Origin of the sequence: Ruficoccus sp. ZRK36, from assembly GCF_019603315.1 — a bacterium.
Lineage (GTDB): Bacteria > Verrucomicrobiota > Verrucomicrobiia > Opitutales > Cerasicoccaceae > Ruficoccus.
The window spans coordinates 2,392,009-2,853,381 of record NZ_CP080649.1; the positions used below are offsets into that span (position 1 = coordinate 2,392,009).

Consider the following 461,373-nt stretch of genomic DNA (forward strand, 5'->3'; position numbering starts at 1 on the left):
ATTTCGCCCAGACTCTTGCCTAAACGGCCCCCTTGGCAAACATTTTGCTGCTTTGAGTGAAAAACCGCTTGAAAGGTGCGCCGCTTTGCGCAGACTAACCGGTTTTTCGCACGGGGTGCGGTAGCCAAGTGGTAAGGCCGGAGTCTGCAAAACTCCTATACGGCGGTTCGATTCCGCCCCGCACCTCCAATTTTTCCCCCCAGCCGGTTGTGAGGCTGGATGTCTGCGCGGAATCGCGCGCTACGCGGCAATATTGTACCGGAGCCGGGTACATCCGTTCGAACGGTGGGGCAGAATCGCCTTGCCTGTAGGCGCAGGCGTGCAAGCATGGGGCTATGTCTATTCGCCTAGTCCGCTTTCTTCTGTGTCGGATCTTACTGCTCACGCCCGTTTTCTTTTTGGGGGCCTGTGACGAGAACCTCACGGACCTCCCCAGCTTTTATCTGGAGATGGGCAACTCCTACAACACTCTCGACCATGGTCGGGAGCTTTCTCTGGACAAAAGCGGGCTGAACTACTTCGTCTTCTCCAAGCCGATCGTTCCCTCCTGGAGCGTGCTCAACGTCGAGCTGGTCCGGGTGCAAAACGGGAAGCTGGCCATGCGCTTTTACTTTGATGATGAAGGGCAGCGTGAGCTGTACCGTACCTCCGTCACGAACAAGGGACGCATGATTATCACGGTTGTGGACGGTAAGGCCATCGGTGCGCGCCAGATCGACGGCCCGATGGAGGGTGGAGTGTTCTATACCTTTACGGAATTGTCCGACGATGAGTTGATGAAGCTCGTCGCCAGCATGCAGGAAAGCCTGCTTGAAATGAACCGCCTGAAAAAGAGCAACGGTATATGATCCATCCCCTGCGGCTCATTGGCGCGCTTGTTGCCTGTGCATGCGCGCTCTCTGTCTCTTCCATCTGTGCGGCCCAGTCTCAGCCAGTCGCGCCGATCCCGGCATACTGGCCGACACCCGACGGCAGCTATTTTCAGACGGGGGATATCATGCCCCTGCTTCAGCCGACGGCCTCCGGGCGGCCTGAAAGCGGCCTCTATGGCTGCGTGCGCAACGGGGGCACCCGTTTCCACGAGGGCGTGGACCTGAAGCCCATCGGCAAGGACCGCAACGGCAATGCGACGGACCCGATCTACGCGGTGATGGCCGGACGCGTGGCGTATGTGAACCGTGTCGCGGGTAACAGCAGCTACGGGCGCTACGTGGTGATCGAGCATATGGACCTCGATGTGGCTGTCTACACCCTGTATGCCCACATGGCGGATGTAGACTCGGACATCCAGCCCGGTATCCGTGTCGAGGCTGGCCAACGGCTCGGCCGCATGGGGCACTCCGCAGGCGGTTACTCCATCCCTCGCAGCCGCTCGCACCTGCACTTCGAGATCGGGCTGCGCGACTCGAATCGCTTTCAGGACTTTTACAAGTACAAGCGCTATGGCGGTAAAAACCACCACGGCAACTACAACGGGATGAACCTGACCGGGATGAGCCCGCTGATCTTTTTTGAGCAGGCGCGGACCGGGCAGTTGAACAGTATGCAGGGGCTGGTGCAGGCGCAGCCTGTGGCCTTCACGCTGCAGATTTCCACCCGTGATGCCCCGGACTTTATCGCGCGCTATCCGGCGCTGCTGACCCGCCCGATCCCTGCGCAGGGACTGACGGGCTGGGAGGTGGACTTCACCGCCGAGGGCATGCCGATTCGCTGGACGCCCCTGACAGCAGAGGACATCGGGACGCGCCGCGATGGCGATATCTCGCTGGTCAACTACAACGAGGAGCTCTTAAAGGACAACTGCCGTAAGACGATCGTGATTAAAAACGGCCAGCCCACTCTCGGCTCCGGGCTCAAGGACAAGCTCCAGCTCATCTTTGGGTTCCGTTGATCGGTGGGATGCTTGTTCGATACGCGTCCGTGCTTTTCTGTTTTGCCACTTGCGGAGTGGAAGGGTAGAACCCGCTACAATCCCAACCATGGCGCGTAAATCCAGTCGTAACCTGTGGACGGCCAAGCTGTCCGGTAAACCCGTTCCGGGTGCCAAAGCTCTGGCGACGCCTGCATCTGGGGTACGTGTGGCCTTTGAGGGGCTGGTGTTGGGGATCGACCCGAGCCTGCGCGGTAGCGGGCTGGCGCTGGTGGAGTTCCGGCGGGGAAAGACGCCGCGCCTGCTGGCCAGCGAGACCGTCCGCAATCGCCCGAAGCTGACCTTTCCGGAGTGCTTGGGGAAAATCGCGGAGCGGGTCAGTGTGATGCTTCAGCGGGAGCCCGCCTGTGTGGCCCTGGAACAGACGATCTATGTGCAGAATTTTCAGACCGCGCAGATCCTCGGAGCTGCCCGTGGAGCGGCCATCGCTCAGGCGGCCATGCGGGGTGTACCGGTTTATGAATACGCGCCGCTACGGATCAAGCAGGCTGTGGTCGGCGCGGGGCGTGCCAGTAAGGAGCAGGTCGCCAGTATGATGAAGGCGCATCTTGGCCTCTTGACCGAGCTGCCCTTCGATGAGTCCGACGCTGCGGCTGCCGCCTGCTGCCACGCCTGGACCTGGCGGGGGTAGGGCACATGTCTCGTAGGTGGCCCCTTCTGAAGCACGAGCGATTAGCGTGCATTAGCGCAGTATTGCCGTGCGGATCTTTATATTAGAATGCTTAAATGTGTGCATTACGACTTCTAAGGGGTTGTCGTGGTAGCCATCGCAAATTATTTATACCTGCGTATGGGGTTAAACAATTAATAAAAAGGGTAATTATATGTCATTTCTATTGAGAAAACTATTCCTGGCCGCTGTTCTAAGTGTCGCTGCTACGGCACTTGCTCATGCGGAGCTCACCTACTCGGTGGATAGCGTGAACAAGCTTATCACCTTCACGGGGACAGCGACTGGCACTCCTGAGTTTGGTTTGATTTACGATGAAGTTTCATGGTCGATTGATACCATAGTTGGTGGCGAATCCACTGGTGGTCAGGCAAATCTGAGTTCACCTGCTATCAGTAGTTCAAATAGTTCAATCTCTGATGGACCTTATCTGGATTGCATCTCAGGTGTAGATTCGGGGGCTTACATATTGCTTACGCTGAGCCTTGATTCGGATACCGAAACTACGCTGACCGCTGGTGGCTTGAGCTTTTACTACGGTGGTACCGGCAGCTCGAGTGTCGCCTATATAGATTCGCTCACCACTTCCGAGATACCCTTCGAAATCGAAGTCGGCACTGGTTTTGGTAGCATTACATACGCGACTGTGCCGGAGCCAGTCCACTATAGTGCTGCGGTCATGGTTGGGATGCTCGCGTTTTGCCTGAGCCGCCGAGTGTATAAAAAACGCACGGCCCGCTGAGCTGACTCAGCCTGATTCTCTATTTACTTCAAACGTCGCTGGCATCACGTCAGCGGCGTTTTTTTATATGAGAAAGTGGGCATCGCTCCACGTGTGGAATGCGACGGGCGACTCCGTTTGTTTTGTGAAGGGCAGTGTCTGCAATCGCACTGAAATGGGATGCTATGCTCGCAAAAAAAGCCCGGGCGGATGGCCCGGGCTTGAGAAAGGGGAGCGGCGTGTGGGCCGCTTAAGATTTACTTGGTGGGGTTCGGTCCGGGGGTGTCCACGATCTTGTGGTGGCCCTGGATGCTCAGCTCGATGGAGACATCGTCACCGACGACAGGAGCGCCAGCGTCAAGGCCCCACTCGGAGCGCTTGATCTCGGTGGTGGCTTCCCAGCCGTTGATGAGCAGACCCTGGTAGGGGCCGACGCCTTCCTGCTGGCCGAGGTACTTGACCTTGAGAACGACAGGCTTAGTCACGCCGAGCATGGTGAGGTCGCCGGTGACATCATAGGTGTCAGCGCCGGTCTGCACCCACTTGGTGCTCTTAAAGGTGATGGTGCCGTATTTCGCTGTGTCGAAATACTCATCCTGCATCAGGTGGTTGTTGCGCTTGGCATTACCGGTATCGATGCTCTTGACCTCGATCGTGGCGTTGACCGTGCTCTTGGTCATGTCACTTTCATTGACGGTGATTTCACCGTTGAAGTCACCGAACTTGCCGGGCACCTGGTTAAGGAAGTGGCGGACCTTAAAGCCGACCTCGGAGTGAACCGGATCGATCGTGAAGATCGTTTGAGCGGCCTGAGCCGGCAGCCATGCCACCGCGCCAAGTGCCAATACAGTGAGGAGTTTGATATGTCTCATGCTGATAGGTTAGGGTTTGTAAGCCCTCATCCTATAGCAGGTCATCCATTTCTGCAACTGGTGCACGAACAATTAGCACGCAGAGATTTTCAGGCCCCTGCCAGGCCATAATGGAAAGATCCTTACGCTGGAAAACAACGGGAATGCCATTATCGGGAACACGGCCTTTGCCGAGCGACTTGTCCAAAAGGTAGAGGCAGAAGGTGTCGTCCCCCTTCATTTCGATAAAGCTGATGAGCTTACCGTTGATCTCGAAGGTTCCAAAACCGACCTCGGCCAGTGCGTCCACCTTGGGGGGGAGCATGCCGGGGGCACGCAGCCCGGAGGAGTTGAGCTGGTGGCGGATCTGGTCCAGGTCGGAAACGTTTGCGCTGAGTTTGGGGTCGCGGGCGAAATGCTCGCCGATGCGGTCGTAGTACTGGTCCAGATCGGGCTCGGCCTCGACCTGGCTCGGGTCGAGCAGGATGGCCCCGAAGCCGAAGAGGATGACCACAGTCGCGGCGATAGAGATGATGCTGGAGCGCTTCCACCAGGGGCGCTGGCCGGGGATGGGCGAAGAGGCAGCAGGCTCGGGAGCGGACTGCTCAGGGAAAGGTATGGTCTTACGGTCGGGGTCGAGCGCGAGGAGCTTGTCTTTGAGGTCGGCGGGGGGCTGAACGTCAGCGAGCTTACCAGCAAAGATTTCGTCAAAGTTCTGCTCATCCTCAAACCACTGGGCCAGCTCGGGGTCCTGCTCAGCCATCGCCAGGGCTTCGGCGAAGACTGCTTCGTCGATATCCGGCATATCCGCGCGGTAGGCGCTGAGAATGGCTTTGGCTTCAGTTCGGTCCATGGTTGGTTAGCGGCAGAAGGATCAGGAGGCGGTGCGGTTACTCAGGAGGATGGTTTTGAGTTGAGCCTTACCCCGTGAAAGCCTGGACATGACGGTCCCGATGGGGATATCCAGGACCGAGGCAATTTCTTTGTAGCTGAGCTCCTTAAGGTAAAAGAGGGTAAGCGGTGTGCGGTAGGCTTCGTCGACCTGGTCGAGTGCATCGACAGCGCTTTTGCCATCGAGAGTACGCGCGATGCCGGGCTCGACGGCCGGGGCTTCCACTTCAAGAATTTCGTTTTCCTGAGTAGTGACATTGGCCGATCGACGGCGCAGGCGCAGGAACTCACGGTAGAGGGTAGTGAAGAGCCACGACTTGACCTTGGCGGCATCCCGGAGGCTGTCGCCTTTTTCCGCGTAAATAACGAAAGTCTGCTGTGTGAGGTCGGAGGCTTCATGCTCGTTTTTCGCCAGTGAATACGCGAAGCGGTACAGAGGAGTATAGTACTCCTCCACCAGCTCGCTGAAATTCAGTTTGGCGTGATCAGACATGAGAGGCAAAACAGCTCAGGGATATTCCCGAGTTTGGCAAGAAATTAGCAGTATATGATAGTTTGTGAAAAGGGTGTAAAAGCCTGTGATTGGCGGCTTTATTGGCGTCAGCCGAGGATGAGCATGGCATCGCCGTAACTGTAGAATCTGTACTCCATGGCAATAGCCTCGGCGTATAGCTCTTTCAACCATTTAATCCCGTCGGTGCTGCCGGGAGTCAGGAAAGCCGAGACCAGACACAGCAGGGTGGAGCGGGGCAGGTGGAAATTTGTGATCAGCCCCTCAGCGCTGGAGCAGACAGCGGGCGGGTAGACGAAGAGGTCGGCCTCACCCACATAGGTCTCGCTCAGGTCGGCCCCGGCGGGAGCCTTGCGGGTGTAGTCCTCGCAGGCACGCAGGCTGGTCGTGCCGACAGCTATGCGGGGGCCATCCGCTTTGTTGGCGAGGGCCTGCCGGGCCTGAGGTGGGATCTCGTAAATCTCGCGGTGGATGAGGTGATCCTCGATGCGCTCGGCCTTGATGGGCTGAAAGGTGTCGAGCCCGACATGCAGGCGCACATCGTAGAAGCGTGCTCCGTCCCGCACCACAGTGGCCAGCAGCTCCGGGGTGAAATGCAGCCCGGCGGTGGGGGCGGCAGCTGCGACCTTGTGGGAGGGGTCGGCGTAAACGGTCTGGTAGCGTGTCTCGTCGAGCTGGCGCAGCGAGGGGTCGGCCTCGCGGCTGCGCTCAATGTACGGAGGCAGGGGGACCTCACCGATGCGGTCGGTCAGGGCGATGACGTTTTTATCCACCCCTTCCACGGAAAAGTGTACCAGTCGCTCGCCGGTAGGCTTCACGTCGAGGACTTCGGCCAGGTAGCCGGGGCCGGAAAAGGTGGAGCCGGGCTGGAGCTTTTTACCGGGCTTGAGCAGGCACCAGAAGCGGTCTTTATCGCGGTCGGGGTGCAGGAGCAGGCACTCGACAGCGCCACCGGTGACGCGCTGGCCACGCAGGCGGGCCTTGAAGACGGATGCGCTGTTGCGGAAGAAACGCGTGCCCGTCGGCAGGTGCTTGGGCAGCTCTCGGAAGACGGTGTGCGTGACTTCGCGGGTGGTGCGATTGACGACCATGAGCCGGGACTCGTCCCGCTGTTGAGCCGGGACCTGCGCGATCAGTTCCGGGGGCAGCGGATAGTCGAATACGTCGGTGTTCATCGGAAAGCGGACATTTGTCGGTGGTCTTTGGCACAGGGTCAATGGCCAACTGTGTAAAGAATGCCGGTGGCAAGCGGGGGCTGGCGCAAGTTTCGCGTGACAGGCCTTACTGGTTGGTGCGGGTGTTGTTATGGGCTTGTTACGAGCTGTCGTTGTGTCAGTATTTCTGACATGAAGAAGAAATCCCTTAAGCCTGATGCCTCTCTCACCATCAAGCTCGGCGAGAGCGATACTGTGAAACTCAAACTCGGGGATGTGATGGTCCCACCGGGGAAGCCGATCAGCCTGAAGAAGGACTTCGATCCGGCCTTTACCGCCGACTACAAAAACGAAAAGGCGGCCAAGGCCAAGGTGCGGGCGAACGTCAAACGCCTGAGCAAGCTGCAGGATATGCTCTACGCGCAGGACAAGTACAGCGTGCTGATCATCTTTCAGGCCATGGACGCGGCGGGTAAGGACGGGGTCATCAAGCATGTCATGTCCGGCGTCAATCCGCAGGGCTGCCAGGTGACGAGTTTTAAGACCCCTTCGTCCGAGGAACTCGACCACGACTACCTCTGGCGGTCGATAAAGGCGCTGCCTCGCCGGGGCGAAATCGGGATCTTTAACCGCTCACACTACGAGGAGGTGCTGATCACCAAGGTGCACCCGGAGATCCTTGAGCGGCAGAAGCTGCCTCCGTCTGCCCGCGGTGAAGACGTCTACGAGAAGCGCTACGAGCAGATTAACCACTTTGAGAACTATCTGGTCGAGAACGGGACCATCATCCTGAAATTTTTCCTCAACCTGTCGAAAAAGGAGCAGGCCCGTCGCTTTCTGGCGCGAGTGGAGAACCCGGACAAGAACTGGAAGTTCTCCGATGCCGACTATGCCGAGCGCCAGCACTGGGATGCCTATCAGGAGGCGTATGAGACCTGCATCAACAGGACCAGCACCTCGCATGCGCCGTGGTTTGTGATCCCGGCGGACCATAAGTGGTTCACGCGGCTGGCGGTGTCCGAGGCGATCGTACGCTCGCTCTCGCTGCTGCCGCTCGCATACCCGACGGTCAGCGCCGAGCATAAAAAAATGATCACCGCCATCGGCAAAAAACTGAAAAAAGAAGTTTAGGGCGGGGGAGCACGCGAGACTGCCGATTGGGGCGAGCGCGCATGGGGTTTATGCAGCGAATGCGGCTCCAGCCGGAGCTTGCTTTGGGGGAATTTTCTGCTAGGTTATTGGCGGATTATTATGTCCGAGAGTAATGCCATGACCGGAGCCCTGGCGTCCCCGGCTGCATCCCATGCGGCCGAGGCGGATACCGATATGTCTCTGGTCAAGCAGGTGCAGGCGGGCGAGGTCTCGGCCTACGACAAACTCGTCGTGAAGTACCGGGAGCGTTTATACGCAGTGGTTTACAATCTTACCGGTAATCGGGAAGACGCCAACGACCTGGCACAGGAAGCCTTTATTAAAGCCTTTCGCTCGATCCATCTTTTCCGCGGGAAGTCCTCGTTTTTCACCTGGCTGTACCGGATCGCGGTCAACAATACGCTGACCCACCTCAAGCGTAACCGCATGCGCCGCTTTCTGAGCCTGGAAAAAGTGGACGAAGAAGTTCACAGCTCGGACATCCTGGAGAAGCTGACGGCCCGTAATCGCTCGGATAAACCGGCGCTGATGCACGAGTTACAGGAAAAATTGAACGAAGCGCTCCAGAAATTGTCTCTTAAACATAGGACTGTTGTTGTGCTGTTCGAAATTGAGGGATTAAGCCATCAGGAAATCGCCGAGATCACCAAGACCTCGGAGGGTACTGTACGCTCACGCCTTCACTATGCGAAGCAGCAGCTTCAGGCCAGTTTGAAGGAATATCTGGAACAATAGCTGCTAAGTCCCGAATCTTTATTCTATGCAGGATCATCAAAAGCCTCAATCCTCTCACGTCTCGGTCGAAGATCTTCTGCGCCTCAAGCGCTATGAGAAACCCGACCAGGCCTATTGGGAACGCTTTGATCGTGAGCTCCACCAGAAATCCTGGCAGGCTCTCGCTAAACCTCAGCCCGCTCTGTGGCGTGGCTTGAAAGCCGTTGGCGGCAAGTTGTTTGTCCCTGCTCTGCCGTTGTCGGCAGCGGCAGCGTTTGTAGTGGCATTCAGCCTCAATCATTTTCCGGCCTACGTGGCGTCCGGCCCGTCTGAGCAGCCCGTGTACACGGCCTCGGCTCCGGTCAGCGTGGACCGTGCAGCCCCGGTGGCAGGCATGGCCAAGGACTTTTCCGATGGCAGCCATCAGGCGACCTTCGTGGTCGGCCAGTTTGACAGCCGCGACAGCACCTCTAATACCGGAAACGTAACCATGGTAGCGGCTTCCCGCCCCATGCCGGTGGAGTCGAACCACAATGTCCACTACGTCGGCGGCTCGTTCGACGGTGGCTTTGGGTCCGAAAGCCCCACTGCTCAAGCACGCGTCTACTAAGGTCTACGTCATGAATAAGACGGCATGGATGCGAGTTGGGCTCGCGTTGGTTTTTTTTTGAGCGGATGGGTCGCCCAGGCGGCTCCTGAGAGCACGAATAGTGGCGGGCCTCTGGCTCTGCAAAAGCGCGTCATCGATATTTACCGGGCCAACGAAAAGGCCGTGGTGAAGGTGTTTGCGGCCTTTGACGGGAAGCAGCCCGGCGGCAAGTCGGTGCTATTCATCGGGACGGGCTTCTACATCAGTAAGGAAGGCCACATCCTGACCAATACGAACGTGACCTACGGGGCGGATCGGATCTGGGTCGAGCGTAACGGTATCGCCTATGCCGCAGAGCTGATCGGCAGCGATCCGCTGACGAATGTCTCGATCATCAAAGTTTTTGCCCTGCCGGCGGATTTTCAGTTTCTGCGGCTGAGTGACTCGCCAGACGCGCCGCCGATCGGCTCGTTTCTGGTCGCCTTGACGTGTGAGCTGGGGCAGGACCCCGGCCCCTCGCTCGGGCTGGTCTCCGGCTGGAACACCAACTACGGCGAGCGCGTGCTGCCGACGATTTACCTGCGCTCGGACATCCCCTCCGACGGTGGCGAGGGCGGCTCCCCGGTGTTTGATGTAAACGGCTCGCTGGTCGGGATGCTCATCGTAGCTCTGCCTGAGATCCGCTCGTCCTTTATCCTGCCTGCGCGCGCCATCCAGCGTATCCGCGACGACATACTTTTCTCCGGTAAGGTCACCTATGCGTACTTCGGGCTGCAGACCCGGCAGAAGTCCAATCTCGACAGCGGCCCGTGGGTCGAAGTCGAAGGCCTGGTCGAAGCCGGCCCGGCCGCTCAGGCTGGCTTGAAAGTCGGCGACAAGGTCCTGGAGATGGGCGACTTTACGATTACAACGGATGCGGACCTGCGGATTGCGTCGTTTTACCAGCGTCCGGACGAGTTTGTGCCCTTGCTGATCGAGCGTGACGGTGAGCGCATGGAGCTGAGTGTGAAGCCCGGTGCGCGTGAGGCACCGCCCTCAGCGATGCCGCCGGTCGGCGCGAATACCCCGCAGGCGGAGGATGCCGCTGTTTCAGAAGGCGAGGCCAGCGCTCCTGTCGCACAGGAGACCGATGCCGATGTGGCTCAGCAGAGCACAGAGGCAGCAGAGGAACCCGCCTCAGCCCAGGAGCAACCGGCTACTGCGAAAAACAGCGCTGAGAATGGGGCGGGCGATTCCGAGAACAAGTCGGAGAAGGCTGAAGAATCCCCGGCCTCCTGATGAGGCAACGCGTATCCAATGTTTGGATACGGATTTAGCTAAGCTACCATCTCATCTGCCTACGAGCACGGATGTGTGCTCGGGGATGTGGTATTTAACTAGCCCAGGTAGAGCGCAGCAGGCGGGTGGCGATCGTCGTCGCGCGGCTCCGGACGCCAGCGCAGGCGCAGCTTTGAGCCCTGGTGCTCGGGGCGGGATTTGTGGCTGATGCCCTGCTGCATATCCACCCATATCTGGTGGCGCAGCTGCTCCCAGTACTGCTCGACGTAGCGGGTGGTGGTCTCGTCGTGCTCCGAGTCTGCCTGTTGGATACCGGTGGCGAGGGCGGGCATTTCGGTGGCGATAAATTTCTCCAGACGCTCGATGGCGTAGTCGATGTGCCGATGGGCGGAGGCGATGTCCTGCTCGCGCAGGTTCTGCACGCTCTGGCGTGCCTGGAGGATGGTCAGGCGGGGCAGGGTGATCCCGCTAAGGTAGGTCTGGCGAATTTCGTCCGTGTGGCCGTCTGCCAGTTGATTGAAATGGCGGATGGCGCGGTCCACGCGCAGGCCGCTGGCGGCCGCCTCTTCAAAGCGCTCATGGGCGTTGGCGTGAAAGGCGCGGTTCTGGGCGTCATACTGGGCGCACATCGCGGCGCGTGCCTGCCCGAGGTCCTTGATAAACTCGCGGATCGCGGTGTTGAACTCGTCGAGACTCCTGCGCAGATCGCGGTAAAAGACCTTGATGTGGGCGCCGGTCCGGTAGGGGACGTCGTGGTCACTGAGAAAGCGCTCAAGGAGGCGCTCGGTCTGCTGGCGCAGCTCCTTCCAACGCTTGGCGCGGTCCTTGATGATGTTGATCTGGCCGTTGATGGCGGTCACGATCATCTCGATTTCCCGGCGCTTGGGCTCGGATGTCTGGGAGGAGAAGCCGACCCGCTCGGTGAGGGTAAAGGACTCCTCAAGCTGCGACATGCGCTGCTTCATCTCCTGGACGGAGGACTTCATCTGGGAGACCTCCTGGTTCAGGCACAGTTCCTCCTCGATATTATCGATGATCTGAGGTGTGCTTGGCAGGAGAGAGTCGTCCATAACTTGACCCTTGACGCTACTTATACATCGGTGGGCTGGCAAGAATCTTTGTGGGGTAATCAGCCTATTTTTAATAGAAATACCTTGTAGCCGTTAGGCGCGGGTAGAGTTCGGTAAAAAGGCTGAGTTGTTTGCGGGGTGCAGGTGTGGATCAACTTTGAGTTGTCGCGAAAGAAACGATATGGTGTATACTTAGGGATTATGCGTATTGAGAAAGACTCTATGGGCGAGATGGAAGTGCCGGAGGAGGCACTCTATGGGGCGTCAACGCAGCGGGCCGTGCTGAACTTTCCGATCAGCGGCCACCGGATGCCGGAAGGGTTTATCCGTGGGCTGGGACTGGTCAAGTGGGCCTGTGCGGATGCCAACGAAAAGCTGGGCCGCCTCACACCGGAAAAGGCGGAGCTGATCAAGCGTGCCTGCCAGGAGGTGATCGAGGGTAAGCTCTCGGAGCATTTCCCGGTCGATGTTTTTCAGACGGGTAGTGGGACCTCTTCAAACATGAACCTGAACGAGGTCGTCTCGAATCGCGTCTGCCAATACGTGGACAAGCCGATCGGCTCGAAGCAGCCGATCCACCCGAACGACGACGTGAACCTCGGGCAGTCCTCCAACGACATCGTACCGACCGTGCTGCACGTCAGCCTGGCGGTGGCGATCAAGGAGACTCTTGTCCCCGCGCTGAAGCAGCTCTTCGAAGAGCTCGACGCCAAGGCGGAGGCTTTTGAACAGATCATCAAGATCGGGCGCACACACCTGATGGACGCGACCCCGCTGTCGCTGGGGCAGGAGTTCTCCGGCTATGCTGCGCAGGTGCGTAAGGCTGTCGTCCGGGCCGAGGACGCCATCGACCGGCTGGAGGAACTGGCTATCGGCGGGACCGCCGTCGGCACCGGGATCAATTGCCACCCGGACTTTCCGGGGCTGGTCTGCGAGGTCTTACGCGAAAAGACGGGGATCGGGTTCCGCGAGGCGGACAACCATTTCGAGGCGCAGGGCGGGCGCGACGACTGCGTAGAGGTCGCCGGGCTGCTGGCCACCATTGCCGCCAGCCTGACGAAGATCGCCAACGACATTCGTCTGCTCGGCTCGGGGCCGCGCTCAGGGCTGGGTGAGTTGAATCTGCCGCCGACGCAGCCGGGCTCCTCGATCATGCCGGGTAAGGTCAACCCCGTGATGAGCGAGATGATCGTGCAGGCCTCCAACTATGTCATCGCCATGAGCAATCTCGTGGCCATGTGCGGGCGGGATGGCCACTTTGAGCTAAACGTAACGATCCCGACCATCGCCTACGCGCTGCACGACAGCGTGCTTGTGCTGGCCAACGGGGCGACGACCTTTGCCGAGCGCTGCGTGAGCGGGATCGAGCCGAACGAGGTCCGCTGCAGCGAGCTGGTGGAGCGCTCGCTCATGCTGGTGACGGCTCTCAACCCGTACATCGGCTACGACAACGCCGCGCGAGTGGCCAAGAAGGCCCACAAGGAAAACAAGACCCTGAAGGAAGTTCTGCTCGAAGAAAAGCTGATGGACGAGGCCGAGATCGACAAGGCGCTCGATCCGAAGGCGATGATCCACCCGAAGGCGTAGCCAAGGACTTTGTCCCTGGCCCATGGCCATCGTCGGCTCAAGCGAACTTCTGTGCCGCCAGGGGCGCAGCTCGTCTGGCCGTGTCCCCGTGTGTCGTGCGGGGGTGGCGGATGCTGGAAGGTTTAACTGTAGTGGATAAGTACTACAGCAATCAGCCTCCGCAGATGCAGTCTGTGGGGGTGTCGAGTGCCTCGTCGGCGACCATGAACTCAAAGATGGTCTCGATGTCATCGCGGTCGGTGAGCCCGGAGGATTTTTTAAACTCCTCCAGACGGCCGGTGGCGAAGTCGCGCCAGCCGACTTTGGATAGGAAGCCGTTCCAGATCATCAGGTCTCCGGCATTCAGCTCGCGGCCATTTTGGAAGCACCAGCGGAGGATCTCCTCGTCTGAGCCGCCCTGAAGTGTGCGCTCACGAAGGTCGGAGTACTTGACGCGCAGGAAGTTACAGCAAAAGCCGTCGAAGCCTTCACCCAGTCGGTCGCAGAAGTCTTCACGGAGTTCATCAGCGGCGAACTTGCGGATCTTGTCCAGCATGCGTGGGAAGTAAACCATGCCGCTTGTTTGGAGAGAGGGAGCGATAGGGACAGATTTCATATGTTTATCAGCATACCTCTAACAGCGTTAGGCGCAACGTGTGAGCCTAGAAAAAAACTGATTGATTTTCTCTCTGGCAGAGGCGATCAACGGCGCTTGCGGGAAGGCTGGCTGAGCTTGGCGATAAAGGCGTCTGCGAGGCGCCGGTCTTTAATGAGTGTGGGGAGCGAGACCGTCTGGCCGTCGGTGGTGTAGATCTTGATATTGAAAAATGTAGTGTTCCCCGAGGACATGCTCTGGTGGGCCTCCATGCGCTCGATACGCTCGCGGGGGATGGTCTGCAGCTTACTCGGTACGAGGATGCCCCGGCGGATCTCCAGCCGGTCGTCAAAGAGGCTGATGCGCAGGGCGGCCAGGAGCGATGAGCCGATGCCATAGGCGATAAGCAGCCCGAACCCGAGGAAGACGAGCGGAAAGATTTTCGGCATGCTGCTGTTCCAGGCGAAGATCGCCCCGACGATCATCCCGACGCCGATGATGATGGGGATGAGCAGGAGCAGGAGATGGCGCATGGGGCGCAGCTCCAGGACCTCGGCGCCGGAAAAGTCCGGGCGGATCGTGAGGCCGGAAATCGTAGAAATATCTGCCAGCGGGGGAGGAGCGGCGTAATCATTCGTCTCCGGCGGGCGGGCGTCGGCGCTGCTCTCCGGGGTGATGAAAACCGGCACGCGAAAGGTGGACTTGTAGTCCACGCCGGGGGATTTTGCGCTGGCGGTCAGCTCCCAGTAGTTCTGTGTCCGGGCGTTAATGCGCTGGGTAGGCTTACAGGAGTAGGGGATGAAAAAGAGGACGGGCAGCGCGGTGCGCGTAGGGTCGTTAGCAAAGGCTTCCTGCTCGATGGTCTGCTCGTCCTCCCAGAGCGTTTCGCGGTGAGTGCTGCGGTTTTTACCGGTGCCGGAGGTCCACTCATGGACGCTGCGCAGCTTGAGCTTGAAACCCTCCTCGGGGTGGACCTTGGCCTTGGTGAGGATGACGCCCCCGAGATTACCGCCGATGACGCCGGGTATCTCCGCCAGCTCAAAGACTGAGGTGCCGTACTTACGCCAGCGCAGGAGCTGATAAACGGCGGCTCCGGCCAGCCCGATGCCGATGAGCGGAAACAGCAGCACGAAGTAGGTGGCCGGTTCGCGGCCCAAGTCGCCGGAGTTGATCATGGCGATCGTTGCGCCCCAGGCGATGACGTTCCAGAACGCAGCGAAAAAGCCCAGCATGACCACGCCGGAGAGCCCGCTGTCCTTGATCCGTCCGCTGGCCCACGTCTTGTTGTGGAGCCAGGGTTGGCCGGGGTACAGCTGAGCGAGCTTTTTGGATTCGTTACCCCTTACGAGGGTATAAAAAGCCAGCCCGATCACGCCCAAGCCGACCACGATAAACAGGCTGCACAGGGCATAGGCCATTATCGGCTGGTCGCCTTTCTCCAAGGCGGCATTGAAGGAGACAGCGCCAAGGCCTGCGAAAAAGGTACCAAAGAGAAAGAGAAAGATCGCTCCGGGCAGGGAACGGGTATTACCGGAAGTCGAGATCTGGAGTGACATGCCGGATGAAAAATACCGGACTCACCGGGCTGCTGGCAAGCCGCAGTACGCGAGGTATGGTGGCCGAGTGTGGGCATAAAATAACCGCGCGGCCAACAGGGGCGGCGCGGTTACGGGGAGAAAGTTGTTTGTCGGTTACTCCTTACCGGAGACGAACTCGAGGGTGCCGTCGGCCTTGAGGCGGCGGTAGTAGCACCCGCTGCGAGCGGTGCCGGAGCTGTCCTTGGTGTGGCAGGCGCCCTTGCCCTTGGGGCGGACGAGGTAGAGCAGGGAGTTCTGCTCGCAGTTGACGCGGATCTCGACGATTTCGAGGAAGTCGCCCGAGGTCTTGCCCTTGATCCAGAGCTCGTTACGGGAGGTGCTCCAGAAGGTGGCCATGCCCTCGGCAATGGCGGTCTTGAGGGCGAGCTCGTTTGCGTAGCCGAGGATGAGCACCTCGCCGGTGTCAGCGTCCTGGGCGACAGCGGGCAGCACGTCGGCCTCACAGTTGGCGACTTTTCTGAGTTTCGTAAAGTCCAGGTTCAGGGTGGAGCCTTCTTCGAGTTCCTTGCTCATGGGATCAATCGTGTCTAGATGTGTATGTCTGTGAAGGAAGGAGCGTTAAAACTGGCGGGGGCCATGTCGAGGCAAAAGACAGGCTACGCCTGCCAGCGTTATCGCTGAAACGGTAGGGTTGGCCGATACCAGCAGGCCAGCTCGGTAGTGCTGACTAGCGACCGAGGCGGAAGGAGTGGGCAGCGAAACCGGCACCAAAGCTGGTCAGCCACAGATCCTTGCCGTCGAGCTGGTCGATGGAGTCGGACTTCAGGTACTCGTCGAGCGCGAAGAGGACGGAGGGGCTGCTCATGTTGCCATAGTTGGCCAGAACGACCTCTGCCTCGTGCAGGTTCGGGTACTTGATCTTCTTACCGACGGCGATCAGCACGTCGCGGCCACCGGCATGGGAGAGGACATGGGAGATGGTGCTCTTGTCCTGCTTCGCGTAGAGGCTTTCGACGGCCTTGGCGGCCTTTTGCGGGACGGAGAGGTGCAGCTTGTTGCGGAGCTTGCCGTCCTTGTTCTCAAAGCGGAGCAGCTCGCGGTCCTCGGGGATGTGGACGGTGTCAAAGCCCTTGGTCTTCAGGCCGGTGGGGCCGGGCTTGTCGGACCAGATGCTGGCCGAGCAGCCGTCGCCGAAGAGGCAGAGGGAGACGAGGACGCCGGGGTCGTCGTCGATGTAAAAGGCGGAGGAGCAGATTTCCACGGCGATGACGCCGACCTTCATGCCGGGGTTGGCGGCGATCATACCCTCGGCGGCGCGAAGGGTGGGGACCGCGGCACCGCAGCCGAGGCCGACGATGTCCTGCAGGTAGGTGTCGCGGCGCATGTTGAGGCGCTCGGCCACGTAGCTGGTGATGCCGGGGCAGATGTAGCCGGTGCAAGTGCAGGCGATAATGGCGTCCAGCTCATTGGCCTTGAGGCCAGCCTGGTCGAGGGCATCTGTCAGGGCCTGAGCGGCCAGGAGGGGACCTTCACGCTCGAACTCGCGGTTGAGCTGACCCCCGTCCTTCTTGAAGACGTTCTGGATATCCGGCACGGCGAGGTGGCGCTTTTCGATGCCGCTGGCACCGCCGATAAGCACTTTCTCCAGGATGTACCTGGAACGGGGAAGCAGCTGCTTGAAAGGCTCGGTCGGCTGGAGCATTTCCCAGCAGTCTTTCTGAGTATAAGCGGTCGGGGGGACGCGGTTGGCGAGAGCTTGAAGATACATTAATGCGCGAAGTTGAACAGAAAATGGACCACCGGCAGGCCTCCGCAGAACGCGGTGGGTCGGCTGAAAAGATGAGGAAATCCCACGATACTTAAAAAGTCCAAGGTGTTTGATTTCACCTTGAAGGCCAGATTGTCAAGCCACGATGCGCTTTGGCAGCCGCAGTGCCGAGTGATAAAAGGAGCTTTTTTACCGGTCACGCGGGGGGATTAATGCCTGATTTTCCGGCTCAGAGCCCGTCATTGTGCGGATTCAGGAGGGATAGATGAGAAAAAATACGGAACTGTGGGCAGTTGAGACGGACCAAGGTAATTCGCCGTTGTCATCGACGGTCAACATCCCTATGTCATGCCCTTGAATAGGCTGCCACACCGCTTGCAGCGAGTGGGTAAGCTTATTCAAACCATGTTCTCTTTGTGGGGTTCATATCCCTGCGAGGGTGAACCGGCGCTTCAGCTCTCACTGGATATGTCGATTTACCCGCTGATTAACTACACTGCTCACACCCGATCCATGTTTTCCCTGAACCTCCTTTCCCGACCGGGAAAAGTGGCTGCGCTGCTCGTGATGAGCGCGCTGTGCCTGAACGCCCAATTCGCCCCGCAGCCGACCGCCGTCCTGCGTGGCCCGCCGCTGCCCTCGATCTCGCAGAAGGTGAACGCCTTTGGCTATGCCACGGATACGAACCAGATGATCCAGTTTCTGGCGCTGCTGACGCTCGGGCAGGTCGGGTACCCGATGTTTCCGGGGGCTTCGCAGACTGAAAACGCCGGGGTGGTGTGCTTCGAGTCCGGAGCTGGGCTGAGCGCGACGTCCATGAGATACGCGATGCTGGTCAAGTTTGACGCTAACAGCTCGATCCCCGGACGGATCAAGGCTGAGGGGATCGCGGTGAAGAATGTCGCGGGCTGGACCGTGATCGCGCCCGACCAGACCTCCCTGAGCTACGTCAGCGAGGGAAATATCGAGGAGATTCTGCGCCTGTTGCGCAAAGAGCGCAGCTTTGATTTCGAGTTCGAGATGGTACAGAGCCCGGCCAACCTGCTGAGCACCGGCGCAAAAGATCCGGGTGCCGCGTATTTGCGGAATATCGACACCGGACTGGTTGGGCTGAGCCTTGACCAGGAAAACTTCCAGCTCGGTATCCGCCAGGTGGCGCACGCGGGTACGCCGGAGGCCACTCTCTTTTCGGCCAAGGCCGGTGGAGATGTGCCGGTCGCCCGCTTTGTCCCGGCCACCGGTAATGCCGGTTTGATTTACCACGTCGATCCGGTCGCCGTCAGTGACTACCTCAAAGTCTTTTTCCAACGCATGGAGGTCGCCGGTGAGAGTGCTGAAAATGCGAAGGTTCACGATAAGCTGGAGGAAACGCTGAAGACCATCGCCCATGACTGGGATGGCACCGGGGCGTACCGCCTGGAGTTTGAGCCCGAGATGATGCACTACGCAGGGGTTATCGGCGGGGACTGGGAGCAGGAGCCCTTTAGCCAGCTGCTGGACGAGCTTTTCAATGAGATCGTGCCCGCCATGCTGACAGAGGTGCCGGTGCAGGAGTATGCCAGCGCTGTGCAGACGGCGGCGGGTGCTTCGCAGACCGGTCCGGTTTCGTCGGCTCTGCCCGGAGCCCTGGGTAATGTCGTGGCCGGGAGCAGCCTGAACACGCTCGACCAGTATGAACCGCCCAGCCACCAAATCGTGGACGGGATGATCGTAGTCTCTGACCAGCCAGCACAGCTGGAGGCGCTGGCCGCAGCCGTAGCCGCAGACGAGACGGCCGAGACCTCGCTGGCGGATAAACTTACCCTCAATAACGGTGAGGCGCTGAGCGGGTATATCGACCTCAAGCAGATATACCTGCAGAGCCTGCGTCAGATGCGGATACCCAATACGCCCTCGACCAGCCTCATGCTCCGTCAGCTTGGCGCGATGGACCTGCCGCCCATGCAACTGAATGTCCAGACCGGCTCAAACACCCTGACCGGCACCCTGACCATCCCGGTGGAGACGATTCGTACGCTCTCCGGCACGCTTCAGGGACTGCGCCAGAATGTATCCGAGCAGCGGATGCAGTAGGCGTCTGAGCGCGCCCCTGGCGGGCAGCTTATTCGTTTAGAATCCGGATGATGCTGCGGTGAGGCGGTAATCAGTTCCGCGTCGGATCGTCGGGTGCGTCGGCGAGAAAGATCAGCTCCGGTGAGGTGCTGGCCAGAATCTCGCGCCACATGGCCGGGCCATCAAGCCCTTCCATCAGGTGGCCGCTGATTGGGACGACGAGCCAGGCGTTCTGCTTGCGCTCGGTCTCGAGCTGACCCTCGGACCAGCCTGAGTAGCCCAGAAAGGCACGGACCTCGATCCCCGGCTGCTCGGCCATGAGGGACTGGACCTTGTCCTCGGAGACCCCGAAGTAAACACGGAAGGCGGCGCTCTCCGGTATCCAGTGCCAGGCGACCAGCAGGACCTGATCCTTTTGGACCGGGCCACCCTCGTAGACGGGGACGTGTGCCAGCGGCCCAAAGGTGTAGTCGTCGTTTAACTCGCCGAGCGTCTGGCCTGTGGGGCGGTTGATGATGACGCCGAGAGAGCCATCCTCCTCATCATGTGCGGAGATCAGGATGATCGTTTTGCGGAAGTTCGGGTCATGCAGGCCCGGATGGGCCACCAGAAGTGAGCCAGAGTAGGGCGGTGGGTCTTGGGGCTGCATGTCAGTCAAAAAAGGGGCGCGGGGTGGTCAGGGTCAAAGTTTAATCACCTCGACACCGGCCTCTTGCAGAAGTTCAAGCGCGATGGGATCGTTGCGGTAGTCGTCGAGGTATTTGACGACCTTGATCCCGGCGGCGCAGAGGATCTTGGCGCAGTTGATACAGGGGAAATGGGTGATGTAGGCGGTGGCTCCGTCCAGATTGACGCCGCGGCGCGCGGCATCGGCGATGGCATTCTGCTCAGCGTGGACGGTGCCCTGCTCGTGGCTGTCACGGATGCGGGACAGGTGCGGCGAGCCGGGGAGGAAGCCATTGTAACCGGCCGCGATCAGGCGGTTTTTATGCTCGTTATCCGAGACGATGACACAGCCCACATGGAGGCGCTCGCAGGGGGAGCGTGAGGCCATGAGGATGCTCATGGCGGCAAAGTATTCGTCCCAGGAGGGTCGTTTCGCCCAGCCGTTGACCAACTTCTTGAGCTCGTCGATCTGGCTGGAGAATTGCGCAGTTTCCATGGGGTATAAGCTTGAGCCTGCGCCCCGGTGCCGCAACCCTAAAGGCGTGCACGAATCCGTCCCCGAAGGGCTGGCCGTGGTCGGCGAGTATACGAGCTTTGGCGAGGCCAACGAGCGTGCTCTGGTCGTGCTCTCGATGGGGTTATCCTACCGCATGCTCCATCTGGGCGGGTACTACCTGCTGTGTGTGGACGACCCCCATGCGCCTGCCGTGGCCGAGCAGTTGGTGCGGTTTGAGAGGGACAATGCCAACTGGCCGCCCTCGCAGGGCGCAGAAAAAGCCCCGCCCGTGCGGCATGCGGCTGTGGGGCTGTGGATTTACGGTATCACCCTGAGCGTGTGCTTCGCAGCCGCGTGGCTATGGCCCATGCTGAAAGTCTGGGGCGCGAACAGCTCGCAGGCGGTAATGGGGCAGGGGGAGGTTTGGCGCTGCTTCACGGCGCTGCTGCTGCATGCCGATATCGCTCATCTGGCGGGCAATCTCGTCTCTGGCGTGTGCCTGATCTGGCTCGTCGTGCAGGTCTACGGTAACCGTGTGGGCTGGCTGCTGACGGTGCTCAGTGGCGTGCTGGGTAACGCCTTCTGCGCGTGGCTCTACCGGGCGGAGGCATATCGCTCGCTGGGGGCCTCGACGGCGATATTTGGAGCGCTGGGGCTGCTGGTGGGGCACGCGATGGCGGTGGGCTTCAGTCCCGCCGGGTGGAAGCGCCTGCGCTCGCGTCTGGTGCCGCTGGCGGCAGGGCTAACCGTGCTGGTGATGACCGGGACCACGGGTGAGAACACGGACATCCTCGCGCACGTGGCAGGGTTTGGCGCGGGGACGGTTCTGGGCCTGGCGGCCAGCCTGTGGAGCCGTTTGCGGGGTAAGAAAAGCACCTCATCCCCGGTATCCTAACGGCCTCGGGTCGATGCCTTAATTGGCTTTCCAGCCTTGCGTTGTGGGCGAGGGTACACATCCTTAAACCCATCTTAATCTAATCTGTTATGATCAAAAAAATTCTCCTGACTCTTCTCGCCCTTTTCATCATCGCCTGTGTGGTGCTTTACTTCTTCCTGGACAGCATCGTCAGCTCCTCCGTCAAGTCCGCCATTAACACCTACGGCCCGAAGGCCACGCAGACGGCCGTCAGCGTGGAAACGGTTGGCATCTCAGTGTTTTCCGGTAACGCCCTGATCGCTGACCTCAAGGTCGGCAACCCCGATAACTTCCAGCCCCCGGCCAACGCCTTTAGCCTCGGGGAAATCAGCGTGGACATCGAGCCCAGCTCCGTGATGAGCGATACGATCGTGATCAACGAAATCGTGATCAAGGAAGCGGAGTTTAACTACATCACGAAGACCTTTACCTCCAGCAACCTGCAGACGATTCTGGACAACGTAAAGGACTTCTCCGGTAAGGCTGATGACACCACTCAGGCACCTGCGCAGGCACCCGCCACCGAGCCCGACGCAGCTCCCAAGAGCAGCAAGAAGTTTGTCATCCACAAGGTGACTGTCGAGGGGGCCACCGCCAACGCCACCGTGCTGGGGCAGTCTGTGAAGGTTAAAATCCCGGACATCCACCTCAACAACGAGAGCGAGACGGGTATCACCCCGGCAGCCGTGGTGGACAAGGTGCTCTCCGACGTCCTCGTGGCCATCATCGATCAGGTATCCAAGCAGGTCGAAGAGATCGCCAAGGACCCGGCAGGGGCCGGGCTGAACATCATCAAGGGTGCGACCGATACCGGTGACGACGCGGTTGATGATGCCGTGAACGCGGTCAAGAACCTGTTCTAGTATTCAGCACACAGAACCTTTTAATACTGGCGGCCTCCACATCGGGGGCCGCTTTTTTATGGATAGGCATTGGGCGTTCGCAGGTCGCTAAAGCCCTACGGGTTCATTACTGATAAGCAATCAGACTGTGCGAGAGCAGGCAGGTCCCCTCTGGTCCCTCCGGTGTCGCATTACCAGAACACGCACGTGGGTGTTCTCTTCGAGAGCGGCTGAGTGCCTGGCCGCTTAAAGCTAGCGGCGGATACCGAGCGTGCGATCCACCTCGGTGACCGACTCGTCGCGGGGCATGGGCTTGGCGTCGATGATAGCCGTGATCTCAGTGGTGGACATGATGCGGCGCGGCGTGAAGGCGTCCTGCTCGGACGGGTCCGCGATGAAGACAATCTTCATCTCGGTTTTCTGGTGCAGCGGGTAGACGGGGCCCTCCTGCGGCAGCCAGTTCTCGGAGAGGAATAATACGTCACCCTTGATGAGGCGAAGATTTTTCTGCTCGGGCAGTTTAACCCGCGAGATGCTGATCTCGCTCAGTAAATGCAAACTGGGGGTGCCCTCGTAGTCGTCCGCGTCGATCAGGGTGACCGTGCCCTCCAGGTACTTGGGGTCGGTCTGCAGGGTCATGTCGAAGTTGAAGTCCTCGGAGGCGAGATCGGCGTTGATGGGCCAGCTTTCGCCGACGGAGACGGGAGCCTCGGGAGCAAAGATATCCTCGTCGGTGATGGAGTTATCGCGCAGGGCGATAATCTGGTTGAGGAAGCTGACTGCCTCGGGGGAGAGCTTCTCTCCATCGGCGGTGGTGTAAATCTTTTCGCGCAGCTTGAGCTTGGCGGAGAAAACCGTGCCGGGTGCGAGCAGTTGCTGCGCCTCACCACCGTTTTTACTGCCAGTAAACTCGATCACCGTGAAGCGCTCCTCGGTGGCCTTACCGGTGGCGTTGTTCTTGATGACCGATACATTTGCCTCAAAGACGGTATGAGAGCTGGTGCGGTCGGAGCCGACGATCGTCCCTTTCTGGGTGATGATCGTGCTGGATGAGGTGGTGCGATCATCTCTGAACCAATAGCTGTCACCGGTACGCTTGGGCGAGAACAGCCGAGGCGTGATGGTATCGGCAGCCTGGACGGCTGCAGCGATGGTCAGAGCGAAGATGGGCAGAGAGTGCCGGAGGATAGAAGAGAGGCGATGCATGGCGAAGTGTCCTACGATTCGGGAAAACCTTTAGGCACTTTATTCGCCGGGTCAAGGGCTGGGTTCCGGTCTTTATCCCCGCTGTTTAAGGGTCAAACCGTGCCTCAATCAGGTTTTTTAAAATAGTAATCAAAGACCCCGGTGTTGGGGGAGATCGTCTCCCACTGCAGGGTCTGAGAGTGTCCGCTGCTGAGCTGGGTCTCGACCAAATAGGGGAGGAGCACGCCGTTCACCGTCCGCCAGTCAGCGTAGGTGCTGCGCGAGTAGCGGGTCGTGCCCCCGTTTCCATCGGGCAGAAATACCTCTCGCTGGATCGGTAGCAAGCTCTCCTCAGATAGATAATAAAGTTCGAAGCCGGATGTGTCTGGGCGCGTGATCTTGATCACGTAGGTAGCACTGCCATCAACATCCTGGGCAGGAGCCAGGCGATAAGTGTAGGGGGTGTCACGATAGTGGACGAGTGGGTCAATGATATCGGATTCGCGCACGATGTCACTCTGCTCGTCCCCCTCCAGCTTTATACAGTCTCCCTTGTGGTTGTTGATGCTTTTGGAGAACCAGCAGGTTTTGCCGTCATAGCCGAGTGTGAGCTTGGTCACATCATGATCCATGACGATGCGGATCTTATCGGGATACTTTTGTACGATGATGACATCGGCGATATGTTCGCCGTCCTTGGTCAAATCTCCTTCGCTCCTCAGGCTTACCAAATCTTTGATCGCGTATAGGCCCCCGCGGGCCTCGATATGGCGATCAAGGATATCTTTCAGCTCGGGGTCGTTAATACCGGCACGAGCATGGCCCGAGACAAATAGCAAAACAGGCAAAACGAGTACAAGGAGGGCAGAACGCATCATTTCAATATCGGCGTGAAAGAAGTATTATTTAAGGGGAAATATGCTAATGTTTTCAGCGGTTATTAATGCGTTACTCTCGTTTATACAGATGCAGTAAATCTATCTGTACGCACTGATGCTGTACACGCCAAAGTCGGCAATTACCCTTCAGAGTCCGAGGTAGAGGCGGGCGGAGATACCGACGAGGTGCCAGCGTTTCCCAGGAGCCCCGCGCCGAGCTGAAGGCCCTGCATGAGGGTCTGCGATCCGGCGTCAAACCCGCTCTGCCACATCTGGTAGCGGGCAGCGTCGGACTCGGCAGTCTTGTTGACGACGGCTTCGTCGGGATTGGCGACGATCTTCAGGCCAGTAATCTCGACAGTGCCGTCCGGATTGACCCTGGCGGACTCGATGGTGATGTCAGTTGCCTTTGGGCTGCTGTATTCCACCCAGTCACCACCGGCCACGCTGGCCGTTGTGGTGGCGGAGGCGGGCACGTTGTTGCAGCCGGTGAGGAGGGCAGCAGCGCCCAGGGCGAGCGCGAGGAGGGTGTGGTAATAAATTTTCATGAGGTTGTGTTATTTGAGTTTTGTGGTGCGGGGGCCGGCGTCCTCGAAGGCATTACCGGCCCAGGCCCAACGGTAAAAGTGCTGAAACATGCGCAGACCGAAGCGGTGCAGATGAGCGCGCCAACGCGGAAAACCGCCCGCCCGCAGCATACGGTAGTAGATGCCCCCTGCGGCCCAGATGGAGAGGTCGCGGGTGGAGAGTTTCCAGCCCATATCAGTCAGCTCATCCAGCGTGAAGGGGTGAGCAGAGCAGTCCCGCGCCGCGGCAGCTTGACTGAGCTTGCGAATGGCTTCTTTCGTAGCCACGAGCGCATGCGTGCCCTTATCCATGAGGTCATGGAGTCGGCCAGCCCCACGCAGCACGCCCTTGAAGCCATCGCCTGCGGGAGTGCTGGCGAAGTCCGTCAACTCACCGGGGTGTGCGTAAAAGATGACGCCGAGTTTGCCGTCGTAGAACGCGGTGAACTCCTGCGGTCGCCAGATGGCGTAGCTGGTGGAGGACTTTCCGCGTCGCCGCAGGCGCCGCCCCCAGCGCGGTTCTGCGCTGGGGACGGCCGGATCGGTGAGCCAGGTACTATTCATGGCTGTATGGCTTTTATTACCAGCCTTCGGCGTCGTAGATGGCCTTGACGGCGGCGGCGATGGCGTCCTTGCCGTACTGATTGGGGTGGATGCTGTCCTGTGTGGTGGCGTAGAGCGTGCCGGTGCCATCGTCCCAGATGATGTCACCGACCTTGAGGGTGGCGCTGTTCGGGATGATGCTGGTCGAGGTGCTGAAGCTGCTCGACACGATCCAGTAGTCGTACTGCACACTGGTCGGCGTCGGCACGCTGCTGACGAAGCCCTGGAAGTGGTCGGGCGAGTAGTTGGCGGCATTGATGATCGGGTCGTCCTCGGTCGAGCCGCTGTAGCGCCACGGGGTCACACGGTACTGGAGCGCAACCTGAAGCTGTGTCTGTCCGGGGAAACGCGGGTCCCACGTGTCACCCTCAGCGGTCAGGTCGTCGATCATCGTCTGCCATGCATCCACCACGTAGGCAGTCCCGAAGATACGGCGGGCGCCAGCGAGCAGGTCAACGTAGTAGTCCCCGAAGTCTGTCTGCCGCGAACGTGAAATGAGCAGTGAGCCCTCAGCACCGCCCGCCCCGGACTCGAATGTCATGTACGAGGCCGCAGGAGCGCAGGCGATAAAGACGATGTGCTTATCTGCGGTGCGCTGCCATTCGCGAGTCTCGGCGATAGCACCGAGGACGGCACCGACACGGTTCGGGCCATCATTAGCACCGACCTCGAAAATCCACGGGAGCACGTCGTACCCCTCTCCGCCGCGCGCATCGGTAATGACCTGCCCGAGCGTCTCAAAGGATTTGCGGCCACCGGCCCCACGGTTGTAAACCGTCCGGCCAAACAGCGTGGACATGGTATTGCCGAGCTGATACGCCAGCGAGTCGCCGTAGAGGACGATCGCGCCGCCGGTGGTCGGGCTTGCTGTGACTTCTGTGCCGACCGTCGGGAACTGCGCAGTCTCGGCGATGCTGGCCGCTACGGGCGATCCGTCCGCCGTCCATGTCAGATAGCGCCCATCGGCAGTAAAGGCCGGGCTGGTGTTCGCGGTACCGGCGATAGCGGAAATGTCCACGCTTGCGCCGTCCTCGGTCAGGCCGATTGTGCCGCCGCTGAGCGCGACCTGATATACCTTATCCTTGGCCGCTTGCAGATCGAGGCGCACGATGGTGCCCGCCGTCTGGCCGTGGGAAAACTCCAGCTCGTCGAGCCGGTTGGAGACGCTGAGCTGCACGCTTGCGCCGTCCGCGATAGAGGCGAGCGGAGCCATGGCAATGCGCCGCCATGTGCCGTCACCGTTCGAGACCATCCAGTCGCCCACCTCCAGATCGAGGCCGTTGACCGTGCCCGCCGTGCCGACGATGACATACTGGTTTTCGGGGTAGTATTTATGCGCGCGGATGTCGCTCACGCGGATGGCGGTCGCATCGGCAAACTCGGTATTCTGGATTTTGACCCGGACGGCAGCGGCAGTGACCGCCGTAGCGAGCCGGTGGATACTGGAAAACTGCCCGTCGCTGATGGTGATGCTGCTGTCCACGATCCGCGTGCCGGAAGTGTTCTGGAGGTCGGTCGTCGTTGAGGAGCTTCCCTCCGTCGTCTCCATGACCCCGCTGATCACGATGCGCTCGCCAACGGCCAGCGTAACCGCATCTGTGTCTTGGGTCATCTGGCCCGTCGATGTGCTTACCTTGGTGTTTTTCGCCCAAAAGCTGTGCGGGGTGTTGACGTAAATCTCCTCCATATTGGAGCCCCCGGAGGTTGACCAGCCAGAGGCTGCGAGCACGAGCTCACCCGGCATTGTGCCGGCCGAGGCGTCAAAGTTCGAATCGCGGCAGATGTAGTCACCGGCATCACCGGGGATGATCACCCACGCGATGTCATCGTCGCTGTCGGTCGGGGTGTGGCTGCGGTCCTCGACGTACACGAGGGTATCACCTACCGCTACCGCCGTAGCCGAACCACCGGGAGGCGTGAACGTACCAGCCACGCCGCAAATCCAGTACGCGCCGGGATAGACGACACCGGAGATGCTGGCATACCCGGCAGGGGGATTACCGGCGGAGGCATCCCAGAAGCCCTGAAACTCAAGCGCCTGCGAGAATACGCCCGGCTTGGCCCGGCGAGCCGTGATGGCGTAGCCGCTCTGGTTCGTGACCACAGCCGTCCGTGCCGGTATACCCGGCCCCCGCAGGGCATGCACGGGGTACTCGTTCAGGTACAGCCCGATGTCCTCGATAGAGGTCTCAACGTGGCTGAGCGGTTTGAACGCATTTAAATAGCGCGCGTCAGCTGTTTGCAGGTTGAGGGCGTCTGTGTCTGCGATGGCATCACCCACACCGGTCAGGCGATTGCCGTTAAAATCAACGCTGCCGCCGCTGGCAACTTCCAGCCCTGCGAAGCTGGGGCTGTCGCTTTCACCGAGGCCGAGGTTCTCGCGGGCTGCTGCCGTGTCGGTCAGCCCAGCCAGGTTTGCGTTTTGCTTCAGGTAGCGCGCGTCGGATTCGTCGCTGTTATAAAAAGTTTCCGTTTCGTTGTCCACCGGGGTGGAAGACTGGCTGAGGCCACCGCCCAGCACGCGAATCGGTCCGGCGCATACCGTGCGGGTGATGCCCGGATCGTCGTTGGTGACGACGCCAATCGTCAGCCAGCGGTCACCGGCTGCGATATTGCTTTCGGCGGAGCTGATCGAGATGAGCGCGTGGCAGTCATCCTGTTCGCCGCCTTCCCAATCAGTTAGGGACAGAGTGGCGTTGAGGTCAGCGGCGGAGAGCGTTTTACTGCGGATGGGGGTCAGCGTGATGTCCGGGCCGCGCAGGTCGTAGTTATCCGCGTCGTCGTCCTCGTCAAAGCGCGCTGCGAGCTCGTCGTCGAGCGGCTTGATTTCCAGGGTGACGGCTGAGATGTCGGAGATGTCCTGGAGCTCGCCCTCGTTGAAGAACGCGATCTCGAACTGCACGTCGTCCCCGGCACGGAATTTGGGCCGGTATCCGTCGTCGTCACGCAGGATGTCGGTGAACGATGTGAAGGTGAACAGGTCCGCCTGGATGCGGATGCGAGTTTTGGATAAAGTACTCATGGTATTTTTTTGTTTGAAAAGTGGAGTGGGATTAGAGGCCGTTCAGCTGGTCGCCACTGATGCGGTTGATACGCTTGCGGGTGACTTCGAGGCCGAACTGTGTGCGCACCTCGGGAGAGGGCGTCGGGGCGGTGGGGACGCGCACGGGCAGATCGCCGTCGCGGATGCGGTCGAGGATGTCGAGGGCTTCGTCGACAGCCTCTTCCTGCGACTCTGTCAGGACAAAGCCACGGATGAGGCCGGGGATCTCTGCCAGCGCGAGCTGGCAGGCTGTGCGCTTGAGCTCCGGCGGGATCAGCGTCTCATCCTCGGAGAGGACATTGGTCTCACAGCTTCGGATCTCGGTGCGGATGCGTGCGACCGTCTGCTCCAGGATCGCAGCCAGTGGGTCGGCGCTGCCCCCGCGATGGGGGCGGGTGTGGAGAGTCTCGATCTGCGCAGCGTTGAGGATGGTGCGCAGGTCAGACTCGGTGAGTGGTATCCAGTTTGTCATGACAGAACAATAATGATTGTGGAAGGGCGGGGGAGTGGCCGCCCGCCCTCCCGGTTGGTGGTTAGGAGGCGCTGAGCGCGAGCTTGCGGATGCCCAGCTCACTGGTGGCCATGACCGTGCTGTAGTGCTCGACGGTCAGGTCCGTGTACTTGGCGGATTCTTCCACGTAGACGCGGAAGCTGCCGCCGCCGTCCACCGGCGTGACGAAGCGCTTCAGGTTCGAGGGCTCGTCCTTCGTCACGGCGTTCTGCTCGTAGAAGGCGTAGACGGCGTTACCGATCAGGCCGCTCTTGTCGCTGGCGCTGCTCTGGTAGCGGGCACCGGCGATGCGCACGCCGTCGACGAACAGCTTGCGGGCGAGGCTCTGAGGGTCCAGGGCCAGCGAGCGGAAGGCCCCTGCGTTCTCCTGGCTCTCGTAGGCGTTCGCGCGCAGATCCCAGGCCGACTCGCCGAAGAGCAGGCGGTTCGGGCGCACACCGCTCTCGTCGGTGGCGTCGATGAGGGCGGCGCGGATATCGGCATCGGGGGAGGAGTCGTCGTCCCAGACGTTGCTGGTGGCGGTGGCGGCACTGTCGAGCGCGTTGATGGCGCGGCGCAGTTCGTTGCGAAGCAGGCGCTGGAGCAGGATCTGCACATAGCGCTCCTGCCAGTCGTCGCCGTAGACCTCGTCGTGGTCGATGCGCATGGTCAGGCCCTTGTTGAGGGTCTTGGCGTTGACGGTGTCGCCGCTGTACTCGACGCGTTTGAAGGCGCTGCCGATGGCGCGGACGTCATCCGTCTCGGAGAAAAACGCCTCGGCGTTGGTCGCACGCTTGAACTCGAAGCGTCGGCCGACAGACACACGCGGGGCGACGAACTCGAGCAGCTCGTCCAGGTTCTCGGGGTCTTTCCAGCCGACGGTGAAGGCCGTCAGCGGTTCGGAAAAATGAGCGGCGTTGAAGCGGCTCTCATTGGCTGCTGCGATCTCACCGGGATGGGTGGTATCAAGATTTTCGGTATTCATAAATGGGAATGATAGAGGGTGAATGGATGGGACTCGTGCTACATGAGCGGGAGCATGACGACCTTGTCCGGGGCTTTGCGCAGGATCGTCGTCAGGGTGGCGATATCCACCTCGCTGTCGCCGGAGAAGGACTCGGAGACGACGACCTTACGCGGTGCGCAGGGCTCGACTTCGATCACGGCATTGTTGCCGGTGGATGTCGTCAGCGCGCGGCCCACCTGGTAGTAAGTGCCAGCCGTGGTGGGCTGATTCTGGATCTTGCCGGCGTTGGCGGTGTAAACGTCCTGCCCAGCGGTGATGGCCTCAGAGGCGATCATCAGCACGGTAGACGCGGCGGTGGACAGCAGGTTGACGCTGACGAGCTCGCCCGGTTCACCCGTGTCGCAGACGACGCCCAGCGGGCTTTCATCGGCGTCGCAGAGGGCGACCGTGCTCGCCGTCGAGCCGGTTTTACCGATCAGGTAACGGGCCTCGATGGTGCTCTCAAGAGTGCGGGTGATAACCCCGGTGTGGGTGCCCTCTGCGGTGTTCGAGAACACCGGACGGGCGCGGAACAGTTTCTTAATGAAGTTGATCATGATAATGATGATTGGTGTTGGATGGAGGATCTCTCGGGGTCGGAGCCAGATATAGGCAGAGTGTCGTTGAAAATGGATACGTGTGATCAGATAAAGTTGAGCTGGTCGTAGAGCTCGGGGCGGTCGCGCTTCATCGCGCTCCATGCGGTGGTGAAGTCCTCGCCTGTGCTGTCAACGCGCTCGTTGACCAGAGCGAGGAAGTCGCGACGCTTGCGAACTAGCGGTGCGCGGCTGCCGAGTGCGCCGGTGCGTGGCTGCGTATGCAGCGCGAAGCGGGTGTTGCAGAGTTCGCGCAGACCGCCCTCGAAGTCCGCCTCCAGCCCGCTCTCCCAGCTTTCGCGCTCATGCGGGAGGATGCGCCCCCGCAGTAGGGCATGGTCGATCAGGAGCGAGATGCGCGCACGGCGTTCATTGGCGAAGTTTTCTTCCGCCTGATCGCGTGCCTTTTCGTGTTCGTTGGCCAGGCGGTAAAAACGCTCATTTTCGTTGCTCAGCTCCTCGCGGCCGGAGGACAGGTTTTCGCCTTCCTGCTCCCAGCGCCGGGCATTGTCGGCCATTTCAAGACAGGCGCTGCGCCAGTCGCCCTCGGGGTTGACGCCGAGCAGGTCGAGGATGTCCAGGGCCTCGACAGGGCGGGTGTCCTGTTCATTGAGGTTTGCTGTGTGGTTGGAGCTTTCGTCGGTGAATGTATCCGATGTTGGATACGCTGAGGAATTGGCAATGGCCTCGCCAGGGATGTTGGGTTGGTTGGTCAGGCCGATGGAGATGAGGCGCACGGGCTCGTAGAGATTGCCTTCGAGGTGGCGCATGCCCCAGCGCGGGGAGAGGAACTTGTAGAAAGCGTTGCCCAGCAGCTCCCGGCCGGCCTGAGACCAGCGGGGCAGGACGTAGAGCCCGTCGTCGCGGTCCTGCATGTCGGATATCCAGGCGTAGGCCCGTGTGTCGTCGTGCCCGCTCTGGCCCGCGAAGCCCGGATCGTCCGGGTGGCCGATGTAGACGGGTAGCCCTCCGAAGCGCCTTGCGAGCCGACCGCGCAGGGACTTGAAATACTCGCACATGGTGGCGGCGGCCTGACGGCTCAGGCGCTGGATGCCCCGCGGGTGCGGCCAGTCCCCGTAGTCAGCGAGCTTGAGCCAGCCGGTGGTGGCGTTTGCCCATTCCTGGGTGACGAGGGTGCAGATAGTGTCTTCTTTCATGGATACAAAAATCAGTTTTGTTGATAAGGTTTAGCGAAAGGTGCGTACTTCACAGATGCTCGCTCATGCCGCACTGAGCGGCTTGTCGCTCTTTCCCAAGAGGCGCCGGACGAACTGGTTGATGACCTTCGGAATCGCGGTGCTCAAAAGGTCGCGCGCGGTATCGAGCTCCTCGGCGGAGAGACCGCTCTCCTTGTGGCGGATAACCAGCCGCGCACGCGGTTGATCCGTTTTAAAGAGATAGCGCAGGACGGGGCGGTCCACCTGCGTATGGAGTGTGCCAGCGATGTGCGCGGCGTCCTCGCGCTCGATGAGGGCGGTCTCCTTACCCTGCAGCGAGATGCCAGCCCCGGAGTCGGCGACCGTGCCCATGCTGCTGCCGCGCCAGAGGGTGGCGATGGCCTTGTCCATGCGGTCCACGAGCGCGGGGTAGGGTAGCTCGCCGGTCCCGCGCAGGTCGATGGCCTCGATCTCGGTGCCGCTCGACATGAGTGCGTGGAACTCCGCTCCAAAGTCGCGGACGGCGTCGCGGGCGGCCTCCCACTCGGGGGTGCCGGGGGCGGCATCGGTCACACCGCGCACGCCGGGCATGCCGTTGCGCTCGCAGTACACGAGCCAGTCACGCAGTGGCAGATGCTTAAACAGATAGGCGATCGCGGTGGCCTCCATGAGTCCGTCACCGGTGGTGACGAGCCAGCCGTCCTGCTCCAGTTCTCGGCCCTCGGATGCCGTGTCACTCTCCAGAAAACGCAGGCGTCCGGTGCGGTTTTCCATGAACCACAGGGGCACGAAGCGGAACTGCGCGGTCAGGAGTGTGCCGGGCATCTCGGGCTGTCCTTCTTCAGTACGCATAGTATTGCGAACCGGCTGCCAGACGATTTCGTGCACCGCGTAGTGCTTGCCGACGGCGTCCATCATTTGACGTACGAGCAGGGAAAAGCCGCCCGACTCGTTCAGGTCACAGGCGTGGGCAGCAGTGAGCTGACGATAGAAAAATTCCAGCGCGGCCTTGTGCCGGGCGGCTTCCTCGGATGCGTCAAAGGTCTCAATGTCCCACCCAAAGCGACCGATGGCTTTCTTGCGCTTGGTGGCGACCGCCTTGACCAGGTCGTCGCGCTGCTCGATCGCCTCCCAGGCCAGGCTGGCCTGGCGCAGCTCTCCGGCATGAAAGGCATCAAGCATGCGGGTGAGTGTGTCCGGGTTGAGGTGCCGGATCGGGTTAAATCTGGCCCGGCGTGAGCTGCGGGCGCGGTCAGTAGGGATGAGGGAGGCGGTTTTCATGGACGGTTTTTTTTGTGTATTTAAATTTGGATACGTAGGTAGCACTCAGCGTGTGCCGGAGCGGGCGGAGCCGAGGGATTCGTAGTGGGCGGCAGCGGCAGGCTTGCGCCCGGCGTAGAGGGCCAGGGCGAGCGCCCAGAAGCGGTCGGCATGGCCGTTGGCGCCCCGTTCGGCGCAGAAGCGGATGTTCCCCGAGGCGGTGGCTTCTTTTTTCACGGCGCGCAGGTCGGCGCGGATGCGTTTGTCCGCGGGGATGCGCAGGGTGCGCCCTTCGAAGGCGCTGCGCACCGGGTAGGCGAGGGCTTCCTTGAGACCGGCGGTAAAGGTCAGCCCCTCGATGCGGTAGGCCCCATAGCGAGCGGTGGCGCGCTCGGCGAACTGCCGCCCGAGGCCGCTCTGGTCGATACAGGCGCGGCGCAGGGTGGGCAGGGACAGGAAGGCGTCGAGGACTTCCTCCTGCTGCGCGAACGGCGTGCGCTCCAGCGTGGTGACGTTGCGGGTGAAAAACAGGTCGTTGATACGCTCGACCAGCCAGAAGACGGACAAGTCGTGCTCGCGGCCAATGTCCACGCCCAGGTAGAGGTCGTGGGCGAGGGCCAGGTCGCGGCCTTGCCGGGGGGCTTCAGGGGTGATCTCCCAGCTGTCGCCGGGCTCATACTCACATTCGCTGATCATCTCCCAGGACAGAAACGCGCTCGTGTCATCAGCCGGGCGGCAGAGATACTCCTGCATAAAGCTCTCCTCGTCGGCGCAGGAGTGGCGGATAAAGTCGTAGTATTCGCCCTCGTCCATCTGACTGCGTGGGTCCTCAGGCGGGAGCTTCTCCTTGAGCTTCTTTAAAAAGCCCTGATCGAGCGCGTCCTGCAGGGTGACGCGGTGGTGCGAGAAGCCCTTCGGGTTGCCCTGCTCGGTGATCTCGCGGATCAGGCGGTTAAAGAAGTTATCCGAGCCGCGGTGGGTGGAAACGATCTCCAGCTGACCGCCCCAGGTGATCCCGGGGTAGGCGATGGCGTAGAGCTGACGCGGGTCCGGGTGGAGGGCGAACTCGTCGAGCAGGCGTGTGCCGCGCTTACCGGCCTGTGCGTCGGCATTGCTGGAGAGGCAGTGCAGGCGCCGGCCGTTGGCAAACTCCAGCACAAAGGCCGAGGCTTGCCCGCCGCTAATGACCTTCAGGCCCAGCTCAGTGGCTGCACACTGCAGGATGGAGGCGAAAGACTTCGCATCCTCCAGAAAGAGGCGGGCCTGTGCCTCGTCGCGGGAGGACACCCAGGCGTCGAGTCGGGCGTCCGAGCGGGACTGCTCGCGGACAAGCCGGTAGGCGCTGGTCCAGGACAGGCCGATCTGGCGCGATTTTTCCATGATCTTCAGCCGGGAATCGTCCTCGATCCACTTGCGCTGATAGGGCAGGAAAAAGGGTTGTTCGTGGGCGGTCATAGGAGTTTGAGCATGCGCTCGATCTCGTGAAGGGTTTCGGGGGTGAGGCTCAGGGGGCCGCTTTTGCGCTGAAGCTGCTCCAGCATCTTGTGCTTCTTTTCCTCGCGTTCGGCGCGCTCCTGCTCGTAGTCGCTGAGCTTGAGCTCGAGCGTCATGAGCTGGGTGTTTGAGGAGCTGAGCCGGTGGATGATCATGGCCAGCGTGTTAAACTCGGAGAGCTCGCTGGGCTTGGCCGTTGAGATGTGGTCGAAGAGCAACTGCCAGATTTGGACGAGCGAACCGCGGGCATTGGCATGGCCGGGGTTATACTCCTTCATGAGGGTGTTGGTCTGATCGCGGACCTGGCGCAGGCTGGCCAGGTGCCCATCGAAGGCCGTGGGGAAGCCCGCCTGGGAGGGGGCGGAGCCAGTGGCTCCACCCGCCTCTTTTTCGGGTTGCCGGTTTTCCATCGTCTGCCCGGATGTGGGGGCCGACTCGATGGGGCCGACCGGCATCGGCTTCTCACGACTGCTCTGGCTAGGCTTATGGCTCTCTGACTCCGTTTGACCGGAGAAAGTCTGTTTGGGGGTGCTCATCTTCTGGCGCGTTGCTCAGGATTCGCTCAGGCCGTTGGCGTCGAGGAAGTCCTGCCCCCCGGCACCGAGGCGGTAGCGGCGGTCGGCCGGATCGAGATCGGGCAGGCTGCTGTCGATGAGCCGCTTGTCGTCGAGATAGGTGAGCTCGCGGCGCAGGAGGCGCTCGGTGATGTCGTAGCCGGCGGCACGGATGCCGGTCAGCAGGGTCTCGACCGGGAGAAAGGCGGGGGCGGCTGCCTCCAGTTGCAGGAGGATGGTTTGGCGGAGTATCTGGCGTTTGATCATGGATGGCGGAAAGTTGGCTGTCGGAAGCGGCTGGCCGGTAGCGGCGCCGCGTGATGAGTCAGATATTATCACGTATTTTAAATCACACAATCGTTCGGTTGGGTGGGTTAGATCGGTTGGGATATAGCGATGCGCGGGCTGATCGGGGGTGTTTGCGGAAGTGGATAATATCCACATGGTGAAAGGGTTGTGGAAATAGTCCGAAGGGTGTTTATATTTTGGGCTGTCAAAACCGGGTAAATCCCTCATGGTCGGTGCGTTTTTTCTACATGAGGCGCACACGCACAGTTCGGCTGACAGTGGCGGCCCTGCTGGGGGCTGCGTTCGTGGGCTTTTTGCTTTGGCCCGGAGGGCGCAGTGATTCTGAGCTGCGGCAGCGGATCTCTGCCCGAGCGCCTGCGCAGAACAAAGGTGTGCATGTCGCTGACTCTCCCGTACCAGCTATGCGAAAGTCGGACCCACAACCTGTGCGCGCCACGCAGCCAAGCCCTGCCCTGCGGGATCGACTCGCGGGCGAGCAGATGCTGGCAGAGCGCTGGGAGCGTTTACCCGATGGGCGTCGTCGCCACCTGCGTATCGTGCGAGACGCCGAACGGCAGCGCCCGGTGCGGGTGGTGGATATTTATGAGAAGAGGGACGGCGTGGAGACGCTGGTTTCGCAGACGGCTATGCTGGCTGATCGCTTGCTGCTTTCCCTGCAGACTCCGCAGCAGGCTGATGTGCTACAGGCACGCCTCGCGCAGGCCAGTTACAGGGCGGTGCCGAGCGGCTCTCCCTATCTGCTCTTGATCGAGCTGGATGCGGGCGGGATCGACGCCGTGCCGGCTGCCATGCGGGATCTGGCAGACATCGCTCCGGGTGGCGCTGCTCCCGGGCCGGACTACCTCCGCTTCCCGACGGCGACGCCGGACGATCCGCTTTTCCCCTACCAATACGCGCACGAGCTCATCGGCAGCGAGGAGGCCTGGGATGTCACGAGCGGCTCCTCATCCGTCGTGGTGGCAATCCTTGATACGGGGATGCAGCTCGATCATCCCGATCTGGCGGCGAACCTGTGGACGAACCCCGGCGAGATCCCCGGTAATGGAATCGACGACGACGGTAATGGGTTCGTGGACGATGTGCATGGTTGGGATGTGTTCGACGATGACAATGACCCGAGCGATGACCATGGGCACGGGACGCATGTTTCCGGTATCGTCGGCGCCGTCGGCGGAAATGGCACTGGCGTCACCGGTGTAAATGGAACCGTGTCGCTGCTGCCGATGCGGATAGGCAGCCAGAGCTTTTTATCTTCCGATGTAGTGGTGGCTCTGGATTACATCCGTGATCTTAAACTGAACCGCAACGTCAACGTCGTTGTATCCAATAACTCATACAGCGGTGAAGGCTACACGACAGCCGAGTATGACGCCATCGCCCGGCAGGGTGAGGCAGGTATCCTTTTCGTAGCGGCAGCTGGTAATGACGGGATCTACGTGGACGAGCAGCCGCGCTATCCCGGTGCGCTGGATATTGGCGCCATCATCAATGTGGCGAACTCGGACCAGGACGACAAGCTGGCCGATGACTCAAACTACGGGGCGGTCTCGGTGGATATTTGCGCGCCCGGTACCAGCATTTACTCAACGGCGATGGGCGGCGGCTACCAGTTGTGGAGCGGGACATCCATGGCAGCTCCGCATGTGGCTGGAGCAGTTGCGCTGGCATACGCGGCTGACCCGCAGGCAGAGTCTACGGCTGTGAGGACCCTGCTGCTGGAGCAGGCAGATCAAGTGGCCACGATGGATGGGAAGGTCGCAACAGGCTCACGGCTCAGCGTGTCCCGACTGGTCGATGCCGTGGCGGGGGTGAACCGAGTTGAAGTCGTTTCACCCGGTAAGGCTGTGTTGCTGGAGAGTCTGGAGACCACTCTTGTGCTGCGCGCTGAGGTAACGGTGGCAGGTGAAGCCGTGCAGCCTGAGTCAGCGGTTGAGTGGGTGGCTGATCCCTCCGAGGGAGTCACGGTCACAGCAGAGAGCTTGACGCAGGCCAGGGCAGTTTTTTCGCAGGAGGGTATCTATACCCTGACCGCTTCTGTCGAGACAGGCGGTGTGGTGCGTACGGATACCCGTCAGGTGGTGGCTGCCGGGAGACCCGTCAGTAGTGGCTTGGCGGCGGAGTGGCTGTTTGATGGCGAGGGGGCCGCTGCCGATAGTTCCGGGAATGGGCTGGATGCTGTTTTTGAAGGAGGGACTGGACGAGGAACTGGTGTCGCCGGGGGCGCGTACGCAGGCACCGGGACAGAGGGAGAGCATGCGCGCGTGGATCATCTGCCAAGCCTGCCCGAGGTCAGCGTGAGCGCCTGGGTCAAGGCCGACTCCGAGGCCGGGCTTTTCCCGCGCATTGTGGACGGACCGGAGTGGGCGTTCTTTCTGGGGCTGACCGGTGGCACAGATATCAAGTGCCTGAAGTTTGTACGCTACTACGAGGACGATGTTTACTCCTGGTACACCCCTGAGGGGACGATTGTGGCGGGACAGTGGTACCATGTTGCCGTGACTTGGAAAGACACCGATACCGCACCCAGCCTCTATATCAATGGTGTCGCTCAAGAGGTCGGCGGCAGAGGCTTCAAAATCGGTGGACTGCGAGTGGGCGGTGGGACGGCCTACCTCGGGAATGGCCCGGATGGTGACCGCAGCCTGGACGGACAGATCGACGAGCTCAGGATCTATAACCGCGAGCTGTCTCCCGAGGAGGTTGCTCTGCTGGCCGCTAATCACAGCCCTGTCCCTGAGGGATTATCCGCTGGGACGGTGACTGAGACGCAGGACTGGAGCCCGCATGCCAGCGTGACTGACGAGGATGGCCCGGTGGAGCCAGTTCTGTCGTGGTCAGTCGTCAGTGGACCAGGAGAGGTGAGCCTGTCCGGGGAGATGAGCGATAGCCCGACGTTCAATTTTGAAATGACCGGCGTCTACCGAATCCGCCTGGAGAGCTCGGATGGTTCCGCCGTTGTTCGCAAGGAGTGGGCCGTGGATGTCGGTGCCGTGTGTCAGGTTTCCATGACAGTCCAAGACGGCGAACTCCTTCTGATGTCCGGGCAGAGTTACCCGATTACACTGAGCGTTGTCCCGGCTTCGGGCACTGCGTTGTCAGTCGGCTATTCGGTGAGCGGAGACGCCGTCTCTGGGGAGGATTATCAAGCGCTTTCAGGCACCCTGACTGTACCTGCTGGTGCATCCGAGGCCAGCTTTCCCGTTGAGGCGCTGACCCGCACCTCCGGCAGTACGAGAACCCTGACGCTGACCCTTGTCGATGGCGATGGCTATGCTCTGGGGTCCGATGCGAGCGCTACGCTAACCCTCTTGCCGTACACCTACAGTAACTGGTCTGCCCACTATGCTGCGCAGGTTTCCGCCCCCTCTGGCGTATGGAGCCCGGCCATGGACGCTAACCAGGATGGCATTGGAAACCTGTTGGAGTTTGCCCTCGGTGTTGATCCTCTCGCTGACGCCGAGGATGTCGTGCGCGATCGTCTGCCGCGGATTGAGCGCGGTGAGGGTGGAGCCCTGAGCCTCCGCTATGTGCGCCCTGAGAATGCGGACGCCTCGCTGTATGTGGTTGGCTCGAGTGCGTCGCCTTCGGCCAGCCCGTTTCATGTAGTGGCGAGTGGGGAAGTCGTCCAGAGCAACGGTGACGGCACTGAGACGGTGACGGTCAGCGACCCGGATGCGCTCGCTGCCGGGGAGACGCGTTTCCTGTTTCTGCGGGTGAGTGAAGACGCGCAGTAGCTGCGCGGCAGCGGTGGCATCGTGGAGTGTCACCGAAATGAAACGTTTTTTCGTTTTGAAAGATGCGTGTAAATAGCTTTGCTGGAGGGCAGATGAAAGTCGTCTGGCGTAAGAAGGTTTTCGATCAGGGGCACGGATTGCCCCCCGGTCAGCTCGTGCGGGTCGCGGGTGATCTGGCGGCCACTAAGCCCAGCATTCACCTGCTCGCCTACAGCGAGGATGACTTCATGGAGCTGGAGAACGCGACACTGGATCAGGTGCGCGAGCAGATGGGGAAGTGGAAAGTGGTCTGGATACACGTTTGCGGTGTCAGTGATGAGGCCTTGATCCGCGGCCTGGGCGAGATGCTCAGCATCCATGCCCTTGCTCAGGAAGAGATTCTCAACACGAGCATGCGCCCGAAGTTTGAGGAGTACGGACGCGATTTGTTCGTACTGACCAAGACCGCTACCGTCAACCGCCAGGCGCGGGAGATCATGATCGAGCAGATGGCTTTCTATGCCACCGAGCATGCCTTGCTCAGTGTGCAGGAGAGCGAGACCTCGTTCTTCCAGCCGGTGATGGCGCGCGTCAGGGAGCCTTCGGCCCGGCTGCGGGTGCGGGGCTCAGGGTATCTGCTCTTTGCGCTGATGGATATGAAGGCCGACAACATCCTGAGCATCCTCGACATGATCGAGACGGATATCGTCGAGGTAGAGGAGGACCTGCTCAGCGAGGACGAAGACTTTACCATCGATACGATTTACCAGCATAAGCGCACCGTACTGGCCATCATGCGGTTCGTGATGCCTATGCGTGACAATGCGCACCGGCTGGAGATTATCGACCATCCCCTCGTCCATGATGAGGACCGCTACTTTTTCCGGGATCTGGCTGACAATGCCCGCAGGGCCGCTGACCGGCTGGAGCACGCCCGGCTCATCCTGCAGAACATGCAGGAGTACTACCACCTGATGGAGGAGCACCGGAACAACCACGTGATGAAGGTGCTCACGATTATTGCCACGCTATTCCTGCCGCTGACATTTATCGCCGGGGTGTACGGGATGAACTTCGACCACGAGATCAGCCCGTGGAATATGCCAGAGCTGTACTCGTACTACGGCTACCCGCTGTGCATGCTGTTTATGGCGGGGTTCTTCGTCGCCATGCTCTGGTGGTTCCGCCGGATGAAGTGGCTCTAGACTCGGGCTGACTTGCCGGGTATTCGCAGCACTTTTGGCCGACGGCGAAGCTACTCGCTCGTGAGCTCGGGGCCGAGGCAGAGCCGGAAGCCGATCGAGGACGAGCGTGTCGTATCGGCCATGCTGTCACGCGAAGCTAAACGCGCACGGATGGCGTAGGTCTCCCAGCCGCCGCCGCGAACGACGTGGCGGGTGTCTCCCTCGTTATTATACCAGTCGGTTTCTTTGCCACCGGGCAGGCGACCGTTAAACTTGTCCATGCACCATTCAGCGACGTTGCCATGGATGTCATAAAGCCCGAAAGCATTCGGGGTATACTCGCCGACGGGGCTTGTGCCGTAGAAGTCCGGGTCCTCCAGCTGCGACGAGGTAAAGTCGCGCGGATATTTGCCGCGGAAATTAGCGTGCGAGATGTCGGCAGTGTCGCCCCAGTGAAAGGGCTCCTCCGTGCCAGCGCGGGCAGCGTACTCCCACTCGGCCTCAGTCGGCAGGCGATAGGCGTAGCCCTCAGGGACACGCCCGGCAGTCTGCTCGCGGCGGTTGACCTCACGGCAGTAGGCGATGGCCTCCTGCCAGGTTACTTTCTCCACCGGATGTCGCGGGCCTTTGAACTTGGAGGGGTTCTCCTCCATGAGCTGCATGTACTCCTGCTGGGTGATTTCTTTCTCCGATAGCCAGAAGCCTTTGGAGAGGGTGACCTCTGTTTGCGGCCCTTCGACGGGCAGGCGGGCGTGCTCCTTGAGAGGGCTGCCCATGGTAAAGGTACCGGGGGGTATCCAGGCCAGCCGGATATCCAGATAGGGGATGTCGTAGGAAAGGCCGCTGGCAGGCCCTGGGATAAGGGTCAGGGAGGTTTCCCAGGTGTAGCTTTCGTTGGGCCTGAGCTTGATGGCCAGGCGCTGGGGAATGTAGTCGGGGGCTTCCAGGCTCAGCTCAAAATCTTTGTCGGGGGGCAGGTTAAACTGGTTGGCACCATCAAGGGGAAAGGCTTTGCCGTTGGCGGTAATGGATAGCGGGAGTCCGGCGGGGGTGACGTCGAGCTCGATGATGCCGGGCTTTGGCTTCAGGTCCAGGGGCACACGCAGCAGGGTGTTGTCCGGGAGCTGGAAGGTCTGCTCCACATCGATGTAGTCGGGGTGGCTGGCCACGAGCGTGACTTCACCTTCCGGGATGCCTGACAGGACGTTGGAGTTGCCGGGGTATGTCTTCGAGCCGATGCGGTAGCTCAGCCCTTCGAGGAGTGAAACGGAGGGTGGGGCACCGTCAAAGGTAACCTGCGGTAAAAGCTCGCCGGATCGGGGTGTGAGCTCTCCGAAGTCGAGCACCGTGCGGGTATTCGGCTCCAGTGTGACGGCGAGTTTCTCGGTCCGGTAGCCATCCATTTCCAGCGTGACGATAAACTGCTCACGCACAGGCAGGCCTTCGATCGTTGCGTTACTGGTGCCGATTTCCTTGCCCTCGATGTAGACGGTTGCCCCTTTGGGGGTGGAGCGTACGCGCAGTGTGCCCGGCATAGGGACGAGGGGGAAATCCAAACGACCGGCATCTTCGTCCAGCTGGAAGTCCTCTTTCTCCATCGTCATGTAGTCATCTTTTTCCAGACGAAGGGTGTAGTTACCGGCATGCAGCAGCTGTGCCACGCGGAGCAGCCCATCCTCGTCGGCAGTCCCCAGATCGTACATGCGTCGGGAGCTGTCGATCGCCGTCGCACGTGCTCCGGGGGTCGTATGGATCTCTACATCGGCCCAGGCAGGCTCGAGCTTGAGGTTGAGCTCCTGCTTGCCGCGCTCGATTTCGATGAGCTGGGTCAGGGGAGTGTAGTGGGGAGCGCTCAGCTTGATGTTGTAGATGCCTGAAGTGACGTTCAGGTCGAGCGTTCCATTGCGCACGATGAAGCTTATGTTCTCGCTGGGTATCTCAAAGAGCGCATCTGGAGGCTCGGTCCGTATTTTCAGGCGAGGCTCTTTACCCTCGGGTGTGCGTATGGCAACGGGCGCATCCGTAGGAGAGTCTTCGAGGAAGGCCAGCTCGTAAAAGAGTGATGTGAGGTAGACAGCGATGCAGGCGATGATACCGATGATCCCCAGACGAAAGGCCCGAGTCGTTTTTATCCCGCGACGTTTGATCTGACGTGGCACCGGGATGAAGTCCATGTGCCGAAAGACAGACTTCGTTTGCGCCGTTCCCGGCTCCAGGGGGGATGCGCGCTCCTGGATGTTATCAAGATCGTTCAGGTCGGCCAGGACGGCGGCGGCGGAGCTATAGCGTCTGTCTGGATTGCGTTCGAGACAGTTTGCCAGGAGGGTATCCCAGCTCTTGTCGAGGTCGGGGTTGACTTCACTGGGCGGGGCGTAGTTGTAGCCGGGCTTGTGCCCGGTGAGCAGCCAGTAGGCAGTGATGCCAAATGCGTAGATGTCCGAGCGCTCATCGCCGGGCTTACCCAGGCGTGTTTCAGGGGAGAGGATGTCAACCGTGTTGATGCGGATGCGGCGCGGCCCCAGTGAAATCGGAGGGATGCCTGCCGATACCAGTGTCTCAAAGAGCTCTTTACCCGCCATCGACATGATGCCCAGCTCGGTCAGCTTGATCCGCCCCTCGCTATCGCGCAGGATATTGGTCGGGTTAAGGTTCAGGTGCAGTACCTTATTGGCATGCGCATAGGCGAGCGCTTCGAGCACTTGCCTGAGAATCTTGCGCACCTCCTTCTCGGGGAGTCCGACCGGCATGTCTGCCAGCAGATTATCTTCAGAGTCCGAATGTGGAGCGCGGTGTTTCTCGATGGCGTACTGTTCGAGATAGTCGGCCAGATTCTGGCCATCAAAGGCCTCATGGTAGATGGTAAAACGGCCTTTTACCAGATCCGCGTCCTCGGCCTGGAGCAGATTCGGGTGCTGGAGCTGGAAGAGTCGTGAGCTATGCTGGAAAAAGCGCTCGCGGAAATTTTTGTCGTTTTTAACCAGCGGGGGGAGGACAAACAGGCATCGGCCCTCGCGTACGCGTGTCTTACGGACACGATACAGGCTACCCATCAAATCATAGGAGAGACAGCGTAGTACCTGGTAGTCGCCAAACTTCTCCCCCGGAGTGAGGACTTCATAAGCCCGGCCAGGTGGCGGTCTGTCATCAGGGATTGAGTCGGCGGAAAGGTCGGCCATGGAGAAGGTGATCGGACGCTGGAGATATAAAAAAAGTGCGCCAGAGCGTAGAAAAGGTCAAGGCTTGAGGGTGTCTGGAGCCTGGGCATTCTTCCCTGCTACCTTATGGTAGGTGCCAGTTAGCTTATCCCGCTCGTACTTGGTGAATCCGGCCTTTTCGACATTCTCATTGGCGAGTTTGTTCTTCGTGGAGCCGGGGGTGTACTTACTGGCCAGATTGGGGGGGAGATAGACTCGGCGTACGGGCTCACCACTCTGAGGGTGGTGCGTGAGGGCCGGGTCACTCATGGGTTGCTCAATTTCAAAGCGTTCTCCTCCCGAATTATCAGGCAGAACGATCTCATAAACATAAATAGGCATGCCGCAAAAGATACTTATTTAGAGGCGGTTGAAAACACTGCTTTTATAGATGGGTATATTACCTTATTGATATCGGTACAAGATAAGGGGTATTAATTCTAAAAAATAGCCCCATTTACGGCGTAGGGAGCCCTTGCTGTAAGTGTTACCTTGTCAGTTTCATTGGGTTACGCTTAATAGGCGGACAATGGGTCGTACGAATTACGCCGTGGCACAGTCTTCAGCCCCTAACTCGCTGCCATGGTCGACAACAGGGGGACCAGCACTAAATATAACGGTTCTCGTCTGGAAGCTACTGGCTGTTGCTGTTTTTTATCTGGTCCTTTCCGAGATCGGTAGCCTGATGGCCCTGCGTGCGCTGGAGGGGCATGTCTATCTGCTGTGGCCAGCCTCAGGCCTGGCCATAGCGACCCTGATACGCGGTGGCTATAAGTACTGCCTGAGCATCTTTGCCGGGTATCTGCTGTGGGGGCTGTGGATAAACGGGCAAAGTGTGGGCTATACACTGATGATCGGCTCTATCTACGTCCTGAGCACTGCGCTGGGGGCCAGTGTGCTGCGCTGGATGATGCGCTCTATATACTCGCTGGAAACCATCCGCGACGTAATGGTCTTTCTGCTGGCGGGTCCATTACTGGTAGGGGTGATCAATGCCAGCCTGTGCACCTGGGTTGTCTGCGCGCAGGTAGACCTGCTGACTTGGAATGATTACAGCCGCCTCTGGAAACCGTGGTTTCTCGGAGAAAGCCTCGGGGTGCTGGTGGTTGCTCCCTTTCTTTTAGTTTGGACTTCGCAGACCAAAGTGAACTGGAGTAACCGTCAGTTTGCTGAGGTCGGTGTCTGGATTATCGCCCTGGCGTTTTTCGGGATTGTGATTTTCGGTAATTGGGCACCGACGGATACCCTGCGTTATCCGCTGGAGTTGGCGCTCTTTCCTCTGATGGCCTGGGGGGCGGTTCGCTTCGGGCAGCGAGGCGCTACGACCGGTGTCGTACTGGTCTCGATTATGGCCATGTGGGAGCTCCTGCAGGTCTTTGGCCCCGAGCAGAAGTACATCAGCCAGAGCCCTGAATTCCTATGGGTGTTCGTGGGCGTGATTAGCACGACGAGTTATTTTCTGGCCGCGATCCTGACCGAGATGCGGCGTCGTGAAGAGCTGAGCCGGCATAATGAGGTGCAACTGCGCGGCTTTGTCGATGCGTTGCCTGACATCGCCTTCGTATTATCGGCTGAGGGGCGGTACCTGGAGGTCTTCTCCCACGAAAGCAGTCCGGTCGGCTATCTGGCCGAGGCCTTAAAGGACCGGACGCTGAAAGAGTCATGGTCGCCAGAGCAGGCTCGTAAGTTTCATCAAGCCCTGGAGAACTGCCTGGAGAGCCAGAAGCAGATTTCGCTGGAATACTCGTTTGAGCTGGACGGCAACACCCATTGGTTCGAGGGGCGATTGGCACCGATTTCCAGTGCGGATGATGCTGTGGATCAAGTTATCTGGGTGGCATACGACATCACCGAGCGCAAGCGCACCGAGGCAGCTCTTGAGCAGCAGGATGTGCTCCTGCAGGGGGTGTCGCAGGCGAGTTCGCTGCTGTTGGCCGTTCGCAATATGGAGGAGGCAGTGGAGCGCGCGCTTCAGGCCATCGGCGAGCATGCGCAGGTCGACCGCGTGAGTATTTTTGAGAATTGCTACGAGCCTGGGACGAACCAGCTGAAGCCCATTGTGCGCTACGGCTGGGCACGTCCCGGCTTTGAGCTGGACCCCGAAAATATGCCCGAGAATTGCTGGAAGGGCGAGATGCGCAAGTGGTACGATCAGATGTCCGGTCGCACCGCGATGCAGGGCCGCGTCCGCGAACTCGGCCCCGAGCTCAAGCACTGCCTGGAGGCGGTTGGTGTCAAGACCGTGTTGATGGCTCCCATCCATGTGGAGAGTTACTTCTGGGGCGTGCTCGTGCTCGCAGACTGTGGGCGTGAGCGACGCTGGGAAGAGGGTGAGGTGACATCTATCCAACTCGCCGCGAGCAGCATCGGCTCCTTCTTTATCAACCGTCAGGTCGAGGCCCAACTACGTCATGCCAAGGAGAATGCCGACCGGGCCAACATGGCCAAGGGCGAGTTTCTGGCCATGATGAGCCACGAAATCCGTACTCCGATGAACGCCATCCTGGGCTTCGCGGACCTGCTGGCGCAGACTTCGCTCGATCAGGCACAGCGTGACTCGCTGTCGGTCATCGACCGTAGCGGTAAGGCCCTGCTGGAGCTCATTAACAACATCCTCGATTACTCCAAGATCGAGTCCCGGGGCATCGAGCTGGAGTATGTACCTTTTAATCTGGAGACAACGATCGTCGAGTCGCTGGAGCTGGTCCTGATCAAAGCCCGCGAGAAGGGGATTGAACTGACCTACAACATCGAGGGCGCTGACTCCTACGACTATCTGGGCGACCCGCATCGACTGAAGCAAATCCTGCTCAACCTCGTCAACAATGCCGTCAAGTTTACCCACGACGGAAAAGTGGAGGTACGGGTGCGCGTGGAGTCGACGAAGGCCAGTGATCGCGAGCATGTTTTCTTTGAGGTTGTCGATACGGGGATCGGTATTGATCCGGCCAAGCTTGACCGCCTGTTTCAGCCGTTCTCTCAGGTGGATTCCTCCACGACTCGCAAGTACGGGGGCACCGGGCTGGGTCTCGTTATCTGCAAGCGCCTGATTGAAAAAATGGGTGGCGACATCCGTGTCACCAGTACAGAAGGCGAGGGCTCAGTTTTCTCTTTTGACTTTCCGCTCTCCAAGTCCGGAGACCCCGCACCTATCACTGCGCGCATGGGCTCCACGGTCCTGACTGAGCAGTTCGCTCTCCAGCATCCGCTCTCTATCCTCGTGGTCGAGGATGACGCGGTGAACAGGCAGCTCATTCAGGAGATTATGGGCAAGCTCGGCTATACCATAGAGATGGCCGAAGATGAACCGCAGGCCTCCAAGCTCCTGCGGAAAAAGGATTACGAGATTGTGCTCATGGATGTACAGCTCCCCGGTCGCAGCGGGCTGGAGATCACCCGACGTCTACGGGCGGGTGAGTATGGCGAGCACCATCGCGATACCTTTGTGGTCGCGGTTACGGCTTTCGCGCTGGCAGAGGATCGGCGCAAGTGTCTCGATGCTGGCTGTAACGACTATATGTCAAAGCCAATCTCGACCATGCAGCTCAAGGACATCCTGCGCCACGTCTATCAGCTCATCCACGGGACGCCGATTGATCCGAGCCTGTCATAAAAAACGGATACGCGTGTCTGCTGTGCACGCATCAATATATGACTGGCTTGGCGGATGAGCCAAATTCGACTCTGAGACGTTGCTCCGACTAGGCCTGGTCTTTGAGGAAATCGCGGGTGGAGCGGCGCAGGCGGCGGACCTTTGACTCGATTGTGCGCAGGACGCGGGGGTTCATGCGGTCGATAAAGAGCACGCCCTGCAAGTGGTCGTACTCATGCTGGATGACGCGCGCGAAGAGTCCGTCGCAGGAGATCTCGTGCGGCGCTCCCTCGATGTCCTGAAAACGCAGGCGTACGCGGGTAGGGCGGTCGACACGGCCCCGGATGCCGGGAAAGGACAGGCAGCCCTCTTCGTAGCCTGCCTCATCACCGAGCAGCTCCAGCTCCGGGTTGACGACGACCAGCGGCATGATCAGCTCCAGCGGGGGCTGCTTGCCGTCATAGAGATAGGTCGGTGACGGCTCATCCTCGTAGACAGGTAGCTCCATCACAAACATCTGGATCGCCTTACCGACCTGCTGGGCAGCCAGGCCAATGCCCTCGGCAGCGTGCATGGTCTCCACCATGTCATCGGCGAGCTGACGAAGCTCGGCATTGAATTCCGTGACCGGGGCCCCTTCTTCCTTCAGGACCGGTTCGCCGTACTGGGTGACGCGTAATACCATTGAAGCTTTAGTTAAACGCTCCTTTTCCCCAAAGGAAACCAGAAAATGTGCGGCGCTGCGTGACCGCACGGGACGCCACCTTTACACGACGGCCTGTTGCCGGGGTAGCGACTGAAAGGAGCGCTAGGGGTGCAGCCCCTCATTGTCCAGTGCGGTCCTGCCTAGGTTTTGAAGCGGGAGATTTCGCTCTGGAGGATGTCCGCGCTGCGGCGCAGGTTATCGAGCATACGGTGGCTCTCGCGCACGGAGGCGGCCGTCTGCTGGGCAGACTCGCTGAGGGCGGCCATGGCCTCGTTGATCTGGCTGGCTCCGGAAGACTGCGACTGCATGCCCTCCAGGATCTGGTCAAAGCGCGGGGGAAGCCCCTGGACTTTCTGGATCACCTCGGTCAGGCGCTGGCCGATGCCGGTGATTTCCTGCACGCTGGTTTCCACTTTACCGGAGAAGCTGTTCATGCTCTTCACCCCGGCACCGACGGCCTGGAGCATGTCCTTGACGCTGGATTCGATTTCCAGCGTGGAGACAGCAGCCTGGTCGGCGAGACGCCGGATCTCGGACGCCACCACGGAGAAGCCGCGCCCGGCCTCGCCCGCCTTGCGGGCCTCGATGGAGGCGTTGAGCGAGAGGAGGTTCGTCTGGTCGGCCACTTTCGTCATGGTCAGGATAATGCTGCTGATCGCGGTAGCCTTGGCCTGAATGAGGTTGAGCTGCGAGGAGACCTCGGAGTTGGAGCTGGCCAGCTCGTCCATGGAGTCATGCAGTTGCTGGAGCAGGTCCAGATCGGCCTCTGCATCCACGGCCACCTGCTGGGTGATCTGGTTGACCTTGCGCATGGTGTTGGTCAGCTCGTGCGCAGTAGTGGAAATCTGCTTGGCGGTGGCGTTGGTCTCGACAGAGGAGGCGCCGGTCTGCTCAGCAGTGGTGACCTGCTGGCGGGTGGTGCTGGAGATATGCTGGGCGGTCTTGGAGATTTCGCCGCCGGCGATTTTGACTTTCCCGATGAGGGACTTGAGGTTGGCGGCCATGTGCCGGGCCGAGCGGGCGAGCTGCCCGATCTCGTTGCGGGTGCGGCAGGAAATGTCTCCGGTTAAATCGCCCTCGGCCATGCGGGTGGCTGCCTGCGTGAGGTTAAGAATCGGCAGGGTGATGCTGCGAGAGAGGAGGATGGCCGCGGCCAGCACAATGATGGCGGTAGCCCCGGCGACCCAGAGCGAGACGCGGGCCAGTCGCATGACGGGGGCGAAGACCTCGTCCTTGTCGATCTTGATGACGAGGCCCATGCGCAGGTTGGGCAGGTACTTCCAGCCCGCGAGCACTTCCTTACCCCGGTAGTCCGTGGTGAGGGCGCCGCCGCTTTCTCCGCGCACGGCGCGCTGGACGGGCATGAGGTCGCGGCCCGGTTCGGGCGCGTAGGGGACGGTGAAGTTGAACGCAGCGTTACTGCTGTAGCGCGGATCGTTGAGGAAGAGAATCTTGTCGCCCTCACGCGAAGCCAGGATGATGTCGCCGCTTTTGCTGATGCCGCCGTAGTTGTTAACCGCGGTGTAGATGTCCGAGTTATTGGGGGCGAGGATGACGACGCCGAGGAATTCCCCTTCGTGCAGGACGGGGGCGCTCAGGTACAGGGCGGGCTCACCCGTCGTCGGATCGAGCCGGAAGTCCCCCGCCTGTGTGCTCATGAGCCGCTCGGTACGCAGGAACAGCTTGGTCAGGCTGCTGTTGATATTCTCCTCGCTGAGCAGGTCGCGGTTTTCTTCGCGTATATCGGCCAGCGAAAAGACGATCTTGCCCTCCGGGTTGACGAGATAGAGGCGGTTAAAGCCGAGCTGGCTGGCCAACCGTTTGAGTCCCGGTCCGTGTTCCTTGCGCAGCTCGTCCAGACTGGGGTACTCGCTGGGAGCACCGGGCGGTGGGGGAGGGCCGCTCCCGTCGGGCGGGTGCCGTAGCGTCATCCATACGCCTGGGCTCTGCGAGACCAGGGAGGTGATGTTCTGCATCTCGTAGAGATAGGTGCGGACCCGGTCGATCTGGCGGGCGGCAATCGCCTCCAGGTACTGGGTTTCCGTCTGGAGGAGCGACTTTTTGGCGAGGAGGAAATTAACCGTGGCGACGATGCCCAGCGGGAGCAGGGAAATGAGCAGGAAGTACGCGATCATCTGCCTGCCCAGTCGGCTGCGCTCGGGGCGGTCCGGGCCGGGGGAGGACGCGCCCGTGCTTCCCGTGCCGCGCTTCGGGATCGCTTGCGACGAACGGGAGCCGGAGGTGCCGAGGGGGAAGGGATTATCCGCTTGGGCCATGTGGTGGTCAGTCGTTGGTGAGAGTCGTTAAAAAATCAGGGAGCCGGGTAGAGCGCTTCTTTATCGCCTGAGCTAGTCGGTGCTGCCTCCGGAGAGTTCAGGAGGGGGCGCATGGTGGCGTCGAAATGACCGGCCTCGATCAGCTCGATGAGCTCGGGATAGCCCACGAAGCCCTGGAGGCCGTCGGCTTGGGCGAAAAACTTAATATCGGTGGCAAGCAGCGCCTCGCGGTAGGCCTGGTAGCGCTCCTGATCCAGATAATAGAGTCCGAGCTGGGCGTAGGCACGCTGGGCATAGGTGCCGTAGTTCGCCCACTCTTCGAGGCCCGCCACCGGATCAGGGGTGGTCAGTATCTGCCGGAAGGCGATCTCACCGGCCAAGGGGGCGCCACGCTCGTTGCTTCCCAGGGCGAATGTCGCCTCCGTCGAGGGAGTGGGGGCGTCCTTGGTCTGTTTGAGCAGCGGCTTGACCACTTCGTCGTAGCGGCCGTCCTCGATGCTTTCGGTCAATTGCTCGTAATTGATAGAACCTACGATACAGCCCGTCATGGTGGGCACCTGCAGGTGCAGCTCGCGAAAGCGTTCCTTCATCCCATCGTAGCGATCGTGGTCGAGATAGTAGCAGGCGACCATGGCGTAGGCCTTACCGACGCCTCCACCCTTGTCGAACCACTGCCGGAACCCCGCCTCGGGGTCATCGGAGAGGAATATCTGCCGGAACTTGATTTCACCCGGCGAGGTCGAGCCCGCAAAGCCGATCCCGCCAAAGGCGAAAAAGCCCGGCTGATCCGTGCCGGCGGCATGGACGAGAGCCGTGCCCGCAAGCAGCGCGGTGAGCAGGAGACGATGGATCAGGTGGCGCATGGTGAAAAGAGAGTGGCGTCGTTCGAGAAAGCGGACTTAGCGCGGGGCGGTCCAGGAGCCTCCCCACTGGCGGTTCAGGTTGTTGATGTAGGCCTCCCACTCCTCCTTACCGCGAAAGACCGGGTAGGGCTCGGGGCGCACGGGGACGTCGCTTTGCCAGACGATGCTGAAGTTACCGTCCGGCTCGACCTGGCCGATGCGCACGGTCTTGAAAAGGTGCTGATTCTGCGGGTGGACGAAGACCATCCCCTCCGGGCCCTGCAGGCTCTGTGCGCCCAGAAACTGGCGCACGGCGTCGGCATCGTAAAAGTGGTCGTAGTTCTGGATCTCGGCTTCACGGGCCTCGGCCAATGCCTTGGCCCACAGCATGACGCCGTCGTAGGCGGCCTCCATCGGGTCGGAGGCGATGGCGTCCTCACCGTAGTAGCGGCGGAGGTTTTCCAGAAAGGCGCGGTTCGCAGGGCTGTCGATGCTCTGGAAGTAGTTCCAGGCTGCGTAATCGCCGACCATGTCGCGCACACCGGCCTCGCGCAGCTCGTTCTCACCGATGCTAAAGGACAGGGTGGGGATGTCCTCGGCGGTGATGCCAGCCTCGCGCAGCTTTCGGAAAAACAGGGTGTTCAGGCTGCCGTTCAAGGTGTTGATAATCGCGTCGGGCTTGGTTTCCTTGATCTGCTCGATGACGGCGTCCAGCTCGCCCTCCTTCAGCTGCTGGCCGGAGAGGGGGAGGTAGGCCTCACCCGCGACCTCGGCGTCGAAGGCCTTGAGCTGGTCCTTGATGATGGCGTTGGCGGTGTGGGGGAAGATGTAGTCCGAGCCCACGAGGAAAAAGCGGTGCCCGAGGTTTTCCATCGCCCAGTGGACCGCGGGGATGATCTGCTGGTTGGGGGCGGCGCCGAGGTAAATGATATTGGGGGAGCTCTCGATACCCTCGTACTGCACCGGGTAGAAGAGCAGGCTGTCGTACTGCTCGACCACGGATTTAACGGCCTTGCGGCTGGCAGAGGTCCAGCAGCCGAAGACCGCCACCACGTCGTCCTCGGTGATGAGGCGCGCGGCCTCGCGGGCAAAGGTAGCCGGGTCGGAGCGCCCGTCGGCCACCACGTACTCGACCTTTACGCCGGGGATGAGGTGGCGCTGGTTGACCTCGTCGATGGCCATGATGGTGGCATTGATCACCGGGGTCTCGGAGGCAGCCAGCGGGCCGCTCTGCGAGTGGAGGATGCCCACCTTGATCACCTCGCGGTTACGCTCGGCCTGATCGCAGCCGCTCGCCAACACGATGAGCGTTACCGCCATGAATGCCGTCAGGACTTGTCGCCAGCCAATCATCTGGCCCCCGATCATTGGCAAAACCCGCTCTGTATCAACCTTTTTCGCGGGAGATGAGCGGGCTATACAGGAACTTCGTGTGCTTTTCTCTTTCTACAGAAACGGTCTTTGCTAATGTTACGGGCGTGTGCTAGACGGATGTCTTTACCGCAAGCCACGTACGTGTCCGCACGTTGACTGCATCTCACCGCCTCGATGAAAATCCTCGCCTTCGTCTCGCTCCTGCTCGCGCTGCTGTTTTCGCTGGCCGGGCTGGCCGTGCCGGCGCAGTTCGGGTCGGTCTCGGCGACGTGGCTGGAGGCGGCCGGGCGAGCACCGGATGCGGAGACGCTGGAGGGCGAAGCGCAGGCGTTGCTCGATCTGGGTAAGACCGGGCCTGCCGCCGTTCTGGTCGAGGCTGAGCGCATGGGGCGCTCTTTAAATGATCTGCCGGAGACGGAATCACCGCTGGCCGCAGAAATCTCCGCCTACCGCACCGAGCACCCGCAACTGGCCTACATCGGCGGGCCGGACCCGTTTTTCGAGCAGTTCCTCAAGCTGATCAAGGTGCCCGAGGACCAGACGGGCCCCGTCACGGTCAACGCCCTGCTCATCCCCGCCCGCAACCGGGCCGAGCTGCTGGCCTTTCTGCAAAACTCCAGTAACGCCACCGTCCTGAAGCTGCTCGAAACCCGTGAGCTGACCACGGTGACGCGATTCATGCCCGTCTCCGCCCCGGCCGGAGCCCCGCTGGAGAGCGCGATTTTAACCAGTGCGCTGCTCGTGCAGGGGGAGGACTTTTCCCCGCAGACCGTGCGGGCCATCCGCGCCCTCGCCACCGCCGCGCTGGAGGGTGACAACACCGCGGTGGACAAGCTGGAGGCCTTTTACCTCTCCGTCCTCGGCTCGGCCGGGCGCATGGACTGGGTGACGCTGGCCGAGTGGACCAGCCATGCCGAGAGTTGGACCGATTTGACTGCCTTGACCACGCTTTTACGGCAAAACAGCGACTACCAGCCGCTGCTGTACGGGGCCGTCCTGCTCTCGGACAACCCCCGCGCCGTGATCGACTATCTGGGCCGTGCGCCGGACGAAACCGTCTGGCGGGATCTCAGCCTGGCGCTCGTTAACGGCCAGGCTGCGCTCGGGGCCGTGTTGGAGTCCGGTCGCCCCGTGTACCACCCGCCCGTCTGGCTCGCGCCGCTGGTGGGCAGTGTGCCTGCGGGCTGGATCGATCTGGCCGTCGGCCATCCCGTCGCCGCCCTCGCGCTGAAGCTGGTGCTGTTTTTCCTCGCCGGGTTCTTCCTGGCCATGTGCCTGAAGCGGATTTTCGCCGGACAGGCCATGCGCGAGGCTCGCCGACGCGGCCTGCTCGCCGTGGTGGTGGATGCCGGGCTGGGGGGGGCACTGGTGCTCATCCTCGTGCTCGCCTCCGAGCCGAACCTGCTCGCCCAGCCCGTGTCCGAACCGGGCAAGAGCTTTTTGGAGTTTGAAATCGTCAACCCCGCTGACATCATAAAGGAACAAGGTATGGATATTCCTCAACTCGACCAGGTCACATTGGTGGTGCTGCTTATCTTCTTCGTCTTGCAGCTGCTCATCTACTCGATCTGCCTGATCAAGCTCGCTCAGGTGCGTAATGCACCGGTGCCCTCCGCCATGAAGATCAAACTGCTCGAAAACGAGGAGAACCTCTTCGACGCCGGGCTCTATGTGGGCCTGACCGGGACGATCATCTCCCTGCTCATGCTGGCCATGGGTATCGTACAGGCCAGCCTCGTGGCCGCCTACGCCTCCACGCTGTTCGGGATCATCTTCGTCGCCCTGCTAAAGATCCTCAACGTCCGCCCCCTGCGCCGCAAACTCATCCTCGAAGCCGGGGTACGGTAGCTTTTTTGTCCGATTATGAATCGTTCCCTTCTGCTGGTGATCTGTGACTTCCTGCTGCTGAGCATGCTCGCGCTGGCGAAGTTTGACGAGCCCGAGGAGGCGCAGCAGGAGGAGGTGACGCAGGCCGTTCAGCACGACACGCTGGCTGATCAGGACTTGATAGAGGTGCTGCGCATGTCGCTGGAGAGCGAGCGCGACGACCGGGTCGAGCTGGCCACGGACCTTGAGCAGACGAAAAAGGAACTCGATGAGCGTGAGCAGGCGCTGGCCCAGAAGGAAGCCAGCCTGAACAAGACGCAGGAGAGCCTGAGCGAGACTCAGAAGCGCGCCAAGGAGCTGGAGGCCCAGCGCAAGAAGCTCACCGATGATACCAAGCGGCTGGAGGAGGAGCGCAAGCTGTTCGCCCAGCAGTTTGACGAGGCGCAGGACCGGCTCAAGCAGGCCGAGGCCGACCGGGTCGAGCTGGCCAAGAATTTAGGCGCTCTCAAGGAGGACTCCGCCTCCTCGAAGGAAAAACTTCGCCACCTGCAGCAGCAGGTCAAGGAGCGGGAGGAGGCACTCGCCGCCGCGCAGGCTGAGAAGGACCGGCTCGCCGCGCAGGCCGCACAGGCCGAGGCCGCCAAGCAGCAGCTATCCACCCGGCTGGAGGTCGCCGAGGCTCAGACGCAGGTCCTGCAGGAGTCGCTGAATACCGCGCGCGCCGATGTGGCGGTGACCCGGCAGGAGAAAGAGGTTGTCATGCAGCATGCAGACAAGCTGGCCGAAGGGGTGGGCGTGCTCGCGCAGTCCACCGACCGCATCGCCGACGAGGTCAAGAAGAGCAACCCGCTCTCGCTCAACACGATTTACCAGAACTTCCTCAAGAACCGCGTACGCGTGCGCTTCGACACCGAGGAAAACGCCCTGATCGGAACGACCAAGGGCAACTACGAGGTCGAGACCAGCCTCATCGCCGAGGGGGACAAGGCCTACGCCGTCCTGCATCTGGCCGACACACCGTTTAACCTCAGCTCGGCGGGCCGGGGCCTGCTCAGTGCCGAGGGGCGGATCATGATCGGCGGAAAGGCTTTCCGCTTCAAGCGCCTGTACTTCCTCGCCGCAGACCCGCGTCTGGCCGCCGTGCCTCTGCCGCTCACCGTGGCACAGGACAACAGCGTGGAGACTTTCGCCCTGGCGGGTGAGCCCCTGCGCTTCCCCGAGGCTGTGCTGGTGGACAGCGGTAACGGCGGCTACGGTGAAGTGCCCTTCAAACTCGACCCGCGCGACACCCGCTACCTGGCCATGCAGACCGACCTCTTTAACCGAATCTTCGGAGACTTCTCGCCCGGCACCGGGGACGCGGTTTTTTCCAAGACCGGGGACTGGATCGGGCTGATGATCAACTCCGATGCCGCACCGGTGATCGAGAGCCTGGCGGTGAACGGCAGTGTCGGCCTGGGCGACCAGTTTAATGCCGATGATACCCGGCGCGCGCTCAGTGGTCGCGCCACGGTGCTGAAGAATCTCCCCTCAGGCCTGCGCTAGAGGCAGTGTACGTAGACCTCTCCACGAGGAAGCGCTGACACGAGGGCAACGCATCACACCGACTGGCCAATCCGCACCTGCGCTGGCTTCGTTTTTTTTAAAGCAAAGGGCTCCGCCCCTGTGTGGAGCGAAGCCCTGAAAGGGGCGTTTAGTTGACGCGCTTTTCCATCTCCCGGATGAGGGCGATGAGGAAGGCGTTGTTGCCACCGAGCTTTTCGCAGGCGCTGACAGCAGCCTCGGAGTGCTCGTGGGCCTTGGCGCGGGAGGCCTCCAGCCCGTAGAGGGCAGGGTAGGTGGACTTGTTGTTCTCGGCGTCGGCACCGACGGGCTTGCCGAGGGTCTCGGCGTCGGCGGTGGCGTCGAGGATGTCGTCGATGATCTGGAAGGCCAGGCCGACGTGATGACCGATCGTGCGCATGACCTCGACGGTCTCGGCGGGGGCATCCGTGAGGCGAATCCCCATGGTGAGGCTGGCCGTGATGAGGGCACCGGTCTTGTTGCGGTGGATGAAGTCGAGGCGCTCAGGGGTGGGCTCGTCGCGCTCACCGAGCAGGTCTTCCATCTGGCCACCGATGAGCTTTTCCGAGCCGGCGGCGTCACCGAGGTCACGGACGAGGCCGACGGCGGTGGCGGGGGCCTGCTGGTACTTTTCGGCCAGCAGCCAGAGGGACCAGGTCAGGAGGGCGTCCCCGGCGAGCAGCGCGGTTTCCTCGTCAAACTGCTTGTGACAGGTGGGGCGACCGCGGCGCAGGTCCGAGTCGTCCATGCAGGGCAAATCGTCGTGAATCAGGCTGTAGGTGTGCAGGCACTCAAGGGCCACGCAGGCGGGCATCGGGTCCAGCTGCGAGGGGAACATGGCGTGGGCAGCCTGGAGGAGGACGGGGCGGATGCGCTTGCCACCGGCCTGGAGGCTGTAGCGCATAGCCTCATGCAGCACGGCCGGGCGGGTGTCGGCGGCGGGCATGATCGCGTCGATGGCGTTTTCGACCTTCTGCTGGTATTGCTGATAGGTCGCCTTGAAATCCGTAATTTCGGTCGTGGACATAGATTCTGATCTTTCGCTTGCGCTGTCCGGGCTGTCGCCTAGGATGGGCGCTGAGATTATAACCATCTATTTTGGCCAATGGCAGAAACTCAACTACATCCGGAACTGGCAAGCGTGGAAACGATTTGCGGGAGGATTTTTGCGGATCAGAGTGCATGGCGTAAAGTCTTAATTGGCGGCTTGTTGTGCCTAAGTATTATCGGGCTGCCCTTTGCCTTTGGCTATTGCTGGCGCTATCTGGAGCAAATCCGTGCGCGGGGCGACTTTTCGCTGCCCTCCTGGAGCGAACCGGCGGAGCTGCTGCTGCCCGGCCTGAAGGCCCTGGCGGTCTTTATCGTCTGGTTCTGTCTGCCCTGGGGGATCGCCCTGGCGGTGCAGGCGTTTCTCGCATTTATTTTCGGCCCCCTGGGCTTTCTGGCCATGATCGCCTGCGCGGTGGTGCTGTGGGGCGTGTGCGGGCTGTTCGTATCGGCCTTGTGGGCCTTTCAGCGTAACGACAGCGACTGGCGCATCCTGATAGACCTTCCTCTGATCTGGAAGCCCTTCGCCCGCAACTGGCGGCGTCTGGTGGTCTCGGGGCTGGCCTTTCTCGGGCTGGTCGGGCTGTTTTTTCCGCTTCTACCCTTCGCGTTTTTTGGTGGATTTCTCCCGTTGCTTGGGTATACTTCACAGGTTTTTATCCTTACACAGGAAGCCAGTTAACCAAGCGAAACATGCCGACTTACGATTACCATTGCAGCGCCTGCAACAAGGACTTTGAGCACTTTCAGTCGATCACGGCCGAGCCGTTGACGGAGTGCCCGCTTTGCCAGAAAAAGGGCAAGGTTCAGCGCCTGATCAGCGGTGGCGCAGGCATCATCTTTAAAGGCAGCGGGTTTTACGAAACCGACTACAAAACCAAGAAGGGTGCCAAGCCCGCCGAAAGCAAGAGCGAGGGCGGCCACTGCTGTGGCTCCGGTTGCGGCTGCAAAAACTGATCCCCCTCCCTATGTCCAGAAAGAGCCAGCGCCAAAAAGACGTCGAAAACCGTTCAACCGGCGGCTTGCTCTTTTCGCTTTTTCTGGCGGCATGCTGCGCAGTGCTGGGCTTTATGCTGGGGGTGGCGCATCTGGCGCTGATACCGACACAGACGGTGCGTCGGCTTCCTGCGGCAGACGAGAGAAACCCGCGCATGGTCTACTATGTGCAGCCTCCCGGCGGCACCTCGGCGACCTACGGCGTCCGGGTAAACGAGTTGAGTTCCGGGCCTGCGGGTACGATCCGCGTGTCGCTCGCCGATATGAATTCCTGGTCGGCGGCGACCTTTAGCTTCGTCCCTCCCAAGGAAGACGAGAGCAACATCGCCATTATCCCGTCCGCTCCGCGCTTCAACATCGTAGACGGCATGCTAAACGTGTCGACACTGCTGGAGGTCAAGGCATACGGCAAAAGCTACAAGCTCCTGCTTCAGACTCAGGGGACATTTATCCAGACCGGCACGGGCGTAGAGTTTGTCCCCACCGAGACCTGTCTGGGCTCAGCGCGTCTGCCCAGTCATGTCGTCGCGCCGATGGTAAACGATTTTATCTTCCAGGTCTTCACTTCCTCGGAAGTCATGACCCCGCTGGTGCAAGGTTGGGAGCAACTCTCGGATGTGAGTATCGAGGGTGATACGCTTAAACTCGTTAAAAGCTGAGCCTCGGCGCTCGTGAGTTGCCGTGTCAGCGTTGAAAACAGTCGTTCGGGTCGGGCTTTTGCTGGCGTTCATGCCAGGGGCTGCACTTTGGGGTGCAGATGATGCCGGCGTTGAAGCGGCCCAAACACCCGCCGCTGCCCGTCCTGTGCGCAGTACACCGATGCAGGTGGGACCGGTGCTCGATGTTAGCAAGGCCCGGGAAAAGGCTTCGCCTGAGGGCGACTCCGCCGATGGGATGGTGATGCCGCAGGTGCAGGTGCGCTTGACGCAGAACAACTATTTCCAGGTCGCTGGAGAGGACTATGTCTCCGTGCAGTTTGTGACCCATATGGCCGAGCAGGCTGGAGAGCTGGGCTACTCGCTGGTGCCTTTATCTAATGCCTTGCCGCTTCCGATTCTGGTCGAGCTTGTTCCGCCGGACAAAGCTGGATTCGAGGCCGACTTTATGATTCGCCCGCAGCCCAACGGCGATGTGCATGTAAGCATCCGGTGGGACGAGGACACGCGTTTCTCGCAGGTTTGCCAGGCGCTGATGAGCGCTTATCTCGTGCGCTGCGCAGTCTGGCGCTTTGGTCTGGATGCTGCCGCTGAGGTGCCCGACTGGCTGGAGCTGGGAGCGGGCCTCTCGCTTGAGGTTCAACTGCGGCCGGCTCTGATCGACGACATTGTCCTGCTTTCACGCGAAGATGAGCCCTGGCCACTGGAGCAGATATTTGCTCTGCAAGGGATTGAGGCGATGAACTCTCCTGAGGCCCAGCGGCAGTGCCTGTGGCTGATTCGTTTCCTGCAAAATCAGTCGCCCGACAGTGAACACTTTAACCGCTTGATGGCGGGGTTCCTGAAAAACCTGCCTCCGTTCCATCTGCTCGTCTCGGCTTTTCCGGAGCAGTTAACGGATGAACAAAAGACGGCACTATGGTGGGCAGTCGGCTACGAGATGGCCGTACGCGCCCGGCAGACACCCTTTTATTCGCTGAACGATTCGCTGCGGCTCCTGCGTGAAAGCGCCTCGATCACCGCGGAAATCGACGGTGGTGATGTGCGTGTGCGGGCCGATAATCTCTACCCGTATCGCGGTAATACTCTGATGGCCAAAGCCGCTCTCCAGCGGGTGCGCGAGATCAAGCTCCAGCTCCAGAAGGTCAACCCCGTTTACTATAACTCGCTGCTGACGCTCGGGATGGTCTACAGCTCCTGGATTGAGCTACCCGCACCGGGTGACGGCGATCCGATCGGGATGCCTGAGGACCCGACGGAGAAAGAGCAGGCATTTTTCGATGCCCTCGATGCCTTCGTGGGCGATGTGCAGGCGGCTCAGGTTCTTGACGCGGACATCCAGCAACTGCTCAACTGGTAATCCCGTTAATTGAAACCGTCGCGAGCGGTCAGTTTTATCTTTTAGCCCAGTACGTCCCAGGGGCTCGGGTCGGGGGAGTTCGCCCGGTCTTTACGGCGCTGCTTGCGCAGGGTGTCCGCCTGCTGGCGTGCACAGCGGTCGACCCAGTCCATCAAATCCTGAGGAGTCAGCACGACCGCGCCAGAGGCCCGGATGGACTCAGCCACGAGGTTGTCCCGTGTAGCCACCGAGCAGCGGGTCGAGTCCTTGGCGTGGGCGACGAGCTGCTCGATCACGCCATCGGCGGAGAGGCCGGTGGGGGAGAAAACAACCGCGAAGGTCTTTTCCTCTGTGGGGTACTCGACCTGTGGCTTGGCCCCGCGCCCGTCAAAAACAACCGTGGTGCGCACGCCGCCCATGTCGTGGATGATGCGCACCATATTGAGAAAAATCTCCCGCGTGCCGTCGATGTCACTCTTGAGCAGGCGGCGCGTCTCCGGCCAGGCATGCATCAGATTATAACCGTCGATGAGCAGATGCTCCTGGCTGAATGGCTCGGGCATGGCGCAGGGGTCTCAGTCTTGGAGCCGGGCGGACTTCAGGCGAAGAGCGTTGGTGATGACGGAGACCGAGCTCAGGCTCATCGCCGCCGCAGCGATCATCGGGCTGAGCAGCACACCGATCAGAGGATAGAGAACGCCAGCGGCCACCGGTACGCCGATACCGTTGTAGATAAAGGCGAAAAAGAGATTCTGGCGGATGTTACGCATGACCGTATGGCTGAGCGCGATCGCGTGGTCAACGCCGCGCAGGTCGCCTTTGACCAGGGTGACGCCCGCGCTTTCAATCGCGACATCCGTCCCCGTGCCCATGGCGATTCCGACATCGGCCGCACTGAGGGCAGGGGCATCGTTCACGCCGTCTCCGGCCATGGCGACGCGGCGCCCCTCGGCCCGGAGCTTTTTGACGGCTTCGATTTTATCATCAGGCTTGATCCCGGCGCGGTACTCTTTGATCCCGAGTTTTTCGGCCACGGCCTTTGCTGTGCCCTCGTTATCACCGGTGAGCATGACCAGGCGCACGCCCCGTTTTTGCAGGGACTTAACGGCCTCCGGGGTGCTGGCTTTGATCGGGTCGGCCACGGCAATCAGCCCGGCGACTTTGTCCCCGCGGACGACGGCCATCACGGTTTTACCCTCGGCACTGAGGGCTTCGGCTTTGGCTTTTAACGTGTCCTCAAGAGCGGCCCCTGCGTCCTGCGCAAAAGCCATGTTACCGACGCGGATGCTATCCCCGTCAAGTTTACCCATGATGCCCCCGCCGGTTACGGACTCGAAGTCCTCCACCTTGTCAGGCTTGATGTCGCGCTCCTTGGCGGCCTGAGCAATGGCGGCGGCCAGGGGGTGCTCGCTGCCTTGCTCCAGAGCGGCAGCCATGCGCAGGACCTCGCGCTCGTCTTCACCTTCGGCAGCGACCAAATCCGTCAACGTGGGTTTTCCCTCGGTGAGGGTGCCGGTCTTATCAAGGCAAAGCGTGTCGATCTTTTCCAGTTTCTCCAGGCTCTCGGCGTTCTTGATCAAGATGCCTTCCTTGGCGCCACGACCGACGCCGACCATGATCGAGATCGGAGTGGCCAGCCCGAGCGCGCAGGGGCAGGCGATGATCAGCACCGAGACGGCGTTGACAAAGGCGAAGGCCAGGGCGGGGGAGGGCCCCCACAGCGCCCAGCAGATAAAGGCGACGACGGCGATGCCGACGACGACCGGGACGAAGACTCCCGCGACCTTGTCGGCTACGGCCTGCACAGGAGCGCGGCTGCGCTGGGCTTCGGCGACCTGAGCAACGATGTGGGCGAGTACGGTGTCGGCGCCGACCTGTTTAGCCTCCATGATAAATGAGCCTCGGCCGTTGATCGTGCCCCCGGTCACGGTGTCGTCCACCTGTTTCTCTACCGGCACGGATTCCCCGGTGAGCATCGACTCGTCCACCGAGCTGCTGCCCTCGACCAGCGCACCGTCCACAGGGATCTTTTCGCCGGGACGTACCCGCAGCCACATGCCCTCCTCGACGTCGGAGACGGGGATCTCCTCCTCACTGCCATCGTCGTGAACGACACGCGCGCTCTTGGCGGCCTGATCCATCAGCGCCCGCAGCGCCTCACCGGTACGCCCGCGTGCGCGAGCCTCCAGCATCTGGCCCAGCAGGACGAGCGAGAGAATGACCGCTGCTGACTCAAAGTAAACATGTACTCCGCCGCCTTCGCTCCGGAACGAGTCCGGGAAAATGCCCGGTGCGATCAGCGCCACCGTGGAGAATAAAAAGGCCGCGCCAGCCCCGCACATGATCAGCGTGAACATGTTCAGGTTGAGCCCTTTGAGGGAGTTAAACCCGCGGATAAAGACGAAGTTGCCCGCCCAGAAGACCACGGGCAGCGTCAGCACGAGCTGGACCCAGCGGTTAATGCCCTGCGGGAGCAGATCGTTCATGCCCGGCCAGAGCATCGGCAGCATAGCCAGTAAAAAGACCGGCACGCTGAAAAAGAGCGAGCCCCAGAAGCGCCGCGACATGGCCCGGTACTCCTCGCGGGCGGCCTCGTCGCCAGCGGTCGGGTCCTCGGGCTCCAGCGGCATGCCACAAATAGGGCAGGGGCCGGGCTTGGGCTCGCGGACACTGGGGCACATCGGGCAGATGTACATGGTCACACCGGGTACGACTGGCCCGGCCGGCTTGGCGCTGCTGTGGTGGTGCTCATGCCCGCCGTGTTCACCGCCGCCATGGCAGCAGCAGGCCTTCTTTTCCGGCTCCGGGCTGGGAGCGGGTTTTTCCTCTTTTTTGTGATGTGAGCAACAGTCGGACATGACGAATAAATCACTATAACCACAAGCCCACGGCGTGCAAATCCGAACTGACGGCGGACACCATGCTCATTTTCAGGATGTATCTGCTGCCGGTAAGATAAAAAGGGGTGAAAAAAGCCCTTTCCCTCTCCGGAAAAATCCGCTAACTTGCGCGCCTTTAACCGGGAGAGGTGGCAGAGTGGCCGATTGCGGCGGTCTTGAAAACCGCTGTCCCGCAAGGGACCGGGGGTTCGAATCCCTCCCTCTCCGCCACTTGTGTTCAAATACGAACTATTACCGGGTTTTTTGTAAACATCTCGGAACAAGGACTTTATGAAAAAGTCGATTTTGATTTGGTACCGGAAAGTTCGTAATTGCACGTCCAGGACGGCAGGATCTTTCGAAATTTCGTCATTTTCGGGGTCCACAGGTGTTACACAAATACGCTCGATGAGGAGGTCCAGAAGGCGTTTTTGGTCCTCGAAACAGAGGTGGTCAAAGAGCGCCCGAAAGTTCGATAAGGCCTCGGCCACCATGATTTCGTTCATGAGGTGCCCTTCACGGCTTTTTATCTGAACCTCGATCTGCGACTGCTCCTTTTTGAGTGCCTCCTGCTGCTCGGCCAGTATCTCGGCCTCGGCCAGCAGGACCTTGCTGATGGCGCTTCCACTTTTATGGATCAAGTCGGTGAAGGACTTTAGTTTGCCTGCGATTTCCTTTTGCTGCTTCCGAAGCTCTTTCAGGCGGATTTTTAGTGGTCGGACCGAACGTCTGGTTTCTTTTTCGCTTTTGGTCAGCGTTGCCTTGATGACCTTGGGGTGCTTGCTGAACTCCCCGATAATCTCGATTATGAACGCATCAATGTCTTTTCCGGGAAGGTTTCTGAGCTTACAATCAGAGTCCTTGCCGTAGTTGATCACGTTCTGGCAGGTATAATAATTGCGGGGATTGCCGTCTTTGTCGGGCTTTCCCCCGGCTTTGGGCGACATGGCCTGCCCACAGCACCCGCAGAAGAGTTTGCCCTTCAGGAGCATCTCATGCTTGTTGGAACGCGGGGCGTGCTGCACGGGCTGGCGCTTGTTTAAAACATCGTTCGCTTTTTTCCATAGCTGCTCGGTGACGATGGGCTCCCACAATGCCGGATATTCATGGTTGTCGGGTCCCAGGCGCACGGCTTTGTAAACCGGGTGCGTGACCATGCGCTTGATTTTGTCGGCGCTCCACTTGATTCCACCAACTTGGGAGCCATCCTTGCGTTGGCGTACTCGCGTCCGGTACCCCTTGGCATTCACCGCTTTAGCGACAGCTGCGGGGCTTTTCAGATCAACCATTGAGTTGAAAATTTCCCTGACTATAGCTGCCTCTTGTTTGTTGATGCTCAGTGAACGTTGGGGCGTGCTGTCGTAGCCATAGGAGGTCAAGCCCGGGTGCTTCATCCCCTGTCTGGCCTCACCGGCGAATTTTTCCCGCAGCCGCTCCGAGGTCATTTCGCGTTCGAACTGAGCGAAGGTCAGGATGATATTCAGGACCGCCTTGCCCAGTGGGTTGCTCGTGTCGATGCTCTCGGTGCATGAGCATAATTGGACCCGATGACGCTCCATGATGGCCCACAACTCGTAAAAATCCCGGATCGAGCGGGTCAGCCGGTCAATACGCAGAATCACCAGCACATCCACCTCTCCGGATTCGATCAGGCTGATCAGCCGTGAAATCCCCGGACGTTTCAGATTTGAGCCGCTGCGCCCGGGATCTGTAATTTCCTCCACCAGTTGCCAGTTCTCGTGGGCCTTGACCTGAATCTGGGAACGGTTGGTTTGCTGCTGGTTATCGATGCTGGTAAATTCACCACGGGTTTGCTCGTCCGTACTGACCCGGGAATAGGAAACGCAGCGGACGATGGCGGGGGGCTGAGTGGCGGACTTGGGTTGCTTGGGCATGGTTCGAGATTATTAAAGTGAAAAGGTGTTACAACTGCGAACTTTATGAAGGCCGGTGCGGCTGAGCTGCCCCCCATCCGCTTTCGCGGGGGGGGGGGGGGCAACGTCGCTTGGGGCTTATTCTAAAATGACCCCTTTGTTTTCATAGGGCCTCCACCACTGGTAGCTATTGCCCTGGCAGTGGTGAAGGAAGCGCAGCTTGTGGGGTGCGATCTTTTTTGCGAATGCCAGATAGGCTTGCCGGGCATGGCCTTCGCGGCGGTAGCCATCCATCGCGTCCGGGAGTTGATAGGCCAAGGTGGTGTAGCCTGCTTGCAGCAAGGCCTTGGCGGTCGTGCGGACGGAACTTTGGTGCCGGCTGATGAATTCGGTCCAGACGTGCTCACAACGCATGGGGCGGATGGCCTGGAAGATGTCGCGGGCAAATTTCCGATACTCCTTCTGTGGCAAGATCGGCCCGACCACGACGCAGGTGCGGTAGCCCTCGTTTTGGAGTTGATGAAGCGAGGCAATGCGTTGGGCGGGAGTCGGTGTGCCCGCTTCGAGCGCGGCAGCGAGCGACTCATCGAGCGTGCTCAGTGAGACGCCGTAGATCATCCGCTCTTTATGCTCTTTTAATGCCTCGGCGATCATGGGAAGCAGATTTCCCCGGCTGAGCAAACGGATCTGCCAGTGAGTGGCTTTTAGAATACTGCGGCAGATTTCAATGGTCTCATGGGAGAGTTCTTCGTTGGCGCCGACATCGACTTGGGGCGAGCCCAGCACGACCCGCCGATCGTTCGGGTCGCTGTACTTGGCGGCATAGGTGCGCCCGTCGTAAAGCTGTCGATGCAGGATGTCGGCCGCGTGTCTGCGGCGGATAACGGAACCGCCCAGTGTAAACGGGCTGAGAGGAGAAAGCGGCGAGCACTTTTTTAACAGTTCGGGCGTGAGGCAGTATGCGCAGGAAAAGGCGCAGGTGCTGCCCGCACTGAAGGAAAAACCGTCGCACAATTGCTTCGCCTGGTAGTGCGGGTTTTTGCGCAGTATCTTGGGGGAGGATGTGTAGAGAACTGGCTTTCCGTTCATGGTTTTGGGTGTGATTGACATCATTGAAGTGTGGGTTGGTGATTGATGGGTTGAGGTGAATAAAAAAGGCCGACCTGGCGGGTCGGCCCTTGCGGAGTTCAGTCATCGGAATCGGTCCGGCTGTTGAAGTAATGCATGGCTCGGTCTCGCCTGGCATGCATCCATGTATTGATCTCGTGGATACACATGTCGTTTGCCTCGAGGAGGACGCGCTCCATCTCGTAGAGTTGAAGCAGGCTAAGCATGTGCTGGGCTGGCAGGATGAACATAGGTTCGCAGCTCGGATGAATGCTGTGCTCAATCAGGATGGAAGTGGCCTCAATGGCCGAGACCGTGCCTTGGCGGTAGCAGTCCCGCAGGCAGTCCATTTCTGGCCGCTGGGATCCGGTAAACGGAGACGCCGATGGCAGCAGCCCGCCGGGGATGTCTCCAAGTCGGTAGTGCTGATCCGGGCTGGATGTGTAGAGCTGGATCGCTTCCAGAAGCGTGAATTCGGCGCCGATAAGGTTGTTTTCGGCGATCAGTTTAAAGGCGTCCCAGAAGGCTTTTTCGGCCTTGGGCGATACGTAGTTAGGTTTTGGGGATGATGGTGTCATGATGGTGCTTGAGTTGTGGGTTGAGGGCATAAAAAAGCGCAGGCAGCCGGAGCCACCTGCGCTGGTTTCGTTATAGGTTTAGTCTGTCGTCTGGTCGGTTTCTTCGGCTTCTTCGGCCTGATCTGTGGGCGTTGATTCTGATTCCAGCCCATCTGCATAGCTGTGACAGAAATCCAATACCTCATCATAGTACCGGGCGCGGGCGTTGCGGCGTGTGAGCCAGCGCATCAGGTTTTCGGTGTTGTGTATGGAGTATTCCAATACACCGGCTTCGATCTCGTATAACTCGATCAGGGCCTGCATGTCCTCTCGGCTTGCTTTTAGCAGCGGGTTGGGGACCAGCGGTGGTGACATTTCGATCTCAGCGTGGATTGCGTGAATCGCTGCGATGCGGCCCGCGTGAAAGAGGTCCTTCAAGGCGTCGGTCAGGCGTGCGGATGCCAGCATGTCAGCGAGGTCGAGTTCGTCAGCTCCGCAGTGGCGACCTTCGCTGTGAGCGCTGATGCGGCGGATGCGCGACGAGTCAATCGGGTAGCCCTCTTCGGTGATGTATAAGCCCGATAAAATGTCCTGGGCTTGGCGTACCTTGCCTTGCTGCACGCAGGCGTACGCGGCCCAGAACTCCTGGCTTACCGGCGTGAGGGCCGGACCTTTTTCCATGTGCGAAATCAGGTGGTAGGGTGTGGTTATGAGGTTGGTTTTTATCTTAGTCATTTGTTTGGGATTAGTTGTTGGGTTTGAGGTTGATGGCCTGGCCGTGGACAAGTCCTCGGCAAGCCTCGGCGGAGGCGTGGATGTCACCTTCTCTCGGTGTGCGCGGTGCGAAGGCGTACCCGTGTGAAGTGACGTAAAAGACGAGGCGGATGTCCGCTCGCTGGATGACGATGCAGGCCTCTCCCATCGTCGTGGTGTCGGCCTTGACTCGCGTGATCCCTTTTTCTGGGAGATGCTGGAAGGCCAATCGGAAAGGCACGGCGTCGAAGACCAGGATGTACCCTTCGTGCTGCACGTAAGGAATACCCTGATCGTTGAGGTGGAGCGTGGTCTTGGCGCTGGATGCCAGCTTGCGGTCCTGACCCGGGCACAGAATAAGAATGCCCGCGTCGATGTCGGGCGCGTCAGTGTCTGCGGTCTCCTCGGTGTTGCCTGTCTCGCCGAAAATTTCATCGAATGTATCGACGATGTTGGTGGTGTCGTTGGCCGACTGGGAGAGCGTCAGCAGTTGGCTCACGCGGTCGTCGTCGAGCGGAAGGATGTACTGCTCTTCGCCGGGGGTCGCGCAGCCGAAGTAATACCAGTCGCCGGGGCAACGGTAGAGGGCCCAGGCGCTTTCGGGGCTGCCGAAGCGCTTGTCTTTGCCGATGTTCAGAATCGGAATGGTGGTTGTATTGGGAGGTGATTGTTTCATGGTTTTATGGATGGTTGAGGGTTGGCTCTTGGGTGCAAAAAAGGAGCAACCGGTTGGGGTTGCTCCTTGCGAAAAGAATGGTTTCTTTCGTGATGGATCAGGCATTCGGGTCGCTCTCGATGATTCGCGATGGCGTGACATGAATCGCCTTGTCATGGGTTTTAACTACGGTCTCGTCGCAGTAATGAAAGACGATGGTCGTCTCTGCTTGCCGCAGGTTGAACGTGGGGTTGTTGTCAGTGTCAGCTAGGCTGCCTTCAATGCTTGTGCAGCTGTGTGGGCTGAGTTTTTTGATGGCCGAGCGGTAGCTCGGGGTGTCAAAGACCAGGCAAATATCGCCGAAGACGAGGTACGGGATTCCGGCATGGTTGCAGAGCCCGACGGCCTCCGGCCCGACTCCCCAGATGCGGTCACGGCTGGGAACCAGAGAGAGGATATCCTCTTCGAGTGGGGCGTCCTGCTCCGCGTTGGCGGATTCATCGGCGGACTCGCCAATGATGGCATTTTCGAGTTGGCGAAGGATGGACGTTGTCGCATTCGCCGTGTCAGCGACGGCTAAAAATGCCTCCTGCATGGACGTGCGGACCGGGATCAGGTAGCGCGGTCCTGTGGGCAGATCGCTGGCCATGTAGGGCAAACGATCCGGCGTAAGATACAGTCCCCATCCGCCTTCGGGGCGACCCACACGGGTGTCATGAGTCATGGATACGATGAGGGGTGAGTGGTTGTTGGCTGGTGTCATAATAGGTAATGAATGGGTTTGTGGTGAGTGCGTGTGAACTAGATGTACCAAATGATTCTTTTCCAGGGCGCGTGCTTGTGCTCGCGGGCATTGAGTGTCGAGGGGCGAGCCAGAATTACGGCCTTGTCCAGCCGTTGCGGATCGACGTCCGTCTCGTCGTCGAACATCGCGATCAGCATGAGGTCCTGGCCGAGCCAGAAGCCAAGCGACACCCCGTTCTCGCCTCGGATGATGCCGATGGGGGTGGCGGAAAGTTCGATCAGTTGCAGAGCGGTGATGAAGGTGGGCGGTGTCAGCTCGACGGTCTGTGAGTTGACCAGGTCAAGCAGGCGGTATTGGCCGAGCGCTTCCCGGATGAGCATGGCCTCTTCCGAGAGAGTGAGCATGGCGCAATCGGGAGGAAGCAGCACTGGAGCGTTCTTATCCGCGTTGCTGGATGCATTTGTATTGGCGTTTGGATACGTGTGTTTACGTTTCTTTGAGAATGGATTTTTCATAGTAATGGGGTTGAGGTTAGCATGTGAGGGTGGCGATTCGGCGTGCGGTTTGAATGGTCGAGAAGTAGTACTGGGCGCGGTCCTGTCGCTCGCTTAGCCAGGTGCCCAAATGGCAGCCGCCGATGTTGGCCGAGTTGAGGGTTTCGGCTTCCATTTCATAGAGGGCGGTCAGCGCTTGGGCCTGAATAATGCGCAGGTCCGTGTCGATCATGGGGAATATGCGTGGACTCAGCTCGATCTCCAGGTGTGCGGCGTGGATCGGGCGCAGGCGTCCCTGCATGACCAGGTCGTGGAGGACATCGCTGGTGCCGGATGCGGCCAGTAGTTCCTCCCACGTTAGCTCGGTCGCGTAAAGCGGCAGGCCGTGTGCGAGGGCATCCAGCATGGCGACTCGCCGGGGGCTTTCGTCCTGGTTTTTATCGGAGGTGTATGCGGCGTTGAGGGCTTGTTGGGCCGCTTCGTCATCGCCGTTCACGATCGCTTGGTACGCGTCCCAGAATGGGCCGCTGGCCTCGATTTGAGGCCCACGTGCCATGCGTCGAAACAGGGTTTTGGGTGTGATAATGTTTTTCATAGTTGGTTAATGTAGTTATGGGTGAATACGGAAAAGGCGGGGCCGTTCAGACCCCGCCTCGCTATGCGTGCTTGCCGCTTAGGCGACAAAGGCTGGTTGTAGTTGGGCTTGGGGAGTGACAGGTTTGTCCACCCAGGGCGTGTCCAGCGCAGAGAGCCGGGTAAGGAGCGCGTCGGCTCCGTCGATAGAAGACAACTGTCGTTGTAGGGTTAGTGCGGCGGACTTTGCGCCTTTGATCCGTGCGCCTTCGAGTACTCCGCCTAGCAGCGAATCGAGGGTGTCGAGCGCCGCTTCCAGTGCGCTGATTGCCTGCTCTGGTGAGGCTTCGGGCGGTACGACGATCAGAAATCGTCGCCAGGCTGCCGTGTGTTTGCGGCTGCCGGATTTGTCCAGCGGAGCGGCTGCTCCGAGGGCTTCAGAGCGGTCTTTGACGAACTGGAACTGCTCTGCTTTGAGCCTATCGCGGAAGGGGTAACCTCCGGTCACGTCGATGATAAGTTCGACTTTTTGGTCGGACTCTCGACGTGCGATCAGGTGCGCTGTGGCGGATGTTTTTGTGTTAGTGTTGGCTTGGTCTTGCATATGTTTTTACGTGTTGGTTGATGGTTGTATGAAAAGAGCGCGGCTTGTTTGACCGCGCTCTGAAAGGTTTTATGGATTTTATATCTGAGGTGGCTTATTGACTTTTAGTTTCTTCGATCGTAGCTCCACGGGTTGTGGTGCCGGTTTTTGCTTTCCCTAAAAATAGCTACTACAAGAAAAGAATTACTTCGGGCAGCAGTGCTCCCCGAAGGGGGGCGGGGATGCCCAGTGACATGAATACCTCCCTGAAGAAATAGCGAAGCGGTCTGCTTTTGTGGCCAATGAAACACGTGTTGTGTGAGGTGGATCGGTTTGGTTTTTGCCTATGAGCTTTTTGCCATGTCATGGGTTTATAAATACAAAAAAAGCGCACTGTGTTGGTGCGCTTGATTGGTGGGTTTGCCACTTTTGTCCTTGGTTGTTGCCACTCTTGAGTTTTTCCTTGGTTAGCATTTAAAAGAAGTACATTTTTTCAGTGACTCGGCCTGGGGCGACGCCCGTCAGGTTGACTCGCTATTGGTGTTACACCAGGGCCAAAGGCCCGTCCTACCATACGCTGCAACGCAGCATGCTCCCCTCCGAAGTTCCCTTTTATGCATTCGTGTCGGTTGGGAAGTTTTTAGTCAATACCGACAAAGAGCGGTTTTTGTTGACGCACCGACAATCGTCGGTATTTCTGGGTTGTATCATGAAAAGGTTGTTTCAGATTTTTGGGTGTTTGGTTGCAAGCCATGCCCTGCTTTTGCTCACTGGCTGTGGCCAAAGTGATAACGAACCCCCGTCGGAAGAAGTCCGTGCGGCTGTTGCCAAGGCGATTCCCGCCTCGCTCTCGGTTGTGTCCGTTGAGTACGAGGCGATTCATGTGTCCGAGGGTGCCAGTCTGCTGAAGTTGAAGGCGACGCTGAAGCCTCGGGAAGATTTATGCCGGTCGATCGGGAAAGTGCTGCGAGGGGCTTCGCTGTTGGAGGTTGTTTACCGCAAAGGAGAAAAGATCGTTGTTTACGGTGAGGTCGGGGCTCGTCGTCAGGTTGACCGTTGGACGTTGGGACGTGTTTCGATGGAGAAGGACTGGAGGAATTTTCCCCGACCTGTGTCCGGTTTTCCGGCCGGCAGTGTTATTGCCGGTACGGCCGAGGGTGATGAGGCCGTGAAAGCCTATGAGGCCTGGAAAGCAGAGCAGGAGCAGGCGCGAATCGAGGCTAAGCGTCAGCAGCAACTGCGTTTGCAGGAAGAGGCTGCGCGTCAGAAAGCTGCGCAGGAAGCCGAGTTGGCGCGTGCGGCTCAGGAAAGGCAAGCGCGGTTGGCACGCTTGCAGACAGCGTTGACGCCGGGCAGGCAATACCTCGGGGAGCTGCACTATCGTAAGGATATCCAGCCGGTTCGGTTAAAGATTATTTCGCGGGAAGGGATTGCCGTTGTGGCCGAGTTGAGTAACCCGGTCATGCCCAGTGCTCGCGGAAAGTTGACCGGGACGATAAATCCCGATGCACAGTCAGAGGAGTACGCCGTCGTGTTAGCGATGGTGCCTGATGACAGTGAAAACCCGCTTGGTTGGCACCTGTATGGTGATCACAAGGGGATCCTTTCTTTGAACCTGACCGATGCCGGTGGGTTTGAGGGCGAAGCGGTTTGTGAGTCAGCCGGGCGTGAGTACAGATACAAAATTCGTCTGCAAGCGCTTGGTAATTGAGGCCGTTGTCAGGTCGGTTTCGCTGGGGGATGAGTCGGCTACGCGGTTTAGCCTGCGGCCGACCACCCCGATCTTGTTATATGAAAAATCTCGATGTGAAGTTGCCCTGTCTCATTTTTTTAAAGCGCAAGCAGGCTTTTTACTACCCCTTGCCAGCCACCGCAGGTGGGTGGATTTTTTGACTGCGCTGGGCTTGTTCAGCGCCGGGGAATACCACGGTGCTTCATGAGCTTTATCACGCGTTTTTCGCAGGAGTTATTGAGCTTGGGTAGGTTGGGATGGAACAGCTGCCAGAGATCGATTTCGTACCCTTCGGCAATCTTTTCCAAGGTGTCCAGCCGGATGGCGGTTCGCCGTCCGCCCTCGATGGCCTGGTAGGTTTTGTATGGCAGGTCGAGTAACTCGGCGGTTTCTTCCTGATAGAGAGCGGTGGTTTGCCTCAGCTCTAAAAGGCGCTCGCGAATGGAAAATGGCTGCTTTTTCACGCCGACTATTTTGCCGACTTTTAGCGTTTTTATACACCGACATAGAGCGGTTTATGGTTGACCCCGACAACTGTCGGTACAGAGTTGCCCTGTCATGTCCTACGTATCATTTACTATTGCCCGTAAACTTGGAAATCTAGCTGCTGTGCTCGTCCTGCTGCTTTGTCTGCTGTCGACGAAAGCATCAGCGGAGATATCGCTTGTAGTAACAGGTCCCGACAGCATCGAAGCGGGCGACGATTTCACGATCTACTACACCATAACCTGGGACGAAGGAGATATTCTGCCCGAAAACCCGGCTATCGGTTTTTCCTCCAACCTGATGGCGTTTCCCGCGTACTTCGGGAGCAAAATGGAAATTGAGAGCAGCAACACGCTTCCCAACGATCTCGATCTGACAGTTGAATGGGATGAAACCGGATATCTCAGCAGCGGTGATCACCAATGGCAGGTCGTGAATTATGAAATCATCCAAATGGAGGACCATCGAGAATACATATACACCGAAATCGTAGACCCGATTACCCTGATCGTGGCCCAACACATCAGTACTGATGAAGACCTACCCGATGGGACCTACCGCTTCACCATCGATACGGATCCCAATGACACCTTCGTCTATCTTCTGGATGATACCAATATCTCCTACGACCATATTCAGGAATTTTACCTGAATGTCGGGCCTCAGGTGCCCGAACCCTCGACCTACGCGGCTGCGGTTGGACTGCTCACGCTTCTGGCCACTGTCCTCATCCGGCGTCGGTGCGTTACCCGGAAATTCTAAGCTCACGCTTTTCCCCAAATCCAAGAATTCTGAAACTCCCCTTTTATTGTTATGAATAGATTCGCTGCGCGGGTATGGATATTAATCGTGTGTGCCAGAGCAATGGCCTCTGCTGCCACTACGGACGGAGACATCACCAATGTAATGGATGCGGGTGGAACTGAAGCTTCCCCGGCCCAGTACATACTGGGCGCGTCAGGCCCCTACGATTTGAGTTTAGATGGGACGAGGGTTGGGGACTCCACAAGCTGGAACCAATTGACCATACAGCACGAATCGACTCTCACCATTAGTTCTGGGCGTGGATTGACTGTGGGTAGTCTGGAAGGAAGCCATAACAATCGTGTCGATCTCAACGCCTCCAGTTTGCGTGCAGACTGGGTTGATTTGGGATTTTCGGGGCATGAGAACCAAATGAACATCTACAACGGCAGCACGGTCAGTACGACTGAGGATTTTCGTATTGGCTACAACGCCTCTGCAACTGGTAATAGTGCCACTGTCAGCGGGACAGGATCAAGCCTGACGACAGGCACCTATCTGACGGTGGGTTTCTACTCGAGCGAGAATAAGCTGAGCATCACAAATGGAGGTCAGGTTACGACAGGAGGAGGTGTGACGATTGGCAATGGTGATTCTTGGTCCGGTTCTGGAAACAAAAATCAGGTGGTGGTTGCTGGCTCTCAATCCCGCTTGAGCGTAACCTCCGGGACGCTATGGGTGGGCCGTCTGGGAGATGAAAACACCGTCCTGGTCGAGGGTGGTGCATTTGTAAATGCGGCCGATGATGTGATTATTGGGGCTCAGGGTGGCAACAACAATGACATTACGCTCAGCGGATTTAACTCCATCTTATACGTTGAGAATTCGCTATCATTAGGAGGTGTTAATCCCATAACGAGTTCCTACTCTGGCGGAAATACTCTAACGGTCGAAGATGGCTCCCTGGTTAATGTCGGCTCTATCGTGATCAAAGAGGGAAATGAGGCTGCCGGGGATAATGTCATCCGCCTGAACGGAGGTTACATTGCCTTGTGGGGTGACGTGAGCCCAGAAGTCGATGGATGGCTGAACGATGGACTCATCCTGGTGTGGAACCCTGAAACCTTGTCCTGGGAAGATGCGCTCGGCAGCGAATACTTTGATGTGAGGTACCTTGAATCACCGGAGGATGCTCTCGCTTTTACCGGCTATGACGACCTTGGTGGATACACCATTTTGACATCCATGGTGCCCGAGCCCTCGACCTATGCGGCAGCTTTCGCGGTCCTGGCCCTTCTTGCTGTATGCATGATTCGGCGTCGTCGCCCCCGCATGGAATCGTTTGCGTGCGATAGCGTCAGGTGAATAGCCGCCTGTCGCCCGGCTCTCACGTCTTTCCCGCATGAGCGGCTGAAGTAGGCATTTCAATCAGGAAGCGGTGTCTTCCTAAAGCCCGCAGGTGGTGTCTGCGAGGTAGCTAAGTAAGGCCCGCATTGCCCGTCTCCCTGGGAGTGCGGGCCTGCGGCGTGGGTGGTGGATGGGGTGCGAGGATGGCCCCGAAAAAAGTCGTATCAAGGATGCGAGGATACTCTCAACGACGAGAGGCCTGCGGCGTTACAGCAGGTGAACCGAAAGCTCGGACTCGGGGGCGACCTCTTCCAAGTGCATTTGCAAGTAGCTGCATAAGATATCGCGGCGGTTTTGTTCCGATAGTCCCGGCAGCGAAAGCACGCGCCGGATAAAAAGGTGGCCAGGGAGTCGCCCTTTTAGAACGTCGTACATTCGGGCTCGGTCTGAGTCGAGTGCCCGGGCAAACTCGACACGATTAAGTCCTTTTTCTTCGCGGATGCTTTCCAGTACGTCAGAGAATTTTTTCGTTTTCATGGAGGATTCTTGTTGTCTTTTTTGTGTAGCCATATAAGCTACAGACACAAGCGTTGTTCGTTAATTAATCAACAGAAAAACCATGAGAGCAGCAAAGAAAATCGCTCAAAACTCAAATCTAACTATCAGCTACGTCGATTGGATTCGTCGGGATATTCACGTCCCTCGGGTCAAGATGGTCCGCCCTAGCCGTGGAAACTGGGCTGGGAATGCCCTCCATGAGGCGCTGCAATTTGACCGTGATGATCGAGGGTTATCACCGATGGTTAAGGCCTTTAAGAGCCACGTTGGTCGTATTGCGCATGAGCACCGATCTAACTGGGAAGTCTATGTGCCGGGAGTCTTCACCGGGCGCATGGACTGGGACCTTTTCACGCCTAAGGCAATACAGGTGATGGAATTTAAATGGATGACGGATTCCCTTCCGTCAAAGCCTCGAGATGTGGATGTTAGACAAGTCGCTATGTACGGGTATGCGCTTAGTCAGGCATTTCCCGAGCATAGTCTTTGGCTAAAAATCGTTTATTTTTTTGGTGGCAATAGAAGCTCACGCCCACGCATACGCATCTTCAATTTCAAGTATCAAAACCAACTCACTGGCATCGCTCGTCGCCTGCTGGAAAGAAACTAACATGGACGTGGGAAAAGTAGAAAACTGGAAGTTCGTTCGTGGTTTCGAAGCAGCTCGACAGGAGGGTTTCAATGATCATGAACTCCTGTTACTTAGGTTGCGCCTGGGACGAGAATGCGACAACGAGATTCGCCGTCGGGTTAGTTACGTCGAGCACGACATCCGCCAATACATACACTGGGAGGGATCGATCGAGTGTATGATCTGCCCCAAGCGCCCCGACATCCGGCCCTCGGAAGCCTATTTTGTTCTTCCGGTAAGAGATGGTGAAGGTGAAGCATATTCAGCCCTCATCCTTCCTCCTGCCCCTAAGCGCTGGGCACTGACCATGTGGTCATACGACAGTGAATTTGTCAGTAATCTTACACATCAGGACCACAGAATAAGCGCGGATTGGCTCGACATGATGGTTGAAGAGTTTGGCGTGCGCGATGAGCAAATTCCAGCTTGGGCAAGCCCTCATATTGGCGCGAGCGTGCTCGATATAAGGGCGCATGCGCGATTCCGCAGAGAGCTAGCGGTTGCTCGTGAACAAGAAGCACGTTTCCGTCTTCATAAGCATTTACCGTGGCTCCGGTCTCGTGGACTGGATGGAAACGTCTCAGCCCAGAGGCGTATTGTGATCCCAGCTTCTCAATTGGATTACGATCCCGACGAGTCTATCTACATTTTCGAGATTCGACTCCAGAGCATCAATACGAGCTATTGTCTGATTTCGTTTCCGAATAAAGATAAGCCAGTTTTCGTGATGGAACCCTATGCGGGTGCGAAGGAATGGCACCTCTCCGAACCACTCGAGAACCAGTTTTACGAGTTGGTCTCAATGATTCTGCTTCAGGTCGATTGAGCGCAGAGCATGAACCTAGAGCTGTTGCCTATGCCCGTTTGACTTAGCGAATGGTCGGGCAATATGAGCGTGGCGAAAATATATATTCTTCACGGTTTGTCTTGTTTCCACCCGTAGACTCTACATCAAACATGTCACGCTAGAGGCGTGGCAATTGGTCGATTCATGATGTTAACGAACTGTTAGTTGCGGTTCAAATTTTTATAGTGTGTAGGCGCAACCGTTTGGATCATCTCGATCAAATGTTGTGCATTATTTCTGGTTTCGTCCACCAGTGACGGGTCGAGGCCCTTTCCCGTGGGATGCGAGAAGTCGTTCGCATACTTGTTTAATGCAGTCTTTTTGATTGGGTCGAATTGTATACTCTGAAGTTTTTGATGATTTTTTTCTGCCGTTGGGCACATAAACTCAAGAAATTGCTCAAGCAGCTTTCGGATGATGTTTGGCATTGGGTAAGCATTTTCAATTGTTCCATCGCATGTATAGTCTCTAACCTGCTTAAAGAGAAATACATACTCACTGCCGTTCTCGGTTAGGGCTTTATCCATGGACTCTATCCAAGACTTCCTAGCATCTCCCGTCGTGGCTTTTGCTTTGAGCATGAAATATTCACGATTTTTCTTCGCGTACGGGTGATGTTTTATCCAGTTGAGCAATAGCTTCAAAAAATCAAAATTGTGGGTAAGCAAAAAAACCTGTTTTGAGTCTTTGACAGCTTCCTTCAGGAAGGCAAAAGCCTGATACGTCGAACTGGCATCCAGGCTTGAAATTGGATCATCGACAACAACGATGCCCGTAGTTTTATCGAAATCTTGGTCTTCGAGCTGGACGGAGAAATAGACAAATGCGATTGCAGTCTTTTCGCCTTCGCTCAATCCCTGTGCAGGGACAGACTTGCGATAAATCCGGTATCCATCTCCCTCGGGATCAAATCTCAATTCTTTACGCCCTAGGAAAATTTCCAGTTTCTTTGTCAAATCTTCCGCTGCTTGCTGAGTATTTGCGATTAGTCCACGTTTCCGTTTAATCTCGGCATCAAGCTCATCGAGAGAAAGTTGCTTAGTTTCTTCATTACCGTCTTGAATAGCCTTCACATCGGCCTTGAGCTGGTCTAGCTCATTATCGTACGCCTCCACATCGGACTGAATCGTGCTCAAATAGTGCTGTTCTATTTGGGAAGAAGCCAATGTCCTAGCCTCTTCAAAACTCTTTGATTTCGTATTATGCGCTCCGATCACTTCGTTTGTTTGGCGTAATGCCTCGGCAACCGGATATGAATCCAATATGATGTTAAATTCTATCACTTCTGTTCGGCTTACCAGCTTTCTCTCAACCAACTTCTTTGCTTTTACTACATATGTTCTTAACTTGGAGAGCTTCTCTTTCACCGCCGCGTAGTAAGTTGCATATTCAAGCTGAAATTCATCAAAAAATTCCAATTTCGATGGCATTGCGAAGCTTTGAAGCGATTGTAGAATTGCATCGTAATTTTCGATTAGTTTCTGAAGATCTTCTTTTAATGACTTGTCTGCATCATTGAAGTGAGCGGCTAGAGCTTTCAGGCGATCTTCTGTCACTACACTGCCGCAAAATTCGCATTGGCTGCCGGATTCATGTAGCTCGATACCGCTTTCAACCCATAGCGAAATTCTAGGGTTTTCTCTCAGCCTTGGGATGACAATGGCTTCCACTGTTTCAATTAATAGCTTGTTGGATGTCTCGGCTAGAGAACTTAAGTCGATCTCAAACGTTCCTAAGTCGAGCTTTGAAATACTATCAAGTTTTTTTTGCTCAGCAATAAGCTTCAAGGTTTCAAGCTCATCGTTGCTGAGCACCTTAAATTCTGTGAGGCTTTTATAAGCCAATTCCGCTTGCGGTTTTCTATATGTTCTTGATGTCAACCCTTGGGTTGCCACACCAATGACCTTGGCAATATCGGTAAACTCTTTGCCTCTAGCTTTTTCCTTAGAATCAATTTGTCCTGTAAGGTCGTTAAGCTTACTTTGGCGCTCCACGTACTCTTTTTCATTTTCTGCAAGTTCGGCCTGTAGGTCTTTTTGATCCTTTCCAATAATGAATATGGGATTTAGCTCACCTTCAATTTCACCAATGTTTGATCGCACATAATCGGCATTAAAAACTCTGATTGGAACTGTCTTAGCATCTGTTTCCTTAAGCGTGCCAGACTCAGCCTCCAGTGAGTATTTTAGGTCTGGAAATGGCTCACAATCTCCAGTCGCAAGATGTCGAAAAAGCCTCGATAGTGTGGTTTTTCCAGAGCCATTTGCGCCATAAAGGATGTTGAATCGCTTAAACTCATTAAGGCTGCTTCCAGACGGCCAACGGTAGCCGTCGAACACACCCATATTACTGACACTTTTAATTTTCTTAATCATTATTGGGGCAGTTAATTTTTAGGAATTCTACTCAGATTCACCAGATTGGCTCTGAGATCTAGCCTCCTCAAATTTATCTTTCATTGTCGGGTTATTCCGGGTCAGCTTTTTTACCGTTACATCTTGTGCTTTGTCGTTTGCAAGGCGTAGCTGGTTTTCTGACTTAACTAGGCTTTCTCGGGTCTTTTGCAGGTGTGAGATAGACTTGTCGATCTCCTCTACTGCCTTTTGGAAGTGAGAGGATGCAAGTTCAAAGTTTCTGCCGAATCTTGACTTAAAGTCTTCCAGGTCAGCCTCGAAGTTCGTTACGTCGATGTTCTGAGCCTTCACCAGCGCTAGTTCATTCTTGTAGCTCAGTGAATTTGTCGCTGCATTCCTAAGAAGTGTAATCATCGGGATGAAGAATTGCGGTCGAATGACATACATTTTTCCATAACGATGAGACACATCGACAATGCCTGTATTGTAGAGTTCACTTTCAGGCTCGAGGAGGGAGACCAGTATGGCGTATTCACAACCTTTTTCGCTCCGGTCTTTGTCCAGTTCCTTAAAAAAATCCTCATTCTTCTTCTTACTCGCCGTAGTGTCATTCTCGTTTTTCATCTCGAACATGATGGAAACGATTTCCGTTTCATTTTCATCCATGTCTTTGAAAACGAAGTCTCCCTTGCTACCGGAGCTGGCATCGTTGTCTTTCTCGAAATACGCCCGTGGAAAGGCTGTTGCACGTATGCGGTTAAACTCGGTCTCGCAATGCTGTTCAAGTGTCTCTCCCAGCATCTTGGTCGAAAGTTTTGCCTTCAAATCTTTGAGACGATCAATGGCTTCATCCCGATCTTTGAGCTGTGTTTCATACTTATCTCTCAGTGCCTTTTCTGCGACCTGTTTTTCGAGGGCTGCCTGATCTAGACTGTGCCTAAGAGTATCGCGTTCTTTTTCTACAACACTCACAGCTTCGGTTATGGCCAGTTTCTGGCTAAGCTCCTTGGCCTGTAACTGAGCCTTTAGCTCTTCGATGTCCTTTTGCTTCTCAATTTCCGCTAATTTCGTTGCGCTTTCTCCATCGATCTTCACTTGCTTAAGTTGATTCTCCAGATCGATTTTCTCTTTTTCTAAACGAGTGACAGCATCTTTTACGGCCAGCTCTTGTGCTGCCTTACCTGCCTCCAATTGTGATGTAAGACCTTGAATAATAGACATTTGCTCTTGTATCTCAGCACGCAGAGCGCTACTTACTTTTTGCTCGGTCAGCTCGACTGCACTAGCTTTGTCTTTCTCGGCTTGCTCCGTAGCCTTTTGAGTATCGAACTTGGCTTGTTTGAGTTGGCTTAGAAGGTCATCTCTCTCTTTTTCAACAGCAGAAACAGCACTACTGATCGCCAACTCTTTCTCCGTCTTTCCTGCATTCAACTGAGCCTTCAAATCGCTAATAGTCGCGTCTTTTTGTTGAGCTTCTGTTTGCAGTTCACGAGCGAGCTTCTCCTTGGCAAGCTCTACTGCACTGTGTTTATCCTTCTCGGCTAGTGCCAGCCTATCGTGTAGCTGTGCGTCGAACTCCTTATTTCTGACTTGTTTGAGAATATCGGCATAGCCAGCCTCGTCGACTTTAAATGCTTTACCGCAATGTGGGCATTTTATCTCGTTCATAAGCTATACATGATTGTATTTTAAGCTTACGATATGAGTCCACTCATTTGTGTCATATATTCATTATTTATATACATATCCTCCAGCTTGTTTATCGGGAGAAGATTGAGCCTAGTCAACATCGCCAGGCATACATCAATCATCGGGATATGTTATCGTGGGAAAAATATGCACCTCAGGCCCAAACTTACAGGGGAATTCCTGGAGTTTTCGGGTGCGAATCAGTTTTTGTATGTGCATCCAATTTTGTCGCTCGAGTTCCCGATACTTGATCCCATGTTTGCTTATTGAGTATGCCTTTAGCTTTACCACGATTTCTCCTCTTGTTGTGCCGAAGTAAATAACCAAACCATCTTCGCCAAGAGAGAAATGGCTGATGCTGTGGTACGGGAGTGTGACAGTTTTTAGTGATTTGTGGTCCTCGAATGCGATCCAACTGTCGTCGGATTCTTTTGAGGATAGATCGCATACCATCGAGGATATCTGCGATACTTGGCTGGTGAGGCTCTCGAGTTGGCTGCGGGTTTGCGCGTTCACAGTGGAGATTGCAGTCTGAATTAAGGTCACGATCTCTGGGTTCATTGATGATTGTTTGTCTTTCATGATCTATATTGTTTGATAGTAGAATTCCAGGAACTGGGGTGGAAATAGTCTCCCCGGCAAAGCGTGATTGTGCTCGTCTGATACGCTTTTGCAGCTGCTGCAAAAAAATAGTCTGATACTGCTCATAACTCTTACGTCGACCAGTATTGGGTGTTACCTGATTTTTCAGGTAGTACAAATCAGCTCCTTCACGATATTTTTCTCCCTTGAGGCGAAGGCGCTTTTCACCCGAGCCAGGCTCCCGTACACCGATGAAATTCCGGCTTGGGGAAACTTCATACCCCTGTTCCTTGAGATAAGAGATTATATCTTCGCGATGCCTTAGTTTCCCCAAATGAATCTGCTCAACGATTAAACGATCCAGCTTTGTGAACAGTTTTTTCTTTTCAGGTGGTAATTTACTAGATGGTACGCTTTCGAGTCGGGTTCGCTGTGGAGCGTGTGGTGAGCTGAATCCGAACTGATAATTGATTACTTCCTGCCAACTATCGAAAAGAATGCCGTCTGCGTAATGGTAATAATGTTGCCAACGTTTGCCACTTGAAAGGTGCGTATGGGCTATGATGCAGTGAAGTTCGGTGCGATCGTGCTCGGAATGTCTCACCCACAGGCGTTCGATGTCGGCAGGATCAGCACCTGCGTAAGCCACTGCTTCGTAGGAGTCGATGATGGCGATCTCCTGTTCCGACGTGATCTTTTCAGAAAACGATAATACAATAGAGGTGTATTTGTTTTTGAACGGACAAGTATGGTAGACTCGGTCCCATATTACCGGACTGCCCCGAAGAACCTTCGCCGCTATTTGTCGAGGCTTCAGTAGATAACCAACAGGATCTCCTGTTGCACCACGTGCAAACACCCGATGGATCATTTTTGCCCCCTATTTATCAAGGCATTTAGTTGTTGGCGAATTGCGTGTAAGTGATCTGCGACAACAATGATTTCAAACGGAGTTCCCACCGCATTGTGCGTATTTATCGCCTTGGCAATTTGGTTTAGATTATTGCCCGACCAGGCGATCTGCCTGATCAGTTCGGGGTCAGATTTTATCGTACCCTGACCTGAGGGGCAAAGAAGGGTTTCTCTGGCCCAGTTCGCCAACGACTGCCCATTGGGTTTGTTTTGGCGAATATGATAATCCTCGTCCTTTGTAACGCGGATTTTTAGCGTCTTCTCTCGCTTTGAGAGAGCTGTTTTTGCTTTCCTCTGGCTACTTGTTTTATTAGCAGCCTCAACAGGGGGAGGTGTCGGAGGAGGGGGCTGGCCCCCGGCCTCAGCCAGTTCGCGAGAGGGTCCGTGTGGCCCTCTCGCGTGTACTGGCTTATTAATTTTTTCGGACCCTAATTTTCCCTGGGGCCGGTTGCTATCTTCGTGGTTTCCTAAGCTGTTAGCAGCGGTGTTTTTTCCATATTCAGAGTTGCCCATAATAATCCTTATGGGGCGTACTTGCGAAATCACCAAAGTTTTTTTCAAAAAACTTTTCATTGTTTTCTCTTACGTTCGGCACATAGGGGGTATATCATGGACGTATATATAAACAAAACTACCAGTGAGTTTCAAAAGCATCCCGAACCCCAACAAAAGTGGACTCCCCCATCCGTAAGCAGTGCTTTTGATGATCTACTCAACGAGGCGAGTCAGATCCATAAATCGCTTCGAATGCTTGACGGGGAACAAGCTACGGAAGATTTGATTCGAGAATGTTCAAAAATTGGTGAACTGCTGGTGCGTTTCATAAATTATTTGGGCGCTCAGGCGTTTATCAGGCACCAGAAACGTTTCGGTTTTGGACTCTCCACTGCCTACAAATATATCCGAATCTACCTGAACCAGGATATCATTCGGCTAAGCGTTGGCTCGGGTACGATTAGCAGAAACCAGCTATATGCCCTCGCGAGTAAACTTTCTAAGGACACGAAAACGGGCGGTAAAACCCGCCTGAATAAAGCAATGTCACCCGAGTCAGTTGTACCTAGTGCAAAACGTGACCTTAATGGGCACAGCCCAGAAAAGGTAGGTGCTGATCGTTCTCAGGGACCCTTGCACCAGTTGCAAACGGAACTGGTGTCTCCAACGGAGGGAATTGTGCCTAGTGCAAAAGGAAAATCGTCTTCGGTGGGGGATGTGAATTCGTCGGCCCTAGTCCCAAATCAGGGCAACATGAGCGAAAAGGGTTCGTTGCAACCGACACAAACTCCACTTCCACCGCCCGCTGATACCGTTGCAACCCCTGCAAAACCAAACTCTACTTATACTAGGCATTATCATAATGGAAATTTTGGTGGGCATAATCTCGCTGACCGACTTCGCAACTTTGAGGTGTGGCTCGAACGGGGGGGAGAATTGCCCAACGGTGTAAAATCGATGCTCAAAAGGATGGAGGTATTAATGGGGCCAGATTTTTATAAATCGAGTCAGAAGCGAATGGCCAAGATCCGACGTCGGTAATCATTTGCCAATTTGCCTGCTCTGAGACCACTTTTTGGTGTTGAGTTTCAGCGTGAAACTCGTTTCCAAAAACGAACAACTCATATCATGACAAAATATAAAGAGTGCCTGAATCAAATCAAAGCATGGGTTAGCAGTGATAACCCATCAAATACTTCACAGTTTTCGAAGCAGATCGGCTACGTGGAGCTAAACAAATATGGCAGCCTGCTGCATGAACTGAAAGCTTTCGCTCCGGCTGACCGCCCTAAAGAAGTTATTCGCTTGTGCGAGAAAGCGGTGAAAAGAGGGGTATCTCGTAAATGCTTTTTAGCGGTGGCAGCACATGTTTTTGAACTCGATCCCCATATATGCCAGTCAATTGATGTTCAAATGCCTCAAGCCGTTTTTACAGAAGACAACATCTGGAGCGAACTTGGAACTTTGGCAAAGCTTGTTAAGGGCGAGGATATTCGTATTTCAGGCTTTGGGAACCTAAGTCAACGGATCGTAAACCTAGCTCGTGAGATTGACCGACGGCGTATGTCGAATGTATTCATGGCGGCGGCGTTAATCTACTACTGCCATCAATTCGATATCGAAAATGGGAATCCCGCCGAAGACCGTTCAGCTAAATTTAATATAGGTAAGCCTGTCTTGGAGGCGTTGCATCTCCCGACATCCAAATCTTCAATTTCAAGATTCTCTGATCGCTTTGAGACCATTGCACGCGCCTTGGTTGTTGAAGAGCCTGTCGGTATATATTCCTCTAATTTTTCTTTATGGTGGAGAAAATTACTTGGGGATATCCAGAGACGTTGCGCACATGGGGCAGATGGCTTCAGTGATGTTGCCGATAAGGTTCGTGGTTTGCCTGGGGGACAAGGACTGATTGAAGCCTCAAAACAAGAGGAGTTCTCGCCTTCAAATAATGACTCTGATTCAGTATTATCTCCAATAGAAGCGAAAGTAGACCAGGAACTTCAATTATATAGCCAGAAGGAAATACCGCAGCAAAAGCGAATGGTTCATCTAAGAATAAAGAAGGCTTATGAGAGCACGCTTTTCCTCAGCAAGATTGCCTCGAATAAAATGGTCAAAGGTATTTCATCCAAAGATGCCAGACAGATGAGCGCCTTGGCTGAAACGCTTAAACTATATATGGAGTCAGAGAACAAAACGCCGCCAAAGCAATAAATACAAGGAGTCAAACAACTCTCCTTCTCGTTGCTGTTTTCTCCGTCTCTATCTGAACAGAATATGACTTTTTTTGATTTTTTACCTTGTGTTCGACTTGGTTCGGCCCAGAAGCCCCTATATAATGGGAGCCCCCGACCAAGAACGAATAGATGAGATAGGCCAAATATTGGCCCGGGGCATCATGGCTATGCATCTGTACAAGAGGGGGGAGGATTCGAAAAGGATTGAAATTGCTAAATCTCACAGGAAAGGGGGAAGCTCTATTGAGCAATTTCTGGCCTCTCACGCTGGTCCGGTGACTTGCTCTGCTGTGGCCGACTATCTTGGTGTTTGTGTTTCGAGCACTCGAAATTTGCTAAATGTGCTGGTTCAGCAAGGGAAGGTTCGGCGGTTGGGTAAGGGGCCAGCGACAAGATATCAGTCCGTGAGGGATTGATGAGTTTGCTTAGGATTGATGCCCATCGACTTTTTCGATAATAGTTGAAATTGTGATGCGGTGCCTGATTCCAACCATTATGAATGGTGCTACGTAGCCATAAAGGCCTCGACCAGCTCAACTGGGCCCTCTACTCTATGTCAAAACGGAACATCATCATCATATTCAGGTCTAGCCGCAGGAAGGGACTTGTCTGGTAGCGGCAAACTATTTGCAATGTAGAGATTCAATATATCTTCACGATCCATAAAAAGTATTTGGCTGCGCTTAGAAGCATCTAATTTTCCTCCGAGCCAGTTTCGGGCCTGTTTGGTAATGTCCCCGCCAGCAACGATGAATGCATGATCAACGAGGACACGCCTACTAGTTTCTGGGTCGAATATCTCATGGCCAAGCATCATTAGCACCTGATTGTAGATCTCTGACACATTTGCATTGCCTGCTTTGCTTACCCCAGATGTATCCAATTTACCCTTTTTGACCTGTATTCCAAAATAAAGAATATGTTGTGTTGGAAGCACATATCGCATCCAGATATCTTTACCATATTCCAGGGCCTTATCCTTGTGCCCAGCTGCCGTTATCCGGTGGTAACCCAATTGCCGTAATAGCGGAAGTAGGACATCTTCAATCAGTTCGTCTTCAGAGCATTGGCTCAAGTAGGCAACTAGCTGATTGCGTTTTTCTATTTCTTTTGGGGTGAATGGACGATGGGGATTTGCTGCCAAGGAAATTGTCTTTGTCCCGATATGGCGGACATAAAGAAGCTCATCATCGCCATAGAATGCCTCATAACCCTCTCGTGAGAGAGGCTTGTTTAACTCCTCTAGCGCCTTCAAGCGATCAGGATCTTCTGGCACGGCATCAGGCTTGAGCATCAACACCCGAAGCACATGAACAAAACGTTCAGGAAGAGAATGAGCGACAGGTTGTGGTTCTTGCAGTAATTCCTCCAAACGCTCAGCTGTCCAATGCCAGCGTGTTGTGCCATCGTGGACAAAGTCCAAGTCACATTCCTCAAAAAACTGAGTGATGTAGCTGCTCGATCGATATGGGAAAAACTCTTGGTCCCCAATAATCAGTTCAGCAATTGCCCGCAGATTCCTACTTTTGAACTTCATTCTGTTCCTGCATGCTTAGCGACCTCATATCTTGCACTACAATAAATATCCGGCTATGGACATGACGTCAAGGTTAGGCAGTCTTGAACCGACTGGCTTAAATCAATCGTTTCATATCGATTCTCTATCTTGTGTCTGATAATCCTCTAGCTCGCAATAGACCAATTACGAAAGGCTCAGACAATGAGGTCCCTGAAATATGCGTAGGACTTTAATTCTGTCAGTCGGATAAACCATTTCGTATAATACCCATTCCCGTTAAGTAAGGACGTCTATTAAGCTTGATAATGTCACCAGGTTCGACGCGTTCACAGCGTTTAATTCCACCATTTGGGCCATTGATATTAATTTCTCCAGCTTTAGCCAAATCAACTAACGCATCCGAAAGAAGACTGGTGTTTGCAATTGTATCGCTAATCCGATCTAAGCAAAGCGTAGAGAATGTCGTCCCTTCTGAGTAGTTTGATACAAACTCCTGTATTAAATCTTTCCCAAGATGTAATCTTGCCTTCGTAATCGTATCGTCAGAAAAATCAAATCCATCAAGATAGCCAGACGGATCGCTATCAGGATTATAAGCAAGCATCCTCAACCCTGTATTACCAAATGCCCTTATATGCGTTTGTTTTCGATGGTACACATCGATCATAGCATTCCTTGCCCGAATATGGGGAGCCAAGTGAACTAACCAATATCCATGGTTACTACCTGTTGTCGGCTCGACATAGAAAGGGCTAAAAAAAGGAGATTTGGATGCTCTTTGGAGGGCAGGCCCAAGCTTTGCTGCAATTACGTAACGATAATCACTTTGGGTCTTTTCTTTCAATTCCAAGAGTTCGTCAATCGGTATTAAGTCACTTAACCCAAGACCATCATAACCTTTACGAAAGTCATCGCCACCATTAATATAGTGGGCTAACCAATCACATGCAAAGTTAAGTATAAACTCACATTTATAATTCAATGATTGAGATATTTGAGCAATCTGAGTGGCATTGACTTGGGCCCATCCACACTGATCTAAAAAGAAAATAACCCGAGAGCCTCCATTCGGATGGCGTGCTTTAGTTTTTTCAACAATATACGTCGATACATTCTCGAACGAATCATGGATCAGATATATCTTTTTTGATAATTCATCGCTCCACTCGGAAGCCTTGATTGTTTGCTTCAAACTATCAAACGCGTATTTGTTCTTTTCTACGAAATAATAATGCGCTTCAATTTTTAATGGCTTAGTTCTTTTTTGCTCTAAGTTAATGAGCGCTTCTGCTTCTTTTACCGCTTTTAATAGCGTAAGAGGAGAGCCATCCTCTCCCTTGCTGTAGCGTCCGCCTCCAGCAAACGCATCAACCAGCGTGATCTTAAAAATTTCTTGTCCCATTGAGCCACGAACAAGAATTTTGAGGTAATCCACTACATAGTCCCGGAGAACCTCTAGCTTCGTTTGACTATGTGGCTCTAAATCAGGGCAACTTCCATCTTTTTTCCATATAAATGCCTTTGTTGCCATGTATGTCTATTCGAGTGAATATCGTTTAAGCGATTTTGGGAAACTCATCCCACGTTCGCTCGTCTAGGTCTCTACCTGCAATTTTTTTGCCTGCGGCAGCCATTCTAAATCCATCGAACATAAGCGTTTCTTTCTGCTCAGATGTTAGCAGTTCAACTGGAGCCCAATGCCCCCACTGCTTAAAATGAAAGGCAACTTTGTATTCTTGGCATTGATCCCTGAGTGACCGGACCCACTGCGGACTCATTGGTCTAGACTTAGCGCCACTTTCACCGCCTGCAATGACCCAGTCTATCTGATTGTGTTTCATCCAATCACTTAAATCAATGTGACCAAGTAAGGGTTCGCAACTTAGAAATTTAATCCTTGCCCCCGATTGAGCGAGAAAAGGTACTCGCTTATCTACCCAATGCTGATTTTCTACAGTTGTTCCCATCCACACGTTGAGAGGCCATGAATTGTCATCCCAAGGGGCCATTGACTTTATATTCTGAGGGCGTTTCGTTAGCATCAGCCAATCTAATTGAGGCGTTTGGGCAATTATATCCCAGAGCCTCTCACGATCTGCTCTCAACTCCGCTTTTCGCTCAAAAACGTCAGCCATGGATGCACAAAAGACACGGTATCGCTTACCTGTTATTTCAGCCTCACGATTCCATTTTAAAGGCTCTTTCCAGTGAGCATCGCTAAAAAAACGTCGAGGAGCTTTAGGACCCCATACCTTACTTCCGACGCGTTTGGCCCAAGCCTCGGCGTAACAATTGTTGCATGCTGGAGACACTTTTATGCAACCCCACCAGGGATTGAAGGTGTGGTGTGTCCATTCGATTTTTGAATCTTTAGCCATGCCTACGCTAAGTGAACATAAGAGCACTCCATTTGCAAGCATACTTTCTATAAATCCACTACCGTGCTTTTTCTTGGTTAAAATGGGGCTCGAAAGCAATCTGGCGCACTAAGAAATACATGCATGAGAACCGAATTTATCCTTTTGGCTTATTGGTGCAGTCGAAAAGAAAACTAGACTCGGAATAGTGTGCGCTTATCTACCATGGCTAACACATCATTCTTGCTCTTGCGGACGGACAGCCTTCTTGGGATTCACCGTGCTACCATCAGCCAATATCAGGCGTATGAAAACAATTTTGGGAGTAAGGGTATCGCTGGCAGGGCTGGTTGCTGATCCTTGCCTTGAGGGGGTATGGTCAATCATGACTGTGAATTCCCGTTCTTCATCGGGTTGCAGAGGAGCGCGAGACTTTGGCAAATTCTCGTTGTCAGCAGTATGGTCATTGCCGCCGATGACCCAGGCCGCTTTATTTCCCACGACTTTGCCGTTGCCATCGACAAGAAATACCCAGACTCGTGCATCTCGTATCCCTTGATCGAAGGTATTCTTGGCCGTCAACTGCACTTGGGATTTATCGAATGTGGATTCGACAGTTCCCAGAGAGACCTCAACATCCGCATGGGCGAGAAAAGGCAGTAAGAGTAAAAAGATAATGAGAATAAATTTCATTTTTGAAACAGCATATGGGACCAGTATTACGTAAAGTCTTTAGGATTAATAAAGCCGATAATTGGTGTCGTCGTTAGCGTCCTCTTCTTCCTGACGTTTTCTCTCCTCCGACTGTGCCCTTTCAATGTCCTCCTTTCGCTTTTTGTCAGCAGCCATCTCGGATTTACTTTTTCCCGAGTAAGGATCAATGTCTGGATGTTTTTTATAGTACCACCATTCAAAAATGTATGCTAGTGGGAAGAAGGCTAGCCCAGTTTTAAACATTAGAGCTGTTACTTTCATGGCGTTGGCTGGGTCTTTCAACGCAGGTTGGGTTGGAAGTAAAACAAATCCTACATTCAAATATCTAGCACAAATATAGCATAAGCCGCTTAGCAATGCCATGCCTATGCATATAACGCCAAGCTGTTTAATACCCCATCTGTCCTTGAACAGTTTGATTGCAATAAAAATCCCACCAGCAAAGCATAATATATTTATTATAAGGTCCATCACTTATTGTATTTTCCGGTCGGATCACTAACAATACTTCCAGTTGACGTGGCATAGTTCCATGCCGAATTAATGCCAGACCCTAACTCTTCTCCCAGCATTGTGCCTACACTAGATGTTGCGCTCCCGAAATCTATCAGTCCTGTTGCGGTAGAAAACAATGGACCTCCATCTAGTCCAGTCAACGCATCGGTCCCCGTATCCATACCCGTTTGATCTGCATAGTATCCAGCACCGAAAAGGCCTGCTGCACTGATTGCAGTTGTCATCTTACCACTATTTGAGCCTGCAAACGTAAGCAATTGTGCGCTGAGATTAGTTGACTGTGAATTCAGGACGGCACCTGCCAATCCAGTGGTGTACTGAGCATCCAGAAGCGTTTGGGAACTGAGAATTGTCGAGCCCAACCGGGCTGGTGTTTTGACAGCAGGTGCGAAAGGCAAAAGATCTCCGGCCAATGCCAATCCCGATTCAACCCGCGATGCCTGTAATGAAAAACCACTGCTATCCGTAAGCACAGCTTGATTTCCACTGACAAATTCATAGCTATTCTTCAATGCAGATACAACGGGTATGGCCTCACCAAAGCCCTCTCCATACCCTTCGACGATAGCCCTAGTCACCCATGCATTCTGATTCTCCATGGACTTTGAGGCAAGATCGTTTGCATCTTGTATAGATTGTCCAGCCTGCACATACCCTTCAACGCGCTTGGCATAGGCTATAGCGTCAGGCGGAACCATTGAAGCCATATTCCTCCCCGTCGGGTCCATGAAGTTGATCGGATCGCCTCCGGCGTAGGAGTAGAGGTCGAGGGACGCTGAGTGGCCCAGCGGGTCGGCGGAGAGGAAGGAACCGGAGACGGGATCGTAGTAGCGTGCGCCCATCCAGAAATACCCTGTGGGGTCGAGGCGGCGGGAGTGCCAGGCGAGGCTGGCTAAGAGATCGCCGGACTGCTCAAGGGGCTGCATCTGGTAGTCAGGCAGCGGGCCGTAGCCGGAGGTCTGGACTTCGGTCCAAACGAGCTGGTCGTCGGAGGAGGTCTCCATATCCCCGAGGTCCACGGTGGCGACGGCGTTGCCGAACACATCGTCGATGACCGGGTAAAGCTGGCCGCTGGCCTCGTTCACGATGGCTTCGAGCCCGCCGATGCCTTGGAAGCTGCCGTAAGCGGCATCCCGGTCAGGCCCGTAGAACTTCCACCAGCGCTGTCCCTGGGTTTCGACGGCAATTTCGAGGAACTCGACCTGCGGGTCGAACCACGAGTAAATGCTGCGGGAGACTTCCGCGCCCGCCTGGGGGGAGTTATCCGGGACGTAAGCGGTCACGATCCGGCGTCCGAGCGGATCGTAGGCGGCGCTCCAGGTGAAGGCAGGCAAGAACGGCGTGGTCCGATTGTCAGCCTGCACGACCTTGACCAGCCGTCCGTTGGCATCCCAAGTAAAAGTCTGAGTCACGTCCCCGCTTGCCCATGAGCGGGAGAGGAGCCGCCCGGAGTGGTCGTATGTGTTGGTGACGGTGCGCTGTTCGCCGCCGAGGGCGACGGTGAAGGTGCTGGTGCTTTCCGGGGCAAAGGTGCTGCCGGGGTTCAGGTGCACGGCCTTGGCCTTGAGGGTGTACTGGCCGTCAGCCAGGGCGAGCGGCACCTGCCAATCCCCACTGCCGTAGTCGGGGTCCGGGTAAATGGTGTCGATGTACTGCCAGCTCGTGGGGCTGGCCCCTTCGCCCAGCCAGAGGCTGAACTTGCCCGGCCCGACCGCCGTCCCCTCTGCGAGGAAGGGAGCCAACTGCGAGGTGCGTTTCTCGGTTTCCAGACGCTTGAAGGCGTCCAGCCCGTAACTGGACGGATCGACCTCCCAGAGAGTCGCGGTGTCCGTCACGTTCTCGGCCTTGATGCGGACCCCAAGGTCATCGGCGTCAAAGGTGTACTGCAAGGTTTTCGTGGCCACGGGGCTGGCCGGATCGGGCTGGTAGGTTTCGGTGGCCAGACGGCGGTTCTCGGCATCGTAGGTGTAGTTGCGGGTCTCGGTGTATGCCGCCCATGATCCACCCGAGCCATCCGTGTGCTGAACGGCATAGGTGTCGATTCTGCCGTCATCGAAGCGCTCCATCGACTCATCGAGGGCGGTAGCGGTGGAAGCCCCCTGACGGCTTTGGACAAGCCGGTCCGTCAGCCGCCCACGGGCGTCCCGCATGGTGTTGGCGCTGCCGGTGGCCGTGGTGGTCTCCTGCTTGGCGTTGTAGGAGGAGGAACCGCCGTTAGTCCAAACTTTCAGGCTGCTTTGATTCAACTGCCCGTTGGTAGCGTAATCGTAGTCCAGCGTCCAGCTATCGGAGGCAGTCAGGGGGGAGAGGTGGCTCAACTGTCCGTTTGCCCGGTACTCGAAGTCCATGGCGGGCGTCCAGGTGCCCTTGGTCTCCACGTCGTCGCCTGCTTTCAAGAGGGTGCGACGGCCCGCGCCGTCCCAGCTTTGAATCAGGTGGCTGTGCGTGCGCAGGGCGGCAAAGCCCGTCCCGGTGCCGGAGCCAACCTCCAGCGTCTCATCGTACATCTGCCGGTAGCCGTCGTAGCGGCGGCTGAGGCGGACAGAGGGAAGCAGGTCCGGGTCCGAAGTCGAAGCCCGTGTGACCGCCGTAACCAACCCCCGCCAGTCATATTGGCGGTAAAGGCTGACGGAAGGATAATTGAAGCCCGCAGAAGTGGTCTCCTGAAGGCGCATGCCCTCGTCGTAAACAAAGAGGTGGGTAATCTCATCGGTCTGGCCGTTGTTTTCGGTCCGGCTCTGCAAGAGGCCGAGATTGGGGCCGCTCGTGTTGTAGGCGTAGTCCACGCGGCGGGACACGCTGGCCCCGGTGCCGGTCAGTTGTTCCCACTCAATGCGCGAGGCACCGTCATAGTGCGCCTGCCAGATGAGGTCGCCGGGCATTTCCCGGCTGATGATATTTCCGGCATCGTCATAGCCCAGAGTGACGGTGGAATCGTCGGGCCGGGTGGTCGTTCCAAGCCGGTTGCGGGCATCGTAGGCAAACTGTGTTTCGAGCCCCAATTCATCGTAGCTGGCAGTCAGGTTGCCCGCCTTGTCGTAAACCTGCCGGGTGTAAGTGTCGTCGGCAAAGCCGGTCAGGACGGTATGCCCGGCGATGTCGGTATAGGTGTCCACCTGAAGCGTGTTGGTCCCCTGCGAATCCGCATCGAGCACGCGGGTACGGGTGACGAGGTGGTGGGAAGCTCCGTAAGTATAGGCGGTTTGGTCTTCGACCGTGCCGGTTGCGGCATCGAGCAGGGAGACTTTGAGCGGACGGTTCAGGGCGTCGAACACTTCCACCTTCTTCACCGGCCCGGTCACGGTTTCCACCTGGTAGGGATAGCTCCCGCCGTAGATGTAGGAGATAGCCGTTTCCTGACGGACGGACACCGTTTCGGAGGTGTCGGGGTGGCTCATGTCGGCAGGCCCCTGGCGGTGAACCACGCGGTTGAGTCCGTCGTATTCAGTTTCAAATACATACACGTCCGAAGCCGAGGCGTACTCTTCGCGCCTGACAACATTGCCGCGTGTGTCGGTGTAGAGTTTCAGCTTTTGCAGCAGTGTCGCCCCGTTGGTGAGTTCGCGGGTCTCGGTCAGGGCGGTGTCGTCGTAAGTGTAGGTCCAGACCGCGCCGTTGGAGAGCGTCTGGGTCTTAACGCGGCCATCAAGGGTGTAGGTCCAGCTGGTTTCCCGGTCGTCGGGAGAGGTGCTGGTTTTGGGCTTGCCCGTATTCGTGTAGAGCGTCGTGGTCACACCTTCCAGCGCGTTGGTCTGGGTGGCCACCTGACCACCCGGCTCGTAGGTGAAGGCAACTTCGGCCTCGTCGTCGGTACCGACCGCGTAGGTGATGGTTTCTAGTTGCCCGAGCGAATCGTAGTCGCGGGTGGTCTCGTTGCCAAGGGGGTCGATGGTGGAGACAAGGTTGCCAAAGCCGTCATACTCGAAGTAGGTGATGCTCTGGCCGGAGAAAATATCCTGATCGGCCACTTCTTCCACCCCGCTGCCATCGGCCTTGGCCTGAGAGCGCCAGCGGACCTCTGCGATGACCCGACCGGCCCCGTCGTAGTCACGGAACACGTAGTCCTCGGGATTGTAGCGGGGGCCGTCCTCCCAATTCACTTCCCCGTTCTGGTTGTAGTAGCGGGCGTTCCATGAGAGCGCCTGATCCGAGGACGTGCTGGCGTAGCGGGTCGTCGTTTCGAGTCGGCCCATCATGTCGTAATCGTAGCGCACCGTCCGGCCTGCCGGATCGCTTTGGCGGATGAGTTCACCCTTGGGGCTGTAGTCGTAGGTGGTGACGACAGCCGGGGCGGTGGTAAAGGTTTTCTGGGTCCGGGTCGCAGGGAACCCTTTGGCGGTATAGGTCCAGGTGGTTTCGGATTTGTCGTCGGTATCGAGACTCGACTGCGACGCCTGTTTCAGGAGCAGGCCGTGGGCCTCGGCATCCGCTTCGACAACCTGTCCGTACTGGAAGCTCGTCTCGACAATCTTATTGGACAGCGAGGGCTCGCTGTCGTCCAGTGTCGGGCTGACAACCGCGTACTCGGCGGTTTTCTGGGGCAGATAGGCATAGAGGTAGGTGCCGGGATTTGAGGCGTCCTCCTCGTAGTCGGCCCCGCCGGTGATCGTCGGGTAGGTGCTATAGACAACCCGCTGGGCAAAGCCGGAAGCCTGGGCCGGATAGATAACCTTGCGCAGGGTGTGCTGCGCGGGGTCGAAGAAATAATACGTCGGGACGGACTCGGCCACCCCGTCCCCGGTCACGTCGCCTTCGACCGTGACCTTGCGGATCGAACCGCTCGTGTCGTACTCGTAATGGGTCTGTAAGCCCCGCTTGTCCGTCATGGTCTTGAGGCTGCGGGTAAAGCTGTTGGGTTCGCTTCCCTCGAACCACTCGTAGGCGACCACGTGGTCGATAGCCGTGTTGGTGGGGGAAAACCCGGAGGCCTGGCCATCGGCAATGAAGCAGTATAGGCCGTCCTTGTGCACGTAGGTCGTGGTGACACGCCCGAGCGAGGCGCGGACATCGCTGTGAACATAGGTCACATCGTAGCCCGCCGTTACCCACGGGTCGCCAGCGGGGTTGTACTCCATCTCGGCAATTTCCACCGGGGTCAGGTCAAGTCCCACGGTCGAGAATTGCTGAACCACACGGCGGTATTTCGAGGCCGAATAGGTTTCATCGTCGGGATCGTAAAGCGGGTCGTACACGTTCTTGAGCACACGCCCGTCCGGTTTTCTTACCACCGTGATCAGGTGCGTGGAGTACGGCTCGTTGTCGTTGTCCGCATCGAGGAGCGTCTGGTACTCGTATTCAATGGACGAGTTGTCCGGCAGGGTGACTTTCACCAAATCCCCGAAGCCGTCGTAAGCGTACTTTACCCGGCGTCCGTCATTGGTGTAGATTTCGGTCGCCTGTGCCCGGACATTGTAAGAAAAACCCAGAAAGTTTCCGTTGGTGCTCTCGATGCGTCGCAACTGGCCGTACTCCGGCTGGGTGGAGTCTTCATAGTAGCTGAAATTCAGGGCATTGCCGAAGCTGTCTTTCCATTGCTCCAGATAAGGACGCTCCCGGCTGATCGTATCGGCCCCGTCTGTGATCGGGAACGAACGCACCCGGTAAACGGCGACTTGGCCGTTGGGCCGGTGCAGCTGATAGAGCACATCGCTGCCTTCGGTTGTTTTCTCCAGATAGGCACTGAAGGGGTTGGTCTGCCCACCGATGTTGCCGCCGTTGAAGTTGTTAAGCTGCGGGTTGTCGGCTGCGTCGGGCTCCCAGCGTTCGGGCGAGGATGAGGGCACTTTGCGGTAGGCCACAACCGAACCGTCCGGCTCGGCAGCATAGATCAAATCTCCGCTCTGCGTGATGTTGATGTAGGGCATGAGGGCGAACTTCCAGCCGTAACCCAAGAGATTGTTCGCCTGATTTTGAGAGTTGTAATTGCGGCGGATTTGCAGCGAGAGCGGGCCGGGCAAGGTCAGGTCGGTCGTGTCCACATAAAACTCGCCACTGATGACGTTGACAGGGTCGGAAATAAAACTGCTACCCGTGCCGCCAAGGCTGTTCCAAGAGGGCTCTCCCAGCCAACCGGTCGAGTACATGTATTCACCAATCGTACCGACATTACTACTTGAGCTTCCCGAGGTTAGTTGCTCGTAGCCGGTGCTCCAAGAGCTTTCGGAGAACGAATCAACAGCAAACGACCCGGTATCAATCCCATCGAAGAAAGAAATCGCGTCGTTGCTGGTGGTCAGTCCCGAGGAGGAGAAATTCGTACTCGATGAGCCGTAATCGCTCAGGTAGTAGGAGCCCTCTGTATTCTGGCTCAGGGAGATGTTATTGAAATTCGTCGTTTGAAGTGTAGTCGATGGCAAGGATGCCCCCGCACCGCCGTTGATCTGTCCATCGATCAACGCACCAACATCTCCGACCGTAACCAACAGCAAGCCCATTCCATTATAGGCAGGGGTCTCTCCCGCCTCCGTGTCCATCACAATATCAAAGGGAGTCACATAGGCGCTCTCCCAATCCGAGGGTACGTAGCTCGGATTGTCGAGTTGGAAGGACTGGTAAGCCTGCGTCCACATGCTGCCCGCCTCGGCCCGCAAGGTGGCGTAGGCCGGGTCCGTATTCGCGCTGGCAAATTCAGCGCGGGTGAACGAAAAGAATCCTTGGCCGTTGTTGCCCTCAGTGGGAGCATACCTTTCATTGGCCAGGCGCAGAAGTTTGACGGTGGAAATAGCGTTGCTTTGACCAAAGAACGTGTTGAGCGCCTGGTGCTCGTGCGCCGACAACCCAAGGGCATCGAAGAACTGAATATTTTGCTCATATTCGGCCAGCCCAACAGAGGTGTCAGCGGGATGGTGGGAACGGTTCCTGTAAAAACTAACCTGAAAGGGAATGTCCACCCCTGGCGTCGTCCAGTCAGTTGTGCTACTGCCTTCAGCCGGAGCAATCTTGGCGATACAGACACCGTAGCGTTGATCGGTAAATGCCTTATGCAAACGAAGTAATTGTTCTTCTTCGGCTATCTCCTTATTCCAATAGGTCAGGCCCGTCATGTACATCATAACGCTGACATAATCCTGAATGGCCGGGGTTGTGCCAGAGGCTTCCATTTCCCAGAATTTACGGGCGTGAACATCCAGCATTTCCTGTGTGACATGCCCGGCGTTAAAGCAAATGGCCGACAGGGAGTTGGGCTCATAAGGGCGGGTAAATTCCACGTCGGAATAATCGTCGTAACGAGGATTGAGACCCTGCACATCCAAAACAATTTCCAGAGCCCCGCCGGGATTCGTCACCTCCTTATATTGGCGGGCGGCAACATCGGTACTGGAAAAAGTACCATCGCTGAGTCCTGCGTCTTCATTGAACGCGCTCATGTCTAGGGCGATCTTGTTTTCGCCCGGCTTGTAGTAGGTATAAAAAAGGCGATTATGCAGGTCGCATATTCTCATCCGTTGTGTCGCCATTAACGTGCTTCCACCGCCTTCGGTCTGAATCTTGACCTGAAGAGTGGCGAACTTGGATGCGTCCGAGGAGTTCTTGAGGTCGTTCGTCTTGACGGCAAGTGGCTCCGTCCATGTGCGTGAATTAAGCTGGCCAACAATGAACGGCTTGGGGAAATCGTCCCAAGTCCAATAGTGATTCCTGCGATTGTAAATTTTCAGGCCGAAGTCATCCACCGACAATCCGTCATCAGCCGCTTGCTCGCGCAGGTAGCGCTCGAACAGGAGTCCGGGCGTATCCCTGCCGTCATTGCCGATCAGGTCGTTGATCGCCGGATCGTTGGTCAGGTACTTTTCCGTCCACTTTTTCCCGCTATTGAAGCCCTCCGGGAAGTAGTCATAGGGATCAAGTCCTTCCTCAACGACCGTGTCTTTGATCCAGGGAAACAGTTGCTTCCATTCGCCCCCGGTGCCGGATTTGTTCGTGTAAACAATAACCCAGGGCATGTCAAAGCGCAGAATACTGCTTTCAGTGACTCCCTCTGCCAGAAAGAGGTTAAACATGTTATTGACCCGGCGCATCAGCATCCAGATTCCACGCCGGTTTCCATCCGAAGTGGTCTCCACATAGGCAGCCGGATACCCCGCCCGGCGAAGCAGGTAAACCAAAAGCGAGCACTGCTCCCACGGAGAGCCCTGCTTTTCCATATACGTTCCCATCGCCCCACGAATGATCTGGTTGGCCGTGAGCGCGATTGAGCCATCCGAGCGCGATTCAATTCCCTGAAAGACGTTGGTTAGTCCGATTTCATTCTGAACATAGGCGGCGAGCGCAAGCGGATCGCCTCCAAGATCCGTCACCAACTGGTCCAGCAAGGGATGGCCCCTTAACTCCGGACTGACATTGGCAGGGACATCGCCCAACCCATCCGAGTCCCCATCCGTCCACTGGTAGTTTGTCGGGTCAATGGAGGGAATGGACACATTCTGGAAGCCATTGCCGAGGATCTCGTTGTAGCTCAGGCCAAGATACTCGGGCGGTAACGGTTCCCCCTGAAAAGAGGGCTTGTCCATGAATTTCGTCTGCCAGTTGGCTTGAGAAAATGCGGTCAGCGCGGTGAATCCGAACAGGAGGGCGTACAGGTGCTTTTGCATTCGTCTTTAGTCTAAAGTAGCGTTGTTGGCCGGAGAGGTAATCGTGACGGAGAGTTGTCCGACGGCAGGGTCTCCGGGGGCGGCGTCTTCGCCGTTGATCACCCCGTCGCTGTCATCGTCCGCGTTGGGGTCGAAGCCTGTCTCGGCCACGAACGGATCGGTCCCCAAGAGCAGTTCCGCATAGTTGCTCACGCCGTCTAAGTCAAAATCGTCGGCCCACGCGTTGAGCGTAAAAATGTCCGAAACAACTAACCGTGCGAAAACCTGGTTCGCGTTCGAAGAGAAGCCCCATTCGGCGACCGTGTTCTGCCCTGGCTCAATGACCGGGATGTACTCCCATGAGCCCATGAGGTCATTTGTCATCTGGACAAAATACGTCTTTGCCGGATGCGAAAACCAGGCGAACGAGAATGTATCCGTCGAAGAGTCGTAGATAATTCTGGACCCTTCGTTGGGCTCGGTGGCGGTTTGGGCAAAGGCCGCACTGGATGCGGCCAGCGCAGCGAATGAAAAAGCAAGCGCTCGTAGCATTGGGCAAACAGGTAGAGGGTTACTGGCCGGAGTTTTTCAGGTAAACGCTTCCGCGTACGGGCCAGAAATTGATGACGGTATCCTTGGGCGTTTCCGGGTTGGCCGCTTCGTACCGCTCGCGGGCGGCGGTCAATGCCTCCCGGCGCTGGTATTCAACCTTCAAACGAGCCTCGTTTTGCTCGTAGTAGGCATGAAGGGCGTCGATAGGGCCAAAGATGTCGTCACGTTCGATGATCGCGGGGTCGTCGGTGAGGACGAAGTATTCGGCCCTATTGGGAGTGAAGGCCGGAAGCTGGGGAATGCTCTTATCCGTGTAATTTTTCAGACCTTTCTCGCGGGCCAGCTCATTGCGGGCTCGCACCGCTTCGGCGGTATCGTTGCCCACCCCGATAAAAAAGAGGTAATAGGCGGTGTCGGTCTCAACGTCGGTCAGGCATTGCAGGTAATTGAAATCCACATTGCTGTAGGCCACGAACTCCTGTCCCTGATCGCTCCAGCGCAGTTCGGTCAGGTTCCGGTCAAATACCGTGGCGTTGACCATGACCGTCCGGTGTTCCTTGGGCGCTTCCACTTCCGCGTTCAGCGCCTGAGTCTCGGCTTCGGAGTATTGCCGTTGCAGGCTTGCCGTTACCGGTTGTTTCGCCTGAACAGGCAGCACGGGGGGAGCGACCCGGTTCAATATAAGCGTCCGGTTTCCCATGCTCACCTCCTTACGCTCCTGCACGCTATAGGTGACGTGGTCGCTTAACCGCTCCAATGCCTCGTTTTCACGGGCCTTTTTCGCCTCTGCCTGCTCACGAACAATGGCATCTGCCTCGGCGGGACTCAGAGGATCGTGCTCCGCTTGAATTTGTCCGGAAGCGGAAAACGCGGCCAGCGAGAATAGTATCGTGAGTAGCAGTGGATGGCTGGGGAACATACGGAAAATGGTTAGCCCTTGATACGCACAGTTGATTGATTAGTCTAGAGAATTATTGGTAGATGGTTTGTCACGCCCGGCCTGTCCTGAAAGGCCTGCGTAATCTACACAGCTCAATAGGCTCTCAATGGCTTTATGAAATAGACATCTATTGCCATAGGCCGCTCTTTGTCGGTGTCAAGCGAAAGCTTTATGCTAAGGTATCGGCAGCGATTAAGTGATAAATTACGCGATTTACGCGATTTTTGCAGGGTTGAGACTACCAAATCTGCGGTGGTGCGGATCAATTGGTGCCCAATAATCGCGTAAATTCGTAGAATTGCGTAGCTAGCGGTAGCCTTTGGACATGGCGCAGTAGGCGTTCTGGAACGACTGATTTTCCGTGTTGAGCGATCAGATCCAAGGTTTGCGCTTGGACAGCTGGGTGGAGATTGGAAAGGCGTAGTATTTGTCGGACACGCCCTGGGCTGAGCCCCACTTGCTTTGCGATGTCAGAGCTACTAATTGTTTGATATTCAGCCTCTTGTTGCTTCCATTCCATGGAAATCTGGAGTATGTGTTTAGACGAATCAAAGCGAAATTTCGGCAGCCTCGAGGTCCGCTTTAATAGTGCCCGTCGGATGCTACCCGGAGAGAGCAGGACTGAGCCTTCTCCCCAGTCATCCATGATGACGGCAACATTGAAGAATTGCGTAAAATGAGTTCGTAATTGGCCATCATCCTCTCCGCCATTCGACGCGCTGCGCTTGCTCATGGCAGGCCCACAACGTGAAGTTTGCAACACTTGCATGGAACTGCCCGAAGGGATCAAACGCGTCGAATGCCCTGAGCCTGTCGAAGGGCTTTCTTGGATTTACATCCTGCTTATGCGAAACGGCATGTACTATGTCGGACAGACGCGTGATGTTTCCAGGCGTATACAACGTCATGCTGACGGGACTGGCTCGCGACAGGCGAAACAACTGAAAGAGTTCGCTTTAGTATACATCGAAGGCCCTGTGCCACACGATGCTGCTACTAAGCGGGAACGCCAACTCAAGAAGTGGTCGCATGCGAAAAAGGAAGCTCTTATCAAGGGAGACTTCGAAGCAGTAAAGCGTCTGAGTAAATCGCGAGAAAACTGAAGGAATAAATCGTTCCAAAGCTGTTCGCATTTCAGTCCCTCCCTCTCCGCCATTCGACGCTCGGCGTTTGATCCGATTGAGGGGCGCTGCCCCTACGGCACTGCGTGCCTACCCCTTATGGTTTCGGTTCCGTAACGAGAGTTCGCACTCACCTGGCTTTTCTTCCGCCCGCTATGTTTGCGGTGCTACGGGTCGTCTATCGCGTCTCTGATCTGGTGGTAGCGGGATTACAATGACCTATGAATGCAGTTGACAGTATATGCATGTAATGGAATGTTTTGGCCGTTGAAATTGGAGAGACCTTACGCCTCTACCGTTATCATTTTTAACCCTTTCCCTTGCCGCTATGAGTAAACCGAAAGTTCTGATCCTGTGTACGGGTAATTCCTGCCGCAGCCACATGGCGGAGGGCATCCTTCGGCACGCTGCCGGGGATTTGTTCGAGGTCTATAGTGCCGGATCGAAGCCCGCTGGCTATGTGCACCCGCTGGCTATCGAGGCCTTGAAGGAGATCGGCATCGATATCTCCGGTCATACCTCGAAGCACCTTGAACAGTTTATGGAGGCGGGTATCGAAACTGTCATTACGGTATGCGCGAACGCCGATCAGGACTGCCCGGTGTTTCCCGGTAAGGTCAGCCGCTACCACTGGGGCTTCGAAGATCCTCCCAAGGCGGTGCGCCCCGGTGAGACTGAGCTGGATGCCTTCCGGCGTATTCGCGACGAGATCCGAAAGGTCTTTGAAGCCTATGCCAGCGGCTACCGTCAGGCTCTGGAAAACACCGCCCACTAAACTGCACGCGCTGCCATGGACGACATACAATCCTTACCCGTCTGCCCGCCCTGTAAGAAGAAGCTGGGCTTCCTCGATCGTTTTCTGACCCTGTGGATATTTCTGGCCATGGGCGTCGGCGTGGCCATTGGTGCGCTCTGGAGTGGCGCGGACGATTTTCTGAACCGCTTTCAGGTCGGCACGACAAACATCCCCATCGCGGTGGGGCTGATCCTGATGATGTACCCGCCGCTGGCGAAGGTCCGCTACGAGGAGATGCCGCGTGTGTTCCGCAACGTCAAGGTGCTGGCCCTCTCGCTGGTGCAGAACTGGCTCATCGGCCCGGTGCTGATGTTTCTGTTGGCAATTCTGTTTTTGCCAAATCATCCCGAGTATATGACAGGGGTGATCCTGATCGGGCTGGCCCGCTGTATCGCGATGGTCATCGTGTGGAACGAACTGGCCGAGGGCGACAGCGAGTACGCGGCCGGACTGGTGGCCTTTAACAGCGTTTTCCAGATCGTCTTTTTCAGCGTCTATGCGTGGGTGTTCATCACCTGGCTGCCGGGTCTCTTCGGGCTGGAGGGCAGCGTAGTGGCGATCAGCATGGGCGAGGTCGCGCAGAGTGTGCTGATCTATCTGGGCATCCCGTTCTTCGGGGGCATGCTGACCCGCCTCATCGGCGTGAAGCTGAAGGGCCGCGAGTGGTATGAAAAAACCTTCATCCCGAAAATCAGCCCGATCACTTTGATCGCGCTGCTGTTCACCATCGTGCTGATGTTCAGCTTCAAGGGGGACAAGATTCTGGAGCTTCCCTTTGACGTGCTCCTCATCGCCGTGCCGCTGACGATTTATTTCGGCATTATGTTCGTGGTCAGCTTCCTGATGGGTAAGTGGGTCGGCGCGGACTACCGCCAGAGCGTCACGCTCAGCTTTACCGCCGCGAGTAACAACTTCGAGCTGGCCATCGCGGTGGCAGTGGCTGTCTTCGGAATCGGCTCCGGGGTAGCCTTCGCGGCGGTGATCGGCCCCTTGGTCGAGGTGCCGGTGATGATTGCTCTGGTCAACCTCGCATTCTGGTTCCGCAAGCGATTATTCGCGACCGGGCAGGTAGCTGGTTAAAACGTGCGCCGGGATCAGCCCGGCTGCACGGTATGAGCCGGGACTACTTTTCGAGGAGGGCGCTCTTGATCTCAAAGGGCTGTACGTCGGGCGTGAACGCGCCGAGGGGCTGCTCCAGTAGATCCGTCGCGCTGGCCTTGCGGGCATCGATCTGCGGCAGTGCCATCTGCGTGGGCAGGCCGGAGGCCTCAAAGCTGCGAACGACGAAGGCGTCGTTGTCTTCGGCTTTCTTGATCGCCGTAGTGACCAGTGAGGTGTCGCTGAAGTCGAACAGGCTTTCGCTGGCGGGCAGGGTCGGCTTGCCGTTGGTGCCGCCGACGGCGTTCACGCGCAGCGGGTGGTTCAGCTCCCAGCCGCAGCGGTACGAGCGGGCCTGCGCGAGCGAGGTCTGCCGAGGGCGGATGGTGTAGTGGAACTGGTACTTGCCGGGGCGCGGGCGCTCGAAGTTTTCCAGCTCGCCGTCGATGTCGCGCTTGACCCCGAAGCAGTAGCCGCATCCGCGCATCATGTAGGAGCGCAGGGTCTGCTGCTCAAACTCCCACATCCGGTGGTCGGCGGCAATGCTGGCCCCGGAGTTGTCATTACCGATATCGACCCAGTGGCGGCAGAGGCGGAGCTTGGACAGCTCCTCGTCGCTGATCTCGTCCCACTCCTGCGTGCCGATCCCGCTAAGCGTTTCCGGGTATTTGACCATGCCGTAGGGCACGCCGTAGGCGATCTCGGCACTCTTGTCAGCGTAGGTAAAGGTCTGCTCCAGGCGTACCCAGCGCGGCTTTAGCCAGTCGATTTCGTTCTCGATGGCGATCTCTGCCAGCTCGCGGTGGAGCGTGAGCGTCTGGGTAAAAGGCATGCCGTAGACCGAGCCGCTGATGCGGATGCGGCACCACAGGGCGTTGTTGTCCACGGTCTCGATCGCGTCGATAATGGCCGGGATGGTCCGGCCGGAGGCAGCCATGTCGGAGATGTAGTTCCCACGACGCTCCTCGACGCCGACGATGTCGAGGTTCTCGAACAGGACGCGGTCGTTCTGCTTATCGTGGACCTCGATGCTGCCGGTGATGGTGTCGATGCTGAGCCGGTAGAAGTCGTTCTCGTACGTATTGCACCCCTGGCTGCGGCGCGGGCCTTTCTGGACCTTGCGGTCGAGCGAGTAGGTTGAGAGTTGGGTCGAGTCGCGGTCGGCTTCACTGTCGAGCTGGATCTCGCAGGTCGTGGCTGCGTGGATCGGGTTCTCGCCCGGCACGATGTAAAAGCTCCGGTAACCGGCGGCGGGGACCTCCGCGTGAAAGGCGATATCCTGCGTGACGGACAGACCCTCCTGCCGCACGAGCGGTACGTAGGGGATGGTCTTACCGTTTTCGTCGATGAGTTTCATGCCCTGGTCAAACTCGCCGATGTCGCAGGAACGCACCGGTCCGTAGATGGCGGCGGGGCCTGAGACGATCCCGTCGCGGTTCCACGACATGGAGTTGAACGCCACCACCGGGAAGGCGTTGATAGCGGGCACGGGCACACGCGAAGCCAGGCGCCAGGACATCTTGTCGATGATGCGGTCGGCGGCGTAGCGGGCATACTTTTTGATCTGGAGCTTATCGCGATCGGCACGGTCGCCGCCCTGCGCGTTCTGGTTGTGGTCCATGCCGTCGAGCAGGGCTTTCCAGGCATCTTCAAGCTCCTGCTGCGGGTAGTCCGTCCAGCCCTTGGCCAGGCATGTGACGGAGAGAAACTCCGCCATGTGCAGGGCGGCCTCGCAGGGCATGTCCTCGGGCCACACGTCCGGCCATGAGCTTTCGACGTTGGGCCAGGCGGCAGGGATTTCGCCCTTGAGGACAGGTACGCCCTCGGCGTCGGCGACTTCCGTAAAGTATTCCTCAAAGGTGGAGAAGCGCAGCTTCAGGTCCTGCTTTTCATTCCACGTGCGTACATTGTGGACCATGTTCTCATGCGGGGCGTACAGGTCCGAGCCCCAGTGGATCAGGCTCGGGTGCGTGGTGTCCGCGAGCTTGAACTCCAGCATGTCGAAGATCTTCCCCCCGGCCATGTCTTCGTAGGTCTTGTGCCAGTGCGTGTGCATGGCATAGGCAGCGTAGCCCTGCTTGACGAAGTAGGAGAGCAGGCGGTCGCCGTTAAGCGCCTCCCAGTGAAAGAGCGGCATGCTGGCCGGGCCGCCGCGCGACATGAGCACGTTACGGATGCCGCCGAGCTTGGCGATCTGCGGGTACTGCGGGGTGTAGCCGGGCAGGTCGCCGAAGTGTGCGGTCTTCGGGTCGCAGCCCATTTTATCGCGCATGTAGCGCTTGGCGTAGAGGACGTTGCGGGCGAGCGTTTCGCCACCGGGCAGGTTCTGGTAGATGCCGGTCCAGATCGGTGAAAGCTCCAGCTGGCCGCCTTGGGCGAGCTTACGGATGCGGTCCAGCTCCTCGGGGTAGCAGTCGAGGTACTGGTCGAGGAAGTTGACCGTCTCGATCAGGTAGCGGAAGTCCGGGTGTTTCTCCAGAATCTCCAGTGCCTGCGAGATGATGAAGTTACCGCGCGAGAGGCACTGCTCACGGGTTCCGGTCCAGAAAAGGTCCAGGTGGGAAAAGGGGACGACGTGAACGGTTTGCTTGCCGGTGGGCTTGTTTGGGGTGCTCATGCTAAAAGTGTTTCAGGTTCGACCAGCGGCGGATGCGCGGTCTGGCGCTCGCCGGGTCACGGGTTGATGGCATGAACCTAAAATACACGCAGACCCAAACAAAGGATAATCCGTGCAACTCATTGCGCACCCCTGAGTTTATCAGGAGTGATAAAAAAGAGGCCTGCTCGGGCGGATGTGCCGTCCGTCCGGGGGGATGGCGGGAGGCTGCGAGTCTGCTAACTGGCTGGCGTGTCTGGATAGCGGCGGAAGACCTCGCGGACAGACCGGTACGCGGCCTTGGGGCGGCGGTATTCGTCGAGCGTACCCTTGTTGTTAAAGGTGCGAGGCCGCTTCATGGAGAGGCCACCGCCATAGGTGCGCGCATCGCTGAAATGCCAGAGCGCAATACCACTGCAACGCTCGTGCCCGAGGGCTTCCTCGCAGGCGGTCTTCAGGTACTGGGCCTGATACTCCTCGGTGTAAAAATCGTTGTGCGCCTCGCGCCAGCCATAGAGGGCCTCGGCCCCGATCTCTGAGACGATGATGGGCTTGTCCTTCAGCTTCGGGCTGCTCACGTGCGCGAAGCATTTCTCCATGTGGGGAGCGATCAGGCTGAGCGGCTCCTCGCAGTATTCACAGCCGTACCAGCCGGGGTAGATGTTGATGGCGATGAGGTCGACGAGGTCAAAGTTCAGGTCCTTCAGGGCGAACATGCTGGCGAAGGAAACCAGACGGCTGGAGTCAAACTGGCGGATCGTGGCAACCGTCTGCTCGAAGATCGGGCGCGAGTACGCCTCGTTGCTGCCTGCCTCATTCAGGAAACCCCAGATGATCACGCAGGGGTGATTGTGGCTGGCGTGCATCATGGCGCGCAGCGACTTGTCGTGCTGCTGGTGAAAGGTCGGGCTCGTCAGGGTGCGCTCACGCTGCCCCCAGCCGAGGTTTTCCTCCCAGACGAGGAAGCCCATCTCGTCGCACAGGTCGAGGAAGCGCTGGTCCTGCGGGTAGTGCGAGCCGCGTACGAAGTTGCAGCCCAGGTCACGCAGGTACTGGAGGTCAGCCACCATCTGGAGGGTGGGGGTGGTCGGGCCGGAGTTGGGGTGCCACTCGTGGCGGTTGTAGCCCTTGAGCGTGAGCTGTTGGCCGTTGAGCCAGAGCTTGCCGTCGCGGGCTTCGATCTTGCGCAGGCCGAAGCGGGCCTGACAACCGGCCGCTAGCTCGTGCCCGGCCAGGTCGATGCGCAGCGTGTGAAGCTCCGGACTCTGCGGAGACCACAGACGGGGCTGTGGCACGCGGGTGGTAAAGCTCGCCTCCTGCCCATCGATCTCGACCTGTACGGGGGTTGCCTCGGCACCATCGAAGCTCACGCTAAGCTCTGCCGGGCTCGGGATGTCTCCAACCAGTCCGACGCGGATATGCACCTCGCCCTGAGCGTAGTCGTCCAGCGGGGTGACGTGGATGAAATCAACCGCCTGCCCGTCTGCCGGATAGATGCGCACGCCGACATCGCGCAGGATGCCCCCGTACTGGTAGAAGTCGAAATACTCCTCGTGCATCGGCACGCGCTCAAAGTCGAAGCGGTTATCCACGAGTACGAGCAGCTCACGGCGGGATGAGTCCGCGGCCGGGATGTTGATTTCGATCGGGGCGTAGCCGCAGGCGTTCTCATGCATGAGGACGCCGTCGATATAAACCTGGCTCCAGATGGAGATCGCGCCAAAGCTCAGCTTGGCCGTGCGTCCGCTCGGGATGTCAACGGTGCGGCGGTAGCAGGCGAGGCCACGCTTACCGGCATGGTCGGGGAGGGCATCGAACGCAGCGGGGACGGGCTGCTTGCTCCAGTCCGTGATCGATGCGGCGTCGAAGTTATCGGGGGCGATAGCGCCGAGGAACGCGAAGTCCCAGAGCCCATTGAGGGAAGCGGTATTTGGGTCGGTCAAAGTCATGGTGTGAGGGGTTGTTTTTATTTTAAGCTAAGGTCTGTACGGGCTGCGTGACGGAGCTGACATCGAGCACGTACATCTGGCGGTAGCCTTCGTGGATCGAGTCGATGCAGACTTGCCGCCCATCGCGGCTCCAGCGCGGGTGCAGGTCGCAGCGGATCTGCCACTCCATCGGTGGAGCGTAAAAGCGCCCGATATTCACGCGCAGGTTGTTCTGCCAGTCATAGAGAATGAGGGTGCGCATGTCTTCCTTGTCCGGGTAGGTGTCGGTCAGGACCCAGCGCCCGTCCGGTGAAAAAGAGCAATGCCCGTCGGTGTTGAACAGATCCGTACCGATGGCCTCGGCCTGCCCACCACCATCGGAGTAAAGCACGTAGGCGGGCTTCTCGCCGGGCCTCCGGGTCCAGACGATGATGGTGTGCGGGTCGCGCCAGTCGTAGTGGGAGACGAGCTCGCTATGGGCCAGACAGCGCAGATCGGAGCCGTCGGGGTTGGCGGTCATCAGGCGGGTGTGGCCGACTTCCTCGTCCGGTGACTTGTAGCGGTGCAGGAAGGCAAAGCGGCTGCCGTCGGTGTTGAACTGCGCGTGGTTGAAGCGGTGCATCTTGCCGTCGAACTCCGGGCACCGCTCAAAGGCCGCCACCTCGGCGACACTGAGGATCAACCGCGATGCTCCGGTCTCCAGATCGAGGTGGTACAGCCCGTCGTCCGTCGGCTCTGGGACATCTTTATACGGGTCAGCCACACCGGGATAGCCATAGCCGGGGCGCTGGTGCTGAAGGCGGGAGAAACTGAGCGAAATCGCGTGCGTGCCCTGCGGGGCGACGGCGTAGACGGGACGCTCCAAGGTGCGCTCTCGGCCGGTCTCGACAGCCAGAATTCTTGAGACGAAGCGATCCCCCTCACGGTCGTTGAAGATGATCGACTCGCTGCTGCCGAGCCACTGGAGCATACAGCCCTGCTGCCAGTTCCAGGCCTTAGTCTGTGCCAGGGGCGTCCATTTGCCGGGGGCAGCCGTATCGATCAGGCCGATGGTCGCGCAGTCGTCCTCCGTCGGCGGGTGATCCATAAACGCCGTCTCCAGCCCCACGATTCGCCGTCCGGCAGCATTCCAGCAGCTTTTATCGTAGTAGCCGTAAAAGTGATGCTGCGGGCCCTGGGTGACCGAAACCGCATTCAGAAATTCATCGCGCGTGCTCATCTAACGGGTAAAGCAGATTGCTGGTGAGTTCTCGATAATGACGGAGTTTATACATATAAGCCAGGTGGGGATCAACTTCATCTCTGATCAGGGTTTGGGCTGCTGAACTGGTCCAATAACAAACACCGGACCTATTTTCGGTTTTGATTGCAACGATAAGGCGGAGTTAATGAAATTTCGGCTAGTCGCATGCATCGCCTGTGCAGCAACGCTCTGCGCAGAGTCACTGGTGTGGAGATACCCTTAACTTGTTACCCATGAAGCTGAAAACGATTACCCTTTTATTGTGTTTTTGCCTGACCGCTACGAGTGCGGTTTTTGCCCAGGAAGCGGCTCCGGCTCAGGAGACCCCAGCCGTCGATATGAGTGTGCTGGACCACCTGAAGGAGGGCCACCCGCGCCTCATGCTCACCGATGAGCGTCTGGCCGAGCTCAAGGAGTTGGCCAAAACGGATGAGGACTTGCAGCACTACGTCGAGGAGATGTTTAAAAAGGCGGACAAACTCCTCGAGAAGAAAGATCTCGAGTACGCGCCTAATGACCGCAACACCATCCTGTGGACGAGTCGGGACTGTATGGACCGTGCCTACACGCTCGGGCTGGCCTATCGCTGGAGCGGCGAGCAGAAGTACTATGACTCGCTGATCAAAAACCTGCGGCTGGTCTGCGCGTTCCCGGACTGGGGTAAGAAAGCATTTCTCGATACGGCGGAGATGACGCACGCTGTCTCCATCGGCTATGACTGGCTCTACAATGATCTGAGCGAGGAAGACCGTACGCTGCTCCGTGAGTCCATCATCTCGATGGGGCTCGATCAGGGGCTCATGTGCTATTCTGGTGAGGACAAGCGCAGCTGGTGGGTGACCTGCACGCACAACTGGAACATGGTCTGCAACAGCGGCATGGTTATCGGTGCGCTCGCCGTTGCCGATACCGACCCGAAGCTGGCGGCTACAATCATCAACAACGCACTGGAGTCCTACCCGCTGGGCCTGCGTGAGTACGGCCCCGACGGTGCCTGGCCGGAAGGCCCCGGGTACTGGGCTTACGCCACCGACTATGTCATGTACGGGCTTACTGCCATGGATACCGCGCTGGGCACGGACTTTGGCCTGCTCGACATTGAGGGGGTAGACCAGACGGCGTACTTCGCGATTTATAGTGTCGGTCCGATCGACTACCCGATGTTTTTTGCTGACTGCGGCTCCAAGGGCAGACGCAAGCCCACCTCGAATATGTTCTGGCTGGCAGGCGTCTACGCGGATGACTTCGTGGCCGATTATGAGCACAAGAAAATCGACCGGATGGATATGGTGACGACCCGGCACATCGTCTGGTATGAGCCCGCGCCGAGTGGCGATTTCCCGGAGCCCGCGCTGGACAAGATGTTCCGCGGGCTGGTGGATGTCGCCTTTATGCGCAGCGCCTGGAACGACCGCAACGCGCTCTTCATCGGTATCAAGGCGGGTAAGAACACCGTCAACCACGCGCACCTCGATCTGGGTAACTTCGAACTCGATGCGCTCGGTGAGCGCTGGTCCCGTGACCTGGGGACGGACAGCTACTCGCTGCCCGGCTACTGGAGCACGGGCGAGGGCGGCCAGCGCTGGACCTACTTCCGCCCCAGCTCTTTCAGCCACAGCATACCGACCTTTGACGGTAAGAACCAGATTCGCGCCGGTGTCTCGGAGATGGTGGAGTTTGTCGCGGGTGAGGACAACGAAAACGGCGAGGATATCCCCTTCGCAAAGGTGGACCTCTCCGAAGCTTACGGTGATCAGATCGACCAGTTTATCCGCGGTGCCGCGCTCGTCGCAGACCGGCGTGCAGCCCTCGTGCAGGATGAGATCGTGCTGAACCATCCGACCCAGATCGACTGGGGGATGACCACTGACGCGGTGATCGCCGTGGACGGAGCGACTGCCACGCTGACCCAGGACGGCAAGGTCCTGCACGCGCGCATCCTGGAGCCGGAGGGTGCGGTCTTCAGCGCCGAATCCGCCGAGCAGGAGAAGCCGCAGGCCACCAACGAGGGCGTCAGCCGCCTGATGATCCACCTCAAGGACCGCACCGGCACCGAGCGCATCGCTGTGCTCTTCAGCCCGGTCTGGCCCGACGGTGAAGTCGAGTCCTGGCCCGTCACGCCGCTGCAGGAGTGGTAAATTAGATTTTCGAGTATCGAGGCCGGAGAAGACATCTTCTCCGGCCTTTTCTTTGGACTGGTTTGAAAGGAGTTTCGGAAACAATGACCGCGCCATCGAAGTCTTGAGCACACAGCCATCGGCAAGTAACGTATGGAGCTACCACTTCCCTCATGAGCACTGGACAACTCCTTCTGGTTGGCATCCCCGGCCCCGAACTCGATGCGGAGACTGCCGCCCTGTACCGCAAGATCCAGCCCGGCGGCTTTGTCCTGTTCAACCGCAACATGCGCTCTGCCGCCCAACTGCGCAAACTGCTCGATGACCTGCGCGGGCTGTGCGAGGTCGAGCCGATCCTGACCGTCGATCAGGAGGGGGGGCGTGTCTCGCGGCTGAGCGTGTTTGGGAACGAACCGCCCAACCCGCAGCAGCTTCGCGAGAAGGGCGCCATGGACCTGATCCGGGAGCATGGGCGGCTGACCGGTCAGCTTATGCGCCTGTTCGGGTTTAACCTGAACCTGAGCCCGGTGCTGGATATTTCCTTTAGCGAGGAAGCCGACAACTCCCTGCGCGGGCGCTGCTTCGGACGCAGCCCCGAAGAGGTCGTTGAGAAGGCTCGGCTGTTTAATGCCGCTATGCGCGCGGAAGGGGTCGCTAGCTGTGCCAAGCACTTTCCCGGCTTTGCCGCAGCGGCGGTTGACCCGCATCATGAGCTGCCCGTGATCCGCCGTACCGCAGAGCAGATGGAGCAGTGCGAGCTGCGCCCGTTTCGCGAGATGGCAGGCGAGGTGGACGCTGTGATGACTGGCCACGCCTGGTATCCCTGCTACGACGAGCAGGAGCTGGCGGCCTCGCTGTCACCGCGTATCGTCACAGGGCTCCTGCGTGAGGAGCTGGCTTATCAGGGCCTCATCGTGACCGACGACCTCGATATGGGTGCTCTCCTGAAAAGCCATACCCTCAACGAAAGCCTGCTGGCCGCACTCGGCGCGGGGAACGATATGCTCATGGTTTGCCACCGTGTGGAAAGCCAGCTAGCGGGGGCACGCGCTCTCATGGATGCACCCCGCAAGCAGGTGGATCGGGCACTGGAGCGTATCGCCCGTTTCAAGCAAACGATGCAGCCGTCGCCAGCATTTTCCGAGCAGGCATATGCTGCGCTGGATCAGGAGGTCTGGGATCTGCGCGTGAAAACCCTCGGCCCCGAGCGGGCGAAAGAGCGCAGCGCCGATACCGGTAAACGCTCACCGGTCGAGGATTTCTAGCCGCTGCCTCGCGAGAGATTTACCTGGTGTCTGGAGGCTGGTCGCGTCCTGATGAGCTATCTCGATAGTTGCCCGGAGGCTGGCCGATGTGTTTGCGGAAGACATTTGAGAAGTAGTACTCGTCGCGGAAGCCACACAGGGAGGCGACTTCCTTTAACGTGAGTCGCGAGTGGGTGAGGAGGGACTTCGCGCGCTCTAGCCGTACGCGGGTGAGAAATGTGATCAGGCTCATCTCACGGTGCTCGCGAAAGAGGTGGCGCAGCCGGTCGTGGCTGAGCCCGGCGTGCTCGGCGACTTCCTGCATGTTGTCGATAGTGGCGAAGTTTTCGCGTATGTACTCGTCGGCCCGGTTTACAGCAGCCTCACCGGAGCGTTGCGTGTTTTTACTCGCTCGCATACTTGCGCGCAGCATGGCGAGGATTGCGGCTGTTCCCAGTAAGTTGAGGAGCGACTGCTCCATCTCGTCGGCAGGTTTCTTACCGGAGGTGAGCCTGTCCCAGTCGTCGGATATCCATCGTGTGGCATCTGGGATGACGAGGTGTCCTTGTAGTAGCTTTTGGATACGGTGGGGGACTTCCATGTTTACACATACGTCTTCGCCGGGGGTGTCCATCACCTGATCGTGGGGGAGGCCGGGCGCGTAGACCACACAGCAGCCCTCCGAAAATGGAATGGCCGTGAGCCCCTTATGGCCGATGTTGGTCACGCCACTGCCCGAGCGGTGGTAGACCATTTCCACCGTGGTGTGCGTATGCAGGCCTGCGATCGGTCCACGCTGCGGGATCTTTCTTCGCCAGCCTGTTATAAACTTAAACGGAGTCTCTGCGGCTGCTTGAGCGAGATCGAGCCAGGCTGATGTGGCCGTTTTGTTGGTCATCATTGTTTGTTTAAGGTGATTTTATTAATATAACAGCCATTTTTTATAAAACAAAGCCATTTGTTCCACTTGTAGCATGGGCTGCGCAGGGCAAGGGTGGCGTCATGAAATACAGCACTCCCCATCGCCTCGTCTTCACGGAGAAACAAAAGGTCGAACTGGAATCGTTCGAGCTTCCGGGCCTGGAATCCGATGAGGTTCTCGTGCGCACTGAGCGCTCGCTGATGAGCACTGGTACGGAGAATATCGTGTTTAACCGGCTCTTCGATCCGGGCACGCACTGGGACCGGTGGGTGAAGTATCCCTTCTATCCGGGCTACGCTTCCTCCGGCGTGGTGGAGGCGGTGGGAGAGGGTGTTGACACCCACAAGCCCGGCGACCGCGTCGCCTGGCGCGCCCGCCATCGTTCGCATATGGTGATGAAGGCGGACGAGGTTTACCCGATGCCGGACTCCGTGTCGTTCGAGGATGCGCCGTGGTTCGCGCTGGCCAAGATCGCCTTTAACGGAGCGTACATGGCGAACTACAAGCTGGGCGAAGACGTCGTCATCATCGGCGCAGGTCCGATTGGCCAGATGACTCTGCGCTGGGCCCGCGCAGCCGGGGCGCGCCGCCCGATCGTGATCGATCCGGTGCCGCAGCGCGAGAAGATGGCTATCAACGGCGGTGCCAGCGCCTACCTCACAATGCCTGCCGATCAGGCTCTTGAAAAAGTGAAGGAAATCCTCGGCGGTAAGCAGCCCGAGGTGGTGATTGACACGACTGGCCACGAGGCGGTCTTCCCGTCAGCTCTGGCTCTGGTCGCGGATATGGGCCGCGTCATCGTCCTCGGTGATACCGGTCGCCCGACCAAGCAGTGCCTGACCAGTGATGTTATCAAGCGCGGGGTTCACATCATCGGTGCACACGATTGCTTCCAGTTCCCCGAGTGGACGCAGGGCACGATTGCCGAGTTGTTCTTTGGGATGATCGTGGATGGGCGCATCAATCTGGAGGGGATCAACACCCACCTCTTTGAGCCGGAAAACTGCATGAGCGCCTACGGGATCGCGAACAGCGACCGCGCCAATACGATGGGCATCCAGTTTAACTGGGCCGACTAGCATGCTCTTTGCCGCAGGGCTTATTGATCAATAAAGCCCTTCTCTTTTCCCCGACTCTGGGGAGAGAGAAGGGCTCCTGCTGCGGTATTAAGCTTACCAGAAGATGATGTAGAGCGTAAGCGTGGCCACGCACACGACCGTACCCCAGATCTTGGCCGGGCGGGAGTGGACCAGCTCGATGTCCTTGTTCTCGGGCATCTCCACGGGGCGCTTGAGCGGGTTGACCAGCGTCAGGATCGCCAGCACCGCGAGCACGACTCCGAAGCAGACCGCCATGCGATTGAGGAAGGCCATCTCCGGGGCGATAAAGAACTTGAGCGAGCCGTAGAGCACGACGTTCAGGAGGATGCCGAGCCACCCGGCGTAGCGTGGGCAGCGGTGTACGAGGAATCCGAAGAGGAACACCGCGAGAATGCCGGGGCTGAGGAAGCCCTGAAACTCCTGAATAAAGGTGAAGATACCGCCAAACTCAGGGCGCCCGAGATTTGGGGCAATCACACAGGCGATAAGCACGAAAGCGACCACACAGACGCGGCCCACGGAGACGAGCTCCGTCTGCCCGGCGCCCTTACGCAGCTTGTGGTAGATGTCCATCGTGGCGATGGTCGAGGCCGAGTTAAGCATCGAGGCCAGCGAGGAAACGACCGCCCCGAAAATAGCCGCCAGCACAAACCACGTGTAGCCGGGTTTGAGCAGGTTTCGCAGCAGAGTGGGGAAGGCCGCATCGTAGTCAAAGCCGACCAGCTGTGCGCTGACTTTGATCTTTTTGGCCTGAGCCGCAGCGACGAGCTTGGCGTTGGCGTCAGCCATTTCGCCGGAGGCGTAGGGCGCATCCTGAGGGTCGGGCGCCGCCGCCTCGGTGCCGACGACATCGGCATTGTGCTGGATGATCGCTGCGGCCTTGTCCGGATAGAGCCGGGCAAAGTGCTCGGAGAAGGGCAGCACAACGGTTTCCCCGGCCTCCATTGCCGTGAGCGCAGCCTCGTTTTTGAGCTGGGCCTGCTCCTGCAGGTCCGAGCTGTACAAGTGGTAGGCCAGCAGGCCCGGGATGACTACGACGAAGGGCACGATCAGCTTCAGCCCTGCCGCGAAGATGATCCCCTTCTGGCCTTCGGCGAGCGACTTCGAGCCGAGGGTGCGCTGCATGATGTACTGGTTCAGGCCCCAGTAGAAAAAGTTCGGGATCCACAGACCAATGATGAGCGCGGTCCAGGGGATCGAGCTGTCCTTGGCCGGGCGGATCATGTGCAGCTTGCCGCCGCTGCCGTTCGGGCCGTCCACGGCGGGGCCTTCGGTCAGCATGTGCAGGCGCTCCAGCGCGTTGGCGTTGGCGAGATCATCCACGGTGGCCGATGAGGTGGCGACTTTGGTCTGGATCAGTTCCTCGGCGGGTTTGTCCTCCAGCGCCTGAAAGGCCAGAAACATGACGAGCGCGCCGCCCAGAATGAGAGATGAGCCCCAGATGAGGTCCGTCCAGGCGCAGGCTTTCAAACCACCGATAAAGACGTACCCCGCGGCGCACAGGCCGATGATCCAGCAGCCCAGCGAGAGGTTACCCATGTCCATGCCCATCAGCGTGACGCCGCTGAAAAACACGCTGATCACCTTTGCCCCCGAGTAGATGACCGAGGCGGTCGGTACACCCACGAGGATGACCATGGTGGCGATGGCCATGATCGTGCGTGAAAGCACGCCGTAGCGGTACTCCAGAAACTCCGGGATCGTGTAGATGCCGCAGCGCAGCAGGCGCGGAAGGAAAAGAAAGGCGATGACAACGAGCGTGATGGCGGCCATCCACTCATAGGAGGCGATGGCCATGCCCAGCCAGTCGGCGGCCTGCCCCGACATGCCGACAAACTGCTCGGTCGAGATATTTGCGGCGATGAGCGAGAAGCCGACCAGCCACCAAGTCAGCCCGCGTCCGGCCAGAAAGTAGTCGCTGGTATTCTTGGGGCCATCGGCTTCTTTCGCACGGCTCTTGAGCAGTCCGAAGGCGATGACGCCGATGACGGCGACGAAGAAAAGGGTAATATCAAGAGGAGACATGAGTTGGGATAGAGGGAGAGTGTGAGATGTCCTTGCGCAGGCGTATGCCCGTTAGCAGTAACGCAAGAGAGTTATGCGCCGAGTTTGGGCCGTACGCAGTCAGTAGTCAATGGCTCGCTCAGTGAAATCTAATGCGCCTCCGTAGCCGGATGTCGTGGCCCGGTGGATACGGCGATGGTCATAACTTTTCTGCGAGGAGGCGCTGCCGGGCCTCACCAGGCGTTTGCCCAAATGCCTTGCGAAAGCAACGGGAGAAGTAGTTGGCGTCGGGGAAGCCACTGGCCTGGGCAACCCCTGCGATGTTTAGGCCCGGATCGTGCAGCAGCTCGCGCGAGCGGCGCAGTCGGGCATCACGTACCGTCTGGTTGAAAGATGTGCTTCCGAAGCGCAGGAAGAGGCGGGAAAGGTGGTTGGGGTGGATCTGGAGGAAGTCTGCGACCTCGCGCCGGTCGAGCGGGCGGCTCAGGTGCTCCTCGATATACTGGCAGGCGGCCTGCCAGGTGAGCGCGGCCTTCCCCTGCGGGGTGACGGGGGCTTGCAGGGTTTTCGCCGCTGTGAGCAGCAGGGCCTCCGTGAGCTTGAGGCGCAGGGGGTACTCCACGGTGTGGCCGGTGGTGTGCTCAAGCGCATGGGTGAGATTCCACCCGTCAGCATCGAGCGGCTGCGGGGCGTGGTGGGCGAGGACGATTCGGTGGCCATGCTCGGAGTTACTGCGGGCGACCATGAACCGCGTCAGCTCGGGATTGAAAACCAACCCGAGGGAGCTGTACCCGGCACCATCGACCGTGCCCATCGAGCACCCCGAAAAGGTATAGACGGCATCGCCGCGCTCCAGCGCGAGCTCCACGGTGCGCGCTCCCCGGCGCACGAGATAGCGCGCGCGTCCCGCCAGGCAGATATTCAGGCGAGGGCAGTGCAGGATGGTAGAGCTGCCCGCCTGAGCGGCGAAACCCGGATCGGCGGAAAAGTACACACGCCGCGGCCATCCATAAGTGAGTAGCCTGTGCGTGAGCTGCTCAAATCGATCGGCAGGTGTGCATATCATTATGGTTACAAAAATGCTATTATTGTGCGATAAATGCACGATAAAAATGGTCAAGTGAGTGTAAAATAGACGCATTCGTCATTTTAACCCCAATCTGAATATCCATGAGTAAGAGCAGACTTGAGACACTCCCCACCATTCTCGAACCGGCACGCGAAGTGCCCGTAGCCCGCGAAGCAGACGTCCTTGTCTGTGGAGGAGGCCCTGCCGGGATCGCGGCGGCATTTACGGCTGCCCGGGCCGGTGCAAAGGTACTGCTGCTTGAGCGAAACGCCTTCCTGGGTGGCGTCTGGACGGCTGGGGCCCTCTCGATCATCATCGACGCGCAGGAGAAGACAGGGCTCATCCGGGAGCTGCTGCAGCGCCTGGAGAAGCGCGGTGCCACTGCCCCTGTGATGGGTAATATGCACATCTACACGATTGAGGCCATGAAGAGCCTGCTCGATGAGATGGTTGAGGAGACCGGTATCGATGTACAGCTTTACACGCAGGTCGTGGCTGTGGCCCGCGACGGCGACCGCATCACCGGTGTCTTCACCGAGAGTAAGTCCGGGCGCGAGTTTATCCGGGCAAAGGTCGTCATCGACACGACCGGGGATGGCGATGTCGGCGCGCAGGCGGGCTGCGGTTTCGAGTACGGGCGCGAGAGCGACGGCAAGGTCCAGCCCATGACCCTCTATGGCCGCATCGGTGGCTACCACGGCACGGAGATGCTCCATATCGAGCCGCTGTTGTCCATCGCCCGAAAGGCCGGGTACGAGCCCAGCTATGAGCGGGTCACGCTCATTCCGCAGCCGGGGCAGCCGGGCGTCTTTATGCTCATGGCCACGCATATGTACGGCAGTGGTCTGGATGTCCGTAATCTCACGCGGGCAGAGTTTCAGGCGCGCTCGGAGATCCGCCACCTCGTTGAGCTATATAAAAAGCATGCCGGACCGGACTGGAAGGACGTCTTTCTGATCGATACGGGGCCGTGCATCGGCATCCGCGAGGCCCGTCGTATCCGTGGTCGCCACTACCTGACGGTCGAAGAGCTTCAGTCCGGTGATTCGCTGCCCGACGGTATCTGCCATGTGCGCTTCCTGGCGGACATTCACCATCCCGACAAGAAGGAGGGCGGCGGCCTGACCCATGTTCACTTCCCGTCCTACGACATCCCCTACGGCTGCTTGGTCGCTCGTGATGCGGATAACCTGCTCATGGCCGGTCGCTGCATATCCGGGGACCATATCGCTCACGCCAGCTACCGGGTGACGGGTGATGCTGTGGCCACCGGTGAAGCTGCCGGTCTGGCTGCGACCCTGTGCGTAGAGCAGGACATCCTGCCCCCGCATGTAGACGTGCCTCAGCTACAGGCGAAGCTGCTTGAGATGCGAGAGGCGTGCAGGGGCTGAGGGCTTGGGCTTGATCAATTGTCCTGCGGCGCAACGCTTGCGATGAGCCAGTCGCCGTCCACTTTGACCCACTCCATGCGGTAGCGGTCCTTGTGGCGCTCTGACTGGCCGCCGACGACGATGCTGGCAGTGCCGGTGATGATGACCGTGGCGCGCTGGCCGTCCTCGGAGACTTTGATATTCCGGTTACCGAGGCTGACCTCCGAGCTGTCCACCTGAGAGCGGGCACCGACCATCATGCCGGTGAGCTCCTTGCGGTCGGAGCTGTAGGATAGTCGCGGCATGATGCGCACCTCCGCCTGCTCGGTGAAGCAATCGGCGATTTTCTTGGCTTGGGTAAGGCTCTGGATCTGGCTCTCGCCAGCGGGCTTCGAGCCGAGCTCTTCCAGCCGGTCCAGCTGGTCGTGGATCTGCTGCTCATCTCCACCCCGACCGAGGAAAATGAACGCCAGAACGATAGCCGCGATCGCAACGCTGACCCCGGCAATTTTCACGTATTGTGTCATAGAGATAAAATATCACCTTACGTTAGGATTGGCGCAAAATCCTGCCAAATACCGCACCAGCGATAGTCGTTTGCTTACGGCTTTTTCTTTCTCTCAACAGGGGCCGAAGGCGGTATCTGGGCCTGGGACTCGGTCTGCTCAAGCTGGGTCAGGGGCACGTCGGTTTTACGGACCTTCGGGAAGGTCTTGAGGGTGCCCAGGTGCTTGCGCTGGCGCTGGTAGATGAGGTTGGTCTGGCAGTAGTCGACGATGAGGCGCGTGACGGATGCGAGCGCATCCAGATGCGTGCGCTCGTAGCCGTGCGAGGCATCCACACCAAAGGTGATCAGCGCGGTGCGGATATCGTTACCGGCCTCAAGCGCCGAGGCGCTATCGCAGCGATAGTATTTAAAAATGTCCCGCTGGTGGGGGATGTCGTGCTTGGCGCAGAGGTTGAGCAGGTGGTGGGTGAGGTGGTAGTCGAAGGGACCACTTGAGTCGGCCATGGCGATCGTTACGCCGCGCTCGCTGGAGTTTTGGCCCGGAGCGACGGTGCCATTATCGATGGAGACCATCTCGGCGACATCCCCGTGCAGGACGGCCGAGGCACCGGAGCCGACCTCCTCGGATATGGTAAAGAGCAGGTGGCACTCCACGGGCAGCTCGATGCCGTGATCCTTGACGTACTTGGCGGCTGTGAGCATGGCGGCCACACCGGCCTTGTCGTCGAGATGGCGGGAGTTCAGGTAGCCGTTTTGCAACAGCTCTGCCTGCGAGTCGATGCCGACAAAGTCGCCAATCTGGACACCGCCTTTTTCGAGGTCTTCGCGGGAGCTGAAGTCCTCGTCGATGCGCAGTTCGAGGTTTTCCCACACGCCCGGCTGGGTGTCGATGGCGTCATTGTAGGTGTGGCCGGAGGCCTTGAGGGGAAGGATCGTGCCGCGGTGGATGCTGCTGTCCGTGTAGAGCGAGACGCGTGCGCCCTCGGCGAAGCGGGCCGACCAGGTGCCGACCGGCACGAGGCTGACGCGGCCGTTGTCCTTCAGGTCCTTGACCATGGCCCCGAGCGTATCCACGTGCCCGACGATGGCACGGTCCGGGCTGTAGGCGCGACCGGGCAGGGTGGTGCGCACGGCGCCCCGGCGGGTGATCTCGTACGGGAGCTCAAGCGCGTCGAGCTCGTTGCAAAGCTCACGCACGATCGGGTCTGTGTAGCCCGACGGGCTGTGAATGCTCAAGAGCTTGAGCAGAACCTGCTGCAGATAATCTGTGTCGGGACCGTCCGGTTTCTTTTTGGGCATACGTGTGTGTTAAGGAAAGAAGCGGGCCGTGAGGCTCAGGCGCTGGGCCCGGGAGGAGTAATAGTTTGGGGGAAGAGGAAGTCGATGAATTTCTCGGCGGTGGGCTGGGGCTCGTGGTTGGCCAGGCCGGGGCGCTCGTTGGCCTCGATGAAGACGTACTCGGGCTTGTCCGGAGAGGAGACCATCAGGTCCAGTCCGACCACAGGGATGTCCAGGGCACGAGCGGCGCGAACAGCCGCCTCGGCGAGGGTGGGGTGGAGCATCTCGGTGACGTCGTGGATCGTGCCTCCGGTATGGAGATTAGCGGTCTTGCGCACGGGGATGGAGAGATCCTTCTCAAGGGTGTCGTCCATGCCGTAGCCAGCCATGCGTACGCAGCGCTCGGTCTCCTCGTCCATCGGGATCGTACTCTCTCCACCGGTAGCACCGGCGCGGCGGCGGCTGAGCTTCTCGATCAGCTCGCGCACAGTGTGCTCACCGGTACCGATGACGCTCGGGGGGCGGCGTACAGCGGCGGCTACGACCTCCTGGTTGATGACAATAATGCGCAGGTCCTGCCCCTCCACGTATTGCTCGATCAATACAGAGTCATCGTGTACGCGGGCTTTTTCGAGGGCCTTTTTCAGAGACTCCTCCGAGCGCACGTCTACGGAGATGCCCTGGCCCTGCTCGCCGTGCAGCGGCTTGACCACGACGCTCTTGTGCTGGTTGAGGAAGCGCAGCTCCTTGCGCGGGTCCCCGGCCATCATTTGGTCGGGGGTGGAAAGGTTGTGCTCGACGAGGATCTCACGGGTGAACTGCTTGTCACCGGCGCGTATGAGCGCGATGGCGCTGGTCAGCTCGGAGAGCGACTCCCAGCAGGTGACAGAGCGTCCGCCCAGACTGAGGCGGAAGTACCCGCGGTCCGGCGAGATCGGGTCCACCGCGACCCCGCGGCGCAGGGCCTCGTTGATGATGATCGAGGCGTACGGGTTGTACCCCTCGGGCGCGGGGGAGCCGACGAAGAGCCGCTCGTTGATGCGGTTGCGGCGCTTGGCGGCAAAGATGTAGATGCGCTGGAAGCCGAGCTTCTCGTAGAGGCGCTGGGCCTTGGTGTTGTCATGGATGACGGATACATCCATCTCGTTGCGGCCACGTGCTCCGTAGTACTCGATGAGGTGGTTGACCAGAGCCAGCCCGACACCGGGAAGCTCTGCGCGCGGGTCCACCCCGAGCGCCCACAGGCTGCAGCGCTCCGGCATGTTTTCACCGCAGATCTTATGATCGACGCCCATGGTGGTGCCGATGATCTCCTGCGTGTCCTTCTGGACGGCGACGAAGTACGTGAAGGCCTTGTTGTCTCGCTCCTTCCAGACGTACTCCTTGTCGACGGGGACCATGTTTAGCGCACTGTAGATGCGGTTGACCTCGTCGAGGTCTTCCTTGTGTGCCACCTCCCGTATCTCGAAGCCGGCGGGCTCGCGAGTGGGCTTGTTGTACTGGTTGAAGTACAGCCGGTAGGTGTTGGACGGGTCGAGGAATATCTGCTGCGGAGCGCAGTTCAGGACGAGGTGCGGGTCGAGCAGATACAGCGCGATGTCGCGCTGATCGTCGCGCTCGGCCAGGATAGACTCGGCCAGAGACTCGGGCGTGGGAAAGGTGTCGGCAAACAGCAGGCGGCCCCAGCCGCATTGCAGGATTTTGCCGGGCTTGGTTTGGAGGACTTCCATAGGTGTAGTGGTTATGGACTACGTAGTAGAGAAATCTGGGTCTCTTCGTGCATCAACGGATGCCATGCGACTGCAGCCACAGCTCAAGGAGGGAGAGCTGCCAGAGCTTGGAGCCGCGCAGGGGAGTGATGTGCTCCTCGGGGGCGGCGAGCAGCTTCTCCACGTAGGCGGGCTGGTAGAGGCCGCGTGCGCGGGCGGTGTCGTTGAGCAGGGAGTCGCGGGCCATTTCGAGGAACTCGCCGCGCAGGTACTTGAGCGCGGGGACCGGGAAGTAGCCCTTCGGGCGGTCGATGACCTCGGAGGGGATGACGCGGCGTCCGGCTTCCTTGAGCACGTACTTGCCGCCATCCTTGATCTTGAGCTCCGGGGGGACGCGGGCGGCGAACTCCACCACCTCGTGGTCGAGGAAGGGCACGCGCGCCTCAAGGCTCGCGGCCATGGTGTTGTTATCCACGCGCTTGACCGGGTCGTCCACCAGCATGACCTGGGCGTCGAGACGCATGGCCTTGTCGATGGGAGCATCGGCACCGGGGAGGGCAAAGTGGGTTTTGACAAAGTCGCGGGCAAAGTCGCCCTGCTGCCACTTTTTCTCCACCACTTCGCAGTACTCGCTATAGTCGCGGTCAAAGAAGGCCTTGGCGTAGCTCTCCAGCGGATCGGTCGCCGTCATCATGGGCGGGTACCAGTGATAGCCGCCGAAAATCTCGTCTGCACCCTGGCCGCTTTGGACGACCTTGACGAACTTCGCGACCTCCTGCGAGAGCATGTAGAAGCCGACGTTGTCGTGGCTGACCATGGGCTCGGACATCTGCCCGATGCAGGCCTTGAGGGCCGGCAGGGCGCGGGTCGAGTCGATGGAGAGCTTGTGGTGCTTGGTCTGGAAACGCTCGACGATGACGTCCGAGTACTTGAACTCGTCTCCGGCCTCGTCGCCGACGGTTTCAAAGCCGATGGAAAAGGTTTCGATCTGCTGGTTGCTGTGCTCGGCGAGCAGGCCCACAATCAGGCTGGAGTCGAGTCCGCCGGACAGAAGTACGCCTACCGGCACGTCGGCTACGAGGCGGCGCTTCACGGCGTCTCGCATGACCTCGAGGGTGGCTTCCTCCCAGTCGGCCTGGGAGTAGTTCTTCTCGTCCTCGCGCATGCCGTATTGGAGATCCCAATACTTGTGCTGCGTCATCTTACCGTCTGGCTCGACGACAGCCACGGTGGCCGGGGGCAGCTTTTTCACCCCACTGAGGATCGTGCGCTCGGGCGGCACGACAGAGTGGAAGCTCATGTAGTAGTTGAGCGCGACGGGGTCGAGCGAGGTGTCCACGCCACCGGCAGCCAGCAGGGAGGGCAGGGTGGAGGAAAAGCGCAGGCGGGTGGCGTCCTTTGTGTAGTAAAGGGGTTTGATGCCCAGGCGGTCACGGGCGAGCGTGACCCGGCCACTGTCGCGCTCATAGATGGCAAACGCGAACATGCCGTTGAAGTGCTCTACACAGTCCGGCCCCCAAGCGTGGAACGCCTTCAGGATGACCTCGGTGTCGCCGTGGCTGAAGAAGTTGTAACCCTTGCCCTCAAGCTCGGCTCGCAACTCCGGGTAATTGTAGATGGCACCGTTATAGACGACTGTGAGGCCGAGCGCGGTATCCACCATCGGCTGCTGAGCAGCCTCGCTCAAGTCGATGATTTTGAGCCGCCGGTGCCCGAGCGCTACTGCGCCGCGTAGTACCAGGCCGTCGCCATCGGGTCCCCGGGGGACCATCGTGTCCATCATCCGTACGACCTGCGCCGCGTCAGGCGCACGTCCGTCAAACTGCATAATTCCGCTAATTCCACACATAACTGAGTGAGAGAGCCCATAAAAAGAGGGATTGGGCGTAGTCGTGTAAACAATCCCACATGGCTAAAGGTGTGTCAAAGGATAATGCCAGAAAACGCAGAATTGATGAGCCTTGCGGGTTAGGGTTGCCTTGCCGGTAGGGGCTGCGTTATCACCCCATCATGGCCCCGGCTCCGGAAAGACAACTGACCGTCCGTGCGATTATTACCGGCTTCGTATTGGGGGCGGTTCTGGCCCCGTGTAACATTTACACCGGTCTGAAAATCGGATTCTCCTTTAACATGTCCATCGCGGCGGCTCTGCTGAGCTATGCGTGGTGGAACAGTCTGCACCACTTCGGAGCGGCGAAACACTGGGGGCTGCTGGAGAACAACATCAACCAGACGGCGGCCTCCTCGGCGGCGTCGATCCTCTCGGCCGGGTTGGTTGCGCCCATTCCGGCGCTGGCCCTGCTGACGGACTACAAGTTTACCTATCCGGTGCTCACGCTGTGGGTCTTCACGGTGAGCTTTGTCGGGATCGCCTGTGCGCTGGCCGTGCGGCGACAGATGCTGGATCGCGAGGCGCTACCGTTCCCGAACGGCGTAGCGACAGCCGAGACGATCACCGAAATCTACTCCCACGGCAAGGAAGCCGCCGCACGCGTCAAAATGCTTCTCGGGGCGGGGCTGCTATCGGGCGGCATCTTTTTGTTTAACGCCTTCGTGTATAAAATTCCTTCGCTGGGGCTGCCTGCTTCGTGGGGGTTCAAGGCCCCGGCTAACGTCGCGGCCAAGGGCCTCGACCGAGTGAGCTGGCGGGCGCTCGGGATGGAGATCCAGCCCTCGCTACTGCTGCTGGGCTTTGGGGCGATCGTGGGGCCGCGCGTAGGCATCTCTCTGCTGCTGGGGACGATCATCGCGTGGATGCTGCTGCCGGGACCGCTGCTGGCGCATGGATGGGCACAACCTGCGCTGGACGGGGCGAGCTGGTACACGGTCATGCTGGAGTGGCTGCTGTGGCCGGGGGTCAGCCTGATGGTGGCCGGGGCGTTGACGTCGTTTGCCCTGTCAATGGTGAAGATTTTTAAGAGCAAGCTCTCGGGGAATAAGGGCGTGGGTAGCGACCCCGAAGCGAGCGAAGCCGACGAAATCGCCAATGCTCCCGGCGGGGTGCGCTACTTCCCGAAGAAGTGGTTCGTGCTCATGTTGGCAGTGGGCTTCGTGGGCTGCGTGATCGCGCAGCAGTGGATTTTCTCGATCCCGCTGTGGCTGGGCACGATTGCCTTCGGGCTGTCGTTCCTGCTCGCGGTGGTGGCGGCTCGCGTCTCCGGTGAGACGGGTATCCCGCCCATCGGCGCGCTGGGTAAGATCACGCAGGTGACCTTTGGCTTTCTGACGCCGACCACGAACCCCGCGAGCTTCATGACCGCTAACCTGATGGCGGCCAACGTCACCGGCGGGGCCGCCGGGCAGTGCTCGGACATGCTGCACGACCTCAAGACCGGTAAGCTCATCGGTGCGAGTCTGCGCGGTCAGGTCGTGGCGCAGATTTTCGGGATTTTGGCTGGTTCGCTGGCCGGCTGTGCGGCGTACATGATCCTGATCCCCAATCCGCAGGAAATGCTCCTGACGGAAAAATGGCCCGCTCCGGCGGTGGCCACCTGGAAGGCCGTAGCCGAGGTGCTGGCCGAGGGGCTGGACACGATCCCGCACGGCTGTGGCCCGGCGGTCGTCGTGGCTATCGTGATCGGGGTGGTGCTGGCCTGTCTGGAGGCCCTGCTGCCGCAGCAGCGTCGCCACTGGGTGCCGAGCGCGTCGAGCCTGGGCTTTGCGTTCATTATCCCGCCCTTCATCAGTCTGGGGATCTTTGTGGGTGCCATGCTGCGAGTGGTTGCCGAGCGCCTCTGGAAGCACTGGAGCGCCAAGTACCTGATCGTGCTGGCGGCCGGGCTGGTTGCCGGGGAGAGTCTCGCCGGAGTGGTGCAGGCCATTGTCAGCTTTTTCCAGCCCTGAGGCAGATGCATTGTCAGGGCCAGCGCCTTGGCGTGTCTTCTCGGCTATAAGCTGACGGGATGGCATTTATAAGCCACCTTCCTTCTTTGCTATTAGGGCTCTTTAAGGCTTGGGCAGTTTGCATTAATGGGTTTCTGTTGAAACCGAGACTCAATTACAGAAAAAGCCAAGAAGGGGGAGACGATGAAACCGGAAAACTGCTATGTGCCCGCTGGGGCCGATCCATTGACGGAGGCATTTGCCTTTGCAGAGTCCATGCCCAAGCATGGCCGCGCAGCCAGGGGGGCTCGCCCGCTGGATAAGCCTTTTGCCGAGTGGGGTCCACGGCTCTTTACACATCGCAGTTGTAAGCCGCTCGCTCTCTACGTGCATGTGCCGTTCTGCCGTCATCGCTGCCTGTTCTGCCCCTTTTACCAGAATCGCAGTTCGGAGGAGTTCAGCGAGTACTACGCGGACCTGCTCATGCGGCACCTGGATCTGGTGGAGCAGGCGCTGGGGCAGGGGGCTGGATGCCGCCCGGTCGATGCGGTCTACTTTGGCGGGGGGACGCCGAGCGACCTGGCCGCTCCGGACCTGGCCCGCGTGCTGCGACGGCTGAAAAGCCTGTTTGAGATCACCCCGGAGACGGAGATCACGATCGAGGGGCGCGTCCGGGACTTTACGGTGGAGAAGGCGCAAGCCTGGCGCGAGGCCGGTGCAAACCGCTTTTCACTCGGGCTGCAGAGTGCGGATGAGGAGCTGCGCCGCCGCCTGGGAAGGTTAGCCGGACGTGAAGAGATTTTAAAGGTCCTGAATGGCCTGGCGGACACCGACGCGGTGCTGATTGTGGACTTGATGTTTGGGCTGCCGGGGCAGGACAGAGACCTGCTGCTGGAGGACCTGCGATTTCTGGCGGAGGAGACGCGGATCGACGGTCTCGACCTCTACGAGCTGATCCAGTTCCCGAATAGCCCGCTGGCCAAGGCGGTCGAGGGCGGACGGCTGGGGGTGCCTGCGGACCGTGCCGGACGGGCTCAGCTTTTCGGGGCGGCAGCCGAGGCGCTGGCCGGGTACGGATTTGAACACTTTACGCCGCAGCACTGGCGCCGGGGCACGCGCGAACGCTCGGTCTACAATCGCCTGGCCAAGAGCAATGCCGACATCCTGCCCATCGGCTCATCGGCCGGGGGTAACCTGAGCCGCGTCTCCATTATGATGGAGCGCGACATCGACGCCTATGCCGCAGCAATCGAGGCTGGAAACATCCCGGCTCGCTGTCTGGCTCCGACAGGTCCGATGGGGAGCCAGGAACGCTTTAAGTCAAACCTGTCCGAGTTTGCCGAGTATCTTAAGCTGCCTCCGGTCGACCTGTGGCCGGAAGAGGCGCAGGCGTGGGCAAAGCCGCTACTGGATAACTGGTGCGAGGCGGGGCTGATCAAGCATGCTGCCTCCGGGCAGGAAGCGGCCCCGCTCACGATGGCAGGCTCTTACTGGATCAAAACGATGCACAGCCTGCTGCTCGGCTGTCTCGCCCCGGTGGAGACGGCTAGCCCGATGGCTGGCCATCCGCATGCGGGTGGGGGAGGTCACCCGGGAGGAATGCCTCCCGACGGTATGCGGCCTGCGATGCATGGAGCCTCCGGGCATCCTCCGGGGCATCACGGATAGAGCTTTGCAGGGGCGGTATCCCGCAGCGCTTTTCGGGAGGTTATATATAGGCGTAAGCGCAGAGAGTAGAGGTGCGGTTGGGGCCATCTGAAGGGATTCTCTTCTTTGCTGTGACTTATAGCACGGGTCCAATAGGCTTTATCGCTTATCCCGGTATGAGCTGAACGTGCCCTTGGAGTGTAATAAGTAACGCGTTTAAGACCAACGTGCTGGTTTAGGCATCCCTTGTCGTGGCCGGTGGAGAGCCGATATTGATGCCGCTGAGAAGTGCCCAGGAATAAATATGGGGACGTTGGACTCTTTACTCGTAGAAATAATGTTAATTACATATCCCGCATGGGCGCATATGTTTGACGGATGTGAATTTTGTGTCAATTTAGGTATTCGACCTTAGTCGTTAATATTTTATCCTCTCTCCCCGATTTCGAGTCCGGTCTCTCTCTCCACCGCGTCTCACCATGAATCGCTATACCCGGCAGTCTCTCTTGCTTGGCGCTTTTAGCGCGATTGTCAGCATCGTCGTTCTGATAGGCTGGATTGCTGATATTGCTGCGGTCAAGAGCGTGGTTCGCGGGCTGGCGACGATGAAGTTTAACACTGCGCTGTGCTTCCTGTTATCCGCGGTTTCGCTCATCAGTATTGCCGTTGGTTGGCCTCGCATCGTTGCGCATGGATTTGCGGTGGCCTCGCTGTTTATCGCAGTGGTGACGCTCGGGCAGACCTGGATCGGTTTTAATATAGGAATCGACCAGTGGGCGGTGCGTGACCTGGCAACGGCTGCCGAGGACTTCCCGGGGCGTATGTCTACGGCGACTGCGTTTTGCTTTTCCCTGCTGGGGATAGGACTGATCCTGCTCTCCAGTGAGAAAAAAGGGAGCGTGCAGCTAGGGCAGGTCTTTTGCCTCGGCGCTTTTTGGGGCGGGATGATCGGCGTCAACGGCTACCTGCTGGAGTTCTCCTCGCTGTACAAGTTTTTCTGGTTCTCCTCCATGGCCATGCACACTTCGCTGCTGTTCGTGGTCCTGGGGCTGGGCGGATTACTGGCGAGACCTGACGAGGGGCTGTCTTCTGTCATTACCAGTAAGCGCATGGGCGGGCGCTATGCCCGGCGGCAGTTGCCGGTTGCTCTGATATTTCCGTTGCTGCTGGGGTGGCTGCTGATCCGGGGCGAGCATGCCGGTTATTATGACGCGTCGATTACTGTGGATTTGTTTGTGGTGGTCACGATCCTGGCCTTTGCGGTGATTATCTGGATTCAGGCGGGGGCTCTGAACCGTGCGCACCAGGAGATGGTCGACCGCAACCAGCGTCTGAGTGATGCCCTCCGGGAGAACGCCCTCTACCGGGCCGTGGTTGAGTCAACGGATGCTGCCATCGTCAGTGAAAATCTCAGCGGCACGATTACGAGCTGGAACCCGTCGGCCGAGCGTATTTACGGCTACACGGCAGATGAGATGATCGGGCAAACGATGGCCCGCCTGATTCCGCATGATGAGTATTCGGATGAGGCCGATGTGCTGAAGAGTATTCGGCAGGGCGAGCAAATGGGGCACTTTATTGCCAAGCGTCTGTGTAAGGATGGAACGTTGCGGGAGGTTTCTGTGGTCGCCTCTGCGATCTCGGATGAGCACGGCAAACCGCTCGGCCTCTCAAGGATCGCCCGCGACATCACGGCCCAGCGCGAGACCGAATTTAACCTGCTGGCCAGCCAGCGTGAGATTCACGACCTCAAGACGGCTCTTGATGAGCATGCCATCGTGGCGATCACAGACCCGCGTGGACGCATCACCTACGTGAACGATAAGTTCTGCGCCATATCAAAGTATTCGCGTGACGAGCTGATCGGGCAGGATCACCGCATCCTCAACTCCGGCTACCATCCGAAAGAGTTTATGAGCGACCTCTGGGGCACGATCTCCAAGGGGGTTGTCTGGCATGGCAAGGTCCGCAACCGTGCCAAGGACGGGGCGATCTACTGGGTCGATACCACGATCGTGCCCTTTATGGGTGAGGACGGTAAGCCGCGTCAATATGTGGCGGTGCGCTCGGACATTACGGATAACATCAAGGCGGCCGAAGAACTGGCCCGACAGGCGACCAAGCTGAGCCGCTCAAACAAGGACCTGGAGCAGTTTGCCTACATCGCATCCCACGACCTGCAGGAGCCGCTGCGCGCAGTGGCCGGCTGTGCCCAGCTCTTGAAAAAACGCTACGAGGGTAAACTCGATGAGCGTGCCGATGAGTTTATCACGCACACGGTCGATGGTGCCGAGCGTATGCAGCGTTTGATCCGCGACCTGCTGTCTTTCTCACGGGTCAGTACGCGCGGTGAGGAGATGCAGCCGATTAATCTGCGGGTGCCGCTGAAGAACGCGTTGAAGAATCTTGAGGCGCTCTGTCAGGAGACTGAGGCGCAGATCACCCATGATCCCATGCCTGATGTGAAGGGGGATGCAGGTCAGCTCACCATGCTCTTTCAGAACCTGATCGGCAATGCGTTGAAGTTCAGTGGCGATCAACGACCGGAGATCCATATCTCTGCGACTGAAAAAGACGGCGTGTGGGAGCTGGGTGTGCGCGATAACGGTATCGGCATCGAGCAGGATTACTTTGACCGCATCTTTGTGATCTTCCAGCGCCTGCACACCCGCGATGAATACTCCGGTACGGGTATCGGGCTGGCGCTGTGCAAGCGCATCGTCGAGCGCCATGGGGGGCGCATCTGGGTGGAGTCGACGCCCGGCAAGGGCAGCACCTTTTCATTTACGCTTCAGGATGACTAGCAATCATGTAAATAAATAGTTTGGAATAAATAATAATTTTAATTATCCTATATTTAACACCATGAAAATGAGCACACGTCCCGTCGAAATCCTGCTGGTTGAAGATAGTCCGGCGGATGTTATGCTGACGCGCGAAGCCCTGGAGTACTCCAAGGTCTTAAATGTGCTCCATGTGGTGCAGGATGGTGTCGATGCCCTGGAATTTCTGCATCGGCGCGGTAAGTATAAAGATGCCTCTCGTCCGGGCTTAATCCTGCTCGACCTGAACCTGCCCCGTAAGAGCGGGCGTGAGGTGCTGGCCGAGATTAAAGGCGATCCCTCTCTGCAGCGCATTCCGGTCGTGGTGCTGAGCACATCGAGTAACGAAGATGACGTTGAAGCTGTCTATGGCCTCCACGCAAATTGCTACGTGGTGAAGCCGGTCAACTTCGACTCATTTTCACAAATAGTGAGGTCCATCCATGATTTCTGGTTCTGTGTCGTCGAACTCCCCCACGACGAAGATGCCTAAGCCGCACAGCTTCCGCATTCTTCTGATCGAGGACAACCCCGCCGATGTCCTCATTCTGGAGTCGTTGTTGGAAGAGGTGAATGATCTGACTTTCGACCTGTCGCATGCCTCCCGAATGGGTGACGGTCTGGATATGCTTTCCGGGGAGCGTTTTGATGCCGTGCTGCTCGATCTCGGCTTACCGGATTCACAGGGGGAGCAAAGCTGTTTACGCCTGAAACGCGAGCATCCCGATGTGCCTGTGCTCGTCCTCACGGGGCTGGAGGATGAAGACGCTGGCACGCGAGCCCTGCGGGTCGGGGCGCAGGACTTTTTACGGAAAAACTCTTTTGAGGGCGCTCTGCTGGGACGCTCCATCCGCTATGCGGTCGAGCGCCAGCGTATTGACAGCGAACTACGCAAAAAGACTCGTCAACTGGCGGCCAGCGAATCACGCATTCGCCAGATCATTGAGTCAAATGTGGACGCTATCCTCGTTGTCGATCGTGACAAGGTCGTGCAGTTCGCGAACCCCGCTGCCGAGGATATGCTGGGCGAGCGTTTGCTGGACTTGATCGGTCACCCCTTCAGCTATCCCGTTTCCGAGGATGAGCCCTGCGAGCTTAAAGTCCCCCACCGGGATGGCTCATGCCGCGTGGTCGAAATGCGGGTGAGCGAAACCGTCTGGAACGACGAGGCGGCTTTCCTCGTTACCATGCGCGACGTCACAGTGCGCAAGCGTAACGAAGAGCTCCTGAAACGCGATGCGGAGATCCTCTCACGCCTGCGCGATGCGATCATCTTTACCGACCTGGAGTCGAAAATCCTGTATTGGAATCAGGGGGCGACAAACCTGCTGGGCTGGACAGCGGAGGAGATGATCGGCAGGTCCTACCTCTCGCGCTACCCCAAGAGTGAGCGTACGGCCACGCTGGATCGCATGGAGATCCTGCGCACCGGTCACTCCATCCATCGTGAGCGTCAGGAGATCCGCAAGGACGGCTCAAAGGTCTGGGTCGAGACGCTGGCCTATGCGACACAGGATGTGGACGGCCACCCCAATGGCTTTCTGGCCATCCTGCGCGATGTTTCGGATAAACGTAAGCTGGAGGGCCAGCTCAGTCAGGCGCAGAAGATGGAGGCCATCGGCACACTGGCCGGAGGCATCGCCCACGACTTCAACAACATCATGATGGCCATCAACGGCTATACCCAGTTAGCCAGCATGGCATCGACGCAGCCCGAGGTGACAGAGAACCTCGCCACTGTGACTAAAGCCTGCTCGCGGGCGACTGCGTTGATCAAGCAGATACTGACCTTTAGCAGGCAGGAGCCGCTGGAGCGCAAGGTGACGAAGCTGCACGAGGTCGTCCAGGAATCAATCGGGCTGCTGCGTGCCTCTCTGCCGTCGTCGATCGAGATCAACAGCAAGATCGAGCCATCTACGCCCACGGTACTGGCCAACGGCGGGCAGATACAGCAGGTGCTGCTCAACCTCGGCACAAATGCCCTGCACGCGATGAAGGAGCGCTCCGGACATCTGGATGTTATCCTGGAACCTTTCGAGGTGGACGGCCATGTCGCTGAGCAGAACCCGAATCTGCAGCCGGGTAAGTACGCGCGCATATCGGTGTCGGATAGCGGACACGGGATGAGTAAGGAAACCCTGCGGCGCATCTATGACCCGTTTTATACCACTAAGCCGGCAGGCGAGGGGACCGGCCTCGGGCTGGCAGTGGTGCATGGGATCATGAAGTCCCACGATGGCGCCATTACCGTTTATAGTCAGCTTGATGTGGGCACGACATTTCGCCTTTATTTTCCTGTTCACTTAGATACGGTAGAAGACGTGGATGATGAAGCGGCACCCGTACCCCAGGGCCATGGCGAGAGAATCCTCATCGTAGATGACGAGGAATCCCTGCTTTTACTGGGGCAGAAAACACTCGAGATGATCGGATATGAGGCCGAAGGCTGCTCCGATCCTCAGAAAGCTCTCGAAAAGGTGCGACAGCAGCCGGATCGTTATAGCCTGATCATGACGGATGAGACGATGCCGCGCATGACGGGGATGGATTTTGCGAAAGAGCTCATCAAGCTGAACCCCGAGCAGCGCATCATTCTCACCACCGGCTACTCGGCCAAGCTGACCTCCGATGTGATCGCCTCGGCCGGGATACGCGCCCTCCTGCCCAAGCCGCACAGCATGCACGCACTGGGGACGCTCGTGCGAAAAGTTCTGGACGAGTCCTGATCTCCAGGGGCCGTCATCTTACGGCTAGAGCAGGGTGGTGTGGTTTTGGTAACGTGCCTCCGGTGACTTCCTGTCGGAGGGAGACCAGGGTCTCTCGCGCATGGCTGTCGTGTGTTTTCTCACGCAGGAGGGTAGCCTTTTTCGACTGCTTTGGGGACGCGCCTTTGGCTTATGCATAGCCGCACTAGTGCTAAGGTTGTATCGGCTTCGAAGAGGGTGATGCGGGATAGCGAGACTGCCGCTCCATCGCCGCTGAGCCTGCTTTGCAATTGAGATTCACGCTCAAATGGTGCGAGACCGCATCTCATTAGCAAATGCCTGTTGTTTGCATCATAGACTGGAACAAAGGGTAACCTTATGCTTAATTATTACCCATAACTTCAACCAAGGATTGATTTATGGAAAAGACAATGACCGCCACCGCCACATGCAGCAAATGCGCCTACTGGAAGAGTGTTTCCAGCGACAAGGGTGAATGCCGCCGTAATGCCCCCCAGTCCGTCGTCTTCGCCGTTGACGAAGATACGCGCTTCGAAACGCGTTTCCCGGAAACCGGCTCCGCTGACTGGTGTGGGGAATACTCCGCCAAGGCCTAACCGGGCAGGGTGATTTAGAAAAAATCACCTGACAGGCATTTTATTCTTGCGATTGGGTCTCATTGGCATCTAGATGGTGTCAATGAGCGCCCAATTTTTACATGAGGTCTTGGTACCGCTTAGCGACGCCTTCTACAAACAGGCAGATGCCATTTTGGATCTGCGTGAGCACGCGCTGAGCAAGCAAAACCCAGGGCGCTGTGTCTCCTGCTACTTCAAGCTGTTTAACGCAGCCCGGGGAGACAAGGTCCGCCGCCTGAACGCTCTGCGCAAGTGGCTGGAAACAAACCTCGTCGTCGTGGCCAAGGATGACCAGGACCAGCTCCTGGAGCACATCCCGCTCTTTCTGGACGACGCCGATCTGGAGTCATTCTGCCAGCGCATGCTGCAGGAGGTGATCCATAACCGGGTCTACAACAGCAAGCGCATCGAGCTGCAGTTCGCCTTCAAATCTGACGGTCTCGCTGCCTGAGCGTATGGCGGAAGCTGCTGAGAGCCCCTCGGATTACCTGATTGCCCAAGCCTACGCCTACTGGCGGACGAAGGGCAGCTCAGTGACCGTTGTCCGCAAGATCATCTGCGAGGTCGCCTTACGCGCAGCGGATGCCTTTGACGCGGAGACGCTGCTGGCCCGCTGCCGCCGGGAGGACAGCCAGATATCGCTTTCGACGGTCTACCGTACGCTGGGGCATCTCGTAGACGCCCATGTGCTGCACGAGGTGCAGGGGCCGGGCGAGAAAAAATGCTACGCTCCGGCCAATGCTGGCCAGCCGGGCCAGAGCCACGTCGTCTGTCAGGACTGTAAGCAGGTTTTCCCGCTGGAGGACCCTTGCCTCGTCCTGCGCGAGGGAGCGCTTGCCCGCAAGCAGGGCTTCAGTCCGAAAAATGTCAGCCTGCGCCTGGAGGCCAGCTGTGACCAGTTGACCGAGCTCGGGATCTGCGACCGTAAAAAGGACGAGGGCAACAAGGACAAGAAGCCGGCTAAATAGCCCGGTCTCGCTCTTTCTATATAGAGAGCGGTGTTTCTTTAAAAACCTGCTTTGAGCGAAACCCTGCCTCCGCGTGCAGCGGAAACTTTTCGTTAATATTTCTTCTTGCGCGCTTTGGGCATAACCGAAGCTTGCCAACAAATCCGCACGGCCTAATCTCAGTGCTTTATGATGAAATGTTTTCTGACGGGATGTCTCGTGTGGCTGGCCGCGATCCCCGCGGTGATGGGCCAGACCCGTATCACCCTGGCCGATGTCTATCAGCAGGTTGAGCAACTTCGGGCCCAGGTGGGGCGGCTCCAGCTAGATATGGAGGCGCTTCAGCGCGAGAACGATGCTCTGCGCAAGGCAGTCGAAGCACAGTCGCGCCAGCAGAACGCGCTCGTCAGCCAGTATAACCAGCTCACCGCGCAGGTGAATGCGCAGCTCGGCACCCTGCCTGACCGAGAGCAGGCCCTGAAAAAAGAAGTTTATGCCGAGATGACGCGGCAGATGAAAGATCTGGCCAGCCAGACGCAGCAGGGCTTTGAGCAGATCACAAAGGCCCGCGCCTACAGCCAGCAGAGCCAGACCACGACTTTTGACCAGGACTATCCGCAGACCGGCGTGCCCTACGTCGTGCAGTCCGGCGACAGCCTCTCCAGTATCGCCCGTAAACTCAACTCCACCGTCCGCGACATCCAGAACGCGAACAAAATCAGCGACCCCCGTAACCTGAAGGCGGGAGAAACCATTTTCGTGCCCCAGCGTAACTAATATGGCTCAAGCGAAGAAACGACTCGGCCGCGGCCTCGGCAACCTTATCGCCGGCGGCGTCGCCAAAAAAGAAGCTCCCGAGCCGACCCCGGCTCCTAAAAAGTCGAAGGGCAGCAAAAAGGAAAAGACCAGCGTAAAGCCGATCAAGCGCGCTGCACCCAAGCCTGCGCCCGCTCCCGAGAAGGTCGAGCCCGCGCCTGCACCGACCCCGGCCCCCGAGGGCCCGTACCGGGAGATCGATGTCTCCACCATCGAGCCCAGCCCCTACCAGCCCCGCCGCGCGATGAACGGCGAGCAGGTTAAGGAGCTGGCCGAGAGCATTCGCTCGGAGGGGCTGCTGCAGCCCATCGTCGTGCGCCAGCGCGGCAGTAAGTACGAGTTGATCGCCGGGGAGCGCCGTTGGCGCGCCCACCTGCACCTGGGGCTGAAGAAAATTGCCGCCCGCGTCATGGATGCCTCCGACAGCTCGTCGGCCGTGATTTCCTTGATCGAGAATGTCCAGCGCGAGGGCTTGAACGCGATTGAAGAGGCGCTCGCCTACGCCAGCCTGATGGGTGACTTTGACCTCACGCAGGAGGCGGTAGCCGAGCGCGTGGGTAAGGGCCGTGCCACCGTGGCTAATGCTCTGCGCCTGCTCCAGCTCGACCGGGAGATCCAGGGCTATGTTGCCAAAGGGATGCTCTCCGCCGGACACGCCAAGGTCCTGCTCGGGCTCGAAGACCCGGCCCAGCGCCTGCTGCTGGCTCGCCGCATCATCGAGACCGGTATGAGTGTGCGTGAGGCCGAGAAGCAGCTGCACCGCCTGAAAGGGGAGGGGAGCAGCCAGCACCATTTGCACCGGAGTCCTGCCGAGGCTGAGAATACCATCGTCCGCGACCTGGAGAAGCAGATTGCCACGCGGCTCAATACCAAGGTCCACCTCAAGCACACCGCTAAAAAGGGGCGCCTCATTATCGAGTACTACGGTAACGAAGACCTGCAGCGCATTCTGGAAAAAACCGGCCTGCAGTGATTTAGCTGTGACCCGTGGGGCAGGGCCCCATCATTTTGCCAGCGGGTGCAGCCTGTAGATTTCGGCTTGAACTGGGTGGAACTTTTCCCCATTTTCGGACTCTTTTTCAAGAAAGTCATTCCATGAGCGGTATTATCCTAGGTTTCTTTACGGTCGTCCTGATCCTTATCTGCGGCTTTATTACACTGATCGTCCTGATGCAGCGTGCCAGCACGAACGCTGGCATGGGCGCCTCCCTCGGTGGCGGCGCTGCTGAGTCCGCCCTCGGCGGTGGTGCCAGTAATGTTCTGGTGCGCGGCACGATTATCGGGGCTGCCCTGTTTTTCATCGTGGCATTCGGCCTTTATCTGGGCTTTATGGCCAACTACGACGAGCAGCAGGTTGCCAAGGGTGCCGCCCTGCCCGGTATGAGCGAGTTTGAGACAAAGGCTCCCCTGCCGGACCTGACCGATGTGCCCGCCTCGGAGGAGGCCGCCGCCTCGACCGCTGGCAGCGGTACCAGCACCGTGAATGTCGGCGAACCGACCGGTATCGAGGCCGCCCCGGCACCGGAATCCGCTCCGGCTTCCGACGCAGAAACCCCGGCTGCCCAGTAAGGGGCTATGGGCGTCTTTGCGAAAAAGCTTTTTCGGCGGTGCGCCTGCACCGCGTTTGCCTTGTGCTGTCTCGCGGGCGCCGCTCATGCCCAGGCTGCCAAGCCCGGGGAACGTGGTCGTGCCGCTCAGGAAGTCACCCCGCTCACGCTCGAAGAAGGGCGTGCGCAGTTGGAGGCCTTCCAGCGCCAGCGACTGAGTGGGGATTATGTTTTCCGGTTCGAGCTGGTGCACTATCCGCGCCGCGGCGATAAGGTCAGTTTCGAGGGTTACCTCTGGGGGACCTGGAACGCCGAGGGGCCGCGCAATCGTATCGTAATCTGGAATGACGATAACTCCACGGCTCCGGCGGTGGACATGATCGTGCAGAACGGCCTGAACCCAAAGGTGTGGGTCGCCGGTAAGGACGGCCGCGCGGTCGAGATGCCCAAGGGCCAGATGCGCGATCCTCTGCTCAAGGATATCGTCTACACGCCTTTCGACCTGTTGATGCCCTTCGTCTACTGGGAGAACTTCGACTATGCCGGTAGCGAGCGCCGCTCCGGCCGCCCGAGCGATACTTTTATCATGCTGCCGCCTCCGGGCTGGGAAAAGAATGCTCCCGAGCTGAAGGGCGTTGCGATCAGTCTCGACCGGAACTTTCGTGCGCTCAACAAAATCGAAGAGCTCGACAAGGACGGCCAGCCGATGCGCACATTCAAGGTCGTGAGCTACAAGGAAGTTGACGACCAGTACATCGTTAAGACGATCGACTTGGTGGACGAAAGAAGCCGCGACAAGACTCGCTTCGTCGTCCTGGCTGCCGCTGTTGGCGTAAACCTGCCCGCCTCGACGTTTGACCCCCGTGCGATTGGTCTGGGCTTGCCGCCCGTGCGCGGTCTTCCCTTTAAGGGGATCTGAGCGCAGCCTGGCGAGTACGCTATATTAGACTGAGACGCGGCACGCTGGTTCGCGTCTTTTTTTGTGCTCGCTGCTCGGGATGTGAGCGTTGGCCGTGTGAGTCCTTGGGGAAGGGGAGGGCTGTATCGAAATCTAATGACGTCACATGCGCTTTGGGCGATTCTTCGGAAGGAGGTCTTCGGGGGCTGTGGGGTTCGGCTGTGTAGTGAAAGCTCGGCACAGCGGCAGATGAGGCATTCGTCTGCATGGGTTAAGCTATGTTTTTATCTTTGGGACGGACGCATATTTTTGTTGCCTGTTATCGTTGTCCTGATTTAAAGATGACTTGTCGTCGTAAGGACATATCAACGACGGCTATAATTAATCCAAGATGGCAGCGCATATGCAAAAGACGTTCCCTATTACCTTCGACATCAGTCAGGAACAATACCGCCAACTGAAAAAGCTTCAGCGTCAGTTTGGTCTGGGTTCGATCAGTGAGCTCGTGCGTCTGGCTGTTTCGCGATTTAACTTTGCACAAGTCCCCCAAACGGCTCAAGAGCACCAGCAGATCTCGGTGCGCCTGGGGCAGGAGGACAAGGCTGTTTTAAGTAAGACTTCAAAGGCTAGAAAGATCAGTGTCGGGGAATTACTCCGCACTGCCTTGGACGAGCTTTTCGCAAACCTTCCCGACAGGGAAAGCGTCCAAACCCAAACTAGAACGAACATGCCTACAAAGAAAACAGCCAAGAAAAAAGCCGTCAAAAAAGCTCCGGCCAAAAAGGCCGTGAAGAAGGTGGCTAAGAAAACTGTGGTCAAAAAGGCTGCCAAGAAGGCCGTCAAAAAGGCCCCGGTGAAGAAGGTCGCCAAGAAAAAGGTGGTTAAGAAGGTTGCCAAGAAGGCAGTCAAAAAGGCTCCCGTAAAAAAGGTCGCCAAAAAGAAAGTCGCTAAGAAGGCCGTCAAGAAAGCCGTGAAGAAGGCTCCGGCCAAGAAGGCAGTTAAGAAAGCCGTCAAGAAGGCACCTGCCAAGAAAGTGGCTAAGAAGACCGCCAAGAAGAAGGTAGCCAAGAAAAAGAAATAACTTTGGACGGAAGCGTGACTTCAAGCCGGTTTTTATGACCGGTTTGGAGTGACAGTGCCAAAAAAGGGGTTGCTTTGCGCAAGCATTTGGCAACCATCGCTGGTTATCGCTATTAACCAGCGTTATTTTAAGGCAATGTCACAAGATCGTTTATCCGTTTGGGCCAAAGGCATATCCCCGTCTCCAACGCTTGCCGTCGATGCGAAGGCAAAAGCCCTCAAGGCTGAAGGCAAGGATGTATGCGGGTTTGGAGCCGGCGAGCCCGATTTTGATACGCCCGAATTTATCAAGGAGGCGTGCGTAGAAGCTTTGCGCGCGGGGCAAACCAAGTATTGCCCCGCCGCCGGCTTGCCGGCCCTGAAGAAGGCGCTGGCCGAGAAGTACCAGCTCGATAATAACCTGGAGGTCGATCCGGCCCAGGTTGTTGTCAGCCCCGGTGGTAAATACTCCTGCTATCTGGCCATCCTGGCCACCTGCGGGCCCGGTGACGAGGTCGTCATCCCGGCTCCGTACTGGGTGAGCTACCCGGAGATGGCTAAGCTGGCCGGTGCGACGCCGGTCATCGTCAGCGCTGGAGAAGAGGCGGACTTTAAGATCACCGCCGATCAGCTGCGCGAGGCCATCACGCCGAAGACCAAACTGGTCATCCTCAACAGCCCCTCGAACCCGACGGGCACGATCTACACGCCCAAGGAAATTGAGGCGTTGGTTGAGGTATGCCTGAGCGCCGGTGTGCTGATCATGTCGGACGAAATCTACGAGTACCTGCTCTATGATGACGTCAAGCACCTCAGCCCTGCCTCGCTGAGTAAGGAAGCCGCCGCAGCGACGATCACCGTCTCCGGCTTCTCGAAGACATTTTCCATGACCGGCTGGCGTCTGGGTACGCTGGTCGCAGACCCTGCCATCGCCAAGGCCGTGGGCAACCTGCAGAGCCAGACCTCCTCGAACGCCACCACCTTCGCACAGTTTGGTGCGCTGGCCGCGCTGCAGAAGCGCGACGAGGCGCAGGCCGCTATCGCACAGATGCTGGAGGTCTTCGACCGCCGCCGCCTGAAGCTCCTCAACGGCCTCAATGCGATCAAGGGCATCACCTGCCGCCGCGCGCAGGGTGCTTTCTATCTTTTCCCGTCAATGTCCAGCTTCGGGTTGAGTTCGACGGACTTTGCTGCCAAGCTGCTTGAGCAGGAGCTGGTCGCAGTCGTGCCGGGCGTTGCCTTTGGTGCGGATGCGTGTATGCGCCTGAGCTACGCGACCTCCGATGAGGTCATTGACAAAGGACTTGAACGGCTGGCGCGTTTCTGCCAGCAACTCTAATCTATCATGAGCGAAAAAATCACCATTGAGAACGGTACTCTCATCGTGCCGGACAAGCCCGTCCTTCCCTTTATCGAGGGTGACGGCACCGGCCCGGACATCTGGAACGCTTCGGTTCGCGTCTTTGACGCCGCTGTCGAAAAAGCCTACGGCGGCTCGCGTAAGATCGAGTGGCTGGAAGTGCTCGCTGGCGAAAAAGCCTTTAATCAAACCGGCGACTGGCTGCCGCAGGCCACGCTCGACGCCTTCAAGGAATACCTCGTCGGCATCAAGGGCCCGCTGACCACTCCGGTCGGTGGCGGTATCCGCTCGCTGAATGTCGCCCTGCGCCAGATCCTGGACCTGTACGTGTGTCTGCGTCCGGTGCGTTGGTTCGAGGGTGTGCCCAGCCCGGTCAAGCGCCCTGACCTGACCGACATGGTGATCTTCCGTGAAAACTCCGAGGACATCTACGCCGGTATCGAGTTCGAGAACGGCACCGAAGACTGCGAAAAGCTGAAGGCTCTGCTGAAGGAAAACTTCCCCGGCCCGTTTAGCAAGGTTCGCTTCCCGGACACCACCGGCCTCGGCATCAAGCCCGTCTCCAAGGAAGGTACCTTCCGCCTGGTCAAGGCCGCCATCCAGTACGCGATCGACAACGAACGCGACTCGGTGACCCTCGTCCACAAGGGCAACATCATGAAGTTCACCGAAGGCGCCTTCCGCGACTGGGGCTACCAGTGCGCGAAGGAAGAGTTCGGCGCGACTGAGCTCGACGGCGGCCCGTGGTGCTCCTTCAAGTCGCCCAAGACCGGTAAGGACATCATCATCAAGGACGTCATCGCCGACGCCATGCTGCAGCAGATCCTCACTCGCCCTGCCGAGTACGAGGTGCTGGCCACGCTGAACCTGAACGGTGACTACATCTCCGACGCGCTCGCAGCCTGTGTGGGTGGCATCGGTATCGCTCCCGGCGGTAACATCAACTACACCACCGGCCACGCCATCTTTGAGGCTACCCACGGTACCGCCCCGAAGTACGCCAACCAGGACAAGGTCAACCCCGGCTCGGTCATCCTCTCCGGCGAGATGATGTTCCGCTACATGGGCTGGACCGAAGCCGCTGACCTCATCATCAAGGGTGTGAACGGCGCTATCGGCAGCAAGACCGTGACCTACGACTTCGAGCGTCTGATGGACGGCGCGAAGCTGCTCAAGTGCTCCGAGTTCGGTGACGCTATCGTCGCCAACATGGACTAAGGCACACTGCCGCGTATCCACGATACCTTTACAAGCCAGCCGGTTCTCCGGCTGGCTTTTTTTTGTGCGCGGGTGGGGTGGCTACAAGGCCTTCGCCATCATCCACACGGCCATCGCGATCATCATCAGGTTTTCCGTCAGCGAGATGAAACCGAGTGGCACACTGCTGTCACCGCCTACGCAGGCACATTTCAGGTCGCGCTTTTCGACGTAAACGGCTTTGATAATCGATACAGCCCCAATCCCGCTTGCGATGAGCACCACAGGGGCGACGATCCACGTCAGCAGGCCTGCGATCATGAGTATGCCGCCTCCCGCCTCGATGAAGGCGTAGAGATACGCGTAGGGCACATAGCGTTGGGCTACGAGGTCGTACTGGACAAAGCCGGTGGCGTAGCCTTTTAAGTCCTGGAGTTTCTGAATGCCGAGTGCACACATACTGAAGGCGATAAACAGCTCAAGGATGCGTATGATATTCAGCGCCCCGAGCATGGCCCAGGTCGTGGTCAAAGCCATCAGCAGGGTGACTGCGAAGATGGCAATGACTGGCTGATAGGTTTCGCCTTCTTTCGGGTCTGGGCTTTTGCCAAGGTGTTCTCGCAGTTCGTCGTAGCCCCCGAGGTGCTTTCCTTCGATAAAGATTTGCGGAGTTTCATCGTACCCATGCTCCTTCTGGTAAGCCTTGTTGGCGTCCATTGATTCGAGGTGGTGGTCGTCTACCCGATAGCCGTTTCGCTTGAGTAGATCGAGTGCCTTGATGCCCCAGGGACACAGGTGGTCGGGCGTTACCATTCGGTAGATCGTGGCATTCTTTTTCATGGTAAATCCGTTGGTTTAATCGTTCGTTGGCCCGCCGAATCTCTCAGGGGCGGGCTGCTTTGTATGAACTACTATAACGCAGCCTGAGCGTTATTTCCAACGGATCACCGGATCGACCGCAGTCACGGACCCGGTTTTAAACAGCTTTACGCAAGCTGTGCCCGTCCAGTTTCCACCCCGTAAATGAGGCTCGTAAGACTACGCCTCAGCAGCTTTGTCGGGCGGCGTTTCGAGTGAGCTGTCACCGCCATTGGTGAGCATGGGCAGGTACTTGACCTTGGCCAGACGCCAGGCGACCACAAAGAACGCCGTCAACGGGATGGCGAGGATCATGCCGAGGATGCCGTTCAGGGCGGTGCCCCAGAAGAAGATCGCGATGATGATGACCATCGGGTGCAGTCCGGTGCGGTCGCCCATGATCTTCGGGGTCAGGAAGTAGCCCTCCAGCGCCTGCACGACGGCGAAGACGATCAGCACGTAGATGATGGTGTTCATCCCGCCGTCGGCCTGCAGATAGCCGATGGGCAGGGCCATCCCCAGCCCGAGGATGGTGCCGAGGTAGGGGATGATGTTGAGAAAGCCCATGGCCATCCCGATGAAGAACCCGAACTTTAGCCCGGCGATGGTGAAGCCGATGGCGTAGCAGAGGCCCATGATCAGCCCGATCACGATTTGCCCACGGAAGAACGAAACGATGATGCCGACAAACTCGCGTACGAGGAAGACCAGGTCGTCACGGACTTTTTCGTTGAGGAAGACCAGCTCGTGCTTGAGGTCCTGCGAGAAGTCGCGGTTGCTCAGCAGGAGAAAGAACAGATAAACCGGAATGATCGCCGTCTGGGCCGAGATGGAGAAAAAGGTGAGCAGGCCCTGTCCGGACTTTTCGATCAGCCCGACCATGCTCCCGGCACTGTTTTTGACCATCTCCAGGAGGCGGTTGGCCAGCTCGCCGCTCTGGTCCATCATCTGGTTCCATTTTTGCTCCCCGAAGATGTCCTTACCGATGGTCATCAAGTCGGGGAACTTACTGCGGATGCCCTCGACCAGCCCCGTGATCTGGTCGGGAAGTGTCTGGAAGAAATGGATGATCTGCTTGTCAAACAGCTCGACCACCGCATAGACGCCCGCTCCGAGGATGAGGATGGCCAGCGCATATAAAACAAGGATCGAGGGGATGAGCCCGATATGCAGCGTGCGGCTGATGAGGCCGACTACCGGGCGCAACAGCATGGCCAGAATGCCGGCTACGGCCAGGGGCCAGAGGACACCACTAAAGGTGCCGACAAAGAGCTTTAGCAGGTAGAAGCACAGCAGGACGACCGCGCATAGGAAAACAACACCCAGGGCGGTGAGGGCGGCGACGACGATGCGCTTTTGCAGATCACTGAAAACTCTTTCCGGCTGCTTCTCACCCATGGAGGAGAGGATGCCGAGGGTATCTGCCGTGTCGAGGTTTTATATCACACCCGAGCCCCTGCCGGGTTGCACCCGGGGGCTCTGAGGCCTCCGCTTGGAGCGTCGGCCTGGACAACGGCGACTGACGCCGGCTCAATCGAACTTCACACAGCCTGCGCAGGCAGGGTGCGAAACTTGTAGGCGAACTACTATTTACTGTGAGCGATGTGGCAGAGCCCCATCAAGATGTGCAGCATCTAAGGCGAAGGGCATTGCCCTTTAGTCGTCTTCGTAGTTATCGGCGAGGCCGAGGTCGCGGCGGACTTCGGGCTCTTCGGCCAGGGCGTCCTTAAGCTCTTCCACGCTGAAATCGGCCACCATGAAGTCGCCGTATTCGAGGGTAGGGGTCTTTGTCTGGCCGCTAACTTCGATCATGCGTTGCATGTTTTGCGCGCTCAGATTGACGTCGCGCAGGTCGACCTCGATCGCGTGTTTCTGGAAGAATGCCATGGCCTCGCGGCACCAGGGGCAGCCTCGCTTGATATAGAGTATGGGGTGTTTGGACATGACGTTCAGGCGTTGAGATTGAATGACTTAAACCAATCACGGCAAGTCATTCGCCGCAACTCTTTTCGGACGATTTACGGGTGCTAAACAAACGCTGCTTGGCCTTGCGGTGAGCGCGAAATGAGGGCAGGTTATTCCTTTTGTTTAGAGCCGAGGGGAAGCATATTTGCACGAGACGATGAGCCAGATAGAGAGTCAGCCCAACATCCATATCAAGGGGGCCCGCCAGCATAACCTGCGCGACCTCGAGCTGCACATCCCGCGCGGGCAGCTCGTGGTCATCACCGGTGTATCCGGCTCGGGTAAGTCCACGCTGGCCTTTGACACGCTCTATGCCGAGGGCTACCGCAAGTACATGGAGAGCCTCTCGGCGCGCGCCCGGCAGTACCTGGACCAGCTACCGCGCCCGGATGTGGACTTTATCCACGGGCTGCCGCCGGTCGTCGCCATCGAGCAGCGCACGATCACCGGCGCGAATCCGCGCAGCACGGTCGCCACGGTGACGGAGATCGCCGACTATGCCCGGCTGCTGTGGACTGTCTGCGGGGAGCAGTTTGATCCGGTGGACGGCGCGCCGATCGAGCGGCGTTCACTCGACGAGTGCATCGCCCGCATCTATGAGGAGCCGGAGGGGAGCCGCCTGATGCTGCTGGCCCCCGCGCTCACGGCGAAGCCCGCTGTCCTGCGCGAGGAGCTGCCCCGGCTGCGGCAGAAAGGCTTTCTGCGCGTGCGTATCGACGGGGAAATACGTGAGCTGGCCGACGACAAGATCATCCCCTCCGGCAGCCGTGAGATTCCGGTCGATGTCGTGGTGGACCGCATCGTCCTGGCCCCGGACCAGCGCGGGCGTATCGCCGACTCGCTGGAGCTGGCCTTCCGCGAGGGCGGGGACCGTGCGGTTGTCATGGTGCAGCATGACAGGGAAAGCCCGTGGCATGAGTTCAAGCTCAGCCAGGCGCTGGCAGGCACACGCTCAGGCATCGTGTACGAGCCGCTCTCGACGCGCTCCTTTTCGTGGAATAGCCCGGAGGGCGCCTGCCCGACCTGTGGCGGCCTGGGCCAGACGATGCAGTTTAGCGACGAGCTGGTCATCCCCGACCCGGAGAAGACCGTGCGGGGTGGGGCGGTCAAGCCCTGGCGCCTCGGCTCAAAGGCGATGATCATCAAGCGCAACGCCATCCTCAAACAACTGGCCGAGCAGCTACCCTTTGACCCGAAAGTACCCTGGAGCGAACTGCCGGAAGACGTCCGCCATACGATCCTGCACGGGGCCGGTGATCGACTCTTTTCCTTTAAGCTCAAACCCGGCAATACCAAGCCCGAGGCCCTGCCGTTTGCGGGGGTCATCGCGGACCTTGAGGAGTCGCGCCGCACGACCAGCAGCGATGGCTTTCGAGCGCGGCTCATGGCCTACCAGGTCACCTCGCTGTGTCCGGACTGCAAGGGGAGCCGCCTGAACGCCCGCGCGCGAAACGTCCGCGTCGAGGGGGTGTCTTTCACGGACTTTATCGGGCTGGGGATCGAGCGGGCACGCGAGTTTATCGAAACGCTCAGCCGTGGCGGAGACAGATACAAGTCGGCCGCCGACGCCGTGCGCGGTCTGCGTGAGCGGCTCGGGTTCTTGTCCGAGGTCGGGCTGGAGTACCTGACGCTCGACCGTGGCTATGCCACGCTCTCTGGCGGCGAGGCCCAGCGTGTGCGTCTGGCCACTCAGCTCGGGATGGGGCTCGTTGGCGTGGCCTACATCCTCGACGAGCCGAGCATCGGCCTGCACCCGGTGGACAATCAGCGCCTGATCGAGACGCTCACCGGCCTGCGAGACCGTGGGAACGCCGTGCTCGTGGTCGAGCATGACGCTGACACCATGCGTGTGGCCGACCAGTTAATCGAGCTGGGGCCCGGCGCGGGCGATACCGGTGGCGAGTTGATCTTTCAGGGGACGGTAGAGGAGTGCATCGCCTCCCCGCGTTCGCGCACCGGCCCGTACCTATCCGGTAAAAGCGAGATCATGCGCGATGCGCGTCCGCTCGATCCGCGCCACGGCCACCTCACGGTAATCGGTGCGCGCGAGAACAACCTGCGCGACCTCAATGTGGGCTTCCCGCTGGGGCTGCTGACGGTCGTGTGCGGCGTTTCCGGTTCGGGTAAGAGCACGCTCGTGAACGACATCCTGGCGCGCGCGGCGGCCTTTAAGCTCAATGGCGCAAAGGCCATCCCCGGCCTGCACAAGGAGATCGACGGGCTGAACAATTTCAAAACCGTGGTGCGCGTGGATCAGGAGCCGATCGGGCGCAGCCCGCGCTCGAACCCGGCTACGTACGTGAAGCTTTTCGATCAGTTGCGCGATCTCTTCTCGAAGTGCCCGCTGGCCAAGGTCCGTGGCTACAAGCCGAGTCGCTTCAGCTTTAACGTGCGCGGGGGGCGCTGCGAGAAGTGTCAGGGCGACGGCCAGATCAAGCTCGATATGCAGTTCCTCGGAGACGTGTTCGTGGAGTGCCCGAGCTGCCGTGGTCAGCGCTATAACCGCGAGACGCTGGAGATCCGCTTCAAGGGCTACAACATCGCCGAAGTCCTCGACATGACGGTTGAGGAGGCGATGCGGCACTTCCGCAACCAACCGAAGATTTTTGAAAAGCTCTCCACGCTGGCAGCGGTGGGCCTCGGCTACGTCAAGCTCGGCCAACCCGCCAACACGCTCTCCGGCGGGGAGGCCCAGCGCATCAAGCTCTCGCTCGAGCTTTCGCGCCGCCAGCAGGGGCAGACCCTGTACCTGCTCGACGAGCCCACGACCGGCCTGCACTGGGAAGACATCCAGAAGCTGATGGACCTGCTCTTCCAGCTCCGGGACGCCGGTAACACCGTGGTCATCATCGAGCACCAGCTCGATGTCATCGCGCTGGCTGACTGGCTGATCGAGCTCGGCCCCGGCGGCGGTAAAAACGGTGGCCATCTGGTCTTTGAAGGAACCCCCTGCGATATGGCGCACGCCGAAGGCTCGCCCACCGGTGCCGCTCTGCGTGCCGCCGGACGAGGGTAGGGGGTGGGAGCTTTTTTCCGGGGCTGCGCGCCCCACGCCCCGCTGTGCGTGACCACACTGGACATTGATGGGGCGACGCCCCATCGCTCACTGCGTTCGCTGCCCCAATAACAGGCATCTCCTATGGACTATGTCCTGAGGTGGCGACCCAGTTTTGATGCTCTGCTCAGCGATTACGTGAACCAGCAAAGCTGGTTCACGTAATCGCTGACACGATGCGTAGGATCGAAAGTGCAGCCCTCGGCTGCCGCGGGGCGTGGGGGCGCGGAGCCCCCAGAAAAAAAGAAGCTCGCTATCGGACGTTGCCAAGGGCGGGGTGAGGTGTCAGGGTGGCCGGTTCATGAAACCGCAGAAGAGAAAGCCGGGACGCAAGCCGGTGCCAAGTGAACTGCGCCACCGGATCAACGCCGGGCGGGTCGCGGTGAAGAACCAGATTGCATTTTTTGAAGGCCAGTTCGGGCAGGTCGAGAGCCAGTGGAAGGAAGACGATACCCGCGTGACCTTTGCCGACTTCGCGATTTCAGAGAAGGTATTTACCGAGCTGCGTCGCTCCTTCCCGCACGACGACTACTGCAGCGAGGAGTCCAACCCCGAGGACGAGGTGATGCAGCTTGAGGCCGAGTATGCCTGGATCATCGACCCCATCGACGGGACGAATAACTACGCTCTCGGCGTACCGATGTGCGGCATTTCTCTGGCGCTGCTGCGTAATGGCGAGCCGATCTACGGCTATATCTACGACTTTTCCCGCCGGGTACTCGTCCAGGGGGGCGAAGGCGAGGGCGTGCTCGATGGCACCCAAAGGGGGCGCGTGATCACGGATGAGCCGACCCCTCACAGCCACTTTGCGACGAACTTTCCCTACTCACCCGAGGACCTGACACGTATGCGCCCGCTGTTTGAAAAGTATCGGGTGCGCTGCTTCGGGAGTGCGGCGTTGAACCTCACCTACACCGCTATCGGTAAGCTGGCCGCGTGCGTGGACTTTCGGGTCAAGCTGTGGGATGTGGCTGCAGGGTTCGCGCTGATCAAGGCGGCGGGCGGGGAGATCGTCTATCTGGACGAGCCGCTGTTTCCCATCGACAGCTTTCACGTGCACATGCCACCCGTTCGCTACGTGGCGGGGAGCCCGGCCTTTTGCCGTGTCGTGAAAGAATGCTACGAAGCCTCTGCCAAGAGCGAGTAGCAGGTACAGGCCTGTACCGGTAACCAAAAAACGCGGCTTAATGGCGTGCCGCGTATAGGTCTTTAGTCTTTAAAGGCGAAACTCTTGCGGATCAGGTCGAAGCCCGGGAAGGCTGCGTCCAGGTCATCCGCATAGTACAGCTCTGTCACGAGAATGCCGCGCTGGCCCATGGTGGAGACAAAGATGCGTGCGCCACCGGGGAGGAACCCGGCGATCTTGCCCTTGAGGTGAACCCCCTGGCCCTCGAACTGGCCCCAGTTATTGAAGCTGTCACGGGAGTAGGTCTCGATCATCGGCCCGTCCAGCGTCGTGAGGATGCTGAACATGATGTCGTCGGCGTCCGTATTGGCGTCGGGAACAAAGAGCTTGATCGTGATGTAGGAATCCCCGTTGGCGACCTCGATCGTGAACAGGTGATCCGCATCGTAATCATCCTGACTGGTGGCGATGTGCCAGCCGGTGGGATAAGTCAGGGTAAAGGCAGGGCGGTCGATGGTCGAAATTTCATCTGCCGACCAATCCTCCTGGAGGATATTAAGTGCAAGGTGACTCGCAGATTCCAGTTGGAGCGAGGCGATGGAGCCGGCTTGAGCTGTGAGAGCAACGGCCAGCACTGACAGAGAAGATAATATTTTTCCTAACATCAAACCTAATGACTTGTTGTAGCCGACGTTATACGACGACCCTAGCGCATGTCACGCAATTTCCGTACCAGTATAGATAAAGGAGTGACCTCATTTAATGGATTTGTCAACCCGTCAAAAGAGGGATGCTCCTAAAATAAAATACAGTCTATACAACTATACTGTGTAGCAGGTGCCGGGGGCGGGATCTATGATCTGATAGGCGGCCTCATCCTGCTCCAGTTGCTCATGGAACCAGCTGCGTGCCTCGGGATCGCCATGAGTCAGGACAATGGCGCGCGGCTCGCACTTACGGGCAAAGCTGAGCAGCTCCTCGCGGTCGGCATGACCGCTCAGGTCGAAGCGCTCGATCGTAGCCCGTACGGGGGTGACATGGTCGAGGGTCTCGAAGACAAAGGACTCGTCCTGAGGGGTTTGCAGAAGCTTCCCGCCGGGGGTGTCCGGGTCGCAGTAGCCCACGAAGCACAGGGCGTTGTGGGGGCTGCCCAGCAGGGACGCAGCGATGGCATAGGAGGGCGTGTTCTCGACGAGCATGCCACTGCTAACCACAAAAAGCGTGGGCTTGGAGGGCGGCTTGCCGGGCGCAGGAGCGCGCTTGAGGGCCTGCACGCCGAGGCGTTTCAGGACATTGCGCCGGAACTTTACCGCCCCGATCTTGCGGGCGATAACATCAAAATAATCCACCAGATCGAGGCCGAGCCCGGAGCAGACGACGGGGACTTTGGGGATGTCGCCTTTTGTGCGGGCCTCGTCGAGGATGGCGAGGATCTCCTGCATGCGCCCGAGGGCAAAAGCCGGGATGAGCACGGAGCCGCCATTTTCCAGCGTGCGGCTGACGGTCTGGATGAGGCGGGCGACTTCCTCCTCGCGCCGGGTATCGTCGGTGCGACGGGTCAGGCCGCGGGTCGTTTCCATGACCAGAGTGTCAAAGGTCTCGTCCGGGAAGGCCGCACCGGGTAGGGTCTTTTGGTCCCCGAAGAGCACGTCCCCGGTGAAGAAAATCGAGCGGTGCTTGTAGGTGAGCTTGATCGCGGCAGCGCCGACGATATGCCCGGAGGGGTAGAGGGTGACCTGCACCTCTTCACCGCCCTTGGCAAAGGTGCGGGAGTGCCCGTAGGGCAGGGCAAACATGATGGGCTCCAGCCGGTCCAGCTCGGCAAAGGAATACAGCGGGTACTCGGGGATGCGCTGCTCATCACGCTGACGGCGCATGACGTTGCAGGAGTTGCGGAGCATGCGCACGGCCAGCTCCTGCGTGGGGCGGCTGAGAATGATCATCGCCTCGGGCTGGTGGCGCAGGGCCACGGGCACGGCCCCGAGGTGGTCCAGGTGGCAGTGCGTCAGGATGAGCGCGTCGATGCTGTTGGGGGCGAGCTTGTCAAAATCGGGCAGGGTCTCGCGTCCGACTTTTTTCGGGTGAATGCCCGCATCTATCAGAAAACGGAACGGTCCCAGTTCGACCAGAAGGCAATTTGCTCCGATGCCTCCGTGCGGGTTCAGGTCTGTCAACTTCATGAAAAGCGGGAAAACCTAACGGTTGCGACCCGGTAAGGCAATCCCCCTCTTCGCTGAAAATGAGAAAGCCTTCTCGCCCTAAGCCTAGAAGGCTGGCTCACCCGCCGGCGACGATGCGGACGATTTCGAGGTTGTCGCCGTCTGCGAGGGTGGCCTTGAGCGTTTCGGAGGGGGTGAGAGCCTCGCGGTTGCGCTCGACCACGACGCGCTCCGGGGCCAGCCCGAGCGAGTCGAGGAAGTCCGGCAGCGTGGTGGCCGTTTCCAGTACGTAGGGTTTACCGTTGGCGGTGATGTGGATTTTGTCGCTCATGATCAGGGGAAAGTTTTTCTGTGTTTCAGGTTGAGGTGTCCGTGGTGACGAGGGCGCGGTCGAAGTCCTTCCAGACGGCTTCGTAGCCCTGGCGGCGAATCATGGCCGCAATCTCAACCGGCGGGCGCTCATCGGCAATATGAAACTGCTCGCCGGGCTGGTCGCCTTCGGGGACCCAGGTGTCTTCGTTGAAGTTTTCGTAGCCGCCGGGCTCGGTGCTGGAGCCTGCGCTCATCAGCGTGACGCCGACCTTGACGAGGCCGTCGCGGAGCTTGGGAGACTCGCGAGTGGAGAGGGTGACGCCGACCTGCGGGAGGAACATCCGCAGCGCGCAGATGACCTGCACCATTTGCCGGTCGCTCATGCAGAACTCCGGGTTAGGCTCATAGCCGCCAGCGGCAGGCCGCATGCGCGGGAAGCTGACCGAGACCTGGGCTTTCCAGCACTTACGCAGCAGGTGGTGGGCATGGGCTGCGGCGGCCATCGTCTCGTGCCGCCAGTCGTAGAGCCCGTAGAGAGCACCGATACCCAGCCGCCGGAACCCGGCCTCGTAGCCGCGCTCGGCGGTATCGACGCGCCAGGCGAAGTACTTTTTCGGGCCTGCCTTGTGCATCACCTCGTAGGTGGGCTGGTGGTAGCTTTCCTGGTAAACGATGAGGCCTTCGGCTCCGGTCTGGACGAGCGGCGCGTAGTCGGCAGCGTCCATCGGCCCGAGCTCCAGGGCGACGGAGGGCATGTGCCGGAGCCCGGCCTTGATGCACTCGGCCACGTAGCCGTTGGAGACATACTTGGGGTGCTCCCCGGCCACCAGCAGCAGCGAGCGGAAGCCCTGACGGGCGATCTTGGCGATCTGCTCCTCGGCTACGTTGACCGGGATGGTCAGGCGCGGGATGTCATTGTGCCGCGAAAAGCCGCAGTACGTGCAGACGTTGACGCACTCATTGGAAAGGTAGAGCGGCGAAAAAAGCCGGATCGCCTTACCGAAGAAGCGCTGCGTCAGCCGCTGCGAAATCGCAGCCATGGTTTCGAGATACTCACCGGCTTCAGGGGAGGTGAGCAGGGCAAATTCTTCCAGCGTCTCGGCGCGTCCCTTGCGGATGATCTGCTCGATGCGGGCACGGTCACCGTGGCGCGAGCGGTAGGCGAGCTCGCTGATCGGCAGCCGCTGAAGGCTCTCGGAAAAGGTTCCAACCGGCGCTTCGGCCGGGGTGTGGTACTTGGCAGGTCTGGCCATGATCGATTAATTGTAAACGAGGCGCGGCGAAAGGCAACGCCTTTACAGAAAGGATTCTCAAAATTCTACGGTCTGGAATGGCGGGGGCTTACTTCGCCCACTGCTCATAGACGGCGCGGACATCTTCGTAGTCCTCCTCCAGGGAGAGGGCGTTTTGGGCGCGTTTGAGGGAGAGGCGGGCGTAGTGCTCAGCCATGTCCTTCATCTCCGGATCGATAGCGGCGAGGGCGCGGAATGCCTTTTGCAGGCGGATCATGACCTCCCGCATGGACGCGCCGTCCCGTGAGATACCGATAAAGGCGTCGTCAAAAAGGGACTCAAGCTGCACAGCTGGGGCCTCCAGCCGGTCGTAGCGTTTATCTGTCTCGGCATCAGCTTCCTCCTCGGGGTTTCTCCAGAGGTGAAGCAGGCGAACGAGCTGACCCACGACCTGGATGGCCGTGCCGGGGTCATTGACGGAAGGTGAAAGCGCGCGGCTGGCAATCTCCGAGAGCACCACGAATCCGAAGCGGGGGTCCTCGTCGAAGAGGCGCTGCTCGCCCAGGCGGAAAGCCTGCCCGAGCCGCTCCAGGTCTTCCTCGGCGATGGCTCGCTCGGGCTTGCCCATGATGCGGGCGACGACGCGGTCCGGCGTGATAAAGGCACCCGGCAGCACATTCAGGCGGATCTTCAGGTCAGCCTTGTCAGCCCAGCGTTGCAGCAGGCTGAAGTCGATCCACTGCAGGTAGCCGATGCGCGGTACGCGGACCTCGACGCCCTCGGCGGATTCCTCCTCAGAGGCACCATGCCAGAGCCACGAGCGCTGGTAGCGGGTGATGGCACGGGTGGTGGCGGCTTCGACTTTTTTCAATGTCATGGCGAGCCGCCCGAGCCGGGCAATGCGATCCACCCACCGGATGAAGGTGATGACCACGACCCAGAAAACCGCCAGCGTCAGGATCAGCAGAAAGAAGCGACCCGCGCCGCTGTAGAAGCCGTTCATCAGCGCCAGGACGGCGATGACCGAAAACAGAAACGCCCCGATGAAGGTGGAGAGCGCGTTCTGGGAAACGTCGTCGGCGATGATCAGCGAAAATGACCGCGGAGTCGCCGTCTGGCCTGCCGATGAGTAGGCGGAGACCATGGCCCCCACCGCGAAGACCGCGACAGCCAGCATCCCTGTGTTCAGGACGCCCAGCAGCACCTCCAGCGACTCGCGGCTGATGTCAGGCACGAGGCTCGCATCCACCCAGCGTCCGAGCAGGTAGGCGACAACGGTCCCCATAAAGGAGACGACGCACATCACCAACGGTCTGACCCAGAGGGCCTCGGACAGGCGGTTGCGGATAAACTGAAGGGTACTTAGCATGCGGTGGGGCGCACCCGCACAGGCGGGTGAAACACTCTTAATCCAGAAACGCGGTCAACGGGCTCGTGGCAACGGCCTGGCTGGACCGCGGGCCGAGACCCATCTCGTAGGCGGCTCGACCGGCCTCCACGGCGGTGGCAAAGGCCTTGCCCATGCGGCAGGGATCGGCGGCCACGGCGATAGCGGTATTAACCAGTACGGCGTCGGCACCCATTTCAAGTGCGGCAGCGGCATGTGAGGGCGTACCGAGCCCGGCGTCTACGACGACGGGGACGCGTGCCTGCTCGATAATGATCTCGATCTGCGCACGGGTTTCCAGCCCGCGGTTGGAGCCGATAGGAGCTCCCAGCGGCATGACCGCGGCGCAGCCGATGTCTTGCAGGCGGGCGGCCAGCACGGGGTCGGCGTTGATGTAGGGCAGCACGGTCCAGCCTTCTTCGACGAGGACTTTGGCGGCCTTGTAGGTCTCGATCGGGTCGGGGAGCAGGTAGTTGGGGTCCGGGTGGATCTCCAGCTTGATCCACTGGGGCAGCCCCGCAGCCAGCGAGAGGCGCGCCAGGCGGAGCGCCTCATCGGCGTCCATAGCTCCGGCGGTATTGGGCAGGAGCAGATAGCGGTCGGGCTCCAGAAAGTCCAGGATGTCGGCGAAGGGGTCGGCCTCGGACTCAAGGTTGGCACGCTTGAGGGCGACGGTGACCAACTCGGTACCGCAGGACCGCAGCGCATCGCGCATGGCGGTGTTGGAGGAAAACTTGCCGGTGCCGACCAGCAGGCGGGAGCCGAAGCTCCGGCCGGCGATCACGAGCGGCTCGCAGGATAAGGATTCTTGTGTCATTGCTAGGGCCATTACAGGTGGCAAAGTCCGCCCGGTGTAACGCCAGAGCTGCCTGTCGAGATGGCGAAACGCCATTTTTACCGTCAACGGGCAGCATACAGCCTTGTCTTGGGCGGGCTGATCCGTGAAAGAGTAGACGTTCATGGAGAAAAAGCAAGAGGGTCTGCGTGTAACGTGGCTAAGTGTCTGGATGAATATCCTGCTCGGTGCCCTCAAGTGCGTGATCGGCTTCTTCTCGCATTCGGCTGCGCTGATGGCCGACGGGCTTCACTCGCTGGTGGACCTCTCCACTGATGTGGTGGCGCTTTTTGGCCTGAAAATGGCCGCTAAGCCCTGGGACGATAACCACCCCTACGGGCATCACCGTTTTGCCAGCCTCAGCTCGCTGTTTATCGGCCTGGCGCTGCTCGGCTTTTGTATCGGCTTGATTATCAGCTCGGTGCATCAGCTGGTGGACGGTGACTCCGCCGACCCGACCTGGCCCGCGCTGGCTGCTGCGGTGCTCTCCCTGGCCGCTAAGGAATGGCTCTACTGGCGGACCCGCAGAATCGCCCGGCAGGAGAAGTCCAGGCTGTTGCTAGCCAACGCCTTACACCACCGGACGGACTCGCTTTCTTCGGCTCTGGTCCTTATCGCCTTGATCGCAATCATGATCGGTGGGCCGCAGCTGGCCTTTCTCGACAAGCTGGTCGGCCTGATCCTCGGCGGGTGGCTCGGTCTGGAGGCCGGGAAGATCATCTTAAACACCTGCAAGGACCTGCTCGATACGGCGCCGGACCAGGCCGTCATCAACGACATCCGTGAGCACATCCTGCCGGTGCCGGGGGCGGTGGCCTACCACTTGTTCCGCGTGCGACGGGTAGGGGACATGCTCGACGTGGATTTGCACCTGCAGGTGGACGGCTCGCTAACGGTTGAGGAGGGGCACGAGATCGCCCATCAGGTTCGCATGAACATCCTCAACCGCCACAAGGAAGTACTTGATGTCCTGATACATGTGGAGCCCGCCAGCCAGCACCACGTGCGCGAGCTGGGCGTCTCCAGTCTCGGTGGTGCGTGACCGCACGGGCACTCCGGCTGGAGCAGTGTTTATGGGGCATGTCCCCCACAGGTGCAGGGCTTTGTCCTGAGGAGGCACTCCGCGCTTGAAAAAAGGCTCGTTGGGTGCCATTATTGGGGAACATTTCCGCCCGTTAAGTTTCCTACTGTTAAACCGATTCTATTCTTATGGAGACCCCCCCAGCTGACCAAGTGTTAGTCGCCCGCGTGAAGGATGGCGACAACGGTGCGTTCGGAGAGATTGTAACCCTCTACTGGGACCGAATTTTTGCTCGCGCTTTCCAACTGCTCAAGAACCGCGAAGACGCCGAGGAGGTGACGCAGGATACCTTTATCCGTGCGCAAAAAGGCCTCGAAAACTTCCGCGGTGATTCCGCCTTTTCCACGTGGCTGTATCAGATCGCCACGAACCTCGCCCACAACCGCTACTGGTACTGGTGGCGGCGTAAGCGCAGCTCATCTTTCTCTCTCGATCAGAACCTGACTCAGGACAGTGATGCCACGCTGGCCGATGTCTTGCCCGCTGAGGGCGAGGATCCCGGTGAAGCCACCCTGACCCAGGAGTTCGTGGATCGCGTGTCATCCTGCATGCAGCAGCTCAATGACAAGCACCGGGAGATTCTCGTCCTGCGTAACGTTCACAACCTCTCCTACGAAGAAATCGCCGAAGAACTGCGCATCAGCGTAGGAACGGTAAAGAGTCGCATCGCCCGCGCCCGCGAAAGCCTCCGCGAGCAGATGGGGAGTGATTTTAAATGACCGACAGCCGCTTTGAGCAGCTGGTAAATCTCTACCTCGATAAGGAGATTACTCCCGAGGGGGTTGCCGACTTGAAGAAGGAGCTGGCTTCCAGTGCCGCGCGTCGTCGTGCCTTTAAGCAGTGCCGTAGCCTGCGTGCTGCCGAGAACCGGATCATCTGTGGTAGCTATGTGCGCGACCCGGATGATGATATCATGCCGGAGCCTTCGCGCCGTCAGAAGCTTTTCGCCTACGTCACCCAGATCGGGGGGATGGCTGCTGCCGTCGCCTTGTCAGTGGGAGCGTTTGTGTATGTGGCCCGTAGTGACTCCCGGGATCTGGACCCGATCACGGCTGATGCCTCGCAACTGCGGGGGCAGGTGGATACCCGCCAGGTTATCGTCCTCGTGGACGCCGTGCCCAGCCGCGAGCTGATGGCCCGTCTGGTAGATTTGAAAAACACACATGCGGTCGTGGCTACACGTATCGGCGACCGTATCCAGGGCTGGGTGGTGACACCGATCAACTACGCCCCGCCTAAGGACGATCCGCTCCGGCTGCTGACTCTGTCACAGCCCATGTCGATCGAAGATCTGGCCACACGCGTGCGCTGCCTGCGCGAGATGCGTGAGCTGCCCGGTACCACGGCCACGGTGTCGCTGCAGGATGACCGGCCTATGGTCGATTATCCTTTGATGGCCTCCAGTGAGGCCGGTTACTAACAGGGCTGCGCCCTGCGCGTCCGGGTAACCCTGCGATTACTCCGAGAGTAAGGTATGAGCGCGAGCCAGTGCGGCGTCGATGTCCGGGCAGATGTTTTCCGCGCCTATCCGCGCGAGTAGACCCGACTTTTTCAGGGCTTTGTGCGGCTGAGGCTGGAGGGCGCTGATCACGAGCTGGCGATTTTTCTTTCGCAGCTTTTCGTAAAGATTTTCCAGAGCGTTAAGACCGGTTGCGTCCATGGCCGTGACCTTGCGCATGCGCAGGATGACAACCTTTGGCTCGCGTTGTGCGCGCTTAAGTGCGGTCTCCAGCCGGTCGGCCACGCCGAAGAAGAACGGCCCGAGGATACGGAAGACCTGCACCTCGTCGGGGATGTCCTTACCCAGCAGGCTGTGTTGCGGCCCCTCGGTGTCGGTGGAGGCATCCACCGGCGTGATCTGGGAGGTGTCGGCCACGCGCTTGATAAAGAGGATCGCCGCGAGGATCATGCCAACCTCCACGGCCAGCGTGAGGTCAAAAAGCACCGTCAGCGCAAACGTGGTCAGAAACACTGCCGCATCGCTGCGCGGCCATTTGAACAGGCGCTTGAAGTGGTGCCATTCGCCCATGTTGTAGGCGACCTTGACCAACACGGCGGCCAGCACGGCCAGCGGGACGGATTTGGCCAGTGGCGCGGCGGCCAGCAGGATGACCAGCAGCGTCACGGCGTGGATCATCCCGGCGACCGGTGTGCGGCCCCCGCTTTTGACGTTCGTCGCTGTGCGCGCAATCGCGCCGGTGGCGGCGATCCCGCCAAAGAGCGGGCAGAAAATGTTGGCCAGACCCTGTGCCTTGAGCTCCTGATTGGAGTCGTGCCGGTCGTCGATCATCCCGTCGGCGACCACAGCAGACAGCAATGATTCAATGGCGGCGAGGAGGGCGATGGTGGTGGCAGGCTGGATCAGCCGCCCGAGCTCCGAGAAGGAAAACTCTGGCACGTGCAGAGGCGGCAATCCCTCCGGGATGCCCCCGAAGCGCGTCCCGATCGTTTCCACCGGGAGCTTGAAGACAGCCACGACGACTGTACCGAGCACGAGCGCCACCACGGAGCCGGGTACGACGCGCATCCACTTTTTCGGCCAGAAAATAATCAGCAGCAGCGCACTGATGGCGAGCAGGGCCGTTGGCAGGTGGGTGGTGCCGAGCGAACCGCCGAGAGCCGCGCACTTATCGAGGAAGGCCGAGGGGACCTTGTCCAGATCGAGCCCGAGGAAGTCCTTGATCTGCGTGCTGAGGATGAGCACGGCGATGCCCGAGGTGAAGCCCACCGTGACCGGGTAGGGGATGTACTTGATCGCCTGCCCCAGACCGGCGAACCCCATGATCAGCAGGATAAAGCCCGCCATGATCGTGCACACGGCGAGGTTTGAGGCACCGTACTCGGTCAGAATCCCGTAAACGATGACGATGAATGCGCCGGTCGGCCCGCCGATCTGCACACGCGAGCCCCCGAAGGCCGAGATGATGAAGCCCGCGATGACGGCGGTGATGATACCGGCCTCGGGTGCGACACCGGAGGCGATGGCAAAGGCCATGGCCAGCGGCAGGGCCACGATGCCCACAGTGATACCTGCGGTCAGGTCCGCTCCGAATTGTCCGCGGTTATAACCGCGCAGGCACTCGACCAACCGAGGCCTAAATGTCAAAAATCTCATGCTCTCTCCCCGTGAAAGCACTTGATGTTACGCCTGAATGAACTTGTCGGTCAAGCTGACGATTGTTGCGCGTGCAAAATATTAGCGGCTCTTGCGTGGGACAAGAGTCGCAGCGATACGCGCTTGAAAATGGGGCAGTCGTCCGGCGTTTGCCCCTACGCGGTCTGCGCTTCGCTGGCTTGGGTGACCGGCTCGGCTTGGGGCTGAGTGGTGGGCATACGGTAGTGCCAGATGAACCCGCTGACCAGCGCTGTAAAGGGGGCCACCGTAACCAGCCCGAAGCTGCCCACCATGATGTTGAGAAACTCGGCGGCCACGTAGTTGATATTCGCGATACGCGCCAGGGGCATACCCTGCGAGGTGAAGAGCATGAGCATGGTGATGTAGCTGCTGGAGTAGGCCAGCAGGAGCGTGGTCGTCATGGTGCCGGTCACGGCCCGGCCTACCGAGAGCCCGGAGCGGATGTGCTCCCAGCGGCCGATGCCGGGGCTCTTCTCCTTGATCTCGTGCATGGCACTGGCGATGTCCATCGACAGGTCCATCATCGCCCCGGAGCAGCCGATGACCACCGCTGCAATAAAGATAGGGGTTAGCTTCAGCTCGAAAAAGCCCGAGTACAGCAGCGTTTCGCTAAAGGGCCGCACCGCGCCATTGATGCGGAAGGCATCGGTAAAGACCAGCGCGAGTATGCAGGTGACGGCCAGCCCGAGCACCGAGCCCAGAAACGACGCCAGCCCGCGGCGGGTGAGCCCCCCGACAAGGAAGCAGATGCACGCCGTCAGCAGGAGCACCACACCCATGCCAATCATGATCGGGTTTTTGCCATCGAGAAAGAGCGGGATCATGATCTTCCAGATTAGCAGGGCCGAGAAGGCAAAGGACAGCAGTGCCTTGGCACCCGTCGAGCCTGCGACCAGCAGCAGCAGGACGACGAACAGCACACACATCAGCACCTCGCCCTGCACGCGGTAGTGGCCACGGGCTACCCCTGCGATGGGCTTGCCCTGGGGACCGGAGGAGTACTGGAGCAGCAGGTCGTCGCCGGGCTGGAAGTACTCGTCGAGTGCGAGCTGCCCGGTGAGGATGTTGTCGGCGGTGAGCTGTTTGCCTTTGTCAGGGCCGCTGAGCAGCTCGACCTCGAGCCGCTGCGCGCCGGAGCGCAGCATCAGGTTCTGGCGCACGGTGCTGTTGTCCACCGAGAGCACGCGGGCACGCTCGTGCAGGAGTCCACTCTGGGCCTCCGGCTCTTCAAAGCGGTTAATGTCTACGAAGCACAGGGCAACGCATAGTGTGGCGAAAAAGGCGCAAAACAGCGAGTCCCGGCTTAACAGTTTCTGGCGGAGAGATGAGCGCATGATTGGTGAGGTTTACGAAAAAAGGGCGGTCTGAAAATACCCCTTGGGTTACATCTTGGTGGAGAAAAAGAGGCGTGACCGGAAGAGCCGGCCACGCCTCAGAGTTTGGATTCAGTAGCAGGCGGGCAGATTACTCAGCGGAGGCCGGGAGGGTTTCGCTCACACGCATGGCGGCGGCGATGCTCTTGGCGATGTCCGTGTTGTCATAGAAGCCGTTGAAGCGGTACTCGTCGTAACCCATGGCCATGACCGGGATCGGCACAGCGGTGTGGGAGTACGTGGTCCAGCCCAGGCCGGTGTCCTGTCCGAACTGGTGGCAGACTTCCATCGTGAGGGCGTCGTAGCCGCCGTAGTACAGGTAGTCGACGCTGTTGGTGCCGCCAGTGTAGCCGGAGGGGGCGCTGGTTTCGTTCACCGGGGCGCCGCTCATGCTGCGGTCAAAGGCGTCTTCGAGGCGTTCCTTGCGGTAGTCGCTGAGGCTGTCATAGACGATGCCGAAGTTATCGGCGATCAGGGTCTTGATCGTGTCGTCCATGTTGGTGGATCCCGCGTCGTAGGTTTCACCGAAGTTCATGTTGGCTTTGTAGGCGTAGACGGCGCCGGTGAAGGCTTCGTACGACATCTGCTGGTTGAGCAGGTTCGCGAAGGTCGTTTCGTAGCCACGGCCGGAGAAGCCGATGGTCAGGCCGCCGGTTTCGTGGTCACCGGTGACGACGATGAGGGTTTCGTTCGGGTGCTCGTTGTAGAAGGCGATAGCCTTGCCCACGGCGTTGTCGAAGTCGATCGTGTCGCCGATCGTGCCCATGGCGTCATTGGCGTGACAGGCCCAGTCGATCTTGCCGCCTTCGACCATCAGGAAGAAGCCGCTATTGTTATTGTCATAGAGGCAGTCGATGGCGATTTCGGTCATCTCGGCGAGGGAGATGGCGTCCTCGGCGCGGTCGATTTCGTAGGGCATGGCGGAGCTGCTCTGGAGCACCGGCACCGTGCACACGACCATGTCCTGCGGAGTGGTCTTGAGGGCGCGGATGGAGGCGGTGTCGTTGAGCATGGAGTAGCCGGCGACTTCAAACATTTCGTTCAGCGTGTCACCTTCCATGGCCGGGAAGGCCGTGGGGTAGGCGTTGTTGGAAGCGCGCTTCCAGCCGCCACCGCCGAAGAAGTTGAAGCCGGACTGGGCAGCCTGCACAGCGACCAGTTCATACGAATTACGGGAGTCCACGTTGGCGTAGAAGGCGCCGGGAGTGGCGTGGTCGAGCGAGACGCTGGAGACGACACCGACCTTGTAGCCCTTTTCCTGGGCAAGCTCGGCGACACTCTTGAAGTTGGTGCTCAGGCTGGAGTCCTTACCGATGGTGCCGACGAGGGTCTTTGATCCGGTGGCCAGAGCGGTACCGGCAGCGGCGGAGTCCGTGATGAAGCGGTCCGTGGCGTAGGTGGTGTTGATCCCGGCGACGGGCAGCAGGTTCATGTTCAGGCGATTCTGCGGCTGGTCAACGTCGGTAGCGATGTTGGCATCACCGCCATTGAGGGCGACGAGGTAGGCCTCGGCAGCCTGGATCTGGACGGAGGCCATGCCGTCACCGATGAGGAAGATGACATACTTGGCGCCGACGGTCTCGCGGCTGGGGCGAGCCTGCAAGCTCGTAGCGGAAAACGCGAGGGCAGCGGTCAGGCCGGCAAACGCGCAGGATTGGAAGAATTTTTTCATGATATGACTAACAGTGTTGATGGTATTCGTATGGATATAGTTCTAACAGCGAACTAAAGATGATAGCTTAGCGGAGGGTGCGTCGGCGGCGATAGGCGACGAGGGCCAGCGCGGCGAGACCGGCGAGGATGCCGTAGGTCGAGGGCTCGGGGACGGCATCGTAGGAGGCGGAGTCCACCTCGATCCAGGAGATGTAGGAGGCGTTATTAACCGACAGCCCCGGATCAGCGCCGATGTCGATAAAGATACCGTCGGCAGAGTTTTCCACCGTGAAGGTGAAGGACTCGATGATCATGTCCGTCTCCACGTCGTAGAGGCTGCTTCTGCTGATCGCGCTGATGATGCTCGACTCGCTGCTGTCGCTGTAGTACAGCTCCAGACCTAGGTCGTAGTTCTGGCGCCACTCGGAGTCACCGAGGTCGGCGAAGTAGCAGATCTGCACGCTGAAGAGCTGGGTCTCGTAGCCGGAGATGGCCGGCATCCAGATGCTCAGGTCATAGTTGGAGGTGGTTTCGAGCCAGTTGCCGTCCGAGTCACTGTAGCGGGCGGTGTTGCCGTTGAGCGAGACGAGGTCGGGAGCGTCCATCCCGGCCACGCCCCCGTCGACGGTGTTGCCATTATAGTCTACAACTTCGTAGACGTCGGCCTGTGCCGAATCTGACGAGTTGAAGAGGCTGTAGTAGTTGTATTCGACGTGGACGGAGTTGTCTCCGCCGATCCAGTCGAGACCGACCTCTGCCTGCAGGGCGGAAGCAGACAGGAGGAGTCCGATGAGTAGCTGTTTAGTGTACATGATTCACCAATGTGGGTTGAAGGAATGATAGGTGTTTCCTGCCGTCGCAGCCTTGCGCCAGCATGGGTGAAGTATATCCGTAACATGCTACTAATGCATTCGCTTTGCGTTAATGTTGTATGCGTTTTGCGTTAAAATATCATGGCTAACGTGTCTGTGCTGGCACGAAATCCACCCGCCCGTCATCGTTGTGACAGGAAAAACACTCCGACGTGGGGGAAAGCTCCCAAACGCACGGAAGGTGAGCCCGTAGTCAGGGCCGGGGGACGATCATGGCGTTTGTGACGTTGATACGATCGTATCACCCGATGTATTCAATAATGGATACGGGCATGCATAGCCACTCCGCTCGCGAAAGCGCCAAGCTCAATGAGGCCTCTCAGCTATGGCCGAAGCCTCTCCAGGGGGGCAGCGACTCTTACTCCGTACGCTGATGGAAAAGCATGCGGTAGGTATAGCTGCGGCTGGCCTCTTGCCACCAGGGGCTCAGCTCGTGGTTGGGGCGCGACCAGACCAGCTTGTGGAGGCGGAGCGTGGACTCGTAGTCGAGCAGCAGCCGCATCTTTTCGTTATTCGTGAGGGCTTCCGCGCCCTCTTGAAGCAGCTTGTGCTCCAGCGCCTGTAGTGCCTTGCGGGCGCATGGGTCAGGCTGTGACTTCTCGCGCATGAGCAGGCCGTGCAGGGCGTTAATGTACGGGTCCAGTACGACACCGAGCAGCCCGATGTCCTCAAAGCGCTCCATCGAGGCGGGGAGGGGGGCGTCCTCCTCGCAGCGGGTGAGCAGGTCGCGGATCTCGTGCGGCGGGTCTGTCTCCTCGGGGCTGAGCAGCAGGCCGCGCTTGCGGAACCACCGTCCAGCGGTCTCCCGGCTGGTGTAGACCGATAAGGGCACGGCCAGTAGCCAACCCAGCAGGACCGGACTCATCCACCAGAAAAGAATCGGGCTGATGGTCCAGGTCAGGATGCCCCAGAGGATACCCACGACGACGTGGCCACCCTGAGCTGCGATGGCTTCGCGCCAGGGTGTGCCGTCTGCACTGTCCCGCACCTGCGTGGACCATTTTACCTTTTGCCCGAGCAGGATCGTGAGCACGAACCCACTGTGAAAGAGCATCATCGACGGAGCGATCAGCGTGAAGAAAAAGACCTCGATGGCAACGGAGCCCGCCGCCCTGAACCAGCCCCCGAAGCGTTTTGCCTGCCGAGGTTTTGCCGCCAGCCAGATCAGGGTCATGGCCTTGGGGCCAAAGATCATCAGCCCGGTCATGCCGAGCAGGATGAGGCCCTGGTCGGAGAGGGATTCCGGCATCCAGGAGAAGAGACTGGCGCGGGGGACGAGGGTGAGCTCGCTGCCGACCCAGCGGTAGGTGCCGAGCGTTGCGAGTCCGAGAAACAGCAGCCACAGCGGCGAGGCGATATAGCCGAGGATGCCGTTGATCATGTGAATGCGGCTGCGGTGGGGGATGCGCCCGAAGAGCACCAGCCAGGCATGCTGGAGATTTCCCTGACACCAGCGGCGGTCGCGCTTGGCCATGTCGATGAGGGTGGGGGGCATCTCCTCGTAGCTGCCCTCCATGTCGTAGCCGAGCCATACCTCAAACCCGGCCTTGTGCATGAGCACGGCCTCCACGAAGTCGTGGCTGAGGACGCGCCCTCCCAGCGGCTCGACGCCCGGCAGCTCCGGCAGCGTGCAGTACTTCAGAAAAGGTTTCAGGCGGATGATGGCGTTATGGCCCCAGTAGTTGCCGTAGTCCTGCTGCCAGGCATTGAGCCCGGCCCCGGAGAGCAGGCCGTGTACGCGGTTGGTGAACTGCTGGAGCCGCGCCAGGAGGGTCTTCCCGTTGAAGAGACCGGGCATGGTCTGGAGGATGCCGACCTGCTCGTTGCGCTCCATCATCTCGGTCATGCGGACAATGCAGGTGGCGCTCATCAGGCTGTCCGCATCGAAGCAGAGCATGTAGTCGTAGTTCCCGGCCCAGCGGCGGCAGAAGTCGGCCACGTTGCCGGACTTCTGGTTGATGTTGTTACGGCGGCGGCGGTAGAAAAGCTTGCCGTGGGCACCGAGGCGCAGGGCGGTTTCGTTCCAGGCGATTTCCTCGGCGATCCAGTTATCGGCGTCGGTCGAGTCGCTGAGCACAAACACGTCGTAGTGCTCGATCTGGCCAAGCTCTTTCAAGTGTTTGTAAACGGTCTCGACTCCCGCGAAGAAACGCTCCGGGTCCTCATTGTAGATGGGGAAGATCAACGCCGTGCGGCTGGTGAGCTTGATCGTCGCAGGGTCCCGGTCGAGGTCGATGGTACGGGTGATGCGGTGAGGGTCGTCCCGGCGCAGCACCATAAACAGCCCGACCAGTGGCTGCACAAACCCGAAGGCGACATGCGCGAACAATATGACAAACAGCACCAGCATGAGAAAGCTGGTGGCGGTGAAGCCGACCCGGTTGAGCAGATCCCAGTAAATCGTGCCAGCGATCAGGGTCAGCAGAATGTGCAGGCCAAAGAGCACCTGGCGGGCGAAACCCCCACTGGGCGTCGTCGAGACGGGTTGTGCTTCGTCGCTCATCGGGCCAGGTAAATGACGGTTACGATCCCTGCGGCCACGATGGCGGAAAAGGTAAACATGCGCAGGAGCGAGTTCTGGAACAGGCGGCGTGTGCCCTCGGCAACGTCGCTCACCGTATCAAACTGAATCTGGGGCACACCGACGCTGGTGCGGTGCAGGTTGGGGACGCCGATGATGCCTGCCTCGCGCACAGCCTGAAGCAGCTCGGGCGCAAAGTCATCATGACTCAGGAAAGCCTCGGGCCAGCGAGGAATGATCCGCGCGGCCTGTACGATGGTCAACATACGGGCGGTTGAGTAGCCGTTGCGGCTGCTTTCGTCGGTGGCGTCATTGAGTCGCTTCAGCCAGATGGTGACGCGTTCGCGCAGTTTTTCCACCGCCAGAGCCTCCGGCTCCTGAGCGTCGGGGGCACCTGCTAGGGCCTCGTGCACGATGTCTCGTGCCAGCTCGTGGCGTACGTAGGCGTTCTCTACCTGGTACGCACGCAGCAGCAGCGCGACTTTACGGTAGGCGCGGTCCCAGCGGGCTAAATCTGCGGACGGATGCTCTAGGGGCGCCATTGATAGATCCACATTTCACTCAGCGGCTGGTCGCCACGCCAGAGCTGGAGCTGCAGGTCGGCCAGCTCGGTTTGCGGGAGCGCGCGCAGGTCGAAGTGTACGCGCAGGCCGGTCGTCTCCGGGTTATACATGATGTGGGGCTGTTGCACGATCTCGGCCCCGTCAGCACTCAGGCGTGCGGTCAGGTCGCGGATCTCCACGGGCTTGAATTTATCCGGTGCGCTGATGTCGAGGATGAAGGTTTCGGCATCGGCGTGGTGCCAGGAGTCGCCGATCCGGGTGGCCTCGATTTTCTGGAGCTTGGTGTCCGGGTCGGCAAACTGGAAGTTCAGCCAGTAGTTGAGCTCGTAGGGGACGCCGGGCTTAGGCTCCTCCGTGGGACGGAAGAACGCCACCATGTTATCAACGGTCTCGGTATCCTGATGGAATTCGAAGAGCACGACATCGCCCTTGGGCCATGTGCCCTGGGTCTGGACCCAGGCCGAGGGACGCTCATGATAATGCTCGCTCAGATCCTGGTAATTAGCGAAGAGCCGGTCGCGCTGGAGCAGTCCGAAGCCGTGTAGCTTCTCTGTGGGAAAGACGGTCAGGTGGTTACCGGGGTAGTTTGTGAGGGGGCGCCAGATCCAGCTCGTCCCGTCGTTGATCAGGAGGCCGTCTGAGTCGTGGACCTCCGGCCGCCAGTCGCCGATGAGCTGGTCACGGGCTTCGCCGTACCAGAACATGCTCGTGAGCGGTGCGAAGTAAATATCTCCGCGGGCATCCTGACGGCGAAAAATACGGGCCGTGACCTCGATCTGGGTATTCTCGCCGGGCGTGAGGTAAAAGCGATAGGCACCGGTCACGCTAGGGCCCTCCAGCAGGGCAAGGATTTCCAGCGAACGGGCGTCGGGGGCGGGTTTTTTCAGCCAGAACCGGCTGAAGCGCGGGAATTCCTCGTTATCACCGCCCGTCCCGACGGCGATACCACGGGCTGAGATCCCATAGTACTGATCCCGGCCTAGGGCACGGAGGTAGGAGGCCCCCTGAAAGACAAGCACATCGTCGAAGACGTCCGGCTTGTTGAGCGGGGTGCGAATGCGCAGCCCGGCATAGCCCTGCAGGTCCCACTCGTCGGGGTTGACCCCGGTCAGCTCGAAATTAAAAAAATCCTTCACGTAGGGGATCTGCTGGGAGTGCGTATCGCTGTACTCATTGATCTGCACGGTCTCCGGGTAGATGTACCCGTTGTGAAAGAAATCGACCTGAAAGGGCAGCCCGGCGGTTTTCCAGAGCGCCTTATCCTTGTTGAAGCGGATTTTCCGGTACTCATCGAAGTCCAGAGCGACCAGCTCCTGCGGTAAAGCATCAGAAGGGCTGGTATAGGGCTTGGCAGCCAGGTCACGGGCAATTCCCGTGACATATTCCAGATTGATTTCGCGCCTTTCAAAGGCATGGACGCTGTGCAGGGCGCAAAGACCCAGCAGGATGCTCAAGCTTAACCTCATGAGGATATATAAACGCACCGGGTTGGGACCCGGTATGGCGGATTCATAAAAAAAGCCGTCCGCCTGAATGGCGAGCGGGGATTCTTATGCAGGAGTGATGCCAATCTTTAGGCGCTGTCAACTCCCGTATGCGTTATGACGATATCGCCAAGCCGCACTTTAGGGTGCCCATTTTCCACCAGAGCATGCGCGATCATCTCGCATTTGACCATAAAAAGGAGGAAGAAATCGGGCTCCTGGTCAAAGCATTCGGCGTTTGCCTGGCCCTTGGCCAGACGGATGTCGCACTGGTTGATCTGCTCCCAGACCGGGTAGCTGGCTGCGCTGGAGGGGGGCTTCCCCGGCCCCATTTGCAGGATTTCCACCCTGTCGAGCTCTTGGATGCCGACGATATCGGCGTCGGCGGCGAGCGCATCGTTCAGAAAGGCTTCCTCACGAACGACAAAGAGAATCTTCTCCAACCCGCTCTGATCGAGCAGCTGCGTCAGCAGCAGGCGGTCGAACACGATTTCCCCGGCGTTATCGGCCAGATAGGCGAGGGTGCACGCCGTGCCGAGACGCTCGCGTAAGAGGGGTAAGTCGTTGATGGCAAAGGGCTGCTTCAGGCAGCGCTCGAGCGTGGCGCCGAGGTCAAAGGGGGCCTGCGGGCCATAGTCGATGATGTTACCGGCCACGGCGAGCCGGACGGCGTGCTCCAGCGGGTCCATTGACCCCTTCTGCTTGTGCGCGTGGAGTTTCTCAACCCAGGCCGCAGCCTGGGCATTACTGTGCTGTTTGAGCGCCCCGTAGGGGTCCGGTTGGCCCGTGATCTCGTGCACGATGCGCTGCACAGCGCGCGCCAGTGCGATCGGGGAGTCATCCGGGTCCCCGGCCAGCAGGTGGCCCATCACTGCCCGCACGACCAGGTCCTGCTGCTTTTCGTCAGCGCCAGCCAGCCGGGAGGCATGCAGCCCCTGACGAATGAAACAGCTGAAGCAGTCGATGGTCGTTTTCATGCCAGTTCAAAGGTAACGCTGCGGCCCGCGTAGGCTTCGGCGCAGCGGGCTGGGAGGTTTATCCAAAACCCCATGATGGCGCGGATGTCGGGCATGGCAGAGAGCGAAGGGGAAACCGTGGGGAAGGGGATCAGTGGCAGTGGTCGCTGCCCTCGTCGTGGTGGCCATGGCACAGGCCATCCTCGCCCATATGGGCCAGCTCGCGGGCGTTGAAGGCGGCCAAGGCCTCATCAACGGTCTCGCACGCGGTCTGAAAGACCTCGACGCCCAGCTCGCGCAGGCGGAAGAACGCCCCGCGTCCGAGCCCCTGGCAGACGACCGCCTGGATATTGTGCTGGCTGATCACATCAACCGGCGTGCACTCGCCGTGCTCGCAGCTCGACTTTTCGCAGAATTGGATGATGTCACCGGCGTCGCTGACGACGAGGTGGGCGGGAGCCTGACCAAAGTGCGGCGAAACCGTGCTGAGCAGACCGTTGTTTTCGAGGACCGGCAAACAGATGTTCATGGCTTTAAACTTGCTAGTTGTGGGTATATGCTCATAACTGCGCCCCATGCTCCCGTCAAGCGATTAACTTATGCTTGCGGTGATTTTCATCAGTCGATCTTTTCCCAGCCATGCGCCCGAAGAAACAACGCTGCATCCGCTGCGAGCTCACGGCTACGGTCTTCAAGCCGCGCGGCGTGCCCACCTGCGAGCTGCAGATGGTCGTGCTGGAGCCGGATGAGCTGGAGGCGCTGCGGCTGGCAGATGTCGAGCGGCTCCACCACGAGGAGGCGGGTGCCCGCATGGGGATTTCGCGCGCGACGTTTGGCCGCATCCTTGAGCGCGCCCGTGGTAAGACCGCCCTTGCGCTGATCGAGGGGCACGCCATCCAGACCAGCGAAGCCCCGGCCGAGCACAGCTCTTAACCCTTGCCCGTCGCCCTGAACGCGGTGGCTTACTGACCCTTGGCAATGTCTTGCCCCAGCTTGAGGCCGTTGGCGAGGCATTGACCGACCGCGATGCCGCCCCGGTAGTTCCCGCACAGGTGCAGGCCAGGGTTTTCGGCTTCGGCCTTTTCGATCATGGCCAGAAAGTCTCCGTGCCCGACATTGTACTGCGGGATGGCCTTGCGCCAGAGGGTGCGCTGGACGAAGGCCGGATCCCCGCTGGCCCCGATCAGGGTCGCCAGGTCGGCCTTGGCGATCTCCAGGTGCTCCTCCTCGCTCAGCGTGGCCAGCGCAGGCTGGCGCATACCACCGATAAAGGCCGTCAGCAGCACATGCCCCTCGGGAGCGCGGTCGGCATACATGGACGAGGGGAAGAGCACGCCAAGCAGCTTGCGGCCCTCTACGCCGGGGACGAGCGCCCCGAAGCCGTCCAGCGGGTGCTGGACCTGCTCGCGGCGGTAGCCCAGCGAGAGCGAGGCCAGAGGCGGGTAGGGGATCTCGTGCAGGTCGTAAAGGGTCTCGCGCAAAGGCTCCGGCAGGGGCAGGTCGCGAACGGCGTAGGCGGGCACGGCGATGATGAGGGCATCCGCCCCCGTACTGTGTTGCTCGCCGTTGACCTCCCAGCTGACTTCCCAGCGGTCCTGCCGGGCGATCCCTGTCACCGTGGCATTGAGGGTGAGCCCCTCGCCGAGTTGGGCAGCCAGCTTGTCGGTCAGGCTCTGCATCCCGTTGCGAAAAGTGCCCATAATCGGACGAAAGCTTCCCGCGGGCTTGTTCTTCATGGCCTTAAAAGCTCCTTTGATCAGCGAGCCATACTGGTGCTCTATTTCGTGAATCTTCGGAAAGGCGTGCTTCGCGGAGAGGCGCTTTGGGTCGCCCGCGTAGATACCGGACACCATCGGCTCGGCCACAAAGTCCAGGACCTCCGGGCCAAGGCGACGCTGGACGAAGCTGGCCAGCGACTCCTCGGTCAGGTTGGCAGGCTTCTTCACAAAGGGTTCCTTCAGGACGCGGAGCTTGGCACCGGCCGAGAGCAGAGGGGTCTTGATGGCCTTCATGGGGCCGGCAGGGGCGGGGACCAGTTCGCCGTCTTTGCAGATGTAGCGGTTCTTCGCAGCGTTACCGGGCAGCATCAGCTCATCGGCCAGCCCGATCTCACCCATAAACATCGCGGTCTGGATATCCTTGACCATGATTGAGTTCGGGCCGGTCTCGACCAGGTAGCCGTCTTTGCGGACCGTGTGGACACATCCACCGGTATGGTCGTTTTTCTCCAGCACGCGCACGTCGTATCCGGCTTTCTTCAGACTGACGGCGGCGGAGAGGCCGGTGATCCCGGCTCCGATGACAACGGCTGACTTCATAGGCGCAGAACTTTAGTCAAAGTTCCGCCCGATGGGAAGCCTCGCCTTACGCCGATCAGCGGAAATGCTCTGCTAGACGGTTTTTGAGTAGCGGTTCTCGTTGCTCTGGATTGCCGGGTCAAAGCACATGGCGAGGTTACGGATAAAGAAGCGGCCTGTATCGGTCACGCGCAGGCCCGTGGGCTGAAGCTCCACGAGTCCGTCTGCAGCCATCGTGTCCAGCTCGCGCAGGGCGGGAGCAAACTTCTCCCGAAAGTCGATACCGTGGCGTTCACTGATGGCGGTGAAGTCCAGGGCCATGTCGCACATCAGGCGGGTGATGACCTCGCGGCGCAGTTTGTCCTCACCGGTCAGGATGTAGCCGCGCTCCAGCGGCAGTTTCCCCTCGGCCAGATGTGCCCGGTAGTCGTCGAGGGCTTTGACGTTCTGGCGGTAGCTGTCGGCGGTCTGCGAAATAGATGAGATGCCAAACCCGCAGATGTCCAGTCCGGCCCGTGTGCTGTAGCCCTGGAAGTTCCGCTGAAGTGTGCCCGCACGCTGGGCCACGGCCAGCTCGTCGTCAGCGCGGGCGAAGTGGTCCATGCCGATGTAAACGTAACCGGCCTCGGTCAGCGTCTCCACGATCAGGCGCAGCAGGGCGAGCTTGGTCTGCGGTGTGGGTAGCCCGGCCTTTTCGAGGATCTTCTGGGCGGGCTTGATCCAGGGCACGTGCGCGTAGTTAAAGATCGCGAAGCGCTCCGGCTCCAGTGCGAGCACCTCGTCGAGGGTCTTTTTAAAGGAATCGGGACTCTGGCGCGGCAGGCCATAGACGAGGTCGATGTTGAGCGAGGTAAACCCCGTCTCGCGCAGAAAGGCGACGCACTGGCGGTTCGTCTCCGGGGACTGGATGCGGTGGATCGCCTCCTGCACCTGCGGGTCGCAGTCCTGCACGCCAAAGGAGGCTCGACGCACGCCCATACGCGCGAATGCCTCGACGTGCTCGCGGGTGAGACGGCGCGGGTCCAGCTCTACGCTGCACTCGGCCTGCTCCTCAAAGGTGAAATGCTGCCTCAGCAGCGTGCCGAGCCGGTCAAGCTGCGCGGGGGTGAAAAAGTTTGGCGTGCCGCCGCCGAAGTGTAGCTGTGCGGCCCGGCGGCCGGGCTTGAGCAGGGGTGTGAAGAGCGCGATCTCCTTTTCCAGCTCGTCAATATAGGCGTCGGCGCGATCATGATTCGTCGTGGTGATCGTGTGGCAGCCACAGAACCAGCACAGGCTCTCGCAGAAAGGCAGATGCAGGTAGAGCGAGAGCGGGCCCTCCCCGGCGCGGACTTCCTCCAGCAGGCTCTCCTGTGGCACCTCCGCCGAGAAATGTGTGGCGGGCGGGTAGGAGGTATAGCGCGGGCCTGGCCGGTTGTATTTGGCGATCAGGTCGTCGGCGGGAAAAGCGGTTGGATTCATGAGAAGTTCTTAACAGTCTCGACCAGTGCGGCCACGTTTTCAACCTTTGCCTGCGGGTGGATGCCGTGTCCGAGATTAAATATGTAGCCACCCTGGTCGCGCATGGATGTAAGCAGCTCGGTGACGGCGTCCACGGTCGCCTCAGGTGTGGTGTCGAGGATGGCCGGATCGAGGTTGCCCTGGAGGGCGGGAGGACTCTGCAAGCCCTCGCGGTAGCGCGGCAGGTCCACGGTCCAGTCCAGACTCAGCACGCGTGCGCCGCTGGAGAGCAGCGCCTCGCGCTCGTGCGCGCGGCCCTTGGCGTAGAGGACGACGGGGAAGTCCTTAGGCAGGCTTTCGATCAGGCGTCGTATCCATTTTATCGATACGTCCTCGTAGCTGTCCTCGGGCGCGATGGCAGCCCAGCTGTCAAAGATCTGAATGGCGTCAACTCCTGCCTCGATCTGCATGCGGAAGTACTCACCGAGGGCGGCGCAGAGCTTTTTCATCAGCAGCGCGAACAGCGCAGGCTCTTCCTTTAAAAATGCCAGCAGGCGCGGGAAGCCCTCGGCAGAGCCGCCCTGAACCATGTACGCGGCGAGTGTCCACGGCGAGCCCCCGAAGCCCAGCAGCGCGTGCTGCTCGCCCAGCTCTCGCCGGGTGAGGCGAAGGGCCTGAGGGACGTAGTCCAGGTGCTCGCGCACGGCCTCGGGGGTGAGGGCCTCGATCTGCGCGGCGGTCTCCAGTGCGTAGTCCATGCCGATGCCGCCCTGATCACGAAAGTGGTAGGGCTGGCCCATGGCCTCGGGGATGACGAGGATGTCCGAGAAAATAATGGCCGCGTCAAAGCCGTAGCGCCGGATCGGCTGGAGCGTGACCTCCGTGGCCAGCTCGGGGGTCTTGGCCAGGGTGAGAAAGTCGTGCTTCTCCTTCAGGGCGCGGTACTCGGGCAGGTAGCGCCCGGCCTGGCGCATCAGCCACATCGGCGGGCGATCAAGGACATCACCACGCACGGCGGCTAGAAATCTTTCACGGGAAGTCATGTTTATCGGGGAAAAGAATACAATAGGGATATAAATATTTTAACCGCTAAGAGCGCTAAGAACGCAAAGAAAACTGTGTAGCTATTCGACTGCAGTAACCCTTTGCGCTCTTTGCGTCCTTTGTGGTTAAAAGCATAAAATCATGTGTGCTTTTGTTTGAGAAGACAGAGAGGTCTTTTAGACAGCCAGCCAGTCGCGGGGCTTGAGGAAGTTCTCCACCAGGTCGGCCTCGGGGGAGCCGGGCTCGGGGCGGTGGTCATACTCCCAGCGGACCTGCGGGGGCAGGGACATGAGGATCGACTCAGTGCGGCCGCCGGACTGGAGCCCGAAGTGTGTGCCGCGATCATAGACGAGGTTAAACTCCGCGTAGCGGCCCCGGCGGATGAGCTGCCAGGTGCGTTCGCGTGCGGTGTAGGGCGTCTCTTTGCGGCGGGCGAGGATCGGGATATAGGCGGTCAGGTAGCCTTCTCCGACAGCTTTGGCAAAGTCGAAGCTGCGCTCAAAGCCGGCCTCGTTATAGTCGTCAAAGAAGAGCCCTCCGATGCCGCGGGTCTCGCCCCGGTGCTTGATATAAAAGTAGCGGTCGCACCAGTCTTTGAAGGTCGTGTAGAGCCCCTGGCCGAAAGGCTCGCAGGCGTCACGGGCACACTGGTGCCAGTGCTGGGCATCCTCGGTAAACCCATAGTGAGGCGTCAGGTCAAAGCCCCCTCCGAACCACCACACGGGCTCCTCGTCGGGCTGACCGGCGCTGAGGAAGCGCACGTTCATGTGCGAGGTGGGGGCGTAGGGATTACGCGGGTGAACCACGAGCGAGATCCCCATGGCGCGAAAGGGCTTACCGGCCAGGGCAGGGCGGCGCTCGGTGGCTGATCCGGGGAGCGTCTTCCCGCGCACGTCGGAGAAGTTGACCCCGGCTTTTTCCAGCACCGGTCCCTCGGCCAGCACGCGGGACTGCCCGCCGCCGCCTTCCGGGCGCTCCCAGACATCTGTCTGAAAATGCGCGCTGCCGTCCTCGGCCTCAAGCGCGGTGCAGATACGCTCCTGCAGGTCGAGCAGCCAGCGGCGTACGGAGTCGGGATCGGGAGAGGGATTCACAGGCGCTAGGCAAACCGGCACATGCGACCGGGGCAAGCTTTCTCAGGTCTTTAAAGCGTAGCCGGTGCAATCACGGGTGGTGGTGCGGGACGCCCTGGTACTCCTCGATCTTCGTACGGATTTCGGCCCGGTCCAGACTCAGGTCGGCCTGGTAAAAGGCGGGCTCACGCGGCAGAATGACATCGAAGCCCATGAGCTCCATCACAGAGACGTTGATCGTGCCAATCTTAAAATCCAGCACGTGGCCACCGCGGGTTTTATCCTTGGACAGAAAATGCATATGCCAGCCACTGACGTTGATGCCCTCGATGTACTTGGGGCACCAGAAGCCGATCATCGTCCCCTCAACATTATCCCAGGTAAACATCGACTGAGTCTCAGTGATCTCACTGATCGAAGCGGAGGGATCGCTCAGCTTACGCGGGACACGGGCCTTGAGCTCGGCGAAGGTGCCCTCGATCTTGATCGCGTAGATGGTGTTCTTGATCTTAAACATCCGGTCCTCAATCATTTTGCGGACCGCCTCGCCCTCGGAGGGGCCTTCCAGCTTGGCAGACTTTCCAGAGTCGAAGTTACACACCGCGACAAAGGGAATCTTCATGTCGTCGGTTGCGGGCACGGGGTTACCGAGGGCGCGGATGTGCGTGACCTCCCCGTCGAGCATGAACAGCTCGCCATCGACCTGGTTAAATGTACCCAGCCCGAAGTCGCCCATCTTCTTCAGTTCGCCGACCGTCAGCTCGCCGTTGTAGGTGCCCGCGAGAAAGGCGTCGATGGTCGAGTACTGCGTCATCCGCGACTCATCGAGCGGAGAGAAGTTTACCAAGAGGGCCAGTGCGAGCAGAGCTTTCATAAGTTGCGACTAATAAGGTGTTTTCACTTATATGCAAGCACGGGCGACTGGTGCTGATGGGTGCTGCGCAGTTCCTGCCACCGCGCATCACTCCCGAAAAACCTAGAACAGGTCGAGCTGTCCGCCACCGGGTTCATCCGTTTCGGGTGGGGGAGACTTGCGGCGGGCTTTGGGGCTTTTGCTGGGCTTGGGCGGTGAGCTCGGCTCACGCAGGGACTGCTGGAGGGTGTTACCCTCGGCCTCCAGCTCGGAGAGGATGGTGCGGGCGCGTCCGATGACCTTGTCCGGCAGTCCGGCCAGCCGGGCGACCTGGATGCCGTAGCTGCGGTCGGCTGCGCCCTCGACCACGGTATGCAGGAAGCGGATCTCGTCGGCCCACTCCTTGACCGAGACCGAGTAGTTGCGCAGGCGGGGCAGGGTGCGCTCCAGCTGCGTGATCTCGTGGTAGTGCGTGGCAAAAAGCGTGCGCGGGCCTTCCTCGCCCTCGCCGTGGAGGAACTCGATCACGGCCCAGGCAATGCTGAGCCCGTCATAGGTGCTGGTGCCGCGGCCGATCTCGTCCAGGATGATCAGGCTGCGGGCGGTAGCGTTATTGAGGATGTTGGCCGTCTCGTTCATCTCGACCATGAAGGTCGAGTTGCCGCGGGCCAGCTCGTCACTGGCGCCGACGCGGGAAAACACGCGGTCCACCAGCCCCAGCTTGCAGGAGGCAGCGGGCACCCATGAGCCGACCTGCGCCATGAGTGCGATGAGCGAGACCTGGCGAATAAAGGTGGACTTACCGGCCATATTGGGGCCGGTGATGAGGCCGATCTGCTCCTCGGAGGCGGAGAGGCGGGTATCGTTGGGGACAAAGCTCTGGGTCGTGGCAAAGCCGCGCAGGTCGGCCTTGAGCATCTGCTCGACGACGGGGTGGCGTCCCTGCTTGATGTCCAGCAGGTCGCCCTCGTCCAGCTCGGGACGGCAGTAGTCCCACTCGCGCGCGAGCTGCGCCCAGCCGACGAACAGGTCGATCTCGGCCAGGGCGAGGCCGGTGGCGGCCAGCGCGTCGGACTCCTCCAGGATGCGCTCAACGACTTCCTTGAAAAGCTCCTCCTCGCGGGCGAGTGCCTTCTCCTCGGCGTGGACGATTTCTTTCTCCTTCTGGCGCAGCTCCTCGGTCACAAAGCGCTCGGCGTTGACCATCGTCTGCCGGCGGATATAGTGCTCGGGCACGTTGCCGAGGTTGGACTTGGTCACCTCGATGAAGTACCCGAAAGCGCCGTTGTACTTGACCTTGAGGTTCTTGATCCCGGTCTTTTCCTGCTCGCCGCGTTCGAGGTCGCTGATCCAGGTCTTGTTGTCGGTGGTCAGGCCGCGCAGGCGGTCCAGCTCGGCATCGAAGCCATTGCGGACAATGCCGCCGTCGGAGAGGTTACCGGGTAGCTCGTCGTTGAGGGAAACTGAAAGAAAGCTGCGCAGCTCGTCAAAGGAGCCGACGGCCTCACGCAGGGCGGCAGCGGGGGAGTCCGCGTCGAGCTTGGAAAGATACTCGCGGATGGAGGGGAGCTGATCCAGCGTATCGCGGACGCCACCCAGCTCGCGCGGGTTGCGGAGGCGGTTCTGGAGGCGGCCGAGGATGCGGGCAATGTCGCGCACCTGCTTGAGGCTTTCCTGGAGCTGGGCGGCTACGCCGGGGGCCTCCATAAAGGCCTGTACGCTTAACTGGCGGCGCGAAAGTTCCTCCAGATCAAGAATGGGGGCGGCCAGCCACTGCTCCAGCAGGCGGGCTCCAGCGGCGGTCACGGTGCGGTCCATCGCGCCCAGCAGCGAGCCCTTGCGGGTGCCCTGGGCGGATTTGAAGACCTCCAGATTGCGCATCGTAGCCGGGTCGAGCAGCAGCGTGCCACCGCTGCGGTACTCGCGGATGCGGCGCAGGTTCTGCGGCGTCGAGCAGAGATTGTCCGTAGCGTAGGTGACGAGTGCCCCTGCCGCGCCAAGCGCCGGGTGGCTCTTATCCAGCCCGAAGCCAGCGAGATTGTGCACGCCGAGAGTCTGGATGACGACGCGCGCGCCGTCTTCGCCCTCAAACTGGTAGTCGGGCACGTAGGTGACGGGGTGTTCCAGACAGAAACGGTCGAACTGCTCGTGCCAGTCCTGCAAGTCCTCGCGGTGCGCCCAGCCGGGTGAAATCGTTTCCGGCAGGACAATCTCGCGCGGGTCTATCGCGTTGAAAATCGGGAGCAGACGGCGCGGGTCCTCGTCACTGGCGAGCTGAAAGTCACCCGTCGAAAGGTCGAGCCATGCGGCGTGAAAGCCCTTCTTCGTCGAGGTGAGCGCGAGCAGGTAGTGGTTCTTGTGGGCGTCGAGCTGGTTTTCCTCCAGCAGCGTGCCGGGAGTGAGAATCTGCGTCAGGGCGCGCTTGACGAGCTTACCGGGCTGGGGCGTCTCGATCTGGTCGACGATGGCGACCTTCTTGCCCGCGGCCAGCAGCTTGGGCAGGTACGAGTCCTTGGCGTGGTAGGGGATGCCGGCCATCGGGTAGTTGCTGCGCTTGGTCAGGGTGATACCCAGCAGGCGTGCGCCCTCCTCGGCGTCGCCATGGAACATCTCATAAAAATCCCCCAGCCGAAACAGTAGCAGCGCATCCTCGGGAATCTCCTCCCGGTAGCGCCAGTACTGCTGCATCATCGGGGTCTCTTTCGCAGCTTTGGCCATAGTCGATTAAAAGCCCGCGAGTATCGGCCAGCCCCCGCACCCCTGCCAACAAAAAATTTGCCGCGCGTGCCGGGTTGCACTTTCGATGCTGCGCATCGTGTCAGCGATCACGTGTCCAAGGCCAATGCCCCGTCGGGGCAGCGAACGCAGTGAGCGATGGGGCAGGGCCCCATCATTGCCAGCGGGTGCAACCCGCCCGCCGTTACCAGCCGGTTTGCTGGCGGATGTGGTCGGTGAGGATCTCCGCGTTACGGTGGTGGTGCTTGACGCGCGGGTGCTTGCTGAAGCCATCGAAGGGGAAGAAGCAGACCGAGACGTTTTTATCCCCGGCGGCATTCATCTGGGCCACCGCCTCCTCGATGTAGCCGGGCCAGGGGCTACCCTCGCGGGTGGCATCCATCGAGCCCAGCGCGCAGACGATGTGGGCCTGCGGGTACTCCTTGCGAATGGAGCCGACGAAGTCCTTGTACGCCTGGACAATGGCCTCGGGGCCGGGGGCTGTGCCCGGCTCCATGCGGGCGAGCAGCCAGCTGTCGTTCTGGAAAAGGTTGATCACGACGACGTCGGGGGTCCACTGGGTGAAGTCCCAGCGGCTGGACGGGTCGTTCGGGTCGAGCCGGTTGTAGAGCTCGGGCATGACGAGCGGGTACCAGCTCTTGATGATGCCAATGCCGCTGCGGGAAATACAGCGGTAGTCGGCGTCAAGATTACGGGCTGTCATGGCCCCGTAGGCCAGGTAGTTGTCCTTCTCATCGATATTACCGTCCTTGGCATTATCGGGGGCGAGGTTACCCATGCCGCAGGTGATGGAGTCGCCAAAGAACTCGATGCGCCGGGAGGGGGCCGGGGCAGGGGGTAGCATCTTGGCGCCTTCGGGCAGGTCGATGCCCTCAAAGAGGGTCGTGCCCTGCGTGTACTCGGTGCGCTTAAAGACCGTGACGCGGCTGGTGGTAGTCGGGAGGTTGACCTCGTAGCTGTGCTTGCCTTTGACGCAGTCGATGACCTGCATGTTCGCTTCGTCGCCGTTGACGATGACGTCGAAGTAATTCTGCCCCTTGCTGTCGTCGAGGATCAGCCTCAGCGAGGAGGCGTCCTCTACGCCAAACTCCACATAGGTGCCCGACCACATGATGGCGGGGGCCTGCGGGTCACCGGCGTCCACGCGGCCATAGTAGGTGAAGCCCGGATCGTTGGCGGGGATGACCTCGGCGAAGAGTGCCGGAGAGGCCAGAGCGATAAAGAGGCCGACCAGGCAGGTTTTAAAGGCAGTGCGGGTGGTGGATGCGCGTGCGAACATAGCGTTAATTGGGTAAGTATCCATCCAGCCTGAGGGCCTGCGTCGAAGCAAGGTCAAAGGCCAAAAACTCGTTCAGTAGCGGCATTGAAAGACTGCTCTTCGGGGGTCGGGTGTGCTGCTGGGCAGCAGGCGGGCTGACAGCATGCCTTTTTGCTGGAAGTTTGCGCGGGGATGGGTGAGCATGCGCGTTTTTATCCCCTTGAAAAAGTTTATCCGCAAATTCGCCGACGAAGCCTTCCTGAAACGCTGGGCCTGGCTGCTGTTACTCGTCATCGCCGCACTGACCCTGACCGGGGGCACGGCCACCCTCCCGCTGATTGACCGCGACGAGCCACGCTTTGCCGAGGCTACGATCGAGATGATGCAGACCGACCAGTGGGTGATCCCGTATTTCAACGGCGAGTACCGCTTCGACAAGCCGCCGCTGACCTACTGGTGGATGCGCGTCAACTACTGGATCTTCGGGACGACCGAGTTTGCCGCCCGTCTGCACTCCATGCTCGCGGGCTACCTGTGCGCACTGGCGATCTTTGGCTTCGGGACGCGCCTCTATGATGCCCGCGCGGGGCTGCTGGCCGGGCTCGGCTGGCTGACCTGCTTGCAGGTCATGATCCACTCGCGCATGTCCGTCGCGGACATGCCCATGGTGCTCGCGGTTATCCTCGTCCAGTGGGCTGCCTGGGAACTTTTGATGAGGGGCTCCGCCCCTATGGAGCCAAAAGGCTCCTACCCCCGGAAGGTCACGGACATAGAGAAGAAAGAGGGGGCGACCCCGGATGCGAGCGAAAGCATCAAAGAGGGGGCAGCGAACGCAGTGAGCGATGGGGGAGCCGTCCCCCATCAATGCCAGCGAAGGCACTTCGCCGCCGGGTGGTTTTGGATGCTGTGGCTGGGGATGGCGATGGGCTTTCTAGCCAAGGGGCCGATCGTGTTCTTTGTGCCACTGCTGGCCTGGCTGCTGTGGCGCTGGGTGTTCTGGCGTGGCCACAAACAAAAGTGGGGGCGCCTGCACTACGTGACCGGATCGCTGATTTTTCTCGTCGTCATCGGCCTGTGGGGGATTCCCGCGCTGATGGAGACGCATGGCCTGTTTTGGGACAAGGGCATGGGCGAGCACGTCGTCGAGCGGGGCTTCAAATCCTTTAACGACCGCCTCACATTGCCTTTTTATTACCCGCTGACCGCCTTTATCAGCCTGATGCCGTGGGTGGCCTTTGCCTGGTGGGGCGTGGTCAAGGTCCGTCGTAACTGGGACGGACGGGCGGCCTACCTGCTGAGCTGGCTTGTCGCGCCCTTTATCATCTTCACTTTTTATGCCACGCAGTTGCCGCACTACACGATGCCGGGCTTCGCGGCGTTTTTCCTGCTGCTCTTCAGCCCGGCGCAAAATGCCTTCAAGACCGGCCGTGGGGAGAAAATCTTCTACTGGTGCGTAAACGGTATCTGGCTGATCGTACTGGCAGCCATCGCCTACGTGCTGTTTTCCCAGAAATTTTTCGGCCCCGCTGCTCCGCTGCGGCTGGTGCTGGCAGGGGCAGCCGTCGTCTGGCTGGGTCTGCTGGGGATCGGTTTCAGCTTCCGCAAGCCCAGTATCGGACAGATGGTCTTCGCGCTCTTCGCAATCTGGATTGGTACGCACGCCATGGCCATCGGGCTGCGGGCGGCGGCACCGGCACCGGGCTTGACTCAGGTCTTTGCCCAAGCCCCGGCGGACACCCAGTGGCGCGCCGTCATCTATCAGGAGCCGAGCCTCGTCTTTTATAGCGGGGAAAGTTATCTCAACGACAAGATCGTACCGGTAGATGACGATACGAAACCGCCTGCCGCCCTGAAACGCTGGAAAGAGTACGGCAGCGTTGACCAAATCCTGACCGAGGAGGCGTTCCGCGAAGAGGCCATGCAGCCCACCGGGACGATCGGACTTGTCCGCGAATGGCGTCTGGAGGACTTTGCCAAGACCCTGATCGGGCAGCCATTGGTCGCCGGTAAGGACTACGAAGCCGACTGGGACAAGCTTGGGTTCGCTCCCGAGGATGCCCTCTATATGCGCGGGATCAACTTCGCGCGCATGTCCTGGATCGAGCTGATCATCCTGCGTCCGGAGGCTAAGGCAAGCACCTCTTCGGAGACGGAGTAAACCGTTCGCTGCCGCGCAACGATTACCCACCGCTGCACGCAGTGTGTGTCGAGCGCTTCTGTGGCTGAGGGCTTACGACTTCGTCTTGCGTGTCTTGCGGTAGGCTGCCCCGAAGACCACTCCGAAGGCTACACCCAGGCCGATACCGCCTACGATGTCGGCGGGGTGGTGACGGTTGAGCTGCATGCGTGACCATGAGATGCCACCGGCTACCGGGTAGGCGATCAGCCCCGCCGGTGGGCAGACAAAGGTGACCGCGGTCGCACTGGCAAAGGCCGTTGTCGTGTGCCCGGAGGGGAAGCTGTGGTACCCGTGCTTGAACTCCAGCAGGTACATGCCGTCGGGCACGTTTTCACTCGGGCGGGGGCGTCCGAAGGCCGGACGCAGGACGTTGACGGCGATGCCGCCCCACAGGGCCGCGAAGAAGACAACGAGCATGATGCGTTGCCAGCGTTTGCTTTTAAAGATGATCGCCAGCGGCAGGCCGATCACGAAGACGATGACGTTGATCTTGAAAAAATCGCCCCAGTAGCTGAGCGCGCGTGCCACCTTCTGGATGGGGGTAAAGGTCCACGGATCGGTCGTGGTAATGTACTCGGGCTGGCGGATGTCGCTCAGCCAGGCTTTGTCGTGGGGCAGGATCAGCGCGACTGCGCCCAGGGTGACAACGAGCCCGACCAGAAACCACGGCCAGCGGCGCTTGAAGGTGCGCCAGGCTCCGGTGTGAAGTTCACGCGTGAGCACCCACAGCTGTTTGAAAATGGCTTTCATGATTCAGGGAGAGAGGATTTACGGGGGGCAAGTATCGCCCATGCACACAGCGCGGCCAGCGGCAGCAGGGGCAGCAGCCCGTCGAGCATGGTCTGTGAGCCCCACAGCCACTTGGCTTCCCCGACGGGAATCTCGATGAACTTCGTGTACACGGCCCGGAAGCAGACCCATCCCGCGTGGACGCCGACGCAGGGCCACAGCGTCCCGCTGCGCAGAAACAGCAGGTTCAGAAAGGCTCCGGCTGCGAAGAGGTTGGCGAACTTCCACCAGTCCGGCTCCAGAATAAACCCGACAGCGACCTGCCAGCAGACCTCGAAGCCGCTCCACCAGTGCACGCCCTGACCCTCCGGCCAGGAGACATGCTTGAAGTGGACGTAGGCGAAAAACAGCGCCGCCAGCGCAACGGCAGGGCCGGGCCGCAGGGCAGTATAAAAGAGCCGGAAAATCAACCCGCGAAAGAGCATCTCCTCCAGCAGGGCGACGACCAGTCCCGCCACCAGCCCGAGGGCGAGCTTCTCCAGCAGATAGCCGGTGCTAAACTGGTCGCTGACGCGAGCACCGACCACGGCCCACTGCACGAGGGCGACCGCACCGAGCATCAGCATGCCAGCCAGCCACCACGTGGCCAGCGGCAGCAGCCCCCGCTTTGGCTCGGTGTAGCCCAGCCGCCGAAAAGAAAACAGACCCGTCCACCGAAACAGCCACGGCAGCAGCAGCACGACGGGCAGCCAGCGTACGCGGTCAAAGTACCGCGGGAAATCCTCCGGAGCCATCCGGGAGGAGAGCCATCCGGGGATAGTGTCGGGAGAGGAGGTCGCCCAGGCCTTGACCGCAAAGTAGATCAGCGGGCTCACCACAGCGGCAAAGACCATCGCCCCGAAAAAGATCAGGGCCAGCGCCGCCACGCCTTTCCAACTGGTGCGGTCTTCGCTCAGGCCGAAGAGGATGAAGGGGCGTTCGCGTTGCATGTCGGTCGTTAGGGGGCGCTTACGGTGAAAGCGATCATGCTGCCGTTTCACCCGGCGAGTGCAAGGACTGAAAATATAAAGGGGCAGCGAACGCAGTGAGCGGCAGGACATGGTCCTGCGCCTGTGGTGCTCCGCACCACCGATGCCGCCGCCAACGCGGCGGCATGGGCAACGGCGTTTGACGCCAACTCAAACGAACTCTGTTCGCCGCACATAGGCTGACGGCGAACTCTGTAGGCAAATTGGAATTGACTGCGAGCGATGGGGCAGAGCCCCATCAATGCCAACGGGGCGCAACCCGTGGTCACGCACCTGATTGACATCCTGCGTTTGCACAACTATTGTCGGCTTTCCACACATGAAACTCGCATACCGTTACTTTGGGGGGGAGGGGAATGCGCCGCTTATTATACTGCACGGCTTGCTCGGTTCCTCCCGCAATTGGATCACCATCGGCAAGGCTCTGGCCTCCCAATACGAAGTCTTTGCGCTGGACCTGCGCAACCACGGGGACTCGCCGCACGACAGCCAGAGCGGCTTTGACGACATGGCGGCCGATGTGGAGGACTTTCTGGAGCAGCAAGGGCTGAAAAGCGCCCACATCCTCGGGCATAGCCTGGGTGGAAAGGTCGCCATGCACCTGGCTGTGGCTGACCCCGCCCGCGTTGATAGCCTGACGGTGGTAGACATCGCCCCGAAAAGCTATCCGCCGTACCATATCGATGACTTCGAGGGCATGCGCGCGCTCGATCTCGATGCGCTCACCACCCGCAAGGAGGCGGACACCTTTCTGAAAGGTCCGGTGCCGGACTTTGGCCAGCGGCAGTTTCTGCTGACTAATCTCAAGCGTGACGGGGACGGTAAGTTTAAATGGGGCGTCAATCTGGAGGTCCTGTATCAAAACCTCGATACACTTCGACAGAACTCCCTGCCCGACGGCGAGACCTACACGGGTCCGACGCTGTTTGTCCTCGGCGAGCATTCGAAGTTCGTGCGTACGACCGACCATGAAGCCATTCGCCGATTTTTTCCGAAGGCGCAGATACGGACGGTCGCTGACTCCGGGCACAACCCCCACACCGAGCAGCCCCAGGCCTTTCTCGCCATCATGGAGGATTTCTTCAGCAGCTTGGTCAAGGACAAGGTCCTGCCTTAGAGCACTTGGCCACGCCCTGTGACATCGCGGATCGTCTGTGCGATTCGGGGTCGCTTTTTCGCGTCGGAGGCTTTTGCATGGTCCTTTGCGTATGATGGAACTTTTACATCCCGCCGGTTGGCGCGATTATGAACTGCTCGACTCCGGAGCCGGCGAGAAGCTGGAGCGCTTCGGCCAGTACGTGCTGATCCGCCCCGAGCCGCAGGCGATCTGGCAGAAAACCCTCGACGAGCACGAGTGGCGTAAGCGCGCCGACAACCGCTTCTCGCGCGAGCAAAAGGACAAGTACCGCTTTCAGAGCGACGTGAACGGCGGCTGGGACAAAAACTCGACCATGCCCGAGAGCTGGCAGATCCGCTATGAGAACGCCGGGCTCTCTCTCAACCTGCGACTGGCGTTGACGAGCTTCGGCCACGTCGGGCTCTTCCCCGAGCAGGCCAGTAACTGGGACTTTATTTTCGAGACCGTCAGCGGTTGGAAAAAACAGCGCTCCGGCGAGGCGCCGCGCGTGCTTAATCTGTTCGCCTACACCGGGGCGGCCTCGGTCGTGGCGCGGGCGGCAGGGGCGGATGTCACGCACGTGGACGCCTCCCGGCCCGGCCTGAACTGGGCCAACCAGAACATGCAGCTCAACGGCCTGAGCGACATCCGCTGGGTCTATGAGGACGCGCTGAAATTCGTCAAACGCGAGGTCAAGCGCGGCAACCGCTACAACGGGATCATCATGGACCCGCCCCCCTACGGACGCGGTCCGAGCGGGGAGAAGTGGACCCTCCAGGAGAAGCTGGACGAGCTGGTCGGCCAGGCCGCACAGCTCCTGCACCCTCAGCCCGCATTTCTCGTCATGAGCACCTACGCCGCCGGTCTCTCCGCCATGGTCAGCGAAAACATCGCCCGCGCGCATTTCCCGAGCGCCGAGCTGCACTGCGGTGAGTTTTTCCTCAAGGGCCCCAACCACGCCCTGCCCATGGGTGCCTTTTTGCGCTTTAGAGCGTGAAAAAGTAGCGGCGCCCTGTGTCCTCCTTTGCGGGGCGCGCAGCCCCCATAATCCCCGTGCTGCGGCACTGAACCTCTCCGGGCGGTTGACTAAACGCAGGGGCGGCGTTAGCTGGCGTGCATATGGAACTGGATTTCGATTTGCCGGAGCTCGCGGGGCGGGCTTACCCGATTTTGGCCAGCCTGGTCACGCCGCGCCCGATCGCGCTGGTCACGACCATCGACGCCGAGGGCCGCGTCAACGCCGCTCCCTTCAGCTTTTTCAACCTGCTGGGCGCGCAGCCGCCGATCTGCGCCTTTGCCCCCGGTGACCGCCCCGAGGGCATCCCCAAGGACACCGCACTCAACATCCGCGCCACCGGGCAGTTTGTGGTCAATCTCGTGGACGAGCCGCTGGCCGAGGCGATGAACCTGACCGCTGCCGCGTTGCCCTTTGGGCAGAGTGAGCTGGAGCACGCCGGGCTGACTCCCGCAGCCTCCACGGCCATCCGTGCGCCCCGTATCGCAGAGGCCCCGGCAGCGCTGGAGTGCGAAGAGTGGGGGACGCTGCGTATCGGCAAAAACCGCGTCGTGGTCGGGCTGATCAAGCGCGTCCATGTGCGCGACGAAATTTACGACGCCGAGGCGAAACGCATCAACTCGGACAAGCTCTCCACTATCGGGCGAATGGCCTCGCCACACTGGTATTGCCGCACCGGCGACCGCTTCGAGATGATCCGCCCGTAGCTGCTACACGGGTCACGCACCCCTGGACCAGAGGCGCAGGGATTGCAGGAGAAAGGCTTCCATGGCGGCGGCCTCGTTGAAGTTCAGCTCCAGCAGCCCGGCGGATTTCTCCAGCGCGGCGACGGCTTGGGCGAGCTTGGTCGAGGGGATGTCGTCAGAGCGCTTGACCGCGTAGTGGCGGGTCTGGGTCTCGATTTCCGCCAGCAGGCGGGCGCGCAGGCCCTTGAAGTAGCCGCTTTCGAGCGCGGTGACCTGCTCGTCGGTCAGCCCCTCGGGCAGGCTGGTTTTGTATTCCTTCCAGGCCTCTGAGGACATGGTCTGTAGAATCCCGCTGAAGCGCGTGACCAGCCCGTAGGCGGCCATGACACACTCGGCGGCCCCGCCACGGGCGGCGTGCCCGGCGTGGAGCATTTCCAGCCACTCAGTGTAGTCGGAGAGCCACTGCTGCCAGTCCGGCTCGCTCACGCGGTCCAGCTCCAGCGGCAGGCGCAGGTTGACGCAGCGGCTGCGGATGGTCGGTAGCAGATCGTAGGGGCGGGTCGAGATGAGAAAGATCGTGGTGTCGGCAGGCGGCTCCTCCAGCGTCTTCAGAAAGGCGTTGGCAGCGGCGGTGTTCATCCGGTCGGCCTCGTAAATGGCGGCCACCTTGCGCCCCCCTTGATTCGAGGAGTGCTGGATGTCGCGGATCATCGCACGAGTACCCTCGGCGTTGATCTGGCGCATCTTGTTAGCCGGGCGGATGCTGAAAAAGTCCGGGTGTCGCTGCGGATTGTCGCTTTTTAAAAGCTCACCGGAAAAGGCCAGGCAGATCGCCTCCAGCCCCTCCAGCGAAGCCCCCTGCAGCAGAATGGCGTGGGGCAGGCGTCCCCGCTCCAGCGACTGTCGAAGAACCGTGGCCGGGCGGCTCCGGGCCAGTTCGGGCGGCAGTTCTGCGAGGGTGCTCATGTGGAGAATTTCTGACTGAGTGCGGTGTCGATAGCGGCGGAGACGGCGTCGATTTTCAGGGTGCCGTCGATGACGGCGAAGCGCTCAGGCTCGGCTGCCGCCAGATCGAGAAAACCCTGCCGGACGGCCTGGTAGAAGGCAAGCTCCTCCTGCTCCATGCGGTCGGGGGCCTCGCAGGTACGCTTCCAGGCGCGCTGCAGGCCGACCTCGGCGGGGATATCCAGGACAAAGGTCATATCTGGCAGGCAGCCCTCCACCGCAAAGGCGTTGAGCGCGGCCACCTGATCGGCGGGGAGCTTGCGAGCCGCCCCTTGATAGACCGTGGTCGAGTCCAGAAAACGGTCGCACAGCACGGTCTTGCCCGCCGCGAGGGCAGGGCGGATAACGGCGCGCACATGCTGGGCCCGGCTGGCGGCAAAGAGCAGGACCTCGGCCTCCGGGCACATGCCCTGGCCGGAGTCGGCATGCTTGAGCAGGTGCCGGATGTCCTCGCCCAGCGGAGTGCCGCCGGGCTCACGGGTCACCACCACCTCGGCACCGTCAGCGCGGAGGCGCTTGGCGAGGCGGGCGAGCTGGGTGGATTTACCGCAGCCCTCCGTGCCTTCGAAGGTGATGAATCGGCCTTTCACGCCTTATTCGTGACTGTCCCAGCCGTGGATGAAGGTGGAAATATCGCCGAGGCTCGGGCTCTTGGCGGTGCGGACGTAGGAGCCGGAGAAACTGACCGCGACGGTCAGGCAGGCTTCCGGCGAGAGGCCGAGCACCTGGCCGACGCTGAAGCCGGCGTTGAAGTGGTCGCCCGCGCCAGTCGTGATCTTCGGGTGCTCGCAGTACGGACCCTCGACGAAGAAGACCCCGTCCTTGGTCGCACAGGCGGCGCAGCGGGTGGGGTGGACGACGACGCAGGAAATCTCCAGGTCCTGGCGGATGGTGTTGGCCATCTGCTTGAGATCCTTTTCGTCGGTGCCGACCTTGGAGTGGCCGAGGACCTTAAATATCTGCTGGGCTTCGCTCAGGTTCAGGCCGAGGGTGACGGCCCCAAAGGCCTGATAGCGGCTGATGATCTTCAGCACGGTGCGGATGTCGCCCTCAGAGCGCTTGGCCGGGTCGGCCAGGTCAAAGAAGAAGCGGCGGTTCTCATGCGGCGGCAGGTTCGGGAAAACCTTGTCCAGCATGTCGTTAAAGGCCTGTGTCAGGTACGGCAGCATGGTCCAGTTGACCATGGCGATGAGGTCGGCACGGGCCAGCATGTCGAGCAGTTGGCCTTCGCCCATGGCCTCGACCATGGCCGGGTAGGTGACCTCTTCGAGGGCGGCCATGTTACCGAGCATGATCTTGCCGTCCTTGAACTCGGCAGCGGTGGTCACGCCGGGATCGGTGATGGAAATGGCGTTGGTCTTGTCCGCAAATTCCTGGAAGACCGGGTGGATGGCGAGCTTACCGAGGGCGCCGATGTAGCGGGTGTTAAACCCGGCGGAGAGAACAGCGTTGGCCATGATGGGGCCATTACCGCCGAGCTTTTCCATCTCCTGGTACATCTCGATATTGGCGCTCTTACCGGCAGCGGCAGAGATGCGGCTGCCAAACTCGGCAATGGTCTCGATCGCCTGATAGTCGTCGCCGGGGCCGAAGCGCTGATCGACCGGGTGAACAATCTTGTCCACGAAACCGTCGAAGCCGACGACGGCATTGCGTGAAGAAGCGGAAGCTGCCGTGTTGGCCAGCTCTTTCAGGGTCTTTTCGAGGTAATCCATAGTCGTATGCGCTGCGAAATTGGGACACACACCCGCCGATGGCAAGCTCTCAGCGCCCGCTGAGTAAAATCTTTAGCGCTTCTAACTGCCCCATGTCGGGTCGCTAAGGGCCCGATCAGAGATGGGGGACACTGAGCAGAGAAATGATCAATCGGAGTCCAGGTGGTCGCTTCCTTTTACCCGCCATACCTTCGTGCTCCCTGTGTACTTTGTGTCAGACCGGATTCGACGATTAACCACGGATTTCGCGGATGACACGGATACCGGGGTTTTCCATCAGTGCTATCCGTGTCATCCGTGGTTGCTTCTTGTTCTTCGTGTCTTCGTTGCCTGTTTGGCGGTCTTTGTGGCCCTATTTTTTGATAAATGATAGGTTTGCTTGAAACCGAAGCCGTTTTCGCTTTTTCCTAGAGACAGCGGAGGCGCGTGCGTCCGTTTTCTCTCAAAAACCATGAATTTACCCAGTACATGGCTCTTTTTGGCTCAGGCCGCCGAGGAGCCCAATATCTTTACCTATTTCGGCGAGTCCAATATCGCGGGCAAGGCCATCGTGGTGGCCCTGCTGGTGTTCAGCCTGTTGGCGTGGACGATCATGATCGGCAAGTATCTGGACCTCTCGCGCCTGCGCTCGCTCAACCTGAACTTCGAGTCGCGCCTGGCCCAGCAGCGCGGCCTGCTCAAGCTCAACCTCGGCCGCAAGGCTTCCTCCCTCGGCCCCTACGCGGCGCTGGTCGAGGAGGCAGTGGACGCCTTTCACCGCTACGAGGGTGCGGGCTCCGAGCGCAGCCTGCGGGTCCGTATGGGCCACGTCGAGAACGCCCTCCAGCGCGGCGTCGCCCAGCACTCCATCAAGTACGAGTCCAAGATGATCCTGCTCGGTTCGATCGTGACGGGGGCTCCCTTTCTCGGGCTGCTCGGTACGGTCTGGGGCGTGATGGACGCCTTTGGGTCGATGGCCCTGCAGGCCAGCGCCACTCTCCAGAATCTCGCTCCCGGTGTTTCCGGCGCGCTGCTCACCACTGTGGCCGGCCTGCTCGTGGCTATCCCCTCGGTCTTCGGGTACAACTTCCTGCTCAGCCAGTCGAAGCTCCTCGTCACCGAGCTGGAGAACTTTGCCAGCTCCCTGGCGGACCGCATTGAGCTTGAGGTCGAGATCGCGCTGGAGGAAGGCACCGGCGACGAGCAAGAGTAGGGCGCTATCAGCTCTTTAGACTTTTTTAAACGGGTACGGCAGACGCGCGAACGCTTCACAGAATAACATATGGCACGGACTTTCAGGCGTAAAAAGAGCATGACGGCGGTCTCGGAGATCAATGTGACTCCGCTGATCGACCTCGCCTTTTCGCTGCTGATCATCTTCATGATCACCACGCCGCTGCTGGAGCAGACCATCCCGCTGGAGCTGCCCGTCGAGTCGCAGCGCCCGCAGGTTTCCCGCGAGGAGGTGGAGTTTCAGGTCATCTCCATTGACCGCGCGGGGCAGGTGTTTTGGGGCAAGGACCCGGTCAGCCTCTCCAAGCTCGACGACTTGCTCGGTGGGCTGGAGGCCCAGTCTAACCCGCCCGTCATCAGCCTGCGTGCAGACCGCACCCTGCGCTACCAGAAGGTGATCGAGATCATTGATATGATCAAGGCACACAAACTCTCCCGGCTGAATCTCGATACGCAGGTACAATGAGCAAGCGGACGACCACACGTGGCTTTTGGGTCTCGATCACGGTCCACGTCCTGTTCTTCGGGGCGATCCTGCTCATGATTGCCTGGAAGCGTATGCACAAGCCCGAGGTGCCGGTGATCTTTGAGCTGGTCGAGCCGCCGAGCGAACAGCAGATGGAGACGCCTTCCGAGCCCGTTACCGAGCCGGAGCCACAGCCCGAGGAGCCCCTCATTGACGCCCCGAAGATCGCTCCCTCCGAGCCGGTCGATATCCCGGACCTTAACATCCCTGAGCCTGAGCCGGAACCTGAGCCAACCCCTCCGCCTCCCGAGCCCAAGCCGACTCCGACCCCCAAACCGAAGTCCGAGCCCAAGCCCACTCCCAAGCCGACAACGCCCACGATGACGGCGGCTGAGTTTAACAAAAAGTTTGGCAAGCCCTCACAGGCCAAACCGAAACCGGTGAAGCCAGCCGCGACGCCGACGCTCCGCGTCTCGCAGCCGGTGGTGCGCTCGAACACCAGCGCCGGGTCTTCCAATCCGGCGGACCAGCGCGCGCTTGAGTCCTTTATCGCACGGCTGCGCCGTCAGATCGAGCTGGCCTGGGACAAGCCCGAATCGCTCGAAGGTACCGAGGTCTACGCGGTGGTCAACGTCACCGTACAGCCTAACGGCTCGCTCAACCCGGTGGTGCTCATCACCCCCAGCGGGAGCCAGATTTTTGACCGCTCGATCCTGACCGCTGTGCGCCGCGCCCGTAATATCGGAGGTGCGCCCTCCGGCCAGGCCGTTACAGTGAGCTACACCTTCCGCATGATCGAGCGCTAGGCAGGGGTGGTGCGTGACCGCACGGGACACTGAGGGGCTCTGCCCCAATGCGACAAGAAAGGCCGCTACCATTTTCTTTTCACGCCTTTAAAAAAAAGACGAAGCCGCGCGGGGATCCGCGCGGCTTCGCTTAGGGTTGTGGCTTCCGGAGTTGTATCGGAGTGGGGTGGGTCCGGCTCCGGCTTGCCATTGGGCATGGAGTTCCTTGGGCCTGCTCGGGTGGAGCGCCTGTGGCGGGGAAGACCGAAGCCTCCCCCGCCCGTGGGCTTCTCACCTTCGCGTGTGTCCTTAGAAAATATAGCCTTCCGCCAGTTTCGTGTATTCTGCCACCTGGGCGCTTTTCCAGGCCTCGTCCTGCCCCAGCTCGGCGGCCAGCAGGTCGGCCACGACGGGCGCGGCCTCGATAGAGGCGCGGGCGTTGAGGAGCATGGCACGGGTGCGCCGGGCCAGTACGTCCTCGACGGTGCGGGCCATTTCCTCGCGTGCGTGCCAGACGGCTTCGGCCTTCTGATAGGGCAGGGCGGGGTGAATGGGCTCGCCGAGGGAGGCGTCCTGTTTGATCAAGGCGTCGATCTTGAGACCTTCGCAGCCGTAGGGGGCGAGGTTCTGGCGCGCAGGCTCGGCATGCGTCCAGCCGTGGATCTGCATCTCCTCGGTGCGGCAACGCCGCTCGGAGAGGCCGCCGAGTGTCTGGGCCTGGTCGATCACGTCCTCAGCCATCTTGCGGTAGGTCGTCCATTTACCACCCGTGAGGGTGATCAGGCCGCTGCCGCTGACGATGATGCTGTGGTCGCGTGAAAGCGCGGCTGTGTCGCTGCCATCGCCATGCTTCACCAGCGGGCGCAGCCCGGCGAAGATACTGAGCACGTCGTCGGCGCTCGGATCGTCCGTGAGGTACTTGCAGGCGTGGGTGAGCACAAACTCCCGCTCTTCGGGCAGGGCGCGCGGCTCAAGGCTGTGGGTGGGTAAAGGTGTGTCGGTGGTGCCGACCACGACATGGTCGTGCCACGGTACCGCGAAGAGCACGCGACCATCCGCCGTTTTCGGGATCATGATGGCGGAGGAGCCGGGCAGGAAGCGCTTCGGGAGCACGATGTGGATGCCCTGGCTGACCGCGATGATGTTCTTGGCTGCCGGCTCGTCCATGCGGCGCATGTCGTCGGCGAAGACCCCGGTCGCGTTGATGACCGTCTTGGCGCGCACGGTGAACTGGCCGCCGCCTTCGAGGTCTTCGATCTCGACCCCGGCGACCACGCCGTTTTCCTTGATCAGGCCGACGCAGCGGCAGTAGTTCAGCACGGCTGCACCGAGCTTCTCGGCGGTCTGGGCGAGGTTCACGGCCAGACGGGAGTCGTCAAACTGCCCGTCGTGGTAAATCACGCCGCCGACGAGGTTTTCGGTCTCGACGGTGGGGATTTCCTTAATGGTCTCCTCGCGACTAAGGTGGTGCGAGGGGGCGAGCCCGAGCTTACCGGCGAGCTGGTCGTAGACCTTCATGCCGATGCCGTAGAAGGGGCCTTCCCACCAGGAGTAGTTCGGGATGACAAAGGCCTGCGAATGCACCAGGTGCGGGGCGTTATGGGTCAGGCGACCGCGTTCGCGCAGAGCCTCCAGCACGAGCGAGACATTGCCCTGCTGCAGGTAGCGCACACCGCCGTGCACGAGCTTGGTCGAGCGGCTTGAGGTGCCCTTGGCGAAGTCGGCCTGCTCGAAGAGTGCGACGGAGTGCCCGCGGGAGGCCGCATCAACGGCAGCTCCCAGCCCGGATGCACCGCCGCCGACGATGACGACGTCAAAGGGCTTGTCGGCATTCTTGGCCCGGTCGAGTGAAGTTTCTCGTTTCATCGTGGAATATCCTTTCGGTTAAAAACGTTGGTTGATGGTGGCGGTTTTGTGAAATTACGATTCGGCCTCGTCGGAGGCTTCCTCCCAGTTCTTGGCGCGCTGGAGGGCCTTGTCCCAGCCCTTGCGCAGGGGTTCCATCGCCTCGGCGCCGCGCTTGGGCTCGTAGGTGCGGTCCTTCTCCCAGTACTTGCTGATGTCCTCACGGCTTTCCCAGAAGCCCACGGCGAGCCCGGCCAGATAAGCCGCGCCCAGAGCGGTGGTTTCGATGCACTTGGGCCGCAGGACGGAGCACTGGAGCAGGTCTGCCTGGAACTGTAGTAGCGGGTCACTACGGCTGGCGCCGCCATCCACGCGCAGTTCCTTGAGCTTCAGGCCGCTGTCTTTTTCCATGGCCGAGATCAGGTCTGCACTCTGGAAGGCGATGGACTCCAGCGCGGCGCGGCAGATGTGGGAGCGGTTCGTGCCACGGGTGATGCCGAGAGCGGCACCGCGTGCGTACGGGTCCCAGTGGGGGGCACCCAGCCCGGCAAAGGCCGGTACGAGGTACATGCCGCCGGCGTCATCGACGATGGAGGCGAGCCAGTCCAGCTCCTGCGCAGTACGTACGAGCTGAAGCTCGTCGCGAATCCACTGCACAACCGCCCCGCCGATGAAGACCGAGCCCTCCAGCGCGTACTCGGTCTTGTCGCCGATGCGCCAGGCCACCGTGGTGAGCAGGTTGTTCTTTGAGCGCACGGGCTTTTCGCCCATGTTCATGAGCAGGAAGCAGCCGGTGCCGTAAGTGTTCTTGGCCATGCCGGGGGAGAAGCAGGCCTGCCCGAAGAGCGCGGCGTGCTGGTCACCGGCAATACCCGCGATGGGAGCACCGCCGGGATAGAGGTTGCGCTCGACAGTACCATACACCTCGGAGCACGACTTGATCTCGGGCAGCATGCTGCGCGGGATGTTAAAGAGCTTGAGCATGTCGTCGTCCCAGTCGTCCTTCTCCAGGTTATAGAGCAGGGTACGGGAGGCGTTGGTCACGTCGGTGACGTGGACCTTGCGACCGGTGAACTGCCAGATCAGCCAGCTGTCAACGGTACCGAAGAGCAGCTTGCCGTCTTCGGCCTTTTGGCGGGCGCCATCAACGTTCTCAAGGATCCAGCGGATCTTCGTCCCGGAGAAGTACGGGTCGAGACGCAGGCCGGTTTTTTCGGTCACCATTTCCTCCAGGCCCTCCTCCTTGAGCTTGCGGCAATAGTCGGCGGTGCGGCGGTCTTGCCAGACGATGGCGTTGTAGACGGGCCGCCCGGAGTCCTTGTCCCAGACGATGGTGGTTTCGCGTTGGTTAGTCACGCCGACAGCGGCGATGACGTCCGTCGTCAGGTCGGCCCGTGAAATGGCTTCAGCTGCGGTCGAACTCTGACTGGACCAGATTTCCATCGGGTCGTGCTCGACCCAGCCGGGCTTGGGGTAAATCTGGCGAAACTCTTTCTGCGCCACAGCGGCGACGTGCCCGTCGTGGTCGAAGACGATGGTGCGGGAGCTGGTGGTTCCCTGGTCTAAGGCGAGGATATATTTTTTGGAGGACATGTTCTACGAAGGGTTGGAGTGAGGTTTGGGCGTTGGTGGTGAGATAGGTTTTTGAGAGTGCTAAAGATTGAGCAGGACAAAGAGCTGCGCGCCGGTTATTCCGCCCAGGATCGGGGCGACGATCGGCACCCAGGCGTAGGCCCAGTCAGAGGTGCCTTTACCAGGGATCGGTAGGAAGGCGTGTGCGATGCGCGGGCCCAGGTCACGGGCAGGGTTGATGGCGTAGCCGGTAGGACCACCCAGGGACATACCGATGGCGACGATCAACAGACCGACCAGCATCGGGCCGAACCATGTGCCGATGGCACTGCTCCAGGCTGCGGCGTCACTGTCGGCTCCGAGAGCGACTTTACCCAGCGCGAGGATGACAAAGAGCAGGATAGCCGTACCGATGAACTCAGTGATAAAGGCCGGGCCAAACTTACGGATGGCCGGGGCAGTGCAGTGGCAGGCGAGCTTGCCGGCGGGGTCGTCCGTCTGCCCCCAGTGGGCGTAGTAGGTGAGGAAGACCAGCGTCTGGCCAATGATCGCACCCACCATCTGTGAGCCGATGTAGCCGGGCACCTGCGCCCAGTCAAAAGCTCCGATCGAGGCGAGACCGAGCGTGACTGCCGGGTTGATGTGTGCGCCGGATATCCGCCCGACCGCATAGACGGCGAGCATGACAGCCAGGCCCCACGCGATGGTAATAACGACCCAGCCGCCGTCTTTACCTTTGGATTTGGCTAGAACTACGTTGGCGACGACTCCGTTGCCGAACAGAATAAGTAATGCAGTGCCTACGCACTCGGCTAGATATGGACTCATGGGGGGTATGGGGGTTGAGTTAAGAACGAGGGTGGGACACTGTCCCGCTGGGGATACCACTAATTAAAATCAGCTTCTACGTTTGTTCAAGTCATTAGTGCGTATTGACTTACGTATTGTTCCGTGCCTTGCGCTTCGCAAGGTTTTGCGTGATAAGCCTGCTGGACTTTTGATTCCTGTGGGGAACAAGGGTTGCAGACTTGCGTTCGCAAGAAATCGAAGGTCTTATCCTTGCGTTTTCCAAGTTGTGGGCTAGTGTAGCCCTGTCACTTTTTTTGAAAAAAATGCTCCCAGCCCAACGTCAGGAAGTCATTTTGCGTCGGATCGAGGCCGAAGGTTCGGTCAAGAGCGGGCAGCTTGCGCGTGATTTCGGAGTGACCAATGAGACGATCCGCAAGGATCTCGAAGCGCTCGAAGACGCACGCCGGGTGATTCGGATCCATGGTGGGGCTACGCGCCTGTCGGACTCCCGGCATGACCTGCCGCTGCCCGCGCGCCAGACCGTCAACCGCTTTGAGAAAACGGTGGTCGCAAAGGCCGCCGCATCGCTCGTGGGCGCGAGAGACACGCTCTTTCTGGATGCCAGCTCGACCGTGCTGGCGATGACGGACTACCTGCCGCAGGAGCCGCTCACCATCCTGACCAATGCGCACCATGTGATCGTCGCGCTTGGCGGACGGCCCGGTTACGATTTGATCTGTACGGGCGGCAGCTACGAGGAGCGTTCGCGCTCCTACGTGGGAGTGGTGGCAGAGGATTCCCTGCGGCGCTTTCTGATTAAATGGCTCTTTGTCGGCGTGGATGGCCTGCACCACGAGATCGGTGCCTCCGAGGTCAACCCCGGTCAGGCTGCCCTCAAGGAGCGGCTCATCCCTCGGGCCGAGCGCGTCTGTGTCGTCTGCGACTCAAGCAAGCTGGAGACGAAAAGCCCCTTCATCTTTGCCCAGCCCCAGCAGGTGAATGTATTGGTGACGGATGACGGCGCTGATCCCGCTATACTCGGGCTCTATGAGCGGCAGGGGATTCGTGTGATCGCCGCGCCGCTGGCCGGTGACGCCCGTTTCTGACCGAGGGCATTTTGCCTGTGTTTCGGATAAATCCATTCAATCAGCTACAGACTTGTCTTTTGTGATGAGTAAATTTACATTTGGCCCCGATGCGTACGATTGCCTTCTACGATGACAATCCCGATTTTGGCGGACATCAGATTATGGCAATGCGGGGGATTGCCGCCGTGGCAAAAAGCCCGGAGTGCCGGGTCATCTTTTATGTGAATCCTGCCAACGCGCGACTGCGGGAGCATGCGGCAATCTGTCAGGAGGAGGGGGGACAGCTGGAGCTGCGCGATGCCCCGACCTTGACCCGTAAGTTTCAGGCCCTGAGGAATCGCTTCGCCAGCGCCGAGATCAATGCACTCGCTCAGGAACTGGCCGGGCAGCAGCTGGACGGCTTCGTCGCCATCCAGGGGGAGATCGAGGATAGCTCGCTGGCGCTGCTGGCAGCGCGTCAGGCGGGCCTGCGCGTGATCAGCTACATCCCGCTGGCCCACACGCTTGCCCAGATGGGCGCCAAGCTCGGGCATGTGCGCGACCTTACGACGAAGTATTTGTTTACCGTGCCCGATGCCTGGCTGACCATCACGGAGAGTGTCGCCAAGCAGTTGCGCTCTCGCGGGGCACACGAGCCCATCTATATCGTAAACAACGGCATCGACACCGAGCGATTTCAGCCTGCGAGCAAGGCTCATGTCCGCGCTCATGAGGGCTTACCGGAGGGCACGCTTTTCGGCCTGTTCGGGCGGGTGGAGTTCAAGCAGAAGCAGCAGGACTTTCTCGTCCATGCGTTGGCTTCATTTAAGGGACAGCTTGAGCGTGCCCGTTTGCTGGTGGTCGGGGATGGGCCGGACCATGAGCGCCTGACGGAGTTGGTGATCGGTTCGGGGTTGTCCGACCGGGTGATTTTTCGCCGCTGGCATAAACACACCGAGCAGCTTTATCCGGCGCTCGATTGCTTGATCATCCCATCGCGCTTCGAGGGCTTTCCGCTGGTCATGCTGGAGGCTGCGGCCTGTCAGGTGCCGGTGGTCGGCAGTGACCGCGACGGCATGCACGACTTTCTGCCGCCGGGCTGCCGGTTCCACTTCGGTGATGTCGATGGCCTGGAGGGTGCCCTCATACATGCCCTCAAAAAAGATGAAGACGAGCTGACCGCCGTGCGCCAGCATGTGCTCGATGAATACAGCCTGAAGGCCTTTGAACACAATTTCACCGAAACCCTTAATCGAGCATTGAGTGACTGATTAGGTGGAATCTTCAGTCTCCAACTTTGGCCTATCTAGCCCGCGTAGTTCTTTGTAGTTTTGGTTCAATACAAGCCAGGCAAATCTGTGTGCTTACGCCGACTACGACATCGAGACGATTTCACGGCAGATCGAGGCGGCTTTGCAGCGGACTGTCCAAAAGGAGTCCGCCCCGGCGGGCTCATGACGATTTCTTCCGGCCACGGCAGATCCACAGCGCCGCCGCCAGAAAGACGCAGCCTGCGAGCAGACGCGGCCACTGCTCCACACGACCGCCCCAAAAGGCGACATTGACCAGGATACCTGCCGGGATGAGCATGTTATTCATGACGGCGAGCTGCTGAGCACTGACCTTGATCGAGCCATAGCTCCAGCCCAGGTACCCGAGCCCGGAGGTGACGATGCCCAGCCAGAGCAGCACGCCCTGCTGGGTGGGCGTATCCGGCGGCTTGCTCCAGTCCGCCAGAAAGGCCATCGCTGTGCCTGTAACCAAAAACGCCCCGAGGAAAAACCATGAGAATCGCCTGCGGTGGGGCAGGGGGTTCCCCGAGTCCTGGTGGCGATACCAGACTTGCCCGAAGGCGAAGCAGGCGTTGGCGGCCTGGATGTACGCGAAGCCTTTCCAGTAGTCGCCATCGAGATCCGTCCAGCGGATGACAGCCGCCCCGGCGACAGCCAGCAGTGCCGGTGCCCAGAACTGCCGCGGCCAGCGCCGTGCGAACAGATCCGAGAACAGGCTGACATACAGCGGTGTAAAAATGGTGAAGAGCAGCAGCTCGGGTACGCTCAGGTAGTGGTAGCTGTGGTATAGAAAGAGATAGGTGAGCCCGATCTCAATCGCACCCGTAGCCATCATGACCAGCGCGCGTCGCCACGGGACGGGCCTCCAGAACGGGAGAAAGACCAGCAGCGCCAGCAGCATGCGCGTGGTCACGGCTATATAATCGTCCACCTGCCCAGAGATATAGGCGCCGATCAGCGAAAACGAAAAAGCCCACAGGGCGGTGACTATCCACAGTAAGGTCATCGGTCAGATATTGCGATACCTTCAGCTCTCACGGCTCTTCGCCCAGGGCAAGGCTGGAATCTGAGAGGTTGTCACCTCTGGGATGAGGAGTATCACGCGATGGGGCGCGAGAAATAGATGCTCGATATCAGTTTTCCCCCCAGGGGAATGGGGTACCCTCATAGGCAGATATCTTACCATCCGCATGAATCATCCGCCCCGCGTACACAGGAGCATTCGCATCTCTTTCGACATCGAATTCGATTACTCTGACCTCGTTGTCAGGAGAAAAATACTCAAGGGAACGCAACGATCCCTCATCGGAGTAGGTGTATTCGATTCTGCTTTTCTGCCCGGTTGGCAGGTCGAGTTGGCGCCAGACAAGGAGTTGCTGAGAGCTGCCGTAAGTAAAATGCTCCTGGCGAATGCACTCCCCGTGCTCATCCAAGGTGATGCGCTCATAGGGATTTCCGCGGACATCATTGACGGTTTGCTGCGTAATTTTCGCTGCAGATACAGGCGAAGCTGTTGCGTTTGACTGGGTAGCGGCAGCCATCGATTGCGGTGATGTATCTGCTGGAGTCGGTTCGGCGGGCAGCTTTAGCACAGGAGCCACCTGTGCTTCCAATGTTTGCGGTGCCTCCTGGGCGTGTGCCGTCGGGGCATCCTCTTGGGGTGGGGCCTTGCTACAAGCTCCAAACATCAAGAGGCACCCTCCGCACAGATACGTAAGGGCGTGTTTGGCTCTGCGGTGTGCGGCCCGTGGTAACGACGGGCATTCACGCATGCATGAGTTTCGTTCGCTTTGCATGTCAGTGTAAATCACTGTTGACTGTCGTTGATCTCTACACGGGCAAAGCGATTTTGCCCGTTTGTGAGGGGGACGGTATCGCGAATGACAACGCGCTCCCAGTCCGCATCGATCGGTGTCGTGGATATGAGCACGCCCGTTTCGTCCCATTGCTGGAAATTGGATGAGAACTTGCATGCGTAAGTCACACCTAGGCCTGATTTATCAGTCCGGCGAATAAACTCCATATGAAGGTAGCCGTTTTCCTGGAAGGTGCGTGGCATGCCCTCAGTACCTTCATCAGGGACCGTCGAGGGTGCTCCTGTGGCTGCCAGGTTAAAGGCGTAGCGCAGCATGGGGTGGGCCTCCTCCGCATCTTTCGGATTGATCTGATCGATGTTCGTGGTGCCGTAATTGTCCAGCATCCACTGTACGTAGTACGAGCGGGTCTCTTCGACAACCGTGTAAGAAGGCTGCGAATCAAGGCCAGAGTAGCGGGCTATGATCTGATAGACGTAAATAGTCGACGGCGTAAGCCCGGTATCATTGTAAAAGGTCTGGGTAGCAGGTAAGACTGCGATTTCTTCCCAGTCAGTATCGTATGATCGCCGCTCAATCACGTACTGGGCTGGCTGATCTCCGGCAGAGGATGCGATCCAATAGATGCCGATATGTGTTGGGGAAATTCCACTGCTTATCACGAAATCGGGCGGTTGCAGGTTCGGCAGTGCCGTATCAATAAACAAGTCGTCGATCGCCCAATTATCGAAGTCGCTTCCACTGTTTATGGGTTGGGTCCAGCGCAGTTGGACATTTGTAGTCCTCGCCTCCTCAGGCACCGTGATCTTGATTTGTGTCCACCTGCTGAGCAGGGGATACTCAGTGTCGATAACCAGCATGTTACGCCAGATGCCATCGCCGGTGGTGTATTGAAGTTGTACGGACTCTCCAGACTCGGAGTTGTCCCAGTAAATGCTCCCATCATTCAGTTGATTACCAGCACGCATCATGAAATTGATGCTGTTGGCGTTTGTCAGGTCGAGTGGGACGGTTGTAGCGACACGCAGGGAGGATTGGCCAAACCAGAGGGCATTACCGCTGTTGAAACCTCTCCCATTTTGCACACTCGCTCCTACAAGAGATTCCCAGAGGACATCCTGCAAGATGGGGTCGAAGTCGTCCTCAAGCAGGACAACAATAGTGACCGGTGCTGCACTGACGGTGCCTGATGCCGCAGACTCGCCGACAGTGTTTGCTGCGATCACCCGGTATTCATACTGGGTGCCTTCTACCAAGCCTGAATCTGTATACGAGGTGATGCCGGACTCAAGCTCTGCCAGCACAACCCAATCTCCGGAGCCGGTACGGCGTTCGATTCGGTATCCATCTTCATCGGCCACATCCACCCACGTAATTTGCAGTTCGCTGTTGCTGATGACTTTGACGTTAACTTGTGCCGGAGTGGCGGGCTGCGTGCGGACCGGCACCGTTACGCTCCTTATGTTGGAATAGTTGGAGGCCACATTCTTATTAAGGGCCTTAACGCGATACTGGTAGCTCTCTCCCTGCACGACACTGGTGTCCGTATAGGTTGTGTCGTTCGCGGTAGGCGTTGCGATCTCAGTCCAGGCGTCAGAGCCGGAGAGGGCGCGCTCGAGGACGAAGCCGGTCTCGCCGTTGACGGATGACCAGATCAGGACGACTTCATTCCAGTGAGCAGTGGCGTTGAGTAGGCTGGGGGTGCCGGGGGGCGTGGCAGTGGTGGTGACTGGCTGTACATTACTCCAGTCCGAACTGCAAGACGGCGCACTTGCCCGGATGCGGAATTCATACTCCGTGGACTCGGTCAGACCGGTTACCTGATAGGTGGTTTGGTTGGCGGAAACGGTTGCCATGTCTGTCCAAGTATCCGCCCCGAGTTCCCGCTGTTGGATGTTGAATTGGGTTTCCAGTGACTTGTCGCTCCAAGTCAGTGTGACGGTGGTGTGCCCGGGAGCGTCAGCGCTAAGTTCCGGAGTTGGGAGGGAGAGGGGAGTCGTCAGCGGGTAGAACGCGATCTCATCGCCGACCTGGGTTATCAGCTTGCTCGTGGTCGTGTTAAATCCGCTGACCCGGGTATTTGTCGGCATGGCGAGTACCTGGCGGCGCAGGTTAATGTCATAGATTTCCGTATCGGCAAAGGCATAACGGCCATCACCAGTTGTGGAGTAGATGATGTCAGTCGTTTTCCATTCTGTGTTCAAATCGGAGTCCAGGGCAACCCCGGCCCAGAAGACTCGACTGCCGTCCTCTGAAACAACCACCGTACGGGAGCCATAGTAGGAGCTGATCTCCGCTGGACGTATCTCCCGGAGCAGGGTAAAGGCATCGCCGGTCATATCGTATTTGATGATGGCGGCGCCGGAAGAATTATTCTCCCCATGGTAATAGTAACGCCCGTCCGGGCCAAAAGCTCCACCGCCCTCGCGGACATGGTCACTGTCGAGGACGTGCTTGTTATTTGTATCATACAGGTTAATGTCGATCCACTGGTCCTCCTCTTCGACGACAATACGGCCGCTGACTCCCGCGGCGACCCGGTACACGTCTCCCTCGGAATAACCTGTGGCTCCCGCAGGCTTGAACGAGATGCTTTTTTCGATTTTGAACTCCGTCCGGTCAATGACCAGAAGCTGTCCGCTTTTCCAGTTGGCGACCAGCAGTTGCTGGTCCGGATAGCTGATGGTGAAATCGGTTACGGAGGAGCCCACTGGCAAGACACGCTCGATCTCTTCGGTGTCTGCGTTGATTTCCAGCAAATAGGCTTTGGAGATGGTGGCGGAGGTGTCCTCGCTGATAGCATATACGATCTCACTATTGCGGTCAGATCGGAAGTGCGTGAGTGCGAGTGGCTGGATCTTTAGCTTCAGGGGGATCGTCAGCTCGCCGGAGGGCAGTGTCAGCCGGATCGTTGACTCGTGAAAGCCAACATCCAAACCGGAGGCATCAATGTCAATGGATACGGAGTGAGGTGTTGTGCCGGAGGTTTCCGGGAAGCTTATCCATGCGTCGTCGGCGGCCACAGCCCAAGGCTTTGAGGTGTCGGAGCCCAACTCCAGAGACGTCTGGAAATGATCATAGCCCGCGACGACCTCGACCTCGATCTGCTGTGTGCTCAGGGCGACGTCCGTTACCGTGAAGGAATAGATCGGCCCCTCATAGGTGGCGTATGGGCTGACAGCGTCCACTCGCCAGTAGTAGGTCTTTCCCGCCGGCAGAGGACTCGTGAAGTCGTAGTCGGTACCGACTACCTGACCCAGGTACTGCGGCGAGGATGTGTCGGCATCACGAACTGCTTCCAGAGAGTCGCCCAGGTACACGTCGTACTGGTCCATGCCGGTGGTGCTGGTCCAGGTCAATTTCTCCGGAGGGATGACTGCGACCCCATTCGCCGGGGATATGTGACGGTTTACCTGACTGGCGCTGATGACGTCGGTCAGATTAATGCTGTTTAGCTGGCGTGTGGCCGGATTGAAATAGACGAAAAACTGGTAGTCAGAGGTGAATGCCTGGGCGAATCGGTAAGTATAGCCGCTTCCATTCCCGGTCATGCCGGGAATGGTATAGAGCTGCGTGCCCGACTCGTAGTCGTAGAGTTTCGTCGTGGTGGCTACGATGCTGCCATCCTGAGTCATGGACCAGATTGCCGTTGGAAATGACTGCTTCTGGATATCTGTGTCAGAGGGGTCGGCGGAGATGGTTTTCAGAATCGCGATCTTGTCGTCATCACGCATCAGTACCGGCGCTTCGAACGGTTCACGGTCGATGTCGCTTACTGCGGACTGCTTGACAAAAGTGACCTTGCCGTTGCTGGCGATGGTGTAGTGACCGATGATGCGCGAGTGCGCGCCTGCCGACCAGCCGTACTGGGGCATGGCAATCATCTCGGTCTTGTCGCTGGTCACCGCGAAGTCCATGAATCCCGTGCTATTGGAGGGCGCGGAGCCATTCCACTGCATGGACTGAATCACCGATCCTGTGGAACGGTCGAAGACGTGAAGCGTCGGCCCCCAGGAGCCATCCAGATAGTATATGATGTCACCAGGCCCCAAGTCTATATTTGCAGTAGTGTCATCAAGATCACCCCACGCACCGTACACGGGGAGGCTAATCTTTTCTTTTAACGTAAAGGTCGTCAGGTCGATGACGTCGATGGTTTTGGCAGCGCTGCATATGACGAGTAGCTCGGAGTAATCGTCACTAATGACGAAGTCGGTCGGGCGTTCATCGACAGTCACGCAGGCGAGGGGAGTCTGGGTAACGGGATCATAGGCCACAATGCAGCCTTTATTAATGCCATTGAGCTGGATGCCGTAGGTGATCGGGCGTAGTGGGTCGTCCTCCAGCCGGTAGATGTTCAGGGGCGATACGGTTGCAGTTAAGAATAGCTGCGTGTCATTGGTTCCATCGTTGACGGTGATCGTAGCTGTATATGTCGCCAGCAGGTCTCGCGTGGAGAAGGTAATGTCGATGGTATTGTCCGCTTTGTTGAGCTTGGGCGTGGCCCAGGAAACATCAGCTGTTACCGATAGCGTTGACTCATCAATGGTTCCCGAGGTGAGAGTATAGGGGATCGAGACTGGAACATGGTCATACCCTGGTGCGACGACTACCTCGAATTGGTTATTCGAAAATGACACACCTGCATGGAGGTAGCCGGTTAGCGTTGCTGATAGGAATGATAATACTAGGTATAAGCTTATGTTTTTCATTGCTACGTAGAGAGTGCGGGTAATTACGGCAATTTCATCTGTACTGATAATGTTTAGTTATATCAATACTATATCATGGTTAAATTGTCATCGGAATGAATAGGCGTATCTGGATGTTGTATTTGTGATCGGGTATCACGATTATGAACTGACTACGGCCGGGTATTTCCGAATCGAAGCGGTCAGTTCATGCGGCTATGGGGCTTTTTCCCTCGATTGCGTTGCGGTGTTTGAATGCCATTTGATGGACCGATAAGTCATGAATGTATCACGGTCGCTATAATCGAATGCAGCCCAACCGTACCTCGGCCACAAGACACGCGATATGGCCGAACGCTACACGATCAAGTCAGCCATCGATTTAAAAGAAGAGCTTGAGAAGCTGGAACCGGTTTTTCCCTCGGAAACGTGGACCGATATAGAGACCAGTTTTGCAGACCAAGGGGTCTTTTATGGTCGCAAACTACGACGAATAATCACGAAATTGAAAAATCTCAAGTCGTTGCTTCTGGCGCGGTTAGTCACAAAAAAGCCCCTTCTGACACGAAGAGGCGGAAAAGAAAAATGGTGGTGGGAACTGGATTCGAACCATGTCGCATAACTCCGCAACCCATTGCGGCGTAGATGGTAGCGAGTCCGAAGGGGACGAGGACACTCCCGTATGCACTCCCGAGGCTCTGGACGCGGGCGAATTCTTCGCTGAACTGGCAGAGGTTTTAGAGGCGTGGGGCGAGCTTCCCGCGCACATCCGGCAGTCAATACTGGCGTTGGTCAAGGTTGGCCGCTCCGAGGGCGAGCCGCCCCGCGCTGAGCAAGAAAGCGCGCCCAAAGGCTCGCTTGCGACTGCGCGGAAAGAGGCGGCGGGACTGGCTCTAGGCCCAGCCAAGAAGCGTAACCGGTCAACCGGAGAGGGCGCACGATGAGCGAGCTTGAAAACTTCTACGGGGTGCAGGTGCGCGGCTATCACGGTCCCAACTGGATCACGGAGCGCGGAGTTTACCTCAAGCGCAAGGAAATCGAGCGTAAGGGGCTTCCTGTGCTCAAGCGGTGCAAGTTCCTCACGCTGACCACGGACGGACACGGCCTTATGCCTCCGCAGGAGGTTTACGAGCTGGGGAGCGCACGCATGCGGCGTTTCTTGGCCAAGGTCCGCAAGGTGATTGGGAAATTTGGCTGGGCGTGGAAACTCGAGTTTCACGAAGACGGGTATCCGCATTGGCATCTCATAATCGATTACCGCAAGAAGATACCGCCCGACTTTCTGGACATGTTCACGAAGTGGTGGGGCCTCGGTCGGGTCAACGTCCAAGGTATCCGGGAAAAGCGTTTCCGCTATCTGTTTAAGTACGTCTCGAAGATGGCGAGCGGCGACTGTGACGAGGAAACCGGCCTCGATCTGCCGGGCTGGGTGCTTGACTACCGCAAGCGGCGCAAGGATGGGCGACTAACGGCGGGCATTCGTTTCTGGCAGACCGGCGGCGGCTTTTACACCAAGCCCGCTAAGGCCGACGACGAAGAGGGCGACGAGCCCAAAGGGAAGAAGCCGCAACAGACTTCCCGCGTGCCGTATACGCTGCGCCAACGCTGGGGCATGTGGATGCGCAAGGGCACGGTCTACGTCAAAGGGTGGGGCGGTAAGTACCTCCGTTCCCAACAGGTTTACTTTCAGCGGCCTTATCACGAGGTCGCGCAAACAGTCATCAACGCATTTGTGGGCGGCAAGGCTGCACCTGTCTCAAATGCTCTTGGATTCATGTGCGGCCTAGAACTCATCAATAAGGAAATACAACTATGGAAACGAAAACAAATCAACCGACTGGCAACCTACTATTCAAGGACGGGGACGGTCTTTTTCTCCGTGGATTAGTGGTTAGCGTCGATGTGGCGGAAAAGACCTGGGAGGGCCTGAGCTATAAGCAGGTCAAAGCGGCCATCAGCAGCGGGAAGCAGTCGTATTACTTCCTCGCCTCCGATAAAAAGGAGCCGCTACCGGAAGTGCAGATCGGGCGGCGTGCCTGTATCGAGGCCGAGCGTGTCCATCAGGAAAAGGGGATCACGACCGTTTACGGCAAGTTTGGGTATGAAAACTAGCCGCAGGGCCGGGGTAGTGCAGTGCTGCCCCGGCTTTTTGTCTATGTTTCACAGAAGAATATGTTCGCTTGACAAATATATCCAAAAAGCTAACCTAAAACCATCGAAACATGATAAAGTCATTCGCCTGTAAGCACACCGAAGCGCTCTTCGGCAACCAGCGCCATCGGAGGCTTCCCGCGAACTTGCAGGCATCCGCTCTGCGCAAGCTGCGCCTCATCGACGCGGCTGACTGCGTGGAAGACTTGCAACTGCCGCCCGGCAACCGCCTCGAAAAACTCAGCGGCGACCGCAGCGGGCAACATTCGATCCGTATCAACCAGCAATACCGCATCTGTTTCCGCTTCGAGGGCCAGCACGCCCACGCGGTCGAGATTGTGGACTACCATTGAGGAAACAACCATGAGCAAGCATCCGAAAATGATTCCCGAGCCACACCCCGGTGAAATCCTGCTGGAAGAGTTTATCAAGCCCGCAGGCATCACCCCGTACCGTGTCGCCAAGGACTCCGGTATCTCGCAGTCAACCATGACGCAGATCGTCAACGGCAAGCGCGGTATCTCCATCGAAACCGCCCTGCGCCTCGCGACGTACTTCAAGACCACCCCGGCCCTCTGGCTCAATCTGCAACGCAACTACGAACTCCGCATGGCCGAACAGGAAATCCTGCCCGCAATCCGTAAGCAGGTAAAGCCGCTGGAACTGGCCAGCGCATAAAAACCGCTCTCCTGTGAATTAACGATGCAGACTTCATGTCATACTGGTCGGCTTAAGTGATGTGTAAAATATAAATGATTGTACCATGGGATCTTATCATAACACCGCAATTGTACTGGGTAATCTCAAAGAGGCGTTACTATATTATGACTTCGTTATCCCAATGAATTTCGCAGGCCAGTTTATGGGCCTAAGGGCAAATAGTAGTAGTAATGGTGTGGAGATTGAGAAGTTTAAAGAAATAAGCGAGAATAGCATTCACGAATTAGATGAGGCTTTTGGAGGAGGAGATGGTGTCGTTGATTTGTATCCACCGCATCTGAGAACACGTCCTGGGTTTCGTCAGCTTATACAGTTTTTTGATAATCTCTTGTTTTTGTACATGGTGAAGCAGGGGCATGGTGACGAGATGTTTAAAGCGTTTATTGTAAAACTATCGGAAATGAAGGGGGGAGGAACAAATGAGGCTGGACGCTTCCCATGTCCATCTTTGCGTGACGTAACGGATCTTTTTGACATTATCGTCGAAGATTTTGAGTTGGCCGATATGGTTGTTGACTGCTCTGGATTTTCGCATGCCGCATTAAATGATGATGACGTCACAAACTGCATCTCAATCCCGGGTGTTGCTTTCATTGATACTGAAAAGCTTACAATACCTGAAATTATGGAATTTCGGAGGGATAAAGCTGTTATGGATAAAATGAGAAGTTTTCGACTTTTTGCCTATGAGCAGTACGGTGGAAAAGAAAGGGCATTTATTGAAGATGATATTCAGAGAAGATTAGATGAATATCGAGAATGCGTTAAGTCGCTTGGGTTTGAAACAACAATCAAAACTCTTACATTCCTTTGTGATTCAAAAATTTTGGCTGGGGCATTGGTTACGTCGGCTGTGTCCATGCTCATGGGGAATAGTCAGCTCGCGATCGAAGCATTTAGTGCAGGAGCTGTTTTAGAGTTGGGGAAACTTACTTTGGAGTACTCTAGACAAAAGAATTCGCTGGCTAGGCTCACTAGGCGAAATCCCATTTCATACATTGATGATGTATTTAATTTACATGAGAAGCCGTAAATGGGCTGGATGCAGCCGCTTTGCGGGTGCGCCAGCCCGTTTACGGCTCTTTCCTTGTCAAAGATCAGTATAAGTGACAGGGGAGGCTTTCTGGAATACACTGGCGGCCGGTTGAACTTATCTTCCTGAGGTATTTGCTCGCCATTATGTTTGTTTTGTCATTATTTATTACAATGAGACTGCGCTTAGCTTGAAGTGAGATTGTTATAGATCTATGCGACAGCGAACGTCTAACTCATGTGTTTCGAAAACTACTATCCAACCTTAAATTATTTAATAATGGGAAAAGCAAAACCAGTCGAACTGCCTAGCAAAACTTTTTCGACGACAGGCGAAGCTACTCAATTTTTCAAAGATATGCTTGGCCGGTATTCTAATAAACACAGAGACAGAATAAACGAAAAGGACAGTGTATTGCTTTATGAGCTTCTCCTTAGGCACCCAGAGCAGGAACAGAAGATTGGGGCCGGTGTGGACTATTTCTATAAGGATAAAAATGAAGATTATCCTACTCGTGGTTTTCATCTCCATCGAGTTGATGGTAGTTCGACTGATTTTTCATATCCTACGTGCATCAAGGGAGAGAAACCTTCTGTTGGGGAATATTTCTACCGTGCTTGTCGTGGTGCTGTTTCTGACTACCTGACGAGAGAGAAAAATGCACTGCTTGATGACGGAATGGGGATTTGCCCAGAGACTGGTGAGTTGCTTACTAAAGATAACTCTGAATATCGTCATACAAGCCCGACGTTTCACGAATTATTGGATTCATTCAAGAATAACGAAAATTTAGAACTGAGTTATGCGATGTTTGTGGATGATGCAGATATGCAGTACGGTGTTAAATTTTTGGATAGTAGTATTCGTGGTCGATTTATTAATTATCATAGGGAAAATGCAAATATGGAATTGTTCAAAAAATAGAAAATGAATCCATACGGCTCATATCGCGCACTCTTGGGGAACTCAGTGAGTGCTATGCTCGCGGCAATCGAGATTTACAATAAGCCTCAGTTTTCGTACCGATCTGAGTGCTTTGTAATATTATTGTTAAACTCATGGGAATTGGCCTTTAAGGCCATTCTTTCAAAAAATAAAATTCGTATATTTAAGCCCAAAGAAAGAGACCGGCCTTACATGACGCTAGGCTTATTGGAAAGCGTCGATGAGGCAAAGAGACATTTTCCTTCAGGAATTGAATTTAAACCAGTCTCTGAGAATATTGGCAGGTTGGTTGACTACAGGAATAACGCAGTTCACTTCTACAATGAAGCAGGGTTTGAGGCACTTATATACGGATTGGCTCAAACATCTATAGTTAATTATCGTGATGTCATTTCTGCTTGTTTTGGTCGGGATATTGCAAGTGAAGTAAACATCAGTCTTCTTCCATTAAGCTTTGGAGCAACACCGGACCCAATACAGTTTCTTGGTTCTACCGATAATAACAACCAAAAGCCAGCGGTATCAGAATTCTTGAAAATAATATCCGACACGACTGCTGAATTGGAAAAGGGTGGATTCGATACCGGTCGATTTCTTACAGTCTTCCAGGTTAATTTACAATCTACAAAAAAGGTTCAGTCGGCGGATATCGTTGCTGGCATTAAGGGGGATTCTTCGAATGGAGTCCTTTTGGTTTCGAAAAAAATCGACCCGAATAAAAGCCACCCACTCAATCGAAAAAAGGTATTGGATAAAATTGATAAGGATCACAGGGGGGCAATATTTAATGAGCGAACATTTGATGCGCTTGTTTGGAAGCACAAGCTGAAAGACAAAGGAAACCTCTGTTGGAAAAATGAGAGTATTGGAACATACCAATACTCGCCAGAAATAGTCTCCGTGCTTAAAGCGTATACGAAGGAGCAGATAAATAATGCGAGGTTAGAATACAGCGATCACCAACGGTTGAAGCGGTATGGCCCCGTTTAATCTCTCTGGATTACTTTTTGCTGATTATGTTTCATTGGGGGCCGGGCCACACCGCCTAAATGAAAATATTTTCAAAAATATGTTTACAAAAAACGCAAACAATGAGAGTATGCGTTTATGGATAACAAAAATAAGTCATCTCGAACTGCTGACATTTCCGAATTTACGGCAGACAACCTAGAAAAAGCGGGTGTGAAGCTTTCACGCGACAGACTCGAATCAATCGAAGCTAGTGTGAGGCGTGAGGCAGAAATTGAGGAGGCCGTGGGCTACGAGCGTAGGCTTTTGTCTACTTGCTACGATCAGGCGTACAGTGTTGGCGGCACGATTCGGTCGCTTTTGCGGGCACAGGAGGAAGAGGAGCAGCAAAAACAGGAAATGGAGCAGCAGACTGTTACGGTCAGCGTTCGCATCGATAAGGATATTGTTTTCCGCATCGAGGAATACGCAAAGCTGCTCAACGTCAGTAAGTCATTCCTTCTCCGCTCCTATATTGAGGCCGGCTCTTTTGAGACGTGCGTGCACCTGGCTAAAAAGGGGTATTTTGAGGAGGCAATTGGAAAACTGTTGGCTGCTGATCAAGCACATGGTCTGCGACCGCTTGCCGAGGCCCTTCGTGAGGATATGCAAGGCGATGAGTAGGAAAACCATAACGATGAAGGAGGCCGCTATGAGTGAAGACACGATCAGGATTCAAGAGGCGGCTAAGCGAATTGGGATGTCAAAGCGTAGTCTTTACCGTTTGATCGCTGACGGAAAGTTTCCGAGGCCCTTGAAGGAACATGGTCGGGCTCGTTACCTTGAAGCTGAAATCGAAGCTTATCTTGAGCGTACCAGAAAGGTGCGGGCATGAGGGTTTTTAGGCCGAAGCGTCGTAAGGGTGGGAAGGTTGTAGTCTCGAAGTACTACAGCGGTTCTTACCGTATGCCGTGGATGGCGACGAAAACCACCGTTGGCTTGCAGACGACGGACAAGGTCATAGCTGAGAAGCGCCTGAGAGAGTTCTGTCAGGTACAGGAGAAGCAGTACGAGGGCTTGCCGGTGCCGTCGTTTCTGTGGGGGGCGCCTTCGCGCAGTATCCGCGATATGCTGGCGCAGTATGAAGAGCACTTGTTGAGTCTGGAGCGTGCCCCGGTGCATGTACACGATACGGTGACGCGCATTGCCCGTTTGGCCGATGATATGGGCTGGGGCGACATTGAGCAGATCACGGCGGCGGGTTTCGTCAAGTGGCGTTCCTCCAAGCCGTGTAAGCAGGGTACGAAACGCGTGCTGTCAGTGAAGACCGTTAATGAGTACCTCGTAAGCGCAACGGCCTTCCTTAACTGGATGAAGCAACTAGGCTTCATCACGGAGAACGCGCTTGAGAATGTCCAGAAGGGCGAGACTCGCGGCCACGAGAAGAAAAAGCGGCGCTTCTGGACCGATGAAGAGTTTGAGCAGTTCATGCAGGCGGGGGCACCTCCTCAGCGTGTGGATTATCGGCCTGCGGTCTGGTTGCTGCGCTGGACAGGGTTACGCATAAACGAGCTGCAAACGCTGCGCTGGGGGGACGTCTTTCTGGACGCAGAGCAACCTTACCTGATTGTTCGGGCGGAGATTTCAAAGAATAAGCTCGAAGAGCAGGTACGCCTGATACGAAAAGCCGTCAATAGACTGCGGGAAATGCGTCCTAAGGGTGCTTTAGCGGAAGATCGGGTAATTCCCTATGCCTTGCCCAAGGCAACGCAGCTACAGCGTGATTTGAAGCGTGCCGGGATTGTGTATAGCAACGAGTTTGGTGACTTGGACTTCCATTCCCTGCGGCTCACCTTTGGCCAGTGGCTGGCAGAGCAGGGCGTGCCTATGGCAATCATTCAGCAGGTGCTCCGGCACCGTAGTTTGGCTACAACGCAACGCCATTACGTGAAGCCGCAGGCCATTAAGCACTCGAAGGGCGTAAACGAAATTTTCGAGGCAGATTCGGACACTCCCGTATGCACTCCCGAGCCTGACTTAGACGGGCAAAGCGAGTCACGGCCTGTCACAATTGGTCACGAAATTGGCCGTTTGGAAGCTATTGCTGCTAAACTAGATAAGTTCGCAAATGCCCTGTTTTCAGGGGGTTATGGTAAGGGTAAAAATGGTGGTGGGAACTGGATTCGAACCAGTGAACGGTTACCCGAACAGATTTACAGTCTGCGTGCTTTAGCCACTTGCATATCCCACCACTCGAAAGCGGCGATTTCCCGTACGGGAAAAACCGAAGACAGTACGGCTCAGACGTACTTTGCCAAGTTTTTTTTCTGAAAAAGTTGGTGGGCGGGCGCAAAGACGGGTGGAGGCCGCTGGGCGCTTGACGATGGCTGGTCAGCCCGTTAAAGCCAATGGGCATATGAGTGGGCCAGTTGAAAGCTTCCCTGAGGGGGAAATCCCGGCGAGATACAAGTTGCTGTCGGCACAGGCGTGGAAGTGCTACGGGCTGTTTATACTGGGAGCAGTCGGTATTGGCTTGGCAGCGACGGTGTTTACGCTGCTGGAGCGTTGGTCCGGGCAGTTTCTGGCCTGGTCACATGGGACATCCCGCTGGCTGACCTTTGCCACGGCTCCGCTCGGGCTGATGGCCATTATCTTTATCCGCAACCGCTTTTTCGACGGCACTCAGGGGACGGGGATCCCGCAGACCATCGCTGCGCTCAAGATGCCAGCCGGGCCAAACCGGCGCTATCTGCTCTCTCTGCGGATTGCGATTGGCAAGTTCTTCCTTACCGCAATGGGGCTGTTTTGCGGGGCATCCATCGGGCGCGAGGGGCCGACCGTCCAGATCGGGGCGAGTATTCTGGCAACGATCAGCCATGTGGCGCATTTCCCCCGGCAACTGGTAGAGCGCGGGCTGATCCTCGGCGGCGGCGCGGCCGGGATCGCTGCTTCCTTTAACGCGCCGGTGGCGGGGATCGTTTTTGCCTTTGAGGAGATCGGGAGATCTTTTGAAAAGCACAATGCCAGTACGATTGTGCTGACGGTGGCAATCGCCTGTCAGGTTGTGCTCTGGTGCCTGGGCGGGTTTTACCTGTTTTACGGGGATGTGGAGACCTCGCTGGTCACAGTGACCGGCTGGCTGGCTCTCGTGCTGATTGCCGTGGTGCTGGGGGCACTGGGCGGGGCCTTTGCGAAGTGCCTGCTGCTGCTCACGGACCGGCTCGTGCGCCTCTGGCAGACGCATCCGTACCGGATGGCCGGTGGGGTAGGGCTGGTGCTGGGCGTGATCGGGCTCCTCTCCAGCGGGCTCAGCTACGGCAGCGGTTTTGAGCATGCCAAGCAAATCCTCATTGACGGCGAGAAGCTACCTTGGTTTTATCCATTTACCCGTATGCTGGCGACTTTCGCCACGCTTCTGAGCGGGATACCGGGTGGGCTCTTTGACCCGACTCTTTCAGCCGGGGCCGGTTTCGGACAGCTCTTCAGTGAGCTTTTTCCGAGCGTGCCTGCGCAGGCTATCATTTTGCTGGCCATGGTGTCCTTTTTCTCGGGCGTGGTGCAGAGCCCGATCACATCGGCCGCGATCCTGGTGGAAATGACCAGTGCTTATGAAATGATTTTACCGCTCTTGATCGCTGCAATTATCGCTTACGAGTTTTCGCATATGATCTGCCGCAATTCGCTATATGAAGAGATTTCAGAGGCCTTTTTAAAGGTCTTCCGTGAACGCCACGGAAAGGAGATGGCGTCATAAAAACGTTCCTAGGGCTCCATGGTTTTCCTGACTGGTTACGGCGGCGATTCTCCGACAATCAGCGTTTTTTGATCCTCTGCACCGTGGCCGGTGTGCTTTGCGGGCTGGCTGCGGTCGGATTCCACCTGGCGATCCACCACACGTTTCATCTGGTCTGGCATCTCTCCGAGCTGACCGGGCCGGTGTGGTTCTGGATCGTGATGCCGCTGATGCCAGCGGTTGGCGGGCTCATCGTCGGGCTTTTCCTGTGGAAGATCGCACCGAGCGCCTCGGGCAGCGGTATCCCGCAGACCAAGGCCGCCTACTATAACGATTTCGGACGCGTCACGCTCAAGGACGGCTTCTTCCGCTTCCTGCTGGGGACGATCTTCATCGGGATGGGGAATGCGCTGGGTCGTGAAGGCCCCACGGTGCACATGTGCGCGGCGATCTCCTCGACGCTGGGGCGCTGGGCCGGACTGGCCAAGGCCCGGATCCAGGGCATGGTGCCCGTCGGGATGGGGGCGGGGATCTCTGCCGCCTTTAATGCGCCGCTGTCGGCCATCTTTTTTGTCTTTGAAGAGCTGCTGGCGGACTTCAGCACGAAGGCCCTCGGCGGGATCGTGATCGCCGTCGTAGTGGCTGCTGCGATCTCGCGCAGCATCCTCGGGGAGGACCCTGTCCTGCAGGTGAACCTGAACCAGGACAATGTGCGGACGGCCTGGTGGATGCTGATTTCGCTGCCCCTGGGGGTGGCATCGGGCTTCATCGGCTCGGGCTTTGTAACCACGCTGCTCAAGGCCCGCCAGATCAACTCGCAGTGGAAGGGCATCCCGATATGGTTCAAGCCTGCGCTGGGTGGCCTGACCGTGGGGATCGTCGGTATGATCGGCTTTGCCTACACCGGTCTTTTCGGGGAAGCACAGACGGGGGTGTTCAGCATCGGTTATAACAGCCTGGATGTGGCCTTTGAGGGGCGTCTGGTCCTGAGTGTGCTGATCGCGCTGTTTGTTCTGAAATTTATCGCTGTCATCATCAGCTATGCGACGGGGGGCAGCGGTGGTCTGTTCTCGCCGACGCTGTTCCTGGGCGGGATGCTCGGGGGGATTTTTGGTGTCGGCCTGCTCTCGCTGCATACGCACCTGGGCTGGTTTGGCGGACTGCCGGAGCACAAAGACGTGATCGGGGCCTGCGTGCTTCTGGGGATGGGAGCGATGTTCGCTTCGATCATCCGCTGCCCGATTACATCGCTCGTGATCATCTTTGAGATGACACGCAACTACTCGTTTATCCTGCCGCTGATTGCGGGGAACATGATCGCGTACTTCATCTCGGCCAAGCGCCGCTCTGTGCCGCTGTACGACGCCCTGCTGATCCAGGACGGAGTCACGCTGCGCAAGATGCCCAGCTATCAGGGCATGCGTGACTACCAGAACCTGCCGGTGAGCGCGATCATGACGCACGACATCGTCAGCGTGGACGGTACGCTCAACAGCGAGGAAAACCTCAAACTGCTGGAGGGGCGCAAGCACCACGGCTACCCGGTGATCAATGCCGAGGGGAGCCTGTGCGGGATGATCACGCACCACGAGATGCTAGAGCATGTCGAGCATGAGCTAACCGATCCGCTGGCCAAGCTCGTGCTGGAGCAGCGTCTGGTCACCGTCTCGCCGGACACATCGATTCGCGCTGTGGCCGCCCAGTTGATCAAGGAAGACGTGCTCCAAGTCCCAGTCGTAAGCCAGAAGGACAACACCAAGCTGCTCGGGATTGTGACCCTGCACGACATCGCCCGCCAGCAGAACGCGGTGACGGAGCAGTTCGGCCGCGAATAGGCGAGGGGATTGTTTTCAGAAATAGGCTTGCACGGACCCGCCCCGGCCGTTTGATTACCCGTTTTTCAGCGGGCCATCCTAGCTCAGTTGGTAGAGCAGCTCACTCGTAATGAGCAGGTCGTCGGTTCGAATCCGATGGATGGCTCCATTTTTATTTTCATCGCGCATCATCTACTAAAAATCCCGCCCGGTCCTATGCCTGGCGGGATTTTTTTGTGCGGATCAAAAGTCCCTAGTTCAGGTGGACGATGGACGCGTTCAGCACGGTGGCAAAGCCGTTCCAGAGGGCGTAGGGGACAAAGAGCCAGGCTGCTACGCGATCCCGGCGCCAGCACAGGGCGATAAAGAGGACAATACCAGCGGTCATCAGGCCTGCGATGACAAGGGCGGCTCCCATCCAGTGCAGGCCGAAAAAGACGGGCGTCCACAGGAAATTGAGCACAAGGAGGGCAGCCCAGAGCATGCGTACTCCTGGGTGGATAGCCTGCGTGAAGACTCGAGCTCCAGCGATGCCGATGCACACATAGAGCAGGGTCCAAACCGGGGCAAAGAGCCAGCCGGGCGGGGTGAATGAGGGTTTGTTAAGATAATTGTACCAGGTGGCCCCCTCGAAGGCAAAACCCACGATAAGTCCTCCGCCAAGAGTTAGCAGAATAAAGGCGAGTGTTGTGATCGGGTTCTTCATGAGTGCGTGGTTGTGGTGCTATCGGCGTAGCGTACCGAGCATAGGCGAGTTTTATTCAGTGCGTTCACACCGCCTCTAGTGTCTCAAGTGTATCTTTCCTTACACGCTTTTTACGGCGGAAATAAAGGATATCTGTGACCTCACTGGGCGGGTGTCGCAGCCAGCCATTCACTGAGCTGAGCGTCGCTGTTGATCGTCGCTTCGGGGATAAAGACCGGGTCGAGCAGGCGCTGGTACGAGGTGTCGGCAAAACGACGGCAGTGCAGCAGGACGCGTGCATGCTGGCCGGGGCCACGCACGAGCCGCCCGAGGGCCTGGTTGATCTTGCGCATGGCTGGGAGCTGGTAGACGCGCCGAAAGGCTTCTGGACGGCCCAGATGCTCCAGGCGCTCCAGACGGGCTTTTTGCTCGGCGTTGACCTCGGGCAGGGCGGGGCCGACCACCATGGCCTGCCCGATACGCCCGCCCAGCTCGTCAATGCCCTCACTAAACCCGCTCCCCAGGACGAAGAAGACAGCATGCGCGCACAGAAGGCTTTCCTCGATGAAGTGGAGCTGGCCGTTGAGGTCGATGCCGCGCGGCTGCATGGCCACTACGAGCTGAGGGCTCGTCTGGGCCAGATAGGTGCGAACGGTTTCGGCGTACTGGTAGCTGGGGAAAAAGACAGCGGTGGGGCGGTCGTCGGCGGCGCAGAGGGCCTCTACGGTGGCGGCCGTGGTGGTGTAGTACCGGGGGCGGGCGTTGAGGCGGGTGTCCACCCGGGCGTCCACGGCGACGGTGTAGGCTTGGTCTCGCCAAGGGGCTCCGGCCTGCACGGCGTTGACGGCGGCAGGCTCGAGGCCTGTCTCGGCGCAAAAGTCCTCCAGCGGGCTGAGCGTGGCAGACATCAGCAGACTCTGGCCAAAGCTCTCCAGTCGTGCGGCGATTTCACCCGCAGCATTGAGGCAGGAGACGCGCAGCTCACCCCGGTTCGGGCTCCAGCAGAGCCGGTCCAGCCCCTCGCTGGCCATGATCGCGTAGAGGCGCGGCAGGCGATGGAGGGCCTCGGTGGTGGCGGGGGCGAGATCGTCCCAGGGGAGGCGCTCGGCGTAAACACTCTTGGCCAGGCGCTCCAGCAGCTCGGTGATCTCATACTCGGCGCTCATGCTGAGGCTGTCTCGCGGGCGGAGGCTGTCGAGCAGGTCGGCCCACTCCTCCAGCAGTGCGATAAATTTCGCCGAGGCATCCTCAAAGCGCAGGCCCCCGAGCAGATAATGAGCCCCGGCAGCGGTTTCACCAAAAGAGTAGAGGGCGGCCACGCGGGAGGCGAGGTTGTGAGCCTCGTCCACGACGAGCAGCGTGCGTGTCGGGTCAAAGCCCGCGCTTTCCAGAAACACCTGCTGGTGCCAGGGGGAAAAGACGTAGTTGTAGTCGCCGACCCATACATCGGCGTGGGGGAGCAGGCTCTTGGAGATTTCGTAGGGGCATACGCCGGTGCGCGCGCCCAGCAGGCGGACGCGCTCCAGGTCGGGCTGGTCCTCCTGCCAGAGCTCCCAGGGGACGATGCCGCTCTTGGCCCAGGCCTCCTCGATGTTCTCAGTGCAGGAGCCACCTGTGGCGTCACAGGAATGCAGGGCGGTGGCGATGGCGTGCTCGGCCCGGTTACGGAAAACAAGCGTGCGCAGAGCCTCGGGGCTGTCACTCATGCGGCGTAGTTGCCGGTCCACCTGAATCTGGCCCGTGGACTTGCCAGTGCAGTAAATGAGCCGGTCGTACATCCCGTCGCGGAGCTGTCCGAGCGCGTATTGCAGGACGAGTCCGGTCTTACCGAAGCCGGTCGGTGCCTCCAGCAAGAGGGTGCGCGCGGAGGCCGCCCGCGCGGCGAGATCATCCAGGGCACGGGTTTGCTCGGGGCGAAAGGTTTCGAAAGCCGGCTTGAAGACAAGGCCTGAACGGCGAGTGGCGGCCTGACGACGCTCGTTGAGAAAGGCGCAGACCGTCTCCGCCTGTCGATCGAAGATCGCCTCATCGGCCTCGGTTAATGTCAAGGTCTGGCGGAGGCCTTCGCTGATCTCGACGAAGACCAGCTCACCGCTGACGGGCAGGCCCCGGAACTCCGGCAGCACGCGGGCGAGCTTTACGTAGGCGGCCAGCTGGCATAAATACGGGGGGTAGGCCGCGCGCAGGTCGGCCTCGGGGCGGGGGAGGCGCTGCTCCAGGGTTTTTATCTCGCGCAGGGTCCAGCCCTGGAGGGTCTCCTCGACCTGGTCAATGCGTCCGTGCAGGTGGAGGGTCCAGCCCTCGTGCTGCCAAAGTCCGGAGATGGCGACCTCGGAGCTGACGCCAGGCCGCGCGGCCTCGTCCTCCTGCTGGATCTGCTGGTGCCAGGCTACGCCGGTACGCATGCGCCAGAGGCCACCGGCCCCGGCACGCCCGCCACGCGGGCCAAGCTGGAACTGCGCGAACTCGGTGATCGAGAGGCTCGCGCGGCGTTCTTCCTCATGCACCATCATGAGCGGTGTACCCCCGGTGTATCTACGAGCACAGGCGTCATCGCTGGCGCAGCCAGATTTCCTGAACCTGCGGCATGCTGAACAAGCCGGGCTCCAGTTGGGGGTTAACCTCGATCAGCTTGACGGCACTGTGGCCGTAAACTTCGTCCTCCATGCGCTTCTCCACCGCAGTTGGGAACCACACGCCCTGGACCTTCTCGTAGCTGGTAAAGTAGTCGTCCATGTCGACGATGGTCCGTTTGATGAGGGTTTCGCGGCCGATGCGGGTGATGAGCAGGGTCTTGGCGTCAAAGTACAGGAAGCGCGTGTGGCCGGAGGGGAGGAAAAGCTTGAGCAGGTAGTGCTTGCGGCCGGTGGACTTGACCTCACCCATATAGGCGAAGGTGTAGCCATTGGCTTCCCAGTTCAGGCACGGGTCGAGGAAGTAGCCTTCCTGTGCCGCTGCGAGTTCCTTGCCGCTGATCGTTTGGGGCAGGGCGCGTTTATCGCTGGTTTCCTGAGTCCAGAGTGTCTCACCGTCAAAACCGGTGACCAGCACCTCGTCCGTGCCCAGGTGGGTCGTGGTTATCTGCTGGTAGAAACGCTTAGGGCGGGCTTGGATGAGGACCTCTTCAAACTCAGTCTTACCCTCGCGCTGCTGGCTCGTGACGCGTACCGCCTGGATACGGACCAGAGCCTCGGGGCCGCCCAGAGCTCGCAGGTGCGTTTCGATGATCTTCCGGGAGGCCGTATCGGTGCTTGCTGGGATGGACTCGACGAGGAGCAGCTCGGGCGAGTCTTCATCGTCGTCCTTGGCCAAAGTAGCGGGCGTCCCTGCCACCATCAGGCAGAGGACAGCCGCGATGAACGGCAGCCGTGACGGCGAAAGACGATGAAGCGTGGGCATCATGAGCTCACACTAGGGCCTGCCCGCGAAAAGACAATCCCCGGCGCAAAGAACTTGGCCGGCGGTACACGTTCTACAGCGTGACCTCGTCGTGGGTGGAGAGCCAGTGCTTGAGGGAGCGAGAGAGGAGGCGAGCGGTTTCAGGGGTGGTGGTCAGCTCGTCGAGCGGGGTATTCAGGATGTGGGCGGCCTCATCGGCCTGAGTCGCGGAGAGATTGCGCAGCCAGTGCTCCCGCACGGGCCAGCCCTCCTGCCGCGCGAACAGGAAGAAACCCTTGAGCAGGGCGGCCTCGGGCTGCTCGGCACTGGCCAGAGCGACGAAGGTTTTTTGGGCGATGCTGAAGACCGTTTCCGGTGCCTGGCAGTGGACGGCGTTGGCGCGCAGAAACAGGGCCCACTCGGCGGCGGCCTGAAAGGTGGCGTAGCGACGGCCAATATCGGTCAGCCGCTGCAGCAGGCGAAACTCCCGCACGAACCATGCGTTACCGTTTTTGGCGGCCTCAAGGCGAAAAGCTCCCCGGTCAAAGAGATCGGGTGGGGTGCCTTTGTCGGCCTTGGTCTGGCGGTAAAAGACCTCGCGGCGGCCTGCTTCTGGATCGAGCAGGGACAGGCGCAGGTGGCTCTCACCGGTTGTTTCACGGCTGAGCACAAGGGCTTCCAGCTCGACGGTCTCAGCCGGCATGGTTGGACGGACCGGGCAGATTGCGCGGGGCGCGGTGGCGGACCTTTGTCGGCCTGGGCTCAGGTGCGGGTGGTGGCGGATACGGGGGGCTGACCGCACCGCCCGAGACGATGAGCTTCATGCCATCGGCGATAGTCATGTCCATCTCGATGACCTCATCGACGGGCACCATGAGCAGAAAGCCGCTGGTGGGGTTCGGGGTGGTGGGGACGAAGACGTTGACGACCTCCGCGCCGGTCTTTTCCTGCACCTCGCCCTTGGCGGCGCTGGTGAGGAAGCCCAGCACGTACACGCCCTTGCGGGGGTACTCGGTGAGCACAACCTTTTGAAAGACCGCCTTCTGCTGCTTGCTGAAGGTCTCGACGATCTGCTTGACCGTGCGGTAAACGGTGTTGATGAACGGCACCCGGTCGATGACCCGCTCGGTGCCGATGATCATGACCTTGCCCAAAAAGTAATTGGAGAAGAAACCGAGCAGAGTGATGGCCAGCACGACAATGAGCACCGCGGCCATATCCAGCCCAAACTCTACGATGGGCAGCCGACGGATGTCCGGCGGGAGCACGTTCTGCGGGATCATCGCAGTCACGCGTGAGCCGATCTTCGTGCGCAGAAAATCAATGACGAAGTAGGTGACTCCGAGAGGTGCGAGCAGGACGAGCCCGGCTATAAAGGCGTTACGTAAGCGGCGATACATGGAATAAGATTGGTCAGCGGGCAGGCGTGAACTGTGGTAGCCCGCCGGAATCCTCCAAGTAAGCCAGTGCCTGCTTTTCTGCAAGCCGCATCTGCGCAATGTCTTCCTCGGCATGGTCATCCAGCCCGGCCAGGTGCAGCCAGCCGTGGACCAGATAAAGCGAAATCTCCTGCGAGAGGGTGTTGCCGTGCTCGGGGCCGGTCTCCATCGCCTGCTCGGCGCCGACGCAGATCTCACCCGCGAAGTCCATCTCCGGGTCGCCGTCAAAGGTGATCACGTCGGTCGGCGTATCATCCTCCAGAAACTGCCCGTGCACCTCCGCCATGGCGGCATGCTCCAGAAAGGCGACGGAAATCTCGCCGTCAGGGATCTGGTGGGTCGGCCACTGGTCCAGGCGGTGAAAGAGACCGGCAACGGCCTGCTCGTCATAGGTAAGCAGCTCAGACGAAGGCTGACTTAGCTGGATCACTCTTTGCATCGCTCTGTGGAATGGGAGAATTTGTCTGGGATGTCTCACGCCGCTGGCCGTCTTTGTCCTTTTTGGCCATTTTCGGGTACTCAACGCGGCTGTGGAGCATATTCAGAATGGTGAAGACAAAACTGTCCCGGATGAGTCGGATCTCCTGCATGGTCATGGGAGACTCGTCGAGCTGCCCGTCCTCGATGCGGTCGGAGATGATACCGTCCACGAGGTCCTCGACGTTTTGCGGGGTGACCTTTTTCAGGCTGCGTGAGGCGGCTTCGATCGAGTCGGCCAGAAAGATGATGGCGGCTTCCTTCGTGCGAGGGCGCGGGCCATCGTAGCGGAAGCTGCTCTCGTCGATCTCGCCGGGGGAGGGCGCGGGCTGGCTGGCGCTGCCACCCAGCGGCAGGCTCGGCTGCTGTTTCTGGTTGAGCGCCTTGTTATAGAAATACTTGATCAGCGTCGTGCCGTGGTGCTGACGGATGACATCCAGGAAGACCGTGGGCAGCTTCGCATCACGAGCCATGTCGGCGCCTTCTTTGACGTGGTTCTTGATGATGAGCGCGGACATGGTGGGGTTGCGCTCGTCGTGGGGGTTGTGGCCGTCGTGCTGGTTCTCCGTGAAATACTCGGGCTTGGTCATCTTGCCGATGTCATGGAACAGGCAAGTCGCGCGGCACAGGAGCGGGTTTGCACCGATCTCCAGCGCGGCGCGCTCGGAGAGATTGGCGACCATCAGGCTGTGGTGGTAGGTGCCGGGGGCCTCGATCTGGAGCTTGCGCAGAAGCGGGTGGTTGAAGTCTGTCAGCTCCAGCAGGGTAATGTCCGTGGTGAACTTAAAGATATGCTCCAAGAGCGGAAGGACACCGATGGCAAGCATGCCGGTGAGGACGCCGACCACGCAGGCCGTGACAAACTGCTGGATCATGGTGCGGGTGTCCATGTCGTCGAGCAGTCCGAAGAACAGCGCGCAGATGGCAACCGCGAGGCCAGCCATGGCCCCGGCCTTCACGACCTTGGCGCGCAGGCGGATATCCCGGCAGTAATGAATCCCGGTCAGTGAGGAGACGAGCGAGATCAGGAAGATCTCCATCGAGTTACCCTCCATCATCCCGAACAGGGTGGAGATGAGCAGCGAAATCATGACGGCCGCGCGCTCCCCGATAAGCATGGAGATGACAATCCCTCCAAACGCCACGGGAGCCAGGAAGGTCACGGTGGCCTGAAGGGTGGGGCTGCGGCTGAGAAAGTCCAGCGAGCCGATCTGGTCCACGACACGGATAAGGATCAGGTTGACCAGCAGGATCAGGGCGGCGAGCAGGATGCGCCGGTTGGAGCGGCGGAAGGTCGGCATGGCCACCTGGATGTAGATCATCGTGGCCAGAATCAGGATAAAGGTCAGCACGGTCTGCTGCGCCAGGGTGGCATTAAAGCCCCAGATCATGCGCTCGCTCTTGCTCAGGGCCTGCCGGTAGGCCGAGAGTGTCTCGACCTGGTCAGGGGTCAGGCGGGTGCCCGGCTCGGTCAGGACGTCTCCGGTTTCGATCGTTACCTGGACGGGTTTGACCTTGGCTACGGCAGTTTGGATGCGCTCCTCGGTACGCTTGGCGTCGTACTCGAGGTTGGGCTTGATGCCCTTACGGAAGATGCGGAAAAGCGCGCGGGAGAGGCCGGTGTCGGCATCGAGGCCGGCGAGGTTAATACGCAGCAGGCGGACGGCGTCCTCCTCGGATTGGAGGCGTGTGCCCTGTGCGCGCCCGAAGACCTCGTAGGAGGAGATTGTTTCCCCGTCGACGGCGGGCGGCTCAAGCTGGTTGGCCTGAAAGATGCCTTCGCGCAGGATGTCCTTGAGGATGAGGCGGCCCTCGTTGAGGTAGCGCGTGAGCTGCTCGGGAGTGCAACGCTCGACCAGCAGCGAGAGGTCTTCGCTGTTAATACCGGTGCCGGTGAGCTGGTTAAACTGCTGGGCAAAGGTGTCGATGGCGATCTTGCGGTCCTCGGCAGGCAGATCGGTCAACTCCGGGAGGAGGTCGTCATTGATCCCGGTTTCGAGCTGCTCGATTTTGTCGTTAAAGCCCTGGTAAACGCCTGGGTTGATCCGGTAGTAGGGGCCGATCTGGCGCTTGCGCTGCTCGATCAGGCGGTTGGTCTGCGTCTGGCTCTCGTAGGAGAAGGGTATCTCCGCGGTGACGCGGATGCGCGCGGTCTGCCCCGGCAGTACGCGCGGCCCCGCCGGAGAGCGACCCACAAAACAGATCAGCACGATGGCGAGCGTGAGCCCGAGCATAAGCCCGGTGGCAAGCCATTGGTTAGTGTCGATGGCTTCTCGTACGCTGGACGGGCGTCCCTCGTCCCGGCGTTTACGCCGAGCTTCGACAATCTGCTCCTTCTTACTCTTTTTCTTAAATACCATAATCAATCGAGCGATGCCGCCGTTGTAAGGCGGCGCAGTCACTTGGGGTCCTTATTTGGACTTCTTGGACCGGCTGTCGCTGAGGTGGTTTTCGTAGGCGTGGATGATACGGCTCACCAGCGGGTGGCGCACCACGTCGGCGTGGTCGAAGTAAAACAGCTTGATCCCCTCGATATGGGCGAGGATCTCGACGGCCTGCTTGAGGCCGGACTGCTGTGCTCGGGGCAGGTCCACCTGGGTGATGTCACCGGTGATGATCATCCGGCTGCTATCGCCCAGACGCGTGAGGAACATCATCATCTGCTCGGGAGAGGTATTCTGGGCCTCGTCGAGGATGACGTAAGCATTGGAAAGGGTACGGCCACGCATGTAGGCCAGTGGGGCGATCTCGATCAGCCCCTTTTCGGTCATGCGCTCGGTTTCCTCCGGGCCGACCATTTCATTGAGGGCATCGTAAATAGGGCGCAGGTAGGGCAGGAGCTTTTCCTTCAGGTCGCCGGGCAGGAAGCCCAGGGCCTCACCGGCCTCAACGGCGGGACGGGTGATGATGAGCTTCTGGACCTTTTTCTCCTGCAGGGCCTGAATGGCGGCAGCCATGGCCAGGTAGGTCTTACCGGTACCAGCCGGGCCGATCCCGAAGACGATGTCGTTCTTGCCGATGAACTGCAGGTAGCGCTTCTGGTTGATCGTTTTGGGGACGATGCTCTTTTTGCGCAGTTGGATGACGAGCGGGTTGTTAAAGACCTCGCGCATCTCGTCGGCCTCACCGCGGGCGATAGAGGCGAGCATGTTGTCAAAGTCGGAGCGGCCGATCTGGATACCCTGGCCGCGGAGCTTGTCCAGGAGCCCGAAAAGCTCGGTGGCGGCGGCTACAGCGTCCTCCTCACCGTCAATCTTGATCCAGTCGTCGCGTGAGACGAGGGTCACGTCCAGGGCTTGTTCAGCCTTGGCGAGGTTTTCGTCGTTGGAGCAGTAGAGCTGGGCCAGGTGGCGGGGGCTCGGGAAGGTGAGGGTCTCAGAGGCCATACAGTGAAATGCGGGCGCGCGTATCTCTCGGGTTAAGTAGCAGGGCGGATGCCGGGTTCATACACGCGGCTATTATTCCTCCACGAATTGCTTCAGTCGCTGCCACATGGCGTCGAGCGATTCCGGTAAAACCTTGGTTTCTCCCAGGACGGGCATGAAGTTGGTGTCGCCGTCCCAGCGGGGGACGATATGGCAGTGCAGATGCTTGGGGATGCCGGCGCCAGCGGCGCGGCCGAGGTTGAAGCCCACATTGAAACCATCGGGATGGATGGCGCGTTCGAGTATCTGCTGCCCCTTGATAATGGTGTCGAAGTAATCGGCTTTTTCCTCCGCTGTCAATGCATCCAGACGGCTGACTTCGCGGTACGGGATGACGAGCAGGTGCCCGGCATTGTACGGGAATTTATTCAGCACGAGGTAGCAGTGCTCGGAGCGGTGCACGATCAACACCTTGCGGTCGTCGCCCTCCAGAGGGAGCGCCACAAAGGGGTTGTGCTCCCCACTTTCAGGCTTGGGGACCTCGATGTAAGGCATGCGCCAGTATGAATGCAAAAAATTCATTCCCCCCCAGCGTGACGGTCCATGCCCTTGACGTCAACGCCGGGAAATGGCCCCGAACGCCTTCCCCGACACGCTTAATCTGGCATCGTTGCTGCCTCGGAGCGTTTGCGTAAAGTATTGATGATTAGCGCCGTTTCCGGTGGTTATCCGGTGTGAAGTGTCTGCTTTGGGGCTGTTCTTTAGAATGGTTCTAAAAAACTCCTGCGCGAGTTCAGGTTGTTTTGAGGGGCAGGATGACCTCATCGAAAGCCAGATGGTGGGTGATTTCGCGCAGGATGAGCAGGTAGGCGGCGAATTCCGTCTCTGTTGGTATCACGTCCTGGCTGGCAGGGAGCCCCTTGACGATGTCTGCCAGGCGGTTGAAGACGCTCTCCAGCTCCTCGCGGGGCAGGATCAGCTGACCGTCGCGCTCGACAGTGTCGAAAGCGAGGCGTGCGATCTGCCGGGCGCGTTCATCATCGGTGGTGAGGGACGATTCGCCGTCGAAGGCGTGTTCAATCGTGGCCAGCTCGTCCTCGGTGTACTGGATAGCGTGGTCGATCTGCGCATAGGTGGGTGGGAACTCGCCGAAAAACTGCCGTGCGAGTTGGCCGAAGCCCAGCGGGAGGCGGATTTCGCCGTTGGGGGCGGAGGGATGGTCAAAGCGCGTGCTGTTCTCGGAGATTTCTAACCGGATCATGTTTTGTAAATGTAGCCATTTTTCGGCGTTTCGCGCATTTTGGGCACAAAAAAGCCGGGCAAAATCGCCCGGCTGTGAAATTGTCAGTGAGGCATCTCAGGGATTCGACGTGTGCTTTTTGATCCCGCCGGAGACACGGAGCAGGAACAGCCCGGCCATCAGCAGGTTAATCCCGATCAGCATGCCGAGGAACCACTCAGCCGAGACCGGCCACTGGGCGTAGACGATCCAGGCGATGATGAGCCCGAAAATGCCGTTGATGATCGCCATGCCTGCGCCGGGCACGCCCATGGCGCGCAGCCCGTAGATGATCTTGAAAATCCCGTCGATGAGGAAGTACCCCGCCACAATCAGCGTGAGGATGGCCATCCACTCCAGCGGCTTGCTGATGACGAGCGCGCCGACCACAGCGGTCAGGATGCCCGAGGCCAGGCGCCAGATGAAGTTTTTCGCCTTCATGGCCTGCAGGGCGCCGATGACGCTGAAAATCCCGCCAATCAGAAACAGCCAGCCCAGAAACAGGCTCAGCCCGACCGAGAACAGCCCCGGCAGCATAATGGCGAGCACGCCCAGCACGATAAAGAGGATGGCCTCAAACTTGAGCCAGCCGGCGTACTTCTGAGACTTTTCCGGGTCCAGCCCGAGGAATTTAAAGAGAGGAGGTTGGGGGGATGGTGTGTCTGACATACTCACCAGCTATACCACTTTCCCTAACGCGGGGAAGCTTTATTCTAGGTAGGCAGGACAGAGTCCTGCACCTGTGGTTCTTATGTGATACGGTGGTAACCCAGTTTGATGCTGCGGATCGAAAGTGCAGGGTCCGACTGGACCAGCGTTCTTAAAGATAACATTTGGGCAGGCACGCAGTGCCGTAGGGGCGGAGCCCCTCACTGTCCGGTCCGGTCACGCACCGGCTTCAGCGGCGTGAAGGCGCAGGCGCTTGTCTACGAGGAAGGGCCCGAAAGGCACCAGCGCAGCGATAAAGAACAGCGCCCCTCGGCGCAGGCTCCAGTCCGCCAGGATGGTGGCGATCATCAGCAGCACGACGAACCCGATGAAGAGCACTCCGTGCGCCCAGCCCACGACTTTGACCGCCTCCGGCATGTCGCCGAAGTATTTTAAGGGCATGGCGACGCCGAGCAGCAGGAGAAAGGAAATACCCTCGATCAGACCAATGATTCGCAGGCGGTGAATGGCTTTAACGGGACACATGACCGTCAGGGAAGATCAAAGTGGGGCGTTGTCAAGCCGGTGGCGTAAGACTTGCTTTTGGACAGGCAAAGCGTTTCTAATTTACTAAGATATGCGCTACGCCATTGTCATTGTTTCCATGTCTCTCGCGATGGCCTCGGGCTCGGCTCTGGGCAGCGAGTATGACTCACCGTACGACATCACGCTCGACCCGGATATTGCCGCCTGGACGACGGACATCCCCGGCCGCATCGACACGGTAAACGCCCACTCCACGCCCGGCCCGGAGAACTGGTACAACTACTCCGACCCCGCGTGGAACGATGGCATCGGCCACGAATGGGGCGTGACGGTGCCCCAGCTCTACAGCACGGACAACCCGGCAAACACGCTCGCCAACGAGACTCGCCAAGTCGTGAACGGCGGGGCTATCCCCACCGCTCCCACAGGTGTCAACACCTACACCTACCAGCGGCAGCGCCTGCTGAGTGTAGCCAAAAGCCTCGTCGGCACACCCTATCAGCACCACCACAACCCCGACTGGAATCCCTACGACAACGGTTTCTCCTCAGACATCAACGCGCCCAACTACTGGAACTGGAACCAGGTGAGTAACCAGCCCCAGCTCAAGACGATTTCCAACCAGACCCTCGATAACCCATGGCAGGCCGAGTACGGGCAGGGGACGGCCGGGATCGATTGTAGTAACTTCGCCTCGTACATCTACAATGTCGCTCTCGGCATCCAGATGGATACCGCCATCGGCACACTGGGCGAGGAAGTCGTCGGCTCTCTCACGGCCAACCCCATCATCGCGCCCGACGGGCAGCTCATCACGCCGGGCTTTCTCAACGGCCCCAACTACAACAGCGGAGCCGCTAACGGCCCCAACTCACTGGCCACGCTCATCGAGCTCTTCCAGCCGGGTGACCTGCTCTTTATCACCGGTGAGCCCAACCAGCCCGACGACATCACACACGTCATCATCTGGCTCGGCAGCTATGGCACGCTTGAGGACGGCACCCCCTCGGATGTCCCCCTCGTGATCAGCAGCCACGACAACACGCCCGCGATCTTCGACGGTGACGGTAACCTGCCGCCTCCCGGCGTCGAGATCCTGCCCTTTACCTACGATGATAACTGGTTCTACCAGAACTTCAGCCACGCCATGCGTGTCATCGACCCCGCCTCCGTCCCCGAGCCCGGCGAACTCGCCCTGATCGGCGGCCTGCTCGCCCTGGGAGTAGGGCTGTGGCGAAAGCGATATACTGCGAAGTAAGTATTTTAATTGGTGACAGCAATCTTAAAGGAAAATATTACTCTATGATGTGCGGTTGGATTACCCGAATAACCTTACATGGGATTCTATTGTATCATCATGCCTTTCGGCATGCATCAGCAATAACTACAAAATTTTGCTGAAGAGAGCGAAAAGAAAAATAGTATACAGAGACTGTGATCTTGAGTCTCTTAAAGTATTGAAATGTTCAAATATCAGAGAGCTGATAATCGCAGAACTGGTCAACGATTTAGAAGATTGTTTCAATGAGGTAGTAGTGTACCACGCCTGCCGAACAGATGACGTAGATTCTTACTATAAAAAAGGAGTTGTCCCTCTTTCATTGGTACAGGCGCAGGACAAGTTGAGAGCTGTTTTTTCAGATGTAGCGTCGGAAAGTGACTTCATTAAAGCCATCGAAAAAATAAAAACAACATACCGGGAAGGGTATGTTTATGCATCACTAGATCCTCGTCACATTCAGGCTAATTGTGGCCACTATTTAATCTATGGAAGTGAATATCTAGGTTGTTTATCTACAAACCTACCAAGGAGTATACTTAAAGAGCCAAGAGATCGACTCAAGGAAACTGGGAAGGCTGCATTTATTAAATGTATTGTCTCAATTCATATATTGAGTGACCTTGAATGTCTGGCATCGGCAATGATTGCTGATCACTGCTACCGTATTGCACATGAAAGAGAAGATGTTCACCCAATTCGTTACTGTATAGCGACAAAATCATGTATACCTTCTGATTGCGTCATTGGTCATATCTTCCCAGCGAAAATATGGGATCCATATAAGCAGCGTTGTTGGGATGATGTTAATTTAAAATATGATTATACAATCAGCCGCTGGGATTTTAAACCAGAAATGGCATAAATGAATGTTTTCTATTCTACGCCTCCGGCAGTGCCTTGGCGTCGATGACGGCCTTGAGCTTGGCGACGGTGTCGGCGACGGAGGCGGTGCCTTCGAGGGACTTGCCCACGCGGGAGCGCAGGGAGACCTGCCCGGCTTCGGCTTCCTTTTCGCCGCAGATGAGCATGGTCGGGACCTTGTCGAGCTCGGCCCGGCGGATCTTGGCGCCCAGCTTCTCATCGTGCCGGTCGAGGCCGACGCGCATGCCTGCGGCCTTGAGCTGGTTGACGACCTCGGCGGCGTAGGCGTTGGTCTTCTCGGAGATCGGGAGCACGCGCACCTGCTCGGGGGCGAGCCAGAGCGGGAAGTTCCCGCCGAAGTGCTCGATCAGCACGCCGACGAAGCGCTCCATCGAGCCGAAGGGGGCACGGTGCAGCATGACGGGGCGGTGCGGCTGGTTGTCCGCGCCGATGTACTCGATCTTGAAGCGTTCGGGCAGGTTGTAGTCCACCTGGACGGTGCCCAGCTGCCACTCGCGGCCGATGACGTCCTTGACCACGAAGTCGATCTTCGGGCCGTAGAAGGCGGCCTCGCCGGACTCCTCGGTAAAGGGGACCTCCAGCGACTGTGCGACCTCGCGCAGGGCGTTCTCGGCCTTGTCCCACTTTTCGGCAGCGCCGACATACTTGCTGCTGTCGGGATCACGCAGACCGACGCGTACGCGGTAGTCCTTCATGCCGAGGGTGTTGAAAACGGTCTTCACGAGGTCGAGGCAGGCCAGGATCTCGTCGCGGACCTGATCCTCGGTGCAGAAGATGTGGGCGTCGTCCTGGGTGAAGCCGCGCACGCGGGTCATGCCGTTGAGCTCGCCGGACTTTTCCCAGCGGTAGACGGTGCCAAACTCGGCCAGGCGCACGGGCAGGTCGCGGTAGCTGTGGGGGCTGCTCTTGTAAATCTCGATGTGCATCGGGCAGTTCATCGGCTTGAGCAGGTAGCCGTCGGCTTCGCCCTCGTTGAGCTTGTTGGAGAGGTCGGCGCAGGAGCAGCCCTCGTGGCCGAGCTTTTCCATCTCCTCGCGGTCCACCAGCGGGGTGAACTGCGAGTCCTGGTAGTACGGGAAGTGTCCGCTGGTGCGGTAGAGGCCGAGGCGGCCGATGTGCGGCGTGAAGACCTGGCTGTAGCCGCCCTTGCGGAGCTCCTCGGAGATGAAGTCCTGCAACTCCTGGCGGATGACCGCGCCTGCGGGTTTCCACAGCACGAGGCCCTGGCCCACGGCTTCACTGATCTCAAACAAGCCCATGTCCTTACCGACCTTGCGGTGGTCGCGCTTGCGGGCTTCTTCGAGGTTCTGCAAGTACTCGGCCAGCTCGTCCTTGGTCGGGAAAGCCGTCCCGTAGATGCGCTGGAGCTGCTTGTTTTTCTCGTCGCCGCGGTGGTAGGCACCGGCCACGCTGAGCAGCTTAAAGGCCTTGATCTTCTTGGTGTAGTTGACGTGTGTGCCCGCGCACAGGTCGATAAAGTCGCCGTTGCGGTAGAAGGAGATCGGCTCGCCCTCGGGGATGTCGGCCAGACGCCCGAGCTTGTACTCGGCCTGCCCAAAGTCCTGGATGATCTTCGTGGCTTCCTCGCGGGAGCACTCCTGGCGCTCGAACTTCTGGTTCTCCTTGATGACCTTTTTCATCTCCGCTTCGAGGGCCTCAAGGTCCTCGGCGGTAAACTTGTGCTCCAGATCGAAGTCGTAGTAAAAGCCGGTGTCAGTCGGGGGGCCGATATCGAGCTTGGTCTCGGGGAAGAGACGCAGCACGGCCGTGGCCAGCACGTGCGAGGTGGAGTGGCGGAGTTCTTCGAGCGGAGTCATCGCTTTCATGGTAAAATCTGGGGTTCCGGGCGGCGAAAATGCCGACCCCGAAAAACCGTCCATCGTGCCGTTTTTAGACTCAGTGTCAAAAGGAAAGCGGGCAGGGGCTGTGCCAATCCTGAACCTTGAATCGGCCCTGTGCTGAGCCATGGTTGCAGATGGCCCTTCAGATTGCCATCAACCCGGTAATGGTAGCATCGGTAATGGGCTCGAGGACCTTTGCTCCGGTAATCTCGATAAAATCCTAAGACAGATGTCGGCGCTGGTGGCGCACACCAAGAATGCCGCACAGCGCGAATAAACCCGCGATCGTGGTATAATGCAATGGCTCTGGTACGACTGTCATTTGAACCGATGAATAAATGATTCCCTCATCGAGCGAGAGACTGAGACCATTTGAGCTCTCTAAAATACTCTGATAGGATGCATCCAGAGTCGCATAGCTAATTTCAGATGAATTTCCATTAATCTCTGCCAGCGAAGAGTCCTGCGAATATGCCAGAAGAGACAGACCACCATCTGAGTATATCCGAAATTCAGCTGAATTAACCGATTGTTCAATGCAACTCTGAACATCAAGGATCTGCAGAGAACCAGTAGTTCCAGAATATGCCCAAAACACCTGCTTAACCGCTCCAATTGGAGGATTTACATAATAGACATTCGCAGCGGTACCAGAATCCTCTCCCTCGATTTTAAGAGTCTTTGACTCAATGTTTATTACGATGGATAGAGCTGCATGGCTAACCGCGGATGAAAGAATAAATATCAGTAAAACGAGTAGACATCTCATGGCGTGATGAAAGCTATATCTTGCCTGGTTAGGATAACAAGAAAATAGCAGAGGAAAAGTTAGAGCGTAGTACGCCTACGCCTTTTCCAGGTCGTAGCCGTCCTTGCGGTCGAGGATCTTCCAGCCCTGCTGGAGGAGCTCGTCGCGGAGGCGGTCGGCGTTGGCCCAGTCACGGGCCTGCTTGGCGGCCCAGCGGGCTTCGGCCAGATCGGCGATCGGCTCGGGGATGTCCTCGGCGGCGGGCTCATCGGCAGCGGTGAAGAGGTCCAGCCCGAGCGCGTAGAGAATCGCCCCGAAGGCCTCCAGCTGTCCGGCTACGGCCGAGTCGTGCAGGGTAGGGTCGCTGAGGTCGCCCAGTACGGAGAAGATGACGCCGAGGGCGGCGGGCACGTTGAGGTCGTCCGAAAGCTTTTCCCAGGCCGGGGCAAACATGCCGGTGGTCACGAGGGGAGAGGGCTTGATCCAGGCGCGAAACTCCTCCTCGGTCAGCCCGAGGCGCACGAGGATCGGGCGGAGGGTTTTCTCCATCTTTTCCAGCGCGGAGCGGGCGGCCTTGAGGCCGTTGAGGGTAAAGTTGAGCTGCTGGCGGTAGTGGCCGGAGATGAGCGCGTAGCGGATGTCCATCGGGCGGTAGCCCTTGGCGAGGAGGTCCTCCAGCGTGTAGAGATTGCCGAGGCTCTTGGACATCTTGCTGCCCTCGACCATGAGGTGGGCGCTGTGGAACCACAGGCGGGCAAAGGGTCGGGAGCCTGTCGCGCACTCGCTCTGGGCGATCTCGTTCTCGTGGTGCGGGAAGCACAGGTCGATGCCCCCGCCGTGCAGGTCGAAGCCCTCGCCGAGGTACTTGACGCTCATGGCCGAGCACTCGATGTGCCAGCCGGGGCGGCCCTCGCCCCAGGGGCTGGACCAGAAGTTCTCACCGTCCTCGGGCTTGCGGGCCTTCCACAGGGCGAAGTCAGTCACGCTCTCGCGGTCGTACTCGTCGGCGTCGTTGGCGTCGCCAGCGCTGTTGACGTTCTGCGTACGCAAGTTAGAGCGGTCGAGCCCGGACAGCTCGCCGTAGTGGTCGCAGGTGCAGACCTTAAAGTACACGGAGCCATCGGCGGCGGCGTAGGCATGGCCACCTGCGACGAGCTTTTCGATCATCTCGACCTGTTCCTTGATGTGCGCGGTCGCGCGGGGCTCCTGGTGGGGAGAGAGCAGGTTCAGGGCGCCACAGTCGGCGTGAAATTTCTTTGTCCAGTGCTCGGTAAACTCGGCCAGCGTGCGGCTCTCCGCCTGGCTCTGGCGGATGGTCTTGTCGTCCACGTCAGTGATGTTACGAACGTGGCAGAGGGCCAGCCCGTCAACCTCCAGTGTGCGGCGCAGGACGTCCTGTACGAGGAAGGTGCGGAAGTTGCCGATATGAGCCGGGCCATAAACAGTCGGCCCGCAGCAGTAGAATCGGAACGTCTTGCCGTCGGCGGGAGCCAGCGGTTGCTTGGTCTTGCTGAGTGTGTCGTGGATTTTAACCGGCATGGATGCCGGATAAGGAACACTGAAGAGCCCCCCGGGCGCAATTTTATTTTGTGAGGTTAGTAGAAAGACTACCTTTGATTGATGTAAGGTTTATTGTGACGCAATGAGAGTATTATTGTCTTGAAGGTGGGGTGTTCGCTTGGTGTCATCCGGGGACCTTTAGGATTATGGGAGCCATCGAAATCATTCTAGGGGGCCTGATCGGTGCAGCCGTGTGTGCCCTGGTGTGTCTACTGACCGCGTTCTTTGCGCAGATTGCTATGCGCTTGGTGGTCAAGCGTATGCCATCTTACGGTAAAGCGTACGTCGTTGTCTTTAAGATCACGTTGATCAGCTTTTATCTGAATTTATTTCTGCAGCAGCTGTATGTGCTCAATGAGCAGTTGATCTACCTGAGCATGCCGTTGGCTTTTCTGTTGTGGATTGGTCTGAACTCGCTGCTCTACGGCAAGTGGTTCACCAGACGCCAGAAGCCGATTGGTTTTGTAAAAGGGCTCCTGGTTAACCTGGTGGTGAGCGGTTTCACCTTTATTCTGGGGCTGGTCGTGACCCTTCCGATCATCTTGATGACGCTCTCCAATGCCTCGGCTGAATAGCCCGCTGCGCATTGTTTAGACGAGCTGCGGACTCGACAGGCTCAGGAACGAGTCTAGCGCCAGGCTCAGCGTGTCGGGGGTGACAACGGGTATGCCCTGCTGGTCAAAGGTGTCGCGCAGATGCGTATCGAAGTGCTTCAGGTAGGGGACGCATAGCATGACGGCGTCAACGCCGGGCAGGCTTTTGAGAATAATGCACTGGCCGAGGGTGACGGTTGCGCGGTTGCGGACGTTGTATTTGCACTCCAGCGCGATGCGCAGGGTCTTACCGGTCGAGGGCTCCACATGCTGCAGCATGAAATCCGTACGCAGGTGGGCGACCTGTGCGAAGCGGCTGTAGCAGATGTCTTCCTGCTTGAGGATGTCCTCCACATCGTCCTCGAACCCGATTGAGGCGGCTTTCATCGCGCCATAGTCGGAGCCCTCCTCGACGGCGGCCTCCAGATTCAGGGGAGGAGCCCCGGCGGGCAGGAGATTCTCCATCACCAGCTGCGGCGGCTTGCCGCCGACCTCGGCCTCGACGCACAGCGTGACGTATTTGGAGAAGGAAAGGCCCAGGCCGCGGGCACGTTCGGAGGCACGCTGGCGCAGATCGGGAGGGAAACTGACGCCGACGGTTTTGTGTTTCTGGTCATTTGACATGAGTGGGGAGAGCTAAGTGACTGGTTGTTCGAGTGGGATAATAAATAATAGTAAAATAGACAGTGATTGAAAAATCGCTTGCGAAAATTATGTGAATAAGTGATCGTATGTTCACTATGAAAACCAAAAAAACGACTACTGTCAACCTGTCTGTTAGCTTGTCGCCCCAGCTGCGCGAAGTTGCCCGACAGGCCGCCTTTGATGATAACCGCTCGGTTTCGAGCCTGGTTGTGTGTGCGCTCCAGGATCACTTGCGCCGGGAGGGCTATCTGGAGTCCACCGCCAGTACTGGCCAGGCTCGCTGACCGATCTTTACCTTGCGTCACTCAACAATCAAACGCCATATCTCATGACAACTTTTACATCCTCTACTCCTGCGGCACGGGAGCCTTCGCCTGCCGCTGATTCTTCCTCTCTCTTACGGGTGCAGCCCGATGGGCGGGCTGCCGAAATCGTGATTGATACCGGCATGCCCCTGCGCAGTGGCAAGACCTGGCAGGCCTACGCCAAGGTCTACTGCAGCGATGTTTTTCACGCGCAGATGATGGCCGAGTGCCTGAGTGTGCGCATCGGTGATGCGGTCGAGTCTGCCCGCCGTGAGGCGTACCTCAGTGGCTACCGCGATGGCTCGCGCCGTCGCCGCGCATGCCGGACATTCTCCCGCGATCTCTAGCCATGTTGATTCGTCGAGATATGAACGCGCATTTCGAGAGGCTTCTGCCGAACGGGCAGGAGTGGTTCAGCCCGAAGGAGGTGGCCGCGCTGATTGGTAAGACCGACCAGTTCGTGCGCGATTGTTTTCAAAACCAAAAGATACTCGGGCACACCGCTAACGGGCGTATCGGTGCGCGCCATGAAAAGCGCCACCGCTACCAGATCCATCGCGACGGGGTGCTGCTGTACCTCCTGCGTACCGCCAACTACGAGCCCCAGGATTTTCTGAGTCAGATGGGGGAGCTGATTCGCCGCCGTAGCCCGGAGGAGAAACAGATGCTCCGCCGGCTGCTGGACTGACGAGGTCGCCCGATAAAATAGACCCGCAGGCATCGCGCTGCGGGTCTAAAAACATACGTCCGGCTGGGCGTTGGATGCTCAGTCGCTTGAACGGTCGGACTGTTCAGCCAATCCCGGACGGGTCCGGATAAAGAGTAAAGCGTAAGGGCAGGGGAGCCTGCCCGGTCTGGAAAACGTCGCGCTGACTAGTGGAGCCAGATGGCGCGGGAGCGGGGGTTACCCGAGGATTCGAAGTCGAGCTCCTCTTCCTTGAGGACCGCGTCGAGCTCCTCCATCGTGAACTCATAGCCGTCAGCATTGGCGGAGGAGACGAATTCATCCTTCGTCTCGATAACGTTGTACTTGGCGCGCAGCTTTTTGTCGGTCCAGCCGTCGGTAAGCAGTTTTTCTACGTTTTCTTTGGACATGGTTTGTAGCGTTATAAGTAACCCGGAGCCCTATCGTCCGGCCTACCGGCAATCAGCAGGAAAGGTGCCACGGGAGGGGGCTGGAAGTCTTTTGCCGCCTGCTATTAGAGGTTGTTTTGTGGTCCGAAAGGAGGGCTTTCGGGGGCGGGCCGAGGATTCGGGATTGCGCCATGCGCATCGATGCGTTGTGGATAGGCCGATGCAGGGATTGACCGGCAAGCCGCCGATACACGGGGAAACGCTTGAGACGCTCACCGCCGCTCTGAAGGAGCACGGAGAGAAGCCTTTTCGCGCCCGCCAGATTCTCGAATGGCTGTACAAGAAACGTGCGGCGACTGCCGACGAGATGACCAACCTCTCCAAGCCCTTGCGGGCCTGGCTGGCGGAGACCTATGAGTTTGCGCCGACTGCGCGCCTGGGCGCAAAGACCTCCTCGGACGTCACGGACAAGTTCCTGCTGCGCCTGCAGGACAAGTCACTCATCGAGACCGTCATCATCCGTGCCCCGCAGGAAGGGGTGGGGCAGGACCGCTCCCGCAAGACCGTCTGTATCTCGACGCAGGTGGGCTGCGCCTACGGGTGTAAGTTTTGCGCCTCCGGCCTGGCGGGCTGGAAGCGCGACCTCTCCGCCGGGGAGATCGTTCACCAGTTGATCCAGGTTTGCCGACAGGAGGACCCATTGACGCCCCGCGCCAGCGATGAGATTGCCTCCTTTGACAACATCGTGGTCATGGGCATGGGCGAGCCGCTGGCCAACTACGATAACCTCCTGCGTGCCCTCGGGATCGTTAACGCCGATTGGGGGCTCAACCTCGGTGCGCGCCGCATCACGGTCTCCACCAGTGGACTGGCTCCGCAGATCGAGCGCCTCTCGCAGGAGCCGCTGGGGCTGCGCCTGGCGATCAGCCTGCACGGGGCGACCGATGAGGTCCGCCAGCAGATCATGCCCGTCAACCGCAAGTACCCGCTGGAAAAACTTCTCCCGGCGGCCAAGACGTTTGCCGATCGTCACGGGCGTATGATCACGCTCGAGTTTATCCTCATCCGCGAGATCAACGACTCCATGGAGCAGGCTCGCGCTCTGACGAAAATCGCGCGCGACCTGCACGCCCACGTCAACCTGATCCCGTACAACAAGGTCGAGGGATTGCCCTGGGTGCGGCCGGAGATCCCGCGTCAGGATGCCTTTGCCAATGTGCTGCGAGAGGGGCGGGTCTCCGTCACCATCCGCCGCGAAAAGGGCCACGACATCAATGCCGCCTGTGGCCAGCTACGCCTGCAGACGGAAATGGCCGAGGGCACGATTGCTCCCGTCCCGGCCAAGGCCAGAGCATAGCCCTGGCACTTGCGATCTTACGGATCACCTCGGCATTTTCAGGAGAAAATGCCATAAACGTACACTGTCACCCGACGAAAAGATTACTTTTTCTCAATGGTGGAGATACCGTTTTGATGCTTTGCTCAGCGATTACCTTAGCCAGCCGACGCTGGCTAAGGTAATCGCTGACACGATGCGCAGCATCGAAAGTGCAGCCTGTGGCTGCTGCGGGGGCAGGGGGCGCATAGCCCCCAACTTTCCCCTGCCTAGAACCAGCCTTTTTTGCCGTTGATGTAGGTGTCGGCAAACTCGGCGTCACTGCGGGTCAGGTAGATGATGCCTTCGATCAGGCCGATGATCCCCATCACCCAGCCGAGCATGAACACGGAGATGACGCTGACCAGCAGCATGATGAGCCCTTCCTTGGTGTAGCCGAGGATAAACTTGTGGACGCCGAGGGCGCCCAGCAGGATGCCACAGATGCCGGCGGCGATCTTCTTACCGGATACATCAGGAGCGGGAGCGGAGGTGGTGACTTCTGTCATAAGAGAATAGAGTTTACAGTTTAGTTTGGTGAGAGAGAGGGAGGACAAAAGGGGCTACCTAGTAGCCGTGTTGCATCTGCTGGAGCTGATCCAGGAAGCCGGGAGCGGACGCGCCGGCAATGACTATCAGCACAGCGAAAACTGCTCCAAGGACGAGGCCGATCAGCGTCATGACCCCCATGATTACGATCAGGAGCTTGATCTTTTTCTGGGCACGCAGGGCGAGGGCTTCATCGCCCAGGGCTACGGCATCGCGGGCGCTGTTAGCCGCCTGCCACATGATCACGCCCATCCAGATCGGCAGCCAGGCAAAGAGCAGGCCGACAACGCTGATGGCGTAAACAATCCCGTAAATAAAGCTGAGCACCGCCATTAGCTTCAGCCAGAATCCCGCCTGGGCCAGAGGCTCGCTCAGGACGACGACGGCTGGCTCCTGCGGTCTGGACTCCCCCAGGAATCCTCCACTGGATTGAGCGGACGCGAGCATACCGCCTCCTGATGATGAACTGGACTTGGAGAGCTTTATGCCACTCGTAGGGCTGGCGCCGACGGTTCCGCCCAGCACATCGGCGAACTCGGGGAACTCGCTCAGCGGGTGGGGGGCTTCATCGCCCTTACTGGCTTTGGTGAGGGCGTTGGCCCGGCCTTGCCGGATCCAGTCGCGTATGGTGTCTTCGGAGACAGGGCCGTATTCGTTACCGTCTCCTCCAATGATCGTATAGTAATCCACAGCGATTAAAAAGTGAAGTAGGTTAGGGAGTGAACGCTCATAAGACTAGCGTTGCCAGCCCTTTACAGGCAAGACTCTTTCGCCCGGACGTCCGAAAGGCGATTTTTTGATTTTTCCTTAACATCCGTTTCACTAAGGTAGCATACCGATGAGCACTTTCAAGCCAGCGAGCCTCACTGACCAGATCTACCGGGAGCTACAGCGCCGTATCCTGCGCTGTGAGCTGGCCCCCGGCGAGCGGTTGGTGGAAAAAGCCCTGTGCGAGGAGCTCGCTGTCTCACGCGCCAGCCTGCGCGAGGTGCTAAACCGGCTGGCCCAGGACAAGCTCGTCACCCTCAAGCCGAACTGCGGCTTTAGCGTCACGCCGATCACGATCGAGAGCTTCCGCAATGTGTGCGAGCTGCGTCGGGTGGTCGAGTCTCAGGTGGCCGCGCTGGCCGCCGAGCGTGCCACTGCCGCCGACATCGCCCACATGCGCCGGGTGGCGGTCGTTGACTGCGCTTTTGACGACAAGGACGCCTTTGCCGTTTACTGCGAGAACAACCGCGCCTTTCACCAGAGCATCGCCGAGTGTATCGATAATCTGTTACTGGAGGACATTGTGCTGGCCGCCCTCGACAAGGATCAGCAGCCGATTTACTACGGGATAGATATCTCCGTGTGTACGAGCCCGCTCGACGTCACCGCCGAGCACCTGGCTGTCGTCGATGCTATTGAGGCCCGCGACCCTGCACGGGCGCGTGACCTCATGGCCCAGCACATCGGCAAGAAAGAGGACCGCATCCTCGAAGCCCTCAAGGACAAGGACATCCCGGCATGACGAAAACCGAACGCGCCGCCTGGATCGCCGAGGAGCTGGAGAAGCGCTTCCCGAATCCTCCCATCCCTCTCGATCATAAAGACGCCTATACGCTGCTGGTGGCTGTACTGCTCTCGGCCCAGTGTACGGATATCCGCGTGAACAAGGTCACGCCGCTGCTTTTCGCACGTGCGGATAATCCCGCCGACATGGCAAAGGTGCCGGTGGAGGAAATTCAGGCCATCATCCGCCCTTGCGGTCTGGCCCCTGCCAAGGCCAAGGGCATCAGCGGGCTTTCCAAAATCATCATGGAGAAGCACGGTGGAGAAGTCCCCCAGACTCTGGAGGAGCTGGAGGCGCTGCCGGGGGTAGGGCACAAGACGGCGTCCGTTGTCATGGTGCAGGCTTTCGGTGTGCCGGCCTTTCCCGTCGATACGCATATCCACCGCCTCGCCCAGCGCTGGAAGCTCTCCAGCGGTAAAAATGTGGTCCAGACCGAGCGCGACCTCAAGCGCCTTTTCCCCGCCTCGAAGTGGAACGACCTGCACCTGCAGATCATCTACTACGGACGCGAAGTCTGCCCCGCCCGCGGCTGCGACGGCAAGCGCTGCGAGTTCTGCCAGACCCTCTTCCCTCCGCGCAGGGCAAGCCCTGCACCCTAGATGCTTCGCATCTGGATGACTCCTCTAAGGCGGAGCCATGGGCAACGGCAGTTATCGCCAGCTAACACGAACACCGCTTGCATTCATGGAGCTGAGGCCTACCGCTCAGTGCGTTCGTTTTTCCGGTCACGAACTGCATGTAAAAAGGTGGCGACCCAGTTTTGATGCTTTGCTCAGCGATTACCTGAACCAGCGATGCTGGTTCAGGTAATCGCTGACACGATGCGCAGCATCGAAAGTGCAGGGTCCGGCTGGACCAGCAATCTGCCTGCTGAGGGTTCGGGCTGCATAAGCCCGAAAAAATCTTACTCCATGGCTGGCGCGTCCGGGCCGAGGCGGCGGGTGCGCTGGTCGATGAAGAGAGACTGGGGCTGGAGGGTTGCGCCCTGGCCGACACCCTCGACGCGGTCCACCGGCGCGGTGACTGGTGCACGCAGCTCCGTGTAGTTGCCGTCGGTGCGTACGCCGCTGACGGCGCCCTGAGTGCCGATCACGTAGCCCTGGTCTGCCTGTTCGCTCCAGACCACAAAGGGGTGGTAGGAGTTGGAGAGGCCGGTCATGTTCCAGAAGACCGTCTGCGAGGAGGTGCTGTTGTGCTTGGGCTTGGACATCTTGTCGAAGTACCGGTCCCGAGCTTCAAACCAGCTGTTGTCGGCCGTGCAGTTGTCGAAAAGGTTGGAGTGGCTGAACCACATGTGGTTATCGCTGCCGCGTCCGGTGGTGTAGTAGGGATCGGCGGCCTGGGTGGCGGTATCCTTGTCGAAACAGCGGTACAGGACGTTACCGGCAGTAGCCATGCCCGAGAAGGAGTAACCATGGCGTGCAGCCTCGGCGTGGCAGTTGATGAAGAGGCAGTCGTTACAGCTGTCCATGCGGAACATGTAGCCATTACCGCCGCCACCGCCGTAGAGGGTGTGGCTCATCTCGCAGTCGGCCACGGTCACGTTGAGGCACTCGCGCAGGCGGATGCCATTGGAGAGCATGTGCGAGCCACGGGTGTTACCCTCGGGCAGGTAGCTCTTCACGTTTACGATCCATCCGTCCACGACGTTGTGCATGGAAATGACATACGAGGCGTGCGCGTCGTAGGCGCTCTTGCGCTTCTTGGCGAAGTCCGGGTCGAGGTTGTAGCCTTCGACGAGGCGCTTGGTGTAGGCGCTGTCAGCGTCCGCGAAGTCGAGCACTTCCCAGCCGTCCTGGCCGGGGTGCTCGGCATTGGCGATGGAGAAGTCCTCCAGCCCGACGTTGTGGAGCTGATAGCCCTTGGCGAAGACCTTGACGTTGTCGCGTACCTTCAGCGCGTAGCGTGTGGGGATGTCGATGGTGATCTCACCGGCCTGTGTATCGACAGCCTGGATACGGCGCAGGTACATGATGCGCCCGAGCTTGTGCTCGAAGCCGCCCCAGCCGTCTTCCTCGCCGAGCTCTGCGATCCACTCGGGGGTTGGGGTCATGCTGATCATGATAGTGTCACCGACCTTAAAGCCGCTGGCGTCGTCCACGGGGATGACCTTGGTCGGGCCGAGCAGGTCCCAGCTCAGGGTGGTGGAGGGGGAGCCTTCTTCTTTCCAGCTTCCCTTGCTGTCACCCTGGACGCGGATGATCTGCTTGCCGCGCATTTCGTAGGAAGTATTGAGCAGGAATGTCTTATCGGTGCCTTCGCCGCGCAGGACGATGTTACTGCCAGCGATGCGCAGCGCGCACTTTTCATCGCCTTGGGGCTGGATGTGATAGGTCCCGGCAGGCAGGAGCACGACGGTGTCGTTTTTCAGCGATACGGCCGAGTCGATGGCTTTCTGGATCGCGGCGGTGCTGTCGGTCTTACCGGTCGGGTCTGCACCATAGTCGAGCACGTTGAAGACCTTGGCGTCGGCGAAGTCCGGGATCGGCTTTTCACCGCGCGCATAGCCAGCATAGGAAAAGTCCTGGATGAACTCGTCCTCCGAGTAAACGAAGTCCTCGGTCGGCGGCGTCCAGTCCTCTGGGTAAAGTTCAGTGCGCCAGGAGTCTGTGGAGGCGGCTGCCTCGGCGTCCTTGGCCGGTGCAGCAGCCGTTGCTTCGCTGGCCTGACAGCCGCTCGCCCCGAGGCCGAGCATGAAAACAAAAGCTCCTGTGCAAAGCTTGTTGGAAAACGTGTTAAACCCGGCGAGGCGGTGGTGGGGCAGTTTGATCATGGTTGGTAATGACAAAATAATTTACCCGGTCTCCAGTGTGCGTGCAAGACCTTCTATGAGGGTATGTGTAGGAAGCGCTGGGTAAACACTTACTTGCCGAGGCGACGGCGCAGCAGCATGCCCAGGATGCAGACGGCACCCAGCAGGATACCCATGTGCTCAGGCTCCGGAATCGTGGTTGAGCCAGTGGCTTCAAAGCTCTTGATGCCCAGGCCGAAGGACGTGCTTCCTCCGCCACTACCGGTCCAGCCGTCTTCTTCGAAGTACAGGCCTACGGCGGTGATGCTGTCCAGGCTCACATCATTGAAGCTGGCAGAACCAGCATCAAAGTTGAAGCTGCTGGTCGGATCATAAATCGCCCACTGGACACTATCCAGGGTCGAGCCGGAGATCGCAAAGCTGCCGCTGTTTTGAGCCAGGTCAATCACCGCATCGGAGACGTAGTAGTCACCGCCAGTTTGGATAACGATGCGGCCGTCGAAGCTAGAGGGTTCAGAGTCACCAGCCGTGATGTAGCCGGTCCAGCTCATGTTGATCCCGTCCAGCGTAATTGCGCCGGTTTCATAGCCGCTGTTGAAGTCCTGCTGCTTGAAAAGATAGATGCCGTGCAGGCTCAGCGTGGTGCCTGCCCAGCCTCCGCCCCTGTAGGCTTGCAGAAATATCTGATCGCCAGCTGCATTGGTGCGAACCTGCTGGCGGCTGAGATAGCCCTCCACATCCGAGCTGGTGTACTGGTAACCACCGTAAAAGGTCGGGCCAGAGTAGTCCGAGCTGGGGCTGAGTGCGGAGGAGTCGCTGAACGCGCTCGTGGAGACGTAGGGACCGCTACCGCTTTGCGTGGCCCGACGTGAAAAGTCTGAATCCTCGGCGGAGTAGTTATTGCCAGCATCGTAGCTGATCAGGGTTGCAGCCTGGGCCGAAAGCGCGAGTGCCGTAAAGGCGAAGGCAGAACTGGTAATGGACAATAGCTTATTCATCGGGAATGAGTGGGGTTAAAGTGTTCTCGGTGATAACGTGTACTTAATGCACGAAGTTACTTCTTTATTAGAGAGGGGACAAGAGGGGCCTTGTTCAAACATTTGAATAAAGCTCCGTACGCATTCACAGAACATAAACCAGAGGTGTTGCCCAATGCTGCTTAATGCGCGGGCCGGATGGTGTCGCCGTCGTGGAATTCGCCCGTGACCATGAGGGTTTTAGGCAGGGCAGAGAGCCCGTAGGCATTCTCGTGGATTTGGGAGACCAGAAATGAAATCGCGCTGGAGGCGAGCACCTCGGCTTTCATGTCGAAACCTGCGCAATGGCTGGGATTGTCTGGCTCATACTGCTTCCACGAGAGCAGGGAAAATCCGATGTCCTCGGGCATGCGCAGGCCGGTCTTTTCCATGAGGTAGTATTCGTCGGACCCGGCTATCACGAGGTCGAGCTTGTACCGGTTGATCCACTCGACGAGTTGACCGGGCTCAGTCACCTCGTCGCTGAGGAGGGGGATGCGCTCGCTCTGGGTCTGGGCCTGATCGAGCATATAGGCACCGTGCAGCAGACCGTGTGTGCGCCGGTTGGTGGTGTTGTCCAGATGCAGCCCGATCCGCTTGTAGCCCCGGCTGCGCAGGATGGCGAGATGCTCGGTCATGTTGGTAAAATGATCCTGCATCGTGCGGTTAAAATCGGGCTTCTCGACCGAGTAGCCAAAGGCCACGCAAATCCAGTCATCCCACTTGTCATCGAGGATGCTACCCGCCTGATCAAAGGGGCCGATCAGCACGCCCTTGAGGCCGCTGTTCCACCAGATCGAGCGCAGGCGGTCCAGATTGTACTTTGCCTCATCGGCGGTGTACAGGTGGAGGTTGTAGCCGAGGTTGGCGGCCTGCTTGCGAGCTTCGTTGTAGATGGTCTGACGAAACTCCGTCTTCTGCTCGGTATCCGTCAAAAACGCCAGTCCGCTGCGGATCGGGTGGGGGCGGTTTGACTCGCGATAGGCACACAGGGCCTTCATGGCGGCGTTGGGCACATAGCCCATCTCATCCGCCAGCTTCTGAATCCTGATCCGCGTACCATCGGAGAGACGCGGGTCGTTACGCAGCGCAAGTGAGACGGTCGAGAAATGAACCCCGGCTTCTTTCGCAATGTCCTTGATCGTGACGCTGGCGGGCATTTCTAACGTTTGAACTCGCTCCGCCCGGACGTCAAGGACGGATAGGTCCGCCGATCCGTTAGCCCGCGTGGCCCTATTGGGCTTTCTGCGGTGTGCCGAGGTACTGCTGCAGGAAGGACAGCACGGTCGGACGCAGGTCAAACTGCTCCGGCTGCAGGTCGAAACTGTGCGGTGCGCCTTCGATCTCGATGTAGACGTAGGGGGTGCCCAGCTTGGCAAGGGCCTGAGCCAGCTCGCGGGAGTACTTCACCGGGATGGTTTTATCGGCAGTGCCGTGGGCGATAAACATCGGGGGCAGGTCCTTGTCGAAGTACGTGTCCGGCGAGGCGGCGTCTGCATGGGCAGTGCGGACTTCGCGAGGGGCACCGCTGAACGGGTTTGTGTGGAACTTGCGGACGTCGTAGATGCCGTAAAAGTTCAGGATGCACGAGATGGCGTTGGACTGGTTGAGATAGAGGCCGTGCTGGTTGATCTCGTCGTCGTTGGCAGTCGCCCCGACCATCATGGAGAGGTGTCCACCGGCAGAGCCACCGGTCACAGCAATCTGTTCGGGGTTGATGCCGTATTCGTCCGCCTTCAGGCGCAGGAAGCGCACGGCGCTCTTGCAGTCATACAGATTCTGGGGCCAGGCCAGGTGCGAGAGCGTCAGCTTTTTTGTCTTGGGGTCGCGTTCGCCGACGTTGAGCTCGTAGTTGATGGAAAACACCGCGTAGCCGTGGGCTGTGAGGTCGTTGGCGATGCTGCGCTCGCGCTTGGCGGCTTTGTCGCCGACGCGCCAGCCACCCCCGTGGATGAGCAGCACGGCCGGGAGCGGGCGCTCGAAGCTCGCCGCCGGCAGGTAGGCGTCCATCTTCTCTTTGCGGTCTGCACCGAGGTAGTCGATGTCTTTGATGACGGTGACTTCATCAGAGCTCAGGGCGACAGTTGAGCTTTGCATAAATGCGTTCAGCGGTTGAACAAGGCTCAGGGCACAGAGGCCGAGCAGGAGGGGAGCGATACGGCTTTTCATGGAAAGGTATGACACTATTGGCCGGCAAGGGTTCTGCCAACACTTAAACCCGTCGCCGGTAGTGCCCGGCGACGGAAACAGGTTATGAGACAAGTGGGTGGGTTCGCGCGCTGGCCCCTAGGCCATGCGGACGATGTTCTGCGCAGTCACCGGCACGACGGGTTTTTCCCCGGCGATAAAGCGGCGGCATTCCTCCACGGCCATGTCGCCGAGGCGGTGGCATTCGCGGCCCATGGAGCCGGCGATGTGCGGAGTCAGGAAGACATTGGGCATCTTCAGCAAAGGCGTGGTGCAGTACTGGCTCTCGTCGGTGATGACGTCGATGACGGCGAACAGGTCGGGCCGCTTTTCCAGCACGCGGATCATGGCAGCCTCATCGACGATGGCCCCGCGTGAGGTGTTCACAAAGGTCGCGTTCTGCGGCATCATCTCAAGCAGTTCGCCCGTGATCATGTTCAGAGTCTCGGGGAGCTTGGGGGCATGCAGGGAAACCACGTCACACTCGGCAAAGATGGACTCCAGGCTCGGCGCCCGGCGCACGGAGAGCTCTTCAAAGACCGAGTCGCTGGCAAAGGGGTCGTAGGCGACGACGTCCAGCGAGAAGGCCGACAGCCGCTGGCACACGAGGCGGCCAATAGCCCCCAGCGAGATGATACCAACGCGTGAGCCGCTGTAGACACCGGGGGGCGACCACGGGCCGCGCTTGCCGCTGAGCAGTTCCTCGCGCGCGCTCCAGGCGCGCTTCAGAGAAAAGATGACACTGGCCACGGTGAACTCGGCCACCGGCACGGCATTACCCGTGTATGCGCTGGTCAGCAGGATGTCGCGCTCCCAGAAGGCATCCGTCACGAGGTAGCGGACGCTGCCGGCACCGTAGAAGAAGCCCTTAAGGGAGGGGAGTGCCTCCAGGATCTTCTCATCCATGACGGGGGAGCCCCAGCCAGAGAAAATGATCTCAACGTCCCGGAAGTCCTCGGGGTTGGCCAGAATGTCTTCACCCTCGTAGACTTTTCCGTCGTTTTCGGTCAGACGGGCGATCTCGGTCATGGCCGACTCGCTGTAAATAGTCCCGCAGAGGGGCTTCTTAAGAAGAAAAATGGATCTGGGCTTATTCATCAATGGTGCTTGGATTTATCAAGGGTACAGCCTGGTGTAAAGTCCGTTGATATTGAATAGTTCACTCGCGCAGGTGAATTACAGCACTTGCGGGGCCTAAATGCGTTTTAGCCAGGGCTTTTTACGTTTTCAAATGTATGAATCCACTTTAGTGTATACATATGAAAATTCCCGTTCTTCTCAGTCTCGTTTTTTTGACATCTCTCCCGCTTACCCTCTCCGCCCTGCCCGCCAGTAAAAGCCACTCCGGGCGCATCGTGGTAAAGGCCAGCCGTATCGAGGGGGACTGGGTCTCGACGAATCTCTCCGGTGACGCCATCTGGCTGGTGGTTAAAACCGTCGGTGTGACCTTTAAGAAGGACGGGACTTTCTCCGCGACGGCGCAGCTGCATGGCGGCGGGACGGACACCTTTAGTGGGCCTTATCATATGGATAGCGGTAAAATCCGGCTCGAGCCTGCGACTGAGGGGACGTTTATCTGCACCTATTCGATTAAGCAGGGCACACTCACGCTCTATAATGCTCAGCATGGCATCACCGGGACGTTCCAGCGCGGTCAGCTCTCCACGCAGTCCCAGCCCTCAGAGGGGAGTCGGGGTATGCCCGGGATGGGCTTTTAACGCCTAAGGGCTTTGATTCTTCGCTGCGCAGAGCCGGTCTGATTTCATCGTTTTTCGCCCGGTGAAAAGGGGCGGATTTTTTGCTTTCTCCCGCGCGCGAACTGTGCCAATGTCTTTAGTTTTTATGCGCCACACGATCTCAGCATTGGTTGAAAACAAGTTCGGCGTGCTCGCCCGAGTGGCGGGCATGTTCAGCGGACGTGGCTTCAACATCGACACGCTTAACGTCGGCCCGACCCATGATCCTCTTCTCTCTCGCATTACCATCACCGTAGTCGCCGAGGCAGAGGGGACGCTGGATCAGGCCATTAAGCAGCTGGATAAGCTGGTTAATGTCATCCAGGTCACGCACTTCAGCGAGCGCACCTCGTTTGTGGCGCGCGAGCTGGTCATGGTCAAGATCGAGGCCGACAGCAAGAAGCGCTCGGAAATCGTCGAAATCGTCGATATCTTCCGCGCCAAGATCGTAGACGTGTCCACGGATTCGATCATCATCGAGTGTACCGGCAACGAAAACAAGATCCGCGCCTTCCTCGAGCTGATCACACCCTTCGGTATTAGCGAAATGGCCCGCACCGGTAACGTCGCCCTTTCTCGCGGCTACCGCGCCGAGCGCTAATCCTTCCTTTTCCGGTTCGGCTGCTATGGCCGTGCCGATTCACCTGTTCATTCACCTTTTAACCCAACAAGAAACCCAATCAACACCATGCCCGCCAAGGTCTATACGGACAAAGACGCGGACCTGAAGGTCCTCAAAGGAAAAACGCTGGCCGTCATCGGATACGGCTCACAGGGGCACGCCCACGCCCTCAACCTGAAGGATAGTGGCTGCAAGGTCATTATCGGCCTGTATCCCAAGAGCAAATCTGTCGCAGTCGCCAAGAAGCAGGGCTTCGAAGTCTTCGACACCGCCGAAGCCGTCAAGCGCGCCGACGTTATCATGCTCTCCATCCCGGACATGGTGCAGCCCGAAGTCTACGAAAAGGACGTCCTGCCCAATCTCACGAAGGGCAAGACTCTCGTATTCTGTCACGGCCTGTGCGTCCACTTCGGCCTGATCGAGCCGCCCAAGGGCGTTGACACCATCATGGTGGCCCCGAAGGGCCCCGGCCACGTCGTGCGCTCGCAGTACGTCGAGGGTAAGGGCGTTCCCGCGCTGATCGCCGTCCTCAAGGGCTCCTCCAAGGGCGCCAAGGATGTTGCTCTGGCCTGGGCCAAGGGCGTTGGCGGTACCCGCGCCGGTGTCATCCAGACTACCTTTAAGGAAGAAACCGAGACCGACCTCTTCGGTGAGCAGGCCGTGCTTTGCGGCGGTTGCTCCGCCCTGATCCAGGCTGGTTTCGAAACCCTCGTCGAGGCTGGCTACCAGCCCGAGATGGCTTACTTCGAGTGCTTGCACGAAATGAAGCTGATCGTCGACCTCATGGTCGAGTCCGGCATCAGCGGCATGCGTTTCTCGATCTCCGAGACTGCCGAGTACGGCGACGTCACCCGCGGCCCGCGCGTGATCAACGACAAGTCCAAGAAGGCCATGCAGGCCATCCTCAAGGAGATCCAGGACGGCAAGTTCACCCGCCAGTGGGTCAAGGAGTACAAGGACGGCTATCCGAAGTTCAACGAACTGCGTAAGCAGGGCGCTGATCATCAGATCGAAAAGGTCGGCAAGCGCCTGCGCTCGCTGATGCCGTGGGTCCCGAAGAAAGACATCAAGGGCGCCCAGGCTTCTTATACTTCCAAGTAACACCCAAGGGTTTACACACTTGTGTTTGATGCGGGCAGGGTAATACCTGCCCGCTTGTGTTATGACATCGCAATCGCTCAGGCTTGCTACCCGTGGCAGCCCCTTGGCTATGCGCCAGACCGAGTTGACGCTGGAGTGGCTCCGCGAACATCTGCCGGAGACGGAGTTCTCCGTGCACGAGATGGTCACCACCGGCGACAAGCAGAAGCAGTGGTCGCTCGAACAGCGCGGCGGCGAAGGTCTCTTCGTCAAAGAGCTGGAGGAGGCCCTGCGCTCTGGTCAGGCCGATGTGGCCGTGCACAGCGCCAAGGATCTGCCCGCCGTCCAGCCGGATGATCTGGAGATCGCCGGTTATCTGCCGCGTGCGGAGGTCAACGACGTGCTCGTGGTCCGTGAGGACATCGCCACGCCGTGCTTTATCGCCACCAGCAGCCCGCGACGCCGGGCCCAGCTCAAGGCGCTGTACCCGTGCGCGGTCTGGTCCGAGATCCGCGGTAACGTCGAGACGCGCCTGAAGAAGGTCGCCAACGGCAAAGTGGATGCGACCATCCTGGCGGCTGCCGGGCTTCGCCGTCTGGGCCACTTCGAGTGGCCGGGGTTGGCCTTCCGGCCCTTCAGCCCCGCTCAGGTTATCCCTGCCGCCGGGCAGGGCGCTATCGCCCTGCAAGTCCGCAAGGGTGAGGGCGAGGCTCTCCGCGCCGTGCTCGACGAAGAGACGGGCTATGCGGTGGAAACCGAAAAGGCCGTGCTCGCGGGCATGGGAGGCGGTTGCCATACCTCGATCGGCGTGTATTGTTATAACCGCAATGTATCGGTTTACTATGAGCCGATCGGTACGCGCCACTACCAGATGCGTGGTAATGGCGACGCACGCGAACGCGTGGTGGCCGAGATCGTCAAGGATCTGGGCCTGAGTGAGGATTCCGAATGAGCGAAGGAAAAGTATTTCTGGTGGGAGCCGGTCCGGGCGATCCGGGCTTGGTCACCGTGCGTGCCCGCGAGTTGATCGAGACCTGCGACGTGCTCGTCTACGACTATCTGGCCAATGCCGAACTGCAGAGCTGGGTCAAAGCCGACTGCGAGCTCGTCTACGTGGGCAAGCGTCCTGGCCGTCATTCGATCCCGCAGGACAAGATCGAGGACATCCTCGTCAAGCACGCCAACGAAGGTAAGCAGGTCGTTCGCCTCAAAGGCGGCGATCCCTTTGTCTTCGGGCGCGGAGGCGAGGAAGCCTGCCGCCTGCACGCCGATGGAATCGAGTTCGAGATCGTGCCCGCCGTCACCGCTGCGCTTGGCGCGGCTGCCTGCGCAGGCATTCCGCTCACACACCGTGAGCACAGCTCATCCGTGTGTTTCCTCACCGGCCACGAGGACATGGAGCGTGGCAACATGCACGTGGACTTTGCCAAGGCTGCCCAGCTCGGCGGCACACTTTGCATTTATATGGGGATGGGCCACATCTCCGAAATCACCGACAAGCTGATCGCGGGCGGACTGCCGCCGGAGACGCCGGTTGCCGTGATCGAGTGGGCCACGCTACCGCGTCAGCGCAGCCTGTGCGCCACGCTCGCCACCGTGGCCGAGGCCAAGAAAAAAGCCGGGCTGAAGCCCCCCGCCATCGTCATCGTCGGCGAGGTCGCCCGCTACTATGGCGAGCTGAACTGGTTTGAACGTCGCCCGCTCTCCGGTAAGCGCATCGCCATCACCCGCTCGCGTGAGCAGGCCGGTGAACTGCGTGGCAAGCTCGAAGCCCTCGGGGCCGAGGTGCTTTCGCTGCCCTTGATCAAGATCACCGAGGCTGAGTCGCACGAGACCGTGGATGTCTTTGACGGCATGGCGCACTACGACTGGGTGGTCTTCACCAGCCCCAACGGCGCGCGCTTCTTCTTCAAAAAGTTTTTCGAAAAGTTCGCCGACCTGCGCAGCATCGGCGGTGTGCGTATCGCCTGTATCGGCGAGTCCACCGCCCGCGAGGTCAAGAGCCAGCACCTGGCCGTGGATGTCATCCCCGAGACCGCCGTGGCTGAGAGCCTGGCCGAGGCACTCCTGACCGAGCAGAGCCTCGACAGCGTGAACATGCTCGTGGTCACGGGTAACCGTAACCGCGATGTGCTCATCAAGCGTCTCGAAGAGGAGGGCCACGCCATCGTCGATGTGCTGCCCGTTTACACAAACGAGCCCAGCGACATGAGCGAGGAGCCCGATGCGGAGTCCTTCCGCCAGCGTGGAGCCGACGCCATCACCTTTACCAGCGCCAGCACGGTGGAGAACTTCGTGGCCCAGAGCGGCCAGCTCCAGCTCGCCAAGGGCGCAACCCGCCCCAAGGCCATCAGCATCGGCCCGATCACCAGCGCCGCCATGAAGGAAAAGGGCGTGCCCATCGACGCCGAGGCCAAAGAATCCTCCATCGACGCACTCGTCGCAGCTATCGTCAAGAAGCTGGTTTAGGGTGCGTGACCGCACAGGACATTGAGGGGCTCGGCCCCTACGGCACTGTGTGCCTACCCCCTATCATTGCTCACTTACCGTAATCGCTGAGCAAAGCATCCAAACGGAAGCACCACCCCGGTAAGCCTTCGCACCTCATTTAGCAGAAGCAATCGTCTCTGTTGCTGGGGCTCCACGTCAGGAGATACCTCAATAACGATTAAGGGCTTGTGCATCGCACAAGCCCTTAATCGAAAGTGCAGGCTCCGCCTGCTGCGGGTCTGGGCTGCATAAGCCCAGAAAGAAAAAACGCTCCGCTTAGCTGTCCTTGAACTGGGTGACCAGCTCGGTGATGGAGGCCTTGGCGTCGCCGTAGAGCATACGGGCGTTGGGGCGCAGGAAGAGGACGTTCTCGAGGCCGGAGAACCCGGCACCCTTGCCGCGTTTGAGACAGAAAACGGTCTGCGCCTCGTGGGCGTTGATGATCGGCATGCCGTAGATCGGGCTGCTCGGGTCTTCAGCGGCGGCGGGGTTAACGACGTCGTTGGCGCCGATGACGATGGCCACGTCCACGGTGCTCATGGTCGGGTTGACGTCGTCCATTTCGACGAGTTGCTCGTAGGGCACGTCGGCCTCGGCCAGGAGCACGTTCATGTGACCGGGCATACGACCGGCGACCGGGTGGATGGCGAAGCGGACTTCTGCGCCGTTGGCTTCGAGCAGCTCACCCAGCTCCTTGACGGCGTGCTGAGCCTGCGCGACGGCCATCCCGTAGCCGGGGATGAAGACCACGTTGCGGGCGGCTTCGAGGACGTAGTAGGCGTCGTCGGCACTGATCGGCTTGAGCTCGCCCTCGGCCTTGCCGGAGGCAGCCTGGACGGTCGCACCGAAGCCCGAGAAGAGCACGTTGCTCAGAGTGCGGTTCATGGCCTTACACATGATCACGGTCAGGATGAGGCCGGAGGCACCGACCAGACAGCCCGCCACGATGAGCACGTTGTTGACGATGACGAAACCAGCCGCACTGGCAGCGAGGCCGGAGCAGCTGTTCAGCAGTGAAATAACAACCGGCATGTCGCCGCCACCGATGGGCATGACAGCGAGGATACCCAGGGCCAGCGAAAGCACGATCAGCAGGATGACCATGGTCGTGGCCAGGCCACCGGAGGGATACATGGCAAAGATGATCGTGCAGAGAACGATCAGGCCGGCGATGACGGCGTTGACCGCCTTTTGCCCGTTAAAGAGGGTGGGGCGGCCGGAGAGCTTACCCGAGAGCTTGCCCCAGGCATAGACGCTACCGGTAAAGGTGATGCCACCGATGAGGATAGCCAGCGCGGTCACAGCGGCAGTGAAGCCGCTCATCCCGAGCGTGACTTCCACCCCGGCGCTTTCACCGACCTGCTCGACGAAGTCCGCGGCCTGCGTGCCGGCGGATACGCGGGCATACTCGGCCCAGCCGACGAGGAGACTAGCCAGACCGCCGAAGCCGTTGAACAGAGCGACCAGCTCCGGCATGGAGGTCATCTTGACGATCTTGGCCGCGATGACGCCGATCAGGGCGCCGATGATGAGGCCAGCGATGATGAGCTGGTAGCTGATGAGGTGGCGGTCAAAGAGAGTGACCACCACGGCGATGAGCATACCCAGAGCCGAGAGGCGGTTGCCCTTGCGGGCGGTCGTGGCCGACCCGAGCATTTTAATGCCGAAAATAAAGATAACCGACGCCGCAATGTAGGCGAGGTTGATGAGCATTTGAGTGTCCATGGTGCGCGTGCGCTAAAAAGTTGGTGCCGGTGGGTTAGTCTGCCTTGGGCTTGGAGGCGTCTTTCTTTTTGAACATGCCGAGCATGCGGTCGGTGACGAGATAGCCGCCCACTACGTTAACCGCGGCCAGGACCACGGCGGCAAAGCCGAGCCAGGCAGAGAGCGTGCCGGTCGTTTCGCCAGCGGCGATGAGCGCGCCGACGATCGTGATGCCGGAGATAGCGTTGGAGCCGGACATCAGCGGCGTGTGTAGCTGCGAGGGCACCTTGCTGATCAGCTCGAAGCCGAGGAAGGCCGCCAGCACGAAGATGAATACGAGAAGAACCAGTACCATGGTGACGATTTTTAAAAGTTGGTGATGTTGTAAGGAATGTTAGGCGTAGCCGTGTCTGTATCGGATAGTGGATACTGTAGGCTCAGGCCTTGAAGCGCTCGTGGATGATCTGCCCGTCGCGGGTGAGCAGGCAGCCCTTGAGGATTTCGTCATCGAGCTTGTACTGGAAGTCGCCGGCCTCGGTGTCCCAGAAGTGCTCGATGAAGTTGTAGAAATTAGAGGCGAGCATCTGGCTGGCCGGCTGTGCGAAGTAGCCCTCGATGTTCTCGTGGCCGATGATGCGCACACCGTTCTCGGTGATGACTTCCTCGCCCAGCTTGGAGCCGTCGACGTTACCGCCGGTCTCGACCGCGAGGTCCACCACGATGCTGCCGTGCTTCATCTGCGCGAGCATGTCGGCGGTGACGATCTTCGGGGCGGGGCGGCCAAAGAGCTTGGCAGTGGTGATGACGACGTCGGCCTGGGCGCAGGCCTTGGCCATGCCCTGGCGCTGCTTTTCGAGCTGCTCAGGGGTGAGTTCCTTGGCGTAGCCCTGATCGGTCTGACCGGTATCGCCGAGGTCCACTTTGACAAATTTGGCACCGAGGGATTTTACCTGCTCCTCGACCACCGGGCGTGTGTCAAAGGCTTCGACACGGGCACCGAGGCGCTTGGCGGTAGCGATGGCCTGAAGCCCGGCTACGCCGACACCGATGATAAAGAAGCGGGCGGGCGAGAGCGTGCCAGCCGGGGTCATCATCATGGGGAGGATCTTGCTCTGTCGGTCGGAGGCCATGATCACGGCGGCATAGCCGGCGAGGTTGGCCTGCGAGGAGAGGGCGTCCATCTTTTGCGCCAGGGTGGTGCGCGGGATCATTTCCAGGCTGACGGCACTGACCTTGGCCTCAGCGAGCTTGTTCAGCAGATCCTTTTCATTAAAGGGGTCCAGAAAGCTGATATGCAGCGCACCGGGCTTGAGCTTGGGCAGCTCGGCCGCATCGGGCTTGCGCACACGCAGGACGATGTCAGCGGCGCTCAGAGCGGCATCGCGGTCGGTCACGACCTCGGCACCGGCTTCGGTGTAGAGGGCGTCAGGCAGGTCGGCGCGGACGCCCAGCCCAGACTCGACCTGGACTTTCAGGCCCAGGGCGACCAGTTTCTTAACGAGGTCGGGAATGAGTGCAGCCCGGGTTTCCCGGGGGTCGGTTTCACGTACGGCGAAGACGGTCTTCATGATGCAAAGCTTATGACTTTTGTGTCTGGTAGAAGCATTGGCAATGTTAAATCCCCTGCAAATTCCCCGTCTCATTGATGAAAACTCTCCCTGTGCAGGCTTGCCAGCGGGTGGGGCATCTGAATTAGAGTATGGGCTGTGCTAGAGGCTTTTTACTGGAAATGGCGACAGGACTTTCGCCGGGGCTTGTGTTGGCTGGTGCTGCCGTTGGCGGCGGCCAGCCTGTGGGGGCAGACGGCGGTGACCGTCCCGCTGCTGACAGAGGAGACTCCGCAGGTCGTCAGCCCGGCCACTGCGCACCTCATCGCGACCGGTGATGACGCCCTGCGTGCGGGCCTACCGACGCTGGCCGAACGCTTCTACCTGCGCGCTCTTTCGGATAATTCCCTGCGCGAGGCCCTGCGCCTGGAGTTGAACTACAAGCTCGCGGTCGCCCTGATCAGCCAGCGTAAGCTGGTGGCGGCGCGGCGCCTGCTGGATGCCCTGCCGGATAGCGATGACCCCCGCGAAGACCTCAGCCGGGCCCTGCTGGCCTACTACGGGGGCGATCAGGCATCGGTTAAAGCCGATCTCGACAAGATCAACCCCAACGAGCTTCCCCCTGAGTTCGTGCCCTGGTACTACCTGCTGCAGGGCCTTTGGGAGCGCTCACAGGGCACACTGGTCGAGGCTGAGTCTTACTTTAAACAGGCCCTGGCCAAGGCCGTTACCGCCACTCAGCGGGCAGACTTTGAGGCGGAGATTTTCCGCAGCCAAATTATTGCTGGTGAGGCCGATGAGGAGACCGCCAAGCTGTTGCAGAAAAAGGTCGAGGAAAACCGCGGTGCGCGTGTGGGCTTCGGCTTTGCCCGGCAGTACGCCATCGTGCTCGACCTGCTTGGGCGTAAGACTCAGGCCATCGAGGTGCTTCAGGACCAGCTAAAGCTCCTGACCGAGCAGGAAAAGCCCGAGCAGACCGAAATCCTCCTGCTCATTGCCCTGATTTCCGGGGAAAACACCCAGCGCGGCCAGCTCGCTCTGGAGGAGATCCTGCGCACTGCCGCTGACAAGGAGGCCTCCGCCATCGCCCTGAGCCTGCTCAGTCGCTCCGATCTGGCCGAGACGAACCCGGCTGAGTTCAAACAGTTACTGGACGAACTGCTGACCCAGCCGAACCACCCGCTCAATGACGAGCTGCTGCTGCTACGCGCCCGTTTCATGCTTCGCAAGGCGAATCCGGACCCCGATCTGGCCGTGCGGGATGCCGAGGCGCTGATCGAGCGTTATCCCGGATCGCCTCTGCGCATCGATGCCACCCGCCTGCTCGCCTTTCAGGCCTGGAACGCAGAGCCCCCGCGCTATCGCATGGCGGCGGACTACCTGAACCAGATCCGCGAGGCCCTGCCGCCGGGGCGCGAGCACCGCTACTACGGGCGGCTCGTGGCGGACAGTTTCTTTCTCAATGGCGACTATCAGGCTGCGGCTGAAGTTTATGAGGCCGTCCTGAATGAAGAGCCGGACACCACCGAGCGCGGCGAGCTGCTCCTGCAACTGGTCGAGTCCCTCATCCGTGAGAAGCACTACGACGAGGCCGGTCAAGTGCTGGATCAGTCCTTTGCCGCTGCCAGTGCCAGCACGGAGCGCCGCTGGGAGGCGGAGTGGAGTCTTGCCTCCTCGATGACGCGGTCTGGTGAGGCCGAGGCGGCGCTGGACCGCCTGCGCCGCATCCTGAGCCTGCCCCAGAGTAGCACGATGCCCGCTGCTCTGCGCCTGCGTCTACTCTGGCTTGAGATCAAGCTCGCCAGTGACTTAAACCAGTACGAGTCGGTCCCGGCCATGACGGATACCCTGTTGGCTGATGTCGGCGCCACGCCGGACGATCAGGTGCCCATGGCCGACCGGGAGTTGATCGCCGCCAATGCGCTTTTCCTGCGGGGGAGGGCGCTGTTGCGCCTGGGCCGGAATGATCAGGCGTTCGCTACCTTTGCCAGCCTGCGTGAGAAATTCCCCACCAGCGATGCCGCTGTGCTCTCTTACCTGGAAGAAGCCCGCTATCTGGTCGCTCAGGGGATTTATAATGAAGCCCAGTTGAGCTATCGTAAAATCGCTGACGACTACCCGAGCTCGCCGCAGGCCGCTATCGCCCTGTACGAAGGCGCGATGGCCGCCGAAGCCCAGGGACAGCCCCGCAATCTGACCGAGGCGCTCAAGTACCTGGAGGAGCTGGCGGTGGAGTACCCGAATCACGATCTGGTCTTTTCCGCACGCATCCGCCAGGGGGATATCCTGCGCAAGCTCGACGAGTTCAGCCTCGCGCAGCAGACCTACGAAAACCTGATCCAGCAGTTCAGCGGCAGACGCTCGGATGTCTATCTGGCCGAGCTTTACCGTGCGAATACGCTCATGGCTCAGGCTGGCGGGGACCCGCAGCGCCTGATCGCCGTTGCCGCGGATCTGGAAAACCTTTTCGACCGGCCGGACGCGCCTCTGGACTTCCGCCTGGAGGCGGGCTTTGCCTGGGCACACTGCTTGCGACAGGCCGGAAACAATAATCTCGCGCAGGATGCCCTGTGGCAGGTCGTCACTCTGGCCGCGCCTGACGGTGAGGTGGACGAGAGCCTGACCCCGACCGGCCGCATCTGGCTGTCCAAGTCCCTCCTGCGACTGGCCGATATGCTCGCCGCCGAGGGTAAGCCCCGCGAATCCGCCCGCGTGCTGGAGATCATCGTCCGTAACCAGTTACCGGGCTGGCATCTGGCCCGCTCGCGACTGGGCCGGGAGGTATCCACGAACTGAACCGCCTGCGGTTGTGTTCTAGGCTTTACCGGACGGCAGCCACTCTTTTAACTGCTTTTTTCCACCCATGGGCATCTTTGACTTTTCCCTTATCGAGCGCGGCGGTCCCCTCATGTGGCCGCTGCTCGTGCTGAGCCTGATCGGGTTCATCTTTTTCGTCGAGCGCACTCTGTACCTGCACAAAGGGCAGATTCGCACCAACACCTTTGTCGACGGGATCAAGAACCTCGTACGCAAGCGCCGCCTGCTGGAGGCACTCACCGTGTGTGAGGAGACCCCCGGCCCCGTCGCCAGCGTGGTCAAGGCCGCGCTCCTCAATCACGACAAATCCGAGGAGAAAATGCGCGGGGCCATCCGTGATGCCGCCCTGGTCGAGATCCCCTCGCTGGAGCGCCGCGTCGGCACGATTGCCGCCATCGCCAAGGTCTCCCCGCTGCTGGGCCTGCTGGGCACAGTGGTCGCTCTGCTCAACGCCTTTGTCCAGATGCAGCTCAAGGGCCCTTACGCCAATGCCTCGACCTTTTCCGGGGATGTGGCTCAGGCCCTGATCACCACCGCCACCGGGCTGGCAATCGCCATCATGGCCTACCTCGCTCACCATTTCCTCCATGGCCGGGTGCGCGCGCTGGTTCATGACATGGAGTGGGTCGGTAACGATATTATCCAGTTTATGCACCGGGATGTCCCCGAGGACGACGAGGATGAGGACGATCAACCTGCCGCCGAAAAGACCGCATCCGCGGAGCAAACCGCTCCCGAGAAGAACGCCTGAGCTTTGTACCCATGTCGCTGACCCGTCCGCTCGAACTCGAACGCCACCTGTCCTCGCCCGGTAAACGCCTGGACGTGGCACCGCTGTTCGATGTGCTGCTGATTTGCCTCATGCTCATGCTGCTGGGCTCGCGCTTTGTGGCTGCTCCCGGCGAGACGATTGCGCTGCCCGTGGTTCAGAACTCGGCCCCGGCCGGAGTTGCGACCCTCGCAGTCCTGACCTACAAGAGCGACGAGATGATGATTCTCGATGGCCGCGTGGTCACCCTGGAGGGCTGGAAGCGCCTGATCGAGCGGGGTGAAAGCCCCGGTGAGGGCGTCCTGCTGGTAAAGGCCGACGCGGAGCTGCCCCTGCAAACCCTTTTGAGCCTGGCCGATCTGGCGCGTGAGGCTGGCTATACGGCCCTGCAGATTGCCGCTAACTCGGAGCAGCCGACAGCTAGAGCGCAGGGAGGAATCGAGGGACTCAGTCAGCCATGACGTCCCAGCGCAGCTACTTGTTTCGCCTTCAGCGCTGGTGGCATTCCCCGGTGGCGCGCCTGGCCTGTGTGCTGGGGGTAGGGGTGCACCTGGCGGGCTTTTTGCTCTTTCGGGTGACGGCCCGGCCCGTCAGCGCAGAGGAGATTCCGCAGCCGTTTATCGTTTGGAATGGTCCCGACCATGGCGTGCAGAGCGAGATCCGCCGTGAGCAGTCGCTGCTGCTCGACTCCGAGGCGCTCTTTTTGCCGACTACGCTTAACGCCCGTGGAGTTCAGGGAACACAGCGCGTGCTCTCTCCCGGCGCAGCCTTACTGGAGATGGATACGCCGCTGCCGCTGGTGATGAATCTATCCTGGGGAGGGCAGGGCGATGGCAGCCAGGGTCCGCTTAATTTTAACGACCTGCTGACGCGCTATGCGCGCGATTCCTTTACGACCTACGGGCAGACTGCTCCGCCCCCGCCGCCTCTGGTGACGAAGCCGGATGCTTATCTGGTCGAGGTGCGGGATGCCAGCACGGGTCGTCTGGTGGGGGAGTTTCCGCTTGATCCGGGTGAGGCCGTGCTGCCCAGCCCCGGCGAGCTCGAAGCCCTGGAGTTTATGCTCTACCGCTCGGCAGCGGGTAATGTCGGCTCACTCTTGCCCTTGAGCCAGGCCTCTGCCGGTGAGACGGGCCGCGCCTGGGCCCGCCTGATCGAAAGTGCAGGCTGGGAGCTGGAGCTGCCGCAGGGCTACTATCGCCTCGTCGTTAGCCCCTGAACGTCCCGTACCGTTGACAACCTTTGACCTAAACCTTTCCTGAATTCATGCCCTGGTACCTGTATCTCGCGCTCAAGCAGCTTTTCCCTTCGGGGCGGCTGGTGTCGCTTTTCTGCGTCGTCTCGGTGACGGGCGTCACCCTCGGGGTGATGGTGCTGCTCATCGTCCAGAGCGTGATGAACGGCTTTGGTAAGGAAATCCGCGACAAGCTGGCCGATACCGGCGGCCATGTGCGCGTGTACGGCGGCGGCATTATTTATCAGACCTGGCCGCTGGTCGAGATGGCCGAGCAGATTGACGGGGTCGAGGCTGTCTCGCCCTATGCCGAGGGCATGTGCATGATGATGTTTCGCAACCGCCCGGCCTTCCCCTACGTGATGGGGGTGGACGTGCTGGAGGACGAGCAGATCATCCCCTTTGATCGCTACCTGCGCAGTGGCTCGATTGACGACCTCGACGATGAGACGGTCTTCCTCGGCGCCGGGCTCGCGGCCTCCATTGGTGCCTATCCGGGCTCGACTGTGGAGCTGTATTCGCCGCTCATGCTCGACAAGCTCAAAAACGACGAGGTCCTGCTGCCCCGCGAGCTGACCGTGGCGGGTGTCTTCGAGACCGGCTACAACAAGATCGACGGCAACACCATGATCGTGACGCTGCGGCTGATGCAGGAGCTCTACGGTCTGGGTAACGGCGCGCACGGCGTCTCCCTGCGTCTGGCGGACCGCAATCAGGCTGCCGCGGTCGCCAAGCAGCTCAACGACCAGCTCGAACCTCCCTATCGGGCGGTGACGTGGCTGGAGCAGAATCAGGACATCCTCTTCGTCCTCAATCTGGAGAAGACGGTCATGTCGTTCATCATCCTTTTCATCATCCTCGTGGCGGCCTTTTCCATCGCCAGCTCGCTCTTTACTGCGGTGGTCCGCAAGACCCGCGAGATTGGCCTGATCGGTGCCATGGGGGGGCGCTCGCTGCAGATGGCCTTCGTCTTCTGCTTCCAGGGCTTTCTGGTCGGTGCCGTCGGCTCGGTGCTCGGGGTGGGGCTGGCACTGCTGATCCTCTACTACCGCGCGCAAATCGTCGATGCCCTGACCCGTGTGACCAACAGCTCCGACATGATGCTGAATTTTTACCAGTTCCGCGTGCTGCCCGTCCACTACGAGGCGAAAGACTTCATCCTGATCGTATCCTTTGCCATCGTCGTCTCTACACTGGCCGGGCTGCTGCCCGCCTGGCGAGCCGCCCGCCTCAAACCCGCTGATGCCCTCCGCAATGAGTAGCGAACCCGTTCTCCAGACCGTCGGATTAACCAAAGTTTTTACCGGCCCCGACAGCCGGATCGAAGTGCTCTCCGGGGTGGACCTGTCTGTGCATGCCGGGGAGAGCGTGAGCATCCGTGGTGAGTCCGGCGCGGGTAAGACCACGCTGCTCTACATCCTCTCTACACTGGAGCTGCCCGACGCGGGAGCTATTCACTGGAGCGGCGAAAACGTCCTGAAGAAGTCCGCCGACTGGCGGGCACTGCGCCGCACGACCTTTATGGGGCTGGTCTTCCAGTCCTACTATCTGATCCCGGAGATGAATGCTCTGGAAAACGTGCTCATGGCGGCCCGCCTTGCCGGTAAGCTCGACGCCGCCAAGCGCGAACGTGCCCGTGATCTGCTCGCGCAGGTGGGGCTCTCAGAGCGCCTACGCCACATGCCCGGCCAGCTCTCTGGAGGGGAACGCCAGCGCGTGGCCTTGGCCCGCGCCCTCCTGAACAAGCCCGCGCTCGTCCTCGCGGACGAACCCACCGGCAACCTCGACGAGCACACCGGCGCCGAGGTGATGGATATTTTTATGAAAATGTGCGCCGAGGAGCAGGTCGCGCTTTGCCTGGTCACCCACAATCCGGAGTTCGCCTCCCGCACCCAGCGCCGCCTCTTCATGCGCGGCGGTGTGCTGGAGGAGCTGTAGGCAGGTCCTTGTCCTGTACCGGTGGGAGAGCTTTCGCTTTTCTTCTTTGTGTCCTTTGCGCTCTTTGCGGTTAATCTCATTTTTCCGTTTCCCCGGCGCATTTTAGCCTCTAGTTTAGACGTTTATGGCAGATAAGACCCCTTTGCGTTGCGGGGTGGCCGGGGTCGGGTACCTCGGGCAGCACCACGCTCGGATCTACAACCAGCTCCCCGGCTGTGAACTGGCCGGTGTCTATGACGCCGACCCCAAACGCGCCCGCGAGATCGCCAAGCAGCACGGGAACGCCCATGTGTGCGAAACCCTCGACGAGCTCGGCGAGCGCTGCGAGGCCATCAGCGTCGCCGTCCCGACCGACCGCCACACCGAGGTCGCCCTGCCTCTGCTGGAGAAAAATTGCCACCTGCTGATCGAGAAGCCCATCTGCCCCACACTGGAAGAGGCTGAGCAGATCACCGAGGCCGCCGCCTCGCGCGGCCTGCTGGTGCAGGTTGGCCACATCGAGCACTACAACCCGGTCATGGGCTTTCTGGAAAAGCACGTCAAGGACCCGCGTTTCATCACCGCGGACCGCCTGGCGGAGTTCAAGATCCGAGGAGTCGAGGTCAGCGTCGTGCTCGACCTGATGATCCATGACATCGGCGTCATCCTGCAGCTCGTGAAGTCGCCGCTGGTGCGCGTGGACTCGGTCGGGGTCAACGTCCTGACCAAGAGTGAGGACATCGCCAACGCCCGCCTGACCTTTGAAAACGGCTGCGTGGCCAACATCAACACCAGCCGCGTCAGCCGCAAGCCGGTGCGCGAGATCCGCGTCTTCCAGCCCAACGCCTACCTCTCGCTCAACTTCGCCGAGCAAAAGGGCCACCTCATCCGCAAGGGTAAGCTCGGCCTGAGCAAGAAGAACATCCCGATCGAGAAGGGCGAGCCGCTCCTGCTGGAGCTGGATTCCTTTACCGACGCCGTGCGTAAGCACACCGCCCCCAAGGTGGACGCCGCCCTCGGCCGCAGCGCCCTGGAGGTCGCCCTCAAAATCACCCAGCAGATCCGCGACGCCAACGCTCTGCGCGGGTAGTGTTTTTAGCTAACCGCAAAGGACGCAAAGAGCGCGAAGAAGAAACACAAAACAACGCCGTGCCACTGTCTCTAGGGGACAGGTCTTTTACGGAATATCTTCGCGTCCTTCGTGCACTTTGCGGTTAAAAGTATTTATCCATGCCCCTACCAGCAGCCAACAGTCAGCCCGATCTGCTCATCCTGGCCGGTGAGCACTCCGGTGACCAGCACGCGGCCCGCCTTCTGCGCGAGCTGCGGGCGGAGCGTTCGGGCCTGACGGTGTGCGCCATCGGCGGCGAGGAGTTGGAAAAGGCCGGGGCGCAGTTGTTGTTCGATCTCACCCAGCACTCGGTGGTGGGCCTGTTCGAGGTTTTAAAGAACTACGGTTTTTTTAAAGACCTTTTCGAGCAGACCGTGGCGTGGATCAAGGAGCACAATCCGCGCGCGATCTGCTTTGTCGATTATCCGGGCTTTAACCTCCGGCTGGCCGAGCGCCTGCAAAAGGAGGGCATCAGCGTGAAGGGCGGGGGAGAGGTCCAACTGCTCTACTACATCAGCCCGCAGATCTGGGCCTGGAAGGGCCACCGGCGCTTCAAGATGGCCAAGCTGCTCGACTCGCTCGCGGTGATTTTTCCGTTCGAGGTCAAGTGCTACGACGACACCGAGCTGCCCGTGGCCTACGTGGGCCACCCCTTTACCGCAGATGACTACGAGCTCCCGCTGTGCTACGATGCAAAGGGACCGGTCCTGCTCCTGCCCGGCAGCCGCAAGACACCCGTACGGCGCATCTTCCCGCTCATGCTGCACGCGTTGGAGCGTTATTTTCAGCAAAACCCGGACAGCCCGCGCCGAGCGGTGGCCATCTATCCCGGCGAAGCCATTGCCGCCGTGCTGCGCGAGCAGCTCGCGCATTTTCCTTCCTTGAAGGATCGGCTCAGTTTGGAGCCGGGAGGCTCTGTCGCCTCGGCTTCCGCGGTGATGACCAGCTCGGGCACGATGTCTCTCAACTGCGCACTGGCAGCCATCCCCGGCGTGATCGTGTACCGCGCCAACCCGCTCACGTACTTCATCGGGCGGCGTCTGGTCAGCATCGACCGCCTCGGCATCGCCAACATCCTGCTCGGTCGCGATGTGTACCCCGAGTACCTGCAAGGCGCGGCCACGCCCACTGCTTTGTCTGCCGAGCTGGTGTCCTGCCTCGATGAGCCTTCCCGCCTCACGGCGATGCAAGAGGCCGCCGCCGAGCTGCTCCACCTCCTCGGCGAAGAGCGTGAAATCTCTCCCGCCCAGTGGCTGGGCGGATTTCTGGAGTAGGGGAGAAGTACGGCTTTTTGCGGGGCTACGCGCCCCGCACCCGCGACGGAGTGCCTCCGTTGGCATTGATGGGGCTATGCCCCATCGCTCCTTGCCGTCGCTGCCCCAATAGCGGATTGTTCGCATTCATTGGGACGATCAGTTTTTATGTTTGTCATCTCAGCGATTAGTGAAAGCAGCTTCGCTGCTTTCACTAATCGCTGACACGATGCGTAGCATCGAAAGTGCAGCCTTGGCTGCCGCGGGGTCTGGGGGTGCGTAGCCCCCAGAAGAAACCGAGCATTCATGAGCGCTTGCTAAAGGCGGGAAAATGCGTTCCCTGTGGGTGGTTTACTTGCGATGGGAAAACTTTTACCAAAACGTCTCGGTACGTCCGGGGCACAGGATGCGCCTCTGCTGCGCAAGCCCGAGCTGCTCGCGCCGGCGGGGGATTGGGAGTGCGCCCGTGCGGCGATCGAGAACGGCGCGGACGCGGTTTACTTCGGGCTGGAGCAGTTCAACGCCCGCATGCGCGCGCACAACTTTTCCACCGCTGAGCTGCCGGATATCATGGCCCGCCTGCACGAGCGCGGCGTGCGTGGCTATGTGACGTTTAACACGCTCATCTTCGCCAACGAAATGCCCGAGGCGGAGGAGTTTCTGCGTAAAATCATCGCTGCCGGCGTGGACGCAGCCATTGTGCAGGACGTTGGCGCTTGCCGCCTGATTCGGCAGCTTTCGCCGGATTTTCCCATCCATGCCTCTACGCAGATGAGCGTGACCAGCGAGGCCGGGGTACGCTTCGCCAATGAGCTGGGCTGCTCGCTCGTCGTGCTGGCCCGTGAGTGCTCGCTGGCCGAGATCAGCGCGATCCGTGAGAAGTGCGCGACCGACGGGCTGGAGCTGCCGCTGGAGATTTTTGTCCATGGCGCGCTGTGCGTTGCCTACTCGGGCCAATGTTTGACCAGCGAGGCTCTCGGTGGGCGCTCCGCCAACCGGGGCGAGTGTGCGCAGGCCTGCCGCTTGCCTTACGAGTTGATCAGCGACGGCGAGCTCGTCGAGCTGGGCGAGCGTCGCTACCTGCTCAGCCCGCAGGACCTGGCCGGGCTCAGTGCCCTGCCGCAGGTCGTGCGCGCAGGGGTGGCCTCTCTGAAGATCGAGGGCCGCCTGAAGACGCCCGAGTACGTCTCCGCCGTGACTGGGGTCTATCGCCGCGCGCTCGATAAGGCCTGGGAGGAGCTTGTCCCGGATGATGATGAAAACCCAATCGCCCCTGTATCCAAAAAGAATGACAGCGAGGATCTGTCGCCGGAGCAGCAGCGCTACCGGCTCGATATGACTTTTTCCCGTGGGTTCCATACGGGTTGGCTGGAGGGCATCGACAACCGTCAGCTCGTGCATGCGCGCTTCGGTAAAAAGCGCGGCGTGCGCGTGGGCTCGGTGATGGCCGCCAGCCCGCAGGGGCTGCTCGTAGATCTGGAGGGGCCGGTCAAGCCCGGTGACGGCGTAGTCGTGGACCAGGGCCGCCCGGATCTGCCGGAGGCTGGCGGGAACGTCAACGCCGTCGAGCCGCAGGGGAAACTTACCCTGCTGCGTCTGCACGGGGACGCCTTGCGCCGCGTGCGCGTGGAGGAGGGTGCTATTGTTTGGAAGACCGCCGACCCCGCGCTCGATCGCGAGCTGCGGCAGAGTTTTGAGGTTGAGCAACCGCGCTACAAGCGTCCGCTGACAGTGACGGTCGAGGGCGCAGCCGGTCAGCCGCTCCGCCTGACCTTGGCGGATGAGGAGGGCTTTGAAGCGGTTGCCGAGTCTGAGCAGGCGCTGGAGCCTGCGCAGAATAAACCCCTCGATGAGGCCGTACTTCGTAAGCAGCTCGGTCGCCTCGGGGATACGCCGTTCCGCCTCGCCCGGCTCGATAACCGCCTGCCCACCGGGCTCATGCTGCCCCTTTCCCTACTCAATGCCTGCCGCCGTCTCGCGGTCGAGCGCCTGCAGGAAAAACGGCGTACCGGTCGCCGGTGGACTTTGATCGAACCCGCGCCGGGGCAGAGCGCACTGTCCGCGGCTACTGCGGACATCAAGCCCCTGCCCGTGCAAGAGACTGCGGAGCTGATCCCGCTGGTGCGCTCGATGGAGCAGCTGGAGGCTGCTCTGGAGCATGCCGGTGGCGACATCTATGTCGAGCTGGAGGACCCGAAGCGCTACCCGCAGGCGGTCGAGCGTGTGCGTGCCGCCGGTGGCGAACATACGGTCTGGGTGGCTCCGCCGCGTATTTTCAAGAGCGGTGAGGACTGGATTATCAAGCAGCTCTTCAAGTGCGGTGCGGACGGGTTTCTGGCCCGCAACCATGAGCACCTGCGCGCCCTGCAGGGGCAGCGCCTGCGCGGGGATTTCTCGCTCAATGTCGCCAACGCCCTGAGCGCGCAGTGGTTCATCGAGCGTTGGGGGCTGGAGCGACTGACCTGCTCCTACGATCTCAATGCCTCGCAGCTTGCCTCTCTGCTGGAGTCGGCACCGCCCGCGTGGTTCGAGGTCACGCTGCATCAGCACATGCCCATGTTTCACATGGAGCACTGCGTTTTTTGCGCCTTTCTGTCGGAGGGTAAGGACTTCCGCGACTGCGGGAGACCCTGCGACAGCCACGCGGTCAGCCTGCGTGACCGCACCGGGGCCGAGCACCCGCTGAAGGCCGATGCCGGTTGCCGCAACACACTCTTTAATGCGCGGGCGCAGACGGGCGCGGAGTTCGCGCAGGACCTGCTCGGGCTCGGCGTGCGGCACTACCGGATCGAGTTTCTAAATGAAAGCCCGCAGGAGGTGCGCGATGCGCTCCGCCGCTACGCGGCGCTCCTGCGCGGTGAGATCAGCGGTACGCAGCTCTGGCACGAGCTGAAGCTCGTCAACCAGCTTGGCGTGACCCGCGGAACCCTCCGCGGTACGTGACCCGGTATGGTCACGCACCGAACGGATGAGGTTGCGCTGTCGTTAAAATCCACTACGCCGTGGCGAGGGCCGGGTAGTCAATGTAGCCACCGGGTCCGGATGCGTAGAAGGTGTCGGACTGCGGCTCATTGAGGGGAGCCCCGGAGGCCAGACGGGCGGGCAGGTCCGGGTTGGCGATGAAGAGCTTGCCCCAGGCGGCGGCATCGGCTTCGCCCTTGGAGATGAGGGCGTCAGCGGTAGCTGCGTCGAGCTCCTGGTTGGCGATAAGTACGCCCCCGAATATCTGCTTCATCAGCGGACTCAGGCGCGGTTCTTCCTGGGACTCGCGAGTGAAGATGAAGGCGAGGCCGCGCTTGCCGGCTTCACGGGCCACGTAGCTGAAGGTTTCCTCCAGGTTCGAGTCGCCCATGTCATGGCTGTCGGCACGCGGGGCCAGGTGAAGGCCGACGCGGTCCGCGCCCCAGACAGAGATAGCGGCATCGATGGCCTCAAACATAAAGCGTGCACGGTTCTCGATAGAGCCGCCGTATTCGTCGGTGCGCTTGTTCGTGCGGTCCTGCAGGAACTGGTCGGGCAGGTAGCCGTTAGCACCATGGAGTTCTACGCCGTCGAAGCCTGCGCGCTTGGCATTCTCGGCACCGCGACGGTAGGCCTCGATGATGCCGGGGATTTCGTCGGTTTCCAGGGCGCGCGGGGTTTCGTAGCCCTTCATCGGGCGAACGAGGCTGACGTGCCCGGCGGGCTTGATCGCGCTCGGGGCGACAGGCAGCTCGCCGTCGAGGTAGATCGGGTCGGAGATGCGCCCCACATGCCAGAGCTGGAGGACGATGCGTCCGCCTTCGGCGTGTACGGCCTCAGTGATCTTTTTCCAGCCCGCGACCTGCTCATCGTTCCAGATGCCGGGGGTGTTCGGATAGCCGACGCCCATCGGGGTGACAGAGGTCGCCTCGGTTATGATGAGGCCTGCTCCGGCGCGCTGCCGGTAGTACTCGATCATCATCTCATTAGGCACGCGATCACTGCCGGTGCGGCAGCGCGTCAGCGGCGCCATGATGACGCGGTTGGGGAGGTTCCAGGCGCCAACCTGGAGCGGTTCGAAAAGCGGTGATGTCGTTGTTGTTTTCATTGTTCGATTTAAACCGAACATACATGCCTTTTCACTTTCGTCAAATCTGATGTTTGATTTTTATCGAACTATGTGGTCCATTAGTCATGCGTTATGAAAACCTATAGCCATCCCGAGTTGAGTGAAGTACCCCTGAGCACTGCCATGCAGGCCCTGGCTGACCCGGCGCGGATGGCTATCCTGCGCGCAGCGATGGAGTCGGGAGAAATCGCCTGTAACGAAATCTCGCTGAAACTGAGCAAGGCAACGGTCTCGCACCACTTTGAGACGCTGCGTGAGGCCGGGCTGATCCGCACCCGCGTAGTCGGTACGAAGTGCCTGTCAGCGGTGCGGCGCGAAGAGTTCGACCAACGCTTTCCGGGGCTGCTGGAGCTGGTTTTCAAGGAGGCGCCGCAGGGCTAGGCTGCTCGTCAGTCCGGAGAAACTTCTGCCCGGCACGGGTTGAAAAGCCGAGAGGGGCGAGCATAGTAGGGCATGCGTTACCTACTGCTTGTCACCGTAGTGGCCCTGCTCGGGCATCTCCACGCCGCCGAGCCCGGCATTCGTCTGGAGGGCGTGCCATCGCCGTTCCCGACGCACACGTACAGCTTCACCAGTCAGGGACAGCAGCTGGAAATGGTTTATATGGACGTAAAGCCCCAGGGTGAGCCCAAGGGTGCCGTTCTCCTGCTGCACGGTAAAAACTTCTCCGGCACGTATTTTGGGGAAACGGCCCAGGCTCTCGTTGACGCTGGCTACCGGGTCATCATGCCGGATCAGATTGGCTTCGGTAAGTCAAGTAAGCCGGGCTATTACCAGTTCAGCTTTGCTCAGTTGGCGCAAAATACCTACGGGCTGCTCAAAGAGGTCGGGGTAGAGCGGGTCAATGTCCTCGGCCACTCCATGGGCGGGATGGTGGCCACGCGCTTCGCGCTCATGTACCCGCAGCTCACGCAGAGCCTCACGCTGCTCAACCCCATCGGTCTCGAAGACTGGAAGGCCAAGGGCGTGCCCTACCGCAGTGTCGATGAGTGGTATCAGGGCGAGCTGAAGAAGACCCCCGAAAAGATAAAAGCCTACCAGCTCGACTCCTACTACGACGGCCAGTGGAAGGATGCCTACCAGCCGTGGGTGGACGAGCTGTCGAGCTTCATCGAAAGCCCCGACTATCCCCGCATGGCCTGGGATCAGGCCCTGACCTACGACATGATCTTTACGCAGCCGGTGGTCTACGAGTTTCCCGACCTGCAGATGCCGGTGCTGCTGATCATCGGGCAGCGCGACACCACGGCACTGGGTAAGGACCGCGCTCCGCCGCAGATCCGGCGCACGCTGGGGAACTACCCGCAGCTCGGACGGGAAACCGCGCAGGCCATCCCGGAGTCCGTCCTCGTAGAGCTGGATGGCATCGGCCACCTGCCGCATATCGAGGCCTTTGAGCGTTTCATGCCGCCCTTGCTGGCTTTCCTTCAGGCTGCTGACGCGAGAACACCGGCGGAGCGCCGCGCGAACTATGCCGCCGCTTCGCAGGGGCTGCCCGATCCGTTTGTCCTCAAGCCAGCCTCGACCACCAAGCAGTAGGGAGCGCTTTACCCGAAAAGTTCCGGTCTATGGGCTTGCCTGTTACGGGGCGAGGGGTGCACGATGGAAGGATTCCGTGGCGCAGCCCGACTCATGTAGGGGAGAGCGTGTCATGGTTTTTAACGACACACGATTTCGCACCCCGATGATTTACGACCAACTGAACCAACAGGCCCTCTACCGCAACTGCCATCCCGGCCTCGATCTGGCTTTCGATTACCTGCTCAGCTTCGACCCGAAGACCCCCGACGGCCGTGTCGATCTGGACGGTGACAATGTCTTTGCCCTCGTGCAGACCTACACCACCGGACCGGCTCCGGAGCGTAAGTTTGAGGCGCACCACACCTATGTGGACCTGCAGTACACGATCAGCGGTGAGGAGATCATCTACCATGGCTCGTTGGGGACGCTGACCGAGACTGAGCCCTACGATGCCGAGCGCGACGTGGTGTTTTTCAAGGGTGCGGCCGATCAGGCGCTCCACATGACGCCGGGGATGTTCTGCGTACTCTTCCCGCAGGACGGCCATATGCCCGGCTGTTCCCTCAAGGCCGACAGCGAGATCCGCAAGATCGTGATCAAGCTGAAGTGGAGTGCCTCCACTGGCAAATGATGGGGCTCCGCCCCATCGCTCACTACAGTCGCTGCCCCAATCGCAGATCGTTCGCATTCATTGGGACGACCCAGTTTTTGATGCTTTGCTCAGCGATTACTTAAACCAGCAATGCTGGTTTAAGTAATCGCTGACACGATGCGCAGCATCGAAAGTGCAGCCTTCGGCTGCCGCGGGTGCGGGGTGCGCAGCCCCGCGAAAAAACCTATCCCCCCAGACGATCGCGGGCGCTTTCGAGCAGGCGGGTCAGCTGCTCTCGTTTGTGCTCGCAGGCCTCTTGTGTGAGGCAAAAGAATACGCTGCCGAGCTGCTCGCCGTGACGGTAAGCAATCGCCATGCGGCAGACGCCGGGGCGGCTGCGTGAGGTGTCGATGAGCACGTTTCCGGGGCCGCGGGCCGCGCTCAGGCTCGCCTCAAAATTATCCCCCTCGCCGAATGTGCAGTGCGGGCCGTCCAGATGACGCTGGCGCTCCGCCGACGGAAGTTGCTCCAGAATGGCGAGCGCACCGGCGTGGTCAGGCTCGAAGTGCAGGAGCTGTCCGGTGCCGAGGATGCGGATGCCCCCCTCGACCGAGCGCGAACAGAGCGCGTCGATCCGGTCTTCGCCCAGCAGGGTGATGCAGGCGGACTCGTGTGCCTCCTGGGTGAGTCGGTCCAGCACGCGCTGGGCTGTGTCTGCGAGGGTGGGGCGCGCGGCGCTCAGATACGGCCCCCAGGCCCGTACCTGCTGGGTGATCCGGTAGCCGGTGTCGGCATCGCGCTCCAGGTAGCCGTAGCCCTCCAATGCCTTCAGGATGCGCGTGAGGGTCGAGTCCTGCACGCCCGGCAGGGCATCCCGCAACTCGCCAAAGCGCAGGGGGCCGCCGCCCGAGCGTATCAGGTGGTCGAGGAGGGCCAGCCCGCGATCAAGCGCGGGGAGGCCCGGTTTAGAAGTCGATTTAAGCATCAGGCACCGTAGACCCGGGGCATGGGCAGCACTTCCTTGGCCATCTCGGCCTGGAGGAAACGCTGGAGCAGCCGCGTCTTCACGGCGGCATAGTCCGGATCATCGAAGCGATTTTCAAACTCGCCGGGATCTTTTTCAAGGTCGTAAAGCTCGCCCTCGTCGTAGGCGTGATAAACAGTCAGCTTGTAGCGGGCATCGACATAGGTCTTCAGTTCGGCGATGCCGGGCTCGTGGTTGTTCTCGACGATGCAGTGGTCGCGGGCGCTCTCGGCCTTACCCTCCCAGACGGCGAGCTGGTCGACGCCCGTCATCTTCTGCGGCTTCGGCATACCGGCGGCTGCGAGGAAGGTCACGGGCAGGTCGACGAGGCTCTGCAGGGCCTGCGTGCGGCCTCCGGCGGGGATGTGGTTCGGCCAGGCCGCGAGCATCGGGACCTTGACGCCGTCCTCGTAGTGGAAGGGGCCCTTGGCGATGAGCCCGTGGTGCCCGAGGTAGTGGCCGTGGTCCGTGGTAAAGACGATGAGCGTGTTATCGGTCAGTCCGAGCTCGTCGAGCTTGTCGAGTGTCTTACCGATGGCCTGATCCATAAAGGAGACCATGCCGTAGTAGATGGCCAGGTCGCGGCGGGTCTTGGCCTCGTCCTCGACATGGCTGTGTACGCCGTGCATGCACTCGGTGCCCTCCTCGATACCAAAGTCCGCCCGCGTGGCGTCGGTGGACATGGCATAGCGGTGGAAGCGCGGGTTGTGGTCGTGCTCACCGGGGCGGCCCTTGGGGAGCGTGAGTTTATCCGGGTCATACATCGTGTCCCACGGAGCAGGTACCACATAGGAGGGGTGCGGGTCGAAATAGCTGGACCAGAGGAAGAACGGTTCGTCCTGGGCTGCGAACTCATCGAGCAGGGCGTTGGTCCGCTCGGAGATCCAGGTGTTGTAGTGGTACTCCTCGGGGATGTTCCAGCGCCCGTACTGCGGGTCGCTGGTGCCGGTGGGCTTACTGAAGCACTCGCGCCAGTCCTTAAAGCCTTTTTCCTCCATCCACAGGGCGTAATGCTGGCCGACGTGGGCCTCGTCGGTGTGGTTACGGGCCAGCTCGAAGCGGTCGAAGCCGTAGAACGGGCCCTTAAACGTGCGCCAGAAGTCCAGGTCCTGCAGGGTCGGGTAGGCCTCCAGCGAAGGAAACTCGTCGGTGGACTTGAGCGGCTGGAAGTGGGCCTTACCCACGAGGCCGGTGGTGTAGCCCAGTTCGTGCCAGCTGTCGTTAACCGTCGGGATGCTCTCATCGAGCTTGGTGCCGAGGGTGTAGGCCCCGTGCTGGCTCGGATACATGCCGGTGAGCAGGCTGGAGCGAGTCGGCGTGCAGGTGGGGTTCGGGCAGTAGCTGCGGTCAAAGATCATGCCGCGGGCGGCCAGGCGGTCGAGGTTCGGCGTTTTGACCTCCGGGTTGTTATAGCCGATGGCCATCCAGTGCTGCTGGTCGCTTGTGATGAAAAGGATATTGGGGCGCGTGGGCTTACTCATGCTTTCGATTATGAAAGTATATATTAAAAATGAAAGTAAAAAGCGCACAAAATAAAGTGTATCGATTCTCCGAAGCCTCACCTGCCAGGGCCGAGTGAAAGCGGACGGTTACCGAAAACCCCCTATGCATTAGCCGTTCAAATTCACAGCGCGAGTTCGCCTTGTATGTGTCATTTCGATAAGGCTATGCCATTCAGTGTTTGCATAAAATTAGAATATGTAATGTAAATGAAGGCGGTATGGAACCGATAATCGTCGTATTATTCGTGCTGGGCTATCTGGCGATCACGCTGGAGCATCCGCTACGGCTCGACAAAACCGTCCCGGCGTTGCTGATGGCAGTGATCATGTGGACGGTGCTTTCACTTGGCTACCGTGAGGGCTGGTTCTCGGTCATCAACGCGCATGGCGAGGTGCTGCACTTTTCTCCCGATGCGGCTGAGGCCTCGATGGAGGGGCTGAGCGGGATCATCCTTCACCACCTCGGTAAAGCGGCGGAGATTCTGATCTTCCTGATCGGCGCAATGACGATTGTTGAGATCATCGACTTACACCAGGGCTTTGGCATCCTGAAGGGCGCGGTGCGCACGCAGAGCAAGCGCAAGCTCCTGTGGATCACGGGGGTCGGTTCGTTTATCCTGTCCTCGGCGATTGATAACCTCACGGCAACGATCATTCTCGTGACGCTGCTGCGCAAGCTCATCTCGAATCGCGAGGAGCGCATCTGGTATGTGAGTCTGGTCGTGATTGCCGCCAATGCCGGGGGTGCCTGGTCGCCTATCGGGGACGTGACGACCACGATGCTCTGGATCGCCAACAAGGTGACGGCCAGCCACCTGGTGCTGCACACGATCATCCCCTCGATTGTTTGCTTTGTCGTGCCGTACACGATTGCGTCTTTTCTGCCGATTTTCCGCGGAAACCTCTCGGTGGACAACGAGACGGATATGGAGGAAGAGCGTCTGCTCAGCAGCCGAACCATGCTTTGGCTCGGTCTGGGGGCGATTGTCTCGGTCCCGCTGTTCAAGACCTTGACCCACCTGCCGCCGTATATGGGTATCATGCTGGCGCTGGCCATTGTCTGGGCGGTCTCGGAAAGCATCCACCCGGAGAAGGACTTTAAGCAGGCCCGCCGCTACCTGTACTCCTCGAACCGCGCGCTCTCTAAGATCGAGATGTCCAGCATCCTGTTTTTCTGGGGGATTCTGATGGCGGTCGGCGTCCTCGAATCACTCGTCTACGGGACACTTAACGGTGAGCAGATGGGCTCGCTGCGCTACATGGCCGAGAGCCTGCAATCGGTTATCCCGAGTGAAAACGCCGTGGTGATGCTGCTGGGGATGCTCTCCTCGGTGGTGGACAATGTTCCGCTGGTCGCCGCTGCTATCGGGATGTACACCGATCCGCGTGATGCGGCGGTGTGGCAGTTTATCGCGCTCTCGGCGGGGACCGGGGGTAGTCTGCTGATCATCGGCTCGGCCGCCGGGGTGGCTGCCATGGGTATGGAGAAGATCGATTTCCTCTGGTACTTGAAGCGTATTTCGCTGCTCGCGCTGGCGGGATTTTTGTCAGGGGCGGCGGTCTTTCTGGTCCTGTGATAATAGGTCCATAAAGGTCCGCTGATACCTCGCCCCGGTTTTGGAATCCGCATGCTGCCGGTTGCAAGCGGAGTGGGTATGCCTATAGTGCCACCCATGAACCTTATCTCGCTTGGAAATTCGGACATGGAAATCACGCCCATCGGTTTTGGTGCCTGGGCGGTCGGTGGTGACTGGAAATTTGGCTGGGGCCAGCAGGATGACAGCGACTCGATTGGCGCGATCCATCAGGCACTGGAGCTGGGTGTCAACTGGATCGATACCGCTGCCGCATACGGACTGGGGCACTCCGAGGAGGTTGTGGCTCGTGCCCTGGAGGACTGGTCCGGTCCGCGTCCCTATGTTTTTACCAAGTGCGGGATCATCTGGGATGACGCCGGTAAGGTAGACTTTGTCGTCCGCGCCAAGTCCATCCGCCGCGAGATTGAGGCCAGCCTGAAGCGCCTCAAGGTGGACACCATCGACCTCTATCAGATGCACTGGCCCGCCGATGAGCTGGAGGAAACCCTGGAGGGATGGGCCGAAATGGCCAAGCTCAGGGAAGAGGGTAAGGTGCGCTGGATTGGCGTCTCGAACTTTAGCGCCGAGGAGCTGGAAAAAGCTTCGGAGATCGCCCCCATCACGTCTCTGCAGCCGCCGTATTCGCTACTCAAGCGCGAGATCGAAAAGGACGTGCTGCCGTACTGCGGCAAGCACGGGATCGGCGTCATCGTCTACTCGCCGATGGGCTCGGGGATGTTGACCGGAGCCATGACTCGCGAGCGTGCCGCCTCACTGCCCAAGGAGGACTGGCGGACGAACAGCCCCGAATTTCAGGAGCCGAAGCTTTCCGAAAACCTCGCACTCGTTGGCCGTCTGCGTGAAGTCGCTGCCGCCAGCGGTCGTACGCCCGGCGAGGCCGCTATCGCCTGGACCCTGCGCCGCCCGGAAGTGACGGCGGCCATCGTCGGTGGTCGTAACGCCAAGCAGGTAAAGGGCATCATCGGCGCCATGGACTACCGCCTCAGCGGCGTGGAGATCACCCACATCGAGGGCGTCTGAGTTTTTTGGGGCGCTCCCCCCACGCCCTTAGTTGTCGTCTTTGCTTTGGCGCTTGAGCGAGAAGTAGGCTTGGAGCAGGTCGCGGCACTCTTGCTCGAATACACCGCCGTGGACAGTTACCCGGTGGTTGAGCCCCGGCACTTCGTGCAGCGGGGTGGCACCGCCCATGCAGCCCATCTTGGGGTCGCCGACGGCGTAGACGACGTTTGAGAGGCGGGACATGATGCTGGCTCCTGAGCACATGGGGCAGGGCTCCTTGGTCACGTAGAGAGTCGCTCCGTTCAGCCGCCAGTCGCCGATTGCATTGGCAGCCTGCGTGATGGCAAGCATCTCGGCATGCGCGGTCGGGTCGAGCGTGCTCTGGGTGGCGTTGTGGGCGGCAGCGATGACGTCGCCGTTGAGCACGATGATGGCGCCGATGGGCACCTCGTCCTGCCGCCAGGCATCGATGGCGAGGTTGTAGGCCAGCTTCATGAAAAACGTCTCGTCGCGGTTAAGCTGGGACGGATAGACCTTTTCAAAAGGGCAGGGCAGAGGCGGACGTTCGCTTTGGTCGTGCATCGTGAGTCAGAAATGAAAATGGAAAGGTCACAAAGAACACGAAGGAGACACGAAGAAGACAAAGGAATTTTTACCGCAGAGACGGAAAAGCTCGGGGAGGGTACATGCGGTATCTGTAAACAAAGACGCTCTTTTCTTTAAAAGCCTTCGTGTCTTCTTTGTGTCCGTTCAATCCTCACCCGAGGAGCCGGTTCATCTCGCTGTCCTCCAGGATGCGGCAGAGGCGGTAACCCTTGCCGCTGGCGGGGAGGTTGGCTGCGAATGTTTCCCGCACCTCTGCCGACTCGAACTCGATGCCGATGAGGGCGCGGCCCACGCGCTCGCCGGAGTAGCGGTAGTTGAAGTAGCAGAAATTGCCGCGTCCGCGCACGGTGCCGTCCAGAAAGGCGTGCATCGCGCCGGGGCGCTCGTAGAACTCCAGCTCCAGCAGCAGCGGGTGCGTGAGCAGGCGGGCATCGCAGGCGATGGCGCGGTAGCGCACCTCCACGGAGCTGCCCACCTCGGTAAAGGCATACCCACCATCGCGCAGGCGCTCGGTGAGGGCGGCATACTCGGGGTCGGAGCAGGACAGCCCGAAGACCGGCCACGCCTGGTCGGAGTCGTTCTTGCCGTATTGGAAATCAATGATGTTGAGCGAGCCCAGACCGGTCTCCAGCAGGGCAAGCATGGAGCCTGGCCGCTCCGGGATCTCGATACGCAGATGTCTCCGGTGCCCGCCTCCGATACCGGCGGCATCAGAAATACGTGCCAGTTGCCCGAAGTCGAGGTTTGCGCCCGTGGCCACGACCAGCGCCCGCTCAAAGGGATGCTTTGCACGGTCCTTAAGCAGGCCTGCAAGCCCCATCGCGCCGGAGGGCTCCTGCAGGCAGCGCAGCCGCTCCCAGTAGACGCGGATCGCGTCGGAGACCTCGTCGTTGCTCACCGTGATGATGTCATCAAGCACCTCACGGCAGACCTCAAAGGTGGTGTTGCCTGCCTTGCGGACCGCTGTGCCGTCGCAGAAGATGTCCAGCTCGTCCAGACCGACGGGTTTGCCTTCGGTAAACGCGGCTTTCATCGAGGCCTGCCCAGCGCCTTCGACGCCGACGATGCGGATGTCCGGGTAAAAAGTTTTCAGCCAGTTGCCGACGGCCCCGGCCATCCCACCGCCGCCGATCTGCAGATAGGCGACATCAAAGGGGCCTTCGCCGGACATGACTGCCTCGTCGGCCAGGGTGGCCTGTCCGGCCATGACCTGCAGATCGTCATAGGCATGGATGTAGACGCCGCCGGTGGCCTCCGCTTTGGCGAGTGCCGCCGCGTAGGCATCGTCGTAGCCATCCCCGTGCAGGATGATCTCGACCGCGTCGCCCCCGTGCCGGAGGACGGCGCTGCGCTTCACGGCGGGCGTGGTGACGGGCATGTAGACCTGCGCCTTCAACCCCAGCAGCTGGGCCGCCAGGGCAACTCCCTGCGCGTGGTTACCAGCTGAGGCCGCCAGAACGGGCTTGGCGGCTTCCTCCGGCGTCAACTGCGCCATGCGGTTAAACGCGCCGCGCCATTTGTAGGCCTTGATCGCGCACAAATCCTCGCGCTTCACGAACACCTTACCCGGACCGTCGAGCTCGATCTCCTCCAGCGGCGTCGGTGCACCGGCGCGGTACACGCGCTGGCGGGCGAAGAGTGTTTCCTGTCGAAGTTGTCGCAGTATGTCCATGGTCGGTGAGAGTGTGGTCGTATCAAGGGCGAATTTGCGGGCTTACGCAGCCCGCACTCGCGGCAGGCAGATTGCTGGTCCAGCCGGACTCTGCACTTTCGATGCAATGCATCGTGTCAACGATTAGCGAAAACAGCAAAGCTGTTTTCGCTAATCGTTGAAGATGGGGACATTAAAACCGGACTGCCCGAGTTTACGCATGATCCCGTGTCTAACGAATAGCTTCATGGCATTTTCTCCTGAAAATGCCAAGGTGATCCAAAGGATCACAGGTGCAGGACTTCGTCCTGCCGGGGCGGAGCGCCATCAGTGCCAGCGGGGGCACCCCGCTAGGCGATGGTGACTTCGGGGCAGAGGTACACGTCCTGAATGGCGTTGAGGAGCTTGACCCCTTCGGCGAGCGGACGCTGGAAGGCCTTGCGACCGGAGATGAGGCCCATACCGCCGGCGCGCTTGTTGACCACGGCGGTTTTGACCGCGTCGCCAAAGTCGTTCGAGCCGGAAGCGCCACCGGAGTTGATCAAGCCCTGACGGCCCATGTAGCAGTTGGCCACCTGGTAGCGGGTCAGGTCGATCGGGTGGTCGGTGGTCAGCTCGGTGTAGACGCGCTCGTCGATCTTGCCGTAGGAGCTGTTGCCCATGTTGAGCGCCTTGTAGCCGCCGTTGTTCTCGGGAAGCTTCTGTTTAATAATGTCGGCCTGGATGGTGACGCCGAGGTGGTTGGCCTGGCCGGTGAGGTCGGCGGATACGTGGTAGTCGGTGCCGTCTTTCTTAAAGGCCGGGTTGCGCAGGTAGCACCACAGGATGGTGGCCATGCCCAGCTCGTGAGCGCGGGCGAAGGCTTCGGAGACCTCGATGATCTGGCGGTTCGACTCCTCGGAGCCGAAGTAGATGGTCGCGCCAACGGCAGCCGCACCCATGTCGTAGGCCTGCTCGACCGAGCCGAACATGATCTGGTCGGCCTGGTTCGGGTAGGAGAGGAGCTGGTTGTGGTTGATCTTTACGATAAAGGGGATCTTGTGGGCGTATTTGCGGGCGACGGAGCCGAGCACGCCAAAGGTCGAGGCCACGGCGTTGCAGCCGCCTTCGAGGGCGAGCTTGACGATGTTTTCGCTGTCGAAGTAGTCGGGGTTCTTCGCAAAGGACGCGCCACCGCTGTGCTCGATACCCTGGTCCACGGGCAGGATGCTGACATAGCCGGTGCCGGAGAGGCGGCCGGTGTGGAAGAGCCAGTTGAGGTTGTTGAGGACGCGCTGGTTGCGGTCGGTGGAAGCAAAGATACGGTCTACGAAGTCACCGCCGGGCAGGTGAAGACGATCCTTCGAGATGGTCTTGCATTCGTGGGAGAGGAGGTCCTTGGCGGAGTCGCCGAGGTATTCTTCGATCTTGTTGATCATGGGATTTATAGTTGGCGTTTCAGAGATACGGGTGAGTCCCTATGAGGAAATACGACACCTTGGACCCGCGCAACCCGGAAATGTGCCTTGGCTTATCGCTGGTGCGAAAACGGTTACGGTTCTGTTAACGCGTCCGTTTAACGCCGACAGGGCCCATTACCCGGCGGGAAAACGCCGTGAGGCTCACAATGATGTTGATTTTGAGCAAATGCAGTATAAGTTGCACTGCTTCACACAGCTCAATATCTATAACTAAAAGCAATATGCCAGTTGCAACACCGAAGCAGTACGAAGCGATGATCGACGCCGCCCAGAAGGGCAACTATGCCTACCCGGCCGTCAACGTCACTTCGATCACGACCATTAACGCCGCGCTCAAGGCTTTCGCCGACGCCAAGTCTGACGGTATCATCCAAGTCTCCACCGGTGGCGGCCAGTTCGCTTCCGGCCTCGGCGTCAACGACGCTGCTTTCGGCGCGATCGTCCTCGCCGAAGCCACTCACATCCTGGCCGAAAAGTACGACGTCCTCGTCGCCCTGCACACCGACCACTGCCACCCGGAGAAGGTTGACGGCTTCCTCAAGCCGCTGCTCGAAGCCTCCCGCAAGCGCAAGGCCGAAGGCAAGGGTCCGCTCTTCCAGTCCCACATGTTCGACGGCTCCGTCGTACCGCTCGACGAAAATCTGAAGATATCCAAGGAACTCCTCAAGGAGTGTGCCGAGCTGGACATCATCCTCGAAGTCGAAGCCGGCTGCGTTGGTGGTGAAGAAGACGGCCACGACACCTCGGGCCTGCCCGCTGAAAAGCTCTACACGACCCCCGAAGACATGGTCGAAGTTTACGAAGCCCTGAGCCCGATTGGCCGCTTCCTCTTCGCTGCCACCTTCGGTAACGTGCACGGTGCCTACAAGCCCGGTGCTGTGAAGCTCAAGCCGACCATCCTGCGCGACGGCCAGAAGGCTGTCATGGATAAGCACGGTGAAGCTTCCAAGATGGACCTCGTCTTCCACGGCGGTTCCGGCTCCGAGCTGAGCGACATCCGCGAAACCCTCGAATACGGCGTGGTCAAGATGAACATCGACACCGACACGCAGTATGCCTTCACCCGCCCGATCGTGAACCACATCTGCACCAACATCGAAGGTGTGCTCAAGATCGACGGCGAAGTCGGCAACAAGAAGACCTACGACCCGCGCAGCTACCTCAAGAAGGCTGAAAAGAGCATGTGCGAGCGTATGTCCCAGGCTTGCGAAGACCTCTGCTCGGTCGGCAAGACTATCTACGGCACTGTCTAATCACGGTTTCGATAAAAACCATTTCCTGGCCGGGTCCCGTTACGGGGCCCGGCTTTTTTTGTTTAACCATAGAGAGCTGGTGTACGCCATGGCCATTAGGACGTTTGTTTTTCTAACCACGGATTTCACCGATAACGCGGATATTTATCTTATCTCTATCATCCGTGGAATCCGTGGTTCAAATAATCCCTTTCTGAAGCTACCCGCTTTTGGATTGCGCTCTGTGCTCGCCTGGCGCTTAGCTAAGGCCATCCGATGTTTAAGTACGTTCACCCGACGCTTTTCTCTTTCGACGTAGAGTGGATCCCTGATCCCAAGGCCGCGCAGATGCTCTACGGGGTGGCCTACGATCCGCCTCACAACACGCACGACGCATTTAAAAAAATCTGGGCCGAGTCCGGGGCTACCCCCGAGCAGCCGCGCCCGTGGGTGAAGACCGCACTGTGCCGCATCGTCTCCATCTGCGGGATCTTCCGTGAGGCGGGGGCAGCGGGCGGAGTTTCCTTAAAGCTCGTGTCGATGCCGCCGGACGCTTCGGACCCGGAGAAGTGCGCCGAGCCGTACATTATCGAGATGTTTCTGCGGGCCGTGGGCGGCCGTAAACCGCAGCTGGTCGGCTTCAACTCCGTCAACGCTGATGTGCCGATCATCGTGCAGCGGGCGATCATTCACGGGCTGGATAGCCACGGCTTTGCCAAGCGCCCCGAAAAACCCTGGGAGGGGATCGATTATTTTTCCAATGCAGGGGACTTTCATGTGGACTTGGCACATGGGCTTGCGCGCGGTGTGAACACCCCGCGCCTGCACGAGATCGCGACCCTCAGCGGTATCCCCGGTAAGATCGACACGGCGGGTGACCAGGTCTGGGATCTGTACCTGCGCGGTCACACCGACCAGATCGTGAACTACAACGAGTGCGACGCCTTTACCACGCATCTGCTGTGGGCTCGCATGGCTCACTTTGCAGGGCTGCTGGACAAGAAAGCCTACGCGACCGAGCAGGAGGCCGTGCGCCAACTCCTCACCGAATGCGCTGCTCAGGGAAAGACCCACCTGCAAACCTACCTCGACAAGTGGTCCGAGCTGCAGGAAATGATGCAGGTGCGTGACCGCACAGGACATTAAGGGGGCTCCGCCCCTACGCTCCTTTCAGTCGCTACCCCTGAACACGCAGAAAGAATGCTGGTCCAGCCGGTCCTTTCGATACTGCGCATCGTGCCAGCGATTAGTCAAAACAGATGCTCTGCTTTCAACAATCGCTGAGATGGCAAACCTCAAAACTGGGTGCCACCTTTGGGAGAAGTATTTGGTGCTGAGAAAAGGATACGCTTTCTTGGCATTTCTCCATGAAATGCCAAGGCGATGCGGAGCATCACAGGTGCAGGACTATGTCCTGGCGGGGCAGCGAACGATGGGGCAGAGCCCCAAGGACAGAGTCCTTGACCTGTGATCCTTTGGATCACTGATGACTCTGCTAAGGCGGAGTCATGGGCAACAGTGATTGACGCCAACTCAAACGAACCTCGTATGGAATCACTTGCGCAAGGCGTAAAACTTGTCGGCAAATGACCATTGACTGCGAGCGATGGGGCGGAGCCCCATCAATGCTGCTCCAGCCGGAGTGTCCAGTGCGGTCACGCACTTTAGTTTTGACTGCCCGGCGAAAATGGATGGCCTATAAGCTTTCATTTAAAGAACACCTGCTATGTATAAGATCGTACTTCTGCGCCACGGCGAAAGCCAATGGAATCTGGAAAACCGCTTCACCGGCTGGACCGATGTGGACCTGACCGAGAAGGGCGAAGGACAGGCCCGCGAAGCTGGCCACGTGCTGGCCAAGGAAGGCTTCCGTTTCGACATCGCTTTCACCTCCATGCAAACCCGTGCCAACCGCACACTCAATCTCTGCCTGGAGTCCATGGGGCTGACCTTCATCCCCGTCCAGAAGAGCTGGCGCCTGAACGAACGCCACTACGGTGCCCTCCAGGGCCTCGACAAGAGCGAAACCGCCGCCAAGTACGGTGACGACCAGGTGCTCGTATGGCGCCGCAGCTACGACACGCCGCCGCCCGCCCTCGAGCTGAGCGACGAGCGCTTCCCCGGTAATGACCCGCGCTACGCCGACCTGCCCAAGGACGACCTGCCCGCGACCGAGTGTCTGAAGGACTGCGTCGCCCGCTTCCTCCCGTACTGGGACATGGAAATCAAGCCGCAGGTGGCCGCCGGTAAGTCCGTCATCATCGCCGCTCACGGTAACTCCCTGCGCTCCCTTTACAAGCACCTCGCCAAGATCTCCGACGAGGACATCATCGGCGTGAACATCCCGACCGGGATGCCGCTTGTCTTCGAACTCGACGAAAACTTCGAGACCAAGAAGTTCTACTACCTGGGCGACCCCGAGGCCGTAAAAAAGGCCATGGACGCTGTTGCCAATCAGGGCAAGGCCAAGTAGCGTTATTCCGTTATCCACGGAATGCCCGCGAACGACCCAAAACCCGAGTCGGAACTTTCCGCCCCGCAGAAGACACCAGAGGAGCACCTCCCCGAGGAGGCGTCCGATGAGCGTGTGTCAGACTTTGCGGAGGCGTTTGAAGAGATTTTCGCCCATGGCCGCCCCGATCCCTCCAGTTGGATCGGGGTTGGTCTGGACGGAACCCTCGCTTACCACGATGGCAGCGCCATCGACGCTACCAGGATTGGTGATCCCGTGCCCGATATGTTCGCACGGGTGATCGACTGGAGCGCCCGCGGCCACACGGTGAAGGTCTTCACGCCGCGCGCCGCCGACGAGACCGCCAAGGCGCTTGTCGAAAAGTGGCTGGCGGACCATGGCCTGCCCGATCTGGAGGTCACCTGTGAGAAGGACCTGTACATGGTCGAACTCTGGGACACACGCTCGGTTCAGGTCATTGCCAATACCGGACAACCGGTGGGGGAAAGCAGCATCGAGCAGATGCGGCAAGTGTCTGACAATGAGACCCTTTCGCAGGAAGAGGATAAAAGTGCTCCTAATTCAGACCCGGCTGCACAATAGGCTTTTCTCATGCCTCAAAGGCTGCCTAGTGTGGGCCTGTCATGTCCAATAAGGAAGACTGCCCATGTCCGGAATCCGGTGATGCATGCCCGGAGGGCCAGCAGCCGTGCCCGGATTCACGGGCTTCGTGCCCGGCCGGTGTCGGCAGGACTGCGCGTCAGTCGCCCGGTGTTGTCGGGGTAGACATCGACCACGAGTCGGGTAAGATTGACATCCTTTACGATCCCGCGCGCACCACAAACGCGGACATCGAGCGTACGGCCCGTAAGCTGGGGGAGCAGATGGCGGCAGTGCCCGGCAAATGCGTTTTTCGTCTCAACGGCCGCGGCTGTGAAGAGTGTGCCCGGCGTATCGGTATCGATCTGGAGCGTCGTCCCGGTATCCGGCGCGCGAGTGCGTCGTTTCTCGGGGGGGTGCTCAGCGTCAGTTTTGACCAGGGTGGTCACAGCGAAGCCTCGGTGCTGGAGACAGCCCGACAGGCCGGGGCCGAGGTTGAACCGCTGGAGGAGGCGCTTCACCGGGAGGAGACGGAAAAGGAGGACTCCCGCAAGTCGCTCGGGGCCTTCCTGCGCTACTGGCTGACCGGTAGTCGCCTGGAGATGATCTTTACCGCGCTGACCCTCGTATGCATGGTCGCCGGTCTGGTCACCGAGAAGCTCGGGGCCGTCTCGCTGGTTTATAATACGCTCTACGTGCTCGCTTATGCCTTTGGCGGGTACTTCGGCACGCTGGCGGGCTGGGAGTCTATCCGTAAGCGGGTGGTCGATGTGGACCTGCTGATGATTTTGGCCGCGCTCGGGGCGGCCTACGTAGGCGCACCCTTTGAGGGGGCGATGCTGCTGTTTCTGTTTTCCTTTTCCGAGGTCTTGCAGACCTTTGCCATCGGGCGCACCCGCAATGCCATCAAGGCACTGGCGCAGATGCGCCCGCAGTCGGCCCACGTCCTGCGCGGGGACCGCATCGTCGAGACGCCGATTGCCGAGATTGAGCTCAACGCCCGCCTGTTGATCCGCCCCGGAGACCGCATCCCGCTGGACGGCGTGGTGGTCTCCGGCGAAAGCACGCTCGACCAAAGCTCCGTTACGGGTGAGTCGATGCCCGTCAACAAAGCCGTGGGCGACCCGGTCTTTGCCGGGACCATGAACCAGAACGGCTCGCTCACGGTCAAGGTCACACGCCTGGCCAAGGACTCGACCATCTCCAAGCTCATCCGCATGGTCGAGGAGGCGCAGTCCGAAAAGGCCAAGACGCAGCGCTTTCTGGAAAGTGCCGAGCAGTACTACGCCCTCGGGGTGATCATCTTTACCGTGCTGCTGGGCATCCTCCTGCCCACCGTTTTCAAGGTCCCGCTCGACGAGGCTTTCTATCGGGCCATCACGGTCATGGTCGTGGCCTCTCCCTGCGCGCTGGTCATCAGCACGCCTGCCTCCATCCTCTCGGCCATCGGTAACGGCGCTCGCCGGGGTATCTTGTTCAAGGGTGGGGCACACCTGGAGCAGGCGGCCACGCTAAAGGTCATCACCTTTGACAAGACCGGCACCCTGACCGAGGGGCAGCCGCGTGTAAACGAGGTCATCCCGTTCGCGGATATGTCGCGCGCCGAGCTGCTGCGGATCGCCGGGGCCGTCGAGGCCAAGTCCGAGCATCCGCTGGCGCAGGCCATTGTCGAGCTGGCCCGTGAGGAGGGCGCGGTGTTCCCCGAGTGCGAGGGCTTCCGCGCCGTCACCGGTAAGGGCGCGCTGGCTCGCGTCGAGGGCCGGACCATCGTGGTGGGCAGCCCGAAGTGGATGCGGGAGTATCACTTTGAAAATGCCGATGCGATCGAGGAGCGCGTGGCAGAGATTCAGGACTCGGGCCGCACAAATGTGCTCGTGGGCGAGGTTCACGAGCAGAGCAATACGGTAAAAGTGCTCGGCTCCTTCGCGGTAGCCGATCACCTGCGCGAAGAGGTGCCGGGCGTGATCAAGCACCTGCGTGAGCAGGGCATCCGCCGGGTCGTTATGCTGACCGGAGATGCCAACCGCGTCGCCAAGGCCGTTTCTGCCGAGGCCGGGCTGGATGAATTTTATGCCGACCTCATGCCCGAGGATAAGGTGCGCCTGATGAAGGAGCTTTCGCGCGGTGACAGTGTCGGTATGGTCGGTGACGGCACCAATGACGCCCCCGCGCTGGCCTCGGCTACGGTCGGGATAGCTATGGGGGCGGCTGGCAGCGATGTCGCTCTGGAGAGCGCCGATGTCGTACTCATGGCGAACGACCTGAAGCGCATCCCGTACATGATCGCGCTCAGCCACGCCGCACGCCGGGTCATGCTCCAGAACCTGATCTTTGCCGCCGGTGTGATCGTCGTCATGGTGCTCGCGACGCTGCTCCTCCCACTCGTCGGGTTGGAAGTACCGCTGCCACTTGGCGTCTTTGCCCACGAGGGCGGCACCGTGCTGGTCTGCCTCAACGGTCTGCGCCTGCTCGCCTTTAACGATAAGAGCCTTAATTGCGGTAGCGGGACGTAGGCAGGACATGATCCTGCGCCTGTTGCTGCTTTTGGGGTAGCCATGGCCGGGGGCGGCTTATATAACCTCTGGCTTTCTTATGCCACTTCCCAATATTGCCACCCGCCGCGGTGACAGCGGTAAGACAGCCCTGTGGTCCGGCGAACGTGTCTCCAAGACCGACCCACGCATCCGCATGACCGGCGAGATCGATCTCGCACTGGCCGTGCTCGGCCTGGGGCACCGCTATCTGCGAGCCGGGGACGATTTCGCCCGGCAGCTGAGCACAGACTTTCTGCACCTGCAGCGACGCTTCACCTACCTGATGGGTGAGGTCTCCACCAGCGAGGAGGGTAAGGAGAAATTCATTGCGCAAAAGGAAGCTATCTCCGAGGCCGACGTCGAGTTTATCCAGGGCGTTTACGAGCGCCTGCGCAAGCACCTCGACGACATCGGCTACAAGTTCGATTTCAGCTCTTGGAAAGTCTCCGGGGAGACCGGCGAGGCCGCTGCACAGTTCCACGTCATCCGGGCCACCTTCCGCCGTGTAGAGCTGCAGCTCTGGGACCTGCATGAGCAGGGCTTCACCATCCGCGAGCCGCTCCTGAAGTGCCTCAACCGCTTCTCCGACGTGCTCTTCTACACCTCCGTCCTGCTCGAAGAGCCGGCTGGTGCGTGACCGCACAGGACACTCCGGCTGGAGCAGCATTGAAAGTGCAGGCTCTGCCTGCCGCGGGTGCGGGGCGCGGAGCCCCGCAAAAAAAACATCTCTCTCACACCACGAGCGTCGGCTCGTGTCCGCTGCCGATAAAATCCTGCACGGCGCGGGTGAAGGCCGCAGGCGCTTCCCACGGCACGCGATGGGCGGCGCCGGGGGCGGCCCGGAAGGTAAAGGTCGGGCAGGCTGCGGCGAGTTTTTCGCCGACTGCGCTGTAGGCTGGGTCGTCGGCCCCGGCCAGAAAGAGCACGGGCGGTTCCGGCAGGCGCGAAAGCTCCGGCAGCAGATCGTCCTGGCGGCCCTTGGAAAAGGCATCAAAGAGCCGGGCGATTTTTTCGCGATCGAAGTCCCCCTCACGTGGCGCACGGGCGTTCGCACGGCCCCCAAAGACTCCCTGCGCATCCCACTCGGCCAGGAGCTGTTCCCACGGCTCACTGAGAAAACGCTCTCCCCAGTGCTGGTCGTGGGCGAGCCGGGCGGCTTTGGCGTTCTCGTCGGCCAGGCCGGAGTCCGCACCGACGATGATAGCCCCTCTCCATAGCGTCGGCTGCTCCACCAGCGCGTGCAGCGCCAGCCGGCCTCCCAGCGAGTACCCCAGCAGCCACGGGCGGTTGTCGTCAGCAGCTCTTTCTTTCTGCTCAGCAGCCGTCGTCTCCCGCTCCACCCGTTGGCAAAAATCCGCCGCCCAAGTCCGAAAGGGGTTCTTATCCTGCGCGAGGGCGTCCGTGAGCAGGGCTTGCGTGGTGTCCGCCCAGAGGTCCTGCGTCCGCCACTCCAGCGGCTGTCCGTCCGGCCCATGCACCATGCCGTCAAACCGCTCCCAGACGGCGGGAGTCTGGAGATTTCCGTGCAGGGCGTACAGAGGGGAGGGCATGGTCAGTGGAGGATTCGGATCGCCATTGAGTGAACATCTCCCCGCGCCCACGGGCGAGCACAAAGCCCTGCGTGGGTACATCCTCATCAATGAAAACGTGAACAAATGTTTACTAAAACAACTTGCGCGGGGGGACAAGATCGGCGAGAGTGGGGAGGTCCGAGAGTCCGGTTTCGGTTCTCACTTTTTCCCGAAAAACCATGCCACTGCGCTACATCTTTGTCGATCTGGACAGCTACTTCGCCTCCTGCGAGCAGCACCTCCAGCCGCGCCTGCGCGGGAGACCGGTCGGTGTCGTGCCGGGTATGAACGAGGGGACCTGCTGCATCGCGGCCAGCTACGAGGCCAAGGCCTTTGGGGTGAAAACCGGCACCGGCGTGCGCGAAGCGCGTTTCCTGTGCCCGCAGATTACGCTGGTCGAGGCGCAGCCGCGCCGCTACGTGGAGCTGCACCACCAGATCAAGGACGCGGTCGAGCGTCACCTCCATGTGATCGAGGTGAAATCCATCGACGAGATGTACGGCGAGCTGCCGAGCCATCACCGTAACGAGGCTGATGCGCGGCGCATCGTGGAGGACATCCGTGCTGACATTGCAGCGGAGATCGGCCCCTCGCTGAGCTCCTCCTACGGGATCGGCCCAAACATCCTCCTGAGCAAAGTCGCCAGCGGGATGAACAAGCCCAGCGGCACGACCTTTATCCACGACCACAGCTGGCCGGGATGCTTTTCGGCGCTCAAGCTGCGCGACTGGTACGGGATCGGTAAGAATATGGAGCGTCGCCTGGCGGCCCACGGTATTCGCACGATCGAGCAGCTCTATGCGGCCTCCTGTCGGGAGCTGCGGCATATCTGGGGCGGGATTGATGGGGAGCGGCTCTTTGCCGAGCTGCGCGGAGCCGAGGTGGAGCGCCCGCCCACGCGCCGCCGCAACCTCAGCCACTCGCACGTGCTCCCGCCCCGCAAGCGCACCCGCTCGGGAGCCTTCGCGGTGCTCAACCGCCTTACGCAAAAGGCCGCCACCCGGCTGCGCCACGAGGCCTTTTTCGCCGCCTCAGTCGAGATTGGTGTGCGCTATGACTTTCAGTCGAAGTGGACTGCTGAGACGCACTTTTTCGAAACGCAGGAGACGGCGGTTTTTCTGAAAATGATCCGTAAGCTCTGGGAAACGATGCCGGAGGGCCTGGGCGATCCGACACAGGTCTGGGTCGTACTCGGCGGACTGCTCCCGGTCGAGCAGGATTGCCCACCGCTTTTTGACGAGTGGCGCGACGAGCGCCGCTTACGGCTCGATCGGGCCATGGACGCCTTGAACCGCCGCTACGGGACCCGCTGCCTGTACTACGCCGCTGCGCATGAGGGCCGTGACGAGGCCCCGATGCGCATCTCCTTTACCCATGTGCCCGACCTTGAGGTCGAGCGCGACTGATGTTCCGATTCGTGTATTATTTTTCCGATACAGGTGCTTGTTCGCTCTTCTCTGTCGGGTCGTCGCGGACGATGTGTAGCGTGCGCTGCGGGAAGGGGATCTCGATGCCCTCGGCAGCGAAGCGCTTGACGATGGCGTGATTGATCGCGCTCTGGGTATCGAGCCGGAAGTCCATGCTCTCCAGATACGCGAAGCAGATAAAGTTCAGCGAGGAGTCGGCCATCTCGGTGAAAAAGATGCGCGGGGCCGGGTCTTCGAGCACGTTTGGCGTCTGATCGAGGATTTCCTTCAGGATCTTTACGACCTTCTCGGTGTCCGTGCCATAGGCCACCCCGACGGGGATTTTCAGCCGCGTCATGGTATCGCTCAGCGTCCAGTTGATGAGCTTGCCGGTGATGATGGTCTTGTTCGGGACGATGACCTCCCGCCGGTCAAACTCACGGATCGTGGTGCCGCGGATACGGATGCGTGCAATGCTTCCCGTCGTGTCGTCGATGGTGACGATGTCCCCGACGCGGATCGGTCGCTCGAACAGCAGGATGATGCCCGCCACCAGATTACCAAAAATCTCCTGCAGCCCGAAGCCGAGCCCCACCGACATGGCGGCGATCAGCCACTGGACCTTGGCCCACTCGATCTGGGCGATGATGCTGGCCCAGATGACCCCGCATAGGACGATGCAGTACGCCACCAGCGTTGAGAACGCATGCCTGTTGCCGGGACTGATACTCTTTATCCTGCGGACGATAACGATCTCGATAATGCCCGGCAGATTGGTCGTCATCACGATGGTCGTGATGACGCAGATGATGAGCATCACGACCTGCCCCAGCGTCAAAATGGGGGAGTCGTTGCTGCCGATCAGCGGGTAGTCCGAGAGCGTGCGAAAGGCCGGTAACGCGCCGTGCCAGATCAGCGCCAGCCCGATGATGAAGAACACCACGCGCAGCAGGTTGAGAATCTGGCGAACCTGCGGGTCGATTTCGCGCCAGCTGGTGTTCTCGTTTTCCTCCTCAATCACCGGGGTGTCCCCAGCGGTATTCTCTTCGGTGGCTTTTTCCGCAGCCTGTGCACGCTCCAGCATGATGGCCTTGTAGCGGTGGATGCGCAGGTAGCGGGAGAGCAGGCCGTCGATGACCGCAATGCCTGCCAGCAGCCACAGCGTGTAGACTGTGGTGCGGACCATGGCCATCACCCCGGCCATGTAGCCCAGGCTGATCGTCACGGCGAGCATCGTTACCCAGCCCATCAGCAGCAGATATACGCCCCAGCGCAGTACCGCGTGGCGGAACAGCCCGAAGCGCATCCCGCTGTCGGCGAAGATACCGCGGTCCGGGTGGAAGACCCGCCGGAATGCAAAGATGAGCAGGATCAGCGCGATCAGGTACAGCACGCGTGAGCCTGAGTTCGTATCGAAGAGGACCCCGTAGTAGAGCAGAAAGCTCGCGGCAAAAGTCACGAAATACGCCGGCAGCATGAGCAGGCGGACCGTGCTGTTAATGGCCCGGCAGGACTGCTCGCTCCAGCGGAAGTGCTGGGCCCCGAGATTGTTCGGTAGCGAGAGGCGATAGAGCAGCATAAGCGAGATCGTGCCGGGTATGATGCGGAAGCAGGTGGACGAGATGGCGTTCGAGAAGGAGTCGTCGATACTCGGGATGTCCACCGTCCAGGCGATGCCCAGCAGCGTCAGCACGGGGATCAGCGATAGGCCAACCTCGAACAGCAGCAGCAGAAGCGTATCCGTGAACTCGGCGTCGCCCAGCGTTCGCTGTCGCAGAGGTGCCAGACGGCGGCCGACACGTCGGGCCACAAGGAGCAGCAGAATGGTACCCAGGAGGGTGAGGGCCAGACGCTGAAAACCATAGCTGAAAATATTGCTGATGGTACGCCCTGTGCGCTCGGTGATGTCCTTGGCGATACTGGGCAGCGCCATGAAGTCCTGCTCGGATAGACGGTCCCGGTCCGGGATCCACAGGAAGTTCTCGGCTGCAAATTCTTGAAAGGACTCGACCGCAGCCAGCGCACTGTCAACCGCGGTCGCCGTCGAGACGACAGCCTCGAAGTAGTTATCCGTATCGGTGACCAGCCCTTTGAGGATATCCGCCCGCTGGGTGAGGAGCTCGTGCAGCAGACGCTCGCGCACGGTCTTCTCGGCCTCGTTTGTGAGCTTCGGGAGCTGCTCGCGGTAGGTGGCCATGGCTTCGTCGATGTCGGCGGCCTTGTCCCTTTCCTGTTCGAGGTCGAAAAGGTTGAGCTGCACCTCGCGCACCCGGTCGTTTATATCCTCCTGCTCGCTTTCGAGCTTCTCGGCACTGGGCAGGGTGCGCCGCTCACGGTGCAGCATGGCCCCGACGGATAGGGAGTGCCCGGCGATCGCCAGGCGCTGCTCGACCTTGTTGAGCTGGGCCTGAGTCTGCTCGGTGAGTTCATTATAGTAGGCCAGTTGGTCGTTCTGCTTGCCGATTTGCTCGGTCAACTGCTTACGCGCGGTGATCCAGCTCTGGTTCTGCTGGGCAATCTGCCGCAGGACAGGGTCCTGCATGGCAGCCTGGCGCATGGCCTGCCGTGCCTCTTCCTCCTGCTTGTTGAGGGCAGCCTTGCGTAAGCTTTCGACCTGATCGTTGAGGGCGTCGATGCGGGCGGTCAGAGCGGCCTGCTGAGCCTCGGCGAGTTCGCGTTGCGCATTCCGGTAGGTGCGCCGCAGGTCTGAGGTGGCCGTCTGCCGCTCCAGTAGCGAGAGCTGTGCCTGAAGCTGCTGGATCCGGGCCTGCCGGGCGGCCTTCTCGGCAGGGCTGCCGCTCTGGTTTTTCTTTAACTCACTGAGGCGGGCCCGCAGCTCGTTGACCTGACCGGAGGCTGCGAGCTTTTCCTCCGGGAACTTGCTGATCCGCGCCCGAAGGTCCTGCAGTTGCGCATTGATGGCATCCTGCTGGTTCCTGAGCTGAGTGAGGAGGGTTTCGGCGTCGGAAAGCGCAGTCGGCGGTGGGCTGTCAGGCGTCTGTTTGACGAGGGTGGCTTGCTCCTTGAGCGTCTGCGTGTCGGCTTGCGCGGAGCTGACAACTTTCTCCAGGGCTGCCAGGTCGGACTTGTACTGCTGCGCCTCCTGGAGCGAGCTTTTGGCGTCCTGGATGGCCTTGTAGTCGCTGCTGGCGGGTTGATCCTCCTTCGGGGCGGGGTAGCGCTCCTCAAGCCCGCTCAGGATATCGACGGTGATCTCGCTGGTGATGGTCTGGCCGGACTGGGCCGGGGCATTGGGCTGCGCGGTGGCGTTGTCCTGGGCCAGCAATAAAACCGGCAGGAAAAACAACAAACTGAAAACCTCGAGCCGGGCGCGTCGGGAGAGGTAACCGAAAAGGGCCGCGCACCATGACAATGCGAAGTCCGGTGATGCGGATTTCATGCCCGCAGTCTCTGCCACAGGTGTCTTTGCGTCAAGCTCCGGCTCACACTGTGACCGGGCATTAGCCTTTGTCCGTCAAAGACATGCCGCTATTAAAAGTGGCAGGCCCGCAGGGATTCGAACCCCGACAAACAGAACCAGAATCTGTCGTGCTACCGTTACACCACGGGCCTAAGTCGAAGCAAAAGGAGAGCATGCTTACTCGTCAAGGCGTATAATTTCAAAAAGTTGAAAAGAATTCACACAGACGGCATTATTAGTCGGATTATTTAGCCCTAATCCCTGGTGTGATGCGGGATACCGGCCCTCAGGCGGTATTGGCGCGGTGTCGTGCCGTAAGTCTCGCGAAAGAGCTTATAGAAGTGCCCGAGGTTATCGAAACCGCACTCAGCGGCGATATCGACGATCTGCTGGGCCGTTGTTTCAAGCTGCATGGAGGCCCATTTGAGGCGGGCGCGGTTGACGAGTTGGCTCGGAGTCGTCCCCAGATAGCGCCGACAGTCCCGGCAGACATGCTCATGGCTGCGACCGGCCAGCCGCACAAGCTCGGGCACACCCCCGGCGAAGCGCGGCCAGGACTGGATGCCGCGCTCGGCCCGGATGAGCCACTCCGGGGCAGGGGAGCGTTGTTTCCGGTGGCTGAGTTGGTTGGCAAGCACGGCGAGCACCCCCATCAGGAACGCGGTTGCATTGGTCTCGCTCCAGCGCCCGGCCGCCAGATCGAGCCCCATCTGCCGGACGCGTTCCCGGTCCTCAGGGCCGATCTGGAATTCGCGGTCTTCGATTCTTTCGCGGTCAAAGAAACGTGGTTTCCCGGGCCAGAAGTTATCCCTGACCCGGTGCCAGATATCGGGCCGAAAGGCGAAGTTGATCAGGCTGAGTTTACCGTCCGCATCCGCCGCTGAGAAATCGTGCCAGTCATCGTCTCGGATCAAAGCAAAGTAGCCTGTTTCCATCCGTCTTTCATGCCCTTTGTATAAGTGTATGCCCTCGCCGCTTTCGATCCAGAAAAACTCAAAAAAGTCCTGTTTGTGGGGGTTGTTAAGGGGTCTTTGCGAGTAGGTCCATGCTTCGTATGTACAGGGATACCGTTTCGGCCAACTCTGGCATGATAAAAAACGCATCAAATAATCGTAATAAATAGTCAGGGCATCGCAAGATATTGATCGCTGAAAAATGGTAGAGTCAAAGCATTGTTATGTTCCCTAAAACCCAACTCCCCCAACTGATCCCCAATCGCCTCGGTAACTGCCTGGACCGGCTCAAAAGTGCCATCTGGCAAGACGAATGCCTCGTGTCTGTGGCAGCCTCCGAGCCATCCCCAACCCAGCTCCCGCTCGCCGAGGGAAAACAGCTCCAACTCACACCGGTCGAGCCCTGCTCATCCTGGGGGAAACTTTTTGACCAGCGTTGGTGCAGAGTCACGCTCAACAAGCCCGCTGATGCCAACACCTGGCTGCACTGGATCGATCAGGGTGAGGCCACTCTCTACGTCGATGACGAGCCGTACTATGGCTTCAATGTCGCGCACCGTTACTGCCGCCTGCCCGAGGGTGTAAAGGTGCTCTGGGTGCAGTCGAGCTGCATCCAGAGCGCGATCTGGCACCCGGAGGCCAAGCCCATGAAGGCGGGCAGTTTGTTTGAAAAGGCCTTTATCGCTCGCCGTGACGATGAGGCCTGGGGAGCCTACCATGATTTGAAGTGCCTCTTTGACCTGGCTCTCGACCAGCGCCGCCGGGAAAACCCGCAGGCACCCGAGGGGCTGGTTGGGATCGGCTTTCAGCCGCTGCTTGAGCGTCACACCCCGGTGCTGCGCCTGATGTTTCGGGGCATGGCAGAGGCTGTGGATGCGCACGACCGCGAGGGCCCCGCCGCGTTACGCTGTGTATTGGCCGGCCTCTACAAGCAACTGCGGGATGACAAGGTCTTCTCCCGCTGTGTCCTGACGGGCCACGCGCATATCGACCTGGTCTGGATCTGGCCCGAGCGCATGGGCGAGCTGAAAGCCGTCAACACCTTCGCCACCGCTAACCGGCTCATGCAGGAGTACCCCGAGTACAAATTTGCCTACAGCCAGCCCGCCAGCTATGAGGCTGTCGCCCGTCGCGAGCCGAGTCTCTACGCGCAGGTGCTGCAGCGTATCCGCGAGGGTCAGTGGCAGGCAACGGGCGCCATGTATGTGGAATCCGATACAAACCTCGCCTGTGGCGAGGCGCTCGCGCGCAGCTTCCTGCTCGGGCAGCAGGGCTTCTCGGCCATCAATGGAAATCGCTCTCGCCTGACCTGGCTGCCCGATGTCTTCGGCTACTCGGCCTGTCTGCCGCAGATCATGGCGCAAACTGGCGTGGACTACTTTTTCACCACCAAGCTGAAATGGAACGCCGTCAACCGCTTCCCCTACAGCAGTTTCGTCTGGCGCGGCAACGATGGCTCCGAAGTCCTAGCCCACGTCACGCCGGAGGCTGGCTATAACGGCGATGTCAGTGTCGGCGGTGTCGTCGGCCCCATGCTGACCCATCAGCAGGCGGATGTGCATCAGGAGTACCTCCTGCCCACCGGCTACGGTGACGGCGGTGGCGGCCCCACCGACGAGATGATGGAGCGTGCCCGCCGGTTGGGAAATCTTCCCGGCATGCCTGCTATGGAGTGGGACCATCCAGAGTCGTTTTTCGAGCGCATGGAGTCCGTCAAATCAGAGCTGCCCGTCCATCAGGGCGAGTGCTATCTGGAGTATCATCGCGGTACCTACACGACCCACGGAAACCTCAAGGCTGCCTTTCGCGGGCTCGAGCGTGCCCTCCAGCTGGCCGAGGCCGTGTCTGCCGCCACCGGCCAGCGCTGGGATCTGGAGCACGCCTGGAAGCGACTCGTCTTCGCGCAGTTCCACGACTACATCCCCGGCAGCTCTGTTTGGGACGTCTACCTGGAGGGGGTGCCCGAACTCGAAGCGCTCGCTGAGGATCAACGGGCCAAGGCGGCGGATGCGCTCAACGTTGAGGATGGCGAGCTCTGTGTGTTTAACCCGCACGCCATCACGGTTAAAAAGTGGATCAAACCGACCGCTAAAAAGAAGCCCGTCTATGTGACGCTACCTCCGCTCAGTGGATCGTGTATCGATAATGTCATGACAGCCGAGCCCGAGTCTGTACACGTTAAGGGAAAGACCGTCTCCAACGGACTGGCTTCATTTCGCGTCAACGCCTCCGGCTGGATTGACCGGCTGGAGTGGGAGGGTGTGGCCGTGCCCCTGAGCGGCCCGCTCGGGCAGCTCACGCTTCACCCAGACCGAGCCGCCCGTTATGATGCCTGGGACATCGACCGCCATGTCCTGGCTCTCGGTGAAGTCTGCAAGGCCAAGCCCACGCTCGAACCTTTCGCGGACGGTCCCCAGCGGGCCGGTGTACGTGTAAGCCGCCCCGTGGGTGATAAAAGCACCGCCACGGTGAGCTTCATCCTTGAGGCAGGAAGCCCGCTCCTCCACATCGAGGTCGAGCTCGACTGGCAGGAGCCGGAGCACTTGCTCAAGTTGCATTTCCCGACCGAGTATGCCGCCGCTCAGGCACGCTTTGGCATCCCCTACGGCAGTGTGTTGCGGGCCCAGCAGCCCGGCTCGATGGGCGCTGAGGCCATGTGGGAGGTTCCCTTTAGCCGGTATCTCGCGGTCTTCGACGAAGGCGAGCGCGAGGGGCTCTTTGTCGTCAGCGAGTCAACGTACGGGGTCAGCGTGCGCTCGGGTAGCGTCGGCGTCAGCCTGGTGCGTAGCCCCCGTGTCAACGGTTTTGACCCCGAGCATGCTTCCCCCTGGCCGCATCATCTGAGCCGGCTGGAGGTGCCTGGTCCATATAGCGATATCGGTCGCCATGCCATTCACTTGGCCATCGGTCGCTATGACAGCACGCTCCCACGCGAACGCCAGCCCGCCAGTCTGGCCGACACGCTTTACACGCCTCCGGTTGTGTACACGGGGAAGGAAATCTCCCCAGTGATCAAAGCGCTGGAGGGCGGAGACTCACTCGTGCCGTGTTGGGTGAAACCAGTGGAAAACAGTGGCTGGATACTGCGCCTGCATGAGGTCGGCGGACGCCGCGGCGAGTTAAACGTCCGCCTCGCCGACGGTTGGAAGCTCGAGCGCACAACGATCGAGGAGGGCGCCTTCAGCTCCTGCGGCGATACCCTACGCTTCAAGCCGTATGAGGTTGTTAGCCTCTGTGTGGTGCGCGAGTAGAGTTGCATTTCGCGCTTGAAAGTACGCCTCAGCGGGGCGATATTTATCCTCTTGTTCTTTGAGAAACGCCCACGGGTGCATGGCGAGCGAACCGCTCGGCCTTGTGTGTCCCGTCCCGCATTTCTCAATTTTCAGGCCCCTGTCACAGACACGCCTGAGACTCTGATTGTGGGGGTGTTCCGGATTCGACCCGGAGCCGTAGGGCCTGGCTGCATGCCGGAGATGATGGTTGGCTCCGTATCAAATCCATCAAAATCATATATGGCGAACATGAATACGCCATGGCTGCCTAATTAGCGCAGTCACGCAGAAGGGCTGATACCTGTTAAGCCTGGAAGCGATCATCTAGCAGGCATAGTCCGCTCCGGGCGTCCGGGAGAGGGCCGTACTCCAACAGGACTCTCGCCTCGTGAAAGCGCGCTTTATCGCGTTCTCGAGGTTAAACTAAACATAAAGCTAAGCATGTAGACGCCTTGTCTGAAACCTCCGGACACGCGGGTTCGACTCCCGCCACCTCCACCAATTTTTCCTATCTTGCTATGTATCAACGCATAGCCTTGTGATAGAGCGATTTATCCTCGATTTGATACAACAAGTTGATACAAATCGAAAGGATGGATCAAGTGCCTAGGAGACCCAATGGCCTCAGGAAACGAGGCAACACTTGGGAGTATCGAAGGGTTATTCCGAGTGACGTGCGTGATTCTATTGGCAAGAGCGAGATCATCCGTTCCCTAAAGACTTCAGACTATCAGAAAGCTTCGCGCAGGTACCAAGTCTACGAGATTGAAGCCAATAACCTGATTGATAGCGCACGGCGTAAGAAAAAGCAGCAAAGCCAGTCTGAACAAAGCCCTATTCCTTCGCTGTCGACTGAGGAAATCCAGTGTATGGTGCTGCAATGGTTCCACGAGCTAGAACGAGCATCCGAGAAAGAAAGAGATGAATACATAGACGAGGACTCTGAGATTCAGGGGAATATCATTGATGGCCTACAGGCAGACATCGCTGCACTGTCTGATGAAATAGGCCCAAGGAGTAGAGACAAGTACCACTCAGACATTGGGCAAGAGGAAACCGATAAGCTGCTTGAGCAAAATAATGTATTCCTCTCCCGAGACTCGGACACGTATATGCTTCTTAAAAAACAGGTTGTGCGTGGGTTGATTGAAAATTATGAACGTACGATACGGAGCCTTGGTCATCGAGGATTTCATCCTTTGTATGAGTATTTTCGAAATGTAGACGAAGTAACTCCTCCCCCGGAAAGTGTCAGAAATCATAAGCCCAAGAGTAAGGTGACGGTTCTGGCCCTTCTCGAACGCTATATGCAGGAAAAAGAAACCTCACCGCGAACTCGTTTGCAGTATGAGTCACATGCAGAACGATTTGCCGAATATATAGGACAAGACAAGTCCGTTGCTGAAATCACACGAGACGATTTCGTGAAGTACCGCGATCTACTGAAGCAGGTTCCCTCCAATGCCGCTAAGCATTTCCCCGGCTCGACCTATCAGCAGATCGTCCAAACAAAGAAAGCCAAGGAGCTGTCTAAGCTACATCCGCGTACAATCAACAAGAACTTTGAGACCCTTTCCATGCTTTTTAGACATGCCTGTGAATGGGGATGGGTAGTTCGGAACAACGCCCAGAAGTTACAGCTATCATTGGACTCTACTAAAATTACGCAGAATGGGAATTCATTTTCTACCGATCAGCTTACCACCATCTTTTCAGCGCCCCTCTATACTGGCTGCATAGATGATGAGAGGAATTATTCGAGGGTAGGCCCGAGAGTTGTCAAACGAGCCCGATATTGGATTCCCCTAATATCGCTTTATTCGGGGATGCGACTGAACGAGATATGCCAGCTCTACCTAGATGATTTAAAGGAATTGGATGGTATTCACTACATCATGATTCGAAAAACCAATGATGACGGATTGCCTCTTGCGGATAAACGATTGAAGAGTAAGGCAGCTATACGTGAGGTTCCCGTGCATCCCGAATTGCTGGAGCTTGGATTCATCGATTATGTGCAAGAACAGGCAAAGAAAAAGAGCACGCGCTTGTTTCCGGAACTAAGGTACAAGAATAACGGTTACTCCGATGATTTTCAGAAGTGGTTCAATCGCTTTTTGAGGTCAGTAGGGGTAAAGAAGAAAGCACGGGAGATCTGCTTTCATTCCTTCCGCCATACATTCAGGGATGCCTTGCGTGAGGCTGAAGTATTTTCCGAGCATTACAAAAGGATCTGTGGATGGACGGAATCTGACAGCACGGCCAGCGAATATGGTAGGGGTGTTGCTATTGCCACTCTTTACCGACAAATTTCAAAGGCGCAGTATCCGGCCCTCGACCTCAGCCACTTAAAACGGTGATGGTTATTGCAACCCGTTTCAAATTTTAGCTCTGGTACCCCTCTTTCAGGTCGGGGAGGGAGTCTTTAGTTTCCCCTAATGGCGGGAACAAGCTTTCGATGGGTACTTTCAGGATATGGGCGATGATGTGCAATTCGTAATCCTGCACAGACCTTACCTGATGCTCTATCTTGGATATGCCGGTTTTTTCCAGTCCGTCTAGACCAGCAATTTGCAGTTTGGCGGCAAAGGCTTCCTGAGTCAGTCCGCGAGCGGAACGAGCCGATGCTATCTGTTTGCCTACTACATTGCGAAAACGCCGACGTTTTGGTTGTTGCCCCACGGCGCAAAATAATAGCAGGTTTAATCACTCTGATGTTGCCCCGTGGATCAACTGTATGATAATGTTATTTTTTACCGAAAACTAACCATAACTAAACGCTTAGCCATCATGCACAGTTGTCCTGAATGCGGTCAAAACCTTCCGAATGTCGGTAAGAAATGCCCTCACTGCGATCATCGGTTCACGGATGAGGAGAAAGCAGCCTTCAAGGCCAAGCAAAAAGAATATGCTTTTGGCTGTCTGGGGCTTGTCATCCTCATGATTATCATCGGAGCAATCGCTAGCTGCATGGGAGATGATGACGGTAAAGACCTTTCTTTGGGGCATAAGCTTGCCATACTCAACTCCAATGAGCGGGTAAGTAAGGATGATGCGACGGTTAGGCGATTTGCCTATCTACTCGATGAAATTGCTGAAAAGACTGGGTACGATAAGCAGCGTATTGCCGATGTAACATATGGCGGCGTTGAGATGCTGAAAAAGAAATATGGGATAGAGGTTGGTTTGCTCAACTTCATGGAAGAAGCCAACACTGCCTTGGGCGAAGGCAATGAAATGAATATCCGATATGAAGATGTTGTTACCGGCATGATTATCACTATTTCGTCAGAGGCTGGACAATGACATATCCCGATTGGGAAGGTATGTGCCCAAACCGCTGAAACATGCCCTGTGTGAGCGAGTACTGGAGCTTTCTCAATTTCAACGAATCTGACAAAATCTTACAGTGCTGTGGTAAAAAAGGAAAAGCAGTCTGATCGTATTTTTCTCCTTAACGCACAAACCAACCTTTACCTGTTAAATGCGTTCTGAGTGTTCGTGTATGGAAAGCATTTTTTCGCCAATACGAGTTATTCAAGATAGACGTTGTTGTCCATTTTGCATAAGATGTTGCCGGTAGGCAGCACTGATGAGCGGCAAGTACATACCGATAACGAAAAAGGGCTACAGCCTCTTCGAGGTTTCGTCAGCTTTGCAAAAATCCATTCGGCGTGGGCTAGAGCGGGACGCCCTCTACTGGGGCTGGGAACTGGAGCTTTCCAACTACGGCAAATACTTCTGGAAGCGGATGGTGATCATCGCGGTCGAGGACATCGGGCCTGCTACGCAGGACGCGCACTTGCATGTGCTCAACTACCAGAAGGCTTACGAGGATTTGAAGAAACGAAAGGCCCACGAAACCTCGTTGATGATCGCCGCCGCTGTCGTCTACCTGTGCCGATGTCCGAAGAGCCGACTCTACGATTGGGTGAAGTGCTGGATGATCGACACGCACGATCACCGAAATCTCAAGGTGCCTGACTACGCCTTGGATGTGCACACACGGCGGGGGAAGCAAATGGGCCGGACGGTCGATGACTTTTTTGAAACGGGTTGCATCATCGAGCCGCACAAGGTCGCGCAGGGCGAGACGGAATACAGGGAGACCATGCGCGAGTTCTACTGCGAAACCTCACCCGGAGCGCGTGCGGCCAAGGAGTCTTGCAAGGTGCTGCCTGATGAGCACCCGGATCGACTGGGGAAATTCAAGAAGCCGCTTTCGGATAAGCAGCAGATCGAGTTGTTCGAAGATTTATGAACTACATCGCCTACTACAGAGTCTCGACGGCGCGGCAGGGAGTGAGCGGACTCGGACTTGAGGCACAGCAGGAGGCAGTAGCCCGCTACTTGAGCACAGCGGGCGGCGTTGCGCTTGATTCCTTCGTCGAGGTCGAATCCGGCAAGAAAAAGAACCGTGTTGAGTTGGGGCGAGCTATTGCCGCCTGCAAAAAGCACAAGGCGATCCTGATTATCGCCAAACTCGACCGCTTGGCCCGCAATGTTCACTTCATCTCCGGCCTGATGGAGGGCGGGGTGGAGTTTGTTGCAGTCGATAATCCGCACGCAAACCGCCTTATGCTGCACATGCTGGCTGCTTTTGCCGAGCATGAGCGGGAGCAGATCAGCAAACGCACCAAGGAAGCCCTCGCCGCCGCCAAGGCTCGGGGCGTTCGGCTTGGCAGGAACGGAACAAAGCTGGCTTCTGAGAATAGGCGTAGAGCAAGCGACTTCGCCAAGGCTATACTTCCATCCATTCAGGAAATAAAAGGCCGGGGAATTGATTCTCTAAGCTCTATCGCAAGGGAATTAAACGACATGGGCATCCATACCCGCGAGGGTGGGCAGTGGCACCCCATGAGCGTCTCCAGAGTCCTGCGTCACGCCTAGGCAAGCCTGTTTACCCTAGCGGGTGAGATTTGCAACCCGTTGCAATGAGCATGACAATGATACGCTAAGCATCCTACCATTTTGTAGCACTTTCGATTGCGTACTGCCTTGCTGCTTGTATAAACACTAGCTGTGCCTACTGATCATAAATTTCCATGGAAGCGATTTTGGGTCCGAGCTGGTGGAAAATTTTCACTCGAAACCCAATGGGGTGATAGCGACGGCTTACTGTACGATCCAGAGATGAGATACAGTCCCAATTCTCATTTGCTTGATACAAATTTACTTACCGCTCCCAAACCAGGATGCATCGTTTTGTGTGGCGAGCCGGGTATGGGTAAAACTATTGCCATAGATGATGCAATTGCATCAACGTTTACTGATACGAGCGCACTAATTTACCACAAGTTTAGGACTATACCAGATGCTGCTGTTTTTGAAAAACGAACAGTAGAGTCACGCAAATGGCTAGAATGGAATAGTGGCAGCCATCTTCTAACGATGGTTATTGATGGTGTCGATGAGGGTTTGATTAAGATTGCAAGCTTCGTCAGCTACCTCTCTGGGTTACTAACTGATTGCCCAGTAGAGCGATTACAGCTGATCCTTGCATGTCGATCTCTGGAGTGGCCTGAAAGCGAGGGCAATGAACTTTCTGCGAATTGGACGGGATCAGAAATAAACACTGAATTAGTCGGTAAATTTGAATTATGCCCTTTGCGCAGGAAGGATGTAGTGGTCGCTACGCAAGCAATTCTCTCTCAACGCGGAGAGGAATCCGAAACAGATACATTTTTTAGGTGGGCCATCGAAAACAGACACCATGGCCTTATTTCCCGCCCATTAACGCTTAAGATGGTACTGGATGCGTACCAAAGTGGTGTGGCAGGTAGTACCTCTCGTACTGAATTTTATCTCGGTTATGCAAAGAAGCTCTGTGCAGAGATCGACGAAAGTCGTGCTACAAGTTTACGCAATCTCCCAGTTGAGCGACTAGCTGTTTCAGCAAGTATACGCTTTAGGGTCGCATCGCGTATTGCTGCCCTGATGGCTCTATGCGGGAGATCCGCTATCGCCAAAGAGGCAGTTGATGAAGATAGCAATGACCTTTTGTACTCAGAAATTGAGCAAGGAGGCGAAGTTTGCGAGGGAACAAGGTTTCCTCTCTCACGTACTCAACTCGAATCAACACTCGAAACCCCTCTATTTTGGTTAGCCGATGACTTGAGAGCACACTTCTACCATATGTCGTTTCTAGAATGTTTGGCTTCAGATTACCTTAAAAAATTACCAGTAGCCCAACTAAAGACCCTACTCACTGATGGGGATGATTACGGGGCTTACGTCCATCCGCAACTTGCTGAAGTCACCGGGTGGCTTGCGCTACAGAATAAGGAATTCTTTGATTTTATTTTGGCGAATGACCCTGAAGCTCTATTGCGAGTGGACATGCAGCATACTGATGCCTCCTACAGGTCTGCTCTTGTCGATGCAGTTTTAGCTAAAGCAGGGAAGGAACGTTTGTTTGATCGTGCAGGTTATGGACGTTTCTTGCATACTTTGAATCATGAAGGCCTGTCCGAGCAATTGCGGCCATGGATAGTCGATAAAAGTCAAAACCTCATAGTGCGCCGCATTGCACTTGAAATTGCAGAGAAATGCCATCTCGCATCATTATTTGAGGTTGTATTCAAACAGCTCCAAGACACATCCGACCAATTAACCAATTTCCTAGATTCCTCAATAAGTTACCTAGCGACATCAGAGCATTCTGAGCAAATTGAGTGCTACGTTAGAGAAGAGTTCGAAAGCATGACTAGCCACACGCTTTTTTGTCTTATACGACAGCTTTTAAAGTCAGGTCATTGGCGAATAGCGGATAGTTTGCCTTATCTAGAGAAAGTATGCTCACAGTCATCTGCCGATTACATACTTAGTCAATACATTGAATCAAATGATGTATTACCTCTATTGCGTGAAGCTGTTTTATGGGGTAACTGCTTTGATTTTCAGAATGATATGGAATGCCTTGTTACGCATGCTGTATCCGTTGCCTTAGAGCAACGAAAAGATCCCGCTGTAATAGATGCTTTAGCAAAACTTTGGGTGCATGCGACACGATATCATGCCACTCTTCATTCGAGCCGTGACGAAGAAAATGGAGACGGTTTTAGCAAAATAATCAGTGCAGATTCTGTCTTCAGGAGAAGTATGGTTCACCAGTCAATACTCTACATGAAGGATCAGGATGATGAAGAAATGAGAGTATGGTACTTCTATGACATTTGTTTGTTAGAAGATTTCTCGTTCTTGTTGGATCAGATAGCTATTACGCGTGGTCGTACACAAAGCATTTACATTGAAATCGCTAATCGTACGTATCGCCCCGAGGTGCACCATGTAAGTATAGATAAGATGCTTGAACTGGCTAAAGTATATGTTGATTTTTCCAACGCTTTTAGATGGTATCTAAGACCAATCGAACTTGAATCAGAAGAAGCTGGTAAGCATCGCGATAGCTACTATGAGCGATTGAAACGAGATCGGGATATTGCTGAGAGAAGGCAGAAGCGCGATTTAAAACCAATAGAGGAAGTATGGGACGAAGCCATCAGCTTTTTAGATCGGGACGATCCTCGATGGTGGATTCGTTCCTGTGAAAGATTATTCTATAGGGAAACTGATAACTCTTTAAGAATAGCTGACAGAGGGCATGACTTTACCACGTCTAGCGGTTGGGCTTACCTTGATCCTACCAGTAGGCAAAGGTTTATTGCAGGTGCAAGAAGGCTTATACTTGAGGCCTCAGGGGTCGAGGAGCATAAATATGGGAGTCATTACGTCTACAATAGCTGGGCATATTCTGCGTTATACTATTTTCGCCATGAAATTCTGCGAGACTCTGATCTGGCAGATGCAGTAACGAAAAAATGGATACCTGCCATGCTAGACCACTTTAGTAATGGCGATGACCATCACCTTGAGATGGTTGCCCTTGCTTACAGCTTGGCACCCCATGTTGTGTGCGAGTGGCTAGATGCAGTACTAAGCACCTCGCTCGCTTCCGAGAATACGTATGTCTTGGAACTCCGAGAACTCAAATTGATCTGGAATGAGAGCATTTCAGAACGAATCTATAATATAGTCTGCAACTCAGATTTATCTGCTAACGCTGCCTATTCATTGATCGAAATGACCTACGACTATGACGAGAGTCTTGCATTGAGAATTTGGAAGCACTGCTCTACACTTACTGACACTTCCATTTGTAGTATGGCAAATGCAGCATTTTGTTCAAAAGGCCTATTCAAATACTGGGATGAGCTATGGCCTTTGCTAGAGAGTGATCATGCTCTTGCAGAAAGTTGTTTTTACAAATTTGAATATCATGAACGCAAATCGCTCTATCAAAACTGTGAGATTGATCGAGAACGCAAGATAGCTGATTTTTATCTGTTGTTTAGACAAGTATTCCCAAAGAGCGAAGATCCTGAATTTGAGTCTGGAACTGTCCCGCCCAGAGTTAGCGTGGCAAGACTCAGGGATGACATTCCTTCAATCCTGGTTAGTTTTTCAACCGTAGAAGCCATAAAAGAGCTGGAGAGATTGGCTAACTCTGTTCCTGAGGAAGAGCGTATTTGGATGCGTTGGAAATTACACGAGGCAATTGATGCCAATAGGCGAAAAGAATGGAAGCCACCGACTGCAGAGTTCGTCCTCGATTTAGTGTCTGACACACATAAGAGATGGTTGAGGAACGAGAGTGATCTTATGTCGCTGGCTATTGAGTCATTGGTACGTTTGGAGGACAACCTCCAGAGGAGTAGTAATTCACCAAAACATGATTACTGGCTGAAGCGTAAAGGCGATGACGGAGTGGATTATTGGAAACCTGACAGAGAGACTGCCCTTGCGAGGCGTATTGCTAACTGGCTGGAAATCGATTTGCCAAAGGCATTAGGGATAACAATACAGGTAGAAGTTCAATTGCAGATTGATGAGCGAACGGACATTGAAGTTAAGGCAGTCGGTATCGGAAATAATGAGATGCGCCCCCTAGAGCTTACTATCGAGGTAAAGGGGTGCTGGCACAGTGAGGTAACGATAGCTCATAAGACTCAATTAGTAGATCGATATCTAAAAAACTCTGGGCGTACTCACGGCATCTACCTTGTTGTCTGGACTCTGTGTGATAGATGGAATGATTCACGGGGATCGGACGCATGTCGAATGGCATCTAAAACTCTGGATGAAGCGAGAGCGGAATTAAAAAGGCAGACAAGCGAGATAACGATGCCTCATGTAATTGCGCCGTTTCTGCTTGATGCGACAATTTAATGTTCTCGGTGCAACCAGTTGCAAAATGTATACCACATAAATAGAGAGAGGGTAGGAACGGGAGGAAGAGATGGAAAGGAAAGTAGAAGATGCTGCTGCCTGATGAGTTTTTACTGCCTGAAAGACATAACCTTCTTTCCGTCTTAAGGCAGGCGGGAGTTGCGCATGGTCTTCGGCCTGAGCGTTACGATAAAGCAAAGCTTTTTATTACACTGATTAACTGGTTTGGGTTTTCACGGTTCTACTCAAATGAAGAGCACAACCCATGGATTCAGCTAAAGTCTACGTTTCTAAGAAGGCTTATGGGGGGCGCTTATCCCGTTTTGATCCGTGATATGTTGGAAAGTGCAGGGGTTATAGAGGTTGACCATTCTTATCAGCAGGGCAGAAGGTCGAAGAGCTATAGGCTCTCGGAGCGATTTGCAGGGCGCAGGCTGGTTATGCCCCCTATGCCGCATGGTATGCGGGAAAGAATTAGGCAGCTTAACGCAGAATTCGAGAGGTCGAATCCTCTAAACGAAATACAACAGGCGATCAGAGATAACATACAGCGATTTTCCTTAGATAATTCAGTCTCCCTCTACCTGATGGGCTTTGACGGACACCGGTTTTCGCATCGTGAAATATGCCGTTGCTTTATTGAAGAGCGGCCATCGTTTTTTAAGGTCAGCAATAGGAGTGGCCGTTGCTTCCACGTGCTTACGAGCATGCCCAAGCAAATGAAACGGTATTTACGTATTGATAATGAGTTGGCTGTAGAGATTGACATCCCATCGGCTCAGCCCTTATTGGCTGCAACATTGTACGATGTACGTGACGTTGAGCACGTTGTCGAAAGGCGACATTATCTGTCGTTCGTCGCCTCTGGATTCTATGAAAGCCTGAGGGATGCGGCTAGGGTTGACTGGCCTAGGGATGTAGTGAAAAGGCATTGCTATAGTACAATTTTCTTCGCATCGGATTGGCCTGTTGGCGACCTATGGAATGCTTTTAGGGCGCAATTTCCTATTTTAGCTCGATTGATTGCTACTCGAATTAGAAATCACACAGGTTCAGAGGGTGGGAATTCGGGATTAGCTATCTACTTGCAGAGCATGGAATCCAGAATCGTTGTCGATACGGTTGCTGCGCAACTATACCGGGATGGCATCGTTTTTGCAACAGTTCATGATTCCATTATTTGTAAAGCTTCTGATGGAGAATGGGTACTTGAATTGATGTCTAACTCAGTTAGGCAAGCTCTTGGTGAGTGCGTTGAGCTTCCTTGGCGAATCGAGGAATTGCATGTTTAACTTTGGGAATGGTATTGGACAGACAGCTAAGGCAGGGTCTACCATGAGCAATGTTTCTATTTAGTTTCCATGGCAAAGCGAGAGCAGTTCAAGTCCTTCAATGAAATTGACCAACCTGATGGCCGCTGGAGTATCTTCGTCATCTGCAACGAGCACACAGGAGAGGAACGCCGCTACTCCCATCGAGAGCACTACGACGCAATTCAGGAGATTGAGATTAAAGACTCAGTGCCAACGGCTGTGTATCATCATTTTCTGACAGCAAAACACCTCTTGCTGTATGCGTGGCAGTGCTATCGCTTTACACCTGTTGCAAGTATGCAGGCATATAGCGCGGTTGAAATGGCCCTCAGGAAGAAATGCGAGATTGAGAACATACCGATTCCCAAGTGGAGGGGATTAAAACAGCTACTGGAATTAGCAGAAGAGAAAGGCTGGATCAGTAACCATCGGTTCCATATCTACAATCGCCAAGTGACAGAGCATTTGCGCGCAAAGTCCCAAGGAATCCGAAGCAACAGGCCAAAAGATTACTTGGGAGTCATCAAGGGAGGTATTCCTCGCATGAGAAATGCATACGCCCATGGCTCAACTTCGCTAGATAACTCTATGATTGAAGTCATCACCTGCGGAGAGATCATCAATCAGCTTTTTTAGACTCAATTGATACAAAAAAACGCTACATTTAGATTGTATCATTCTTATCAATCATAGATAAACAAAGGGATGAGGGCATTTTGGTTACATTCCCGCCACCTCCACTTTGAGAGACACTCGGATTTTTTCATTTCCGACAAACCCATCTCCTTTCGTTTTGGGAAGCTTTGATGTCGAACCCATGCATTGTGGACTTTTGGCCGCATACAAGACGGTTTGAGTGGCGGCATTAAGGGGACTAATAATGGATGATTGGCTTTTGTATTTATTGTATTCACCTGCCTACGTGGTAATTAATTATATTTACCATTGTCATTTTTATGAGTTTTCTCCGCCCCGCCATGATCTCTAAGTTCTTATCATATGTAGCTGTTACTTGGTTCTTGAGCTGTTTGTCAGTTCATGCTGAATGGGCTCGGATAAACCAGTCTCAGTTTCTGAACTCTGATCTAAACGAAATTACCCATGGTGGAGAGCAGTGGGTTGGCGTTGGTGAGCGCGGAATGATCGCTTTGTACGACGGAATCGGTTGGAATGAATTGGATCCGGTGACAGATCACGACCTGAACGCGGTTGCATACAGCGACTCCCGCTTCATAGCGGTCGGCGACAACGGATTGATTCTCCACTCTCAAGATGGCTCGACTACCCAGTGGAGTGTGGCTTCATCCAACACGCTTGAAAATCTCGTAAGCGTTCAGTATCTGAATGGCCAGTGGGTTGTCTTGGGGGATCAGGGGCAGCTAGTCACCTCTCCTGATGGTGTATCCTGGGATGTTGCATACCCTGGATCGAGCTCTTCATCCGATCGGTTTAGATGTATTACTTACTTCGATGGTGAGTATATCGCACTGTCTTCACCTAGGCTCTGGAGGTCGTCTGACTTGGTCACATGGACAGAAGACTCGGTCGATACGCATGTAAGTTATCCAATCGGAATTGAGGTATTGAATGGAAGTCTTGTTGTTTGGGGAGCTTACATGATGATCGCGAGTTCTGCGGACAGCTACCTGTGGGTTCAGGAGGTGCGGCCAGAGCAGAGTGATCATTACATCACAGATATTATCTACACAAGCGGGATGTACTTTGCCACGACATCAGATCGTTTTCAAAAAGAAAACGGGACAATTTTCTACTCTAGCGATCTGACAAGTTGGGCTAGGGCGGACGGTTCCGGGCGTCACCATATCGCGATGGATGGCAGTGTATTCTTTGCCGACGCAGGAAAGTTAGCCGAGATGTCCACGGATGGTATTCACTGGAGTGAGGGAAAGTCTGTCTGGGAGAATCATGCCGTCTTCTCCAATGGACAGTTTTACACAGTTGACAGGAGCTTTCTGTATTCCTCTCAAGACGGCATCAACTGGGCGCGATCAAGTTTGCCCGATGGTGTAAGTGGAGAGGGACTTTTTGAAGCGAATGGGGTATTTATCACTGCTTCTGACGGAAAAGTATCCAAGTCAACTAACCTCCAAAACTGGCAAACAGTATCCACGACTTACTCTAAGATCGGGAAGGACTTTTTGTATGCCTTTGGCAAGTATTACGCCATTGGTAACGATTTATTCGGCGTAAGGGTTGTACTAAAATCCACCGACGCTCTCAGTTGGTCTACGATTGGTCCAGAGTATAATCTTTCGAGTGAGGGAGGCTCTATCGCATATGGTAATGGAAGACTGGTTATTCTGGAGGATGCGATGAATGCTATGTCTATTAAAATATCCACGAACGGCCAAACTCCAACCATGTATAATCTCTTTGATCAGCCAGGTGCTTCAGGAGTCGCATTTGGTAACGGGGTTTTTGTGGCTGTTTCTGACTATGCAGATTATGAAATCAGGACATCGACCGATGGGCTCAACTGGACTGTTCGGCAGGCACCTAGTAAGTTGTTGGGAGGATTGCATGAGATCTGTTACGTGGGGGGGCGATTCATAGCCCGAGGTGACTCACAAATGCTTAGCTCTACTGATGGTGTGCAGTGGAAGACGCTATCGGTTGAGATATGGGAAGCTGACTATCAATATAGGCTCGACACACGCCAAGCCGCATATGGCAATGGCGTCTGGTTCGCGCCGGGAGGCTACGCAGTCGTCACTTCCGATTTCAACGACTATCAGGTGGTGGGATCTGTGTCAGATCAAGAGTTCGTTGAGGTTCAGTACCTTCACGGTGCCTTCTGGGCATTGGCGCAGAGAGCAGGTAATATTAGCGGCGGTACCATATGGCGGTCTACAGATGGAGCGCACTGGACTGTTGTACAGCGTACTCTGTTCTACCCCAGCCAGCTTATTGGTTACGGAGAGGGGGTCTTTGTTATTGATGACACTTTTGGTAACGTGGCTTTCTCTGTGGATTCGCTTGATTGGGTGACATACGATTCTGAGCTGTCCCGAACTCGGACGCTCGCAGTAGTTGGAAATACTATGTACGCTGGCCAACAACGCGGCCTGTACAAATCTGTGGACGGCGTCTCTTGGAGCCGGATTGAGGCAATCCCAGACGATGATGTTCTGCTCATCGTGACTTCGCCCCTCGGCATCACTCTTGTTTTGGATGACGACTACAGAACAAGTATCTATCATTCCAATGATGGTACTGTCTGGACGCTAGCCTACTATTCGGGTCCAACAGGCGATCTCGATCTGGTCGATTTGCTATATGATGGATCCAAGCTGGTCGCATGCAATCGTTCAGGCTACATTTTGCAATCCAGCGACGGTGTTACGTGGGTTCAGCAAGCTACCCCATCGAATATCCCGATGGCCCGTTCCACCGTGACGGACAATCTGATTTATACGCTGCATGATAACGGTATTTACGTATCAACTAAGGATGTACCTTACCTGTTTGGATTAATGCCGACAGTGGGAAAAATCTCCTCTGTTGCACATGGCAATGGGGTGAGCGTAGCAGTTGGTGTCGATGGGGGCATATACAGGCAAGTGCGCGAGCCAGTCAGTAACGCACCCGCGAGTATCACCGTATCGAATGTTGGCGCCCGATATCTCGAGGTGTCATGGTCCGATCCTCAAGAGGCCCCAGCGGGCTATGTCCTTTTTTACAAAAAGAAAGATGCGGAGGAGTGGAAGCAGCATTCCTACCTTTCTGGGGACACCGATTCAGTGGTCATCGAAGGGCTTGAGCCAGCGGAAGAGTATCAGTTTCGCATGCGTAGAATTGCATATGATGCGACACTGTCCTTTGTAGACATGGTTGGCCCTTTTCCGCAGACGCTGACTTCTCGACAGGAATGGCGCCGGGGTTACTTCAATGGTATCGAAAATTCGGGCGATGGGGCTGATAACAATGATTTCGATAACGACGGACTGGAGAACATCGTTGAGTATGCTTTCGGAACCAATCCATGCATGGCGAATGTACTTCCAATTGAGTATGGGGTCGGTCCTAGTACCTCGATGTCGAACTACAACCGAATCACAGTTAAGTATCCGACAGATTCTCTACGCACGGACATTAAACGATCCCTGCAGTACTCCAAGGACCTAATCAATTGGTCTAGCTCAGGCTTCAGCTGGGTGGGTACAGAGCCGCTCGACGACACTACGAGTTTAGTCACGTCTTCGTTAACCACTAACAGTGAATGTGTATACATTCGATTTTCAGTAACCGATAATTGATAGTGTTTGAGCTGAAGGTGTCGACCGCATCGTTAAATACCCAAAAAAACGTCGGTTTGGCAGGTGCATCAGCCTGTGTCAGGGGTGAGGACTGGGGCAGTGCCCGAGCAGTATGTCCACAGTACGAAACTACGTGTGCGATTCAATGACCTTAACTGAGTCTTGGTCCGAAAAAATAGATTCGCGGGGTGCTGTTAATGAATGAGTTAAGCAGGCGGAGTGAAATCCCGCCTCCTTCACTTTTTATTTGTCCTAAATGGCTAATATTACGCAATTTGCGTAAACGGCTGGTGTCCGTGTGGATGGATATGCCTTTCACGGGTTTCAAGTCGCTAAGCATTGGTAGCCTATCCAGAAAGGATATTGTTAACATCCCCGCCGCTTTATCCAGAGTAGGTGCCGAGCCCTTTGCAGTCACCGCTTTTAATCGGCCAGGCGGATAAGTTCATCTCGGTCGAGAATACTGATGTCTTTGCCGTTCATCTGGATGATACCGGCCTCAGTGAGGCGGGCGAAGACGCGCGAAAGCGTTTCCGGGGAGGTGCCGAGGAGGTTGGCCAACTGTCCTTTGGGCAGGCGCAGCGTCACCCGCTCGGGATGCTTCTGGTTTTCCGTCAGATAGATCAGATGGGAGGCCAGGCGGGCAGGAACCTCCTTTAGCGCGAGGCTTTCGATCTGCTTGGTGAAGCGGCGCAGCTTCTGCGCGAGATTTGCCAGCATATTCAGAGAGAGAGTGGGGTGGCGGGAAATCGTCTCTGCCAGCTCCGCCCGTGGGAAATAGAGCAAACGCGAAGTCTGGGTCGCGCTGGCCGAGGCCGGGTACGGAGCTCCATGAAAGACCGGAACCTCCGCGAAGGACTCCACCGGTCCGCACACATGCAGGATGATTTCTTTTCCCTCGGCGTTGCTTTTGAAGATTTTCACCTGACCCTGCGCCACGAGGTAAAAACCCTGCGCGGGTGTTCCCTCGACGAAGATCAATTCACCGCGGGCCACCTTCTTCTCCGAGCAGATTCCGGCCAACGAGGAGATATCCTGCTCGCCCAGCCCTTGGAACAAGCTGCACTGGGAAATAATGGCTTCGTATTCACTCATGATCGTTCGGGAAAAGCTGTGGGGACAGTAGAGGGGGTACTTGGGGCGAGACGATGGAATTTTTCTGAAAAAAGGATCGGTTTTTGACCTGCGTCAAGGAACTCCAAGGCGGGTTTTGCTAAAATCGTGGAAAATCGACCACGCGAACTCGGGAAATAGTATGTTTTGTAATCAGTGTGAACAGACCGCCCACGGCATTGCCTGCGACATCGCCGGTGTATGCGGGAAGAACGAAGACGTCGCAGCCCTACAGGACGCGCTCATCCACGCGCTGCAGGGGCTGTCCTACTGGGCACGGGAAGCGCATCGTCTCGACCTGCGCGACGAGCAGATAGATATTCTCGTCCTGAAGGGCGTTTTCACGACCCTGACCAATGTTGACTTCGATCCGGCGCGGCTTTCGGAGCTGATTCGCGAGGTGGTCGCCCGTCGTGAGGCACTGGCCGCACGCGTGGCGGCACACGGCGGAGGCGTCCCGGTCGGTAGCGATTGCCTGGCCTTTGCCCCGGCGGTGGACGACGACGCACTGGTCGATCAGGGAAAAGCGCTCAACCTGATCGAGAGCCTCGACGTTGACCCCGACATCCGCTCGCTCAAACAAATCCTGCTCTACGGGATCAAGGGCATCTGCGCTTACGCCGAGCACGCCAGCAAGTTTGGCCAGTCTGATCCCGTCGTGATCGACTTCATCCACGAGGCCCTGATCGCGCTGGATACAGATGGCGTCTCTCTGGAGGATGGCGTGGCGCTCGCGCTCAAATGTGGTGAGGTCAACCTGCGGGCGATGGAGCTGCTCGACGCGGGTAATACCGGTCACTACGGGCACCCGGTCCCGACACAGGTGCCGCTGGGCCACCGCAAAAACAAGTGCATTCTCATCAGTGGCCACGACCTGAAGAATCTCGAAACGCTCCTGCAGCAGACCGAGGGCAAGGGGATCGACGTGTACACCCACGGCGAGATGCTTCCCTGCCACGGCTACCCGGAACTGAGGAAGTACCCGCACTTTTACGGCCACTACGGGACTGCCTGGCAGAACCAGCGGCTGGAGCTTCCGGCCTTTCCGGGGCCGGTGCTTTTCACGACGAACTGCATCCAGCGCCCCGCCAGCACCTACGCCCAGCGCGTCTTCACCACCGGGCTAGTTGGCTGGCCCGGTGCTCAGCACGTGCCCGAGGACGACTTCTCCGTAGTCGTAGAGATGGCTCTGGAGATGGACGGTTTTACCGACTACTGCGACAAGGGAAGCGTCACCACAGGCTTTGCCCGTAACGCCGTGCTCGGCGTCGCCGATCAGGTCATTGACGCGGTCAAGGCCGGGGCGATCAAGCACTTCTTCCTCGTCGGCGGCTGCGATGGTTCCCGCCCGGGGCGCAACTATTACACCGAGTTCGTCAAGCAGACCCCGAAGGACTCGGTCGTGCTGACCCTGGCCTGCGGTAAATTCCGCTTCTTTAATCAGGACCTGGGCACCATAGGCGGCATTCCGCGCCTGTTGGACATCGGCCAGTGCAACGACGCTTACTCGGCCATCCAGATCGCCGTTGCGCTGAGCGAGGCCTTTGACTGTGGCGTGAACGAGCTGCCGCTGTCGATGATCCTGTCCTGGTACGAGCAGAAGGCCGTTTCTATCCTGCTGACGCTGCTTTATCTGGGGATCAAAAACATTCGCCTGGGGCCGACGCTGCCCGCCTTTATCACGCCCAATGTCCTGAACTATCTGGTCGATGCCTATCAGATCCAGCCAATTACGACACCGGAAGCGGATCTTCAGGCGATCCTCGCCTTGTAAATGTTAGTATCCATAAATAACGACAGTAACCCTTATTCATAACTAATCATGTCCGATCCTATTCAAGAAGAAATCCACGGCCACGCCGTGCTGCAAATGATGAGCGAATCCGAGCGCACCTTCTCCAGGGAGAGCTTGATCGAAACGATTCTAAACACCTTTGGCGAGCAGGCCCGCTTCTACATCTGCTCAGGTGGGGGGATGGACGCCGAGGAACTGGTCGATGCGCTGATCGCCAAGCGGAAGTTCCAGGGGCCGGCGGACGCCTTCCAGTTCAATCCACAGGCGATGTGCGATCACTAGCCCACCTGTTACGGATATGAAATCGCTTCCCATAGCTACCGCTGCCGAGCCTGCACGCCTCGGTTTCTGGCAGCTCGTCGCCGAAGGCGAGCCCTACCGCCTGCTTTTTGCCGTAGGGACGCTACTGGGGGTGTTTGGCGTGTTCACGCTGCTCGCGGCATTGCGCTGCCTTTGCGAAGCGCACGGCATTCAGTGGATCTACTAGTACCCCTGAAAGTCCGACTTGTGCTATAAGCTCCTGAGTGCGCGCAGCGGGCCGCCACGATCGCTGTACAGAAACTGCCGCTGTGTTTCGCTCGGTCCCGACTTTGTCATGGATAATACAAGGCGGCACCAGCTTCTGGGATAGCGTTTTCACAAGTATGGATATACCCAGTGGTGGCTCATGGGCATGCGTATGCCTTGGGCGTCGGACAGATGCCCCGGGTGTTATATCGGCTTACGCGACATTACCGAGCCGGGAGGAAATCTCCGTTTTGAAGCGCGTTGGTATGTGAACGGAGATCTGCCATGCATGTTCTTCGGGATCGGGGAGGGGAGGGATCGTTTTATCACTGATCTGCTGCCAGCTCTGTGAGTCTTATCCGGAAACAACTTGACAGGTGCGAGCAGTTACTTCCCATTACGCACCGTTGAGCCGATGTCGCTAAGGAATATCATCAGTACAGGACTTGTTTGCCTCATCGCCATAAACGGTATGGCCGATGCGATGGGCACGTTACTGATGTGTCTGCATACGCAGGACACTGCAGCCGCACCGGTCGTTAGTTACGACGGAAACTGCTGCCATGAGGTGAGCAATTCCCGGTCGCCCGAGTGCGGCGACTGTACGGATGTACGGCTACAGAGTATCGATGCTCAGGTGATCCGGATGAGTGATCCCGTGATGCCTCATCTGGCTGCCACCTGTGCTGATACTCTCCCCGTCGCCCCCCCGGAGCTGAAGGGGGTGGAGTCTCGCGGTCCGAATCCCGCCCGAGCTCCTCCAGCGATGCATACGTGCCGGATGGTCGCACAGACCGTCGTGCTGCGCATTTGATCCTGATCCCTGTTGTTGGGCGCTTTCCACGGTGGAGAGCGCATCGATGCATGCCTTATCGCAAGGCTGTGCATGCCCTCAACTGGCATCAGGATTTTTCATGCACTTATATTCCTATCTTTCAACGTACACACTCATATTGGGCGTCTCAGCTGGGACGCTACCCGCCGAGCCCACCTCGGCGGTGGAGACAATAACTCTTCAAACCGCGCTTCACCGCGCTATCCCGAATGACCCACGCCTCGGGCTGAACTCGGCTTTGGCGGATGCGGCCGACGGGCAAATCGAACAGGCGGACCTGCCTCCAAACCCGGTTGTTGGTGCGGAGGTGGAGAACTTTCTCGGCACCGGCCCCATTACGGGTGTTCAGGGCCTGGAGGTTACGCTCGGGTTCAGTCAGGTTATCGAGACTGCCGACAAGCAAGCCCGTCGCACCGCATTGGCGCGGCGCGAGAGGGATATCGTCGATTGGCAGCGCGAGGTGGCACTCTCGGAGCTTGAGGCTGAGGTCCGAGCAAGTTTCACCGAAATATTGCTCGCTCAGGAATCCGTCGAACTTCGTCAGGAGCAGCTTGAACTGGCTGAGCAGAGCGAGCGTGAGACGGCACGATTAGTGGAGGCCGCTCGGTCTTCGCAGGTAGAGCTCTCACGGGCAGTCCTCGCTGTGCGCCAGCAGCGCTATGCCCTGGAGCAGGCCCTGAGGTATCTGAGCGTGGCCAAGGCAAACCTGGTCATGTTATGGGGACCGCAGGCAGAAGCCGACTTCGATGTCGAGGGGACGATCCGCCTGGAGCCAGATGTTCCTGCTTTTTCCGACTTGGTGGCCAGCCTGACCAACACCGTCCATCTGGGGCAGTATGAGGCGCTCCGCAGTAGCCGCGAAGCCGCTCTGGAATTGGAGAAGGCGCAAGCAGTTCCCGACTTCGAAGTCTTTGCAGGCGGTCGCTACTTCAACGAGGATAACGGTAATTTCGGCTTTGTTGCCGGGATTGAAGTCCCTTGGCCGCTCTTCGACAGGAACCAGGGGAACATCCGTACGGCGCGGGCACAAGTGCGTGCCGTCGAATACGAGCGCGAGGCGCTGCGTCGCGAGCTGCTCATCCGGCTCAACCGTGCCTACCAGGCGCTGACGAGTGCGCACGCCGAGGCGATGTCCGTCCAAGAGCAGTTGATGCCGGGAGCCGAGCAGGCTCTGGCGGATATATCCGCAGGCTACGAGCGTGGCCAGTACACGCAGCTGGATGTGCTCAGTAGCCGCGAAACGCTCTTCGAAGTCCGTGAAGCCTATCTGGGTGCGCTTCAGCGCTACACCGCTGCCCAGATTGAGATCCAGACGCTCACGCGCCCTGTCAACGGCCGGCCATAAAATACACCGTTTATAAACACATTCAAAACACTTACCATTATGTATATATTTAAAATCAAATCAGTCTCTGAAAACTCAGCACGCGCCTTGACCTATGCTGTCGTCCTGGCAGCAGCGTCGCCACTGGTAAACGCGAACACAGAACCCACCAGCGACGGGAAATGCCCCGATCAACCGGTCATCACCCAGACACATGGCAAGCACTACTCCCATGCCAGAAATGGCCGCCGTCATGGGGTGGGATTTTTGGGGACTACGCAATCTGAGGTTAAGGCCGAATCAAGCCCCTCACAAGCGTCTCCAGCGTCGCCGAAAAGCACAGAAGGCTGCGTTTCTAGCGCGGATAAGGAGCTCACGAAGGCGGCGAATGAGACTGACGAAAAACGCTGTGAGGTAAAAACGCAGGGGCATGGCCGCCACTACTCCGGAGGTAAGAAGGGACGTCGCCATGGCACACCGGCCTTTGGGGCGAAAGTCAGCCATGATAAATGCGGAGACAACACGTCTGCCGACGGCTCCCCGGCTCCTACTGCCCCTGTGTCAGACAGCGAAACAACCTCCAACCAGTAGCTTAAAATGAACGTTGTAAATAAAATGCGACCCACACTATTTCTCGCTACGCTGTTGGGGCTGTCCCAGGCGACGCTCGCGTATTCAGATACGGATACGCATGACCACGGTGATCACTCCGGACATAGCCATGCCGATGAAGGCTCCCCCGCCGACGGGCATGGCGACGAGGACGAGCATCACGACCACGAGGAGGGCGTCGTGGTGCTCTCGCCGGAGGTGCTGGAGGAGTTCGGCATCGAGCTGGCGCAGGCCGGGCCGGGCACCTTGCACGAGGAAGTGATTCTCCCCGGCGAGATTCAGTTCAATCGTGAACATGTCGCCTACGTGACGCCCCGCTATGCCAGCACCGTACTGGAGATCAAGGCACGGCTTGCGGACCCGGTTAAGCAGGGGCAGGTCCTGGCCATGCTGGAAAGCACGGACACGCTTCGACCCTTTGAGATCACGGCACCCTTTGACGGTGTCATTACGGCCTATGAGATTACGCAGGGTGAAACGGTGGAGGCGGGCGCCCCTCTGTTTACCGTGGCTGATCTGTCCACACTCTGGGCGGACCTGCGTATTTACCAGCGCGATCTCGGTAAGGTCACCCGAGGGCAGCCGGTACTCATAACCGGCGGGCATGAGGGCGGTGAGTTTCGCGGCACGGTTGGGTACATCGCTCCGGTTATCGACGAGCACACCCGTACCGGGCTGGTCCGGGTCGTGGTAGAAAATGCGGAGGGACTCTGGAAGCCCGGTCAGTTCATCAAGGGAAGCGTCACGGTTGGTAATCACCATGCGGACATCGTGATCCCGCGCACAGCGGTCCTCGACTACGAGGGCCAGACGGTCGTGTTTGTGCAGACGGACGATGGCTTCGAGCCGCGTCCGATTGTACTCGGACACGGTGATGCCGATTCGCTGGCCGTCGAAAGCGGCCTGGAGCCGGGAGAGACTTACGTCGCACAAAACCCGATTTCGCTGAAGGCGGAACTGGGCAAAGGCTCATTCGGCGGACACCAGCACTAACCCCCAGCGCAGCAAATACCATGTTACAGAAACTCATTGATTGCGCCCTGCGCAACAAGCTCGTGGTGGTGCTCCTGACGCTCGCCGTGATGGCGAGCGGCTACTGGAGCTACAAGCAGTTGCCCGTGGACGCATTTCCGGATGTCTCTCCGGCGCTCGTACAGGTCTTTACGGTGACATCCGGGCTCGGCCCTGAAGAGGTTGAGAAGTTCGTCACTTTTCCCGTGGAGGCCTCGATGAGCGGCCTGCCCGACGTGGAGGAAATTCGCTCGGTCTCGAACTTCGGACTGTCCGTGGTGAGTGTCTACTTTAAGGACGGCACGGACATCTACCACGCCCGCCAACTGGTGGGTGAGCGTTTGTCTGAGGCACGCGAGGCGATCCACGATGGCTTTGGAGAGCCACAGATGGGGCCTATCTCAACCGGGCAGGGGCTGGTGCTCTATTACAACCTCATCGATACCACTGGGCAGTACAGTCTGGAGGAACTACGCAGCATTCAGGACTGGGTGGTGAAGTACAACCTCCAGACTGTTCCTGGTGTGACTGAGGTGCTCGGCATTGGCGGGCAGGTCAAGCAGTTCCAGGTCAATGTCGACCCTGACGCTCTGCTGCGCTACAATCTGAGCCTGGGCGAGGTCATCGAGCGCATCAAGGCGAACAACCAGAACGTCGGCGGGCAGTTCATCGAGCACAACGGCGAGATGTTTATCGTCCGCTCGGAGGGGCTGGTCGGAGACCAGAGAGATCTGGAGCGCATCGTGATCACGCACGAGGACGGCACTCCGGTATACCTGGAAGATGTCGCCACGGTAGACATCGGCGGCGAGATCCGGCAGGGCATGCAGACCCGCAACGGGGAGGGCGAGGTGGTCTCCGGCATGGTGATCAAGCTCTACGGCTCAAATTCTTCCACGGTGATCGAAGCGGTGGAAAAGAAACTGGCGGAGATTGAGAAGGCTTTACCCGAGGGCGTGATCATCGACGCGTACTATCAGCAGAAAACGCTCGTGCAGGCCGCTGTCGGCACTGTCACCCGTGCGCTGCTTCAGGGGATCGGGCTGGTGGTGCTGGTCCTGCTGGTCTTCATCGGTGGCTTCAGGCCCAGTCTGGTGGTGGCGATTTCGATCCCGTTCTCGGTTTTGTTCGCGGCCATCGCGATGTACTACTTTGGCATCTCCGCCAACCTCATGTCGCTGGGCGGGCTCGCAATCGCTATCGGCATGATGGTGGACGGGACCATCGTCATGGTCGAGAATTCCGACCGTCTCCTGCGGCAGGCGGATGCGCGCGAATCCAAGTTTCGCGTGATCGCGCGCGCCTGCCGGGAGGTGGCGCAGCCGATCACCTTTGCGATCCTGATTGTCGTGCTGGTCTTTATCCCGCTGTTCACGCTTCAGGGGGTGGAGGGCAAGATGTTTCGCCCGCTGGCTTATACCGTGGCGCTGGCCATGTTTGGGTCGCTCATCTACGCGCTGATCGGGGCACCGGTTTACTCCGCTCTGCTGATGCGTAAGCCCCGCCGGAAAAAGGATGCTGCCCACGGGGAGAGCAGGGATATCTGGATCGTCCGCGCATTAGTATCCGTTTATCGCCCGATCGTGGGACTGTTCGTGCGTGTGCGCGTCTTGGCGGTTATGCTTTCGGTGCTGCTGCTCGCGCTGGGTGCGTGGATATTCCCCAGGCTGGGGTCGGAGTTCACGCCGCGTCTGATGGAGGGCGACATCATTGCCAATCTCACGATGGCGCCCTCGGTCTCGCTGGGGGAGACCATGCGCAACAGCCTGATTGCGGAGAAGCGTCTGCTGACGGTTCCCGAGATCGAGCAAGCCGTCTCGCGCATCGGTCGAGGTGAGGTCGGCGCCCATGCCGACCCGATCAACACCGTGCACATGATGGTCGTACTCAAACCCAAGGATCAATGGCGGGCGGGCTTTACCCAAATCGACGTAGAAAACGCCATGCGCGAAGCGCTGGAGGGCATGCCGGGCGTGCAGGTCAATATCACCCAGCCCATCCAGCTCTCCGTGGACGAGCTCATCGGTGGCTCAAAAGCCCAGCTCGCGATCAAGCTTTTCGGGGCGGACCTGGATGTGCTCAAGGTCAAGGGCGAGGAAATCGCCGACGTGGTCAACGGCATTGAAGGCGCCGCCGACGTGCAGACCGGCCAGGTTATTGGCTCCCCACAGATCGTTATCCGGCCCGACCGCGAGGCCATCGCCCGGCATGGACTCAATCTCTCTGAAGTGCAGGAGCTGATCGAGGCCGCCGTCGGTGGCGTCGAGGCTGGGCAGATCTACGAGGGCGTCCAGCGCTACGATATCTACGTGCGCTATCAGGAGCAGGCACGTGATTCGCTGGAAGATTTGAGCCATCTGATCGTGCGAACCTCAGAGGGTACACTGATCCCACTGGACGAAGTAGCCACGATCGATGAAATCGTAGGGCCTCGACAGATCGTCCGCGAGAACAACCAGCGTTATCTGGAAATCCAGGCCAATGTCGTGGGCCGCGACATCGGAGGTTTCGTGGCCGAGGCACAGACCGCCATCGAGGCGCAGGTCGAGCTCCCCTCGGGATACCTGGTGTCGTGGGGCGGCCAATACGAGCTCCAGCAGGAGGCGAACAAGCGCCTGGCAGTCGTCGTGCCGGTCACGCTCGCCCTCATCATGTTGTTGATCTACATGTCATTCGGGTCGGTAAAGAACACAGCGCTTATCCTGCTAAATATCCCGCTGGCTCTGGTCGGCGGCGTGGCCGGACTCTGGCTGGCGGGGGAGAATCTCTCTGTGCCGTCCAGTATCGGTTTCATCGCGCTGTTTGGCATCGCCCTGGGTAACGGGATGGTGCTAATGACTTACCTGAACCAGCTTGTCCGTGAAGGCAAAAACGTGGACGACGCCAGTATCGAAGGAGCCTGCCTGCGCGTGCGCCCGGTGCTGATGACCGCAGGGACGACGCTGCTGGGGCTGCTGCCGCTGCTACTGGCTACCGGAACGGGAAGCGAGGTGCAGCGGCCGCTGGCGCTGGTCGTCATTGGCGGCTTGCTATCCTCCACTGTGCTGACGCTGCTGGTCATTCCAGCACTGTATAAGTGGTTTGCCATTAACCCGAGGCTGGAGGCCTGAGCCATGTAGTACAATCAAAGCCTACATAGAGCCTAGCTGCCGGGATGAGGTGGCGCTCGCCCTGCACCGTATCGAGGGACTGACCGGGACGAGCTTCTCCGAAGTACTCGGTTTTTGGCGCGGCAAGGTGGAGGACCGTCATTCTAAACCGAGGCTCCGCAAAATGGAGTGGGGGAAGGTGTCCCTCGAACTCCCTTCATGGTGTGCTGCCACAACTTGGAAAAGTCGTTTTCACCTGCCTCGACCGATGCGCCGTTCACGCGAATTTCATCAAAGGCACCCACGAAGGAGAATGCCGGAACAATTTTCCCGTATCTGTCGATTGGCTGTGCCCACTCGACCTCTATGCGCTTTTCACTTATCCGCACGTGGATGTCCATGGTCGAAATGACTCCGTCCTGGTACGACAGGCTGTCTCCGTCGTCAGCGGTGTAATGGTAAGAAAATTCTCGCTCAGTGCCGGGGCGCCCGACGATGAGGAAATTAACATGGAGCAGGTCTGTGGCATTCGCGGAGGGCTCATCCTGCCGCAGCGGGATTATTGATCCTTCTCTGAAAAACACCCCGCTTGTTTCGGCATTTTCAGTATACTGCAGCGGGCTTCCTCCCGTCGTCCACTCGTCCTCGAAGGGCTGATACCAATCCTGCCCAGCGGGTAGGGGGATGCGGCGTTTGGTTTCGTCTTCGGACAGGCAGGGGGCGTGCAGAATGGAAGGCCCGACCATGAAGGCGTCGTCAACATAGCTCAGGTCAAGCTCATCGCTGCTGTTAAAATCATAGAACAAGGGGCGCATGATGGCGTCACCCCATTCCTGTTGAGCGATGAACTGCTGATAGAGATAGGGCATCAGCAGGTAGCGCAGGCGAATAAAGGCACGGCAAATCTCCAGCGTCTTCTGGTCAAAGGCCCAGGGCTCTTGTTTTATGCTGTTGAGGACAGAGTGGTTCCTGAAGAATGGAGTGAGAAAGGCGGCCTTGAACCACGCCCGAAGCAGTTCCGGGCATGTGTCTCCATCGAAGCCTCCGACATCAGCTCCGTTGAAAGGAATGCCGCTCAGGCTGAGGTTGAGGCAGGTGGGGATCATCATCCGAAGGTAGTGGAAGTTCGCTACATTATCGCCTGTCCACACCGCCGCGTATTTGCCCCCAGAGAGAAAGTTGGACCGGGTGAGCAGGAATATTCTCTTCTCGGGGTGCGCGCGCTCAAATCCCTCCCGCGTTGCGCGGGCCATGCCGAGGGCGTACTGGTTGTGGTACGTTTCGTGCGGGTGCTCACCATCCGCACCAAAGCGCATATCGTAGGGATTACTTTTCCCCGCCGCCGGGTCGTTCATGTCCAGCCAGGCGCCGACGAATCCCTGTCGTGCGAATGTCTCGGCCTGGTCGGCCCACCACTGGCGGACTTCCTCGCGGGAAAAATCCGGAAACACGGTCAGCCCCGGCCAGACCAACCCGACGAACTCTGTCCCCTCCGGGTTCTTGCAAAAGGCATTCTGAGCATGCCCAGTCTGATAGACATCGTAGTCAGGGTCCATCTTCACGCCGGGGTCAATGATGGGGACGACAGGGTGCCCAGCCTTACTCAGTGCCATGACCTCCTCTGCGAAGTCCGGGTTCTCTGCGGGGTCGGCGGTGAAGACGCGGAAACCGTCCATGTAGTCAATGTCCAGCCATAGCCCGTCAACCGGGATGTCATGCTGCTCAAAGTCCTCTCTGAGCGCCTGAAGCTGGCTCACCGAGCGGTAACCCCACCGCGACTGTTGGTAGCCCAGAGCCCACAGGGGCGGCCGCGGAGTCGTGCCCACCATTTGCTGGAACTGTCTTGTCAGTGCCGCCAGGGTAGGAGCCGCCAGGATGAACAAATCAGGCTGGCCGCTCTCGGCTCCGATCAGGATGGCATCTTCATCTCCCGTGCATACTTGGGTGAAGCTTTCGATCTTCAGCCGGGCAGCAATGGATAGAAAGGTGGCCTGCGGGTTATTATAAAGCAGGCCGACCCAGCCAGCTGGCGTCTGGATGATCAGGTAGGGTACCGAAACGTAGTACGGGTCGGGCCGACCTGCCACGATCTGCTCAAGCGGGAAATCGGCGAATACATCGGTGTTCCAGAATTTCGTGCGAAGGCCTGTGTGCTCGAATCCCGTGACTTTTGACCCCGCCCCGTAGTAGCGGTACTCCTGCTGATGGCAGAAGCGGAACATCGATGCGGTGCCACATTTACCAAACGTACGCTGAGGCAAAGACTGGAGCAGTGTCTGCCCATCGGTGTTGCTCAGGTGTATCGCGCCCTCAGGGGTGATTTCAAGTTGGTAAGGTTGACCGTCCTCGACGGCTTCCGGATTCAGCTCTGCCTGAGAGTAGTTTTCATCCCAGGACGCACCGCGAACGGTCAGCCGGAATATGCCCGGACGGCAGGTGTTCACCTCCACCGGTCGTGTCTCACCTGCGAATTGGAAATGCGCCTTAGGCTCGTAGCCGCTGGCGAACTGGAAGTTTTGGCTGAATGGGTATTTGTTAAAGTACATAGTATACTAGTGAAGGTCGAAGGTGATGGATCCGCCTGGAGTGATGGGTTGACGGCTGTTGTCCTCGGAGATCAGGACAATATCCTGCGCTCCCTTGGCGTTTTGGAGCTCATAGCTGACTCCGTCTGCTGACTTTGTCCGGACGAAGTAAACAGTGCTGGTGCTCGATAGCGTGTAAGTCGTCTCGCCGAGGCTAAAGCTCACCGCGCCGTCCGCTCCGGCCCACTCGGAGCCGTCGTCAGCACGGCCTTGTATCCCCAGCAGAGTGTTTATCTGGAGTTCCGGAAGGGCCTCGGGCGACCACTTCTGCGGAGTTTGCCCATCAGGTGAGAGCATGAGCTGCCAGGACTTTTCTCCTGCCTCCAGGTTCCACTTGCCGGGAGCCTTTGCGCTAGCGTTGAGAGTCGGGTGGCCCTGCATGACGGGCATGAGGATGTTGACAAAGCTGGCGGGAGCTTCGGCCTCTTTTGCATAGATGATGGTATGCAGCGGGTGCCGCTTGAACGTCCGCCATCCGAGCACGGGGTCCGTTTGACCGGACACGCTGGAAACCTCTAGTGCGCTGCTCTCAAGCGGGTACAACTCGATGCCTCGCCCCTCGCTGTCATGGGCCGAGACGGCCAGCGTTTCGGCATCGATCTCCGTCGGTGCGTCGAAGTGGAAGAGAGCTTCGTAGCGGTGATGGCCACTCCCTAGTAGACGGTCCCAGACCACAAACAGAGCCGGCTCCAGGTACAGTACGCTGCGGACATGGCGAATGCTCTTGTCCAGCTCGCCCTCGTACCCGATCGGCCAATAGTTGCGCCGCTCATAAACGGCCTGCTGATAGCCGGCGTCATAGACACCCTCGGCCAGCACAAACCCAGGGGTGGCACACCATCGGTTTTCGACTTTGGTCTGCGATCCGCTCGCATGCTGTTGCTTGCCATCGACGAGTAGGGTGTTGTGGGCTGCAGTGCCGAGCGCGTAGCTGCGCCACTCGGAGCTGTCGTAGATACAGTGGCCCGCCTCCGTGAGCAGCTCCCGCCCGCCTACTGACAGTATCAAGCCGAGACGGTCCTGGTGGAAGTGCTCGATGCCGGGAGGGCCAGCATCGAACCACAGCGTAAAGTCATCGGGGCTCCATCCACTGCGAAAGATCGCGTAGCCGGCATCCGGGAGCCAATCGCAAAGGGCGGGAGCTTGCCCTTGATCTCCTCCCGACACCACATAGGAAATTTCCGGGTCGTCCCACAGATCGAGGGATGAGCGCAGCGTGCTTTTTGTATTGAGCGGCAGACCGTCGTTAAACATCGGGACATTACCGGCCTGGTCCATCATGGCCCGCTCATAGGCGTACATGCTCCGCAGACCCTGCTCAAAGTACGCGCTGGGGCTTGTCCCGGCCGTTTTCAGTAGGTCCAGCGCCCGACGGAAGCGGGAGATCGTCACGTCGTGGTACCAGGGGCTCAGCTCTTTCTGCGAGCCATCAGCGTTGACCTGACGGCTCATCTCTTTCTCCAGTCTAGCCAGAGCCTGCTCCCGGTATGCCGGAGAGGCCTTCCACTCCGGGAACAGCATGGCAAGCGTCAGCAGGCCGAGCGCTTCATTCGCGACCCAGTTCCCCGTCCTGCGGGGGCCGGCCTTGAGCACGCCTGCCAGGTACTCGGCATGCTCCATCGCGGACTTGACGAAAGTATAGTTTGTGTCCGGCGTGAACGCTTCCGCATCTATGAAGCTGACGTAGGCGTAGGGCCACGTGTCGTCCATGCGTATGGCGGCTTCGAGTGAGCGCCATATCAGGGCAGCCTGTTCGGGGGAGTCCTTGGTGGCATCTTGTGCCATCCAGCTTTGCATCTGCTCGACCCAGGCCTGCGTGTAGCGCTCATCTCCCGTGAGCAGGTAGGCATCGGCCAGCGGGCGCCAGAAGGGCATGCGGTTGATGTAGTATTCGAACTCGCGGGTGTATACAGGTGACTCGGTCGGGACGGGATTCGCAGTCCAGTTGATAGTCTCTCCGAAGTCGATATAGAGCGGGTCTTCGCGGTACTCTGGTGGGATAATCCCCTGCACCGGAATACGCCCCTCGACGATGGCGTCAGCGATAGCGACCGGATTTTGCTCAATCCTGGTCTCGTGGAAATGGTTTCTGAAGAGTTCCTGCCACTGCGAGTCTGTGAAGTCCCGGCGATAATCCAGGTAGAGCGCCTTGGCAGTCTCTGTGTCGTCCGCAGCAAGCGCCTCCTGCACAGGCTCGAGCATGGGCGAGGCATCCCATCTGATCCTGGCCCAGAAATCCTCCTCAGAGATCAGCGCTCTTTTTTTTTTCCGAGTACTGGAGTGAGCGGTGTCTGAGGGGCAGCCTCTTCAAACGTTACATGGCTCCAGCAGACGGTGCCCTGAGTCTGGGCACTGGTTAGCTGTATGTTGACCAGACGTGTCTGTGGCGGAAACTCAACCACTGCGTCGATCTGTGTCCATTCTTCGGGCAGCTGGGTGGTTTCGATTTGAGCCGGTGGGCCGACGCTCAGCTCCACTTTGTTTCCCAGGCCGATATACAGGTGTTGCCCGAGTTTGGCATCCTGCCCATCAGCGTTTTTGCACAAAACACGTATGACCAGGCCGGGGGTGTCCGGCTTTACGGCCATACCGGGTTCGGTCTTGATCCAGGCGCTTATCCGGTAGCGTTTGCCTTCTTGTACGGCTATGGCCTCTGTCGATGAGAATGCATAGCGCGCAAAAGACGCCGAACTCATCGCGACACTGGGCCGATTTTCCGGCCCGTCATGGCTGATCGAGTACTCGCACTTGCTCTGCGCAGAGCTGGATGGGACGAATAGGTACCAGCCATCCCGGCCCTTCTCGAAAGAGCCATTGTGGAGGAGTTGCTCGCTGCCATAGCCAGCGCTGCATGTGAAGGTTGCTGCTGCCAGCAGCAAACTCGTCCACGTGCGTTTGCATAAAACCTGAATCGAAAACGAAGCCATAGAAAACCGGGTGTGCGTGAATACCGTGGGTGCGATGACGACTAGCGACGTGCCTTCCTGAGGCGTACGAGCAGTCCTACGCAAAGGATGCCGCCCCACAGCGCGAAGTCTGAAGCTTCGGGGATCGCATTGATACTCACATTGCTGAATGTGATGCTCTTGGCGGCGGTTCCGCTGCTGTCGTTGACGAACGCGATCGTATCAAACGTCATGCCGCCGGTGGTGGTAAATCCGGTCGTGTATAAATCTGAGCCGTTGAGGGCGACGGTTACATTCACATTGCTGCTCTCGTCGAGAAAGTAGGTGATGGAGAGGGCGCCGTTGAGCGTGTTGGAATAGCTGCCGGTGTTCGTGGTGTCGGTAGTCCGGTCACTCCCGAAAAACATATCCCCGTCTGTCCCCGTCTCGTAGGTCGTGTCGGACGAGGTCTGCCTGACGATGACAAAGATACCGGCATCGTTGGATGCTGAGGCATTGAACGCCGAACCATCCTCCAGCGGTGTGCCTCCGCTATTGAAAAGCCCAACGCGAAACAGCCCGAACCCCTCGGTCTGGTTGAAATTCATGCTCAGGGTCACGCTCTCGCCAGCGCTCATGACGCTCAGCGTGTCCGACAGGTTTGCTCCAAAGGTGTAGTAGCTGCTGCCGTTGGCGTCCATGGTAACGGCGTCGTTACCGGCATCGACGTCGAGCGTCCCATTGGTGTTACTGACGTAGGTCAGGTCGCCTCCGTCTATGATGACAGCATGGGTGGAGGTGACGGTCAGGAGTGAAGCGATTCCGGCAAGGATAAGTTTGGAGCTCAGGTATGGTTTCATGGGATAGACGTTTGGGGTTAGTGACTCAGGAGCGTTTTTATCGACGCGTGCATGATTAGTTCATCATAAGTCGCTTCAGATCTGCGACTGGAGAACTGATGTACTGCATGGGGTTCAGATTTATCTTTGCGTTGACATTATTCAAAACATTGTTGATGCACATTGGTGCGTGAGCAACCGAGTAACTATCCGTGAAATTGCCCAAAAGGCTGGTGTCCACCATGCCACTGTGTCGCGTGCCCTGCGTAATGACCCGCAGATTGCGACGGAGACGCGCGAGCACATTTTGAAGCTTGCTCGACGGATGGGGTACCGCCCGGACCCGGCGCTGTCCTCGCTCATGCGTTACCGTAGCGCCAAGGCCGCGCATCACTACCAGGCGGCCTTGGCATGGGCCACAAACTATCCCACGCGTGACGGCTGGCTGACCCATGAGAAAGTCGGGTACTATAGCGGAGCACTGCAACGGGCCGAGGAGCTTGGCTACTCGTTGGATCCCTTCTGGCTCGGGGAGGCGGGCATGAGCGGTGCACGAGCCTCTGCCATCCTCAAGGCCCGCAACATTCAGGGGGTCATTCTGCTACCCATGCCGAAGGCGAATGTCAGTATCGACCTGGATTGGGACCAGTTTTCGGCCGTCTCGATCAGCCATACGGTGACATCTCCGCACCTCAATGTCGTGACCAATCACCATTTCCGGTCAATGGCGCTGCTCATGAAGCAACTGGATGCGCTCGGCTATAAACGGCCGGGTTTTGCCTGCTTGCGGCGCATTCATGAGTCTGTCGATCGAGCATGGGCTGCCGCCTTTGAAATGTATCGGCCAGGCGCCGGCAGCCGCGCGGACATCCCCTTGTATATTTACGAAGAAGAGTCACTGCCTGCCTTTGAACATTGGGTCAGGACCTATAAGCCAGACGTTATCGTCGCCCACAGTGATAATATCATGCACTACCTCAAGGAGATGCAGCTTCGCGTGCCCGAGGATATCGGTGTCGCCATGGCTGCGCGCCACGGTGTGAGTAGTGATTGCTCAGGGATCGACGAAAACAATAACACGGTGGGAAGAGTCGTCGTGAATGTGGTCGTCGAAATGATTCACAACAATGAGCGTGGCATCCCCCAAGTGCCCATCACCACGCTGGTCGAAGGATTCTGGGTGAATGGCAGCACGCTGCGGACGAGTCTTTAGCAGCGATTATATTCGAAAGTGGTGGCGCACCAATGTGCATAATGTAAGCGTCGTGAACTTTACACATATCGCTATATTCCGGTCTTATGCCCCAGACCGTGAAGATAATGTTAAAGCGTATGCGAATTGTCTATCGGGGTGGTTTTACGCTTGTTGAATGCTTGGCCGTTATTGCGGTGATTGGGCTGCTTGCCTTGCTCATCATACCCCTTACTCAGCGCGTCAGGCTTTCCGCCCAAAAGACCGAGGGGACCTCGAACCTGCGTCAGGTGGGGCTCGCCATCGGTCTCTACGCGAATGCTAACGGAGGATATCTACCCGGACCCTTACGCTCTGGGCAGAAGCCCTGGTATTACCGTAATGCAGATGAGCCGCAGCTGGCCTACCTTACGGCTTCCTATCTGGGGCTGCCCGATCCGATCTCATACCCCGCGAAGAATCCGTACTTTCTGACTGATCGCTGGGAAAGTGTACAGGGGAACATGGCCCGCCAGGCTCCCTCGTACCTGATTAATGACCTGGGAGGGCCTGCTCAATCGCCATGGGGTTACCCGACGTATATATACCGGCAATCCAAGCCGGTTCATGTCATCGAGGATCCTTCTAGTACCTGGGCGATAAAAGACCTGGACAAGGAGAATGCCAATGATGCCGCTGGCTGGTACTCAACTCTGCCGGATGGTCCGATCTACGGAGATGGGCGTAACGTACTTTATTTTGACTGGCATGTCGAATTCGTGCCGGTTGAGTAGCATCGATGGGGCCTGACCGGTCATAAGTCCGACCAGATCCTGCACCGAATGATTTTTACTTTTGGCTCAGTGTCTCTAGTGTGCGGCGATGTTACGACTGGGAGAATTCCATAAGTTAATCATTGATAGGGATGTTGAGCCAGGGCTGTACCTGCGCAATGACGACGGCGACGAGGTCCTGCTGCCGGGTAAAGACATGCCCAAGAGCTTCCAGTTGGGAGAGGTGATTGAGGTCTTTGTGTATCTGGACCATAAGGAACGCCCGATCGCGACCACGCGGCAGCCCCTGATCCAGACAGGCCGCTTCGCGTATCTGCAGTGCACCTCGACGACCGGGATCGGGGCCTTTGTCGATTGGGGGATGGATAAGGAGCTGCTGGTTCCCTTTGCCAATCAGGAGGAGTCCATGCGCAAGGGCAACTCGTACATTGTGTATATGGGGGTGGACGAGGTAACGGGCCGCCTCGTCGGCTACACGAAGTTGAACAAGTTCCTGCGCTGCGAGAAGTCCAACCTCAAGCGCTACGAGCAGGTGGATCTGCTCGTGTCCCACTTTACCGACTTAGGGGCCAATGTGATTGTGAACGACCGGCACCGGGGGATGATTTTCAACAACTCGATCTTCGAGGAAATCCATGTCGGCGACCGCATGAAAGGCTACGTGAAAAACGTGCGTGCGGACGGTAAGCTGGACATCGTCCTGCAGCCGGAGGGGGAGCGGGGCGTGGCCGACTCGACCGCGCTGGTTTACGCGGCGATCGAGAAAAACGGCGGCGTCCTCCCGCTCCATGATAAAAGCTCGGCCGAAGACATCTATGATGCGCTTGGGATCAGCAAAAAAGTCTTCAAGCGTGCCGTGAGCGCTCTCTACAAGGAGCGCCGTATCGAGCTGAACAAGGACAGCATATCGATCACCGGTGGTACGGCGTAGGTACCGAGACACGACCGAGCACGGATGGGTCGCGCTGCATTCCAGGCAGGGTGAAGCATGCCGGTGTCTCTGGCGATCGAGCAGTGCTTAGGCGGCATCGGAAGGAGTATTCATTTGCGACCGCCGATCCAGCCCTTGCGCCAGAAGTAAAACGCCAGTGCGCCCGTCATCGAGAGGCACAGTCCCCAAAATACGTAGTAGGAATACTGCCAATCCAACTCGGGGATGTGCTCGAAGTTCATCCCGTAAACACCGGCCACAAACGTCACCGGGATGAAGAACGACGCCATGATGGTCAGCACCTTCATGATCTCGTTCATCTTGTTGCCTACGGAGCTCTGGTAGAGATCGTTCAGGCCCGAAGCGGTTTCCCGGTAGGTCTCCACGATGTCGATGGCCTGCATCGCGTGATCATACACGTCGCGGATAAACGCCTTTACCGGCTCGCAGATCGCACCCGACTCGTCGCGGTAGACCAGATCGATCACCTCGCGCATGGGCCAGATCGTGCGGCGCAGTTGCGAGAGGTCGCGCTTGATCGCAAACAGCCGGTGCTGGGAGGCGGGCTTGGGGTCATAGGCGATGTCTTCCTCCATGTCCTCCAGTGCCGTGCCGTAGCCCTCGATCAGGGGAAAGAGGTGGTCGATGACGGAGTCCAGTAAGGTGTAGAGCAGGTAGTCTGTGCCGTGCTGCATGAAGCGGGCGCCCTTGGCTTCGATCCGCTTGCGCACCGGGTCAAAGACGTCGCCCCTCATTTCCTGAATCGTGAGCAGTGTATCCTTGAATTTGAAAATGCTGACCTGCTCATTGCGCAGCTTGCCCTCTGCGATTTGGATCATGCGGATCACGAGAAACAAGTGGTCGTCGTGCGCTTCGAGCTTGGGGCGCTGCAGGGGCTGGATGACGTCCTCCGCCGACAAGGTGTGGAAACCAAAATGCTGGCGCAGGCGGTCAACTGTCACCGGGTTCAAGCCATCAACATTCAGCCAGCGAACCGTAGCGCCCTCGGGGCGTGGCTTCGCCAGGAAGGCTTCGAGGTCATCCACGTCGGTCACCTCGTACACCTCGGGGCCATAGTCCAGACAGGAAATCGTAACCGGGATATCGTTGGCGTTCTCACGGTTGAGGTAGTGCTCGATACCCGGCGCCGAGCCCGGTGCCGAGCCTTTCATCGCCACCGTGTCATGCGTTTCCAGGCCCAGCACAGATGCTCCGATATGTTTGACGCCGCGTCCGATAGCAGTCGCCGTGCCGGTCACGACATTGGTCACGGCCCCGGTGGATGTCGTGATGACGTTTGTCACACCCTTACCGACTCCCGAAACTCCTTTGCCAACTTCTTTTACCGCATTGCGCACCTGCTCTTTCATGATGCCAGCTTATGCTCATCGGGCAGAATCTCAAGCATCCGGCAAAGCTTGTGCGCGTGAGATTATGACACTGACCATAGGGAAGGGAGGCCGATCAGCAAGTTTGAGTGACACGGGGATTTTTCATTTTGCTCAAGTTCGGGGGCCGGAGACGTGTTGAAAATATTCTGAAAACAAAGGTAATTTACATCTATTTATACATGATATTTTCAAAACTAAACTTGCTGAAATCGAATCCGCTTTGGCAATATGATCGGACACAACGAAACGCTCAATCATACCCCCAACCCAGGTGAGAGAGAATCCCCCAGCTCAGGATTTGCCACGAAAAATCAAGATCGGGCAGATCGGTATCGGCCATAATCATGCCTCTGAAGAGATGGCAACCGTCCGCCGTCTGTCGGATGATTTCGAAGTCGTCGGTGTCGTCGAGGCGGACCCACAGTGGCGTGAGAAGCGCGGCGAACTAGAGGCGTACGAGGGGCTGCCCTGGCTAAGAGAGGAGGAGCTTTTCAATACGCCCGGACTGGAGGCTGTCATGGTGGAGACGGATGTCCCCATGCTGGTGCCGACGGCCATGCGCTGCCTGGAGGCGGGATTTCATGTGCATATGGATAAGCCCGCGGGTTATTCGCTGGAAGAATACCGGACGATGCTCGACCTTGCGGCTCGTAAGAACCTGACGGTGCAGCTCGGCTACATGTACCGAAACAATCCGGCGGTGCAGCTCTGCCAGCGGGCGGTGCGAGAGGGGTGGCTGGGTCAGGTGTTCGAACTGTCCACCGTCATGAGCCGCACCATGGACGACGATTATCGTCAGTGGATGTCGCAGTTCCACGGCGGCAGTATGTACATCTTTGGTAGCCATCTGATCGACCTCGTTATCTCGATCTTGGGGAAGCCACAGCGGGTGACGCCGTTCCTCCGCCAAACCTTTCCTGACAAGGATACCCTGGTGGACAATGCCTTTGCGGTTCTTGAATACCCGAAAACGGTGGCCTCGGTGCGCACGTCGATCCTGGAGGTCGATGGCTTCCGACGTCGCCAGCTCGTCGTCTGTGGCGACAAGGGGACCTTTGAGGTCAAACCCATCGAGGGGTGCGATGTGCAGCGGCAAGACCCCCCGTTGCCCGCGTTGACGCCGCGCCTGATCCTGGAGGCCGCCTGTGGCGAGTTTCCTGCGGGCATCAACGACATCGTGATGCCGCCGATGAGCGGACGCTACGACGGCCAGCTAAGTGAGTTTGCGAAGATCGTACGTGGAGAGATTGAGAACCCGTATCCGCTCGAGCACGAGTACACCGTGCAGGAGGTCCTGCTCGCGGCCTGCGGGGACGAACCCGTTTCATTCTAGTCACGTATTTTTAGCCAATAATTACCCTATGAAATATCAAAACAAAGTCGCAGTGATCACCGGTGGAGGTGGTATGCTTGGGAGCGCGATTGCGCGTCAACTCGCCGCGCAGGGCGCGTCTGTCGCCCTGGCCGATATGAATCTGGATGAGGCCCGGAAACGGGCCGATGAAATCGTATCGGCGGGCGGGCGTGCCCTGCCGTTATCGGTTAATGTCTGCGACCGTGAATCCATCAACACGATGGTGGGCACCGTCCGCGAGCAGCTCGGCGAAATCGACATCCTCGTCAACAACGCTGGCGGAAGTGCCCGCAGCCAATGCTCGCTGTTTCACGAGGCGAAAGACGAGGTCATAGACCGCATCATTGATGTGAATCTGAAGGGACCGATCTACTGTATCCGTGCGGTGGTGGAGCAAATGGTGGCTCGCCGCTCCGGGAAAATTATTAACATCGGGTCCATCGTCGGCGTGCAGGGGCTGGCCTACTGCGCAGATTATTCGGCTGCCAAGGGGGGCATCATCGCGATTACGAAGACGCTGGCCATGGAGCTGGGCGAGTTTGGGATCAACGTGAACTGCGTCTCGCCGGGGCTGGTGCCGCGTCCCGACCAGGACGCTGAGTCTATGCGCAAAACGAACTACCTGCGGCGCATCTGCTCGGCTGACGATGTCGCAAATGTCGTTGTTTTCCTGCTTTCGAGCGAGGCGGACTTTATCACGGGACAGAACTACGTCGTCGATGGTGGGCGCAGCCTTGGGCTGATGAAACGCGTCGATTAGCTCTACTCTTTTGGGCTACGACATGAAGCAAAAGACCATTACATTTACATCCGTCGGTAAAGCCGAGCTCATTGAGTCCGATCTTAAGCCCCTGTCCACTGATCAGGTGCTGGTGGAGAATGAAGTCTCCGGTATCAGTGCCGGGACTGAGCGTGCTTGTTTAATGGATATGCCCAATCTGGGGGATGAGCCTGCCGGTAGCTTCCCCAAAAAGCTTGGCTACAGCGGTGTGGGGCGTGTCGTGGAGGTCGGCGCTAGTGTGTATCAGGTCAAAGTCGGGGATCGTGTGCTGAGCTACAAGGGCAGCACTCACTCGAACTACAACATCCTCAAGGGGGATGAAGTGCTGAAGCTCGAAGACGATTCATTGCCTTCTGAGCATGCGGTCTTTGCTGTTATTGGAAGTTTTTCGCTTAACGGCCTGCGCAAGGCGCGGCTGGAAATCGGCGAAAGCGCGGTCGTCGTCGGCCTAGGCATTCTCGGTCTGTTGGCTGTGTCGCTTAGCCGCATTGCGGGTGCTTCTCCTGTCATTGCGACAGACTTGAGCGCGGCGCGGCGTAAAACGGCGCTCGAGATGGGGGCGCATCAGGCCTTCGATCCGTCCGCCGGTGACTATATCGAGCAGGTCAAGGCTGCCTCCGGCGGCGGTGCTCAGGTTGTGGTCGAGGTCACTGGTCAGTCGATTGCCCTGAAGCAGGCATTCTCATTCGTCAAACCGTTTGGTCGCATCTCGCTGTTGGGCTGCACGCGAGTCTCGGATGCGGCGATAGATTTTTACCAGCAAGTACACCGACCGGGGGTCGAGATCGTCGGGGCGCATGGTAGAGCACGTCCCCAGATGGAGTCGCGTCCGCATGCCTGGACCTGGCAGGACGATATTCTTGCGCTATGGCGTTTCATGGCTGACGGACGCCTGGACATGGGCCAGATTTTGACGGAGGTATACTCACCTGAGGAGGCTCCTGTCGTGTATAAAAACCTGGCTGAGGCGCCGCAGGATTTTCCGGTCGGCGCGGTCTTTGATTGGAGACGCTTGAAGTGAGCTCATATAAGAAGGTCTGGCGTGTAGGGATTTTACATGACACGAGTAAGCCCGGTCTTGGAGGCCACCTGACGCATCTGGCTTTCACGGGCCTTCCGCAGGTCGAGATTGTCGGGCTGGTAGACTCCAATTATGATGGCATTGAAGCACGTATGCTGGAGATCGGAGCGGTACGCCACTATGGCAGTCTGGATGCGCTTCTGGATGATGGCCCGATCGATATCCTTGTTATCTGCTCGCGTTTACCTGGTGAGCACTCAGAGCCGCTTAGGGTGGCGGTTGAACGCGGTATTCATGTCTATTGCGAGAAGCCTCTATGCGCAGGTTTAGACGAAGTAGACCACATTGTTGAGCAAGCCGAAGAACGGGGTGTATGTATCGCGGTGGCACACCTTGGGCGCTATGCGAATGTCTTTCAGACCGCCAGGGGTATGATCGGGAACGGCGATATCGGACGGGTGGTATCTTTTTATGGCCGTGGTAAAGAAGACCACCGTGGGGGCGGGGAAGATATGCTTGTTTTGGGTACCCACATCCTGGATCTGGGATGTTACTTATTAGGAGCGCCAAGGTCTGTTTTTGCCGACATCACCTTTGAGGGGAAACCGATCAAAGCCGGGCAATGTCTTGAAACCGCCGAGCCCATTGGGCCGGTAGCCGGTGACGAAGTCCTGGCCATGTACCAATTCTCCAACAGCGTGCGAGGCTGGTTCGAAAGCCGCCGGGGTATGACCGAGCGTGGCGTACGTATGGGAATAACAATTGTCGGTACGACCGGTACACTGGCCGTGCGCTTTGACGAGGAGCGTAAACTGCGCCTGAGTCGTTCCGCCTTCCCTCCGGAGGATGAAGCCTGCTTCGAGGACGTACCCTTGCTGGATGAGACAGTGATTCCGGGGGCTTCGCCGCTTGAGTTTGGGAGCTACAAGGGGCACCAGCACTACTTTATCCGTAATAACCGCCGGGCTGCTTGGGATCTGATTTGCGCCCTGAAGGAGGGACGGGAGCCACTGGCCAGCGTGCGGGATGCACAGGTGGTGCTAGAAATGATTTACGGCGCATACGCGTCACAACTGACCGGCTCACGGGTGAGCTTCCCGCTGTGTGAACGCCGGCATCCATTGGAGATCGTAGCATGAAGGTAATCAAGGTAAACGAAGACGAATCGCTGGCGTGGGTCGAGGTCGAGGACCCGGTTTGTGAACCCGGCGGAGTCATTATTGGCATTCACGCTTCCGCGGTAAATCGTGCGGACCTGCTGCAACGCGCGGGCAAGTACCCGCATCCCCCTGGCTGGCCGGAGTGGCCGGGGCTGGAGGTCGCGGGGGTGATTCTGGAGGTGGGGCAGGATGTCGATGGCTCCCGCTGGAAAGTCGGGGATAGGGTCTGCGCACTGCTTGGCGGTGGCGGCTATGCTGAAAAGGTTGCCGTGCCTGCGGAGTTGTTGATGCCGGTGCCGGAGGGCTTGTCGATGGCTGAGGCGGCATCGCTGCCGGAGGTTTTTGCCACGGCCTGGTTGAACCTTGTGAACGAAGCGCACTTGCAGTCTGGCGAGACGATGTTCGTCCATGCCGGGGCCAGCGGGGTAGGGATTGCAGCCTTGCAGATTGCCAAGCATCTGGGCGCGCGCACCGTGACCTCGGTAGGGGGGCAGGCCAAGGCCGAGCTGATGCGGGAGCTCGGGGTGGACCGCATCGTGAACCACCACGAGGAGTCGGTGGAGTCGGTCTTTGATGAGTGCCTGGCCAGTGGTCACCCTATCGATGTCGTGCTGGATTGTGTGGGAGGTAAAACCCTCGGCGAAAACCTCTCCAAGCTCGCGCTGGAGGGGCGCTGGGTGCTGATCGCCACCCTGGGCGGTGTGACGACTGAGCTGGCCCTGCGGGCTGTGCTCACGCGGCGTCTTCGGCTCATCGGCAGCACGCTGCGTTCGCGTTCGCTAGAGCAGAAAGAGCGTATCCTGGGCGAACTGGTCGAGCAGCTGTGGCCGCAGTTTGAAAGCGGACAGATCAAGCCGGTGGTCCACACCGTCCTGCCGATTGAGCAGACTGATGCCGCTCACCAGATACTTAAGAACCGCGAAAACCGGGGTAAGGTTGTATTGACGATTCGTGACGGCGCGGCCTGAGCCGCCTGCTTTCGCGCTCCCGAAAAGGGAAATTATTTGCTATGTCCAGTTACCATATAACGGGCATTATCAGTGCGCTTTTGTCCATTTTGGCCTCGGCCGGGCTGGCGACACAGGTGCGCCTGCTGTGGAAACGCCACCGCGAGCGCCAGGAGGGGCAGTCCATCTCCGAGGGGCTATCACTGAACCGATTCGTGACGAGCTTCATTGTTTTTCTGGCATTGTTCACATACGGAGGGCTGCTCAATCCGTTTAACCACTACCTCGCCTGGCCCCGTGTACTTGGCATTTTTCTGGTGTTGTTAATCCTGTGGATTATTTTTCGTGACCGACAGTGCCGCGGATCGGGCTGGGCTTTCATCGGCTGTTTATGCGCCTTTTTGGTCTCGGTACTGGTGATCGCCTTTGGGCGCCCCATTGAGAACCCAAACCCGGTCGTGCTGCCGAGTCTGGTGGTGGTGGTGAGCCTGCTGTATCTGCAGGGAGGGATCATCCAGATGCAGATGATTCGTCGGCTCCGCAAGACCGGCAGCCTCTCTCAGGGGATGCACCTGCTCTTTGTGCTCAAGGATGTCTCTCTGGTCACCTTTGCGATCGCGATGGGGGCGCGGGACGGCTGGCCCATCCTGTTTACCTGTGCGATCGGGCTGACGGTTAATGTCGGGACGCTGTGGTGCTTCCGGTGGGTGCGGCGGCAGGACTTCGACGACTCTGTCGCGAAGGATGCGGCTGCGAGCTGACATTCAGACGAGATCGGGCTTTGGATTGTTTTTAAGGTTTTGCATATAAACTATTTACATCTCTTTTCTCAACTGTGTGAATGAGGGTGGGGTTGCATCACTGGCAGGCTCTCACTACGCCATTAGATGTTTCCTGTGTCGAAAGATTGCTTAAAACTACCTGCAAGGGGGAGTAGGATGCATTAGCATACTCCTTTGCTTTATCTCCATCCCGTCACAGGGAGTCACTCTACCATCATTGCTTTCAGCTGTTTATTTTCTGGCCCGATGCTATCTATGGGTATCGGTGCCAGGTGAAATGTGCCTTTGAGATCCCCAACGAAAGAAGAGAAAATCTACCATGCGTATGTTTAATAAAACCCTTTGTCTGATGCTTGCCCTGTTCACCACGATTGGAGTGGTTACCAATGCCGATGCTGTGGGGGCGAGCGACGTCACCCTGGTCGGCCAAAAGTACGGATCGATGGAAATGGTCCGGGTCGATGACTGTGAGGGTCTGACAGAGGCTTGGGAGCTCGATTGTACGGCCTCGGCAAAGCCCGGAGACTTTGGCCTAAGCTTTCCGGCTGCACCGTTTGATCTGCAAAAAGGAAAAGTCTATACGCTCAGCTTTTATGCAAAGCTGTCTGACGTATTCGATACGATTACGGTGTCGATCGACAGTGATTCCGGTAAAAAAACGGCAGGCTTTACGTATCAGCTTTCCGGGCAATGGACGCAGATTTTTGTGCCCTTTAAAGCCACAGGTCAGGAAGCACGCATCACCATGACCCTTGGCGGTGAACCCCAGAAGGTCTATGTCGGCGGCCTCCGTGTCGAGGCCAGCGGTGTGCCGTTCGAGGAGACTAAGAGCGGCTACTACATGGTCGAGTCTGATGGCTGGGAAACGGTCGTCATTGACTGGGATCAGGGCATGGGAATCGGTGAGTGCACGGACGTGATTGCAAATGGCGAGTATATCTATGCCATTACGAAGCGTGCTCTCCACGTCTTTAAGACCAATGGCAGGGGAGAGGACCCGACGCTGGTTAAAAGCACCGAGCCGTACGGCGATTTACGGCAGATGAGCATGACGGATGACAAGAAGGCGATCGTCGCGACCGCCAGGGCGAATGAAGTCTATGTCTTCGACATCTCGGACCCTGAGAACCCGGTTGTCGCCTCACGGATTGACTCGATCGAGGCCGCCACGGGCATCGATGTACAGGGCAAGTACTGCTATATCGCGGACAGATCCTACGGCGTTGATATCTTTGACATTTCAGACATCTATAACCCCGTCATGGTCTCGAATATCCCGGCCGGAGAGAGCCAGGACTGCAAGGTGTATGATGGCTATCTATACATCGGCATATGGGGCGCCCGCAAGGTCCGCATCTGCGATGTGCGCGATGTCGACAACCCGAAGATCATTGGTGATATCCAGCTGAGAGGTCGCGGCGATGGCGTGAATATCAAGGACGGGATTCTCTATGCTGCCACCGGCCACATGGAGGACTGGGAGCCGCAGTCCACAAGCCAGGGCTACGGCAACGGCAACGGTATGGAAATCTACGATGTGCGGGACCCGAGAAAGCCTGTCCTGCTTTCAAGAGTCCGGACGGATGGGCAGATGTACTGCTCGTACCCCGACATCTGGCGGGTGAGCGTCGCCGGTGACTATGCGTACCTGTCGAGCACCTATAACGGTATCTACGTGTACGACACGACCGACAAGCGCCTGCCGCGGCGCGTTGCGCACATCGATGTCGTCACTGAAAAGGGTGAGCCCGGGTATGCGGACCTGAAGCGGAAGTCCACCTGGGTCTATCCTTTTGATACGGAGAAGGTCCGAAACGGTGCCCTCATCGATTGCGACGTGCAGGATGGAACCATGTACATCGCCAACACTTCTAATGACCTGTACGTGCTTCACGGTAAGGACTACCTGGCTGAGGCTACAGACGAGAACGACTCCACGGTCTTCCCCGGTCAGGATTACAGCGGCACCTATTACACAAATGACCTCGCCGCAATGGGCTTTAAGAACCCCAAGCTCTTTAAGCCCGGCAGCCAGGTGTGGAGCAGTGCCAGGTATGGTGACTATACCTACGTGGCTTCAGGCTCAGATGGTATTTACGTGATCGACGATGACATGAACGTCATCAGCCAGTATCCGTCGAACGACATTACAAATGACATCCAGATCGTTGGGAACCGGATCTATGCGGCGGAAAATACGGCTGGACTGTGCATTTACGAGATCGACGAGGCCAGTCCCGAGAAGATTACCCTCAAAGGGACCTATAAACAGGGAGTCATGCCGATCGTCGAGGTAGCACCTTCGCCGGATGCCAGATATGCTCTGGTCCAGACGGGTAATGTCTCTGCACTGCTCGATGTCTCGGATATCGAGCACCCGACGCTGTACAAGCGATTCCCCTACACCATGGTTTACCAGAACCAGATGACACGCGAGTGCGCTCAAGACCGCTATCTGATGATCTACACCCCCTACTCAAAGACGGTGGTCTGCGACTTTGGTGAGGACGGTAGCTATGAGAAGCCGGAGATCCACACCTCCTGGAAGATCAATTCCTCTAAGCATCGAGTCGGTGGGCTGGCGGCTGACGGTGACTTCGTCCTGGCGATGGTGGGCGATAGCGTCTGCCGCTTTGATCCCTCAAATGAAGAAGTCTACAAGATGCCCCTCGGGAGTAATCCCGACCTGCAGTTGTTTCAGGTAAAAGGTGTTCACGGAAAACCGTCCGTGATTGGTGATTACGTATTCGTTGCGGATCGCATGAGCGGAGACCTTTCTATCCTGAAGCTGTCTGAAGACCGCAGCGAGCCACCCGTCCTGGTGAAGGAAGCCACCTTTAAAGGCAACCCTGCGCGTGCGACAGCAGTGGGAGAGCGTGTCTACCTTCCCCTTGGCTACGGTGGTCTTGCCAGCTTCGATATGGCAGGTCTTTCCAGTGAGGACTAGCACACCCGCCGATGGCGTCCACAGGGCGCGTCGGCAGCCATTCTTTCGAAAAGCTCAGAGCATGATGCGTGCTCTGAGCTTTTTTGTGTAGTTGCGGGGAGGCGTCAGCCTTCAGTTAGCCGTATGCCAGGATGACGGTTGTGTAGAGTTGGTCGGCCGTTGTGGCGGAGACAGGAGCGCCCCTCTCGCCATCTCGGGGATGTCTACTCAGAGGAGCGATGGGGGATCAATGCCGACTGGCTCGCTGGAGGGCGGCTATTTGGCAGGGCTAGGCAGCAAATAACGATGCACATTTCTTTCTGCGCACGTACTGCGTACGAGATTCTTAGCCGTATCCGTCAGGGGTAGACTAAAGCCCGCCCCGTGATAGATCCTGTAAAAGAAAAAGCCCTGCGGATAGACACGGCCTGGATATGCGCCATCCGAAGCTCCGAACGCAGCATCTGCGTGTCGGAGCCTTGGACGACTATCCAACTTACAACCCGTTTTGGGATGTTAAAAGAGAGAGGACGGGAGTGCCACGCGGTGAGAGTCCACGCGCGGATACCGTGTGTACGCCTTAGGAGCGCTGCTTGAGCAGTCGCTTGCGCAGCGCGATCAGCATGCCTGCCAGACCGGCGATGAGCATATAGGAGGAGGACGGCTCAGGGATGCTGATGTCGGAGCTGACCTTGAGGTTGTCCAGATAGAGTGTCCCTGCGAAGTCGGACTCGCTGTTGGCGCTTCTTTTGGCGTTAAAGTTGACCATTTGGATAAGTGATCCGGCGGGATCTTCGCCAGCCGTTCCCCAGTCATGTGCAATCTGGACGCCATTGAGATAGACATCCATGCTGTAGGCGGCGATAGAGCCACCTGCGTAAATCATGGACTCGTCTGTATTGTTAAATACGATCGAGAGCGTATTGGCCGTATCCATATCGTAGGTGACGGCCGTTGCTGGATCTCTGGTCACATATTGGCCGTACGCTTTCATGATCTCTCCGTTTTGGATGTAGATACCGAAGCTGGTCTTTGTGTTGCCGTCACCAGTGCCGAAGCGAAGGATGAAGCCCGCTCCGTTAAAGAGGTCGTCTGAGGCATCGTAGAAGTCGAGATCGATCTGGCCGGTATAGGTACCGGTAAAAGAAGACGTGGCGTCCGACATGTTCTGGTTATTTGTGACGCTGGTGTCAGCGATATAGCCGTACTGGTTGTCGGCGCCGAAGTAGTCGCCGCTGTCGTGGGCCTCGAAGTACACGTCATTGGTATTCGTCGTGCTCGACCAGTATGGACTGGCGCTGGTGATAGCACTGCCGGGGGTGTAGCTTTCGAAGTTCTCGAAGTACAGGACCTCGGCGGAGGAGGTTAACGGGAGCGCACCCGCGAGGATCGATGCGGAGAACAGGATGGGAGTGAGCTTTGAGTTGGATGTTTTCATGTGATTCTTGTTTTTATGGGGTTGTCGTTGGATTTTTGCAGGAAAGCTGGGGGGCATAGGGGATGCCCTGATCGGTCTGTCTTCGTGTGTAGATCCGGACACATGAACCCCAGGCGGTCAGGGACCCCAAGTGCACGACACAGAAATGACTTACCCATGCCCAGTATCCTGACGCAGATACCGATCCGTGGAAATACTGCTCCTATTCACGCGCGCTAGTAAAACGCGGGGCCATGGGCCGGCGAGACAGTCCTTTCTAGCGCTGGGAGTTCTTGCGACGAGAGCGGGGAGCTTTCTTGGCCTTTTTACGCTTGAGGGCAGGCAGAGTGGGGCTGTCATGCCAGATGCCCTCTACGTGGATGCGCAGGACCTTTTCGGGTACACCCGTTTCCCCGCGCTGGAGCATACGCGTGAGGTGATCCACCGCGACTTCACCCACGTGATAGCCGTCCTCGGTGACGCCGGCGATGCCGACGTCTGTCTGCTCGCAGGAGAGCATCGGACAGACCACCGCCAGATCCTCAGGGATGCGAAGTCCGCTCCGCTTCATCAGGTTAACCATGTAGTAGCTGTCAACGATGACGGCCTCAGGCTTTTCCTCACGAAGGCGATTGATGAAGGCGTCCAGGTCCCATCCCCATGTCCTTTGGTGCACCAGCGGTGGCTCACCGATGCGGTATTGTGCGGCCAGGTACCCGGCCAGAAAGTTGTTATCGGTCCTGTCATTAATCCCAAATCCAATAGCCAGTGAGATGCGCCGGTAGCCCTTTTCGTGCAGCTTGTGCATGGTCTGTAGCATGGCCCGGTACTGGGTGGAGCAGACGGTGTGCAGCTCGGGCTTGAGCAGGGAGTACCCGAAGGTGACCATCGAGAAGTCGTCCCAGGGGAAGCCCTCTACCACACGGGGTAGGGGCTGAGGAAAGAGCAGGATGCCGCGGATGTTGCGGGCCTTGAGGATCGAGGCCTGGCGGTCGTAGGGGATTTCGTTGGGGTTAAACTCGAAGGTCTCCAGCGTGAAACCGTTTTCCTTCGCGCGGGCAAGGGCCCCCTGATGGTACTGCCTGAATACGCCAACATCCCGCCAATCAAAGTCGCGCTGGTCTGTGAAAACGAGCCAGGCAAGGGTGCCGTGAAAGGCGTGGCTCCGGGTCGTGTTGCGGTACATGGCCAGCGCCGAGAGCATCGGGTCCGGCGCGTAGCCGAGCTTCCGGGCAGCCTCTATGACGCGCTCGCGGGTCTTCTCCGGGATGCTGGGGTGGCTGCGCAAGGAGAGCGAAACCGTGGCGCGGTGTACACCGGCCTCTTTGGCAACGTCTTCCTGGGTAACACGCTTTTTATCCATGGCAAGTGACCCGGATAAGGTGATGTCGCAACAAAACTTACGTCAAGCGTATACTCATTGTGCAATGGCCTGCCTGCCGTTTGTTTTCGCAGTGACTCAAGCCTGAAAAAGGCGCGGGGAGGGCGACGCTACAGAGAGCGGCGGTGCTCCAACTCCTCGCGAATCTCATGCATTCGGCCCTTGGTCAGCGGATAGATGATGACCAGTAAGATACCGATAACGATCGAGGTCGTCGGCACAAAGGAATACAGGAAGCGCATCATGAAGATGGTGTGCTCGCCCTGCGCACCGCCGTGTGCCTGATTGAAGCCCACCCATACCAGAATAAAGCCCGACATACTGTACACGATGGAGAAGGAAAACTTCATGACCCAGGAGTGGACGCTGCCAAACATACCCTCGCTGCGGGTGCCGGTCTTCAGCTCATCGTAGTCGCACACGTCGGCACGCAGGGAGGCGATGAGCATCCAGAAGCAGGCGTTACCGGGGGTCATGATCATGGGCGGGATGATTTGCCAGTAGGGGTGCTCTGGTGTGATCAGGAACCACTTGGAGACGGTGCCGACGAGGGCCAGACTCATGCCGCACAGCAGGATGAGCTTCTTCTCCACGTTAGCAAAGTAGTGCCCCACGACGGCCACCACGAGCATGCTCAGCGGTACATTGCACGCAGCCAGGATGAAGCCGATCTTTGCCCCGGCCTTGAGGTCGCCGTCGTTGACGTAGTAAACATTCAGGTAGGTGCCCAGCGTGTTCACCATCTGGTTACCGATCTGCATGAAAATACACAGTCCGATCAACAGCAGAAACGGCCGGTTGGTCATCGTGCTGCGGATGGCCTTGAGGATCGGGACTTTTTTCTGCTTCGCCGCTACGCTCATGTAGCGTTCCTTGGAGCGGACCGCACAGATGACCCCCATGACGAGAATGAAGCCGCCCACGATCGTGGTGAGGGTGCGCACACCGGTCAGCGTGTCCCCAAAGAAGTCAAACTGCGACAGCCAGAAGATGGAGGGCAGGATCAGCCAGCCAAGGCTCTGGATAAAATACACGAACGAGGTCACGCGCGTGCGCTCCTCGTAGTCAGGTGTCATCTCAGTGAGCAGCGCCTGAAAGCTGACCCCGTACACCGTGGCGCAGGTGTAGAAAAGGATGGTGGCGGTGGCGAAGTAGATCGCCATGGCCGTGCCTCCCCAGCCCTCAGGGACGCACCACACCAGCGGGTACAGCAGCCCGCACAGGATGGCCCCGACAAAGAGATAGGGACGCCGCCGGCCAAAACGCGTGCGGGTATTGTCCGAGACCGCCCCCATGACGGGGTCGGTGACGGCGTCCCAAATACGGACGATCCCAAATACCGTGCTGATCACGGCGGGATTAAGCCCGAGCACCATGTTATACACCGAGTTGGCCAACGACATGATACCGTTATCGGTCATCATCTGAGCCAGGCCCCCTCCGCCCATGGTCAGTTTCTCCATGAAGGGAATCTTGTCAGGAGCTTTGGTCTCGCTGTGTGTGTGATGCTCTTTTTTCACCGTGATTTCTAAAATGTATTGAAGGTCGTGCCGACCAAACTCCCAGACGAGGTCGTTGGTGTCTCTGTGGGAACTGCGTGCTGCGTGAGCGACGAAGTTACCTGCATAGCTGTCGCATAGGCTCGGGGATACGGCGTGATGCCATACCCGTGCTTACGAGGGCTCTTATATATTCTCGCCCAGGTGGATGAGAATCGGGTGGGGCGGGACGCCAAGGTCCGGCAGAAGAAGTTTTCCGTCGTCGGTCTTAGACATCAGGACCGGATAGGTATCGCCGGTTATGAGGTCCTCGACAACGAGGTCGTCCGCATCGTCAAAGGGGATGTCGATCGTGACGTCGGCCGGGCGTGGAGCCAGATCGTTGACACGCTCCATGGACCACAGCGCGATGACGACATTGCCGTTTTTGTCCAAAAACTGGTAATTCGCGATCCTGTCCGGCACACTCAGTGTAGTGCCATCCCACCAGGAGACGGGGTTCCCGTCTGGGCGTGAGGAGCGGGGCTCGACAGTGACCTTGACCACATCGGTGGGCGTAAAGCCATCCGTGGCGATAGCGACTTTTCGCACCGCGTCATAGACGGGCTTTTTCCGCCCGCTGCTGGTGATGAGCCCGAAATTATTCTCCGAATTCAAAGAGGTCTCCAGCGGCTTGCTCTTCATGTTGTAGCGATCGTCGAGGAGCGAGTAGATGGCAGACATTTCCACATCCAGGGCAAAGCCCTCGATGAAGCGTCGCTGGGCGTAGGCGGCAGCGGCCTGCTCCGTGAAGCCCCAGTAGTTGCCGCGGTGGTTGCCGCGCAGGCGGAAGTTGCTGAAGCCCCATTCGGTCAGCCAGATTTCCTGGGGGCCGTCGTACTCAGCGGAAAAGGCGCGCATCATCTTGATGAACGAGGCAAAGGTGCCCTCGGCGTCGGCGACGTCGCGATTGCCGTTGCGGGTAAAGTTCTTCTCACCGGCTGCGTAGGGGACCAGTTCCGGGACGGTGCGGTAGCTGTAGGGGTGGGCGGTGATGCCGTCCACGGTGCCAGCCAGGCCGCCCTCGATCTGGCGGTAGTTGATGGCCGGGAAGGAGCCCAGGCCGATGACCTTCATGTCCGGATTGGCTTCCTTGACGGCGTCAGCAGCAGCGTTGAGCATCACGCGGTAGTGATCCAGCCAGCTCTGCACCTCGCCGGTCTTGACGTCGAGGCCGTACCAGTCGCCACCGCTCGTCGTGCCCTCGCCATAGTAACCGGCGTACCAGTTAAAAGGCTCGTTCTGGACCTCAATAGCCTGCACCTTGCCGTCCAGTTCCTTGGCGACAAAGGCGGCGAAGCGCGCATAGGCCTCGGGGTCGAAGTTATTCTCGTAGAGTCCGTTACCCCCGGCCAGCGTGAGGCAGACTTTCAGGTTGTACTTGTGAGCGAGATTAATCCACGCCAGGTCATGCTCCCGAAGCTTGTAGACGCCTTTTTCGCGCTCGACCTGTCCCCACAGGATTTCATCCCGTATCCAGCCCACACCGAGGTCTGCAACCATCGGCATGTACGTTTCAGGATCCCAGTGCTCCATCCCTTTTTTCTGGATGAAGTGTGTGCAGACTCCCATCAGGGGATTTCGCACGTCTGTTGTCTGGGCAGGGGCGCCCTGAGCGTGACTCAGGGTCGCTCCTGCCAGAGCAAACAGAGCTGATAGACCTATTCTCTTAACCGTCCCTGTGGGGATTGATAACATGCTCGTTTTCTCGGTGGGTATTTCTTGTGTCGATGCGAGTGAGTGTCTGGGGCCTTATTTTCTGCGCTTGAAAACAAGGACAGAAAGGGCGCCGATACCGATGATCAGGCCCAGGGAAGACACTTCCGGAATGTTTGTCGTGACATCCATCATGACGTTGTGGCTGTTCTCGGAGAGATACAGGGTCACCGACCAGTCACCGTAGGTGCCAGTGGTGTTGCTGCCCAGAGTGCCGACGATATTTTCCGTGGAGGAAATGAGCGTGTAGGTACCCTCCTGAGTGCCGCTGAGGAAGTCGAAGTCGAAGCTGTCGAGGTCGAGTGCGCCCTCGCCAATATTGACCGTGCCGGTTACATCAATGCGGTCGCTGGCATCGACGGCTGCGATCTGGTAGACCAGAGCAGCCGGAGCAGCGGCTGCGGCCGAGATGTCGAGCGTACCGGTGCCCAGATCCATGGTGAGTGTACCCACGCCATTGTCACCCGGGGTGAGGCCACCGCCATTGGCGACGACGATATCGGCATCGGCGGTCGTGATCGAGCCGCTACCACCGAGCAGGCCACCATTGATCTGGTAGGCTCCGGCGTTGGCATGAGTGCCATTCACGAGCAGGGAACCACTGTTGATCGTGGTGGTGCCTTTGTAGGAGTTGGTACCGGCGAGGCGCTGGGTGCCCGTGCCGTTCTTGATAAGGTTCAGGGTGACCGTGCCAGCCTTCGTGCTGTCATTAGTGCGGTCAAGGATCGTGCCGGAGTAGGTGTAGTCCGTGTCGTTATCGATCGTCAGCGTCGTGGTCAGGGTTGCGTTCGTGGCCTGGAGACCAGCGCCAGTCACGTAGAGCGTACCGACATCACCCGTCAGACCTGTGCTGCTGACCTCACGTGCCGCATCACCGCCCGTGCGCAGGGAGGAGATGGCGAGCGCGCCTTGCGCATCCATAAAGCTGATCAAGCCCAGAGCGGCGCTGTCGGCGTTGATGTTGAGATTCTCGTAGACCAGGGTCGACCCGGTTACATTCAGGCTGCCCAGGGCGTTTGCCTGCCAGGAGTTGACGCCACCCAAGTTCAACGTGCCGTCACGGGCATTCAGGGTCTCAAGGTTCAATGAGAGTTTCTCGTCAGCGGAGTTGGAGGTGATCGACAGCGTCAGGCCACCATACTTGATCAGCTGATCCATCGTCATGGTGTGGTCGCTGCCGTAGCCCACCAATGACCAGCTGTTCGCACCTGTCTCATATTTGAGCTCGTCGATCGTGACGTCTGTGTCGACGTAAGCTTGGCCGAATGCGGTCGGGGCACCAACGATGTCGCCGCTGCCGGGCTGGCCAACCGGGCTCCAGTTATTGGTATCGCTCCACAGGCCACCCGCATTCGAGTTGGTCCACGAATAATTAGCGGCCGTCAGGGGGAGGGCAGCAAAAAGAGCTGCCGTGAGTATTGGATAGGTCTTGTTCATTGCGCTCGGGATAGTTGGTTTTTATCGTTCAAGTTTTGCTGTTCGGGAGGTCATGTTCCCGTATGAAATTTTGATTTTGCCTTCGTCGAATCGCTGCTGGATCTCATCAACGGACAAGGCATCGACATGGCCATCGACGAACACCATGTTGACCTTGTCGCCGTGTACGGGCTTGATGTCGGTGATGTACTTCGGCCAGTTGTAGTACCAGTTTTTCGCCAGCTGACGGCCACTGCGCGGGGCATCCAGGATCATGACGCACTGGCTCGGGTTGATGAACATGCCCAGGTTTTTGTCCATCACGCCTTGCTTGGCGTAGGGGTCGTCGTTACCCATCGCCCCATAGGAGAGTTTTCCGTTGTTTTCCAGTGCGGCGTTGGCTTCGTTAATCCAGCCCGTTTCATCCAGTGGGCATTCGAAGACGCCCGCGTCGGCGATCAGGCTCGGGTAGACGTGCTGCCACCAGGCGCCGGAGTTGCTGTTCGTGTTGTTGGGCGGGAGCCAGCCCTCGTGGCCGGCCGCGTACATGAGGACCCCGGCGTGAATATGGTGCAGGTTTGACAGGCACTGCGTGCTCTGTGCGCGGGCCCTGACCGTTGTTACCGCGGGGATCAGAAATAGTGTCAAAACAGCAATGACCGCTAGCACCACCAGTAGCTCTACCAGCGAAAAGGCGGCGGCGCGCCGATGCTTCAACAACGCTGGCCTAATCATAGGTGGGGTGTCGTTGTTGTTAAAAGAACTATGGGGGGTATCCATAACCATAATCATGTCCATTTTACTGCTTTCATCAAACGCCAAGGCCCACACAAATAAATATCTCCATTGTCTTATTTGGTACGGGCGTGGGGCAGCAAAACACGGCATACCCCTCCTGGTTTAAATCGGAATTTAAAGTACGTACTTAAGTAGCAGCTAACAGCTGGGGGAAAGCTCCGGCCTGCGGTATCTGGTATCGCAATGGGGCCTTTGCCGCCGGGGTGGATTCAGGTCCGTATGTAACGCAACTATTTTGCGAAATGAGTGTACTTATTTATAGCCTAATGCGTTTCTGGAAATCGGGCTATAACAGCTATAAATGCACATGCTATGCATTTACCCTATTCCTATATTCACCTGGTGTCATGCCCGTTAGTTGTTTGAAACGCCGGGAAAAGTAATAGTAGCTGCCAAAGCCGAGATCGTAGCCGATCTCCTTGATGGGCTTATCTGAAATCAGCTCGTGGCAGGCCGCCTCGATCTGGAGGCGGGAGCGGTACTCCACGGGGGTCAGTCCGCCGAGGCGTTTAAACTTTTTACGGTAGGCCTGCTCACCGATGCTGTACGAGCGGGCGAGCTCATCGTAGTCCGGCTTTTGGTCGAACGGGAGCTCGCGCAGTTGTCTCTTGGCATCGCTGATCCATTTGACGTCGGCATCGCAGTTCCCCGACTGCCAGCTGTCGCACATCTCGGCGATCAGGGCGAGCATCCGGCCGGTATCGCTCAGGCTCGGCTCAAAGGTGTTGGACTTGAGCAGGGGCAGGACGACGTCGTAGAAGCGCCGCAGCCAGTAGTCGATTTTATCCGGTGCATCGAAGGGGGCAAGATGGCGAATGGGCTGGTGTGGGTCGAGCAGACCGATACCCATCCAGCTATCAAACACCGGGCCGACAAACTCGATGTTGATCTCGTCCCAGGATTCGCCCGGATCGGGGGCGTAGGCATGGGCCTGGCCGGGAAACAGGCAGATCAAATCCCCGGCCTGGAACTCGATGTCTGCCTTGGTGAACTCGTCTCGGTACCATCCGTGCCCGCGTGTGATGAGCACCAGCGAGTAGCACTCCAGCGTGCGCATTTGATTATTCTCAATATGCCAGCGCATGCCCCAGCTTTTATGGATCTGGGCACTGCGGCTGAGATAGCCGGCGGCGATGGGATGTAGCGCCTCAAAGATCAGCCAGTAATCGCGAATCGCGCGGGGCCAAGCTCCGCGCTGGCGGGTGAATTTCCCCCCGTATTGGCTGCACAGTGATTCCAGCGATTCCATACACAAGTAGGATGACGATCCGTCATTTTTCGTGTAAGCTAAGTTCTTGGAATCTAGGTTCTTCCAACTGCTGGAGCAAGCCTCCATTTGGCGGCTGATTTCTGCCACCGATGGCGATTCGCAGATATCGCTCATCCTTCGGTCCCCTCAGGCGCGGAGAGCGCCTTTTCAAGGTAGGGGTTCAGGGCATCTGCCCAGATGACATAGCCGGGAGCGAGCGGATGCAGGTAGTCCGGGAAAAGTTCACGGTCCATGTTGCCGTTTTCATCGACGAGGCTGTCGCGGATATCGAGGAACTCCACCTGCGGGTCAGCGGCCAGCTCCGAGATGATAGCATTCACCTCAATGATCTTGGGACGCTCGGGGGCGCGCGGGTTGGGGCCGCGCGGGAAAATACCCATCAGCACGATCTGGCTGTCCGGGCAGCGTGCGAGCACCTCATTGACAATAGCCTCTATCCCTTCGGCAATCTGCTCGGCGGTGTCGCGGTGAATGTTGTTCGTACCTGCCATGATGACGATCAGCGCCGGGTCGAGCCCGTCGAGCTCGCCATGCTGGAGGCGCCACAGGATGTTCTCCGTTTTGTCGCCACTGACGCCGAGGCTGATCGCGGGCAGACCGCTATAGCGCTCTTTCCAGACATCCTTGCCGCGGCTGTTCCAGTTCTGCGTGATCGAGTCGCCAATAAAGACAAGCTTGGCGTCCGGGTGTGCTTTGACGTTTCTCAGCGTCCGCTCATGCTGGTCCAGCCAAGGGTTGCGAGTGGCCGGGGTCGTCGCCGGGTTCTCGGCTGTGGAGGGCGTTTCGGCGGAGGCCGTCGTTAAAAATGAATTCGAGAAAACCATCAGCACGCATGCGGCGCTGAGGGGAACCAGTGTCTTGATCTTTTTCATGGGTTGGGATTGCGTCGAGATGATCTTGGCTGGTGCTGCGGGGCTTTATAGTTGGGAGCCGCCAGTGGGCGAGAGGGCCGCCATCTGTTGCTCCAGGTCGAGGCCCGCGCCAGCGGTGCGGAAGTCCGGGATACGGTGAAAAGTCAGGAAGTTGGCGTCATGCTGGTTGGGGGCGCCACCGGTCGGGTCGTCCCAGGATGTGCGGCTGGCCACAATCAAGTCGTCGCCGTCGAAAAGCCAGTCCACGTACTGGAAGCCGTGGCGCTTGGAGTCCGGGTGATAGAGTACGATGGCGCGGGTCTCCCAGTGGCGGGCATCTGCGGAGTAGAGGAGGGCGAGGGTGTTGCGGATAAAGGTATGGCGAGGCAGGTCCTTGGCGTGCCGCTCGGGGACGGCGTTAGCGAGTGACCAGTAGCCGCCCTCCAGCGGGTCCTGGCGTATCGAGAACTTCGTAGCGCCGCCGGGGAGCTCGACAAAGTCCTTTTCGGGGTCGAACGTCAGGCTGTGGCCGTCGGTATCGAGTGTGACCATCGCAGCTACGCCACCGGCGTCTACGTCCACACGCAGGAGATTCGCGACACTGCCGTCGGGCAGGGCGAGGACGTTACCTTCCAGCCAGCCGCCGAAGCCGTTGTCGAGCCAGGCTGCGTTCTGCCGGTAGATGGAGCTGAAACTCCAGCTGTCCTGACGCAGTAAGTCTGCCCCAAGAGGTGCGGACATGATCAGGGGATTATAGCGCACTCCCCAGCGGGTGCTGGCCGTTGCATCCTCAATGGATCGCCAGATGCGGCCGCGGTGCACGAGCATCGGCATCGGCGCGGTGTGGTACTGCCCGTACGGAGTGATGATCCCAGTCTGGGTATCCTCGGGCAGGGTCCAGGTGTGGCCGCCGTCGTCACTGCGGCGCACGACGATGAGCCCGTGGTGGTGGGTGGTGCCCATCAGGTACAGGGCACCGTTATGCACAAAAAGGTTCGACCAGAAGGCCGGCTTGATCGTGGCAATCTGCTCCCAACTTTCGCCCCGGTCATCGCTGCGGTAGATGAACGTGTGGCCTTCCTCCATCTCGGTAGTGGATGGGCCGAAGACATCGTGCGAGGCGACATAGCTGCCGTCGGGGAGGACGGCCAGGCTAGGAGAGCCAATGTATTGCTTGCCCTCCGAAGGCAGATGGTTGATGACCGTTCCGGGTAAAGTCGTGACCGAGCCAGGCTGTGTTTTTTGCTCAGTTTCCATGCTCATGCGCTTTGGGGAAGATTCGTGTTACCGTGGGCAGTGTGAAAACTGCCGGGCCATAAGCGGCCTCCTTGATGGTAATAGAATCCCACATTTACACCGAATCCGAAAGGGTGAACCCGAGGACTCGGTGGTAAATGAACAGCACAATCTGGTATGCATTTTTGGCCCTGTTTTAGCGCAAATACGGGGCGAGCAGTGGCCGTGATTCCAGCTCCTTGAGGACGGTTTTTACGCGCTCCAGATCTGCGTCATTGAAGCCGCTGAAGGGCGAAGCAAGGTGCCGCTGGCACAGGCCACGCAGCTCCAGAGCGCCCTTGAGGCCTTTGATGATGCTGGATCCGTGCTTGCCGATGGTGAAAAGGCGGCTCGATACCTCCATCACTTCGCGCTGCAGCGCAGAGGCTTCCTGCTCCTGCCCGCTTTGCATCAGATCGTAGATTTTTACGTAGAGGCGCGGGAAGACATTAGCCCCGCCGTTGATGCCGCCGTTACCGCCAGCGAGCATGGACTCGGCCAGCAGCTCCTCGGGGCCGATCAGCAGGGTGAGGTCCCGCTCGCCCATCAGGCGCTTGATCTTTTTGAAGTAAAACAGATCGCCGGAGCTGTCCTTGAGGCCGAGGCAGTTGGGCATGGTGAAGCCCAGCTCGACCACATCCAGCGGGAGCGACACCTTCGTCAGGGCCGGCATATTATAGAGGAAAAACGGCAGGCTCACGTGCTCGGCCATGCGCCGCACGAAGTCGCCCAGCTCGGGCGCGCCGGGGATGAAATAATAAGGGGGCGTAAAGGCCACGGCGTCGGCACCGGCTTTCTTTGCGTGGTCCGCCAGAGAGAGGGACTCGGCATAGGCGGTATCGCTGATGCTGACGATGACCGGGATGCGGCCGTTTACCTTTTCGGTGACAGCATCGATGAACTGCCGGCGCAGGTCGTAGCTCAGGTTCGGGCCTTCGCCCGTCGTTCCGAGGATAAACAGCCCGTGAACGCCACCGGCGATGACGTGCTCAAGCAGACGCTCAGTCGCGTCGAGGTCGAGTGTTTCGTCGGCCTTAAGCGGAGTTACGAGGGGAGGGATGATGCCTTGGATTTTCATGCGCGGTAAGCTGTAAATGTATTGGGTGAAGACGGCCTGCAGGAACCTTATTCCGCGGCGGCGTCCATGACTTTTTGGTACGCGAGCTGGTCGGTATAGAGTTGGTGGAAAACGGTGTATTTGGCCTGATGGTAGGGCAAGGCTTGCGTCGAGGGTTCGATGACCTGACCGGGGCGCGACATGGCAGCCATGGCAGCCTGTACGCTCTCGTAGGTGCCTGCGGCCACCGCGCCGAGCATAGCCGAGCCAAGGATGACGGCCTCGGGCTCCTCCGGGAGGATCAGGCGGCACTGGGTGATGTCTGCATGCTGCTGGAGGAAAACCGGGTTCTTGATCCCGCCCCCGCAGCACACGAGCGTGTCGATCGCATAGCCGCTGGCGTTCATCGCCTCGATGATGTGGCGTGTGCCGTAGGCGATGGCTTGAACCGTGGCCAGATAGAGCCGGGCCAGATCGTCGAGAGTGGCGCTCAGTTGCAGCCCCGAGATCATCCCGAGCAGGTGCGGGTTGGCGCGGGGGGAGCGGTTACCGTGGAAATACGGGCACACGTGCAGGTCCTTCGTCAGCGCATGGACCGGGCCGTCTTGCGCCAGCTCAGTCAGGCGTTGGTTAAGGATCTCGTAGGGTGTGAGGCCTGCCTCGCGGGAAGCCTGCATCATCGTCTCCGTGGCTCCGTGGTTAAAAATGACGTGATCGATCAGCGCGCCGACGGCGGACTGGCCGCCTTCGTTTAGCCAGAGCCCCGGCACCATGGCCGAGTAGTACGGGCCCCAGACGCCGGGGATGGGGCGCTTCTCAGCGGAGACGACCATGTGGCACGAGGAGGTGCCGCCGATCAGGGCGAGACGGTTGTCGAGGCGGGACGGGGTCTCGCCGCCTGCTTTCTCCGGCATGCCGATCATGCCGATACCGCCGGCGTGCGCATCAATGATCGAGACGCCCACGGCTGTCCCCGGAGCCAGTCCCAGCTCTGCTGCGGCTGTTTCGGTCAGCCCCTGCGCCACGGGTGCCCCCATGGGCTTAACGTCGGTGCCGATGCGGGCATAGCCTTCCTCGACTAGGTCTTCCAGCCCGGCGGCGCGGAAAAAGTCGTCCTGCCAGCCGCTGCGGCCCTCGGCGGCCTCATGGGCCAGATAGGTCCACTTGCAGGTCGTGGAGCACAGGGAGCGCCCGGTAGAGCCGGTGGCCCGGTAGGTGAGATAGTCGGGCAGGTCAAAGAAGTAGGCCGCGCGCTTCCAGCTCTCGGGCAGGTGCTTTTTGAGCCAAAGCAGCTTGGGGACCTCCATCTCGGGTGAAATCTTGCCGCCCACAAATTCGTACACGGAGAAATCACCGGCCTGGTTGACCTGATCTGTCTCGGCGAGGGCGCGGTGGTCCATCCAGACAATGATGTTGTGGGCATCGTCGCCATCGGGGCTGACGGTCACGGGCTGGCCGTCCGCAGCCACGGCTACCAGCGAGCAGGTGGCGTCAAATCCAATGCCCTTGACCGATTCGGGAGGGACGCCAGCGTCCTTCATCACGGCTCGGGTGCAGGCCGTGATCGCGCTCCAGATGTCGTCAGAGGATTGCTCCGCATAGTGAGGGCGTGGCCGCCAGGTCTGGATGCTCTGGCTGTGCTTGGACAGGAGCTTTCCCTCGCCATCAAACAACCCGGCACGGGCACTGCCTGTGCCCACGTCGATTCCGATAAAGGTGTCCATGGTTGCATTTTACGCCAAGAGCTGTCTTAAAGATATACTAGAATACGACATTAATGAGACAAATTAAGCCAAACCGCATCGCGTTGCTGCTCGGGCAGGACCTCGGGTACACCCGTCGGGTGCTCTCCGGTGTGCTCAGTCAAACCGAGGCGAGCGGGCATCATTGGGTCTTTCACAATGCGCCGCCGGATGTGCGCATCCTGCCTGCTCTGGAGCGTTGGCGGCCGGACGGGATCATCGCGCATCTCTCCGACCGCGCCCTGACGGACCGGCTTGTCGAGGGAGGCATCCCCCTGGTCTCCGTGACTGACACCATCCCCGGCCTCGCCGCCTCCTGTATCGACGTGGATAGCGAGGCTGTGGGGCGGATGGCTGCCGACTATTTTATGGGGCTCGGGTATCGCTCCTTTGCCTACTACGGCAGCCGCAAGGCTGCGTTCAGCCGCCACCGTGAGCAGGGCTTCCGGCAGCGGCTGAAAGAAGCCGGCTACGAGGCGGCTAACCTGCATGCGAACTTCCTGCCGCACTCCCCGTATACGCAGGACTGGAGCAGGGTGGACCTGCAGACGCAGCGCTGGCTCAAGCAGCTCCCCAAGCCGGTCGCCATCCTCGCCTCAAACGACATCCCGGCCCGTGTCCTGTGTGAGGTCAGCCGAAGCGCGGGCATCCGGGTGCCCGATGACGTCGCTGTGCTGGGTGTGGACAACGACGTCTCCGAATGCCGCATGAGCAGCCCCGCACTCTCCAGTGTCGAGCTACCTGCCGAGCAGATAGGACGCGGGGCGACCGCTATCCTGGAGCGCCTGATGGCTGGCGAGCTTCCCCCCACGGCCCATCAGCTGCTGGCTCCGCTCGGCATTATCGCCCGCAGCTCGACGGATGTCCGCGCGACGCTTGAGCCTCGCCTGCATCAGGCGATCGAGTTCATCGACAAATATGCCGAGCGTAAGCTCTCGGTGGACGAGGTGGCCCGGCACTGCGGCCTGTCAAGAAGGTCGCTGGAGCGTCGTTTCCAGGACGAGTGCAAGGTGACCGTCTACGAGCAAATCCAGAAAGCCCGTGTCGCCCGTGCCAAGCGCCTGTTGCTGGAAACCGAGTTTAATATCTCTGAAGTCGCCGAGCGCTCCGGCCTGAGCAACCTGCGCCAGTTGGACCGGGTTTTTCGTCAGTATGAGAAGGTCAGCCCGTCGGAGTTTCGCCGTCGTCGCTAGCTGCGGTCGGGCGCTTCACCGTCGCCTGCACATAAAACGCCTCCGCTCGTGGACGAGGGGGCGCCGAGCCATCACTTTCCCAGCTGTTCGCGGGCGAGCTTGCGCAGGTCTTCGACTTTATCGATCTCATCCATGATCTCGTGACCGATCATGGTCTCGATCACGTCTTCGAGTGTGACGACTCCGGCAAAGCCGCCGAACTCATCGACCACGATCGCCATGTGCTCACGTTTACGCAGGAACTGCAGAAACAGCTGCTTGAGCGGGCTGCTCTCCGGGACGACCGGGGCCTTGTAAACCATCTCCGACAGACGCTTCTCAAACTGGTCCTTGGCGGCGGCCGCCAGAATGTCGTTTTTCATGACATACCCCAGGATGTGGTCCACGTTATCACCGCGCACAGGGATGCGCGAGTAGGGGATGATCTTGTGAGCTTCCATCACCTGGCGCACTGTCCACTCTGCGGGCCACACGAGGGTGACGACGCGGGGTGTGAGCACCTCTTGGACTTTGACCGAGCGAAAACCAATCACGCTCCGCATCGCTTCGGACTCGTTGGAGTCGAGGATGCCCTCGGACTGGCCGAGCTGGGTCATGGCGAGGATCTCATCGCGGTTGATCGAGCTGGTGTGCTCTTTAGGTGAGAGGGTACGGGTGATCCCCATGGCTAGCCATACCAGTGGCCACAGAGCGATAGTCAGCGCCTGGGTGGTGTAGGCGGTGGGGATAGATAGCTGCCGCCAGAACGTCGCGCCCAGCGTCTTGGGGATGATCTCCGAGAGGACGAGGATGAGCAGCGTCAGGATGGCTGAGACGATCGTGAGCGAAGCCTCACCCCACACCTTCTGAGCCTGTGCGCCGACGCCTGCCGCTCCTGCCGTGTGGGCAATGGTGTTGAGGCTGAGGATCGCCGCCAGAGGCCGGTCGACATTGCGCTTGAGCGAGTCGAGCAAGTGTGCCGAGCGGTGCCCGCTCTCTTTCATGCTGGTCACATAGGAGGGGGTCATGGACAGCAGCACGGCCTCCAGGATAGAACAGAGAAAAGAGCAGACGATGGCGAGTAGGAGGTAAAAGACCAATAAGCCCATATGCCGCCAAGCTACTTATGTTGGCGACACTCTCAAGTGCTTTCGACCATTGAGGCCGGATCGGCCCCCTGTTCGCTCGCTGCTGGGGGAGCTGTTGTCCCACTCTCTGCCCGGGTAGTGGGCAGAGAGCGACAAATCTGCCTATTCCGAGTATTTCCGGATCGCGATGACGGCTCGTGTGCCCCCAAAGCCCATGGCGGTCTTCAGGTGAACCTGGCTGGATAGGGTCTGAGTCTGCTTTTCGAGCGAGATTCCGGTCTCCGGGTCGAGATCCTCCAGTTGGGGATTACCGGGGAGATAGTCCCCCTGCATACTGAGAATGCTGCCGATCAACTCCAGCACAGAGCTGGCGCCGCCTGCGTGCCCCATGAAGCCCTTCAGGGCCATGACGGAGGGCAGTTTGTCGCCAAAGACGCGCTTCAGGGCGCGGGCCTCGGTCAGGTCATTAAACTTCGTCCCGGTGCCGTGTGAGTTGTAGACATCGATGGCGTCCGGGCTGCATTGGGCCTGCTGGAGGGTCGTGCTGATCGACTCCGCCAACTGCTCTCCGCTGGTGTCGGGGGAGGTGAAGTTCACGCCCGGTGCGCTCTCGGCGTCGAAGTGGTCGTGCTGTTCATCGAACCCGATAATCTCTGCCAGCGGGCGGGCACCACGCTTGAGCGCATCGCTCTTGCGCTCGAGGACGAGGACGCCTGCGCCTTCGGCCGGGCCGAAGCCGTTACGGTTCTTGTCAAAGGGGCGCGAAATGCCATCGGGGCTCATGGCCTTGGCGGCGAGGAAGCTGGCTCCGACAAAGTCCGTGAGCGAGGCCTCTGCACCACCGGCCAGGATCATGCTGGGGCCGCCGGGGCGGTTGAGCTGGAGGATGTCGCAGGCGCGGATGATGGCCGTGAGCGAGGATGCGCACGCGGTATTGACCGTAAAGGGCGTGCCCTTGAAGTTGAAGTAAGTGCTGATGACGGAGGCGGATGCGCTCGTCATGTACATGGGGACGGCAAAGGGAGAGACTTTCTTCCCCTCGGAGAAGTCGCTATGCAGGCGGTCGTAGCTTTCGACGCCCATCAGCGCGATACCCATAATCACGGCGCTCTTCTCGGCATTCAAATCGCTGAGGCGGTCTTCCTCGCCCAGCAGCCCGGCTTGCTCAGCGGCCAGCTTGGCGGCGACCAGCGCATACTGTGAGGCGCTGTCCAGGCGCTTGGGGCGTACCGATCCGCGGTACTTGGCGTCTGCCGGAAAGCTCAGATAATCATCGGCGGGGAAGTCTCCGATCGAGGCGCCCGACATTAGCGGGTATTTCTCGCTGCTCGTGAATGTTGAGATATCTTTATATCCATGTTTGCATTGCCGAAGACTTTCGTCCATAGCTGCGTTTCCAATTCCAATAGGGGAGACACCACCCATTCCTGTAATAACAATCGATTCCATGATGAATTTCTTTAATAAGCCAAGCTCCTCGAAGTATGTCAGCGAAAAAGAGGAGACTCTGCATGAGCCGCAGATTCGCCATTGTGAGACGGGTAGTCTCTTCGGCGCAGAGTATGGCAAGCTCCCTAATGGACGTTTCTTGCTGATCAATCGAGCGCATTTTTGTAAATACGAGAAAAACGAGGATGGCGTGTACGGTTACGCCAAGGCCGAATTCGACTTAACGCCGGATACCTGGTTCTTCGCCAACCACTTCCACGAAGACCCCGTCATGCCCGGTACGCTCCAGATCGAGGCTGTGCTGCAACTCGCCGGTCTGTATCTGGCGTGGGCGGGCATCCCCGGTGTGGGCCGGGCCAGAGAGGTCGGCCGTACCGTCTTTTTTGACGAAGTTCGCCCGGACAACGGCTCAAAGTTCTGCTTTGAGCTCTTCGTGACCAAGGTTCAGGGCAAGGGGAAACTCTCGTTCCTGGCCGGAAACGCCCTCGGATTCCTCGAAGACGGGGTCCGCGTGATGGCGATGGAAGGCATCAAGCTGATCAAGTCCATTCGCAGCTAACGCATGGTTTTTGCCACGACGCGTCGGTTTGTGTGATCCCGTATCCGAAAACGGATACAGAAAAAGATTTTTGCCCGGTCGTGTTGAGCTCCTTTCGCTCAGGAAGCGGCTAGCTGCCGTAGCGTGCTGATATCCCGCAGGGGAGGTGCTCCGAACTGGCGGCTGTACTCACGGCTGAACTGGGAGGGGCTCTCGTAGCCGACCTCAAAGGCGGCACTGGCGGCGTCTTTATGCTCCATCAGCATCAGGCGACGGGCCTCTTGCAGCCGCAACTGCTTCTGGTACTGCAGGGGGCTGTAGTTCGTCATGGCCCGGAAGTGCTGGTGGAAAGTGGACTTACTCATGCCCACGACCCGCGCCAGCTCATCGACATTGATCGGGTGGGCGAAATGGTCTTTGAGCCAGATGATCGCCTTTGACACCTGGTTACTCTGGCTGCCCGAGCTGGCGATCTGCCGCAGCTTCATGCCCTGGTCGCTACTGAGCAGGCGGTAGATGATCTCTTTTTGAATAATGGGAGCCATGATGGGGATATCGGCCTCATGCTGCAGGAGCTGGACCAGACGGCGCACGGCGTTGATGATGGGAACGGTCGTCTCGCCGACGGACATCCCCAGGTGAGACTGCTGCTCACGGGGTGGGGGAAGATCGCTGCCAGCCATCATCTGGGCGACTTCTTTCAGGTCGAGCAGCAGCCGCAGGCCGAGGTAGGGCTTTTCCTTACTGGCCCGGTACACCTGAAACGTTGTGGGTAAGTGCAGCGAGGTCAGCAGATAGTTACTTTCGTCGTAGATGATCTTCTCCTCACCCAGAAAGACTTGCTTGGCGCCTTGGACAACCATGCAGATGCTCGGCTCGTACATGCCGGTGGACGGCTCAGTCGGCTGCTCCATGCTGTAGAGTGAGAGTCCGGGGATGCTGGTGTCTGGCGATTCCCTGTGTTCAGTCAATTGTGCAATTGTCTGCCTGAGCTCTTTTACCTCATCGGCAATCGGCGAGGGGGCTGTCTGCGTGTTCATGGCTTTAAATATAGGGCGTACAGGGGGGTTGATCAAGTTGGCGTGCATTAATTTCAGATGCTAAAAATGCCCGTCTTTCGAGGTTTTTTTGGGTGTGTGCACTTTTAGGCAAGAATGCTGGAGGATCAATCTACCCGCTTCGGTCGGACATGATGTATAGTTGTCCCATCATGCAAAAACGCACATTGGGCAGTCCGCGGTGATCGTGTCCATAGCTGAACATTAATGATCCTCCCCCGAATAGCTTAACCGAGAAACCGAAAACACAGATGAAACCTATAATCACACTCCTGTCTATCGCGCTGGGACTCCTCTCAGGCCATATCGCTCAGGCCGAGGGGCAACCCGTCCCCGCCAAAGGCTATGCGCTTTTTTCTGAAGACGGCCACTTCAAGCCCTACGAGTTTGAGCGCCATGCCGTTGGCGAAAATGACGTGCTCATCGAGATCATGTACGCGGGCATCTGCCACAGCGACATTCACACCGTCCGCTCCGAGTGGGGACCGTCCCACTATCCGATCGTCCCCGGGCACGAGATTGTCGGTCGGGTCACGCAGGTCGGCGATAATGTGACGAAGTTCAAGCCCGGTGATTACGCCGGGGTGGGCTGCATGGTCAACGCCTGCGGAGAATGCGATAACTGCAAGGCCGGGCTGGAGCAGTTCTGCGAAAAGGGAGCGGTTTTCACCTATGGCTCCAAGGACAAGTACCATGGCAACGCCATCACTCAGGGCGGCTACTCCAACAATATCGTCGTCTCGGAAGACTTCGCGATCAAGGTCCCGGAGGATGCGGAGATCGAGAAGGTTGCCCCGCTTTTCTGCGCGGGCATCACGACCTACTCGCCGCTTGAGTACGCGCATATCGGTGAAGGTGACAAGGTCGGCGTCGCCGGTTTTGGCGGGCTGGGCCATATGGCTGTCAAATATGCAGTCTCCAAGGGCGCAGATGTGACGGTTTTCGACATCACCGAGGAGAAGCGCCAGGACGCACTGGATATGGGTGCCGTCAAGTACGTCAATGTCCGCAATCCCGAAGAGCTGAAAGGCCTGCAAAACAATTTTAAACTCATCCTCAGCACGATCCCGGCCCATTACGACCCCACGATGTACGTGCGGATGCTGGAAATGGGGGGCGAGCTCGTCATTGTCGGCCTGCCTGCCAATGACCAGCGCCCGAGCATTGATATCGGTTCGCTCGTGTTTATGTCCCGCCGGAAGGTTTCCGGTTCACTCATCGGTGGTATCCCTGAGACGCAGGAGATGCTCGATTACTCCGTCGCCCATGGCATCTACCCGGAGGTGGAGGTGATCCCCGTCGGTCAGATCGATGAGGCCTACCGAAACGTGGTGGACGGTGAGGTGAAATTCCGGTATGTTATCGACATGAGCACCATGCAGTAGTGATCGAAAAACGAACTTAATCTTAACCCTAATTATTTATCATTATGGACACAATCGGATACGCAGCACAAAGCGCAGCAACACCCCTGGCACCTTTTCACTTCGAACGCCGGGACCTTCGCCCCAACGATGTGGCGATCGAGATCCTGTACTGTGGAGTCTGCCACTCGGACCTGCACACCGTCCGCGGTGACTGGGGCCCCCAGGCATACCCGCTGATCCCCGGACACGAGATCGTCGGTCGCGTGATCGAGGTGGGCCCTGAGGTCAAAAAATACAAGGCAGGCGACAACGTGGCCGTGGGCTGCATGGTCGATAGCTGCCAGAAGTGCGACCAGTGCGAGCACGGCGAGGAGCAATACTGCCGCGAGGGCATGACCCCGACCTACGGCTCCCCCGACCGTGTCTCTGGTGAGATCACACAGGGCGGCTACTCGAAGCACATTATCGTGCGTGAGGAGTTCGTGCTGAGCGTCCCCGACGGTCTGGATCTCAGCCGTGCCGCTCCCATCCTCTGCGCGGGCATCACGACCTACTCGCCGCTGCGCACATGGAATATCAGTAAGGGCAGCCGCGTCGGTGTGATCGGTCTCGGTGGCTTGGGCCATATGGCTGTCAAGCTGGCCGCCGCTATGGGCGCTCATGTGACGGTTCTGAGCCGTACGGCCGACAAGAAGAAGGATGCAGAGTCCCTCGGTGCCCATGAGCTTCTGATTTCTACTGATGAGGAGGCTATGGAAAAGGCCGCCAACTCTTTTGAACTGATCATCGACACCGTCCCGGTTGAGCATGATGTGAACCCGTACACGCCGCTGCTCGACATCGACGGCACACTCGTCATGGTCGGCCAGGTCGGGCCTATCATGGGGCCGACGACAGTTCCCATGATTATGGGCCGTCGCCGGATCGCAGGTTCACTCATCGGCGGCATTCGGGAGACGCAGGAGCTTCTGGATTTCTGCGCCGAGAAGAATGTGCACCCGGACTGCGAAATGATTCGTATGGACGAGATCAACGAAGCCTTTGTGCGGATGGAGAAATCCGATGTGCGCTACCGCTTCGTGATCGATATGGCCAGCCTGGAGGCCTGATCCGGGCGGCCCGAAATCGGTAAGGCCGGAGCCCGTGCTGGATGCGTAACGCATAGAGAATAACACGCTTATGTGGAAACTCTGTCTGCTATTCATAGCCGGGCTGCTGCCTCTCCAGCAGGGCCTCTGTGCTCAAACTGAGAAGAACGCAAAAGTCATGAACATCGAAATCATGGTCGGAGATCAGGTGGTGAATGCCCACTTGGCAGACAACCCCTCCGCACAGGATTTTGCGGCGATGCTTCCGCTTGAGTTGAGTCTGGAGGACTATGGGAAGATCGAGAAAGTCGCCGACCTTCCGAAAAAACTGACCAAAGACGGCGCTCCTGCTGGCTATAAGCCCGCTCCAGGAGACATCACCTATTATGCCCCCTGGGGGAATCTCGCGATCTTCCTGCGCGGGTTCAGCTACTCAGCCGGTTTGATCTACCTTGGTAAGATTGATTCCGGTCTCGAGAAGCTGGTCCGCGAGGGGGCGCTTAAGGTGGTGATCCGGATGAAAGCCGAAGACTCGGATAAAGACGGACAAGACTAGCCGCATGCGGCCATCCCAAACGAACATACAAAAGCAAATAAACATGACCAAGAGCATATTAGACTACAGCGGAAAGGTCGCCCTGGTCACGGGCGCGGCCTCCGGGATGGGATTGGCCACCGCCAGGGCGTTTGCGGAGGCGGGAGCATCGGTTGTCATGGCTGACTATAAACAGGATGCCGTCAAAGCCGCCGCCGATGAGCTAGCCGCTGCCGGGTATAAAACCTTGGCGCTGGCCTGTGACGTCAGCGACGAAAAGCAGGTCGCCGCGCTCGTCGAGAGCACGGTCTCGGCATTTGGGCGGCTCGATGCGGCCTTTAACAATGCCGGTGTCATGGCGCACATCGCTCCTACCGCCGAGAGCACATTAGAAGAGTGGGAGCGTGTGATCGGCATCAACCTGCGCGGCGTCTGGGCCTGCTTGAAGTATGAGCTGAAGCAGATGCAAAAGCAGGGCAGTGGAGCGATCGTCAATAATGCCTCAGTCGGGGCGTTGACCGGAAATCCCGGCATCCCCTCGTATATCGCCTCGAAGCATGGCGTGGTGGGGCTCACGCGCACCGCTGCGCTGGAAGCCATCCCGCACGGGGTCCGCGTAAACGCGATCAACCCTGGCGTGATCGACACACAGGTCGCCCGCGATGTCGTCGATGGTGATGACGAAGCCTACGCTCAAATGGAGCAGGCCATTCCCATCAAACGCGCTGGCCAGCCCGAGGAAATCGCCTCGGTGGTGCTTTGGCTGTGCAGTCCGGGGGCGAGCTACGTCGTCGGTCATGCGCTCACCGTCGATGGCGGACTTACGGTGCCGTGATCTGACGATAAACATTCAGCTACACTATTTTTATGATCATCCATCGTAGAGCATTTCTCAAAACAACCGCTGCCGTGATCGCTGCGACTTCGCCTATGGCATTACTTGCACGCGCGGCACCCACCCAAAATTCTAACAAGGATAAAGTTATGAAAACAAAAGTCACACGCGTTGGAACCCAATCTTCGATCGCAGGCCCGGCTGACTGGTTCACCGGCGAAGTCCGCATCGACCCGCTTTTCAAGACCGATAAACCGGCCCGTGGCCAGGGGGCGAGTGTCACATTCGAGCCCGGTGCACGCACAGCCTGGCACACGCATCCGCTGGGGCAGACCCTGATCATCACGTCTGGCTCCGGCTGGGTACAGGAAGAGGGCGGCCCCATCGAGGAGGTCCATCCTGGCGATGTCATCTGGTTTCCCCCCGAGGTGAAGCACTGGCACGGCGCCGCCCCCACCACTGGCATGTCGCACATTGCGATCCAGGAAGAGCTCAACGGCGAAGTCGTCGAGTGGATGGAGCACGTCAGCGATGAGCAATACCAGAAGCGTTAAAATGGCAGCGTGGGCAAGCGAGGATCTGGAGAAGATTCGCCTCTCCGACGATCTGCACATCGCGCCGTTTCGCGCGGACGGGAAGACCTACGGCACCCCGACCTGGATATGGTCCGTGGTGGTGGACGGCAGGCTCTACGTCCGCGCTTACAACGGCCGCGCCTCGCGCTGGTATCGGTCGGCCATGGCCCAGAAAACCGGGTGCATTCACGCGGTCGGTCAGCAGTGGGATGTCACGTTTCATCCCGTTGATGACTCCGCGCTGAATGACCAGATCGATGCCGCCTATGTCGACAAATATGAAGGCAGCCCCTACCTGCTGCCGATGGTTGGTGAGCGCACACGCGCTGCCACTGTCCTGATTCTGCCCAAAGATGAGTGAAGCAACGCATAACTCCTGAATCGATATGCCACACATAGTCATCAAAGCCGTAACCGGCAAAACCGAAGAACAAAAGCAGCAGCTGGCTGACGCCATTACTCGCGATGTGATGGAGATCTTTCACTATGGCGAGGAGTCGGTATCTGTGGCCATCGAGGAGTTTCCCGCCGAGCGGTGGAAAGAGGATGTCTATCAGGCCGATATTCAGGCTTATGCCGAGAGGCTCTACAAGAAGCCCGGCTACGAGCTGTAGCGGCGGCTCTGCCCTCAGAGACAAGCCTGTGGCCGGCGTCCCGCACCCATGACAAGCAACGGACATTCCTCTGCGCCCGTGCGGCCCGGCCTTACCCTGGCAGCGGCATTGCTGGGCTTTTTCATGATCACGCTCGATGCGGTGGTGGTAAATGTTGCCCTGCCGACGATGGGCGAGGATCTGAGCGCGGACATGTCGGGACTGCAGTGGGTGGTGGACAGCTATACCATGGTGTTCGCCGCTTTACTGCTCTCTGCGGGCGTGATCTCTGACCGCATCGGCGCGCGCGGTGCCTTCGGCATGGGGGTCGTCCTCTTTATGCTGTCCTCACTGGTATGCGGACTGGCACCTGACATCCACACTCTGGTGGCGGCGCGGTTTGTGCAGGGAGCTGGGGCGGCTGTCATGATGCCCTCCTCGATGTCTTTGATCCGCCATGCCTATCATGACCCTGTCGCTCGTGGCCGGGCTGTCGCCTACTGGGCACTGGGAGGCTCGGTGGCGGCGACCTCCGGACCTGTTGTCGGTGGCCTGTTGACGCTGCTCAACTGGCGGTGGATTTTCTTTATAAACCTGCCGGTATGCCTCGTGACGTTCCTGTTTCTGGCCCGCGCCGCGCACTCTCCGCAGCGCACGGCTCCGTTTGACCTGTGGGGGCAGCTCACTGCCGTTCTGACCATGGGTGCTCTGACCTTTGGAGCGATCGAGGCGGGTGAAGCCGGACTGGCCGATCCGCGAGTGTGGGGCGCATTTATCGTCGCTGCTTGTTCACTCGGGGGATTCGTGTGGGGGCAGAGGCGAGCCCGGCATCCTATGATGCCGCCTGAGCTGTTCCGGGTCCGTAATGTCGTCATCTCAGTCGTGGTCGGCTTTACGTTTATGTTCGGATACTTCGGGCTGCCCTTTGTGATGAGCCTTTATCTGCAGCAGTTGCGTGGCTTGAGCGCCCTGCAGACGGGGCTGTCCTTCCTGCCGATGATGTTGATCGGACTGGTGCTAACCCCCTTCAGTGCGCGCATCGTGGAGCGATTCAACCCTAAGAACGTTATCTTCTGGGGCCTGGTCTCGATGGCTCTCGGCCTTCTCTCGCTGGTCATTTTCACGGACGAGGTACCCGTTTGGGGGATCGCGGCGCTGATGGGGCTGGTCGGCCTGGGCGGGCCGCTGATTGCTCCCCCGATCGCTGCGGTACTACTTGGCAGTGTGCCGGTGACGCTCGTTGGCACGGCCAGTGGCGTCTTCAATACCAGTCGTCAGGTCGGTGGTGCCTTGGCGGTGGCTATCTTCGGGGCGTTACTGACTCAGCCCTTTGGCTTTGTCAATGGTATGCGGGCCAGTCTGGTGCTGGCGACCATCGTCGCGGTAGCAACAGCCTGCCTCAGCCTGAGACTGGAACACGGAAAACGGGACGCGTAAGCTTCCAGGCGGGTGGGGCATCTGAGCCCAACCCTCATTAGTATAATGAATGCTCCCGACGAGCTGCGGTGTTTCGTATTTAAATTCTGAAATTTGACTTGTCCTCAAGTTAACTTGAGGAGGTATCCTGTCTCTAATGAGTTTTGATCCAGTAGCAGGCCGCCGTGAAAACGGCCCTCGTCTAGACACCGGTGGTCCACAGTGGCGCTGCTACAGCATGGCGGGGCCGGGCCCCTTGCGGGCCAGTTCGTCGTCGGGGTTGCGGAGGGGGCAGTCCTTCATGGAGAGGCAGCCGCAGCCGATGCAGAGCGTTAGCTGGCTGCGCAGCTTGGTCGCGAGCTCGATCTTATCTTTCAGGGCCTGGTCCCAGGCGCGGGTGACTTTATGCCAGTCGGCCTTTGTCGGCACGCGGTTGGGCGGGATGTTTCGAAAGACGTGTTTGATCTCCTCCAGCGAAAAGCCCAGTCGCTGGGCAACCTTAATAAACGAAAGGATACGCAGCTCGCGCCGCTCGAAGCGCCGCTGGTTGCGGCCGTCCCTTGTGCTGCGGACAAGTCCCTTGGTCTCGTAAAAGTGGATGGCGGAGACAGCGATTCCGCTTCTGAGCGAGACTTCGCCGACCGTCAGCAGTTCTTTTTTCTTCGAACCCATAACAGCTTTATTTTTACCTCAACCATACTTTAGGTCAAGTCCTGCGGGCTTAACCGTAACCCACAACCGAAAACAAAAAGATGACAGACAAAAGCAAAACCATCGCCCTTGTCACCGGAGCTTCCGATGGCATCGGTAAGGAGGTCGCCCGGCAGTTGGCAACCAAAGGCATTCACGTTCTTCTCGGTTCGAGAAGCCTGGAAAAAGGCCAGGGTGTGGTCGACGAGTTCAAGCAGAAAGGCCTCGAAGTCGAGCTGCTCCAGCTCGATATCTCCGATGATTCCAGCGTGGAGAATGCCGTCGCACAGGTCAACCACCGTCACGGACGCCTGGACATCCTCGTGAATAACGCGGGCATCTTTTTCGACAAGTGCCCCCTGACGGAGCTCCCGGTCGAGGACTTGGCGGCTACCTTTAACACAAACGTCGTCGGCACCTTTCGGGTGACGCGTAGCTTCCTGCCGCTGCTTCGCAAGTCCGAACACGCGCGCATCGTCAACGTCTCCAGTGGCCTGGGATCTCTCCAGCACATGACGGATGAAAACAGCCCCTACTATCAGGTGGTCATGCCCTCGTACGCATCGTCCAAGGCCGCGCTTAACGTGCTCACGGTGTATCTGGCCCGCGAACTCAAGGACTCCGGGATCAAGGTCAACTCCGTGTGCCCCGGTATGACCGCGACCCGCTACGTCGATTCACCCTTTGCCCATCCGGTGGAGGTCGGCGCAGAAATCCCGGTGCGCTACGCGCTGATCGATGACGACGGCCCGACGGGAGGCTTTTTCGACCGTAACGGTCCGCACAAGTGGTAGACGGGATTTCTTCCCGCCTGTTGAGTAAGAGCAGGCACGGCCCTGAGTTTCTTTGCCGTGCTTGCTCTCTACTGCGGCTATGGATCAGCGGCTGAGTCCAGCGATAGCCACGACCTTGTCCATGTCCAGATGCTGCTCGATATGCCGTCCGAGGAGGTCGTATTGACGCTGCTTGAAGGCGTCGAAATCCTCATCAAGGGCGACTCTGCTGTCACGGGTCGGGCGGTTTAAACCTGCGAGCTGGGGAGCAAGATCGCTCAAAAAGGCACGGCGAAATGCGCCCGAGTCAAAGAGCCCGTGCAGATAGGTGCCCCAGAGTCGTCCATCGTCAGAGCAAAGCCCATCGGTGGTGGATGATCCCTGCTGCTTGATCCGGGTAATCGCGGGGTGGTAGCCATCGCCGTTGCCGACGGGACGCGTTTCCCCCATGTGGATCTCGTAACCGTACACAGGCTGTTGATTCGCTTCCCAGATGCCCTCTACGCGCGTGAGCCTTTTATTGGGGGTCAGTTCTGTTTCGATGGGCAGCTGGCCGAGGCCGGTGCTCTGGCCGGGAGTGCCCTCCACGCCATCAGGGTCGCGGATCGTGCGCCCCATCATCTGATAGCCACCGCAGAGGCCACCGAGCCTCCCGCCGACGTCCAAGTAGGTCTTCAACTTGGCGGTCCAGCCGCTGGCATGGAGCCAGTCGAGGTCCGCGCGCACGTTTTTAGAGCCCGGCAGGATAACCTGGTCGTAGAGGCCAAGGTCGCGGGGGCGGGAGAGGAAATGCACGCGTACGCCCTCCGTGCACTGGAGCGCGGCGAGGTCGGTGTGGTTGGAGATACGGGGGAGCAGCAGGCAGGCGATATGCACATGGCCCGGCTCTTTCACGGCGGGGGGATCGACAACCGTTTCAGCGGCCATGCCGTCTTCCGAGTCGATGGCGATACTGCGGTCAAAGGGCAGCACGCCAAGCACGGGCAGACCGCTCTGCTCCTCGATCCAGCGGACGCCGTCCTCGAAAAGCCCGATGTCGCCCCGGAAGCGGTTGATGATGATGCCCTGCACGCGTGCCCGGTCGGCGGGGCTGATGATCGCGAGGGTGCCCATCACCTGGGCGAAAACACCGCCGCGGTCGATGTCGGCGATCAGGATGACTGGAGCGTCTACCGCATGGGCGGGGCGAAAGTTTACGATGTCCCGGTCTGAAAGGTTTACCTCGGCGCAGGAGCCGGCCCCCTCCATCACGACGACCTCATGGGCCTGCCGAAGGACCTCCAGAGACTCCATGGCTTTGGCAAAAAGCTGGTCTGTCTGCCGGTAGTAGTCGCGCGCTTCCTGTGTCGCAAGCACCTGCCCGTGGAGCACGACCTGCGAGCGGGCATCGCCCGAAGGTTTCAGCAGGACCGGGTTCATGTGTACGCTGGGCTCGACTCCGCAAGCCTCAGCCTGCACGACCTGGGCGCGCCCCATCTCCAGCCCGTCCAGCGTGACATAGGAGTTGTTGGACATGTTCTGGGCCTTGTAGGGGGCCACGTCGTATCCCCGGCACTTCAGTGCGCGGCCAATCCCCGCGACGATGAAGCTCTTGCCGACGTCTGAGCCGGTGCCTAGCAGCGAAATGCACTTACCGATAGCCATTGTACGTCTCCTTCTCAAAAAGAATGCCGGTACCGGGGCGAGGAAAATCGCCCCGAACGATTCACACGGATGAGCAGGGTTGACGTGACGGGGGTGAGGTTTTCAGATAACTATTCTTTATGAGTACCTCCGTGCCGCCTTTTCTCCAGATCCTCACTAATCGGGTCCGCCGTAACTATACGGGCGGAGCTCTGCTCGAACAGTGGACGGGTGAGGGGAATGGCGGCGACGACGAGCGGCCCGAAGACTGGATCGCCTCGACCGTGCGTGCAGTCAACCCAGGGCTCGGTGAGATCAAGGATGAGGGCCTCACGCGCGTGCGCCTACCCGATGGGGGAGAGCGCATACTGGCCGACTTACTGGCGGAGCAGCCGGATGATTTTCTCGGGGAACGCCATGTGGAGAACACCGGGCATGAGCTGGGGTTTCTCGCCAAGCTCCTGGACTCCGCCATCCGCCTGCATGTGCAGGCGCACCCGACGGCCAAGTTTTCCCAGGAACATCTCGCGTCGCGCTACGGTAAGCTCGAAACCTACGTAGTGCTGGCCGTACGCGAGGGTGCGGACCCGTACCTGCGGCTGGGCTTCCAACATGCGCCCACCAGGGACGAGTGGAAACGCATCATCGAGGAGCAGGACATCCCGGCGATGGACGCCTGCTTTGAGCGTATCCCGCTACAGGTCGGTGATGTCTGGCGCGTGCCCGGCGGCCTGCCCCATGCGATCGGGGAGGGGGCGCTCGTCCTGGAGGTCATGGAGCCCTCCGACTGGGTGGTGCGCTGTGAGTTTGAGCGCGAGGGCATCGTCGTGCCGCCGGAGGGGCGCTTCATGCGCCGCGGGCTGGACTTCTGCCTGAACATTTTTGACTACACGGAGCGCTCGGTCAGCGATATCCGCGAGCTGTGCCAGATCCAGCCCAAGGTCCTGGCAGAGACAGACACCTGCCGGGAGGAGGAGCTCGTGGGCAGAGCGCATACGGATTGCTTCGGGGTGAACCGCCTGACCATCAGCGGAGAGACCCAACTGCCTGCCTCTGAGCGCATCGGGCTCTACCTGGTCAGTGAGGGCGAAGGGCAGCTGGCAAGCGGAGATCACAGCCTGAGCCTGCGCAAGGGGAGCCGGTTTATCCGCCCTGCAAAGGGTGGCGAAGTCTCCGTGACTCCGACAGGGGAAGGCCCGCTGGAGCTGTGCCACTGCTACCCGGGGCTTGCCTGACACTAAACATGTGCAGTGGATGGTTTGTGCTTTTGGGTTGAGAATTTCACTTAGGTCTCAATAAAGCGAAAAACCCTTTCATGCCCATGCCTTCCCCACTCGATACCCTTTCTCTGAAGCGCCTGCCCTTCGGCGTTGTCTTTCTGGCCGAGCCCGGCGTGCCGCTGTCGGAGATGCAGCGCGACCTCGGTAATATCGCCCAGCTCGGTTTCAATACCGTGGTGCTGTACCCGAGCGTAAGCCGCTGGGATGCGCCTCTGCCCGGCGAGACGGCCTTTGCTACGATTGATGCGCTGATGGATACCTGCGCAGAGCTGGGGCTCGGCGTCGTCCTGGAGCTACAGGGGCAGGTTATGCAGGATGCCGACGCTCCCGAGTGCTCGGGCTATGCTCAGGCACCCGACTACCGCGAGAACGGTTTTCACCAGCCTCAGAAGGAAGCACTGCTGGCTAAGTATCTGCGCGAGGTCGTCACGCACTTTAAAGGCCATCCGGCACTCATCGCCTACGATCTGTTTAACGAGATCGGTAATAATTCGCGCTCGCCGGAGACGATTGGGGCTTTTGTCGCGTATTTGAGAAACCAATACGCCGGTGACATTCAGAACCTGAATCGCGCCTGGGTGACGTATTTTAACGACTTCGAGGACATTACACGCATCCCGCCTAATTTCCGCGTCTGGAGCTGGTCGTCCGTGGTGGCTGAGCGGGATTGGCAGCGGTTCCGGTCTGCTGACTTCGTGGCTCAGGTGGAGTCATGGCGGGCCATCGTGCGCGAGATCGATGCGGATACGCCGCTCTTTATCGATGTGCTCGGCAGCGATGCCCTGCATAACCGCACCGGCGATTACTATGGGGTGAGCGACTGGGATGCGGTCGAGGCCAGCGACGTGCTCGGGCTTTCCTGCTACGCCAACATGCTCGGCCCTCGCTGGTGGGAGACCGATGCCTGGCAGTGGCCGCAGTTTTGGCGGCACGCGCGGTCTGTTGCTGGCGATAAGCAGACCATGGTCTCTGAGCTGATGACGGCAAACCGCTGCATCTTCCCGACGGAGGGCTCGTCCATGACGGACGAACTGGGCCTGTGGAGCTATCAGGCCGTTTTCCATGGCATACAGGGGGTCATTTACTGGAAGTACCGCCCCTTCCGCCGGGGGCGTCAGGTCGCCGGTCGGGGGTTGACGGATTTTGACGGGACGCCCAATGCGTTCGCGGATCAGGCCTCTGAGGTCGCGCATTTTGTCCAGGAAAATGCCGAGAGTCTCGCCGAGTCGCAGCCTGATACCGCTGGCTGCCTGATCGTGTTCGATCCTGAGATGGAACGCCTCTACAGCGCGATCGGCGAGGGTGAGGCGACGACGCCGCCGAAGCCGTTTTACACAGACGCGCACCGTGGCTGGTTCCAGGCTTTTTGGCAGAACGGCTACGCTCCGGGGTACACGACCCCCGCGCGCATGCTTGAGGACGGTATTCCCGAGGGGACGCAGTTAATCGTCATTCCGTGTCTGCCGGGGATCACAGAGGCATTCGCCCAGACGTTGAAAACTTTTGTCGAGGATGGGGGCACTGTCGTGAGTGAAAGTCGCTTCGGGCTGCTCGATATCGACGGTAATCTCCAGCCGCAGGCGCCGGGATTTGGGCTGCGCGATGTCGCAGGGGTCCAGGAGGTGTCATTCAGCTGTCGGGGTGCGCGGGAAATTTTCCTGCCAGAGGATTCGCTCACTCTGATGGATGATTACTGGCAAAGCCTGAAGCTGGCAGAGGGCACCGAGGTATTGATCAAGGCCACCGATGGTGAGCCCGCCCTGACGCGAAATCAGTTTGGTCGCGGTCAATGGCTCCACCTGCCGTTCCTGCTCGGACATAAAATAGAGAAGAGTGAGTCGCCCTCTGGGGCCATGGCCTACATGTCTGCTCTGCTTAAGCATGTTGGCCCGTCGTTGCAGCCTGCCGTCAAGGTCGTGAGCAAAGGGCCGCTGGCCGATGTTTCCGTATTGCTGCGTAAAGACGGGCAGCCGTGGCTGGTCGGGATTTCCAACTTTGCGCATGAGCGCACCGAGGTGGTTCTGGCGTTGCCGGAAAACATTACGCTTAGCGACGCTGGTGACATTGCCTGTGAGCAAGAGGGGCAGAGTGTTCGCGTGATGCTGAAGCCCAGGAGCTGCCAGGCGCTTCACCTGTGCTAGCGATTCACAATAAAAGAAGGCCCAGGGGCTCCGCACATCCCGTGCAAAGCCGCCTGAGCCCGTTGTGAAAAAGAATCCTTTGGATCCTTATTCAGTCGCGACGAAATCCGTCTGCAGGTCGATGGATGTCACGGCGTTCAGCGAGCGAATGACCAGGCAGTAGTGCTCGCTGTCGTTGCCGAGTGTTTTGTCGGGGAGCGTTTCGATGCTGGCCACGATGGGTTGGTCAGCCTGTACCGTGACCTGGAAGTTGTCGGCCGTGAGCAGCGTGTTTCCGTTTCCGTCTACACCGAGTGTGACCGTGCCGGCAGGGGTGATTCCGCGTGCCCAGACAACTTCCTTTGAGGTGACACCCAGGTGCCAGCGGAAGATTACCGTGTCCGCCGTGTCGAGCTCGACCACATCGTACACGGACAGGCTGGAATCATCCCAGACGGCATCGCGCACCCAAGTCTTGGCTGCCGGGTAGCTGTTACTCATGTCGGCGTAGATCTCACCGCCGTCGTCGTCCATGCTGTAGATGGTCAGCGGGGCGTTACGGTGGGCAGCATCCATCTGTTGCCCGACGACCTGGAAGTCGTCCCAGGTGGCCGTATCCACATTGATGTCACCGACCTGCAGGACGTTGTGCCCGACGGGGGACTTGAAGTGCGTCAGGTACTGCGGGTGGCTGTAGCTGTCGACCCCGGCCTCGATCAGGATCGGCTCGCCGTCGACGATGAAGCTGATGTGGCCCCGGTCCATGTGGTCATGGTTATCGTCTTCATGGCCACCCCGGAACCAGAGGCCCGAGGAAACCTTTTCCCAACTGCTGCGCCATGTCGCCATCCGTGCGTACTCGTAGCTGGTGTAGCGGGTCGGCTTCTCGGCCTTGTAGGAGGGGATGGCTCTGGCGATCATCCCATTGATGCTTGAGGAGATTTCCCCGTAGTTATGGACCACCCAGAGGGATTCGGGATCATTAAACATGACGGCCATATCCGCGAACTCCGAGATGAAGTAGCGCGCCCCATCGCGTGACCCGTAGAAGTTGTCGAAGGTATTGACAATGTAGCCACCGGCCTGCAGGTGATGGACGACCCACGAGGGATAGGACACCATAAACGGGTGGTCAATCAGGCGTCGCTCACCGTCTAGTGTCGAGTGGTAGACCGCCGAGAAGATGCACCGCATGGTGGCGTGCGCATAGGAGAGCCCTTCGACAAAGGCACCGTCCGGGCCCTGCGAGTCAAGCGTCTCCAGCATGGCCTGGATGCCGTACTCGTACTCGTCCGGGTATTGATCGGGGCCGAGGTAGACCGTGGCGTTGATCAGGCCAGTGATGGGGAAGGCCCACTGGTTGGAGTACACGGCTTGCGACTTTACGAACCAGGGGATCTCGTTTTCCCAGTCGTAGATGATGTAGCCGATCTCGCGCTGCATGAGCGCATCGATTTTCTGAAGCAGGGTGGAGTCAAGCGACCCGGCAGGGAGGATGTCGATCGCGTCGACAAAGGCCTGAATGCCGTATCCGGTGGCCTGCCAGACGCCGTCGCCCTCAGGCGGGGCCGGAGCTCCCCGGGAGTTGTCCGACCAGCCGGGGCGCTGGAGGGGATTCCAGTCTGCCAGCTCATCGAGCTGGGCGACTAACCAGTCGAGGTAGTCCGTGTCTCCGGTCATGGCATAGGCCGTCGCCATGAGCATGGTCTCTGTGCGCACCTGCGCTGAGGCCATAGCGTCGGAGCGAGACAGCGCAAACTCAACGCGGTAGGACTCGTCTGCGGTCAGATAGCGCTCATCCCAGGCGATACGAGAGTTGGCAATGTCGTCCACGCTCCATGGGCGGGTTATGATGCTCTTTGTCAACAGGTTGTCCGCCTGGGCAAGCAGTGAAGCGCGCTCGTCCGCGAGGTCCGGATCGTTAACGGCCTGATTCAGCAGGACGGAGCGGGATACGATCTGAGCGGGTGCCCGGATCGCGGAGGAGAGTGCCAAATCATCAAAGCCCAGAATGGGCGAGACATCTTCACTGGAAGGACCAATGACCAGAGTGATTTGAACCGTTGCGATCGAAGCACCTTCACCAGCGTCGTAACCGAAGTAGACGTGATTCGTTGCGGTGGGGTAGTCGCCGGTGCCGACGGACTGGGTGGAGAGGACGAGCCCGTCCGCGTCGATGAACTGCACCGTGATGGAGGAGAAGAGATTCATGCGGGCTGACGGAGCCGAGAGGGTAAACCCGACAGCCTGAGAGGTGTAGACACCCGTCTCGAAGAGCGCCGGCTCCTCGTACCAGCGGCCCAGATTAATCGTCATCGTGTAGGTGGTGCTTTCCGTCGGGGACGGATTGGGGTACTGCATGCGCATGGAGCTCGGGAAGGAGCTGGAGAAGGCCGTGTTCGAGATCGGTCCTCCCGAGTTACCGGCTGTATTGGCGCTAAAGGTAAACTGCGCATCCGGGCAGGGGCGACCGGCGTGGTCGAAGGAGATGGCGTTCGAGCCCGAGGTGAAGCTGGAGTAGTCCTGCAGCACGACGACATCCGACCGGCCATAGAGTGCGCTGGCTGTTGTGGCGCCCGAGCCTGATAGATTGATATCAGAATCGGGATCGATCTGCGTATCCGGGCCGGCTGCGAGGGACGGGTTCGTGGGGACAGAGGAGATAGCCTCCGATACCGCGAAGTCGTCGAATCCGAGGATGGGCGATAGCGTGTCGCTGGAGGGGCCAACAATCAGGGTGATTAAGACTTTGGCGATTGAGGAGCCTTCGCCTGCATCATGCCCAAAGTAAAAACGGCTGGGGGTGGTGGGGTAGTCATAGGCGTGGACGGTCTGTGTGGAAATGACCGTGCCGTGCGCATCGATGAACTCGGCCGTAATGGACGAGAAATAAATGGATCGGCTGCTGGGCGCTGCCAGGACAAAGCCGACTGCCTGCGCCGTGTAGTCGCCTGATTCAAATGTATCCAGATCCTCATACCAGCGTCCGAGATCAATCGTCATCGTGTAGGTCGAGCTGGATGTAGGCGAAGGGTTGGGGTACTGCAGGCGCATGGAGCTCGGGTACGAGCGCGAGAAGGAGTTATTGGTGATCGGTCCGCCTGAGTTGGATGAGGTATTGCTGCTGTAGGAGAACTGTACGTCCGGGCAGCGGCGGGTGGCGTAGTTGAAAGCGAGTGTGTTCGAGCCTGAGGTAAACCATGAGTAGTCCTCCAGAACGACGACGTCATCCCGGGCATAGAGCGTGGTGGCTGGCGTGCTGTTCGAGGCGGAGAGGTTGATGTTAGAATCCGGGCTATCCAGCGTATCCGCACCCTCGACGAGCGTCGGGTACATGACCACGGCCAGGTCGTCGAAGCCAAGGATAGGCGAAGTGGTATCGGTTGTGGGCCCAACAACCAGCGTAAGCTGGACGGCAGCGATGGAAAAGCCCTCCCCGGCATCGTAGCCGAAGTAAATATGGTTGGTGGACGCGGGGTAGTCGCCGGTGCCTACGGACTGCGTGGAGAGGACGGTGCCGCTGCCGTCGATAAACTCCGCAGTGATGGACGAGAACAAAGCGGCTCGCTCCGGCGTAGCCGAGAGCGTGAAGCCGACCGCCTGTGAGGTGGCTGCACCGGCAGTATAGGCTTCCGAGGTGTCGTCCCAGCGCCCGAGATCAATCGTCATTGTGTAGGTCAGGCTTTCAGTCGGGGACGCCGACGGGTACTGCATGCGCATCGAGCTCGGGTATGAGCTGGCAAATGCGCTGTTCGTTAACCCTTGGCCAGAGTTGCTGGCTGTATTCGCGCTAAAGGTTAGCTGGACGTCGGGGCCGACACGCGTAGCGTAGTCGTGGATCACCGTATTCGGGCCAGTGCTGAAGCTGGAGTAGTCCCGGAGGACGGCTACATCCATACGGCCGTAGAGGTCCGTAGCCGGGGTGGCATTCGATGCCGTGAGGTTTATGTCTGAGTCAGGGTAAGCCAGGGATGCGAGCGCCGGGTTTTCGATGACCGCAGACGTGCAGGTACTGGCGGCAAGTACAGTCGCAGCCAGAATTTTTAAACAACGAGTAATCAGCATATGGGGTGGGTGTGATGGGGTTGTGCGTGCAGATCCGGTGCTGGCCATCGCTGTGGACAGACACAGAAAACCGCGCGCGTCTGAGATAGTAGCAGACGGCAAAAAGGATAAACATAGCGCCGCGATGCGGCCTGGTGGGGTGTGGGTAGTCGGGTAGCAGGAAGGGCATCAGTACGCTTTGGGCAGGGGGTAGCGTGCGCAATATGCTTGGGATGCCTTTAGTTTGAGGTCATGGCTGTTCTCTGGCAAAAAATAATCTACTGAAGCCGTTGAAATGTCTCCAAATTAAGGGCTTATGCTTATTGATAAGGCTGTCTCGTGAGGAGGAGTCCCCCCAAGGTTGCATCGGTAAATATACCAATACAAAAGCCCGGAGCCTTGTCGGATCCGGGCTTTTGTATATTGGCTAAATCTGCTTCCTCTTCAGGGCAGTCGCGAGAAGGCCTTACGGACGATTGCGCGCGAGTCCTCCAGATGAGGGCTGATGTCGAGTGGACTTGGCAGTCCCCAGGCCTGATAAGCCTGCTGCTGGGTGAGGACCACCTGCCAGGTATGATCCTCACGCGTGTCGACGCCGGGCGGCTCGTTCCCGAGAATGGGTTGCGGCTCGCCTTTTAACCCCAGCGAGATGGCGTGTGAGGGACGTGTGTAAGCGTCGGGAATGTCGTCGGTGCTCAGTGCGCGAAGAATCGCGGCGGCTTGTCTTTTCGCGCCGCTGGAAGCGTCGGGACGGGCCAGCCGGGTCAGGGTGATGGCAAGCGCGGTGCGCAGGTTCAGGCAATTGGCGGGTTGTTCGGCGACGGCCTGGAGTGCGTCCAGGCACTGTTCGCTGCCGCAACGGCGCAGCAGGTTGATGGCGAGATACCAGTTGGGGACGCCGATGTTCTGGTTAAAGGCCCCGCTGACGAAGCCGCTGTTGCCCTCCTCGCGACTCTCGATCGCCTGGATGAGCCGGGGCTCGGCGCGCGGGTCCTGCCACATGGCGAGGATGGTTGCGGCCAACCAGGAAACATGCGAGTTACTGTGGTCGAGGCGTTCGAGGATGGCGGCCTCATAGCGCTCACGGTTCTGATAAATGCGCCAGAGGTGCCTGTCTGCTTCACCGCTGTCGAGGATGGCCAACGGGTCCATCGCAGTGTCTGATTCCTTGGCGGCTTCGGGCACGGGCTGGCGGGCGCCGGTTGCATCGAGCTTACGCTGACACTCTTTAATGATTTCTTCGGGGGTATGTCCGGATAGCCATGCGTCGGCGGAGTAGGCGGCTGCCTCTCCCATGCGGTGGATGTCGCGCTGCATGCGCACGGCATAGGCCGCGTTTGTGGTGACACCGGCCGCACGACAGGCCAGCCAGAGATTGTCGATGCCATCGGGCGTCATGACCCCATGTGGCATGTCGCAGTAGGTCATCGGTCGAAAGCTCTTGCAGCTCCACAGCCAGAAGAACGTCTCGTCATCCTCGAACTCAAAGTCTACGCTGTGCGTGTCCAGGGGGGATCGTGCTGCGCCGATAGAGTCCTCACGCTGGGTGTTATTGAGGAGGTCCTGTAGCGTGAGGCGGCTGCGCGTATGAATCTGCCGGGACTGGCGAAGGCCGAGAAGGGGGGCCAGTTGGATGAGGGTCATCTCAGGCCATGGCGTGACATTGCGGTACATGGATATCGCCGTAATGCGCGCGCGGCTGAGGTCCTCGGGGTCCGTGGGGTCCACCCAGCCTGCATCAAAGTTAAATGTTTTAACCTTTTGCTTCTCGGTGTTCAGAGCCATGGACGGCTGAGAGTAGGACAGGGGCAGTCCGTCGACCGGGCGGCCGAAGTCATAGGCTGCCCCAGCCAGGACGGCAAGGTCACCGTCTCCGGTGCCGTCGATAACGGCCTCCGTACGCACGCACAGGATACCCTCCGGCGTTGCAATGCTGGCCTGTGTGATGCGTCCGTTTTCTGTTTTCACCGCGTAGACGATGGACTCGCGAAGCAGCTCAGGGGAATTTGTGGCGTACTCGTTTTCCAGAGCCAGGGCTTTACTATCAGAGAGCCAACCCAGCCCCATCAGAATCTTGGGGCCGAGCTTATGCTGGACGGTCTCACTGGCTTGGTCGAGAGACTCGAAGCCGCCTCCTTTCTGACCGTGGAAATAAACACATATCTGGCCCGCCGTACCAATGCCCCCGAGCACGTTACCACTATCGGCCAGCAGGACTTTGCGGCCCAGCTTGCAGGCTTCGAGTGCGGCCATCGAGCCCCCTGTGCCCAGACCGGCCACAAGGATTTCACAATCCGCCTCACGCACTGGCAGGCTGATCTTTCGTTCGCTTCCGACTGTGTCGGTGGAGGGTATTTCAACCCTGTTGGCGAGATCCAAGCCGAGTGCATAGCGTTCGGACAGAGTACGGACAGGGACACCGGTGAGGGCCGGACTTGCGGCATAAAGGTTCCCCAGGGGTGCCACTCCAGAGGCGGCTGGCGTATCCGTTTGTCCATACACGGGGTAGGGCCGTGAGGCGAAACACAGGACACTGCTTTTACCAAAGGCATCGCTGTTTGCCTCACGCAGGGCGGTGTACTTTTCCAGCAAATCGCGTGGCGACAAAGGCGTGCTGCTGCTGATGCAAAGGCTCAGCGTGAGCCCATGGGGAACTCGCTCAATGTGGATCGCTTCACCGCTGTGCTCGAACGCTTGAGTGGGGAAGGCGTCTTCGCCGTTCAGGGCCAACAGCACGCGGTGTTCGTAGGCCGACGCTGAGCGTCTACGTTCGTAGGCGGTGGGCTGTGCGAGCTGGTGGAGCGTGGCGGTATCCGACGCATCGATCCACACGCGTGCCCGGAGGGTGCGTTCACCGGATTTCGTGGCCACGGAGATCTCGGTCAAATCATCACCGCGCATCATGCCAGAGATCGGAGCAGCCCCCAGCAGTGTTTCCAGGCTTCCGCGCTCGGCTCTCAGTTCGCAGCAGGCCATGACCTCGGCACTGACCGGATCGAGGTCCGAGCCCTCGTATCCGCTATGAGCAATCGTGGCCTCGCAGAATGTTCTCCAAGATGCGTTCTGGCATTCTCCTGCCGTGCGCACAAATGAACGGCCAGACTCCCATGCCACGTCAAAGTGGCGATCGAAAAGCAGCACATGCTTTCCGGCATCTCGTAGTTTCCAGGCGGCGGCGAGACCACTGTAGCCGCATCCATAGATGGCGATATCGAAGGTTTGGGTAAAAACGGACTGATAGGGCATGATGCAAAAATACACAAAATGCTCTTAAACGTCTATGGACAGACTCGCTGAATATATGTATAAATCTGCTATATATGACAGGTATTTATAGGTCATGGCCGCGTATGACGCTACCAGTGATGATTGATGAGGTGGAGCGCATGAGCGGACTCAGGCTTTGTCTGAAGCCCCTGGACCCCGATGTTCGCTCGCAGACACTGCTGGGGGAGGTGCCACCGCCAAACCGGCTACACTTTAGCCCGTTCTGTCAGCAGGTGAAGGTAAACTTCAATCATCGTTGTACGCAGTGCGATATGGGCGATGTCACCCGAAAGGCACTGGAGCATACGGACCCCTTTGTGCATGAGTGCCATGCAGGCGCACTCGAGTTGATCATCCCGCTGGTGCGCCAGAAACAGCTGATCGGCATTGGCTTTCTGGGGCAGTTTCGCCATCGGGAGCGGGGGGTGAAAGAACTGCCGGAGCTGACGGATACGCTCTTTGAGCAGTTAGGTGCGGTGGCATCCTGGGTGCAGAGCTACCTACTGCGTGAGATCGAGCTTACCCTCAGACCCAACCGCGTACAGCGCACCCGCCGCGAGCGCATTCTGTTCTTTATCCGTAGCCGACTCCAGCGACAGCTGACGCTTGAAGATCTGGCTCGCGAGCTGCATGTGTCTGTCTCGCGGGCTGGCCACTTGGTGAAGGAGCTGACGGGGAGCGGCTTTGCCGAGACGAAGCAGCGGATGCGACTGGAAGCCGCCCGCGAGATGCTGGCTCAGACCATGCTGCCCGTGGAGAGTATCGCGGGCCACGTCGGCTATGAGGATGTACGCTACTTCTATCGGGTGTTCACTGAGGACACCGGGCTGCCTCCGGGAAAGTGGCGGCAAAAGCACACCCGGATCGGTGAAAGTGAAGCGTAGATCGCCGCGCAATCGACAGGCGGAGCCTGAAAGTGGTCAGCACTTTTATCGATCGCGGGGAAGTAGAGTAGGGCCGTTATGCCAGATGCCAGGAATAAGCGTTTTATAGGCGAGGTCAGGAAGCCCCGTTCTTCCCGCATGAATCAATGAAACGACCTGCGCGACGGCTTGCTCGCCGATGCTGCATTTGTGCTGCCAGATGCCGGCCCAGTCCTCGCAGTCACCGTCTAGGGAAAGGTGGGCTACTCCAACCTGACTCGGTATCTCGCATCCGGCTTCCGTTAGCCAAGTAATCAGTTTTGCGTGGTGCCCGATAACGGCATCAGGCCGGGCTTTCGCGAGCCATTTTTTCAGAGCCTGCGGTGTGAACTCAGCAAAGATAAAGGGCTCGATACGCTCGGCTCGCGGGATTTGAGAATGAAAATAGCGCAGCGCAGACAAGTAGGCGTGGTGGGAACTCTGGTCAATGATGTGGTGAAGACTCAGGCCGATGCGGCGATAGCCCATCGAGCGGACCTGTTCGAGCGCCTGCATGAGATTGTGCTGGTAGTCAGGCATGACTTGGTGAAGTCGTGGTGTGACGATGGCTCCCTCGAATGAGACGCCCGCGAACTGTCGCCAGTCAAAGTCCAGGCTCGGAATGCTGGGGCGGGCGTGTCCGATGATGACCCCGCGGATACCCCTGCTCGCAATAATCGAAGACATCCGGCGTTCAGTCATATTCGGTTCGCATAGCCAAAATTCCTCCAGTCGGTAGCCGAGTTCACGTGCCTGTTTCGTGGCCCCCTCATAAAACGGTGCCAGCCAGGAGTATTCCTGATAGGCGCGGCGGTTTGCCATTCCGTTGATCCACGCCAGCGGCAGGAGCTCTCTGCTGCGTGAGCCGCGAACTTTTGTCATGACCTCAGATAGCCGGGCATCTGGGCTGTAACCCATCTTGGCGGCTATTCTTTTTATGCGAGCGGTTGTCTTGGGGCTGATCCTACCGGTGCCGCGAAGGGCGCATGAGACTGTCATACGGGAGACGCCAGCTTTCTCGGCTATTGTTTTCAGAGTGGGGTGGGTAGAGGGGTTCTCCTTCATCGCTGGGAATGGGGTGTGTGTTTCTTACGTATAGCTCTCCGGAGCCCCACGAGAATACCAGATCAGGTTTACGTAATGCAAAACTTGTCTGTGAATTGCAGCATGGTTGTGCGAGAAATAAACCTGTCAAAGCCGTGGCTTAATCAGCGGCATCTCACTCGTTTCACCCACCCAGTAACTCCCATTCTTCACCCCCTCATGAAAATAAAGACTCTTATCCTATTGGCGATGGCAGCTCCGCTTGCCTCCATTTTAGCACACGCTCAAACTGTTGTTTCGACCTGGACCTATGACTTTAGCGGTTCCGCTTCCACGGGGCTTGATGGCCAAAGCACGACCAGCGGGTCGCCCGAGTTAACCTGGAACTCGTCCTCCAATATCCGGGCAGACGGCTCTACCAATGGCGGTGGGGCGGCCTGGCTCCCGACTGAAGTCGTTGATGGTTACATTTACACCATAAAGGTGGATGTGGATACCTCCGGGATGTCCACCAATAGCACATCCGGCTATTATGCCGGTCTATCCTTCACCACGGACAATGAAGTCATTACGCAGTTCAGTGTAGATTCGCCGAACTACACGGTCCTTGCGTTCCGCCAGTACAATACCTCCGATGTATTGAAGCCCTCCACCTTTTACAACTGCTCGGACGGCGACGGTAATAACTTCAACAACACTACGAATATCCCACAGACTGTGACGGCGGGAACTCTGACTCTCACCATCGACACGACTGGCGATGTTTGGACTTATACGGCTTCGGTTGGGGACACGACTATTTCCGGTAGCCTGGCCTCGGGAAGCGTGAATGGCGTCGGCTTGGCGACAAACAGCGCTGGGGCCGTGTTTGATAATCTGGAGTACACGATAAGTACGCCCATCCCCGAGCCGGCCTCAGTCACATGGTTGTCCTTGGCCGGTCTATTTATTCTGATCGGCCTGTTGAAGAATAAGGCTCGTAACTAGCGTGGGCTTCATCGGCTGAGAATGGCCGTAGCTATACAACTCCAATCACATCAAAGATATAATAACCTTGTTGCTCGTATCCCATGAAACGACTCCTCCCGTATTTTAAGACATCCCTATGCGCTCTGTTTTTCACGCCTATGCTAACCTGCCTGGCTGCCTCACCAGCTGCGCACACGGAAGAACCCAGCCTGCCAGATCTTAAAATTAGCAGTGACGGTACCTTCGCCATTGATGGGGTAACGTTTGGACTGCGCTATTACGCGCCGAGCTGGAAAAGTGTCGCACAGTCAGCTCTGACTGTGGAGGGCGAGGCCCTCGCGCCGGAGATACCACTCACGCAGCCCTTCGAGGTGAGGGGGGCCTTGGACGTGGGCGAAGGTTTACCACCGGTGCAGGTACTGGAGCAGATCGTACCCGGAGCGAGTCCGGATTCTATACATGTCCGCCTAAAGGCGATACCTGGTGGCGAAACGCCCGCCAACCAGTTTTCCTTTGAGGTTGCATTACCGGTCAAAGCCTTTGCCGGGCGCAGTATTTCCGTGGACGGTCAGGGGTACGCCATGCCTATCGATCAACCCTCCACGCCCAGTCTTTTTTCTGTGCCGGAGGGAGAGCACACCGTGGTGCTGCCGCTGTCCGACGGATTGTTGAGCTTGAAGGGTAACTTCGCTCTGAGCGCGCAGGATAACCGTAAGTGGAAGTTGAGTGAGTACGTCCTCCGCCTTCGTATCCCTGGCGCAGTCAAAGACAACCTTCTACGTGAAACTGAGTTAGAACTGGACGTTAGCTACAGGCCCTATCAGCAGCAAACCGTTGATATATCCGAGGCTGCGAACCGAAGCTTTTCAGACGAAACTCCGGGCGATGGTGAAGGCGGCTGGACCGACCAGGGGAAGCAGAATGACCTTTCTGTGCTCCCGTCGGGGCCACTGAATGTCGGGGCACTGGAGTTCGATATCCTCGACCCATCCTCCAACGATGGTCTAGGCGCTATCGTAGTAGGCGGTCCAGATCGGGAAGGTTTTTCACGTGAGGCTGAGTTGACACTTCCTTCCTCCGACGAGACCGAGGGCTGGCAATCATTGTACCTGCTGCATGCTGCTGCCTGGTTGCCGCGCACGGGTACCGTTGCTGTAGGTACCATGACTGTACACTATGAAGATGGTACAGAGGCTAGCCTAGATGTGAGAAGTGGTCGCGATGTGGGTGACTGGTGGATGACGATGCCTCTGCCTAACGGGTCTGTTGCCTGGGATAGTGAGAATCCATCCTCGACGGTATCTCTGTATGCCTCGGTTTTTCCCATCGATCCCACTCGTAAGCCGGTCTCTATTACCTTTGAGGGGCAGGGGAGCACAGCTTGGATGATTGCTGCTGTGTCGGCCTCTCATGACAGGATTCCGTTTGAGTATGCTTCCCGTCCATTGACGATTGCAGTCGGTCATCACTGGGCTCGCTATGAACACCAGGTCGAGGTGAAGTCGGGTGGTGTGTTCGATTTTTCAGCTTCCGTGCCAGCTCCGGCCGGTCAATTTGGAGAGCTGATTGAAACTCCTGAGGGGCATTTTGCCTTTGAAAAGCGCCCGGATGTACCCGTGCGCTTCTGGGGCGTGAACTTCTGTTTTACTGCCAACTATCTGAACAAAAGCGAAGCCGACGCCGTCGCACAGCGGCTCGCCCGGTCCGGGTACAATGCCGTGCGGTTCCACCACTTCGAGCAAGCGCTCACCAGCAAGGGGGCAAACTCCTGGGAGCTCGATCCCGAGCTGATGGATAAGCTCGACTATCTCGTGGCCGCGATGAAAAAGGCAGGCCTGTACATCAGCTACGATCTGTTCGACGGGCGTAGCTTCAGTGACGAGGAGCTGGTGGCCTTCGGCCTGGAGCCAGGACTCACGGGCAGCCAGACGCGCAGCATGTTTAAGGGGCTGGTTCCGATCGACGAGGCGGCGTTTGCCTCCTGGGAGAAATTCGCCCGCGCCTTGATGCTGCACAAGAATCCCTACACAGGGCTGACGTGGGCAGAGGACCCGGTATTTGTTGGCGTTTGCGTCGTCAATGAGGACACCCTTTATGCTAAGATTCGGAACCCGAAAATACACGCCCGCTACGAGGCTATTTTCGAGGCGGAGTATCCAGGTATAACGGACGCTTCCGAGGACGAGCGCCTGATGGCCTGGACGGAGTTTTTGACCGAAACGCAAATCAACGCCAGCGCTCGTATGTTCAAGGCCCTGCGTGAGATGGGAGTGCGTGCACCTTTGACCGACACGAACTACATTCGGCAGAAGTTCATGACCTATCTGCGTGTGCACTACGACTACGTGGACGACCATAATTACTGGGATCACCCGGGCTTCCCGGGTAAAGCCTGGAAAGCGCCCTTTGCATTTAACCAGCGCAGTGCCATTCAAGCTGCGGCGCAGTTACCGCGCCTGATGATGGCCTCCCGTATCCCTGGTAAGCCCTTTACGGTGACGGAGTTTAACTACTGCCGACCCAACCAGTATCGGGCCGAGGGTGGGGTCCTTATGTCCGCATATGCCTCGCTGCAGGACTGGGACGGGCTCTACAACTTCCAGTACGCGATGAGTCGCGAGATGTCCGTCAACGGTAGCCACGAGAACTATTTCGCCCTGGCGTCGGATCCCATTAGTATGCTCGGCGACCGAGTTGCGGCCCTCCTGTTTCGCCGTGGTGACATTAGCCCGGCTGCGACCAGCATTACCTATGCAGTTCGGCCGGAAGAGGGCTTTATCTCCTACAACGACGGCTTCCCTCATGTTTTCACCGAGCTCGGCCTGGTCGCGCGTCTTGGCTCCTTGCCGGGCAGCCCTGAAGCTGTGTTGCAGGGTGCTGATGGTCGTCCCGTGCCCGATGCTGCCGTGGTCGGAGAGATCCCACCGCTGAAAGACCCCTCGCTCGTTGACACATTTGTCGCCGATACGGAGCTGCCACAGCAGTTGATTGCCGATGGCATCCTGCCGGAGGGCTCCATCAACGCTGAGCGCACACGCTTTGCCAGTGAGACTGACCAGATCGTGCTGGATACCGAGGCCAGTTCGATCAAGGTCGTTACTCCGCGTAGCGAGCAGTTTGTCGTGCCCCCCGAGTCCACGCTGAAGGGGGAATGTGTCAGCGTTACCAATACATCCGAGACGCAGTGCGCTGTGCAGGTAGTCGCTGTTGATGATCAACCGCTGGCCCAAAGCCGCCGTATCCTTATCACACATTTGACGGACGCTCTTCCCGAGGGCATGCGCTTCGCCGATCAGGACCGACGTCTGCTAGAAGACTGGGGGACGCCGCAGCATCTGGTTCGTAGCGGTACGGCACAGATCACTCTGAAGCTGCCCGAACCGGCCTCCTGGAAAGCCTGGGCTGTCGATGCCAGCGGTAGCCGCAAGTACCTCGTAAGCTTAGAGACCTCGGCTGACGGAAGCCTGGTGATAGATGCGAGTACTGTGACAAAAAAAGGAACACAACTCGCTTATGAACTCGTCCGATAGTGCCGCTGTGTCAGCGTCAGACACCATTCCTAAGCGGGCCCATGCAGATTTTCTACAGTCCGAGCTGCTCGCACCTTGTCGTGATCCCGAAAGCGGCATTGTCAGCTATGTGCTGACCCCAGTCGGGACAAGTGCCGGGGAGGCTCGTCTGGCCACGCTCCAGCAAAGCTTTTACTATGTGAACCCGAGCCTCTGGTTGGGGACCGAGTCTAAGCCTGCGGCTAAGTATTGGTTTATGTGTGCATGGCCGCCAAGCGATATGCGCCTGATCGCTCTGGCGGATTTTACCACAGGAAGGGTCAAGGTCTTTTCGGATGCCTCTAACTGCAGCCCTGCCAGTAACGTGCCCATGCTTCACCCGGAGACCGGTGAGGTTTATTGGGCCAACACGAACGGCATCTGGAAACTGGCCGCTGATTTTTCCTCCAGCCCGGAGTACGTGAATGCGTTTACCCAGGACGTGTTGAATAATCGGCGGCTGCAATACTATGCCTCGCACCTGACACTGGACGCGGATGGCGCATCGCTGGGGATAGATGCTCGCATCGGCTCGCAAATCTACATGGGGCATGCACCGCTCGATGGAAGCCCGGTCGAGATCTGGAACACAAGCCGTCGGCTCTATAACCATGGCCAGTGCAACCCCCGCCGCCCTGGCATTATGCTCCAGGCTCAGGAGAACCAGATCGATCAGGATACGGGACAGGTCACCTATAAAGATAATCGGATGTGGATTTCACGCCGCTCGAGCTCTGATGCTCGTGAGGCGACGTTCTTTCCGGTTTATCCACGCTCACTCAGATTTTTGGTGGATGACAGTTATCGGCCCGTGGCCACCAACCCCCACTTGGCCACGGCCCACCGTGTCGTTCGTGATGAGCCTCGTCAAATGCATGGACACGAGTGGTGGTCTGGGGACGGTGAGTACATCTACTACATCCATTACCAGACCGGGATCGAGCGTACGCCGCTAGCTACTGCGGGCACTGAGGACGCTCTGCCCGAGCTTGTCTGGCCTCACAAGACCGTCTCTCATGCGCACACTTCACCGTGTGGGAACTATCTGGTGCTCGATTCGCTACCGCCGGATGACCCTGACGCACAGCACGTGCGCTTCGTTAATTTGGTTACCCGCCGAGAGGTGGATATTGTTTCGCATATGGCCATGCCAGCGGCCAGATTCCGGGCGTACCACCCGCACTCGCATCCGCAGTTCTGCGGACCCCATGGTGAATACATCTGCTACAGCCGCATTCAGCCAAATGAAACAATCGACGTGGCCTTTGTGCGTGTCGATGACCTGATTGAAGCGACCTCCTAGAGGACGTTTCAGAAACTTATCAGGCTGCGCTACCAGCTTTAAGAATACCCCGTATGAGATTTTCCCTGAAAAAGAAATCCGGTCATGGCATGCACCACGTCAGACCGGAGGATCGCGTTCCCATTGGTCAGAAAATAGCCTATGGCTTAGGAGGCCCTCTGGAGATACTATCGGTAACGATTCCCAAGAGTGTGATTACCCCGGTATTTAATATCGGGATGGGCCTAAACCCCGTGCTGATCAGTCTGGTGGCTATGCTGTGGAGAGCATGGGATGCCTTCAGTGACCCGGTGATGGGCAATATCTCTGATAATGCGCGTACGCGCTGGGGCAGGAGGCGTCCGTTTATCGTACTGGGCGCTATTCTGACGGGGCTGACCATGCCCATCATGTGGTGGGCACCGGAGAGCTTGAGCCAGTGGCAGCTTTTCACCTGGCTGCTTGTGACGGGGATACTTTTCTACACCTGCTTTACGATTTGGTCGATGCCCTACTACAGCCTGAACATGGAGATGAGCCCGAGCTATGATGAGCGAACGATCATCACTGCGTACCGGGCGGTCCCTCAGAAGCTGGCCTATCTGCTGGCAGGCTGGATTATCGCGCTGGCCTCGATGTCGATCTTTGGCGTAAACGCAGATGGCACCCCAAATCTAATCAATGGGATGCGTTGGATCAGTCTTTGCCTGGCAGGGGCAACGATTGTACTGGGGGTGCTGCCGGGCATCTTTGTCAAGGAGCGCTACTATGCCAAAACCAAGGGCCAGAAGAAACGGCGCTTGATGGATGATGTGAAGCAAACCTTCCGCACCAAACCCTTTCTCATTTTGCTCACTATCGTATTTACCAAGCTGCTGGGCTTTGGCTTTATCGGTACGCTGGGTTTTTATCTGAACGCCTATTATGTTTGTGGTGGGGATATTAAACAAGCGGCGGTCATTAATGGAGTCAAAGCCTCCATGCTTATCCTGCCCAATCTATTTGCAGTACCGTTTTGCACCTGGCTTTCGAGTTGTTTCGGTAAGCGTGTCGTTCTCTATGTCATTAGTGCCTCGACCATTCTCGGCTTTTTGTCGGTATATATCTTTTATGATCCTGCGCACCCGTGGCTGCAGTTGATACCGGCGCTCTTGGTTTCTCCACTGAGTGCAGGTATCTGGTTGATTGCCCCATCGATGCAGGCCGATGTCGCAGATTTTGACGAGCTGGAGACTGGTAATCGCCGAGAGGGGAGCTTTTCCGCGGTCTTCTCCTGGACGACCAAGATGACCTCGACGATCACGACCGGACTAGGGGGCTTTGTGCTGGTATGGACCGGCTTCGATGTCGCCCATGGCGCAGAACAGCCGCCCCATGTGCTGGACAACATCATGCACTGCTATGTCTTGATCCCGGTCGCATTCAGTGCCGTCAACATCGTCTGTGTGTACTTCTACAGTCTGACAAGAGAGCGTATGGAGGATATTCGCGCCCAGCTCGAAGAGCGGCGAGGGGCGCTATGAGCCCTTTGGCATGGTTGCTACAGGGTTAAGTCCTTCATCTTTATCGGGCGAGAATGCTCTGGCCCGGGTGACAATAGTCACCATCCGGTGAATTCTCATTTTTCGCCTATTCGTGACGACAAGCGGGTTGAAATCTGGCGATGAATCATTCATCACAGAGAAATGGCTGCTTTTGCGCGCTATCGTTTAGTCTGGATTGTTTGTTTACTGCTGCTGGCGGGTTTTTTGACCAATAGCATCAGCAGCTACTATGTTTCCCGCGACAGTGTCCGTGAGACCATCACCGAGAGCTCGCTGCCCCTGACGGCGGACAATATCTACTCTGTGATTCAGCGGGACCTGCTCCGGCCGATCTTCATCTCGTCGATGATGGCCAATGACGCGTTTCTGCGTGACTGGACGATCAACGGGGAGGTGGATGTAAAACAGATGCAGCGCTATCTGGAGGAGATTCGGCGCGAGTACGGAACAGTGACCAGTTTCTTCATCTCTGAGAAAAGCCGTAACTACTACTACTGGGGAGGCGTGCTCAAGCAGGTCGATGAGAATGAGCCCCGCGATGTCTGGTACTTCAGAGTGCGTGAGATGGAGAAGCCCTTCGAGATCAACGTCGATATCGACATGGCAAACAACGACGCGCTCACGGTATTCGTGAATTACCGGGTCTATGACTATGAGGGCAACTATATCGGTGCGGCAGGAACGGGGCTCACCGTTAACCGCGTTAACGCCCTGATCGAGGAATATGAAGGGCGATTCAACCGGGAGATATTTTTCGTCGATCGCGAAGGAAACATTATCCTGGGGCCTTCGAAGGGGAGGCTGACGACGTACGGGAATCTGGACGCCGTCCCCGGCCTGAAGAAGGACGCGCAGAGTCTGACGAGCGGCACGGAGGAGCAAAAGATCCGCTACGAACGCGACGGCAAAACCTATTTCCTGAACAGCCGCTGGATCCCCGAGTTGAACTGGTACCTGATGGTGGAGCAGTCGGAGGACGAATTACTCTCGCCTCTGCGGCATACGCTCCTGGTCAACATTCTGCTTTCCTTGGCGATCACGGCGATCGTCTCGTGGATGTGCGTATCGATCATTAGCCTCTACCATAAGCGCCTGCGGGCTCGGAATGAGGAGCTATCAGCCAAAAACGCCGAGATCGAAAAGCAGAAGCATGAGCTGCAAGAGGCAGCCACTGATCTGGAAGAGGCCAATGATGCGCTCTCGGCCATGAACCGCGAGAAGGACGAGTTCCTCGGGATAGTAGCGCACGATCTGCGTAGCCCGCTGAGCACGATCCTTGGCCTCTGCTATATTCTGGAGGACGAGGTCGGCGAGGGGAACTCACGGGCATTGGAGTTTATCAAGGATATTGAAAACAGCAGCCTGCACATGCAGGAGCTGATCGGAGACATCCTCGACATCACCTCGATTGAGAGCTTCCACGGCCCCGTCGACTTGGAGCCCTGCGTCTGGAATAGCCTGGCAACAGACGCCGCCGAGCGGTTCAAGTCTCAGGCTGCGACCAAGCAGATAAACCTTACGACAAACCTGGACCCGGCAGGCGAGCAGGAGATCCTCACGCGGGGGAAGTGGCTGGCGATCTGCCTGAACAATCTCGTCAACAACGCCATCAAATACTCTCCGCTGGGGAGCCGGGTATGGATCGAGACGGCCCTGTGCGAAGACAATGTTTTTGAGCTGCGGGTGTGTGATGAGGGGCCGGGCATCCCTGAGCCTGAGCACGAAAAGCTCTTTCAGAAGTTCAGCCCGCTCTCGTCACAGCCGACCGGGGGCGAGTCCTCCAGTGGTCTGGGGCTGTATATCGTTCGCAAGATGTGCCAGCGCCTGGGGGCAAACATCGAACTGCGTCCGGGATCTGGAAATGGGTGCTGCTTTGTCATTCGCCACCCCCGCCACACCGACAAGCGCATATAGACGTTTCAATAGTGAGAATCGCGACTGATTCGGGATTCTGGCATTGATTCAGAGTGATGCTGTCCATTGGCTATTCGGTGCTGTTACAGGCCAATCTTCGGCTGTTTCTTACCTATCGACTCACATGTATACGACCGTCAAAACCGCTTGCTGGGAAGCTACATTTACGCCTGAACACGGAGGCCAGCTCGTCCGGCTGAAATACCTGCCGCGCGACCGGGACATCCTTCACTACCCGGAGAGTAGCGAAGCATTCTTTGCGCAGCCGGAGCGATTTGGCGTGCCCGTTCTTTTTCCTCCGAACCGCATCAGCGGCGGGAGTTTTGAGTTCGAGGGGCGTAGCTACTCGTTCCCGATTAATGATGTCGCACGCGGGAATCACATCCACGGCGTCGTCCTGCATGAGCCGTGGGAGATGGTGGTCGACGAGCCGAGTGCCGACACTGACGACCTGCGTGTCCGCCTGAGCTTTACGCATGACGATAAGCGTGAAACCTTTGGTGGGTATCCGCATCGTTTTCGCCTGAGCCAGCACTATCTCTTTCGCGAGGATTGCGTCGAGCACGAGGTGGTCTTGGAAAATCTGGATGAACCGGACAGCCCGGCGCTGCCTTTCGGGTTGGGCTATCACACCGCGTTTCGCGTACCGAACCCAGATGGCGCACAGCCCCGGCTCTTCGTGACGGCTGCCGATTACCGTCACGAAATGGTCGAGACCCTGCCGAGTCTGCGGCATCTGCCCTGGCCGGAGGCCTCCGAGTATTGGCGCGAGGGCGGGCTGCCCTACGTGATCGAGCCGTCGGTAAGTGTGCACACGCCCGCACTTACCGGTCAGCGCGACGGGCAGCCTTTTCGGGGGGCTTTGCTGGACTTCGAGCAGGAAAACCTGCGCGTGGTCTACGCCGTGGACGAAGCCTTCGGCCAGTGGTTTCTCTGGGCTCCTCCGGACGACCTGCGTGCGCTCTGCATCGAGCCGATGACCTGTATGGCCAACGCCGCCAATCTCCCGCTCCCGGCGGAAGAGTCGGGCTGGCTCTCTCTGGCGGCGGGGCAATCCTGGCGGACGCATACGCAGATCAGCGTCGAGTCGCTCTAAGAGCACCCGCGCTGCTGCCACTGCCTTGAGGCATGCTCAGGGGACCATCTCGCCGACGATGAAGATCGCGCCGGGGTACCAGAAGCTATCCGCATAGAGCGCGGGATTCGCGTCGTACTTGTCGCGGTTACGCTCGAAGAGGATGTTTCGCTTGTCCAGCGGTTCGTCCAGGACACGGATGGAGACCTCGTGGACCTCGTTCTTGAGGTTGTCGCCGATGCTTAGGATGGATAGGCGGTCGTAGGTGCAGTAGCCGTCCATGCGGACCTTTTTACGGGACTTGCCATCTAGGGTGATCTCAAGCGTCGCGCCACGCGGCCCGATGACATCGTAGATCATGACTTTGGTGCCCTTAAATTTGAAGTGCAGCTCAGAGCCAGGTGCGAGCTGGTAGAGGGGGGAGAGGCGCTCGGCGAAGCGCTTGGCCATGGCGTCACCCGGTGCGGTGAGGTCAACATAGGGGCCGCTCAACTCGTTATCCGTGATCGAGAGCCGCTGAGCCTGTTCCCAGTTTTGTGGGTCGAGGGGCTTGTCCTGCAGGCTGTGCTTGAGCACACCGGCATCGCCACTCATATCCTCCAGGCAGCGGGTGAGCACCTGGGTGTAGAGGACATGGCCCGTCTCGGGGTAGGGGTGGACGCCATCCTTGGAGAAAATGATGCGCCCCTGCTCGTCGGTGGCCAGCTCGGCTGCTTCGTTTAGCTCGTCGCCGGAGACTTGAGTCATCGGGGCCTTGGTCTCCATGACCAGTTTGCCTTCCTTCTCAAGCTTGGCCACATTCATGCCGAAGTGGATGCTGGGGATGCCGTAGTAGTCAGCGACTTCCTCCATGGCGGCAGTCGAGGTCTTCACTTTGCCCTCGGCCAGCACTTTGCTGTCGTATTTGGTCACGGTATAGACAAAGCAGATGTCGGTTTCGGGGTTGGCTTCCCAGGTCTTGCGGACGATGCCTTCCATGGCCTTGATCACACTATCGCGGCGCTTGCTGGCGTCGTTGACCGCGAACTCCACGAAGAGCAGGTCCGGGTGGTGGCTGAGGGCATCGTTCTCTGCGCGGAAGACGCCGACATCGGAGCCGGTCCCTCCGATCGCGGCGGAGACGGGCACGATTTTGGCGTCCGGGTACTCCTTTTGAAGCCACTCTGCGCTCTGTACGCGCCAGCCGTTCTGAGCGGTGATGCTGCCTCCAAAGTAGACGACGGTGACTTCTTCACCCTTGTCGAGCTTGTTGAAAAAGTTAGGCAATCCCTCCCGAGGCGTGAACTCCACTGCATCGCGGTCGGAGAATCGGTCAGCGGCGGAGCAGGGGCTGATGAAGGCCATCAGCGGAAGCGTGAAAAGAGAGGCGGTGGCGAGGCCGCGCATGAAGGGCAGTTTGTTGAGCATGGGTTGGCGTTAACTAACGATTATGAAAAGTGGTCCGGCTGAGCGAATACCTTTCCCTGCTCTTTATCTATGACAAGCAGAGGGTGACTCGTGCCCGGATTATCGTGTTGTATCGCGGCGGGGAAGGCGAGTCAAGCGGGGTGACGATCCAGATTATGTGAATCGTTCAATAGCTGTGCTTCAGCGAAAGTGGGATCGGTTATAAAAGGAGGGCGGACACCTAGATGTCCGCCCTCTGCACTGGCTGAGGAATACCCCTATTCCTCGATACTAACCAAAACTCACAGCATCGACTTGAGCTTGGGGCTCAGGTGGTAGCTGTGATGAAAAAGATTTCTTGTTGGGGTACCTTGAAGAAATGAAACTAGCGGCGGCTGCCCTTGAAGCGGCGCCACAGGAAGCTGAGCATCAGGATACCGATGCCGGCGAGCACAGAGCTGGAGGCCGGCTCAGGGATCGAGATGTCCGAGCTGACTTTCATGTCGTCGATATAGAGCGCGTCCTGGAAGGAGCTGTATGACTTAGCCGCGAAGTTTACATTTGCGATATTTGAGTAGGTAACGGGGTCTTCTGAAACCCCATCGCCACCACTACCGGGTACGTCATCACCGATGAGGACTCCGTCGAGATAGACGTCCATGGTTTTAGATGCGACGCTCCCGCCGGCATAGCTCATGCTGTCTGCAGAGTTGTTGAAGACAATCGTCACGGCATAGGCTGTATCCATCGAGTAGGTGGAGAGTACATCGCCGTTACCGATGCTAGCTCCAACGCCTGCGTGCAGATTTCCTTCATTCAATACTAGCGAAAAGGAGGTCTTGGTATTTCCAAGACCGTAGCCGATACGTAGTGCCCAACCGTAGCCGACACTTGCGGCATCCGTCGGGTCCACAAAGCGGAAATCTATCTGGCCGGTGAGTGTGCTCTCGGTAAAACTATTACTGGATACGGAAATATTGTATCGCTCCACGGTCTGGGTCACCGCCATATCCATGAATTTATTGGACGTGCCGGAGCCGAAGAGATTTCCCGTATCTTCTACGACAGTGAAAGTATCAGGCAGGGAACCTGTGCCGAAAGTTGGGTTTTCGCTGGCTTGTGCGTTCCATTCGGTGTCGGTGGCACCGATCAGCTCCAAGCCGTTTGCGTATTCGTTGAAGTTGTCCTCAAACAGGACAGCAGCGCTGCCCAGAATCGGAGTCAGGAGACCGGCGCTGAGCGCCAGTGTGGTGATTACGTGATTCATAATGTATGTCTTGGGGTCGTGAGGTATTAGGGGTGGCTATTTTATGAAGTTACGCGGAGTGTCCTAGCTGCGCGCGCCTTTGAGGCGGCGGCGCAGGAAGGTGACCAAAAGGACGGAGATGCCGATGAGGAAGGCGCTGGTGGAGGGCTCGGGGATCGAGATGTCCGAGTTGACTTCCACATCGTCGATATAGAGCGTATCCTGGAAGGGGCTGTAGGCCTTAGCAGTGAAGTTGATATTAGCGATGTTCGTGTAGGTAACAGGGTCATCGATCGGATCGCTTGAAAATCCCTCGCCACCACTGCCGGGCACATCATTACCAATGAGGACCCCGTCAAGATAGACGTCCATGGTTTTAGATGCGACGCTTCCGCCAGCATAGATCATGCTGTCCGCAGAGTTGTTGAAGACAATCGTCACGGCATAGGCTGTGTCCATCGAGTAGGTGGAGAGCACATCGCCGTTACCGATACTAGCTCCAACGCCTGTATGCAGCTTCCCTTCATCTAAAATAATGGCAAATGAGGTTTTGTCGTTCCCATTGCCATATCCGATTCGCACAGCCCAGCCATAGCCAGTGCTTGCTGCATCCGTCGGGTCCACAAAGCGGAAATCAACCTGGCCGGTGAGTGTGCTACTTGTAAAAGCGTTTGCGGAGGAGTTAATATTGTATTTCTCTACGGTTTGGGTCACTGCCATCTTCATGAATTTATTGGACGTGCCGGAGCCGAAGAGATTCCCCGAATCTTCTATGACAGAGAATGCGTCAGGCAGCGTTCCTGTGCCGTAATTTGGGTTTTCAGAGGCGTATGCGTTCCATTCGGTGTCGGGGGCAGTGATGAGGTCCAAGCCATTCGCGTATTCGTTGAAGTTGTCCTCAAACAAGACAGCAGCGCTGCCCAGAATCGGAGTCAGGAGACCGGCGCTGAGCGCCAGTGTGGTGATTACGTGATTCATAATGTATGTCTTGGGGTCGTGAGGTATTAGGGTTGGCTATTTTATGAAGTTACGCGGAGTGTCCTAGCTGCGCGCGCCTTTGAGGCGGCGGCGCAGGAACGTGATCAGGAGAACCGACATGCCGATTAGGAAGGCGCTGGTGGAGGGCTCGGGGATCGAGATGTCCGTACTAACCTCCACATCGTCGATGTAGAGCGTGTCTGCGAAGGCGTTCCAGGATTTGGAGGTGAAGTTCACGCTGGCGATGTTTTCGTGGGAGGTGGAGGTTGTGCCTTCTGTCCCAGAGCCAGCGAGATTCGTCCCGACACGCACGCCGTCGACGTAAACATCCATCGTCTTGGAGGCTATACTACCTCCGGCATAGCTGATCGTGTCGGCTGAGTTGTTGAAGACGATCGTGACGGTGTAGGCCGTATCCATGTCATAGCTGAGCAAGACGTCTCCTTTACCAACGCTAGTACCTGTCCCAGCGTATAATGAGCCCTCGTCCATGATCAGTGAAAAGGAGGTAACGCCATTACCTGAGCCGGGACCGATACGAATGGCCCAGCCGTCACCGGTGCTGGAGGCATCCGTCGGATCGTAGAAGCGATAGGATACCTGACCGGTTAACGTATTCTCCGTGAAGGACTTGGAGGAGACGGCAGTAGACTTTTGCACAATCTCGTTCGTAATCGCCATGCGCATGTAGTTACTGGATGTACCCTGGCCAAAGTAGTTCGCCGTGTCTTGCTGGACGGTGAAGACGTCTGTTTCGGTTTCCGTGTTGTTATAGACGTTCCATTCGGAGCCCGAAAGCCCGTCCAGGTCCGAGCCAGCAGCGTACTCATTGAAGTTGTCTTCGAATACGACCGCGGCTGAGCCGATGAGGGGGGCAAACAGGCTGGTCGACAGGATAAGTGCGGTAAGTTTATGATTCATGGGTATTTGGGGGTGTTTTGGTTAGCTTTATTATCTAGGTGCGTGGGTGCGCATCTTAGCGGCGCGCGCCTTTGAGGCGGCGGCGCAGAAAGGTGACCAGGAGGACGGAGATGCCGATGAGGAAGGCGCTGGTGGAGGGCTCGGGGATCGAGATATCCGTGCTGACTATCACATCGTCGATGTTCAGCGTATCTTGAAAGTCGCTGTAGGATTTGGACGTAAAGTTGATGTTGGAGATATTATCGTAGGTCAGTGGGTCTTCGATCGGATCGGTTGAAACCCCGTGCCCACCGCTGCCTGCGACGTCATCACCGATCAGGATACCGTCGAGGTAGACGTCCATGGTTTTGCTGGCGACGGATTTGCTTGAGTAGTCGAAGCTGCTTGCAGAGTTGTTGTACACGATGGTAACCGTATGGGCCGTATCCATAGAGTAGTTCGTGAGCGTAACACCTTTATTGACGCCGGTACCGGAGCCTGCGGAAAGCACACCTTCGTTCAGGATAATTCCAAAGCAAGTGTTGCCGTTCCCGGCGTAGCCGTCACCGATACGCAGAGCCCAGCCAGAGCCAATACTGGAGGCATCCGTCGGGTCATAAAATTTAAAGGATACTTGTCCAGTCACACTGGTTTCCGAGAAATCATGCGCACTCATCACGATGCTATATTGGCTGATCGTCGAGGTGACGGCCATTTCCACATACTTGTTCGATGTGCCAGCGCCGAAGTAGTCATTGCTGTCTTCAAGTACGGTAAAGACATCCAGGAGTGGGGATTCAGTTTGGCTGTTGGCACTTGCGCCCCACTGGGTGCCCGAGGCTCCAATCATTTCCAGGCCGTTCGCATATTCGTTGAAATCATCTTCGAACATGACGGCGGCGGAGCCGGCTAAGGGGGGGAGGAAACTGGCAACAAGCGCCAGGGTTTTCAGGGTATTGTTCATGGGGTGTTTTGGTTGGGGTTATTCAGTCAGTGAAAAGACCTGAAAGTGTGAGGGGATCGTAGGGGATATATTTCTGAAGGGGGTGGATAAAGCGAAAGCAGGGGGGTCAGGTAGATCGAAGGTAGGTTGTCATGTCGATGCGTGCCTCGACGGGCTGCCCTGCCAGGTAGCGCTCGATGTTCTCCAAGGCAAGCTGGCCACAGGCGATGTAGCAGTCGCGTGTAGGCCCGGCGATATGGGGGGAGATAATAAGGTCGTCGCACCGGAGTAGCTCGGAATCTGTGCCGGGAGGCTCGGCGTCGAGCACGTCAAGGGCGATGCGCAGGCGACCGTTTTTACTTTCATTAATCAATGCCTGCTCGTCCACAACTGGGCCACGGCCAACATTGACGAAGACGGCGTTATCGGGCAGCAGGCTGAGGTGGTGCGCCGTGACGGAGCCGCGGCTGCTTTCCGTCAGTGCCTCGCATTCGATGATAATATCTTTACCGCTGAAAAGCTCTTCCAGGCTCTCGCAAGGCTCGACGCCATGCTCCTCCATGAGCGCATGCGGTACACCAGATGAATAGCAGCTGATGGAGAGATTGTAGCTCTGCAGCAGCCGAACGATCTCGCGGGCGACCTTGCCAAATCCGTGCAAGCCGAGGCTTCGGCCGCTCAGACTCATGGTGTTCAGGCTGCGCTTGGCGGTATGGAATTCCTCGCAAGACTTGCTGGCTACATCCTTCCAGCGCGTGATCTGACGCAGGCTGGCAAGGGTTAACAAAATTGCGTGTTCTGCGACCGGTGTGCTGGCCAAGGTGCCCCAGTTGCTGACGAGAATGCCTTTTTCAAGGGCCAGTTGGGGGACGACTCGGCGCACTGATCCGGTGAGGTTACAGATGTATTTCACCTGGAACCAGGGGCTCTCGATGATCTCGTCCGTCAGCGCAGGAGTCGACCAGCCTGTCATCAAGATCGTCGGTGCAAAATCCTTCAGGATTTCTGCCCATTCAGACCTGTCAATCTCGTTGGAGAAGAGGACCTTCCAGCATACGTTCGCAGAGTCCTTTGGCAGGCCATCAGGCAGGAAACTCAGGAATTCCTGCTCGTTGATAACCAGCAAAATCCGTTGCTCAGTCGTGGAAACCGATGTCGGCTGCAGCCCTGCGGGCCCGGCCATAACAGCGTTTTCATGGGAAGATGGATTCTGCATACACCTAATATATAGGCGACTCTCGCTTTAGTGTGAAGATCGCCCCTACTCGCACATGCTAGTCAGGAGGCTTTTGTGCGTTTTTTCTTTGCCTTCTTTTTGGGGGTACGAAGGTCAGGGAGGGTTCTGCCCTCGGCCCATATCCCCTCGGCATGGATGCGCAGGGCACGCTCGGGGATGCCGCGCTCGCCGCGCAGCATCATATTCGTCAGGTGATCGACGGCGACCCGTCCGATATTGATCCCGTCCTCGCAAACGCCTGACATGGACGAGTTCGTTGTTACCATGAGCGGGCAGGCTATTGCGACGTCTTGTGGGACGCGTACACCGACTTGCTCCAGCATATGGGCCGTATTATGTGAGCCGCTGACGATGGCCTCGACCTTGTTCCCGTTTTCAGCCAGCTCCTCAAGCTGCCTTTTGAGCCGGGGGCCGTTGTTGGTTTGAAAATCGATGATGATCGGTTTTTCGCCGATTTTCTGCTGCCACACGAGATAGGCGGCCAGGAAATTGTGGTCGGTGCGCTCGTCGTGGATCGGGCTAAAGGCAAAGGCGATCTTTCGGTACCCGCGTTGGTGCATCTTTTCCATGACCATGCAGGTCGAGCGGTACTGGGTGGAGGTCACGGTGTGGAGCTTGGGCTCCATCAGTGTGTAGCCGAACGTAATGAATGAAAAGTCGTCCCACTTGAAGTCGAGCACCATGTGGGCATGGGGCTGCGGACAGAGCAGAATGCCATTAACGTTGCGGGCCTTGAGGATCGACGCCATCCGCTGGAAGCTCATCTCGTCGGGCGTCATTTCAAAGACTTCCAATTGGTAGCCGTATTTGTCGGCCCGCTCCTTGGCACCCTCGTAGTACTGCGTGAAGATTCGGAGATTTCGCCAGTTGTACTTGATGTTGTCGTCGTTAATGGCGAGCCACGCAATGACACCGTGGAAGCTGCGGATCTGGAGGCTGCTGCGGTAGGCAGACAGTGCAGAGAGCACGGGATCGGGGCGGTACCCCATCTCCTCCGCGATCTTCTGGATGCGGTCCCGGGTAGCCTGGGGGAGGCTGGGGTGGTTCTTAAATGCGAGCGAAACCGTCGCCCTGTGGACGCCGGCGGCCTTGGCCACATCTTGTTGCGTTACGCGTTTGCCCTGCATACTAGCATGAGTAAGTAACTGGCTCGTGGCATCACCTGTCAAGGGGGAAGATTTCGATGGCCCTGTTTTCGGGATGAGTCCAGAGAGGTGAGGAAGGGGCTTTTTATCGCCGCCTCAGAAGCTTCGCATGTGCATTCCGGCATTGTGCAGTTTGGGTTATCTTGGTTGAGTATTCTCTCATGGATGAAGAAACCCCGAGTGTCGGAGTGACGATGGCTGATGTGGCACGCCTGGCAGGCGTGCATCCCTCCACCGTGTCTCGGGCGCTCAGGGGCGACACTCGCATCAGCGCGGAGGTACGTGAGCAAGTCAGGGAGGTGGCGGACCGACTCGGCTATCGCCCGAATCCGCTTCTCACGGCGCTTTCGTCACTGCGACACCAGCACTCGCAGCACAAGACGCCGACGACGCTGGCCTACGTCCTGCGTGAAGAGACTCACGTCACCGACCATTTCAAAGGTGTGAAAAAGGCGGCCACGGCCAGCGGCTTCAAGGTCGAGGTCTTCACCATCGGCTCCTCGCTTTCACCCAAGCGGCTCAACCAGATACTGACCTATCGCAATATCCTCGGGGTCATTCTCGCGCCCCTGCCCGAGGCCCACGGTTCGTTTGAGCTGGATTGGGATAAGTACGCTACGGTCGCGCTGGAGTATACCTTTTTGCATCCTCGCTTCGACCGTATCGTGCCCGATAGCTTCCAGTCCGTCGTGCAGGTGCTCAAGCAGTGCGCGAACTACGGCCACCGCCGTGTCGGCATCGTGCTCAGCCACGCTGTCCATGAGCGAAACGAGGGCCTGCTCGTGGCGGCGTACGAGTACCATGTGCGCCGGGACAATCGTCTGGTATTGATTGAGCCCCTGATCGTCGGCCCCGAGGGGGAGGAGGCTGCTATCCATGACTGGCTACTGCGGGCACAGCCCGAGGTCGTCATCACCTCTAACCGCATTATGTCGGAGGTGCGAAAGTGTATGGATACATTGGGCCTGGATGTGCCGCGCCAGATCGGGCTCGTCAATCTGAACGCAGACCCGGTCTCACCGGAGCATGCCGGTATCGTCCTGAATGCCCAGATGATGGGCGAGCAGGCTGCCTACCACCTGGTCCATAAGCTCCACCATAACCAGTTCGGGGTGCCAGCCTCACCCGTCTCGATCCAGACTTACTTCAGGTGGGTCGATGGGCCGACGTTGATTCCGGCAAAAGAGATGGAGCGGCCGGCCGTTTACGATGCGCAGCAGTCCGCACCGGCGAGCGCAGAGTAAGCCTGCGTTCACGTAAAGCCACGATTGTGGCGGCCTTTTCCGTGGTCGATGTGCTTAGCTTTCCAGTTTAAACAGTGCCGTGTCGGGTTTTTTAAACGTGTACTCGAAGCTGTCGCCGCCGATCTCGATCGTTTGTCCGGTGAACAGCTCCGTCGCCCGGTTGCAGGGGGAGGGGAGAGCGATGCGCTGACGTCCGCCCTCGGCGGTATGCACCGCGACGAATCGGCTGTTGGCGTAGACGGGCTGCTCCTGCTCGCAATATAAGTGCACACCGCTGGCGGCGGCAGCCTGCTTGAGGACGGCGGAGGTCAGTTCCTCGCCCTGGTGGACGTAGGTCAGGCGGTGTCCGTCACGCTCGACGGTTGTCGCGCCGGGGGTGCCCCATGGGGTGCCGCATATCTGCGCCACGCGTTCAGGGTCGAGGCTTTCGCCATCGCTGATTCCGGGGGCGTACAGATACAGAGAGCCGGTGCCGGATGTCTGCACATATTGGCGCAGGATTTCCAGTTTATCCTCCGTCATCTCGAAGATGGCGGGCAGTATCCAGAACTTGATACGCTCGCGGTTCGGGATCGCGGGGATGTCGTCAAAGTGATAGCACTCCCAGGGTGCTCCGATACAGTCAAGGGCCCGCTTTGTTTCATTATAGAACCACTTTACCCGCGAGTCGTGCTGGTTGAGGTAGTAGATGCTCTCGGGGTCGATGATGAGGGCGATCTCGGCGGTATCGACGACGGGGTCCGAAATATGCGTGGCGTAGATTTCCCGGGATTTGGCGAGTGTGCCGAGGATGTCAGGCGTTTCGTAGTAGCCTCCCCACATGTCGAACCACCAGAGAGAGGTGCGCTTAAGCAGGGAGTTTGCCAACTCACGCTTGAGCCCGGCCACGGCCTTTTCCTCCGTGTCCCAGGTGCGTTTGTCAAAGACCGCGTACTCCGACATGGCGAGGTTACTGGTGTGGGTCTGCTGGTCGCACTCGCGCAGATAGCCCTTGCCGTGCAGGCGGATGCTCTCTGTCGGCCCGAGGTCGCCGCTGCCCATGCCGATAAAGGCGAAGCCCCCCTGCGGGGAGATGAGGAAGTCCAGCTCCTCGCAGGCGAGCAGGCGGCGGCAGTCGTTGTTACCGACGATCACGCGCCAGTCCTGCAGTACGAGCGGGTAGCCGAAGAAGACGCCCAGCTCGGTCTTGTCGCTGACGCAGGCGCGGGCTTTTTTCAAAAAATACTCAATCGCGTCGGAGATCTCGTCCGCGCACCAGCCGATGTATTCGAGCGTGGTGCCGTCGGTCTGCGGGTCGCGCAGGAGCCCGTCAAAGGAGACATGCGTGCGCGCATTGAGGCCAGGGATGTCCTCGGCAGGCTTGCCCTGTTGGGTCTGGTATTCGTTCCAGGCCTTGGTGCGTGAGCGGCTTTCGGAGAGGTTGGAGTTGTCGTACCACTCGCAGGTGCCGCCACAGGCGAGCACATAGGCGGTGACGCGGCCGGGGTGGTTGGTCTCGATATGGCGAATGAGCGCCTCCATGTAGGCGGCGGTTGTTTCGCGCCAGGCAGGGTCTGAGGTGAGGCGACCGAGTTGATTAAAGCTGTCGCACTTGAGCTTGTGACGGGAGAGCCACTCCGGAGTATTCAGGTCCACCATGCAGATCAGGCGGCTGCCGGGGCAGTTGGCGGTGAGGTCGGCAATCTGCTGATCGACCGGCGAGAACTCGTACTGGCCCTGTATGCCCGACATGGTGAAGTGCCAGGACGGGGCATATTTGCAGTACGGTTCAGCAAGGGAGTTGGTGGTGTTTCCGGCGAAGAAACAGACCGTATCGCCTCCGGTATCTGCGAAGCGGCGGTGGCCCTCTGGCTCCGGCCAAAAAGAACGGTAAGCAAAGTACTGGTTTTTATCCATGGAGATTAAAGTGATTGGGGCGGCGGTATTTATCCGGGATCAGGTTCAGGATGCAACGGGTTTGGATATGCCTCGTATGGGGCACAGGAAAAGTCAGGTTTCTAAGCATGGTGCGTCGGACGCCGTGAACAACATCTTAGTCGTGCGCACTGTCGCATAGCGTGATTTGTAGCGTAATGCGCAATGAATTGCACAGCTTTTCCGTTGTTTGCCAGGGGGCTGATGACAGGTTACGCGGGATGAACTCCAGCCCCCGGTCTGATGAACTGACATTCTACAAGCGGCTCCAGCCCGTGCCCGTGGAGGGCGGCTTTCGGATGCCCGGTTACTGGGTCTGGTGCGGCTCGGCCATTCAGGGTGAGGACGGGCGCTATCACCTGTTCGCGTCCCGCTGGTCGCAGGAGTTTCCGATGTTCTCCGGCTATATCCTGCACTCGGAGATCGTCCACGCGGTCGCGGATACGCCGAGCGGCCCCTATACCTTTGTGGAAAAGATTCTCCCCTGCACGGCAGCGGATGCCTGGGATGGCCGGATGGCCCACAACCCGACCATTCGCAAGCAGGGCGACACCTATCTGCTGTACTACATCGCCTCGACCTATTCACGTCCGGACGGCGCAGCGGATACGGAGGAGATGTGCGAGGAAAGCTATGCCAATATCCGTATCGGGCTGGCGACTGCCCGCTCTGTCAATGGTCCGTGGGAGGTCCGCTCTGAACCTGTCCTGGATGTGCGGCCCGGTAAATGGGACCACGCCATCGTGACAAACCCCGCTCCGGTCATTCGCCCGGACGGTGGGGTGCTGCTGTACTACCGTGCCAATACACCCGAGGGACTCGCAATCGGTGTGGCCGGAGCTGACAGCTATAAGGGTCCCTATCGTCGTCTGTCAGATGAGCCGGTGTTGCACTTCGAGAACGGAGACTTTGTCGAGGACCCCTTTGTGTGGTGGTCGGGGGATCGCTACGAGATGCTCGCCAAGGACATGCTCGGTGGCTTGACCGGTGAGCTGCATGCCGGGGTACATATGATCTCCCCCGATGGGCTGGAGTGGCAGCTCGCGGATTCCCCCAAGGCTTACTCCCGCGATATCGCCTACGCCGACGGGAGCCGGATGCGACTGGGCAGCCTGGAGCGCCCGCAGCTCCTGTTCGATGAGAACAACCAGCCCGTTTGTCTCTTTGCGGCGGCGGCAGACGGCCCCGGTGGCTTCTATGAGGCGAAGCACACCTGGAACATCGCGATTCCGATTTCGGATTAAGCGCCTCCGACCAGGTGAGGAGAGGCGCCGCGATCAAAGGCTGGTTGTCGTCAGGGGCGGGGATTGATCCCGTGCATGATAAAGGTAAAGACGCGCTCGGCCATGGCCTCGATCTCGGCAGGCTTCTCGGGGATTTTGCCGGGGAAGCGCTCCAGGAGCGGACGGCAGAGGGCGAACTGGATGACCAGCAGTACGATGCGGTTAGCGGTTTCCTCGATCTGCGCAGTGGGGGCTTTTTTTTCGAGCAGACGACCTACGATGCCGGAGAGTTTTAGGCGGATAGGCAGAAAGACCTCCCGCACGAGTTCGTCAAAAACATTGGTGGGCAGGGCGAGCTCGCGCATCATCATGGCGGGCAGATAGGGGTAGTCCCGGCGGCGCTGCATCAGCGAAACGATGAAGCTGCGGGTGAACAATCGCAGGGCTTCGTCGGGTGGGCCGGATACGTCCATGTCGGCGATTGAGCCGCGCTCCGTCAGGTCACGGTAGGTGCTGAAAAGGGTCTCACGGTAGAGGGCCTCCTTACCGCCGAAGTAGTAGCGTACCGCCCCAAGGTTGGCGTTCGCGCTCTGGCAGATCGCGCGCAGGCTCGCTGCCTGATAGCCCTCCTGGGCGAAAATCATCCCTGCGGCGCGCATCAGGCGGGCCCGCGTTTCCATCCCGTCCTCACGCCGGGGAAGCGTGCGGGGAGTGGGGGATTTTCGTGGACTTTTTTTCATACGATTGTTTGACTTATGCCTTTGCCGCCTTCTTATATAATACGAACGTTTAACTTAATCGCGTGATATTTCCAATGCAAAAAACACGCTTTCTGCTCCCGCTCGCCAGTGCCTTTTCGGCTCTGCTGATTGGCGGCTGCATGGTCGGCCCCGACTATGATGGGGTCGAGCCAGCGCCCGGCACGTCGATGGACTGGCGCGGACAGACTCAGGAGGAGTATCTTTCCACGGAGGCGGTGAGGCCGGAGACGCGCTGGTGGGAGCGCTTCGAGGACCCGGAGCTGGACCGCCTTGTGCAGGTCGCGATGGCGGGAAACTTCGAGCTGGCGCAGGCGGCGGCGAATGTGCAGGCCGCTTATGCGCGGCGAGGCGTCGTCAATGCCGAGCGACTGCCCAGCCTCGATGCCGAGGCATCCTATACGGCCGCCGGTGCCGGGAAGAAGTCCGCGACTTTTAACGGCCCGCCCCCCGGCATGCATGGCGAGCTTTTCGGGGCCGGTGCTATCGCCGCCTGGGAGGTGGACCTGTGGGGGCGCGTCGCCCGCTTGGTTGAATCGGCCGATGCCGACATCGAGGCGGCCCGCAATGCTTACCATGCGGCGGCTGTTGCGCTGGCCGCCGAGACGGCGCTGGCCTACATCGATGTGCGGACACTGGATGAGCGACTGGCCGCACTGGAGCAAAATATCGAGCTGCAGCTGAAAACTCTGGAGCTGACCGAGGAGCGCTATGACAGCGGAGAGGGGCGGCTGCTTGATGTATCTCAGGCGCGACGGCTCCTGGAGCGCACCCGTGCTGAGCGGCCCCGCCTGGAGCAGGCTCGCTCGCAGGCGGAAAACCGCCTTGCCGCGCTTTTGGGAGAACTCCCGCAGGACGGCCTGATCGGGACCGGTGCGGACGAACTGACACTGCCGGAAATCAACGGCCTGGGCCTGCCCGCACAACTTCTGGTGAGGCGCCCCGACGTGCTCGAAGCCGAGCAGGGCTATGCGGCCGCTATCGCGCGTATCGGCTCAGCCGAGGCGGAGCGTTTCCCCCGCCTGACGATCGCCGGTTCCTTTACCCTGCAGGCGGATGATGCTGCTAACTATTTCAGTCCCGAGTCGTTTATCTACTCGATTGGGCCGACCCTGCAGCTCCCGATCTTTGAGGGGGGGCGCATCACCAGTAATATCGCGGTGCGCAAATCCGAGGCTGATGCCGCCCGCTGGAAGCTCGAGCAGACGCTCGTCACGGCGGTGCGGGAGGTCGAGGATGCTGCCACCGGCGTGGTCAAGGCCGAGGCCCGCTATGGACATATGCGCGACGCCTACGATGCCGCAGCGCTGACTGTCGAGCAGACGCAGGAGCGTTACGATGCCGGGATGACAGATCTATTCGAGCTGACGGATTCGCAGCGGCAGCTGGTTGAGATCGAGGACTCCGTGCTCGTCGCCCGGCAGCAGACCTTTGTGCAGACCGTTTACCTCTACCGCGCGCTCGGCGGGGGCTGGGCCGCGCTCGATCAGATGCGCCCGCTGGAGACCGTACCCGCCAACGCCCACCTGAGCCTTACCGAAAAAACTTCTGACGACACCGACCATGAAGATTAAACCCATTCTCGCCGTTCTCGTGCTCGCCGGTATTGGTGTGGGGCTCTGGATCTGGAAGCCCTTTGCCACGAGCGACGCTGAAAACGAGCACCGGATATACGGTAACGTGGACATCCGCATCTCGCGTCTGGCCTTTAACGAGTCCGAGCTCATCACCGAAATGCTGGTCGATGAGGGTGACCCGGTACAGGCCGGTCAACCCCTGGCCAAGCTGCGGGCCGAGCGGCTGGAAGCCCAGCTCTCCGAGGCCCGTGCGCAGGTGGCCACTCAACAGGCTGTGGTTAATCGTCTTGAGAATGGCTCCCGTCCGCAGGAGATAGAACGTGCTCGCGCAGACATGGCAGCGGCACAGGTACGACTGGATAAGGCCAAAAACGACTTTAGCCGGGTCGAGAAAACCGCGAAGACCGGGGCCAGCAGCCAGCGGGAGTTTGACCGCATTAAGGCGCTGCTCGATGAAGCGGAGGCGGACCTGATTGCTCGTGAGCAGACGCTCGACCTCGCGGTGGAGGGGCCGCGACAGGAGGTGATCGATGAAGCCCGCGCCCGTCTGGGTGCGCTGGAGGATGCGGTCGCGCTTTTGGAGATTCGCGTGCGCGACACAGTTCTGTATGCGCCGGAGGACGGTGTCATTGAAACTCGATACGGCGAGCCCGGCCAGATGGCCACGCCTGCCACGCCGGTACTTTCGCTCGCTCTGAATGCCCGCAAGTGGGTCCGTGCCTACCTGCCGGAGCCCTTGTTGGGACAAGTGCAGCCGGGCCAGAAGGTGAAGGTTTTTTCCGATTCCTGGCCGAGGCAGTCTTTCGCCGGCACGGTCGGCTTTATCTCGCCGGTGGCGGAGTTTACGCCGAAGACGGTAGAGACCGAGGAGCTGCGGACAAAGCTCGTCTATGAGGTACGCGTCTGGGTCGAGGATGACGAAAACCGCCTGCGGCTTGGCATGCCGGTGACGGTTGATCTCGCCTCGGCGGGGGAGGGCACCCGTCGCTAAGCGCCGGGAATGGCTTTTGTTTTATTATGAGTGAACCGGGCAAAGCCGTCCTGGAGTACCGGGGGGTGACGAAGCGCTTCGCCAAGGACGGGCCGCCTGCGGTTGACGCGATCTCCCTGGACGTGCTGGCCGGGCGGGTGACGGGACTGGCCGGTCCCGACGGCGCGGGTAAGACCACGCTTATCCGGCTGGCGGCGGGGCTGTTGGTGCCCGAGAGTGGCACCGTGTCGGTGCTGGGGCTGGATGCCGAGCGTGATCCGCTGGAGATACGCGGGAAGATCGGCTACATGCCGCAGCAGTTCGGGCTTTATCAGGACCTCACCGTGCGCGAAAATCTGGAGCTGTACGCAGACCTGCAGGGGGTAGACGGCGGGCTGCGGGAGGAACGCTTTGAGAAGCTGCTCGCGATGAGCGGACTGCGCCCCTATACCGGACGGCTGGCGGGCAAACTCTCCGGCGGCATGAAGCAAAAACTCGGGCTGTCCTGCTCGCTGATCAAAAGCCCCGGCCTGCTCCTGCTCGATGAGCCGACGGTGGGCGTCGATCCGGTATCCCGGCGCGAGCTGTGGGACATCGTTTACCAACTGGTTAACGAGGACGGAATCGGTGTGCTGCTGGCCACCGCTTATCTGGATGAGGTGGACCGCTGCCAGCAGGTTTTTATGCTGGAGCGTGGGCAGGTGGTCGATGTCGGGCCGCCGGAGCATTTCCATCGGCAGGTAGCCGGGCGCGTCTTTGTTTTGAATCCCGCTGCGGAGATCAACCCGCGGACGCTTCAGTCTGCCGCCATGCGCGCGGAGGGCGTCATCGATGCCACGATCCGCTCCGGCCGCGTGAGGTGTGTGCTGAAGGCTGAAGCAGGCCGGGAATGCCTTGAAACGGGCCAGACTGGGCCGCTTACCTCGGAGATGGAGGAGGGCGTGCCGAACTTTGAGGATGCCTTTATGGCGTTGGCGCGGCACCACGAGATTCATATCCCCGAGGCCGATCCAGAGACGCAGAGTGCTGCCAATGCCGAGCGTAAACCAGCCATCGTAGTAAAGGACCTGGTCAAGCGTTTCGGGGACTTCGCAGCGGTGCAGGGGATCAACTTCAGTGTGGCGCCGGGGGAGGTCTTCGGCTTGCTCGGCCCCAATGGCGCGGGCAAGACCACGACCTTTCGCATGCTCTGCGGGCTTATGCGTGTGAGTGAGGGAGAGGTGCTCATCGCGGGGCGAGACCTGCGGCACTCACCCAGTGAGGCGCGCTCCCGTCTAGGCTACATGGCGCAGCAGTTTTCGCTCTATCGACAGCTCTCGGTGCTCACGAACCTGAAGTTTTACGGTCAGGCCTATGGGCTGCACGGGCGGCGGCTGCGTGAGCGTATCGACTGGGCACTGGAGGAGTTTGACCTCAAAGACCGGCGACGCGACGACGCAGAAGACCTGCCCGGTGGCTACCGGCAGCGTCTGGCGATGGCTACGGCCATGCTGCATGACCCGGACATCCTTTTTCTCGACGAGCCGACCTCGGGTGCAGACCCGTTGGCGCGGCGGGAGTTCTGGCTGCGTATCAACGGCTTTGCCCAGCAGGGGGTGACCGTCCTCGTGACCACGCACTTCATGGAAGAGGCCGAGTACTGCGACCGGATGATTATCATGTCCCGTGGGACTGAGCTGGCACACGGGCGTCCCGCCGAAATCCGTGAGCTGGTCCGCTCAGATGAGCACACCGATCCCACGATCGAGGACGCCTTTGTGGTGCTGGCCCGCCGGGCTCAGGAGGAGGCCGGCGAATGAACAAGGGCTTTAACAAAGCACACCTCCTGCGCTTACGTGGTTTCCTGCGTAAGGAGGCGCTGCAGATCCGTCGTGACCCGAGCAGCATCCTGCTGGCGCTGGTGCTGCCGATCTTGCTGCTCGTCCTGCTCGGCTACGGCGTATCGCTCAACCCGGTCAATGTCCCGCTGGCCTGGGTGGATGACAGTCCCTCGGAAGCCTCGCGGGATCTGCGGGGTTCCTTTGAGGGTAACTCTTACTATGTGCTGACGACGTGTGCCTCGCTGCATGAGGCGCAGCAACTGGTCGAGACCGGGCGGGTGGACGGCATCATCCATCTGCAAAGTGATTTTGACCGCCGGGTCGCCCGTGGCGAGACCGCTCCGGTGCAGCTCCTGCTCAACGGCGTGGACGCCAACCGTGCCAATATCGTGCGCGGCTATGTCGGGGCGACACTGGGCGTATGGACGCAGAAGCGAGCCTCCTGGGGTACGCCGGTGGCGCAGAGCGGGGCCGTGGTCAACGCGCGCCTGTGGTTTAATGCCGCCAGCGAGAGCCGCAACTTTCTCGTGCCGGGCCTGATCGTGATTATCATGACCGTGACGGGGACGCTGCTCACGGCGCTCATTATCGCCCGTGAAAGCGAACGCGGCACACTGGAGGCCATTCTGGCCACACCGCTGCGGGTCTATGAATTTCTGATCGGGAAGACGCTGCCGTACTTCGTGCTCGGCATGCTCGGTTTCTTTCTATCGGTGGCCGGAGGCATCTTTGTATTCGGAGTGCCGCTGCGCGGCTCGTTCTGGCTGCTGACACTTTGCAGCAGCGTCTTCCTGCTCGCAGCGCTTGGTCTGGGGCTGGCGTTGTCGGCGCGGGTGCGGGTACAGTTTGTGGCGGCACAGCTTTCGATGATTATCGGCTTCCTCCCGGCCTTCTTCCTGTCGGGACTGATCTTCGACCTGCATAGCACGCCGGATTTTGTCCAGGCGCTCAGCTATCTGGTGCCCGCGCGTTATTTCGTGTCGATCTGCCAGACGCTTTTCCTGGCCGGAGACGTCTGGTCCGTGGTCGGCCCGGCCTTGCTCGCGCTGTCATTCTTTGGCGTGCTCTTTTTTGTCCTGGCCCGCAAGAACCTCAGCCTGAGGATTAAGCGATGAAGACCGCCCTGCGACGTCTGTGGACCCTGATCCTGAAGGAGTTTATGCTCATCCTGCGCGACCCGAAAAGCCGCATGGTGGTGATCAGCCCGCCGATTCTGCAGTTTTTTCTTTTCGGCTATGCGGCGACCTTTGACGTGTCGCATGTGCGCTATGCCTACCTCGACGAATCCCGCTCAGCGGCTTCGCGGACGCTGCTGGCCGCCTTTGACGGGAGCGATGCCTTTGAGCTGACCGATGTGCTGCAATCCCCGCAGCAGTTCGATGCGATGATCGATGCGAGGAAGGTCGCTCTGATCATTCATATCGGGCAGAGCTTTGAAAGGGATTTGGCGGCGGGGCGTCCGGCGCAGGTGCAGATCATTGGGGATGGGCGCAACTCGAACGTCGCTACCGTCGCTATCGGCTATGCGGGGGAGATCGTGGAGGCGTTTAACCGGGACCCGTGGGGTGCCTCGGCCATGCCGGAAACGGTACGGCTGGTGGACCGCGCCTGGTACAACTCGAACCTGTTGAGCCGCTGGTTTATCGTATCGGCGCTGGCGGCCACGATTGGGATGGTTATCGTGCTGCTGCTGGCCAGTCTCTCCGTGGCACGCGAACGCGAGTTTGGCACCTTTGACCAACTCATGGTGGCGCCGTTTCGACCGTGGGAAATCCTCGTCGGTAAGTCCGTACCGGGGATAGCCTTTGGGCTGCTGGATGGGTTGCTGCTATCGCTGGGGGCGATCTATTGGTTTGATGTGCCCTTCCGGGGGACGTTTATGGCCCTGGTGCCAGCGCTACTGGTTTTCTTTGTCTCCATCGTAGGAGTGGGGCTGTTGATCTCCTCCCTCTCGCTGACGATGCAGCAGGGGCTGCTCGGGGCTTTTACGTTTATCATGCCGTCGGTGATTCTGTCGGGCTTCGCCACGCCGGTCTCGAACATGCCCGAGTGGCTGCAGACGGTGACGCTCGTCAATCCGTTACGCTACGCGGTGCATGCGCTCAGGGACATATTCCTGCAAGGGGCAGACCTGCCTCAGGTGTGGCCGCAAATCTGGCCCATGATCCTGATCGCGTGTGTGACCTTGCCGCTGGCGGCATGGATGTTCCGCAATCGAACCGAGTAGCGTCTAGGAGACCGCTTGTGGCTTTTTGCGGGCAGGGCGCTTACGAGCCGGTTCCTGCGGGCGGAGGTTGAGGGGACGGTTTTCCAGCCATTTGCCTTCCACCAACGTGATGCGGGGAGAGGTTGGGATACCACGCTCGCCCTGATGAATCATCGAGACGAGATTGTCTGCGGCAACGCGGCCGATCTGCTCGGCATCTTCATAAATACCGGATAGATCCCACTGCCGGTGTGGCAGAAAGGCGCAGGCGAGGGTTAGCTCATCGACAGGCAAGCCAGCTTCGCGGGCACGCTCTTCGATGTCGGGTGGCCCCAGGATTGCGGTAGGGCGGTAGCGTTCGTACCACTGAGCGATCTTTTTCGGATGGCAGTCGGTGGGGTGCAGCGGGGGCAGGGGGATCGCTTTGTTGACGATGAAACTCTCGGAGAGATACCCGGCGAGCATGTTGTTGTTCATGCGGTCATCGTGGATGGCCAGATAGCCGATGCGTTCATGCCCGGCGGCGTGGAGCTTGCGAATCACCGTGACGGCGCCATTATACTGAGAAGCGGCAACGGTGTGCAGCTGCGGTTTTTTCAGGGAAAAACCGAAGGTGATTGCGGCGAAATGCTCCCACGGAAAATCGATCTCCATGTGCGGGTTGGGCTGAGGGCACACCAGAATACCCTGAATGTTTCGCGAACGCAGGATCTGCCCGAGCCGGCTCGCGGTGAGGCCCTTTTCGCCTAGGTCAAAGATTTCGATTCCATAGCCGTGGGTCCGAGCCTGGTCTCTGGCCGCTTCGTAGAAGCGTTTATAGATGAAGTTCTTCCACTGAAACTGCGGGGTTGTGGTGGCCAGCCAGGCGAGCGTCCCCTGAAAGGCGGCATCCTGCTTCTTGTAGCGGTAAACAGAGAGCGCAGTCAGCATCGGATCGGGAAGGTAGCCGATGTCCTCGGCGATTTTCTTGATCCGGTCACAGGTCTCCGGCGCTATGTTCGGGTGCCGCTTGAGTGCGAGTGAGACCGTCGAGCGATGCACCTTGGCGATGCGTGCTACATCCATCTGCGTGGGGCGACGGTTGCTGTCGGGGTTCACGTGCTCAATTACAGGGAGCCCGGCGGGGAGCGTCAAGTAAGGAGCGTGCAAGCAGCTCTCCTCTGAGATAGGCTTCTGACCGTTGGATTTCTGCTCGCTTGCGCTCATTACTCGCTCCCTTGAGATGTCTCCAGGCTGACTAATCCGTGTACGATTCCCAGTCTTCGAGCGGGAGAATCTCCGGCTCCTCACCATCGCCACCACCGGGGACCAGCAGCACGGCCAGGGTCATGTCACGGGTCGAGGCCGGGACGGTAGCCGTCAGCACGCGGTAGCCTGAGTTCTGGTGCTCCTGCTTGGTGGGTGGGGTCGCCGACAGAATGTCAAAGGTGGCATTGGCCGGCTCGACAATGCGTGCGGTCAACTGCTTGCCGTCGTAAATCAGCTGGGCGCTACGCTTATCATTAGAGAGCATGACGGTGGCACTGGTCATCATGCGCCAGACCAGCGGATCTTTACCGGAAGGCTGGACCCACTCGTCCTGCACGAGGACTTGCTGGTCATCGATGAGGGCGATGCCGCGCAGGATTTTCTCGGCGGTACCGGGAAAGACTTCACTCATGTCCACGACCGCAGCGGCGAAGCCGGGCTCGTCGAAAAAGCCGATTACCGGTGCGGTGGCGTCTTCTTTCTGGATCTGGTCACCGGGTCCGGCTGTGTTATGGCTGAGGTTGGTCATGCGGAAGTAGCTCCAACGCTTGCCGCCGGGGACGCGATCCCAGTAGCCGGGCAGGGAATACTTACCCGAGCCCAGATCCACGCCCCAGCGCACGCCCTCGGCCTCCATCACAAATGAACCCAGGTCAAGGTGCGCATGGGCAAAACCGTTGAGCCCGGCCTTCATGGCGACCCAGACGGCATCCGGGTCATCCCAGGAACTGCGAAGGAAGACCAGGTCGGCGACACCACGCTTGTGGACATTGAGGGGAAGTTCTTCGAGAAGGCCGGCCTCTTCCTGTCCATCTCCTTCAGGCATCCAGAGGGGCAGCAAGGCAGCGAAACGGTTAGCAGCACCGACCGGCAGGCTGGCGGAATAACGCCCGAGCGGCTTGGACTGTGCGTCCGCGAGGCGCTCGCGGTAAAGCGAGATGTACTCATCGTAGCCAAAGTGCTTGATCAACCATGCGGCCATGACGCCGCCGCCTGTCTCGGCGTCCTTGGTCGGGCCGCCGTCACCATAGGTATAGGCGACACCGGTGGGGCCGAAGATGTAGCGCAGGTATTCGTTGTTTTTGTCGAAGCCCTCCATCTCGGAGAGGCCAAAGTCGGTGCCGAGCTGATCCTCCATCAGTGCAATGCACAGGGCATTATACATTACGCCATAGCTCATGTAGGTCGGGCTCTCCGGCCAGATGCCGTCGGGACCATAATATTCCATGGCGCGCGGCAGGCTTTTCCTCGCCCCTTCAACGACGAGTTCGAGCATATCGGGCTCCTCATCCTGGAGGGCAAAGGCCGCAGTGAGCAGTCCGCCGTTGCAGACTTGGTTCCAGTTGTTGTGGGCAATGTCGGTGTTACCGACTGCGGACCAGTTCGGGCGCTTTTCCTGACCGGGCATGCCGTAGGCGGCAGGGGCATAGTCGAGGCACTTTTCCATCAGCGCCTGGTGGATGGTTTCACGATCCTCCGGCGAGAGTTCGTTATAAAACCAGTCGTAGCCAAAGCCGACGGCGGTCCCCATCTCAGCTGTGACCAGGAACTGGTAGGGGGCCCAGTCGGTGAATGCGCAGGCGTTCAAGAGCTCTTCACGGGCACGCTCGGCATAGCGTTCGTCGCCGTCGATATGGTAGATCATGCCCCAGGTGAGGATGCGACCAAGCACCGCGCGCGCAATGTTCAGGCGCTGTGCGCGGCTCTCTGCGTCCGAGAGGGGCGGCTCTTTAAGATACTTCTCGGCATTCTCGCGCAGCTTTTCGATCTGTCGGGCGACCAGCGGGTCCGTCTTGGCGAGCTGGCGAATCTCCTCCACGCGCTGGTCAGTCAGCAGCAGGCGAGGGTGCTCACGGTTTTCGACTGGCTGGGCGACTGCAGCGTCCGTGGTGGTGGCAGTCGGAGTTGCCACAGGCGCTGGAGTCGTTTTCGGTGCAGAAGTCGTTTTGGTTTGTGCGGGCTCAGCCTTTACTGAAGCTGAAGCATCATCCTGCGCGTCCTGCGCGGGTTTTGTCTGCTGGGTGCAGGCGCCAAAAGCGAAACTGGCCAGTGCGAGCAGTCCTACTGAAAATACGTGGCGGGTAGAGGTCGGGATGGGCATTTTGATCATGTATCGTTAACGATGAGAAAAGTTATGTTTATGGAGTGGGTGTTGAAATTCGTTAAAAACCCCAGGCGGGGTCGCTAGCGTCTTGGGGTGTGTCTTCTTCGGTCCACTGGGCCATGTGGCCGTCGTGAAACATGACATTGGCGACGCCGCCGTGGTTGTAGCCAAGGTAAGACCATGGGCCGTTTGTATAGCGCAGGCAGCGTGCGGATGGGTTGTCATTTTCAACAAGCATGATGACCTTGCTGGTATCAACGTCGGTCAGCGTACGTCGCGCCCCGTCCAGCCCGAAAGCGATGCCGACGGCGTAGTTGGTTTCCCACCAGCGGTCGGGGTGTAAGGTGTCTTCCAGACTGGGGCAGGAGAGTGTCTTGCACATTTCGTCGGTACCGATGCCATAGGGCCGTTGATCCATAATGCCCATGTAGGGCCGCACGACAACAGTCCAGATATTCGATGCGCTACCGCCTGAGGACGACCAGTTGGGGGGGAGGTAGCCGCCGTTATCTGCCTGGTAGAGCATGATGCCCTGGCCGAGTTGGCGCATATTACTAGCGCATTTTCCGAGACTGGCGCGCTCGCGGATCGTACTGGTAAGAGGAATAATAATGGCCACCAAGGTGGCGATGACAGCTAGTACGGCCAGCAACTCGATAAGGGAAAATCCTGAAATTTGTTTACGCCGGTACAATGTGTGGGGAGTGGGGTATCGTTTTAACATGAGGGGTATGGGGGGACGTGCGAGTGACGTTGTAGGCAGCCTAAGCACCTATACCGCATTTTCAAAACTGATTTATATAACACGGGTTATATAGGGGCGGTGAAATCCACTGAATTCCTGTATCTATCGTATTCACAGGTCTATAACCTGTGTTACGGATGCGCGGGGTTGCCTTTGGGCAAGATTAGAGGGAATATGGAGCTGTCGACGATGTTCATGCTCGCTCCGAAAGGCCTTTATTACGATGCCCCCCATACCCCGATACAGTCGTAGAGAGTTTTTACGTAACAGTGCGCTGATGGCGATGGTTCCCGCCTTTGGTGTCCGTGCCAGCGAAGCCCCCAAGCCACCGGCCCGTCCGCCGAACATTGTGTATGTTTTTGCCGACCAGATGCGTGCCTGTGCGCGGGGCGGAGCAGACGGGGCTGACCCGGTTTTGACGCCGCGGCTGGATCAGTTCGCACGGGAAGGGCTAGAGCTGACGCAGGCGGCCTCGACCTACCCGCTGTGTAGCCCGCACCGGGCGATGTTACTCTCCGGCTGCTATCCGCACATCAACACAGTCACCGGTAATATCAACTCGGCGCCGAACCGAAAGTTTGAGCTGCCGGATACGATGACTTGCGTGACGGATGTGCTGGCGGGCTCCGGCTACTCGGTCGGCTACATCGGTAAATGGCACCTGACCCGCCCGTACGAGCCTTACCTGGAAGCTTTTCGCAAGAAGGATGGGGTGGTCTGGAACGAGTTTACACCGCCATCCGGACGGCACGGGATCAGTGAATGGTACGCCTATAATACCTACGACAAGCATCTGCGCCCGATGTACTGGAGTAATGACGCCAGCCGGGATGACTACCACTTCGTCGACCAATGGGGGCCCGACCACGAAACGGACAAAGCCGTCGAGTACCTGCGCACGCATCAGGCTTCGGATCAACCGTTCGCGCTTTTTGTCTCTTATAATCCTCCCCATCCACCCTTCGGACAGGTTCCGGAGAACTGGGTGGACCTTTACCGTGATGCAAGCGCAACAGAGCTGCTCAGGCGCGGTAATGTGCCTGAGGGTGGGCGGCTTCCTCTGCGGCAGGCCCAGGGGTATTTTGGCATGGTCAGCGGTGTCGATGCGGCCTTTGGGCGACTGCTTGACGAGATCGATGCGCTTGGCTTGCGTGAGGACACGCTGGTGGTCTTTACCTCTGACCACGGCGAGATGATGGGCAGCCATGATTTGATGAGTAAACTCGTCTGGTACGATGAGTCCTACCGGGTTCCTTTTATCGCCCGCTGGCCGGGTCGCCTGAAAGCCGGAGCCCAGGATAGCCTGCTCATTGATACGCCGGACATCCCCGCAACACTGGTCGGGATGGCTGGGCTGGAGGGCCGCATCCCGGCGCACTGGCAGGGCCGCAACCACGCTCCGGTGCTGCTCGGGCAGTCAGATGCACCGCGTCCGGAAGCGCAGCTCTATTGCCTGAACAGCCACGGCCTTCGAGGGGTACGCACCGATCGCTATACCTATGTCGCACCGGGGCGTGCGCGGACCAAGATCGGGGGGCAGGTGATGGATGCGCCCCTGCTTTTCGATAACCAGGAAGACCCCTGGCAGCTTCACAATGTGGCCGCTGACCAGCCCGCTGTCGTCGATGAGCTGACGGGTGTAACCCTCGATGCGTGCCGTAGGATTCGCGACCCGTGGACGCCGTTCGTTCGAGGCTGATTTGATACCTTATTTGACGTTAAAGTGTATCTATAACCTGTGTTATATAGCAACCTCTTGAGAAAACACAGATATATCCTAGTTTGGGGCTATCGATTTAAGGAATTCTACCCAAACAGAGACTTACCCCCCGTTGAGTTACCCTTTTCATGACGCCCCCCTTGCTCGTCTCGGATATCCAGCCGCGATTTGGCATGCATCGCCGGATGCGTGGAGGGGTAACGCCTGAAAACATGCCGCTACTCATTGTTTTAAATTCTAGCGTCCTTTCATCCCAAACCAACCAACCACAGAACGAATACTGATTATGAAAAATCTGCCCCGATTCACCTCATTCTCGACCTCCGCGTTTCAAGCGCCACGCAGAGGGCTTGCCTGCCTGGCAACAGCTGCACTGGGACTCATTGGGCTCAGTGCCTCAGCCAATGCTCAGACTCTTTACTGGAACGGCGGATTTGCCGGTGACCAGGCCTGGTCCACTTCCACCGATGTGACCGCCTGGTCCACGACACCCACAGGCTCGCCGGAGACCTACTGGGTGAACGGCAGCGACGCTGTGTTTACGACCACTGAGCCGGAGATCATTATCTGGACGGCTACCGCGAATAACGTGACGGTCCAGGATGGTGCCATCTTTACGGTAGTGGGAACCGGCGGCCGCTCGCTGACCATCACGGGGGGTGGCAGTGGTGACTTTACCATCCAGGATAACGATAATAGCGATGGTGTGCTGCGCTTGACGCTAAATGGCAGCTCGGCCTGGGATGGCACGATCACGGCTAAAGAATTTGGTGTTAGTACTGACAGTGGTCTTATTGTCGATTCGGCTGGGGCCACGGGTATCGAGACTAAAATCGCACTGGATGGCGGCGCGTTTATGCTTGGTACGGGTGTTCGCAACAGTACGGTTACTATCGGTGAGCTGTCCGGTACAGGATCGGTGAAGATGCGTGGCACCTATAGCAGCACCGGTGGGGTTCGTATGCTTAAGGTTGATCAGAGTACAAACACCACTTTTAGCGGCACCATTGGAGCGAGTAAAACACAGGTGAGCAATGTTCTCGCCTTTACCAAGGCCGGAACAGGTACGCTGACCGTTTCCAGTGCCAGCGGCTTATCCACGGACTCCTGGGGCGCTTATACGGGCGTCACCAACATCGAGGGCGGCGCGCTTTACTACGTTGGATCCTCAGACACCACGTACTCGCTGATTAGCGGACAGGGTGCCTACACGCTCTACAGTGGGGCAACTCTCGGACTGGATGGCACGATTAACTTCGGGTCCAGTGTTAGCGGGGTTGTGACGGTGCAGGATGGCGGCATTCTGGATCCGGGCCGGCAGAATGGCTCCGGTACCATGACACTGGCCGGTGGTGACGGGACGAGCCTCGGGCTGGTCTTTGAAGGCACGGCTAATGTGCTGTTCAACCTCGGCACCGAGCAGGATCAGATCGTCCTTGAGAACGACGCGATGGTGGGCTCGGCCAGTGGCGGGAATGGCAGCGTGACCTTCACCTTCTACAACACCGGCGATGTGCAGGTCGGGCAGACCTACAATATCATCAGCTTTGGCGGTACGACTCAGGGGATCGACCTGAGTGTCTTCGCTCTGTCCGAGGATAGCATCCTGGCCGGATGGGCTGGTACGTTTGGCTATGGTGGCGACGGCAACCTGCTGCAGTTCACCGTTACGTCCGTCGTTCCTGAGCCCGCTACGACGGCATTGATCGCTGGTCTGATGGTCCTCGGAGTGGTCGTTATCCGCCGCCGCCGCCGCTCGTAATGCGGTTTGCAAATCGATCCGGAATATCATCCGATTATAAGCTTATGAAAAAAATCACACTTCTTAGTCTCTGCGGCGTGTTGGCCGCGACTTCATCCCTGTTCGCCGGGCAACCGCTGAACACTGACCCGAGCTTTGAAGGCGGCGAAGCCGTCTGGGGCAAGCCCTTCATCCCTGCCGACAGCAAAGACCGCGGCAGCAAGCTGAGCTTCACCACCGAAGACCCGCACTCCGGGAACATGTGCGCGGTGATGTCAGCGGACTCGAACAGCCGCTTTGCCTTCGCTCCCAAGGGCGGTGCGATGAATGTCATGCCCGGCCAGACCTTTGATATCTCGATCTGGATCAAGGCTGCAGCGGATTTTAAGATCCACCCGAAGACACCGGGCTTCATCATCCGTGTTGATATGCTCAAGGGCAAGGCGTCCGTCGGTACTGTCTACATCAATGCCAGCGGCGAAGCCAGCGAACGTCTCGGCACGACCGGTCCGGTCATCCCGACTACTTGGACTGAGGTCAAGGGACAGGCGACGGTGCCCGAAGGTGCTGACCGTATGCGCGTGAACGTGTTCTTCTGGCGCGCCTCCGGTACGCTGTATCTGGACGACTTCGAGGTCTCACTGGCCGACAGCTGATCCCGGCGAGCGTTTGCCTTATGCTTCGACTGATTTCACCGGGGCCACTCTTACTGCTAGTGGTTGGTTCACTGTTCTCTTCTCCGATGTGGGCAGACTCATCTGTGCGAACGACGGATGACGCCTACACCGTGGATGGGAGGACGTATGCAGTGGAGTGGCTCCTGGATGAAACCTTTGAGGGCTCTGGCTGGAAAGACCGCTGGACGGTCGAGAGCCAGGGACCCTCAGTCAAGGCAGAGGAGGGGTGGCTGCGTATCCGTAAAGGCGACATGGATAAGGCGCAGGCAGGTGTCACCGTCTGGTATGACAAAGACCTTCCCGCTGACATCATCGTCGTCGTCGATGCGGCGGCAGCTCCCGGCGACCATGCCTGCAACCTGAACTTCTTTTTGCACGCCACGGAAGCTGACGGCGCTCCGCTGAACTATACCCGGTCCGGTGCCTACACGGAGTATCACCAGATCCCGAACTACCTGTTTACCTACACGGGCGGCTTTATGAAGGGCTGGTCGCGCGCCCGGCGCAACCCTGGCTTTACACTGGTTAATGCCGATGAGGAGATTCGCGTCGAGCCCGGCACGCAGTACGAGATCGTCATCGTCTGCCAGCAGGGAGAGATCAGCTTCTACATCGACGGGGAGCTTATTCACCACTACACCGATGCCGATCCGCTGCCCGGAGGTCGCTTCGGGCTGCGCACATGGTTCTCCGATGTAGACTATGATAGAATCCGCCTCGGACGTATTGATGCCTCACACACGCAGGCGACCGATTGAGGTGCTATCTTTTTTCCATGAACGCCATCAATAGCTCCGCAGGAGTAAATCCAGAGAACAAGCCCATCCAGATCGGTATCATCGGATGTGGTTGGATTTTACGCGGCATCTACCATCAGATTCTTGAGCAGCTAAGCGAGCTAGTCGAAGTGGTAGCGCTGTGTGACCTTTCCGAAGACGCCGTCACCGAGGCCGGTCGACTTTTCCCGCAGGCACGGTGTTATACCTCGATGGAGCAGATGCTCGACACTGAGACACTTGGCGCAGCCATGGTGCTGACCTCGGAATGTGCAAATACGAAGGTCGCCAGTGCTGTGCTCGCGGCCCATGTGCCCGTCTTTCTTGAAAAGCCGCCCGCGCGAAATCTCGAAGAGCTGGAGCAGTTGATTGAGGCGGCCGAGCGCTCACAAGCTCCGCTCTATGCCGCGTACAATCGGCATCATTGCCCGCTAATGCGAGGTGTGAAGCTTCCGAAGAATCTTCGCCGCGTGCAGGGGCGCATGGAGCGTCAAGGGCGTGAGTTTTCGGGCTTCCCGTTCACCGCTCTACATTTGCTGGACTCTCTGCATTACTATACCCGCAGTGAAGCGAGTGAGGTGCATGCGGCAGTCGTAGAGAAACCCTCTCTGGGCTGGCGTCTCGACTACCAGCTGGACAATGGCTGCCCGGTCGAAATGACATTGCTGCCCGCCAGTGGGAATCACTGTGAAACCCTTCTGCTGGAAGGCGAGTCCGAGAGCCTGGAAATTCATTTCCCAAATCCCGAGAGCGGCGACGCCGAAGGAAAGCTCATCGTACGCGACTCCACGGGTGGGGTGCAAACGCTGTCCGGGCCTGTCGCTGAGCCCGTGGTACAGATGGGCTATGAGCCCGCTTTACGCGGCTTCGTCGAGCATCTGGCCAGTGGCGAGGGCGACGTGCCTGAGGCCTACCGCATCGAAAAAGTGGTCCCGGGCATTCGCCTGATGCAGGCGATGATGAATGCTGGCAAAGCCTTCGAGCAGACACGAGCCAGCGTGACCGTCTGAATGCCTTGAGCGCCTATTTCGCCTTGGCTCTGGGGTGTGCCTTGAGCAGGTCAGGGTGGATCAGTGCGCCATCGTTGCGAAGCCTTTGCTGGAGCTTGTCGACAGGGAGTTCGTGCGCGTCGGTCAGGCGATCTTTGACCATCATCGCGGCCGCTGTACCGCTGGCCTGACCGGACACCGCACAGGTGCCGATGGCGCGTGTGACATCGACCACGCTCTGGTCTGAGGATATGCAGCGGCCCGCGACGAAAAGGTTTGTACAGCTATCGGCCAGTAGGGCTCGCAGCGGGATCGGGTAGATCGGCCCACGCTTGCGCCAGTCACCGGTGATGCCCACACAGTCCTCCAGCCATTGGTGGCGGTGGCTCTCGCGGATCGTAAACGCATTGCGCAGGCAGCGGGTGACGCGAAAGTCCGGGATAGAGGGCAGGGCAAAGGGATAGATCGTGCTCTCGGGGGCTTTCTCCTGTTTCTGACGCAGACGCTCAAGCAGTAGTCGGTGGGAGGCGAGCACTTGCTCGGTGACGTCCCGGTGGTCCGTACCCGAGAAAAACGGCCCCGTGGCTTTACCGCCGTCGCGGTGCTCGGGGTCGTAGGGGTTACTAAACATAGCCAGGCAGAGCTTGCCGTTTTTGATTTCATAGTGCCAGCATGCCAGCACGTTGTGGGTGAAGCGCTCGACCGCGCAATCCGCTAGCCATGCGAGGTCGGCATCCCCGCTGGCATCGACAAAGGCGTCCGCTTTCAGAGCCAGTCGCCCGCTCTTGTTCTCGACGATGAGATGCGTCAGGGCCTTGCCCGATTTGAGGACCTGGCATACGCGCGTGTCGTACATCAGGGTGACGCCTGCCTCGCCCAGCACCTGCTCCATCTGCATCTGGAAGGCGTACGGATTGAAGCTCGTCATCAGCCGCTTGCGCAGGCGTTTCGGCAGGTTGTCCTCGTTTTTCCAGCAGTCATCCAGTGGGACGAATGCGGCGGAGGGCATCGGCTTGGTTAGCTCGGCCACGGAGTGATGGAGAAGCTCTTCGGCGATTCCGCCCATGACCTGCTTACCATAGCCATCACACAGGGGAAGGTATTTGATGACGTGGCCCAGCGTGGCAAGGCCGCCGAGACCGAACTGCTTCTCGATCAGGACAACGCTCAAGCCCTGGCGTACTGCGGCCAGGGCGGCGGCAACACCGGCTATGCCAGCGCCCGCGACGGCCACGTCATAGGTGGCATCGACGGGGAGCTTTCGTGTGGGCTCAGAGACAAAGGTGTCGGGGGGCGTTGGAGTGGGGCGGTTGTCCATTTTCATTGAGATAAATTGTCGGTGATCATCCGGCCCATGCGGAGGGCTTCATCTTTTAGCGTTTGCTGGAGGTGGGCACAGGCTTGCGTGTCAGAGGCCTTCGCATGGAGGGTTAGTGCAGCGGCGATACCACCTCCGGGGCGAAAGACGGGGAGGGCGAGCTTGAGCTGTCCGTCGGGGATGTTGGGCATGAAGTAAACGCCCTCGTCTCTGAGCGACTGAATGGCTGAGGCGTAGGCATCATAGCTACCCCAGAAATTCAGGCCATAGACCTCGAACTGGTAGCGGCTCTGGTAGGTCGAGCGAATCTCCTCCGGCCAAAACGCGAGGTGCGCAAAAGACCCCGCCGATGCATAGGGCGGGAGGATGTGGTTCAAGCCTTCTCTGACGAGCCCCGGCGCATCCTCGGGTGCGTCGGCACGGACGATGACGGAGTCGCCGATGTATTCGGAGAAGTGTACCGATGTGTGGGGTAATGCCTTGGAGAGCTCCCTCATCGCCTCGTAGACGACTTGGTAGAAGTGGTCTTGCTGCTTCGACTCGGTGAGCTGCCGCCATTTGGAGCCCACGATGTAGCGGGCAGGGCTATCGAGGCGCTGGACATACCCGGCTTCGACCAGTGTGCCAACGAGGTGAAACGTCGCCGGTGCCGAACAGCCGATGACAGCCGCAAGCTCCTTGAGCGTCATGCCCTCGCGTCGTTTTGCGATGGCTTCAAACAGGGCTAACCCACGTTGTAGAGATTGCACGGGCTTACATTTCATTTTAGGCTATAGTTAATTTATATTATTTAATAAATAAATAGGCCAAAAATGGCTTAGGTGTCAACGCTTGAGGCTCGCTGCCTTTGAGTCGTGAGCGATTGGGGCACGCCACCCAACTATGTGAGAAACGATGCCCGGGCCTAGGCAGGCAAGCGGCACTTTGTCTAAAAGAAACGGCCAACAAATACGGGAAGCCCGTATTTTTCCTTCCCATGGCAGATACAACTCTATTTAACCTGACTTAAATGACGCTACGACGTAGCTGGAAAGACGCTTGCCAGGCGCATGAGCATGCCCGAAACCAAGTGAAGCTCAATCCAAGTCCTGGCAGACTCTACCATCGGTAGGTCCGTACACATTAACACACCGAATAACGTCTGATTGCATGAGTCGATTAACCGAAAGTAAATTTCGCAACAAGATCCGTGAAAATGTTGCACGGCAGGTGTGGAAAATCCTCATGTATCTGGAGCATGGGCAGGAGGCAGTCATTGCGCGTAACGGTGAATCCATCTTTCTGCGCGCCTGGATGGAGCGGCAGCACGAGCAGGGTAATACGCCCATAACGGTGCTCGATTGCGGGGCCAACCGCGGCGACTACACAAAGGCCTTACTAAAGCTCGCCGATGAGTTCCAGGGCCTCGACCTGAACTTATACTTATTTGAACCTCAGCAGGACCTGCGTGAGACCATTCGCTCGAATATCCCGAGCCTGGCGGAGGATCATATTGTCGGTGCCGGGGTTTCTTCCAGTAAAGGTACTGCCACACTGAATCGCCCTGCCACTGGCAGCACGCACGCCTCGCTTTATCAGCGTAGCGACAACTTTACCGATCACGTCGAGGTTCCGCTTGTGCGTCTGGATGACTTTCTGTCCGAACGAAGCATCCCCCACGTTGACCTGCTAAAGCTCGATGTGGAAGGCCATGAGATGGAGGCCTTAAAAGGGCTTGGCGAGTACTGCCATCCTGACAAGACGAGCGTGATTCAGTTTGAGTATGGAGCTACCACACTGGATGCGAACTCCAACCTGAAATCCCTCTTCGACTATCTTAATGGTCGCGGCTACGAGATCGCCAAAATCGTCAAGCGCGGCCTCTCTCCACGTCGCTACAGACCGTGGCTGGAGACGTTTCAGTTCTGTAATTTTGTTGCCTGCCATCCCGACTTACTGAAATAAGCGGGCCAGTGCTCCGGCGGCCGTGTCAGCGGTGGCCTGTTGCCGGAGTTTTCGATACGGCCACCGTGTCAGCTATTTAAAAAGAAGACGCCTGCTTCTCTCACTGAAGCAGGCGTCTCTGTTATACCCGTAGTCGTACTCTCTCTATACGCTCGGTTTTCTTGGTTGCTGCTGATCTAAGGCAGATGACTCTTCTGGTCTCCTGATCAGGGTCTACGTCAACTGCCTCCCAAGAGTGTTCAGGAAATATGGTGTGCAGGTGCTACCCCTGGTCCCGGCGTTGATCCAAGCCCCGTCATAAGTTTCATGTCTGAGAGGACGCACTCTAGGTCTGCGTCCTGCCGACAATCGGCCGATGACCGCCGCAGAAGACATCCTGCGTGCCGTACTGGCTTCTGCGGCATAAGGGCTTGAATCAACATCCGGGTTAACCCTGTTTTGAGGTTAATTGGGTAGGGGGCTGATAGGGATCAGCCTCTGAAGTACAGGTAGGCTGCGAGGATACCGACCAGGACAAAGCCGGACCAGAAGACGTCGGCAAATGTCCAGCTCTTGCGGGTCTCCGCGCGCTGCTCATCCGTTACCGTTCCAAAGGTCAGTCCGCTGAGTCGCTCGTAGTCCGGGGCACGGGTCAGGTAGCTGACAGCGTAGAACACCGCGATACAGACGATCAGGATGATGATGGAGTAGTACTGGAAGAAGATATTGTTCACGATCCAGAGGAAAGTTCCCTCGGTGTAGGTGTGGCCCATCAGGGCGACGGGTGTGTCTACAGCTAGGCGGAAGAGGCCGAGTGAAAAGCCCACGATGAGCGAGGCCAGACAGCCGGGGCCGTTGAGGCGCTTGACGAAGATGCCGAAGAAGAACACCACGAAGATCGGAGGAGCCAGGTAAGACTGGATGCCCTGCAGGTAATCGTAGAGTCCCTTGGCGCCCTGGATCACAGGGATCCATGCCAGACCGATGACGACCAGCACGCCCGTGGCGACACGACCGATCCAGACCAGCCGCTTCTGGCTGACGCCCTTGAAGATACGGGAGTAGAAGTCCATCGTGAACAGCGTGGCGGTGGCATTAAGCACACCGGCCAGCGAGCTCATGAGCGCGGCCAGCAGCCCGGCCACCACGATCCCGCGGAAGCCGGTCGGCAGCACGTGCTGCACCATGAGCGGGAAGGACGCCTGCGCGTTCTCGCGAACGATTTCGCCCGTGTCGGGGTCGATCAGTGCGGAGGTCAGCTCGCCGACGTAGCCGCCCTTGGCGAGGGCAAAACAGATGATGCCGGGGATGATGAACAGGAACACGGGAAGCAGCTTCAGGGCAGAGGCAAAGATCGTGCCGCGGCGCGCTTCGGTTTCGTTCGGGGCACCGAGCATGCGCTGGACGATGTACTGGTCCGTACACCAGTACCACAGACCGATGATCGGGGCGCAGAAGAGCATGGAGAGCCACGGGTAGTTCGTATTGAAGTACCAGGCCTCCTTGACGACATCACCCTGTGCGTTGAGCTCGCGGATCGGGGCCCAGGTCCCGGCCACGCCATCGCTCACGATCGGTTTCCAGAGGTTGAGCATGTCTGAGCCGACGATTTCGCGCAGCTGGGTCCAGCCAGCGAGGATGCTGCCATCGCCGAGCGCTCTGAGGCCGAAGAAGGTGACCAGAAATGAGCCGAAGACCAGAATGAAGGTCTGCAGGGCCTCCGTGTAGGCGACTGCTCGCAAACCGCCAAGGATGGTATACACCCCGGTGAGGAGCAGTACGAGGATGGAGCCGATCCAGAAGCTGTTCAGCGGTCCGACGCTTAGCTCTGGCAGCAGGGTCCCGAAGACGACACCACCCGCAAAAATGCCGACCGCAATCTTGGTCAGCACATAGGCAAAAAGGGAGATCAGGGACAGGATGGTGCGGGCGTGCGGGCTGAAGCGGCGCTCCAGAAACTCCGGCATGGTAAACACCCGCGAGCGCATGTAGAAGGGCGCCAGCACCCAGCCGAGAATGAGCAAGCACCACGCGTGCAGCTCATAGTGGGCCATGGCAACACCGTCCGTGGCACCTGAGCCGGCAAGACCGACGATGTGCTCTGATCCGATATTTGAGGCGAAGATGGAGGCTCCAATAATGAACCATCCGAGGTTACGGCCGGCGAGGAAGTAGTCGTCCGGCGTTTCGTTACCTTTGCGAATCACCCACCAGGCGACTCCAAAGAGCAACAAAAAGTAGAGGGCAATCATTACCCAATCCAAGGTTTGCATACGACGATCAATTTGGGGTTAGTTGTGAGGGTATCCAACGCAAGCAAGCGAGCTTTGGAAATATGAACGAAGATAGATTTAGTATATCTAAATCATTTCGTATTTAAAGTAGCGCGTATCTATTTTGATGAGGTTCGCCCATGAGGGAGCCCAATCCCCCGCGGGGATCGGTCCAGACCAGGGGGACAAACGCGCACTCATCATGACGGCACCGTCTCGCAGGCGCACCGTCATGGACTCCGAGCCCGCGATGCCATGGGGGACGGCGACACGGGCGTTATGAAGGTTCAGGTCGAGAGTTTCTTGGGTATTACGGGGTAGGAGGGGCATGGTGTAAGATTGCCATAAACGGGCCGTGATGGGAACTGAGAGGATGCTTTACAGTCAAGTTGCCAGCGAGGGCAGGCGGTGACAGGGGTTTTTGTTTTCAAAAACGTAACAATGGTGAGGGTTCGTGGCGTTTTTGTGGGCCGGTTATCACTAAAAATGAGGATAACTGCAGGCGATGGGCGCAAAAAACGGGACACCGTCTCTGGTGTCCCGCTGGAGTTACGAAAAGGATGTAAGTCTGGTTGACCTAGCTGTAGCTGACGGTCTTGTTGGCTGCTTCGTAAAGCCCCTGCAGGTAGGCAGCGCCAAGTGCGCGGTCAAAGAGACCGTAGCCGGGGCGGCCGATTTCGCCCCAGATCATGCGCCCGTGGTCGGGGCGGATCGGGCCGGAGTAGCCACACTTCACGAGGCTGCGCATCACGGCAAACATGTCCACGCTGCCCATCGAGGAGAGGTGCGGGGCCTCGTGGAAGCTCTTGGGGCCGACCACAGCGACGTTGCGCATGTGCACGAAGTGGATGCGGCGGTGAAGCTTGCGGACCATCTGCGGCAGGTCGTTACTGAGCGAGGCACCGAGGGAGCCCGTGCACAGCGTGACGCCGTTCGAGGGGCTGTCGATGATGTTGACCAGGCGCAGGAGGGCGTCTTCGTCCACGATGATGCGCGGGAGGCCGAGGATGGACCACGGCGGATCGTCCGGGTGGATACACATCTTGACGCCGGCGGCTTCTGCGACGGGGATGACCTTCTTGAGGAAGTACTCCAGGTTGTCCCACATGGCGTCCTGACCGATGCCCTGAAAGGCCTCCATCAGGTAGCGGAAACGATCCGGTGTGTACACTTCGGCCCAGCCGGGGAGGGCGTCCACCAGGTCATTGCCGCTGGATATCTTTTGCAGCTCCTCGTAGTTAAAGCTGAGGGCGTGTGAGCCGTCCGCGTAGGGGTGGCTGAGGTTGGTGCGCGTCCAGTCAAAGACGGGCATGAAGTTATAGCAGAGGGTGCGGATACCGGCGCGACCGAGGTTCTCGATGCTGGCGCAGTAGTTCGCGATGTACTTGTCGCGTGTGTCGAGCCCGAGCTTGATGTCCTCGTGGACCGGGATGCTCTCGACGACCTCGAACTGCAAGCCCTCGGCGTTAATCTGCTCCTTGAGCTCCATCAGGTCCTCGTAGGGCCACACTTCGCCTACCGGCGTGTCGTGCAGCGCGCTTACGATGCCGCTGACACCGAATACCTGCCGGATGCGCTCCAGCTTCACCGGGTCGTCCCCCCCGAACCAACGCATGGTCATTTTCATAGCCTTATACCCCTCTTTGCTTATTAGTGTATTAGCGCGAAAGCGCGCGAAAGGTTAAGCGTCCTAATGAACGGCACGCGTTCGGCAACCCTGAATTTAAAATACGGGGCGATATACCAAAAAAACCGCTCAGAATACCAAAAAAGCCTCTCCGAAAGGGAAAGGCTTCTGTCGTAAGGGAAAATGGTGGAGCCGATCGGGATCGAACCGACGACCTCTTGCATGCCATGCAAGCGCTCTTCCAACTGAGCTACGGCCCCATAAGTGAAAGCGGATAAGCAAACCATCTGCGCAGGGCTAGTCAACCCTTTTGCAGGCGTTTTTATAAAAAAGTTTTGAGTCGTTTGGGGGCGGAGGCCGTACCACGTGGTGAGCTCCGTATATTCAGGTGCTAGCGGGAGAAATCCTTACTTCAGCGCCGTGCGGATCAGGGCTTCGGTCGGGGCGTCGGCTCCGAGCTTGTCCTGGGCCTTGCGCAGGGCCTTATCGGCCTCCGGCGGCTTATAGCCGAGCGTGATGAGCGCAGCCAGCGCATCCTGGAAGGCAGAGCCACCAACGGTTGCGGCCTCCGTGGAGGCCCCGTCAGCAGAGCCTGCCGCCGGTGTCGGAATGCCGCCGGGGAAGACTTTGTCGCGCAGCTCGATGACGAGGCGCTCAGCGGTTTTTTTACCGATGCCCTGACACTTCGAGAGCAGAGCAACATCCGACTGGGCGATTGCGGTGCGGAGGCTCTCGACAGACATGCGGCTCATGATATTGAGCGCGATCTTTGGGCCGATGCCAGAGACCTTCTCCACCAGCAAGCGGAAGAAATCCCGGTCCTCGCGCGTGGCAAAGCCGTAGAGCGTCTGCGAGTCCTCGCGGTAGACTGCCAGCGTATGCAGGCGCGCCGTCTGGCCGGGCTCGGGGAGCTTCTCGGCGGTGGTGACGGGGACATGGACCTCGTAGCCGATGCCGTTGGCCTCGATCACGGCAGAGAGCGGGGCGGCTTCGATGAGTTTGCCTTCCAAAGAGACGATCATGGGAAGTTGTTTAGCCGAAAACCCCTGAAACGCAAAGGCCCAATACAGAAAGCTACCGTTTTGTTTTTATCTGGGCTTATGCAGCAGGACAAAGTCCTGCACCTGTGATCCTTCGGATCACTGATGCCTCTACTAACGTGGAGCCATGGGCAACAGGGACTAGCGCCGATTCGAACGAACTCAGCTTAAGCACTAGAAATAGAAGGAGTAGGGGCAGCGCCCCCTCATTGCCAGCGGGTGCAACCCGTTAGTCACGCAAGCCGAGGACGTCCTGGATGCGATAGAGGCCGGGAGGCTTGCCGTAGACCCAGTTAGCGGCGCGCAGGGCACCCTGGGCGAAAATGCGGCGGTCGGAGGCCTTGTGGGTCAGCTCGACGCGTTCACCGGGCCCGGCAAAGATCACCGTGTGGTCGCCGACGACGTCACCACCACGCAGGGCGTGGACACCGATCTCGTCCTCGGGGCGCTCACCGACCAGACCGTGGCGGCCATGGGCCTCCTGCTCCTGAGTCAGGCCGCGGGCCTCACGCAGGATTTCGAGCAGGTGCTCGGCGGTGCCGCTGGGGGCGTCCTTCTTGTGGCAGTGGTGCATCTCGATCAGCTCAGGGTGGTACTCACGCCCGAGTGTCTGAGCGGCCTTGCCGACGAGATAGAAAAGCAGGTTGACCCCGGTGGAGAAGTTCCCGGCCCAGACCATGGGGACCTGGGACGAGCATGCGCTGATGGCTTCCTTTTCCTCGGGCGTGTGGCCGGTGGTACCGATCACGAGGGGCTTGCCAGCCTCGGCTGCGAGCTTGGCCAGCGGAGCGGTGGCTTCGTGGAAGCTGAAGTCGATGACGACTTCGCAGGCTTCGAGGCCGGGAGTGGGATCGTCGCCCATGTCGATGGCGGCGACGATTTCAACGTCTTCATTTGCGGCGATGGCCTGGATGGCCTGGCCCATGCGCCCGCGGGCACCATTGAGGAGAACTTTTACCATGGTCAGTCGGGAAGTTTTATTCGGGGAAGTAATCGGGGTTGCTTAGAGGCCGCGCACATCGAGGGCCTCGTCGAGGAGAGCCTTGTTGGCTTCGCTCATCTCGCACAGCGGCAGGCGCACCTCGGGCGAGGATATCTGGCGGGCGCGGTGCATGGCGTACTTGATCGGCACGGGATTGGGCTCGATGAAGAGCAGCTTGAAAAGATTGAAGAACATGCGTGAGAAACGCTCGGCGCGGACGAACTCGCCGTCGAGGACGAGCTTCACCATGTGGACCATCTCGGACGGGATGAGGTTCGAGGCGACGCTGATCACGCCCTTCGCACCAAAGCTCATGAAGGGCAGGGTGAGCGAGTCGTCGCCGCTCAGGATGAGGTAGTCGGAGCCGAGCTTCTGGACCAGCTCAGCGACACGCTCGCTGGAGCCCCCAGCTTCCTTGATCCCGCACACATGCGGGTACTTCTCGTAAAGGCGGGCGCAGGTGTCCACCCCGATGGAGATGCCGCAGCGGCCGGGGATGGAGTACAGGATGATGGGCTTGTCGGTGGCCTCGGCCACGGCGCTGAAGTGACGGAAGAGCCCTTCCTGACTGGGCTTGTTATAGTAGGGGGCAACCTGGAGCATGCCCGTCACACCCTCGACAGCATCGGCACCACGCGTCAGCTCGACCGCTTCAGTGGTGGAGTTAGAGCCGGTACCCGCGAGTACGGGGACCTTGCTACCAGCCTGCGAGGCGATGCGGCGGATGACCTCGGCATGCTCCTCATGGCTGAGGGTGGGGGATTCGCCCGTCGTGCCGACGGCTACGATGCCATTAATGCCAGCTTCGAGCTGCATCGACACGATTCGCTCGAGGTCGTCGTAAGCGACTTCTCCATCGCGCATGGGGGTGACCAGTGCGGTATGGACGCCGTAAAATTGAGTTGTGTTCATCTTCGTTGGAAATAGGATCGTCGGGTAAGAAAGCTGCCCCGACCTTTTGGCTCAACAACTTGCGTCAAAGGCAGGTGCATGACAATGGGAAAATTGAGTCCCCAGGCCGATGTCCAACATTATTGATACTTTTAACAGTCTGCTGCAGCTGGCGGTTGAAAATTCGGCCAGCGATATCCACGTCAAGTCGAACAAGCCCGCGCACCTGCGCCTGAACGGTAAGCTGGAGGTCGTTGATATGGACCCGTTTACGCCCGAGCAGGTTCAGGAGTTTCTGGAGACGGCTATGCCCGCTCCCTTCTATGATGAATGGAAGCAAAACGGGCAGATCGACTTTTCCTATGCCCTGCATGAGCTGGGGCTGGGCCGATTCCGCGTGAACGGTTTTTACCAGCGCGGCACGCCGAGTATCGTCTTCCGGCACGTGAAAGATACGCCGCCGAGCTTCGAGGATCTCAACCACGAGCCCGACGTCTTCAAGAAGCTCGTATCCGCCAAGGACGGCATCGTCCTCGTGTGTGGTCCGACCGGCTCCGGTAAAAGCTCCACGCTGGCTGCGATGCTCGAGTATGTGAACGAGAATTTCGACCGGCATGTCGTCACGCTGGAGGACCCGATCGAGTTTACCTACACCGACAAGCGTTCGATCTTTAACCAGCGTGAGATCGGGCTGGATGCACCGGACTTTGAGCATGGGCTCAAGGCCGTACTGCGGCAGGACCCGGACATTATCCTGATTGGCGAAATGCGCGACCGGGATACCTTTGAGACGGCTCTGCATGCCTCGGAGACCGGCCACCTGGTCTTTGCGTCGATCCACGCTTCCAGTGCGCAGCAGGCCGTGCAGCGTCTGTTTGAATTTTTCCCTGCGGACATGCAGGAGAGCATGCGCCGCCAGATCTCTGTTGGGCTGCGTGCCACTATCACACAGCGGCTGCTGCCCCGTCTGGAGGGTGAGGGGCGCGTCCCGGCGGTGGAGATATTCGTGGTCGATGCCCTTGGCCGTAAGGTGATCGAAGATGGGGAGTTTCACAAAATCCCTTCGGTGATCGAAGCCAGTAAGGAAGAAGGCTCCAAGTCCTTTAATCAGGACCTCTACCGGCTGGTCAAAGCCGGAACGGTCGGCCATCAGGACGCCCTCGCATACTCGCCCAATCCCAAGGCTCTCGAAATGAACCTCAAGGGCATCTTCCTCAGCTCCGGCGGTATCGTCGGCTAGCGGGTTCACCCGCTGGCATGTTTTTCGGGGCTACGCGCCCCGCACCCGCGGCAGCCGAGGGCTGCACTTTCGATGCTGCGCATTGTGGCAGCTACTACCTCAATAACGATTAAAGGCTTGTGCGTAACACAAGCCTTTAATCGAAAGTGCGGGTCCGGTTGAACCAGCGATGTTAAGGGGGAAGCGAACGCAGTGAGCGATGGGGCAAAGCCCCATCATTGTCCTGTGCGGCCACGCACCCTCAGAGATTAGCTACAGCCCAGTGAGGTGCCGCAGTTCAGGCAGCAGGCGCAGGTGCCAGTAACCTTGACCTTACTGGAGCCGCACTCGGGGCAGGTGAGGTTACCCTCGGACTGCGTGAGGAACTCCAACTGCTCGGTGTCGACGGCCTGCTCCGACTCCGTGTCCTCCTCCTGCTTGGGGATGGAGGCGCTGCCGGGGTGCTGATCCTCGAAGCCACCCTCGGCCTGGAGTGCGGGCGACATGCGCTCCTTGTAGCCGGGGATGAACTCCATCCCGAGCAGGCGTGCGACGTAGTCGACCACGCTCTTGGCAAAGGGGATGTGCGGGTTGCGGGTCATGCCCTCCGGCTCGAAGCGAACGTGGCTGAACTTCTTGACCAGCGTTTCAAGCGGAACGCCGTACTGCAGACAGAGCGAGACGAGCGTGCCGACGGAGTCCATCAGGCCGTTAATCGTAGAGCCAGCCTTGGCCATCTGGATAAAGACTTCGCCCGGCTTGCCGTCGTCGAACTTGCCGATGGTGAGATAACCCTCGGTGCCCGCGATGGAGAACTTATGGGTGATGGACTGGCGGGTGTCCGGAAGCTTGCGGCGGTAGGGTTCGGTCACGACTTGGATGACCGGCTTTTCCTCCTCCTTAGGGTCGTCCTTGCGGGTCTTGATCGGGGCGGAGCGCTTGGAGCCGTCGCGGTAAATAGCGATGCCCTTGATACCCTTTTTCCAGGCGTGGATGTAGGTCTCGCGGATGTCCTTGACTGTACACTCCTCGGGCATGTTAACCGTCTTGGAGATGGCGCCCGAGAGGAAAGGCTGAACGGCGCTCATCATGTCGATGTGAGCGGTGTATGGCAGGTAACGCTTACCCATGCCGGAGCGGAAGGCCGAGTCGAAGATCGCCACGTGCTCTTCCTTCAGGCCGGAGGCGATAGCCTTGCCGCCGGTCTTGATGTCCTCGACCGTGCCGTATTCCTTCACGTGCGCGCAGATCTTTTCGACCTCAGCCTTATTGTAGCCGAGGTTTTCCAGCGCGAGCGGGATGGACTTGATCGGCAGGGTCATGAGACCGCCGCCTGCGAGGGTCTTGTAGGCGACCAGGCCGATCGCGGGCTCGACGCCTGTGGTGTCGCAGTCCATGAGGAAGCCGATGGTGCCGGTCGGTGCGAGCACGGTGACCTGCGCATTGCGGTAGCCGTAGCGCTTGCCCAGATCGGAAGCTTCCTTCCAGACCTTGGAGGAGAACTCAACCAGCGGGGCAGGGGAGTTACGGTCGAGAGACTCGACGTGGCTTTTGTGCAGGTCGATGACGGCCTGCATGGAGGCGACGTTGTCGGACTCGGGCGGGTTGTCCACGCCGTAGTGGGCGGCGGTATGGTAGCCGGGGAAGGGCCCCTTCAGGGCGGCCAGCTCGGCAGAAGTCTTGTAGGCGACGCCGGTCATGGCAGCGGTAATGGCCTTGGCGAGGCCGAGCCCCTCGGGAGAGGCGTAGGCATGCCCATAGGACATGAGCAGTGCGCCGAGATTGGCGTAGCCGAGGCCCAGCGTACGGAACCAGTGGCTGTTGTAGGTGATGCCCTCGGTCGGGTAGGAAGAGCGATCGACGATGATCTCCTGCGCGATGATAAAGATGCGGGCAGCAGCGGCGAAGCGCTCCATGTCAAAGCCCTCCGCGGTGCGGAACTTCATCAGGTTCAGAGAGGCCAGGTTACAGGCCGAATTGTCGAGGAAGAGGTACTCACTGCACGGGTTGGTGCAGTTCTGGCGGCCGGAGCCCTTGCAGGTATGCCACTTGTGGATCGTGTCGTCAAACTGCATGCCGGGGTCACCGCAGATGTGGGTGCCCTCGGCGATCTTGTCCAGCAGGTAGGAGGCGTCCTTTTCTTCGCAGGGCTCGCCATCGATAACGCGGCGGGTGAAGAACTTCTTACCGTCAACAGCGGCCTGCATGAACTCGTCGGTGGCGCGCACGGAAAGGTTTTCGTTCTGGTACTTGATGGAGCCGTAGGCGTCGCCGTTAAAGGAAGCGTCGTAGCCCTCTTCGATCAGGGCCCATGCCTTGCGCTCTTCGATCTGTTTGGCGTGGATGAACTCCTCGATATCCGGGTGCCAGGTCTTGAGGGTGTTCATCTTGGCGGCGCGGCGGGTCTTGCCACCGCTCTTGACCACACCGGCCACGGCGTCATACACAGCCAGGAAGCTGAGGGGGCCGCTGGGCTTACCGCCGCCGGAGAGCTTCTCACGGGTGGAGCGGATGCTGGTCAGGTCAGTGCCGGAGCCGGAGCCAAACTTGAACAGCATCGCCTCGGCGCGGGCGAGGTCCATGATCGACTCCATATTGTCCTCGACGTGCTGGATAAAGCAGGCCGAGCACTGCGGGTACTCGTACTGGCTGTTGGCGCGCATGACAACGTCGTGCTCCTGATTCCAGTAGAAGTTGCCCTTGCAGGAGTCCTTGCCGACGCCATAGGCGTGGTAGAGGCCGAGGTTGAACCAGACCGGGGAGTTGAAGGCGCCATACTGGTTAGCAAGCAGCCAGGTCAGCTCGTCGGAGAAAATCTTGGCCTGTTCGTCGTCCTTGAAGTAGCCGTCCTCGATGCCCCAGGAGGTGAGGGTGCTGACGACGCGGTCGATGACCTGCTTGAAGGAGCTCTCGCGGCCACCATTGACAGGATCGGTGCCCTGATCGATGTCACCGTAGAAATACTTCGAGGCGAGAATCTTGGTGGCCAGGTCGGAGAAGGCCGCGGGGACTTCGATATTGTCCTGTTTAAAGATCGCCTTGCCCTTGTCGTCGGTGATTTCGGCGGTGCGGTATTCCCAGGTTAGCTGACCATAGGGATGGATGTCGGAGGAGGAAAAGCAGCGGCTGAGGTTGAGAGCGTGCTTGGGTGTTTGGCTGGAAGTCGAGGATTGGTCTTTCATGCGAATAAAATGTGAATTGATGTGAGCAACTTACTACATATGGGGAATGTCTCGCGGGGTTGCGCTAAATATAGTGTCTGAGTAAAGTCATTCAAGCAGCTAACGCACGCGGAAATCTTCGTTTTCCGGCACTTTTGAACGCTGGTTTAGGTGGGCATTAATCGCGCTAATGGACGATTTGAGGAGCGATCGTCCGCTATCCTTTTAGCGATGCCGCTTTAGGGATAGCGGCATCCGCGAGGGAGTAATCCGAGCAGGTCGGGGTAGATGCAAAAACACGGATGAACTCCTCTGCGGATCGCCTAAACTGTCATCGTTGAATAGCTGTCGCTGGTGTTTGAGTGTTGGAAAAGGGTTACCTTCCGGCCCTTGAATCGCGAGTGGATCGAGAAAAAATAAAAACCGCCTCCGAAAGGATTGACAAGGGGGCTCCAGAACCATTTTCTTTCACGTTTCCAGCAATGGTGGTAGTAGCTCAGTTGGTTAGAGCATCGGTTTGTGGTACCGAGGGTCGCCGGTTCAAATCCGGTCTACCACCCCATTTTTCCGACGCGCATACTCTGGTATAAATGGCCCAAGGCCATCGAGAGTTTCAGGAGCAGGTAAGCGATTGAATGAAGCGTCATGGATTACCGGTAACTGCGGTTGCCTGTCGGCTCAGACCGTATCCCGTCCAGAGCCTACATCTACGAGACGTGCGATCTGGCAAAGGTAGCCAATCCAAACACTAGCTCTGTAGCCAGCAGTATGCCTGATCCCATAGCTAGTGCCCGTTTGTTTTTGGGGATTGTGGTCAAGCGGTGAGCGTTGAGCCTCTGTACGCATTTCACCATTTTTATTCCTTAGATGTTGATATCCTCTGATAATTCACTTGCGGAGGTGATAATTAAGTGATGTCAATTTTTTACGATCCGCCTCGGTTATATCATTCTAGCCTGTGGCTGAGATTCGACATCCGTTAACCCCTGCTACGCGTACTCTATATGGATTGGTATTACCTTGAGGATAACGAAGAGGTTGGTCCTTTTTCGTCACCCGACTTTCAAGAGCTTTTTAACAGCGGCCGCATCAATGGAGCGACGGCTGTACGTAACAGCGAAATGCAAATGGCCATGCCGCTGGATCAGGCTGCCAGGAACGGACTCACCGACGATTTAACGCTCGAAGGAAGCGTCAACTGCCCGACCTGCAACGCAAGCGTCCGCTCTCAGGACCTGATCCCCATGGATGATATCGTGCTGTGCCCCAACTGTCGGGACCAGTACCTGCAGACTATGCGTGAGGGCATTGAACTCAGTGAAACCGGCTTTGAGTACGCTTCATTCCTGATCCGTGCCGGAGCATATATCATCGACCTTTTCGCCGTATGGATCGTCCAGGCGGTCGTCGGCTTTGTTCTTGGCTTTGCTATCGGAATCGCTGGCGAAAGTGAAGCTCTCGCGAACGCACTCTCCATCGTCCTGATTGTGCTTTCGTACGCCATCCCCCTTGTCTACGCCACGCTATTGCTTGGTAATCGGAAGACCCAGGCCACACTTGGCATGATGGCCTTAAGAATCCGTATCGTAGATAAGCGCGGCGGCGACTGTAGCTACCTGATGGCCTTTGGACGCTATTTTGCAGCCATCATATCGAGCATTATCCTCGGTATTGGCTATTTTATGTGCTTGTGGGACTCGGAGCGCCAGACTCTCCACGACAAGATGGTGGGTACGTACGTAATCAAGAAATAGACTCACGCCATGTCTATCGAATGCCCAGTGTGCCGCAGCCGACAGCTCGATCTGCCGGAGCGAGAGGGGACCGTCGGATGCGATTGTGGTCGCCTAAATGGTGTTGTCACGTTCGAGTACCATCGGTTTCCCGCTTATTTCAAGAAACATAAGCCCCTCACTGCGCAACAGGTCCTCAATGATGGCGAAGCAACCTGCTACAACCATCCCCACAAGGTAGCCGAGGCGGCTTGTGCCAGCTGCGGGATGTTCGCCTGTACTCTCTGTCTGGTTGATAGCCCCGAAGGGCGGATTTGCCTAAGCTGCTATAGCCGCAAACAGAAATCCGCCGGCCAGACCAGTAACAAGCGCACAGTCTACGATAGCTTCGCACTCGGGCTGGCATTGTTGCCGATGCTGTTTGTTTACATAACGATCATTACGGCTCCCATCGTCATTTTTATGGTCATCCGGTACTGGAACAAGCACCCGTGTAGTGAAGTTCCCCGGACACGCATCCGCTACATTCTCGCCCTGTTTTTTGCACTGCTGCAGATTGCCGCATGGGTGTTCTTTTTCATCAGTCAGAGCGCTGGCATGTACACGTAACCATGGCTAAAAAGAAAAAGTACAAGCGACTGGGCCGCGGCTCCACCCTGATTCAGGCGTTTTATCTGTACGACGCCGAGGATCACCTGCTGATGGTGAACGGCTCTTTCACCGAGGAGTACCGCCGCTTTTACTATCAGGATATCCAGGCTGCCCTGATCAAAAACCAGGTCGGCAAGATGGTATTCTTAATCCTCTTGCTGCTGGCGCTCCTGGGCGGCACCGCAATCAGTCTCTCAGCCGGTGGTGATTTTGTCCCGTTCGCGCTTGTCCTGGGCCTTCCGGCTCTAATCATTCTGGCATGGGGGCTGCCCATTATGCTGACTGGCGGCTTCTGTAAGTTCTACCTCCAGTCCGAAGTGCAGAACATGGAAATCCCACCGGTAAAAAGCGTCAAGAAGGCCCGCAAGATCATTAGTCTCATCCGGGAAAGGACTGCAGAACAGGAGCGGCAGATGCCGCCACCTTCCCCCGCAGCGGGCAGAGTCTTACCGCCTGTTCTGCCCAGAGGCTAAGCCATGGGCAGTCTAGCGACACAGCGCTGTAAGAACCATGTAGACCGGGAAGCTGTCGCCCGCTGCATGAGCTGCATGGATTATTTCTGCCGCGAGTGCACCACTGAGCACGACGGGCGGATGATCTGTAAGCACTGCCTGGAAGAGGAATTAACCCAGCAGCAACAGCGCCCCAAGCGCCACCTCGTCCGCGGCTTCATCGGCGGTATTGCTGCGTTGGGCTCGTTTACGGTCTGTTTTTTTATTTTCTATAAGATGGGCAGCATGCTCATCTCCATCGCTGAGAGCTATTACGAAAGGCTATGGTGAAACAGCGCAGGCTCAGAGGGAAGCGCTCCGACCGCGAGCAGGATGTCATAGAGATGTTGGAAAGCGCACTGCATCTGCTTAAAATGCTGCCTGCGCATGCCTGGTTACTCTATGCACTTGGCACACTCCCTTTTGTTTCACTGTTTCTGGTTTACTGGACGGAGATGTCCAGCAGTGCTCTGGCCTACCGCTACCTCTCGCCTGGCGCTCTGGCCCTCGCGGTAGCCTACATCTGGATGAAGTACTGGCAGGCGCGTTGGGCGATCGTAATGCGCAACGTACTCGTCATGCAGTCGTATCGACCGAGTCGGTCGACCCGCTTTCGGATACTTCTGCGTCAGGCGATCTTCCAGCCGTGGGGACTGATCATTGTTCCTCTGTGCGGGGTTCTGGTCATTCCGTTTCCCTGGGCCTTGGCCTTCTTCCAAAACCTGACCGTATGCGAATCCTTTGACGAAGAGGGTAAGCACACAACCGACAAGGCCCTGAAATACGCCTCGGTGGGAAAACTACAGCTCGGACTGTTTTCCCTGCTGTGGATCCAGATACTGACCGGTTTTATTTTCCTCAGCTGGCTGACGATATTGGGCTACCTGCCTTATCTCGTGTACATGCTGACCGGGATCGAGACGGTTTTCGTACGTAGTCCACACGCGATACTGAACAATTCGAGCTTTTACGTGGCCGGTGCCACCTTCACGTATCTGACACTCGACCCGGTGGTAAAGGCATACTTTTTCCTGCGCTGCTACTATGCCGACACACGCGAAACCGGTCTCGACATCCTTGTTACACTGCGCCGCCTGGGCGGGCCAATGGCCCGCATGCTGATATTCGCTGCAGGTCTTGCCCTGTTGAGCGGATCGTGTCTGCTTGCTAATGAGCCTGTCGACCCGATCCCGTCTGAGCAGCTCGAGCAGACGATCGACGATGTCGGCTCACAGCGAAAATACATCTGGGACCAACCCCCAGAGCAGCTGGACAATCGGGGAGAGGCACCTGCCTGGGTTAACTCCTTTAACCAGTTCAAACAGGATATAAAAGAGTTCTGGCACACCAGCTGGAGGGAGTTTTCCGACTGGTTCGAAAGTCTCTTTGAAAAGGAAGAGAAAAAAGAGAAAGAGGATAAAGAGGATCGCAAGAAAGTTTCGCATTCGGGTAATGGCATTGCCGATGTCGCCAATGTTATCGCGATAGGCCTGATCATCATATTGGCAGCTATTATCTGCGTCATGATATTCCGGGGGATTCGGCAAAGGCCACTTCTGGCGTCGACAGCCCCCATGGGCGCGGCAGACAGCCCCGATCTCACTCAGGAAGAAGTCAGTGCTGACAGTCTGAGCATTGACCGCTGGCTGGAATATGCCCGCGAGCTTGCGGCCCGACAAGAATACCGGCTGGCCATGCGTGCGGTATTCCTTGCCCAGCTGGCCTACCTCGCCGAGCAGCGCCTGATCGTGTTGGCCAAGTTCAAGTCCAACCTCGAGTACGCCCACGAGTTGACCCGTCGTGCACATTCCTGCCCACACGCCATTGAGGCTTTCTCTAGCTCTACGCACCTCTTCGAGTCTATCTGGTACGGCGACTATCCCGCAGAACCCAGCAAACTCGACCAGATGGAAGATCTCTTTCGAACCCTGGCCACGGACTCATGAAACGTAAAAGACTCATGACCGGACTTGGCCTGATGCTGGCCGCGCTACTGGTGACAGCAGCGCTTTACTACGCCTTTGCGAGTAAGTTTACCACTGGTAAAATGTTCCCGGAGCACTCCAGCCTGCGGGCAGATCCGCGTGGCACCATGCTGCTGTATGAGAGCCTTGAGACATTGCCGACGGTCACGGCTGCCCGCTGGTTTGAGCCATTCAGCAAGTGGATGCGTGACAGCGAAGTCAGGCCGCAGGATACGACGGTACTCTTTCTCGATGCAAATGGCATGAGCCTAATGGACGAGGACTTGGAAGCATTTCTCCTTCAGGGCGGTCGTGTTATCGTGTCCTTGCCATCTCCAAACCCCGGGAACTCCTACGACGATATGGATGAAGACTTTCATGCTTCCGATCATACGCCTGTCGGTGACGACGAGGTATTGGAAGAGGTCGAGTATAAAACAGGCTTCGACGGTTGGGAGCTATTTGCACTTAAAGCCTACCACGATTACTCCGTTGTCAATTCCGACATGAGACTCAACAAAGAGAGTCCTATGGCCGCCGGTGCTCCAACAGAGACGGCATGGCTCAGCTCCGAGGCGATCTTGATCAATGAAACGAAAAGCGTCTCCAATGAGCTGGATACCCAAGCCACGGAAGACATTGAGGACGAGGATTTCACCGAGCCCGAGGGCAGGGGAGAGTCGGCCGCTACCAGTTCGGAGGAAGATACGGATCGAGAAAAGCTTCCTCCTGCACGCCCGTGGGACGTTATTTATAGCTCGCATACCGCACCTGTCATTGTCGGTAAACAGGTCGGGCGTGGGGAAATCATCGTCTTGGCCAATGGTCTGCCACTGACCAACGAATCACTGCGCCTGCACAAGGATCTACCCTTACTGAAGTGGCTGCTCGGCAATGACCGCAATGTCGTCTTCGAGGAATACCATTTCGGTATCGTGCAGCCTCACGGGATCGCTTCTCTCATACGCGAATACGGCCTGAGCGGTGCCCTTGTCGCACTGATGATTTCATTTCTGCTTTTCATCTGGCACGGGGCATTTCCGCTACTACCCAGTGTCGCTGAGGCGCCCCGGCCGCGCACCCTTGGGCACACCGCTGTCAGTGGCTACCGTGATCTGCTCCGGCGGCACATACGCCCCCGGCAGTTGCTCGGGCTCTGTCTGGAGCAGTGGAAGTTGGCCTTTATGGGCAAGCACCAAGACGGCAAACGCTACGAGAAGCAATTCCGGGAAGCAGAGCACGTTGTCGAAACCGAGGCAGCCAAGCCCCCTCGTGAGCGTAACCCCGGCCGCGCCTACCAAACTATTTCGCAAATACTTAATCAAAGGAGAACCCGCCCATGAGCTCAGAGTTCAACGACCTGCAAAGCAAGATCGCCAGTGCCCGTGAAGAGATCGCGAAGGTCATCATCGGCCAGGAAGACGTCATCAATCAGTGCCTGATCGTTATCTTCGCACGGCAACATGCGTTACTGGAGGGCGTCCCCGGCGTCGCCAAGACCCTGTTGGTGAACACCCTTGCCCGCGTCCTCGGGTGCGAGTTCAACCGCATCCAGTCCACGCCCGACCTCATGCCGACCGACATCATCGGCACCAGTATTTATAATATGCGCGATCAGGTCTTTGAAGTCGTTAAGGGACCGATCTTCACCTCCTTTTTACTGGCGGACGAGATCAACCGCGCTCCGGCCAAGACGCAGTCGGCCCTGCTTCAGGCCATGCAGGAGCGTGAGGTTGTTATCGACCGCAATACCTACGCGCTTGATCCGGCCTTTACGCTTTTTGCCACGCAGAACCCGGTCGAATACGAGGGCACCTATCCACTCCCCGAAGCGCAGAAGGACCGCTTTATGCTCAAAATCAATGTGGACTACCCGCAAGAAGCGCAGGAGCTGATGCTCGCTCGACGCGTGCTTGAGGGGAACCCACCCGAGCACTCGCTGGATGAGGGCCAGCTCAAGCCAGTGCTCGAAACGGGGGAGCTAGCCCGTGCACGCGAAGCCTTCCAATCCGTTACAATCAAAGAGGAGCTTATCAACTACTGCGTACAGATCATTCGCCAGACCCGTGCGAGTGACAGTATCCTGGTCGGGGCAAGTCCACGCGCGACAATCGCGCTCATCCTGGCTGTACGGATATACGCCGCCATCCAGGGGCGCGACTATGTCGTGCCCGATGACATTAAGCAGCTTGCCGGGCCGGTCCTGAACCACCGTCTGATTCTGCGCCCAGAGTTCGAGATCGAGGGGCTGACGATCGACGAGGTCATTGTCGAGCTGGTAAACACCGTAAGCGTTCCGCGCTAAGCCATCACCCGCACCGGATAATATCATAACCATGCCCAAACCGAGTACCAGGCTAGTCCTGCTTTCGTTACTGCCGCTTCCTGCCGCATTACTGGCCGGGACCGGGGAGGTAGCGCTGACGCTATGCCTGGTGCTTTACCTTCTGTTTGTGGTCATGGCTCTCGTCGATATTTTGCTCAGCGGTCAGAAGCCCCATCCGAGCTTCCAGTGTGACCGCCAAATCCGTCAGGCCAAGAACTCGACCGGGAGTTTTAACCTGGTCATGGCATTCGCGGATGGAGACCGTCTGCCGCCCTGGATCGAGGTTGGTATTCCCTTTCCACTCCCCGTCACCTCAACCGAGGAGCAGCAGCGGTTGATGCTAAAGGCCGATACCCCACGCTTTAGCAGTAAGTGGGAGTTCAGCTCGCCCGATCGTGGCTACTTTAAGATCGATCGCATCTACTGGCAGATTCCGAGCCTCCTGGGCCTGTGGTTGCGGCGTGGCTCTTCTGAGGCAGATTTACCGATCCGCATCTATCCCAACCTCCATCGGGACAAAAAAACGCTGGCAAATCTCTTTCTGAATCGAGGACTGGCCGGGATGAACATCCAGCGCATGAGTGGCCAGGGCCGCGACTATGACCAGATCCGTGATTACGAGCCTGGCGACCCCTTTGTGAACATCCACTGGAAGGCCAGTGCCAAGCGCAACAACCTGATGACAAAAACCTATCAGGTCGAGCGCACGCAGGAAATCTACGTCCTGATCGACCATTCGAGGCTTTCGGCCCGTAAGATCCGCACTGACTACGACGAACACGATGAAAACGTCCTGGAGCGTTTCGTGGCTGCCGCTAGTGTGCTCAGCCTCGCCGCCGTAAGGCAGGGAGACCTGTTTGGCCTGATGACTTTCAGCCGCGATACAACGGGATTCCTGCGGGCCTCCTCTGGCCCCGCCCACTTGCGATGTGTTCAAGATCATCTTTTTACTATCAAACCGAACAAGGTTTTCCCCGATTTTGAGGAAATGTTTCGCTTCGTGCGGACGAACCTGCGCCGCCGCAGCCTGATCATTCTCCTCACGGATCTCTCCGATCCGGCTGCGTTCGAGAGCTTCCGCCAGCACGTTGGGTTGATCAGCCGTCGCCATATCCTACTGGTCAACATGCTGACGATGGCTGGGGTCGGCCCACTGTTTCAGAGGGGCGACGACCGTAAAGACGATATCTACACCCGACTGGCCGGGCACCTGATCTGGAAAGACCTCCACGACTACACCCGTCTGCTGGCTGCTCAACGCGTGGACCTGCGCCTGCTCAAAAGCGAGAACCTGGCACTGGAGGTCGTGAATCAGTACCTCACCGTGAAAAAACGTCAGCTCATATGATCATCGACACGGACAAGTACATCTCCCAACAGCGACCGATCTGGGACGAGTTCGAGCGGATGTTAAGACTGATCGAGGACAACGCACGCACGAACTTTGACCTGAGACAGATCCAGCGACTGCGTTATCTGCAGGACGTAGTGTCAGCCGACCTGACGCGCCTGCGCACATTTTCCGCCGAGCCGGCAACGACCAACTATCTGGAGTCTCTGGTCGCACGCGGTTTTTCCTCCATTCATGAAAACCGCTCCCTCAGTCGCCTGAAGTTCAACCCGTTTAAGGTACTGGTCGAGTTCGCCATCACGGTACGGCGCCATTCCCGGTTATTCTACTTCGTCACTGCGACGATGTTCGTGGGCTGCATTCTCGGAGGGGGGATCGTCGCGTTTTTCCCTGAGCACAAAGAGATTATCATGCCATTCAGCCATCTGCTCGGCGACCCATCCGAACGAGTCGAAATGGAGGAAGACGCTGAAAATAGCACGCATGTAAGCGGCCATCAGTCATCATTCTCGGCCACGCTGATGGCTAATAATATCCGGGTGGCTATTTTTGCGCTAACCGTCGGCATTCTTTACGGCGTCTTCACCGTCGTACTGGTATTTTATAACGGGCTCATCCTTGGTGCGGTGGCGGTGGACTACATCCTGGCGGGGGAGACAACCTTTCTGCTGGGCTGGCTACTGCCACATGGCAGCGTAGAGATCCCGGCCATCCTTTTTGCGGCACAGGGTGGGCTGCTTATTGCACGTACGTTGATCGTGAAGGATGGGCGACTCAATCTGACCGCCCGCCTGAAAAAGAACAGCCGCGATATTGTTATGTTGATCGGCGGGGTCGTGCTGCTTCTGGTCTGGGCTGGCATCATTGAGGCCTTTTTATCTCAGTATCATGAACCCGTGATCCCGTACTCCGCCAAGATCGCATTCGGACTTTTGCAGTTAGCCGCGCTGGCAGGATTTATCGTGATGGCTGGGCGCACAAAGAAAGGGGCCAGACAATGATCACACCAGACGCCAACCGTCTCGTCATTGAGACCGACGACGCCGTTTCGTTCTCTCTGCTGCTCGCCACCCCCTTAGTGCGGGCGCTGGCACTGATCATCGACCTTGGGGTGATTTACGTTTGTCAGAGCATCCTCGCGGTCAGCATGATGCTCCTCACGCCGTTCTTTGCAGATATTTCGACGGCACTGTTAATCCTGGGGTACTTTGTGACGAGTATCGGCTACTTCATTCTGCTGGAGATCGCCTGGGATGGTCGCACGATCGGCAAGCGTCTGATGAAGCTGCGTGTCATCGATGCAAACATCCAGCGCCTGAGCGCAGCCCAGATCATCCTGCGCAACTTGTTTCGTGTGGTAGATATGCTTCCGGCCTTTTACTCGCTGGGCGGACTCATTGCGATGAGCAGCCGTAAGTTCCAGCGCCTAGGCGATCTGGCGGCCTCGACACTCGTCATCCGCCATCAATCCCAGGAACTCCCAAATATCCCCTCGGCCGCGTACAACAAGTTTAACTCGTTCCGGCGCTACCCACACCTGGAGGCACAGTTAAAAAAGAACACCGTGCCGGCCGAGCATTCTCTGGCCCTTCAGGCTATCCTGCGACGGGACAAGCTGGAGACTCTGGCACGGCTGGAGTTGTTCCGACAGCTGGCACAACACTTCCGGCAAAAGGTCCGCTTCCCGGCGGAAGCCTGTCAGGACCTGACTGACGAGCAATATGTGCGAAACTGCGTTGACTCTATCCTGCGCAATCGCATTTCAGCCAACACGCCAACGGATGGCAACGCGGGGCCTGTTCGGCAGTCAGGCGTGGCATAAGCGAGTCATCGTTTTTCACAACGCCATCGTGTCTTATCTATTGACGGCGCTCTATTGATGTTTACGTTAGACATCACCCTAAGGACGACGCGTCCGTCGATCCCAGGGGAACAGAAACTCAATCAGTTATATGAAACTCAAGACACCAATGGATATTGTTACCGTTGGTCGTTCGCTTTGAGCTGCTAACTGAGTCCTGTTACAGCATCGATCTGATAAACCGCGAACGACCTGATCTTCGCGGCTTTTTTGTGTCCGCATTTCCGCAGTCCCCGAGCCTTCGTGGCGATTGCGTCAGCCTGTCTTCCGGAAACCGCTACGCGTTTCCAACTGTGCCACCGCGTTGGCCTTCACGTCCGGCCTCCGCACAAAACAACTATCGATGCATTCAGATTTACTCAAACTGGGTTGGAGCGAACACCTCCACCAACACCTTCACATAAACGAACATGCCGAGCGTATCCCGGCCCGAATCACACGGGAGGATCGCGACCGCTACAGCCTCCACACCGGGGCGCGACAATGCAGCGCACAGCTGTCCGGCTCGTACCGGCATTCTGCGCAGTCCACCCTGGACCTGCCCACCGTTGGCGACTGGGTCCTCTTCGAGCCGGGGCAGACCGCAGGCGAGGGGATCATCCATGGCCTGTTGCCGCGGAAGTCGCTCTTCACGAGACAAGTCTCGGGCGACCGCTCGGACCTTCAACTGCTGGCCGCCAACATCGACTACCTGTTTATCGTCGCCGGGCTCGATCAGGAGTTTAACCCCAAGCGTATTGAGCGCTACCTGACACAGGCCTGGAACAGTGGTGCCGAGCCGGTCGTGATTCTGAATAAATCAGATCTGGTCGAGGACGCCAGTGAGCGGGTCAGGGATTTGTGCGCGCGCCTGCCCGAAGTCTCCGTTCACGCGATAAGTGCGCTTAGCCCGGCGTCAACCGAGTGCCTGAGCAGCTATCTGGCTTCCGGTAATACGGTCGCGCTGTCCGGGTCGTCGGGTGTGGGAAAAAGCTCACTCATCAATGCGCTTCTCGGTGAGGAGCTGCTCAAGACGCAGGCGAATCGTGCCGACGATAACCGCGGCAGACACACCACGACCTGGCGGGCGCTGTTCCAGCTCGAAAGCGGCGCCTGTCTGATCGACCTGCCGGGGATGCGTGAGCTTCAACTGACCGGTGAATCCGCAGGTATGGAGAAGGCATTCTCGGACATCTACCGCCTGGCCGGGCAGTGCAAGTTTCGGAACTGCCACCACGAGGGCGAGCCCGGCTGCGCGATAGAGGCGGCACTGGATAGCGGGCAGCTCACGGAGGAACGCTTTCAGCAATACCTGAAGCTACGCAACGAAAGCCACAGTACCCGTCGGCCAAAGCCCAAGCCGACCTATCGAAAACCCGCTGCACCCGGAAAGTGGGAGGAAAAGGAAACGTTTTTCAAACAGGTAAAAATCCAGCACCGCAAAAACAACAAAGCGAAACGCAAATACCATCAGGAGGATGGTTTCTGACGACGCTTCTATCAAGGGGCTGACGGTGAGCCGATCCCGCGCAGGGTGAAGGCGTCCAGCGTCAGACTGGGCACTGGGTTGGCCAGCTCAATCCAGTGCCTTCCCTTGGTCAGGGGGATGGCGAGCGTCTCGCCATTCTTGTCCGTGAGCACGACCTCTTTCCAGTCATCATTCTTGCCAGACCAGCCACCTGTTGACTGGAGCGGGATGCCCAGTGCCTGAGACGTAGGAGCAACTCCATCGACGAGCAGGTCGAGGGTGGGGTTGTCAGTCGTGCAATAGCGGACCTCAAGCTCATAGAGACCCGTCTCGGGGACATCTATCTCCCAGCAGACGCTCTCAGCCGGACCGCCATAGCCGAAGGATCTGAGGGCGTTATCGGCGCTGGCTGCGACCTTTGGGACGACGCGGGAAGCGCTGTTCATCTGCACGATGTTATCCTCGGCTTCCCATGAGATCGAGACGTCGGCCGGTGCCGGTGTCATATCGACCGGAGCGGCGACGAGCACCGGGGGCATGGGCCTGATCGCCGTGGCCAGCTCGTGCTGTTTCGTCAGCTTGAGGGCTGCTGCCTTGTTCTTGGCGATGGTGTAATAGCCAGCCGGGAGGGTAAGCGGCTTATCCGCGGCCTGGGCGGTCGCGGTTTTATCGAAGAGCGTGAGTCCTTCCGCGAGACTCAGTTCACCCGCAAATGGTGTAGCGAGCTCAAGCATCCATCCGCCGTCGCCCCGGCTTAGCTCGAAGCTGACGGGCTTTTCCGACTCGGCGCTGATGAGGTCGCTTTGAAGGGATGTGACATCCGTCGCGAACAGGCGGGTGATCTTGCCGTCAACCATGCGGGAGGCTACGAGCGATGCGTAGAGCTCGATCTCAGGCAGCGTGCTGCCGCCATCGACCACGATCTCGGTCGGAGCTGTGTACACGTAGAGATCGTCGATCCAGTCTCCGCTGTTAATCGTCGCTTCCCAGCCGTTGTCATCGACCTGGTCGAGCCAGCAGGAGAGGAAGGTCGACGCCTGGCCGCTGAACGTCGGCTGCATCAGGACAACGCTCTGCACGTGGTCGCCCTGCTGGACGACGGTGTAGGTGCGCTGTGTCGGGTCTGGGTTGTCAACCTTCGGGCTGGAGGGCTTGCGGGGGGCAAATGTGCCGTCAGCAGGGTAGAGGACGCTCAGGTTTAAATCGCCGCTGTGGCTGTGCAGCTTCATGAGCGGTCCGTCGACCTTGGCGGCAGCAGGCACCTGGGCCAGCCAGTCCACCTGCACGGATTCGTCGGCCTTCACCTCATCCATCACGAGGATGTAGTCGCCGCGGACATGGAGGATGCGGCGGTCCACCCCACGGACTTCCGGAAAGACACCGGACAGGTCAACGGTGGTCCAGAGGTAGTTCTCGGTGGGGGTGAAGTTGTCGATCGTGCCGCGGGCCTTGCTGTCAAAGCTCTGGTTCTTCCCGTTGATGATAAGCGTGCTGTGGGATTCGCTGGCGTTGGAGAAAAAGTCCCAGCGCGGTCCGCCGCGGTGCCAGAACTTTTGATCGCCCGCGCCCTTGCCGTAGCCGGGGGTCATCATCAGCCATTGGTCTCCGAAGATAAAGGCCAGCGAACCGGCATCGAGGTGGCTGTGGTTGCGGTTGTTAAAGCCTGACTTAAGCGTGAGCAGGTAGTCGCCATCGCCCCAGCCGCTGCGGGAGGAGACGACATCCCACGTCGTCACATGGTAATCCAGCGAGGCGGGCGGCACCGGCTTGATGGCCGGATCGTACCACATCAGCAGCAGCGCATGGGCGTCGTTACCGCCGCGCGGCTCAAAGGGCAGGTGCTCCATCACGTACTGCGGCTCGCCATCGTGGTACTCGGCTGCGAGCTTGGCCAGCAGGTGGTGCGGCCCGTAGAAGTCGACCTTCGGTGCGTCACCCCAGGGGAGGATGCCCTGAAAGCCCGGTGTCGCGCAGGCAATCCGGAAAGCGGCTGCCTGCTGCATAAAGGGATCATCGTAGCACTCGGCACTGTTGGTGACGGTTTTTGTGGCCTCGATGTACTGGAGAATGAAGTCCAGCGAGTACGTCCAGTAGGGGACGCCCTCGGCCGAGCTGCCGTCATCGGCGCTGTACTCCATGACATAGCCAAAGGCGACGCCGGCCGCCGCAAGCCATTGGCGGGCCTCCGGAATGTCCCCATAAAAAGCCAGCCCGGCAAACCCAAGAGCGGCTGCCGCGATGTGGTTATGGTTCTCGGCATAGCTGCGTGCCCAGTAGACCTCACCCAGGAGTCCGCGGTAAAGGGCGTCCACGCGCTCGCGCATGACCTCCCGGATCATGGCCTGCTCCTCTTCGGTGAAAATGTCTCGGTGCCAGTCCCAGGCCAGAGCGATGCCCCGAGCCATGTGTCCGCTGGCCAGGTCCATGTTTGGCGGCTTCAGGCCCCACTGCGGGTATTCGCAGCCGGTGATGACGCGGTCGTGGAGCGACTTTTTATAAGCCGGGTCGTCGCTGAGGCGCGCGGCCAGGCAGAGTAGAAAGATGTCGTCACCGACGCGGCGCTGCCACAGCTCCTCCACGTTCTGGCGCATGCTCTTGCCGTTGGTGGAGTCCTCGGGCGGGTAGTAGCGCTTGGGGGAGCCGGAAGCCAGCTTGTCAGCTACGGCGAGGAACGTCTCACGCAACGCCGGGCGCAGTCCCTCATCCGAGGTCAAGGCAGCCTCTACGTCCGGCCACTGCTCGTCGGTATAAAACAGGCGGGAGCCCTGCTCGGGCATACGCTCCTGCCAGGAGGTCTCATGCTTCGTGAGATATTCGTTAACGCTGTCTGGGGTCACGTAGGGCCAGTCAGCCTTTTCGTTGGCCAGCACCATGGTGGCCGGCATGAGCAGACAGGCTACAGTTAGAGTAGGGATAAAACGCATATCTGGAGTATTTTTCGGGGTCGCCCCCCGAAGATAATTGTGTGGTGAAGGTATTGGTCAAGCCTGTCGAATGCTCTCAGGCTGGATGCATCGCCCATCAGGCGAAGGCTAATGCTGGCTCTAGTCATTTTCGGTTGAAATAGCTTCGACGTGTCCGTCCACGTAGAGGGTGTTTCTAACATCGCCGTGGACGGGTTGCTCGGGAGCAAGGGGGTTCCCCTTGTAGCCAGGGGAGCCGATCTGGTCCAGGTCCCGCATCATCCACTCTCTCTCGGGGTGGGCGATCTGCATGTAGTTGACGGGGTTCTCGGCTTCACGGTCCTTGGACGAGTCGGCGGGATAGCCAAATGCCTTTACCGAGCTGCCGTCGATCAACTCCATGTTTTCATAGCGGAGGACGTAGCAGCGGGGAGGGATACTGTTATTCTGGTCCATGTAGGCCGGGCAGAGCATGATCTCAGCGAGAGAGGTGCCATCGACATCGACCGTCGATATCTCCATGTAGTCTTCGAACTCTGTCAGCAGGTGCCCGGAGCCGGTGTTCGGGTAGTTGGCCTTTTGCCCAGACCACAGCGGACCCGGCAGGATGCCCTTGTTGTCATTGATGTAGAGGCGTAGCCCAATCCCGATTTGGCGCAGGTGGTTCGAGCAGGTTAACAAATCGGTCTGTCGGCGGACAGAGCTGACAGTCGGAATCAAAATCCCGGCCAGAACGGTGATAATCGCACAGACAACCAGGATCTCGACCAAGCTGAAGGCGGGGCGGCGTTTAAATGAGGGGCACATGATAGGGAAGCAATGTTGAGTAAATTATCTTCTAGCTTGATTAGAGTATCAACTTAAGGTTTGCTTACACAGTTGTACGATGTCTGAGAAGCGAATCACCCAGCAGGATATTGCCAGAAAAGCAGGGGTTCACCGGGCGACGGTGTCCATGGCCTTGAAGCACCATCCGCGCATACCAGCGGCCACGCGCGAGCGCATCCTGCAGCTGGCGGAGGAGCTGGGGTACCGGCCGGACCCGATGCTGTCCGCGCTGGCTACGTACCGCAGCGGACAGCAGAAACATACCTATCAGGGGACACTCGCCTGGCTGGTCGTTCACCGGGAAGATATCGATTTGAAGTGGAGAGAGATCGATACCTATCGGCTCTACTATGAGGGTGCCCAGCATCGAGCCGACAAGTATGGCTACAAGGTGGAGGTCTTTGAGCTCGGGCATAACAAACTCAGCCCCAAGCGCCTCGCCTCGATGCTTAAGGCACGGAACATCAACGGTATATTGCTTTGCCCTCAGCCCAACCCCTGGGTGTCGATGGACTTTCCATGGTCAGATTTTTCACTGATAACCTTCGGCTATACCTTGCTAAAACCGAAGCTGCACACTGTGACATCTACGCAGTATCGGGCGATGGTGCAGACGATGACGGAAATGCATAAGGCGGGCTATCGCCGTATTGCATTTGTCTTTGATTTTGCTCAGGACGCCAAGGCGGACCACAACTTTCTGGCTGGCTATCTCGTAGCGCAACAGCAGATCGGGCAGCCACCGATGCTCATCGATTACCAGTGGCGGGATTTGAAAGGCTTCAAGGAGCGGATCGAGGGCATGCGGCCCGAAGCCATCGTGACCGGGGATTTTAAGATTCATCAACGGACGGCCGAGATAGGCATCCGTATCCCCGAGGATCTGCCTGTGGCCTGTGTGGCGCTCAACAGCCTCGACTCTGAGCTGACCGGTATCTGCGAAAACTCCTTTCACATCGGTGAAATTGCGGTCGAGCGGTTGGCAAATATGATCGCTCACGGGGAGCGCGGAGTTCCAGAACTCGTTCAACGTACGCACATTGAGGGACAGTGGGTGCCCGGAAAAACGTTGCCCCAGCTCTCCCAGCCATCTTAACACAGATCGCCTACGCCTTGAGAATGGGCCCCACATATGTGTACACCTGTGTGACTGGACTGGTCGTTTACAATTTCGGCAGATGATAGGAGTATTCAGGCCATGCAAGACGCAGGCCAGCCCCCCTTAGCTGCAGCAACTACGGCGACGATTTCTTCGCCCGTGGCTGAGGAGCGTATTCTATTTGCGATCAACCCTTTGGAGATAAAGACATTCTTCCCGGAGGGCATCCCTGAGTTTGGCTCCAAGGAGTGCATCCAGTGGGAAGTGCACGATACGCGCTTCATCTCAGGGGAAGAGTGGGAGAGCCTGCTGCAGGATTTTTCGCCTACGGTCATCGTGTCGGCGTGGACCACTCCGCGCATTACCGAAAACATCCTGAATAGCTCCTGGTTTTCCGTAAAATACATCTGCCATCTGCCGGGCTCTGTTAAAAAGCTGTTGCCGCCACTGGCCTTTGAAAAGGATCTGCTGATCAGTAACTGGGGCTCGCTGGCGAGTGACGCCGTTGCCGAGCATGCGCTTTTGCTGGTGATGGCCTGTTTGCGCCGTTTGCCGCAGTGGAATCCGGTCATGCGACTGGAGGGCAGCGATTATCAGGAGCAGCGTGTGGAGATGCAGACGCGGACGCTCTACGGCAAGCGCGTGGGGCTGCACGGCTTTGGCAAGGTCGCCCGTGAGTTGGTGAACCTCCTGAAGCCTTTCAAGGTTAAGCTCTCGGCCTACTCGGAGGGCGTGCCTCACGCATTTATGCGCGAGCACGGTGTAAAGCCCTGCGACTCGCTGGCCACGCTTTTTGCCGAGAATCAGGTCCTCATCGAGTGTGAAGCCCTGACGCAGGAGAATCAGGGCTCTGTCGATGCTCACGTCCTGGAGCAGCTCGATACCGGTGACGTACTGGTCAATGTCGGGCGCGGTGCCATTATCGATGAGGACGCACTGCTACGTCGCATTCAGGCGGGCGGCATCCGGGTCGGTTTGGATGTGTTTTCCAGCGAGCCGATCGGGGCAGATTCTCCCTTCTGGCAGGTGCCGGATGTCCTGTACTCACCCCATATCGCTGGCCCGGCGCAGGACGGTTTTGGCCTGTGCAGCGAGCTGGCCCGTGCGAATATCGACCGTTACCTCAAAGGGCTTCCCGTCGAGGCCCAAGTTACCCTGGAGGAATACCAACGCTCCACCTGAGGCGACGCATTCTCGAACCCAAACTTTTTCCTAAGATCACTTTACTGCCTGGCTGGCAGGATACTCCAACCCAAACCCATACCCAACTCCATGAATAAGAAATACATGCTTATCGCCGCACTGGCGGCTTCCACCATCAGTTTGAATGCTCAGACGGCCCTGTACCAGTTTGACTTTAACGACAACAACCTCGGTACGACCACGGCCTCGACCGGCTCCTCCACCATCACGGCAGACATGACCTACCACAGCTCTACCGGTGATACCGCTACGAACCTGCGGGGTGCTGACGGCAGCGGAGTATCTGGCCAGGCCGGTGACTACGCACTCGATCTCACCGGCGCGACCCGGATGGGTGGTACGAGCTCTGTGCCCGGCTACGGTGGCGTAGTCTACGCCTCTACTGGGAGCATGAATAACGCGACCTCCACGACGATCTCCATGTGGTACAATGCCTCCACCGAGGTCGGCAGTTTTGCGCGGCTATTCGAGTGTGGTTATACCACGATCTATGCTCTGGGGACGGGTGAGATCCGTGTCGCTTTCAGAATCACCGATGGGGTGAACCAAAGCGTCGATGTGAGTGACGCGGTTTTATCGCTTACTAACGAATGGGTCTTCTTCGCAACAACCTACGACAGCGCCACCGGGACGGCTAAGGTCTATGCCGGTTCCAAGGAAAGTGGTGTCCTCTCAGAGATTGCCAGCACGACGCTCGACCAGGGCACTATCGCCAACTCGACCGGCCTGGCCATCGGTAACAATCAACGTGGTTCCAACGAACGTCCCTTCCAGGGGCTGATGGACGATGTCAACGTATGGGTCGATGAGAGTGGCTCCGCTGGTGCACTGAGTGAAGCCCAGCTGCAGGGCGTGATGAGCGCATCCATCCCTGAGCCCTCCCACGCTGCCGCGCTGATGTGCGTAGTTGTTGGCGGCATGCTCCTGCTGCGTCGCCGTCGCCGCGCCTAGCATCCAGGGCCCCAGCGGTCCTCGTCAGTTCGTTGTTTTTGGGTTCATCTCGCGGGCTACATCCGCGAGGTGCTGGGTGCAGCATGTACCGAAATAGAGGGAAGGCAGAGGAATCTGCCTTCCCTTGTTGCACATGGGCACCATCGCAGTTGCTTCGTGCGTGTGACAATCTCGTAACCAGAGGCATCAGAAGGTGCGCTATTGGCGTTCCTAACGGTGCCTGATTCATGCTTGGAAGGCGCGGGGGAGTGGGTAGTTTTGATTTGCTACGCTAGGCTGATTTGCTTAGTATTCCGTCCCAATAATCACAGCGTCCGCCGGATAAACATCCAGCCAGGGTGGGCTGTCGCGGCTGTGCTTTACGGTGCAGGCGGGATATTCTATCGTCTGGTGACGGATTGATCGGGCAGGGCGACCATCCCCCTATACCAGCACCGCGATGTTAATCTCTTACCTGCTCACCGCCAGTTCGCTTCTGCTCGCTCCTGCCGCAACACCCACGCAGAGCCCGAGCACAGAAACGACCACCACAAAAACGGTCATCTCTCAAACCGTCACGACGACCCGCCAGCAGGCCAAGCCGGCCGAAGCTCACAGCGTCGCTATTTTCGTCAAGAACCGTGCCGGCTCCGACTGGGACGATGCGACGGAAATCTTTCAGGACTACCTGATCAGCCGCCTGGCGGACATGGACTTTGCCATCGTGACGCCGGATGACACCGTCTACGCGCTGGGAGATGGCTATCAGGCTCAGCAGATGGACAACGAGCTTAAGGACGGCACCTCGATGCTCCGCCTGGCCCAGAACCTAGATGTCGATTACGTGCTGGTGGCTGCGATTGACGGCATGACGCAGGAAAAACGCCAGTTCGAGGGCTACGGCACGAAGACCAAGAACGATATTTACCGCGCGCGGGTCAGCTACCGGCTGCTCGATGCGCCACAGGGCGGCAGCATGACCGGCTCAACTGTCACCGTGAGCGAGCAGCTGCGCCAGACGCCGAACTCTAGCGTGGCCAGCAACGACATTTACAATTCGCTGCTCGATAAGGCCGCGGTCAAGGTGTCCGAAGTGCTCGGCCAGCAGAAGGCCAAGGGGCGCATCAAGCCGCCCACCGAGATGGCCAAGCCCGTGCCCTTTAGCGTCGTTGTTGGCATCCAGGACATGAGCATCCCGGATGTTATCGATACCGGCGACGGCACGTACCAGCTGTCCAGTGAGAACTACTCGCTGGAGGGATACGGCGTCACCGTCGAGCTGGACGGTATCGCGATCGGCACGGCCACGGGTAAGCTTGTCGCCACGCCGGGCCTGCACCGTATGCGCTTAACCCGTCCCGGCTATGAGCCATGGGAAAAGAACGTCAAAGTCTATGACGGGCTGACCATGACAGTGACCATGCGCCTGAGCGAAAACGAGCGTCAGCGCTGGATGCAGAACTCGCAATTCCTCAACAATCTCCGCGCTCAGGCCGTGCTGACCGATGCCGAAGTCGAGCGCATCAAGGGCATGGCCCAGGCGCTTCGCCAGTCGGGGATGCGGATCGACTACCGCACCGACACGGACCTGCCGATCACGATCAACCCAACCCAGAGCATATTCTCTCAGGGCTTCCCCGCTACGGCGGAGGAAGTCGAGTAGGCCCCGCCTTTTTCACCACTAACTCTCTTTGACCATGAAGTTCGCCTTTTCCTCACTCTGTCTGTCTCTGATCCTCACCGGAAGCCTCGCGCATGCCGAGATGAAGACGCTCGCCGTCGATGCGGTGAAGATCACCCCCGCAACCCTGCAAACGGCTGCCGCTCACGGCTCCACGAATGCGCTCCAGCGCATTGCCCAGGGGCTGGATGGGCAGTTGATCGACCGCCTGCACAACACCCGTAAGTTCAAGGTCGTCGCCCAGAGCGATCTGGCGCAGCTCGTGAAGCAGCAGGAGTGGCAAAACTCCGGTAACGTGGACCCCAACGGCGCGGCTGATCAATTCGACACTGAAGGTGCGAACTACATGCTCGTGACGACGATCGACGATTTTCAGGACTACATCGACGAGACCGTTTATAAAACCATTGGCCGTCGCTCCACACAGCGCCAGACGAGCATTTCACTGGTCGCCAAAATCTACGATACCTCCACCGGAGCCCTGCTTGAGTCGGCCAATATCCAGGTCAGCGATCAACAGTCCCTCGATGACCCCAACTACTCAGTCGGCCGTAACGGAAGCCTGACGGATGACCTGCTTTCCACCCTTACGCGGCAGGCCGCCCAAATGATCGCCGAGCGCGTCGCGGATGTCGTTTACCCGGCCCGCGTCATCGCACTCACGGGCAGTCAGGCCACGATCAACCGCGGTGACGGCTCCGGCATTGCCGTGGGGCAGATCTGGTCGGTGTTTTCTCCCGGCCAGAATCTGGTAGACCCGGACACGGGTGAACTGCTCGGCGTGGAGGAGGTTCAGGTCGGTACGATGCGCATCACTCAGGTCCTCCCCAAGTTCTCCAAAGGCATACTGACTGAGAACCTCGGCGTTGAGCAGCTCAACATCGTCCGCCCGCAGTAAAATTTCATCACGGCCGCCCGCCACGGCCTGACTTTATTAGCTACACGCACACCTCAAACTCATACTGAATAATCACGACCTGTAAAAAAACTGCTATGTGTAAACCGACCTCTATCCTCATACCGGGGCTGCTGCTGTGCGTGCTGCTCTCCGGGTGCGCGACGTATAAAAGTGAAACCGAGCAACTGCGCAGCTCTTGGGCTGCCGGTAATATCGAGGGGGCCTATGACGAAGCCACATCTGGCGCCAACGACGATACCGAGTCTGTGGACATCGTGATCTGGCGCCTGGAGGAGGCCACCGCCCAGCGCTACCTGAACAACTTCTCGGACAGCAATGTCGTCTTTGGACAGGCGGGTGAATGGATATCCCGCTACGACTCCGAGGCTGAGGTCAGCCTGCTGGACGAGACGGAGGCGAACTTCACGAACCAGAGTTTTCTGCCCTATACCGGGTACTACTACGACCGCATCATGATGAATACCTACTGTGCGCTCAACAGCCTGCAGATGGGAAATGTGGATGAGATGCGTGTCTTTCTCAATCGGGCCTACGAGAGCCAGGAAAATGCCGTCTACGAGAATGCCGCCGATATCGAGAAGGCCGAGGAAGTGGCCCGCCAAGAGTCAGCCAAGGCCGAAAGCAGCAACGCGAACGACGCCTACAATGTCGATAAGGCCCTCGACGATAAGAAATTCAACTCGGAGATCACCCAGCACTACCAGTACCTCAAGGACTACCGGGTCTATGCCGACTACGTAAACCCGTACTCAGTGTTCATCGACGGTTTGTTTAGCCTGACCAACTCGATGGAGCAGAACGACCTTGAGCGCGCCCGCAAGAACCTGGAGCGCGTCTCCTCCATGGTCCCCGGTAACACCTACCTGCAGCAGGACCTCCAAACCGCTGATCAGATACTCGGCGGAGCCTCCTTTGAGCCGACGACTTACGTGATTTTTGAAACCGGGATGGCTCCTTCGCGCGACCAGATCCGCATCGACATCCCGCTGTTTGTCGTCACCCAGTCGGTGCCTTATGTCGGGGCGGCTTTCCCGCAGCTCAAGTTCAACGACAACTACGTGAGCGCGCTCAACGTCAAGGCCGCCGGTACGAGCTACCGTACGCAGGTCGTCTGCGATATGGATGCAGTCGTCGCTACCGAGTTCGATAACCGCCTGCCGCTGGTCATCACCAAGACGCTGATCTCTACTGGCACCAAGGCCCTCACGCAGTGGGCCCTGCAGGAGGCCGTGAAGAACAACTCCTACGCCTACTGGGGGGTCATGGTTGCCGGGACCATTTATCAGGCCGCCATGAACGATGCCGACCTGCGTACCTGGGTCACGCTGCCCAAGCAGTTCCAGTATTGCCGCCTGCCGACCCCTGCCGACCGCAAGATTACCATCTCTGCGGCGGGTACTGGCATGACACAGACCATCGACCTGGTGCCCGGCACGGTGAACCTCGTCTACGTCAAGAGCAACAGCCAGTACTGTCCGCTCATGATCCAGCAAAACTCACTTATCCCGCTCACGCCTGTCGAGGTTAAGCAGCCCACAAGCGCACCGGCGGAGAGCGTGGCGCAACTTTAACCGTTTCCGCTTGTTCTGGAGGGTGGGGCGCGGGCTTCGCCCTCCCAGCAAAGCCGGGATTGATCTTACCGCATATATTTCTATACTAACCGACGTACTTATGAAAAAAATCATCCTCTTTTCTTCCGCGACAGCCCTCCTGCTCCTGATGGGCGGCTGTCAGGGCGGCGGTAACGCCTCCTATGTTGATAGCAGCGGCCCGCGCACGGTCGTCAGCCTTGATAAGATTAACATCCAGGACTGGGAAAACGCCGCGAACCAGATGATTGATTCGCTCCTGAGCTCGGGTGTGGTTGAGCGCGCTCCCCAGCAGCCTGCCGTGATGGCGGTCAGCCGTATCGTAAACAACACCACGCAGGTCGTGGATACGAACATGCTGACGAAGAAAATCCGCATTGCTCTTAACCGCAGCGGTAAGGTTGTGACCACCACGACCTTTGGTGCCGATGGTAATGTCGAGGATCAGCTGGCCAAGGAAACCGGTGCCTATCAGGCCACCATGCAGGGGAACATGACCACGAATCCCTCGCCGATTCCTTACTATAGCCTCTCTGGTCGCATCATTGAGGACCGTGCTCGCGCTGGTAATACCCGTCAGGTCACCTACGTCTTCCAGATGTCTCTGACCACTACTCAGGATGGCCTGGCCGTCTGGGAAGACGAAGTCATGATCACCAAGCAGGGCTCCCGCGCCTCTGTCGGCTGGTAGGCAGGACATAATAGTCCTGCTCCTGTGATCCTCGGGATCACTGATGGCCGGGGTTGCACCCGGTGGTGTTGATGGCTCCGCTATGGCAGAGCCATGGGTAACGGTGTTTGTCGCTGACTCAAACGCACCCCACCTGAGCAATCGCAGAGAGGTTGCCATGGAGTGCCGCAGGGGCGAGGCCTCTCGATGCTTGCGGGTGTAACCTGCGGGGCAGCTATGGCAAAGCGATAGGGACTTTCCCCATCATTGCGTCCGGATGTAATCCAGGTAACTCGTCGCCTAGAAGTGCCAGAACAGCGGGATGATAATCATGCTCCCGATGAAGTAGAGGATGTTTAGCGGGATACCGACCTTGGCAAAGTCTCCGAAGCGGTAGCCACCGACGCCGTACACGTAGGTATTGGTCTGGTACCCGATAGGCGTGGCAAAGCTGGCCGAGGAGCCGATACAGGCCGCAATGATAAACGGCCGGGGATCGACATCCAGCATCTGGCCCAGTGCAATCGCGACCGGGGCCATGAGTACGACTGTCGCGTTGTTAGAGAGCAGCTCAGTCAGGATACTCGTGCTGATGTAGATAAAGGCCAGCATGACCAGCGGCTGCCAGGATACCGGGAAGTCATCCACGAGGTGGACGAGCTGAGACGAGGCGAGCTCAGTCGCCCCCGAGTCTTGCAGAGCCAGACCGAGGCCGAGCATACCGTAAATCAGCACCAGAATCCGCCACTCGATGGCAGCGTACGCGTCCTTCGGCTTAACGGTCCCCGAGAGGAAGAGAATGGCCACTGCGATGACGGCCATCGCGAAAATCGGGACATTCAGGAACGTCACCGCACCGATCATGCCTGCGATGACAGCGATCACCAGCGGCATACGGCGGCGCATGTCCTGAGCGGGGATATGGGGGCGGTCGAGCAGGATAATGTCCTCTGATGAGTGCATGTTATCGATTGCCTTATCCGTCCCCATCATGAGCAGGGTGTCCCCGAAATCCAGAGGCAGGGTTTCGAGCTTTTCGCGCACATTGCGACCTCGCCGGTGGACGGCGAGGATGATCATACGGTAGCGCTGGCGGAAGTTGATCTCGCGGATGGTCTTACCCACGATGGTAGACATCGGGCCGATCACGCCCTCGACGATAGCTCCCTCATGGGCCGAGATCGGCTGCAGGTCGAGGCCACGCTCACCGACAAAATCGATCCCCACGGTCTCACGGGCCTTGACGATGGCATTCGGGCGGCAGGCCAGCACCAGGCGGTCTC

At 58.7% G+C, this 461,373-nt stretch carries 379 protein-coding genes, 7 tRNA genes and 1 other RNA gene (1 of these 387 only partly in view); 196 read left to right on the forward strand and 191 right to left on the reverse strand.

Annotated features, from left to right (window positions below):
- The first annotated feature begins 114 nt into the window (after positions 1-114).
- The 5 genes from K0V07_RS10535 (at position 115) to K0V07_RS10555 (ending at position 3,342) form a co-directional block, all read left to right on the forward strand.
- Positions 115-189 (forward strand) — tRNA-Cys (locus tag K0V07_RS10535).
- Positions 190-335: 146 nt separating this feature from the next.
- Positions 336-848: a hypothetical protein gene (locus K0V07_RS10540; RefSeq protein WP_220621349.1), complete on the forward strand. Its 513-nt coding sequence runs from the start codon at positions 336-338 to the stop codon at positions 846-848.
- A complete protein-coding gene (locus K0V07_RS10545) occupies positions 845-1,891 on the forward strand; it encodes a M23 family metallopeptidase (RefSeq protein WP_220621350.1) in 1,047 nt (348 codons plus the stop codon). The genes K0V07_RS10540 and K0V07_RS10545 overlap by 4 nt, the downstream gene beginning before the upstream one ends.
- Before the next feature lie 88 nt (positions 1,892-1,979).
- The gene (locus K0V07_RS10550; protein WP_220621351.1) at positions 1,980-2,561 is read left to right on the forward strand and encodes a crossover junction endodeoxyribonuclease RuvC; all 582 of its coding nucleotides are present in this window, start codon (positions 1,980-1,982) and stop codon (positions 2,559-2,561) included.
- 193 nt (positions 2,562-2,754) lie between these two features.
- Complete coding sequence (locus tag K0V07_RS10555; protein WP_220621352.1) at positions 2,755-3,342, forward strand: hypothetical protein; 588 nt, start codon at positions 2,755-2,757, stop codon at positions 3,340-3,342.
- Positions 3,343-3,578: 236 nt separating this feature from the next.
- On the opposite strand, the gene K0V07_RS10560 is transcribed toward K0V07_RS10555, so the two are convergent.
- The 4 genes from K0V07_RS10560 to queA form a co-directional block, all read right to left on the reverse strand.
- Positions 3,579-4,193: a YceI family protein gene (locus K0V07_RS10560; protein ID WP_220621353.1), complete on the reverse strand. Its 615-nt coding sequence runs from the start codon at positions 4,191-4,193 to the stop codon at positions 3,579-3,581.
- Between the two features lie 31 nt (positions 4,194-4,224).
- On the reverse strand, positions 4,225-5,025 hold the full coding sequence (locus K0V07_RS10565; RefSeq protein WP_220621354.1) for a hypothetical protein: 801 nt from the start codon (positions 5,023-5,025) through the stop codon (positions 4,225-4,227).
- 21 nt (positions 5,026-5,046) lie between these two features.
- Positions 5,047-5,556, reverse strand: a complete 510-nt coding sequence (locus K0V07_RS10570; RefSeq protein ID WP_220621355.1) for an RNA polymerase sigma factor — start codon at positions 5,554-5,556, stop codon at positions 5,047-5,049.
- 107 nt (positions 5,557-5,663) lie between these two features.
- Positions 5,664-6,749 carry a tRNA preQ1(34) S-adenosylmethionine ribosyltransferase-isomerase QueA gene (queA, locus tag K0V07_RS10575; protein WP_220621356.1) on the reverse strand — a complete coding sequence of 362 codons (1,086 nt, stop codon included), beginning with the start codon at positions 6,747-6,749 and terminating at the stop codon, positions 5,664-5,666.
- A 171-nt stretch (positions 6,750-6,920) separates the two neighbouring features.
- Between queA and K0V07_RS10580 the strand changes: the two genes are divergently transcribed.
- From K0V07_RS10580 to K0V07_RS10595, 4 genes are all read left to right on the forward strand, one after another.
- Positions 6,921-7,859 (forward strand): polyphosphate kinase 2 family protein, encoded by a 939-nt coding sequence (locus K0V07_RS10580; RefSeq protein WP_220621357.1) that lies wholly within the window; start codon positions 6,921-6,923, stop codon positions 7,857-7,859.
- A gap of 138 nt (positions 7,860-7,997) precedes the next feature.
- Positions 7,998-8,615, forward strand: a complete 618-nt coding sequence (locus K0V07_RS10585; protein ID WP_220621358.1) for a sigma-70 family RNA polymerase sigma factor — start codon at positions 7,998-8,000, stop codon at positions 8,613-8,615.
- Positions 8,616-8,640: 25 nt separating this feature from the next.
- Positions 8,641-9,204, forward strand: coding sequence for a hypothetical protein (locus K0V07_RS10590; RefSeq protein ID WP_220621359.1), 564 nt, complete (start codon positions 8,641-8,643; stop codon positions 9,202-9,204).
- 57 nt (positions 9,205-9,261) lie between these two features.
- A complete protein-coding gene (locus K0V07_RS10595) occupies positions 9,262-10,461 on the forward strand; it encodes a S1C family serine protease (RefSeq protein ID WP_220621360.1) in 1,200 nt (399 codons plus the stop codon).
- Between the two features lie 98 nt (positions 10,462-10,559).
- On the opposite strand, the gene K0V07_RS10600 is transcribed toward K0V07_RS10595, so the two are convergent.
- The gene (locus tag K0V07_RS10600; RefSeq protein ID WP_220621361.1) at positions 10,560-11,531 is read right to left on the reverse strand and encodes an LXG domain-containing protein; all 972 of its coding nucleotides are present in this window, start codon (positions 11,529-11,531) and stop codon (positions 10,560-10,562) included.
- 201 nt (positions 11,532-11,732) lie between these two features.
- Here K0V07_RS10600 and K0V07_RS10605 point away from each other — a divergent pair, with 201 nt between their 5' ends.
- Entirely contained in the window at positions 11,733-13,118 is a 1,386-nt protein-coding gene (locus K0V07_RS10605; RefSeq protein ID WP_220621362.1) for a class II fumarate hydratase, read from the forward strand.
- A 151-nt stretch (positions 13,119-13,269) separates the two neighbouring features.
- On the opposite strand, the gene K0V07_RS10610 is transcribed toward K0V07_RS10605, so the two are convergent.
- From K0V07_RS10610 to K0V07_RS10625, 4 genes are all read right to left on the reverse strand, one after another.
- A complete protein-coding gene (locus tag K0V07_RS10610) occupies positions 13,270-13,713 on the reverse strand; it encodes a DUF5069 domain-containing protein (RefSeq protein WP_220621363.1) in 444 nt (147 codons plus the stop codon).
- A gap of 86 nt (positions 13,714-13,799) precedes the next feature.
- Positions 13,800-15,248 carry a PH domain-containing protein gene (locus tag K0V07_RS10615; RefSeq protein WP_220621364.1) on the reverse strand — a complete coding sequence of 483 codons (1,449 nt, stop codon included), beginning with the start codon at positions 15,246-15,248 and terminating at the stop codon, positions 13,800-13,802.
- A 135-nt stretch (positions 15,249-15,383) separates the two neighbouring features.
- A complete protein-coding gene (locus K0V07_RS10620) occupies positions 15,384-15,803 on the reverse strand; it encodes a phosphoribosyl-AMP cyclohydrolase (protein WP_220621365.1) in 420 nt (139 codons plus the stop codon).
- Positions 15,804-15,957: 154 nt separating this feature from the next.
- The gene (locus K0V07_RS10625; protein WP_220621366.1) at positions 15,958-16,998 is read right to left on the reverse strand and encodes a 3-oxoacyl-[acyl-carrier-protein] synthase III C-terminal domain-containing protein; all 1,041 of its coding nucleotides are present in this window, start codon (positions 16,996-16,998) and stop codon (positions 15,958-15,960) included.
- A 513-nt stretch (positions 16,999-17,511) separates the two neighbouring features.
- Between K0V07_RS10625 and K0V07_RS10630 the strand changes: the two genes are divergently transcribed.
- On the forward strand, positions 17,512-19,071 hold the full coding sequence (locus K0V07_RS10630) for a hypothetical protein (RefSeq protein WP_220621367.1): 1,560 nt from the start codon (positions 17,512-17,514) through the stop codon (positions 19,069-19,071).
- 70 nt (positions 19,072-19,141) lie between these two features.
- Here K0V07_RS10630 and K0V07_RS10635 read toward each other — a convergent pair whose 3' ends face one another.
- Both K0V07_RS10635 and K0V07_RS10640 read right to left on the reverse strand, forming a co-directional pair.
- Positions 19,142-19,699, reverse strand: a complete 558-nt coding sequence (locus K0V07_RS10635) for a YqgE/AlgH family protein (protein ID WP_220621368.1) — start codon at positions 19,697-19,699, stop codon at positions 19,142-19,144.
- 33 nt (positions 19,700-19,732) lie between these two features.
- The gene (locus tag K0V07_RS10640) at positions 19,733-20,212 is read right to left on the reverse strand and encodes a cytidine/deoxycytidylate deaminase family protein (protein ID WP_220621369.1); all 480 of its coding nucleotides are present in this window, start codon (positions 20,210-20,212) and stop codon (positions 19,733-19,735) included.
- Between the two features lie 46 nt (positions 20,213-20,258).
- On the opposite strand from K0V07_RS10640, the gene K0V07_RS10645 reads away from it, so the two are divergent.
- Positions 20,259-21,107: a rhomboid family intramembrane serine protease gene (locus K0V07_RS10645; RefSeq protein WP_220621370.1), complete on the forward strand. Its 849-nt coding sequence runs from the start codon at positions 20,259-20,261 to the stop codon at positions 21,105-21,107.
- A gap of 89 nt (positions 21,108-21,196) precedes the next feature.
- On the forward strand, positions 21,197-21,991 hold the full coding sequence (locus K0V07_RS10650) for an AsmA family protein (RefSeq protein WP_220621371.1): 795 nt from the start codon (positions 21,197-21,199) through the stop codon (positions 21,989-21,991).
- Between the two features lie 231 nt (positions 21,992-22,222).
- Here K0V07_RS10650 and K0V07_RS10655 read toward each other — a convergent pair whose 3' ends face one another.
- The 13 genes from K0V07_RS10655 to K0V07_RS10715 all read right to left on the reverse strand — a co-directional run bounded on the left by K0V07_RS10655 (position 22,223) and on the right by K0V07_RS10715 (position 35,069).
- Positions 22,223-23,176 carry a hypothetical protein gene (locus K0V07_RS10655; protein ID WP_220621372.1) on the reverse strand — a complete coding sequence of 318 codons (954 nt, stop codon included), beginning with the start codon at positions 23,174-23,176 and terminating at the stop codon, positions 22,223-22,225.
- 104 nt (positions 23,177-23,280) lie between these two features.
- Positions 23,281-24,003: an outer membrane lipoprotein-sorting protein gene (locus K0V07_RS10660; protein WP_220621373.1), complete on the reverse strand. Its 723-nt coding sequence runs from the start codon at positions 24,001-24,003 to the stop codon at positions 23,281-23,283.
- Positions 24,004-24,173: 170 nt separating this feature from the next.
- A complete protein-coding gene (locus tag K0V07_RS10665) occupies positions 24,174-24,581 on the reverse strand; it encodes a hypothetical protein (RefSeq protein WP_220621374.1) in 408 nt (135 codons plus the stop codon).
- Between the two features lie 9 nt (positions 24,582-24,590).
- Positions 24,591-25,163: a hypothetical protein gene (locus K0V07_RS10670; RefSeq protein WP_220621375.1), complete on the reverse strand. Its 573-nt coding sequence runs from the start codon at positions 25,161-25,163 to the stop codon at positions 24,591-24,593.
- 16 nt (positions 25,164-25,179) lie between these two features.
- Positions 25,180-28,224, reverse strand: coding sequence for a hypothetical protein (locus tag K0V07_RS10675; protein WP_220621376.1), 3,045 nt, complete (start codon positions 28,222-28,224; stop codon positions 25,180-25,182).
- Positions 28,225-28,255: 31 nt separating this feature from the next.
- Complete coding sequence (locus K0V07_RS10680) at positions 28,256-28,717, reverse strand: hypothetical protein (RefSeq protein WP_220621377.1); 462 nt, start codon at positions 28,715-28,717, stop codon at positions 28,256-28,258.
- 61 nt (positions 28,718-28,778) lie between these two features.
- Complete coding sequence (locus K0V07_RS10685; protein ID WP_220621378.1) at positions 28,779-29,720, reverse strand: hypothetical protein; 942 nt, start codon at positions 29,718-29,720, stop codon at positions 28,779-28,781.
- A 38-nt stretch (positions 29,721-29,758) separates the two neighbouring features.
- Positions 29,759-30,298: a DUF2190 family protein gene (locus tag K0V07_RS10690; protein ID WP_220621379.1), complete on the reverse strand. Its 540-nt coding sequence runs from the start codon at positions 30,296-30,298 to the stop codon at positions 29,759-29,761.
- 86 nt (positions 30,299-30,384) lie between these two features.
- Positions 30,385-31,494, reverse strand: coding sequence for a phage protease (locus K0V07_RS10695; protein ID WP_220621380.1), 1,110 nt, complete (start codon positions 31,492-31,494; stop codon positions 30,385-30,387).
- A 63-nt stretch (positions 31,495-31,557) separates the two neighbouring features.
- Entirely contained in the window at positions 31,558-32,775 is a 1,218-nt protein-coding gene (locus K0V07_RS10700) for a DUF935 family protein (RefSeq protein WP_220621381.1), read from the reverse strand.
- Positions 32,776-32,820: 45 nt separating this feature from the next.
- Positions 32,821-34,209: a terminase family protein gene (locus tag K0V07_RS10705; RefSeq protein WP_220621382.1), complete on the reverse strand. Its 1,389-nt coding sequence runs from the start codon at positions 34,207-34,209 to the stop codon at positions 32,821-32,823.
- Positions 34,206-34,784, reverse strand: coding sequence for a hypothetical protein (locus K0V07_RS10710; RefSeq protein ID WP_220621383.1), 579 nt, complete (start codon positions 34,782-34,784; stop codon positions 34,206-34,208). Before K0V07_RS10710 ends, K0V07_RS10705 begins: the two co-directional genes overlap by 4 nt.
- Positions 34,785-34,799: 15 nt before the next feature.
- Positions 34,800-35,069 (reverse strand): hypothetical protein, encoded by a 270-nt coding sequence (locus K0V07_RS10715; protein WP_220621384.1) that lies wholly within the window; start codon positions 35,067-35,069, stop codon positions 34,800-34,802.
- 443 nt (positions 35,070-35,512) lie between these two features.
- On the opposite strand from K0V07_RS10715, the gene K0V07_RS10720 reads away from it, so the two are divergent.
- Together K0V07_RS10720 and corA (K0V07_RS10725) are read left to right on the forward strand one after the other, a co-directional pair.
- A complete protein-coding gene (locus K0V07_RS10720; protein WP_220621385.1) occupies positions 35,513-38,845 on the forward strand; it encodes a S8 family serine peptidase in 3,333 nt (1,110 codons plus the stop codon).
- 92 nt (positions 38,846-38,937) lie between these two features.
- The gene (corA, locus tag K0V07_RS10725; protein WP_220621386.1) at positions 38,938-40,029 is read left to right on the forward strand and encodes a magnesium/cobalt transporter CorA; all 1,092 of its coding nucleotides are present in this window, start codon (positions 38,938-38,940) and stop codon (positions 40,027-40,029) included.
- 50 nt (positions 40,030-40,079) lie between these two features.
- Here corA (K0V07_RS10725) and K0V07_RS10730 read toward each other — a convergent pair whose 3' ends face one another.
- Both K0V07_RS10730 and K0V07_RS10735 read right to left on the reverse strand, forming a co-directional pair.
- Entirely contained in the window at positions 40,080-43,184 is a 3,105-nt protein-coding gene (locus K0V07_RS10730; protein WP_220621387.1) for a bifunctional serine/threonine-protein kinase/formylglycine-generating enzyme family protein, read from the reverse strand.
- A gap of 57 nt (positions 43,185-43,241) precedes the next feature.
- Entirely contained in the window at positions 43,242-43,472 is a 231-nt protein-coding gene (locus K0V07_RS10735; RefSeq protein WP_220621388.1) for a hypothetical protein, read from the reverse strand.
- Between the two features lie 280 nt (positions 43,473-43,752).
- Here K0V07_RS10735 and K0V07_RS10740 point away from each other — a divergent pair, with 280 nt between their 5' ends.
- Complete coding sequence (locus K0V07_RS10740) at positions 43,753-46,815, forward strand: ATP-binding protein (RefSeq protein WP_220621389.1); 3,063 nt, start codon at positions 43,753-43,755, stop codon at positions 46,813-46,815.
- Between the two features lie 88 nt (positions 46,816-46,903).
- On the opposite strand, the gene def is transcribed toward K0V07_RS10740, so the two are convergent.
- The 4 genes from def to K0V07_RS10760 all read right to left on the reverse strand — a co-directional run bounded on the left by def (position 46,904) and on the right by K0V07_RS10760 (position 51,938).
- The gene (gene def / locus K0V07_RS10745) at positions 46,904-47,479 is read right to left on the reverse strand and encodes a peptide deformylase (RefSeq protein ID WP_220621390.1); all 576 of its coding nucleotides are present in this window, start codon (positions 47,477-47,479) and stop codon (positions 46,904-46,906) included.
- Positions 47,480-47,640: 161 nt separating this feature from the next.
- Complete coding sequence (locus K0V07_RS10750; protein ID WP_220621391.1) at positions 47,641-49,776, reverse strand: methyl-accepting chemotaxis protein; 2,136 nt, start codon at positions 49,774-49,776, stop codon at positions 47,641-47,643.
- Between the two features lie 35 nt (positions 49,777-49,811).
- Positions 49,812-50,639 carry a hypothetical protein gene (locus K0V07_RS10755; protein ID WP_220621392.1) on the reverse strand — a complete coding sequence of 276 codons (828 nt, stop codon included), beginning with the start codon at positions 50,637-50,639 and terminating at the stop codon, positions 49,812-49,814.
- A 36-nt stretch (positions 50,640-50,675) separates the two neighbouring features.
- Positions 50,676-51,938 carry an urea ABC transporter substrate-binding protein gene (locus K0V07_RS10760; protein ID WP_220621393.1) on the reverse strand — a complete coding sequence of 421 codons (1,263 nt, stop codon included), beginning with the start codon at positions 51,936-51,938 and terminating at the stop codon, positions 50,676-50,678.
- A gap of 228 nt (positions 51,939-52,166) precedes the next feature.
- On the opposite strand from K0V07_RS10760, the gene K0V07_RS10765 reads away from it, so the two are divergent.
- Positions 52,167-53,840: a hypothetical protein gene (locus K0V07_RS10765; protein ID WP_220621394.1), complete on the forward strand. Its 1,674-nt coding sequence runs from the start codon at positions 52,167-52,169 to the stop codon at positions 53,838-53,840.
- A 15-nt stretch (positions 53,841-53,855) separates the two neighbouring features.
- A complete protein-coding gene (locus K0V07_RS10770) occupies positions 53,856-55,364 on the forward strand; it encodes a hypothetical protein (RefSeq protein WP_220621395.1) in 1,509 nt (502 codons plus the stop codon).
- Positions 55,365-55,512: 148 nt separating this feature from the next.
- On the opposite strand, the gene K0V07_RS10775 is transcribed toward K0V07_RS10770, so the two are convergent.
- Entirely contained in the window at positions 55,513-56,409 is an 897-nt protein-coding gene (locus K0V07_RS10775) for a polyprenyl synthetase family protein (RefSeq protein ID WP_220621396.1), read from the reverse strand.
- A 180-nt stretch (positions 56,410-56,589) separates the two neighbouring features.
- Between K0V07_RS10775 and K0V07_RS10780 the strand changes: the two genes are divergently transcribed.
- The 4 genes from K0V07_RS10780 to K0V07_RS10795 all read left to right on the forward strand — a co-directional run bounded on the left by K0V07_RS10780 (position 56,590) and on the right by K0V07_RS10795 (position 59,441).
- Positions 56,590-57,111 carry a DUF4013 domain-containing protein gene (locus K0V07_RS10780; protein WP_220621397.1) on the forward strand — a complete coding sequence of 174 codons (522 nt, stop codon included), beginning with the start codon at positions 56,590-56,592 and terminating at the stop codon, positions 57,109-57,111.
- An 11-nt stretch (positions 57,112-57,122) separates the two neighbouring features.
- Positions 57,123-57,386: a zinc ribbon domain-containing protein gene (locus tag K0V07_RS10785; protein ID WP_220621398.1), complete on the forward strand. Its 264-nt coding sequence runs from the start codon at positions 57,123-57,125 to the stop codon at positions 57,384-57,386.
- 11 nt (positions 57,387-57,397) lie between these two features.
- Positions 57,398-58,084, forward strand: coding sequence for a hypothetical protein (locus K0V07_RS10790; RefSeq protein WP_220621399.1), 687 nt, complete (start codon positions 57,398-57,400; stop codon positions 58,082-58,084).
- A 145-nt stretch (positions 58,085-58,229) separates the two neighbouring features.
- Entirely contained in the window at positions 58,230-59,441 is a 1,212-nt protein-coding gene (locus tag K0V07_RS10795; RefSeq protein ID WP_220621400.1) for a hypothetical protein, read from the forward strand.
- Positions 59,442-59,482: 41 nt separating this feature from the next.
- Here the strand turns inward: K0V07_RS10795 and K0V07_RS10800 are convergent, their stop codons facing one another.
- Positions 59,483-59,983, reverse strand: a complete 501-nt coding sequence (locus tag K0V07_RS10800) for an NYN domain-containing protein (protein ID WP_220621401.1) — start codon at positions 59,981-59,983, stop codon at positions 59,483-59,485.
- Positions 59,984-59,995: 12 nt separating this feature from the next.
- The gene (locus K0V07_RS10805; RefSeq protein ID WP_220621402.1) at positions 59,996-62,278 is read right to left on the reverse strand and encodes a copper-translocating P-type ATPase; all 2,283 of its coding nucleotides are present in this window, start codon (positions 62,276-62,278) and stop codon (positions 59,996-59,998) included.
- Positions 62,279-62,442: 164 nt separating this feature from the next.
- Here K0V07_RS10805 and K0V07_RS10810 point away from each other — a divergent pair.
- The 3 genes from K0V07_RS10810 to K0V07_RS16535 all read left to right on the forward strand — a co-directional run bounded on the left by K0V07_RS10810 (position 62,443) and on the right by K0V07_RS16535 (position 63,342).
- Positions 62,443-62,530 (forward strand) — tRNA-Ser (locus K0V07_RS10810).
- A 278-nt stretch (positions 62,531-62,808) separates the two neighbouring features.
- Entirely contained in the window at positions 62,809-62,958 is a 150-nt protein-coding gene (locus K0V07_RS10815) for a hypothetical protein (protein WP_220621403.1), read from the forward strand.
- Positions 62,959-63,075: 117 nt separating this feature from the next.
- Positions 63,076-63,342, forward strand: coding sequence for a hypothetical protein (locus K0V07_RS16535; RefSeq protein WP_255567955.1), 267 nt, complete (start codon positions 63,076-63,078; stop codon positions 63,340-63,342).
- A 969-nt stretch (positions 63,343-64,311) separates the two neighbouring features.
- On the opposite strand, the gene K0V07_RS10830 is transcribed toward K0V07_RS16535, so the two are convergent.
- The 8 genes from K0V07_RS10830 to K0V07_RS10865 all read right to left on the reverse strand — a co-directional run bounded on the left by K0V07_RS10830 (position 64,312) and on the right by K0V07_RS10865 (position 69,661).
- Complete coding sequence (locus K0V07_RS10830) at positions 64,312-65,262, reverse strand: hypothetical protein (RefSeq protein ID WP_220621404.1); 951 nt, start codon at positions 65,260-65,262, stop codon at positions 64,312-64,314.
- A 98-nt stretch (positions 65,263-65,360) separates the two neighbouring features.
- The gene (locus K0V07_RS10835; RefSeq protein ID WP_220621405.1) at positions 65,361-65,858 is read right to left on the reverse strand and encodes a hypothetical protein; all 498 of its coding nucleotides are present in this window, start codon (positions 65,856-65,858) and stop codon (positions 65,361-65,363) included.
- Positions 65,859-65,936: 78 nt separating this feature from the next.
- Complete coding sequence (locus K0V07_RS10840) at positions 65,937-66,572, reverse strand: hypothetical protein (protein WP_220621406.1); 636 nt, start codon at positions 66,570-66,572, stop codon at positions 65,937-65,939.
- Positions 66,573-66,582: 10 nt separating this feature from the next.
- The gene (locus tag K0V07_RS10845) at positions 66,583-67,266 is read right to left on the reverse strand and encodes a hypothetical protein (protein WP_220621407.1); all 684 of its coding nucleotides are present in this window, start codon (positions 67,264-67,266) and stop codon (positions 66,583-66,585) included.
- A 97-nt stretch (positions 67,267-67,363) separates the two neighbouring features.
- Positions 67,364-68,008: a hypothetical protein gene (locus tag K0V07_RS10850; protein ID WP_220621408.1), complete on the reverse strand. Its 645-nt coding sequence runs from the start codon at positions 68,006-68,008 to the stop codon at positions 67,364-67,366.
- Positions 68,009-68,046: 38 nt separating this feature from the next.
- Entirely contained in the window at positions 68,047-68,505 is a 459-nt protein-coding gene (locus tag K0V07_RS10855; protein ID WP_220621409.1) for a hypothetical protein, read from the reverse strand.
- Between the two features lie 16 nt (positions 68,506-68,521).
- Positions 68,522-69,079: a hypothetical protein gene (locus tag K0V07_RS10860; RefSeq protein ID WP_220621410.1), complete on the reverse strand. Its 558-nt coding sequence runs from the start codon at positions 69,077-69,079 to the stop codon at positions 68,522-68,524.
- Between the two features lie 78 nt (positions 69,080-69,157).
- Positions 69,158-69,661 carry a hypothetical protein gene (locus K0V07_RS10865; RefSeq protein ID WP_220621411.1) on the reverse strand — a complete coding sequence of 168 codons (504 nt, stop codon included), beginning with the start codon at positions 69,659-69,661 and terminating at the stop codon, positions 69,158-69,160.
- A gap of 568 nt (positions 69,662-70,229) precedes the next feature.
- On the opposite strand from K0V07_RS10865, the gene K0V07_RS10870 reads away from it, so the two are divergent.
- Entirely contained in the window at positions 70,230-71,351 is a 1,122-nt protein-coding gene (locus K0V07_RS10870) for a hypothetical protein (RefSeq protein WP_220621412.1), read from the forward strand.
- 197 nt (positions 71,352-71,548) lie between these two features.
- On the opposite strand, the gene K0V07_RS10875 is transcribed toward K0V07_RS10870, so the two are convergent.
- A complete protein-coding gene (locus tag K0V07_RS10875) occupies positions 71,549-71,836 on the reverse strand; it encodes a helix-turn-helix transcriptional regulator (RefSeq protein ID WP_220621413.1) in 288 nt (95 codons plus the stop codon).
- Between the two features lie 94 nt (positions 71,837-71,930).
- Here K0V07_RS10875 and K0V07_RS10880 point away from each other — a divergent pair, with 94 nt between their 5' ends.
- Together K0V07_RS10880 and K0V07_RS10885 are read left to right on the forward strand one after the other, a co-directional pair.
- Positions 71,931-72,620, forward strand: a complete 690-nt coding sequence (locus K0V07_RS10880; RefSeq protein ID WP_220621414.1) for a PEP-CTERM sorting domain-containing protein — start codon at positions 71,931-71,933, stop codon at positions 72,618-72,620.
- A gap of 51 nt (positions 72,621-72,671) precedes the next feature.
- Positions 72,672-73,967: a PEP-CTERM sorting domain-containing protein gene (locus tag K0V07_RS10885; RefSeq protein ID WP_220621415.1), complete on the forward strand. Its 1,296-nt coding sequence runs from the start codon at positions 72,672-72,674 to the stop codon at positions 73,965-73,967.
- 249 nt (positions 73,968-74,216) lie between these two features.
- Here K0V07_RS10885 and K0V07_RS10890 read toward each other — a convergent pair whose 3' ends face one another.
- Positions 74,217-74,486: a hypothetical protein gene (locus K0V07_RS10890; protein WP_220621416.1), complete on the reverse strand. Its 270-nt coding sequence runs from the start codon at positions 74,484-74,486 to the stop codon at positions 74,217-74,219.
- A gap of 82 nt (positions 74,487-74,568) precedes the next feature.
- Here K0V07_RS10890 and K0V07_RS10895 point away from each other — a divergent pair, with 82 nt between their 5' ends.
- Entirely contained in the window at positions 74,569-75,117 is a 549-nt protein-coding gene (locus K0V07_RS10895) for a hypothetical protein (RefSeq protein ID WP_220621417.1), read from the forward strand.
- 1 nt (position 75,118) lies between these two features.
- A complete protein-coding gene (locus tag K0V07_RS10900; RefSeq protein WP_220621418.1) occupies positions 75,119-75,964 on the forward strand; it encodes a hypothetical protein in 846 nt (281 codons plus the stop codon).
- 182 nt (positions 75,965-76,146) lie between these two features.
- Here the strand turns inward: K0V07_RS10900 and K0V07_RS10905 are convergent, their stop codons facing one another.
- From K0V07_RS10905 to K0V07_RS10920, 4 genes are all read right to left on the reverse strand, one after another.
- The gene (locus K0V07_RS10905) at positions 76,147-78,360 is read right to left on the reverse strand and encodes an AAA family ATPase (RefSeq protein ID WP_220621419.1); all 2,214 of its coding nucleotides are present in this window, start codon (positions 78,358-78,360) and stop codon (positions 76,147-76,149) included.
- Between the two features lie 27 nt (positions 78,361-78,387).
- Positions 78,388-80,007 carry a DUF2130 domain-containing protein gene (locus K0V07_RS10910; protein ID WP_220621420.1) on the reverse strand — a complete coding sequence of 540 codons (1,620 nt, stop codon included), beginning with the start codon at positions 80,005-80,007 and terminating at the stop codon, positions 78,388-78,390.
- A 187-nt stretch (positions 80,008-80,194) separates the two neighbouring features.
- Complete coding sequence (locus K0V07_RS10915) at positions 80,195-81,481, reverse strand: relaxase/mobilization nuclease domain-containing protein (RefSeq protein ID WP_220621421.1); 1,287 nt, start codon at positions 81,479-81,481, stop codon at positions 80,195-80,197.
- Positions 81,478-82,095, reverse strand: coding sequence for a MobC family plasmid mobilization relaxosome protein (locus tag K0V07_RS10920; protein WP_220621422.1), 618 nt, complete (start codon positions 82,093-82,095; stop codon positions 81,478-81,480). The genes K0V07_RS10915 and K0V07_RS10920 overlap by 4 nt, the downstream gene beginning before the upstream one ends.
- A 36-nt stretch (positions 82,096-82,131) precedes the next feature.
- Between K0V07_RS10920 and K0V07_RS10925 the strand changes: the two genes are divergently transcribed.
- Positions 82,132-83,058, forward strand: a complete 927-nt coding sequence (locus K0V07_RS10925) for a hypothetical protein (RefSeq protein ID WP_220621423.1) — start codon at positions 82,132-82,134, stop codon at positions 83,056-83,058.
- 87 nt (positions 83,059-83,145) lie between these two features.
- Entirely contained in the window at positions 83,146-84,234 is a 1,089-nt protein-coding gene (locus tag K0V07_RS10930) for a hypothetical protein (RefSeq protein ID WP_220621424.1), read from the forward strand.
- 579 nt (positions 84,235-84,813) lie between these two features.
- On the opposite strand, the gene K0V07_RS10940 is transcribed toward K0V07_RS10930, so the two are convergent.
- The 9 genes from K0V07_RS10940 to K0V07_RS10980 all read right to left on the reverse strand — a co-directional run bounded on the left by K0V07_RS10940 (position 84,814) and on the right by K0V07_RS10980 (position 100,155).
- Entirely contained in the window at positions 84,814-85,794 is a 981-nt protein-coding gene (locus K0V07_RS10940; RefSeq protein WP_220621426.1) for a restriction endonuclease, read from the reverse strand.
- A 220-nt stretch (positions 85,795-86,014) separates the two neighbouring features.
- A complete protein-coding gene (tcmP, locus tag K0V07_RS10945) occupies positions 86,015-87,307 on the reverse strand; it encodes a three-Cys-motif partner protein TcmP (RefSeq protein ID WP_220621427.1) in 1,293 nt (430 codons plus the stop codon).
- A 25-nt stretch (positions 87,308-87,332) separates the two neighbouring features.
- Positions 87,333-88,154 carry a phage Gp37/Gp68 family protein gene (locus tag K0V07_RS10950; RefSeq protein ID WP_220621428.1) on the reverse strand — a complete coding sequence of 274 codons (822 nt, stop codon included), beginning with the start codon at positions 88,152-88,154 and terminating at the stop codon, positions 87,333-87,335.
- A gap of 216 nt (positions 88,155-88,370) precedes the next feature.
- Complete coding sequence (locus K0V07_RS10955) at positions 88,371-88,826, reverse strand: hypothetical protein (RefSeq protein WP_220621429.1); 456 nt, start codon at positions 88,824-88,826, stop codon at positions 88,371-88,373.
- A gap of 45 nt (positions 88,827-88,871) precedes the next feature.
- Positions 88,872-89,321 (reverse strand): hypothetical protein, encoded by a 450-nt coding sequence (locus K0V07_RS10960; protein WP_220621430.1) that lies wholly within the window; start codon positions 89,319-89,321, stop codon positions 88,872-88,874.
- Positions 89,318-97,951 (reverse strand): DUF6531 domain-containing protein, encoded by an 8,634-nt coding sequence (locus tag K0V07_RS10965; RefSeq protein ID WP_220621431.1) that lies wholly within the window; start codon positions 97,949-97,951, stop codon positions 89,318-89,320. The genes K0V07_RS10960 and K0V07_RS10965 overlap by 4 nt, the downstream gene beginning before the upstream one ends.
- A gap of 6 nt (positions 97,952-97,957) precedes the next feature.
- A complete protein-coding gene (locus K0V07_RS10970) occupies positions 97,958-98,482 on the reverse strand; it encodes a hypothetical protein (protein WP_220621432.1) in 525 nt (174 codons plus the stop codon).
- A 19-nt stretch (positions 98,483-98,501) separates the two neighbouring features.
- Positions 98,502-99,401, reverse strand: a complete 900-nt coding sequence (locus K0V07_RS10975) for a hypothetical protein (RefSeq protein WP_220621433.1) — start codon at positions 99,399-99,401, stop codon at positions 98,502-98,504.
- 283 nt (positions 99,402-99,684) lie between these two features.
- Positions 99,685-100,155, reverse strand: coding sequence for a hypothetical protein (locus tag K0V07_RS10980; RefSeq protein ID WP_220621434.1), 471 nt, complete (start codon positions 100,153-100,155; stop codon positions 99,685-99,687).
- A 34-nt stretch (positions 100,156-100,189) separates the two neighbouring features.
- On the opposite strand from K0V07_RS10980, the gene K0V07_RS10985 reads away from it, so the two are divergent.
- From K0V07_RS10985 to arsB, 3 genes are all read left to right on the forward strand, one after another.
- A complete protein-coding gene (locus K0V07_RS10985) occupies positions 100,190-100,525 on the forward strand; it encodes a GIY-YIG nuclease family protein (RefSeq protein ID WP_220621435.1) in 336 nt (111 codons plus the stop codon).
- A 346-nt stretch (positions 100,526-100,871) separates the two neighbouring features.
- Complete coding sequence (locus tag K0V07_RS10990) at positions 100,872-101,318, forward strand: arsenate reductase ArsC (RefSeq protein WP_220621436.1); 447 nt, start codon at positions 100,872-100,874, stop codon at positions 101,316-101,318.
- 15 nt (positions 101,319-101,333) lie between these two features.
- The gene (gene arsB, locus K0V07_RS10995) at positions 101,334-102,419 is read left to right on the forward strand and encodes an ACR3 family arsenite efflux transporter (protein WP_220621437.1); all 1,086 of its coding nucleotides are present in this window, start codon (positions 101,334-101,336) and stop codon (positions 102,417-102,419) included.
- Positions 102,420-102,462: 43 nt separating this feature from the next.
- On the opposite strand, the gene K0V07_RS11000 is transcribed toward arsB, so the two are convergent.
- From K0V07_RS11000 to K0V07_RS11010, 3 genes are all read right to left on the reverse strand, one after another.
- Complete coding sequence (locus K0V07_RS11000) at positions 102,463-105,054, reverse strand: glycosyl hydrolase-related protein (protein ID WP_220621438.1); 2,592 nt, start codon at positions 105,052-105,054, stop codon at positions 102,463-102,465.
- Between the two features lie 218 nt (positions 105,055-105,272).
- Positions 105,273-106,982: a glycoside hydrolase family 2 TIM barrel-domain containing protein gene (locus K0V07_RS11005; RefSeq protein WP_220621439.1), complete on the reverse strand. Its 1,710-nt coding sequence runs from the start codon at positions 106,980-106,982 to the stop codon at positions 105,273-105,275.
- A gap of 22 nt (positions 106,983-107,004) precedes the next feature.
- Positions 107,005-108,180 (reverse strand): hypothetical protein, encoded by a 1,176-nt coding sequence (locus K0V07_RS11010; protein ID WP_220621440.1) that lies wholly within the window; start codon positions 108,178-108,180, stop codon positions 107,005-107,007.
- 257 nt (positions 108,181-108,437) lie between these two features.
- On the opposite strand from K0V07_RS11010, the gene K0V07_RS11015 reads away from it, so the two are divergent.
- Both K0V07_RS11015 and K0V07_RS11020 read left to right on the forward strand, forming a co-directional pair.
- Positions 108,438-110,342 (forward strand): DUF4962 domain-containing protein, encoded by a 1,905-nt coding sequence (locus K0V07_RS11015; protein ID WP_220621441.1) that lies wholly within the window; start codon positions 108,438-108,440, stop codon positions 110,340-110,342.
- Positions 110,343-110,494: 152 nt separating this feature from the next.
- Entirely contained in the window at positions 110,495-111,586 is a 1,092-nt protein-coding gene (locus K0V07_RS11020) for a glycoside hydrolase family 3 N-terminal domain-containing protein (protein ID WP_220621442.1), read from the forward strand.
- A 19-nt stretch (positions 111,587-111,605) separates the two neighbouring features.
- On the opposite strand, the gene K0V07_RS11025 is transcribed toward K0V07_RS11020, so the two are convergent.
- A complete protein-coding gene (locus K0V07_RS11025) occupies positions 111,606-112,466 on the reverse strand; it encodes an AraC family transcriptional regulator (RefSeq protein ID WP_220621443.1) in 861 nt (286 codons plus the stop codon).
- A gap of 101 nt (positions 112,467-112,567) precedes the next feature.
- Between K0V07_RS11025 and K0V07_RS11030 the strand changes: the two genes are divergently transcribed.
- A complete protein-coding gene (locus K0V07_RS11030; RefSeq protein ID WP_220621444.1) occupies positions 112,568-113,566 on the forward strand; it encodes a zinc-binding alcohol dehydrogenase in 999 nt (332 codons plus the stop codon).
- 93 nt (positions 113,567-113,659) lie between these two features.
- On the opposite strand, the gene K0V07_RS11035 is transcribed toward K0V07_RS11030, so the two are convergent.
- Both K0V07_RS11035 and K0V07_RS11040 read right to left on the reverse strand, forming a co-directional pair.
- Positions 113,660-115,612, reverse strand: coding sequence for a sodium/solute symporter (locus K0V07_RS11035; RefSeq protein ID WP_220621445.1), 1,953 nt, complete (start codon positions 115,610-115,612; stop codon positions 113,660-113,662).
- Between the two features lie 178 nt (positions 115,613-115,790).
- Complete coding sequence (locus tag K0V07_RS11040) at positions 115,791-116,585, reverse strand: AraC family transcriptional regulator (RefSeq protein ID WP_220621446.1); 795 nt, start codon at positions 116,583-116,585, stop codon at positions 115,791-115,793.
- 176 nt (positions 116,586-116,761) lie between these two features.
- Here K0V07_RS11040 and K0V07_RS11045 point away from each other — a divergent pair, with 176 nt between their 5' ends.
- Entirely contained in the window at positions 116,762-118,051 is a 1,290-nt protein-coding gene (locus K0V07_RS11045; RefSeq protein WP_220621447.1) for an FAD-dependent oxidoreductase, read from the forward strand.
- A gap of 14 nt (positions 118,052-118,065) precedes the next feature.
- Here the strand turns inward: K0V07_RS11045 and K0V07_RS11050 are convergent, their stop codons facing one another.
- From K0V07_RS11050 to K0V07_RS11065, 4 genes are all read right to left on the reverse strand, one after another.
- Positions 118,066-118,557, reverse strand: a complete 492-nt coding sequence (locus K0V07_RS11050) for a nuclear transport factor 2 family protein (protein ID WP_220621448.1) — start codon at positions 118,555-118,557, stop codon at positions 118,066-118,068.
- A gap of 74 nt (positions 118,558-118,631) precedes the next feature.
- Positions 118,632-119,837, reverse strand: a complete 1,206-nt coding sequence (locus K0V07_RS11055) for an osmoprotectant NAGGN system M42 family peptidase (RefSeq protein ID WP_220621449.1) — start codon at positions 119,835-119,837, stop codon at positions 118,632-118,634.
- Between the two features lie 35 nt (positions 119,838-119,872).
- The gene (gene ngg / locus K0V07_RS11060) at positions 119,873-121,546 is read right to left on the reverse strand and encodes an N-acetylglutaminylglutamine synthetase (protein WP_220621450.1); all 1,674 of its coding nucleotides are present in this window, start codon (positions 121,544-121,546) and stop codon (positions 119,873-119,875) included.
- Positions 121,547-121,598: 52 nt separating this feature from the next.
- Complete coding sequence (locus tag K0V07_RS11065) at positions 121,599-123,374, reverse strand: N-acetylglutaminylglutamine amidotransferase (RefSeq protein ID WP_345778157.1); 1,776 nt, start codon at positions 123,372-123,374, stop codon at positions 121,599-121,601.
- A gap of 161 nt (positions 123,375-123,535) precedes the next feature.
- On the opposite strand from K0V07_RS11065, the gene K0V07_RS11070 reads away from it, so the two are divergent.
- From K0V07_RS11070 to icd, 15 genes are all read left to right on the forward strand, one after another.
- Positions 123,536-125,368, forward strand: coding sequence for an OPT family oligopeptide transporter (locus K0V07_RS11070; RefSeq protein ID WP_220621452.1), 1,833 nt, complete (start codon positions 123,536-123,538; stop codon positions 125,366-125,368).
- Positions 125,369-125,551: 183 nt separating this feature from the next.
- A complete protein-coding gene (gene hutW, locus K0V07_RS11075) occupies positions 125,552-127,015 on the forward strand; it encodes a heme anaerobic degradation radical SAM methyltransferase ChuW/HutW (protein WP_220621453.1) in 1,464 nt (487 codons plus the stop codon).
- 458 nt (positions 127,016-127,473) lie between these two features.
- A complete protein-coding gene (locus K0V07_RS11080) occupies positions 127,474-129,798 on the forward strand; it encodes a PAS domain S-box protein (protein ID WP_220621454.1) in 2,325 nt (774 codons plus the stop codon).
- 61 nt (positions 129,799-129,859) lie between these two features.
- Complete coding sequence (locus K0V07_RS11085) at positions 129,860-130,309, forward strand: response regulator (protein ID WP_220621455.1); 450 nt, start codon at positions 129,860-129,862, stop codon at positions 130,307-130,309.
- A complete protein-coding gene (locus K0V07_RS11090) occupies positions 130,302-132,542 on the forward strand; it encodes a PAS domain S-box protein (protein ID WP_220621456.1) in 2,241 nt (746 codons plus the stop codon). The genes K0V07_RS11085 and K0V07_RS11090 overlap by 8 nt, the downstream gene beginning before the upstream one ends.
- Before the next feature lie 398 nt (positions 132,543-132,940).
- Positions 132,941-133,138 (forward strand): hypothetical protein, encoded by a 198-nt coding sequence (locus K0V07_RS11095; protein ID WP_220621457.1) that lies wholly within the window; start codon positions 132,941-132,943, stop codon positions 133,136-133,138.
- Between the two features lie 82 nt (positions 133,139-133,220).
- On the forward strand, positions 133,221-133,610 hold the full coding sequence (locus K0V07_RS11100; protein WP_220621458.1) for a hypothetical protein: 390 nt from the start codon (positions 133,221-133,223) through the stop codon (positions 133,608-133,610).
- 4 nt (positions 133,611-133,614) lie between these two features.
- Positions 133,615-134,127 carry a transcriptional repressor gene (locus K0V07_RS11105; RefSeq protein WP_220621459.1) on the forward strand — a complete coding sequence of 171 codons (513 nt, stop codon included), beginning with the start codon at positions 133,615-133,617 and terminating at the stop codon, positions 134,125-134,127.
- A 168-nt stretch (positions 134,128-134,295) separates the two neighbouring features.
- Positions 134,296-134,883 carry a LysM domain-containing protein gene (locus K0V07_RS11110; RefSeq protein WP_220621460.1) on the forward strand — a complete coding sequence of 196 codons (588 nt, stop codon included), beginning with the start codon at positions 134,296-134,298 and terminating at the stop codon, positions 134,881-134,883.
- A gap of 1 nt (position 134,884) precedes the next feature.
- Entirely contained in the window at positions 134,885-135,895 is a 1,011-nt protein-coding gene (locus K0V07_RS11115) for a ParB/RepB/Spo0J family partition protein (RefSeq protein ID WP_220621461.1), read from the forward strand.
- A gap of 122 nt (positions 135,896-136,017) precedes the next feature.
- Positions 136,018-136,491, forward strand: coding sequence for a preprotein translocase subunit SecG (gene secG / locus K0V07_RS11120; RefSeq protein WP_220621462.1), 474 nt, complete (start codon positions 136,018-136,020; stop codon positions 136,489-136,491).
- A 60-nt stretch (positions 136,492-136,551) separates the two neighbouring features.
- Positions 136,552-137,388 (forward strand): outer membrane lipoprotein-sorting protein, encoded by an 837-nt coding sequence (locus tag K0V07_RS11125; protein WP_220621463.1) that lies wholly within the window; start codon positions 136,552-136,554, stop codon positions 137,386-137,388.
- Positions 137,389-137,770: 382 nt separating this feature from the next.
- The gene (locus K0V07_RS11130; RefSeq protein WP_220621464.1) at positions 137,771-138,448 is read left to right on the forward strand and encodes a CopG family transcriptional regulator; all 678 of its coding nucleotides are present in this window, start codon (positions 137,771-137,773) and stop codon (positions 138,446-138,448) included.
- A gap of 135 nt (positions 138,449-138,583) precedes the next feature.
- Positions 138,584-139,765, forward strand: a complete 1,182-nt coding sequence (locus K0V07_RS11135; protein ID WP_220621465.1) for a pyridoxal phosphate-dependent aminotransferase — start codon at positions 138,584-138,586, stop codon at positions 139,763-139,765.
- A 6-nt stretch (positions 139,766-139,771) separates the two neighbouring features.
- Complete coding sequence (gene icd, locus K0V07_RS11140; protein WP_220621466.1) at positions 139,772-141,004, forward strand: NADP-dependent isocitrate dehydrogenase; 1,233 nt, start codon at positions 139,772-139,774, stop codon at positions 141,002-141,004.
- An 81-nt stretch (positions 141,005-141,085) separates the two neighbouring features.
- Here the strand turns inward: icd and K0V07_RS11145 are convergent, their stop codons facing one another.
- The 3 genes from K0V07_RS11145 to K0V07_RS11155 form a co-directional block, all read right to left on the reverse strand.
- Positions 141,086-141,823: a MauE/DoxX family redox-associated membrane protein gene (locus K0V07_RS11145; RefSeq protein ID WP_220621467.1), complete on the reverse strand. Its 738-nt coding sequence runs from the start codon at positions 141,821-141,823 to the stop codon at positions 141,086-141,088.
- A gap of 198 nt (positions 141,824-142,021) precedes the next feature.
- Positions 142,022-143,239 carry an AI-2E family transporter gene (locus K0V07_RS11150; RefSeq protein ID WP_220621468.1) on the reverse strand — a complete coding sequence of 406 codons (1,218 nt, stop codon included), beginning with the start codon at positions 143,237-143,239 and terminating at the stop codon, positions 142,022-142,024.
- A 258-nt stretch (positions 143,240-143,497) separates the two neighbouring features.
- Positions 143,498-143,785 (reverse strand): glutaredoxin family protein, encoded by a 288-nt coding sequence (locus K0V07_RS11155; RefSeq protein WP_220621469.1) that lies wholly within the window; start codon positions 143,783-143,785, stop codon positions 143,498-143,500.
- Positions 143,786-143,963: 178 nt separating this feature from the next.
- Here K0V07_RS11155 and uvrA point away from each other — a divergent pair, with 178 nt between their 5' ends.
- Together uvrA and K0V07_RS11165 are read left to right on the forward strand one after the other, a co-directional pair.
- Entirely contained in the window at positions 143,964-146,822 is a 2,859-nt protein-coding gene (gene uvrA, locus K0V07_RS11160; RefSeq protein WP_220621470.1) for an excinuclease ABC subunit UvrA, read from the forward strand.
- A gap of 340 nt (positions 146,823-147,162) precedes the next feature.
- Positions 147,163-148,008 carry an inositol monophosphatase gene (locus K0V07_RS11165; RefSeq protein ID WP_220621471.1) on the forward strand — a complete coding sequence of 282 codons (846 nt, stop codon included), beginning with the start codon at positions 147,163-147,165 and terminating at the stop codon, positions 148,006-148,008.
- Positions 148,009-148,070: 62 nt separating this feature from the next.
- Here K0V07_RS11165 and K0V07_RS11170 read toward each other — a convergent pair whose 3' ends face one another.
- From K0V07_RS11170 to K0V07_RS11195, 6 genes are all read right to left on the reverse strand, one after another.
- A complete protein-coding gene (locus tag K0V07_RS11170) occupies positions 148,071-148,652 on the reverse strand; it encodes a hypothetical protein (RefSeq protein ID WP_220621472.1) in 582 nt (193 codons plus the stop codon).
- A gap of 156 nt (positions 148,653-148,808) precedes the next feature.
- Positions 148,809-150,167: an MBL fold metallo-hydrolase gene (locus K0V07_RS11175; protein WP_220621473.1), complete on the reverse strand. Its 1,359-nt coding sequence runs from the start codon at positions 150,165-150,167 to the stop codon at positions 148,809-148,811.
- Between the two features lie 97 nt (positions 150,168-150,264).
- Entirely contained in the window at positions 150,265-150,477 is a 213-nt protein-coding gene (gene thiS / locus K0V07_RS11180; protein WP_220621474.1) for a sulfur carrier protein ThiS, read from the reverse strand.
- Positions 150,478-150,502: 25 nt separating this feature from the next.
- A complete protein-coding gene (gene thiH / locus K0V07_RS11185; protein WP_220621475.1) occupies positions 150,503-151,711 on the reverse strand; it encodes a 2-iminoacetate synthase ThiH in 1,209 nt (402 codons plus the stop codon).
- 88 nt (positions 151,712-151,799) lie between these two features.
- Positions 151,800-153,059: a DUF2254 domain-containing protein gene (locus tag K0V07_RS11190; protein ID WP_220621476.1), complete on the reverse strand. Its 1,260-nt coding sequence runs from the start codon at positions 153,057-153,059 to the stop codon at positions 151,800-151,802.
- A 37-nt stretch (positions 153,060-153,096) separates the two neighbouring features.
- Entirely contained in the window at positions 153,097-153,894 is a 798-nt protein-coding gene (locus K0V07_RS11195; RefSeq protein ID WP_220621477.1) for a thiazole synthase, read from the reverse strand.
- Between the two features lie 142 nt (positions 153,895-154,036).
- Between K0V07_RS11195 and K0V07_RS11200 the strand changes: the two genes are divergently transcribed.
- The 3 genes from K0V07_RS11200 to K0V07_RS11210 all read left to right on the forward strand — a co-directional run bounded on the left by K0V07_RS11200 (position 154,037) and on the right by K0V07_RS11210 (position 156,413).
- The gene (locus K0V07_RS11200; protein ID WP_220621478.1) at positions 154,037-154,954 is read left to right on the forward strand and encodes a cation diffusion facilitator family transporter; all 918 of its coding nucleotides are present in this window, start codon (positions 154,037-154,039) and stop codon (positions 154,952-154,954) included.
- A gap of 167 nt (positions 154,955-155,121) precedes the next feature.
- Entirely contained in the window at positions 155,122-155,712 is a 591-nt protein-coding gene (locus tag K0V07_RS11205) for a sigma-70 family RNA polymerase sigma factor (RefSeq protein WP_220621479.1), read from the forward strand.
- A complete protein-coding gene (locus K0V07_RS11210; RefSeq protein ID WP_220621480.1) occupies positions 155,709-156,413 on the forward strand; it encodes a hypothetical protein in 705 nt (234 codons plus the stop codon). The genes K0V07_RS11205 and K0V07_RS11210 overlap by 4 nt, the downstream gene beginning before the upstream one ends.
- A 36-nt stretch (positions 156,414-156,449) precedes the next feature.
- Here the strand turns inward: K0V07_RS11210 and sulP are convergent, their stop codons facing one another.
- The 9 genes from sulP to K0V07_RS11255 all read right to left on the reverse strand — a co-directional run bounded on the left by sulP (position 156,450) and on the right by K0V07_RS11255 (position 168,080).
- The gene (gene sulP, locus K0V07_RS11215) at positions 156,450-158,108 is read right to left on the reverse strand and encodes a sulfate permease (protein ID WP_220621481.1); all 1,659 of its coding nucleotides are present in this window, start codon (positions 158,106-158,108) and stop codon (positions 156,450-156,452) included.
- Positions 158,109-158,263: 155 nt separating this feature from the next.
- Positions 158,264-159,463 carry a YibE/F family protein gene (locus K0V07_RS11220; RefSeq protein ID WP_220621482.1) on the reverse strand — a complete coding sequence of 400 codons (1,200 nt, stop codon included), beginning with the start codon at positions 159,461-159,463 and terminating at the stop codon, positions 158,264-158,266.
- Between the two features lie 130 nt (positions 159,464-159,593).
- Complete coding sequence (locus K0V07_RS11225; protein ID WP_220621483.1) at positions 159,594-161,174, reverse strand: alkaline phosphatase; 1,581 nt, start codon at positions 161,172-161,174, stop codon at positions 159,594-159,596.
- 67 nt (positions 161,175-161,241) lie between these two features.
- A complete protein-coding gene (locus tag K0V07_RS11230; protein ID WP_220621484.1) occupies positions 161,242-161,967 on the reverse strand; it encodes a PEP-CTERM sorting domain-containing protein in 726 nt (241 codons plus the stop codon).
- Positions 161,968-162,385: 418 nt separating this feature from the next.
- Positions 162,386-164,530: a glucans biosynthesis glucosyltransferase MdoH gene (gene mdoH / locus K0V07_RS11235; protein ID WP_220621485.1), complete on the reverse strand. Its 2,145-nt coding sequence runs from the start codon at positions 164,528-164,530 to the stop codon at positions 162,386-162,388.
- Positions 164,527-165,090: a hypothetical protein gene (locus tag K0V07_RS11240; protein WP_220621486.1), complete on the reverse strand. Its 564-nt coding sequence runs from the start codon at positions 165,088-165,090 to the stop codon at positions 164,527-164,529. Before K0V07_RS11240 ends, mdoH begins: the two co-directional genes overlap by 4 nt.
- Positions 165,078-166,577 carry a glucan biosynthesis protein G gene (locus K0V07_RS11245; protein WP_220621487.1) on the reverse strand — a complete coding sequence of 500 codons (1,500 nt, stop codon included), beginning with the start codon at positions 166,575-166,577 and terminating at the stop codon, positions 165,078-165,080. Before K0V07_RS11245 ends, K0V07_RS11240 begins: the two co-directional genes overlap by 13 nt.
- Before the next feature lie 107 nt (positions 166,578-166,684).
- On the reverse strand, positions 166,685-167,572 hold the full coding sequence (locus tag K0V07_RS11250; RefSeq protein WP_220621488.1) for an ARMT1-like domain-containing protein: 888 nt from the start codon (positions 167,570-167,572) through the stop codon (positions 166,685-166,687).
- 130 nt (positions 167,573-167,702) lie between these two features.
- Positions 167,703-168,080, reverse strand: a complete 378-nt coding sequence (locus K0V07_RS11255) for a NifB/NifX family molybdenum-iron cluster-binding protein (protein WP_220621489.1) — start codon at positions 168,078-168,080, stop codon at positions 167,703-167,705.
- 110 nt (positions 168,081-168,190) lie between these two features.
- On the opposite strand from K0V07_RS11255, the gene K0V07_RS11260 reads away from it, so the two are divergent.
- On the forward strand, positions 168,191-168,484 hold the full coding sequence (locus tag K0V07_RS11260) for a DUF134 domain-containing protein (protein ID WP_220621490.1): 294 nt from the start codon (positions 168,191-168,193) through the stop codon (positions 168,482-168,484).
- A 29-nt stretch (positions 168,485-168,513) separates the two neighbouring features.
- Here K0V07_RS11260 and hemG read toward each other — a convergent pair whose 3' ends face one another.
- The 7 genes from hemG to K0V07_RS11295 all read right to left on the reverse strand — a co-directional run bounded on the left by hemG (position 168,514) and on the right by K0V07_RS11295 (position 178,270).
- Positions 168,514-169,869, reverse strand: a complete 1,356-nt coding sequence (hemG, locus tag K0V07_RS11265; protein ID WP_220621491.1) for a protoporphyrinogen oxidase — start codon at positions 169,867-169,869, stop codon at positions 168,514-168,516.
- A gap of 72 nt (positions 169,870-169,941) precedes the next feature.
- Positions 169,942-171,306: an oxygen-independent coproporphyrinogen III oxidase gene (gene hemN / locus K0V07_RS11270; protein ID WP_220621492.1), complete on the reverse strand. Its 1,365-nt coding sequence runs from the start codon at positions 171,304-171,306 to the stop codon at positions 169,942-169,944.
- On the reverse strand, positions 171,303-172,328 hold the full coding sequence (gene hemE, locus K0V07_RS11275; RefSeq protein ID WP_220621493.1) for a uroporphyrinogen decarboxylase: 1,026 nt from the start codon (positions 172,326-172,328) through the stop codon (positions 171,303-171,305). The genes hemN and hemE overlap by 4 nt, the downstream gene beginning before the upstream one ends.
- Positions 172,329-172,505: 177 nt before the next feature.
- Positions 172,506-173,423, reverse strand: a complete 918-nt coding sequence (gene hemF, locus K0V07_RS11280; RefSeq protein ID WP_220621494.1) for an oxygen-dependent coproporphyrinogen oxidase — start codon at positions 173,421-173,423, stop codon at positions 172,506-172,508.
- Positions 173,424-173,493: 70 nt separating this feature from the next.
- Positions 173,494-174,276 (reverse strand): acetolactate decarboxylase, encoded by a 783-nt coding sequence (gene budA, locus K0V07_RS11285; protein ID WP_220621495.1) that lies wholly within the window; start codon positions 174,274-174,276, stop codon positions 173,494-173,496.
- A gap of 102 nt (positions 174,277-174,378) precedes the next feature.
- The gene (mutS, locus tag K0V07_RS11290) at positions 174,379-176,973 is read right to left on the reverse strand and encodes a DNA mismatch repair protein MutS (RefSeq protein WP_220621496.1); all 2,595 of its coding nucleotides are present in this window, start codon (positions 176,971-176,973) and stop codon (positions 174,379-174,381) included.
- Positions 176,974-177,175: 202 nt separating this feature from the next.
- Positions 177,176-178,270: an SGNH/GDSL hydrolase family protein gene (locus tag K0V07_RS11295; protein ID WP_220621497.1), complete on the reverse strand. Its 1,095-nt coding sequence runs from the start codon at positions 178,268-178,270 to the stop codon at positions 177,176-177,178.
- Positions 178,271-178,469: 199 nt separating this feature from the next.
- Between K0V07_RS11295 and K0V07_RS11300 the strand changes: the two genes are divergently transcribed.
- The gene (locus tag K0V07_RS11300; protein ID WP_220621498.1) at positions 178,470-180,407 is read left to right on the forward strand and encodes a glycosyltransferase family 39 protein; all 1,938 of its coding nucleotides are present in this window, start codon (positions 178,470-178,472) and stop codon (positions 180,405-180,407) included.
- 72 nt (positions 180,408-180,479) lie between these two features.
- On the opposite strand, the gene K0V07_RS11305 is transcribed toward K0V07_RS11300, so the two are convergent.
- Positions 180,480-181,178: a phosphatase PAP2 family protein gene (locus K0V07_RS11305; protein WP_220621499.1), complete on the reverse strand. Its 699-nt coding sequence runs from the start codon at positions 181,176-181,178 to the stop codon at positions 180,480-180,482.
- Complete coding sequence (locus K0V07_RS11310; protein ID WP_220621500.1) at positions 181,175-182,146, reverse strand: CPBP family intramembrane glutamic endopeptidase; 972 nt, start codon at positions 182,144-182,146, stop codon at positions 181,175-181,177. Before K0V07_RS11310 ends, K0V07_RS11305 begins: the two co-directional genes overlap by 4 nt.
- 358 nt (positions 182,147-182,504) lie before the next feature.
- On the opposite strand from K0V07_RS11310, the gene K0V07_RS11315 reads away from it, so the two are divergent.
- The 3 genes from K0V07_RS11315 (at position 182,505) to K0V07_RS11325 (ending at position 185,024) form a co-directional block, all read left to right on the forward strand.
- The gene (locus K0V07_RS11315; RefSeq protein WP_220621501.1) at positions 182,505-183,302 is read left to right on the forward strand and encodes an alpha/beta fold hydrolase; all 798 of its coding nucleotides are present in this window, start codon (positions 182,505-182,507) and stop codon (positions 183,300-183,302) included.
- Positions 183,303-183,393: 91 nt separating this feature from the next.
- Complete coding sequence (locus K0V07_RS11320; protein WP_220621502.1) at positions 183,394-184,299, forward strand: class I SAM-dependent methyltransferase; 906 nt, start codon at positions 183,394-183,396, stop codon at positions 184,297-184,299.
- Positions 184,300-184,421: 122 nt separating this feature from the next.
- The gene (locus K0V07_RS11325) at positions 184,422-185,024 is read left to right on the forward strand and encodes a flavin reductase family protein (RefSeq protein ID WP_220621503.1); all 603 of its coding nucleotides are present in this window, start codon (positions 184,422-184,424) and stop codon (positions 185,022-185,024) included.
- 12 nt (positions 185,025-185,036) lie between these two features.
- On the opposite strand, the gene K0V07_RS11330 is transcribed toward K0V07_RS11325, so the two are convergent.
- From K0V07_RS11330 to K0V07_RS11340, 3 genes are read right to left on the reverse strand one after another with little or no spacing between them, the layout of a single operon-like run.
- Entirely contained in the window at positions 185,037-185,969 is a 933-nt protein-coding gene (locus K0V07_RS11330) for a hypothetical protein (protein WP_220621504.1), read from the reverse strand.
- The gene (tmk, locus tag K0V07_RS11335; protein WP_220621505.1) at positions 185,966-186,598 is read right to left on the reverse strand and encodes a dTMP kinase; all 633 of its coding nucleotides are present in this window, start codon (positions 186,596-186,598) and stop codon (positions 185,966-185,968) included. The genes K0V07_RS11330 and tmk overlap by 4 nt, the downstream gene beginning before the upstream one ends.
- 3 nt (positions 186,599-186,601) lie before the next feature.
- The gene (locus tag K0V07_RS11340; protein ID WP_220621506.1) at positions 186,602-187,723 is read right to left on the reverse strand and encodes a PfkB family carbohydrate kinase; all 1,122 of its coding nucleotides are present in this window, start codon (positions 187,721-187,723) and stop codon (positions 186,602-186,604) included.
- A 451-nt stretch (positions 187,724-188,174) separates the two neighbouring features.
- Here K0V07_RS11340 and K0V07_RS11345 point away from each other — a divergent pair, with 451 nt between their 5' ends.
- From K0V07_RS11345 to K0V07_RS11355, 3 genes are all read left to right on the forward strand, one after another.
- Positions 188,175-188,915, forward strand: coding sequence for a MotA/TolQ/ExbB proton channel family protein (locus tag K0V07_RS11345; RefSeq protein ID WP_220621507.1), 741 nt, complete (start codon positions 188,175-188,177; stop codon positions 188,913-188,915).
- Between the two features lie 69 nt (positions 188,916-188,984).
- Positions 188,985-189,401, forward strand: a complete 417-nt coding sequence (locus K0V07_RS11350; RefSeq protein WP_220621508.1) for a biopolymer transporter ExbD — start codon at positions 188,985-188,987, stop codon at positions 189,399-189,401.
- The gene (locus K0V07_RS11355; protein ID WP_220621509.1) at positions 189,398-190,207 is read left to right on the forward strand and encodes a TonB family protein; all 810 of its coding nucleotides are present in this window, start codon (positions 189,398-189,400) and stop codon (positions 190,205-190,207) included. The genes K0V07_RS11350 and K0V07_RS11355 overlap by 4 nt, the downstream gene beginning before the upstream one ends.
- 288 nt (positions 190,208-190,495) lie before the next feature.
- Here K0V07_RS11355 and K0V07_RS16615 read toward each other — a convergent pair whose 3' ends face one another.
- The 3 genes from K0V07_RS16615 to K0V07_RS11370 are packed head-to-tail and all read right to left on the reverse strand — an operon-like array spanning position 190,496 to position 194,431.
- Positions 190,496-192,052 (reverse strand): glycerol-3-phosphate dehydrogenase/oxidase, encoded by a 1,557-nt coding sequence (locus K0V07_RS16615; protein ID WP_220621510.1) that lies wholly within the window; start codon positions 192,050-192,052, stop codon positions 190,496-190,498.
- A gap of 54 nt (positions 192,053-192,106) precedes the next feature.
- A complete protein-coding gene (gene glpK / locus K0V07_RS11365) occupies positions 192,107-193,624 on the reverse strand; it encodes a glycerol kinase GlpK (RefSeq protein WP_220621511.1) in 1,518 nt (505 codons plus the stop codon).
- A gap of 60 nt (positions 193,625-193,684) precedes the next feature.
- Positions 193,685-194,431, reverse strand: coding sequence for an MIP/aquaporin family protein (locus tag K0V07_RS11370; RefSeq protein WP_220621512.1), 747 nt, complete (start codon positions 194,429-194,431; stop codon positions 193,685-193,687).
- A gap of 284 nt (positions 194,432-194,715) precedes the next feature.
- On the opposite strand from K0V07_RS11370, the gene K0V07_RS11375 reads away from it, so the two are divergent.
- Positions 194,716-195,498: a DeoR/GlpR family DNA-binding transcription regulator gene (locus tag K0V07_RS11375; RefSeq protein ID WP_220621513.1), complete on the forward strand. Its 783-nt coding sequence runs from the start codon at positions 194,716-194,718 to the stop codon at positions 195,496-195,498.
- A gap of 89 nt (positions 195,499-195,587) precedes the next feature.
- On the forward strand, positions 195,588-196,730 hold the full coding sequence (locus tag K0V07_RS11380; protein ID WP_220621514.1) for a glycosyltransferase family 4 protein: 1,143 nt from the start codon (positions 195,588-195,590) through the stop codon (positions 196,728-196,730).
- Positions 196,731-196,911: 181 nt separating this feature from the next.
- Here K0V07_RS11380 and K0V07_RS11385 read toward each other — a convergent pair whose 3' ends face one another.
- The 3 genes from K0V07_RS11385 to K0V07_RS11395 all read right to left on the reverse strand — a co-directional run bounded on the left by K0V07_RS11385 (position 196,912) and on the right by K0V07_RS11395 (position 202,842).
- The gene (locus K0V07_RS11385; RefSeq protein ID WP_220621515.1) at positions 196,912-197,757 is read right to left on the reverse strand and encodes an EamA family transporter; all 846 of its coding nucleotides are present in this window, start codon (positions 197,755-197,757) and stop codon (positions 196,912-196,914) included.
- Positions 197,758-197,884: 127 nt separating this feature from the next.
- Positions 197,885-198,343, reverse strand: a complete 459-nt coding sequence (locus K0V07_RS11390) for a hypothetical protein (RefSeq protein WP_220621516.1) — start codon at positions 198,341-198,343, stop codon at positions 197,885-197,887.
- 215 nt (positions 198,344-198,558) lie between these two features.
- Positions 198,559-202,842: a fibronectin type III domain-containing protein gene (locus K0V07_RS11395; RefSeq protein ID WP_220621517.1), complete on the reverse strand. Its 4,284-nt coding sequence runs from the start codon at positions 202,840-202,842 to the stop codon at positions 198,559-198,561.
- A 760-nt stretch (positions 202,843-203,602) separates the two neighbouring features.
- Here K0V07_RS11395 and K0V07_RS11400 point away from each other — a divergent pair.
- From K0V07_RS11400 to K0V07_RS11445, 10 genes are all read left to right on the forward strand, one after another.
- Positions 203,603-203,878, forward strand: coding sequence for a hypothetical protein (locus tag K0V07_RS11400; RefSeq protein ID WP_220621518.1), 276 nt, complete (start codon positions 203,603-203,605; stop codon positions 203,876-203,878).
- Positions 203,868-204,200 (forward strand): hypothetical protein, encoded by a 333-nt coding sequence (locus tag K0V07_RS11405; protein ID WP_220621519.1) that lies wholly within the window; start codon positions 203,868-203,870, stop codon positions 204,198-204,200. The genes K0V07_RS11400 and K0V07_RS11405 overlap by 11 nt, the downstream gene beginning before the upstream one ends.
- Positions 204,197-205,144, forward strand: coding sequence for a hypothetical protein (locus K0V07_RS11410; RefSeq protein WP_220621520.1), 948 nt, complete (start codon positions 204,197-204,199; stop codon positions 205,142-205,144). The genes K0V07_RS11405 and K0V07_RS11410 overlap by 4 nt, the downstream gene beginning before the upstream one ends.
- Entirely contained in the window at positions 205,144-205,368 is a 225-nt protein-coding gene (locus K0V07_RS11415; RefSeq protein ID WP_220621521.1) for a hypothetical protein, read from the forward strand. The genes K0V07_RS11410 and K0V07_RS11415 overlap by 1 nt, the downstream gene beginning before the upstream one ends.
- Before the next feature lie 110 nt (positions 205,369-205,478).
- A complete protein-coding gene (locus tag K0V07_RS11420) occupies positions 205,479-205,760 on the forward strand; it encodes a type II toxin-antitoxin system RelE/ParE family toxin (protein ID WP_220621522.1) in 282 nt (93 codons plus the stop codon).
- A 10-nt stretch (positions 205,761-205,770) separates the two neighbouring features.
- Positions 205,771-206,085 carry a HigA family addiction module antitoxin gene (locus tag K0V07_RS11425; protein ID WP_220621523.1) on the forward strand — a complete coding sequence of 105 codons (315 nt, stop codon included), beginning with the start codon at positions 205,771-205,773 and terminating at the stop codon, positions 206,083-206,085.
- A gap of 85 nt (positions 206,086-206,170) precedes the next feature.
- Complete coding sequence (locus K0V07_RS11430) at positions 206,171-207,160, forward strand: hypothetical protein (protein ID WP_220621524.1); 990 nt, start codon at positions 206,171-206,173, stop codon at positions 207,158-207,160.
- A 279-nt stretch (positions 207,161-207,439) separates the two neighbouring features.
- Positions 207,440-208,084, forward strand: coding sequence for a DCL family protein (locus tag K0V07_RS11435; RefSeq protein WP_220621525.1), 645 nt, complete (start codon positions 207,440-207,442; stop codon positions 208,082-208,084).
- A 54-nt stretch (positions 208,085-208,138) separates the two neighbouring features.
- Positions 208,139-209,095 carry a DUF3644 domain-containing protein gene (locus tag K0V07_RS11440; RefSeq protein WP_345778176.1) on the forward strand — a complete coding sequence of 319 codons (957 nt, stop codon included), beginning with the start codon at positions 208,139-208,141 and terminating at the stop codon, positions 209,093-209,095.
- 117 nt (positions 209,096-209,212) lie between these two features.
- Complete coding sequence (locus tag K0V07_RS11445; RefSeq protein ID WP_220621527.1) at positions 209,213-209,737, forward strand: hypothetical protein; 525 nt, start codon at positions 209,213-209,215, stop codon at positions 209,735-209,737.
- A 1,481-nt stretch (positions 209,738-211,218) separates the two neighbouring features.
- Here the strand turns inward: K0V07_RS11445 and K0V07_RS11460 are convergent.
- Positions 211,219-211,304: transfer RNA gene (locus tag K0V07_RS11460), tRNA-Tyr, on the reverse strand.
- A gap of 165 nt (positions 211,305-211,469) precedes the next feature.
- On the opposite strand from K0V07_RS11460, the gene K0V07_RS11465 reads away from it, so the two are divergent.
- The 3 genes from K0V07_RS11465 (at position 211,470) to K0V07_RS11475 (ending at position 214,769) form a co-directional block, all read left to right on the forward strand.
- The gene (locus tag K0V07_RS11465; protein ID WP_220621529.1) at positions 211,470-212,807 is read left to right on the forward strand and encodes a chloride channel protein; all 1,338 of its coding nucleotides are present in this window, start codon (positions 211,470-211,472) and stop codon (positions 212,805-212,807) included.
- Positions 212,808-212,875: 68 nt separating this feature from the next.
- Positions 212,876-214,621, forward strand: coding sequence for a chloride channel protein (locus tag K0V07_RS11470; protein WP_220621530.1), 1,746 nt, complete (start codon positions 212,876-212,878; stop codon positions 214,619-214,621).
- A gap of 72 nt (positions 214,622-214,693) precedes the next feature.
- A tRNA-Thr gene (locus K0V07_RS11475) sits at positions 214,694-214,769 on the forward strand.
- A gap of 84 nt (positions 214,770-214,853) precedes the next feature.
- On the opposite strand, the gene K0V07_RS11480 is transcribed toward K0V07_RS11475, so the two are convergent.
- The 12 genes from K0V07_RS11480 to K0V07_RS11535 all read right to left on the reverse strand — a co-directional run bounded on the left by K0V07_RS11480 (position 214,854) and on the right by K0V07_RS11535 (position 226,417).
- Positions 214,854-215,306 (reverse strand): TspO/MBR family protein, encoded by a 453-nt coding sequence (locus K0V07_RS11480; RefSeq protein WP_220621531.1) that lies wholly within the window; start codon positions 215,304-215,306, stop codon positions 214,854-214,856.
- Positions 215,307-215,446: 140 nt separating this feature from the next.
- The gene (locus tag K0V07_RS11485) at positions 215,447-217,798 is read right to left on the reverse strand and encodes a helicase C-terminal domain-containing protein (protein WP_220621532.1); all 2,352 of its coding nucleotides are present in this window, start codon (positions 217,796-217,798) and stop codon (positions 215,447-215,449) included.
- Between the two features lie 37 nt (positions 217,799-217,835).
- Positions 217,836-218,687 (reverse strand): hypothetical protein, encoded by an 852-nt coding sequence (locus tag K0V07_RS11490; RefSeq protein WP_220621533.1) that lies wholly within the window; start codon positions 218,685-218,687, stop codon positions 217,836-217,838.
- Positions 218,688-218,757: 70 nt separating this feature from the next.
- Positions 218,758-219,366: a hypothetical protein gene (locus tag K0V07_RS11495; protein WP_220621534.1), complete on the reverse strand. Its 609-nt coding sequence runs from the start codon at positions 219,364-219,366 to the stop codon at positions 218,758-218,760.
- A complete protein-coding gene (locus tag K0V07_RS11500) occupies positions 219,356-220,063 on the reverse strand; it encodes a DUF502 domain-containing protein (RefSeq protein ID WP_220621535.1) in 708 nt (235 codons plus the stop codon). The genes K0V07_RS11495 and K0V07_RS11500 overlap by 11 nt, the downstream gene beginning before the upstream one ends.
- A 13-nt stretch (positions 220,064-220,076) precedes the next feature.
- On the reverse strand, positions 220,077-220,541 hold the full coding sequence (gene ybeY / locus K0V07_RS11505; protein WP_220621536.1) for an rRNA maturation RNase YbeY: 465 nt from the start codon (positions 220,539-220,541) through the stop codon (positions 220,077-220,079).
- Positions 220,504-222,981, reverse strand: coding sequence for an HDIG domain-containing metalloprotein (locus tag K0V07_RS11510; RefSeq protein WP_220621537.1), 2,478 nt, complete (start codon positions 222,979-222,981; stop codon positions 220,504-220,506). The genes ybeY and K0V07_RS11510 overlap by 38 nt, the downstream gene beginning before the upstream one ends.
- Positions 222,982-222,990: 9 nt before the next feature.
- Positions 222,991-223,965 carry a PhoH family protein gene (locus K0V07_RS11515; protein ID WP_220621538.1) on the reverse strand — a complete coding sequence of 325 codons (975 nt, stop codon included), beginning with the start codon at positions 223,963-223,965 and terminating at the stop codon, positions 222,991-222,993.
- A gap of 72 nt (positions 223,966-224,037) precedes the next feature.
- Positions 224,038-224,499 carry an HIT domain-containing protein gene (locus K0V07_RS11520; RefSeq protein ID WP_255567969.1) on the reverse strand — a complete coding sequence of 154 codons (462 nt, stop codon included), beginning with the start codon at positions 224,497-224,499 and terminating at the stop codon, positions 224,038-224,040.
- A 238-nt stretch (positions 224,500-224,737) separates the two neighbouring features.
- Positions 224,738-225,205: a hypothetical protein gene (locus tag K0V07_RS11525; protein WP_220621540.1), complete on the reverse strand. Its 468-nt coding sequence runs from the start codon at positions 225,203-225,205 to the stop codon at positions 224,738-224,740.
- A gap of 96 nt (positions 225,206-225,301) precedes the next feature.
- The gene (locus tag K0V07_RS11530; RefSeq protein ID WP_220621541.1) at positions 225,302-225,892 is read right to left on the reverse strand and encodes an HdeD family acid-resistance protein; all 591 of its coding nucleotides are present in this window, start codon (positions 225,890-225,892) and stop codon (positions 225,302-225,304) included.
- A gap of 216 nt (positions 225,893-226,108) precedes the next feature.
- Positions 226,109-226,417 (reverse strand): DUF3817 domain-containing protein, encoded by a 309-nt coding sequence (locus K0V07_RS11535; RefSeq protein ID WP_220621542.1) that lies wholly within the window; start codon positions 226,415-226,417, stop codon positions 226,109-226,111.
- A gap of 91 nt (positions 226,418-226,508) precedes the next feature.
- Here K0V07_RS11535 and K0V07_RS11540 point away from each other — a divergent pair, with 91 nt between their 5' ends.
- On the forward strand, positions 226,509-227,675 hold the full coding sequence (locus K0V07_RS11540) for an NlpC/P60 family protein (RefSeq protein ID WP_220621543.1): 1,167 nt from the start codon (positions 226,509-226,511) through the stop codon (positions 227,673-227,675).
- A gap of 136 nt (positions 227,676-227,811) precedes the next feature.
- Positions 227,812-228,561 (forward strand): hypothetical protein, encoded by a 750-nt coding sequence (locus tag K0V07_RS11545; protein WP_220621544.1) that lies wholly within the window; start codon positions 227,812-227,814, stop codon positions 228,559-228,561.
- A gap of 16 nt (positions 228,562-228,577) precedes the next feature.
- Here the strand turns inward: K0V07_RS11545 and thrS are convergent, their stop codons facing one another.
- The 3 genes from thrS to cysS form a co-directional block, all read right to left on the reverse strand.
- A complete protein-coding gene (gene thrS / locus K0V07_RS11550; RefSeq protein WP_220621545.1) occupies positions 228,578-230,407 on the reverse strand; it encodes a threonine--tRNA ligase in 1,830 nt (609 codons plus the stop codon).
- Between the two features lie 235 nt (positions 230,408-230,642).
- The gene (locus K0V07_RS11555; protein ID WP_220621546.1) at positions 230,643-231,191 is read right to left on the reverse strand and encodes a hypothetical protein; all 549 of its coding nucleotides are present in this window, start codon (positions 231,189-231,191) and stop codon (positions 230,643-230,645) included.
- 75 nt (positions 231,192-231,266) lie between these two features.
- Positions 231,267-232,709 carry a cysteine--tRNA ligase gene (gene cysS, locus K0V07_RS11560; RefSeq protein ID WP_220621547.1) on the reverse strand — a complete coding sequence of 481 codons (1,443 nt, stop codon included), beginning with the start codon at positions 232,707-232,709 and terminating at the stop codon, positions 231,267-231,269.
- A 167-nt stretch (positions 232,710-232,876) separates the two neighbouring features.
- Here cysS and K0V07_RS11565 point away from each other — a divergent pair, with 167 nt between their 5' ends.
- A complete protein-coding gene (locus K0V07_RS11565) occupies positions 232,877-233,305 on the forward strand; it encodes a hypothetical protein (protein WP_220621548.1) in 429 nt (142 codons plus the stop codon).
- Positions 233,306-233,320: 15 nt separating this feature from the next.
- On the opposite strand, the gene K0V07_RS11570 is transcribed toward K0V07_RS11565, so the two are convergent.
- Positions 233,321-233,947: a hypothetical protein gene (locus K0V07_RS11570; protein ID WP_220621549.1), complete on the reverse strand. Its 627-nt coding sequence runs from the start codon at positions 233,945-233,947 to the stop codon at positions 233,321-233,323.
- Between the two features lie 116 nt (positions 233,948-234,063).
- Here K0V07_RS11570 and K0V07_RS11575 point away from each other — a divergent pair, with 116 nt between their 5' ends.
- The 3 genes from K0V07_RS11575 to K0V07_RS11585 are packed head-to-tail and all read left to right on the forward strand — an operon-like array spanning position 234,064 to position 234,961.
- The gene (locus K0V07_RS11575; RefSeq protein ID WP_220621550.1) at positions 234,064-234,252 is read left to right on the forward strand and encodes a hypothetical protein; all 189 of its coding nucleotides are present in this window, start codon (positions 234,064-234,066) and stop codon (positions 234,250-234,252) included.
- Positions 234,253-234,296: 44 nt separating this feature from the next.
- The gene (locus tag K0V07_RS11580) at positions 234,297-234,620 is read left to right on the forward strand and encodes a hypothetical protein (protein WP_220621551.1); all 324 of its coding nucleotides are present in this window, start codon (positions 234,297-234,299) and stop codon (positions 234,618-234,620) included.
- Between the two features lie 20 nt (positions 234,621-234,640).
- Positions 234,641-234,961 (forward strand): hypothetical protein, encoded by a 321-nt coding sequence (locus K0V07_RS11585; protein ID WP_220621552.1) that lies wholly within the window; start codon positions 234,641-234,643, stop codon positions 234,959-234,961.
- A gap of 185 nt (positions 234,962-235,146) precedes the next feature.
- Here the strand turns inward: K0V07_RS11585 and K0V07_RS11590 are convergent, their stop codons facing one another.
- Positions 235,147-235,368 carry a Nif11-like leader peptide family natural product precursor gene (locus tag K0V07_RS11590; RefSeq protein WP_220621553.1) on the reverse strand — a complete coding sequence of 74 codons (222 nt, stop codon included), beginning with the start codon at positions 235,366-235,368 and terminating at the stop codon, positions 235,147-235,149.
- Between the two features lie 199 nt (positions 235,369-235,567).
- Here K0V07_RS11590 and rlmN point away from each other — a divergent pair, with 199 nt between their 5' ends.
- Entirely contained in the window at positions 235,568-236,704 is a 1,137-nt protein-coding gene (gene rlmN / locus K0V07_RS11595) for a 23S rRNA (adenine(2503)-C(2))-methyltransferase RlmN (RefSeq protein WP_220621554.1), read from the forward strand.
- 248 nt (positions 236,705-236,952) lie between these two features.
- On the opposite strand, the gene K0V07_RS11600 is transcribed toward rlmN, so the two are convergent.
- Both K0V07_RS11600 and K0V07_RS11605 read right to left on the reverse strand, forming a co-directional pair.
- Positions 236,953-237,231 carry a TM2 domain-containing protein gene (locus tag K0V07_RS11600; protein ID WP_220621555.1) on the reverse strand — a complete coding sequence of 93 codons (279 nt, stop codon included), beginning with the start codon at positions 237,229-237,231 and terminating at the stop codon, positions 236,953-236,955.
- 58 nt (positions 237,232-237,289) lie between these two features.
- On the reverse strand, positions 237,290-237,961 hold the full coding sequence (locus K0V07_RS11605; RefSeq protein WP_220621556.1) for a DUF5362 family protein: 672 nt from the start codon (positions 237,959-237,961) through the stop codon (positions 237,290-237,292).
- A gap of 148 nt (positions 237,962-238,109) precedes the next feature.
- Here K0V07_RS11605 and K0V07_RS11610 point away from each other — a divergent pair, with 148 nt between their 5' ends.
- A complete protein-coding gene (locus K0V07_RS11610) occupies positions 238,110-238,781 on the forward strand; it encodes a GntR family transcriptional regulator (protein WP_220621557.1) in 672 nt (223 codons plus the stop codon).
- Entirely contained in the window at positions 238,778-239,422 is a 645-nt protein-coding gene (gene nth / locus K0V07_RS11615) for an endonuclease III (RefSeq protein ID WP_220621558.1), read from the forward strand. Before K0V07_RS11610 ends, nth begins: the two co-directional genes overlap by 4 nt.
- A 305-nt stretch (positions 239,423-239,727) precedes the next feature.
- On the opposite strand, the gene K0V07_RS11620 is transcribed toward nth, so the two are convergent.
- From K0V07_RS11620 to K0V07_RS11640, 5 genes are all read right to left on the reverse strand, one after another.
- On the reverse strand, positions 239,728-241,596 hold the full coding sequence (locus tag K0V07_RS11620; RefSeq protein ID WP_220621559.1) for a glycoside hydrolase family 55 protein: 1,869 nt from the start codon (positions 241,594-241,596) through the stop codon (positions 239,728-239,730).
- 89 nt (positions 241,597-241,685) lie between these two features.
- Positions 241,686-242,573: a hypothetical protein gene (locus tag K0V07_RS11625; RefSeq protein ID WP_220621560.1), complete on the reverse strand. Its 888-nt coding sequence runs from the start codon at positions 242,571-242,573 to the stop codon at positions 241,686-241,688.
- A gap of 161 nt (positions 242,574-242,734) precedes the next feature.
- Positions 242,735-243,751 carry a LacI family DNA-binding transcriptional regulator gene (locus tag K0V07_RS11630; RefSeq protein WP_220621561.1) on the reverse strand — a complete coding sequence of 339 codons (1,017 nt, stop codon included), beginning with the start codon at positions 243,749-243,751 and terminating at the stop codon, positions 242,735-242,737.
- 73 nt (positions 243,752-243,824) lie between these two features.
- The gene (locus tag K0V07_RS11635; RefSeq protein ID WP_220621562.1) at positions 243,825-244,760 is read right to left on the reverse strand and encodes an alpha/beta hydrolase; all 936 of its coding nucleotides are present in this window, start codon (positions 244,758-244,760) and stop codon (positions 243,825-243,827) included.
- A gap of 117 nt (positions 244,761-244,877) precedes the next feature.
- Positions 244,878-245,876: a hydroxyacid dehydrogenase gene (locus K0V07_RS11640; RefSeq protein WP_220621563.1), complete on the reverse strand. Its 999-nt coding sequence runs from the start codon at positions 245,874-245,876 to the stop codon at positions 244,878-244,880.
- Between the two features lie 194 nt (positions 245,877-246,070).
- On the opposite strand from K0V07_RS11640, the gene K0V07_RS11645 reads away from it, so the two are divergent.
- The 5 genes from K0V07_RS11645 (at position 246,071) to cobA (ending at position 250,685) form a co-directional block, all read left to right on the forward strand.
- Positions 246,071-246,496 (forward strand): META domain-containing protein, encoded by a 426-nt coding sequence (locus K0V07_RS11645; RefSeq protein WP_220621564.1) that lies wholly within the window; start codon positions 246,071-246,073, stop codon positions 246,494-246,496.
- 124 nt (positions 246,497-246,620) lie between these two features.
- The gene (gene ilvN, locus K0V07_RS11650; RefSeq protein WP_220621565.1) at positions 246,621-247,115 is read left to right on the forward strand and encodes an acetolactate synthase small subunit; all 495 of its coding nucleotides are present in this window, start codon (positions 246,621-246,623) and stop codon (positions 247,113-247,115) included.
- An 87-nt stretch (positions 247,116-247,202) separates the two neighbouring features.
- Positions 247,203-248,237 (forward strand): ketol-acid reductoisomerase, encoded by a 1,035-nt coding sequence (gene ilvC, locus K0V07_RS11655; protein ID WP_220621566.1) that lies wholly within the window; start codon positions 247,203-247,205, stop codon positions 248,235-248,237.
- Between the two features lie 61 nt (positions 248,238-248,298).
- A complete protein-coding gene (gene hemC, locus K0V07_RS11660) occupies positions 248,299-249,168 on the forward strand; it encodes a hydroxymethylbilane synthase (protein ID WP_220621567.1) in 870 nt (289 codons plus the stop codon).
- On the forward strand, positions 249,165-250,685 hold the full coding sequence (gene cobA / locus K0V07_RS11665; protein ID WP_220621568.1) for a uroporphyrinogen-III C-methyltransferase: 1,521 nt from the start codon (positions 249,165-249,167) through the stop codon (positions 250,683-250,685). Before hemC ends, cobA begins: the two co-directional genes overlap by 4 nt.
- A 297-nt stretch (positions 250,686-250,982) precedes the next feature.
- Here the strand turns inward: cobA and K0V07_RS11670 are convergent, their stop codons facing one another.
- The 3 genes from K0V07_RS11670 to K0V07_RS11680 form a co-directional block, all read right to left on the reverse strand.
- Positions 250,983-252,431 carry an NAD(P)(+) transhydrogenase (Re/Si-specific) subunit beta gene (locus tag K0V07_RS11670; protein ID WP_220621569.1) on the reverse strand — a complete coding sequence of 483 codons (1,449 nt, stop codon included), beginning with the start codon at positions 252,429-252,431 and terminating at the stop codon, positions 250,983-250,985.
- A gap of 34 nt (positions 252,432-252,465) precedes the next feature.
- Entirely contained in the window at positions 252,466-252,765 is a 300-nt protein-coding gene (locus K0V07_RS11675) for an NAD(P) transhydrogenase subunit alpha (protein WP_220621570.1), read from the reverse strand.
- A gap of 82 nt (positions 252,766-252,847) precedes the next feature.
- Positions 252,848-253,978: a Re/Si-specific NAD(P)(+) transhydrogenase subunit alpha gene (locus K0V07_RS11680; RefSeq protein ID WP_220621571.1), complete on the reverse strand. Its 1,131-nt coding sequence runs from the start codon at positions 253,976-253,978 to the stop codon at positions 252,848-252,850.
- A 138-nt stretch (positions 253,979-254,116) separates the two neighbouring features.
- On the opposite strand from K0V07_RS11680, the gene K0V07_RS11685 reads away from it, so the two are divergent.
- The 9 genes from K0V07_RS11685 (at position 254,117) to K0V07_RS11725 (ending at position 266,001) form a co-directional block, all read left to right on the forward strand.
- A complete protein-coding gene (locus tag K0V07_RS11685) occupies positions 254,117-256,753 on the forward strand; it encodes a tetratricopeptide repeat protein (protein WP_220621572.1) in 2,637 nt (878 codons plus the stop codon).
- A 67-nt stretch (positions 256,754-256,820) separates the two neighbouring features.
- A complete protein-coding gene (locus K0V07_RS11690) occupies positions 256,821-257,525 on the forward strand; it encodes a MotA/TolQ/ExbB proton channel family protein (RefSeq protein ID WP_220621573.1) in 705 nt (234 codons plus the stop codon).
- Positions 257,526-257,536: 11 nt separating this feature from the next.
- Positions 257,537-258,004, forward strand: a complete 468-nt coding sequence (locus K0V07_RS11695; RefSeq protein WP_220621574.1) for a biopolymer transporter ExbD — start codon at positions 257,537-257,539, stop codon at positions 258,002-258,004.
- Positions 258,001-258,762, forward strand: a complete 762-nt coding sequence (locus tag K0V07_RS11700; RefSeq protein WP_220621575.1) for a hypothetical protein — start codon at positions 258,001-258,003, stop codon at positions 258,760-258,762. Before K0V07_RS11695 ends, K0V07_RS11700 begins: the two co-directional genes overlap by 4 nt.
- 47 nt (positions 258,763-258,809) lie before the next feature.
- A complete protein-coding gene (locus tag K0V07_RS11705) occupies positions 258,810-260,039 on the forward strand; it encodes an ABC transporter permease (protein ID WP_220621576.1) in 1,230 nt (409 codons plus the stop codon).
- Positions 260,032-260,715, forward strand: a complete 684-nt coding sequence (locus tag K0V07_RS11710; protein ID WP_220621577.1) for an ABC transporter ATP-binding protein — start codon at positions 260,032-260,034, stop codon at positions 260,713-260,715. Before K0V07_RS11705 ends, K0V07_RS11710 begins: the two co-directional genes overlap by 8 nt.
- Before the next feature lie 124 nt (positions 260,716-260,839).
- Entirely contained in the window at positions 260,840-261,784 is a 945-nt protein-coding gene (locus tag K0V07_RS11715) for a Gfo/Idh/MocA family oxidoreductase (protein WP_220621578.1), read from the forward strand.
- 140 nt (positions 261,785-261,924) lie between these two features.
- Positions 261,925-263,079, forward strand: coding sequence for a lipid-A-disaccharide synthase (gene lpxB, locus K0V07_RS11720; RefSeq protein ID WP_220621579.1), 1,155 nt, complete (start codon positions 261,925-261,927; stop codon positions 263,077-263,079).
- 339 nt (positions 263,080-263,418) lie between these two features.
- Complete coding sequence (locus tag K0V07_RS11725; RefSeq protein ID WP_220621580.1) at positions 263,419-266,001, forward strand: U32 family peptidase; 2,583 nt, start codon at positions 263,419-263,421, stop codon at positions 265,999-266,001.
- A 52-nt stretch (positions 266,002-266,053) separates the two neighbouring features.
- Here the strand turns inward: K0V07_RS11725 and K0V07_RS11730 are convergent, their stop codons facing one another.
- Positions 266,054-267,127 (reverse strand): alkene reductase, encoded by a 1,074-nt coding sequence (locus K0V07_RS11730; RefSeq protein WP_220621581.1) that lies wholly within the window; start codon positions 267,125-267,127, stop codon positions 266,054-266,056.
- A gap of 93 nt (positions 267,128-267,220) precedes the next feature.
- Here K0V07_RS11730 and K0V07_RS11735 point away from each other — a divergent pair, with 93 nt between their 5' ends.
- The 3 genes from K0V07_RS11735 to K0V07_RS11745 all read left to right on the forward strand — a co-directional run bounded on the left by K0V07_RS11735 (position 267,221) and on the right by K0V07_RS11745 (position 269,300).
- Positions 267,221-267,529, forward strand: coding sequence for a winged helix-turn-helix domain-containing protein (locus tag K0V07_RS11735; RefSeq protein ID WP_220621582.1), 309 nt, complete (start codon positions 267,221-267,223; stop codon positions 267,527-267,529).
- 72 nt (positions 267,530-267,601) lie between these two features.
- Positions 267,602-268,687 carry an alpha/beta hydrolase gene (locus tag K0V07_RS11740; RefSeq protein WP_220621583.1) on the forward strand — a complete coding sequence of 362 codons (1,086 nt, stop codon included), beginning with the start codon at positions 267,602-267,604 and terminating at the stop codon, positions 268,685-268,687.
- A 145-nt stretch (positions 268,688-268,832) separates the two neighbouring features.
- Positions 268,833-269,300: a YhcH/YjgK/YiaL family protein gene (locus K0V07_RS11745; RefSeq protein WP_220621584.1), complete on the forward strand. Its 468-nt coding sequence runs from the start codon at positions 268,833-268,835 to the stop codon at positions 269,298-269,300.
- Between the two features lie 205 nt (positions 269,301-269,505).
- Here K0V07_RS11745 and K0V07_RS11750 read toward each other — a convergent pair whose 3' ends face one another.
- Together K0V07_RS11750 and K0V07_RS11755 are read right to left on the reverse strand one after the other, a co-directional pair.
- Positions 269,506-270,246 (reverse strand): helix-turn-helix domain-containing protein, encoded by a 741-nt coding sequence (locus K0V07_RS11750; protein WP_220621585.1) that lies wholly within the window; start codon positions 270,244-270,246, stop codon positions 269,506-269,508.
- Entirely contained in the window at positions 270,246-271,766 is a 1,521-nt protein-coding gene (locus tag K0V07_RS11755; protein WP_220621586.1) for a sulfatase-like hydrolase/transferase, read from the reverse strand. Before K0V07_RS11755 ends, K0V07_RS11750 begins: the two co-directional genes overlap by 1 nt.
- A gap of 239 nt (positions 271,767-272,005) precedes the next feature.
- Here K0V07_RS11755 and nhaD point away from each other — a divergent pair, with 239 nt between their 5' ends.
- Together nhaD and K0V07_RS11765 are read left to right on the forward strand one after the other, a co-directional pair.
- Complete coding sequence (gene nhaD / locus K0V07_RS11760) at positions 272,006-273,364, forward strand: sodium:proton antiporter NhaD (protein WP_220621587.1); 1,359 nt, start codon at positions 272,006-272,008, stop codon at positions 273,362-273,364.
- Positions 273,365-273,460: 96 nt separating this feature from the next.
- Positions 273,461-274,405: an aldo/keto reductase gene (locus K0V07_RS11765; protein WP_220621588.1), complete on the forward strand. Its 945-nt coding sequence runs from the start codon at positions 273,461-273,463 to the stop codon at positions 274,403-274,405.
- A gap of 27 nt (positions 274,406-274,432) precedes the next feature.
- Here the strand turns inward: K0V07_RS11765 and K0V07_RS11770 are convergent, their stop codons facing one another.
- From K0V07_RS11770 to K0V07_RS11780, 3 genes are all read right to left on the reverse strand, one after another.
- Entirely contained in the window at positions 274,433-274,966 is a 534-nt protein-coding gene (locus tag K0V07_RS11770) for a nucleoside deaminase (RefSeq protein WP_220621589.1), read from the reverse strand.
- 175 nt (positions 274,967-275,141) lie between these two features.
- Positions 275,142-276,662 (reverse strand): pyridoxal-phosphate dependent enzyme, encoded by a 1,521-nt coding sequence (locus K0V07_RS11775; protein WP_220621590.1) that lies wholly within the window; start codon positions 276,660-276,662, stop codon positions 275,142-275,144.
- 329 nt (positions 276,663-276,991) lie between these two features.
- Entirely contained in the window at positions 276,992-278,059 is a 1,068-nt protein-coding gene (locus K0V07_RS11780) for a class I fructose-bisphosphate aldolase (protein WP_220621591.1), read from the reverse strand.
- A 263-nt stretch (positions 278,060-278,322) separates the two neighbouring features.
- On the opposite strand from K0V07_RS11780, the gene fbaA reads away from it, so the two are divergent.
- The 6 genes from fbaA (at position 278,323) to K0V07_RS11810 (ending at position 285,556) form a co-directional block, all read left to right on the forward strand.
- Positions 278,323-279,354, forward strand: coding sequence for a class II fructose-bisphosphate aldolase (gene fbaA / locus K0V07_RS11785; protein WP_220621592.1), 1,032 nt, complete (start codon positions 278,323-278,325; stop codon positions 279,352-279,354).
- A gap of 255 nt (positions 279,355-279,609) precedes the next feature.
- A complete protein-coding gene (locus K0V07_RS11790) occupies positions 279,610-280,479 on the forward strand; it encodes a 3'-5' exonuclease (protein WP_220621593.1) in 870 nt (289 codons plus the stop codon).
- Positions 280,480-281,059: 580 nt separating this feature from the next.
- Positions 281,060-281,806, forward strand: a complete 747-nt coding sequence (gene gpmA / locus K0V07_RS11795) for a 2,3-diphosphoglycerate-dependent phosphoglycerate mutase (protein WP_220621594.1) — start codon at positions 281,060-281,062, stop codon at positions 281,804-281,806.
- Between the two features lie 21 nt (positions 281,807-281,827).
- Positions 281,828-282,388 carry a hypothetical protein gene (locus K0V07_RS11800; protein WP_220621595.1) on the forward strand — a complete coding sequence of 187 codons (561 nt, stop codon included), beginning with the start codon at positions 281,828-281,830 and terminating at the stop codon, positions 282,386-282,388.
- Between the two features lie 41 nt (positions 282,389-282,429).
- Complete coding sequence (locus K0V07_RS11805) at positions 282,430-284,898, forward strand: heavy metal translocating P-type ATPase (protein WP_220621596.1); 2,469 nt, start codon at positions 282,430-282,432, stop codon at positions 284,896-284,898.
- A 79-nt stretch (positions 284,899-284,977) separates the two neighbouring features.
- On the forward strand, positions 284,978-285,556 hold the full coding sequence (locus tag K0V07_RS11810; protein WP_220621597.1) for an ATP:cob(I)alamin adenosyltransferase: 579 nt from the start codon (positions 284,978-284,980) through the stop codon (positions 285,554-285,556).
- Positions 285,557-285,650: 94 nt separating this feature from the next.
- Here K0V07_RS11810 and K0V07_RS11815 read toward each other — a convergent pair whose 3' ends face one another.
- On the reverse strand, positions 285,651-286,469 hold the full coding sequence (locus K0V07_RS11815) for an alpha/beta fold hydrolase (RefSeq protein WP_220621598.1): 819 nt from the start codon (positions 286,467-286,469) through the stop codon (positions 285,651-285,653).
- A 200-nt stretch (positions 286,470-286,669) separates the two neighbouring features.
- On the opposite strand from K0V07_RS11815, the gene K0V07_RS11820 reads away from it, so the two are divergent.
- Entirely contained in the window at positions 286,670-287,896 is a 1,227-nt protein-coding gene (locus K0V07_RS11820; protein WP_220621599.1) for a hypothetical protein, read from the forward strand.
- Positions 287,897-287,912: 16 nt separating this feature from the next.
- Here K0V07_RS11820 and K0V07_RS11825 read toward each other — a convergent pair whose 3' ends face one another.
- The 3 genes from K0V07_RS11825 to K0V07_RS11835 all read right to left on the reverse strand — a co-directional run bounded on the left by K0V07_RS11825 (position 287,913) and on the right by K0V07_RS11835 (position 292,420).
- Complete coding sequence (locus K0V07_RS11825) at positions 287,913-291,296, reverse strand: mechanosensitive ion channel domain-containing protein (RefSeq protein WP_220621600.1); 3,384 nt, start codon at positions 291,294-291,296, stop codon at positions 287,913-287,915.
- A gap of 99 nt (positions 291,297-291,395) precedes the next feature.
- Positions 291,396-291,469: transfer RNA gene (locus tag K0V07_RS11830), tRNA-Gln, on the reverse strand.
- A gap of 102 nt (positions 291,470-291,571) precedes the next feature.
- Positions 291,572-292,420: an AraC family transcriptional regulator gene (locus K0V07_RS11835; protein WP_220621601.1), complete on the reverse strand. Its 849-nt coding sequence runs from the start codon at positions 292,418-292,420 to the stop codon at positions 291,572-291,574.
- A gap of 74 nt (positions 292,421-292,494) precedes the next feature.
- Here K0V07_RS11835 and K0V07_RS11840 point away from each other — a divergent pair, with 74 nt between their 5' ends.
- From K0V07_RS11840 to K0V07_RS11850, 3 genes are all read left to right on the forward strand, one after another.
- On the forward strand, positions 292,495-295,521 hold the full coding sequence (locus K0V07_RS11840) for a glycoside hydrolase family 38 C-terminal domain-containing protein (protein ID WP_220621602.1): 3,027 nt from the start codon (positions 292,495-292,497) through the stop codon (positions 295,519-295,521).
- A 170-nt stretch (positions 295,522-295,691) separates the two neighbouring features.
- Positions 295,692-296,043, forward strand: a transfer-messenger RNA (tmRNA) gene (ssrA, locus tag K0V07_RS11845).
- A gap of 173 nt (positions 296,044-296,216) precedes the next feature.
- Entirely contained in the window at positions 296,217-297,902 is a 1,686-nt protein-coding gene (locus tag K0V07_RS11850; protein ID WP_220621603.1) for a site-specific integrase, read from the forward strand.
- A 25-nt stretch (positions 297,903-297,927) separates the two neighbouring features.
- On the opposite strand, the gene K0V07_RS11855 is transcribed toward K0V07_RS11850, so the two are convergent.
- Complete coding sequence (locus K0V07_RS11855) at positions 297,928-298,224, reverse strand: helix-turn-helix transcriptional regulator (RefSeq protein ID WP_220621604.1); 297 nt, start codon at positions 298,222-298,224, stop codon at positions 297,928-297,930.
- A 42-nt stretch (positions 298,225-298,266) separates the two neighbouring features.
- On the opposite strand from K0V07_RS11855, the gene K0V07_RS11860 reads away from it, so the two are divergent.
- The 7 genes from K0V07_RS11860 to K0V07_RS11890 all read left to right on the forward strand — a co-directional run bounded on the left by K0V07_RS11860 (position 298,267) and on the right by K0V07_RS11890 (position 310,360).
- Entirely contained in the window at positions 298,267-298,848 is a 582-nt protein-coding gene (locus K0V07_RS11860; protein WP_220621605.1) for a hypothetical protein, read from the forward strand.
- Positions 298,849-299,134: 286 nt separating this feature from the next.
- Positions 299,135-299,803 (forward strand): hypothetical protein, encoded by a 669-nt coding sequence (locus tag K0V07_RS11865; protein WP_220621606.1) that lies wholly within the window; start codon positions 299,135-299,137, stop codon positions 299,801-299,803.
- Positions 299,800-300,432, forward strand: coding sequence for a recombinase family protein (locus K0V07_RS11870; protein ID WP_220624091.1), 633 nt, complete (start codon positions 299,800-299,802; stop codon positions 300,430-300,432). The genes K0V07_RS11865 and K0V07_RS11870 overlap by 4 nt, the downstream gene beginning before the upstream one ends.
- Before the next feature lie 132 nt (positions 300,433-300,564).
- The gene (locus K0V07_RS11875; RefSeq protein ID WP_220621607.1) at positions 300,565-304,770 is read left to right on the forward strand and encodes a hypothetical protein; all 4,206 of its coding nucleotides are present in this window, start codon (positions 300,565-300,567) and stop codon (positions 304,768-304,770) included.
- Positions 304,771-304,859: 89 nt separating this feature from the next.
- Positions 304,860-306,062 (forward strand): hypothetical protein, encoded by a 1,203-nt coding sequence (locus tag K0V07_RS11880; RefSeq protein ID WP_220621608.1) that lies wholly within the window; start codon positions 304,860-304,862, stop codon positions 306,060-306,062.
- Between the two features lie 69 nt (positions 306,063-306,131).
- Positions 306,132-306,719, forward strand: coding sequence for a hypothetical protein (locus K0V07_RS11885; RefSeq protein ID WP_220621609.1), 588 nt, complete (start codon positions 306,132-306,134; stop codon positions 306,717-306,719).
- 320 nt (positions 306,720-307,039) lie between these two features.
- Positions 307,040-310,360 carry a fibronectin type III domain-containing protein gene (locus tag K0V07_RS11890; protein WP_220621610.1) on the forward strand — a complete coding sequence of 1,107 codons (3,321 nt, stop codon included), beginning with the start codon at positions 307,040-307,042 and terminating at the stop codon, positions 310,358-310,360.
- A 423-nt stretch (positions 310,361-310,783) separates the two neighbouring features.
- Here K0V07_RS11890 and K0V07_RS11895 read toward each other — a convergent pair whose 3' ends face one another.
- Positions 310,784-311,455 (reverse strand): Crp/Fnr family transcriptional regulator, encoded by a 672-nt coding sequence (locus K0V07_RS11895; protein WP_220621611.1) that lies wholly within the window; start codon positions 311,453-311,455, stop codon positions 310,784-310,786.
- A gap of 160 nt (positions 311,456-311,615) precedes the next feature.
- Between K0V07_RS11895 and hcp the strand changes: the two genes are divergently transcribed.
- The 6 genes from hcp (at position 311,616) to K0V07_RS11925 (ending at position 320,667) form a co-directional block, all read left to right on the forward strand.
- Positions 311,616-313,247, forward strand: a complete 1,632-nt coding sequence (gene hcp / locus K0V07_RS11900) for a hydroxylamine reductase (RefSeq protein WP_220621612.1) — start codon at positions 311,616-311,618, stop codon at positions 313,245-313,247.
- A 48-nt stretch (positions 313,248-313,295) separates the two neighbouring features.
- Positions 313,296-313,550: a YecH family metal-binding protein gene (locus tag K0V07_RS11905; RefSeq protein ID WP_220621613.1), complete on the forward strand. Its 255-nt coding sequence runs from the start codon at positions 313,296-313,298 to the stop codon at positions 313,548-313,550.
- Between the two features lie 16 nt (positions 313,551-313,566).
- On the forward strand, positions 313,567-313,755 hold the full coding sequence (locus tag K0V07_RS11910) for a hypothetical protein (RefSeq protein ID WP_220621614.1): 189 nt from the start codon (positions 313,567-313,569) through the stop codon (positions 313,753-313,755).
- A 973-nt stretch (positions 313,756-314,728) separates the two neighbouring features.
- The gene (locus K0V07_RS11915) at positions 314,729-315,955 is read left to right on the forward strand and encodes a TolC family protein (protein WP_220621615.1); all 1,227 of its coding nucleotides are present in this window, start codon (positions 314,729-314,731) and stop codon (positions 315,953-315,955) included.
- 594 nt (positions 315,956-316,549) lie between these two features.
- Positions 316,550-317,539, forward strand: a complete 990-nt coding sequence (locus K0V07_RS11920) for an efflux RND transporter periplasmic adaptor subunit (RefSeq protein WP_220621616.1) — start codon at positions 316,550-316,552, stop codon at positions 317,537-317,539.
- A 20-nt stretch (positions 317,540-317,559) separates the two neighbouring features.
- On the forward strand, positions 317,560-320,667 hold the full coding sequence (locus tag K0V07_RS11925; protein ID WP_220621617.1) for a CusA/CzcA family heavy metal efflux RND transporter: 3,108 nt from the start codon (positions 317,560-317,562) through the stop codon (positions 320,665-320,667).
- 143 nt (positions 320,668-320,810) lie between these two features.
- Here K0V07_RS11925 and K0V07_RS11930 read toward each other — a convergent pair whose 3' ends face one another.
- Genes K0V07_RS11930 through K0V07_RS11945 form a run of 4 tightly spaced genes read right to left on the reverse strand, consistent with a single transcriptional unit; the run spans position 320,811 to position 326,976 of the window.
- A complete protein-coding gene (locus K0V07_RS11930; protein WP_220621618.1) occupies positions 320,811-323,192 on the reverse strand; it encodes a glycoside hydrolase family 31 protein in 2,382 nt (793 codons plus the stop codon).
- Between the two features lie 6 nt (positions 323,193-323,198).
- Positions 323,199-325,433, reverse strand: a complete 2,235-nt coding sequence (locus tag K0V07_RS11935; RefSeq protein ID WP_220621619.1) for an alginate lyase family protein — start codon at positions 325,431-325,433, stop codon at positions 323,199-323,201.
- A 47-nt stretch (positions 325,434-325,480) separates the two neighbouring features.
- Complete coding sequence (locus K0V07_RS11940; RefSeq protein WP_220621620.1) at positions 325,481-326,158, reverse strand: hypothetical protein; 678 nt, start codon at positions 326,156-326,158, stop codon at positions 325,481-325,483.
- A 41-nt stretch (positions 326,159-326,199) separates the two neighbouring features.
- Entirely contained in the window at positions 326,200-326,976 is a 777-nt protein-coding gene (locus tag K0V07_RS11945) for a hypothetical protein (RefSeq protein ID WP_220621621.1), read from the reverse strand.
- Between the two features lie 169 nt (positions 326,977-327,145).
- Here K0V07_RS11945 and K0V07_RS11950 point away from each other — a divergent pair, with 169 nt between their 5' ends.
- The 3 genes from K0V07_RS11950 (at position 327,146) to K0V07_RS11960 (ending at position 329,851) form a co-directional block, all read left to right on the forward strand.
- Positions 327,146-328,168 (forward strand): LacI family DNA-binding transcriptional regulator, encoded by a 1,023-nt coding sequence (locus K0V07_RS11950; protein WP_220621622.1) that lies wholly within the window; start codon positions 327,146-327,148, stop codon positions 328,166-328,168.
- Positions 328,169-328,287: 119 nt separating this feature from the next.
- Complete coding sequence (locus K0V07_RS11955) at positions 328,288-328,920, forward strand: type II secretion system protein (RefSeq protein ID WP_220621623.1); 633 nt, start codon at positions 328,288-328,290, stop codon at positions 328,918-328,920.
- An 88-nt stretch (positions 328,921-329,008) separates the two neighbouring features.
- Positions 329,009-329,851: a S1-like domain-containing RNA-binding protein gene (locus K0V07_RS11960; RefSeq protein WP_220621624.1), complete on the forward strand. Its 843-nt coding sequence runs from the start codon at positions 329,009-329,011 to the stop codon at positions 329,849-329,851.
- Between the two features lie 110 nt (positions 329,852-329,961).
- Here K0V07_RS11960 and corA (K0V07_RS11965) read toward each other — a convergent pair whose 3' ends face one another.
- On the reverse strand, positions 329,962-331,221 hold the full coding sequence (gene corA, locus K0V07_RS11965; protein ID WP_220621625.1) for a magnesium/cobalt transporter CorA: 1,260 nt from the start codon (positions 331,219-331,221) through the stop codon (positions 329,962-329,964).
- A gap of 319 nt (positions 331,222-331,540) precedes the next feature.
- Here corA (K0V07_RS11965) and K0V07_RS11970 point away from each other — a divergent pair, with 319 nt between their 5' ends.
- From K0V07_RS11970 to K0V07_RS12000, 7 genes are all read left to right on the forward strand, one after another.
- Positions 331,541-332,575, forward strand: a complete 1,035-nt coding sequence (locus K0V07_RS11970; RefSeq protein WP_220621626.1) for a Gfo/Idh/MocA family oxidoreductase — start codon at positions 331,541-331,543, stop codon at positions 332,573-332,575.
- 28 nt (positions 332,576-332,603) lie between these two features.
- Complete coding sequence (locus K0V07_RS11975) at positions 332,604-333,356, forward strand: SDR family oxidoreductase (protein WP_220621627.1); 753 nt, start codon at positions 332,604-332,606, stop codon at positions 333,354-333,356.
- Positions 333,357-333,378: 22 nt separating this feature from the next.
- Positions 333,379-334,398, forward strand: a complete 1,020-nt coding sequence (locus K0V07_RS11980) for a zinc-binding alcohol dehydrogenase (RefSeq protein ID WP_220621628.1) — start codon at positions 333,379-333,381, stop codon at positions 334,396-334,398.
- Entirely contained in the window at positions 334,395-335,537 is a 1,143-nt protein-coding gene (locus K0V07_RS11985; protein WP_220621629.1) for a Gfo/Idh/MocA family oxidoreductase, read from the forward strand. Before K0V07_RS11980 ends, K0V07_RS11985 begins: the two co-directional genes overlap by 4 nt.
- Positions 335,534-336,526, forward strand: coding sequence for an NAD(P)H-quinone oxidoreductase (locus K0V07_RS11990; protein ID WP_220621630.1), 993 nt, complete (start codon positions 335,534-335,536; stop codon positions 336,524-336,526). The genes K0V07_RS11985 and K0V07_RS11990 overlap by 4 nt, the downstream gene beginning before the upstream one ends.
- Before the next feature lie 41 nt (positions 336,527-336,567).
- Entirely contained in the window at positions 336,568-337,266 is a 699-nt protein-coding gene (locus K0V07_RS11995; RefSeq protein ID WP_220621631.1) for a hypothetical protein, read from the forward strand.
- Positions 337,267-337,612: 346 nt separating this feature from the next.
- Positions 337,613-340,234, forward strand: coding sequence for a carbohydrate binding domain-containing protein (locus K0V07_RS12000; protein ID WP_220621632.1), 2,622 nt, complete (start codon positions 337,613-337,615; stop codon positions 340,232-340,234).
- Between the two features lie 559 nt (positions 340,235-340,793).
- On the opposite strand, the gene K0V07_RS12005 is transcribed toward K0V07_RS12000, so the two are convergent.
- The 11 genes from K0V07_RS12005 to K0V07_RS12055 all read right to left on the reverse strand — a co-directional run bounded on the left by K0V07_RS12005 (position 340,794) and on the right by K0V07_RS12055 (position 354,656).
- Positions 340,794-341,651: a PEP-CTERM sorting domain-containing protein gene (locus tag K0V07_RS12005; protein ID WP_220621633.1), complete on the reverse strand. Its 858-nt coding sequence runs from the start codon at positions 341,649-341,651 to the stop codon at positions 340,794-340,796.
- 256 nt (positions 341,652-341,907) lie between these two features.
- Positions 341,908-342,993 (reverse strand): LacI family DNA-binding transcriptional regulator, encoded by a 1,086-nt coding sequence (locus K0V07_RS12010; protein ID WP_220621634.1) that lies wholly within the window; start codon positions 342,991-342,993, stop codon positions 341,908-341,910.
- Between the two features lie 128 nt (positions 342,994-343,121).
- Positions 343,122-344,474 (reverse strand): MFS transporter, encoded by a 1,353-nt coding sequence (locus K0V07_RS12015; protein WP_220621635.1) that lies wholly within the window; start codon positions 344,472-344,474, stop codon positions 343,122-343,124.
- A gap of 222 nt (positions 344,475-344,696) precedes the next feature.
- Positions 344,697-346,058 carry a hypothetical protein gene (locus K0V07_RS12020; RefSeq protein ID WP_220621636.1) on the reverse strand — a complete coding sequence of 454 codons (1,362 nt, stop codon included), beginning with the start codon at positions 346,056-346,058 and terminating at the stop codon, positions 344,697-344,699.
- 243 nt (positions 346,059-346,301) lie between these two features.
- Complete coding sequence (locus tag K0V07_RS12025; protein ID WP_220621637.1) at positions 346,302-347,702, reverse strand: autotransporter-associated beta strand repeat-containing protein; 1,401 nt, start codon at positions 347,700-347,702, stop codon at positions 346,302-346,304.
- A 21-nt stretch (positions 347,703-347,723) separates the two neighbouring features.
- Complete coding sequence (locus K0V07_RS12030; protein WP_220624092.1) at positions 347,724-348,416, reverse strand: prepilin-type N-terminal cleavage/methylation domain-containing protein; 693 nt, start codon at positions 348,414-348,416, stop codon at positions 347,724-347,726.
- 373 nt (positions 348,417-348,789) lie between these two features.
- Positions 348,790-349,728: an AraC family transcriptional regulator gene (locus K0V07_RS12035; protein WP_220621638.1), complete on the reverse strand. Its 939-nt coding sequence runs from the start codon at positions 349,726-349,728 to the stop codon at positions 348,790-348,792.
- A 131-nt stretch (positions 349,729-349,859) separates the two neighbouring features.
- Positions 349,860-350,621 carry a GDSL-type esterase/lipase family protein gene (locus tag K0V07_RS12040; RefSeq protein WP_220621639.1) on the reverse strand — a complete coding sequence of 254 codons (762 nt, stop codon included), beginning with the start codon at positions 350,619-350,621 and terminating at the stop codon, positions 349,860-349,862.
- A 45-nt stretch (positions 350,622-350,666) separates the two neighbouring features.
- Positions 350,667-351,863, reverse strand: coding sequence for a sialidase family protein (locus K0V07_RS12045; RefSeq protein WP_220621640.1), 1,197 nt, complete (start codon positions 351,861-351,863; stop codon positions 350,667-350,669).
- A gap of 169 nt (positions 351,864-352,032) precedes the next feature.
- Positions 352,033-352,953 (reverse strand): dihydrodipicolinate synthase family protein, encoded by a 921-nt coding sequence (locus tag K0V07_RS12050; protein WP_220621641.1) that lies wholly within the window; start codon positions 352,951-352,953, stop codon positions 352,033-352,035.
- A gap of 47 nt (positions 352,954-353,000) precedes the next feature.
- On the reverse strand, positions 353,001-354,656 hold the full coding sequence (locus tag K0V07_RS12055) for an FGGY-family carbohydrate kinase (RefSeq protein WP_220621642.1): 1,656 nt from the start codon (positions 354,654-354,656) through the stop codon (positions 353,001-353,003).
- Positions 354,657-354,709: 53 nt separating this feature from the next.
- On the opposite strand from K0V07_RS12055, the gene K0V07_RS12060 reads away from it, so the two are divergent.
- On the forward strand, positions 354,710-355,867 hold the full coding sequence (locus K0V07_RS12060) for a DNA-binding transcriptional regulator (RefSeq protein WP_220621643.1): 1,158 nt from the start codon (positions 354,710-354,712) through the stop codon (positions 355,865-355,867).
- Between the two features lie 71 nt (positions 355,868-355,938).
- Here K0V07_RS12060 and K0V07_RS12065 read toward each other — a convergent pair whose 3' ends face one another.
- The gene (locus tag K0V07_RS12065; RefSeq protein ID WP_220621644.1) at positions 355,939-356,955 is read right to left on the reverse strand and encodes a hemolysin family protein; all 1,017 of its coding nucleotides are present in this window, start codon (positions 356,953-356,955) and stop codon (positions 355,939-355,941) included.
- A gap of 141 nt (positions 356,956-357,096) precedes the next feature.
- On the reverse strand, positions 357,097-358,383 hold the full coding sequence (locus tag K0V07_RS12070) for a beta-ketoacyl-[acyl-carrier-protein] synthase family protein (RefSeq protein WP_220621645.1): 1,287 nt from the start codon (positions 358,381-358,383) through the stop codon (positions 357,097-357,099).
- On the opposite strand from K0V07_RS12070, the gene K0V07_RS12075 reads away from it, so the two are divergent.
- Positions 358,382-358,942, forward strand: coding sequence for a hypothetical protein (locus tag K0V07_RS12075; protein WP_220621646.1), 561 nt, complete (start codon positions 358,382-358,384; stop codon positions 358,940-358,942). The genes K0V07_RS12070 and K0V07_RS12075 overlap by 2 nt on opposite strands.
- A gap of 98 nt (positions 358,943-359,040) precedes the next feature.
- Here K0V07_RS12075 and K0V07_RS12080 read toward each other — a convergent pair whose 3' ends face one another.
- Entirely contained in the window at positions 359,041-359,961 is a 921-nt protein-coding gene (locus K0V07_RS12080) for an AraC family transcriptional regulator (protein WP_220621647.1), read from the reverse strand.
- A gap of 269 nt (positions 359,962-360,230) precedes the next feature.
- On the opposite strand from K0V07_RS12080, the gene K0V07_RS12085 reads away from it, so the two are divergent.
- From K0V07_RS12085 to K0V07_RS12120, 8 genes are all read left to right on the forward strand, one after another.
- The gene (locus K0V07_RS12085; RefSeq protein WP_220621648.1) at positions 360,231-361,364 is read left to right on the forward strand and encodes an NAD(P)-dependent alcohol dehydrogenase; all 1,134 of its coding nucleotides are present in this window, start codon (positions 360,231-360,233) and stop codon (positions 361,362-361,364) included.
- Positions 361,365-361,408: 44 nt separating this feature from the next.
- On the forward strand, positions 361,409-362,455 hold the full coding sequence (locus K0V07_RS12090) for an NAD(P)-dependent alcohol dehydrogenase (RefSeq protein WP_286653042.1): 1,047 nt from the start codon (positions 361,409-361,411) through the stop codon (positions 362,453-362,455).
- A 157-nt stretch (positions 362,456-362,612) separates the two neighbouring features.
- Positions 362,613-362,990 (forward strand): cyclophilin-like fold protein, encoded by a 378-nt coding sequence (locus K0V07_RS12095; protein WP_220621649.1) that lies wholly within the window; start codon positions 362,613-362,615, stop codon positions 362,988-362,990.
- A gap of 43 nt (positions 362,991-363,033) precedes the next feature.
- Positions 363,034-363,804 (forward strand): glucose 1-dehydrogenase, encoded by a 771-nt coding sequence (locus tag K0V07_RS12100; protein WP_220621650.1) that lies wholly within the window; start codon positions 363,034-363,036, stop codon positions 363,802-363,804.
- Positions 363,805-363,953: 149 nt separating this feature from the next.
- Positions 363,954-364,358 (forward strand): cupin domain-containing protein, encoded by a 405-nt coding sequence (locus K0V07_RS12105; protein ID WP_220621651.1) that lies wholly within the window; start codon positions 363,954-363,956, stop codon positions 364,356-364,358.
- 1 nt (position 364,359) lies between these two features.
- Positions 364,360-364,740, forward strand: a complete 381-nt coding sequence (locus K0V07_RS12110) for a DUF2255 family protein (protein WP_220621652.1) — start codon at positions 364,360-364,362, stop codon at positions 364,738-364,740.
- Positions 364,741-364,765: 25 nt separating this feature from the next.
- The gene (locus K0V07_RS12115; RefSeq protein WP_220621653.1) at positions 364,766-364,993 is read left to right on the forward strand and encodes a tautomerase family protein; all 228 of its coding nucleotides are present in this window, start codon (positions 364,766-364,768) and stop codon (positions 364,991-364,993) included.
- A gap of 48 nt (positions 364,994-365,041) precedes the next feature.
- On the forward strand, positions 365,042-366,409 hold the full coding sequence (locus K0V07_RS12120) for an MFS transporter (RefSeq protein WP_220621654.1): 1,368 nt from the start codon (positions 365,042-365,044) through the stop codon (positions 366,407-366,409).
- Between the two features lie 210 nt (positions 366,410-366,619).
- On the opposite strand, the gene soxR is transcribed toward K0V07_RS12120, so the two are convergent.
- On the reverse strand, positions 366,620-367,060 hold the full coding sequence (soxR, locus tag K0V07_RS12125) for a redox-sensitive transcriptional activator SoxR (protein WP_220621655.1): 441 nt from the start codon (positions 367,058-367,060) through the stop codon (positions 366,620-366,622).
- A gap of 80 nt (positions 367,061-367,140) precedes the next feature.
- Here soxR and K0V07_RS12130 point away from each other — a divergent pair, with 80 nt between their 5' ends.
- A complete protein-coding gene (locus K0V07_RS12130; RefSeq protein ID WP_220621656.1) occupies positions 367,141-367,872 on the forward strand; it encodes an SDR family oxidoreductase in 732 nt (243 codons plus the stop codon).
- Positions 367,873-367,956: 84 nt separating this feature from the next.
- Here the strand turns inward: K0V07_RS12130 and K0V07_RS12135 are convergent, their stop codons facing one another.
- Complete coding sequence (locus K0V07_RS12135; protein ID WP_220621657.1) at positions 367,957-369,495, reverse strand: cobyric acid synthase; 1,539 nt, start codon at positions 369,493-369,495, stop codon at positions 367,957-367,959.
- Between the two features lie 119 nt (positions 369,496-369,614).
- Here K0V07_RS12135 and K0V07_RS12140 point away from each other — a divergent pair, with 119 nt between their 5' ends.
- Positions 369,615-370,709, forward strand: a complete 1,095-nt coding sequence (locus K0V07_RS12140; protein WP_220621658.1) for a class I mannose-6-phosphate isomerase — start codon at positions 369,615-369,617, stop codon at positions 370,707-370,709.
- 86 nt (positions 370,710-370,795) lie between these two features.
- Positions 370,796-372,895 (forward strand): beta-galactosidase, encoded by a 2,100-nt coding sequence (locus K0V07_RS12145; RefSeq protein ID WP_220621659.1) that lies wholly within the window; start codon positions 370,796-370,798, stop codon positions 372,893-372,895.
- Between the two features lie 87 nt (positions 372,896-372,982).
- Here K0V07_RS12145 and K0V07_RS12150 read toward each other — a convergent pair whose 3' ends face one another.
- Positions 372,983-376,939, reverse strand: coding sequence for a heparinase II/III family protein (locus K0V07_RS12150; RefSeq protein ID WP_220621660.1), 3,957 nt, complete (start codon positions 376,937-376,939; stop codon positions 372,983-372,985).
- Between the two features lie 423 nt (positions 376,940-377,362).
- On the reverse strand, positions 377,363-380,164 hold the full coding sequence (locus K0V07_RS12155; protein WP_220621661.1) for an FAD-dependent oxidoreductase: 2,802 nt from the start codon (positions 380,162-380,164) through the stop codon (positions 377,363-377,365).
- Between the two features lie 104 nt (positions 380,165-380,268).
- Between K0V07_RS12155 and K0V07_RS12160 the strand changes: the two genes are divergently transcribed.
- Positions 380,269-381,069 carry a helix-turn-helix domain-containing protein gene (locus K0V07_RS12160; protein WP_220621662.1) on the forward strand — a complete coding sequence of 267 codons (801 nt, stop codon included), beginning with the start codon at positions 380,269-380,271 and terminating at the stop codon, positions 381,067-381,069.
- A gap of 45 nt (positions 381,070-381,114) precedes the next feature.
- Here the strand turns inward: K0V07_RS12160 and K0V07_RS12165 are convergent, their stop codons facing one another.
- Entirely contained in the window at positions 381,115-382,152 is a 1,038-nt protein-coding gene (locus K0V07_RS12165; RefSeq protein ID WP_220621663.1) for a LacI family DNA-binding transcriptional regulator, read from the reverse strand.
- A 198-nt stretch (positions 382,153-382,350) separates the two neighbouring features.
- Between K0V07_RS12165 and K0V07_RS12170 the strand changes: the two genes are divergently transcribed.
- The 6 genes from K0V07_RS12170 (at position 382,351) to K0V07_RS12195 (ending at position 392,484) form a co-directional block, all read left to right on the forward strand.
- Complete coding sequence (locus tag K0V07_RS12170; RefSeq protein WP_220621664.1) at positions 382,351-383,118, forward strand: hypothetical protein; 768 nt, start codon at positions 382,351-382,353, stop codon at positions 383,116-383,118.
- An 83-nt stretch (positions 383,119-383,201) separates the two neighbouring features.
- A complete protein-coding gene (locus tag K0V07_RS12175) occupies positions 383,202-386,630 on the forward strand; it encodes a hypothetical protein (protein ID WP_220621665.1) in 3,429 nt (1,142 codons plus the stop codon).
- Positions 386,614-387,951, forward strand: a complete 1,338-nt coding sequence (locus K0V07_RS12180) for a hypothetical protein (protein WP_220621666.1) — start codon at positions 386,614-386,616, stop codon at positions 387,949-387,951. The genes K0V07_RS12175 and K0V07_RS12180 overlap by 17 nt, the downstream gene beginning before the upstream one ends.
- A gap of 53 nt (positions 387,952-388,004) precedes the next feature.
- A complete protein-coding gene (locus tag K0V07_RS12185) occupies positions 388,005-389,453 on the forward strand; it encodes an MFS transporter (protein ID WP_220621667.1) in 1,449 nt (482 codons plus the stop codon).
- Between the two features lie 225 nt (positions 389,454-389,678).
- Complete coding sequence (locus K0V07_RS12190; protein WP_220621668.1) at positions 389,679-391,388, forward strand: sensor histidine kinase; 1,710 nt, start codon at positions 389,679-389,681, stop codon at positions 391,386-391,388.
- Between the two features lie 124 nt (positions 391,389-391,512).
- Positions 391,513-392,484: a hypothetical protein gene (locus K0V07_RS12195; RefSeq protein ID WP_220621669.1), complete on the forward strand. Its 972-nt coding sequence runs from the start codon at positions 391,513-391,515 to the stop codon at positions 392,482-392,484.
- A gap of 36 nt (positions 392,485-392,520) precedes the next feature.
- On the opposite strand, the gene K0V07_RS12200 is transcribed toward K0V07_RS12195, so the two are convergent.
- The 7 genes from K0V07_RS12200 to K0V07_RS12230 all read right to left on the reverse strand — a co-directional run bounded on the left by K0V07_RS12200 (position 392,521) and on the right by K0V07_RS12230 (position 400,250).
- Positions 392,521-393,870 carry an SGNH/GDSL hydrolase family protein gene (locus K0V07_RS12200; RefSeq protein WP_220621670.1) on the reverse strand — a complete coding sequence of 450 codons (1,350 nt, stop codon included), beginning with the start codon at positions 393,868-393,870 and terminating at the stop codon, positions 392,521-392,523.
- 364 nt (positions 393,871-394,234) lie between these two features.
- Positions 394,235-395,116 carry a hypothetical protein gene (locus K0V07_RS12205; protein ID WP_220621671.1) on the reverse strand — a complete coding sequence of 294 codons (882 nt, stop codon included), beginning with the start codon at positions 395,114-395,116 and terminating at the stop codon, positions 394,235-394,237.
- A gap of 63 nt (positions 395,117-395,179) precedes the next feature.
- A complete protein-coding gene (locus K0V07_RS12210; RefSeq protein WP_220621672.1) occupies positions 395,180-396,073 on the reverse strand; it encodes a hypothetical protein in 894 nt (297 codons plus the stop codon).
- A 63-nt stretch (positions 396,074-396,136) separates the two neighbouring features.
- The gene (locus K0V07_RS12215) at positions 396,137-396,994 is read right to left on the reverse strand and encodes a hypothetical protein (protein ID WP_220621673.1); all 858 of its coding nucleotides are present in this window, start codon (positions 396,992-396,994) and stop codon (positions 396,137-396,139) included.
- A 55-nt stretch (positions 396,995-397,049) separates the two neighbouring features.
- Positions 397,050-397,937: a hypothetical protein gene (locus K0V07_RS12220; RefSeq protein WP_220621674.1), complete on the reverse strand. Its 888-nt coding sequence runs from the start codon at positions 397,935-397,937 to the stop codon at positions 397,050-397,052.
- 106 nt (positions 397,938-398,043) lie between these two features.
- Positions 398,044-399,099 carry a hydroxyacid dehydrogenase gene (locus tag K0V07_RS12225; RefSeq protein WP_220621675.1) on the reverse strand — a complete coding sequence of 352 codons (1,056 nt, stop codon included), beginning with the start codon at positions 399,097-399,099 and terminating at the stop codon, positions 398,044-398,046.
- 95 nt (positions 399,100-399,194) lie between these two features.
- Positions 399,195-400,250: a LacI family DNA-binding transcriptional regulator gene (locus K0V07_RS12230; RefSeq protein ID WP_220621676.1), complete on the reverse strand. Its 1,056-nt coding sequence runs from the start codon at positions 400,248-400,250 to the stop codon at positions 399,195-399,197.
- A gap of 209 nt (positions 400,251-400,459) precedes the next feature.
- Between K0V07_RS12230 and K0V07_RS12235 the strand changes: the two genes are divergently transcribed.
- Positions 400,460-401,542: a LacI family DNA-binding transcriptional regulator gene (locus K0V07_RS12235; protein ID WP_220621677.1), complete on the forward strand. Its 1,083-nt coding sequence runs from the start codon at positions 400,460-400,462 to the stop codon at positions 401,540-401,542.
- 54 nt (positions 401,543-401,596) lie between these two features.
- Here the strand turns inward: K0V07_RS12235 and K0V07_RS12240 are convergent, their stop codons facing one another.
- On the reverse strand, positions 401,597-403,438 hold the full coding sequence (locus K0V07_RS12240; RefSeq protein ID WP_220621678.1) for a hypothetical protein: 1,842 nt from the start codon (positions 403,436-403,438) through the stop codon (positions 401,597-401,599).
- 239 nt (positions 403,439-403,677) lie between these two features.
- On the opposite strand from K0V07_RS12240, the gene K0V07_RS12245 reads away from it, so the two are divergent.
- Positions 403,678-404,700, forward strand: a complete 1,023-nt coding sequence (locus K0V07_RS12245) for a glycoside hydrolase family protein (protein ID WP_220621679.1) — start codon at positions 403,678-403,680, stop codon at positions 404,698-404,700.
- 50 nt (positions 404,701-404,750) lie between these two features.
- On the opposite strand, the gene K0V07_RS12250 is transcribed toward K0V07_RS12245, so the two are convergent.
- Positions 404,751-405,419: a CerR family C-terminal domain-containing protein gene (locus K0V07_RS12250; RefSeq protein ID WP_220621680.1), complete on the reverse strand. Its 669-nt coding sequence runs from the start codon at positions 405,417-405,419 to the stop codon at positions 404,751-404,753.
- 74 nt (positions 405,420-405,493) lie between these two features.
- On the opposite strand from K0V07_RS12250, the gene K0V07_RS12255 reads away from it, so the two are divergent.
- From K0V07_RS12255 to K0V07_RS12275, 5 genes are read left to right on the forward strand one after another with little or no spacing between them, the layout of a single operon-like run.
- The gene (locus K0V07_RS12255; RefSeq protein ID WP_220621681.1) at positions 405,494-407,011 is read left to right on the forward strand and encodes an efflux transporter outer membrane subunit; all 1,518 of its coding nucleotides are present in this window, start codon (positions 405,494-405,496) and stop codon (positions 407,009-407,011) included.
- Positions 407,001-408,005, forward strand: coding sequence for an efflux RND transporter periplasmic adaptor subunit (locus K0V07_RS12260; protein WP_220621682.1), 1,005 nt, complete (start codon positions 407,001-407,003; stop codon positions 408,003-408,005). The genes K0V07_RS12255 and K0V07_RS12260 overlap by 11 nt, the downstream gene beginning before the upstream one ends.
- A 26-nt stretch (positions 408,006-408,031) precedes the next feature.
- Positions 408,032-409,783, forward strand: coding sequence for an ATP-binding cassette domain-containing protein (locus tag K0V07_RS12265; RefSeq protein ID WP_220621683.1), 1,752 nt, complete (start codon positions 408,032-408,034; stop codon positions 409,781-409,783).
- Positions 409,780-410,919, forward strand: a complete 1,140-nt coding sequence (locus K0V07_RS12270) for an ABC transporter permease (RefSeq protein WP_220621684.1) — start codon at positions 409,780-409,782, stop codon at positions 410,917-410,919. Before K0V07_RS12265 ends, K0V07_RS12270 begins: the two co-directional genes overlap by 4 nt.
- Positions 410,916-412,031 (forward strand): ABC transporter permease, encoded by a 1,116-nt coding sequence (locus tag K0V07_RS12275; protein WP_220621685.1) that lies wholly within the window; start codon positions 410,916-410,918, stop codon positions 412,029-412,031. Before K0V07_RS12270 ends, K0V07_RS12275 begins: the two co-directional genes overlap by 4 nt.
- Before the next feature lie 3 nt (positions 412,032-412,034).
- Here the strand turns inward: K0V07_RS12275 and K0V07_RS12280 are convergent, their stop codons facing one another.
- The 3 genes from K0V07_RS12280 to K0V07_RS12290 all read right to left on the reverse strand — a co-directional run bounded on the left by K0V07_RS12280 (position 412,035) and on the right by K0V07_RS12290 (position 416,086).
- Positions 412,035-413,108: a LacI family DNA-binding transcriptional regulator gene (locus tag K0V07_RS12280; RefSeq protein WP_220621686.1), complete on the reverse strand. Its 1,074-nt coding sequence runs from the start codon at positions 413,106-413,108 to the stop codon at positions 412,035-412,037.
- Between the two features lie 139 nt (positions 413,109-413,247).
- Positions 413,248-415,170, reverse strand: a complete 1,923-nt coding sequence (locus tag K0V07_RS12285; protein WP_220621687.1) for a heparinase II/III family protein — start codon at positions 415,168-415,170, stop codon at positions 413,248-413,250.
- A 250-nt stretch (positions 415,171-415,420) separates the two neighbouring features.
- Entirely contained in the window at positions 415,421-416,086 is a 666-nt protein-coding gene (locus tag K0V07_RS12290) for a type II secretion system protein (RefSeq protein WP_220621688.1), read from the reverse strand.
- Positions 416,087-416,384: 298 nt separating this feature from the next.
- Between K0V07_RS12290 and K0V07_RS12295 the strand changes: the two genes are divergently transcribed.
- The 5 genes from K0V07_RS12295 to K0V07_RS12315 all read left to right on the forward strand — a co-directional run bounded on the left by K0V07_RS12295 (position 416,385) and on the right by K0V07_RS12315 (position 422,031).
- Entirely contained in the window at positions 416,385-417,806 is a 1,422-nt protein-coding gene (locus K0V07_RS12295; RefSeq protein WP_220621689.1) for a sulfatase, read from the forward strand.
- A 307-nt stretch (positions 417,807-418,113) separates the two neighbouring features.
- Positions 418,114-419,589 (forward strand): PEP-CTERM sorting domain-containing protein, encoded by a 1,476-nt coding sequence (locus K0V07_RS12300; protein ID WP_220621690.1) that lies wholly within the window; start codon positions 418,114-418,116, stop codon positions 419,587-419,589.
- A gap of 44 nt (positions 419,590-419,633) precedes the next feature.
- Positions 419,634-420,224, forward strand: coding sequence for a hypothetical protein (locus K0V07_RS12305; protein ID WP_220621691.1), 591 nt, complete (start codon positions 419,634-419,636; stop codon positions 420,222-420,224).
- An 86-nt stretch (positions 420,225-420,310) separates the two neighbouring features.
- A complete protein-coding gene (locus K0V07_RS12310; protein ID WP_220621692.1) occupies positions 420,311-421,003 on the forward strand; it encodes a DUF6250 domain-containing protein in 693 nt (230 codons plus the stop codon).
- A 17-nt stretch (positions 421,004-421,020) separates the two neighbouring features.
- Positions 421,021-422,031 carry a Gfo/Idh/MocA family oxidoreductase gene (locus K0V07_RS12315; RefSeq protein WP_220621693.1) on the forward strand — a complete coding sequence of 337 codons (1,011 nt, stop codon included), beginning with the start codon at positions 421,021-421,023 and terminating at the stop codon, positions 422,029-422,031.
- A gap of 13 nt (positions 422,032-422,044) precedes the next feature.
- On the opposite strand, the gene K0V07_RS12320 is transcribed toward K0V07_RS12315, so the two are convergent.
- Together K0V07_RS12320 and K0V07_RS12325 are read right to left on the reverse strand one after the other, a co-directional pair.
- Positions 422,045-423,334, reverse strand: a complete 1,290-nt coding sequence (locus K0V07_RS12320; RefSeq protein ID WP_220621694.1) for an FAD-dependent oxidoreductase — start codon at positions 423,332-423,334, stop codon at positions 422,045-422,047.
- Positions 423,331-424,077, reverse strand: a complete 747-nt coding sequence (locus tag K0V07_RS12325; RefSeq protein ID WP_220621695.1) for a helix-turn-helix domain-containing protein — start codon at positions 424,075-424,077, stop codon at positions 423,331-423,333. Before K0V07_RS12325 ends, K0V07_RS12320 begins: the two co-directional genes overlap by 4 nt.
- Positions 424,078-424,477: 400 nt before the next feature.
- Here K0V07_RS12325 and K0V07_RS12330 point away from each other — a divergent pair, with 400 nt between their 5' ends.
- A complete protein-coding gene (locus tag K0V07_RS12330; RefSeq protein WP_220621696.1) occupies positions 424,478-425,272 on the forward strand; it encodes an FkbM family methyltransferase in 795 nt (264 codons plus the stop codon).
- Positions 425,273-425,742: 470 nt separating this feature from the next.
- Here K0V07_RS12330 and K0V07_RS12335 read toward each other — a convergent pair whose 3' ends face one another.
- From K0V07_RS12335 to dapA, 7 genes are all read right to left on the reverse strand, one after another.
- Positions 425,743-427,524 (reverse strand): sodium:solute symporter, encoded by a 1,782-nt coding sequence (locus K0V07_RS12335; RefSeq protein ID WP_220621697.1) that lies wholly within the window; start codon positions 427,522-427,524, stop codon positions 425,743-425,745.
- A gap of 87 nt (positions 427,525-427,611) precedes the next feature.
- Complete coding sequence (locus K0V07_RS12340; RefSeq protein WP_220621698.1) at positions 427,612-427,854, reverse strand: hypothetical protein; 243 nt, start codon at positions 427,852-427,854, stop codon at positions 427,612-427,614.
- 247 nt (positions 427,855-428,101) lie between these two features.
- Positions 428,102-429,151, reverse strand: coding sequence for a mannonate dehydratase (gene uxuA / locus K0V07_RS12345; RefSeq protein ID WP_220621699.1), 1,050 nt, complete (start codon positions 429,149-429,151; stop codon positions 428,102-428,104).
- Positions 429,152-429,335: 184 nt separating this feature from the next.
- Positions 429,336-429,411: transfer RNA gene (locus K0V07_RS12350), tRNA-Ala, on the reverse strand.
- A gap of 147 nt (positions 429,412-429,558) precedes the next feature.
- The gene (gene ruvA / locus K0V07_RS12355; protein WP_220621700.1) at positions 429,559-430,173 is read right to left on the reverse strand and encodes a Holliday junction branch migration protein RuvA; all 615 of its coding nucleotides are present in this window, start codon (positions 430,171-430,173) and stop codon (positions 429,559-429,561) included.
- Between the two features lie 247 nt (positions 430,174-430,420).
- Entirely contained in the window at positions 430,421-431,152 is a 732-nt protein-coding gene (dapB, locus tag K0V07_RS12360) for a 4-hydroxy-tetrahydrodipicolinate reductase (protein ID WP_220621701.1), read from the reverse strand.
- Between the two features lie 42 nt (positions 431,153-431,194).
- Complete coding sequence (gene dapA / locus K0V07_RS12365) at positions 431,195-432,085, reverse strand: 4-hydroxy-tetrahydrodipicolinate synthase (RefSeq protein ID WP_220621702.1); 891 nt, start codon at positions 432,083-432,085, stop codon at positions 431,195-431,197.
- Positions 432,086-432,194: 109 nt separating this feature from the next.
- On the opposite strand from dapA, the gene K0V07_RS12370 reads away from it, so the two are divergent.
- Positions 432,195-433,304: a PilT/PilU family type 4a pilus ATPase gene (locus K0V07_RS12370; RefSeq protein WP_220621703.1), complete on the forward strand. Its 1,110-nt coding sequence runs from the start codon at positions 432,195-432,197 to the stop codon at positions 433,302-433,304.
- A gap of 248 nt (positions 433,305-433,552) precedes the next feature.
- On the opposite strand, the gene K0V07_RS12375 is transcribed toward K0V07_RS12370, so the two are convergent.
- Positions 433,553-436,465 (reverse strand): vitamin B12-dependent ribonucleotide reductase, encoded by a 2,913-nt coding sequence (locus K0V07_RS12375; RefSeq protein ID WP_220621704.1) that lies wholly within the window; start codon positions 436,463-436,465, stop codon positions 433,553-433,555.
- 464 nt (positions 436,466-436,929) lie between these two features.
- Here K0V07_RS12375 and K0V07_RS12380 point away from each other — a divergent pair.
- The 12 genes from K0V07_RS12380 to rsgA all read left to right on the forward strand — a co-directional run bounded on the left by K0V07_RS12380 (position 436,930) and on the right by rsgA (position 448,289).
- Positions 436,930-437,006 (forward strand) — tRNA-His (locus K0V07_RS12380).
- A 442-nt stretch (positions 437,007-437,448) separates the two neighbouring features.
- Positions 437,449-438,198: an RDD family protein gene (locus tag K0V07_RS12385; RefSeq protein ID WP_220621705.1), complete on the forward strand. Its 750-nt coding sequence runs from the start codon at positions 437,449-437,451 to the stop codon at positions 438,196-438,198.
- Positions 438,199-438,207: 9 nt separating this feature from the next.
- Complete coding sequence (locus K0V07_RS12390) at positions 438,208-438,786, forward strand: hypothetical protein (RefSeq protein ID WP_220621706.1); 579 nt, start codon at positions 438,208-438,210, stop codon at positions 438,784-438,786.
- Positions 438,787-438,788: 2 nt separating this feature from the next.
- Positions 438,789-439,301: a hypothetical protein gene (locus K0V07_RS12395; protein ID WP_220621707.1), complete on the forward strand. Its 513-nt coding sequence runs from the start codon at positions 438,789-438,791 to the stop codon at positions 439,299-439,301.
- A 3-nt stretch (positions 439,302-439,304) separates the two neighbouring features.
- The gene (locus K0V07_RS12400; protein WP_220621708.1) at positions 439,305-439,610 is read left to right on the forward strand and encodes a hypothetical protein; all 306 of its coding nucleotides are present in this window, start codon (positions 439,305-439,307) and stop codon (positions 439,608-439,610) included.
- Complete coding sequence (locus tag K0V07_RS12405) at positions 439,604-441,265, forward strand: DUF4129 domain-containing protein (protein WP_220621709.1); 1,662 nt, start codon at positions 439,604-439,606, stop codon at positions 441,263-441,265. The genes K0V07_RS12400 and K0V07_RS12405 overlap by 7 nt, the downstream gene beginning before the upstream one ends.
- Positions 441,262-442,626: a DUF4350 domain-containing protein gene (locus tag K0V07_RS12410; protein WP_220621710.1), complete on the forward strand. Its 1,365-nt coding sequence runs from the start codon at positions 441,262-441,264 to the stop codon at positions 442,624-442,626. Before K0V07_RS12405 ends, K0V07_RS12410 begins: the two co-directional genes overlap by 4 nt.
- Complete coding sequence (locus tag K0V07_RS12415; RefSeq protein WP_220621711.1) at positions 442,623-443,588, forward strand: MoxR family ATPase; 966 nt, start codon at positions 442,623-442,625, stop codon at positions 443,586-443,588. The genes K0V07_RS12410 and K0V07_RS12415 overlap by 4 nt, the downstream gene beginning before the upstream one ends.
- 31 nt (positions 443,589-443,619) lie before the next feature.
- A complete protein-coding gene (locus K0V07_RS12420) occupies positions 443,620-444,957 on the forward strand; it encodes a DUF58 domain-containing protein (RefSeq protein ID WP_220621712.1) in 1,338 nt (445 codons plus the stop codon).
- On the forward strand, positions 444,954-445,961 hold the full coding sequence (locus K0V07_RS12425) for a stage II sporulation protein M (RefSeq protein WP_220621713.1): 1,008 nt from the start codon (positions 444,954-444,956) through the stop codon (positions 445,959-445,961). Before K0V07_RS12420 ends, K0V07_RS12425 begins: the two co-directional genes overlap by 4 nt.
- Positions 445,958-446,782, forward strand: coding sequence for an RDD family protein (locus K0V07_RS12430; protein ID WP_220621714.1), 825 nt, complete (start codon positions 445,958-445,960; stop codon positions 446,780-446,782). Before K0V07_RS12425 ends, K0V07_RS12430 begins: the two co-directional genes overlap by 4 nt.
- 382 nt (positions 446,783-447,164) lie before the next feature.
- Positions 447,165-448,289 carry a ribosome small subunit-dependent GTPase A gene (gene rsgA / locus K0V07_RS12435; protein WP_220621715.1) on the forward strand — a complete coding sequence of 375 codons (1,125 nt, stop codon included), beginning with the start codon at positions 447,165-447,167 and terminating at the stop codon, positions 448,287-448,289.
- An 11-nt stretch (positions 448,290-448,300) separates the two neighbouring features.
- Here rsgA and K0V07_RS12440 read toward each other — a convergent pair whose 3' ends face one another.
- Both K0V07_RS12440 and K0V07_RS12445 read right to left on the reverse strand, forming a co-directional pair.
- The gene (locus K0V07_RS12440; RefSeq protein WP_220621716.1) at positions 448,301-451,153 is read right to left on the reverse strand and encodes a DUF4962 domain-containing protein; all 2,853 of its coding nucleotides are present in this window, start codon (positions 451,151-451,153) and stop codon (positions 448,301-448,303) included.
- Between the two features lie 159 nt (positions 451,154-451,312).
- Positions 451,313-451,978 (reverse strand): type II secretion system protein, encoded by a 666-nt coding sequence (locus tag K0V07_RS12445; RefSeq protein ID WP_220624094.1) that lies wholly within the window; start codon positions 451,976-451,978, stop codon positions 451,313-451,315.
- 79 nt (positions 451,979-452,057) lie between these two features.
- Between K0V07_RS12445 and K0V07_RS12450 the strand changes: the two genes are divergently transcribed.
- From K0V07_RS12450 to lpoB, 7 genes are all read left to right on the forward strand, one after another.
- Complete coding sequence (locus K0V07_RS12450) at positions 452,058-453,095, forward strand: LacI family DNA-binding transcriptional regulator (protein ID WP_220621717.1); 1,038 nt, start codon at positions 452,058-452,060, stop codon at positions 453,093-453,095.
- Positions 453,096-453,197: 102 nt separating this feature from the next.
- Positions 453,198-454,280, forward strand: a complete 1,083-nt coding sequence (locus tag K0V07_RS12455; protein ID WP_220621718.1) for a hydroxyacid dehydrogenase — start codon at positions 453,198-453,200, stop codon at positions 454,278-454,280.
- A gap of 90 nt (positions 454,281-454,370) precedes the next feature.
- Complete coding sequence (locus K0V07_RS12460; RefSeq protein ID WP_220624095.1) at positions 454,371-455,252, forward strand: LamG-like jellyroll fold domain-containing protein; 882 nt, start codon at positions 454,371-454,373, stop codon at positions 455,250-455,252.
- A 439-nt stretch (positions 455,253-455,691) separates the two neighbouring features.
- Complete coding sequence (locus K0V07_RS12465; RefSeq protein WP_220621719.1) at positions 455,692-456,894, forward strand: PEGA domain-containing protein; 1,203 nt, start codon at positions 455,692-455,694, stop codon at positions 456,892-456,894.
- Positions 456,895-456,928: 34 nt separating this feature from the next.
- Entirely contained in the window at positions 456,929-457,810 is an 882-nt protein-coding gene (locus tag K0V07_RS12470; protein ID WP_220621720.1) for a CsgG/HfaB family protein, read from the forward strand.
- A gap of 95 nt (positions 457,811-457,905) precedes the next feature.
- Positions 457,906-459,402 carry a hypothetical protein gene (locus tag K0V07_RS12475; RefSeq protein ID WP_220621721.1) on the forward strand — a complete coding sequence of 499 codons (1,497 nt, stop codon included), beginning with the start codon at positions 457,906-457,908 and terminating at the stop codon, positions 459,400-459,402.
- Between the two features lie 100 nt (positions 459,403-459,502).
- Complete coding sequence (gene lpoB / locus K0V07_RS12480) at positions 459,503-460,111, forward strand: penicillin-binding protein activator LpoB (RefSeq protein WP_220621722.1); 609 nt, start codon at positions 459,503-459,505, stop codon at positions 460,109-460,111.
- 279 nt (positions 460,112-460,390) lie between these two features.
- On the opposite strand, the gene K0V07_RS12485 is transcribed toward lpoB, so the two are convergent.
- Positions 460,391-461,373, reverse strand: the 3' portion of a protein-coding gene (locus K0V07_RS12485; protein ID WP_220621723.1) for an SLC13 family permease. 832 nt of this gene lie beyond the right edge of the window; 983 of the gene's 1,815 nt are visible here — the last part of the coding sequence; the start codon falls outside the window, past its right edge; the stop codon is at positions 460,391-460,393.

Coding starts and splice junctions, on each gene's coding strand:
- K0V07_RS11100 (WP_220621458.1), top strand. CDS start 133,221: ATGAGCGCCCAATTTTTACATGAGGTCTTGGTACCGCTTAGCGACGCC.
- K0V07_RS11890 (WP_220621610.1), top strand. CDS start 307,040: ATGAGTTTTCTCCGCCCCGCCATGATCTCTAAGTTCTTATCATATGTA.
- K0V07_RS12035 (WP_220621638.1), bottom strand. CDS start 349,728: ATGGAATCGCTGGAATCACTGTGCAGCCAATACGGGGGGAAATTCACC.
- K0V07_RS11260 (WP_220621490.1), top strand. CDS start 168,191: ATGCGCCCGAAGAAACAACGCTGCATCCGCTGCGAGCTCACGGCTACG.
- hcp (WP_220621612.1), top strand. CDS start 311,616: ATGTTTTGTAATCAGTGTGAACAGACCGCCCACGGCATTGCCTGCGAC.
- K0V07_RS12315 (WP_220621693.1), top strand. CDS start 421,021: ATGAACGCCATCAATAGCTCCGCAGGAGTAAATCCAGAGAACAAGCCC.
- K0V07_RS10905 (WP_220621419.1), bottom strand. CDS start 78,360: ATGATTAAGAAAATTAAAAGTGTCAGTAATATGGGTGTGTTCGACGGC.
- K0V07_RS12420 (WP_220621712.1), top strand. CDS start 443,620: ATGCCCAAACCGAGTACCAGGCTAGTCCTGCTTTCGTTACTGCCGCTT.
- K0V07_RS11820 (WP_220621599.1), top strand. CDS start 286,670: ATGCCACTGCGCTACATCTTTGTCGATCTGGACAGCTACTTCGCCTCC.
- K0V07_RS10550 (WP_220621351.1), top strand. CDS start 1,980: ATGGCGCGTAAATCCAGTCGTAACCTGTGGACGGCCAAGCTGTCCGGT.
- K0V07_RS11705 (WP_220621576.1), top strand. CDS start 258,810: ATGCCCTGGTACCTGTATCTCGCGCTCAAGCAGCTTTTCCCTTCGGGG.
- K0V07_RS11920 (WP_220621616.1), top strand. CDS start 316,550: ATGCGACCCACACTATTTCTCGCTACGCTGTTGGGGCTGTCCCAGGCG.
- K0V07_RS11330 (WP_220621504.1), bottom strand. CDS start 185,969: ATGAGCACCCTCGCAGAACTGCCGCCCGAACTGGCCCGGAGCCGCCCG.
- K0V07_RS11430 (WP_220621524.1), top strand. CDS start 206,171: ATGGGATCTTATCATAACACCGCAATTGTACTGGGTAATCTCAAAGAG.
- K0V07_RS12305 (WP_220621691.1), top strand. CDS start 419,634: ATGAAAAAAATCACACTTCTTAGTCTCTGCGGCGTGTTGGCCGCGACT.
- K0V07_RS11340 (WP_220621506.1), bottom strand. CDS start 187,723: ATGGATTACCTCGAAAAGACCCTGAAAGAGCTGGCCAACACGGCAGCT.
- K0V07_RS10860 (WP_220621410.1), bottom strand. CDS start 69,079: ATGAAAAACATTATCACACCCAAAACCCTGTTTCGACGCATGGCACGT.
- K0V07_RS12005 (WP_220621633.1), bottom strand. CDS start 341,651: ATGAAAACATCCAACTCAAAGCTCACTCCCATCCTGTTCTCCGCATCG.
- K0V07_RS11840 (WP_220621602.1), top strand. CDS start 292,495: ATGTTCCCTAAAACCCAACTCCCCCAACTGATCCCCAATCGCCTCGGT.
- K0V07_RS11690 (WP_220621573.1), top strand. CDS start 256,821: ATGGGCATCTTTGACTTTTCCCTTATCGAGCGCGGCGGTCCCCTCATG.
- K0V07_RS10940 (WP_220621426.1), bottom strand. CDS start 85,794: ATGAAGTTCAAAAGTAGGAATCTGCGGGCAATTGCTGAACTGATTATT.
- K0V07_RS12185 (WP_220621667.1), top strand. CDS start 388,005: ATGAGATTTTCCCTGAAAAAGAAATCCGGTCATGGCATGCACCACGTC.
- K0V07_RS12465 (WP_220621719.1), top strand. CDS start 455,692: ATGTTAATCTCTTACCTGCTCACCGCCAGTTCGCTTCTGCTCGCTCCT.
- K0V07_RS11755 (WP_220621586.1), bottom strand. CDS start 271,766: ATGAGTAAGCCCACGCGCCCCAATATCCTTTTCATCACAAGCGACCAG.
- K0V07_RS10970 (WP_220621432.1), bottom strand. CDS start 98,482: ATGCTACGAGCGCTTGCTTTTTCATTCGCTGCGCTGGCCGCATCCAGT.
- K0V07_RS11095 (WP_220621457.1), top strand. CDS start 132,941: ATGGAAAAGACAATGACCGCCACCGCCACATGCAGCAAATGCGCCTAC.
- K0V07_RS10965 (WP_220621431.1), bottom strand. CDS start 97,951: ATGCAAAAGCACCTGTACGCCCTCCTGTTCGGATTCACCGCGCTGACC.
- K0V07_RS12410 (WP_220621710.1), top strand. CDS start 441,262: ATGAAACGTAAAAGACTCATGACCGGACTTGGCCTGATGCTGGCCGCG.
- K0V07_RS11805 (WP_220621596.1), top strand. CDS start 282,430: ATGTCCAATAAGGAAGACTGCCCATGTCCGGAATCCGGTGATGCATGC.
- K0V07_RS10790 (WP_220621399.1), top strand. CDS start 57,398: ATGTCCAGAAAGAGCCAGCGCCAAAAAGACGTCGAAAACCGTTCAACC.
- K0V07_RS10540 (WP_220621349.1), top strand. CDS start 336: ATGTCTATTCGCCTAGTCCGCTTTCTTCTGTGTCGGATCTTACTGCTC.
- K0V07_RS10865 (WP_220621411.1), bottom strand. CDS start 69,661: ATGCAAGACCAAGCCAACACTAACACAAAAACATCCGCCACAGCGCAC.
- K0V07_RS10600 (WP_220621361.1), bottom strand. CDS start 11,531: ATGGACGACTCTCTCCTGCCAAGCACACCTCAGATCATCGATAATATC.
- K0V07_RS12210 (WP_220621672.1), bottom strand. CDS start 396,073: ATGAATCACGTAATCACCACACTGGCGCTCAGCGCCGGTCTCCTGACT.
- K0V07_RS12070 (WP_220621645.1), bottom strand. CDS start 358,383: ATGGAATCGATTGTTATTACAGGAATGGGTGGTGTCTCCCCTATTGGA.
- K0V07_RS11175 (WP_220621473.1), bottom strand. CDS start 150,167: ATGAAGTTGACAGACCTGAACCCGCACGGAGGCATCGGAGCAAATTGC.
- K0V07_RS11085 (WP_220621455.1), top strand. CDS start 129,860: ATGAAAATGAGCACACGTCCCGTCGAAATCCTGCTGGTTGAAGATAGT.
- K0V07_RS12080 (WP_220621647.1), bottom strand. CDS start 359,961: ATGAACACGCAGACAGCCCCCTCGCCGATTGCCGATGAGGTAAAAGAG.
- K0V07_RS11530 (WP_220621541.1), bottom strand. CDS start 225,892: ATGTCAGACACACCATCCCCCCAACCTCCTCTCTTTAAATTCCTCGGG.
- K0V07_RS10840 (WP_220621406.1), bottom strand. CDS start 66,572: ATGACTAAGATAAAAACCAACCTCATAACCACACCCTACCACCTGATT.
- K0V07_RS10760 (WP_220621393.1), bottom strand. CDS start 51,938: ATGGCGGTAACGCTCATCGTGTTGGCGAGCGGCTGCGATCAGGCCGAG.
- K0V07_RS11130 (WP_220621464.1), top strand. CDS start 137,771: ATGCAAAAGACGTTCCCTATTACCTTCGACATCAGTCAGGAACAATAC.
- K0V07_RS12450 (WP_220621717.1), top strand. CDS start 452,058: ATGTCTGAGAAGCGAATCACCCAGCAGGATATTGCCAGAAAAGCAGGG.
- K0V07_RS11735 (WP_220621582.1), top strand. CDS start 267,221: ATGAAAACCTATAGCCATCCCGAGTTGAGTGAAGTACCCCTGAGCACT.
- K0V07_RS12440 (WP_220621716.1), bottom strand. CDS start 451,153: ATGCCGGCCACCATGGTGCTGGCCAACGAAAAGGCTGACTGGCCCTAC.
- K0V07_RS12300 (WP_220621690.1), top strand. CDS start 418,114: ATGAAAAATCTGCCCCGATTCACCTCATTCTCGACCTCCGCGTTTCAA.
- K0V07_RS10750 (WP_220621391.1), bottom strand. CDS start 49,776: ATGGCCCAAGCGGATAATCCCTTCCCCCTCGGCACCTCCGGCTCCCGT.
- K0V07_RS10560 (WP_220621353.1), bottom strand. CDS start 4,193: ATGAGACATATCAAACTCCTCACTGTATTGGCACTTGGCGCGGTGGCA.
- K0V07_RS11680 (WP_220621571.1), bottom strand. CDS start 253,978: ATGAAGACCGTCTTCGCCGTACGTGAAACCGACCCCCGGGAAACCCGG.
- K0V07_RS12415 (WP_220621711.1), top strand. CDS start 442,623: ATGAGCTCAGAGTTCAACGACCTGCAAAGCAAGATCGCCAGTGCCCGT.
- K0V07_RS12160 (WP_220621662.1), top strand. CDS start 380,269: ATGACGCTACCAGTGATGATTGATGAGGTGGAGCGCATGAGCGGACTC.
- K0V07_RS11440 (WP_345778176.1), top strand. CDS start 208,139: ATGCTCGCGGCAATCGAGATTTACAATAAGCCTCAGTTTTCGTACCGA.
- K0V07_RS12085 (WP_220621648.1), top strand. CDS start 360,231: ATGAAACCTATAATCACACTCCTGTCTATCGCGCTGGGACTCCTCTCA.
- K0V07_RS11930 (WP_220621618.1), bottom strand. CDS start 323,192: ATGTACTTTAACAAATACCCATTCAGCCAAAACTTCCAGTTCGCCAGC.
- K0V07_RS11815 (WP_220621598.1), bottom strand. CDS start 286,469: ATGCCCTCCCCTCTGTACGCCCTGCACGGAAATCTCCAGACTCCCGCC.
- K0V07_RS12175 (WP_220621665.1), top strand. CDS start 383,202: ATGAAACGACTCCTCCCGTATTTTAAGACATCCCTATGCGCTCTGTTT.
- K0V07_RS11025 (WP_220621443.1), bottom strand. CDS start 112,466: ATGATGACCAACAAAACGGCCACATCAGCCTGGCTCGATCTCGCTCAA.
- K0V07_RS12055 (WP_220621642.1), bottom strand. CDS start 354,656: ATGGACACCTTTATCGGAATCGACGTGGGCACAGGCAGTGCCCGTGCC.
- K0V07_RS11405 (WP_220621519.1), top strand. CDS start 203,868: ATGTCGCATAACTCCGCAACCCATTGCGGCGTAGATGGTAGCGAGTCC.
- K0V07_RS11035 (WP_220621445.1), bottom strand. CDS start 115,612: ATGTCTCCTCTTGATATTACCCTTTTCTTCGTCGCCGTCATCGGCGTC.
- K0V07_RS10570 (WP_220621355.1), bottom strand. CDS start 5,556: ATGTCTGATCACGCCAAACTGAATTTCAGCGAGCTGGTGGAGGAGTAC.
- K0V07_RS10930 (WP_220621424.1), top strand. CDS start 83,146: ATGACAAAATATAAAGAGTGCCTGAATCAAATCAAAGCATGGGTTAGC.
- K0V07_RS12000 (WP_220621632.1), top strand. CDS start 337,613: ATGTTTAATAAAACCCTTTGTCTGATGCTTGCCCTGTTCACCACGATT.
- K0V07_RS11580 (WP_220621551.1), top strand. CDS start 234,297: ATGACAACTTTTACATCCTCTACTCCTGCGGCACGGGAGCCTTCGCCT.
- thiH (WP_220621475.1), bottom strand. CDS start 151,711: ATGGCCAGACCTGCCAAGTACCACACCCCGGCCGAAGCGCCGGTTGGA.
- K0V07_RS10545 (WP_220621350.1), top strand. CDS start 845: ATGATCCATCCCCTGCGGCTCATTGGCGCGCTTGTTGCCTGTGCATGC.
- K0V07_RS10585 (WP_220621358.1), top strand. CDS start 7,998: ATGACCGGAGCCCTGGCGTCCCCGGCTGCATCCCATGCGGCCGAGGCG.
- K0V07_RS10710 (WP_220621383.1), bottom strand. CDS start 34,784: ATGAGCACCCCCAAACAGACTTTCTCCGGTCAAACGGAGTCAGAGAGC.
- K0V07_RS10910 (WP_220621420.1), bottom strand. CDS start 80,007: ATGAACGAGATAAAATGCCCACATTGCGGTAAAGCATTTAAAGTCGAC.
- K0V07_RS12375 (WP_220621704.1), bottom strand. CDS start 436,465: ATGAAAGACCAATCCTCGACTTCCAGCCAAACACCCAAGCACGCTCTC.
- K0V07_RS11635 (WP_220621562.1), bottom strand. CDS start 244,760: ATGAAAAGCCGTATCGCTCCCCTCCTGCTCGGCCTCTGTGCCCTGAGC.
- sulP (WP_220621481.1), bottom strand. CDS start 158,108: ATGAGATTTTTGACATTTAGGCCTCGGTTGGTCGAGTGCCTGCGCGGT.
- K0V07_RS11765 (WP_220621588.1), top strand. CDS start 273,461: ATGAACCTTATCTCGCTTGGAAATTCGGACATGGAAATCACGCCCATC.
- K0V07_RS12200 (WP_220621670.1), bottom strand. CDS start 393,870: ATGCTCAACAAACTGCCCTTCATGCGCGGCCTCGCCACCGCCTCTCTT.
- K0V07_RS10955 (WP_220621429.1), bottom strand. CDS start 88,826: ATGAAATTTATTCTCATTATCTTTTTACTCTTACTGCCTTTTCTCGCC.
- K0V07_RS11020 (WP_220621442.1), top strand. CDS start 110,495: ATGAGCACTGGACAACTCCTTCTGGTTGGCATCCCCGGCCCCGAACTC.
- K0V07_RS11955 (WP_220621623.1), top strand. CDS start 328,288: ATGCGAATTGTCTATCGGGGTGGTTTTACGCTTGTTGAATGCTTGGCC.
- K0V07_RS10625 (WP_220621366.1), bottom strand. CDS start 16,998: ATGTATCTTCAAGCTCTCGCCAACCGCGTCCCCCCGACCGCTTATACT.
- K0V07_RS12235 (WP_220621677.1), top strand. CDS start 400,460: ATGGATGAAGAAACCCCGAGTGTCGGAGTGACGATGGCTGATGTGGCA.
- ilvN (WP_220621565.1), top strand. CDS start 246,621: ATGCGCCACACGATCTCAGCATTGGTTGAAAACAAGTTCGGCGTGCTC.
- K0V07_RS10555 (WP_220621352.1), top strand. CDS start 2,755: ATGTCATTTCTATTGAGAAAACTATTCCTGGCCGCTGTTCTAAGTGTC.
- K0V07_RS11980 (WP_220621628.1), top strand. CDS start 333,379: ATGAAGCAAAAGACCATTACATTTACATCCGTCGGTAAAGCCGAGCTC.
- K0V07_RS12215 (WP_220621673.1), bottom strand. CDS start 396,994: ATGAATCATAAACTTACCGCACTTATCCTGTCGACCAGCCTGTTTGCC.
- K0V07_RS10925 (WP_220621423.1), top strand. CDS start 82,132: ATGGACGTATATATAAACAAAACTACCAGTGAGTTTCAAAAGCATCCC.
- K0V07_RS12400 (WP_220621708.1), top strand. CDS start 439,305: ATGGGCAGTCTAGCGACACAGCGCTGTAAGAACCATGTAGACCGGGAA.
- K0V07_RS12180 (WP_220621666.1), top strand. CDS start 386,614: ATGAACTCGTCCGATAGTGCCGCTGTGTCAGCGTCAGACACCATTCCT.
- K0V07_RS10580 (WP_220621357.1), top strand. CDS start 6,921: ATGAAGAAGAAATCCCTTAAGCCTGATGCCTCTCTCACCATCAAGCTC.
- K0V07_RS11625 (WP_220621560.1), bottom strand. CDS start 242,573: ATGAATAAGCTATTGTCCATTACCAGTTCTGCCTTCGCCTTTACGGCA.
- K0V07_RS10655 (WP_220621372.1), bottom strand. CDS start 23,176: ATGCATCGCCTCTCTTCTATCCTCCGGCACTCTCTGCCCATCTTCGCT.
- soxR (WP_220621655.1), bottom strand. CDS start 367,060: ATGGGTTCGAAGAAAAAAGAACTGCTGACGGTCGGCGAAGTCTCGCTC.
- K0V07_RS11315 (WP_220621501.1), top strand. CDS start 182,505: ATGAAACTCGCATACCGTTACTTTGGGGGGGAGGGGAATGCGCCGCTT.
- K0V07_RS12270 (WP_220621684.1), top strand. CDS start 409,780: ATGAACAAGGGCTTTAACAAAGCACACCTCCTGCGCTTACGTGGTTTC.
- corA (WP_220621625.1), bottom strand. CDS start 331,221: ATGAAAGAGCAGGTGCGCAATGCGGTAAAAGAAGTTGGCAAAGGAGTT.
- K0V07_RS11975 (WP_220621627.1), top strand. CDS start 332,604: ATGAAATATCAAAACAAAGTCGCAGTGATCACCGGTGGAGGTGGTATG.
- K0V07_RS10665 (WP_220621374.1), bottom strand. CDS start 24,581: ATGAAAATTTATTACCACACCCTCCTCGCGCTCGCCCTGGGCGCTGCT.
- K0V07_RS11770 (WP_220621589.1), bottom strand. CDS start 274,966: ATGCACGACCAAAGCGAACGTCCGCCTCTGCCCTGCCCTTTTGAAAAG.
- K0V07_RS10640 (WP_220621369.1), bottom strand. CDS start 20,212: ATGGAAACTGCGCAATTCTCCAGCCAGATCGACGAGCTCAAGAAGTTG.
- def (WP_220621390.1), bottom strand. CDS start 47,479: ATGGTATTACGCGTCACCCAGTACGGCGAACCGGTCCTGAAGGAAGAA.
- K0V07_RS10845 (WP_220621407.1), bottom strand. CDS start 67,266: ATGAAACAATCACCTCCCAATACAACCACCATTCCGATTCTGAACATC.
- K0V07_RS12040 (WP_220621639.1), bottom strand. CDS start 350,621: ATGAAAAAGATCAAGACACTGGTTCCCCTCAGCGCCGCATGCGTGCTG.
- K0V07_RS10885 (WP_220621415.1), top strand. CDS start 72,672: ATGAATAGATTCGCTGCGCGGGTATGGATATTAATCGTGTGTGCCAGA.
- K0V07_RS12470 (WP_220621720.1), top strand. CDS start 456,929: ATGAAGTTCGCCTTTTCCTCACTCTGTCTGTCTCTGATCCTCACCGGA.
- K0V07_RS10870 (WP_220621412.1), top strand. CDS start 70,230: ATGCTCCCCTCCGAAGTTCCCTTTTATGCATTCGTGTCGGTTGGGAAG.
- K0V07_RS11115 (WP_220621461.1), top strand. CDS start 134,885: ATGGCTCAAGCGAAGAAACGACTCGGCCGCGGCCTCGGCAACCTTATC.
- K0V07_RS12195 (WP_220621669.1), top strand. CDS start 391,513: ATGTATACGACCGTCAAAACCGCTTGCTGGGAAGCTACATTTACGCCT.
- K0V07_RS11790 (WP_220621593.1), top strand. CDS start 279,610: ATGTTTAAGTACGTTCACCCGACGCTTTTCTCTTTCGACGTAGAGTGG.
- K0V07_RS12455 (WP_220621718.1), top strand. CDS start 453,198: ATGCAAGACGCAGGCCAGCCCCCCTTAGCTGCAGCAACTACGGCGACG.
- K0V07_RS11835 (WP_220621601.1), bottom strand. CDS start 292,420: ATGCGTTTTTTATCATGCCAGAGTTGGCCGAAACGGTATCCCTGTACA.
- K0V07_RS11005 (WP_220621439.1), bottom strand. CDS start 106,982: ATGACTTTGACCGACCCAAATACCGCTTCCCTCAATGGGCTCTGGGAC.
- K0V07_RS12260 (WP_220621682.1), top strand. CDS start 407,001: ATGAAGATTAAACCCATTCTCGCCGTTCTCGTGCTCGCCGGTATTGGT.
- K0V07_RS12340 (WP_220621698.1), bottom strand. CDS start 427,854: ATGCCCCTCCTACCCCGTAATACCCAAGAAACTCTCGACCTGAACCTT.
- K0V07_RS10615 (WP_220621364.1), bottom strand. CDS start 15,248: ATGTCACTCCAGATCTCGACTTCCGGTAATACCCGTTCCCTGCCCGGA.
- K0V07_RS10835 (WP_220621405.1), bottom strand. CDS start 65,858: ATGACACCATCATCCCCAAAACCTAACTACGTATCGCCCAAGGCCGAA.
- mutS (WP_220621496.1), bottom strand. CDS start 176,973: ATGGCCAAAGCTGCGAAAGAGACCCCGATGATGCAGCAGTACTGGCGC.
- K0V07_RS12050 (WP_220621641.1), bottom strand. CDS start 352,953: ATGAAAATCCAAGGCATCATCCCTCCCCTCGTAACTCCGCTTAAGGCC.
- K0V07_RS11585 (WP_220621552.1), top strand. CDS start 234,641: ATGAACGCGCATTTCGAGAGGCTTCTGCCGAACGGGCAGGAGTGGTTC.
- K0V07_RS11740 (WP_220621583.1), top strand. CDS start 267,602: ATGCGTTACCTACTGCTTGTCACCGTAGTGGCCCTGCTCGGGCATCTC.
- K0V07_RS11080 (WP_220621454.1), top strand. CDS start 127,474: ATGAATCGCTATACCCGGCAGTCTCTCTTGCTTGGCGCTTTTAGCGCG.
- K0V07_RS11325 (WP_220621503.1), top strand. CDS start 184,422: ATGGAACTGGATTTCGATTTGCCGGAGCTCGCGGGGCGGGCTTACCCG.
- K0V07_RS12165 (WP_220621663.1), bottom strand. CDS start 382,152: ATGAAGGAGAACCCCTCTACCCACCCCACTCTGAAAACAATAGCCGAG.
- K0V07_RS11710 (WP_220621577.1), top strand. CDS start 260,032: ATGAGTAGCGAACCCGTTCTCCAGACCGTCGGATTAACCAAAGTTTTT.
- icd (WP_220621466.1), top strand. CDS start 139,772: ATGAGCGAAAAAATCACCATTGAGAACGGTACTCTCATCGTGCCGGAC.
- K0V07_RS11525 (WP_220621540.1), bottom strand. CDS start 225,205: ATGATCCGGTTAGAAATCTCCGAGAACAGCACGCGCTTTGACCATCCC.
- K0V07_RS11465 (WP_220621529.1), top strand. CDS start 211,470: ATGAGTGGGCCAGTTGAAAGCTTCCCTGAGGGGGAAATCCCGGCGAGA.
- K0V07_RS12030 (WP_220624092.1), bottom strand. CDS start 348,416: ATGATTAGGCCAGCGTTGTTGAAGCATCGGCGCGCCGCCGCCTTTTCG.
- K0V07_RS12015 (WP_220621635.1), bottom strand. CDS start 344,474: ATGGAGAAACTGACCATGGGCGGAGGGGGCCTGGCTCAGATGATGACC.
- K0V07_RS11165 (WP_220621471.1), top strand. CDS start 147,163: ATGAAACCGCAGAAGAGAAAGCCGGGACGCAAGCCGGTGCCAAGTGAA.
- K0V07_RS12130 (WP_220621656.1), top strand. CDS start 367,141: ATGACAGACAAAAGCAAAACCATCGCCCTTGTCACCGGAGCTTCCGAT.
- K0V07_RS12405 (WP_220621709.1), top strand. CDS start 439,604: ATGGTGAAACAGCGCAGGCTCAGAGGGAAGCGCTCCGACCGCGAGCAG.
- K0V07_RS11865 (WP_220621606.1), top strand. CDS start 299,135: ATGAGCGGCAAGTACATACCGATAACGAAAAAGGGCTACAGCCTCTTC.
- K0V07_RS10880 (WP_220621414.1), top strand. CDS start 71,931: ATGTCCTACGTATCATTTACTATTGCCCGTAAACTTGGAAATCTAGCT.
- K0V07_RS12265 (WP_220621683.1), top strand. CDS start 408,032: ATGAGTGAACCGGGCAAAGCCGTCCTGGAGTACCGGGGGGTGACGAAG.
- K0V07_RS12220 (WP_220621674.1), bottom strand. CDS start 397,937: ATGAACAATACCCTGAAAACCCTGGCGCTTGTTGCCAGTTTCCTCCCC.
- K0V07_RS11590 (WP_220621553.1), bottom strand. CDS start 235,368: ATGTCCAAAGAAAACGTAGAAAAACTGCTTACCGACGGCTGGACCGAC.
- K0V07_RS11205 (WP_220621479.1), top strand. CDS start 155,122: ATGGAGACCCCCCCAGCTGACCAAGTGTTAGTCGCCCGCGTGAAGGAT.
- K0V07_RS11220 (WP_220621482.1), bottom strand. CDS start 159,463: ATGCGCTCATCTCTCCGCCAGAAACTGTTAAGCCGGGACTCGCTGTTT.
- K0V07_RS11350 (WP_220621508.1), top strand. CDS start 188,985: ATGGCACGGACTTTCAGGCGTAAAAAGAGCATGACGGCGGTCTCGGAG.
- K0V07_RS12170 (WP_220621664.1), top strand. CDS start 382,351: ATGAAAATAAAGACTCTTATCCTATTGGCGATGGCAGCTCCGCTTGCC.
- K0V07_RS11435 (WP_220621525.1), top strand. CDS start 207,440: ATGGGAAAAGCAAAACCAGTCGAACTGCCTAGCAAAACTTTTTCGACG.
- K0V07_RS12445 (WP_220624094.1), bottom strand. CDS start 451,978: ATGTGCCCCTCATTTAAACGCCGCCCCGCCTTCAGCTTGGTCGAGATC.
- K0V07_RS11490 (WP_220621533.1), bottom strand. CDS start 218,687: ATGATGCCCACGCTTCATCGTCTTTCGCCGTCACGGCTGCCGTTCATC.
- K0V07_RS11885 (WP_220621609.1), top strand. CDS start 306,132: ATGGCAAAGCGAGAGCAGTTCAAGTCCTTCAATGAAATTGACCAACCT.
- gpmA (WP_220621594.1), top strand. CDS start 281,060: ATGTATAAGATCGTACTTCTGCGCCACGGCGAAAGCCAATGGAATCTG.
- K0V07_RS12370 (WP_220621703.1), top strand. CDS start 432,195: ATGTCCAACATTATTGATACTTTTAACAGTCTGCTGCAGCTGGCGGTT.
- K0V07_RS11640 (WP_220621563.1), bottom strand. CDS start 245,876: ATGAATAAGCCCAGATCCATTTTTCTTCTTAAGAAGCCCCTCTGCGGG.
- hutW (WP_220621453.1), top strand. CDS start 125,552: ATGAAACCGGAAAACTGCTATGTGCCCGCTGGGGCCGATCCATTGACG.
- uvrA (WP_220621470.1), top strand. CDS start 143,964: ATGAGCCAGATAGAGAGTCAGCCCAACATCCATATCAAGGGGGCCCGC.
- K0V07_RS11745 (WP_220621584.1), top strand. CDS start 268,833: ATGATTTACGACCAACTGAACCAACAGGCCCTCTACCGCAACTGCCAT.
- dapB (WP_220621701.1), bottom strand. CDS start 431,152: ATGGTAAAAGTTCTCCTCAATGGTGCCCGCGGGCGCATGGGCCAGGCC.
- K0V07_RS11305 (WP_220621499.1), bottom strand. CDS start 181,178: ATGAAAGCCATTTTCAAACAGCTGTGGGTGCTCACGCGTGAACTTCAC.
- K0V07_RS11145 (WP_220621467.1), bottom strand. CDS start 141,823: ATGAAAAAGAATGCCACGATCTACCGAATGGTAACGCCCGACCACCTG.
- K0V07_RS11945 (WP_220621621.1), bottom strand. CDS start 326,976: ATGAAACCATACCTGAGCTCCAAACTTATCCTTGCCGGAATCGCTTCA.
- K0V07_RS11150 (WP_220621468.1), bottom strand. CDS start 143,239: ATGGGTGAGAAGCAGCCGGAAAGAGTTTTCAGTGATCTGCAAAAGCGC.
- K0V07_RS10620 (WP_220621365.1), bottom strand. CDS start 15,803: ATGAGCAAGGAACTCGAAGAAGGCTCCACCCTGAACCTGGACTTTACG.
- K0V07_RS11700 (WP_220621575.1), top strand. CDS start 258,001: ATGACGTCCCAGCGCAGCTACTTGTTTCGCCTTCAGCGCTGGTGGCAT.
- K0V07_RS11960 (WP_220621624.1), top strand. CDS start 329,009: ATGTTACGACTGGGAGAATTCCATAAGTTAATCATTGATAGGGATGTT.
- K0V07_RS10715 (WP_220621384.1), bottom strand. CDS start 35,069: ATGATCAAACGCCAGATACTCCGCCAAACCATCCTCCTGCAACTGGAG.
- fbaA (WP_220621592.1), top strand. CDS start 278,323: ATGCCAGTTGCAACACCGAAGCAGTACGAAGCGATGATCGACGCCGCC.
- K0V07_RS11380 (WP_220621514.1), top strand. CDS start 195,588: ATGCGTACGATTGCCTTCTACGATGACAATCCCGATTTTGGCGGACAT.
- K0V07_RS10680 (WP_220621377.1), bottom strand. CDS start 28,717: ATGACAAACTGGATACCACTCACCGAGTCTGACCTGCGCACCATCCTC.
- nth (WP_220621558.1), top strand. CDS start 238,778: ATGACGAAAACCGAACGCGCCGCCTGGATCGCCGAGGAGCTGGAGAAG.
- K0V07_RS11480 (WP_220621531.1), bottom strand. CDS start 215,306: ATGAAGAACCCGATCACAACACTCGCCTTTATTCTGCTAACTCTTGGC.
- K0V07_RS12295 (WP_220621689.1), top strand. CDS start 416,385: ATGGCGATGGTTCCCGCCTTTGGTGTCCGTGCCAGCGAAGCCCCCAAG.
- K0V07_RS12205 (WP_220621671.1), bottom strand. CDS start 395,116: ATGAATCACGTAATCACCACACTGGCGCTCAGCGCCGGTCTCCTGACT.
- K0V07_RS12150 (WP_220621660.1), bottom strand. CDS start 376,939: ATGCTGATTACTCGTTGTTTAAAAATTCTGGCTGCGACTGTACTTGCC.
- K0V07_RS10765 (WP_220621394.1), top strand. CDS start 52,167: ATGAAAATCCTCGCCTTCGTCTCGCTCCTGCTCGCGCTGCTGTTTTCG.
- K0V07_RS11895 (WP_220621611.1), bottom strand. CDS start 311,455: ATGAGTGAATACGAAGCCATTATTTCCCAGTGCAGCTTGTTCCAAGGG.
- K0V07_RS11750 (WP_220621585.1), bottom strand. CDS start 270,246: ATGCTTAAATCGACTTCTAAACCGGGCCTCCCCGCGCTTGATCGCGGG.
- K0V07_RS11880 (WP_220621608.1), top strand. CDS start 304,860: ATGCTGCTGCCTGATGAGTTTTTACTGCCTGAAAGACATAACCTTCTT.
- K0V07_RS11090 (WP_220621456.1), top strand. CDS start 130,302: ATGCCTAAGCCGCACAGCTTCCGCATTCTTCTGATCGAGGACAACCCC.
- K0V07_RS10915 (WP_220621421.1), bottom strand. CDS start 81,481: ATGATCCATCGGGTGTTTGCACGTGGTGCAACAGGAGATCCTGTTGGT.
- K0V07_RS11110 (WP_220621460.1), top strand. CDS start 134,296: ATGATGAAATGTTTTCTGACGGGATGTCTCGTGTGGCTGGCCGCGATC.
- K0V07_RS12430 (WP_220621714.1), top strand. CDS start 445,958: ATGATCACACCAGACGCCAACCGTCTCGTCATTGAGACCGACGACGCC.
- K0V07_RS10605 (WP_220621362.1), top strand. CDS start 11,733: ATGCGTATTGAGAAAGACTCTATGGGCGAGATGGAAGTGCCGGAGGAG.
- K0V07_RS12025 (WP_220621637.1), bottom strand. CDS start 347,702: ATGAACAAGACCTATCCAATACTCACGGCAGCTCTTTTTGCTGCCCTC.
- ruvA (WP_220621700.1), bottom strand. CDS start 430,173: ATGATCGTCTCTTTGGAAGGCAAACTCATCGAAGCCGCCCCGCTCTCT.
- K0V07_RS11190 (WP_220621476.1), bottom strand. CDS start 153,059: ATGCTAAGTACCCTTCAGTTTATCCGCAACCGCCTGTCCGAGGCCCTC.
- K0V07_RS11800 (WP_220621595.1), top strand. CDS start 281,828: ATGCCCGCGAACGACCCAAAACCCGAGTCGGAACTTTCCGCCCCGCAG.
- K0V07_RS10565 (WP_220621354.1), bottom strand. CDS start 5,025: ATGGACCGAACTGAAGCCAAAGCCATTCTCAGCGCCTACCGCGCGGAT.
- K0V07_RS11500 (WP_220621535.1), bottom strand. CDS start 220,063: ATGTATCGCCGCTTACGTAACGCCTTTATAGCCGGGCTCGTCCTGCTC.
- K0V07_RS11410 (WP_220621520.1), top strand. CDS start 204,197: ATGAGCGAGCTTGAAAACTTCTACGGGGTGCAGGTGCGCGGCTATCAC.
- cobA (WP_220621568.1), top strand. CDS start 249,165: ATGAGCGAAGGAAAAGTATTTCTGGTGGGAGCCGGTCCGGGCGATCCG.
- K0V07_RS12390 (WP_220621706.1), top strand. CDS start 438,208: ATGTCTATCGAATGCCCAGTGTGCCGCAGCCGACAGCTCGATCTGCCG.
- K0V07_RS11515 (WP_220621538.1), bottom strand. CDS start 223,965: ATGGCCTCTGAGACCCTCACCTTCCCGAGCCCCCGCCACCTGGCCCAG.
- K0V07_RS11245 (WP_220621487.1), bottom strand. CDS start 166,577: ATGAGGTTAAGCTTGAGCATCCTGCTGGGTCTTTGCGCCCTGCACAGC.
- K0V07_RS10675 (WP_220621376.1), bottom strand. CDS start 28,224: ATGAGTACTTTATCCAAAACTCGCATCCGCATCCAGGCGGACCTGTTC.
- K0V07_RS12065 (WP_220621644.1), bottom strand. CDS start 356,955: ATGGGCTTATTGGTCTTTTACCTCCTACTCGCCATCGTCTGCTCTTTT.
- K0V07_RS11385 (WP_220621515.1), bottom strand. CDS start 197,757: ATGACCTTACTGTGGATAGTCACCGCCCTGTGGGCTTTTTCGTTTTCG.
- K0V07_RS12120 (WP_220621654.1), top strand. CDS start 365,042: ATGACAAGCAACGGACATTCCTCTGCGCCCGTGCGGCCCGGCCTTACC.
- K0V07_RS12245 (WP_220621679.1), top strand. CDS start 403,678: ATGAACTCCAGCCCCCGGTCTGATGAACTGACATTCTACAAGCGGCTC.
- K0V07_RS11780 (WP_220621591.1), bottom strand. CDS start 278,059: ATGATCAACAAGATCGAAGAATACCTCGGCGACTCCGCCAAGGACCTC.
- K0V07_RS12395 (WP_220621707.1), top strand. CDS start 438,789: ATGGCTAAAAAGAAAAAGTACAAGCGACTGGGCCGCGGCTCCACCCTG.
- K0V07_RS10895 (WP_220621417.1), top strand. CDS start 74,569: ATGAGAGCAGCAAAGAAAATCGCTCAAAACTCAAATCTAACTATCAGC.
- K0V07_RS10695 (WP_220621380.1), bottom strand. CDS start 31,494: ATGAAAGAAGACACTATCTGCACCCTCGTCACCCAGGAATGGGCAAAC.
- K0V07_RS10980 (WP_220621434.1), bottom strand. CDS start 100,155: ATGAGCAAGCGCAGCGCGTCGAATGGCGGAGAGGATGATGGCCAATTA.
- K0V07_RS10990 (WP_220621436.1), top strand. CDS start 100,872: ATGAGTAAACCGAAAGTTCTGATCCTGTGTACGGGTAATTCCTGCCGC.
- hemN (WP_220621492.1), bottom strand. CDS start 171,306: ATGAATCCAACCGCTTTTCCCGCCGACGACCTGATCGCCAAATACAAC.
- K0V07_RS12290 (WP_220621688.1), bottom strand. CDS start 416,086: ATGTTAAAACGATACCCCACTCCCCACACATTGTACCGGCGTAAACAA.
- K0V07_RS11810 (WP_220621597.1), top strand. CDS start 284,978: ATGCCACTTCCCAATATTGCCACCCGCCGCGGTGACAGCGGTAAGACA.
- K0V07_RS12045 (WP_220621640.1), bottom strand. CDS start 351,863: ATGAGCATGGAAACTGAGCAAAAAACACAGCCTGGCTCGGTCACGACT.
- K0V07_RS11520 (WP_255567969.1), bottom strand. CDS start 224,499: ATGCCTTACATCGAGGTCCCCAAGCCTGAAAGTGGGGAGCACAACCCC.
- K0V07_RS10855 (WP_220621409.1), bottom strand. CDS start 68,505: ATGAAAAATCCATTCTCAAAGAAACGTAAACACACGTATCCAAACGCC.
- K0V07_RS11695 (WP_220621574.1), top strand. CDS start 257,537: ATGTCGCTGACCCGTCCGCTCGAACTCGAACGCCACCTGTCCTCGCCC.
- K0V07_RS10610 (WP_220621363.1), bottom strand. CDS start 13,713: ATGAAATCTGTCCCTATCGCTCCCTCTCTCCAAACAAGCGGCATGGTT.
- K0V07_RS11320 (WP_220621502.1), top strand. CDS start 183,394: ATGATGGAACTTTTACATCCCGCCGGTTGGCGCGATTATGAACTGCTC.
- arsB (WP_220621437.1), top strand. CDS start 101,334: ATGGACGACATACAATCCTTACCCGTCTGCCCGCCCTGTAAGAAGAAG.
- K0V07_RS11370 (WP_220621512.1), bottom strand. CDS start 194,431: ATGAGTCCATATCTAGCCGAGTGCGTAGGCACTGCATTACTTATTCTG.
- K0V07_RS11905 (WP_220621613.1), top strand. CDS start 313,296: ATGTCCGATCCTATTCAAGAAGAAATCCACGGCCACGCCGTGCTGCAA.
- K0V07_RS10700 (WP_220621381.1), bottom strand. CDS start 32,775: ATGAAAACCGCCTCCCTCATCCCTACTGACCGCGCCCGCAGCTCACGC.
- cysS (WP_220621547.1), bottom strand. CDS start 232,709: ATGCCGGTTAAAATCCACGACACACTCAGCAAGACCAAGCAACCGCTG.
- K0V07_RS11485 (WP_220621532.1), bottom strand. CDS start 217,798: ATGATGGTGCATGAGGAAGAACGCCGCGCGAGCCTCTCGATCACCGAG.
- K0V07_RS11400 (WP_220621518.1), top strand. CDS start 203,603: ATGGCCGAACGCTACACGATCAAGTCAGCCATCGATTTAAAAGAAGAG.
- K0V07_RS12075 (WP_220621646.1), top strand. CDS start 358,382: ATGATGAATTTCTTTAATAAGCCAAGCTCCTCGAAGTATGTCAGCGAA.
- K0V07_RS11070 (WP_220621452.1), top strand. CDS start 123,536: ATGGCCCCGGCTCCGGAAAGACAACTGACCGTCCGTGCGATTATTACC.
- K0V07_RS12105 (WP_220621651.1), top strand. CDS start 363,954: ATGAAAACAAAAGTCACACGCGTTGGAACCCAATCTTCGATCGCAGGC.
- K0V07_RS11210 (WP_220621480.1), top strand. CDS start 155,709: ATGACCGACAGCCGCTTTGAGCAGCTGGTAAATCTCTACCTCGATAAG.
- K0V07_RS12115 (WP_220621653.1), top strand. CDS start 364,766: ATGCCACACATAGTCATCAAAGCCGTAACCGGCAAAACCGAAGAACAA.
- K0V07_RS12255 (WP_220621681.1), top strand. CDS start 405,494: ATGCAAAAAACACGCTTTCTGCTCCCGCTCGCCAGTGCCTTTTCGGCT.
- K0V07_RS10900 (WP_220621418.1), top strand. CDS start 75,119: ATGGACGTGGGAAAAGTAGAAAACTGGAAGTTCGTTCGTGGTTTCGAA.
- rlmN (WP_220621554.1), top strand. CDS start 235,568: ATGCAGGGATTGACCGGCAAGCCGCCGATACACGGGGAAACGCTTGAG.
- K0V07_RS12320 (WP_220621694.1), bottom strand. CDS start 423,334: ATGAAAATGGACAACCGCCCCACTCCAACGCCCCCCGACACCTTTGTC.
- K0V07_RS11055 (WP_220621449.1), bottom strand. CDS start 119,837: ATGCCCAAAAAGAAACCGGACGGTCCCGACACAGATTATCTGCAGCAG.
- K0V07_RS10830 (WP_220621404.1), bottom strand. CDS start 65,262: ATGAACGGAAAGCCAGTTCTCTACACATCCTCCCCCAAGATACTGCGC.
- K0V07_RS10785 (WP_220621398.1), top strand. CDS start 57,123: ATGCCGACTTACGATTACCATTGCAGCGCCTGCAACAAGGACTTTGAG.
- K0V07_RS11910 (WP_220621614.1), top strand. CDS start 313,567: ATGAAATCGCTTCCCATAGCTACCGCTGCCGAGCCTGCACGCCTCGGT.
- K0V07_RS10755 (WP_220621392.1), bottom strand. CDS start 50,639: ATGCGCCACCTGATCCATCGTCTCCTGCTCACCGCGCTGCTTGCGGGC.
- K0V07_RS11030 (WP_220621444.1), top strand. CDS start 112,568: ATGAAATACAGCACTCCCCATCGCCTCGTCTTCACGGAGAAACAAAAG.
- K0V07_RS12425 (WP_220621713.1), top strand. CDS start 444,954: ATGATCATCGACACGGACAAGTACATCTCCCAACAGCGACCGATCTGG.
- K0V07_RS10630 (WP_220621367.1), top strand. CDS start 17,512: ATGTTTTCCCTGAACCTCCTTTCCCGACCGGGAAAAGTGGCTGCGCTG.
- K0V07_RS11570 (WP_220621549.1), bottom strand. CDS start 233,947: ATGTCAAATGACCAGAAACACAAAACCGTCGGCGTCAGTTTCCCTCCC.
- K0V07_RS12250 (WP_220621680.1), bottom strand. CDS start 405,419: ATGAAAAAAAGTCCACGAAAATCCCCCACTCCCCGCACGCTTCCCCGG.
- glpK (WP_220621511.1), bottom strand. CDS start 193,624: ATGTCCTCCAAAAAATATATCCTCGCCTTAGACCAGGGAACCACCAGC.
- K0V07_RS10975 (WP_220621433.1), bottom strand. CDS start 99,401: ATGTTCCCCAGCCATCCACTGCTACTCACGATACTATTCTCGCTGGCC.
- tcmP (WP_220621427.1), bottom strand. CDS start 87,307: ATGGCAACAAAGGCATTTATATGGAAAAAAGATGGAAGTTGCCCTGAT.
- ngg (WP_220621450.1), bottom strand. CDS start 121,546: ATGGAAGTCCTCCAAACCAAGCCCGGCAAAATCCTGCAATGCGGCTGG.
- K0V07_RS11495 (WP_220621534.1), bottom strand. CDS start 219,366: ATGCCGGCTGAGACCGTCGAGCTGGAAGCCCTTGTGCTCAGCCGTGAA.
- K0V07_RS10590 (WP_220621359.1), top strand. CDS start 8,641: ATGCAGGATCATCAAAAGCCTCAATCCTCTCACGTCTCGGTCGAAGAT.
- K0V07_RS10685 (WP_220621378.1), bottom strand. CDS start 29,720: ATGAATACCGAAAATCTTGATACCACCCATCCCGGTGAGATCGCAGCA.
- K0V07_RS11730 (WP_220621581.1), bottom strand. CDS start 267,127: ATGAAAACAACAACGACATCACCGCTTTTCGAACCGCTCCAGGTTGGC.
- K0V07_RS12240 (WP_220621678.1), bottom strand. CDS start 403,438: ATGGATAAAAACCAGTACTTTGCTTACCGTTCTTTTTGGCCGGAGCCA.
- uxuA (WP_220621699.1), bottom strand. CDS start 429,151: ATGAAAATGACCATGCGTTGGTTCGGGGGGGACGACCCGGTGAAGCTG.
- K0V07_RS12110 (WP_220621652.1), top strand. CDS start 364,360: ATGGCAGCGTGGGCAAGCGAGGATCTGGAGAAGATTCGCCTCTCCGAC.
- rsgA (WP_220621715.1), top strand. CDS start 447,165: ATGCATTCAGATTTACTCAAACTGGGTTGGAGCGAACACCTCCACCAA.
- K0V07_RS10705 (WP_220621382.1), bottom strand. CDS start 34,209: ATGACCGCCCACGAACAACCCTTTTTCCTGCCCTATCAGCGCAAGTGG.
- K0V07_RS12155 (WP_220621661.1), bottom strand. CDS start 380,164: ATGCCCTATCAGTCCGTTTTTACCCAAACCTTCGATATCGCCATCTAT.
- lpxB (WP_220621579.1), top strand. CDS start 261,925: ATGCCCCTACCAGCAGCCAACAGTCAGCCCGATCTGCTCATCCTGGCC.
- K0V07_RS11345 (WP_220621507.1), top strand. CDS start 188,175: ATGAATTTACCCAGTACATGGCTCTTTTTGGCTCAGGCCGCCGAGGAG.
- lpoB (WP_220621722.1), top strand. CDS start 459,503: ATGAAAAAAATCATCCTCTTTTCTTCCGCGACAGCCCTCCTGCTCCTG.
- K0V07_RS11675 (WP_220621570.1), bottom strand. CDS start 252,765: ATGGTACTGGTTCTTCTCGTATTCATCTTCGTGCTGGCGGCCTTCCTC.
- K0V07_RS12275 (WP_220621685.1), top strand. CDS start 410,916: ATGAAGACCGCCCTGCGACGTCTGTGGACCCTGATCCTGAAGGAGTTT.
- K0V07_RS11155 (WP_220621469.1), bottom strand. CDS start 143,785: ATGTCCAAACACCCCATACTCTATATCAAGCGAGGCTGCCCCTGGTGC.
- K0V07_RS11670 (WP_220621569.1), bottom strand. CDS start 252,431: ATGGACACTCAAATGCTCATCAACCTCGCCTACATTGCGGCGTCGGTT.
- K0V07_RS11565 (WP_220621548.1), top strand. CDS start 232,877: ATGGGAGCCATCGAAATCATTCTAGGGGGCCTGATCGGTGCAGCCGTG.
- K0V07_RS10735 (WP_220621388.1), bottom strand. CDS start 43,472: ATGAGTGACCCGGCCCTCACGCACCACCCTCAGAGTGGTGAGCCCGTA.
- K0V07_RS11630 (WP_220621561.1), bottom strand. CDS start 243,751: ATGCCCGCCAGCGTCACGATCAAGGACATTGCGAAAGAAGCCGGGGTT.
- hemG (WP_220621491.1), bottom strand. CDS start 169,869: ATGAAGTCAGCCGTTGTCATCGGAGCCGGGATCACCGGCCTCTCCGCC.
- K0V07_RS16615 (WP_220621510.1), bottom strand. CDS start 192,052: ATGAAACGAGAAACTTCACTCGACCGGGCCAAGAATGCCGACAAGCCC.
- K0V07_RS11575 (WP_220621550.1), top strand. CDS start 234,064: ATGAAAACCAAAAAAACGACTACTGTCAACCTGTCTGTTAGCTTGTCG.
- K0V07_RS11195 (WP_220621477.1), bottom strand. CDS start 153,894: ATGACACAAGAATCCTTATCCTGCGAGCCGCTCGTGATCGCCGGCCGG.
- K0V07_RS11555 (WP_220621546.1), bottom strand. CDS start 231,191: ATGAGATGTCTACTCGTTTTACTGATATTTATTCTTTCATCCGCGGTT.
- hemC (WP_220621567.1), top strand. CDS start 248,299: ATGACATCGCAATCGCTCAGGCTTGCTACCCGTGGCAGCCCCTTGGCT.
- thiS (WP_220621474.1), bottom strand. CDS start 150,477: ATGAGCGACAAAATCCACATCACCGCCAACGGTAAACCCTACGTACTG.
- K0V07_RS10950 (WP_220621428.1), bottom strand. CDS start 88,154: ATGGCTAAAGATTCAAAAATCGAATGGACACACCACACCTTCAATCCC.
- K0V07_RS11135 (WP_220621465.1), top strand. CDS start 138,584: ATGTCACAAGATCGTTTATCCGTTTGGGCCAAAGGCATATCCCCGTCT.
- K0V07_RS11000 (WP_220621438.1), bottom strand. CDS start 105,054: ATGAGCACCCCAAACAAGCCCACCGGCAAGCAAACCGTTCACGTCGTC.
- K0V07_RS10670 (WP_220621375.1), bottom strand. CDS start 25,163: ATGAATAGTACCTGGCTCACCGATCCGGCCGTCCCCAGCGCAGAACCG.
- K0V07_RS11425 (WP_220621523.1), top strand. CDS start 205,771: ATGAGCAAGCATCCGAAAATGATTCCCGAGCCACACCCCGGTGAAATC.
- K0V07_RS12475 (WP_220621721.1), top strand. CDS start 457,906: ATGTGTAAACCGACCTCTATCCTCATACCGGGGCTGCTGCTGTGCGTG.
- K0V07_RS11715 (WP_220621578.1), top strand. CDS start 260,840: ATGGCAGATAAGACCCCTTTGCGTTGCGGGGTGGCCGGGGTCGGGTAC.
- K0V07_RS11540 (WP_220621543.1), top strand. CDS start 226,509: ATGCGCTACGCCATTGTCATTGTTTCCATGTCTCTCGCGATGGCCTCG.
- K0V07_RS11250 (WP_220621488.1), bottom strand. CDS start 167,572: ATGAAAACGACCATCGACTGCTTCAGCTGTTTCATTCGTCAGGGGCTG.
- K0V07_RS10985 (WP_220621435.1), top strand. CDS start 100,190: ATGGAACTGCCCGAAGGGATCAAACGCGTCGAATGCCCTGAGCCTGTC.
- nhaD (WP_220621587.1), top strand. CDS start 272,006: ATGGAACCGATAATCGTCGTATTATTCGTGCTGGGCTATCTGGCGATC.
- K0V07_RS10720 (WP_220621385.1), top strand. CDS start 35,513: ATGCGAAAGTCGGACCCACAACCTGTGCGCGCCACGCAGCCAAGCCCT.
- K0V07_RS11825 (WP_220621600.1), bottom strand. CDS start 291,296: ATGAAATCCGCATCACCGGACTTCGCATTGTCATGGTGCGCGGCCCTT.
- K0V07_RS12145 (WP_220621659.1), top strand. CDS start 370,796: ATGCCTTCCCCACTCGATACCCTTTCTCTGAAGCGCCTGCCCTTCGGC.
- K0V07_RS11420 (WP_220621522.1), top strand. CDS start 205,479: ATGATAAAGTCATTCGCCTGTAAGCACACCGAAGCGCTCTTCGGCAAC.
- K0V07_RS11105 (WP_220621459.1), top strand. CDS start 133,615: ATGGCGGAAGCTGCTGAGAGCCCCTCGGATTACCTGATTGCCCAAGCC.
- K0V07_RS11045 (WP_220621447.1), top strand. CDS start 116,762: ATGAGTAAGAGCAGACTTGAGACACTCCCCACCATTCTCGAACCGGCA.
- hemE (WP_220621493.1), bottom strand. CDS start 172,328: ATGACTTCCCGTGAAAGATTTCTAGCCGCCGTGCGTGGTGATGTCCTT.
- K0V07_RS11620 (WP_220621559.1), bottom strand. CDS start 241,596: ATGATCAAACTGCCCCACCACCGCCTCGCCGGGTTTAACACGTTTTCC.
- mdoH (WP_220621485.1), bottom strand. CDS start 164,530: ATGAGCGACGAAGCACAACCCGTCTCGACGACGCCCAGTGGGGGTTTC.
- K0V07_RS10690 (WP_220621379.1), bottom strand. CDS start 30,298: ATGATCAACTTCATTAAGAAACTGTTCCGCGCCCGTCCGGTGTTCTCG.
- K0V07_RS11010 (WP_220621440.1), bottom strand. CDS start 108,180: ATGAGCACGCGCGATGAATTTCTGAATGCGGTTTCGGTCACCCAGGGC.
- budA (WP_220621495.1), bottom strand. CDS start 174,276: ATGAAAGCTCTGCTCGCACTGGCCCTCTTGGTAAACTTCTCTCCGCTC.
- K0V07_RS12100 (WP_220621650.1), top strand. CDS start 363,034: ATGACCAAGAGCATATTAGACTACAGCGGAAAGGTCGCCCTGGTCACG.
- queA (WP_220621356.1), bottom strand. CDS start 6,749: ATGAACACCGACGTATTCGACTATCCGCTGCCCCCGGAACTGATCGCG.
- K0V07_RS12060 (WP_220621643.1), top strand. CDS start 354,710: ATGAGACAAATTAAGCCAAACCGCATCGCGTTGCTGCTCGGGCAGGAC.
- K0V07_RS12010 (WP_220621634.1), bottom strand. CDS start 342,993: ATGGATAAAAAGCGTGTTACCCAGGAAGACGTTGCCAAAGAGGCCGGT.
- K0V07_RS12330 (WP_220621696.1), top strand. CDS start 424,478: ATGAGTCGATTAACCGAAAGTAAATTTCGCAACAAGATCCGTGAAAAT.
- K0V07_RS11870 (WP_220624091.1), top strand. CDS start 299,800: ATGAACTACATCGCCTACTACAGAGTCTCGACGGCGCGGCAGGGAGTG.
- K0V07_RS11230 (WP_220621484.1), bottom strand. CDS start 161,967: ATGTACACTAAACAGCTACTCATCGGACTCCTCCTGTCTGCTTCCGCC.
- K0V07_RS10650 (WP_220621371.1), top strand. CDS start 21,197: ATGATCAAAAAAATTCTCCTGACTCTTCTCGCCCTTTTCATCATCGCC.
- K0V07_RS10775 (WP_220621396.1), bottom strand. CDS start 56,409: ATGTCCACGACCGAAATTACGGATTTCAAGGCGACCTATCAGCAATAC.
- ybeY (WP_220621536.1), bottom strand. CDS start 220,541: ATGCAAAGAGTGATCCAGCTAAGTCAGCCTTCGTCTGAGCTGCTTACC.
- K0V07_RS11295 (WP_220621497.1), bottom strand. CDS start 178,270: ATGTTCGCACGCGCATCCACCACCCGCACTGCCTTTAAAACCTGCCTG.
- K0V07_RS10920 (WP_220621422.1), bottom strand. CDS start 82,095: ATGAAAAGTTTTTTGAAAAAAACTTTGGTGATTTCGCAAGTACGCCCC.
- K0V07_RS11535 (WP_220621542.1), bottom strand. CDS start 226,417: ATGTGTCCCGTTAAAGCCATTCACCGCCTGCGAATCATTGGTCTGATC.
- K0V07_RS12225 (WP_220621675.1), bottom strand. CDS start 399,099: ATGGCCGGGCCCGCAGGGCTGCAGCCGACATCGGTTTCCACGACTGAG.
- K0V07_RS11170 (WP_220621472.1), bottom strand. CDS start 148,652: ATGTTAGGAAAAATATTATCTTCTCTGTCAGTGCTGGCCGTTGCTCTC.
- K0V07_RS10890 (WP_220621416.1), bottom strand. CDS start 74,486: ATGAAAACGAAAAAATTCTCTGACGTACTGGAAAGCATCCGCGAAGAA.
- K0V07_RS11925 (WP_220621617.1), top strand. CDS start 317,560: ATGTTACAGAAACTCATTGATTGCGCCCTGCGCAACAAGCTCGTGGTG.
- K0V07_RS10805 (WP_220621402.1), bottom strand. CDS start 62,278: ATGTCCGACTGTTGCTCACATCACAAAAAAGAGGAAAAACCCGCTCCC.
- K0V07_RS11240 (WP_220621486.1), bottom strand. CDS start 165,090: ATGGCGCCCCTAGAGCATCCGTCCGCAGATTTAGCCCGCTGGGACCGC.
- corA (WP_220621386.1), top strand. CDS start 38,938: ATGAAAGTCGTCTGGCGTAAGAAGGTTTTCGATCAGGGGCACGGATTG.
- dapA (WP_220621702.1), bottom strand. CDS start 432,085: ATGAACACAACTCAATTTTACGGCGTCCATACCGCACTGGTCACCCCC.
- K0V07_RS12020 (WP_220621636.1), bottom strand. CDS start 346,058: ATGCCGATGGTTGCAGACCTCGGTGTGGGCTGGATACGGGATGAAATC.
- K0V07_RS11065 (WP_345778157.1), bottom strand. CDS start 123,374: ATGTGTGGAATTAGCGGAATTATGCAGTTTGACGGACGTGCGCCTGAC.
- K0V07_RS11355 (WP_220621509.1), top strand. CDS start 189,398: ATGAGCAAGCGGACGACCACACGTGGCTTTTGGGTCTCGATCACGGTC.
- secG (WP_220621462.1), top strand. CDS start 136,018: ATGAGCGGTATTATCCTAGGTTTCTTTACGGTCGTCCTGATCCTTATC.
- K0V07_RS11600 (WP_220621555.1), bottom strand. CDS start 237,231: ATGACAGAAGTCACCACCTCCGCTCCCGCTCCTGATGTATCCGGTAAG.
- K0V07_RS11935 (WP_220621619.1), bottom strand. CDS start 325,433: ATGCTCGAGCCTGTGCAGGAGGCGCTTGCTGCGGACGACACAGAGACT.
- K0V07_RS12090 (WP_286653042.1), top strand. CDS start 361,409: ATGGACACAATCGGATACGCAGCACAAAGCGCAGCAACACCCCTGGCA.
- K0V07_RS11995 (WP_220621631.1), top strand. CDS start 336,568: ATGTCCAGTTACCATATAACGGGCATTATCAGTGCGCTTTTGTCCATT.
- K0V07_RS10850 (WP_220621408.1), bottom strand. CDS start 68,008: ATGACACCAGCCAACAACCACTCACCCCTCATCGTATCCATGACTCAT.
- K0V07_RS11940 (WP_220621620.1), bottom strand. CDS start 326,158: ATGGCTTCGTTTTCGATTCAGGTTTTATGCAAACGCACGTGGACGAGT.
- thrS (WP_220621545.1), bottom strand. CDS start 230,407: ATGAAAGCGATGACTCCGCTCGAAGAACTCCGCCACTCCACCTCGCAC.
- K0V07_RS11375 (WP_220621513.1), top strand. CDS start 194,716: ATGCTCCCAGCCCAACGTCAGGAAGTCATTTTGCGTCGGATCGAGGCC.
- K0V07_RS12095 (WP_220621649.1), top strand. CDS start 362,613: ATGAACATCGAAATCATGGTCGGAGATCAGGTGGTGAATGCCCACTTG.
- K0V07_RS11015 (WP_220621441.1), top strand. CDS start 108,438: ATGAAGCTGAAAACGATTACCCTTTTATTGTGTTTTTGCCTGACCGCT.
- K0V07_RS12135 (WP_220621657.1), bottom strand. CDS start 369,495: ATGGCTATCGGTAAGTGCATTTCGCTGCTAGGCACCGGCTCAGACGTC.
- K0V07_RS12385 (WP_220621705.1), top strand. CDS start 437,449: ATGGATTGGTATTACCTTGAGGATAACGAAGAGGTTGGTCCTTTTTCG.
- K0V07_RS10800 (WP_220621401.1), bottom strand. CDS start 59,983: ATGCCCGAGCCATTCAGCCAGGAGCATCTGCTCATCGACGGTTATAAT.
- K0V07_RS12460 (WP_220624095.1), top strand. CDS start 454,371: ATGAATAAGAAATACATGCTTATCGCCGCACTGGCGGCTTCCACCATC.
- K0V07_RS12335 (WP_220621697.1), bottom strand. CDS start 427,524: ATGCAAACCTTGGATTGGGTAATGATTGCCCTCTACTTTTTGTTGCTC.
- K0V07_RS10770 (WP_220621395.1), top strand. CDS start 53,856: ATGAATCGTTCCCTTCTGCTGGTGATCTGTGACTTCCTGCTGCTGAGC.
- ilvC (WP_220621566.1), top strand. CDS start 247,203: ATGCCCGCCAAGGTCTATACGGACAAAGACGCGGACCTGAAGGTCCTC.
- K0V07_RS11445 (WP_220621527.1), top strand. CDS start 209,213: ATGGATAACAAAAATAAGTCATCTCGAACTGCTGACATTTCCGAATTT.
- K0V07_RS10635 (WP_220621368.1), bottom strand. CDS start 19,699: ATGCAGCCCCAAGACCCACCGCCCTACTCTGGCTCACTTCTGGTGGCC.
- K0V07_RS12310 (WP_220621692.1), top strand. CDS start 420,311: ATGTGGGCAGACTCATCTGTGCGAACGACGGATGACGCCTACACCGTG.
- K0V07_RS11050 (WP_220621448.1), bottom strand. CDS start 118,557: ATGACACAATACGTGAAAATTGCCGGGGTCAGCGTTGCGATCGCGGCT.
- K0V07_RS11255 (WP_220621489.1), bottom strand. CDS start 168,080: ATGAACATCTGTTTGCCGGTCCTCGAAAACAACGGTCTGCTCAGCACG.
- K0V07_RS11610 (WP_220621557.1), top strand. CDS start 238,110: ATGAGCACTTTCAAGCCAGCGAGCCTCACTGACCAGATCTACCGGGAG.
- K0V07_RS12140 (WP_220621658.1), top strand. CDS start 369,615: ATGAGTACCTCCGTGCCGCCTTTTCTCCAGATCCTCACTAATCGGGTC.
- K0V07_RS10730 (WP_220621387.1), bottom strand. CDS start 43,184: ATGGCCGACCTTTCCGCCGACTCAATCCCTGATGACAGACCGCCACCT.
- K0V07_RS11990 (WP_220621630.1), top strand. CDS start 335,534: ATGAAGGTAATCAAGGTAAACGAAGACGAATCGCTGGCGTGGGTCGAG.
- K0V07_RS11200 (WP_220621478.1), top strand. CDS start 154,037: ATGGAGAAAAAGCAAGAGGGTCTGCGTGTAACGTGGCTAAGTGTCTGG.
- K0V07_RS11725 (WP_220621580.1), top strand. CDS start 263,419: ATGGGAAAACTTTTACCAAAACGTCTCGGTACGTCCGGGGCACAGGAT.
- K0V07_RS11310 (WP_220621500.1), bottom strand. CDS start 182,146: ATGCAACGCGAACGCCCCTTCATCCTCTTCGGCCTGAGCGAAGACCGC.
- K0V07_RS11775 (WP_220621590.1), bottom strand. CDS start 276,662: ATGGACATACTGCGACAACTTCGACAGGAAACACTCTTCGCCCGCCAG.
- K0V07_RS11225 (WP_220621483.1), bottom strand. CDS start 161,174: ATGAAAAAATTCTTCCAATCCTGCGCGTTTGCCGGCCTGACCGCTGCC.